Source organism: Pseudomonas sp. IT-P12, from assembly GCF_949767465.1.
In the GTDB taxonomy this organism is placed as follows: Bacteria; Pseudomonadota; Gammaproteobacteria; order Pseudomonadales; family Pseudomonadaceae; genus Aquipseudomonas.
In genome coordinates this window covers 744315-1203749 of sequence record NZ_CATKPY010000011.1, presented here as the reverse complement: position 1 = coordinate 1203749, position 459435 = coordinate 744315, and the positions used below count along the sequence as shown (strand labels likewise).

Below are 459435 nucleotides of genomic sequence, written 5' to 3'. Positions count from 1 at the left end.
GAACCGGTGGCGCTGTTCAGGTAACCGACCAGGTAGGAGCCGCCGAACGACCCCAGCGCGCCCATGCTGTTGATCAGCGCCATGGCGCCGCCCGCCACGTTGGCCGGAAGGATTTCCGGGATGATGGCGAAGAAAGGCCCGTAAGGTGCGTACATGCAGGCGCCGGCGATCACCAGCAGCGTGTAGGACCACCAGAAGTGTTCGGCGCCCAGCGCGTAGGAGCCGTAGAACGCAATCGAAGCGATCAGCAGCGGCGGCCAGACGAAGCGTTTGCGCTTCTGAAATTTGTCCGACCCCCAGGACACCAGCAGCATGCCGATCACCGCCGCCAGGTAGGGCAGTGCCGACAGCCAGCCGGCCTCGACCATGTCCATTTGCGCACCGGCCTTGAGGATCGACGGCAACCACAGCACGAAGCCATAGACGCCAATGCTCCAGCAGAAAAACTGCAGCGCCAGGAGGATCACTTTCGGCGAGCGGAAGGCTTCGGCGTAGTTCTTCACCGCCTTGATGCCGACCTGCTCGGCGGCCAGTGCGCTTTCCAGGTCGTGCTTTTCGGCGTCGCTCAGCCACTTGGCCTGGGACGGACGGTCATCGGCCAGACGCCACCAGATAAACGCCCAGAGCACCGCCGGCAGGCCTTCAATGATGAACATCCAGCGCCAGCTGTAATGCTGCACCAGGTAGCCCGACACCACCGACATCCAGAGCATGGTCACCGGGTTGCCGAGGATCAGGAAGGTATTGGCCCGCGAGCGTTCGGCGCGGGTGAACCAGTGGCACAGGTAGATCAGCATCGCCGGCATCACCGCCGCCTCGACCACGCCGAGCATGAAGCGGATGACGATCAGCCAATAGGCATTGGAGACGATCCCGGTCAGGGTCGCCAGGCTGCCCCAGAGGATCAGGCTGACGAAGATCAGCTTCTTCACGCTGTGCTTTTGCGCATAGATCGCGCCGGGCACCTGGAAGAAAAAGTAGCCGAGGAAGAACAGCGCGCCGAGCATCGACGACAGACCAGGGGTGATCATCAGGTCGGCGGCCATGCCGGAGGCGGCGGCGAAACCGTAGTTGGCGCGGTCCAGGTACGCCAGGCTGTAGGTGATGAACACGATGGGCATGATGTACCACCAGCGGCGGGTGGCGAGGGTTGCGGTTTTCATCAGTGGTGCTCCTGAGCTTGTTGTTTTTGTCGCAGCAGGTAACGGTTTAAATCTCGAGTGACGGGGCGGGCTCCATCGCGAGCAGGCTGGCTCCCACAAGCGCGGCGCCGTCCCTGTGGGAGCGAGCCTGCTCGCGACAGGCGGCCTCGAATTCGACCGACATTTCAGTCCGGGTCGGCAATCCCTCCATGTCCCCCCGACTCTGCACCGCCCGGCTGCCCACCCAGTTGGCGCGCTTCACGGCGTCGGCGAAGCTGTGGTGTTCCAGGAGGGCACTGATCAGGCCCACGGCAAAACCGTCACCGGCGCCCACGGTGTCGACCACGGTGTGCACCGGCACCCCGGCAACGAACTCTTGATCCTGCTGGGTGCGGTAATACGCGCCGTGCGGCCCGAGTTTGATCGCCACGGCTTCAACGCCCTGATCAAGGTAGAACGCGGCAATGTCGGCCGGGTCGTCGTAGCCGGTCAGCAGGCGACCCTCGCTCAGCCCCGGCAGCACCCAGTGGGCGAGGGCGGCGAGGCGGTTGATTTCGCCGATCATCTGCTGTTCGCTGGCCCACAGGCTCGGGCGCAGGTTCGGGTCGAAGGACACACTTCGTCCGGCCTCGCGCATGCGGGTCATCAATTCGAATGACAACTGCCGTGCGCTGTCCGACAGCGCCGGGGGAATGCCGGTGGCGTGCAGGTGCCGGGCGCTGAGCAAATCAGGCGCAATCGAGGCCAGCGCCAGATGGCTGGCCGCCGAGCCACGACGAAAGTACTCGACCTGCGGGTCATCACCGTCATCGGTGCGCGACTTGAACTGGAAGCCGGTCGGATGCGCGGCGTCGACCGCGACATGGCGGCAATCCAGGCCTTCCTTCTGCAGCGTGTCGACGACGAACCGACCGAGGGAATCGGCGCCCACCCGGCTCAGCCACGCCACCTTGAAGCCCAGGCGTGACAAACCGATGGCGACGTTGCTGTCGGCCCCGGCGATGCGCTTGTGGAAGTGGTCGACCTGGGCCAGGTCGCCATTGTGGTCGGCCACGAACATCGCCATGGTTTCGCCGAACGAGAGGATATCGAACTCAGGCATGAGCGTTCTCCAGACGGGTGTGACCGAGGCGGGCCAGGTCACTGACGTGTGCACGGGTGAGCTGCAGCAAGTCCTCACCCTGCAATGGATATTCCGCAGCGCGCATCACGCCTTGGGCCATGTGCCGCAGCAGTTGTTCCCACAGGTGCAGGTCGCTGACCGCAGGCGGAATGGCCACCAGCTTGCCGTCGGCACGGCGCGAGACAGCCTTGCAGTGCACGTAGCCGACGTAACGGCCGAGCAGGCGCGCGGCGCTGCTGGCGGACTGGTCCTGCCAGTGCCAGTTGCCGATGTCGAAGGTCATGCTGATCGGCAGCGCGTGTTGTTCGACCGCCGCGAAAAAACGCTGGAACGGTTCGATGCGACCACCGTGCAGGGTCTGGTCGTTTTCCACCAGCAACTGCACCGGGCTGTCTCTCAAGACCTGGGCGAGCGCTTGCAGGTCGTTGTTGTCGGTGAAATAGCCCAGCGAGACTTTCAGCCATTGGCTACCGAAGGCCTGGGCGCGTTGCAGGGCGGTCATCAATTCTGGATTGGGTTTCGACTGACCGGCCAGCCACAGTTCCATGGGCGACGAGTAGATGCTTTGCAGACCCTGTGCCCGGGTGGCGCTGGCCAGTTGCTCGGGGTCTTCACGGGTCAGCAGTTCTTCGCGCCATTCGATGCGGTCGGCACCGGCGGCGGACAGTATGTCGATGAAACTGCCTTGGCCGCGCTGGCGCACAAGGTCGGCGCCGTAACTGGAAAGGCTGATGGCAACGGGTGGTTTGTTCATTGTTTTTCTACCTCTGAAACCGGTTTCATTTTTGTTCAAAAAAAATACAGGAGGGTGTGGCGGTGTTCTTCAGGTCCTCATCGCGAGCAGGCTCGCTCCCACAGGGGGCCTGTGTTCACATGTCCCTTGTGGGAGCGAGCCGGCTCCGGGCGGCGTTCCGACGATGGCGCCCTCACATTCACCGAAGATTCCCCAGAGTCGACCCTCTAACCACCAACCGCGCCGCAAAGTCCATGGTCCTGGCCGGCCCGTCATCGCCGCGCAGCCTCCTGAGCAAACACTCGAACGCCTGGGCGCCCATATCCGCTGTCGGCTGCGCCAACGCGGTAATCCCGCTGCCCACCAACGGATACCAATCCAGATCATCCAGGGCAATCAGGCCGACTTCTTCGAACAGGTTGCAATTCAAGTCACGCAAGGCCTGAGTACTCGCCAGCGCGGCCACGCCGTTGGCACAGAACAACGCTTTGGGCCCGGCGCCGGTGGTGGACAGAAAGTGCTTGAGGTTGAATGCAAGGTCGCTTCCCGTTTCGCTCAGCGCGCCACGCAGGACCGGGCGCTGGGCGATCCCCGACTTGAAACTGCTGACCCGCTCGATCCGCGAGCTGGTGCCGTCGAAGGGTTCGGTGACCAGCAGCACATCCCGGTAGCCGCGCTCCTCGAGATGGCTGAGCGCAAGTTCCACTGCGGCCGGGTTGTCCAGCCCGACGAGGTCGCTGTCCAGGTGTTCGACCTTGCGGTCCACCAGCACCATTGGCATTTCGCGATGCAATTCGTGCAACTCGTCGCGGTGATGACCCAGGGTGTTCACGATCAGGCCTTCGATGTTGTACGAGCGCAGCAGCGCCAGGTGCTGGCGTTCCTGTTCGTCATCGCGGTCGGTGTTGCACACCACCAGGCTGTAGCCGTGCTGACGGCAGGCGGTTTCCACCCCGTGCATCACGGCAATTGAATAAGGGTTGCGGATGTCGGCCACCAGCATGCCGATCAGGCGGGTGCGCCCGCGTTTCAGGCCACGGGCCATCTGGTTCGGACGGTAGCCCAATTCGGCAATGGCCTGCTCGATGCGCAAGGCGGTGGCTTCGGAGAGCAGGGCGCGGTCGTCGCCGATGAAACGCGAGACGCTGGCCTTGGACACCCTGGCGTGTTCGGCGACATCGAGCATGGTGACGCGGCTGCGCTGGGCGGCGGAAAAATCGTTCACGGGCTGAAACCTTGTTCTTGGATTTATGGGGTTTGCAAGCAATGTGAGGTTGCACTGAAACCGGTTTCAGAAGACACCAGAAGAGGATTGGCCGTCAAGCCCCCGCTTGCACATTGTCAGACAATGACCGACGAGTGGGCGCTCACGCCAGCACGCTCAACCACGTCGAACCGAGCAGCAACAGGGCCATGCAACGGTTGAAGCGCTGCACGGCGCGGGGTGAACGCAACCAGCGCACGGAGCCCGCGCCGAGCAGCGCCCAGACCCCGAGGCACGGCAGGGCAATCAGGAAGAACGCCAGCGACAGGTACAGCACGTGACTCATGCGCTGTTCGCCGCCAACGGCAAACACACTGACCACCGCCAACGCCATCATCCAGGTTTTCGGGTTGATCAGTTGCAGGCCCGCCGCGCCGACCAGACCCAGTCGGCCGTTGGGATCCTGGGCATCCAGCGCCTCGGCGGGCGCGCTGAAAATCTGCCAGGACAGGTAACTCAGCCAGGCCACGCCCATCCACTGCATCGCGGTTTGCACGGCGGGCCAGGCGGTCAGCGAGGAACCGGCACCGGTGCCGACCAGCAGGACGATGGTCGCGGCGCTGGCGCAGGCACCGAAAATGATCGGCACGGCTGCGGCCAGGCCGTAGCGGGCACTGTTGCTCAACACCAGAATGTTGGTCGGGCCCGGTGTGATCGAAGCCACGAAAGCAAACAACAGAAAGGGCAGGAACGTCGGGAAGGTAGCGAACATCGTGGGTCACTCCGGTGAAGATCTGTGTAGTCGATCTTCACAAGCCCAGGGTTCAACTGTCTGGAAGATTTGAGCAGCGTTTGCGGTACAGCGCCGGCGTCAGGCCGTAGGCACGGACAAACCAGCGACCCAGGTGACTCTGGTCGGCGAAGCCCAGGGCCATGGCCACCGTTGCCGGTTGCTCGCCACGGGCCAGTAACCGGCGCGCGGTGGCCAGGCGCAATTGCACCAGATAGGCATGCGGCGCGATGCCGAAGGCGGCCTTGAAGGCGCGGGTCAGGCGAAAGCGATCCACCCCGGTTGCCAGTGCAAGCTGGTCGAGGCCGATGTCTTCGTGGGCATGGGCATGCAGGTACTCCCGGGCCTTCTGCGCCACCAGGGGCAGGCGCGGGTCTTCGCCATAGCGGGTGCGCCAGTGCAGGTGGGTGGTGAGGCGCTCGAGCAATCCATCGAGGGCGGTCTGGCGCACGATCTTCAGCTCGCCGTGGTGCAGAGTTGCAAAGGCCAGCGTGGTGGCCCGGGCCAGTGCGTCGTCGGTGGTCAGGGTGTGGGCGAAACCCAGTTCGCCATGGTCGGGCGCCTTGTCGAACATCGTGCTGATTTCCCGGGTCAGCCACTGCGGATCGAGGTACAGCATGCGGTAGGTGAAGCCGTCGGCGGTGGGGGCCTCACCGTCATGAATGTCGCCCGGCTCGAGCAGGAACACTTTGCCCGGCGTGCTCTGGTGCCTGGCCCGGCGACAGTTGAACTGCTGGACCCCTTGCTCGGTGACGCCCACCAGGTAGCTGTCGTGCCAGTGCGGATCGTAGGCGTGCCCTTCGAAATGCGCGCGCAGGGTCTCGATGCCGGTGTCGGCGTCCTGGGCCAGGTCGATCCAGTTGTGACTCGTCATGCTGCACCTGTGAGACGGATTGCCGGGTTATTTAACGCCCGTGGCGCCGGCGATGCCTAGAACGTTTGTGCAGGTTTCAATTGAACAGCCCGGCAGCAATGTTGATCGAAAAACCGAGAATCGCCGTGTTGAACAGAAACCCGATCAACGATTGCGCCAGCACGATCTTGCGCAGGTCCCGCGTTGCCACGCCGACGTCGGAGGTCTGCACCGCCACGCCGATGGTGAACGAGAAGTACAGGAAGTCCCAATAATTGGGGGTGGTCAAGCCTTCGGCAAAACGCAGGGCCGGGTCCTTGCCGTTCCAGGTGTAGAACAGGCGGGCGTAATGCACGCTGAAAATCACCCCGATCAGCAGCCAGGAACCGATGACGGTCAGCGCGGTGAAACCGTAATGCAGCAGCTTGCTGGCGTTTTCCAGGTCCTTGCTGCCGGCCAGTTCGAAAGTGATGGTCGCCAGGCTGGCTATCGCGGCGATGCACACCACCAGCAACACCAGCCCGGCGTTCTCGTCTTCGATCTCGGCGATGCGCTTCACGTCCGGAGCCTTGGCGCGGGCGGCGAGCCAGAGCATCAGCACCAGATAGGTCCAGACCCCGGCGTTCCAGCCGATCAGGATTTTGCTGATGATCGAATCGGATGGCGCCAGAATGCCCACCGCGACGCCAAAGGTGGCGGCGGCGGACAGGCGCGGGTGGGTGCGGGCGAGGAAGGGCATGGAGGCTCGATGATCGGGGCTGTGTAGACACCTTAGCCCAGCGAGGTCATGGATGACCACAATCCCTCTGTGGGAGCGAGCCTGCTCGCGATGGCTAAAAGAACGCCACGGGGTGTCAGGTGCCCGGTGTCATCGTTCACGCCCATCGCGAGCAGGCTCGCTCGCACAATGGAAGGGGATGGCGTCAGGGGTTTTCATGACCCCTGCGCACCAATTTCATCACCACCACAAAAAACACCGGCACGAACACCACCGCCAGGGTCGCCGTGATCATCCCGCCGATCACCCCGGTGCCGATGGCCTGTTGGCTTGCCGAGCTGGCGCCCGTGGCGATGGCCAGCGGGACCACGCCGAGGATGAAGGCCAGGGAGGTCATGACGATGGGACGCAGGCGCAGGCGCGCCGCCTGCAAGGTGGCGTCGATCAGGTCGTGGCCGTCGTCGTACAGGCTCTTGGCGAACTCGATGATCAGGATCGCGTTCTTCGCCGACAGGCCGATGATGGTGATCAGCCCGACCTTGAAGAACACGTCGTTGGGCATGCTGCGCAGGGTCACCGCCAACACGGCGCCGAGCACGCCGAGGGGCACCACCAGCAGCACCGAGGTCGGGATCGACCAGCTCTCGTACAGCGCCGCCAGGCACAGGAACACGATCAATAACGACAACCCCAGCAGGATCGGCGCCTGACTGCCCGACAGCCGTTCCTGCAACGACAACCCGGTCCATTCCTGGCCCAGGCCGGCGGGGCCCAGTGCGACCAGGCGTTCGATTTCTGCCATGGCTTCACCGGTGCTGTGCCCCGGTTTGGGTTCACCGGAAATACTGATCGCCGGGTAGCCGTTGTAGCGGGTCAATTGCGCCGGGCCCTGGGTCCATCTGGCCTGGACGAATGCGGACAGCGGCACCATGTTGCCGCTGCTGTTGCGCACATGCATCTTCAGCAGGTCGGCGACCTGGCTGCGTTGATCGCCTTCCGCCTGCACCACCACCCGTTGCATCCGTCCCTGGTTGGGGAAGTCGTTGATGTAGGCCGACCCGACCGCCGTGGACAGCACGCCGCCGATGTCGGCAAAGGAAACCCCCAGCGCATTGGCCTGCTTGCGGTCGACGATCAGTTGCACCTGCGGCGCTTCGGCCAGGGCGCTCTCGCGCACGTTCATCAGGATCGGGCTTTTTTCGGCGGCGGCCAGCAACTCGGTGCGCGCCTGCATCAACGTGGCATGGCCGAGGCCACCGCGGTCCTGCAAGCGGAACTCGAAGCCGCTGGAGGTGCCGAGGCCGTCCACCGGCGGCGGCAGGACCGAGAACGCCATGGCGTCCTTGATCTGGCTCAGGGCGATGTTGGCGCGGTCGGCGATCGAACTGGCGGTGTCGTCGCTGCCGCGCTCCGACCAGTCCTTGAGCGTGGTGAAGGCCAGGGCGGCGTTCTGCCCGCTGCCGGAGAAGCTGAAACCGAGGATCACCGTACTGTCGCCCACGCCGGGTTCGGTGGCGTTGTGCGCTTCGATCTGTTCGACCACCTGCACCGTGCGGTTCTTGCTGGCGCCGGGCGGCAGCTGAATGTCGGTGATGGTGTAGCCCTGGTCTTCCACCGGCAGGAACGAGGAGGGCAGGCGACTGAAACACAGGCCCAGACCCACCAGCAGCACGCCATAGATCAACAGGTAGCGGCCGCTGCGTTTCAGCGCATAGGCCACCCAGCCCTGATAACGCTCGGTCAGTTGCTCGAAGCGGCGGTTGAACCAGCCGAAGAAACCACGCTTTTCGTGGTGCTCGCCCTTGGCAATCGGCTTGAGCAGCGTGGCGCACAGCGCCGGGGTCAGGGTCAGCGCGAGGAACGCCGAGAACAGGATCGAGGTGGCCATGGACAACGAGAACTGCCGGTAGATCACCCCCACCGAACCCTGCATGAACGCCATCGGAATGAACACCGCCACCAGCACCAGGGTGATGCCGACGATCGCGCCGGTGATCTGCTGCATCGCCTTGCGTGTCGCCTCCTTCGGCGACAGGCCTTCGCTGACCATGATCCGCTCGACGTTCTCGACGACCACGATGGCGTCGTCCACCAGGATGCCGATGGCCAGCACCATGCCGAACATGGTCAGCACGTTGATCGAGTACCCCAGCGCGAGCATGGTGGCGAAGGTGCCCATCAGCGCCACCGGCACCACCAGGGTCGGGATCAGCGTGTAGCGGATGTTCTGCAAGAACAGGAACATCACCGCGAACACCAGCGCCATGGCTTCCAGCAGGGTGTAGACCACCTTGGTGATCGAGACCTTGACGAAAGGCGAGGTGTCGTACGGGATCTTGTATTCGACGTTGGCCGGGAAGTAGCGCGACAGCTCATCCATCTTCGCCCGCACCAGGGTGGCGGTGTTCAAGGCGTTGGCCGAGGGCGACAATTGCACGGCGACCGCAGTGGACGGCTTGCCGTTCAGGCGCGTGCCGAACTGATACTCCTGGCTGCCGATCTCGACCCGTGCCACATCGCCGATGCGCACCGTGGAGCCGTCGGGGTTGGCCTTGAGCACGATGTCGGCAAATTCCTCCGGGGTCGACAGCTGACCCTTGACCAGAATCGTCGCGGTGATTTCCTGAGTGGTGCGGGTCGGCAGATCGCCGATGCTGCCCGCGGAGACCTGAGCGTTCTGCGCCACGATGGCGGCGTTGACGTCCGCCGGGGTCAGGTTGAAGGCGAGCAGTTTCTGCGGGTCGATCCAGATCCGCATCGCCCGCTCGGCGCCGTAGAGCTGGGCCTTGCCGACACCGTCCAGGCGCTTGATCTCGTTCATCACGTTACGCGCCAGGTAATCGCTGAGCGCCACGTCGTCGAGCTTGCCGTCGGTGGAGGTCAGGGTGATCAGCAGCAGGAAGCCGGCGGAGACTTTCTCGACCTGCAGACCTTGCTGGTTGACCGCTTGCGGCAGGCGCGATTCGACGACCTTCAGGCGGTTCTGCACATCGACCTGCGCCATTTCCGGGTTCGTGCCCGGTTGGAAGGTGGCCTTGATCGTGGCGCTGCCCAGGCTGCTCTGGGACTCGAAATACAGCAGGTGATCGGCGCCGTTGAGTTCTTCCTCGATCAGGCTGACCACGCTCTCGTCCACGGTCTGTGCCGAAGCGCCGGGGTACACGGCATAGATTTCGATTTGCGGTGGTGCGACGTCGGGGTACTGCGCCACCGGCAATTGCGGAATGGCCAGGGCGCCGGCCAGCAGGATGAACAGGGCAACCACCCAAGCGAACACCGGGCGGTCGATAAAGAACTGCGGCATGGAAAAGCGTCCTGCTTACTGGCCAGTGGCCTGGGCGAGTGGAAGAGCGGTGTTGTCGATCTGGACTTTCTCGCCCGGCTTGGCGTGTTGCAGGCCTTCGATGACGATGCGGTCCCCGGGCTTGAGGCCGGCGGTCACGATCCAGCGATCGTTTTGCACGGCACCCAGTTCGACCGGTTGCTGGCCGACCCGTTGCTCGGCGTCGAGCAGCAGCACCTGGGCAATCCCGGCACTGTCGCGCTGCACGGCCCGCTGCGGCACGCTGATGCCTTGCTGGTTCACCGCCTGTTCCAGGCGTACCCGGACAAAACTGCCGGGCAGCAGGTCGAGGTCCGGGTTGGGAAACTCGCTGCGCAGGACGATCTGGCCAGTGCCCGGGTCGACGGTGATGTCGGTGAACAGCAGTTTGCCCGGCAACGGGTAAAGGCTGCCGTCATCCTCGATCAGCGTGGCTTTGGCCTCCCCCTGGCCGACGGCTTGCAACTGCCCGGAGCGGAAGGCGCGGCGCAGGTCGTTGAGCTCGCGGGTCGACTGGGTGAGGTCGGCATGGATCGGGTTCAGTTGCTGGATCAGGGCCAACGGCGTGGTTTCGTTCTGCCCCACCAGCGCGCCTTCGGTGACCAACGCGCGGCCGATGCGCCCGGAAATCGGTGCGGTGACGGTGGCGTAGCCGAGGTTGAGTCGGGCCCGGTCCACGGCGGCTTTTTTGGCGGCGACTTCGGCTGCGGTCTGCCGCGAGGCGGCGCGGGCGTTGTCGTAATCCTGGGCGCTGATGGCGTTGCCTTCGGTCAGTTGGGCGTAGCGCTGCTCTTGCAGTCGCGCCTGGAACGCGTTGGCCTCGGCCTTGCGCAGGTCCGCTTCGGCGCTGTCCAGGTCAGCCTTGAAAGGGGCCGGGTCGATGCGAAACAGCACGTCGCCCTTGTTCACATCGCTGCCTTCGCGGAACACCCGTTGCAGGACCACGCCGGCGACCCGCGCGCGGACTTCGGCGATCCGCGGTGCGGCGATCCGTCCACTCAACTCGCTGGTGATCGACAGCGGTCGGGCTTCGAGGGTCTCGATGCGCACGGTGGCCAATGGCGTGGCTTGCTCGGCGGTCGATGCCCGGTCGCATGCGCCCAGGGTCAAGGCCACGGCCAGCAGGCCGAGCTTGGCAAGCAGGTTCTTTGACATGGAAATACCCCATTGATGAACCCCGCATCCTACGGGGAGCCTGCGAGGTTAGCGGTGAAGCTTTGTAGGTGCTGTGTGAAATTGTGTAAGGGTTTTGCTCAGGAGCGGGTGAGGGCGTATATCCTTCACAGCCTGGAATTTATTGCGCCCTTGCGGTCGCTATCGCGAGCAGGCTCGCTCCCACAGTGGATTTGCGATCCCTTGTGGGAGTGAGCCTGCTCGCGATGGCGGTCTCACCGACGCCACAGCACTCTCTGGAAACACCCATGCCCAACATTCTCCTGGTCGAAGACGACAGCGCGCTGTCCGAACTGATTGCCAGCTACCTGGAACGCAACGGTTACAGCGTCAGCGTCATCAGCCGTGGCGACGCTGTGCGCGAGCGGGCGCGGGTCAGTCCACCGGACCTGGTGATCCTCGACCTGATGTTGCCGGGGCTCGACGGCTTGCAGGTGTGTCGCCTGCTGCGGGCCGATTCCGCGACGCTGCCGATCCTGATGCTCACCGCCCGCGATGACAGCCACGATCAGGTGCTGGGCCTGGAAATGGGGGCCGACGACTACGTCACCAAACCCTGCGAGCCCCGCGTGTTGCTGGCCCGTGTGCGCACCTTGTTGCGCCGCAGCAGCCTCAGCGAGCCGCAGACCGCCAACGACCGCATCCTGATGGGCAACCTGTGCATCGACCTGTCGGAGCGCACCGTGACCTGGCGCGGACAACTGGTGGAGTTGTCCAGCGGTGAATACAACCTGCTGGTGGTGCTGGCCCGGCATGCCGGCGAAGTGCTGAGCCGCGACCAGATCCTGCAACGCCTGCGCGGCATCGAATTCAACGGCACCGACCGCTCGGTGGACGTGGCGATCTCCAAGCTGCGGCGCAAGTTCGACGACCACGCCGGCGAAGCACGCAAGATCAAGACGGTGTGGGGCAAAGGCTACCTGTTCAGCCGATCCGAATGGGAATGCTGAAGCGATGTTCAGAATCCTGTTTCGCCTGTACCTGGTCACCATCGTTTCCTACAGCGCGGCGATCTACCTGGTGCCGGACGTGGTGGTCAAGGTTTTCCAGGAACGCTTTGTCACCTACAACCTCGATTACTCCCGTGGCCTGCAAACGCTCATGGTCAAGCAGTTCAAGGCCGTGCCCGAAGCCGAGTGGCCGGCGTTGGCGGAGCAGATGGACAAGCAGTTCCAGCCGCTGCATATCGTCCTCAGCCGCAATGACGACGACGGCCTGACCCTGGCCGAACAGAAGCGCCTGCAGCGCGGCGAAAACGTGGTGCGGATCGGCGACTGGGGCTGGCGCACATTGGCGGTGGCGCCGCTGAACGAACACACGGTGGTGCAAATGGTGGTGCCACCGGACCCGATGGATGTCAGCCTTCTGTACTGGAGCATCAACGTGCTGGTCGGCGCGACCATGCTCGCCTGCCTGCTGGTGTGGCTGCGCCCGCACTGGCGTGACCTGGAACGTCTCAAGGCGACGGCGGAACGCTTCGGCAAGGGCCACTTGGACGAACGCACACAGATCGCGCCCAGCTCCAACATCGGCAGCCTGGCCAATGTCTTCGACACCATGGCCGGCGACATCGAAAGCCTGCTCAACCAGCAGCGCGACTTGCTCAACGCGGTTTCCCATGAATTGCGCACGCCGCTGACCCGCCTGGATTTCGGCCTGGCCCTGGCGCTGTCCGACGACCTGCCCCGCGCCAGCCGCGAGCGCTTGCAGGGGTTGATCGCGCACATCCGCGAGCTGGATGAGCTGGTGCTGGAGTTGCTGTCCTACAGCCGCCTGCAAAACCCGGCGCGCCTGCCGGAGCGGGTCGAGGTGTCGCTGGATGAATTCATCGACAGCATCCTGGGCAGCCTCGACGAGGAACTGGAGTCTCCGCAGATCGTCATCGACGTGATGCTTCACGGTCAGCTCGAACGTTTCATCCTCGACCCGCGCCTCACCGCCCGGGCGATCCAGAACCTGCTGCGCAATGCCATGCGCTATTGCGAGAAACGCATCCAGGTCGGCGTTCAGGTGTGCGCAAAAGGCTGTGAAATCTGGGTCGACGACGACGGTATCGGCATTCCGGACGATGAGCGCGAACGCATTTTCGAACCGTTCTACCGCCTGGACCGCAGCCGCGACCGGGCAACGGGCGGTTTCGGCCTCGGCCTGGCGATCAGTCGCCGCGCGCTGGAAGCGCAAGGCGGCACGCTCACGGTCGAACCCTCGCCATTGGGCGGTGCGCGATTCCGTTTGTGGTTGCCGACTCCGGCCTGATTTTTTTTGCCCGACCTGTCAAACCTGACAGTAGTCACGCTGACCATTTCGGCGTTTCATGAACCCTCGCCGTCGGGCCTTGAAGGCCACGGACGGCAGGAGGGTAGAAATGGGCGCACGGACAGTGAAACGACACGCCGAAGGTACGATCAGTGCGATCCGGCACGTCAGGGTGGATGACATGCCGACCAAGTTCGCCATGGTCATGCCCAATGACGGCTATCCCAGGATGGCGGTACGTATCGGGCTGAATATCACGGCCGAAGGCGACGACTATTTCCTGGTCGGCGACCGGGTCAGGTACACGGTCCTGATGGATGAGGCGGGGGCGTATCCCAGGGTTCTGGACCTGCAGAAATTCATCGACGAGGGCCAGCGCAGTTGACCGTCGCCGGAGCGATTTCGCCACCGCCACCGACCCTCATGCACTGAGCCGGCTCTTCAACAGTTTCGCCATCTCTTCCAGTTCGGGTGCCGGGTTGTGTCCGATCAGCATCCAGGCATGCTCCAGGTCCGCCCAATACACCACGTTCATGCCGTGGCGCCGCTCGTGCGCGAAGTGCCGGCTGCCGGTATTGGACAGGGTGATGCACAGGGCCATGGCGCCGTGGGCCGGGTCCAGGTAGGTAATCTGGGCGATGGGCACGCCGTCGTATTCGAGGATCTGCGCACGCTTGAGCTCCACCCGTGGCAGGGCCAGTTGCGCGGGCACCAGGTTCACGCCCAGGCGCGCATCGAGGGTGCGCAGTTGGGCGCTGTGGGTGGCGTCGTCCACAGGTAGGTGTTCGAGGGTTTGCGGGACGTACAACGCCATGTATTCGGCGACCAGGCCGCGCCAGTTGTGCTTGACCTGGCTGGCGCGCCAACCGAGATAAAGGCGGTCAGCCAGTACGCCGCCGAGTACCAGGCCTGCGGCCGCTGCGAGAAACCAGCGCCGGTTCAGGGCCGGCCGGGCAGGTGCGGGCAAGGTGTCGAGCATGGCCTGCAAGCGGTCCACGGGCGCCTGCTGCGTCAGCTCGTCATAGGCTTGGCGAAACGGCAGGTTGCTGCGGGCCAGCCATTGCAGGCGCAGGTTCAGGGTGGAGTCTTCGGCGATGGCGGCATCGACGCGCCGGCGCTGGTCGGTATCGAGTTGGTCATCGAGGTAGGCCACCAGTTGCTCGTCCGATGGTCTTGCGTGCTCGTTCATCGACGTTCTCCGGTGGAAGGGTTCGGCACCGCCTGCAGGGGTGGGTACTCGGCCAGTTTTGCCCGTGCGTTCGCCAGGCGGCTCATCACCGTGCCAATGGGCACGTCCAGTACCTCGGCGACTTCGCGGTAGGACAAGCCTTCGACGTAGGCCAGGAACACCGTTTCGCGCTGCGCTTCGGGCAGGGCATCGACGCGCCGGATCACCTGAGCGGCCAGCACATGGGTCTGCGCGGCGTGCTCGCCGTCGAACGCCAGGGCGTGATCGGCATCCACCTGCCCCTGGCCCTGACGGACCCGGCGTGAACGCACTTCGTTGAGCCAGATCGAATGCAGGATGCTCAACAGCCAGCGATCCATGCGGGTACCGGGGACAAATTGCCCGGCACGTTCAAGCGCCCGCACGCAGGTGGCCTGCACCAGGTCCTCGGCGACATGCCGCTGCCGGGACAGCAACAGGCCGTAACGCCATAAACGCGCCAGGTGCTGGCCCAGCTCCGCCCGTATAGCCTGATCGGTGGCGATGGCAACCTCCGTTGGTTCAACTGTTCGATGAGCCCTGAATCGCTTCGGCCAGGTCCCGGTATTCCTCGCAGGTGCTGCCGCAGATCGATTCGATGCGCTGCAACTGCTCCCGCGCCAGGTCCAGCCGACCCTTGATCACATACGCTTCGCCGAGGTACTCGCGCACTTGCGCGTACTGCGGATCGAGTTTCACCGATTGGAGGTAATAATCGATGCCTTCATCGGTGCGCCCCAGTTTACGCGTGGCGTAGCCGCGATAGTTGAGTGCCTTGGCGGTGTTTGGCTTTTCAAGCGTGTCGAGCAACGCCAGGGCTTCTTCATAACGCCCGTCCTTCGCCAGGCGCCAGGCATAATCGGTGCGGTCGGCATCCGGCACGAGACGGCTGGTCTGCAGCACGCAGCGTTGCGACTTGCTGTCCCAGACCTGGCCTTTGGGACAGTTGGGTTTGGCGGGCTCGTCCTCGTCGCCGTTGGCCAGCGCGAGGGTGCTGCACAGGGCGGCGGCGAGCAGCAGTTGGGTGGCGAAAACAGCAAAACGGACGTTCATGGCAGTGGTCTCCGCTGAGGGTCGTAACCGGTTGACCTGCCGAGGCGAGGGTAATTCCCGGACAGCCTCGTGGTTCTCAACGGAGAACACCGCAAGGGAGACTTTTATTCATTGCCTGGCTTGGAGAGAGTCAGGCAATCGGGAGCAGGCTCGCTCCCGCAAGGGCCTCATGAACAACTGAAGTCTCAGCCCAGCAACCGGATCGGCGTCCCCGCCGACCACGCCTGGATGTCCTCGATCATCTGCGAAAAGAACTGGTGGTAGTTCTGCTGGCTGACGTACCCGACATGGGGGGTCGCCAGTACCCTGTCCAGCGTGCGGAAGGGGTGATGTTCGGGCAAGGGTTCCTGCTCGAACACATCCAGTGCCGCTCCGGCCAGGCGTTGTTTCTGCAGCGCCTTGATCAGCGCCGCCTCATCGACGATGGGGCCGCGGGCGGTGTTGACCAGCAGGGCCGTCGGCTTCATCCAGCTCAACGCCTGGGCATCGACCAACCCACGGCTGCGGTCGCTGAGCACCAGATGCACCGACAACACATCGGCCTGCTCGAACAGTTGCTGCTTGCTGACGTAGGTCACGCCGGCCTCGGCGGCGCGTTCGGCGGTGAGGTTTTCGCTCCAGGCGATCACCCGCATGCCGAACACCTGGCCGAACTGGGCGACCCGCTGACCGATGCTGCCCAGGCCGAGTATCGCCAGGGTCTTGCCGTGCAGGTCGCCGCCCAGACCTTGCTGCCATTTTCCGGCCCGCAGAGCGTTGGCTTCCGCCACCAGGTTGCGGGTCGCGGCCATGATCAGGGCCCAGGTCAATTCCGGTGCGGCGTGTTTGTAGCTGTCCGTGCCGCTGACCTGGATGCCGAGGGCGGCTGCCGCTTTCAGGTCGAGGGCGGCATTGCGCATGCCGCCGGTGACCAGCAGCTTGAGTTTGGGCAAGCGCTGTAGCAGCGCTTCGTCGAAGCGGGTGCGCTCGCGCATCACGCAGATCACTTCGAACCCGCCCAGGCGCTGGACAAGGGTGTCGGTATCGGCGGGATAGTCATGGATGAAACTGACCTGGCCAATCGGCTCCAGCACCGACCAGTCCACCACGTTGCGCGCCACATCCTGCCAGTCATCGAGCACCGCAATCTGCACAGCCATCTGCCTTACCTCATCAACGAACAGGGTGGGTCTTGTCCAGCCAGGCGAGCAGGGCCTGGTGGAATTTCGCCGGTTCTTCCATCTGTGGCGCGTGGCCCATGCCGGGGAACTCGATCAGCGTGGACTGCGGGATCAGCTTCGCCACCTGCTGGCCGAGGACCTCATAGTGGCCGATTTTCGCCTTGACCTCGGGCGGCGCAATGTCCTTGCCAATCGCAGTGGTGTCGGAGGTGCCGATCAGCAACAGTGTCGGCATCTTCAGGTCCTTGAACTCGTAGTACACCGGCTGGGTGAAGATCATGTCGTAGATCAGCGCCGAATTCCATGCGACCTGGGTTTTGCCCGGACCTTTGCTCAGGCCCGCGAGCATGTCCACCCAGCGGTCGAACTCGGGCTTCCAGCGGCCATCGTAATAAGTGTTGCGTTCATACTCGCGAATGCCCTGGGCCGTCACCTTCAGCTCGCGCTGATACCACTGGTCCACGGTCCGATACGGCACGCCGAGGGCTTTCCAGTCTTCCAGGCCAATCGGGTTGACCAGTGCCAGTTGTTCGACCTGGTCGGGGTACTGCAACGCATAGCGGGTGGCGAGCATGCCGCCGGTGGAGTGCCCCAGCACGCTGGCCTTCTGGATGCCCAGGGCCTTGAGCAGTTGCTGGGTATTGGCGGCCAGTTGCTGGAAGCTGTACTGATAGTGGTCCGGTTTGCTGGAGGTGCAGAAACCGATCTGGTCCGGGGCGATGACCCGGTAACCGGCGTCGCTCAAGGCCTTGATCGAGGTGTCCCAGGTTGCGCCGCAGAAATTCTTGCCGTGCATGAGCACGACGCTGCGTCCATTGGCCTTGCCGTTGGCGGCCACGTCCATGTAGCCCATTTGCAGGGATTTGCCCTGGGACTCGAAGGCGAAGTGCTTGACCGTGTAGGGGTACTGGAAACCTTGCAACTCGGGCCCGTAGGCCGGACCTTCGGCCGCGAGGGCGGGCAGGGTGGCGGTCAGCAGCAGGCCGGGCAGCCAGCGGGAGAGGGTCAGGGGCATGGTTAAACTCCGAAAGAAATCAGCCGATGCTGGATCGGCGCGATTAGGGCGACATTAAACACAGGCAACCGTCGCGGAGGATCGTTCAACCGGTCCAGCCCAGCGTCGCCAGGGCCAGCACGCCGTAGCGCGCACCTTTGGCCAGGGTCACGATCAGCAGAAAGCGGCCGAGGGGCTCGCGCATCACCCCGGCCACCAGGGTCAGGGGGTCACCGATGACGGGCACCCAGCTCAGCAGCAGCGACCAGTGGCCATAACGCTGGTAATGCGAGCGGGCTTTTTCCAGGTGCGACGGGCTGATCGGAAACCAGCGACGGTGGCGGAAGCGCTCGATGCCGCGCCCCAGCCACCAGTTCAGCAGCGAGCCCAGGACATTGCCCAGGGTGGCGACTGCCAACAACCCCAAGAGCCCGTAGCGTTCGCTGAGCAGCAACCCCACCAGCACCGCCTCGGACTGCAACGGCAGCAGCGTCGCCGCGCCGAATGCCGCGAAGAACAGCCCGATGTACGCGCCGGATATCAACGGGCGGGGTAGTCCGCCACCACCACATCAGAGCCGTTCTTTTTCAGGCCGATCACCTGATAGGCGTCGCTCATGCCGTCCATTTCCATGCCGGGGGAACCCATCGGCATGCCGGGCGCCGCAACACCCAGCAGGTCGTCGCGCTTGCTCAGGGCCAGCACCTGATCGGCCGGGACATGCCCTTCGACGAATTTGCCGTTGATCAAACCGGTGTGGCAGGACGCCAGGCGCGCAGGCACGCCGTGCTGTTGCTTGAAGGCGCTCATGTCGGATTCGACGTGATCCTCGACCTTGAAGCCATTGGCTTGCAAATGGCTGATCCATTTTTTGCAGCAACCGCAGTTGGCGTCGCGATGGACCTCGATGGGAATCAGGTCAGCGGCCTGGGCCAGGGAAGAGATCAACAGGGTGCTCAGGGCGAGCAGGCGCAGTGGGGTTCGCATGGAGGATGGGTCTCGGATTGCGGGGGGAAATATTCTGACGCTTTTGTTCGAAGCCAACCGGCGAAATTGTATCGAAGTGATGCGGCCAGGGAAGGTGTCCGGCTTGATACACATCAACCAACTGTCTCGTACAAACAACCGAACCTTGGTTTATACCAATTATCCAAAAGTGTTATAGGCCAATGAATACGGGGGCGGAGGTTTGTATCTGAAATGTACAAAAATTGTAAAAACCTGAAATACTTGTTGGTGTAGTGTTTATCGCGCCGGGATACTCCGCGCACCCAACTTGTTTAAACAAGGAGTTTTTATGGTCGTCTCACAAGGATTCTGGTCATGACTATCGGCTATACCGGTGCCTGGACTTCCAAGGCAGGCTTGCTGGTTCAAGACACCGGTTCGACCGGCAAACCCGTGTCCCGGAGCACCAAGGTCAAGCAGATGCTGGCGTTGGTGGGCAACGATCCGAACGTCCTCGACAGGGCGAAGATGGACAAGTTGCAGATTCACAAGCAACTCAAGGGATTCAACCCGGAAAGTGTTTCGGCCCGCTCATTGGGCAACCTGTCCTCCTTTCTGAAAGAGCGAGGGTTGATCAGCGATGTGACGGCCTTGACCCTGTCCAATGCCGGTGAAAAGTTCGATCGCTTTGGTGTTCCGAACGACCCGGAAGCCACGTTCAATGCGCTCGAGTACTTTGCCACGCAACTGGACACCATCCAGACCAACAACCTCAAGGGTAACAAGTACGCCAACTACCTGATTCCCGAGTACAAGAAGGCCATCTACGTTCTGCAGAACCTGGCCGAGTATGGCAAGGGCAACGGGTCGACCCCCACCGACAAGAACCTCTCCACCAAAGCGTGACGCTTCTGCGTGGCAGCGAGCGCTCCCTGGCGCTCGCTGCAGGTTTTCACCCGCCCGGCATCAGGCATTCTATCGATGCCAGCTGCGTTCGTCGTAATGGTGGCCGCCGTGCCAGCCGCCGTGGGGGAATACGATGCAGCCGCTCAGGGTCAGAACGGCAAGCAGGGGAATCAGCAGTGTGATTCGACGCAGCATTTGAAGATCCTCATGGTTAACGCCGTGAAGCCAAATCGCCTCATCGGCTGTAACATGAGACCTCGTTTGCAGCACTCCATCCCCGGAAAAAGGTAGGGGTTTGGCATGCATTCGGATACACGGCGGATACATTTCCGCTGCATGTTCTGGTTTGAGGAAAGGCAATGACCCAGTCGCAACGCTTGAAATACTCGATTCTGATCTCCCTGGCGGTCCTGGCGATCATGTTTGGCCTGTCGTATTTGCAGAATGCCGGGGTCATCAGCGAAAAGCTGTTTCAATACATCGCCATTGGCGTGGCGGTGGTCGTGGTGGTGATCAATGGCGTGATGCGTCGCAAGGTCAAGCCCTGAACGACGCCCGCAGAGAGAACTACTCGCCGTGCAGCAGAGCGGCGGCCTGCGGGTGCAGGCTGTAGCTCTTGTCCGGATTGAGGACGATCACGCCCTCGCTGCACAGGCGTTTCAACACTTCGCGCACGCTGAGAAAGGACAGGGGAATATCCAGGTCCAGCAGTTGGCTGTGCACGCCGCGTACACCCAGGCTGCGATCGTTTTCAGCGGCAGTCAGCAAGGCGTCGATGACCTTCAGGCGGATCAGGCTGGTGCGCAGGCCAAAGTGCTTGAGCAATACGCGGATGCGCTCATTGCCGTTACGCTCAGTGCGCGAGTCGAACAGGCGCGGCGCCAGGGATGTGCCGATAAGTGCAGCGCCACCGTCCGTTGGCAGTTGCGAGTTGTACATGCAAAAACTCCTTTATCAGAGCCTGAACCGGATTGAGTGTTTGGGTGCTCTTATCCAATAAGACGTACGAGCCACTCAAATCATGAAGACTGAAGTGTAGAAATTTCGTTGCCGCCACGTCGCAAACCTGTGAAGTCCCCGCAGAATCGACCTGCGGCGCCTTAAATTTTTCTTGCCGATTTCGTTCCTCTCCTAATGCATGAGCGCGCTTGTTCGCGCCTGCACAACAGCAGATTTGCCGTGCATCTGAATCAGGAGCGAGCGTGATCATTACCAGGCAATTCACCCGATTGAGCCTTGCCGCCTTGTTGGCGGGCTTGAGTCTCGCGGCAACCGCGCGCAGCCAGCCGGAACAGGCGACGGCCGACATCCGCCGGACCAGCTTCGGTGTGCCGCATATTCGCGCCGACAACGAGCGCGGTCTCGGCTACGGCATCGGCTATGCCTATGCCCAGGACAACCTGTGCCTGTTGGCCAATGAAGTGGTGACGGTGAACGGCGAGCGTTCACGGTATTTCGGCCCGGAACAGTTCACGGTCGAAGAACGCGAAAACCAGGTCAGCGATGTGTTTTTCAACTGGCTGAATACACCACAGGCCGTCGACGCTTTCTGGCAGGCGCAAACCGCCGAGGTCCGCGACCTGATGCAAGGGTATGTGGCGGGCTACAACCGCTCGCTGACAGAGCGTCGCGCGCAAGGGCTGCCACAGCAGTGCCAGGGCGACTGGGTGCGGGAGATCAACGTCCAGGACCTGGTCAGGTTGACCCGTCGCCTGCTGGTCGAAGGCGGCGTGGGGCAGTTTGCCGAGGCGTTGGCCGGCGCCATGCCCCCCAAGGCCGCCGCGAGCAACGCAGGGAACTCCGCGTCCTTTCAGGTCGCCGATCAACGCATTCAGCGCTTTGCCCTCGATCGCGGCAGCAACGCCGTTGCCGTGGGCAGCGAACGCTCGTTCAACGGGCGCGGCATGTTGCTGGCCAACCCGCATTTCCCGTGGGTCGGCGGCATGCGTTTCTATCAGATGCACCTGACCATTCCGGGCAAACTGGACGTGATGGGCGCCGCGTTGCCCGGCCTGCCGATGATCAACATCGGCTTCAATCAGCACCTGGCCTGGACCCACACCGTGGATTCGTCCAGGCACTTCACCCTGTATCGCCTGCAACTCGATCCGAAGGATTCGACCCGTTATCTGCTCGACGGCAAATCCCTGCCGATGCACCGGCAGACCGTCACAGTGAATGTCAAACAACCTGACGGGCAAACCCGGGCGGTTTCGCGCGTGGTCTACAGCTCGCTGTTCGGCCCGATCGTGCAGTGGCCGGGGAAACTGGATTGGGATAATCAGTTCGCCTACAGCCTGCGCGACGCCAACCTCGAAAACGACCGGGTGTTGCAGCAGTGGTACGCGATGAACCGTGCGGGCAGCCTTGAAGCGTTGCAGGCGTCGGTCCACCAGATCCAGGGCATTCCGTGGGTCAACACCCTGGCGGCGGACGACCAGGGGCAGACGCTGTACATGAACCTGTCGGTAGTGCCGAACGTCAGTGCTGCCAAACTGGCGCAATGCAGCGATCCGCGAGCCGGGTTGCAGCTGATCGTGCTCGACGGTTCCAACAGCGCCTGCGCCTGGGACATCGACCCGAACGCCGCGCAGAAGGGCATTTACGCGGCCGACCGGATGCCGCAACTGCTGCGCAGGGATTTCGTGCAGCACTCCAACGATTCGGCCTGGATGGCCAACCCGGCGCAGCCGCTCACCGGTTTCTCGCCGCTGATCAGCCAGGACGGCCAGCCGCTGGGCCTGCGTTCACGCTTTGCGCTGGAACGACTGGGCTCGCAGAACAAGGCCGGCAAGATGGCGGTGGCGGACTTGCAACACATGGTGATGGACGATGAGGTGTATCAGGCCGGGCAGGTCATGCCCGACCTGTTGCAATTCTGTGCCAAGGGCCTGGGCGCCGATGCGTCGACGCTGAGTGCGGTGTGCGCCAGTCTGAAACGCTGGGATCGCCATGCCAACCTCGACAGCGGGCTGGGCTTCGTGCATTTCCAGAACCTCATGGCTGCGCTGCAGGAAGTGCCGGATGTCTGGCGGGTGGCGTTCGATCCGCAGGATCCGCAAGGTACCCCGCGCGGCCTGGCGATCGATCGCCCGGAAGTGGTGAAGGCCTTGCGCGAGGCAATGCTGGCGTCGGTGGAGCAGGTCAAGTCGTCGGGACTACAGGCCGACAGTCGCTGGGGTGACATCCAGGTGGCCAGCAGCGGCGGCGTGCAGACGCCGATCCATGGTGGTCCGGGCACCCTGGGCGTATACAACGCGATTCAGAGCGTGCCGAGGAGCGACGGCAAACGCGAGGTGGTCAGTGGCACCAGTTACCTGCAGATCGTCACTTTCGATGACCAGGGCCCACAGGCCAAAGGGCTGCTGGCGTTCTCGCTGTCCAGCGACCCGGCGTCGAAACATGCCAATGACCAGACCCAGGCGTTTTCCAGAAAACAACTGAGTGTGTTGCCATTCACCGAACGGCAGATCACGTCGGACCCACACTATCAGGTGCAGACGATCCGCGAGCAGGACACGCAGGTGGCCCGGCAATAGCGCAGGCCCTGTGTAGGAGCGAGCATGCTCACGATGGACTTTGCAACACCGCGCGGGGTCAGGCTGCCAGCGTCATCGTTGACGACCATCGCTGGCAAGCCAGCTCCCACAAGGGAAGCGCGCGGAAACGGGGTTTCTCAGCTTCTCGGGGTTTGCTGCGGGATGGAGTTGAGGACCGGGTTGCCGTCCTTGTTGCGGGTCAGGTACACCGGCAACACCTTGGGCAGCGTGCCCACCAGGCTGTCGAGTTCCTTGATGTTGTAGATGCCGCCGAGGCGGATCGTGCCGGTGTTGTTGTCGGCCAGTATCAACGGCTTGCTCAGGTAGCGATTGATCAGCGGCAGGGCGTCGGACAACGCCAGGTCATCGAGTACCAGCTTGCCCTGGCGCCAGGCCAGTGACGTGTCATTGGCGTAGGTCTGGCTGATTTGCGGGATGAAGTCACCGTGTTTGTAGCGCGCCTGCATCGACGGCTCCAGGCGCAGACCGTCGCCCGGCAGGTCATCGTTGCTGCTGACCAGGACCGAGCCTTCGATCAGGTTCACCCGCACCTGGTCTTCATACATCCAGACGTTGAACTGGGTCCCGGTGACGCGGATCTTGCCTTCGGCCGCCCTGACGATAAACGGATGGTTGGCGTCGTGGCTGACACGGAAGAACGCTTCGCCTTTTTTCAGCGTGACCCGGCGCTGATCCTTGTAATTGCTGTAGGTCAGCTCGGTGCCCAGGTTGAGTTCGACCTGGCTGCCATCGCCCAGGGTGACCTGGCGCGTTGAGTTGCTCGCCTCGAAATGCTCGTAGGCATTGGGCAGCCAGCCCAGGTTCCAGCCGGTGTAGGCGGCCAGGGGCAAGGCCAGGGCACAGACGGCGGCGGCCATGGCGAGCGGACGCCAGGACGAGGCGGGCTGGCGGTGTGCGACGGGCGTGACCGGCGCGACGGTGTCCGTGCGCGGCAAGTCTTCGGCCACCACCCAGATCTCCAGCATGGCCTCGTATTCGAACGCATGCAGCGGGTTGGCATCACGCCACTGCTCGAAGGCCTGGCGCTCTTGCTCGGTACAGTCGGATGCGTGCAAACGCATGCACCAATGCGCAGCGGCATCGGTAATGGCGTCGTATTCGGCTTCGGAGATAGGGCTGTCGGTCATTGACTCATCCTGATTTCCTGCATTCTAACCTTGAGAGGAAGTCGGCGAGAACTGCCGTCATGGCATTTACCCATCAAACAGCTGTTTATTTTTACTGCAGGCCCTGAAAACCGGGCTTTCCAGGCAGTATGCATAAACAGAGTGAAAAAAAAGTCATGCGCAGACCGTCGGGTCTGCGCATTTTTGTCGAGGGTGTTTAAAGAGAGGGTCAGGCCGGGTCGAGCTGGCGTCCCATGGCGCAAATCAAAAACGCCAGCGAGTCGGCATTGCGCAAAATGACGTCGATTCGGGAAGCCGGGTCGACCCGGTTCAAGAACGCGCTGCGTGCATCATCCATGGTCTTGCTCCGGGTCAGGGTCAGAATTTGCTTGCCCACGTGTTCCAGCCCCGGTATCGCGTCCAGGCTGACCCACGCGTTGAGCGTGCTGCTCCACTGCGCAAACAGCTCTTCGCGGGGGGAGGACAGCGACAGGGCCGTTCGCTGGAAATCCACCTGTGACTGTTTCATCGCGGCGCCATAGCCGGTGATGGGGGCAATCAGATCGCTGAACGGGCGCCTGGCCTCCAGCGTCGCGATATCCAATGCCTTCGAGTAGATATGGGCAAACTCATGGATGAGGGTGGCGGCCTGGCTATGCCCCTCGACGTTGAAGGGCTCGGTCAGGCACGACTTGTACCAGTCGAGTCCCTGGTCGAAAAAACGCTCGGTGAAATGCACGAACTTGCGGGCGTCATCGTCCAGCACGAAGGCAATCAGGTCGTTACCCAGGCGCCTGGTCGAGCCGACCACGAACCGCTCGGAGTTCAGCAGGTCTTCGCCGGGGTCCACCAGGGCGTTACAGATCGGCACGATGGCTTGCTTGATCTTGTCGAGCAGGTCGAGATCGACACTGGTGACATCGAAAAAAACCTTGAGGAAGGTATCCAGGCGTGTGCCCGGACGCAATTTGCGCAGTTGCACCAGGTTGTGCAGGCTGTTGAACGCGTAGTAACGCGCCATGTCGATGGCCTGCATGATCAGTCGGGCTTTTTTCGGGTGCAGGGTGCGAATCTCTTCCATGCCCCGGGCTTCAACGTTCAGGATCCTGCGGGCCTGGTTGTCGTTCGCATAGCGATTGCGCAAGGTCGACAAGGCTTTGCCGTAGTGCACGGTGTGCGAGTCCAGATCAATAGCCAGTTGCTGGCTCGAGGTGTTCGTCAGGAACGGTCCGTTCGCCTCTTCGTTGAGGATGCGCCAGGCGACACCCGGTTTAGCGACGCGATACACCTTTCCGGCAATGGCGGCGTAGCGGTGCTTAGTCGCGGATTCCACATAGGTGCCATCGCGGGCGTCTTTTTTCAGGTCTTTCAACGCCACGGTCGTCACTTCGAAGGGCTGCAGCGTGGTGCGAGCCGGTGCGGTGGGTTGCACATCCGACCACTGTGGATCGACCAAGGGCGTTTCAACCGGCGGGGTGGGCGTCGTCGGCGGGTTGAGCAGTGGCGCATCCAGCGACAGTTTCCCCAGCGATACCATTTGCGCGCCACCGCCGATGAATGACTTGAGGGCGCGCCTCCAGTGACGATTCTGCAGGGCCTCGGCCGAATCCTTGAAGTCTTTGTAGGCCCCCCATAGAAACCGCAGGTAGGCCAGCTTGCCGGGCAGAATGCCGGCGATCAGTTTGATGCCGGCGCTGAACAGGTGCTTGGCAGCCTCCCAGTCCGACTGGCCGGAAGCCCGGGACTGACTGCCAAGCAGATGGGTCAGCAGGCGGGTGTTGTCGCCGAACCAGTGTGTCAGCAGATGACCGTCGATGGGCGTGCTGCCCAGGGTCATCTCGCTCACTTCATCGACGCTGGACGCCAGCAGGTTGCGGAACGATGCCTGGTCGGTGTCCGGCAGGCGGCGAAGCACCAGGTCCTGGAGCGCGCCCGGGGTGTTGATCGCCGCCACCACGGCGGTCTCAGTGGCGAATTCGCTGAACAGCGGGCCGCTGTGGTAGGGCGCATACAGGATGTGCGGCCCGGTTTTTCCGGCACCGGGGCCGATCAGGTACAGGCCCAGGGCCTGGACGGCTTTGGCCCCGGCGGTCTTGATCAGCTCCAGGGGGCGCACCATCGCGGTGGCGCCCGCCACGGTGGCACGGGCGATGGCATCCGGCATGTCCAGCACCTGGGTGATCAGGTCGAAGGCGCTGGAGGACAGGTGTTGCTGCAGTTTCAGGCTGTGGGCGTGGTGCAGCAGTTGCCAGGGCAGTTGTCGAACGAAACGCAACTGGCGTGGGGCGGCCTGGGCGCCGCAGAGGGCTTCGGTGATTTTCTTCCCATAGTCTCCGGGGATGCTCAGTGACAGCAGCAATTGGCTGACAGCGGCCGGATTCAGCCCGTCCGGCAGTGTCCGTGTGGTGTTGGAAGTGACCCGGAAACCGGTGCCTTGAGCGATATTGATGTGGTTCAGGGCGAATTCGGTCAGGGTCTGCGCCGGCCCGGCGAGTGCCAGGTTGGGGGCGATATCGATCTCGTCCGGATCCAGCGAGTGTCCGGGGAACCGCTTCGCCAGCAACCCCTTGAGGGTCTGGCGAACATAATCCTCGAGTGTCTGCAGGTCGTGCAGGTAGTCCTTGTCATCGGCCACGCTGTGGCGGTATTGCTCCAGCAACTCGATGTGCAGTTGCTGCTCGTCGACCGGTGCCAGGCCCAGCCAGGCCGGCAGGGATTGCTGGTGGCTGATGGCGTCGGCGATCCACTTGGCGCGGTGCAGGTTGGTATCGATGAGTGTCTGGGTCAGCGCGTAGAACGCCTTGTTCTGTCGGGCGGCGCTCAGCTTCAACGACCGCAGTTGCTCGCAGCGCGCCAGGTACAGGTCGATGGCCGATTGCATGATGTGGTGCAGGACATTGCCCGAGATCAGTTGAAACGAGTGGAGCGAGTAGCGTCGATGGAACAGGCGCTGGTCAGGGGCGAGGTTTTCCAGCAGCACCAGGCGCTGGTCGGAGTCCAGCAGGCGCAGGTTCAGTTGCTGGCGTGCGATGGCTAGCGACTCGAATACTTCCAGCCCCGCTGCCGGCGTCCACAGAATGGCGCGTCCGGAGTGCTGGGCATCGAGGCCGCCGCGCTCGGTCAGCAGCACGCATTGGGCCAGAGGCAGCAGCCTGTGCTCGCCGGAACATTCAAGGACCGGCGAAAAGACGTCCGGGTAGAAACCACGGAGGGCGGGACGGCTTTTTCGGTCTGGCCGGTCCGGGTTGAACACCGTATCGACGAGGAACCAGTCAGGGTTGCGCAGGTGGGCGCTGAGTTCCCGGAGAGCGGCTTCGCCCCGCAGGCCGACGGACAGCACATGGGCCAGGCGTTGCTTCATGTTTTCCAGGTACGCCCGTTGCGGTGCCGGCGCCGCCACTGGCTGTGCGGCAAATTCGCTACGCACCGGTAACTCGACATCGCGATAGGTCTTGGCATGAGCTGCCGCCGTATCCGCCAGTACCCTGGAGGGTTGCTCACCCGATAGCACCGGGCGGGTGCTCCAGCGACCCTTGGCGTCCAGCGCCAGCAAGTGTTCGCTGAGCATGGCGCGGATATCCAGCGCCTTGTCGAAAAAGGCCTGGATATCGACGATGCCGTCGCTGTGGCGGAACACCTGAAAAGCGTACTCCAGGTTTTGCAGCTGTTTGTCGATGATCGCTTCGAAGAGGCTGGTGAACACCGAGCCGGTCAGGGCCGCGCCAGACACTTGCGCCTGTTCGAAACCGATGAACCGCGCGCGTTCCTCCAGGCTCAGGAGGTCATACAGCTCATCGTCGTGCCCGGCCGACGTGGACTTTTCCTGCAAGGTGTTTTTCAGGTCCTGATAGTCCTTGAGTACCTGCAAGCCTTGCGCAGGGGTATAGAGAAACGCGTTGGCACTGTCCTGGCTGATCATCAGCGAACCGGCGAGTTCGACGTGGTTGGCCGGGTATTCCCAGAGGCGCACCGTTTCGAGTGTGAGTGCCGAGGCCGTTCCGGCGGTGCCGTCGATCAGCGGTTGCAGGGCACGGGCCTGTTCGGCGGTGATGATCTGCGCTTCGCGCTTGAGCAGCAGTTGCGCCCGTGCCTTTTCGCGCAGGGCCCGGCTGAAAAATGCCCGCCGGGTGGCGCCGTCGAAGCTCACGTCATTCCAGAAGCGCTGCAGGTGCGCAGCCAAATGACGGGTCAGGTTGTCGGCGGTGCCAGAGATGAGGGACTCCCATTGTTGCTGGTCGGTGGCCTGGGGTTTTCTTTGCGGATGGTAGAACTCCGGGCGCTGCCCGATCGGCCAGCGCCGATGGCGGTAGTACGAGAGCAGCGCCTCGCTCAGAGACCGGGAGCCGATCCAGCGCCGGGTGGGGACATGGCGCGGGGTGGCTTCGGCGTAGAAATCGACCCGGGTGCGACGCTGATCCAGGCCGGGGAATGCCGCTTTCAACGCTTCGTCGAGCACCGTATCGAGCATCGTGGCCAGGCTCGGCAGTTGTTGCAGTTCGTCGAGCAGCGCCTGGTCGTTGCTGTGCTGGTGGCTCGTGACAAGGGCCTGTTGGTCGCTGAAAACGTCCCCGTCGATGGTCTCGAAACCGACCTTGATCTCATTGGACGCCGCCAGCGTCTTGCGCGCGGACAAGCTCATGAAGGCCAGCAGGTCATCGTCTTCACCGGCGCTGTCGAGCTGGCGCTTGAGGTGCTCGGTCAGGCGGGTGCGGCTGTCGAACTTGCGGATACCGCCGTAGGGGGTGTAGAGAATTTCGCCCTTCTCGTCGGGCGTCGAACTCAACACGAAGCAGCCCGCGAGGGGGAGCGACAGGGTGCCGGTGCTGACCCGGATGCGCTCGGCGAGCATCGGGGGCGTCTGCTGGCTGCGCAGCGTGTGACTGGCCAGCTTCAGGTGGCTGAACCACTGGAAGTCCTTGCGCGTCAGTCCGTGGATTTTGCCCAGGTCAGTCCAGTGGCCGGGCGATTGCAAGGCTTGGGGAAAAAGCAGCGGGGTGGCAGGTGTAGGCATGGTCGAGTCTCGTGCAGGGCGCCGCTGGGTGCGCCGTTGAGGTGAGCCTCGAGACTAAAAGCTGCCGCCGCCGCGCAGGCGGTAGATAGTTAACGCACCGTCGATGGCTGGCGCTGTGCGCCGGTTGCGGGCAGAGGTTGACAGGCTGCCGGTCTCGCGTGGTAAATCAGCGGGTCTTCACACGCTGTTGCCCCCTCCAATAATCAGTCTGGAGCTTCAGATGTCTGCGCCACACGATCAAGTGTCTACTGCTGTCTCGCACAACCTGGGCCTCGACGAGCTGACAGGGTTGCTTGAGAAGATCTTTCTGCGCCATGGCACCTCGCCGGAGGTCGCCCGGGTGCTGGCGCAAAACTGTGCCGGCGCCGAGCGCGACGGTGCGCACAGCCATGGTGTTTTCCGCATCCCGGGTTACGTGTCGACCCTCAAGAGCGGCTGGGTCAACGGCCAGGCCGTACCGGTGGTCGAGGACGTGGCGTCCGGGTTCGTCCGTGTCGATGCCGGCAACGGTTTCGCCCAGCCAGCCCTGGCGGCCGCGCGCGGCTTGCTGGTGGAAAAGGCCCGCAGTGCCGGCATCGCGGTACTGGCGATTCGTAATTCACACCATTTCGCGGCGTTGTGGCCGGACGTCGAACCGTTCGCCTATGAAGGGCTGGTGGCGTTGAGCGTGGTCAACAGCATGACCTGCGTGGTGCCGCACGGCGCCGATCGTCCGCTGTTCGGCACCAACCCGATTGCCTTCGCCGCGCCACGGGCCGACGGCGACCCGATCGTTTTCGACCTGGCGACCAGCGCCATCGCCCATGGCGATGTGCAGATCGCCGCGCGCAAGGGCGAACGCCTGCCGGCGGGCATGGGGGTGGACAGCCTCGGCCAGCCGACCCAGGACCCGAAGGCGATCCTCGAGGGCGGCGCGTTGCTGCCGTTTGGCGGGCACAAGGGCTCGGCGTTGTCGATGATGGTGGAGTTGCTGGCGGCGGCGTTGACCGGCGGCCATTTCTCTTTCGAGTTCGACTGGTCGAACCACCCTGGCGCAAGGACGCCATGGACCGGACAACTGTTGATCGTGATCGACCCGAGCAAGGCGGCAGGGCAGAGCTTCGCCGAGCGCAGCCAGGAACTGGTGAGGCAGATGCATGGCGTGGGGCTCAAGCGATTGCCGGGTGATCGTCGGCATCACCAGCGGGCGAAATCCGCGGCACAGGGGATTGCGCTGGATGAAGCGACGTTAGCGAATCTGCGTGAATTGGCGGGCGACTGACAGGCTGCAAATCCGCTGACAGGGGGCACTCCCCGTGGAACCGAACGGGCTCGTTCCACGGAGAGGTTCGTCTTACTTGCGGCCCAGCAACAGGCCCACCACCAGCCCGAACCCGGCGGAAATCGCCACGGTCTGCCATGGATGGCCACCAATGTAGGTCTCGGTGGCTTCGACCGCGGGCAAGGTGCGGTCGCGAACGCTGGTCACCGAGTCGCGTGCCTGCTGCAGTTTCTGGGCAATCTGCCCGCGCAGGGTGTCGGCTTCTTCACCGACCAGCGAAGCGCTGCTCTTGAGCAATTTTTCCGATTCTTCGATCAACGCCTGAAGCTCGCTGAAGGCCTGATCCTTGATTTGATCTTCGGCAGCTTGTGCGACGGTTTTCCGGGCCATTGGGTTACTCCTTGAGGATGAATGGGCAGTGAACAATGGAGTCTGCGGTGACGGTAAAAGTTGCAGCGATTTTGCGTACGGGCTCGATCCAGAAGAAATCCAGCGCGGGGGATATCTTCCTACAGTGTAAGATGACGGCTATTTACGCAGCAGGTAATTCCCATGAGCTTCAATCTGGCCAATAAACCCCTTGCCGAACGTGCGGCGCTGGAAGACGAGAAGTCGCGCCTGTTCGAACTCTGGCAGAACAACCTCGGCAAAGCCAAGGGCGAGGCGGCACGGCTGTTCGGCGAACGGGCCAAGCGCAAAGGCAAATGGGCCGAGTGGGTCCGGGCCGAACTCGACGGCATGTCGCCCCCGGAATACGCCAACATGGTGCGCAGTGAAGTCAACCGCTTGATGGCGGCCAGCAAGTAAGGCCGGGCCTCAGGCGAAACAGGCGACAATCGCCTCGCGGACCTTCAATACCACCGGATCCAGCTGTGTGCTGGTGCGCCAGCCCAGTTCGACCGGATAGCGCGGCAGCGCCAAAGGGCAGGGCAGCAGGGCCAGGCCGCTCAACGCCGCGATGCTGCGGGCGGCATGCGCCGGAATGGTCGCCACTGCCTGGCTGCCCTTGAGCAAGTGCGGCAGCGCCGCGAAATGCGTGGTCGAAGCGCAAACGCGCCGGCTCAGGCCCAGCGCCGCCAGGCCCTCATCGGTGATCCCGATAAAACCGCCCGAGGACACCAGAATGTGCTCGCGCGCGACGAACTCTTCCAGGCTCAGCCGCTGTTGCCCTTCGGCCAGGCTGATCGGATCGACCAGGCACTGATAATCGCCTTCGCCCAGTACCTGCCGGCTGAGCAGGCGTTCGGCAAATCCGCCGGCGGTGATCGCCAGGTCGATGCTGCGCTCCATCAGCGCCTGAGCGACGATCTGGCTGTGGGTCTGGCGAAAGATCAGGCGCAACTTCGGCGCGCAGCGGGCAATTTCTTCGATCAGGCGACGGCCGTAGGCAATTTCGAAATCATCCGACAACCCGACCGTCACCGAGCGGCCGTCGTACTGATGCGCCGCCGGATCGACCATCGCCAGGCTCTGCCGACATTTGTTCAAGGCTTCGCTGACCACCGGTTTCAATTGGTTGGCCTGGAGCGTGGGCGCCAGCCCGCGGCCCGTGCGCACGAACAGCTGATCACCATACACCTCGCGCAACCGGCGCAAGGCCGCGCTGACGGCTGACTGCGTCACGCCCAGGCGCAGCGCCGCACGGCTGGCGCTGGATTCTTCATGCAGCGCTTCGAAGACTTTGAGCAAGTTGAGGTCGAGTGTTGCGATATTCATTTGATTCATATCATTCAGCAGTAAGGCGGGCTTTATTCATGATCCCGTGGCGCCGGAGAATGAGCAACACCTGAAGTGAATGGAGAGATCGCAATGCCCAAATCAATCGTTGCTGCGCTGCAGATCGGCGCTTTGCCCGGCGGCAAGGCGCAAACCCTGGAACAGATTCTCTCGTATGAAAGCGCCATCGTTGAATCGGGCGCCGCGCTGGTGGTCATGCCCGAAGCGCTGTTGGGCGGTTACCCGAAAGGCGAGGGGTTTGGCACTCAACTGGGTTATCGACTGCCCGAAGGTCGTGAAGCCTTCGCCCGCTATTTTGCCAACGCCATCGATGTGCCCGGCGCGGAAACCGAAGCGCTGGCCGGGCTCGCGACGCGGACCGGGGCGAACCTGGTGATCGGTGTGATCGAACGTGCCGGCAGCACCCTGTATTGCACCGCGTTGTATTTCGATCCGCAGGCGGGGTTGGTGGCCAAACATCGCAAATTGATGCCGACCGGTACGGAGCGCTTGATCTGGGGCAAGGGCGATGGTTCGACCCTGCCGGTGATCGACAGCCAGGTCGGACGCCTCGGCGCGGTGGTGTGTTGGGAAAACATGATGCCGCTGCTGCGCACCGCGATGTACGCCAAGGGGATCGAGGTGTGGTGCGCGCCAACGGTGGACGAGCGCGACATGTGGCAGGTCAGCATGCGCCATATTGCCCATGAGGGCCGGTGTTTCGTGGTCAGTGCCTGCCAGGTTCAGGACTCCCCGCAAGCGCTGGGAGTGGAAATCGCCAACTGGCCGGCGGAGCGCCCGTTGATCGCCGGCGGCAGCGTGATCGTCGGACCGATGGGCGACGTCCTGGCCGGACCGCTGCGGGGCGGCGCTGGATTGATCAGCGCTGAAATCGACACCGACGAGTTGGTCCGCGCGCGGTATGACTACGATGTGGTGGGCCACTATGCGCGGCCGGACGTGTTCGAGTTGACGGTGGATGAGCGGGCCAGGCCAGGGGTCAAGTTCACCGGTTGAACCTGTTGTCCTTAGTCGGCACATCACTCTCTGTGGGAGCGAGCCTGCTCGCGATAGCGGACGTTCAGGAACATCGGGTCGCCTGATCTGCCGCCTCGCGAGCGGGCCCACCCCCACAGGGGGCCTCAACGGTGTGAGTGGTTCAACCCTGCGCCAGCCACTCCTCCCGAGTGATTTCCCAGATTTCCTTGGGTAACCGACCGCTGACGAAGTCGTCTTCCCCGGTGCGGATCAGGCGCATGCCGGTACGCTCCGAGAGCTTGCGCGAGCCGGTGTTGGCCGCCGCTTTGGGCACACGCAGAACGGAGCGGCCCAGGGTTTCGAACCAGTATCGGGTCACGGCGGCACAGGCTTCAGTCATCAATCCCCGGCCTTGCCAGGCCGGACCCAGCCAGAAACCCCGGTTGTTGTCCGGTTCATTCATCAGGCTGACATTGCCGATCAATTGCGCTGGCGCGGATTTCAAGCGGATCGACCAGTGCCATTCCTCGCCACGGGCAATCGCCGGCAGAGCGATGTCGCGCAGGTAGGTCAGGGCGCCGTCCGAGGGATAGGGCCAGGGGACCAGTGCGTTCAAGTACTGCACCACTTCCCAGTGCGCAAACTGTTGTTGAATGCCATCGGCATCGGCCAACTCCAGCGGGCGCAGGATCAGGCGTTCGGTGTAGAGCGTGGGCAGGGCATCCATGCGCGGTGTGGCTCCTTGGCGGATGTGTTTACCAGGTGCCCGTCGTCGATCCCGGCAGGCTGAGCTTGCCACTATCGGTGAAACGCTTGGTGCCGAACAAGCCTCCCGCCAGTTTGCCGCGCAGGACGTAGGGCAGGTTGTTCAGGGTTTGGGTCTGGCTCAGGCCCAGGGTCTGGCGCAGCACCGAGAACGCCGAAACGCTGACCGGCACGCTCAGCACCGTCTCGGAAAAGCGCGCGATCGAACCGGACTGATCGCTGACACCGGAGGCCAGGGGCTGGCCGTTGACGGACAGGTCCAGGGCCACGCCGTTGTAGTCGATGGCGGTGTCGTTGGGGTTCTGCACGCGGATTTTCACGGCAAAGCGCACTTCCATGTCCTGGCTGGGCAGCGGGTCGAAGCCCACCACGTTGATGTTCAACGGGTCGCGATCGGGCAGCAGCGCGCAGGCGCTGAGGGACAGCAGCAGGAGGGAAAGGACAATGGCGTGGATGCGGCGCATGGGCAAGCTCTCTTGAAGAAAAGGCCGAACCACCGGGGCTCGGCCTTGAGCTTGCCTAGCGGTTCAACTGTGCGACAACCTCTGGCGGAGCGGGTTCACCCTTGGCCGGGACATCCGGGTTCTCCATGACCTGGAGAATCGAGGCTTCCGGGTCGAAATCGTCTTCTTCCAGCTCGATGAACTCCTCGGGCAGGAAGATATTCAGCACGATAGCGCACAACGCACCGACGGTGATCGGCGATTCGAAGATGTTGTGCAACGCCTTGGGCAGTTCGCGCAGCACCTCCGGCACGGCCGCCACGCCCAGGCCCATGCCGATGGAAATGGCCACGATCAACATGTTGCGCCGGTGCAGGCCGGCTTCGGCGAGGATCTTCACACCGGCCACCGCCACCGTGCCGAACATCACCAGCTCAGCACCGCCGAGCACCGGTTTGGGCATCAGTTGCAGCACCGCGCCGATCATCGGGAACAGCCCCAGCAGCACCAGCAGGCCGGCGATGAAAAACGCCACGTAGCGACTGGCGACGCCGGTCAGCTGGATCACGCCGTTGTTCTGCGCGAAGGTGACCATCGGCATGCTGTTGAACACTGCAGCCATGGCCGAGTTGAGCCCGTCGGCCAGCAGGCCGGACTTGATCCGGCGGATGTACACCGGGCCTTTGACCGGCTGCCGGGAAATCATCGAGTTGGCCGTCAGGTCACCGGCGGCTTCCAGCGGTGACACCAGGAAAATCACGGCCACCGGCACGAACGCCACCCAGTCGAAGTTGAACCCGTACTTGAACGGCACCGGCACGCTCATCAGTGGCACCTCGGGCAGGCTGGCGAAATCCACCCGGCCCATGAGCCAGGCGACGAAGTAGCCGAGGGTGAGGGCGATGACGATGGCGCCGAGGCGCAGGAACGGCACATCCACCCGGTTCAGGACCACGATGGTGCCCAGCACCAGGGCCGCCAGCCCCAGATGGCTGGCTGCGCCCAGGTCGGTTGCGCCGAAGCCGCCGGCGATGTCGGTCATGGCGACCTTGATCAGCGACAACCCCATCAGGGTGATGATCGTCCCGGTCACCACCGGCGTGATCAGCATCCGCAGCTTGCCGATGAACTGGCTCAACGCGACCTCGATGAATGCCGCGAAAAAGCACACGCCGAAGATCGTCGAGAGAATTTCATCCGTGCCGCCACCCCGGGCCTTGACCATGAAACCGGCGCTGAGGATGACGCTGATAAAGGAAAAACTGGTGCCTTGCAGGCACAGCAGCCCCGAGCCGATGGGGCCGATCCGCCGCGCCTGGACGAAGGTCCCCAGCCCGGACACGAACAGCGCCATGCTGATCAGGTAGGGAATTTCGCTTTGCAGGCCAAGGGCACTGCCCATGATCAGGGTCGGGGTGATGATCCCGACGAAGCTGGCCAGGACATGTTGCAGCGCAGCGAACACCGTGGCGGTCAGGTGCGGGCGGTCGTCGAGGCCGTAGAGCAGGTCGCTGTGGCGCGGAGCGGGGGCTTTTTCAGAGGCGATCATGGTGGTTTGCGTGCCGAAAGGTGGCCGGGTCGGAAAAGGGAGGCGAAGGATGCCAGAAAACCCGTGTGACACAAAACCTGTGGGAGCGAGCCGGCTCGCTCCCACGTAGGGTAGGGGGTCAGGCCACTGGAATGATCGGCAGGTCCAGGGTCTCAGTCCCGGAGTAGCGTGGCTGCGACCCGGCGATGGTGCCATGGGGCACACCCGCTTCCACGGCGCTGACCGAATCCAGTCGCGACAACTGCTCGGCACTCAACCGCAGGTTCAACGCCCCCAGCGTCCCGTCCAGTTGTTCACGGGAACGAGAGCCCAGGATCGGGATCAGCGCTGTTGTCGAGCGCCGGGCTTTTTCCAGGAGCCAGGCGATGGCCACGTGGGTCGGGCTGGCGTCCGATTCTTTGGCGACCGCGAGCAGGGTGTCGAGCAGGGCGGTCTCCCGGGCGCTTTTTTCGGCGTGAACCAGCATGCCGAGTTTACTCGCGCGGTTGTCGCCGTCGTTGTGGCGATATTTGCCCGTGAGGAAGCCGCCACCCAGCGGCGACCACAACGTGGCGGCCAGCCCCAGGGCTTCGGCCATCGGCAGCATTTCCCGATCGGCGCTGCGCTCCACCAGGCTGTACTCGACCTGAATCGCGGCAATCGGCGCAAAGCCACGCAGTTCGGCCAGTATGTCGGCGCGGGCGATGCGCCACGCCGGGAAGTTCGACAGCCCGGCGTAATGAATCTTGCCGGCGCGCACCAGGTCGTCAAAACCCCGGAGGATTTCTTCCATCGGTGTCACGCCGTCGCTCATGTGGGCCCAGAACAGGTCGATGTGATCGGTCTTGAGCCGTTTCAGGCTTTCTTCCACGGCGCGCACCATGTTCTTGCGACTGTTGCCGGTGTGGGAAATGCTCGCTGCCGGCGTGGTCCCGAGGCTGTATTTCGTGGCGACGACCAGGCGATCGCGCTCCGGGCCGATGAGTTCGCCCAGCATGGCTTCCGACTGTCCGCCCTGATAACCGTTGGCGGTGTCGATGAAGTTGCCCCCGGCCTCCAGGTAGCCTTCAAAGATGCGCCGGGCTTCATCGCGCTCGGCGCCATGGCCCCAGCCGGTACCAAAGTTGCCGGCGCCCAGCGCCAGTTCCGAGACACGCAGGCCGGTTTTGCGGCCGAATACTTTGTAATGCATGGGGAAGACTCCTGGAAGAAAAGACGCGGTGCGTTATAAATTTCACTCGACATGTATTAATATGATGCTTGTAATTTATTTGGTCAAGGTGCTTTGGGGCTCGAAATCAGGGGCTGGATATTTTCCCTGTCGTCGTGGTGCGGCGATGGCATACTGCCGCGCATGAATGCCGACTCTCCCTTAAGCGCCTGGCAACACGCCATCGAACAGAAGGGCTTCGTCCAGGACGAAGCCCAGGAACACGCTGTCTGGGCCCTGCAAAAGTGTTACGAAGCGCTGCACGCAGGCGGCCCTACGCCGGTGCAGGGCGTGTACCTGTGGGGGCCGGTCGGGCGTGGCAAGACCTGGTTGATGGATCAGTTCCATCAAGGCCTGCACGTCCCGGCCAGGCGCCAGCATTTCCATCACTTCATGGGCTGGGTGCATCAGCGTTCGTTTCAGCTGACAGGCACCGCCGACCCGCTCAAAGCGCTGGCCCGGGAATTGAGCGAAGCCGTGCGCGTGCTGTGTTTCGATGAGTTGTTCGTCAATGACATTGGCGATGCGATCATTCTCGGGCGCTTGTTCCAGGAAATGTTCGACCAGGGCGTGGTGGTGGTGTGCACCTCCAACCAGCCGCCCGACCTATTGTATGCCGATGGCTTCAACCGGGAGCGCTTCATGCCGGCCATCGAGGCGATCAAGCGGCACATGCAGGTGATTGCGGTGGATGGCGGCGAAGATCATCGCCTGCATCCCGGCACCGGTTTGCAGCGCTATTGGGTCGCCGAGCCCGGACAGCCCGGCGCGCTGGCCGAGGTGTTCAAGACCCTGACCGCCGGCCAGTCGGTGTCCCGCGAGCCGATCAAGGTTGGCTACCGTTCACTGGACGTGGTGCAGGCCAGCGACAGCGTGCTCTGGAGCCGTTACGCCGATCTGTGCGAACAGCCTCTGGCGGCCATGGATTTCATGGCCCTGTGCGACACCTACAAGGCTATTCTGTTGAGTGATGTGCCCAACCTCAGCGCGCAAAAGCGCGAAGGGCGCATTGCCCGCGGCACGGAAGACGGTGCCGAACGGGTGGCGGCGGGTGATCGCGAATTGCCCCAGCTGTCGGTGCATGACGACGGTGTCCGGCGCTTCATCGCGCTGGTGGACGAATGCTACGACCGCAAAGTGCCGTTGTACCTCGAAGCGCAGGTGCCAATGGAATCGCTCTACACCGAAGGTTATCTGGAGTTTCCCTTCCGCCGCACCCTTAGCCGACTACAGGAAATGCAGCTGCAACGTTTCGCCGACGCTTGAACTCAGGGAGCGCGACATGAATCAGCCCTTGTCCCATCACTTACTGACCATGGCGTATCAGAACGCCTGGGCCAATCATCGGCTGGCCAAGGCCTGGCGCCAGTTGAGCCCTGACGATCTGGCGGCGCCGCGGGTGAGTTTCTTCCCCAGCCTGCGCGCGACGCTCAACCATATCCTGACCGTTGACTGGTTTTATGTGGATGCGCTGGAGCGAGAGTTGCGCGCGGACGTGCCCCATCCGGACTGCCTGGTGTTTTTCACCGTCGACGAACCCTGTACCGACGCCACAGACCTTGCGCGCGAACAGGCCCAGGTGGATCGCCGGCTGATCGCCTATTGCGAGCAACTGCGTGATGCTGACCTGGGCAGGATCGTGACCATCGCCCGCGAAACCCCGCAACACGACAGTCGCTTGCGCCTGCTGTCGCACCTGTTCGAGCACCAGATTCACCACCGTGGCCAGGTGCACGCGATGCTCAGTGGAACCTCGATCGTGCCACCACAACTGGACGAGTTTTTCTGTGCCGGCGAGTCAGGCCTGCGCGCGGCGGATTTTGCCGAACTGGGATGGACCGAAGCGTTGATCTGGGGGCATTGACCTTCGCGTCGCTTGCTTTTTTGATGGGGGCGCGAGACCGGCTGCCGGCAATCGGCGGCAGTGATGGCGCAGGCTTGCTTTTTCAGCGCGGTGATCTCAGGCTCATCGCGAGCAGGCTCGCTCCCACAGTTGAGGATGGAAATGGAATCCGACCCGGCGCACGGCCGGATGCGGTTCTGGACCAGGCCCTTGCCGTAGGTCGGTGGGAGCGGCGCCGACAAGCGGGGCGCGCTCCCACGTCAAGGCGGTTTGCATTAGGGTTTGTAGCGCTCGGTCACCTGCGCCGTTTGATCGTCTGGAACCTTGAGCTCGGTGGTTTGCCGGGTTTGTTGGGCCTGTTGGCCGGCCCTCAGGCTTTCGTAGTAATAGCGCATGCGTTCAGCGCCGCCTTCGGCCGATGCGCCGACCGAAACAAAGGTCATCAGGCCGGCCATGATCACGGGTGTGCGTTTCATGGTGCGTCTCCCATAACGGATAACGGGTGCCTTCCATCCATGAAGCCATGTCGAAAGGCAATTGTCCGCCCGACTTCGTTAAACGGGAATTAACGGCACCCATGTTCGGACATTCGGCGCGGGAGGCGCAGAAAAAAGGGGCCGGAACCGGCCCCTGACAGGATTACTTCACCACCACTTCCGCCGGGTCCGGCTTCACCTTGGGCTTGATCAGGCTGAAGTCGATCAACGCCTTCTGCTCGCGTGCATAAGGGTCGCCGATCATCAAGGGGCGCGCCTTGAAGTCGGCACTGACCAGGCTCTTGCTGCGGTCCAGCTCGTCGAAACTCAGCCCCGCCAGATCGGCCCAGGTATGAATCAGGTGCGAGCTGCTGTAGGGACGGTCCAGGTCGTCGGCGAAGTTCCAGTCGTGGCTTTCACGCCATTTCGGTGAAGCCCAGGCGATGAACGGGATGGTGTACATCGGCGCTGTCGGCTTGGCTTCGTTGCGTCCCAGGGTGTTGTGACCCGCCGAGTCGAAAACATCCTCGCCATGGTCGGAAAGGTACAGCAGGAAGCCGTTCGGGTCGGTCTTGGCGTAATCCTTGATCAGGCTCGAGACCACGAAGTCGTTGTACAGCACCGCGTTGTCGTAGCTGTTGTAGGTCGGCAACTGATCGTCACGTACGCCGGCCGGTACGCCGTTGCGGTCCTGGAACTTGTCGAAGCTCGACGGATAGCGGTACTGGTAGCTCATGTGCGTGCCCAGCAGGTGCACGACGATCAACTTGCGTGGCGCCGCATCGGCGAGGGCCTTGTTGAACGGCTCGATCACATCGCCATCGTACTGGGCGGCATTCTGGTTGCGGTTGTTGTTCAGGTACACCTGTTCGTCGGCCTGTTCGGAGAAGGTCGTGAGCATGGTGTTGCGCTTGGTCATGGTCTGCTGGTTGGTGATCCAGAAGGTTTTGTAGCCGGCCTGTTTCATCATGCGCACCAGCGACGGGGTCGACAGGTACAGGTCGGGGTTTTCCTCGTCGGCGAAGGTCAGCACCTGCTGCAAGGCCTCGATCGTGTAGGGGCGCGGGGTGATGACGTTATCGAAGACCGCCAGTTGCTCCTTGAGCTTGTCCAGTTCCGGCGTGGTTTGGCGCGGGTAGCCGTAGAGGCTCATGCGCTGGCGGTTGGTGGATTCACCGATCACCAGCACCAGGGTGGCCGGCTGGTCGGCCATTGAGTCCTTCAGGTTGCGCAACGGGGGAACCTGGCTGGCGCTGGTAAGCATGTCCTGCATGCCGGCCAGGGTATCGAGGTAGCGGTGATAGGCCACGGCCATCTGCCACGGCACAGCGGGTTCGATGCGGGTTTCGAATTTCTCGAAGCCGTCGGCCAGGCTGCCGGTGCGCAGGGTTTGCTTGATCAAGGGATAACCGACCACGGCGACCACGATGGCCGTCGCCGCCACCAGTGCGCGACCGCGTGGCAGGTACACCGGGCGCAACCGCGTCCACAGGAAGTAGGCAAACAGCGTATGGGCCAGGAACGCCGGCACCATCCACCAGGCGAAGTACTGGGTCATGTACTCGCCGGCTTCAGCGACGTTCGACTCGAACATGATGAAGATGACGCTTTGGGAAAATTCCTGCTGATAGATGAAGAAGTAGCCAAGGCTGGCCATGGAGCAGGCCCACAGCACCACGCCGATCACTGCCGCCATGACCCGGGTCTGTTTCGGGAACAGCAGCATTGGCGCCAGCCAGACGGCGCTCATCACGAAGGCTTGGCGAAACCCGGTGAAGCCCGAGGTGCCGGTCAACTGGATCAGCAGTTGGGTGATGCCCGAGAAATACCAGAAGAACAGGAACAGCCAGAGAAACCCTGGCCAATCGAATCCTTTCTCAGTCGAACTGCTGCGTTGAAACAAAGCCATTGCGTGCTCCAGCCGAAATCACGTTCCACCGCCGGGACCGCAAAGTCGCCGACGAACGGGTGCCGCTCGGATACCGGGCGACCCTAAAGGGGCGGAGTATCGACAAGCGCTTGTGAAAGTTTCGTGAGCTTTGCGTGGGTGAATCGTGATGGCGTTCGGAAACAGCGCCGGGGCTGTTTCCGAGTCAGGCGGGGATCAGGCGTGGGGAGCACGCAGGGTGACCGGCTTCGGAGCCTGGAGACCTTGCGTCAGCAGGCGCAATTGTTCGACTTCCTGCTTCAACTGGTCGCGTTCGTCTTTCAACTGGCGCAATTCATCGCGGCGGATCGTGACGTAAAGGGTTTGTGCTGGCCGTGCTGCTTGTACTGTGCCCATTGCTCACCTCGCAAATGGCTGCCTCAACTGTAAAACTGCCCCGACATCGGGTGCAGATCTACTATCGGCGCCAATTTTGATTTCTTTTGCCCGGGAAGGGAACTTTTTTATTTTTCACGGTCGTTGTGTCTTTGCAACGATTCCCGACGTTATCCATCGGGATCGGGCACAATGCCCGGAAACTTCATGCCGACGCTCTGGACTAACCCCCATTAGTCGCGTTGGGCTATAACCATTGACACACTTTATTTGTAGTAGGGAGCATCAGCACATGCAACTCGGGATTATTGGACTGGGCCGCATGGGCGGCAATATCGCGCGGCGCCTGATGCTCAACGGGCACACCACCGTTGTTTACGATCGCAATACAGCCTTTGTCGATACGCTGGCCGCCGAAGGCGCCAGCGGCGTGGCCGACCTGCCGGCCCTGGTTGCCGGTCTGTCCAAGCCACGAGCGATCTGGGTCATGCTGCCAGCAGGCGCACCGACCGAAGACACCATCGACACCCTGAGCACCTTGCTCGAACCGGGCGATACCATCATCGATGGCGGCAACACCTTCTATAAGGATGACATCCGTCGTGCCAAGACGCTGTCGGAAAAAGGCCTGCACTACATCGACGTCGGCACGTCGGGCGGTGTCTGGGGCCTGGAGCGCGGCTATTGCATGATGATCGGTGGCGACGCCGAGACCGTGCTGCGCCTTGACCCGTTGTTCGCCAGCCTGGCGCCGGGCATGGGCGATATTCCTCGCACCCGGGACCGCAAGTCCGAAGACGACCGTGCCGAGCGCGGCTACATCCACGCCGGCCCTGCGGGCGCCGGGCACTTCGTCAAGATGATCCATAACGGCATCGAGTACGGCATGATGCAGGCCTTCGCCGAAGGCTTCGACATTCTCAAGACCAAGTCCAGCACCCAACTGCCGGAAGACCAGCGCTTCGACCTGAACGTCGGCGACATCGCCGAAGTCTGGCGCCGTGGCAGCGTGGTCTCGTCGTGGTTGCTCGACCTGACCGCCGATGCCCTGGCGGCCGATCCGCAGCTGGATAATTTCTCCGGCTCCGTGGCGGACAGCGGCGAAGGTCAATGGACCATCGAGGCGGCCATGGAACAGGCGGTGCCGGTACCGGTGCTGTCGAACTCGCTGTTTGCCCGCTATCGTTCGCGCGGGCAGGGCACCTTCGGTGACAAGATCCTCTCGGCCCAGCGCTTCGGCTTCGGTGGTCACGTGGAGACGGCGAAAAAATGACCCGACTGATCCGCAACAAATCCAAGGCAGAACCTGCACCACCGACCACGCTGTTCCTGTTCGGTGCCCACGGTGACCTGGTCAAGCGCCTGCTGATGCCGGCGCTGTACAACCTGAGTCGCGACGGCCTGCTGGGGGATGGGTTGCGGATCGTCGGCGTTGACCACAACGCCATCACCGATGAGGCCTTTGCGCAAAAGCTCGAGGATTTCATTCGCGCCGAAGTGGCGAGCAAGGTCGGCAAGGGCGACCAGGCCCTCGATCCGCAACTGTGGGCCCAACTGGCCAAGGGCATCAGCTATGTCCAGGGCGACTTCCTGGACGACAGCACCTATCAGGCGCTGGCCGAGAAAATCGCCGCCAGCGGCACCGGCAATGCGGTGTTCTACCTGGCCACCGCGCCGCGTTTCTTCAGCGAAGTGGTGCGCCGCCTCGGCGCCGCCGGTTTGCTGCAGGAAACCCCGGAAGCCTTCAGGCGGGTGGTGATCGAAAAACCGTTCGGTTCCGACCTGCGCACCGCCGAAGCCTTGAATGCCTGCCTGCTCAAGGTGATGACGGAAAACCAGATCTACCGGATCGACCATTACCTGGGCAAGGAGACCGTGCAGAACATTCTGATCAGCCGGTTCTCCAACAGCCTGTTCGAAGCGTTCTGGAACAATCATTACATCGACCACGTGCAGATCACCGCCGCCGAAACCGTCGGCGTGGAGACCCGTGGCAGTTTTTACGAGCACACGGGCGCGTTGCGGGACATGGTGCCCAATCACCTGTTTCAGTTGCTGGCCATGGTGGCCATGGAACCGCCGGCAGCCTTTGGCGCCGATGCGGTCCGAGGCGAGAAAGCCAAGGTGGTGGGGGCCATTCGGCCCTGGTCCACCGAAGAAGCGCGGGCCAACTCGGTGCGCGGCCAATACGTCGCTGGCGAGGTCGGGGGCAAGTCGTTGCCCGGTTATCGCCAGGAAAACAACGTCGCGCCCGACAGCAGCACCGAAACCTACGTGGCCCTCAAGGTCATGATCGACAACTGGCGCTGGGTCGGTGTGCCGTTCTACCTGCGCACCGGCAAGCGCATGAGCGTGCGCGACACCGAGATCGTCATCTGCTTCAAGCCGGCGCCCTACGCGCAGTTCCGCGACACCGAGGTCGATGAGCTGCAGCCGACCTATCTGCGGATCCAGATTCAGCCAAATGAAGGCATGTGGTTCGACCTGCTGGCCAAACGCCCTGGACCGGCGTTGAAAATGGCCAATATCGAACTGGGTTTTGCCTACAAGGATTTCTTCGAAATGCAGCCGTCCACCGGCTACGAAACCCTGATCTACGATTGCCTGACGGGCGATCAGACGCTGTTCCAGCGTGCCGACAACATTGAGAACGGCTGGCGCGCGGTGCAGCCATTCCTCGATGCCTGGCAACAGGACGCGAGTGTGCAGAGCTATGCCGCCGGCGAAGACGGGCCGAGCGCCGCCGAAGACCTGCTGACCCGCGATGGCCGCGTCTGGCATGGCCTCGGATGAGTGACGCCACGCCACAACCCATCCGGTTTCTGCTCAGTGACATGGACGGCACGTTGTTGCTGCCTGACCACAGTCTCAGCCAAAGGACCCTCGACGCCGTGCGTTCGTTGCGCGAGGCGGGCGTCCTGTTCAGCCTGGCGACCGGGCGTCCCCCCAAGGCCATGTTGCAGCAGATCGAAGCCCTGGGCGTCGATTTGCCGACGGCGGCGTTCAATGGCGGCACGATCGTGCATCCCGATGGCAGCCTGCTGGTCGCGCATTACTTGCCCGCCACGGCGGCGTTGACCACGCTGACGCAGTTCGCCGACCTGGCGGACATCGAGGTCTGGGTGTTCAGCGGTGGCGACTGGCTGGTCAAGGACCCGGAGGGGCCAATGGTGCCTCGGGAACAACACGGTCTGGGGTATCCGCCAGTGGTCGTGGACAGTTTCGAGCCGTACCTGCAGCGCATCGACAAGATCGTCGCGGCGAGCAACAACACGCAGCTGTTGATCGAACTGGAGGCGCAATTGCTGCCGAAGGTCGAGGGCCAGGCCCAGGTGTCGCGCTCGCAACCGGTCTACCTGGACGTGACCGCCATGCAAGCCAACAAAGGCGAGGCGCTGGAAACGCTGGCCACGTTCCTCGGCGTCGCGCTGGCGCAGACCGCGGCCATGGGCGATGGCGGCAACGACCCGGCGATGTTTCAGCGTGCCGGGCTGTCGATTGCCATGGGGCAGGCGGAGGAGGCGGTCAAGCGCCAGGCTGACGTCGTCACCGCCGCCAACACCGAAGACGGCGCAGCGCAGGCCATCGAGCGGTATATCCTGCCTCGTTAGCCCCCTTTAGGAGCGAGCCTGCTCGCGATAGCGGTAGGTCAGACACCAAGGATATCGAGCCTGCAGGCCTCTTCGCGAGCAAGCCCGCTCCCACAGAGGCTGATGGCGAACCCAGATATTGAATATCGCCAAAAAACCTGTGGGAGCGGGCTTGCTCGCGATAGCGGTGAGTCAGTCACCATGGATATCGAGCCTGCAGGCCTCTTCGCGAGCAGGCTCGCTCCCACCGATCGCTTTTCAACAGCGGGTTACAACCAGTAACTCACCGCATACCACCCCAGTCCCCCCATCACCACGGTGTACGGCAACGCCATCCACACCATGCGCCCATAGGACAGGCGAATCAGCGGTGCAATCGCCGACGTCAGCAGGAAGAGAAACGCCGCCTGGCCGTTGGGGGTCGCCACGCTCGGCAGGTTGGTGCCGGTGTTGATGGCAATCGCCAGGGTGTCGAAATGCTCGCGGCTGATGTGACCGGACAGGAATGCCTGTTTGACTTCCGTGATGTAGATGGTGGCGACGAACACGTTGTCACTGATGGCTGATAGCAAACCGTTGGCGATAAACAGCATGCCCGGTTGCTGGTCCGTCGGCAGAGCCAGCACCCACTGGATCAGCGGCCTGAACAACTGCTGATCGTGAATCACCGCCACCACGGCAAAGAACACCACCAGCAACGCGGTGAACGGCATGGCGTCCTTGAAGGCGTTACCGAGGCGGTGCTCATCGGTGATGCCCGTGAAGGCGGTGATCAGCACGATCACCATCAGGCCGATGAGGCCGACCTCGGCAATGTGGAAGGCCAGGCCGGCAATCAGGATCAGTGCGGCCAGGCCCTGAACGATCAGCGTCGCGCGTTGGCGCGAGGTGCGTTCGGCGTTGTCTTCGGCGGCGTAATTGGCCAGCACGGCGCGCACGTTGTCTGGCAACAGCGTGCCGTAACCGAACCAGCGCCATTTTTCCAGCAGCACGCAGGTCACCAGGCCAGCCACCAGCACCGGCAGGGAAACCGGCGCGACCTTCAGGAAGAACTCGGAAAAATGCCAGCCCATCTCGTGACCGATCAGCAGGTTCTGCGGCTCGCCGACCAGGGTGCAGACGCCGCCCAGTGCGGTGCCGACGGCGCCGTGCATCAGCAGGCTGCGCAGGAAGGCGCGGAATTGTTCGAGGTCGTCATGGTGCAGCCTGGGCAGATGCCGGTCATCGCTGAATTCGCTGTCCTGGCGAGGGTCGTTGCCCGAGGCGACCCGGTGATACACCGAATAGAACCCCACGGCCGCGCTGATGATCACGGCGGTCACCGTCAGCGCATCGAGAAATGCCGACAAGAACGCCGACAGGAAACAGAACATCAGGGCCAGCATCGCCTTGGAACGAACGCCGAGCAGCAGACGGGAAAACAGAAACAGCAGCAGGTCCTTCATGAAGTAAATGCCCGCCACCATGAACATCAGGAGCAGGATCACCGGGAAGTTGTGCAGCAGTTCGTCGTAGAGCGCCTGGGGTGTGGTCATCTTCAGCAGCAGGGCTTCGACCAGCAGCAAACCGCCGGGCATCAGCGGGTAACACTTGAGCGCCATGGCCAGGGTGAAGATGAATTCCAGCACCAGCAGCCAACCGGCAGCCACCGGGCCCACGGTCCAGCACACCAAGGCATTGAGCACCAGAAAGCCGATGAGGGTGATCTTGTACCAGCGAGGTGATTGCCCGAGAAAATTATGCGCGAACGCCTGGGCCATTGAACCGGACATTGGCGACTCCTTATCGTTAGAAGCGCGCAAGTTGCCGTAAGCCGAAGGTAAGATCAAGCGTAGGAAGAATCGGAGTGATTACCCGAGATACCGCGCGACCATCGCCCGGTAATTGCCATCCAGGGAAAAGCCGCCCACGACAATGTTGCCATCGGCCTGCACGGCGAGCGATGTCGCGGTATCGGGGCTGCGGCTCAGGCGGGTGCGGACCCAGCCCACGCCATTGCCAAAATGCTTGTCGAGTTGCCCGTCGGGCAGGTGTCGAGCCAGGATGAAATCCGCTTCGACACCCCCGACCGTGGCCCCGGCGGTGAGCACGCTGCCGTCCGCCAGGGCGTGAGCGGCGGTCCACTGGCAGCCGCTGCGGCCAATCTCCAGTAATCGCGGCTGACCGCCGTTGTCGTGAATGTCCGGGCGGCCGTTGCTGTGGAGCGTCAGGGCCATGCAATGCATCGGGTCGCGGCTGCTGCCGAAGCAGCGCACGTCACCGTTGTTCTGCTGGACGATCTGGCTGACCTGGGCCCTACGCCCCTGGGCCATGAAACTCATGAAGCCGTCCACGGCAAAGCGGTCGTCGAGCGAACCGTCGCTGTGATAGCGCGCGAGCAGGCCTTCTTCAGGAAAGTTGATCGAGCCACCCACCAGTATCCGCCCATCGCGTTGCAGCAGCAGGCTGCCGAGCCAGGTGTTCATCAGCAAGTGCCGAACCAGCACGAAGCCGCGACCGTTGAAGCTCTCATCCGGCGCGCCGTCGGCCGTGAGCCGGATCAGCAGGCCAACGTGATCGGCCTGTTCGAAATGATGGTTGGCCAGCAGCAGGATCTTGCCGTCTGGCTGTACCTGGAGATCACAGACTTCGGCTCCGGGCACGCCTGGCGGCAACCAGGCATCGCGTGCGCCACGGGAAAGATGGCCGGGCAGACGCACCACGCAACGTCCATTGTCGGCAAATGATCGCACCGGTTTGCCGTGCTGATCGAACAGCGCCAGGGCCGGGAGTGTGTGGTTGGCGTCTTCATAGTGCAGGCCGGCCAGCAAAATGCAGCCATCGGCAAGTACCCGGACGTTGCCGGCCATGGCCTCGAAGCCCGGTTCGAATTGACTGATGACGCTGCCCTGTTGGCCGAACGCCAGGTCCGCCGAGCCGTCGGCCAGCAGTCGGGCCAGGCCAAAACGGCTGCCGCCCGGCGTGCCGACCTTCGCCGCGATCAGCAAGCGTCCTGCCGAATCGAGCGCGACGCCGTTGGTCATGCTGCTGAGACTGCCGGCGAAATAGACCTGGGTGACGCCTGTGCCGGCAAAGGTCTTATCGAGTTCGCCGGCATGGCTCTTCGTCGGGGGTAAATCCATAGCGGTCTGGACTGACATGCACGCATCTCCTTGCGAGTCGTCGTTATCCAGGACTGGGTGTGGCGACTGGGGAAACATTCAACCCCTGAATGGCCAGATGCACAACTGGCAGAAATAACAGGCGGAGGGTCGCTGTGTGCCAGAACGATGTCTTTTCGAACCAATGCTAAGCCAGGTAAACAAAAGGGCGCGTGAAAGTTCGAATGAGTGGCGATCGAAGTCACCGCTGGCGGATAACGCCGGGCAACTAACGATTGGCAGGAGGGTGCGGATTACTTTGAAGTAATCCGCAAAACACTTAGTGCGGCATGGACCACGATTGCAGTGCGTAACCTTCCTGGCTCAGCTCTTTGCGCGCCTCTTCCAGAACATGCTCAAGTTGCGCAGGGTCGGTGTAGGCGCTGCAGGGGATCTGCGTGCGGCCAATGCGAGTATTGGTGCGGTCGATGACGGTCAGGCTGAGTTCACCGTTGCCGTCTTGTGGGGCCCAGGCCACGCATTGAAATGGCTTGAACGCGCGGTCGGCAATCAAAAGAGCTTCGTTGATACGGAGCGGGGCTGTCATGGGGTCTTCTCTCTGTGTGCCCAATCAAGTGATGTGCCGTCGGTTGGGCTTACCGTTCGGCTGGTTACTTGTACTGATGCCCGTTACCCGGGGGTGGGTCACATATAAATAAACGAAATTTCAACTTTTTTTCCCGGGTCGTCTATTCAGGCGGTTTTTGAAAGCCGGGTGAAAGGTTCAACGCGTTCGTCAACTAATGAACTCTCCTTTTATAAGTGTTGAATCCAAGACCTTTAGACCAACGGTCCAGGCCCGCGTCAAATTCTTGCTAACGTTACAGTCGGGCTTGCCAAATGGCTGTTTTTAATAAAAATCCTATGATTTGGCGCCAAGGAATAGTCATGATTGAAGCGCCCGCATCAAGACGCCTATTAGTGGTGGATCCCTGTGACGACTGCCATCGTTTGTTGCCAGGTTTGCGCGCCATAGGTTGGGACGTCGACAGCTGCAGCCTCGACAATGCCCTTGACCGACCCTGTGACGTCGGCCTGCTCCGTCTGCAGCCGTTTCATCTGGAGCGCCCCGAAGCCGTCAAGGAGCTGATCAGCCGCAGCGGTGCGGAGTGGATCGCCGTGCTCAATCAGGAAGTCCTGCGGCTGCAGAATGTCGGGGATTTTGTCTGCGAGTGGTTTTTCGACTTCCACACCCTGCCATTCGATGTGTCCAGGGTTCAGGTGACGCTGGGCCGGGCGTTCGGCATGGCGCGCCTGCGCGGGCAGGGTACGGTGCACATCGAACAGCCCGAACACGAGCTGCTCGGTGACAGCAAGTCGATTCGCGAGCTGCGCAAACTGCTGAGCAAACTGGCGCCCACCGAGTCGCCCGTACTGATTCGCGGGGAAAGCGGCACCGGCAAGGAACTGGTCGCCCGCACCCTGCACCGGCAATCCCAGCGTCACAGCAAGCCTTTCATCGCGATCAATTGCGGTGCGATTCCGGAACAATTGATCCAGTCCGAGCTGTTTGGCCACGAGAAGGGGGCATTTACCGGTGCCCACCAGCGCAAGATCGGACGGATCGAGGCAGCCAACGGCGGCACGCTGTTTCTCGACGAGGTGGGTGATTTGCCCCTGGAGCTGCAGGCCAACCTGTTGCGCTTTCTCCAGGAGAAGCACATCGAGCGGGTGGGCGGCAGCCAGCCGATTCCAGTGGATGTGCGGGTGCTGGCCGCCACCCACGTCGATCTGGAGGCCGCAATCGCCAAGCAGCGTTTTCGCGAAGACCTGTATTACCGCCTGAACGTGTTGCAGGTCGTGACCGCACCGCTGCGTGAACGCAATGGCGACCTGGCGATGCTGGCCAACCACTTTTCCCATTTCTACAGCCATGAAACCGGCCGCCGTCCTCGCAGTTTCAGTGAAGACGCCCTGATTGCCATGGGCAACCACGACTGGCCAGGCAATGTGCGCGAGCTGGCGAACCGGGTACGGCGCGGGCTGGTACTGGCTGAAGGCCGGCAGATCGAAGCGCGGGACCTGGGGCTGATCAGTCACCAAGGGGTTGCGACACCGATGAGCACGCTGGAGGACTACAAGCTGCGGGCAGAGCGCCAGGCTCTGTGCGATGTGCTCAACCGTCACAGCGATAACCTGAGCATTGCCGCCAAGGTCCTGGGGATTTCCAGGCCGACCTTCTACCGCTTGTTGCACAAGCATCAGATCCGCTGAACCGCCGAGCAGAAAAAAACCGCCAGGATGGCGGTTTTTTTGTGGGGGGGCGTTTCAGAAGTAATACGGGAATTTCAGGCTGAAGGAGAAGTCTGGCGCGTCCTCGGTCAGGCCGATGGCGAGTTGTGGAACGATCGTCAGGTTGTCGGTGGCCGCCAGGGTCATGCCGATGTTGAAGTTGGCGGAGTTGTAGTCGCTGTTGGTGATCGATTGCCAATCGCCGCCGTCCGGTCTGATCTTGCTCTTGGTGGCGAACTGGTCGGTGAACGAGAACGACATGCTCATCTTCTCGTTCAGAGCGAAGGCGATGCCGGCGCCGATTTGCCAGGAGTCCCCCAGCTTCACGTCGCCCTTGACCTTGGAGCCGACCTGAGGGCTGATGTCGCTGAACGAATCCTGCACGTTGTAGGTGTAGGCCAGGGTGCCGAACAGCACGGCCGGGTCGAACGTCTTGACCAGCGAGATACCCGGGGTGATCGACCAGACACCGTTGCCGGTAGGCAGGTCCTCGGGAACGGCGAGGTTGTCGTTGTTCGGGTCTTCGACCAGCTTGATGCCGTAGGGGTCCTTGCCGGTGGGGGCCTTGACCCGCAGGGTAAAGACTGCGTCCGGCAGGTCGGCGGTCTCATCCAGAAACTTGTAGGCCACGCCAACGTTCACGTCGCCAATGGTCGGGTCGCGGGTGACGGTGGCGTCCGACGTTACCGGGCCTGCGCCACCGGCGCCACCGGAGGAGTACGTCGATTCGCGGTAGACCACGGGGACGTTAATGTCGAACTGCCAGCGCTGTGCCAGGTTGTAGCGGGCGGTGAGGTCCAGGGTCCAGTTGTCCGCCTTGATCCGGTCGAGGTTGATGTTGCCGAGGAAAATCGAATCCAGTGCCAGGAAGCCATTGAGCGTCAATGCGCGGGTATCGTAGTGGGTGTAGGTCAGGCCGGTTTCGACGCTGAACTTGCCGCCACCGAAGAAGCCGCTGGCTTCGTCGTAGAGGTTGGAAACGCTTTGCGCCGGCTCGGAATCATCCTTGAGCGACTCGCCGTATGAACTGCCTGTGGTGCCGGGTGCGCCAGCGGCCACCGTCTGGCCACTGCGGGTGGTTTCGGCGGGGGATTTGGTCAGGCGTTTGGGAGCAGGCGTCGCCGGTGTCTCTTCCACCTGGCGGACGCGCTGCTCGAGGACCATCAACGCGTTCTGTTGTGCTTCGTAACGTTGCTTGAGCTCCATGAGTTCTTGTTTTAGTGCTTCTACCTGGGGGTCCGGTGCTGCGTACAAAAAGGAGGCCGGGGCCAGGCTACTCAGACAAACGACAACTTTGAACGTTGTAGATCGGTGCATGGGTTTAGCCGTCCCTTCTGACTACATCTGATGAGACTGAGCGTAGATCAAAATCCGATAGTGCGAAGACCTTTGAGCTGGTCCAGATTTCCGTTCAGCGCCGCGCCCGTGGGCACGTTGTCACGCATCACGACATTGAGCGACGTGATGTTGCGGACCTGGTTGCCACCACCCAGCAGCGTGGTGTTCTGCATCAGGCCACCCTGGGCCAGGCGTTGCATGGTGCTGCCCTGGTTGTGGTTGGCCACGATGTTGAGCTGCACGCCACTGCCGGTCGAGGAAACGCTCAGCGAACCCGCTTCATTGGCGCCCGACAACGTCGAGCCCGAGGCCAGTACCTCGCCCTGTTGTTGCGTCACGGGCGCCTGGTTGCCCCGGGTGACGTTGATGCCGACATCGTTATAGGCGGCGTTGTTGTCGCCGGCGGCACGCACCACTTGGGTGACGCCGCCGGTGCTGTTCAGGCCGCCGCCGCCGGTCACGCTGCCGGTGCCTTGCGCGTTCGATGTGCCAGTGCCGTTTTCGTTGATCATCGACACATAGAACTGAGGCTTGATGGTGTTTTGCTGGACGATCAGCGAGGAGGTGGCCCCGATTACCGAGCCATTGGCATTTTGCCAGGTGCTGGTCATGACAATGCCGAAACTGACGATTCGTCCCGGCATGACGTAGCGGCCACGCAGGGTCGCCAGTTCCTGATCCTTCAGTTCGATGGGTTTGAATATCTCTGCCTGGATCGGCAGGCTGGCGGCCATGCAGGCCACTGCTAGCCAGGTGGGCGTTTTCATTGGATGCTCCCGGAGCCTCGTGCTCCCTTATTATTAGAAGAAGTCACTTCGGATGAAGCCGAAATCCAACAGCTCTGCGTCTTGCACAGGGTGGAAGCTGTCGATGCTTCTTTTGGCAGTCAAAGGCAGTGGCGGGTCGAGCAACGCGTTGGCTTTGTCATAACCCTGGCCGATGATGGCAAAGATGATGCCGTTCCAGCCTTTGACAAAGTCTTCGACTTTGTAGCGTTTGTGACCCAGTACCGGATCTCCGATGTACACCCAGTTCTTGTGGACTTTTTGCAGGACTACAAAATGCTTGTAGCCACGCACATCCATGAGCACCACCACCGGAATCTTGATGTCGTTCAAGGTTTCCTGGGCGACCCGGTAGCCACGGGCGCGCATGCCGAGACTTTCCACGTAACGCTTCATGTCGAGCATGGAGAAGCCCTGGGTCCGGACCAGGTCCTGGTCTGCGTGGGCCAGCATGCCCTCGATGATCTGATCTTCATTCACGTCCAGCCAGTAGGCCTGACGCAGGATGGTTGCCAGCGCAGCGGCGCCGCAACTGAAGTCGGTTTTCTGTTGCACCAGGTCGGCAAATTTACGCTCGCGTACGCTCTGGATCGGCTTGTAAACGACAGCGCCGCCCGGCAGGACGGACAGCGGCATTTGGGCAGCCTCGATCACACTGGCCACGCATAGCAATAATGCCAAGGCGATAATGCGCATGGTGGGACGCCTTCCGGTTGCGTTGAAGAAGGCCCCCGTCAGGGGGCCTCCAGAGACAGCCATTAGAACGATTGGTTGGAGATGGCCAACGAGTTGCTTTGTTGGTTGCCTACACCCGCCGCCACGTTGACACCGAGGTTGCCGCTGCCACCATTGACCGAACCACTCAGGGTTGCGGTGTTGGTCACAGGGTTAGCCCAGCCGATTGGAGTCAGCACCTGATAGGACACGGTGTTGCTCAGCTCGAACGCGCTGCTTTCGCTGTAGCTCTTCGTGATGTCTTTCGACGAGGCGGACGATTTCTCGCCAGCTTTGGCGTACGAAGATTCAAACGACTTGGTGAACGAGGAGTCGTGCGCATTGGTGTACGACGAATCGGTGGCGCTTTCGCTGGACGTTTCGACGGACGCATCAAGCGAGGCTTCCAGCGATCCACCGACACCGGCGCTGCGAGTGCGGTCGCCATTGCCATTGTTCCAGGTGACATAGCCACCCGCGGCCGCTGCAGCGGTCAGGTCAGCCGTAATGGAAGCCGCACTGCTGGCGCTCGCATCGGTGCTGGCGGAGCCACTGGAATCGTGGCTTTTTGACCCACTGGCGTCAAAGGCGTTGGAGCCGCTGGCAGCCCAGTTGCTCGAAGCGCTCTTGTCCACGCTCAGGTTGGAGTCATGGCTGCGAGAGGACGTACCGCTGAGCGTGGTGGTCAACGTCACTGTATCCAGGCTGTAAGTCCGGTCGGCGTTGTTTTTCACGGTCAAGCCAGGGCCGTTTTGATTGGCCGAGGCGGTAGCGGTTGCGCTGCCCAGTGGCGAATTGGAGTTGGCAATCGCCATGGTGTTTTTCTGTTGGTTCAGGTCGCCACCGGCAATGTTGATCCCCATGTTGCCGCTGCCACCGTTACCCGACCCGCTCATCACGGAAGAGTTGGTGGTGGAGTAGTTGTCGACCTTGTTGTTGTTGCTGTATTGCGTGACGTTGGCAGTGGCGGAAGCCGTGCCGAACACGAAGCTGTTATCCAGGCTCGAGTCCGAAGAGGCGTTGGCAATGGCCGCGGCGTTATCCTGCTGGTTGCCGTTGCCTGCAGCCACGTTGACACCGACGTTACCGCTGGCGCCCGAGGCCGAACTGCTCATCTCGGCTGAGTTTTGAGTGCCCTGGTTGAGGATGTAGTTGCCGGTGCTGGATTGCACGTCGTTGGCATTGGCAGTGGCGTAGACAGGGATTTTCGTGGGTGGAGGGGTGTGGTTATTGCCGTTGTTCCCGTGACCACGGCGATCGTCCTGCCCAGCTTGTACAGCAACAGCCATGAGCGCAGCAATTGCGAAAACCAGAGGCTTGAGTGCCATCGAAGGTTTCATGGTGATTCTCCGTACTTGTTTTAGGTTAAGTGTTGTTTTTACCTGTTGGGGTCAATCCGCGACCCGTACGCTGAAGGTGTTGGCCATTCGGTTTCCCACCCCTGCGCTCTGGTTCAACTGAATGACTCCACGGCTCCCGGTGAACGCCTGGTCGCTGGTAGCGACCTGGCGAGAGCCTGGTGTGGAGTCAGTTGGACCGGAGTTGTTGAGCAGCGCCACGTTCTGTTGCATGAGGACGCTGTCGTCGAGACTTTGTGGCTGGGCACTGATGGTGATGTGCAGTGCGTTGGCTTGTTGAGTGCTGGCCCCGGCGCTCTGGTTGACGCCCAGTACACCGTTGCCGTTGCTGAAGGAGTTGCCCTGGATGCTGGCCCGGGCATCGATCCCGGGGTTCATTTGCGATTGCAGCCGTTGGCGAATCTGCGTCGTGGCGTTGGCGTCGTGGCCAATGGCAATGGCCCGGGCGTTGGCCTGTTGCTGTAGATCACCGGCCGCCTGGTTGACCGCGAAGTTGCCCTGGTAGCGCGTCCCCGAATTGTCGATGCTGGCGTCGTCGACGACCGGGGATTGGGCAAAGGTCGATGCACTGCAAAGCAGGGACAGGATCAGCAGCGTGCGATTCATCTCAACGGTCTCCCGTGATGATTTTCAGAGCACCCATGCCTTGCTGGACGCTGGAATTGACCATGTTGGCGATGCCGTTGCCAGCCCCGGTCGAACGTCCGGCGGGTTGATTGGCCAACTGGTTCTGCGTGCTGATGTTGCCGCCCATGTTGTTGGCGCCCAGGTTGACCAGGCGGGTGATGCCTGCACCGCTGGCGACGTTGGCGAAGTCGCCGTCGCTCAGTTCATTGGTTTGCTGCAGAACATACTGGGAAGGGTTGGCGTTGACGGTCGTGGGGTTCGGGTCGGGAGCCACCGGTGCCCGGGTGGCCATGCGTGGTTGTACGTCACGTTTGATCACGATGATGCCGTTGTCAGCCTGGGCAGTCAGGCTGAGGGTCGAGCCCAGTGCGCATCCGGCCAGCAGCAGGCTGAAGATGCCTCTATCAAACTTCCCCACGGCGCAATTCCTTCTGTAGTTGGATCGCTGGCCCGAACGAGCGTTGCGAAGGAGAGAGCAGAAGCTGTGCCGAGTTTGGTTTTTCTTTTGAAAACAAGAGGTTGTATTTAGTAATTCGAGAGAGGGAGGAACGTATGTAACGTCGTTGAGACAAAGGTGCGGGGAGACCTCGTCAATACGGGCGGTATTGCTCGCCAAGGTCGATGCAGGCCGGCTGTATCAGCGGCGCAACAAATCTTCGCTGAAACGCCTTGAAGGCTCTGATTCGCGGGTTTGCGTAGGGGCGTGTGTTACAGGAATGGACGCTTTTGCGCGGATGGGGCGTCCGGCTCAGGTCTTGAGCAAGCGCTTCACAGCATCGAAGGCTGCGTCCTTGCGCTCTTTCCAGTCGCCTTGCAGCACCTGATAGGGCTGCCGGTGAAGGTCCAGCCATTGGCGGCCGGCCTGGAAAAATGCCTGGCGTTCGGCCAGTTGCGGTTGGCAGCGCTGCCCGTCGTCATGCCAGTCCACGGTTTCAGGGCTCAACAGCAGATGCAGGTCATAATGCCGCTCTCGCAAGGCTCGCTCGATCCAGTCGGGGCAGTCGCCGAACAGCGTGCGACTCCACAGGATGTTGCTCAGCAGATGGGTGTCGAGAGTCAGCAGTGAGGGTCGTTTGGCCCGTGCCTCATCCTCCCAGGCCAGCTGGCCATGTGCTATTGATGCAATATCATCGTAGCAGGTTTCGCGGGCGTGTCTCTCGATAAAATACCGAACGTATTCTTCGACCACTATGCCGCCAAAATTGGCGTGAATCTCACCCGCAAGCCAGCTTTTGCCGCTCGATTCCGGCCCTGTCAGCACCAAGACTTTCATGGGCACAGCAGCGGGTCGCTGCGCCAGGTACGCCAGCCTTGAATGGCCAGCACGGTGAAAACGCCATACAGGGCGGCCGTCAGGTACATCCCCTTATAGATGAACAGGCCGACGAAAATACAATCCAGGACGATCCACAGCGGCCAACACTGCAAGCGCTTTTGCGCCATCCAGAATTGCGCCACCAGGCTGAAGGCGGTGAGGGCGGCATCGAGCCAGGGTTGGGCTGCGTCGGTCCAGTGGGCCATGGCCGCTCCCAGCAACAGACTGCCCATCGCGCCGAGGGTCAGGCCGGTCGCCAGCGCCCGCGCGCCCAGCCGGCTGACATCACGCCCCTGATGCTCGTGGCCGGCGCGGGTCCACTGCCACCAGCCGTAGAGTTGCAGCGCGGCGTAGATCACTTGCAGCAGCATGTCCGAATACAGCTTCACCTCGTAAAAGATCCAGCTGTAGAGCAGCACCATGATCAGGCCGATCGGCCAGCACCAGGGGTTCTGTCTGACCGTCAGCCAGACGGCGATCACGCCGAGGGTGGCGGCAAACAGTTCAAGCCCGGACATGTAGGGAACCCTGGAGGCAAAAGAGAGGGAGGCGGATTGTACCGGCAGCGGCAGGTGGGAGCGAGCCTGCTCGCGATGGCGGAGGGTCAGGCGCCTATGCTGCCGGTGCCTGCCTCATCGCGAGCAGGCCCGTTCCCACTGTTGAACGTGCCGTTACCGTGCGCTGTTTACACCCGGAACTGCTTGAGCAGCCCGTTCAATTGCTCGCTCAGGTCCTTGAGCCGAACGCTGGCCACGCTCGACTGTTCTGCCGCCGCTGCAGTGCTGTGGGACAAGCCGGCTGCCTGGGTGACGTTCTGATTGATGTCCTCGACCACGTGGGCCTGTTGCAGGGTCGCGCTGGCGATGGAAGTGTTCAGGCCGTTGAGGTTGCGCAATGCCTGGCCGATGGCGTTCAGGCTCGCACCGGCCAGGCCGGCTTGCTCGATGGTCAACTGGGAAGCACGGCTGCTGTCGCCAATGACTTTGACCGCTGCTTCGGAATGGCTTTGCAGACGTTCGATCATCGACTGGATTTCAGCAGTGGACTTCTGCGTGCGCTGTGCCAGCAGGCGTACTTCGTCGGCCACGACGGCAAATCCACGTCCTTGTTCGCCCGCCCGGGCAGCCTCGATGGCGGCGTTGAGCGCCAGCAGGTTGGTCTGCTCGGCGATGGAGCGGATCACCTCCAGCACGCTGCCGATCTGGGTGCTCTCGGTCGCGAGGGTGCGGATGACCTCCACGGCCTGATCGATGGTGGACGACAACTTGTCGATCTGTTCCAGGCTGCTGTCGATGTTGACCTGGCCCTGTTGCGCCTGGGATTCGGCATCGCGCATCTCGCTCGCGGCCTGCTCGGCGTTCTTCGCCACATCCTGTACGCCGTAGGTGACCTCATTGATCGCGGTGGCCACCAATTCCATCTGCTGGGACTGCTGCTGGCTGCGTTGTTGGGCCTGGGCGGCATCGTTGCCCAGTTCGCTGGACGACTGGCCCAGGGCACTGGCGGAAACCTGCAACTGACTGATCACGCCGCGCAGTTTGGCGGTAAAGGCATTGAAGTGATGGGCCAGTTGTGTGACTTCGTCCTGGCCGTGGGTGTCGAGGCTGCGGGTCAGGTCGCTTTCGCCGCTGGCAATGTTGGCCATGGCATTCACGGTCTCCTGGAGGGGCCGCACGATGCTGCGGGCGATCAGGATCACCAGCAACGCCATGATGGCGGCAATCCCCAGCCCGACGCCTGAAGCTTTCCACACTTGGGCCATGAATTCGGCCTGGGTGTCGTCGATGTACACGCCCGAACCGATCACCCAGCCCCAGGGTTCGAACAGTTTGACGTAGGAGGTTTTCTCCACGGGATCGCTGGCACCGGGCTTCGGCCAGCGATAGTCGATCGCACCGGCGCCCTTGGCCTTGGCCAAAGCCACCATTTCATTGAAGACGGCAAACCCGTCGGGATCGCGGATGGCTGAAAGGTTCTGGCCGTCCAGCTTTTGGTTGACCGGGTGCATGATCATCACGGGCGTGAGGTCGTTGATCCAGAAATACTCGTTCTGGTCATAACGCAGGCCGCGAACGGCGCTCAACGCTTGCTTCTGTGCGGCTTCGCGGGTGAGTGTGCCGGCGGTTTCCAGGCCGTGGTAGTACGTCAGAATACCGCTTGCGGTCTGCACGACGTGTTGGGTTTTCTGCGCCTTGGCGTGATACAGGTCATCGTGAATCTGCTTGAGCATCAACACGCCGAGCGTCAAGAGCATCATGACGGCTACGACCAAGATGAGCCACAAGCGGCGGCTGATCGACATACTGCGCAAGCTGTTCATAGCACTGTCACTCCGGTGTTTTTCTTCTTGTAATAAATGATCGCCAGAATCCCATCACACTTTGTCGATCGGGCATATCCGACCCAAGTCCAATAACGAGGCAGCGTTATCGAGGCTTGTCTGATAGGATTTCGGCCCCGCACGGAAAAACCTGAATTCAAGCTGATTTTTCACGGATTTTTTACGGCTCCGTCGCGATTCTGTGCGCGCGGACTTCCAACCGCGCTGATTACAGTCAACGTTTTGCAATAAATACTATCGAAGCATGCCGTCGCGCATCGCTTCCTGGGGGATTGATGGATTTCTGGACTGCCTTGCAGGCATTGATACTTGGGGTTGTGGAAGGGCTGACGGAGTTCTTGCCGATATCCAGCACCGGCCACCAGATCATCGTGGCCGACCTGCTCGATTTCGGGGGAGAGCGGGCCATCGCGTTCAACATCATTATCCAGTTGGGGGCGATCCTGGCGGTGGTGTGGGAGTTTCGCCGCAAGATTCTGGATGTGGTCACCGGCCTGCCGACGCAACCCGGCGCCCGACGGTTTACCGTCAACCTGCTGGTGGCCTTCATGCCTGCGGTGGTGCTGGGGGTGATCTTTTCCGATCTGATCCACCATTACCTGTTCAACCCGATCACGGTGGCAGCGGCGCTGGTCGTGGGCGGGATCATCATGTTGTGGGCAGAAAAGCGTCAGCACCAGGTGCACGCCGACACCGTCGACGAGATCACCTGGCAAGACGCCTTGAAAGTCGGGTTTGCCCAATGCCTGGCGATGATTCCCGGTACTTCGCGGTCCGGCGCCACCATCATTGGTGGCTTGCTGTTCGGCCTGTCGCGCAAGACCGCCACCGAGTTCTCGTTTTTCCTGGCCATGCCGACCATGGTCGCGGCCGCCGTGTATTCGGGCTTCAAGTACCGTCATCTGTTCGAGCCGGCTGACCTGCCGGTGTTCGCCATCGGTTTCGTCACCGCGTTCATCTTCGCGATGATTGCCGTCAGGGGCTTGCTGAAGTTCATCGCCAGCCACAGCTATGCGGTGTTTGCCTGGTACCGCATCGCCTTTGGCCTGGTGATCCTGGCCACCTGGCAGTTCGGTTGGGTCGATTGGAGCGCTGCCCAGTCATGAGTGATGGCCGCGCGCGCCGCCCGCCCGGACGCCCCTCGGCAGGTCCGCTGCAGCACCTGCGGTTGAAGCTGGTGGTGTTCGCGGTGGTGTGCGCGCTGCCGCTGTTCGGCTCGTTGTCCTTCGGGCTGAAGGGCATTTCGTGGATACCGCTGGCGGCCTACGGCCTCGTCAGCGTCCTTGCGTTCTTCCTTTACTGGAGCGACAAACGCAAGGCCCGCAGCGACCGCTGGCGTACGCCGGAAAATGTCCTGCACGCGGTGGAACTCGCCGGTGGCTGGCCCGGCGCCTTCCTGGCCCAGCAGGTGTTTCGGCACAAGACGCGCAAAGTGTCGTTCCAGGTATTGTTCTGGGTCATTGTGTTGTTGCACCAAGTATTCTGGATCGATCAGTTGTTTGTCCGAACTCAGTGGTTTGATTGACGGATTGTTAACGGTTATTGCCGGAAGATCGGCTTACAACTGTGCGTTCGTGTCTGAATTCCGGGCGTGTTAGTTTCCGACAAACTAACGGTCTGGAGCCTGGCAATGAAATTTAAAACGATCACCACTGAAAGTGCCATGAGCAAGTTGGCGACATTCATGGCTTATGCACCTGCGGAAAAATTAGCTTATATCAGGAAGCGCTCTCTGGTCGTTAGAGGCGAAGATTTGAGTGGTTTCTCCGATCACGTTCTACTTGACTCCCTGAAGTCGGTTGAGCGCCGTATGCAGCAATATATTGATCAATTTGAACAGGTGAAGTGCGCGGTCACACCGGGACTGATCCTCGATCGTGACCTTGTGGCAAAAACCAATGAATTTTTCAATGTCGCTGTTCCGACAGGTATCGAGTCGATTCTGCGGGCACTTCAGCCCGGCGCTGATCTGACGTCCCTTTATGACCAGGCGTTGAACAAAGCCATCGATGCATTGTTCACCGACAGGGTCTACTTGCGCGAGCAGCTGGAACTCATTTGTGCGGCGATCAGGAACCCGGCACTGGTCTGTGAAGTCATTCGTACGGATGCCAAGACTTATAAACAGCTCTATTTTCCAGTACTTGACCCGTTCGTCAAAGGTTTGGAGGCGCCATTTGCTCTCGCGTTTCCGATGTTCATGGGGGTAGAGTCATGTTTGTTGATTCATTCTGCGGGCCTGAGGGTTAATGAAACTTACACACCTAGGGTCAAAGGTTTTACCCATGAGTTTTTCATGTATCTGGTGCTGCATGAACTCACGCACTTGCTGCGTTACACCAATGACACCGCTTATGTGTTTGCCGGCATGAAGGGTGTGAGTGAATTCGACGTCTATTCAATGGCCAGTCTGTCAGCCAACGATACTCATAATGCCGACAACTATACCGTGCTGATCCTTAACGCCTTGTCCCTTCTGCACACGCAAGGGCGCCTCGACCTGCGTCAGTTCTAAAGCAACAACCCGACCTGGGTGCGCTTGGGCAATTTGCTCACCACCAGTTGGTGGGAGCGCTGCAACAGGGCTTGCAACTCCTGGGCACCGAGCGGGTAGGGCGTCTGCATGATCACCCACTGTGCCCGCGCCAGATAAGGCGCGGGATGAATACCAGGGCGATCGCAATGCCCGAGGAACAGGTCCTTGTCTACCTTGAAGGCCAGGGATTCGCCCCGCAGATTCTGCAGGGCGAACATCTTGTTTCCGGCGATCGAAAACACCCGCACGCCGCCCCATTTGTAGTCTTCCCGCGCGCCCGGCAGAGCCAGGCAGAATTGCGCGACGTCTTCTTCGCTCATGCGTCCAGCCTTCATATCAATCGGTCTCCGCAGGCATTGAACGATTCGATCAAATGGTCGAGCCAGGCGCGAACGGCGGGCATCACCCCGCGTCGATGAGGGTACACCGCCTGCAACCAGCCACCGGGCAGCGACCAGTCGGGTAACAACTGCACCAGCGCGCCGCTTTGCAGTTCCTCCTCGCAGTACATCATCGGCAGCAGGGTGAAGCCCTGGCCCGCCAGCGTGCAGGCCTTGCGCACGATAAAATCGTCGATGCCCAGTCGCGCCTCAAGCGAGAGCTCCTGGCTTTTACCCTGTTGATCGAGCAGGCGGATGTGCACCATGCGATCGGCCTCGAGAGCACCGAGCACCGGCAAGCTCTTGAGGTCTTCGGGATGATTGACTTGTCGGCCCTGGAGGAAGTTCGCGCTGGCCACCAGCAGCATCTGTGCCTGACGCAGGCGTCGGGTGACCAGCAACGGGTCCTCGTCGCCGGGTTCGCGAACCCGCAGAGCGACATCGACGCCTTCGGTCACCAGGTCGACTCGTCGGTTGACCAGCATCACTTCCAACTGAACCTGCGGGTATTTGTCGAGAAACCGGCTGATCACCGAAGGCAGCATTTCATGGGCCAGGCCGACGGGACTCGAGACCCGCAAGCGTCCTCGGGGTTCGCTGGACATGCTGGCCACCGCCTCGTCGGCCATTTCGGCTTCCAGCAGCATTGCCTGGCAATGACGCAGGTAGCGTTCGCCCACGGCGGTCAGCTTCAGTTGGCGTGTGGTGCGCTGCAACAAGCGCGCGCCCAGGCGTTCTTCCAGCTCGGCAATGCGTCGCGACAGCCGCGATTTGGGAATGCCCAGCAGGCGGCCCGCTGCCGCGAAACCGCCGGCTTCGACCACCTTGGCAAAGTAGAAGAGATCGTTGAGGTCCTGCATTTGATCGCTCGATTGTTCTATCAGTGAGACAAACTATCGCATTGTTGCCGTCTAATCAGCTATTGGTTTCGCTTGTAGGATCCTCTCCATCAGATCGCCCAGTAGCGGTCCTCAACTGGAGACTCCACATGAAACTGCTGCATATCGATTCGAGCATTCTTGGCGACAACTCGGCTTCCCGCCTGCTCAGCGGCGAAGTCGTCAAAGCCTGGCAAGCCGCCGATCCGAGCGCCGTGGTGACCTACCGCGACCTGGCCAGCGACGCCATCAGCCACTTCTCGGCCACTACCCTGGTCGCCGCCGGCACCACCGCCGAGCTGCGCGATGCCGCCCAACAGCACGAAGCCGAGCTGAGCGCCTCGACCCTGGCTGAATTCCTCGCCGCTGATGCCGTGGTGATTGCCGCACCGATGTACAACTTCACCATCCCGACCCAGCTCAAGGCCTGGATCGACCGCATTGCCGTCGCCGGCCAGACTTTCCGCTACACCGAAGCCGGCCCTGAAGGCCTGTGCGGTAACAAGAAGGTGGTGATCGTGTCGACGTCCGGCGGCCTGCATGCCGGTCAGGCCACCGGCGTTGCCCATGAAGAATACTTGAAGGTGATGTTCGGTTTCCTCGGCATTACCGACATCGAATTCGTCCGCGCCCACGGCCTGGCCTACGGTGACGAAGTGCGCAACAAAGCGATGAGCGACGCCCACACGCAGATCAGCGAGCAACTGTTCGCGGCTGCGTAAGGCCTGCGTAAAGATGTAAATCCGCTCGGGCAACACCTCAAAAAACTCTGTATTCTGATTGCGCAAGTATCAGGTACGGAGTTTTTTGTTTCTGAATACTTCGTATTGTAGCCCAGGTTATGCAGTCGAGGGTTAACGTCCCGTTCTGCAAGGTGGCCGCAATCGCGGTACAAGGTCGCTTCCTCATGGTTATGCAGGAGAACGGGCTTTCCGGACACGTAACAGAGGTGGGGCATCCCATGGTGCGTCTTTGTGCAACGTTACTGATTTGCCTGCTCAGCAGCCTGAATTCAGTGCACGCCGCGCCTGCGCCGCACCCTCACTGGAGCGTCGGCTTCCACGAGCTGAGCTTTCTCGATCCGCTGGACCTGCAACCGATGCGCGCCATCGCCTTCTATCCTTCCAGCGACCGCGAGCACGTCAGCAAACTCGAGGGCTACACCGTGGAGGCGGGGGAGGACACCCGAGTCGCCATCGGGCGGTTCCCGATGCTGATGCTGTCCCACGGCAATACCGGCACCCCGCTGGCCCTGCATGACCTGGCCACCTCGCTGGCACGCAAAGGGTTCGTGGTGGTGGCGGTGATTCATCCCGGCGACAACTCCAGGGACCACAGCCGCCTCGGCACCATGAGCAACCTGTACGGTCGCCCGATCCAGATTTCCGAAGCCATTACCGCCACCTTGGGCGACCGCATGCTCGCGCCATTCGTCAACGCCGATCAGGTCGGGGTGATCGGCTATTCGGCGGGCGGGGAGACGGCGTTGATCCTGTCCGGGGCGACGCCGGACCTGGATCGCCTGCGCCGCTATTGCCAGGAGCGTCCGGACGATCACGACGCGTGCAATACCCAGGGTGAGTTGATTGTCGATCGCGATGACCTGCAACCGGTCGCGGACCCCCGGGTGCATGCGCTGTTGCTGATGGCGCCGCTGAGCCTGAAGTTCGGCCGTCATACCCTGGCCGATGTGCATGTGCCGGTGCTGCTGTACAGCGGTGACGGCGACAAGCTGGTGGCGTTCGACAAAAACGCGGCGGCGCTGGCGCGCAAACTGCCGACCGCGCCTGACTTCAAGTTGCTGGCCGGGGCAGGGCATTTTGTCTTCATGGCACCCTGCAACGAAGAACAGATCGCCGCCATGCCGGCGTTGTGCACCGATGCTGATGGCGTCGATCGGGAAGACATCCACCGCAACATGATCTCGGAGGCCGGGCGGTTCTTCTCCCGGACCCTGGGCAAGCCGACCCGCGCAGGCATGCAGACGGCCGATCAGTAATCAGACACCCTGTGGGAGCGGGCTTGCTCGCGAAGGCGTCCTGTCAGCCAACCTCTGCATCAACAAGCCTGCGAGGTGCCGCATTGCTATGCCATCGCGCGACGCTTGAGCAACAGGGTCAGGGCCAGCCCGGTCACCGACAACATCGCCGCACTGAAGAAAATCCACGAATACCCCAGGTTCAACGCCACCGCGCCCATCAGTGGCCCGGCGATCGCCAGCGCCAGGTCGAAGAACACGGCGTAGGCACTCAGCCCGGCGCCACGGCTGGAATTGGGCACTTGCTTGATCGCCTCCACGCCCAGCGCCGGGTAGACCAGCGACAGGCCGAACCCGGCCAGGGCCGCGCCGAACAATGCGTAGCCCGTAGAAGGGGCCAGCCACAGCAGCACAAGGCCCGCGGTTTCAATGCTCATGCAGGCAATGGCCGAGGTGAACCCGCCGAAGCGGCTGATGCTGGAAATGAACAGCAGGCGCGCCAGGATGAAGCAGATCCCGAATACCGTCAGGCAGTAGGCGGCCCCGGTCCAGCCGCGGCTGACGTAATACAGGGTAATAAAGGTGGTCAAGGTGCCGTAGCCGATCGACGCCAGGCTCAGGCTCGCGCCAAATGGTGCAATGCGCCCGAACACCGCCCAGAACGGCAGGCGCTCGCCGCGAACCACCGGCACCGAGGGTTTGTTGCGGATCAGCAGCAGCGCCAGCGCGGCGAGCAACGACAACGCGATGCCGAGGCTGGCAAAGCCATATTCAGCCACCATCACCACACCCAGCGGTGCGCCAATGGCGATGGCGCCGTAGGACGCGATGCCGTTCCATGAAATCGACCGCGCCGTGTGCTCGGCGCCCACCTGGCCCATGCACCAACTGATGGTGCCGACACCGATCAGCCCCTGGGCGATCCCCAGCAGCAGGCGGCCGGCAATCAGGATCAACAGGCTGGTCAGCGGAAAACTCTGCAACAACGTGGACAGCAACGTCAGGACGCCGCTGAGGACGATCCCGCTCAACCCGTAGACAATCGCCCGCTTGGTCCCGACGCTGTCTGACATGCGCCCGGCCATCGGGCGGCTGAGCAGGGTGGCCAGGTACTGCGAACCGATGGTCAACCCCGCCACGACCGCGCTGAAACCCAATTGCTCATGGACATAACCCGGCAACACCGCAATCGGCAGGCCGATGCAGAGGAAGGCGATGAAGGTATAGAAAACGATGGAGACGATCTGCAGGGTGATCGCCATGGAGCTTTGCGGTGGCAGTTGCTGCGCAGACATGGGGGCTCGTTCGCGGGCGGCGGTGGGAGACCTGCATCATGGCGCGGGTGTGCAATAAATGAAAGCAGGCTAACTATATTTCTGCGGTCGGGGGGGGGCTCACCCCGCCTCCTGTGGCGGGAACGTCTGTGGGAGCGAGCCTGCTCGCGAAAAGCGCACTGACAATGGGTTCATTCAAGCCGTCCGCGTTTTCGTTGATTCCCCTCGCGATCAGGTTCGCTCCCACACACAAGGCGCGGACACCTGTGGGGTAGGGTTGCCCGCGAAGGGCGTTGGCACCGGTCATGAAATGCAAAAAGCCCCGTCACAACGGACAGGGCTTTCGATTGGCGGCGCGCGGCAAAAACCTCGTCGCGGCTTTTAGAACACCACACCCTGGCTGCGCAGGTAGTCGTCATAGGTGCCGCTGAAGTCGGTCACGCCGTTGGGGCTCAACTCGATGATGCGGGTGGCCAGAGACGATACGAACTCACGGTCGTGGCTGACGAAGATCAGCGTGCCCGGGTAGTTTTCCAGCGCCAGGTTCAGCGCCTCGATGGATTCCATGTCCAGGTGGTTGGTCGGTTCGTCCATCACCAGGACGTTGGGCTTTTGCAGGATCAGCTTGCCGAACAGCATGCGACCCTGCTCGCCACCGGAGATCACCTTGACCGACTTGAGGATCTCGTCGTTGGAGAACAGCATCCGGCCCAGGGTGCCACGAATCACCTGCTCGCCCTGAGTCCACTGGCCCATCCAGTCGAACAGGCTGACATCGTCTTCGAAGTCGTGGGCGTGGTCCTGGGCGTAATAGCCCAGCTCCGCGCTTTCGGTCCACTTGACGGTGCCGGCATCCGGAGTCAGCTCACCCATCAGGGTGCGCAGCAGGGTGGTCTTGCCGATACCGTTCGGGCCGATGATCGCCACGCGCTCGCCGGCTTCGACGGTGAAGCTGAAGTTCTTGAACAGGGTCTTGCCGTCGAAGCCCTTGGACATCTGCTCGATGGTCACGGCCTGGCGGTGCAGTTTCTTGGTCTGTTCGAAACGGATGAACGGGCTGACGCGGCTCGATGGCTTGACCTCGGCCAGCTGGATCTTGTCGATCTGCTTGGCGCGGGAAGTGGCCTGCTTGGCTTTCGAGGCGTTGGCCGAGAAGCGGCTGACGAAGGTCTGCAGCTCGGCAATCTGGGCTTTTTTCTTGGCGTTGTCCGACAGCAGTTGCTCGCGGGACTGGGTCGCCGCGGTCATGTACTCGTCGTAGTTGCCCGGGAACAGGCGCAATTCGCCGTAGTCCAGGTCGGCCATGTGGGTGCAGACGCTGTTGAGGAAGTGACGGTCGTGGGAAATGATAATCATGGTGCTGTTACGCGCCGTGAGAATGGTTTCCAGCCAGCGAATGGTGTTGATGTCCAGGTGGTTGGTCGGTTCGTCGAGCAACAGCACTTCCGGATCGGAAAACAGTGCCTGGGCCAGCAACACCCGCAGTTTCCAGCCTGGCGCGACTTCGGTCATCGGGCCGAAATGCTGTTCCAGGGGAATGCCCAGGCCCAGCAGCAGTTCACCGGCGCGGGATTCGGCGGTGTACCCGTCCATTTCGGCGAACTCGGTTTCCAGCTCGGCCACGGCCATGCCGTCCGCTTCGCTCATTTCCGGCAGCGAGTAGATGCGATCGCGCTCGGCCTTGACCTTCCACAGCTCTTCGTGACCCATGATCACGGTGTCGATCACGGTGAATTCTTCGTAGGCGAACTGGTCCTGGCGCAATTTACCCAGACGCACGTTCGGCTCGAGCATGACCTGGCCGCCGGATGGCTCGAGGTCGCCGCCGAGAATCTTCATGAAGGTCGACTTGCCGCAACCGTTGGCGCCGATCAAGCCATAACGGTTGCCACCGTTGAACTTGACCGAAACGTTTTCGAAAAGCGGCTTGGCGCCGAACTGCATGGTGATGTTAGCTGTAGAGATCAAAGGTTTTTCCTGCGAAGCATTCAGAGTGGCCAGGGTGCGGCAGTACCGCGCTTGGCCCGAGTCGAATTGCGCTGAAGCGGGGGACATTCCCGTCATCAACCAAGGGGCGCGTAAAGTTTGGCGGCGATTGTACTGGTCTGGCTCTTTAAACGATAGGGCATTGAGGCCCGCCGATGCGTTGGCGCTATCAGCGGAGCGTTTTTCGCATTTGCAGGTTAACTATTGGTTACAAATAGTGGCTAAAATGCCGTCTTCGACTGATGCCGACAGGCGCGGACGCATTTTGTTCACTTTTGACGTGTGACGATTCCGTGAAACTCATCATTGCCGCTATTTATGTTGTCTCCATTGCCTACGTCCACCTGCGTGGTCGCGTGCGTCACAAATTGGGCCGACAGCTGAGTGATCACTCGTCGTTCCTGGCGCCGATCAACTGTTTCCTTTATCTGTTCTCGAAAAAGCCCAACCAGCCGTACCTCGATCCGGCCGATTTTCCGGACCTGAGTCCGTTGCAGGCGCATTGGGAAGAAATCCGCGCCGAGGGCCAGAACCTGCTGCGGGCCGGGGAGATCAAGCGGTCGAACCAGTACGACGATGTCGGCTTCAACTCGTTCTTCAAGACCGGCTGGAAGCGTTTCTACCTCAAGTGGTACGGCGACAGCCATCCTTCGGCGATGAAGCTCTGCCCGCGCACCACTGAACTGGTGCAGGGCATCGGTTCGATCAAGGCTGCGATGTTTGCCGAGTTGCCGCCCGGTTCCAAACTGGTGCGTCATCGCGATCCGTATGCCGGTTCGTACCGTTATCACCTGGGCCTGGAGACGCCGAACGACGCGGGTTGCTACATCAACGTCGATGGCGAGAGCTATCACTGGCGCGATGGCGAAGCGGTGATGTTCGACGAAACCTTCATTCATTACGCGGAAAACACCACCGACCAGAACCGTATCATCCTGTTCTGCGACATCGAGCGGCCGATGAAGTACCGCTGGGCGGCGGCATTCAACAGCTGGTTCAGCCGCAACGTGATGTCGGCCGCCGGTGCGCCCAACGATGTGGGGGACCGCACCGGTGCCCTCAATCGCCTGTTCGCCCGGATCTACAAGGTCCGCCTGCGCGGCAAGGCGTTGAAGAAACGAAACCGCAAGCTGTATTACCTGGAGAAGTGGGCGATTTTTGCTGGCTTGCTAGCGGTGTTTGTACTGATCTGATTGTGCGTTGTGGCTGAATGCGCTATCGCGAGCAGGCTCGCTCCCACAGGGGGCATGGTCTACTGCTGTAGGAGCAAGCTCGCTCCTACAGAAAAGCAGCAGCCTTCAACCGCTTGACCGTTTGCTGGTTTTTTTCGCGGCCGGCTTGGCCGCGGCTTTTGGTTTCGCCGCCGCTTTGCCCGCCGCCTTGCCCCCCAGGCTGCGTTTGAGCAACTCGGTCAAGTCGATCACGTCCGCCGTCTTGCGCTCTTCCTCGCCGGTCGCCGTTTCCACGTCCTCGATCTTGCCTTCATGGGCCTTCTTCTCGACCAGCGCCATGATCTTGTCTTCGAAGCTGTCGCGGTAGTCCTCGGGGCTCCAGTCACCGCTCATGTCCTGCACCAGACGCTTGGCCATGTCCAGTTCACCCTTGGCCAGCGTCGGCTTGGTCACCTCGCTGCCCAGTTCGAGCGTGTCGAGGCTGCGCACTTCCGCCGGCCAGCGCAGCATCACCAGGACCATCGCCGACTCCAGTGGCATCAGCGCGGCCAGGTGCTGACGGGTATGCAGGACCACATGGGCGAGGGCGACCTTGTTGGTCTTGGTCAGGGTTTCACGCAACAGCGCGTACACCTTGCCGCCGCGTTTATCCGGCGCGAGGTAGTAGGGTGTGTCGATGTTCTGCAGCGGGATCTGTTCACTGTCGACGAAGGAAAAAATGTCGATGGTCTGCGTCGACAGCGGATGCGCTGATTTGATTTCCTCTTCGCTGAGCACCACGTAGCGACCCTTCTCGTACTGCACGCCTTTAACGATGTGCTCCTTGGTCACTTCCTTTCCGGTCACCTTGTTGACCCGCTTGTAGCCCACCGGGTCCATGCTGCGGCTGTCGAGCCAGTCGAAATCCACCCCTTGGGAAGACGTCGCCGAGACCAGCGCCACAGGGATATGCACCAGCCCGAAACTGATTGCGCCTTTCCAGATTGCCCGTGCCATGGTCGTCTACTCGCGAGTGATGATCAGGTGACCTGCCTTGCGACGCAAAAGTTTCAGCGGCGTGCAGCCCGCTCCGGCCGTGGGCTCAACTTCGTGTTACATCTTGGCGGAGCGGTTTTGATTAACAAATCCGAACCCTGGGCGTAGCGTGCAATCGAAGGCTCTATCACCTGGAGAGGCAGCCTATGAAACGATTGGCGCTAGGCATTTTTACGATGGCATTGAGTGGCGTGCTGAGCCATCTCGCTCTGGCTGAAACCCCGTCGCCCGCCAACCCCTTGCTGCTGGCGCAAAGCCCGACCGGTGCCGCCAGCAATCCTTACAACAGCCCGATTCGCCGGGCCAATCCCAACAGCATGCAAGGCACGCAGCCCAGCGCTCCGGCGATTCGCGGACCCAATACCGTGCCGGTGCCAAGGCCACCGACGCTGGACAATGGTGGCATTGGCAACCGCTATCCCCAGGATCGGACGGCGCCTGCCAGCCCACCCAAGTTCATCCCCAACCCTCCGTCCCGCGATGCGAACACCCGTTAAGCGGTGGTACGCCCCGGCAGTCAGCTGTCCAAACGACATAAGGAATCGTGCATGTTGCGTAAAACCCTCCTGGCCACTTTCTGTGCCAGCGCTTTGATTGGCGCCGTCGTGCCAGCGTTCGCCGCACCCGCTCAGGAACTGAAAAGCGAGCAGGGCATCCTCGAAGTCACCCCGGTGGTCAAGGGTCTGGACCATCCCTGGGCCCTGGCGTTTCTGCCGGATCAGAAGGGCATGCTGATCACCGAGAAGTCCGGCAACCTGCGCGTGGTCAGCACCGAGGGCAAGCTGTCGGCGCCGATCAGCGGTGTGCCGCAGGTCTGGGCCAGAAGTCAGGGCGGATTGCTGGACGTGGTGCTGTCGCCCGACTTCCAGGAGGATCGCACCGTGTACCTGTCCTACGCCGAAGGCGGGGGAGAAGGGGGCAAGGCCGGCACGGCGGTCGGTCGCGGGCAACTGTCGGAAGACTTGACCGCCCTGCGCAATTTCAAGGTGATCTTCCGCCAGGAGCCGAAACTGTCGACCGGCAATCACTTCGGCTCGCGGCTGGTGTTCGACCGCGATGGCTACCTGTTTATCTCGCTCGGTGAAAACAACGACCGGCCGACCGCCCAGGACCTGGACAAACTGCAGGGCAAGATCGTGCGGATTTACCCTGACGGCAAAGTGCCGGACGACAACCCCTTCGTCGGCCAGTCCGGCGTGCGCCCGGAAATCTGGTCCTATGGCCAGCGCAACCCGCAGGGCATGGCGCTCAATCCGTGGACCGGCGTGCTCTGGGAAAACGAGCACGGCCCTCAGGGCGGTGACGAGCTCAACATCATTGAACGCGGCAAGAATTACGGCTGGCCGCTGGCGACCCATGGCATCAACTATTCCGGGCAACCGATCCCCGAGGCCAAGGGCAAGAAAGCCGAAGGCACCCTTGCGCCGCACCACGTCTGGGAAAAATCCCCCGGTTTGAGCGGCATGGCGTTCTACGATGCAGACCGCTTCAAGCCCTGGCAGCACAACGTCTTTATCGGTGCACTGGCGACGCAGGAACTGATTCGCCTGCAGTTCGACGGCGACCGCGTGGTTCACGAAGAGCGCCTGATGGGAGAGCTGAACCAGCGCATTCGCGATGTGCGGCAGGGACCGGATGGCTACCTGTACGTGCTGACCGATGAGAGTGACGGCGTGTTGTACAAGGTCGGTCTGAAGTAATCGCCCCGACCCGAGCCCTGTCGCCGCGGGCAGGCCTGTGGCGACAGGGTTGCGGTCAATCGTTCTCAGGGCGGTAGAGCACCACCGCCGCCCGCAATTTGCCGCGTCCGAAGCTGCACATTTTCTGGAACTCGGCCTGGCTGACCGGCAAATGCTGGCAATCCATCGGCTGACGATGCTGGCTATGATCCACATCGGGGTCGTGCAGGTAGACGAATTCTTCGTCGCAATCGGTAACGACCACCCAGTGGGGCGATTTCGAGCGGGTCAGCCGATAGCTGCTGATCAGCACCAGCGGCTGGCCGCCATCGGCGAGCAGGCGTGGCAGGTCCAGCGGGACGCCGATCAACTGTTCGACAGGTGTCACGTTCAACTGGGCCATGAACTCATCGTGCACCAGGCGCATGACGTCTTTTTTATGCGCGTCGCGCACACCGTCGAGAAACAACGGCCCGGCCATGCTGACTTGCAACTGCACCCGGAACCCACGCCGCGCGGCTGCAAGCGCCAGGCCCTGAGGGCTGCACCCGCCATGGCCCGAGGTCATGAACACGGTAGTTGCCTCGCGCCAGATCTGCAGCTCTTCTCGTCGCTCCAGCACGCGGGCAGCCTGCAATGCGCCCATGGCCATCAACAGGCATGCCGGGCCACAGGTGAAATCGGTGGTCTGCCCGTACCAGGGCACCTTGATGTTGCGCGAATCGCGGTGCTCGAGGATGCGCTTCTCCAGGCGCAGCGCGTCGGCGTGGTCCTGGTAGTAGTCGTGGATCAGGGCGAAGCGTCGATACCCGTTGCGTTCATACAGGGCAATCGCCGCCGGGTTGTCGATGCGCACCTCCAGTCGCAGGTACGCGCAGTCATGGGCCAGGGCGCAGGCTTCGATGCGTGCGAGCAACTGTTTGCCCAACCCGCTGCCGCGGGCCTGTTCGGCGATGGCCAGCGAGTACAGGCGGGCCAGCGATGTGCCGCGATGAAACAGCACCACGGCGTAACCCAGCAATTGCCCGTTCCGGTCAGCCACCCAGAGCTGCCCATGGGCGCGGTTGATCATCCACTGAAAGCTGCGACTGGTGAGCCGGTCCGTGGTGAAGCATTGCTGTTCAAGGGCCAGCAGTTCAGGTAAATCCTCAACTACCGCCAGGCGAAAGACAGTATTCATATGACCGCCGTAAAAGTTGCGTAACGAAACGGGACTTTCGAAAAAGTTCGTGCTTAATAGAAAAGGTCTTGTTCTCCAACGGATCAATCTCTATGTCAGCGGTACAGGGTCATTGGCGCGAAGTATCCGAGCAAAGTTTGCCGGCGGCAACTTATTTAAATACGGGTTCCAGAACTTCCAGTCAGTTGATAATCATCGTCGAACGCAAGGAAGATTGGGCGTCCTATTTTCCCAGCGAAGACATCGTCAGCGCACAGGAATACCTTGAGCAAACACGCGGTAACGAGCAGGGCAAGCGGGTTCAGGTCATCAACCTGTGCCGCAGCTACAAGTACCTGGGGCACGGCTATTACTGCTCGCTGCTGGCCGAAGCGCGAGGGCACAAGGTCATTCCGTCGGTGCGTACCATCAGTGAATTGACCCGCAAGTCGTTGTACGGCCTCGCCCTGGACGACCTGGACAAAACCCTGGAAAAGGCCCTCAGTCATCATCTTTACAGTGATACCGAAGGCTTTACCCTGACGCTTTACTTTGGCCAGACCCATATAGAACCGCTACAGGATCTGGCGCGGCAGTTATTTGAAGTGTTCGCCTGTCCGATATTGCTGGTTGAGTTTCGTCGAACTAACGGTTGGCACATCGAGGGCATAAAGTCAGGCGCCCTGCATAAGTTGAGGGAAGATCAGGAAGATCAGTTCGCCCACTCGCTCGACAGTTTCAGTCGCAAGATCTGGCGCCTGCCGCGTTCACGACGGGTGGCCCGTTACGACCTGGCGATCCTGCACGACCCGCAGGAAGCACTGCCGCCTTCCAACCCCGCAGCGTTGGACAATTTTGTTCGTGTCGGCAAGACACTGGGCATTGATGTCGAGCTGATCGAGCGCAAGGACTATGCGCGCATCGCCGAATACGACGGTCTGCTGATCCGCGAGACGACCAGTGTCGACAACCACACCTACCGATTTGCCAAGAAAGCCGAGAGCGAAGGGCTGGTGGTGATGGATGATCCGACCTCGATCCTGCGCTGCACCAACAAGGTCTACCTCACCGACCTGCTCAAGAGTCATCAGTTGGGCATGCCGGCCACCGAAATCCTCTACAAGGAACGACCGCAGGACTTTGAACGCGTGGGCGAGCGCCTGGGTTTCCCATTGGTGTTGAAGATCCCCGACGGCTGTTTCTCCCGGGGAGTGATCAAGGTCGAAAGCCAGCAAGCCCTGCTAGAGGCGACCGCCGAATTGTTCGAACACTCGGTGCTGTTGCTGGCTCAGGAGTTTTTCTACACCGAATACGACTGGCGGATCGGCGTGCTCAATCGCAAACCGATCTTCGCCTGTCAGTACTTCATGTCCAAGGGCCATTGGCAAATCTACAACCACAAGGCCAAGGGCCAGGACATCAACGGCGAATGCCGCACCCTGGCGGTCCACGAAGCGCCGCGGGCCGTGGTGGAGCTGGCGGTGAAGACCGCGAATCTCATCGGCGACGGCCTCTATGGCGTGGACCTCAAACAGTCCGGCGACAAGGTGGTGGTGATCGAAGTCAACGACAACCCGAACATGGACGCTGGCATCGAGGACGCCTATTTGCAGGACGACTTGTACTCGCTGGTGCTTGAGGAGTTCGTGCGTCGGCTGGAACTCAAGCGTCGCGGCCAGGCCTGGTAAGCGGCCGATGATCAAGAGCTTTCAACTGAACAATGGGGTGTTGCAGGCGGTCGAGCGGCTGGACGCTGAAGTCATGCTGTTCAGCAACCCCGATGCCGCCGAGCGTGACCTGCTGCACAGCCATTTCAAGCTCGATGAACACGCGTTGGCCTCGGCCCTGGACCCGGACGAGGTGTCGCGTATCGAGTTTCATCCCGACAATCTGTTTCTGATCTGGAAGCGCCCGGAAAACTATTCCGGTGCAGATAGCCTGGCCTTTGAAGTGTCGTCCTGCGGCCTGCTGTTCTGCGCCCAGCGTCTGTTGGTGATCGCCACCGACGATTCGCCGCTGCACGGTCTCGGCACCCGGCAACGTCTGAATACGCCACTGGATGTGCTGCTGGACCTGCTGTTCAACAATATCCATCACTACCTCGGCCACCTCAAGGTGATCAAACTGGTCGCGCGGGAGTTGCAGCAGAAATTCAACCGCTCGATGCAGAACCAGCACCTGATCCAGATGTTCAATCTCAGCGAGAGCCTGATCTATTACATCAATGCGATCCACAGCAACGGCGCGGTCCTGACCCGTTTGCGCAACCACGCGGAAAAACAGCGCTTCAGCGCCGAGGCCATCAGCCTGATCGACGACCTGATCATCGAAAACAACCAGTGTTACAAACAGGCGGAAATCTATTCCACGGTGTTCTCCGGGTTGATCGAGGCCCGTGGCAACCTGATGAACAACAGCATGAACAACCTGCTGCGCAAACTGACACTGATCAACGTGGTGTTCCTGCCGCTGAACCTGATCGCGAGCATCGGCGGCATGTCCGAATTCAGCATGATGACCGCCGGCACGCCGTGGTGGGTGTCGTACCCGTTGTTCCTCAGCGCGATGATGGCAGGCGCCGGAGTGATGGTGCTGGGGCTGCGGAGGCTGGCGAAGTGATCTGCATGCCAATCTCCTATGGGAGCGGGCTTGCTCGCGAAGGCGATCTTCAATTGATCATTGACTTGCCCGGCGCGCCCGGCTAATTTCCAGCCATGACTTTCACCGTACTGCGCTGCCAGCCAAGCATTATTACCGCCATTCCTCATTTGGCGGGCTAGCTCACGACTGCAGCACCCAACCCGCCCTAGAGGCGGGTTTTCACTTTCTGTCTCCGGGGTTTTGATCAGCGTCAGGAGACGACCATGAACCACTCGCCCGCCCAGCAGACCTTGCTTGAGCATTACGTCAAAAAGATCCTCGCCGCACCGGTGTACGAGCTGGCGGTGCGCACGCCGTTGCAGGCTGCACCGGCGTTGTCCGAAGCGCTGGGCAACCGGGTGTTGCTCAAGCGCGAGGATTTGCAGCCGACCTTTTCCTTCAAGATCCGTGGCGCCTACAACAAGCTGGTGCAACTCAGTGATGAGCAGAAGGCCCGTGGCGTGATCACCGCGTCCGCCGGCAATCATGCCCAGGGGGTGGCGTTGGCGGCACGGGAGCTGGGAATTGGTGCAACCATCGTCATGCCCTCGACGAGCCCGGAACTCAAGGTGCTCGGGGTTCGCAGTCGGGGTGCCGAGGCGGTGTTGCACGGCGACAGCTTCCCCTTTGCACTGGCCCACGCCCTGGAACTGGCCGAGCGCAGCGGTCGTACCTTCGTCTCGCCGTTCGACGACCCGGACGTGATTGCCGGGCAAGGCACCGTGGCCATGGAAATCCTGCGCCAGCACCCAGGGGAACTGGATGCGATCTTTGTTCCGGTGGGCGGTGGCGGCTTGATCGCGGGCATCGCCGCCTACGTCAAGTACCTGCGGCCGGAGGTGCGCATCATCGGCGTCGAGTCGGAGCATTCCGCGTGCCTGCAAGCGGCGATGGCGGTGGGCGAAAGGACCATCCTGCCCAGCGTCGGCACATTCGCCGACGGTGTCGCCGTCGCGCAGATCGGCGCCTATGGTTTTGAAATCTGCCGCTTCTGCGTCGATGAGGTCCTGACCGTCAGCAATGACGAACTGTGCTCCGCGATCAAGAACATCTACGACGATACCCGCTCGATCACCGAGCCTTCCGGCGCGCTGGCGGTGGCCGGAATCAAGAAATACGTGGCGCAGACGGGCGCCAAGGGCAAGACCCTGATCGCCATCGATTCCGGCGCCAACATCAATTTCGACAGCTTGCGGCATGTGGCCGAGCGCGCGGCGCTGCAGGCCGTGTAATCGCGATCCGGAATTTCCCATGGGAACCAGACCGGCTTGCGGGCGATGGTCGCCAACGATAACCACGGAGATCCTGCGTTCATCGCGAGCGGGCTCGCTGCACATTGGACTCTGCGCGTTGCAATTTGCAGGCGTAAAAACCGGCGTTATTGCAAATTGCATGGGCTCAATAACGGATGAGTTGGCTAACCCCTTGATTTACCGATGAGCTGCACGGCGAAATTCAGGGCATGTTTTATGCTGTACCTGTCTGTAAAAACTGGCCGGGTTTTACAGAGTCAGTACCCAATTATTAGCTGGCTGTCGCACACTCAGGAGAGGGTCGTCATGTTTCTGTCTGCCTTGGAACTTCGCAATATCATTGAAAGCAGCTTCCTGCCCAAACGTTGCCAATGCTCGCTGTCGCCCGATCTGTTGATGTCCGTGAAAGTGTTCGCCGACGGTCAGACCGATCAAGTGGACCTGTTGGCCACCGGCATCGATGCCAAGTCGCTCACCAGTTCTCGGGAAATCAACAACCTGATTGCCGGGCTGCGTACGGACATGCAACAGCGTGCCGAGATGCAACCGCTGCACCCCGATCGCCAGGCGTTGTAACGCGCGGTCGTACCTGCGGGGTCTGGCACACGCCAGACCCGTTGTCGTTCCCATCAAACCGTCAGTTTTGTTGACTGCAGGCTTGCGACAGTTTGCGGTACGTGATCTCTGCAGGCTTGCCCGCCGCATCGATGTACTTCATGTCCGCTGTCACCACTTTGCATTCCACGGTTTCGGGTTCGCTGAGCGAAACCACCTTGGCCACGTGCAGCGGCATGCCGTATTCATAAGGCACCGCCTGGGTGTCGTTGGCCTGGGCCAGCCCGGCGAAGGCGCTGCAGGCGAGGGCGGTGGTTATCAGCAATGTGCGGATGTTCATGGGTGTTCTCCAGTGCAGAGGCGAGTCAACTCGATGCCAAGGCGTCGAGCCAGCCGCACTGGGCGTCAGGGGGGACCTGAGGGCGTGCGGTCCAGTGAAGTGTTGGACCGCAGCGTTAAGCGATGGTTAAACCGGCTGAATGCCGCCTGTCGTGTAGGGGGCTTTTGTCAGGCAATTCGCTGAAATCGGATTCTTCGCCAGCCTCGGCTTCGTCCTACGAAGAGGGTTGCCTTTGTCTGCTATCGCCGATGGGGCGTGATGATTAAGGTTTGGGCTCGCTGCAAAATCAGCGAACAGGTTTGGTCACCTGATTAATCAAGCAATGTGGCATCATCGCGCCGCAGACGCGGTTCTACGTCTGTGTCGTTATGGCGGCTGTGTGCCGGACGCCTTCGGGCGAGCCGAGTTGCTTGAGATCGGTTGACCAAACCTGTACACAGTCCGCCTCCCACCCTTTGGTCAAGGTGTTGGAGATTAATCAGCGACATCTCAGGTAAATAAATATGCCTACACTAAACGCTTTCCCTCATCGTTATCGTCCCGTCCAAACCAGCGTCACCGATTCATCACCCTTGGTCATTGACACCCAGGCCGACCCTCAAGACATCCTCGAAGCCGCCCTGCAACGCATCCGCGCCTCCAGCGAGTTACTGGAAACCCTGCACATCCATTCCTTCAGGGACGGTGGCGTCGAAGACATCCCGCACCTGACCCATGCGCTGTACCTGTTGACTCAGGATGGCTGCGACCTGCTCAAGGTGGCGCAGCAGCGCCTGCTGAGCTGGAAGGCGCCTGTCTGAACCTTCGTCGACACACCCCGATCCAGCGTCACCCCGGCGCTGGATTCAACCCGCCCGGCGTTCCGACTAAAGTCGTCTGTAGCGCATAAAAGCCCTCTGCCATCATTGCCCTACACCCCGCGTGTCCTTCTCATCCTTGCCAGTTTCTGTCCGGGATGACGCTTTTTTTGGCTTGTTGCGCCTTGCGCAAACGCTGCACTGTTGGAGCTTTTTCATGCGTCCCCCCTTTCAATTGATCACCGCGCGCCAGGCATTCGGCCTTGGCGCCCTGGCCCTGTGCGCCGGTTTTTCCGTCCAGGCGCGAGCCAGCGGGTTTATCGAGGACACCACGGCGAAAGTCGAATCGCGCACGGTGTATTTCAACCGTGATTTTCGCGATGGGCACACGTCCACGGAGCAGGGCGCGTCCAAGCGTGAAGAGTCGGCGCAGGGCTTCATTCTCAACCTGCAATCGGGTTACACCGAAGGCACGGTGGGTTTCGGTATCGATGCATTGGGCATGCTCGGGATCAAGCTCGACTCCAGTGCCGACAGCAGCAACAGCGGGTTGCTGCCATCCACGGGGCACGATCCGCGCGGTTCGGTGGACCAGTACGCCAAGCTCGGCCTGACCGCCAAGGTGCGGGTGTCCGAGAGTGTGCTGAAGTACGGCGCGTTGCTGCCGGATGTTCCGCTGCTCAAGTACAACGATGGCCGGCTGCTGCCGACGATGTTCAACGGTGCGCAATTGACCTCGAAGGAGATCAAGAACCTGACGTTCATGGCCGCGCGGCTGGACCAGTACACCGCGCGGGATTCCACCGATGCCCAGGACATCCGCGTGCACTGCAAGAACAAGCGCTATGCGTGCAACATCACCGCCGATCATTTCGACATGTATGGCGTTGACTACAAGATCAACGAACGCCTGACGGCCCAGTATCACTACGCGGAACTGGAGGACATTTACCGTCAGCACTTTGTCGGCCTGCTGGCCAGCCAGCCGTTGGGTGACGGCGTGCTCAAGGCCGATGTGCGCCTGCTCAAGAGTGCCGACAGCGGTGCCGAGCGCGCCGGGTCCATCGATAACCGCGCGCTCAGCGGCATGCTCGCCTATGCCCTCAGCGGGCACACTTTCAGCGCCGGTTGGCAGCGCATGAACGGCGACAATTCGATGCCGTACCTGGATGGCACCAACCCGTACCTGGTCAACTATGTGCAGGTCAACGACTTCGCCGCCGCGCAGGAGCGTTCGTGGCAGGTGCGTTATGACTATGACTTCAAGGCAGTCGGCCTCAACGGCCTGAGTTTCCTGACCCGCTACGTCAACGGCGACCACATCAAGGTGCTGGGCAGCGATCAGGAAGGCAAGGAATGGGAACGCGACACCGAGCTCAAGTACGTGGTGCAGAGCGGGACGTTCAAGGACGTCAGCCTGCGCCTGCGCAATGCGACGTACCGGAGCAACTACGAGCAGTTTGCCCGGGATGTGGATGAGACGCGGTTGATCGTCAGCTATAACTTTTCGGTGTTGTGACTGCAAGGCTGAAGGTGTGATGCTGGCCGCTTTCGCGAGCAAGCCCGCTCTCACATTTCGACCGTATTCGTCCTGAATCAACGCGGTCAAAATGTGGGAGCGAGCCTGCTCGCGAAGGAGCCCTCTGGCTCAGCGAAGACCCAACTGCCGCCGATATGGCAGGTCCGGCCCGGTCTTGCTGCAGGTCAAGGCTGCGGCCTGCACGGCAAATTTCAACATGCCGTCGATGTGTTCGCGCTCAAGCGAACGCACACCCTCGATCGAATCCAGCCCCTGTTCGGTCAACCAGGTAATCAGCGCCGCCTGGAAGGTGTCGCCCGCGCCCACGGTGTCGGCGATCTTCACCGCAGCGGCGGGGACCGACCAGGTGCCATGTCGGCGACTGAACACCGTCGCACCGTCGCCGCCCCGGGTCAGGAACACCAACTGACAACGATGCTGCAACCAGCCGTCGATGACCTGCGCCGGGTCCTGCTGCGGATACAGCAGGCGCAAATCCTCGTCGCTGACCTTGATCAGGTCGGCCAGCTCCACCAGGGTCGCCACCCGTGAACGCCAGCGCTCGATATCGGGCTCGGGGTTGAGCCGCACGTTCGGGTCGAGGCTGATCAGGCGCTGGCCGCTTTCGCGTTGCACCAGGGCCAGCAGGGTGTCGGCAATGGGCTGGACCACCAGCGAATACGAGCCAATGTGCAAGCCACGCACCTCGGCACCGAGGTCCGGCAGGTGCTCGAGGCGCAACTGCCGGTCTGCGCAGCCTTCGCCACGGAAGCTGTATTGCGGCGACCCGTTGACGCCGAGCGCGACCATGGCCAGGGTGGTTGGCGCGGCGAAATCCACCAGGTAGTCCGCGCGCACGCCTTCCTCCTGCAACACCTGCCGCAAGCGCCGGCCCAGGTAGTCAGTGGACAGCCCGGCCAACAGCGCCGCGTCCACGCCCAGGCGGCGCAGGCCGACCGCGACGTTGAACGGCGAGCCACCGGCAATCGCCTTGAAATTCACTTTTGAAGCCAGGCCGCTGGCGTCATCTTCACTGAAGAAATCGAACAGTGCTTCGCCACACACCAGATACATAGTTGTTCGCTCTTTAAAGGGTTGCGACATGCTGTTGATAGCGTTCATAGGCCTGCTGAGAAGCCGCCACGTTGGCGGCAATCGGCAGGGTTTCGCTGGCCGGGTCGAGTGTCACGCAACGCTCGCACACATCCGCCAGGCTTTCTTCACCACCGTTTGCCCGCGACGTGCACCACGCCGCCTGGATCGCCGCGCCGAGGGCGGCGGCTTCGCTGTGTCGGGTGCAGACCACCGGCGTATTCATGATGTCGGCGACGATCTGGCGCCACACCGGGCTCTTCGAGCCGCCACCGATCAAACGGATGCTGCGGCTTTGTAAGCCATTGTGACGCAGCAGGTCCAGCCCGTAACGCAAACCGAAGGTGGTGCCTTCGACCACCGCGCGGCACAGGTTGGCCCGGGTCAGGTTGGTCATGGTCAGGCCCGACAGGCTGCCGGTGGCGTGGGGCAGGGCAGGGACGCGTTCACCGTTGAGAAACGGCAGCATGCTGATGCCGTCGGCCCCGATGGGCGCCTGCGCAACCAGCGTGTTGAACTGCGCGACATCGAGGTCGAGCAGCTCGCGAATGACGCCGGTGGCGTTGGTCAGGTTCATGGTGCAGATCAGCGGCAACCAGCCGCCGCTGGAGGAGCAGAAGGTCGCGACCGAGGCATCGGGGCTGACCCGTGGCTGATCGGCATAGGCGTAAACGGTGCCGGACGAGCCGAGGCTCATGGTGATGGCGCCCGGCTGGATGTTGCCGGTGCCGATGGCCCCCATCATGTTGTCGCCGCCCCCGCTGGACACCAGCGCCTGCGGGTTCAGGCCCAGTTGTCGAGCGATGTCCGGCAGGAGCGTGCCGACCGGCTGATGGGCGTCGATCAGCGCCGGTAATGCCGCTTGCAAGCGGCCGCTGGGGTCGATGTCGCGCAGAAGCTGCACATCCCATTGGCGGGTGCGCACGTTGAAATAACCGGTGCCCGACGCGTCGCCGTATTCGCTGCAACGGCGGCCCGTCAGCCAGTGGTTGAGGTAATCGTGGGGCAGCAGGACATGGGCGATCCGCGAAAAAACCTCGGGGTGTTGCTCTTTGGTCCACAGCAGTTTGGAGACGGTGTAGCCCGGTGCGATGACCACGCCGAGGCGCTCCAGCGAGCCCTTTTCACCGCCCAGGTGGTGGAGCAGGCGATCGTTTTCCGCCGTGGTTTCGGTGTCGCACCACAGCTTGGCCGGGCGTAGCACCCGGCCTTCGTCGTCGAGCAGCACCAGGCCGTGTTGCTGGCCGGACACACCGAGGCCGAGGATGGCCTGGCCGTCGACGTTGGCGGCGATCAGCGCACGGCGCGTGGCCAGCGTAAAAGCCTCGAGCCATTGCGCGGTGTCCTGTTCGCGCCGGCCATTGGCACCGCTGATCAGGGTGTGCGCGGCGGCGCCTTCGCCCAGGACCTGGCCGCTGGCGGCGTCGAGGACGATGGCCTTGGTGCCCTGGGTGCCGCAGTCGATGCCTAGGTAGAGGGGTTGGGTGGGCATGTTAGGGTCCTTGATGGTTCAGGTTCAAACTGTTTGGTGAATGTGCTGCCGTCTTCGCTGGCAAGCCAGCTCCCACAAGGATCAACGCCGTTCACAAGTTTGTGGTTCGCTACCAAACACTGTGGGAGCTGGCTTGCCAGCGAAGACGGCGGCACATTCACCGCCGCCACTAAGCCAACACCCGCTCCAGCGTCCGCGAAACCCCCACCTCCCGCAAACTGTTGCAGCACCACTCGAACGCTGCCACAAACTCGGCCGAACGTGGAATCGCCGTGCCGAAGATCTCCTCGACCGCCAGCAACCGCTGGGTGATCAACGCATCGTCGGCCACCAGCGCCTGGCAGAACGCCGCCCGTGGGTCGGGAATCGAATAGGTGTCGCCGTTTTCATCGACCCCCTTCAGGTACAGGGCCCAGGCTGCCACCACCAGCGCCGCCCGTTTGGTTTCCTGGCCGTCGGCAATCAGCCGGTTGAGGGTCGGGACGGTGAACTTGGGAAACTTCGACGAGCCGTCCGAGCACACGCGCTCCAGCTGATCGGCAATCGCCTGGTTGGAGAAACGCTCGACCAGGGTGTCCTTGTAGTCGCCCAGGTCGATGCCCGGCACCGGCGACAGTTGCGGGGTCACGTCCAGGTCCATGTAGGCGCGCATGTAGCGCACGAACAGCGGGTCATTCATGGTCTCGTGGACAAAGCGGTAGCCCTTGAGGAAGCCCAGGTAGGTCAGCGCCAGGTGACTGCCGTTGAGCAGCTTGATCTTCATTTCCTCGTAGGGCGTGACGTCGTCGGTGAATTGCACGCCGACCTGTTCCCAGGCCGGGCGGCCGTTGACGAATTTGTCCTCGAGCACCCATTGCACGAATGGTTCGCAGACCACCGGCCAGGCATCGTCGACGCCATGTTTGTCGGCCAGTTGCAGGCGATGGGCAGTGCTGGTCATCGGCGTGATGCGGTCGACCATGGCATTGGGGAAACTCACGTGGCCAGCGATCCACTCGCCCAGCTCGGCATCGCGCAACGCGGCGAAGGCCAGCAGCGCCTTGCGGGTGACCGCGCCGTTGTGTGGCAGGTTATCGCAGGACATCAGGGTGAACGCCGGGGTGCCGGCGGCGCGGCGTTTGGCCAAGGCGGCGCAGAGGAAGCCGAACACGGTGGTCGGGGCGTCCGGGTGCGCCAGATCATGCTGGATCTGCGGCAGGTGCGCCATGAATTCGCCGTTGCTGTCGTCGATGCAGTAACCGCCCTCGGTGATGGTCAGCGAAACGATGCGGATCTCGGGGCTCGCCAGTTTGTCGATCAACGCCTGCGGGCCGTCCTCGGCCAGCAGCATGTCGCGAATCGAGCCGATGACCCGGACCTCGGTGTCATCGGTGTCGCCCAATTCGAACAGGGTGAACAGATAGTCCTGCTCCCGCAGGTTATCGCGGGCACGGCGGTCCTCGGCGCGCAGGCCGACGCCGCAGATCGCCCAGTCCAGCCCGGCGCCAGTGTTCATCAAGGCGTCGGTGTAATACGCCTGGTGGGCGCGGTGGAAACCGCCGACGCCGATGTGGGCGATGCCCTGGCGGGTGTCGCTCAGGGCATAGCCCGGCAGGATCACCTCGGGAGCGAGGTGGTTCAGGTTGTGTGTGTTCAGTTTCATCGCAAAGTCTCTCGTTCAGGCCGCCGCGCGCAGCGGACGGGCCAGCGCAACGCCGTCGGCATCGAATAAATGGCAGTGGTCGGCGTCCAGGTGCAGGCTCAGGGTTTCGCCGTAGCGGCTGGCCAGGTCGCCGCGCACGCGCATCGTCAGGGCTTCGCCGGACGCGGTCAGCACGTGGCAGAAGGTGTCGCTGCCCAGGCGTTCGCTGACATCGGCGGTGACCTGCAGGGTGCAATCGCCGGGTTTGGCCAGCTCCAGGTGTTCCGGGCGGATGCCCAGGGTCACCGCCGCGCCGACACTCAGGTGGGCGCCGCTGAACGGCAGGGTGATGCGGGTGCCGGCGTCCAGCGCCACCTCGCAGCGCTGACTGTCGAGGCTGACCACCTGGCCCTTGAGGAAGCCCATTTTCGGCGTGCCGAGAAAGCCCGCCACGAACAGATTGGCCGGATGGTGGTAGAGGTCCAGGGGCGAGCCGACCTGCTCGATTTTGCCGCCATTGAGCACCACGACTTTGTCGGCCATGGTCATGGCTTCCACCTGATCGTGGGTCACGTAGATCATCGTTGCCTGCAGTTCCTTGTGCAGGCGCAGCAGCTCCAGGCGCATCTGCACGCGCAGCGCCGCGTCGAGGTTGGACAGCGGCTCGTCGAACAGGAAGATTTTCGGGTTGCGCACAATCGCCCGGCCGATGGCCACCCGCTGACGCTGACCGCCGGACAGTTGCTTGGGCTTGCGCTCGAGCATCGGCCCCAGTTCGAGGATGCGCGCGGCCTCGCCGACTTTCTTCTCGACTTCGGCTTTCGACACGCCGGCCAGGTCGAGGGCAAACGACATGTTCTTGCGCACGCTCATGTGCGGGTACAAAGCGTAGGTCTGGAACACCATCGCCAGGTCGCGTTTGGCCGGGCTGACTTCGGTGATGTCGCGGCCATCGAGTTCGATGGTGCCGCCGCTGACTTCTTCGAGGCCGGCGATCAGCCGCAGCAGGGTGGATTTGCCGCAACCCGACGGGCCGACGAACACCACGAACTCCTTGTCGTTCACTTCCAGGTCGATGCCCTTGATGATGGAAAAGCCTTCGAAGCCTTTTTGCAGATTCTTGATTTTCAGGTTGGCCATGGGGTGGGCCTCCGCTTGTTTTTATTCAATTGAACCGGGCTGCCGGAAACGACGCTGTACCCTGTGGGAGCGGGCTTGCCCGCGAAAGCGTCGTGTCAGTCAAATTGATGTTGGATGTGCCGACGTATTCGCGGGCAAGCCCGCTCCCACAGGGTTTTGTGTCCGATTAGAGATTGGGCGACATTCACTTGACCGCACCAAACGACAGCCCGCGCACCAGTTGTTTCTGGCTGATCCAGCCGAAGATCAGGATCGGTGCGCAAGCCAGGGTCGAGACCGCCGACAACTTGGCCCAGAACAGCCCTTCGGGGCTGGAGTACGAGGCGATCAGGGCGGTCAGGGGCGCGGCTTTCGACGAGGTCAGGTTCAGTGACCAGAACGCCTCGTTCCAGCACAGGATCAGCGACAGCAGCACGGTGGAGGCCAGGCCGCCCTTGGCGATCGGCAGCAGCACCCGGAGCATTTCCTGGGCCAGGGTCGCGCCGTCCAGGCGCGCGGCTTCGAGGATGTCCTTGGGGATGTCCTTGAAGTAGGTGTAAACCATCCAAACCACGATCGGCAGGTTGATCAGGGTGTAGATCACGATCAGCGCGATGCGTGTATCGAGCAGGCCGAAACTCTTGGCCAGCAGGTAGATCGGCATCAGCACGCCCACCGGCGGCAGCATCTTGGTCGAGAGCATCCACAGCAGCGTGCCCTTGGTGCGCTGGGTCTCGTAGAACGCCATGGAGTAGGCGGCGGGCACCGCAATCAGCAGGCACAGGGCGGTGGCGCTGAACGAAATCACCACCGAGTTCCAGGCGAAACTGAAGTAATCGCTGCGCTCGTTGATGTGCAGGTAGTTCTCCAGGGTCGGCATGAAGATGAACTGCGGCGGGGTGGCGAACGCGTCGATCTCGGTCTTGAAGCTGGTCAGCACCATCCAGAAGATCGGGAAGAAGATCAGGATCGCGATGGCCCAGGCCAGGGTGCCCAGCAGCAGGCTTTGCAGACGACGGGATTGTTGAAGGGTCATGGCGCAGGCCTCAGGCTTTGTCTGTCAGGTTTTTGCCGATCATGCGCACCAGCACGATGGCCGCGATGTTGGCAATCACCACCGCGATCAACCCGCCAGCGGAGGCCATGCCGACGTCGAACTGCACCAGCGCCTGGTTGTAGATCAGGTAGGCGAGGTTGGTCGAGGCATAGCCGGGGCCGCCGTTGGTGGTGGTGAAAATCTCGGCGAACACCGACAGCAGGAAGATGGTCTCGATCATCACCACCACGGCAATCGGGCGTGCCAGGTGCGGCAGGGTCAGGTGCCAGAAAATCGCGATGGGGCCGGCACCGTCCAGGCGCGCGGCTTCCTTCTGTTCCTGGTCCAGCGACTGCATGGCGGTCATCAGGATCAGGATCGCGAAGGGCAGCCATTGCCACGAGACAATGATGATGATCGACAGCAGCGGGTAATGCGCCAGCCAGTCCACCGGTTGCGCGCCGAACAGCTTCCAGACGTAGGCCAGGATCCCCGACACCGGATGGAAGATCAGGTTTTTCCAGATCAGTGCCCCGACGGTGGGCATGATGAAAAACGGCGAGATCAGCATCACCCGCACGATGCCGCGACCGAAAAACGCGGAAGCCTCGAGCAGGGCGCTGATCAGCACCCCGAACACCACGCTGATCAGCAGCACGCTGCCCACCAGCAACAGGGTGTTGGTGGCGCCGGGCATGAAACCGGAGTCGGTCAGGAAATAGGTGAAGTTCTCCAGCCCCACGAATTCGTTTTCGCCGGGGTAGAGCAGGTTGTAGCGGATCATCGAAAAGTACAGGGTCATGCCCAGCGGCACGATCATCCACAGCAGCAATAACGCCACCGAGGGGCTGACCAGAAACCAGCCGGGATTGGCCAGCCGGCTTTTGCGTGCGGCTGGGGCGAGGTCCATTTGGGCTTTGGCGGTGGAAGTATTCATGAATTAAATCCGAGTCGTGCAGACCTACGAAGATCCCCTGTGGGAGCGAGCTTGCTCGCGAAAGCGGTGTGTCAGGTTCATCAATGTCCAATGACACACCGTCTTCGCGAGCAAGCCCGCTCCCACCCAAGGCAAGAGCGGGACGTGCGGGTTACTTCGGATAACCCGCCCGCTTCATCTCGCGTTCGGTGGTTTGCTGGGCGGCGGTCAGGGCCTGGTCGACCGTGGTCTGACCGATCAGCGCCGCCGAGAACAGCTTGCCGACCTGGGTGCCCACCGCCTGGAACTCGGGGATGGTCACCAGTTGAATGCCGATGTACGGCACCGGGCGGGCGCCAGGCTTGCTCGGGTCGGCGGCCTTGAGCGACTCCAGCGTGACCTTGGCGAACGGTGCGGCGTTCATGTAGGCGGCGCTGTAGGTCGAGGCGCGCGTGCCGGGCGGTACGTTGGCGATGCCATCGGTTTTGGCGACGAGGGCCCCGTACTCCTTGGAAGTGGCCCAGGCGCTGAAGGTTTTCGCCGCGTCCTTGGCCTTGGAACTGGTGGGGATCGCCAGTGCCCAGGAATACAGCCAGGCCGAGCCTTTGTCGGTGGTTTCGTGGGGGGCGTAGGTAAAGCCGACGTGGTCGCTGACCTTGCTCTGGGTCTTGTCGGTGACGAACGAACCGGCGACGCTGGCATCGACCCAGATCGCGCATTTGCCGCTGTTGAACAGCGCCAGGTTTTCGTTGAAGCCGTTGCTGGAGGCGCCGGGCGGGCCGGCGTTCTTCATGGTGTCGACGTAGAAGTTCAGCGCGTTTTTCCACTCGGGGCCGTTGAATTCAGGCTGCCATTTTTCATCGAACCAGCGTGCGCCATAGGCGTTGGCGACGGTGGTGATCAAGGCCATGTTCTCGCCCCAGCCGGCCTTGCCGCGCAGGCAGATACCGTACTGTTCCTTGTCCTTGTGGGTGAGTTTGCCGGCAAACTCCGCGATCTGGGTCCAGGTCGGACGCTCGGGCATGGTCAGGCCGGCTTCCTTGAACAGGTCGGTGCGGTAATAGGTGATGGAACTTTCGGCGTAGAACGGCAGCGCATACAGCGAGCCCTTGACCGACAGCCCTTCACGCACCGACGGGAACACGTCGTCGAGTTCGTACGTGGCCGGCAAATCCTTCATCGGCTCCAGCCAACCCTTGGCACCCCACAGTGCGGCTTCGTACATGCCGATGGTCAGCACGTCGAACTGCCCGCCCTGGGTGGCGATGTCGGTGGTCAGGCGCTGGCGCAGGACGTTCTCTTCCAGCACCACCCAATTGAGCTTGATCTCCGGGTGCTCGGCCTCGAAGGTCTTCGAGAGCTTCTGCATGCGGATCATGTCGCTGTTGTTGACGGTGGCGATGGTCAGGGTCTGGGCGCCAAGGCTGACGCTGCTGAGGGTCATGCAGGTGAGGGCTAGCAGAGCTTTTACAGAAGGTTGCATCGTGCACTCCTTTTCTGCGCCCGGCGGGTAGCAGAAGGACAGTTATTGTTTTTGTGTCTTCCGACGACAGGAAGAATCTGCGCTGATTACAGCCTTCAATCGATGATGAAACAAATCATTCATCGCACTTGAATCGATACTTTTTTGCACTGGGGTTTACTGGGGGAGACGCAGGGAAGGGCTTTGTGGCGGTTGAGGCGTATCGGATCTGTACAGGTTTTATGGCCAGAGAGGCCCTACTTGTGGGAGCGAGCCTGCTCGCGATGGCAGTGTGTCAGGCGCATGATTGTGAGCTGACACTCCCTCATCGCGAGCAGGCTCGCTCCCACAGGGACCTCATTCACAGGGAGGTTGCAGGGAATCAGCCCAGGTTCTGCTCCGTCAGGCGTTGCACCGCCAGGCGCCGGTAGTGGGAGGGCGTCATGCCCTTGAGCTGCTGGAATCGCCGGTTGAAGTTGGAAATATTGTTGAAACCGGACTCGAAGCAGACGTCGGTCACCGGTTTGTCGCCGTCGGCCAGCAACTCGCAGGACTTGCTGATGCGCAGGCGGTTGACGAATTCGATGAAACAGCGGCCCGTCGCCTGTTTGAACACGCGGCTGAAGTAGGTCGGCTTCATGCCCAGGTGCTCGGCGACTTCCTCCAGCGGCAGTTCGCGGGCGTAGTGGGCGAAGATGTAATCCACCGCGCGGTTGGTGCGATCGACGTTGTGTTCGTCCGCCAGTTGCGCGGTCGTCGCCCCGGACAGCAGTTGGTAATCGTCGGTACTGGCAAGCAGTTCCAGCAGAATGAAAAAATGCCCGAGCCGGGTCACGCCCTGGGTGTCGGCGATGCGCTGCATCAAGGTCATGGCCTGGCCGATCGTGTGCTTGCAGCGAAACTCGATGCCGTACTGGGCGCGCTCCAGCAGCGGCGCCAGGGTCTTGAGTTCGGCAAACACCTGATGGCCGCTCTCGAACAGCTCGTCGGTGAAGTTGACCAGCATGTCACGCTTGGGCACCACTTCGTCCTCGCCGACCTGGCTGATCCAGTTGTGGGGGAGGTTGGGGCCGGTGAGGAACAGGGTTTGCGGGTAGAAGTTGCCGATGTAGTCGCCAATGAACACCTTGCCGGAGCTGGCGACGATCAGGTGCAGCTCATATTCCTTGTGGAAGTGCCAGCGCACCAGCGGGCAGGGGAAGCCGTGCTGGCGATAAATGATGGACAAGCCGTTGTGGTCGTCCATCAGTTCGTAGGAGGGGTCGGTCACTCGGGCGGTTCGGGTCATGGCGGGGCGCTTTTTTTGTTATCGCTCGCCGATCATGCCTCTTTCCCGGCGCCTGACGCCAGTGCAGGCGCGCAACCTCAGCGCACTTCGTGCAGGCTCTCGGCCTCGAGGGCCTTCTCGGCCGTGGCGCTCCAGCAGTAGCGCACGATCTGCGACTCGTCGAAGAAGTCGGTATTGATGATGCTGCAACGCATGATCCATTCCCCTGATGAGTTGAACCAGTCGTTGATCTGGGTCTTGATGTGTTGCGGCCCGCCGAGGAACGTGTAGCTGGTCGCCGACAGCGACCACAGGAACCGCTCGTAACAGGCGTCTTTCAGGGTGTCCTTGATATGGTGGTGCAACTGCTCGGTATCGGTGAATGGCTTGCCCGACCATTTGTGCGGGATGCGCGGCCAGAAGAATTCGCCGTCGAGGCCAGACAGCGGTGGCGCGGCCATGACGATGCGACGCAGCGCGCTGGCCTCCTTGAGTTCGCCCACGGTTTTTGCCGCATCGTAGTAGGAGAGGGCGCGGTGCCCGAGCCGGCGCAGCAGGACCTCGCCCAGTTGCACCGAGTCGAAGGGTTTGTTATCGCCCAGTTGGTGGAAGTCCAGCACAATGAATTCGTCGCTGTTGCGGTCCAGGAAGTTCAGGACGGCTTCGATCAGGTCGTCGAGCACCCGATGGGACTGGTGACCACTGTGATGGAAATAGAAGATCGGCTGGTCCCTGGCCTGCTTGAAACCCAGGCGCAAATCGAACGCCCGCGCGCCGTTGTCCAGCTGCCAGGCGAAGGAATCGTTCTGGCAGGTCACCCAGTTGCCGAAGATCACTTCATGGTTGGGGGCTTTTTTGTCCATGCCGGCATTGTGCGCGCCGGGCCAGATGATGTCGGTCAGTCGCAACTTGTCGATGTCGGGGACGTGACTCATCCAGGCTTGTTTGTTCAGTGGCATATACATTCCTTTGTTCGAAGATTCCCGGCCTTGGGAACATGTGTTGACAGAGCACCGGCCCCTTGTAGGAGCAAGCTCGCTCCTATAAGGGGGCGTGCACAGGTATAAGCACTGTGACAGCCAAAGCCAAGCCCCAGCTTGCTACAGGACGTATCCCTTACACCGGGCGATTCTTGGCTTCGATCCATTGCGCCATGTATTGGGTACTTTTGTGCTGGTGGTGACGCAGCATGCTGCCGGTAAAGTTGTCTCGGCGAAGTTGTTCCAGGTGTTGCCGGACATGCATCAGCCGCTCGATCAGGGCCGGGCCGTGCACCGACTGCCGATAACGTTCGGACAACAGTGCCAGCCCGAGTTGCTGGGCGTTCCGCCACCGTGTTTCATCCCGGTACAACTGCACGGCCTGATCGGCGAACGCTTGCGCCGTGCGGGTCACCGCGCCGGGCCAGGCCGCCTCGCCGTGCATGCCTTCGGCGCCGATGGGGGTGGTGACGTTCGGCGTGCCGCAGATCATCGCGTCGAGAATTTTGCCCTTGATGCCCGCGCCGAAACGCAGCGGCGCCAGCAGCACCCGCGCCGCCGTCATCACTTGCAGCGCATCTTGCGCCCAGTTCAGCACATGGAAACCCTGGGCCGCATTGTGCAGGGCGGTGGCCTTGGGGGGCGTATAGGCCCCGTAGATGTGCAGTTGCGCGGTCGGCAACTGCTGGCGAATCAACGGCCAGACGGTGGTTTTCATCCAGAGCACCGCATCCCAGTTGGGCGCGTGGCGAAAGTTGCCGATGCTGAGGAAGTGCGCACGGGGCTCGAAGGGGGCCGGTGGCGCGCTGGGCGGTTCGACCGTCAGCGGGCACCAGTGCAGCAGGCTGCGTGGCACTTTGAACTGTTCGACCAGCAACTCGATTTCCACTTCGGAAATCATCAGGTTCAGGTCGCAGCGATAGAGCGCGGCGATTTCGCGCTTGGCCATATCGGTTTCGGCCATCAGCTCGAATTCTTCGCGCAGGGCCGGTGCGAACAGGTCGCTGAAGTCATTGTCGTCGTCGCTGGCCTTCAGGCGATCCTTGAGCCGCTGATGCCGGGCATGCCGCAGGCTTTGCAGGTCCTGGGTGCCCAGCACACGCAAGGCCCCGGGGCAGTGCTTTTCCACACGCCAGCCGAATTGCTCTTCCATCATGAATTGTTCGAACAGCACGATATCCGGGGCCAATTGGCTGACAAAAGCATCGAAGCTGCTGTTGTTCAACTCGATCGGCGCTTCACGGATACCCAGCGCGGTCAGGTCTTCCTGATGTTCGCCGGGGCCGGCCGGGCTGCTGAAGGTCACGTCCCAGCCTTGTTGCAGGAAGGTCCCGAGCAGTTGCATCACATACCCGCCGGCCGCCGACGACTTGGGTTCGGGCCAGACATAACCAATGACCAGAACGCGGGTGGCGCGGGGCTGATTCATGCAGGGGATTCCTTGAAACGTGGGGGCAGGGCGGAAAAAGGGGCGCAATTAAACCACAACCGCGCAGGATTCCCGGCCCTGCTCGAACCGGATCAAGCGTTGACGAGGATACCTGTGACCTTGTCGCGCAGTTGGTCGATGGAGAACGGCTTGCCGATGACATGCATGTCGGCGGGCACGTCAATGCTTTCGGCATAACCGCTGGCGAACAACACCGGCAGTGCGGGGCGTATCAGGCGTGCCTGGGTGGCCAGTTCACGGCCGTCCATCACCGGCAGTCCGACGTCGGTCATCATCAGGTCGATGACCTGATTGCTGTCGTTGAGAAACTCCAGCGCCTGTTCGCTGCCATCGGCCTCCAGCACCTTGAATTCCAGCTCATCCAGCACATCGACGATCAGCATGCGCACGATGTCGTCGTCTTCGACGACCAGGATGGTGGATTTTTCGGTGGACATAATGGGGCTCTCAAAAGTTGGATTCGCAGTGTCCGGTCGATCAGAAACGCCGGGCTATAGCATGAGTAAGTTGAGCAACCCGACAAGTTCCCGGGTGCGCAGGAAAAGAATCGTGGCGGGTGCGTGATAAAGGATAACCGCTCCGTGGCGCTGGAACAGCTGAATGTAGGATTTTGCGCTCAAATACGTCAGAAAAATGGATCCACAGGGCCCATTTGGGGCAAACTCACGGGTTTCGAACAGACGACAAGGCCTTCCCATGACCACAGCGTCTTCGGTTGATGAACAACGCTTCCGTAAACTGCTGAGCCGTAACGTCAGCCTGCCCTTGGGCGTTGGCGTGCTCAGCGCCGTCTTCTTCGTAGGGCTGATCACCTATTTGCTGTCGGTGATCCAGTGGGTCGAGCACACCGACCGGGTGATCAATAACGCCAATGAGGCGCTGAAGCTGACGGTCGACCAGGAAACCGGCATGCGCGGCTACCTGCTCAGTGGTGACGAGAAATTCCTCGAACCCTATGAAACGGCCAGGCCGAAGCTCGTGGTGGTGGTCGACACCCTGCTTGAGCTGACCGCGGATAACCCGGTGCAAACGGATCGCCTGCACCAGATCCAGGCCTTGCAGAAGGAGTGGAGGGAGTACGCCCAGCAAATGATCGATTTGCAGCGTTCATCGGGCGATTACCGCAACGCGGTGAAGGCGGGTCGCGGCAAGCGCCTGACCGATGAAGTCCGCAAGCAGTTCGAAGAAGTGGTCGACACCGAGCAGCAATTGCGCGCCACGCGCAACGCTGACGTGCGCAGCACCACGATCTGGAGCATCACCCTCTATCTGCTGTTCATCAGCGCGATCAGCGCCTTGCTGGCCTACATTGGTCGGCGGGATCTGATCGGCCTGTCGCAGAACTACTCAGCCAACCTCGCCGCCCAACATGCCAGTGCCCGTCGCCTGGAACAGCAGGCGTGGCTGCGCAATGGCCAGACCGAGCTGGCCGAGCAAGTGCTGGGGCAGCTGTCCCTCAATGCGCTGGGTCGCAACATCCTGCAATTTTGTGCGCAATACCTCGGCAGCGCTGTCGGTGCCATCTACGTCCGTGAGGAACACGGCGGACTCAAGCGCGTGGCGTCCTACGGGTTATCCCGCGAACAGGAAGAACGCGATCAGCAGATCTACAGCGACGAAGGGATTGTCGGCCAGGTGGCTCAGCAAGCTCGTCTGGTCCGCCTGGACTCGGTGCCGGATGACTATTTCAAGGTCAGCTCCGGCCTCGGCGAAGGCCTGCCGCACAGCGTGCTGGTGGTGCCGACCAGCGACGACCAGCGGGTCAACGGCGTGATCGAACTGGGTTTCCTGCGCCCATTGGACGAGCGCGACATCGAATTGCTCGACCTGATTGCCGGCAACATCGGCACCTCCATCGAGGCGGCGCGCTATCGCCAGCGGTTGCAGGAAGTCCTGGCTGAAACCCAGCAGCTCAACGAAGAGTTGCAGGTGCAGCAGGAAGAACTCAAGACCGCCAACGAAGAGCTGGAAGAGCAGTCGCGGATTCTCAAGGAGTCCCAGGCACACCTGGAAACCCAGCAGGTCGAGTTGGAACAGACCAACGAACAGCTCGCCGAGCAGGCGCAGACGCTGGCCGACCAGCGCGACGCCATGGATCTGAAGAACACCGAACTCAATCAGGCGCAGGCGCAACTGGAAGAGCGCGCCGAAGAGTTACAGCGCTCGAGCAAGTACAAATCCGAATTCCTCGCCAACATGTCCCACGAACTGCGCACGCCACTCAACAGCTCGTTGATCCTGGCCAAGCTGTTGGCGGAGAACCCCCAGGACAACCTCAGCGCCGAACAGGTCAAGTTCGCCGAGTCGATCTATTCGGCCGGCAATGATTTGCTCAACCTGATCAACGACATTCTCGATATTTCCAAGGTCGAGGCCGGCAAGCTGGAAATGCGTCCGGAGAACACCAGCGTGACACGCCTGCTGGAGGGGCTGCGCGGGATGTTCCAGCCGCTGGCAGCGGATAAGCAGCTGGACTTCCAGATCGATCTGCAGCCCGGTTCGCCAGCGATGATCTTCACCGACCGCCAGCGTCTGGAACAGGTGATCAAGAACCTGCTGTCGAACGCTGTGAAATTCACCGAACGCGGTTCGGTCAGCATGACCGTGGCCAGCCAGCCGAACAACGCGATTGCGTTTATCGTCCGGGATTCCGGGATCGGCATTGCCGCCGATCAGCAGGAGAGTATTTTCGAAGCGTTCCGCCAGGCCGATGGCACCACCAATCGCCGCTACGGCGGTACGGGCCTTGGCTTGTCGATTTCCCGTGACCTGGCGGCGTTGCTCGGTGGCACCATCAGTGTCACCAGCGAACCGGGGCAGGGCAGTGTGTTTACCCTGGTGTTGCCGCAACAGTACGTCGAACCGGGCGATACGCCGCGCGAGCCGATGCTGCCCGTGCCGGTCGCCAGTGTGATGCGGGCCCCTGTGGCCGCCCTGGAGCCGCTGATTGCCGACGTCGATACCCCGCGTTTCGAAGACGATCGCGACAAGGCCCCTTTCAATACCCGCTGTATCCTGGTGGTGGAAGATGAGGCGAACTTCGCGCACATCCTCTTCGACCTGGCGCACGAGCTGGATTATCACTGCCTGGTGGCCCACGGCGCCGATGAAGGCTATGACCTGGCCAGTGAGTATGTGCCCGACGCCATCCTGCTCGACATGCGCCTGCCGGATCATTCCGGCCTGACCGTCCTGCAACGGCTGAAGGAGAACCCGCAGACCCGGCACATCCCCGTGCACGTGATTTCGGTCGAGGACCGGGTCGAGGCGGCGATGCACATGGGTGCCATCGGCTATGCCGTCAAACCCACCACCCGCGAAGAGCTCAAGGACGTGTTCGGCCGTCTGGAAGCCAAGCTGACCCAGAAGGTCAAGCGCGTGCTGCTGGTGGAAGACGACGACTTGCAACGCGACAGCATTGCCCGCCTGATCGGCGACGATGACATCGAAATCACCGCGGTCGGCCTGGCCCAGGATGCCCTGGAACTGCTGCGCACCACGGTCTACGACTGCATGGTCATCGACCTGAAACTGCCGGACATGCTCGGCAACGACCTGCTCAAGCGCATGTCCACCGAGGAAATCTGCTCGTTCCCGCCCGTCATCGTCTACACCGGACGCAACCTGACCCGCGACGAAGAGGCCGAGCTGCGCAAGTATTCACGCTCGATCATCATCAAGGGCGCACGTTCGCCGGAACGATTGCTCGATGAGGTCACACTCTTTCTGCACAAAGTCGAATCCAAGTTGTCCCATGAACGGCAGACGATGCTCAAGACCGCGCGCAGCCGCGACAAGGTCTTCGAGGGTCGCAAGGTGCTGCTGGTGGATGACGATGTGCGCAACATTTTCGCCCTCACCAGCGCGCTGGAGCACAAGGGCGCCGTCGTGGTCATTGGCCGCAACGGTCGCGAGGCGATCGAGAAGCTCAACGAAGTCGAGGACATCGATCTGGTGTTGATGGACGTGATGATGCCGGAGATGGACGGGTTCGAGGCGACCAGCCTGATCCGCCAGGACCCGCGCTGGCGCAAGTTGCCGATCATTGCGGTGACGGCCAAGGCGATGAAGGACGATCAGGAGCGCTGCCTGCAGGCGGGCGCCAACGATTACCTGGCCAAGCCGATCGACCTGGACCGCCTGTTCTCGCTCATTCGCGTGTGGTTACCGAAAATGGAACGCATTTAGTGGAACGTATTTACTCAGTGGAGCCCAACAGCGAAATCGAGCTGCGGCTGTTGATCGAGGCGATCTACCTCAAGTACAGCTACGACTTTCGCGACTACTCCGGGGCGTCGATCAAGCGTCGCGTCCTGCATGCGCTGAGCCAGTTCGAATGCGCCACCATTTCGGCCCTGCAGGAGAAAGTGCTGCATGACCCGACGGCGTTCATGCAGCTGCTGCAATTGCTGACGATTCCGGTCAGCGAAATGTTCCGCGACCCTTCGCACTTCCTGGCCATCCGCCAGGAAGTGGTGCCGTTGCTCAAGACGTACCCCTCGATCAAGATCTGGATCGCCGGTTGCAGCACCGGCGAAGAGGTCTATTCGATGGCGATTCTGCTGCGCGAGGAAGGCCTGCTCGATCGCACGATCATCTACGCCACCGACATCAATCCGCGCTCGCTGGAGAAGGCCAAGCAGGGGATCTTCTCCATGGAAAATGTCCGCGCCTACACGGCCAACTACCAGCAGGCCGGTGGCCAGCGTTCGTTCGCCGAGTACTACACTGCGGCCTACGGCTACGCGATTTTCGACAAGAGCCTGTGTGAAAACGTGACCTTCGCCGACCACAGCCTGGCGACCGACAGCGTATTCTCAGAAACTCAATTAATTTCATGCCGTAACGTATTGATTTATTTCAATAAAAAACTTCAGGATCGTGCGTTCGGGCTGTTCCACGAATCGCTGTGCCATCGCGGGTTCCTGGTGTTGGGCAGCAAGGAGACTCCGGATTTTTCCAGCTTCGGCAACCAGTTCGAGCCGTTGGTGAAACAAGAACGGATCTACCGTAAATCATGAGCAGTGCAGCGGATTTGCCTCGCGTGAAGGCAATCGTGATCGGCGCGTCGGCCGGCGGCGTGGAAGCCTTGCTGGGCATCCTCGGCCCTTTGCGCAAAGGTTTCAGGTTGCCGATCATCGTGGTGTTGCACTTGCCGGACGAGCGTCGCAGCCAGTTGGCCGAGGTGTTTTCCCGACGGGTGTCGATGCGCGTCGAGGAAGCTGGCGACAAGACCCCGGTCGAGTCAGGCACCCTGTATTTCGCCACACCGGGTTATCACCTGTCGGTGGAGCAGGACCACAGCTTTTCCCTGAGTCAGGAAGACCGCGTGCACTACTCACGGCCAGCCATCGATTTTCTGTTCGAGTCGGCGGCCGATGCCTATGGTCCGCTTTTGGCGGCGGTGCTCCTCACCGGCGCCAACCGCGACGGCGCCAGCGGCCTGGCGCAGGTCAAGCGGCGCGGTGGCCTGACCGTCGTGCAGGACCCTGGCGAAGCCCAGGTCGCAACCATGCCCCTGGCGGCGCTGGAGACTCATCAGCCTGACCATGTCCTCCCTATCCACGGCATTGGCCGTCTGCTTGCAGAGCTGGAACGAATCGCATGTTAAGTGACATCCAAGCCAAACTGCTGATCGTCGACGATCTGCCGGAAAACCTCTTGGCCCTCGAGGCGCTGATCAAGCGCGAAGACCGTCTGGTCTACAAAGCCTTGTCCGCCGACGAGGCCCTGTCGTTGCTGCTGCAACACGACTTCGCCATGGCCATCCTCGACGTGCAGATGCCCGGCATGAACGGCTTCGAGCTGGCCGAACTGATGCGCGGCACGGAGAAAACCAAGCACATCCCGATTGTGTTCGTCAGTGCCGCCGGCCGTGAGCTGAACTATGCGTTCAAGGGCTATGAGAGCGGTGCCGTGGATTTCCTGCACAAGCCGCTGGATATCCACGCGGTCAAGAGCAAGGTCAATGTGTTCGTCGAGCTCTATCGTCAGCGCAAGGCCATGAAACAGCAGGTCGAAGCGCTGGAGCAGAGTCGCCGGGAGCAGGAGGCGCTGCTCAAGCAACTGCAAAGCACGCAGCTGGAGTTGCAGCAGGCGGTGCGCATGCGTGACGACTTCATGTCGATTGTCGCCCACGAGGTGCGCACACCGCTCAATGGCCTGATCCTCGAAACCCAGTTGCGCAAGATGCACCTGGCTCGCGACAACGCCGGGGCATTCACCCTGGACAAGATGCAGGCGATGGTCGACCGCGACGAACGGCAGATCAAGAGCCTGATCCGCCTGATCGAAGACATGCTCGATGTGTCGCGTATTCGCACCGGCAAGCTGTCGATTCGACCGACACGCTTCGATCTGTCGGCGCTGGTTCGCAACTTGTTACAGAATTTCGCGCCGCAGATCGATGCCGCCGAATGCACGGTTTCCCTGGACGCCGAGCAGCCGGTGGTGGGCAACTGGGACGAATTCCGCATTGAACAGGTGATTTCCAACCTGCTGACCAACGCCTTGCGTTACGGTGCCAAGAGCCCGATCAGTGTGAAGGTGTACAGTGAGCAGAACCAGGCACGGGTGGAAGTGCGCGATGCAGGGATCGGTATCGGCGAGGAGAACCAGAAGCGCATTTTCCAGCAGTTCGAACGGGTGACGGCCAAGCACGCTGTCGCCGGGCTGGGCCTGGGGTTGTTTATTTCAGAACAGATCGTGACCGCCCATGGCGGCACCATAACCGTCGACAGCCGGATTGGCGAAGGCGCCCTGTTTCGCGTTTGTCTGCCGCTGTAGGAAAACAGCCGGATAAACGCAACCTCTGGTCGACCCCACGGTCGTATCAGCAGCTATTGACCGAACAAAGGCTTCCCATGAGTGAAGATGCACAAGACGTCGTACTGATCGTCGAAGATGACCCCTCGATCCTGATGGTGCTGGCGGCCTATCTGTCGGGTGAGGGGTACCGGGTGCTGCAGGCCGAAAACGGCGAGCAGGCTTTCGAGATTCTGGCGAGCAAACCGCACCTGGACATGATGATCACCGACTTTCGCCTGCCGGGCGGGATCTCCGGGGTACAGATCGCTGAGCCTGCCGTGAAGCTGCGACCGGAGCTGAAGGTGATCTTCATCAGCGGTTACCCGCAGGAAATCCGTGAGACCGACAGTCCCATCACCCGCAAGGCGCCGATCCTGGCCAAGCCGTTCGACCTGGATGTGTTGCAGGAATTGATGCAGGACATGCTGTCGTAACCTGCCTGCCGTTCTGCTGCATCGGTTGTGCACCTGTCACGATGCCTCGATAGGCCCCCCGTGGGCGGGGGCCTATCGAGGCCAGCCACGGCACACCGCGTGTTTTCATAGGCCCGTGCTGATGCCGAGTCCGCGCTGCACCTGCTGAAGGCTATTGATCCAGGCTGACGACAGTGCGGGGGATCTTGCGCTTTGCGCAGTCCAGACTGCAGGGGGTCAGCCGAACAGGCGGGCGCTTTCTCGAGCAGGTCGATTGGCCAGTTGTCCCGGCCGAATCAGCAACGAATCATCTCCCGTACCTTCGCCGTCAACAAATCGAAGGTGAAGGGTTTGGTGATCATCTGCATGCCGGAGTCGAGGAAGCCGCCCCGCACCGCGGCGTGTTCGGCGTAGCCGGTGATGAACAGCACCTTCAGGTCGGGCCGGTATTGCCGGCCGATTTCCGCCAGTTGTCGGCCATTCATGCCAGGCAGGCCAACGTCGCTGATCATCAGGTCGATGCGCTGCGTCGAGTTCAGGATCGGCAGCGCGCCATCGGCGTCGGCGGCTTCGACGAAGGCGTAACCCAGGTCGCTCAAAACGGTGCTCACCAGCACCCGTACCGCCGGATCGTCTTCGACGATCAACACGGTTTCGCCGTCCTGTGCGAACAAGGCGTGGGTGACGTCTGCCGGGCTGTCCAATGGCACATCCCCGCCAAAACGCGGCAGGAACAGGCTGACGGTGGTGCCCTTGTCCACCTCGCTGTCGATGGCGACATGCCCGCGAGATTGCTTGCTGAAGCCATAGATCATCGACAGGCCCAGGCCGGTGCCCTGGCCGATCGGCTTGGTGGTGAAAAACGGGTCGAAGGCGCGGTTGATCGTACTCTGTGGCATGCCGCAGCCGGTGTCGGTCACGCTGAGCACCACGTAGTCGCCCGGTTCAAGGTTGCTGTGGGCTTCGGTGAAGTCGCGGTCCAGGTGTCGGTTGGAGGTGCGCACCACCAGTTTGCCGCCGTCGGGCATGGCGTCCCGTGCATTGATGACCAGGTTGAGCAGGGCGCTTTCCAGTTGATTGCGGTCGGCTTCGGCCACCCACAGTTGCGGGCTCAGTTGCATGTCCAGGTGAATGCTTTCGTCGATACTGCGTTGCAGCAGTTCGCCCATGGACGTCACCAGAGCGTTCATCTCCACGGGTTTGGAGTCCAGCGACTGGCGTCGGGAGAAGGCCAGCAGGCGGTGGGTCAGGCCCGCCGCGCGGTTGGCCGAGGTCACCCCCAGGTCGATCAGGCTGTCCAGGTCGTCGATGCGCCCACGGGCCAGGCGTCGGCGCAGCAGCTCCAGGCTGCCGATGATCCCGGTCAGCATGTTGTTGAAGTCGTGGGCAATGCCGCCGGTGAGCTGGCCGACCGCTTCCATTTTCTGCGACTGGCGCAGCGCTTCTTCGTTGTGGCGAAGTTCGGTGGTGCGCTCCTCGACCTGCTGTTCCAGGGTTTCGAGGGTGGTTTGCAGGCGCAGCTCGCTCTGGCTCAGATCGATCAGCCGGTCCCTGGCCTCGTACTGTCGTCGACGTCCGCGCAAGGCGGTGGTCACCAGGCTGATCAGGGTGACAGGATGGAAGGGACGTTCGAGGAACGTGACGTTGCCCAATTGCGGGCCCATGCGCGATGCAGGGTTCTGTTCCGGACCACCGTGGTGGGTCATCAACACAATGGGCAGGTCGGACCATGCCGGTTGCTGTTCGATCAGGCCGAACAGCGGTTCGATGTCGCTGCCCAGTAACGCTTCGGACGCGATCAACAGCAGGCCGGCGCCATTTTCCAGTTCAGCGCAAAGGCTCACCATATCGCGGGCGATGACGCCGTCGTACCCGGCTTCATTGAGCATCATCAGGGCAATCTGGCTGTCGCGTCCCAGCGGCGCGAGAATGATCGCGCGCTCGGACGTCGCTTCAAGGACATTCAAGGTATTTCACTCTGGAGCAGGGGCTGCCCTTCACCGACGTAAGTGGGCACGCCGCGCAATACACCCTGGAAGGCCTCCAATGGCTCGCCAATGGTCATGCCATGGGAGCTGATGCGGTATTCGCGGATGGTCGACTCATGGCTGCCCGTGCGTTTCTTGATGATCGAGATGGCCCTGCGCACCTTGCCCAGTGCTTCGAAGTAACGCAGCAGGATCACGGTGTCGGCCAGGTAGGTGATGTCCACCGGCGCTTGCATGTCACCGACCAGTCCGTGTTGGGCGACGGTCATGAACGTCGCGGCGCCCTGGCGATTGAGGTACAGCAGCAATTCGTGCATGTGCAGCACCAGGGCGTTCTCTTCGGGCATGGCCGCCTGGTAGCCGTTGATGCTGTCGATGACGACCGTCTTGATGCCCCGTTCGTCCACTGCACGGCGCACCCGGTGGGAGAATTCGCCGGGGGACAGCTCCGCTGCGTCCACCTGCTCGATCAGCAGGTTGCCAGTGGCCTGCAGGGCCTGAAGATCAATGCCGATGTTGTTCATGCGCTCGAACAGCAAGCCAAGCTCTTCGTCGAAAATGAACAGCGCAGCCTTTTCCCCACGGGCCACGGCGGCGGCGGCGAAAATCATCGAGATCAGCGATTTGCCGGTACCGGCCGGGCCAAGGATCAGCGTGCTGGAGCCCGTTTCTATACCGCCGCCCAGCAACGCGTCCATTTCCTTGATGCCGCTGGTGAGTTGCGTGCGCAGGTATTTGCCGCGATGTTCGGCGGCTACCAGTCTCGGGAAAACGTGCACGCCGTCGCCCATGATGGTGAAGTCGTGAAAACCGCCGCGGTACTTTTGCCCGCGATATTTCACCACCCGCAGCCGGCGCCGTTCCGCGCCGTAGTCGGGGGTCAGTTCTTCCAGGCGAATCACCCCGTGGGCAACGCTGTGCACGGTTTTGTCGAGGGACTCGGTGGTCAGGTCATCCAACAGCACCACCGTGGCGTCATAGCGCACGAAGTAGTGCTTGATCGCGAGAATCTGCCGGCGATAGCGCAACGAGCTTTGTGCCAGCAAACGGATTTCGGACAGGCTGTCGAGTACCACGCGGGTCGGCTTGACCCGCTCGACCACTTCGAAGATCTGCCTTGTGGCCTCACCGAGCTCCAGGTCCGAGGAGTACAGCAGGCTTTGCTGATGCTCGGCATTGAGCAGGCTTTCCGGCGGCGTCAGCTCGAAGATATGGATGTTGTCATCCAGATCCCAGCCATGGGACAACGCGCCCTGGCGCAATTCGCGCTCGGTTTCGGACAGCGTGATGTACAACGAGCGCTCGCCGGCTCGGGCGCCGGCCAGGAGAAAATGCAAAGCGACGGTGGTTTTGCCGGTACCGGGTTCACCCTCCAGCAAAAACACATGACCGCGTGACAGGCCACCGGCCAGGATGTCATCCAGGCCTTCGATGCCTGTAGCGGCTTTTGCACTGGTCAACTCGTTAGATGTATTCAAAAAACGCCCTCTGATGACTAGGGGAAGCGAGGCAGCAGGTCTGATGTGCCTGAAGAGACTGCCTGATCACTTGACCATCGGTCGTGACGGGGGTTCCAACGTTTTGCGCGGGACTTGCGGGCTTTTTTGCAGGCGTCTCGGGGATTGAGCGGTGACGCTCATCGCCAGCAGGCTCGCGCCCACGAATATCGCGCAGGGCGGGTTCAAAGGCCTTGTTGCAAGGCCGGGTCGTCGGGGTTGAGCTGTTCCAGTTGCGCCTGCAGGATCTGCACGTTCTGCAGTTGCCCGCTTTCCTTCCAGTAATTGATCAGCAGCACCCGCGCCTTGCGATCGGCCGGGTGGCGCTGGACGATCTCCTGCAGTTGTTTCTGAGCCGCTTCCAGTTCCTGCTCGCCGTGCAGGGTCGTCGCCAGGTCGTAGCGGTAGTCCTTGTTGTCCGGCTCCAGTTCCACCGCCTTGGACAGGCCGAGCAGGGCGTATTCGCTCTGGCCGTGGTGCAACAGCCACAGGCCGAGGGCATGTTGCAGGTAGGCGGAATCGGGCTGGGCTTTCAGCTGTTTGGCCAGCAACAGGCGCGCCGCTTCGCTCTGGCCCTGCTTGTCGAGCACTTCGATCTGCATCACCAGCGCCGGCAGATTGTCCGGGGCCAGGCGCAGGGTGTTGTCCAGCGCCTGTTGCGCCGCTTTGTATTCGCCATTGTGCAGGTGCAGCCGGGCCAGTTGGTACTGGTTGTCGGCGCTCTCGGGGGCCTGCAGGAGCACCTGTTCCCATGCGTCGATGGCTTGTTCCAGCGGTCCGAAATACAAACCCAGCTCATCCGGTGACAGCCCGAGCAAGGCGTTCACCGCCGCCAGCCGGACGCTTTGCTCGCTGTCATCGAGCATGGGCCCCAGCAACAGACTGCGCTGGCCGTTGGGCACCAGGGCGCTGATGCTCTTGATGGCGGCGATCCGTACTTCGGGCGCCTTGTGTTGCAGGTCGGCGTCCGCCAACTTCAAGGCCACGGAGCTGGGGTAGTTCGGCAGTTCGGCGTGCAGCCACACCCGGCGCTTGGGGGAGAGGTCGGGACGACCCAATTGCTGATAGAGCACCCGCGCCGCCCCTGGCTGGCCGGCCCGGGCCTGGGTCAGCGCTTCGCTGTAGCCACGCCTGATCGCCTCCGGCACCACCGGTGTGGTGCTGCGCAGGAACCACCAGGCCAGCCCGATGGCAAGCAGGGCGCAGAGCGCGATGATCAGGTAGCGGCGGGACTGGGGCATGCAGGATCCGGGAGCTGGCAGACTGTTACAAGGGTGCCAGCTTCGTTCAGGCAGGGCCGTGAGTCAAACCTGCCGGCCTTGAAAAGGGCGCCGGCAGGTTCATTCGAGCAGCTCCTTGCGGTCGCGAAATTGCGCCAGTGCCTCGGGATTGGCCAGTGCGTCGGTATTTTTCACCGGCTGCCCATGCACCACGTTGCGCACCGCCAGCTCGACCACCTTGCCGCTGATGGTGCGCGGAATGTCGTTGACCGCGACGATCTTCGCCGGCACGTGCCGGGGCGTGGTGTTGGCGCGGATCACCTGGCGAATCTGCTGTTGCAAGGCGTCGTCGAGTTCGACGCCCTCTTGCAGGCGCACGAACAGCACCACCCGCACGTCGTCCTGCCATTGCTGGCCGATGGCGACACTGTCGAGCACCTGCGGGACTTTCTCCACCTGCCGGTAGATTTCCGCCGTGCCGATGCGCACGCCGCCCGGGTTGAGCACGGCGTCCGAACGACCATGAATCATCATCGCCCCATGGGCCAGTTGCTCGGCGTAATCGCCCTGGGCCCAGACGCCCGGAAACTGGCTGAAGTAGGAGGCGCGCAGCTTTTCGCCGGTGGGGTCGTCCCACAGGCCGACGGGCATTGCCGGGAAGTGACGGGTACACACCAGCTCGCCTTTTTCGCCAATCACCGCTTGGCCGGCATCGTTCCAGACCTCGACCGCCATGCCCAGGCTCTTGCCCTGGATCTCGCCACGACGCACCGGCAACCACGGATTGCCGTTGACGAAGCACGAGATAATGTCGGTGCCGCCGGACATCGACGCCAGACACAGGTCAGTCTTGAAGTCGCGATAGACGTAGTCGTAGCTTTGCGGCGACAGCGCGGAGCCGGTGCACAGCAGGGTTTTCAGGCTGCCCAGATCATGGCTCTGCCGAGGTTTCACGCCTGCGCTTTCCAGCGTGGCGAGGAACTTCGGGCTGGTGCCGAAGACGCTGATGCGCTCGTCGTCGATCAGCTCGAGCAAACGCTCGGGGCCGGGGTGAAACGGTGAACCGTCGTACAGCACCACCGCGCTGCCCACGGCCAGGGCCGACACCAGCCAGTTCCACATCATCCAGCCGCAGGTGGTGTAGTAGAACAGGCGGTCGCCGGGGCCGAGGTCGCAATGCAGGCCATGTTCCTTGGCGTGTTGCACCAGCACGCCACCGGTGCTGTGAATGATGCACTTGGGCACGCCGGTAGTGCCGCTGGAATAGAGGATGTACAGCGGATGGTCGAAGGGCACGGCGACGAAATCCGGCTCGCCGCCGGGTTCGTAGAAGTCATCCCAGAGCGCGACGTCGGCCTGGGTCTGGAAGTCGTCGATGCGTACCCCTGGACGCGCATAGGGGACCACGATCAGGTGTTGCAGCGTCGGCAGGCGCTCAAGGATTTCGTTGACCTTGGCCCGCTGGTCGATGTCCTTGCCGGCGTAACGGTAACCGGCGCAGGTGATCAGCACCTTTGGCTCGATCTGGCCGAAACGGTCGATCACCCCCTGGGTGCCGAAGTCCGGCGAGGAACAGGACCAGATGGCCCCGAGGCTGGTGGTCGCGAGCATGGCCGCCAGGGTTTGCCAGGTATTGGGCATGCACGCGGCCACGCGGTCGCCGAGGCCGACGCCGGCGGCTTTGAGGCTGTTTTGCAGACCGGCGACATGCTCGGCCAACTCAGCCCAGGTGAACTGTTCGCGCTGGCCATTTTCAGCGATGGCGATGACCGCCACGGCATCGTCACGACGGCGCAGCAAGTGCTCGGCAAAATTCAGGGTGGCGCCGGGAAACCATTGGGCGCTGGGCATCTGCTCGCCTTCGAGCAGCACGGCGTCCGGTTGCGTGTGGAAACGGATGTCGAAGCCATCGACGATGGCCTGCCAGAAGTCAGCCCGTTGATCGATGGACCATTGGTGCAGACTGGCAAAATCGCTGATGTCGAGCGTGTGACGCTGATTGATGAACTGCCGGAAGGCTTCCAGGCGGGTCTTGGCGATGCGTGTGGCGTCGGGTTGCCAGAGGATGTCGGACATGGTTTTGCCTCTTCTTTTTCTACTGCAGGAGCGAGCCCTCTCGCGAGGAACGCCAAGGCACCGCACGGTTTCAGGTTGCCAGCGTCATCGTTCACGACCATCGCGAGCAAGCTCGCTCCTGCAGGGGGTGTGTCGAATCCGGAATCGGTGGGCGCGAGCCTGCGAGCGAAGAACGATAACGCGGTCCGGTGGCAGGCTACTGCGCCAACCACCCCCCATCGATATTCCACGCCGCGCCGCGCACCTGGCTGCCGGCTTCGCTGCACAGGAACAGGACCAGTTCACCCAGCTGTGGCGGAGTGACGAATTCCAGGGAGGGCTGCTTTTCCGCGAGCAAATCGTGCTGCGCCTGCTGCGGATCGGTGCCGTTGGCGATGCGGTCGTCGATCTGCTTTTGCACCAGGGGTGTCAGCACCCAGCCCGGGCAGATCGCGTTGCAGGTGACATTGCTGGTGGCGGTTTCCAGGCCGACCACCTTGGTCAAGCCGATCACCCCGTGTTTGGCGGCAACGTACGCGGCCTTGCCCACCGACCCGACCTGGCCGTGCACCGAGGCGATGTTGATCACTCGTCCCCAGTTCTTCTTGCGCATGCCCGGCAAGCTCAGGCGGGTGCTGTGGAACACTGACGACAGGTTGATCGCGATGATCGAATCCCAGCGCTCGACGGGGAAGTCTTCCACCGCAGCGACGTGCTGGATGCCGGCGTTGTTGACCAGGATGTCGACGCCGCCGAACTCGCGCTCGGCATAGGCGATCATGTCGGCGATCTGCGCCGGGTCGCTGACATCGGCGGCGTGATGGCCGACCTTGCCACCGAATTGCTCGACCTCGGCGATGACTTTGGAGGCGTCGCCGAAACCATTGAGAATCAGGTTGGCCCCGGCCTTGGCCAGGCTGAGGGCGATCCCCAGGCCGATGCCGCTGGTGGAGCCGGTTACCAGTGCGGTCTTGCCGGAAAGAGTCGTCATGAATACCTCACACAATGCCAGTGGCGTAGAAAACACCGATCACGACAAAAACAGCCAGGGTCTTGATCAGCGTAATACAGAAAATGTCTTTGTAGGCTTCGCGGTGGGTCAGGCCGGTGACGGCCAGCAAGGTGATCACCGCGCCGTTGTGCGGCAGGGTGTCCATGCCGCCGCTGGCCATCGCGGCCACCCGGTGCAGCACTTCCAGCGGAATGTTGGCGGCATGGGCGGCGGCGATGAAGTCATTGGCCATGGCGGCCAGCGCGATGCTCATGCCACCTGACGCCGAGCCGGTGATGCCGGCCAGCAGGGTTACGGTGATGGCTTCATTGACCAGCGGGTTGGGAATGCTCTTGAGCCAGTCGGCCAGCACCAGGAAGCCGGGCAACGAGGCGATGACCGCACCGAAGCCGTATTCCGAAGCCGTGTTCATCGCCGCCAGCAGCGCACCGCCGACCGCGCTCTTGCTGCCTTCGGCCAGCTTGCTGCGAATCGCCTTGAAGCCGAACACCAGCACCATGAGGATGCCGACCAGCAACGCCGCCTGCACCGCCCAGATCGCCGTGAGCTTGGCGATTTCGGTGGTCACCGGCGCGGCCATGCCCGGCAGCGCCAGGCTGTGGGTCTTGCCGTACCACTGGGGAATCCACTGCGTGAACAGCAGGTTCATGATGCCCACCGCCAGCAGGGGCGACAAAGCGATCCATGGGTTTGGCAGCGTGATGTCAGGCGCGGTTTCCGGCTCGTTGCGCAGCTCGGTGCCATACCCTTCGCCTGCGCGCTGGGCCTTGTTGCGCTGGCGCTGGAGGAACAGCATGCCGGCGCAGAACACGAAGATCGTCCCGATCAGCCCCAGCCACGGCGCCGCCCAGGCCGTGGTGTTGAAGAAGGTGCTGGGGATGATGTTCTGGATCTGTGGGGTGCCGGGCAGGGCGTCCATGGTGAACGAGAATGCGCCGAGGGCGATGGTCGCCGGGATCAGGCGCTTGGGGATGTTGCTCTGACGGAACATTTCCGCGGCAAACGGGTAGACCGCGAACACCACCACGAACAGCGAGACACCGCCGTAGGTCAGCAGGGCGCAGACCAGCACGATCACCAGCATCGCCTGGCGGGTGCCGAGCAGTCGAATGGCGGCGGCCACGATGGAACGCGAGAAGCCGGACAGTTCGATCAGCTTGCCGAACACCGCGCCCAGCAGGAACACCGGAAAGTACAGCTTGATGAAGCCGACCATTTTCTCCATGAACACCCCGGTGAAGGCAGGGGCGACGGCGGAAGGGTCGGTGAGCAGCACGGCGCCGAGGGCGGCGATGGGGGCAAAGAGGATAACGCTGTAGCCGCGGTAGGCAGCGAGCATCAGCAGCGCAAGGGCTGCCAAGGCAATGATCACACTCATGGTGTGTCTCCTGGGATTGTTATTTTTGTGGGGTGAAGCTGTGGGGAAGGGCTATAGCGAGTTTCGTGCCATTGCGACAACATGTTGAAATATAAGGATATTTTGTCTGGCTGGGTGGCGTTTCCGGATATTTGTCTCTGATTTGAGACGTTTCGGGCATGCCGGCCTATCGTGAGCCGGCTCGCCCCTAGTTGGATTTCGCTTTCCTGTGGGAGCGAGCCTGCTCGCGATGGCTTATCTACAAATTGAGACTGATGTCTCTTTATTGAGACTCTGCTATGCCCAACGCCACCATCTTCTTGTACAGCGTCGACCGCCCCAGCCCCAGCCGTGCCGCCGCTTCGGTCACCTTGCCGCCGCATTGCGCAAGGGCAGACTCGATCAGTTGCCGGTCGAAACGCTCCCGCGCCTGGCTGAACGTTTCGTGGGTAACCGCCTCCAGGGCTAGGGGCGCCGCGCGCTGCACGGGAGCAAACGTCCCGATCGCTGCGCGGATGTCCTGGGCATTGAGCTGCAAGTCATCACTGAGCAACGCCGCACGCTCCAGCACGTTGCGCAATTCGCGGATATTGCCCGGCCAGGCGTGCCGGGCCAGCAGGGCCAGCGCTTCAGGGTTCATTTCGTGCTGGCTGCGCAGTTCTTCGAGAATGGCTTCGCTCAGGGCCGGCAGGTCATCGAGGCGATCACGCAGCGGCGGCACCTGGATCGGCAGCACGTTGAGCCGGTAATACAGGTCGGCGCGAAATTCGCCGCGCTTGATCGCCGCTTCAAGGTCGGTCGATGTCGCGGCGATCACCCGCACGTCGCTCTGGATCACTTCATTGGAACCGACCGGTTCGAATTCCTTTTCCTGCAATACCCGCAACAGTTTGCTTTGCAGCGGCAGCGGCATGTCGCCGATTTCATCGAGGAACAGCGTGCCGCCCTGAGCGATCTGCAACTTGCCGGCACGCGCCTTGCGATCCGCGCCGGTAAAGGCGCCGGGTGCGGTGCCGAAGAACTCCGCCTCCAGCAGCGCTTCGGGAATCGCCGCGCTGTTGATGCTGACGAAGGCCTTGTGCGCTCGAGGCGACGCCGCGTGGATGGCCTGCGCCAGCAGCTCCTTGCCGGTGCCGGTCTCTCCCAGCAGCAACACCGGGGAGTCGGCGCTGGCACTGCGTCGGGCGCGGCGTTTGACTTCCAGGCTGGCGGCGCTGGTGCCGATGAAATGGGCGAAGTTGTACTTGGTCTGCCGCGCCCGCAGCAATGAGCGCGTGGACGCCAGTTCTTCCTGCATGCTCATGTAGCGCTTGAGCATCGGCGAGAGGCTGCGCAGCTCGTCGAACAGGGCGAAGCCGATGGCGCCGATCACCACGCCGGCATCGTCGTGGATCGGCAGGCGCATGACCACCAGCGGTTCCTTGGGGGTGTCCTGCATGTCCAGCAGGATCGGTCGGCCGGTGCGCACCACTTCACGCAGCAGGCTGCCGGGGATGACGCTTTCGCAGGCCTTGCCGATGGCCCCTTCGGCCGACTCCAGGCCGAAGCGCCGGGCGTAGCGCTCGTTCATCCAGACGATGTTGGCGTCGCGGTCGACAATCACCGTGCCTTCGCTCGATTGCTCGATGATCTCGAACAGGGAGCGGATCGCCAACAGGCGCACGCGCTGGTAATCCTTGAGGCTTTCGGTGGTGTTCATGGGCGGTCTGATCCTGATTGTTTGGTGTAGCTGCCGGCGCTATCGCGAGCAGGCTCGCTCCCACATTGGACCGTGCGACGCCGATCCTGTGGGAGCGAGCCTGCTGCGGGCGGCGTTCCGACGATGGGCGCCAACGATAACATTGGCAGGCTGGCACCCAGCGGTGGTCCGGCCTCCATGCGGACAAGTCCGCTCCGACAGGTCCAGCGTAGGCCTTTGTGGGAGCGAGCCTGCTCGCGATGGTCGCCAACGATAACGCTGGCAGGCTGGCACCCAGTGGTGGTCCGGCCTCCATCGTCGGAACGCCGCCCGGAGCAAGCTCGCTCCTACAGAGGAGGCGTACGGATTTACGTCGGGCGCGGATGCGCCGCCGCCAGCAGTTCCTTGGTGTACGGATGCTGCGGCGAGTCGAACACGTCGTGGCTCGCGCCGCTTTCCACCACTTTGCCGTCCTTGATCACGATCATGTCGTGGGCGAGGGCGCGCACCACCGCCAGGTCATGGCTGATGAACAGGTACGTCAGGCCGTGTTTTTCCTGAAGCTGGCGGAGCAGGGCGACCACCTGTTTTTGCACGGTGCGGTCCAGGGCCGACGTCGGTTCGTCGAGCAGGATCAGTGCCGGCTTCAACACCAGGGCCCGGGCAATGGCGATGCGCTGGCGCTGGCCGCCGGAGAATTCATGGGGGTAGCGATGACGGCTCTGCGGATCCAGGCCGACCTCGCACAGCGCCTGGATCACCTGGGCCTCGCATTCGTCGGGGCTGGAGTGGCTGTGCACTTCAAGGCCTTCGCTGATGATCTGCGCCACCGACATCCGCGGGCTGAGGCTGCCGAAGGGGTCCTGGAAAACCACCTGCATTTTCTTGCGCCAGGGCCGCAGTTGCTTTTGCGTCAGGCCGTCCAGCGCTTCGCCCTGGAAGCGAATGCTGCCTTCGGAATCGAGCAGGCGCAGGATCGCCTGGCCCAGCGTCGACTTGCCGGACCCGGACTCACCGACGATCCCCAGGGTCTTGCCGCGCTGGACGTTCAGGCTGATGCCATCCACCGCACTCAGCCAGGTCTTGCGCCGGAACAGTCCGCCGCCGAGGGGGAACCTGACGTGCAGGTTGTCCACCTCCAGCACTTTTTCGCGTTCGTCCCGTGGCAGGGCTTCGCCTTCCGGCTCGGCATTGAGCAGGACGCAGCTGTAGGGGTGTTGCGGTTCCGTGAACAGGGTCTCGCAAGGCGCCTGCTCGACGATTTCCCCGGCCTTCATCACGCACACGCGTTGGGCGATGCTGCGCACCAGGTTGAGGTCGTGGCTGATCAGCAGCAGCGACATGCCGAGGCGCTGCTGCAGGGATTTGAGCAGGATCAGGATCTTGCGCTGCACGGTGACATCGAGCGCCGTGGTCGGTTCGTCGGCGATCAGCAGTTCCGGTTCGCAGGCCAGGGCCATGGCGATCATGATCCGCTGGCGCTGGCCACCGGATAACTGATGGGGATAGGCCTTGAGCCGCTCCTTGGGTTTCTGGATGCCCACCAGGTGCAGCAGCTCGAGAATCCGTGCCTGGGCCGCCTTGCCGGTGATGCCCTTGTGCAGCAGCAGGGTTTCACCAATCTGCTTTTCGATGCTGTGCAGCGGGTTGAGCGAGGTCATCGGCTCCTGGAAGATCATCGCAATGCGGTTGCCGCGCAGCTCGCGCAGCACCTTCGAGGAGGCCCCGAGCAGTTCCTTGCCGTGATAGCGGATGCTGCCGGTGGACTGGGTGCCGGTCTCGGGCAGCAATTGCAGGATCGAGTGCGCGGTCACCGATTTGCCGGAACCCGATTCCCCGACCAGCGCCAGGCACTCGCCGGGGTGGATGTCCAGGCACAGGTTGCGCACCACGGTCTGGCCGCTGAAGGCCACGCAGAGGTCGCGGATTTCGATGAGGTTGCTCATGTCAAATGCTCGCTTGAAGGTCGCGAATCAAGCCTGTGATCAAGATCGTGGGTCGAATGCATCACGCAATGCCTCGCCAATGAACACCAGTAAGGACAGGATCAGCGCCAGGGTGAAAAACGCCGTCAGGCCCAGCCAGGGGGCTTGCAGATTCTGTTTGCCCTGACCAATCAGTTCGCCCAGCGAGGCACTGCCGGCCGGCATGCCGAAACCGAGGAAGTCCAGGGCGGTGAGCGTCGAGATCGCCCCGGTCAGGATGAACGGCAAGTAGCTCAAGGTCGCGTTCATCGCGTTGGGCAGGATATGCCGCACGATCACCTTGCGATCGGTCAGGCCCAGTGCGCGGGCGGCCTTGACGTATTCCAGGTTGCGTCCGCGCAGGAACTCGGCGCGCACCACGTCGACCAGTGCCAGCCAGGAAAACAGCGCCATGATCCCCAGCAGCCACCAGAAGTTCGGTTCGACGAACCCCGACAGGATGATCAGCAGGTACAACACCGGCAACCCCGACCAGACCTCCAGCAAACGCTGGCCGATCAGGTCGACCCAGCCGCCGTAGTAGCCCTGCAGGGCGCCGGCGGCGATGCCGATCAACGCGCTGACAAACGTCAGCATCAACGCAAACAGGATCGACACCCGCGCACCGAAGATCACCCGGGCCATGACATCGCGCGCCTGATCGTCGGTGCCCAGCCAGTTGACGCTCGACGGCGGGCTCGGCGCGGGTTTGTTCAGGTCGTAGTTGGGGGTGTCATCGCTGAACGGGATCGGCGGGAAGAGCAACCAGCCACCGTCCTTCTTGATCAGCTTCTGCACATAGTCACTGCGGTAATCGGCCTGGAAGGGCAGCTGTCCGCCGAATTCCTGCTCGGTGTAGCGCTTGAACACCGGAAAGTACAGCGAACCCTGGTAGCTGACGACCAGGGGCTTGTCATTGGCGATCAGTTCGCCGCCGAGGGTCAGCAGGAACAGGCCGACGAACAGCCACAGCGACCACCAGCCACGGCGGTTTTTCTTGAAGCGGTCAAAGCGGCGACGGGCCAACGGTGAAAGCTTGAACATCAGGCGTTCCTCGCGGCGAAGTCGATACGGGGGTCGACCAGGGTGTAGCAGAGGTCGCCCACCAGTTTTATCAGCAGGCCGAACAGGGTGAAGATGAACAGCGAGCCGAACACCACCGGGTAATCCCGGGAGACAGCCGCTTCGTAACTCATGCGGCCCAGGCCATCGAGGGAGAAGATCACCTCGATCAGCAGCGAGCCGGCGAAAAACACACTGATGAACGCCTGGGGAATGCCCGACACCACCAGCAGCATGGCGTTGCGGAACACATGGCCGTACAGCACCCGGCGCTCGCTCATGCCCTTGGCGCGGGCGGTGACCACGTACTGGCGGGTGATTTCATTGAGGAACGAGTTTTTGGTCAGGATGGTCAGGGTGGCGAACCCGCCGATCACCAGCGCGGTCACCGGCAGCACCAGGTGCCAGAAGTAGTCGGCGATCTTGCCCACGGTGGACAGCGAGTCGAAGTTGTCCGAGACCAGGCCGCGCACCGGGAACCAGTTCAGCGACGTCCCGCCGGCGAACACGACAATCAGGAACATCGCGAACAGGAACGCCGGCATGGCATAGCCGATGATGATCGCGGTGCTGCTCCAGATGTCGAAATGGCTGCCATGGTGCACGGCCTTGCGAATGCCCAGGGGGATCGACACCAGGTAGGTGATCAGCGTGGCCCAGAGGCCGAGGGAAATGGTCACCGGCATTTTTTGCAGGATCAGGTCAGTGACCGTGGCGCCGCGAAAAAAGCTCTTGCCGAAGTCCAGTTGCGCATAGCTTTTGAGCATCAGCCACAGACGTTCCGGCGCGGGTTTGTCGAAGCCGTACTGTTTTTCGATCTCCTTGATCAGCTGCGGGTCGAGGCCGCGACTGGCCCGAGAGCTGCCGCTGGCGATGTCGCTGGAACCGCCGCCGACACTGGCGCCGCCGATGCCTTGCAGGTGCGCGATGGCCTGTTCCACCGGGCCGCCCGGCGCGGCCTGGACGATGACGAAATTGACCAGAAGAATGATCACCAGCGTCGGGATGATCAGCAGCAGACGCCGCAGAATGTAAGCCCACATCAGTGCGGCCCTCCGGGTTGGCCGCGCTTGATCAGTTCGGCGGTCATCTGCTGATTGGTCAACGGCACAGTGCTCACTTCCCACCAGCTCTCGATGGCTTCGTCATTCGCCGCTTGCACGCTGGGAATGCCAAAGCGGTTCCACCACACGGTGGAACTGCCGGGCGGGTAATAGTTGGGAATCCAGTAGTAATTCCATTGCAGCACCCGGTCCAGCGCGTGGGCATAGCGCAACATGTCGGCCTGGGTGGTGGCGCGCACGAGGCCGGCGACCAGGGTGTCCACTGCGGGGTTCTTCAGCACCATGTAGTTGTTGGAGCCGGGGTCGTTGGCGGAGGCCGAGCCAAAGTAGTTGTTCAGCTCGTTGCCCGGCGAAGTGGTGACCGGGTAGCCGGTGACGATCATGTCGTAATCGCGTGACATCAAGCGGTTGACGTACTGGGAGGAGTCGATGCGACGGATGTTGAGGTCGATGCCGATCTGCTTCAGCGTGCGCTTGTAGGGCAGCAACAGGCGATCCATGCCGTTCTGACTGACGAGGAAGGTGAAGCTCAGCGGCTGGCCGTCGGCATTCACCAGTCGATCGCCCTCGGGTTTCCAGCCGGCCTGTTCCAGCAGGTCCAGGGCTTGCAGCTGTTTGTCGCGGATCACGCCGCTGCCATCGGTTTTCGGCGCTTCGAAGACCTGGGTGAACACCTCGTCGGGGATCTGCCCGCGCAGGGGCTCAAGAATCGCCAGTTCGGCGGCGTCGGGCAGCTCGCGCGCGGCCAGGTCGGTGTTGGAGAAGAAGCTTTGCTGACGGATGTAGAGGTTGCGCATCATCTGCCGGTTGCTCCACTCGAAATCCCAGAGCATCACCAGGGCCTGTCGCACGCGCCGGTCCTGGAACAGCGGGTTCTGCAGGTTGAACACGAAGCCTTGCGCCGATTGCGGCGCGTTTTGCGCCAGGTGGGCTTTTTGCAGGCGACCGTCGCTGAGGGCAGGGCTGTCGTAACCGATGGAATAGCCGGTGGCGGAGAATTCGCGGTTGTAGTCGTAGGCACCGCCGCGCAGCACTTGGCGCGCCACGTCGGTGTCGCCGAAGTACTCGATGCTGAAACGGTCGAAGTTGTAGAGGCCACGGCTGACCGGCAAGTCCTTGCCCCACCAGTCGGGGTTGCGCTCGAACGTGATGCTGCGCCCGGAATCGACCTTGCTCACCTTGTAGGGGCCGCTGCCCAGCGGCGGCTCATAGCCACCGCCGCCGGCGAAATCACGGGTTTTCCACCAGTGTTCGGGGAATACCGGCAAGGTGGCGATATCCAGGGGCAGGGTGCGGTTTTCGTTGCTTTTGAACTCGAAGCGCACCTTGAGCGGTGATTCCACTTCCACACCTTTGACGTCGGCGAACTGCGTGCGATAGCGCAGGCTGCCCTGGGTCATCAGCAGGTCGAAGGTGTAGCGCACGTCTTCGGCGGTAATCGGCTTGCCGTCGGCAAAGCGGGCCTTGGGGTTGAGGTAGAAGCGCAGGGACAAACCGTCGTCCGAGCGTTCCATCTTCTGCGCCACCAGCCCATATACCGTGTAGGGCTCGTCCAGCGACCGCTGGGCGAGTGGCGAGTAAATCAAGCCATCGATCTGCGTCACGCCGATGCCTTTGTCTATATAAGGCAACACATGGTCGAAGTGGCCGATTTCGACGGCCGAACGGCGCATCGTCCCGCCCTTGGGGGCACGTGCATTGGTGTACTCGAAGTGGCTGAAACCCGCCGGGTATTTCGCCGGTTCGCCGTAGACGGTCAGTGCGTGTTGCGGTGTGGCGGCAGCGGCTGGCAAGCCTGGGAGCAAGGCCAGGGTCATCAACAGTGAAGATAAAAACAATCGCATTGTCGGCCTTGGGGCATGAGTCGGGGGTGACGGCGTTTGGGGTGGAGATTACCGGGCAGTAAACCACATTGCCATGTCGGCGGGGGATCGGGCGAGTGATGGCATGGTGTTGCCTGTCATTTGTGACAGTCGATACCAAGCATGGGCGAGCGCCCTGTATCGCCGGCGAAGATGGATGAGGAAGGGGGGCAGTATCATCTGCGGGGCCGGGAGTGGAATATCGATTGGTAGAGAGATGATGAGCCTCCCGTCAAAGATCCAGAGTCAGATCCTGATGCACGAGTTCATAAAGAGCAAACGCCGCTTATCCCTAGGATAAACGGCGTTTTTGTGTCCGCAACGGACGCCGAATCGATCAGTCCTGACGACTGGTCACTTCCAGCAGGTGGTAGCCGAACTGGGTCTTGACCGGGCCTTGCACGACGTTCAGCGGTGCGCTGAAGACCACGGTGTCGAATTCCTTGACCATCTGGCCCGGGCCGAACGAGCCCAGGTCGCCGCCCTGGCGGCTGGACGGGCAAGTGGAGTTGGCCTTGGCCACTTCGGCGAAATCAGCGCCGCCTTCGATTTGGCTCTTGAGTTCGTTGCACTTGTCTTCGCTGGCAACCAGGATGTGACGGGCAGTGGCTTTTGCCATGGGTAAGTACTCCTTCAATGTTCAGTAAAGTGTCGAGCCTACCGGATTCAGTGGCCCATTTCTTCTCAAAGTTCCTGGCGAAGGTCAAAGGCCGGCTTTTCGCAGACGTTCGGCGTGACGCACGTACAGCTCGACGGGGTCGACACCTTTGCGCAACTGTCCGGTGCCCTGATTGATGGCGGCCATGTGATCCAGCGGATAGTCGGAGCGGATGACGGTCCCCAGGTGGGAGCTGAAACGGCCGACCACCCCGTCGTTCTGTTCGGCCTCGGTGGTGAAATAGCGGGAAAAGGCCCGGCAGTAACCGTTCAGCGGATCCAGCTTAGCGAGGCCTTCGTCGTCGCCCCTGCCCAGGGTGCCGCTCCAGGAATAGTAGCGAACCCCATTGACCAGTTCGCGGCCCTTGCCGCCCCAGCTTCTGGGCAGACCCTGGGGGTACTTCTCATTGAAACCGCAGACGCCTTCGGTGGTCAGCGCATTCAACGCGGCAATCGCGTTCTGCGGCAACTGCGGGTGGCCACTCAGCAATGACAGGAAATCGGCGAACAGGGTGGCGATCGTTTCCGCGGCGCGCTCCGGCAGTCGACCTGGCGTCACCGCCTTGCGCAGGTAGTCGGCCAGTTCCGAGCCATGGTTCGGGCCGCTGACCGAGGTCACCGATGCGACAACCTCGGGCGCAACGGCGGCGGCATACCGTGCGGCCAGCGCTCCCTGGCTGTGACCGATCAGGTTGACCCTTTGTGCACCGGTCCCCTCGAGTACTCGCTCGACCTGCGCCAGGAGCTGATCACCCCGTGCTTCGTGGGTGTGGGTCGCCGACAGATAGGGGATGAACACCCGGGCGCCTGCACTGCGCAAGGCTTGCTTGATGTCGTGGAAGAGTCCGAAGGGGCCGATCCGGTCGAAACCGAACAGGCCGTGAACCAGCAGGATGGGATGGAGAGTGCTTGCATTCCGTTGCATGTTCATACCTTTTCGCAGGAGTTCGTGGGTGTACGTGGGCCTCACTCTAAAGCACTCGGACGGTCGCGCGATGTATGAAAAAGCCGCTGTAAATGGGTGAAAACGGAATAGGTAAGACGCGAATCTTCGAATCGGCGGGAGGTTATTTTCGGGGAGTCGTGGCAGGTATTTTCTGCAGGCTGTTGTCTGCCGGGGTGATGACCTACCAGTCAAATGAGATTTGTCCGCGTCGACCGGAAGCTTTTCCTGACATCGAGAGTTTCACTGATCAGGTTCAATGAAAGCCTGGCGTCTTCATGTGGAGGCGACTCTTCATGGACTGAGAAAAGGAATTCAGAAATGACAGAAGACGGGTTCGTCCGCGGCAAGCCATGGCACATACAGGGCCTGGAATAAATGCCGATCGGCTGCAGACATTTGGTGGAGGCAACGGAGGGGGGTACATCGGTGACGGTCGCGGTTGGGGGCCGCAAGAAGGACCCCGCCGGGGGGAAGGCAGGCCGAGCACTATCCGTGACATTCCGGGGCCGAATGTTATGTCCGAGTTCAAGGGTATACAGGAGTCGGGACAAGCAGAAATCGATGATGAATACGCGGTGAAATTCGGCACGCTGCCTGCAGATGTCGAGCGTGAGCTGGACAAACATAAAAAGGCCGCCAAGGCAGGGCGAGATCTCACTGCAGCGGAATCTGCTGCCGTCGATCAAAAGGTCCTCCTGGACTTGATATCGTCGAAACTTTCTCAATACATCTCTACGGCGCCGGGAGCCTACGCGCTGTACGGGCACAGTCCGTATTTTCTGATGAACGTTTTGCCAAAGTGGAAAATAGCCGAGTCTTTGGCCGCTTTGCAGCAGGATCCTTACGCACTCTACAACTCGTTTGGGTTGATCGATAACGTGTACAGAGCGGCGATGGAGATCAAGAGGCTTTCGCTTTTGATGGGGATGCTGACGGGGAAACTTAGAGCATTCGCTGAAGAAAGAAACGCCGCCGAGTCGATACAACCCCGGGACCATCAGGCAGAGCTCAAACTGCAAGATGAGCGAATTTTTGTCATTGGTCGGGAGCAAGATCTTAATACTCAGCAGTTGCCCGACTTTCTGCAGCACGAGGTGATCGCGGCAGCGGGTGCCGTGGATGGAAAGGCACTCTCGCAAACCCTGACTCACTACAAAACGACTTTAGAGCGCCTTGCCGCGAGTAAAATTGCCGAAATACGACCGGTGCAGGAGACCGAGGCTTACCGTCGGAATGGACTCACAATAAATTTTTCCCTCAACAATCCCAAGATCAAACCACCCCTTGGCAAGCCAGAACTCGAAGCGCTGAACGAATTGGTGCATCTGCAGAGAACCACCCCAATTGGAACGAAATGGCTGAGCTCCCACGATGCGATACTGAAGGCCGAATCTGCACGGCATCTGACTGCTGCCTCATATGCACTTTCTGGGTTGGCTGAGCGAGCAAGTGACGCTGAGGAAATGACGAGTGCAATCAAGTTTACCGTTGATTTTTACAAGGAAGTTACTGAAAAGTTTGGTGAGAGAGCTTCAGTGATGGCAAAGGAGTTGTCGGCGAGCGCGACGGGAAAGAAAATCCGCAGCGCAGAAGAAGCAATCAAAGCCTTTGATCGATACAAGAGCATTCTGGATCAAAAATATAGCGCAAAAGATCGAGCGGCAATTGCCAGGTCTTTGGACTCTATCGACAAAGAAGTAATGGCGAAGAGTCTGGCAATGTTCGGTAAAGTGTTTGGCGCTTTAGGCGTTGGAATGGATGCGGCCAGCCTGGTAGATGAAGCTAGGAAGTCGACGGAAAGTGGGAATTGGAAGCCATTTTTTGTCAAAGCCGAAAGTATTGTAGCGGGGCGTGCCTTGGGAGCACTTTTGGTACTGATGTTCGGCATGACCTTAGCGACACCTCTGAGTATTCTTGGCTTCGCATTGGTCATGGCGGTCACCAGTTCATTAGTTGATGACGCACTGATGGGTAAGGTAAACGAGATTTTCTACAGTAACTAATGCTGGCTGGGGTGACTTTTTCGCCCCTTTTTAACGATCATGCATGTCAGATAGAGGCCGCCCAGTGGAATTGCCAGGACGGCACATGCAAATATGAATAAAGCGTCCGTACCCGAGATGTCATTCTTCGGAAATAATTTTCTCCAGAATTCTTTTGGTCTTAATTTACAGGCGGCCGCGGATATTACGTATCTCGACAATGGATACAGCAAAGTGCTCAGAAGCATAAAGGTTACAAGATAAACGTCTTTATAAAACTGCGCGTCAGCCAGGTAGAAAACTACGATGGCTATTAATAGGAACAGAAAACCGGTCAACAGATTCTGAGTGAAGTACTTTTTGTCCATGCCTGTCTCCCTGTGCCGCATGATTCGCTTCCGTGAAAAAATGCATAATTTTGTGATCTGTTTCGGGCACTCTGTTATGCGAGTACATGATTTCAGACTCTAGAGCACGGCGAAACCCGTGCTTTTTTCGTCGTGCCCGAAAGTGCTTGAAAAAGTGATTTCAAACGTTTCCAGGTTTGCCTTTATGCGCGCAGGCGTTTGGCTGCTTGCCGCAGCAAGTCCTCCGTCCCCTCCCAACCAAGGCAACCATCGGTCACCGATACGCCGTACTTGAGGGAAGGTGTCAACGGCTGGCACCCCTCGAACAAATGACTTTCGATCATCATCCCGATCAAGGACCGGTCGCCCTGGAGGCGCTGTTCAAGTACGTCGTTGAACACCGAGGGTTGACGCAACGGGTCTTTGCCGCTGTTGGCGTGGCTGCAGTCGACCATGATCCGCGCCGGGATTTTCAACTTGCTCAGGTCGCTGTTCACCTGGGCCACGCTGGCGCGATCGTAGTTCGGGCCGCGATGGCCGCCGCGCAGGACCAGGTGGGTGTCAGGGTTGCCCGGGGTCTGGATGATCGCCGGGTGGCCCTGGCTGTCGACGCCGAAATGCCGATGAGGGTGGGCGGCCGAGCGCATGGCGTCACTGGCCACGCCGACGCCGCCATCGGTGCCGTTCTTGAAGCCGACCGGCATGTTCAGACCGCTGGCCATTTCCCGGTGGATCTGCGATTCGGTGGTGCGGGCGCCGATGGCGACCCAACTGAGCAGGTCGTCGAAGTAGCCGGCGGCCATGGGTTGCAGCAACTCCGTGGCCACCGGCAGGCCGAGGCGGAGCATTTCGCGCATCAGCTCGCGGGACAGGGTCAGGCCGGCGGCCATGTCATCGCTGCCATCCAGGTGTGGGTCGTAGGCCAGGCCCTTCCAGCCGACCGTGGTGCGCGGTTTTTCCACGTAGGCGCGCATGACCAGCAGCATCTGGTCGCTGACGTCGGTGGCGAGGCGGGCGAGGTGGCCGGCGTATTCGAGGGCGGATTGCGGGTCGTGAATCGAGCAGGGGCCGACGACCACCAGCAGTCGGGGGTCTTCACCGTTGAGAATGGCGCGGACAGCGTCGCGGTGGGCGGCGACTTGTCGGGTGAGGTCGTTGCTCAGGGGCAACTGCTGTTTGAGTTGCAAGGAGCTGGGCAGGCGCAGGGTCAGCGCTTCGTTGGCCGGGCTCAGGGTGGACAGTGGCAAGGCAGAGACGGACGAGTTCATATTCAGGCTTCCTGGGCGAGCGGCGGGTTCTTCCCGCGCACTCGGCCCTACAGGGGTGTTCGACAATTGGCCGGATTGGCTGCGTGTGTGTGCTTGCCACCAGTGGGTGACCGATCGGAGGCGGCAGGCTGTCCCGAGCGGAGGCTGCTAAATCGCCAGGCGGTGAAGGTGTCGTAGCGGTAATAGGTGGCGTAGTTCATGGGGTAAATCCTCAAATTGTCTGGTTGTTGCGAAAAAGTGTCGGGGCTGAAAAACAAAACCCCCGGTCGGGGAGGCCGACCGGGGGTTGAGAATTCTCTGGTGGCGACCCGTTTAAAGTGGGCGCCGTGTGGGTATCAGGCGCGCCAGTGGCTAAACCAATACCCAAAATAAAAGCTGACCGCAGCACAAACGCTGTTCGCCCGGGCAGCCGCAACCGAGCGCGAAGCGCTGGCAGTAAGAAGCGGTGAGAGGGCGTTGAACATGGTGTGTCTCCGATGAATGCCCCGAGCTTACTAGAGGGCGGTACGCGGATTCAATCAGAAATTGCTATCAATGGCCGGCGGCGTTGTCTATCGCTTGAGTGGGTCGAAGGTTGTGACACACTTGGGGTCATCAAGGCATCCCAAGACGAACCATGACCACATTACTCTCCGACGGCGGATTCGACTGGCGCCCTGCGACGGCGGCCGATCTGGCCTTTGCCCGCGATTTGACCTGTCAGAACATGCTCCATTACTACATTCGACACGATCTGCTGTGGCAGGACGAGGCCTTTGACGTGGCCTGGGCGGGCCGCGATAACCGCCTGATCGTGCGCGACGCCGTCCCGCTGGGCTTTGTCAGCCTGAGTCGGGACGCCAGAGCCTTGTACATCCGAGAACTGCACGTCATCGAGGCCTTTCGTGGGCAGGGCGCCGGATCCTGGGCGATCGATCAGGTATTGGCGCTGGCGCGTCAGGAACGACGCCCGGCCCTGCGCTTGACGGTGTTTGAAAATAATCCGGCCAAAAGGCTCTATGAGCGAAAGGGCCTGACGGTGGTTGGCACGGACGAGTGTTTCCTGAGAATGCAGTGCGACATTGCGCGCGCAAATCGCTGAAACACCTGCAAGACAAGCCTTTCAAGATGTATTGAAACTTTTTATATGGCGCTTGCCGCTAGGTCTGCCAGTCGCTTTTTGCTAAGGTGTCGGCAACTCAATAAGACCATATCGCGAGGTGTCTGCTTGATTAGGGTGCTAGTGGTCGATGACCATGATCTCGTTCGTACAGGCATTACACGAATGCTGGCTGACATCGATGGCCTGCAAGTGGTTGGCCAGGCCGAGTCCGGGGAAGAGTCCCTGCTCAAGGCGCGTGAGTTGAAACCCGATGTGGTCCTGATGGATGTCAAGATGCCCGGTATCGGCGGTCTTGAAGCCACCCGAAAGTTGTTGCGCAGTCACCCGGACATCAAGGTCGTCGCGGTCACCGTGTGCGAGGAGGACCCGTTTCCCACCCGTTTGTTGCAGGCCGGTGCCGCAGGCTACCTGACCAAGGGCGCGGGGCTGCCGGAAATGGTCCAGGCCATTCGCCTGGTGTTCGCCGGGCAACGCTACATCAGCCCGCAGATCGCCCAACAGTTGGCGATCAAATCCTTCCAGCCGACCAACGATTCGCCGTTCGATGCCTTGTCCGAGCGGGAAATCCAGATCGCGTTGATGATTGTCGGCTGCCAGAAAGTGCAGATCATCTCCGACAAGCTGTGCCTGTCGCCCAAAACCGTAAACACCTACCGTTACCGAATTTTCGAAAAGCTTTCGATCAGCAGCGATGTCGAGTTGACGCTGTTGGCGGTTCGTCACGGCATGGTTGATGCCAGCCTCTGACATGACTGAAACTTTCGATCCAAGCGCGTTCCTGTCGACGGTCAGCGGGCGCCCCGGCGTCTACCGCATGTTCGACAGCGAGGCGCGTCTGCTCTACGTCGGCAAGGCCAAGAACCTAAAGAATCGCCTGTCGAGCTATTTTCGCAAGTCCGGCCTGGCACCGAAGACCGCCGCGCTGGTGGCACGCATCGCCCAGGTCGAAACGACGATCACGTCCAACGAAACCGAAGCCCTGTTGCTCGAGCAGACGCTGATCAAGGAATGGCGCCCGCCTTACAACATCCTGCTGCGCGACGATAAATCCTACCCCTACGTGTTTCTTTCCGATGGCCAGTTTCCACGCCTGAGCATTCATCGCGGGGCGAAGAAGGCCAAGGGCAGGTATTTCGGCCCTTACCCCAGCGCCGGGGCGATTCGCGAAAGCCTGAGCCTTTTGCAGAAAACCTTTTTCGTTCGCCAGTGTGAAGACAGCTACTACAAGAACCGCACGCGGCCGTGTCTGCAGTACCAGATCAAGCGCTGCAAGGCGCCCTGTGTCGGGCTGGTAGAGCCCCAGGTGTACGCCGAAGACGTGCGCCACTCGGTGATGTTCCTGGAAGGGCGCAGCAATGCGCTGACCGACGAACTGTCTGCGGGCATGGAGGAGGCGGCGATCAATCTCGAGTTCGAGCGCGCCGCCGAGTTGCGCGACCAGATTTCCCTGCTGCGCCGGGTCCAGGACCAGCAGAGCATGGAGGGCGGGTCGGGGGATGTCGATGTGATCGCCGCGTTCGTCAACCCGGGCGGTGCCTGTGTTCACCTGATCAGCGTGCGCGGTGGCCGGGTGTTGGGCAGCAAGAATTTCTTCCCGCAGGTGGGTATTGAAGAGGACGTGTCCGAAGTCATGGCGGCGTTTCTCGGCCAGTACTTCGTCAGCAGTCCCGAACGCGATTTGCCCAGCGAGCTGATCGTCAACGTGGTGCATGAGGATTTCCCGGCGCTGATCGAGGCCATTCACGAACTGCGGGGCCGGGAACTGAGCATCAGTCACCGGGTGCGTGGCACGCGGGCCCGCTGGCAGCAATTGGCGGTGACCAATGCGGAGCAGGCGCTGGGTGCGCGCCTGGCCAACCGGCAACACGTGGCCGCGCGTTTCGACGCCCTGGCCGATGTGCTGAAACTGGATGAACCGCCGCAGCGCCTGGAGTGCTACGACATCAGTCACTCCAGCGGCGAGGCGACCGTGGCGTCCTGCGTGGTGTTCGGTCCTGAGGGCCCGATCAAATCCGATTACCGTCGCTACAACATCGAAGGCGTGACCGCCGGCGATGACTACGCCGCCATGCACCAGGCGCTGACCCGGCGCTTCAGCAAGCTGAAGGACGGGGAGGGCAAGCTGCCGGACATTCTGCTGGTGGACGGTGGCAAGGGCCAACTGTCGATGGCGCGCGATGTGCTCAATGAACTGGCGGTGCCCGACCTGATCCTGTTGGGCGTGGCCAAGGGCGCGACGCGCAAGGCCGGTTTCGAAACCCTGTACCTGAACGATGCCGCCCACGAATTCACCCTGCGCGGTGATTCCCCGGCGCTGCACCTGATCCAGCAGATCCGCGACGAAGCCCACCGGTTCGCCATCACCGGGCACCGCGCCCGCCGTGGTAAAACGCGCCGCACGTCTACACTGGAAGGCGTCGCCGGGGTCGGGCCGACACGTCGGCGCGATCTGTTGAAACATTTTGGTGGATTGCAGGAGCTGTCTCGTGCCAGCATCGAAGAGATCGCCAAAGCACCGGGGATCAGTAAAAAGCTCGCAGAGTTGATTTATGCAAATCTGCACAGCGAGTAGAATGCCCCCTCACCTCGTAGCCAGTTGTGCCGATGAATATCCCTAATCTGATTACCGTTCTACGCGTTCTGCTTATCCCGATCTTCATTTTGCTGTTCTACCTGCCTTACCAATGGAGCTACGCGGCCTCTGCTTCGGTCTTTGCGTTTGCCGCCGCCACCGATTGGCTGGACGGCTACCTGGCCCGCCGCCTGGAGCAAAGCACGCCGTTCGGGGCATTTCTCGATCCGGTGGCAGACAAGCTGATGGTCGCCGTGGCCCTGGTCCTGCTGGTGCAGGAGCACGCCAATCTGTGGCTGACGCTGCCGGCTGCCGTCATCATCGGCCGTGAGATTGTGGTCTCGGCATTGCGTGAGTGGATGGCCGAAATTGGCGCGCGCGCCCACGTCGCCGTGTCGAACCTGGGCAAATGGAAAACCGCTGCACAAATGCTGGCCTTGGTGATCCTGCTGGCGAACCCGTCGCATTTCACCTTCTGGGTTCTGCTCGGCTATGCCTTGCTGATGATCTCCGCCGGCCTGACCCTGTGGTCGATGGTCCAGTACCTGCGAGCCGCATGGCCGCATCTGAAGATCGATGTGGAAAAGAAATAAACTTTTTTGAATCAAAGGGTTGACGGGGCATCTGGATTCTATAAAATGCGCCACACCAAGACGCGGGAATAGCTCAGTTGGTAGAGCACGACCTTGCCAAGGTCGGGGTCGCGAGTTCGAGTCTCGTTTCCCGCTCCAGATATCGTTTTGCAGCGTTCCACTGAACGCTGCAAAGCCAGAAAACAGAGGCTTCGGCCTCTTTTTTCGTTCCGGCGATTTCTACTGAAATCCGCTCACAGCCACGCATTTTAAGTACATCGATAAGTACTCGATTGTGGGCGTCGCGAGTGGCGGTCTCTAGCTAGATGACGCAGCGCCAGACCGGTGTCTCTCCTCAATCGTCTGTTTCCCAAAGCAGGTGCATTTTTCTGCGTGCTCGCTTCAACGGCACGAAACCTTCCAGAGTTGGTCGAGCCGGGTCGTGTAGCTCTGGCTCATCAATTCCCGGCGCATGGTCCAGGCGGGATTTACCGGCACGCTGGCCGTACGCAGTGTGCCTTTCCCCCAACGCTGGTTGATCTCATCCAGGACCGTCATGACCTTCGTGGCCTCGGCGGGTTGGGAAATAGCAAACAGATCATCGGTGTACTCGCCTGGTTGGAAGAGGTTGAGCAACATGACCTCAGCTTTGCTGTAGTTGAATCCCGGCCTGAACAGTCGATCCAGTGCGTCGACGGCGGCTTTCGTCAATAGCCGAACGTCATCGGTTGGGTAGGGCAGATCAATCACGACACCATTGGCGTACTTGGCTTCCTCAGGATTGAACATGCCTGTGCGGATGCTGACCCTAATTTTCTTGCACAGTGAGTTCTGCGCCCTCAGTTTTTCTGCTGCCCGTTGCATGTAGGTCGCCACGGCTTCTCTTATGGGTGGTAATTCCTTGAGGCGCTGGCCGAACATCCGGCTGCAGCAGATTTCCTGTTTGGGTGGGTCGGGTTCATCCAGCTCCAGGCAGGGAGTACCGGCCAGTTCCCGGGCTGTTTTCTCGATGACCACGCTGAAATTCTTTCGCAAGGTCCAGGGATCGGTCCTGGCCAGGTCCATTGCTGTTTTGATGCCCATGCCGTCCAGGTGCAGTTTCATCCGCCGGCCGACACCCCAGACCTCGGCCACATCCGTGTTACGCAGGACCCAATCTCGCTTGTAGGGATCGCAGATGTTGACCACACCCCCTGTCTGCGCCTGTAGGCGTTTTGCGGTGTGGTTGGCGAGCTTGGCCAGGGTCTTGGTATGGGCGATGCCTACGCCGACGGGAATGCCCGTAGAGCGCAGGACCTGGCTGCGAATCTGCCGGCCGAGTGCATCCAGCTCTGCAACACCTGTCAGGTCTGCGAACGCCTCGTCGATGCTGTACACCTCGACGGCGGGTACCAGGGATTCGATGACCGTCATCACGCGTTCGCTCATGTCGCCGTAGAGCGCGTAGTTGGAGGAGAAGGGAACGATGCCGTGTTGGCGCAGCTTCTGTTTGATCTGAAAGTATGGCTCCCCCATTTTCACGAAGGGCTTTGCGTCGGCGGATCGAGCGATCACGCAGCCGTCGTTGTTGGACAGCACCACGATTGGCGTCTTGGCCAGGTCGGGGCGGAACACTCGCTCGCAGCTGGCGTAGAAGCTGTTGCAGTCGATGAGGGCGAAGACGGGCGGTGTTTTAGACATGGCTGCGTATCGTGCCGGTGATCACGCCCCATATGGACAGCTCATCGCCCTCAAGCACGTAACGAGGTGGGAACTTTGAGTTCTCGGACAGCAGGACGATGTCTTTACCGCGACGGCTGAAGCGCTTGCAGATGGGGTCATTGTTCAAGAGCGCGACCACGATGTGTCCATTCACGGGTTCGATGGACCTATCCACGATCGCCAAGTCGCCATCAAAAATGCCAACGCCCTGCATGCTGTCTCCGACGATGGAGACCAGGTAAACGTGCGGCGCACGGATGTTGAGGACTTCATCCAGGGAGATGTGAGCCTCGATGTGATCGGCTGCGGGGGAGGGAAATCCGGCAGGCACACGGGCGAGACATAAAGGCAGCTTGAGGCCGCCGCCACTGAGGGGACCATGGATTGAAAACATGACGCACGAATTCCGATACTGTACGAATATACAGTTAACGTCGTCTAAGTCTCGGGGTCAATTTTTTGCAGGATAAATCTGACGGCTGGGGCCTCCGTGCTGGTCCGGTGTTGGAACGTGTTGACGGTGATTGAGGCGGGTAGGGGTAAGTCCAGTCGAACTCGCTCACTGGGCTCCGGGTCGACATGGGAAGTGACGGGTTTTTACGGTTCAGGAGGTTTCCCAATGCACCAGATGGAGTTGGAGTATCTGTTCAATGGAGAGCCGCGCTCCCAGGTCTTCGAGTTCGAGCAGGATCAATTGACCTTGCGCGAAGCGGCAATGCACTTGCTTCAACTGCATTTTGGTGACGGCGAAAACAGTCTTGTGATGCCATCGGCTGATGCCACAACTGAGGAAGTGTTGGAGCAGGCGGAGCTGTTGGGGTTGTCGTATATCAAGATTCTTGACGACGTCAACACGGCCGGCTGAGCGTCCATATTAGTCTTTGATGCAAATTGAGTCTTAAAAAACCCTCACACGGGTGAGGTCGGGGGTAAGTCATCGGCGCGTGGTAGTTTTCTATCGCTGACGAGAGTCTGCAACCAAAAGCAGCCAGTCACGAGCGGCTGCTTTCGGTCAGAGGCTGTCGCTGAAGTGCATCTATCCAGGCTCGTTTCGATCGGCGCTTGGCCAGTCGACGGTCTTTCTCTCTCTATGACCTTGGATAGCGTTGATACTCCAGAATTTCGCGGGGTTTAATTAGAAATCAACGGTTCCCGAGAACTTCACCAAGCGGGGGTCACCCTGCGAGAGGTAGCCGCCATTTGCCGAGGCCCAGTAGTTCTTGTCGGTAATGTTTTCCACGTTTACTCGCAAGGTCAGGTCCTTTTCAGCGAGCTTCATTTTATAGCGTGCCCCAGCGTCGAAACGGTTCCATGTAGGCAAGCTCAAGTTATTCGCCTGATCAGCATACTGGCCGCCAGTACGCAGCATCCTTGCGCTCAGGGCGGCACCTTCGATGCCTGGAACGTCCCAGTCTACGCTGGCATTAAGCTGAAACGTAGGCACTCCAATCGCGTGGTTGCCATCGTTCAGGCCGCCAGCGGTTTTCTTCAGCTCAGAGGTCATACGGGTACCGCCCGCCATCAACCGTAGGCCTTCGATGGGTTCTCCGAACACGCTGATCTCCAGTCCCTTGTTGACCTGTTCGCCATCGCGCACATAGAGCCTCTGCGCGTTGTCGACATAACCATCAGAAGGTTTCTCGATGCGGAACACACTCAGGTTGGCGCCGAAGGTTTGTTGGTCCAGCTTGATACCCGCTTCCAACTGTTTCGTGCGTCCAGGAGGGAAGGCTTCGCCCAGGTTCGTGATGCCCGTGCCAGACGCCACTGGCCCTTTTGCAAGGCCTTCGATTCGGTTGGCGTAAAGAGAAACGCTGTCCACTGGCTTGAACACGATGCCGTAAACAGGCGTGGTGATGGACTCATCGTAGAGGGTGCTGCGAGTGCCATCGTTTGCCGGGTTGGCTACACCGTTTGAAGTGGTGCCGTCGTATTTGTAGTTTTCGACACGTAGCTGCTGACGCCGGACGCCGTAAGTGACGAGCAGTTTGTCATCGAACAAGCCCAGCGTATCGGAGATCGCGAGGCTACGATTTCGGGTTTTGCCGGTCACCCCTGGATCACCCATTTCACCGCCGGTGCTGGACACAGCAGTTGGCTTGGGAAGCGCTGGGGTATTGTAAATATTGCTGTTGCCAGTGACGGAACGATAGAACGTGTATGCGTTTTCCTGCTCAGTCCAGATCGTTGAGCCGCCGATCGCGACCTGATGGGAAACAGGGCCAGTATTGAAGCGTCCATTGAGCCCCGCACTGAAGGTCGTGTTGTCTTCATTGTGAGGAATTTCCGAGCCACCAATGGTCGCGACCCCGTTATTGCCAACCAGGGTAGGCGTGGCGTAAACCCCTGTTTCACGGGTGTGCTTCGCTCCACCGGCAAGGTATGCCGTCCAGTTCTCGCTCAGGTCCCAATCACCGCGAACCATGCCGAAGGTGTCTTCAGTTTCCGAGTAGGTCCAGTCTTGGCCATAGTTATGGCTGGCGTGAGGGGCCGTGGGAATGTGGGTGGCATTGCCAACGTTGACGGAGTTGCGCAGTCCGGTGACGCGCTGTTTCTGATAACCGAAATCGGTGGAAGCGCGGAAGCCGTCACCGCGATAATCAAGACCGGCGACGAACAACTTTGTGCGTTGATCTTCATTATCGATCGCCGTTTCACCTTCCCGCTGGCTCAGGTTCAACCTGGCGCCAAACCGGTTATCTTCGCCGAACCGCTGCCCGATATCCAAATGCTCGCCGATACGGCCATCAGTGCTGATGTCCTGCGTATAGCGACGCGTTGGTACATCCTCTGCGCGTTTAGGTTGAAGATTGACTCCGCCCCCAAGACCCGAGCCAGTGGGGCTCACACCGTTAATGAAGGCATTGGGGCCTTTGAACACCTCGACGCGCTCGATGGCGTCCGTCGACAGGATTTGACGAGGTAAGACGCCATACAATCCGTTGTAGGAAATATCGTCGCCGGTTAATGGCAAGCCTCGAATGACGAACACTTGGGACTGGTTACCAAACCCATAGGATTGACGCACCGAGGGATCATTGAGCAGCACATCACCGACGTCTTCTGCTTGTTGATCCTCAATCAACTTCGAGGTGTAGCTGGTCATTACGAAGGGAACATCCATGTTGTCCTGATTACCCAGCACTCCCATCTGGCCGCCCCTCGCCACCTGACCGCCGGCATAGGGCGCCGGTAGCGTGTTGGCGTTGGGTTTAACCGCAGTGGCAGTAACATCGGTCACTCCCAGTTCGAGAGGTTCCGCAGCCTGGGCGAAGAAACTGACCGAGCAGCATACGGCGAGCAGCGTAGGGCGAGAAGGAAACAACATGGGGGAAAGTACCTGCGATGGAAGATGATCAATGTCATTAATGGTAATGATTCGCAGATGCATTATTACTTTCCGATGGGCAAATTGCCATAAGAAATTGCAAGGATTTTGGGTTCTGAATCGTCAACAGATCGGTAGAGGTTGGGGGCCGCTTGTGGCAATCGAGCAAGCGCCTTGAGCGAGAGACGCGCGTTATGTCGAATTGATGTGGCTGATCGCGCGATTGACGCCGGATTCAAGACCATCGCCAACTTCCGAAAAGACAACAGCAGAGCCATCCGAGGAGTTTGCCGTCAGTTCGTCTTGCTTCAATTGACGCCAACCTGCCGCCTTACCTCGCCAGCACCCAGATCACGGCAGGACAGATCGGGTGAGCGTAAACCTTTTAGTTGCACTGGCCCCGGCTTGCCCTGATAGAATGCGATAAATTCTCATTTGTATTTGTCCTATTCCGTGCACTCTATCCCATCGGCACCCCCCCACCGGCATCAGTCCATCGATCAGCTTTACGGCCACCACCACGGCTGGCTGCTGGGTTGGCTGCGCAAGCGCCTGGGCAATGCCGCCGACGCGGCGGACCTGGCCCAGGATACGTTCGTGCGGCTGCTCAGCAGTGCGCCCGACGAACCGCTGAGCTTCACGACACCGCGCGCCTATCTGGCCACTATTGCCAATCGCCTGAGCATTAACCTCTATCGTCGGCGCTCGCTGGAGCAAGCCTATCTGGCGGCGCTGGCGCAGACGCCGGAAGAGCTGGCACCGTCGCTGGAGCATCAGGCGCTGGTGCTGGAGGCCCTCGACGAAATTGACCAGGTCCTCGCGATATTGCCCGCCAAAACCCGGCAGACGTTCCTGATGGCGCAACTGGAGGGTTACACGCAGGAAGAGATCGCCAGCCGCCTCAATCTGAGCGTGCGTTCGGTGCAACGCTACCTGGCACGGGCGTTCGAAGAATGCATCGTGCTCGCCAGCCAGGGCGCGCGGTATGAGTGACAAGCCCATCGACCGGCGTATTGCCCGTGAGGCGGCCGACTGGTTCGTGCGCTTGCAGAACAGCGGCGCCTGCGCCGCCGAGCATGCGGCCGGCGCCGAATGGCGGGCGCGGCACGCGGATCACGAACGGGCCTGGCAACTGGCCGAGCGCTTCAGCGATCGAGCCCAGCAGCTTGCCGGTGGTGCCGGACGGGCAGCTCTGGAGCGCCCGCGCGGCCTGGAGCGGCGACAGGTGCTCAAGACCCTTGCGTTGCTGATCGTCGCCGCGCCCCTTGGTCTGGCAGCACAGCGCAGTCTGCCGTGGCGCGAGTGGCAGGCAGACGAGCGCACCGCCACGGGGGAGCAGCGCACCCTGCGCCTGCCGGATGGCGGACAGATTCGCCTGAACACCGGCAGCGCCGTCGATATCGCCTACGACGACAGCGTTCGCCGTGTGCGCCTCATTGCCGGCGAAATGCTCGTCGAGCAGGTGCCCCGCGAGCTTGCCAGGCGCCCGTTCATCCTCGATACCGTCGACGCGGAAATCACGTTGCTCGGCAGCCGCTTCCTGGTGCGTCAGTACCCGCACAGTACGTACCTCGCCGCGCTGGAGGGCGCTGTCGAGATACGCCCGCGCCTGTCGGGGGATGGCGGCCTGAGGCGTCTGGCGGCTGGCCAGCAGACCCAGGTCAACCGCCGGGCAGCGGAGCCCTCGACGGCACTGGCGCAGAATCGTCTCGACTGGCTCAGCGGTGTGCTGCGCGCAGAAAAGATGCGCCTCGATGACTTCATCACCGAGCTGGATCGTTATCGGCCTGGTCTGCTGCGTTGCGATCCAGCGGTGGCGGGGCTGCTGATCTCCGGCGCCTTTCAGCTGCGCGACACCGACCAGATTCTCCGCGCCCTAAGTCAGACTCTGCCGGTGAATGTCCACTACCGCACGCCTTACTGGGTCACCATTACCGCGCGGGCAAACGCGTAATAAAAATCATTGTCGTGTTTTTCTCAGGCTGCGTGTCCCTCCTGTAAGCACATCACTTTCACAGGGTAGGGACGAACACATGGCGACGACGCAGGGCATGCAACCACTGGCGCGGGCAGTACACGCCGCCGCACTGGGACTGATCATCGCGGGGGGCAGTCTGGCTGCTGCCTCCTCACAGGCGACCGAGTCGGGCGCGCAACAGAACCGTGCCTATCACGTGCCAGCCGGCAACCTGAGCCGGTCCCTTTCCGAGTTCGCCAGCCAGGCCGACATCACCCTGCCCATCGAACCGGGCCTGGTGGAGGGTTTGCACAGCCCCGGCCTGAATGCCGCCACCAGCGTGGAAGGCGGCCTGCAGCAATTGCTGCAGGGCACCGGTCTGCAGGCTTCACCGCAGGGTAATGGCCTCTACCTGCTGACACCGCAGACAGCGGGCTCCAGCCTGGAACTGGGCGCTACCAGCATTACCGGACAGCACCTGGCTGCCACGACCGAGAACAGCGGTTCCTACACCACCGGAACGATGCAGACGGCCACCAAGCTGCCCTTGAGTTTGCGCGAAACGCCGCAGTCGGTCAGCGTGGTCACGCGCAAGCGTATGGACGACAAGGCCATGACCAGCATCAGTGATGTCGCCAAAAGCGCGCCGGGCATTTTCCTCAATAACGCCGGTGGGGTAGGGCGGCCGACGTTCAGTGCACGCGGTTTCGACATCGACAACATCCTGTACGACGGTTTTCCCACCAGCTTCCTGACCTACCTGCCCAGCGGAGAAGCCAACCTGGCCATGTACGACCGGGTGGAAATCGTTCGCGGTGCCGCTGGCCTGACCCAGGGCGCCGGCAACCCGGCCGGCGCCATCAACCTGGTGCGCAAACGCCCGCCCCCTGTATTCCAGGGCACGCTCACCGGCAGTGCCGGCAGCTGGGATGATTACAGCAGCACACTGGACGTCGGAGGCCCGCTCAATGAAAGCGGGACCCTGCGCGCCCGGACCGTGATCTCGGGGCAGGACGCCAAAAGCTTCCGGGACTCGGTCGAGAGCGACGCGCAACTGTTCTATGGCGTGGTGGACGCCGACTTGAGCGAAAGCACCACCCTGACGCTCGGTGCCTACCGGCAGAAGAACCATACCAACTACATCTGGGGCGGTTTGCCCATGGCCCGGGGCGGTGGCCATCTCGGGCTGCCACGCGACACCTTCCTGGGCAATGACTGGGAATACTCGGACAACCGCACCACGGGTTATTTCGCGACCCTGGAACAAGGCCTCGCCAACGACTGGACGCTGCGCCTGGCAGCGATGCAGACAAAGACCGACACCGACGTGCTGGCCTCATCGGTGTGGGAATACAATCGGCACTATCTGTGGACCGAAGCCATGGAGCAGAAGGAAACCGGCTACGACCTGGCGCTCAGCGGTCCCTTCCAGTTGCTCGGCCAAGCGCATGACCTGACCCTGGGCGTCAGTCGGCGCGAGCTGGATTATCGTTCCGGCGACGCCTGGAGCAGTTTCATCGACGCGGGCAGCAATCTCTTCGAGTGGGATCCCCGTGATCATGACAAACCGTATTACGTCACTGGCGATAACGGCCTTCCCGAGACCACCACTCAGGACAGCTTCTATGCCAGCACCCGCCTGCGCTTGAGCGAGCCCCTGTCGCTGATTCTCGGCGGCCGTCTGGACTGGTACGAATTCGAAGACAAAGCCAGCAGTGAAGCCAACTTCAAGGTCACTCGCAATCTGACCCGCTATGCCGGCCTGGTCTACGACCTGGACGACAATCACTCGGTCTATGTCAGCTACACCGATATCTTCAAGCCGCAGACCAGCAAGGGCCTGGACAGAAAAGTGATCGAGCCTGTCGTGGGCGAGAACTACGAAGTGGGCATCAAGGGCGAATACTTCGATGGCGCACTCAACGCGAGCCTGGCTGTTTTCCAGATCGACCAGAAGAATCGCGCCCAGGAGCTGCCTGATTCCAAAGGTTGCGGTTCAGGCGCGGCCAGTGCGTGCTACGAGGCTGCCGGGCTGGTGCGCAGCAAGGGCGTTGACCTGGAAATCCAGGGCGCCCTGACCGACAACTGGCAGCTGGCTGCCGGCTACACCTACACCCAGACCCAATACGTCAGCGACGCCAATGCCGCCCTGGAAGGCGAAGACTTCGACCGCAAGAAGCCGCGTCAGCTGTTCAAGCTGGCCACGATCTACAACCTGCCCGATGAGCTGCAGCGCTGGCGCATTGGCGGTGATGTCTACCAGCAGAGCCGCATCCGCACCTCCGGGGGCACCGGTGCCACGGCCTGGAAAAACCAGCAGGGCTCGTACACGGTGGTCGGCCTGGTGGCCGGCTACAAGGCCAGCGAGCAACTGGATCTGCAGCTCAACGTCAACAACCTGTTCGACCGTACCTATTACAGCAGCGTGGCCAACGGAGCCTACAGCCCGTATGACATTTACGGCGATCCACGCAATTTGAAACTGACTGCGCGCTACAGTTTCTAGGACGCTGTTTGTCGCCGGGGCTCCAGGGACGCCGTGACCTCGAGTGGACGATTGCTGCTTAGCATGAATGGTGGTACCGAGCGAAACCGCTGTAAACACTGTACAACCACCCGTTCGAACAATAAGATGAGAAGAATTATCATTCATGTTGTGCGAGCCCCCCAATGCAGGATGCCAGCCCCACATCGCCCGTCGAACAGTTGTACGAGAATCATCACGGCTGGCTGCAGGGCTGGCTGCACCGGCGATTGGGGCACAGGGCCGATGCCGAGGATCTGGCGCACGACACGTTTATCCGTGTACTTCGCGCCCCTCATCAGGTGACGGAGCTGCGCCAGCCCATGGCGTTTCTCGCGTCGATTGCCAATGGATTGCTGATCAATCGCTGGCGCCGTCAGGAGATCGAGCGGGCTTATCTTGAAGCGTTGGCTGCGCGGCCTGAAGCGAGGGTGTCCTCGCCCGAGGATCGGTACCTGGTGATCGAAACGTTGCTGCAACTCGACTCTTTGCTCATTGGCCTTTCCGTGCGTGTCAGGCAGATTTTCTTTATGTCCCAGATCGATGGCCTGACTTACCCGCAGATCGCCGTGCAGCTGGGGCTGACTGTGGCTCAAGTGCAAAGGGCCATGGGCAAAGCGTTCAGCGTTTGCTATGCGAGCCGTTTTGAATGAGGGCTGCCGTTAATCCTCAAGTGCGCGATATCGCCATTGATTGGCTCGTCAGGATGCAGTCCGGTCTTATGAGTGCGCCTGATCTGGAGGCATTGCAGCGTTGGCGCGAGTCAAGTGAAGAGCATGAAGATGCTTGGCAACGTGTCGCCAGCTTGCCGCTGTTGCAGCAGCCCGGGGCGAATCTTTTGCACGATGCCACCGCGCGAAGGGCGCTGGAGTCGGCCGGGCCGGACATGCAGCGACGTCGGCAGGTGCTCAAGCGTCTGTTGGTCATTGGTGCGGTTGGCGGCGTCGCCTGGCAAGGCTCGGGTACCACACTGGTGCGCTCCGCACTGGCGAACTACCGCACAGCAACCGGTGAGCGTCGTCAGTGGACATTGGCTGATGGCACCTCGCTTTGGCTGAACACGGCCAGCGCCGTGAATCTGGATTTCAATGATCAGGTGCGTCGCCTCCAGATGATCGAGGGTGAACTGGCCTTGAATGTGCGGGCAGGCTCGCGCCCGTTGCAACTGATCACCCCGGACGCGATCCTGCAGAGTCGCGAAGTGCATCTGCAAGTGCGCCATGATCGGCAGGGTACGCAGATCACCGTGCTGGGCGGCCAGGTGCAGGTGCACTCGCGAGGCCGACAAGCATCAGCTTCTCTTGACGCTGGGTGGCAGGCGCGGGTGGATCAATGGGGTATCGGCGTACCGAGCCGCCCCGACTTGCTGGTCACCCAGGCCTGGCTGCGCGGGATTCTGCCAGCGGATCGCCTGCGCCTGGATGCCCTGGTGGCCGAACTCTCGCGTTACCGCCCCGGTATCTTGCGCTGCCATGAACAGGTGTCGGGGTTGCGCCTGACGGGCAGTTTTTCGCTGGATGACACTGATGCCGCATTGACGCTGGTCGCTCGCACGCTGCCGGTGCGCATCGAGCGCATGACCCGGTATTGGGTTTCGATCGTTCCTGCCTGAATTATTTTTTCGGTGGCGCGATAGTTTTTTCAAACTCGCTTGGCCTATAGGGATCACCCACCCGCCAGAGGTGGGTTTTCACCCCTTAGGAGCCCCGTATGATTTCACCTTCTCGCGCCTTGCGTGTCCGTACGTTTGGCCTGTTGTTGCTCAGCGTGCAGCCACTTTGCAGCTTCGCCGTTTTCGCCGATGGCAATCGCCAGCATTACAGCATCGGCGCAGGCCCACTGGATGCTGCCTTGTCGCGTTTTGGCGCACAGGCTGGAATCAGCATGGCGGGCAGTTCGGCACTGACGGCTGGCAAGAGCACCCAAGGGCTGCAGGGCGATTTCAGTACTGAAGCCGGGCTGACGCAGCTCTTGCTCGGTTCGGGTCTGGGCTTTGAGCGCCAGGACGACGGTAGCCTACTGCTGGTGCCGGTCAACAGCGACGTCATGGAGCTGGCACCGACCGCAATCAGTGGCACCGCCTACGACACTTCGCTGGGGCGCAACGATGGTCTGGTCGCCAGCCGAACCATGAGTGCCAACAAGACCGATACGTCGATCATGGAGACGCCTCAATCGATCAGCGTGGTCACCCGTAAACAGATGGACGCTCAACAACCACAAAGTATCGGGCAGGTGCTGCGCTACACGGCGGGGGTCAATGGTGAAGCCAACGGCGTCGATACCCGGCGCGACACTATCAACATCCGTGGCTTTGACGCGACCACCGGCGGCGGCATCTATCGTGATGGCCTGCGCCAGTACAGTTTTTCCAACCAGAGTCGCGCCGTAGGTGAAGTCTATGGTCTGGAGCGAGTGGAAGTGCTGCGTGGGCCGTCGTCGGTACTCTATGGTCAAAGCTCGCCGGGTGGCATGGTCAATGTCATCAGCAAGCGTCCCACCGATGAGCCGCTCCATGAACTGATGATGCAGGCAGGCAGTTTTGATCGCAAGCAATTGGCCGCGGACTTCGGCGGGCCGCTCACGGATGACGGTGTCTTGACTTATCGTCTCACTGGCCTGTGGCGAGAGAGCGGTACACAGATCGACTACGCCCTGGATGACCGCCAATTCATCGCCCCGGCAATCAGTTGGCGTCCCTCGGAAGACACCTCGCTGACGGTTCTGGCGTCATTTCAAAAAGACCGCAATGTGCTGGGCTACTACGCCTTGCCACGGGTGGGCACCCTCGACAGTTCGCGGTATGGCCGGATCGCCACGGACCGTTTTGTCGGCGACCCTGACTTCGACAAATATGACGTAGAGCAATGGTCGCTGGGCTATCAGTTCGAGCACCACCTTGATGACATCTGGACATTCCGCCAAAACGCCCGCTACAGCCGCTCCTATCAGGAACAGCGCACGATTTACCAATATGGCCTGGATGACGACCAGCGCACAGTGGGGCGCTTCGGTTATCTGGGCCACGAAAAAGTGAAGAATGCGCTGCTCGATAACCACTTCCAGGCGCAGTGGGACGTGGGCCGCTTCGAACACACGACGTTGCTCGGTATCGACTTGCAGCACGCCAGCACCAACCAGTTGGGCGGTGGCAACGTGGTCGACCCACTGGATGTCTATGCGCCGATCTATCACCAGGACTACAGCGATCTCGACGCCTTCTACGACATCAACCAGCGTCGTCAACTTGACCAGGCGGGGGTGTATCTCTCGGAACAGCTCAAATTCGATGAGCACTGGGTATTCAACCTGGGCGGTCGCCAGGACTGGGCCCGTTCGAAAACGGTCCATTACGCCACCGACACGGCGGCAGACCTCAAGCAACGTGACCACGCCTTCACGTGGAGAACTGGGGTGATGTACCTGGCCGACAACGGCTTGGCACCCTATGCGAGCTATTCCGAGTCGTTTTTTCCCAACATCACAGCAGTAGCCCGTGATGGCAGTGCCTTCGACCCCGAAACCGGTCGCCAGTACGAAGTCGGGATCAAATTCCAGCCCAAGGGGAGCGAAAGCTACACAGCCGTCTCGTTGTTCGATCTGACTCGTCAGAACGTACTGACTGCTGATCCCGCCAACAATCGCTTTTCGGTGGCGACGGGAGAAATCCAATCGCGCGGTATCGAACTGGAAAGCAAGGCACAGTTGTCCGATGCTCTGGAGCTGATTGCCAACTACAGCTATGCGCACCTTGAAATTACCCGTAGCAACACGGCCGGTGAAAAAGGTCATCAGCCTGGCAATACCCCTGAGCAATTGGCTTCGCTCTGGTCGCAATACACGGTTCAGGGCGGTGCGCTGTCGGGCTTGGCGATCGGGGGAGGGGTACGCTATGTCGGTCCCAGCTACATCGACTCGCAAAACAGCGAAGGCATTCCCCACTACACCCTGTTTGACGCCAGCCTGAGCTACGACCTTGGCAAGCTGTCTGCTTCCTATGCCGGTGCGAAGCTGGCGCTCACTGCGTCCAACCTGACCGATGAAACCTATGTCTCTCAGTGTGGTTACACGGGTGACAGCTGCAAATACGGATATCGCAGAAATGTGACCGGCTCGGTGAGTTACAACTGGTAAGGTCTGCGCTTGATTGCGCACGTCGTCGATGCGCCATCGTCAATCCTGCAGGAGAGTAAGTTCAATAGCGGGCCGCAGGTTGGCGGCTCTGCTCTGCCTTTCGTTCAAGCGGAATAAAACGGGCGACCGGATGGACTTATGGCTGCGACCCAGCGGGAGTGGAATCGGAAATGGCAGGTCTGGAGTGGCAAAAAATGGCCCATATCGTCACCGCGCAAGATTTGCGGATCAATCTCGACGGAGCTAACGAAGACGGGGTGTTCAGATGGTTCATTGCCAGTTTTCTGATGGGCAAACGTATACAGACTGACATCGCCGTCGAGGCCTACAGCGTCATCGTCAACAAGCACAAGAAAGACACTCCTCACAAACTGGCCATGTGCACTCATCGAGAACTCGTGCGCATGTTGGGTGAAGCTCGCTACGTTCGTTACGACGAATCAACGGCGACTCGTCTGCTGGCTTTGGCGCGGAAGATCGATGATGAGTACGCGGGCAAGGTCAGTCATCTCTTCTCGGCAAGCGAGGATCGCACTGAGGTCATGAGACGATTGCGCGACTTTGACGGGATTGGGCCCAAGACCGCCGAGATTTTCATGCGGGAAATGGACGCGCTGTTTGATTGGAAAGGGTGAAACATCACTCATGAATGAGTGCCAGGTGAGATTCCTTGAACGCTCGGGATGATGTGGGGCCTAAGCCTTATCCACGCTGAGGAGGGCGTCATCATGTCGGAAGCTACCAGTTATTTCGCGATCGCTCTTGCGGGGATCATCTTGCTCGTTGATCTGTGGGCCATGGTCAGCGTGTTTCGCAGTGACAAAACAGTGGGTACCAAAGCCGCCTGGGCCATCGGGTTGATCGTCTTCCCGGTGATTGGCTTGGTCGTATGGGGTGTTGCAGGGCCGCGTGGGATCAAGGAAGGGCCGTCGTCGCCTGAACACAGCAAAGGCTAAGAGCGTCCACGAAAAAGCGCATCTGGAGCAGACAGGAGATTGCCATGCCCGAGCCGCTGACCTCATCAGGCGGATCCTTTCGCTATTGGTGCGCCCGATTCTCAGGCTCCGGCTGGGGTGGGCGAGTCTTCTGGTCAATTCTGGTTGGCGTGACGGTCCTCCTGATGATCAGCGGGTATGGCGCTTTCGTCGGTGCCAATAAGGAAAATTTGCACTTTGCCTTTCTCGGTGGCCTGTCAGGTTTCGCTGCGACGGCCGTAGGCGCTGTGGTGGCGATTGCGTTGCGCGATATCGCCGCCCGAACCCAGGACATCATGCTCGGCTTCGCCGCCGGGATGATGCTGGCCGCCAGTTCCTTTTCGCTGATTATCCCGGGTATCGAAGCGGCTCAGGCGCTTTGCGGTAATCAACTGCTCGCCGCCTGCGTCGTGGTTGCAGGATTGGGCCTGGGCGTGGCGCTGATGGTCGGCCTAGATCGATTCGTGCCTCACGAACACGAGAAAAGCGGCCGTCGCGGGCCTCAAGAGCGGCGCATCAATCGTGTCTGGCTGTTCGTTCTGGCAATCACCCTGCATAACCTGCCGGAAGGCATGGCCATTGGCGTGAGCTTCGCCAACGGCGACATGAAGGTTGGACTGCCGCTGACGACGGCGATTGCCATTCAAGACATTCCCGAAGGGCTGGCTGTCGCTTTGGCCTTGAGGGTGACCGGCATTTCAGCGCTGCGCGCCGCGCTGATTGCGGTGGGTTCGGGGTTGATGGAGCCCATTGGCGCCATCGTCGGTCTGGGCATCTCCAGCAGCTTTGCATTGGGCTACCCCATCGCACTCGGCCTGGCAGCCGGCGCCATGATTTTTGTGGTGTCCCACGAGGTCATTCCCGAGACCCATCGCAATGGTCACGAGACCCCTGCGACGCTGGGGCTGATGCTCGGTTTCGGGGTCATGATGTTTCTCGATACTGCGTTGGGTTAGCGCGTTGCCCAGCTGTAGATGAAGAACGAGAATGCGGTGGGGGACCGGGTTCTCGTCCTCTTCGTTTGTCGAACCTTTATGTGGCCAGTACGGTGCCGCTGCCATCGTTCTCTGGCAAAGCGATGTGGCTATCGCCAGGTGTCAGAATGACCTTGCGGCAGTCCTCTTCTTTTTTATCGAAGATCTTGTATCCCTCGGCGGCCTGCTCCAGCGACAGGCGATGGCTGATGATGACTTCCGGTGACAGGCGACCTGTCTCGATGTGATCGAGGAGTTCAGGGAGGAAACGATGCACATGGGTCTGGCCCATTTTGAATGTCAGGCCTTTGTCGAAGGCGTCGCCGAACAGGAAGCCATGGATGAACCCGGAGTAGACGCCCGGGACGCTCACAACGCCGCCGCGTCTGACGGCTGCGATACATTGGCGTAGCGCTTTGCCGCTGCTGCCTTCGAGCTTGAGCGTGGCGAGCACCGTTTCGGTGGTGCTGCCCTTGGCTTCGAATCCGACCGCGTCGACCACGCCATCAACCCCTCGCATGCCCTTGGTCTGGCGAATGATCGTATCGGCAGGATCGTCGTCTTCATCGAAGTTGATCGGAATCACCCCATAGGTTTTCCGCGCGTACGCCAAGCGATAGGGGTGGTGGTCGACCATGAATATCTGGTCGGCGCCGAGCATCCTGGCGCAGGCTGCGCTCAACAAACCGACCGGGCCTGCGCCATAGATGGCGATGCTCGAGCCCTGGCCGATGCCTGCGTTCGTCACAGCCTGATAGGCGGTCGGAAGAATGTCGGACAGGAACAAAACCTTTTCATCCGACAATGTCCCCGGCACTTTGAAAGGCCCGGTATTGGCTTTCGGTACTCGCACATATTCAGCCTGCCCGCCAGGCACGCCACCGTACATATGACTGAAGCCGAAGAGTGCAGCCCCTGGTGGAATCGACTTTTTATTGATGATCGCGCCACGGCCGGTGTTGGTTGTCTCGCAGGCAGCGAACAGGTCCATCGCACAGAAAAAGCAACTGCCGCAGGCAATCACGAAGGGAATGACCACTCGATCGCCCGGTTGTACGGCGGTCACCGTCGGGCCTGTTTCTTCGACGATGCCCATGAACTCGTGACCGAAGATATCGCCATGCTCGACGGTGGGAATTTTTCCTCGGTAGAGATGAAGGTCAGAGCCGCAAATTGCCGTCGCTGTGACCCGAAGAATGATGTCGTCACTGTCCTGGATGACCGGATCTGGAACGTTATCGACCTTGACGCTGTGCGCGCCGTGATACGTGAGAGCTCTCATGACGTTTTATCCCTGACTTGCGATGGTTGTTAGCGGGAGAGGAGTCTCGGTGGACGTAAGTTCAGAGTGATCGAGGGGCGAATGACTAGCGGTCGGCGTTTGGTGCACGCCAGCGATTTTTTAAACCTATTGGGGGTGGGAAGGTCGACTGCTGGAGTCTCTTTGAAGCGAAGGTAGGGGAGATATGGAGTTGGAGGGCATCGATTGGGTGCAATGGCCCGCCATGCTCATCACCGTGGCTTCAGCCTGGTTTATCGGCTCGCAACGAGCGTACCGGCGGATGATCGCTTTTTGGGGATTTATCCTCAGTAATGCGCTGTGGGTGATCTGGGGGCTGCACGCCGACGCCTACGCGTTGATCCTGCTGGAGTGCATTCTCCTGGGGATGAACGCTCGAGGCTTCAAGAAGAACTTCGATGGCCACCGTCAGTCCTGAGACTGCTGGTGTTACTTGCCCTTGGCGTTTTTCCTGAGCCCCCTGAGGTTCATCAGGAACAGGCAAACCTGCAACACGATCAATGCGTACGCCTGTGCATGGGCACCCCAGATCACCCACAACACATTGCTCAAACTGAAACACACGAACCCGATCATCCGCCGACCTGGCCGCTGCGAGCCGATCAGCCAGGCCGCGAGTACCGTCACCAGCATCGCCGGCCATTGAACCCAGTCCAGATAAACCACCATGTCCTCCCAACAGTTTCGATGTGCTGACTCTCAAGATCTGTCGACAGGTCATTGTGGTCGTCGTTCCACTGCTGAAAAGACGGCGGGCTCACAGCGCACACATTCACAGCGAAGCTTTGACCTGCAAGCCGAGCACCAGGGCATTGTCGATGTCCTGCCCGGAAAACGCGCCCGGTTCGATGATGTATTGCACGTTCGGGCGCAGCGTCAGCCAGGGAGTGGCCTGGTAGCCGTAGCCCAGCTCGATCAGTTGCTCGGCGCTGTCCAGGTTCGGGAACGTTGTACCTTTGGCCAGCGCGGCGTCTTGCTGCACTTCGCGGCTGCGCGGGTTGGGTACAGCACGGCCATAGCCCAGAGCGACGGTGTCACGCGGGCGACCTTCGAACGGTTTGTACAGAACCACGCCGGTGCCGTACCACTTGCTGAACGGTGAAGCGGCTTCACTGGCCGCCGAGTATTGACCGAAGGCATGCAGGCTTCGGCCTTTGGACGAGGGCGAACGCCAGACAGCCTGATCGACCAGTACGTAATGACCGCCGCGTCCGGCGACTTCCTTGTCACTGCCAATGCGTTTCACATCAGAGCTGTCGTAGTAGTAACCGACCTTGTATTCGCCGGGCAACTCACCGGGGTGCTTGTACACCAACTCGATCGGCACCACGGTGCCCGTGGTGTGTTTCGGGCCCAGGTGCCAAGCGCGGCTGGAATTGCCGTTGCTTTCAGGATCGACATTGAATGCGGCCACGCGCAGTTGCCACGCCGACGACAGGTCGTATTTGACCCGCACGCCCAAATGGGCGTTGGGGTAGTTGGTCCAGCCGCTGCCTCCGGACATGTTCAGCGGATGCCCGCAGAAACCGGCGTTCATGAAGTTGCAGAGAATGCCGCTGTCCAGGCCGCCGAGATCGTTGCCCATGGCCATGTAGCCCAGCTTCACGTTCAGCGCCGGCGTAAACACTGTGCGTTCGTAGCTCAGCTCGGTCAGGCGTGTGTAGAGGCCACCGTAGTTTTCCTGGATCGGCAGACGGTTGCCCACCAGATCTTCGGAAGCGCTGTTGCCGCGTCGGTCGTTGATGCTCAGTTGCACCTTGCCGGCGTTGTCGACGCCATACAGTTTGCTCAAGTCGAATTGCACGCCGAGCTTGATGTTCTGCGAATAGCGAGCGGAGCGGTGCAGGCCGCCCTGCGCGTTGTAGGCCATTTCGCCGCTGTAGTCGCCGGTGAACCTGACGCCGTCTTCGTCCATCTGGTGGCGCATTCCACCCCAATCGCCGGTGAGGGTATTGCGGGTCAAAAGGTTGGAATCAGCATCGGCAAAGGCGGGCAGGGCGGTGCTGCAGGCCAGGCCCAACAGCACGCCGTTGAGCCAGCCGGAATGATCAAAACGAAACATGAAACTCTTCCTGCGCAAATATTCAGCGATATCGCAAAGCAGTGCGGCACCCGCAGGTGCCGCGCTTGAGAAGCGCCCGTGTTGAACTCGGGCACAGCGGCTTACGGCAAGGCGTAGGCCATCACGTAGTCGCCGCGATCGGTCGACTGACGCGCACCACCGGCGGTGATGACGACGTATTGCTTGCCGGTTTTCGGCGATACGTAGGTCATCGGGCCACCCTGGCTGCCCACTGGCAGGCGGGCTTTCCATACTTCTTCACCGTTGCCGCTGTTGAAGGCGCGCAGGTAGAAGTCTTGAGTGCCGGCAATGAAGATCAAGCCACCCTGGGTCGACAGGGTACCGCCGAGGGTCGGCAGACCGATCTTGATCGGCAGGTGCATGCGGATGCCCAGCGGGCCGGTGTCTTCAACGGTGCCGACGGGAACCTGCCAGGCAATTTTCTGCGTTTTCATGTCGATGGCGGTCAGGGTGCCGAACGGTGGCGCCTGGCAGGGAATGCCAGCCACCGACAGGAAGCGGTTCTTGTTCACCGCGTAGGGCGTTCCTTTGAGCGGCACGGCGCCCATGCCGGTGTTCAGCGCTTCACCACCCCCTGCGGCCTGACCCTTGTTCTGCGACGGGATCATCTGAATCCACAGACCCAGACGCATGTCGTTGACGAAGATGAAACCGTGCACCGGGTCAGTGGAGAGGCTGCCCCAGTTCATGCCACCCAGCGATCCCGGGAAGCTCAAGGATTTGTCCAGGCCTGGCGCGGTGTACAGACCGTCATAACGCATCGACTTGAAGTGGATGCGGCACAGCAGTTGGTCGTACGGGGTGGCACCCCACATGTCCGATTCGCTCAGGTGCTGGGCACCGATCTGCGGCATGCCCACCGATTTTGGCTGGGTCGGAGAGTAAGGCTCGTCAGGAATGTTGGACGCTTTGACCGGTACTTCTTCAACTGCCGTCAGCGGTTTGCCGGTGGCACGGTCGAGCACGTAGATCTGCCCGGCCTTGGTGCCGATGACCAGCGCCGGAACGGTTTTGCCGTCCTTGGTGAAGTCGATCAGGCTCGGCTGCATCGGCAGGTCGAAGTCCCAGAGGTCGTTGTGCACGGTCTGGAAGACCCAGCGTTCTTCACCGCTCGTCGCGTCCAGTGCCAGGATCGAGGCGCCGTAGGTGTGATCGAGCTTGCTGCGTTCGACACCATAAATGTCGGTGGAAGAACTGCCCATCGGCAGGAAGACCGTGTTGGTCGCCGGGTCATAGGACATCGGTGCCCAACTGTTCGGCGTGCTGCGCACATAAGTACTGCCGTCGGCCGGTGCGTTGCGATCCTGCGGGTTGCCCGGGTCGAAGGCCCAGCGCATGGCGCCGGTCATCACATCGAACCCACGGATCACGCCGCCAGGCATATCGGTTTGCACGTTGTCGGCCACGCGACCACCGACCACGACGGTGGTGCCGGCCATGAGCGGGGCGGAGGACAATTGATAGTAGCTGTCTGGAACATCACCCAGACCGGCCTTGAGATCGACCTGGCCATTGTTGCCAAAACCCTGGCAGAACTCGCCAGTGTCGGCATCGACTGCGATCAGGCGGGCATCAATGGTGTTGGTCAGCAGACGGCGCTGGCAATTGGCCGACGGCGCCGGTTTGGCTTCGGTGATCGTCGCATCACTCGGCTGAGCGATGGCGCGGGTGGCGTCGAAATACGCCATGCCACGGCAACGCTGCCAGACTTTCGATTTCGCGTTGATCGCGTTTTTCCAGAGTTCCTTGCCCGTGTCGGCATCCAGTGCGATCAGGTTGTTGTGCGGCGTGCAGATGAACACCTTGTTGCCGATCTGCAGCGGGGTGAGCTGGTCTTCGGCGCCATTGCCATCGCTCTCGGCGACGTCACCGGTATGGTACGTCCACGCGACTTTGAGCTTGTCGACGTTACTGCGATTGATCTGATCCAGTGCTGCGAAGCGGCTGCCGCCTTCGGTGTTACCGTAGTGAGCCCAATCTTTTTGCGCCTTGTCCGGGTCAACCGGCGTCAGGCCCGGGCCAGTGCCGGTGGCAGCAACAGTGGGGTGCGCGACGAACATGTTGCCGGCGGCCACGGCCAGCCCGATCGCCAGCACAGCCGCAACGCCGTAAGCGTCACGACCTGGAACGCCACCGTTGGCACGCTTGAGCAACGGGTAGACCAGCGTCACGGCCAAACCGACCGCGCTGAACATGAACAGGCGCGAGAACACCGGCCAGAAAACCCAACCGGCATCGCTGACAGCCCAGATCGCTGTCCCGACCAGGAACAGCGCAAACAGCCAGGCACCGGCCAGTTTGAAGCGAGCGATCAGCACACCGGAAGCGGCCATCACCAGCCCACCCACCAGGAAGTACCAGGATCCTCCAAGGCTGACCAATTTCATGCCACCAGCGGCTAATGCCAAGCCCAGGAGAGCGATGATCACGCCCAGCCCGACCAGAATGAATGTTGATATGCCCGAGAGGCGTTGACCCTGCTTCACGTTGAATGTCCCGTTGAAAAGAGGCGTGCAGTATATAGATAGTTAACTATCTAGTTAAATCAAAGATTCATGGTCAGACAGTGTTCTCTGTCCAACCCTAAAAATAGTCCCATTTCTGCCTGTAACGAGGGGATTTGTGACAGGTACAGGTCATGCCTTGTCATCGAATCGAATCGAATCGAATCGAATCGAATCGAATCAAATCGAATCGAACAGACACAGACCTGGATTCCCGACGATTGACAGACGTTCGTCCTCACGATGTGTCATTCCGAACGACGCCGGATCAACGGCAGTATTGGCGCGCCTGCACTGCCTGATGGGCACTGCGGGTGAGAGACAACCGCTTATAGTCCTTGGCGATTCGATGCCGCTCAGGCTCCGTCTATTCTGTAAGGTCAGGCAGTACTTTCCGTGTATCCCCGTGGAGCATCGCATGTTGAAAAACTGGAGTGGTCAGGTCGCGTTGGTCAGTGGCGCCGGCAGCGAACATGGGATCGGTCTTGCTATCGCCAAGCGTCTTGGAGACTTGGGGGCAAAGCTGATCATCACGGGCAGCAGTGCTCGTATCCATGATCGCGTCGCGCAACTCAGCGCGGGCGGTTATGAAGTGGAAGGTCGCGCTGCCGATCTCACCCAGCCTGCTCAGGTCGCCGAACTGGTGAGCTGGGCGGAATCGCTCTGGGGGCGCATCGACGTGCTGGTGAACAACGCTGGAATGGTCATTCAGGGCGAAGCCGAGGTGTTCTCCGACGTGGCCAATATGAGCGTCGAGGCCTGGAACACCTCGATTGCGCGTAATTTGACGACTGCATTTTTGCTGACCCGAGCAGTGCTGCCGGGGATGCAGCGTCGTCGATATGGGCGCATCGTTCAGATCAGTTCTACGACGGGTACCCGCGTCAGCAACCCTGGCGAGGCAGCCTATGCGGCGGCAAAAGCCGGGATCGTGGGGATGAACATGAGCCTGGCGCTGGAAGTCGCGCCATTCGGTATCACCGTGAATTCCGTGGCCCCTGGATGGATCGCGACGCAATCGAGCACCGCTGAGGAATTGACCGCCGCGCGGTACGTGCCAGTCGGGCGTGCCGGTAGGCCGGAGGAGGTCGCGGCCGCGGTAGCCTTTCTGGCTTCTCCAGAGTCCAGCTACATTACGGGCGAGGTGCTTGTGGTCGACGGCGGTAACTGCCTGTCTGAGAACAAAAGTCCCCGTTGAACACGGAGTTGCGTCTTTTCAGTTTTGGTCTGCCATCGGACTGGGCATCCCGCGCCCGATTTTTCAGTCTCTGTCGTCCGATCAACACATCAACTTTCGACTCAATCTAAATGGCTCCTGATCAGAAATGGCGTTAGCATCCCATTCACAGGGTTTAAACAGCTCGTTTTTCAGATCAGGGTCGCATTGTGGAAAAGCTAAAACGCCTTCAAAGCGGAATAGAAGGGCTCGATGCCCTGCTCAAGGGTGGGCTGGTCGAGGGGGCTTCATACATAATCCAGGGGCGCCCGGGATCTGGAAAAACGATCCTCGCAAATCAGCTTGGATTTCATCACGCCAGCAATGGCGGTCGGGTTCTGGTCGCCACATTGTTGGCTGAATCGCATGATCGGCTTTTTCAGTTTCTCTCAACGCTGAGCTTTTTCGACGCCTCTAAAGTCGGCGCCGACATCCAGTTCGTCAGTGCTTTCGACACCCTGGAAAATGAAGGTTTGGATGAGGTGGTGAAGCTGCTTCGCCGTGAGATAAGTCGGCAAAAAGCCACAGTGATGGTGGTGGATGGGTTGCTCAATGCGCGTTCAAAAGCCGACTCGCCCATCGACACCAAGAAATTCATCTCGGAGTTACAAGGGCACGCCGCTTTCGCGGGATGCACAGTGTTGTTTCTGACCAGTTCCCGTCTCGATGATGGCAGCCCAGAGCATACGATGGTCGATGGTGTAATCGAGATGGGTGAGGAGCTCTATGGCACTCGCTCAGTGCGTCGAATTCAACTGCGCAAAACACGTGGCAGCGGAGCGATGACCGGTCTTCATGAGTGCGAGATCACCGACAGGGGATTGGTGGTTTATCCCCGACTCGAAAGTCTATACAGCCATCCATCGTCGCCTGACAGCGCCGATATGACGCGTATTGCCAGTGGGATTGAATCACTGGACGGCATATTGGGCGGAGGCTTGTACAGTTCAAGTGTGTCTCTGGTCATGGGACCTTCCGGGATTGGAAAAACGACGCTGGGTCTTAAGTTCCTGGCGGAATCGACGGTGGATGCTCCGGGTCTGCATTTTGGCTTTTATGAAAGTCCACAACGATTGCGCTTGAAAGGCGTGTCACTGGGCATCGATATCAAAGGCATGGAAGAGAGTGGTGCGCTGAGCATCGCTTGGCAACCGACCACCGAGGGTCTGCTTGATGCTCTTGGTGCACGACTGCTCAGCATGGTTGAAGAAAAGGGCATCAAGCGGTTGTTCATCGATAGCCTGAGCGGCATGACGCGAGTCACGACAAATCCGGCGCGGATCACTGACTTCTTCAGTGCCCTGATGAACGAGCTCCGGTCGAGGGGCGTTACCGTATTCGCTTCTTGGGAAATGCGGGATCTTTTCGGCTCCGAGGTCAGCGCACCGAACTCTGACCTGTCCAGTATCGTCGACAACCTGATGCTGATGCGGTTCTCTGAGAATCACTCTGAACTATGCAGAACGCTTTCCATTCTTAAGGTACGTGACAGCTCTTACGACCCTTCCAGATTCGAGGTTGTCGTCCGTGATCAAGATGTTTTCCTAAAAAAGGCTTCAAGACATGAACCATCAGTACTCACTGAGTCATCACCCGGTTCAACATCTTAAGTCTTTGCGTGGGTTGAATTAACATGACCACCATCCTGGTCGTCGACGACGAGTATTTGATAGCTGACATTCTCAGGTTCGCACTGGAGGATGAGGGTTTCATGGTGGTGACTGCGGGTAATGGACAAAAAGGGCTCGAGGTGCTGGATAGAGAACGGCCAGCCCTGATCATTACCGACTTCATGATGCCGGTCATGGACGGCCTGGAGTTCGCCACTGCGGTCCGTTCCCTTCCCTCGAACAATCATCTGCCAATAATTTTGATGAGTGGTGCGCAGGCGCATATAGGCATGCAGAGATCGGATTTGTTTGATGTCGTTTTGGCGAAGCCATTCAATATCGACTTGATCATTGCTGAAGTCAGGAAGCTGCTGTCCTCTGATTGATCAATGACGTCAGGATCGGGAGCGGCAGCTGACTGTGTTGCAATAACAGGTCAACCTGGCTGAGCAGCCGTTCGGCTGATCGACCGGTGTAGCGTGCCCGCTGTTTCTGCAGCCAGGTAGTCAGCAGCAGCGTTTGGGGTGCGCGGCGCGCCAGCATGGCCGCCAGAAATCATTCTGCTCAGTAAAACCATGGTTTTGTTTGCGACGACAGAGAAGCGATGCCAGCAGAGATAAGTCAAAACAATGGGCAGTCAGTGATCAATCAGCGGGGCGGGGTTACCCAAGGTGCAGCCTCGGCAAAGGCGCTCTCGATCCAGTCCTTGAACGCCGTGGTCGTTGCCGAGTTGAATCGCGCCGACGGCCGCACCAGATACACCCCATTGTCGGCATCCAGTTGCCAATCGGGAAGCACCCGCACCAGACGCCCCTCGCGCAGGTCCTTGGTCATCAGCCAGTCTCCGCCGGCCAAGATCCCCACACCCATGCGCGCGGCACACAGCTGCGCTTCGTTGTCGTTGCTCACCAGCCGGCTCTGCACCCGAATGGCGACTTTCTCCCCGGCACGCGTCAACTTCCACTCCGGATATGAATGCAGCCCGGTGAACCCCAGACACTGATGGGCGGCGAGGTCCGCCGGCGTTTTCGGTTCTCCCTGCTGTTGAAGGTAGGAGGGCGCTGCACACAGGATTCGATGGTGATCGCAGAGCTTTTTCGCCACCAGCCGATTGTCTGCCAGTTCGCCGATCCGTATCGCCACGTCGAAACCTTCGGCGACGATATCGACGAAGCGCTCGGCATATTCAACTTCCAGCGCCACGTTCGGATGGGTGAGTGCAAACGCCGAGACGATATCGCCCAGCCACAGCCGACCCATGGCGGCCGGCAGGGCGATGCACAAACGCCCGCGAACTTCGGCGGCACCCTCGCGCGCATCCTGCTCCGCTTCGGCGATCAGGTTGACCGCATGCCCGAACCGCGCCGCTAGTCGTTGCCCCTCATCGGTGAAACGCAATTGCCGGGTGGTGCGCTCGATCAGCCGCACCCCCAGGCGCAACTCCAGCGCGCTGAGCCGTTTGGACAGCACCGAGGGATGGCGCTGCAACGTGCGCCCCGCTGCCGCAAACGAACCGTGCTCGGCCAGGGCCAGCAGGGTGGCGACTTCATCGGCCTGACGGCTATCGAACAGATCCATGCAAAGACAACCCTCGTGGATGACGCTGAAAAAACTCAAGTCAGCAGCACAACCGACCCCTGCAAACCGCCTCGGTTCAGATCGGCATGGGCCCGGGCGGCGTCAGCCAGCGGATAACGATGCCCGACATTGGGCTGAATGATACCGGCGTCAATCGCTTGCAACACGTCCTTTGCACGCTGCTGGTATTCCTCCGGCGTGGCAGTGTGGGCGGCGAGGGACGGTCGAGTCAGGAACAACGACCCCTTGGCATTCAGGGTTCCGATCTCGACCGGCGCCGGCGCGCCCGACGCCATGCCGAACGACACCAGCAACCCCCGCGAGCGCAGGCAATTCAACGACGCCTCGAAAGACACTCGGCCAATCGGGTCGTACACCACATCCACTTTCCTGCCTTGGGTGGTGTCGATGACCGCGTCGGCCAGCGTCGCGGCATCGAACACCAACACCTCATCACAACCCGCCAACCTGGCTCTCCCGACACTCTCAACGCTGGACACCACACCGATCACAAAAGCCCCCAAATGCTTCGCCCACGGCACCATGATCTGCCCCAAGGCACCCGCCGCGCCGTAGATCAGCACTGTCGAACCCGGCCCGACGGAGTAGGTGGACTTGAGCAAGTACTGCGCGGTGATGCCTTTGAACAACACGGCCGCCGCCTCCTCGAAGCTCAGGCTGTCGGGGATCTTCACCAGCCGATTGGCCGGGTAGAGGCGAGCGCTGGCATAGGCGCCGATGGGCCCTGTGGCATACGCGACCCGGTCGCCGACCACCACGTTCGTCACATCGGCCCCCACCGTCACAACCCGCCCGGCACCTTCCAGCCCCAAGCCTGAAGGCAGCGCCAGTGGTGCGGCACCGGAACGTTGGCTCAAATCGAGCGGGTTGACGCCAATGGCGAACTGCTCCAGCCAGACCTCGCCGGGTCCGGGTGTTTGTGCGGTGGATTGCTCAAGCTGAATGACTTGGGGCTCTCCGGTTTGGTGGATGACGGCAGTGGTGACCATGTGAGTACTCCCTGATGTTGATCGTGGGGAGAGTCTAAAGGCCTGCGCCAGGAGCACTAGTTGAGTTGATTGCAGTTCATATGTGCAGCGAATGCAGCAATGAAATCGGTAAACGCGTTGTTTATGCGAGCCTTTGTTCGACAATGCCTCCGCGGCCTTAGAAAGCGAACGTGAGCGGTCCGCGTCGGCATTGGTCAGTAGATGGCGAAGGGAAAAGGTGGCGGCGGTGTTTAGAACCTCCTGCAACCAGCGCCAAGCGATCAGGCGCCAGTCGAGGCGGCAGGAGAGCAATCAATTGGTACAGCCAGTGCCGAAAACGAGGTACTCCATGATGTGTCGGCTGCCCTTGGAGTCGTCGTAAGTCATCTGGACCGGCACTACGTCGCAGACGTCTGGCACTTCGGTCATGGACACTATGTTCGCGATATCCAGGTTCTGAGAGTAACGATAGGGTTCGACCGTCACCGGTGAAGTCTGAGTATCCTGCTGATCGGCCATCGCTACAGAACCAAGGCAGCCGAGGAGTAAAACGAGTAAGCGTTTCATAGCAATCACCTGTATTGAGGGCGTGACAAGGCCAGAGCACTTCAGTGGTGCTCGGTCGTTCAGAGCTTTGGGGTGTTGCCCGGCGCTGCAAGACGCCGGGCTGAGTGACATCAGAAGGGCTTGGTAGGCAGGTACTTGCCGTCCAGGGTGATCACGGCGCGATGGCCACCGTCCGGATCTTCGACTTTCTTGATGTCCAGCTTGAAGTTGATGGCACTGATGATGCCGTCGCCGAACTTTTCGTGAACCAGCGCTTTGAGAGTGGTGCCGTATACCGACATCATCTCGTAGAAACGGTAGATGGTCGGGTCGGACGGTACGCCGTCGGAAAAGCTGCCGCGAATTGGCATCGATTGCAGCAGAGCGACTTGATCGGCATCAAGGTCGAGCTTCTTGCCCACGACTTCCGCGGCGCTGGCAGGCAGCGGATGCTGACCGAGCAGGGCAGCAGTGACGAAGGCTTCGGACAGGCCGGTGCCGTCAACGATCTCGGCGAAGGAAAGGTCCTTGCGGGCCTTGGCCAAAATGATGATTTCAGTCAGTTCTTGGCGAGCGGTGCGAGTGGCTTGAGTCTGGATCATGGTGAATCTCCTGAGTAGGTAAGGGCAAAGGCTTCAGGCAACGTGCCTGGCTTGTTGGGAAACGGCGTGAACTTCGGGGTTCTCTGCGAGGGACACGAAAGACCCGGTGCTGCCATCGAAGGCGTCGATACGCCCACTTTCGATGTCATAGATCCAGCCATGCAGGGTCACGCGGCCTTCTTCGAGCGCCAGGCGAACGGATGGGTGTGTCTGGATGTTGGCCAATTGCGCGATGACGTTTTCGCGCACCATAGACGCGACTTTGCTCGGCTGATCCGGGTGTTTGCGGGCTTCGTTAACGACCTTGGCGGAGTCCGCGTAACGGAGCCATCCGGCAACAGCAGGCATGTGATCCAGGCATTTGCAGGTTGCAATGGCCGTCATCGCGCCGCAGTCGGAGTGGCCACAAATCACGATGTCGGCGACTTGAAGTCCGGCGACCGCGTATTCCACAGAGGCCGAAACACCGCCCGGTTCCGGGCCATACGAAGGCACGATGTTGCCGGCGTTGCGGATGACAAACAGATCGCCCGGCTCGCGCTGGGTGACCAGCTCAGGGACCAGTCGACTGTCAGAGCAAGAGATGAACAATGCCTTCGGGCTTTGCTGGCTGGCCAGGTCCTTGAACAGTTTGACTCGCTCAGGGAAGGCGTTTTTTTGGAATTTCAGAAAACCGTCGATGATCGCTTTCATGGTTGCTGTCTCAATGTCGCGGGGTGTGGAACAAAGACTAAGCAACGCATGGCATAAGGTAAAAGTCTCAATTATTATGTTGTTGATCAGATTATCTTATGGGCTAAAGCATGCTTGCTCGACACATCCAATATTTCCTGGCGGTTGCGGAACACCTCAGCTTCACGAAGGCTGCAGCCGCACTGCATGTATCTCAGCCTGCCCTTTCGCAGCAGGTCAGGCAGTTGGAAGAAAGCCTCGGTGCCCAGTTGTTTGATCGCTCAGGACGTACGACACGTTTGACCGATGCTGGAGATGTCTACCTCCAGTACGCACGCCGTGCTGCGCAGGAGTTGCGGGAAGCCAAACGCGCCATCCATGATGTGAGCGATCTCAGCCGCGGGTCACTGCGTGTGGCTGTGACGCCGACCTTCACAACCTATTTGGTCGGGCCGGTGGTCGAGGCATTTCACGCTCGGTATCCAAAAATCACCCTCAACCTGAAAGAGATCTCTCAGGAGCGCATAGAGGATCTGCTCCTTGCGGGGGAGTTGGACGTGGGGATCGCTTTCGATGAAGTGAATAGCCCGGACATCGACTCCGTCCCGTTACTGGACGAAACCCTTGCTCTGGTGGTCAGCCGTCGGCACCCATTGGCAAAGGAAAAGTCTGTTGGATTGCAGGCGCTTAACGGCGAGTCCCTGGTTTTGCTCAGTACGGAGTTCGCGACGCGCGACCAGATCGATCGCTATTGTCGCGAACACGGCATTCACCCTCAGGTGCTGATGGAGGCCAACGCTCTCGGTGCAGTGATCGAGATTGTTCGCAGGACGCCTTTGTCGACTTTGTTGCCCGCAAAGACGGCCTTTGCCCACGACGATCTGGTCGCCATCACACTCGAGCCCGAGCGCTTGCAGCGCACGGCCGTCCTTATGCGGCGCAGGGGTGCCTATCAGAGCGCTGCGGCTCGGGTTTTCACTGAGCTGGCAAAAGAGGTATCCACCCAACTGGACGGGTAATAGCTGTGTTGGCCGATAGGGAAGGGGGTTCTATATCGTTCGTCAGGAAGCGAGCGCACAGCTTTCTCTGCAGGCGAGAAAAGTGCGGCGCTCTATCAGTCACTCCTGGGGCCAGGATACCTTGTGTTATTGGGGTTCATCTGGGAGGACCGGTTGTTGATCGTTGCTTTATGCGCCGAGTTGTTGGGGTTCAGCGTATCACTGCGATCATCATTCTTACGCGTTGTCAGTTGCTCGTTGGGGTAATGGTCGGAAGTCCCCAGTCCGACCACCACGCGCTTTTTCCACGCCGGGTATTCACGCGCTGGCGCGTTGGCATCGAACAGATAATTCCACGAGTCGTACTTGTCCCCGATGTCCACCGCCACTCCGGCCAACATGGCGGTGGCGAAGGGGTCCAGCTGGCAAAAGCAGGGGGTTTCTCGGGTAGCGATTTCGCAGGCCTGACGAATGAAAACCGGAGTCGCGCCACCTAACGCCGCGCAGAGCTCAGAAACGGTATGCACTTGCTTGTGCCATAGGCCTCCCTTGGTGATCACCCAAGTGAGCAGGTGACGGTGCCTGGCCGGCAACAACATGTGGCTACCCGGAACAGGGGGCTTGGCGGCGAGTTCGGTGACGCGCTTCCAGTTCGAATAGCCTGCCTGCGCTGCAACGAGGTCGAGCGCGGTAGCCAAAGGGCAACCAGAGGTATTGCGATAAGACTTCGCTGCGCGTTTGAGTTTCTCGACAGCGGTCGCGGTGATATGAGGGTGGTCCATGCGTGCTCCAAAAGTTGAAGCGGATCTATCCAGTGCCCACTGCCGAATTCCGCCAACCATGGAATCTGCGCATAAGTGAAACTTTCATCGTCCCGGCGAACCAGGTGAGCCGAAGGTGGGCAGCGCGCGCCGATGAGCGCGGCTGCAATAGTACATCTCTGTACTTGCGTTGCGCTAGCTATTCGCGCGTCCGCTCCTGGCCGATTGTTGCCTGGCGCGAAGGGCCGCCATCGACCCCAGTAGGACGGTAGGCACGATCGAAACTCCCTACGGAGCTCGAATGTATGAAGGGCATGGTTGCCCTCACACATCCAGGCATTCGTAGCGATCGCTTCGCTGACGCTCAAGCGAAACTGCTCGGCATCGGGGGCGACCCAGTCAGGCTTCCAGTACAGGATGTCCAGGTGCACAACGGGAAGGTCGAGATGCTTGCCCAAGGTGCGGGCGAGGGTTGATTTGCCGTTGCCGGCATTGCCCGCAATGACGACCCGTTGTGTGTGGACGTCCTGTTACAGAACGAGCCGGCGGTTGTGCAGGTTTTGGATGGGCAATCAAAGTCTGGCCAGAAGCGAACTACCGTCGGCCACTGCACCCACAGCGCATCAACGCCTCCCAGTCCGAGTGCTCACATCCACCCACACGGCCAACACCAGAATGCTGCCCTTGACGATCATTTGCCAATAGCTGTCGACATCGAGCATGGACATGCCGTTGTCCAGGCTGGTGATGACCAGTGCGCCGAGGAGGGCGCCGTAGACTGTCCCGGAGCCGCCGCGCATGGAGGTGCCGCCGATGAAGCAGGCGGCGATGGCGTCGAGTTCACCCATGCTGCCGGCCGAGGGCGAACCGGCGGCCAGGCGTGCGGTGTTGACCACGCCGGCAAGGGCGCACATTACGCCCATGATCCCGAAAATCCAGAGCTTCACGGCCTGCACATTGATACCGGACAGGCGTGTCGCTTCCATGTTGCTGCCCACGGAATAGACGCGCCGGCCGAAGACGGTCTGGCTGGTCACGTAGCTGAAACCGCCCAGTAGAACCAGCAGGAGCAGGACCGGCACAGGAATGCCGTCGTAGCTGTTGAGCGTCTGGACGAAGCCGGCCAGCACTGCGCCGATCAACAGCACGCGTGCGACGTCACGCACCCGTGAATGTGCCGCGAGGCCATGAAGGGCGCGATTGCGCCTTTGTTTCCAGGTCAGGAACAACGTCAGTGCAAACAGCAGAACGCCCAGGCCCGTGCCGATCGTGTGGGGCAAGTAACCCTGGCCGATGTAGACGAGTTCCGGCGACACCGGGGCGATGGTCGTGCCGCCGGTGATCCCCAGCAAAATCCCCCGAAAAGCCAGCATGCCGCCCAGCCCCACAATGAAAGACGGAATGCGCAGGTAGGCGGCCATGTAGCCGTTGGCGAGGCCGATGAGCAGTCCGCACAGGGCCACAAGGCTTAGGTTCGCCAACAGCGGTACGTGGTAGATAACGTCGAGAATGGCCGCGAGGCCACCGAGCAGTCCCAGCAATGAGCCGACCGACAAATCGATCTCGCCGCTGATGATGACCAGCACCATGCCGCAGGCGAGAATCCCGGTAATGGACATCTGGCGCAGCAGATTGGAAAGGTTGCGCGGTGTCAGGAATCCGCCCTCGGTCTGCCAGCTGAAGAACAGCCAGATAAACGCCACGGCAAACACCAGTGCGAGCATCTTGTAGCGGGTGAAGAGTTGTTTGACCTGATTCATTTACGCGGATTTCCGATCATTGTTGTCATGGCCATCAGGCTGGCTGAGTGCAGCGGCGAGCACCTGTTCCTGGGTGAGTTCGTGGTTGATGAAGTTGCCACGCAACTGGCCTTCGCCGATGACCAGGACGCGGTCGGAAACGCCGAGCACTTCGGCCAGTTCCGACGACACCATGATGATCGACACACCTTCGGCCGCCAGCGCCCCCATCAACTTGTAGATCTCGTACTTGGCGCCGACATCCACGCCTCGGGTGGGCTCATCGAGCATCAGCACACGGGGTTGGGTCAGCAGCATCTTCGCCAATACGGCTTTTTGTTGATTGCCACCGGACAGACTGGTGATCGGCAGGAACGGGCTCGCGGTCTTTAGGTGCAGGCGCGAAATTTCTCGACCGATGCTGCCCAGTTCGGCTTCGGCATCAATGCGGGTCAGTTTCGAGTAACTGTCGAGCACGGCCAGGGTGATGTTTTGGCCGACGCCCAGGTCTGGAATGATGCCCTGGCGCTTGCGGTCCTCGGGCACCAGGCACAGGCCGGCACGGATTGACTTGAGCGGCGTGCGGGTGTCGATGAGTTGGCCGTCCAGCCAGACTTCGCCTTCGTGGCGACCGGGGTAGGCGCCGAACAGCGCTGTCACCAGTTCCGTGCGGCCTGCACCGACCAGCCCGGCGATGCCGAGGATTTCTCCGCGCTTGAGGCTGAACGAAATATCGTCGACGCGTTTGCGTCTGGGGTTGTCGACGTCGTAGCAGGTGATGTGGCGGGCCTCGAAAATCACCTCGCCGATGTCGTGTGGCTGGGTGGGGTAGAGGTTGCTCATTTCCCGTCCGACCATCTGGGTGATGATCTGTGAAATATCCATGTCCGCCATGGCGGTCGTGGCGATGTGTTTACCGTCACGGATCACCGTAATGGTGTCGCACACGGCGGCCACTTCATCGAGTTTGTGGGAGATGTAGACACACGCCACACCCTTGGCTTTGAGGTCGCGGATGATGTCCAGTAGTACCTCGATTTCCGAGCGGGTCAGGGCTGATGAAGGCTCGTCGAGGATCAGCAGGCGCGCGTGCTTGTTCAGTGCCTTGGCGATTTCCACCAGTTGCTGATAGCCACCGCCGTATTGCGAAACCGGCAGCGATACGTTCATGTCCGGGACTTTCAGTTCACGCATCAGGGCTTCGGCGCGGTGAATCATCGCCGGGTAATTCATCCTCCCGCCGGGCAGCGTCAGTTCATGGCCCATGAAAATGTTCTCGGCCACCGACAGGTCGGGAACCAGCGTCAGTTCCTGGTGAATGATGACGATACCCGCGGCTTCCGTTTCGCTGATCGATTGCGCTTTCAACGGTTGACCGTCCCAGAGGATTTCACCGTCCCAGGTGCCATAGGGGTACACCGCGGAAAGGATCTTCATCAGCGTGGACTTGCCGGCGCCGTTCTCGCCGCACAACCCGACGCACTCACCTGGCTTGACCTTGATGTCGATGCCATTGAGCGCTTTGACACCGCCGAAGGTTTTGACGATACCGTTCATTTGCAGCAGATAGTCGGACATGGAGAGGGCTCGCATACCAAAGACTCACAGGGCACTCATCTTTGTGGGAGCGAGCCTGCTCGCGAAGGCGTCAGCACATTCAATCGCGATGCAGGCTGAACCACCGTCTTCGCGAGCAGGCTCGCTCCCACAAGGGTTTCCGCATAACCGGGGATCGATGCCTTGGTCACTGCCCGGCAATCTGCGCCTTGGTGTAAAACCCGTCCTGTTCCAGCAAGTCGATGTTGTCCTTGGTCAGGGGCGTTGGAGTGAGCAGGATGGTGTCGACTTTTTTGCTGCCGTTGTCGTACTGCGAGCTGTAGGCGGGTTTCTCGTTACGCGCCAGTTGCACCGAGAGCTTGGCGGCTTCGGAGGCGATGAGTTTGAGCGGTTTGTACACGGTCATGGTTTGCGTGCCGGCGATCACTCGCTTGACCGCTGCGAGGTCTGCGTCCTGCCCCGAAATCGGCACCTTGCCGGCCAGTTGCTGAGCCGCCAGTGCCTGGATGGCACCGCCTGCCGTGGCGTCGTTGGAGGCAACGATGCCGTCGATTTTGTTGTCGTTGCGGGTCAAGGCGTTTTCAACAATGCTCAGCGCTTCGGTAGGGTTCCATTCCTTGACCCATTGCTGGCCGACGATCTTGATATCGCCCTTGTCGATGGCCGGTTGCAGCACTTTCATCTGACCTTCGCGCAGGACTTTTGCGTTGTTGTCGGTGGGCGCACCGCCGAGCAGGAAGTAATTGCCCTTGGGCGCTGCGTGCAGCACGCCGCTGGCCTGCATCTCGCCGACCTTTTCGTTATCGAAGGAGATGTAGGCATCGATATCCGCGTTGAGGATCAGGCGGTCATAGGACACCACCTTGATCCCGGCTTTCTTCGCTTCGGCCACGGCATTGGTCAGCACCGTCGCGTTGAACGGCACGATGACGATCACATCGACGCCCCGTGAGATGAGGTTTTCGATTTGCGAAATCTGCTTTTGCTCGTTGGCATCGGCCGACTGTACGAAGACCTTGGCGTCCATTTTCTCCGCCGCCGCAACGAAGTAATCGCGGTCACGCGACCAGCGTTCCAGCCGCAGATCATCAATGGAGAAACCGATTTTCGGATGGGCAGCGTCGGCCATTACCGGCAGCGACAGCAGCGCCAGGGCGCTGGCCAATAGCGCGCGTTTTACATTCTTCATGGTGGTGCGTCCTTTTATTTTTGTTTGAAAGACACTGCCTGACGATGAGTCTCGGGCTGGTAGAACTGTAGAGAATCGGCAGACGCAATGGACACAGATTTGTCGTGCGAATGTCACAGCGTTGTTGCGCCCGCAGACTCCGTTGGCGATCAGCGATAGATGAACCGGTTGACGACGTTTTCGAGCATTTCCTGCCTGCCGCTGACGGCCTGCGGATTCAGTTCGTTGGCGAAGGCGTGTTCGGCCAATGACTGGAGGTTGAACTCGCCCGTCAGCACCGCCTGCCCGAACGGCTGCTGCCAGCCGGCGTAGCGTTGATCTTTGAGCTGCTGAAGTTGATCGTTCTGGACCATGGCGGCAGCCCGCTCCAGGGACAGGGCGAGGACGTCCATTGCGCCGACGTGACCATGGAACAGATCGATTTCATCGAGGCTCTGGCGGCGAACCTTGGAGTCGAAGTTGTACCCGCCATTCTTGAACCCGCCGGCCTTCAGAATTTCATAGGTGGCCAGGGTCATTTCTTCGACGCTGTTGGGGAATTGATCGGTGTCCCAGCCGTTTTGCGGATCACCCCGATTGGCATCGATGCTGCCGAAAATTCCCAGCGAGACGGCCGTCGCAATCTCGTGATGGAAGCTATGACCGGCCAGGGTCGCGTGGTTGGCTTCGATGTTGACCTTGATTTCCTTTTCCAGGCCGAACTGCTGGAGGAAGCCGAACACAGTGGCACTGTCGTAATCGTATTGGTGTTTGGTCGGTTCCTGCGGCTTGGGTTCGATCAGCAGGTCGCCTTCGAAACCAATCTTGTGCTTGTGCTCGACCACCATGCGCATGAAGCGCCCCAGTTGTTCGCGTTCTCGTTTCAAGTCGGTGTTGAGCAGGGTTTCGTAGCCTTCGCGACCGCCCCACAACACGTAGTTGGAGCCTTTCAGGCGATGGGTCGCGTTCAGGGCGCTAAACACCTGGGCAGCGGCGAAGGCAAATACTTCGGGGTCCGGGTTGCTGGCGGCACCGGCGGCGAAGCGTGGGTTGCTGAAGCAGTTGGCGGTTCCCCACAGCAACTTGATCCCGCTTTCTTCCTGGTGTCGCTCCAGGTGATCAATCATCTGTGCGAAGTGGTTGCGGTATTCCTTCAGCGAATTGCCTTCCGGGGCGACATCCGTGTCGTGGAAGCAGTAGTAGTCGATGCCGAGTTTGGAGAAGAACTCGAACGCGGCTTCCGCTTTGCCAATGGCCAGCTCCATGGGGGTGTCGGCGTGTTGCCATGGGCGCTTGAAAGTACCTGCGCCGAACACGTCGGAGCCCGGCCAGACAAAGGTGTGCCAATAGCAGGCGGCCATGCGCAGGTGTTCGCGCATGGGTTTGCCGAGGATGATTTTGTCAGCGTCGTAGTGACGGAAGGCGAGGGGAGAATCGCTGGCAGGGCCCTCGTAGCGAATCTTGTCGACATCGGGGAAGTAGAGCATTGGCAATGTCCTTGTTGTTCTTTTCGGTTTCTCGATACTAGCAACGGCCCCAACCCTGCTGATTATGAAAATCACCAACGCGGAGTGCGATTTTGCGTATTGAGGTTCGCCGTCTGCGGGCCTAGTCTGTGCAAACCGCCTCCGTGAGAAGGGGCCCTGGAACAAGCCTGAAAACAATGAAAACAGTACCGCCTGTTCACCGCATCGCACTGTTGTTCAACGGGAGCAAGATCTATGACCGGGGCATCATCAGCGGCATCGGCAACTACCTGAGCAGCACCCGTGCGTCCTGGGACCTGTTCCTGGAAGAGGATTTTCTCTGCCGGTTGAAAGGGATCGAGCGCTGGCAAGGTGACGGGATCATTGCCGACTTCGACGATCCGCTGATTGGCGAGGCGCTGGCCGACATCAAGTTGCCCGTGGTGGCGGTGGGGGGTTCCTATCAGGATGAGCGCGATTATCCGAAAGGAATTCCTTACGTCGCCACCGACAATGACGCACTGATCTCCCTGGCGTACGCGCACTTGATCGAGGCCGGACTGCAGCGTTTTGCCTGCTTCAGCCTGCCGGAATCGCAGGCCAATCGTTGGGCTCAGGAGCGGGAAAAAGCCTTTCGACGACTGATGCAGCGTGATGGTTTGCACGCCGAGGTCTATCGCGGCATGGGCACCAGCGCTCCGCTCTGGGACAGCGCCGTCGAACAACTGATCGCCTGGCTGCAAAGCCTGCCCAAGCCCATCGGCATCATCGCCGTCAGTGACGCCCGCGCTCGCCAATTGCTGCAAGCCTGCCTGACCGCCGGAATCACCGTACCGGAGCAGGTGGCGTTGATCGGCATCGACAACGACCCCCTGACACGCAGCCTGACCCGAGTCCCGCTGAGTTCGGTCATCCAGGGCACCGAAACCATGGGCCGCACCGCCGCGCAACTACTGCACCAGATGCTGCACGGCATGCCGTCCACGGGCACGCACATCCTGATCCCGCCAGATGCGATCAACGTTCAGGTGTCAAGCTTGCACCAACCGTTGGGCAACCCCTACGTCATGCAAGCACTGCTGTTTATCCGCCAATATGCCTGCCAGGGCATCAAGACGGCACAAGTAGCAGCGTATGTCGGCGTGTCGCGCTCATCGTTGGAGTCACACTTTCGCACCGTGCGAGGCTGCAGCGTGCACGACGAGATTCTGCGTTTCAAATTGGCGGCGGCTACGAGAGGATTGGAAAATACCGAGACAGCGATTGCAGACGTTGCCCGCCGTTGTGGCTTCAAATCCGCACAGTATCTGCACACGGTGTTTCGTCGTGAGTTCGGGTGTACGCCTCGTGAGTATCAGCAAGGCGCTAGACAGTGATGTGGGAGGGAATGGGCCTCTGACCACCGTGGAGAAGATAATTTCACCACGGTGGATTTATTTCCCCTTGGCGTTTAACCAGGTTACTCGTAGCTGATGATTCCGAGTTGCTTTGCCATGAACAGTTCGTTCCGCTCAACGATCTCTTCGATCACTTTTCCCTCTTCGTTAAACCGAAAATACGTCAGAGCGGTCCAGGTCAGGCTCTTGCCATTGTTGCGGGGAGGGCAGTCGAGGGGGGCCGACTGATTCAGCGGGTTTTCAGCTTGGCGCGCCAGGAAGCGAGAAACACACCCGTGCCCCCTGTCCCGGTTCGCTTTCAGCCCAGATGCGTCCGCCATGGGCCTCGATGATCGAGCGGCAGATCGACAAGCCCATGCCCATACCCTCTGGTTTGGTGGTGAAGAAAGGGTTGAACAGTTGGGGCAGGTTCTGCGCGGTGATGCCGGGACCGTTGTCCTGTATGCGTAACAACACATCATGACCCGGTTCGCTTTCCAGTACGATCAAGAGTCGTCGTCCTTTGGGTTGCACGCAGGACAACGCCTGCAAGGCATTCAACAGCAGGTTGATGATGACCTGCTGCAACTGAATGCGATCGCCGTGGACCCACTGAATGTCGCCCCGGGGTTTGAATTCGATGTTGACCTTGTGCCGTCTTATCTCGCGGCGGGTGAGCAGCAGGGCTTCTTGCAGCACCTCCTGGAGATCCGTTGACAGGTACTGAGGCTCGGATTTGCGCAGCAGCGCTCGAATCCGGCGGATGACTTCGCTCGCGCGATGAGCTTCGTTGATGATGCGCTGGATGGCGCCGCAGACCTCGGCGAAGTTGGGTTCTTCGCGGTTGAGCCAGCGCAGACCGGCCTCAGCGTTGGTCGTCACCGCCGCGAGTGGCTGGTTGACCTCATGGGCGATGGACGCGGCCATTTCGCCCAGGATCGTGACGCGGGTCACGTGGGCCAGCTGGGACTGTGACTGATGAAGCGCCTCTTCCGCGCATTTTGCCGCGGTGACATCCATCAGCGCGCCGAGGTACTCGCAGCCCCCGGATGAATCAGCCATCCGCTGCGCCAGCATGCGCACATTTTTGCAGCGCCCATCGGGCATCAGCAGCCTGAACTCCGCCTCCAGGCAGGCGTGCTGGGCGTAGGCGTCCTGAATCAGCTTTTTCAGGTCGCCCGTGTCGTCTGGATGAGTGCGAGCGATCATCTGTTGCAGGGTCGGCTGCAGGGGACCATCAAACTCAAATATGCGCCGGGCCTCCTCGGACCAGTCCAGTTCTGCATCGGGCATCTTCAGGCCGACGCTACCGGTGCGGCTCAGTCGTTGGGCGCCAGCCAAAAATGCCTCGCTACGATGCAGCAGTTGGACCTGTTGCTGGAGCGCCTCCCTGGCGGCCTTGCTCTTGAGCGCCAGGATTGCACTGATGGTGATCGCCGCCAGGCTCACCAGGCATCGCAAGAATGGCGGTTCCAGCCACGCATCTGTGTGAGAAAGCAGATACGCGGCCAGCGTCAGCAGCCCGCAAATCAGGGATACCGCCTGCATCCCCCGGTAAGAAAACAGATCGCTGGAAATGAGGATCACCGCGACGTACAGCACCGCGATGGCCACATCCAGCGAACTCAACCAGTCGACCAGAAAAATCACCAGTGTGAGCGTGATCGCTCCAAGCCTGAGCACCCACACATACGGCGCCGTATTGATCGTGGCGCGGTGCATGGACAGGACTAAAGGTGCCATATTCATTCCGACGGATTTTCCTCGAGGGGGTGCATTGCAATGAGCGTGAGAGCCAGCCACCGCTTGATGCTGCCAAGCCCGTCAATGATGGGTAAACCCTCGGTAGGGCTTGTCGCCATATGCCGCTTGATTGAAAAGCAATTCGGCCGTCATGACTGAATAAGGGCGATTTCGCCGGGTGGGTTCAACCGATCGCATGCCAATGCAAGTCGTTTCACCTGTGCGTTGGATCTTGCTTAGGTTCAGAATTTAACAGCCGGCACGCCGGACAAGATACTCATACCTTCGGTTAGTCAGCGCGCAGGGTAACGCTGAAAGCCCGCCGTCGACTGGCCAGTCGGCGGCGGGTGCTTGTTTGCGCCGAGAATTCATGCAGCAACGGAATGGCCTTGGCCTGCGCGCCGTGCCTTCGCCAAGGCATACGGCGGGTTTGGTTGCGGCGGGGTGGAAAGCCTGCTGGTTATGACCGAGTGTTGAAGGTGGCCTGTCCGTTTGGCGATAACCTCCCTTTTGCGAGCGTATGCGAGGTTGATGTGTGTCGCGTGACCGCAGGTCGCAGGCAGGTTGGAGGCTTGACTGATCCAGGTCATGGCAACAGGCCGCCACTCAGTACAGGGTGACTCAAACGATAAGCCTGAAGGGAGTTCGCCATGTACAGACCGTTGATATTGACCGTAGGCGTGATGCTGGGGAGCATGGCGTGGGCCAACACCGCTCCGAGTGAGCCGATCCTGCCGGTGCAACCGGCAAAGATCACTGATGCAAACAAGGTCGAGCTGGGTAAACAGCTGTTTTTCGATCCGCGCCTGTCCAAATCCGGTTTCATTTCCTGTAACTCATGCCACAACCTGAGCATGGGTGGCAGCGACAATTTGCCGACCTCGGTCGGGCACAACTGGCACCAGGGCCCGATCAATTCGCCGACGGTGCTGAACGCCAGCATGAGCATCGCGCAATTCTGGGATGGCCGCGCGGCCAATCTACAGGAGCAGGCTGGCGGCCCGATCGCCAACCCGGGCGAGATGGGGTTCACCCACGATCTGGCGGTGGATGTGCTGCGCTCCATCCCGCAATACCGCGCGTCGTTCAAAAAGGTCTATGGCGATGACGGGATCAGGTTCGATGATGTCACCAACGCCATCGCCGCGTTCGAGGAAACCCTGGTCACCCCGGATGCGCCGTTTGACCGCTGGCTGAAGGGCGACAAGAAAGCCATCAGCCCGACAGCCCTGCAAGGCTATCAACTGTTCAAGAGTATCGGTTGCGTCGCCTGCCACAACGGCGAGGCCGTGGGCGGTGGTTCCTTCCAGAAGATGGGCATGGTCGAACCCTATGCCACCCAGAACCCGGCCCTGGGCGTGGCGGGCCTGACCGGCAAGGACGCCGACCGGATGAAGTTCAAGGTGCCGACCCTGCGTAACGTCGCGCTGACGTATCCCTATTTCCACGACGGCGCCTATTGGAAACTGGAGGACGCCGTGGACGTGATGTCCAGGCTGCAACTGGGGCGCCAGTTGAGCAGCGAGGAAATCAGTCAGATCGTCGCTTTCCTCGATACCCTGACCGGCGAGCAGCCGAGCTTCAAGCTGCCGATTCTGCCACCATCGTCGGCGCAGACACCGCACCCGGCGCCGTTCAACTGACCGGTCGACCAGTGTGATTTGCAGAAGAAGGACCTTCTGCAAATTCCCGCCAGGTCAGACCCCATCCTGTGGGAGCGAGCCTGCTCGCCTAAGGCGGTACTCGATCCACCGCCGAGGTGGCCTGTGTACCGACCTGTTTGCGAGCTGGCTCGCTCCCCCAAGACTGACGCGTCAGTAGCCGTGATCGCGCTTGATCAGGCCTTGCATGGGCTCGCCAGCCTGATGGCGCCTGAGATTTTCCAGCAACCCGGGAAAGGCGCTCTGCGGCGCGGTCATTGCGCCGACATGCGGGGTCAGCCAGATCTGTGGGTGTTGCCAGAACCGGTGGTCCGGCGATGGCGGTTCTTCATTGAGCACGTCGAGGATGGCGTGGCTCAGTTGCCCGCACGCCAGTGCCTCAATGAGATCGTCTTCCTGGAGGTGACCGCCTCGACCCAGGTTGATCAGGCTGGCACCTGTTGGCAGTGCAGCCAGTGTTCTCGCGTTCAACAGGCCGCGGGTGTCGTCGGTCAGGGGCAGCAGGCAGATCAGGATGTCGCACTGGTTGAGAAAAGGCTCGAGCTGGTCGTCGCCGGCATGGCATTGCACGCCGTCGATGCGCTTCTGCGAGCGTGCCCAGCCATGCAGCTGGAAGTTGAACGTACGCAGGCTTTGCAGCACCGCGACCCCCAGGTTGCCCAGGCCCATGACGCCGACGCGACGTTGCGCTGCCGGGGTCAGCAGGTGGTCTTGCCAGCGGCCGGCCTGTTGTTGCTGCAGGTACAGCGGGATCTGGCGATGCAGGCTCAACACGGCGAAGCAGGCGTATTCGACGATGCCCTGGACGATGCCAGGGTCGAGCATGCGCACGACCTGAATGTGTTCCGGCAACTCGCCGAGGTCGAATTGATCGACGCCCGCCGAGGTGGCGAAGATCACTTCCAGGTTCGGGAAGCGTTCATGCAACTGCCGTGGCGGTTGCCAGGCGGCGAAGTAGCGCACTTGCGATGGGTCGCCGATGTCCGGCCAGAAACGCACCTCGATGTCCGGCGCATGTTTTTCGAACAGCGATTTCCAGGCGCAGCCACGGGCATCGTCGACTTTGAACAGCAGGGTCATGGGGGTTCTCGCAAGCGCTGGAAAGGTGTTCACACGATGCCAAAGTCAGGCGCAACAATCTTCCGTATCACGGGCCGTGAACGGAAGATTGCGCGTTATTGGCCGGGTCAGACAGCAGCGGCAATGGCCTTGCCCAGGGCTTCGGTGTTGCCTTTGCCGCCGATGTCGGCGGTCAAGGGTGCGTTCTCCGGCCCCATGGCCAACACCGTTTCGATCGCGGTCAGCACCGCCGCACCCGCCTGCGGGTGGCCGAGGTGTTCGAGCATCATCGCGCCGCACCAGATTTGTCCGATCGGGTTGGCGATGCCCTTGCCGGCGATGTCCGGCGCCGAACCGTGCACGGGCTCGAACAGGCTCGGGAAGTTGCGCTCCGGGTTGATGTTGGCAGACGGCGCAATACCGATGGTGCCGGTGCAGGCGGGGCCGAGATCGGAAAGAATGTCGCCGAACAGGTTGCTGGCGACCACTACGTCGAACCAGTCCGGGTGCAGGACGAAGTTCGCGGTGAGGATATCGATGTGGTACTTGTCGACCTTCACCTGCGGAAACTTCTTGCCCATCTCGGCGACGCGCTCATCCCAGTACGGCATGGTGATGGCGATGCCGTTGGATTTGGTGGCCGAGGTAAGGTGTTTCTTCGGCCGGCTCTGGGCCAGGTCGTAGGCGAACTTGAGAATGCGGTCGACGCCGACGCGGGTCATGACGGTTTCCTGCAACACGATTTCCCGGTCGGTGCCCGGGAACATCTTGCCGCCCACGCTGGAGTATTCACCTTCGGTGTTTTCCCGTACGACCCAGAAATCGATGTCACCGGGCGCGCGATTGGCCAGCGGCGCCTTGACGCCCGGCATCAGACGGCACGGGCGCAGGTTCACGTACTGGTCGAACTCACGGCGGAACTGCAACAGCGAGTCCCACAGGGAAATGTGGTCAGGCACGACGTCTGGCCAGCCCACTGCGCCGAAGTAGATCGCGTCGTAGCCCTTGAGAATCTCGAACCAGTCGTCGGGCATCATTTTGCCGTGGGCCAGGTAGTAATCGGCGCTGGCGAAATCGAACCAGTCCCATTGCAGTTCCAAGTTGTGTTTGGCGGCCACGGCGTCGAGGACGCGCACGCCTTCGGGCATGACCTCCTTGCCGATGCCGTCGCCTGGGATCACTGCAATTTTGTACTGGGCTTTGCTCATGGATTCGACTCCTGGGATTGATGGGGACTGGTTGCCAGTGTATGCAGTCGCCCTGTATTAATAATTAGCCTTGAGCGAAAGCCATTCTTAGTTTTAAGGAAACAATCCGTGGCGATGATCGATGACTTGAGTTTCTTCCAGCAGGTGGCGACACGCGGCAGTCTGACCGAAGTGGCGCGCCACCTCGGCCTGTCGTTGCCGGCGGTGAGCAAACGCTTGAGCCAGCTTGAAGCACGGCTGGGGGTGCAATTGCTGCAGCGCACCACCCGCCGGTTGTCGCTGACGCCGGAAGGGACGTTGTACCTGGAAGGCGGGCGGCCGATTCTGCGGCAACTGGAAGAGCTGGAGAGTGCGCTCAACAGTCGGCAGCCGACCTTGCAGGGGCGTTTGCGGATCAACGGCACCCTGGGTTTCGGCCGGCAGCACCTGGCGCCGGTGGTCTCCAGTTTCGCCCGGTTGCACCCGGAGCTGGAGCTGTCTCTGGAACTGTCCAGCCAGCCTTCGAGCCTGCTGGACGATCAGTTCGACATGAGCGTGTGCATGGGTGAGCCGCCCGATTCGCGCCTGATTGCGGTGCGCCTGCTGGAAAACCCGCGCATTCTCTGCGCCTCTCCACAATACCTTGAAGCTATGCCTGAGCTGACAGGGGTGGCGGATCTGGTCCGGCATAACTGCATTGTGCTGCGTCAGTTCGGCAGTGATTACGCGATCTGGCGTTTCAGCAAGGATGGCCAGGATTACTCGCACAAGGTCAGCGGTACATTGTCGAGCAACGATGGAGAAGTGGCGTTACGCCTGGCCCTGGACGGGCATGGGCTGATCCTGCGTTCGCGCTGGAATGTTCAGGAGCACCTTGAAAGCGGGCGCTTGCGTGCGGTGCTGAGCGATTACCAGGCGCCCAGGGCCGATATCTTCGTGGTCTATCAGCATCGCCGGCATATTCCGCAACGCATCTCGGTATTCGCCCGGTATCTCGCGCAGGAACTGGCCAGGCGCTTGCCGTTTGCGGCGCTCAAGTGAGCCTGTGGCACGGGAAAGCCGCTGGCGGTTGTCCGGTGAAATAAGCATGATCTGAAGTTATGGTGGTCCTGACTATTCGTGCATTGCCCCCGGGTGTCATGCTCTTGTAACGTCGAAATGTCCCGCTCGGTCGAACAATAAAATCAAACCTGAGCAAAGCACGTGGGTGCAGGGTGTTCAGTCGAGGTTTTAGCGCTGCCGAATTAATCTACGTCCAGGATGATTTGCCATGAAAACCTTGTCTGTTGCTCAAGCGTTCGGTTCCGTCATTTCCCTGTTGAGTCTTTCGGTGGCGTGCGCGATGCCCGCCATGGCCGATGAAATCACCTTCGTCTCCCAAGGCGGTGCTTACCAGGAGGCCCAGACCAAGGCCATTCTGGATCCGGCGGCCAAGCGGCTGAACATCACCATCAAACAGGACAGCGCCCCCGATGCCTGGCCGATGGTCAAGGCCCAGGGCGAAGCGAAGAAACCGGTCTGGGACGTGATCGATACACCACCGTCCAACTGCCTGCGCGGCGGCAAGGAAGGGCTGATCGAACCGCTGGACCTGAGCAAGCTGCCAAACGTGCAGAACATGCCGGCGGCCTATCGCACTCCGTACTCGGTGGCCTACGAGTTCTATTCGTCGGTCATTGGCTACAACAAGAAGAACCTGAAAAAAGTGCCGCAGACCTGGGCCGAGTTCTGGGACGTGAAGAACTTCCCCGGCGTGCGTGCCTTGCGTAACGACCCGATGAGCACCCTGGAAGCGGCGCTGCTGTCCGATGGCGTGCCTCGCGACAAGCTGTACCCGCTGGATGTCGACCGTGCCTACAAGCGTCTGGAACAGATCAAACCGAACATCGCCGTCTGGTGGACCTCGGGTGGTCAGTCGGCGCAATTGCTCGCCGATGGCGAAGTCGATATGTTGATGATCTGGAACGGTCGCGCCAGCGCCGTGCAAAAGAGCAACCCCGACGTGGCCTTCACCTACAACGACGGTCTGTTGCAAAACACCCAGCTGTGCATCCTGAAAAATGCGCCTAACTATGCGGCGGCCGTGAAGTTCCTCAACGAAGCGGTATCGCCTGAGCTGCAGGCCAACCTGCCGCTCTACATCGACTACGGTCCAGGTAACCCGGCGGCGTTCGCTACCGGCAAAATCACCGCCGAGCGGGCCAAGGAACTGCCAAGCTCGCCGGACAACGCGGCCAGGCAAGCCCTGATGTCGGAAGAGTGGTGGGCTTCCGCCGAAGGGATTGCCGCCAAGGATCGCTGGCTCAAGTTCGTTCAGTAAGGTGTCGGCATGATCGATTACTTGATTCTGGGCGGTGGGTCGGCCGGCTGCGTGCTGGCCGCCCGGCTCTCCGAGGACCCCGACAAACAGGTGTGCCTGATCGAGGCAGGGCGCGATATTTCCCGGCAGACGATGCCCCCCGAGATACGCAGTCGGTATCCGGGGCGCGCCTATCTGGATGTCAGCAATATCTGGCAGCGCCTGACCGCGTTGATGGGCCAGCGTGCCAGCGCCACGCGGCGCTACGAGCAGGCGCGGATCCTCGGTGGCGGCTCGGCGATCAATGCCCTTATGACCAACCGTGGCGCGCCGGCCGACTTTGACGAATGGCAGGCGCTGGGCGCCGAGGGCTGGAGTTGGCAAGCCTGCCTGCCGTACTTTCGCAAGCTGGAAAACGACACCGACTTCTGCAGCCCGCTGGACCAGGCGCTGCATGGCAGCGACGGCCCGGTGAGGATCCGGCGTACGCCATCGGAGCGCCTTTCACCTTTCGTCAAGGGTGTGATGAAGGTCCTGGGCGGGCGCGGTCTCGAGCACAAGGCCGACCAGAATGGCACCTGGGAGGAGGGCGTGTTTGTCGGCGCCATTGGCGTCAGCGAGCAGGGCGAGCGAATCCCCACCTCGGTGTGTTACCTGACCGATGAGGTGCGCCAACGCAAGAACCTGAGCCTGCGCACCCGCTGCGTGGTGGATCGGGTGTTGATCGAGGCGGGCCGTGCGACGGGCGCCAGGATTATCGACCGTCATGGCGTCGTCGAGTCCTTGCGGGCGCGTGAGGTCATTGTCTGTGCCGGTGCGATCCACAGCCCTGCGGTGCTGCTGCGCAGTGGCATCGGCCCGGCGGATGAGCTGGCGTCGCTGGGCATTGCGTCGGTGGCGGACCGTCCGGGGGTGGGCGCCAACCTGATGGAGCATCCGTCGATTGCGGTGTCTGCGCTGCTCAACCGCGAAGGTCGCACGGCGTATCCAGAGGAGCATCATGAACAGGCCATCGTGCGTTTTTCCTCCGGGCTGGCCGACACGGTGCCCTGTGATATGCACGGTGCAATCCTTTCTCGATCAGGCTGGCATTCGATCGGTTATCGACTGGGCACGATGTTTTTCTGGGTCAACAAATCCTATTCCCGTGGCCATCTGCGCCTGGCGTCCAGCGATCCCCACGACGAACCGCAGGTGCGCTTCGACATGCTCAGCGATGGCCGCGACCTCGAGCGTCTGAAGCAGGCGTTACGCTTTGGGGCCCAGACGTTATCGGCGCCAGCCTTGAGCCGCGAGTGCGCCGTGGTGTTTCCATCGAGCTACTCGCCACGGGTGGCCAAGGTCGCGATGCCGGGCTGGATCAATGCCCTGCAGCGCGGCGCCCTGAGCCTGTTGCTGGACATCGCCGGGCCCTTGCGGGGCTTGCTGATTCATGGCCTGGTGACGCAAGGCGTCACCCTGAGCAAACTCCTCGCCGATGACCAGGCCCTGACCGAGTTCGTGCAGCGCAATGTCGGCGGTACCTGGCACCCGTCTGGCACCTGCCGCATGGGGCGCGCCGACGATCCGCTGGCTGTCACCACCGGAGATGGCCGCGTGATCGGCGTCGCCGGGCTGCGTGTGTGTGATGCTTCGCTGATGCCTTCGATTCCCTGCGCCAACACCAACGTCCCGACCCTGATGATCGCCGAGCGCATGGCCGATCTGATCAAGGCCGAGGCGAAGGTGCCGGGCGGTGAGGCCGAAGTGGCAGCGCCGCTGTAGAAAGCGGCTTGCCTGTCCGTTTGGGGGCATCAAGCCCCCCAGCCGACAATCCCCTTGACCTCCAGAAATGCCTCCAGTCCCCATTCCGCGTATTCGCGACCATTGCCCGATTGCTTGTAGCCACCAAACGGCGCGCCGGAATCCCAGCCCGGATAGTTGATGTAGACGCTGCCGGCACGCATTTGCAGGGCGACATCGCGAGCACGCGCCCGGTCCGCCGATTGAACGTAGGCAGCCAGGCCAAACACGCTGTCGTTGGCCATCTCGACCGCTTGCGCTTCATCTTCGTAGGCCTGGATGACCAGCACCGGGCCGAATATTTCCTCGCGGGCGATGGTCATGTCCTGGGTGACATTGGCGAAGATAGTCGGCTGCACGTAATAACCCCGGGGCAAGTGATCGGGGCGACCCGGTCCGCCACACACCCGTTGTGCGCCCTCGTCGATACCAATGGCAATCATCCGCTGGATGCTGTCGTACTGACGCTCGCTGATCACCGGGCCCATGGTCGTGGCGGGCGCATCGGGCGTGCCGACGATGTGTTTTTGCGCGGCGCGGCGGGCAATCTCCACGGCCTGATCATGCAGGGCAGCCGGCACCAGCATGCGCGTCGGCGCGTTGCAGGATTGCCCGCTGTTGCCAAAGCAACTGTCGACACCGCTGGTCACGGCCGCTTGCAGATCGACGTCGTCGAGCAGAATGTTGGCCGATTTACCGCCCAGTTCCTGGTGCACGCGCTTGACCGTCGGTGCGGCCAGGCGCGCGATTTCCGTCCCGGCGCGGGTCGAGCCGGTGAACGAAACCATGTCCACGTGCGGATGGGCCGACAGGGCGGCGCCGACGGTCGGGCCATCGCCATTGATCAGGTTGAAAACCCCCGCCGGTACGCCGGCCTCGTGCATGACCTCGGCAAACAGCAAGGCATTGATCGGTGCGATTTCACTCGGCTTGAGCACCATGGTGCAACCGGCGGCCAGGGCCGGCGCGACCTTGCAGACGATCTGGTTGATCGGCCAGTTCCAGGGGGTGATCAGCGCCACCACGCCCACGGGTTCATGGGCAATCAGCGTGGTGCCACGGGACTTCTGGAACTCGAAGGTGTCGAGGGTGCGCAGCAGTTGCTCCAGGTGACGCCTGCCGATTCCGGCTTGCCAGTCGTGGGACAAGGCTTTCGGGGCGCCGACTTCCTGAACGATGGCGTCGGCGATGTCATCGTAGCGCGCCATGAACACCTCAAGAATTCGCTGCAGCAGTTGTTTACGCTGTGCCGGCGAAGTCCGGGCGAACGCTGGAAAGGCGCGTCGGGCGGCCATGACGGCAGACTCGACATCGGTCAGGTTGCCCATGGCGATTTCGCAGAATGCCTGCTCGGTGGCGGGGTTGATCACCGGCAGCCGATCGAAGCTGTGAGGCTCCACCCAGCGGCCGTCGATGTAAAACTTCAGGTTGTTGTTCATAGCAGGGAGGGTCTCGTGAGGGGAGGAGTGCCGCGCCGAATAGCCGTGGATCGCCTTGCGCAGGCGCTCACCAGAATAGGCGGGGTATTTTGTTCGGGACAATTTACTAATAGTTGTGCCAGGCATAAACTCAGGTCATGTCCAATCTTCGCCGCAAGGTCCCCAGCTCCAGCTCCCTGTTCGTCTTCGAAGCGGCTGCCCGATGTGGCAGCTTCACCCGGGCGGCGGATGAACTGTGCGTCAGCCAGCCGGCCGTGAGCCGCATGTTGTCGCGTCTGGAAGAGCACCTGGGCGTGCAGCTTTTCGAGCGTGTTCGCGGCGGCGCGAGGCTGACCGAGAGCGGCAGCATTTTGTATCGCCGCGTGCAGGAAGGCTTCAGTACCATCGAGTCGGCAATCAGTGAAATCGAAGCCCGGGCGACGGGGATCGAGACCGTGACGCTGTCGGTGTCCACCGCGTTCACCACCCATTGGCTGATGCCGCGCATGAGCCGCTTCAGCCAGCGATTCCCCACCGTCGACATGCGCTATCAATTGATGTCCGGGCGGATCGGTGGGCCCCTGGTGGACGTCGACCTGGGCATGCGCTACCTGGAGGCCGGCAGCCTGAAAGGCACGGATACACTGGTGATTCCGGAAATTACCCTGCCGGTGTGCAACGCCCAGTACCTCGCCGATGTCGTTCAGGGAAAGGGCAAAAAACAAGTGCCGACGCTGATCAGCATGGACAATCAGGATCGTGGCTGGGCCGCCGCTTTCGAGGCACCGGGGCGCGCCGACAATGCGCTGGTGTTCTCCGATTATGCCGTGGTGGTCCAGGCCGCCTTGTTGGGCCAGGGCATGGCGCTGGGGTGGTTGAACGTGGTGTCGAACTCCTTGTGCAAGGGTGAACTGGTGCCGGCGACGGACGCCTTTCGGGTCAATTCCCGGCGTTGCTGCCTGGTGGTTCCGGCCAACCGTCCGGTACGTCCGATCGTAGAAAGCGTGCGTGACTGGATCATCGAAGAGATGCGCGAGGACATGCTCAGGATCGACGCGCTTTACCCGCATCTGGGGTTGCTCGCGACCCTGGAATCGACCCGTTGAGCACAGGTGCGGCACGTCGAGTAAAAAAACAGTAGGTTATGCCTCTGGGGTAGGGCAAAACAGAATATTTCGCGAGAAGGCGGGCAGATAATGGGCCTGTCCAGTCAGTTTCACCCTTATGACTTTTCTTGCGGAGCGCCCTATGTCTTTCAAGCAGTTCAAAGCCCTGACGTTTGACGTTGTCGGTACCCTGATCGATTTCGAAGCCGGAATCCTGGCCCATGTCCGCGAAGTCGCGGGTGAAGCGGGCAAGGCTCGCAGCGACGACGAGATTCTCAAAGCCTATCGCGAGGCCCGCGCCTCCACCGATTCGGGCTGGTGGCCGGATGACCTGGAGCGTTGCTACCACGTCATCGCTTCCAAGCTGGGGCTGCCGGACAACGACGACTACGCCAAGGGCCTGGCGCAGGCGGTGAAGAATTTCCCGGCGTTCCCTGATTCGGTCGAAGCACTCAAGCGCCTGCGCAAGCACTTCAAACTGGTGGCCACCACCAACTCCCAGATCTGGGCCCTGAACTATATGGCCGAAACCCTCGACCAGCCGTTCGACGTACGGGTCACCGTCGACGATGTGCGTTTCGAGAAACCTGATCCGCAGTTCTTTGCCTACACCCGGGGTGTGCTGGCGACCCAGGGCATTCTGTTCGAGCACATCCTGCACGTTGCCCAGAGCCAGTATCACGACATCGGCGTGGCCATGCGCCTGGGTTATCAGACTTGCTGGATCGAGCGTCGTTTTGCCCAGAAAGGCACCGGCGGCACCCTGGAATCGGAACGCACCGAACCGCATTACCACTTCACCTCGCTGGCGCAACTGGCTGACGCGGTCGAGAAAGAGCTGGGTTGATCCCCTCGGCGCTCGGGCCCTGGCCATGAGCGCCAATCCCTATTGAGTCGAGAGGCTGGCATGACTGTTCAGAGCTTATGGGCGGCCACCGCCCAACCGGCACCTGCGCTGCAATCCCTGGAAGGCGAGCGGCAGTGCGACGTGGTGATCATCGGTGCGGGTTACACCGGCCTCTCGGCAGCCCATCACATCGCCCGCAGTGGTCGCGAGCCCCTCATCGTCGAGGCCAATACCTTGGCCTGGGGCGCCAGCGGACGTAATGGCGGCGTGGTGTCACCGAAGTTCCGGGTGGGCTTTCCCACGCTCATGTCGCGCTTTGGCCGCGACACGGCGTTGCAGATGTACCACACCGGTTATGCCGCAGTGGACAGCCTGGTGGAGATGGTCGAAACCCTTGGCCTGACCGGTGCCGAGCTGCACCTGGGCGGGCATATCGCTGCGGCGCACAACGTCCACGCGCTGGGTGCGCTGGGGTCGACTGCGGACTGGATCAAGCGTGAAACCGGCGGTACGTCATCACGCATGATCTCGGCCGAGCAGGTACGGGAAATGACCGGCTCGACGATCTTCGCCGGCGGCCTGTTGACCCCCAAGGCCGGCGGTATCCACCCTTTGAATTACGCGCGCGGCATGGCGCGTCACCTGGTCGAGCATGGCGTGAAAATGTTCATCAACAGCCCGGCCGAGCAAGTGCGTCATGAAGGCGGCCGGGTGATCGTGCAGACGCCGCAAGGGCGGGTCAGTGCCCGGCAGGTGATCTACGCCACCAACGGTTATTCCGATCAGACCCGAGCCACCGATACCTTGCATCGGCGGTTGATTCCGTTTCGCAGCGCGATCATCGCCACGCAACCACTGCCGCCGGACATCCTCGCCGCGATCCTGCCGGGCGGGCAGGTGTGTGGCGACACCAAGCGCATGTTGCGCTGGTTTCGGGTCATCGGCGATCGCCTGATTTTCGGCGGTCGTGGCGCGTTCGGCAAAGGCGATTCACAAAGCGCGTTCGACGCGTTGCAGCGCAGCATGGGCGATGTGTTCCCGAGCCTGCGCGACCAGCCCATCGCCTATCGCTGGTCGGGCCTGGTGGCCATGACCCTGGATTACCTTCCCCATGCCGGGCAGCTCGATGAGCGCAGCTACTACGCCATCGGCTACAACGGTGGCGGCGTCGCGATGTCGACCTGGATGGGCAAGCAACTGGCCGCCATGACGGCGGGCGAGAAGGTCGAGCTCGGCTTGCTCGCGGGCGAGCATTTCAACCCCATTCCTCTGCATGCTTTCCGGGCGCCGGGCGTTCGCCTGGCGGCGGGCTGGCAGCAATTTCTAGACATCATCGGCCGATGAGCGAGCGTTAAGCGTATGCCACCGATTCTGCATTACTCCCACCCCCACACTGATCGTCAATTGCCCTGCGCCGCGTTCGCCCTGCAGGGCGATCCACTGGCGGCCGGGCGGGTCATCAACTTCCACGACCCCGTTCAGGGCTATGCCGCCGGCAGCAGTGTCAGCACCGGTGCGAACCTGCTGATCGAGGCATTTCCCTGGGTTGAACTGGGTGTGGTTGAAGCCGGAGAACTGCGTTTGCAGGGGGAGGGTTTCGACCTGCAACTGACGGCGGGGGATTGCTTCGTCGTGCCCCGTGGCGTCCGTGTGCGCTGGCAACATCACGGCCAATTGCGCCGGCTGTTCATGGCGTTTCCGGGGCTTTCGGCCTCCACGCAAATGCCCGGCCGTCCCATCAGGATCGACCTGTCCCAGCCGCTTGCGCCGGCGAGCCCGCCGGCAGCCAGTGTGCTGTTGACCGCGACGCCCAGGGCCTGGAGTGAAACCCTGTTCAGCGCCGGTCACCTGCGTATCGGGCTGTGGCAATGCGAGGCGTACGCTCGCCAGCAGGTCGAGCCCGGTTACAGCGAGCTGATGTTTATCCTCGAAGGCTCGGTGACGCTGCAGGCTGAACAGGGCGACCGCCATCATGTGCGGGCGGGAGAAACGGTGATCGTACCGAAGGGCGCCACCAACGCGTGGGTCAGCGAGGAGACCGTGCGCAAGGTGTTCTGCATCTTGTCGTGAGTTCGGCAAAGGCGCTTGAGGATTCATCCGACCTGCAGCGGTGCGGTTGGCCAACGACAGGGCCCGCCGCACCGCTGCAGGTTTTGTTTCAGACCGCCCGAACGAGACTGCGCAACGGCACGGTGCTCTTGACCACGGGGGATTTGATCACGATGTAGCTGAAGTACTTCTCGATGCCGATGTTCTTGTCGAGGATCGATTCCATCAGTTCCTGGTAGTGCTGAATGCTGCTGCACAGGAAGCGCACCAGGTAGTCGTAGCCGCCACTGATCAAGTGGCACTCCAGCACTTCGTCGATGTTGCGGATGCTCGATTCGAACTTCACGAAGTCGGCACGCTTGTGGTCCGAGAGGGTCATTTCGGTGAACACGGTCACCGAATTGGCGAACTTGGCCAGATTGACGTGGGCCTCATAGCCGCTGATGTAGCCGGCGGCCTCCAGGCGTTTGACGCGTTGCAGGCAAGGGCTGGGCGACAGGCCAACGGCTTCGGCGAGGCTGACATTGGTCATGCGCCCGTCCTTCTGCAATTGGACCAGGATGTTGATGTCGATTCGGTCGAGCTTGGTTGCAGCGTCCATTGATCAGTCCTCGCAATATCAAATCAGGGCCGTCGTCTTCAGGCGTGCAATGCCCTTTGATGGGCATGGGCCAGGTCAGCGAGGCTGGCGTATTCACAGCGCTTGCCGTCCATTGCCTGAGGCGAATGGTTCCACGGCTGGTCATGGCCGCGACGGAGTGTGCAGACCGGAAAGTCCACCCGCTGATTCCACGGGTCATCGCTTTCCGTGCTGCGCACCGGTAACAGTTGCGAACGCTCCAGCCCCAGGCGATGCAACTCGCTTTCCAGGCTGTTGTGCCAATCCTCGTCGCTGGGTTCGACAATCGCATCGAATTCGACCGGCAGGCGACGGGCCAGGGCAAGAACATCGATACCCTGGGGTGGGGCGATCAGTATCAAACGGTAGAACTTGCCCAGGTACTGAAGGGCACCGGGAGCATCTTCGAAAATGGGCCACAGGGAAGAAGAGCTACTGAATGCCACACTTTCATCCCAGCCCGGAATGATTTGCAATTGTTGCGCCACACGTTGGTAGAGCTGGCCGTGAAAAGCCGTTGCGCTGATCTGCGGCGCCTGGCTGGCAAGCTCCTGCGCCACTTGTCGGTAAGCGCTGAGCAGCTGCGCGTCGCTGGCGCTGGTTTCACTCTGCACTGCCAGCGGTCGCAGGCCTTCGAGAATGCCCCGTTCGCGGTCAACCAGCGTGCCGAAGGACAGGCCCAACGCCTTGTAATGGGTGACTCTCATGAGTTGCTCCTGAGTAGGCCATGCCGGTTCCATCATGATTCGGCCCACGGCCCGACACTGCCAGGGCAGGTCGGGCCGGGTGTTACCGTCAGCGCGTTCAGCAGGCGGCGGCCAACGCTTTTTCGAGCATCTGCAAGGCTTCTGCCACTTGCTCCGGCGTGGTCACCAGCGGCGCGAGGAACCGCACCACGTTGCGATGCACACCGCATTTGATCACCAGCAAACCGGCCTGACGGGCTTCATCGATGACCTTTTGCGCCAGTGCCGCGTCCGGACGGTGAGCGGCATCGTCGGCGACCATTTCAATCGCCTGCATGAAGCCCAGGCCGCGCACGTCTCCGATCCTCGGGTAACGTTTCTGCAGGGCCAGCAACCCGTCATGCAGTTGAGTGGCCAGTGTCTCGCCCTGAGCCAGCAAATCCTGCTCTTCGAACAGGTCCAATACGGCCAGCGCTGCGGCACAAGCGACTGCGTTGCCGCCGTACGTGCCGCCCAGGCCACCCGGGGTCGGCGCGTCCATGATCTCGGCACGACCGACCACGCCGGACAGCGGCATGCCACCGGCCAGGCTTTTGGCGACGGTCACCAGGTCGGGCTGAATGTCGGCATGCTGGAAACCGAACATTGTGCCGGTCCGGCCAAAACCCGCCTGGATCTCGTCGAGGATCAGCACGATGCCGTGCTGGGTGCAGCGGGCACGCAGGGCTTGCAGGAATTCCCTGGGCGCCGCCAGGAAGCCGCCATCGCCCTGGACCGGTTCGATGATGATCGCGGCGACCCGATCCGGCGCGACGTCGGTGGCGAACAGCTCATCCAGCTCGGCCAGCGCGTCATCGCTGCTGACACCGCGATAGGCGTTGGGGTAGGTGGCGTGATAGATCTCGGCGGGGAAGGGGCCGAAGTTCTGCTTGTAGGGCTGGCTCATGCCCGTCAGGGTCACGCCCAGCAGGGTGCGGCCGTGGAACCCGCCGCGGAAGGAAATCACCGCCGTGCGGTTGGTGTAGCCACGGGCGATCTTCACCGCGTTCTCGACGGCTTCGGCGCCGGAGGTGAACAATACGCTTTTGTAGTGGGCGTCGCCGCCGACCAGTTTGTTCAGGCGGGCGGCCACTTGAATGTAGTTTTCGTAGGCCACCACCTGGAAGCTGGCGTGGGAGATCTCGCCCACCTGGCGACGCACGGCCTCGACCACTTTCGGATGGTTATGGCCGACGTTGAGCACGCCAATGCCGCCGACGAAATCCAGGTAGCGCTTGCCGTCGACATCCCACAGTTCGGCCCCCTGCGCGCGCGCCGCGACCACCGGGTGGGCGGTGGCGATGCCACGCGGTACATGCTGTTCGCGCAGGGCCAGCAGACGTTGGTTTTCAGTCAGTGCAGAATTCATCTCGATCTCCGTGAACGCCGAAGGTGGCGGGTGATGTCATCAGGATAAGGATTGCCCGGAACCACAAGCGCTGAACTTGGGGTGCCGGGCGCTGTGATCGACTGTTTTGCAGGGGTGTGGCGAAATATTTCGCTGCGCCGGGCGCCGGGTATCGTTTGCCCCGGAAACGACATCGGCCCGTGGCAGAGCGGTTGGTCGGCGTGACCCTGGATTGCTGATGCCGACCAACCGTGCTGCTACGGGCCGAAGTGTTGCGGATGAATCAGACCCCGGCGCGGGGGACGACGATGGTGTCTTCCGGGTGCAGGCGCATCATCATCGGTGCGCCAATGGGCGGCAGGTTGAGGTTGCCTTCGTGATGGCTGGGTTGGCGCAGGCTGACCGTTGGCCCGCCTTCGAGGTCGACGAACACCTTCAGGCTTTCGCCCTGGAAAACGATGTCGGCCACGCGGCCACGCAGGCGGTTCCACTCCGGTCCCGAGCTGCCGTTGTCCAGCAGCAGTTTTTCCGATTGCAGGGCCAGGAACACGTCGCCGGACGCCGGCACCGGGCGCGTCGTGCGCAGGGTCGTGGCGCCCAGCGTCAAGCCGTTGTCCGAACCGCGTTGCAGCGGTACCAGGGTGCTTTCGCCGATGAAGCTGGCGACGAAATCGTCAGCCGGGTGATCGTGCAGGCGACGCGGTGTATCGACCTGCACCAACTGACCGCCGCGCATGATCGCGATACGGTCGCTCATGGTCAGGGCTTCGCGCTGGTCGTGGGTCACGTAGATCATGGTGGCGCCCAGGCGCTTGTGCAGGGCACGCAATTCAATCTGCATGATTTCACGCAGTTGCTTGTCCAGGGCCGACAGCGGTTCGTCCATCAGGATCAGCTTGGGTTCGAAGACAATGGCGCGGGCCAGGGCCACGCGCTGACGCTGACCGCCGGACAGCGCGGCGATGTTGCGGTCTTCATACCCCGACAGCTCCACGGTCGCCAGGGCGCTCTTGACCCGGTCGCGGCTTTTGCTCGCGCTTTCGCCACGGGCACGCAGTGGAAAGGCCACGTTCTCGCCGACGGTCATGTGCGGGAACAGCGCATAGTTCTGAAACACCACGCCGATTTCACGCTTGTGCGGTGGCATCAGGGTGACGTCGCGTTCGCCGAATAAAATGCTGCCTGAGCTGACCCGGATGAAACCACCCAGGATGCTCAGTAAGGTGGTCTTGCCCGAGCCGGACGGGCCCAGCAATGACATGAATTCCCCGGCTTCGACCTTGAGGTCCACGTTGTTCAAAGCCTTGAGGTTGCCATAGTGCTTGCACACCTTGTTAACGCTGACCGATTCAAAACCTTCAGTGAAATTCATGAAGCGTCGTCCTCTGTGGAACCAGGGATTGCCCGATAAGCCTGCTGGTTATCTGAACACAGGCGCGGGCCTGATTCGTGCCGTTTTGGGGCGCCGGGCCAACAGGATCTGCTGTCCGGCGCGAGTGGGGAGCTACAGGCTGCTTTGCGCCGGTGTCGCTCAGCCCAGGCCGCCGATGTGCCAGGCCTTCACCTCGAGAAACTCGTCCAGGCCATACTTGGAACCTTCGCGGCCGGTGCCCGATTGCTTCATGCCGCCGAAGGGCGCGACTTCCATGGAGATGATCCCGGTGTTGAGGCCGACCATGCCGAACTCCAGGCGCTCACCGACGCGCCAGGCCCGGCGCATGTCCTGGGTGAAGTAATACGCGCCAAGGCCGTAGGGCGTGGCATTGGCCAGGGTCAGGGCTTCGGCCTCATCCTTGAAGCGGAACAGCGGGGCGACCGGGCCGAAGGTTTCTTCCGTGGCCAGCAGCATGTCGGCGTTGGCATCGCGCAGAACCGTGGGCTGCACATACAGCCCCTCGCCTCGAGGTGCACCGCCGATGGCGATGCTCGCGCCTTTCTCCAGGGCGTCGTTGATGTGTCGCGCCACTTTGTCCACGGCGGCGGCGTTGATCAGTGGCCCGATGGTGACGCCGCTTTGCAGGCCGTCGCCGACTTTCAACTCGGCCACGGCGGCGCTCAGGCGTTCGGCGAAACGGTCGTAAATGCCGTCCTGCACCAGGATGCGGTTGGCGCAGACGCAGGTCTGGCCGGCGTTACGGAATTTGCTCTGCATGACGCCGGCGATGGCCAGGTCAAGGTCGGCGTCGTCGAAGACAATGAACGGCGCGTTGCCGCCCAGTTCCAGGCTCAGGCGCTTGATGGTGGCGGCGCACTGGCTCATCAGCAACTGGCCGATCCGGGTGGAACCGGTGAACGACAGTTTGCGCACATCGGGGTGGGCGGTCATTTCGCCACCGACCCCGGCGGGCAGGCCGGTCAGGACGTTGAACACGCCGGCCGGGATGCCCGCGCGTTCAGCCAGTACCGCCAGCGCCAGGGCCGACAGCGGGGTCATCTCCGAGGGCTTGACCAATACCGTGCAACCGGCCGCCAGGGCGGGTGCGCACTTGCGGGTGATCATCGCATTGGGGAAGTTCCAGGGGGTGATGGCCGCGACCACGCCGATGGGTTGCTTGAGCACCAGAATGCGCCGGTCGGCGGCTGGCGAAGGGATCGTGTCGCCATAGATGCGCCGGGCTTCCTCGGCGAACCACTTGACGAAACTGGCGCCGTAGGCGATTTCGCCGCGGGACTCGGTCAGCGGTTTGCCTTGCTCGCTGGTCATGATCAGCGCCAGGTCTTCCTGGTTCTCCATGATCAGGTTGAACCACACTTCCAGGTAGCGCGCGCGTTCGGCGGCAGGCACTTCGCGCCAGGTGCCGAAGCGCGTCTGCGCCGCTTCGATCGCGCGGCGGGTTTCCGCGGCCTGCAAGGCCGGGACTCGGGCAATCACGCTGCCATCGGCGGGGTTGGTCACGTCGATCGTCGCGCCGTCATCGGCCTCGATCCAGGCGCCGTTGACGTAGGCGCGTTCGACAAGCAGGGAAGGGTCTCGCAGTTGGTTTTTCAACATGATCAGGGCCTTGAGGGTGCGAACGATGGGTCCATTGTAAAAAGCCCCGTCCAGTGGCCGATGCCGAGATGGGCCTGCGCACGGGTGATAGATGCTGAAATCAGGCGCATGACGGCAGGCTGTGCTGGCGCTGGGAATGACCGGGTGGCGTGTGATCGACAGGGGCGGGACGATGCCCCGGAAACGCCTTTGCCCGCGAGTGCGGTACAGCCCGGACATTGAGGCTGTCCGGCGTACCGCCCAGGCGGGCAAAGGCGTTTTTGCGGAAGGTTTACTGCTTGTTGCGACCGGCGATCACCACCAGGATCAGGGAGGCCAGGATCAGGATCGAGCTGATCGCGGCAATGGTCGGGTCGATCTCGTCACGCAGGGCCGTGAACATGCGTTTGGTCAGGGTCTGGTTGTCGCCGCCGGAGATGAACAGCGCCACCACCGTTTCATCCAGCGAGGTGATGAAGGCGAACAGCGTGGCCGACACCACGCTCGGCTTGATCTGCGGCAGGGTCACGGCCATGAACGCGCGGAAGCGGTTCATGCCCAGGCTGCGCGCCACCATTTCCTGCGACATGTCGAAGTTACGCAAGCCGGCCAGCAGCGCGATGATCACGTAGGGCAGCGCGAGCATGATGTGCGCCAGCACCAGCCCGGTCAGCGTGCTGATCAGACCGACCCGGGCATACACGAAGAACACGCCGGCGGCGATCAGGATGATCGGCACCATCATCGGCAGCAGCAGAATGATCTGCAGCGTGCGCACCACCTTCAGGCTCGAGTTGTTGATGGCGTAGGCGGCGGCCATGCCGATCGGCAGGCTGATCGCCATGGTGAAGAACGCCGTGATCAGGCTGACCCGTGCCGCCGACATCCACTCCACGCTGTTGAAGAACGCTTCGTACCAATGGAAGGACCATTGCTTGGGCGGGAATTGCAGGAAGCGGGCTTCGGAAAACGACATGGGCACCACGATCAGCACCGGGATGATCAGGTACAGCAGGATCACCGCCACCACCACGGTGAACAGCACGTGGGACAGGCGAAGGTGACGCAGGTTGGCAAGCAGGTTCATTTAGCGCGCTCCCAGAATGCGTTCGATGGGAATGAAACGGTTGATGCCCCAGAAAATCAGGAACACCACGAACAGCAGCACCAGGCCGACCGCGCTGGCCGCGCCCCAGGCGTGATACAGCTCGACGTTGCGTTGCACCAGCATCGACACCAGGATCGTGCGACCGCCACCGAGCAGTTCAGGGGTGATGAAGAAGCCCAGGCAGATCACGAAGACCAGGATCGAACCCGCCATGATTCCCGGTGCTGCCATCGGCAGGAACACCCGGCGGAAGGTGTAGAAGGGTTTTGCGCCCAGGCTTTCCGAGGCTTGCATGAGGTCCTGGGGGATTTTCTTCATCACCGAATACAGCGGCAGGACCATGAAGGGCAGCATCACGTGCAGGGTGCCGATCACCGTGCCGGTGGTGTTGTGCATCAGCGTCAGGGGCTGGTCGATGATGCCCAGATCCATCAGCGTCTGGTTGACCAGCCCGCGGCGTTGCAGCAACACCAGCCAGGCATAGGCCCGCACCAGCACGCTGGTCCAGAACGGCAGGATCACACAGATCAGGATCAGGTTGGCCCAGAAACCTTGCAGGCGCGAGGCGGCGTAGGCGATGGGGAAACCCATCAGGATCGACAGGACGGTCACCATGAAGCTGATCTTGAAGGTCAGGGCGAAAGTGTCCCAGTAGATGGTCTCCTGGAATATCCGGATGTAGTTGGCCAGGGAAAACCCTTCCTCGGTCTGGACCGACTGCAAGGCCAGCCAGCACAGCGGCAGGATCAACAGCACCACCACCATCACCAGGGCGGGGGTGAGCAGCAACAGCATCGAGGTGTGTTCCTTGCGTTCCTCTCGGGCCAGGGCGTGTTCGCTGGTCAACGGCGGTTGCTGCTGGTCGCTGGAGTCAGGCATGGATTTGGCGAGATAGGCGTTTGACATAGAGACCTCTCGTCATTGAAGGGCGCTGGAGGAAACCCAGCGCTGGCGCACAGTGCTGGCGGTGGCAATCGTCCTCGCGGACGGCGAGGTGCGGTGCTCGGAAACTGTCATGTAAGGAACTCCCAATGGTGGGCAGGTACTCAAGGCGAGCGCGAGTGGTCTGCACAGGTCACTCTGCGGGACCCTCAGGCCTAATGTACCGGGATGCCAACGAACGAAGCGGGTGGAATTGGCCGGTGCCGAAGTGCTTTATGTCGAAATCGGGGAGGCAGACGGCATGTCCTGCGCCGAGGCGTCTGGCCCGCGGCGCAGCGCAAAGCGGCCGTTACTTTTTCTGGACGAAGGCCAGCCAGCGTTCCTCTGCCTTGACCCCGGCATCCGAAGCCCACCACTGCGCCGAGAGCAGGGCCTGGCGGGAGATGTTCTCGGGAGAGGACGGCAGCTTGGCCTCGCGCTCGGCCGGGATCACTCCGGTCTTGAACGCCTCGGGATTCAGCGGGCCGTAGTCGATGATCATCGGCAGTGCCGCCTGGAGTTTGGCATCGATGGCTTCGTTGACGAACTTCATCGCCGCCACCTTGTGCGGGGAACCCTTGAGGACGCACAGCGAGTTGGTTTCCAGCACGCCCTGGTTGTAATCGAACGCCACCGGGGCGCCAGCGGCCTGCACGGCGGTGATCCGCCCGTTCCAGGCCTGGATCATGTCCACTTCGCCGTCGCTGATCAGCTGCGCCGACTGTCCGCCGGAGGTCCACCAGGTGGCGATGTCGGGCTTGATCTGCTCGAGCTTCTTGAAGGCGCGATCAACGTCCAGCGGGTAAAGCTTGTCCACCGGCACACCGTCCGCCAGCAAGGCGATTTCCAGGGTCGGGCGCGGCAAGTTGCGCAGGGAGCGTTGGCCCGGATACTTCTTGGTGTCCCAGAAGTCGGCCCAGGTTTTGGGGACGTTGTCGCCCTTGAAGGCGTCCGTGCGATACGCCAGCACCGTGGAGTAACTGATGTAGCCGACGCTGTATTCGTCCTTGAGGCTGTCCGGGATCTGCGCGGCGTTGGGAATCAGCGACAGGTCGAGTTTCTCGAACAGGCCTTCGGCCTCGCCGCGGATGCAGTCGCCGGTGGGCAGGTCGACCACGTCCCAGGTGACCTTGCCGCTCTCGACCTGGGTCTTGATGATCGGGTAGGCCTTCGGTGAACTGTCCTGCTTGAGCGTCAGGCCGAGTTTTTTCGCGGCCGGCTCGAGAATCGCCTTGCTCTGGGCTTCCTGGTAGGCACCGCCCTGGGAAACGAATGTGATGTCCTCGGCCATGGCCTGGGTGGCGCCACCGATGAACAGGGCCAGGCTCGCGAGTTGGAAAGCTGTGGTGCGCAATGTGCTCATGGAAAGACTCCGAATGGTTGGCAGATTTCTGAGGCGAGCTGTAGGTTTTGTTGTCGGTCGCTCTGCGGGACCATGGAGGTCTAATGTACCGGCTTGTCCATGAACGAAGCGGCTACAAATGCGCGGATGAAAAGCTGTTTATTGCGAAAATGGGAACAGTCACGGTATTTCGTGCGTCGAGCGCGGGGGGAAAGCCCACGGACGGCGTCCGTGGGCATGTAACAGGGGTTTGCGAGGATTGACGGGTCAGGAACGCGCCAGCCCGGTCTCGAGCGAGCCGCTGTCGCGGTCGCGCTTGAGGCCCAGTGGCAGCAGAAACAACGGCAGCAGATTGGCAACGATCAAGGCCGCGAAGAACGGCAGGCGCGAGGGCAGGGTGAACAGCGGGTAGAGCAGCACCGGGCCAAGGAACATCGACAGGTAAAGCGCCTGTTCGGCAATGCCGCCGGCCCCCATCACATCGCCGTTGCGGGTCATTTTCGGGATGCTGGTAAACACCCAGGCCACCACGAAACTGGTGAAGAAGCCCTGGACCACTTTCGCCCCGATCGCCCATTCGGCGTTCACGCCGGGAATGAACACCAGGATTTCCAGGGTCACCCCGATGAAGGCGCTGGCGATCACGGCCAACGGGCCGATCAGCCGCAGGTTGAGAATGAACCCGGCGAACAGGCCGGCCACGACGCTGGAGAGAATCCCCACCGTGGAAATCACCCCGATCGTTGCGGGTGCCACGTTCAGCACGTTGATCAGGTAGGTCGGGGTTATGGTGATCAGCCCCAGTGCCACGGTCAGCGGTGCGCCGACCGCGAGCGCCAGGCGCAGCACCGAAGGGTCGGCATAGATCCTGAACACCTGGGACAACGGTTTGCGTTCCACACGGTTGGCGAGGTTGATCGACGGCAGCAGCGGGGTGGCCAGCAACAGCAGCAACAGCACGACCGCATGGCCACTGAACGCGATGCGCCATTCTTCATGGGCGCCACCGATGTAGGGCGAGACGGCGAAAATCGCAATGGCACCGCCCAGTGGCGAAGCCACCGACCAGAACGCCAGAGCGCTGGTGCGTCGTTTGCCCGCAGTGGTGTGGATCAACAGGGCCAGTGCCGCCAGCACCACGCTGATGTAACCGGCGCCTTCGACGACACGAAGCGCCAGCAACACAGAGAAGTTGTCGCTGCGGCTGGCGGCGAAGCTCGACAGCGCCGCGACCGACAACCCCGAAATGATTGCGTGACGTTCGCCCACGCGCGCCACGCCCCAGTTGACGATAGGCGAAGCCAGGGCGGCGACGATGGCCACCGCCGAGACCACCCAGCTGGCGTGAGAGGGGCTGACCGAATAGGCCTTGGCGATGTCGGCGATCAGCAGGATGGTTTTGCCATGGCACGCCGCAATGATCACGGCGAACGCGAGGGTGAGGATAATCGAGGGCCAGCTACCGGCACGCATGGGGAAATCCTTGATGTTCGGGATAGGTGCCCGGCTCAGCGCCGGGCAATGTTGATCACTTGCAGGTCGCTGAAGGCGTCATAGCCGCGCAGCCCGCCTTCGTAGCCCAGGCCGCTCCATTTGTAGCCGCCCTTCGGTGCGCCGGGGTGTACGTCCAGATGCTGATTGACCCAGGCCAGGCCGGCGTCGAGGCGCCGGGCGATTGCTTCGCCCTGGGCAACGTCCCGGGTCCAGACCGAGGCGCCGAGGCCAAAGGGACTGGCGTTGGCCTGGCGGATGGCATCCTCGACGTCATCGAAGGCAATCACCGGCAGCACCGGGCCAAACTGTTCTTCGTCGACCAGCGCGATACCGGCGCCGATGCCACTGACGATGGTTGGCGCGAAGAAATAGCCAGGACCGTCGGGCTGTGTGCCGCCGGTATGGACCACTGCACCGTGGGTGCGTGCGTCAGCCACCAGGGCCTTGACCCGCTCCAGTTGCTGGCGATTGGTCAGCGGCCCCAATTCGGTGTCGGGGTCCAGGCCGCTGCCCAGGCGAGTTCTTTCGGCGCGCGCCACCAAAGCGGCAATCAGCGGTTCGAACAGGCTCTTGTGCACGTACAGCCGCTTGATGGCGAAGCACACCTGGCCGCTGTTCCAGAACGCGCCCCAGAACAGCGACTCGGCGATGGCGGGGATGTCGGCGTCCGCCAGCACCAGTGCCGCGTCATTTCCACCCAGCTCGAGGGTCAGGCGCTTCAGGTCGGCGGACGCTCCGGCGTACAGGTGCTTGCCGGTGGACACGCTGCCGGTGAAGGTGATGTGGCGCACCTGCGGATGCCGGCTCAAGCGCTCACCGATCGCGCCGTCACCGGCGACAATGTTCAATACCCCGGCCGGGAACACGTCCTTCAACAAATGCCCCAGCAGCACGGTGGACAGCGGAGTGTGCTCCGACGGCTTGGCCACCAGGGTGTTGCCAGCGTGCAGCGCCGGAGCCAGTTTGAGTACCAGCAGGATGATCGGCACGTTCCACGGGGTGATGGCCGCCACGACGCCCAGGGGGCGACGCTCGAGGCGCACAAGGCGTTGATCATCGTCGCGCAGGACGTCGGCCGGTGGTGCTTCAAAGCCGGCGTAGTGATCGAACGTGGCCGCTGCGCCCGCTACTTCACCCAGGGTGAAGCGCAAGGGCCGGCCTTGCTCGAGGCTGATCAACTCGGCGATCTGCTGCGTGTTTTCCCGCAGCACGGCCGCCGCCAGGCCCAGCGCCTGGCGCCGCGCCTGCGGGTCGGCCGCCCAGTCGGCGAACGCACGTTGCGCCGCTTCGACTGCGGCATCGACCTGGGCTTCGCTGGCACGCGGGGCGTGGCCGACGACCTGCTCGGTGGCGGGGTCGAGCACTTCATCCAGGTGCTCGGTGGTGTGCAATTGTCCATCGATCAACAAGGCATAGTGGGTCATGGTGAAGGTCCTCAGGCGTTGGCCAGAATGGCGTCGGCGATTTTCTCAGCGATCATCACGGTCGGCAGGTTGGTGTTCGCGGTGGGAATGCTCGGCATCACCGACGCATCGGCCACGCGCAAGCCCTGTACGCCATACACCCGACCGGCGTGATCGACCACGGCCAGCGGGTCATCGGCTCGACCGATACGGCAGGTGCCGCTGGCATGCCAGACACCGCCGACATGGGTGCGCAGGTAGCGCTCCAGTGCCGCGTCGTTGGCCAGGAGATCGGACAGCAGTGGCCCATCGGTCGAGGCCTGGGCGAAACGGCTCAAGCGTGGCGGACCGCTGAAGGCGGCCACCGCCGGGTCCGCGAACACGCGGGCAAGCACCTGCAAGCCTTCGCGCAATCGATCCAGGTCGCGCCGGTCCGACAGCAGGTTGAACTCCACCGTCGGGTAGTCCGTCGGGTCGACGCTGCGCAACCGCAGGTGGCCCGTGGAGCTCGGTTTGTTCACCCAAAGCACCGCACTCGCGGTGCCGAGCTCGGCATTGGGCGCGATGCCCAGGTACAAATCCGCCGGCACCTTGGGGTCGATTCCGGACGACACACGCGCGGCGAGCAAGTGGGCGGCACCGGGTTCGTCGCTCGGTGCGAGCGGATCGTGCAGGGGGGCGGTGAGCCCGATCGAGCTGTGGTCCCACAGGTTGCGCCCGACCCCCCAACGGTCGGCGACGACTTCGATACCCAGGTCGCGCAACTGGTCCGCGGGGCCAATCCCGGCACGCAACAGAAAGGCGGGGGATTGCAGCGCCCCGGCGGTGAGGATGACCTCGTTGCCCGTGACCTCCAGCCGCTTGCCGTCGCGCAGCACTTGCACCCCGGTCACCCGGTCGCCGCTTAGGAGCAATCGGCCCACCGGGGTGTCGGTCCACAGGGTCAGGTTGCCGCGGGCACGCACATCGCTGCTCAGGTAGGCACGAGCGCTCGACACCCGCTGATCATGTTCGATGGCCACGGTTGGGGCGAAGTAACCGTCCTCGAAGCGTCCGTTCTGATCGACGATGTTGTTCAGACCCAGGGTCTGCAGGGCTTGCGCGGAGGCGCGGGTGAAGCGACCCCAACGTCGCGAGTCGACCCGGGCAATCGGCAGCGGCCCCTCGTGACCGTGTTGCTGCGGATCGCTCAGGCCGAAGTCGAGGTCGCGCTCCAGCTTGCGGAAATACGGCAGCACGCCTTGCCAGTTCCAGCCCTCGGCGCCTTGCTCCGCCCATTCGTCGTAGTCGCGAGGCAAGCCGCGGTTGGCGACCATCATGTTGACGCTCGAGCCGCCGCCGAGAATGCGCCCCTGTTCATACACCTGGGCATCGCGCGGGATGTCCGGGTGTTCGCTGGCGCGCAGGATGGTCAGGTCCGGCCAGAAGAAGCGCTCGCCTGCCAGGCGCGGACGCCAGGGTTGCAGGCCGTCGAGAATCTCCGCCGGGGTGTTGCTGTCGGGGGTGTCGGCACCCGCCTCGATCAACAGCACGCGCTGGTCGGCGCGGGCAGACAGCCGGTTGGCAATGACACTGCCGGCGCTGCCGCCACCGACGATGATGTAGTCGTAGTGTTCGGTACTCATGCCTGCTCCTCGGGACGGTCAGACCGTCCCTTCATAATCGAAAGGCCGGTTCAGAAACCGACTGTCAAAGAGGCCACCAGCGAGCGTGGCTGCCCTTTGTAGTACTGCGGCGCACCGAAGAAGTTGGGGTTGGTCGGGTCGGCGTTGATGGTTCCGGACTTCACCCCGGAGAGGTACTGTTTGTCGAAAATGTTGTTGGCGTTAAGGCTGACGGTGGTTTCCTTGAGCCCGCTGACCAGGTCCTTGAAGCGATAGCCCAGGTTAAGGTCGAAGACCGTGTAGCCGCCGATTTTCTGGGTGTTGGCCAGGTCACCGTAGTAGCTGCCGGTGTAGCGTCCGAGGAAGTTGGCGTAGAACGCCTCGTTGTCATAGCCGACGCCGGCGCTGACCAGGCGATGGGGCGCGTCGTAGAGTTGATTGCCCTGGGTGTCGACGGTCAGGCCGCCGGCGCTGTAGTCCGAATCCTGGGTAGAACTGAGCCAGGTGAAGGAGCCGAAGTAGTTGAAGTTGGCTGGCAACTTGCCGTTCACCGCCAGCTCCAGGCCTTTGGTGGTGACGTTGCCGGCGTTGAAGTACTCGGTCACGCCGGTCACCGGTGAATAGGCGGCCTGGCGGTCCTTGAACTTGTCGTAGAACACTGCGGCACTGACCAGCGTCTTGTCAGTGCTGTAGCGCCAGCCGATTTCCTGATTCCAGGTCAGCTCGGGTTTCTGTTTGTCGCCGCCGTTGATTCGGCCGTACACCGACGCGATGGCGGGTACGCGCATGTTCGAGGTGGTGTTGTAGTAGAGCTGGTTCTGCTGGTCGAGCTGGTAGCTCAGGCTCAGGCTGGGCAGGAAACGATTGTAGTCTTCGCTGTTGTCGTAACCGGTGAGGCGGTCTGCACCCTTGAGTTCGGTGTGCTGCCAGGCCAGGCCGGTGGTCAGGGCGAGGGCGCTGTTGATGTTCCAGGTGTCCTGGACCCAAAGCTTTTGCGTGGTGATCTGGTTCGCCTGGTTGGTGTTGTAGGCGACATTGCCACGACTGTCGCGGATCGAGTCGCTGCCATCGATGCTCGCCGGTTTGCCGTTGCTCTTGATCGGGGTGAACACGAACTGGTTGCGCGCGTGGGTGTAGTCGGTCCAGAGCCCCAGTTGCAGTACATTGTTGTCGGCCAGGGTCAAGTCCAGGCTGTTGCTCGAACCGACGCGGTATTGGGTCGGGAACAGTTGCAGCGACGCCGGCACCACCGGGTCCAGGGCATCGCCGTCACGGTTGACGTCGGTGCCCAGCGTGCGTTCGTTGACCGCCGCCGTGGCGATGGAGGCGGTGCCGTCGGTGACGCGCACGTAATATGGGTTGATCTTCAGCTGGGCGCTGTCGTTCAGGTTGAACACGCCGTTGAGGCCATAGGTCTGGATCTTGAAGTCGGCCCGGGAGTTGGCCGCGCTGCTTCCAGGCACGGTGATGTCGGCCACGCCGTTGGTGCCGCCCTCGGTGGGGTAGACGTTGCGCGGGTAGCCGTGGTCGTAATCGTTGGCCCGGTATTGCGCCAGGGTCGGCGACAGGTAGCTGTTGGTGCGCATCAGGAAACTGGAAAACAACGCGTTGATCTGGTTGCCGTCCCCCCATTTGTACTGCAGGTTGCCCTCGTAGCGATTGGACGACAGCTCCCCGTCGGAGTCGTCCCACAGATCGCCAGTGGTGCGCGATGCCGACAGCCACGCCGAAAAGCCCTCGTACTCGCCGGTATTGACCCGCACGAATGAGCGATACAGGTTGTTGCTGCCGATGTTCTGCTTGTACAGCACCCCGCTTTCCTTGGTCGGGGCGACTGATTTGATCTCGACGCTGCCGCCGCTGGCTGTCAGGGTCGGTGCGTTGATCGATGCGGAGCCGTACAGCACCGACACCGACTCATAGTTTTCCGGGTCGCCCAGGAAGTCCGCGTGGGGTGTCAGGAACTGCGGGTCGTTCAGCGGAATGCCATCGCGGGTGAAGCCCAGCTGATCCTGGGAGAACCCGCGAATGTTCAGCGAGCCTTCGGTGATGCCACTGGAATCGCCGCCGCTCGAGTGCACCCCCGGAAGGTATTTCAGCGCGCCCGTGACGGCGCTGTCCAGGCCGACGAACTTGTCCAGTTGGCCCTTGCTCAAGGTGGCCCTGGATTGCGGCGCCTTCTCTTTTTTCGCGTCGCCGACAAAGGTCTCGGCGGTTTCACTCTGCCCCTGCACGACCACGGTGTCGAGTACCGAATCCTTGGTTTGCGCCGTGGCGTAAGCCGATATCAATAACGTGCCTGACACCGAAATGGCCAGGCTGGTGAGTTTGAATCCACTCAGATATTGCATGCGTCTAGTTCCCCGGTTTTTAAGCATTGGGGACAGCGTTGCAAGCGATATGCCATCAATTTAAATCTACAATTATCAATAAGTTATGTGTTTTTTTGAGGCGATTGTTGCTGGGAGCACAGCACGTGTGCGGGGAGGGTGCTGCTGGAGCAGCAAGCAAAAAACAGCGACTTCACGCCATTGACCATCGCGAGCAGGCTCGCTACCACAAGGGCGCATCATCGGTCAGGATCCCCAAAAAAAAGGGCCGTCTCTTTGCAGAAGACGGCCCAAAAAAACACAGGAGCCTTATCGTGCGGTAATCACTGACAGCTTGGTGATGCCGGCGCGTTCGATCGATGCCATCGCTCGCGCCACTTCGCCATAGTTCACCCCGTCATCCGCCTGCAGTTGCACACGCACGTCGGGGTCCTTGGCCTTGGCTGCCGTCAGGTTGAACTCCAGCAAGTCCGGCTGGATCTCGTCCTTGTTGATGAACAGCTTGCCGACAGCATCGATGCTCACCACCAACGGGTCCTTTTGCTCGACCGGCGCCACGGCTTCGGTCTTGGGCAGGTTGATCGGGATGGCGTTGGTCAGCAGAGGGGCGGTGACGATGAACACCACCAGCAGCACCAGCATCACGTCCACCAGCGGGGTCACGTTGATCTCGCTCAGCACCTCGTCGCTGTCTTGCGTGGAGAAGGCCATCTCAGGACGCCTCCTGCACTTTGTGCGCGGTGCCCGGGACCGCGACCTTGCGCGTGCCCGGGTTCACCAGCACACGGAATGCGCTCTTCTGTGCCAGGCTGTAGAAGTCATGGGCGAAGTCGTCGAGGTCGGCGGCGGTGAGTTTCAGGCGACGCAGGAAGTAGTTGTAGACCAGCACCGCCGGCACGGCGACGGCAATCCCCACGCCGGTCGCGACCAGCGCGGCACCGATGGGACCGGCGACGGTTTCCAGGCTGGCGGAACCGGCCGCGCTGATGCCTTTCAGGGCCTCCATGATGCCCCACACGGTGCCGAACAAACCAATGAACGGCGAGGTGCTGCCAATACTGGCCACCACGGCCAGGCCGGTTTCCAGTGAGCGGCGTTCCCGGACGATCTGCTGGCGCAGGGCGCGCTCAAGGCGGTCCTGGTGATTGATCGCCTGGCTCAGGTCGGCTGCAGGCGCTGTTTCACCGACCTGGATCGCGGCATAGCCGGCCTGTGCCACGCGAGCGGCGGCACCGGGTTGGGTGTCGGCCAATGCCGCGGCCGAATCCAGGCTCGGCGCGGCCCAGAACTGTTTGTGAAACCGGCGATCCTGGGCTTTCAGGCGGCCGAATTGCACGCCCTTGAGCAGGGCCAGGCCCCAGGTGGCGACGGAAAAAACCACCAGCAGCCAGATGACCGCGCTTTCGATGGATTCAAGTGGAGATGCCAGTAACGTCATGATGTTTTCCCTCGGCGTGGGGCGCGATGTGTCCGCCCCCTTCAGTCATTAATTGATTTTGAAATCGATGGGCACGCTGACCCAGCCGACCTGCGCGACATCGCCCTGTTTGGCCGGTACGAAACTCCAGCGTTTCACGGCGTTCAACGCCGCGTCGTCGAGCTGCTGGCGACCACTGCTTTTCTGGATCTGGATCTCACCCGGTTTGCCGCTTGGCAGGACCTGTACCCGCAACAGCACCGTGCCTTCCCAGCCGCGACGCTGGGCCAGTGACGGGTACTCCGGCGCGGGGTTCTTGAGGTACGCCGCATTGGCCGAAGCCGGCGTCACCGGCGCGGGTGCCGGTGGGGCGGGCGGTGCGGCGACCGGCGCTGGCGGTTGCGGCGGCGCGGGCGGTTGCTCGACCGCTTTCGGCGCGGGCTTGGGCACCGGCTTGACCACGGGTTTGGGCTTGGGGATCGGCTTGGGCGCCGGTTTCGCGGCCAGTTCGTCAACCACGGGCGGCGGCGGTTCGACCACCGGTGGTGGAGGCGGCGGCGGTGGCGGCGGGGGTTCGACAACGGGTGGCGCCGGTTGCGAAAACTCGATGGTCATCGGCGGAATTTGCGGCGGCACCACCGGCAATACCGTGGTCGGTTGCTGAATGATCCAGAAGATCACCGCGCCGTGTGCGAGCAACGCGAGCACACCGAGCAGGACGCCTTCGCGGCGGCTTAACACGCCTTTGGGCGCGCGCTGCAAGCGCAGCTGCGCCAACGGCACCCGAGGTGCCCGGCCGAGGTCGACCAACTCGCCGACCGGTGCCTGACGCCATAGCGTCTCCGGCACAGCGGCAGTGGTTTGGACTTTGCCCATTACTGACTCCAGTTATGAAAAAGGCTGTTGAGAGCAAAAGAGCAATTACTGTGCCCAACCTTTCCAAACGGGGCCTGGTGGCTGTCGACGTTGGAGGAAGAGGCCTCGGTGGTGTTCATTACTCGAGGGGGTGCTGCCATTCACGCAGCAGCGTTGCTGTCCGACTGCTGCTGTAGCAGCAGGCGTGTTCAGTGTTTGGCGGCTTCCAGGCTGGCGCTGCGTGGCGATTGTGCGAGGACACCGATCTTCTCCAGGCGCGCACGGACAATGTTGCGGCTGATGCCCAGGATTCTGCCAGTCTGCAATTGATTGCCATGGCAAAACCGGTAGGCCTCGCGAAACACCGTTTCCTCGATGTGTTCGTAGAGGTTGGGCAGGTTCTGTTCGAACAGTTTTGCCAACGCGTCTTCCAGACTTGCAGGTGACTGGCCGGCAGCGACAGCCGACGGCGAACCGTTCGGGCGGGCGCCGTGATTGCGCATGTCCACCAGGTGCAGGTCTTCCGGTTGCACGCGTTTGTTCAGGCACACCAGCAACGCGTGGTGAATGGAGTTTTCCAGTTCGCGGATGTTGCCCGGCCAACTGTGCTCAAGCAGCTTGCGTTCGCATTCCGGGCTCAATGTGGCGCGGTTGTAGCCCAGCCGCTGGCAATGTTCTTCAAGGAAAAACTCCGCCAGGGGCAGGATGTCGCCCGGCCGCTCGCGCAACGCCGGCAAGCGTATCGTCGCGACGTGCAGGCGATAGAACAGGTCTTCGCGGAAGTTGCCGGCCACCACCGCGTCGGCCAGGTTGACGTTGGTGGCGGACACCAGGCGCACATTGATCGGGATCGGAGTGCGTGAACCCAGGCGCACCACTTCACGTTCCTGCAGCACCCGCAGCAGCTTGACTTGCATGTTCAGCGGCAAGTCACCGATCTCATCGAGAAACAGCGTGCCGCCCTTGGCGGCTTCGAACCATCCGGCCTTGCTGGTGGTGGCGCCGGTGAAGGCGCCTTTCTCGTGGCCGAACAATTCGCTTTCCACCAGCGTCTCGGCAAACGCGCCGCAGTTGACCGCGACAAAGGGCTCGTTACGCCGGTGGCTGAGATTGTGAATGTGTCGCGCGACCAGTTCCTTGCCGGTACCGGTCTCGCCCATGATCAGCGCGTTGGCGTCGCTGGGTGCCAGACGCTCGATGCGATTGAGCAGTTCCAGCGAGCGTGGGTCCTTGAACACCAGTACGGTGGCCCGGACCGATTTGGTCAGCTCGCGAGCATGGGGATGGGTAATCAGTGCCATGGTGCTATTCCTGTAGCTAAGACCGCCAAAACATCATGCACGATATTCATATAGATAAAAAAATTCTTAATTAGCATTTAGTTATGCGTAACAGGAATATATGTTTCATCGGTTGAAGAGGGTGTGAAACGCCAGGATGCAGGGGGCCGTAACGGCTCTGGCCCGCTCTCGAAACCCCCGCCAGCACGTACCGTCGGAGGGATGAAATCGCGTGGAAATGAACACCTACACAGGCGCAACCTCGACGTGATCACTGCCGACCAGTTCCGTCAGCAACTCGTCCTTGAGCTTCTGCAAGCGCGGTGAATGGCGCTCGCGAGGGTGGGGCAGATCGACGTGGATTTCGTGCTTGATGCGCCCCGGACGCGCGTCCATGACGATCACCCGATCGCCCAGGTACAACGCTTCCTCGACATCGTGGGTGACCATGATCATGGTGCTGCGTTGCTGCACCCACAGGCGTTGCAGTTCGCGTTGCAGGTGGACGCGGGTCAGCGCGTCGAGGGCGCCAAACGGTTCGTCGAGCAGGAGGATTTTCGGTTGGTTGATCAGCGCGCGGGCAATCGCTGCGCGCTGTGCCATGCCACCGGACAACTGATGCGGATAGGCGTGTTCAAACCCTTGCAAGTTGACCAGTTGAATGTGTTCCGCCACCAGGCGCGCTTTTGCCTTTTTCGTCAGGGGGTGGTTTTTCAGCGCCAGCGCGATGTTTTGCTCGACGGTTTTCCACGGGAACAGGCGGTGGTCCTGGAACACGATGCCGCGCTCCAGGCTGGTGGAGTCGATCCGTTCGCCGTCCAGCAGGATGTCGCCGCTGTACTCGGCTTCAAGGCCGACGATCAGGCGCAGCAGGGAAGATTTCCCGCAGCCGCTGGCACCGACGATGCTGACGAATTCGCCGGGCTTGACCGACAGGTTGATGTCCTGCAAGACCGTCAACGGCTTGCCTTCGATGGCGTACTGTTTACCCAGGCCGCGTATGTCCAGGGAACCGGGCGCGTGTGTGGTCTGATCCAGCCAGTGTTGCTTGAGTGATGCGTTCATGATTGATCCAGCCTTCAACGAGTGTCGCGCCAGCGCAGCAGGTGCTGGCTCAGGCGCGAGAACAATTGGTTCATGGCGTAGCCGAGCAGGCCGATGCAGAGCACGCCGATGACCACGACTTCCATGCGTGAGCCAGCCTCGGCATTCATCATCAGGTTGCCCAGGCCCGCGCCCGTCGATAGAAACAGCTCGACACCGACGGAGCTCACCCAGGCGAATGCCAGGGCATGCAGCACGCCGTTGGCGATGGAGGGCAGGGCGCTCGGCAGCAGCACTTGGGTCAGTTGCTGGAGCGGGCCTAATTCGAACACCCGGCCGACTTCGCGGTAGCGCGGCTCGATGTGACTGAAGCCCTCGAAGGTGTTGAGCGTCATCGGGTAGAACGCGGCGAGGCTGACGATCAGTATCTTTGCCCCCTCGCCACTGCCGAACCACAGGGCGATCAACGGGATCAGCCCCAGGATCGGCACCTGGCGCATGATGTGGTAAAGCGGGCCGATGACCCGCTCGACGACGGTCGAAAGCGCCATGGCTGCGCCGACGCCTATGCCCAGCGTGACCCCCAGCAGCAAGCCGATGCAGGTGCGTTGCAGGCTGGCCAGGGTGCTGATCAGCAAGGCGCCGCTGTCGATCAATTCCACCAGGCCCTGGCCGATCACTTCGAGGGGGACGAAGGCATAGGCCTGGGCGGCACCCTGGCGCGAGGCGATTTCCCACAGACCGATCAGCAGCATCGGCAGCAAAAGGCCACGACCCCGACGCAGCACGCGAACCAATGAATTCATGGGATTCTCCTAACGGGTTTTCCAGCGGAACAGGCGTTTTTCGAGAAGGCGAAAGCCGTAATCGAGGACGAAGCCGATCAGTCCGATGACCACCACGCCGACCATCACGATGTCGATGCGCATCATCTGCCGCGCCATCTCGATCATCTGCCCCAGGCCGCTGTCGGCCGCCAGCAGCTCGGCGGCGACCAGGACCATCCAGGCCCGACTCAGGCCGATGCGCAGGCCGGTGAGAATCGGCGGTGCGGCGGCAGGGAAGGCGATGTCGGCAATCAGATGGCGCAGCGGCAGGCGGTAAATGCGCCCGACCTCGAAGTAGTTGCGCGGGATCGCCTTGATCCCCTCGCTGGCAGCCAGCGCGACCGGGAAGAACACGGCTTTGGTGACGATCAGGATCTTGAATGTCTCTTCCACGCCGAACGCCAGGATGAACATCGGTATCAAGGCAATGGAGGGGATCTGCCGCAGGGTGTGGAACAGCGGAGAGCAATACACTTCGACTGTTTTCGACAGGGCCAGGACGATACCGAACAGCAACCCGGCGCTGGCGCCGAAGGCGAAACCCAGGCCCAGGCGACTCAGGCTGAAGCGGATGTGCTCCAGCAGTTCGCCGCTGTGCAGCAAGTCCTTGAAGGTGTCCCAGACCACCGCCGGTGGCACCAGCAACTGCTCGGAATAGCGACCGGATTGCGCCACCAGCGTCCAGGCCAGCAGCACCAGCAACGGTGACACAAACCCGCTGAGCCGGCTGAAGCGCAGCCGCCGAATACACAGCCGTGGCTGGGCTGTCGCACTGATCAGGCTGTTCATCAGATGGCCAGCCTGGTTTTGTCCAGCACCGACTCCAACGGCCGGGAATCAACCCAGTCACGCACATTGAAGGCGTGGTCGATGAAGTGATGCCGATGAAGGAAATGGGTCAGGTCCTGCAGGGCCAGCAGGGACCGTTCCTCGAGGCGGGTGACCAACCTGCGGTGTGCGTCTTCGCCATAGGCTGCGGCGACGAAATATTCGCTGGTGTTGAGTTCGCGGGCGAGGAAGCGGCGGGTTTCGTCGGCATGGCTCCAGGCCCACTGTTCGGCCCGCAACACGGTTTCGACGATCAGTGCCGCGGCATCGAAATGCTCGTCGAGCATGTGTTGGTCCACTGTCAGGGTTCGCGGGGTGCCGATGTTGCTGCGAATCATCGGGTCCGGGTGCGAGCCGGTATCGATCACCACATGCAGCCCGAACTCCTCGGCCAGTTGCACGCCATGAGCGCCCTTGGCGAAGACCGCGTCGATGTCGCCACGCAACAGGCCGATCAGCTCGTTGTTGCGCCGTCGATTCTTCAGGGTTATTTGCGCGCCGAACACATGCTGGATCGGTTCGTCGCTGTGGGTGCCGCCGTAGGGGTAATCCACCAGTTCGACGTCGGCGATCCCCAGTCCTTCGAGTTGCAGGGCGTTTTCCAGGGCGCGCAACGCCTGGGCGCGACCGAAGTCGATCTGTACGTTGGCCCATTTGGGAATGCCAAAGCGCCGGTTGCGCAGGTCGCGGGTGGTTTTGATCCCGCTTTCCGGGGTGGTCAGGATCAACTGGACTTCGTCGCTCCAGGACAGGCCCAGCACACGGGTGTTCTTGCCGCTGGCCTTGGCCCAGATCGCCGGGGTGTTGCCGCCGTGGCGGACCGAGTTGTCCAGGTGGTGGTCGAAATGCGCCTCGCGCACTTCCCGGTCGGAAGATTCGCGCAAGCCTTGAATGTTCGTGCCGTAAGGGCGAAAAGCTTCGGCCAGGCGGCCGGATTCGACCGCGATGCCCAGCCCGGTGGGAACCGGGCTATGGGTGTACCAGAGTGTATCGAGAGGTTTTGTCATGCAGGCAATCCAGACAAGTCATGGCACTGAAAATCGAAACGGGCAGGGGCTGTAGCCGGCTGCCCGAGGCAACGTGTCAACCGGTACGGGTGGCCACCAGACTGCGCAGGGTTTCCTGAGGGCGAGGGTCGATCCAGTCGGCAACGGAGAACGTCGCCGGGATGAAGTTCCAGCGGTGCAGGAAATCGGTGAAGTCCTGCACGCCATTGATCGAGCGCTCATCGAGGTTGGTGCGCAGGCGCTGGTGCGCATCCGTGCCGTAGGCCGCGGTGACCCAGTACTCGCTGCTGTTGGTTTCGTGGGCCAGGAAGCGCCGGGTGTCCTGCGGGTGAGTCCAGGCCCATTCTTCGGCGCGTACCACCGAGGACAGGATCGCCACCGCCGTGTCGTAGTGCTGATCCAGCAAATGGCTGTCGACGCTGAGGGTGCGCGGGGTGCCGTTGTTCGAGCGGATCAGCGGTTCCGGATGCGAGCCGGTGTCGATCACGGTGTGCAGGCCAAACTGGTGGGCCAGTTGGGCGGCGTGTGCGCCCTTGAGGAAGATCGCATCGACTTCGCCGCGCAGCAGGCCCACCAGCTCGGCGTTCTGGCCGCCGTTGCGGCGCCCACCGAAGTTGGCCACGCCATTGACCACCTGGGTGGCCTCATCGCTGAATGTGCCGCCGTGGACGTAATCCACCAGCTCGACATCCTTGACTTCAAGGCCTTCGAGTTTGAGGGCGTTCTCCAGGCCGCGCAGGGCCTGTGCGCGGGTGAAGTCGATTTGCGCATTGACCCAGTGCGGCAGGCCGAACCTGCGGCCCTTGAGGTCCTTGACGGATTTGATGTCGCTGCCGGGCAGGGTCAGGATCAACTGGATTTCATCGGCCCAGGACAAGCCGATGACCCGCGTGTCGCGGCCGCTGGATTTAGCCCAGATGGCCGGGATGTTGCCGCCGTGGCGAACCGAGTTCTGCAGGGTGTGATCAAAGTGCGATTCGCGCACGGCCTGCTCGCTGGACTCACGCAACGACTGGATGCGCGTGCCTTGCTGTTCAAGGGCTTCTTCCAGCCAACCCTTTTGAACGGCGATGCCGAGGCCGGTTGGCACCGGGCAGCGGGTGTACCAGAGTGTTTCGAGGGGGTGGGACATTGTGCTTACTCCATAGGTTACGGCAGGTCTTCACAGAGGCGGTTGATCACCGATTGCGTAGGGCATTTGCAACGGGCATGCCACGCGGCGAATCATCGGCAAAGCCCCGTGTTTACGGGGACCTGCCGCAGTGATTACAGGGGCTACGGGGATCTATTGCTGCTGGAGCAGCAATCGATCAGCAAGGTCGGTGGGTGACCAGCAGCACGGCGCGTCATCAGGCGCTCGCGGGCTGTGGCGCGGCGGGGGCGTGTTCGTTGTGTTCGTAGGTGCGATACAACGCGGCGTAGGCCCCGCCCTGGTCGAGCAGCGCGCTGTGGTTGCCCAGCTCGATCATTCGGCCGTTGCGCACGACGCCGATCCGGTCGGCGTCGCGAATGGTCGCCAGCCGATGGGCGATGATGATGGCCGTGCGTCCTTCACACAGGCGCCGCAAGGCTTTCTGGATGCGCCGTTCGGTGTGGATGTCGACCGCCGAGGTCGCTTCGTCGAGGACCAGCACGGCCGGGTCGGCGAGGAAGGCACGGGTCAGGCACACCAGTTGTCGTTGTCCATGGCTCAGGTGAGCACCCAGCGCGCCGACTTCGGTGTGATACGCGCGGGGCAGCCGCTCCAGCACTTCGTCGGCACCCAGTGCCTGCGCCGCTGCGATCAGTCGCTCATCGCTGGCGTCCGGGCGGGCCAGTCGCAGGTTGTCGAGGATGGTCCCGCTGAACAGCACATTGTCCTGGAGCACCACGCCCACGTGGCGACGCAATTGCTGCTGGGTCAGTTGCCGGATGTCGATGCCGTCGAGTGTCACCGCACCGTGCTGCACTTCGTAGAAGCGCGTGAGCAGTTGCACCAGGGTGCTCTTGCCATGTCCGGACGGGCCGACCAGTGCCAGCACTTGACCGGCGGGGATGCGCAGGACGAAGTCCTCGATCACCGCTTTTGCACCCGGCTGATACGCGAATGTCACGTGCTCGAAGTTCACCGCGCCCCGGGCTTTTTCGAGGGGCACCGGGGTGTCGCTGTCGAGAATGTCCGGTGGGGTATCGAGCAGCAGGAAAATCCGCTGGGCCGAAGCCGAACCCGTGGCATAGCGCTCGAACAGATCGGACAGTTCCTGCAGGGGGCCGAGGAACAGCATCACGTAGAACAGGCTTTCGGCGACTTGCCCGACCGTCAGTTGGTGCTGCGCCAGGCCATACGCGCCCAGCATCAGGAGCACCGCCATGCCGAGCGCCGCCAGCAGCCCGGTAAACGGCGCGAACCAGCCCGAGCGCAGGTTGCCGCCAATCAAGGCATTGTTGAAGTCTTCCAGCAAGCCTCGATAGCGCAGGCGGTTCGGTTCCTGCTGCACGCATTGCTGGATCATGCGCGCCCCGGCCACGGTTTCCACCAGGTGCGCGGTGAAGCGGCTGCGGTTCTCCGCCACCCGGGCCCAGGTGCGTTGCGAGATCCGCTTGAAGCTCCAGGTCGCCACGAACAACGCCGGCACGATGCCCGCCAGGCCAAGGAAAAACACCGGCGAGATCAGCCACAACATGATCGAGGCGACGCTGCAACGCAGCAGGGCGCCGAGCAGTTCCGGCGGGCCCTGGATCAGCAGCGCTTCGAGGCTGTCGACGTCACGGTCGGCACGGGAAATGATGCGACCGGCCTTGGTCCGATCGAAGTAGCCGATGCTCAATGCCTGCACATGGCTGAACACCCGCACCCGCAAGTCGTTGAGTACGCGAATGGCGGCGCTGCCGGCGATGTATTGCGAGAGGCCGGCCAGCAGGAAACGTGCACTCCAGGTGCCCACAAGACCCAGGCCCAGCAGGCCTGTCAGGGGCAAATCCAGCAGCCATGCATCGTCCTGGCGAACCAGGCCGCGGTCGAGCAGCTCGCGGACGAACCAGGGGCGCAGGAACACGGCGAACACCAGCAGCAACTCCAGCCCGATCACCGCCAGAATGCGTGAGCGCACCGGGCCGAGCAGCGGCAACAGCCGACTGAACATGCTGCGATCCAGGCCCTTTTTGGCCAGCGCTTCTTCAATCTCGATATCGCTGAGCGCTTTACCGGGCAGTGGATTCGTCATGTTCGACCCCCAAAAGATCACGGTAGAAAGCGTTGCGTTCGACCAGCTCGGCGTGCGTGCCGCTGTCGGCAATGTGACCGTCTGCCAGCACCAGGACCCGGTCGGCGAGCAGGATGGTGGACAGCTTGCTGGAGACAATCAGCAACGTGGTGGTTTGCCCGTCGTGTTGCAGCAAGCCGCGAATGTTGTGGATCACCCGGCGCTCGGTAACAGAGTCCAAGGCACTGGTGGCGTCATCCAGGCACAGGATGTCGGGACGTGCCAGCAGAGCGCGCGCGAGGTTGATGCGTTGGCGTTGACCGCCGGACAGCGTAACGCCGCGGTCGCCCAGCGCAGTGTCCAGCCCATGGGGAAGGCGCTCCAGCACGTCCTCGGCCGCGGCCAGGCTCAAGCCCTGGAGCAGCCTGTCGTCGCTTGCCCCGGGAGCAGCCAGGCGCAGGTTGGCGGCGAGGGTGTCGGAAAACATGAAGCTTTCCTGGGGTACGACGTGCACACGCTGGCGCAACGCGTCCAGGTTGAGCGTGCGCACGTCCTGCCAGCCGTCACGGCTGGAACCGAGCGAGACCACGCCCTGCTGCGCATCCGTCAGGCGTGGCAACAGGCTCGCCAGCAGACTCTTGCCGGCGCCCGTGGCCCCGACCAGTGCGACAACCTCGCCGGGCTCCAGCGTAAAGCTGCAATCGTGCAGGATGCTTCGGCCGCCGCCTGGCGCGTTGACGGTGACCTGCTCGAAGCGCAACCCCAGCGGCCGCGCCGGCAACGCCTGGGTTGCGCTCTGCAGGGTCAGTGGCGCGTCGAGCAGTTGCCAGATGCGCTCGGCAGAGGAGCGCGCATCGGCGAACACCTGCATCACCCGGCCGATGCCTTCGATACGAAACACCAGGGTGGTGGCAATCAGCAGTGACGTCACCCATTCACCGATGCCCAGATGGCCGTCGCGTACCCGCAGGGCGCCATAGACAAAAATCCATACGTGGCTGAGCGCAACGATCACTTGCGGCAGCGGTATCCGTGAGCTGGCAAAGGCCAGGGCAAGGCGTGCCTGCTCGGCAAAGAAACCGACCTGCTGGCTGAATCGTTCGATGCGACTGGCCTCCAGCGCGAACGACTTGATCACCCGGACACCGCCGATGCCTTCGCTGAGGTCCTGATTGACCCGGTCGTAGGCGGCGCCCACTTCACGGTCTAGGATCAACAGGCGTTCGGTCTGGCGCACGAAAATCCACAGACCCAGGGCGGTCAACAGCAGCGGCACCAGTCCCAGCCAGGCGTCGTACCAGGCCAACAGGCCGACTGTGGCCACCAGGATCAGTGGCGTTTCCACCAGTTGTCGCCAGAAGCTGATCAACGCATCGCGCAATTTGTCCGCATCCCGGGTGGTGCGGCTGATCATCTCGCCCATGCCATGCTCCCAGTGGTAGCCCAGCGGCAGAGTTTGCACCTGCTGCAGGATGCGCTCGCGCAGGCGGGTGAGCAGGGCCTGGCTGAGGATCAGCGACAACACGCCACTGGCATATTGGGCCGCGCCGCGCACCAGCGCCACGGCGAGCAGCAGCCATACCCAGAACCACGCGCGACTGGCATCCAGGCTGCCGTCGTCCAGACGGATGACGGCCTGGCCGTTGTTGACGTCGTTCATGGCCTGCCCGATCAGCCATTGCTGGACGGCCAGCCCGCCGCTGACCACGAGGAACAGGAGGGTGGTCAGGGCGAAGCGCCGGGGCATTTCGCGATAGATCAGCAGACTGCGCAGCAAAGGGTAGTGCTCGATCATGGATTCACTTCTTCAAAAACCGATGCCTGGATCGTGAAAACCCCGCAGACACCGGGGGGTGTGCGGGGCTGGGTGCAGGTGCGATGTCTGTGCGGCCGATCAGCCGGCGATCTTCAGGTTGCTCGCCGCAGGCGTTGCGTCCGCGACAGGCCGTTGATGCACCAGTGGCAGCACTTCCTGGCCAATGCGCAAGGCTTCTTCAAGGTGCGGGTTACCGGCCAGGATGAAGGTCGAGAAACCGGCGTCGCGGTATTCGGCCAGGCGCTCGGCGACGTTCTCATGGCTGCCGACCAGGCCAATCGTCGGCCCCGGCTTGGCCTTGCCGAAACCGGCCCACAGATTAGGGCCGATGATCAGGTCTTCGAAGCGTTCGGAGTTCTGGTGGTAGGCCGTTTGCCGGGCCGCGCCGACCGAGTCCGAGCCGCTGGCGAAGCTCTTGATGAACTCGCTGGTTTTGGCATCGATGCGATCGTACTGGCGGCGCAGCTCCGACCATGCCGCTTCTTCTGTCTCACGGGCGAACAGGTCGATGCGAATGCCAAAGCGCACTTCGCGGCCTTGCTTGTCGGCCAGTTCGCGCACCCGTTCGATGTGTGGCTTGAGCTTGTCGACCGGCTCTGCCCAGTTCAGGTAGACATCGGCGTGACGGGCGGCAACGTCCAGCGCCGGGTCGGAGAAACCGGAGAAGTACACGCTCGGCTTGCGCTCCCGGGTCAGGCCGCGTGGCAGTGAGCCGTTTTCCAGTTGGTAGACATCGCCCTGGTAGGAGAACGATTCGTTCTCCCACAAGCCCTTGATGATGTCGAGGAATTCGCCGGTGCGCTTGTAGCGCAGGTCATGGCTGAGGAAGTCGCCGTTGGCGCGTTGAGCCGCCGGGTTGCCACCGGTGATGATGTTCCAGTCGAGCCGTCCGTGGCTGAGGTTCTGCAGGATGGCCGCTTGCTGTGCAGCGTACGCCGGCAGGGTCCAGGTGGCCTGGAACGCGATCAGGAACTTGATCCGGCGGGTTTCCCGCGCCAGCGCCGCAGCGGCGATCCACGGCTCCGGGCCGGTGGGCAGCAGGGCGCCTTCAAAGCCGGCGAGCTCGGCGGCCTTGGCCACTTGCGCGATGTAGTCGATGTAGGTGAAACCGTCCGGTTCACCATTCGGCAACCGGCCTGGCGCGATGTTGCCCGGACGATGAATGGCGGCGCCCCGGGTATTTTTGTCGGTGGCCAGATAATGCCCGTCACTGCCCAGGGGCAGGCGCCAGAAAAATTCGGTACTCATAGAAAACTCCAGAATCAGAAAACTCGGGCCGGTCGGTACGAGAGCCGCGGTGTCGCAGCAATTGCAACGGCTGTGCCAAGCACTCGGAGCACCGTGGGCCGGGGCCTTGGGCGGTACAGGGGGACAGGATGGCGGACGGCTGCTGGCGTAGCAGCAGTTGATCAGCAGGTGATGCTGGTGATGCAGCAAGATCGCGGCGGGGCTCGTCCGCAATCTTGTCGTGTTGGATAAAAGTGATTAAAAACAGATGGTTAGTGGCCTGTCGCAAGCTGGCACAGGAAGTGCTCAGCAGGTTGACATGCCAGGACTGCGATCCGGCATTCTCAATCGATTAGCTGGAGTGTTTTGCCATGACTCACGTGTTGACTGCCGAACAACTGACCTACCTGGATCAGGCCAAGCGCGATTTCGCCAAGGCCTTCCGCGTGCTGAAAAATACCCGCACCCTGACCGCCACCAACACCCTTCAGGCCTACCTGCGTGTGCCCGAGACCCGCCTGGTGATCGCCCTGCATGCGCCTGGCCCGTGGGCGGAAGACGAAGAAATCCGTGCGGTGGTGGCCGACTATGACGGCGTGTTGTACCTGGACGAATCCGTTGCCGGCAGTTCGCCTTTGAGTGGCAGCAAGGCCGGTGGCAATGGCAGGCGTTACGCGAAGGTGTTCGCCGAGCGTGCGGACATCAATCTGGTGATCCACGTGCACACCCCATGGCTGGGTGGCTGGGCCAGCGCGCACCGGGTGTTGCCAATCCGCTATGCCGCTTCGCAACGCGTGACCCTGTCCCGCGAATTGCCGATCTATGTCGATCGTCGCCAGCCGGAGCCGGACTTCATAATTGAGCAGCTCCAGCGCGATCCCCACCTGCAAGCGATCCTCGAGGCCAATGGCGGTGCGACCTTCTGGGGAGCTGGCATTATCCCGGTGTCCAAGCTGATCCTGCTGATCGAAGAGGGTGCCTGGTTCCAGGGCCTGGCCGAAGGTCTGGGCGGCTCGAAAGAGTTCGGCCCGGGGGTGTTGGAGCAGCAGTGGAATATGACGGGTTTGTGGGAACAGGGTAAGAAACTGCTGGAAAACGCGGCCTGAGTATTCCGGCGGCAAGAGAGCGGGCGGTCTGAATGCCCGCGTTGTTGGGACGTTTTTCGCGAGCATGCCCGCTCCCACGGGTGTCCGCATTGCCCTGTGGGAACGAGCCCGCTCGCGATGGTCGTCAACGATAACGCGGTCTGTCCGGATGCCCGCGTTGTTTGACCGCTGTTCGTGTCCCTCTGATCGGCGGTTACTTCCACTCGGAAGTCAGGTTGAGGTTCTTCAGGCCCTGTTCGACAAAGCGGTTGTCCAGCAGGTCATCGACCTTGACGTCCTTGCGTATCAGCTTGGCCTGGAGGCTGTAGGCGATGCCGTCCTGGTAATGCTGGCGCAGGGGCACGTTGATCAGCGGGCTGAAGTGATCCTTCCAGGATTCGCCGTCCACTTCGCGCAACAGCACGCTCTGCGGCTGGCCCGACTGTGACAACAGCTCGATGTACTCGGCCTTGTGCTCTTCCTGGGAGGCCCATTGCAGCGCCTTCAGATAGGCGTCCACCACCAGTTGCGTGACTTCCGGTTGCTGGTCGACGAAGTCGCTGGCACCGAACAGCTCCGCGCGCATTTTCCAGTCTGCCGGTGCCTGTTTGCTTGACCAGATGATCTTGCCGACCTTCTTGTCTTCAAGCAGGTAAGCGTCGCTCAAGGTGAAGAAGCCGTCGATGCGACCGGCACTCAGCGCGGCGCCGCCAGCCTGGGGGTTGAGATTGAACATGCGGAAATCGTCGAATGTCAGCTGCCGCGATTCCAGCAGCTTGGCGAACGACAGTTCCCACGGCCGGCCACGGTGCAGCGCCACGCGCTTGCCCTTCAGGTCATCGATTGACTGCGCGGTGGAGTCTGGCGGCACCACCAGGTAGACATTGTTGCCGGTGCCGCCCGCCGCGAGCAGCTTGGTCGAGACGCCGGATGAGTTGAGGATGATGCTCGGCAGGTCGCCGTAGAACGCGAAGTCGATGCGCTTGTTGGCGAACTCTTCATTGACGAAGGTACCTACCGAGGCAGTGGCCGCCGGCACCCATTGCAACTCGACACCGCGTTTGGCCAGTTGCTCCTTCAGCCATGGGTCCTTGTCCATCAGGTAGGTCGGGCCGTTGAAGGTGACCTTGCCGGCATTCGAGTAGGCGACCGTGGCGATGCGCACGGTTTTCAACGGGGCGGCCGCGAGGCTCAACTGGCTGGCGAATAACCCCAGCACCAGCGAAGCCGGCACCCAGAGTCGGGAGGGAAACAAGCGCGAAAGTTTCATGAGTATCTGCCTTGTGTGGCAGTGGCCGGCCAACGCCGGCCACCAGGGTTGATCAGAAGCGGCTGGTCAGTGAAACGCCGAAGGTGCGGGGGTCACCAAACATCACGCCGGCGCTCTGGAAGCCGCCGGGCAGGGTATGGCTGCGGTATTCCTTGTCGGTGAGGTTGTGCACGTAGCCCGTCACCTCGGTTTTGCCGCCCGGCAGTTCGTAGGTCAGTCGGGCATTGCCGAGGGTGTAGCCGCCGCTGCGCATGTTCTGGCTTTGGTCGTTGGTGAAATAGTACTGGCGGCTGCGGGTGTCCCAATCGGTGCCGACGACGATGGCACCACCGACGTTCAGCGGAATCCGGTAGTCGGCACCGATCACCGCAGAGACGTTAGGGGCACGGACGAATTTGTTGCCCGAGTAATCGTTGGGGCCCGAGGTGTAGTCGGTGAATTCGGTGTGCAGCAGGCCGAGGCCGAAGTTGACGTGCAGGTTGTCCAGCGGGATCGCTTCGAGTTCGAACTCGGCGCCGTAGGCCTCGCCCTGTGCGCCGTTGGCCAGGCGTGACACGGTCTGGTTGTTGACGGCGGTCACGATGTTCAACTGGATGTCTTCGTAGTCGTAATAAAACAGGTTGGCGTTGGCGTTCAGGCGCCCGTCGAACCACTCGGACTTCAACCCCAGTTCGTACGCGGTGAGGTATTCCGGATCCACCGTGGCCACCGTCGATTGCGTGGTGACGCCAGCGTTGTAGCCACCGGAGCGGAAGCCCTTGGAATAGCGGAAATACACCCGGGCGTTGTCCGACAGTTTGTATTGCGGGGTGAGGTCGTAGGTCCAGTCGCTCCAGGTGTTGCTTTCATCCTGCAGGGCGGTGACGCCCAGGGCCGAGGTGACATTCTCGGGTTTCCACCAGTCGCCACCGCCGAAGCTCGCCTGACCCACGTTGGCCACGCGGTTCAGGTCGATCGACTTGCGTTCGCGGGTCCAGCGCAGGCCACCGGTCAGGCTGAAGTCGTCGGTGAAGTTGTAGGTCACGCTGCCGAACAGCGCATAGCTTTCGGTCTTCTGGTCGTACGCCACGCGGTTGTAGCTGCGGTTGATGTAGGTGTTGTCCAGCGTGCCGTTGGCGCTTTTGGAGTCGAGGTCTTCGTTGAAGTAGTGCAGGCCCGCCACCCAGTTCAGCCGGTCGCTGCTGGGTGAGGCCAGGCGCAGCTCCTGGGAGAACTGTCGGCTGTTGGCGTAGGCATAGCCGCGCTGCAATTCCAGGGGCGTGTTGTCGCTGTCGCTCACGGCATCGCGCTTGAACGATTCGAGCGCGGTGATCGAGGTCAGTTGCAGGTCGCCCAGTTGCCAGATCAGGTTGAGGTTGCCGCCATCCTGTTCGATGTTCGCGCTGTTCTTGGCGTTGTAGTACACATCGCCCTGCTTGGGGTCCACGTGGTAGCCGAACTGATTGTTGCCGTTCGGTCCGGTGCCATAGTTGACGGAGCTGGAGCTGCCGGTGTCGTGGTAACGGCGACTGTGGAAGTTGAGGTTGGCTTCCAGGTCATCCGAGAGTACGGCGAGGAACTGCAGGCGAATCGCGTCGTCCTCAAGGGCGCCACGGTCGTTGCCATTGGCCTTGTTTTCGCTGTAGCCGTCATTGGCCTGGTGACGGATCGCCACGCGGGCCGCGAGCTTGTCGTCAACCAGGGCACCGCCCACCGCGCCTTCAACGGCACGGTTGGCGTAGGTGCCCGCGTCCAGCTTGTAATAGCCGTCCTCCTTGAAGGTCGGTTTTTTCGAGATGAAGTTGATGGCGCCGCCGGTGGTGTTCTTGCCCCACAGGGTGCCCTGCGGGCCGCGCAGCACTTCGACACGGTCCAGGTCGAACAGCGGAAAGCCGGTGGCGCTGATGTTGGAGATGTACACGTCGTCCATGTAGATGCCCACCGGGCTCACGGTGTTGGCCCCCTGGTCACCGGTGCCCAGGCCGCGGATCCACCAGCGTGGGCGGCCGTGGCCGTCGGTGGTGCCTGCCGAGGCATTGGGAATGTAGCGGGTGATTTCGTTGGCGGAATTGAGCGACGCTTCGCGGATCTTGTCGCCGCTGAGGACAGAGATCGGTGCGGGCACTTCCTGTACGGTTTCTTCGCGCTTCTGGGCGGTGACCGTGACTTTTTCCAGGGTCGAGCCGCTGGTGGCCGATGCCTGTGGGTCGAGGTTTTCGTCGGCGTAGCTGCTGTTGATGCAAAGGCTTCCCAGGCTGACAGCCACCGCGATGGATAAACGTGTGCGTTTGAACATAGTGCTCCCCATTACTGCTTCGGAAGAGAGGTCGAAGACTCTCGCAAGGCTAATATCGGGTCTGTGTATCAGCCCGTTTGATGGGGGTATCGCAACAACCGTACCTAAAATGAAAAAGCGCGGTAGTAAAATGTAACTTGTTGAAAAATATGTAGAAAAACTTATTGCCGGGGGGAGCGCTTGGCGAGTTTACAGCGAGCGGACTGCTGGCCTGGACGCACCTGCTGGGAGGGTGCTGCTGGAGCAGCACCCGGGCGTGACGGAGAGGGGGCTCAACCGGTATAGGCTTTGGACCGCTCCAGCAAACCGGTACGCTTCCATTGCAGTTCGAGCGCGCCGGGGGTGTAAACCTGCGCCCCCCCCAACTGTTCGGCAATCGCCTGGTAACGCGCGGCCTCCTCGACAAAGAGGATGATCTCCGAAGTCTTCAGAATCCCCTGGCCCCAGAAGTTGGCGCCGCCGTTGGATTCCAGCAACGCCGGAGGCGGCGCCAGTTCAGGGTGCTGGTCCAGGCGCTCGCGAATCACCTCGAGGGCGCTGCGGGTGCGCTCCAGATGGTTGGGGATTTCCCGTGCGAGCAGGTGCCGGGCCGCCGCCACATAGAGGATCGGGAACGGCTTGTGCGCCAGTGACCAGGCCGACAGCCAGGCGGTGTGCACATGGATCACGGTGTCGGCTTGCAGGCGCGCTTCATTGATCAGCGAGTCAGGGTGATCGGCGAACGCCGACAGGCTGATCTTCGGCGTCTGGTCCCGTGCCAGGCCACCGGGAAAACGAATTCCCAGCAAGCGGTCGGTGCCGGGGATGCGATGGGAAATGTGGAACGTCAGGCTCGCCGACAGCGTGCCGTTCGCCCGCAGGGTGTCAAAGGCGTGAAGGGCATCAGCCCGGGCCTGGTCGACATAGGCGACCAGGTCGATATCGGTGGTGTGTTCAATGGCAGACATGAGGGATCTCCTGAAGGGCTGTCGGTGCGATCGCAATCGCACGCCATCCGGGAGAGCACAGGCCGTGCCATGACCCTGTTTTCGGTGTTTGCGCCAATGCCGTCGAGGGCCGAGCTGTCCGACACCGGCCCTGGCCGGCGCGATTCGATCCGGATGTGCTGGATGAGCAGCAACGGATAAGCAGTCCGGCGTTTGCCCGGACGGCCTCCAGCGCTCAGGCGACGTCCATGCCTGTCCATTGCCGGGACAACGCCCAAAGGCGCTCGGCGAGTTCCGGGTCGGCCGCCCAGTGCGCCACGCCCTTGCGCCCCAGTGCCGCGTCATTGATCGGCGCGATGTTGCAGTCTTCGCAGTACACACCGCCTTGGTTGTCCAGGTCCTTGCTGGTGGCGCACCACAGACCCGTTGCCGCGCCTTGCTCCAGGGTCTTGAGACCCGATTCGGGCTCGACCCTTGGCTTGCCCTGTTGATCATAAATGTCGAACGCGGCGATTTCCTCGGTGCTCAGGTGACGCGCCAGGTCCGTCAGGATCTGTCCCGGGTGCAGGGAAAAAGCGCGTATGCCGTGTGGACTGCCGCGTCGATCCAGCGCCAGGGCGAACAGCGCATTGGCGGTTTTCGACTGACCGTAGGCGAGCCATTTGTCGTAGGGGCGTTGCTGAAAATCGATGTCCTGGAAATCGATCCCGGCGATCTGATGCCCACGCGATGACACGGCAATCACGCGGCCCTTTCCTGCGACAAGCGCGGGCCACAGGCCACAGGTCAGGCGGTAGTGCCCCAGGTGATTGGTGGCGAACTGGCTTTCGTGGCTCTGGGCGTCGCGCAGCAAGGGCGCGGCCATGATCCCGGCGCAGTTGATCAGCAGGGATATCGGGTTGCCCTGGGCCACGATGCGTCGCGCAAAGGCCTGGATGGAGTCGGGTTGCATGAGGTCCATGGCCTGCACTTCGACCTGCCCGACATCTGCCAACGCCTCGCGGGCTCTGTGCGGATCCCTGGCGGGTACGATGACGTTCGCGCCGGCCTCGGCCAGGCGTCTGGCGGTGACCAGGCCGATGCCGGAGTGGCCGCCGGTGACGATGGCGATGCGACCGCTCAGGTCCACGCCAGCCATGACATCGGCGGCGGTGCTGGCAGCGTGAAAGGGCGAGCGGATAGGCTGTTGTGGCGTTGGCATGTGTGTGTCCTCCTGCTATCGAGGCTGACTATTCTTGGTTACTATCGCCGGACAAAACAGGTCATAACATCCGGGTTTTTATCGTGATCATCCAAAGCGCAACCTCCGATCCCTTGTCTGATGTGCTCGCGATGACCGGCCTGCGCACGGCGTGCTCGGTGCGCCTGCAAGCCGGGGGCGTGTGGGCCCTGCGGTTTCGTCCCATCGAGTTGAAATTCAATGTGGTGCGGCGCGGTGAGTGCTGGCTGCTCACCGAGGGCGCGCCGGCTCAGCTTCTGCGTGCGGGTGATTGCTTCGTGGTGTCGCGCACGCCCTTTGTCCTGGCCAGTTCACCGGAGGTCGAGCCCGTCGATGCGGCCGTGGTGTTTTCCCAGGAAGGCGCGTCGGCGAAGATGGGGGCAGGGGAGGATGTGGAGTTGCTGGGGGGCAGTGTGTCGGTCGAGCGTCCGGGGGCTGTCGAGCTGATCGATCTGTTGCCGCCGGCCTTCATCATTCCGGCGAGTGGCGCGGGCGCTTCGTCATTCGCCTGGCTGCTGGATGAACTCGATCGAGAGTGGCAGTCGGCACAGGTGGGCGCCTATTCGGTGTGCAACGATCTGCTGCGAATGATCTTTGTCCACGCCTTGCGATATCACATTTCCACGGCGTCCATGGATGACTTGAACTGGCTCGCAGGGCTTCGCGATCCGGCCATCGCGCCGGTGTTGGGGGCGATACATCGCCAGCCGGAAAAGAACTGGAGGCTGGGCGAACTGGCGGAACTTGCCTGCATGTCGCGCTCGAGTTTCGCCGCAAGGTTCAAGGCGCAGGTCGGGCAAGCCCCCGTCGAATACAGCGCCCGCTGGCGCATGCGTGTGGCGGCAGCACGCTTGCAGAAGGGCGGCGAAAGCGTCTCGTCCATCGCGGCTTCGCTGGGCTATCTGTCCGACGCGGCCTTCGGCGTCGCGTTCCGGCGTGTTCACGGGCAGTCGCCTGGGCGGTATCGGCGTGAGGCGTCGATCTAGGCCGTGGACGGTGCGCTGACCGGGACGCTGGCAAAGGTCGATTCGCTGCGTGCCTGGTCGAACGCGGTGACCGGTTGGACCCATCGCGGTTGAGCGATTGCGGGCACGGCGGGTTTGCGGCCGGTTCCCGCACCACAGCGCTCGTCGCTCGGCGGCACACCGAAGTACTCGCGATAGCATTTGGAGAAGTGCGGCGTGGATACAAAACCGCAGGCAGCCGTCAGCTCGACGATCGACATTGAGGTTTGCTTGAGCAACTGGCGCGCTCGAACAAGGCGTAGCCGCAGGTAGTAACGTGACGGTGTGCAGTGCAGGTATTTCTGAAACGAACGCTCCAGTTGTCGACGTGACAGGTCTACGTATTGCGCGAGGTGATCCAGGTCGATCGGTTCCTCGAGATTGGCCTCCATCAACGCGACGATTTCCTGCAGTTTCGGCTGATGAGTGCCGAGCACATGCTTGAGTGGAACGCGCTGGTGATCCTGTTCGTTGCGAATGCGCTCGTAGACGAACATCTCCGAAATGGCCGCAGACAACTCGCGGCCATGATCGCGACCGATCAGGTGCAGCATCATGTCCATGGGCGCCGTGCCGCCGGAACTGGTGAAGCGGTTGCGGTCGAGGGTAAACAGGCTCGCGCTCATGGCCACTCGCGGGAAAGCCTCCTGCATGGCTGCCAGGAATTCCCAGTGCACACTGCATTCGTAGCCATCGAGCAAACCGGCTCTGGCCAGCGCCCAACTGCCGGTACAGATGCCTCCCAGCCGCCGGGACTGCCGCGCCAGGGCTTTGAGCCAGGTCAGGTGCTCGGGCGTGACCACGTTCTGGATGCCCACCCCGCCACACACAATCACCGTGTCGGCCTGCCAGGGATCGTCCCACGCTGCGTCGGGGGTGATCGGCACGCCGTCACTGGCCCAGACCGGTTCGCCACCCGGGCTGAACGTATGCCAGCGGTAGAGCTCCTGCCCCGACAACTGATTGGCCATGCGCAAGGGCTCCACCGCCGATGCCAGGGAGATCAGAGTGAATTGGTCCAGTAGCAGGAAACCAATCGATTGGGTGGATTTCCCGTTGAGTGCGGGGCGGCTCGATGGCATGTGTGTCATCCCGCTGATGTCGCTCTGGCCGGCTGGGCAGCCTGACGCGAGGTGACCAGGCCGATGAACGAGATCGCCAGGGCCAGACCAATGGTCGTGCTGACTTCGGTACGGTGTTGCGGGGAGATCATCATGACCGTCAGGGCCGCGCAGATGAACAGGATCACCAGCCACGTCAGCCAGGGAAACAACCACATGCGAAAGGTCAACTCGACGTTTTGCCGACGCAGCATCCGACGCATGCGCAGCTGCGAAACCGCAATCGCGAGGTACACCAGCAAGGCAATCGCACCGGAACTGGCGAGCAGGAATTCGAACAACCCGGCGGGCATGAAGTAGCTCCACACCGTGATAGCCGCACCCAGCACGGTACTGGCGAGCACTGCCGCCCGTGGCACGCCGCCGGCCGAGGTCGCCTTCAGCGGTCGGGGCGCGTCGCCACGGCGCGCCAGTGAAAACAGCATGCGCGACGCGATGTAGATCGAGGAGTTCATGCAACTGGCCACGGCAATCAACACCACCACGTCGACCATGAATTTGGCATGGGGAATGTTCATGATTTCCAGCGCGCGCTGGTAGGAGCCTGTTTCGGCCAACAAGGGATCGTTCCAGGGCACCACGGAGATCACCACGAAGATCGACAGCAGATAGAACACCCCGATGCGCCAGATCACCGAGCGCGTGGCCTTGGCAATATTCTGTGCCGGGTGGCTGGACTCAGCGGCGGCGATGGTCACCGCTTCGGTGCCGATAAAACTGAACATGATGGTGATGAAGGCGCCCACGACCGCTGACAGGCCATTGGGTGCGAATCCGCCGTGCTCGGCCATCAGGCCGCTCAATCCGCTGACTTGCCGGTCGGGAACCCAACCCGTCAACACCGCGAATCCCACGCCGATGAAACCGATGATCGCCACCACTTTGGCCATGGCGAACCAGAATTCGAATTCGCCGTATTTGGACACGCTGAACAGGTTGGTCACGACCAGCGCAATGATTGACGCGAGGGCGAACTGCCAGGCTTCGACCTGTGCAAACCACTGGTTCAATACGTGTCCGGCGGCCAGCGCCTCGATCGGGATGACCAGCACCCAGAACCACCAGTAGAGCCAACCGATGGTGAAACCCGCCCAACGGCCAATGGCCTGATCGGCATAGGTGGAGAACGAGCCGGTGTCCGGGTTGGCCACCGCCATTTCACCCAGCATGCGCATGACCAGGACGACCAGCAGGCCCGAGGCCAGATAGGCCAGCAACACCGCCGGTCCCGCCGCCGCGATCGCATGCCCTGAACCCACGAACAGGCCGGCGCCGATAATCCCTGCGATAGACAACATGGTGACGTGGCGAGGCTTGAAGCCCTGCGCCAATTGGCCACTCGAATCCTTGGAGCTCGGGCTGATCATTATTGTTTTTCTCTGGTGAACGGCATTTAGACGTATTGATGGGGGCAGGCTTATGCCCTGGGTAGATGCGGCGACCTCCGGACGCTGCTGTTCCTGGTAAATCCATCCTGGCGATGTGGTGATTCGTTGCAAAAAGCAGCGCTACCTTATCCGGCTTGTCGGACAACCCAGTTTTCCGAGCGCGCCGCCGTTGTGTCTGATATCGACATTTGCGAGCAGGACGTTCACGGTTAAAACCCATCGGTCACTGAGTGGCCAATTGCAAGCATTCTGTATTGTCGGGGGCTCTGCAGGCTCGAAGGGTAGAGGGGGGAGGCGGGGAATTCCCGGCGGGTGTGACGTGCTCTGCAAGAGGGCGCGGCGTCACTTGAAAGGCGGTGGATGCGCATGGTCCTGCCGTGCACGGCGGTCACTCGTCCGTGACGGTCATGCGCCGTACCACGCCTCGGATCACGGGCGCCGCGAGCAACACCACCGGCAACATCAACACCCAGGACAGCGCCCAGGCACTCAGCCAGCGACCCGCAAAGGCGATGTCGAACGCGTGAGGCGTGGTGGCGATGGCGGCTGCGACCGAGCAGGTCAGGCCGGATTGCACGACGCCGAATACGAAATGCTCATAGCGCGCCGGGATTTTCATCGGGGCTCTCCGAGGGGCGGTCCTTCGGGAGACCGGGCGCAATGCCCGGCCTCCCTGGGACGGATCAGCGTGACAGGCTTAACGTGCCTGTTGCAGTTGCGCGACGGTTTCTTCGGTGGTCCACAGGCCATGGGCGAGGAAGCGGTAGTTGATGATCGCCGCCAGGTAACCATCGCCGTCCGGCAGGCGCGGGCCGGCGGTGGCATCACGCACGACCACGATCTCGAAGCCCTGCTCCAGCAGCTCACGCAAGTGCGATTCCACGCACAGGTTGGCCGCCATGCCGGCGAGGATGATCTGGGTCACGCCTTTCTTGCGCAGTTGCAGCGCCAGGTCGTTGGTTTCCGGGCCGTAGACCTTGTGCGGCGAGGCGATGATGGTCTGGCCATCGAGAATGTACGGTTTGTAGATCTCGAGGAAGTCGGCGCCGGACCCTTCGAAATCCTCCAGGGTGTTCGGCCCTTTGCGATCGAACATGCAGATGCTGTGCATGACCTTTTCCAGCGGACCGCCGAAATGCCAGTCATGGTCGTGCGGGTAGTAATAGTGCGGCGACACGGCAACCGGCAGTTTGCTTGCCTTGAAGGCCTTGAACAGTTTCTCCAGGTTCTCGACGGTATTGTTCTCGACAATGCTCTCACCGAACACTGCCCAACTGGCGCCAGTCGGGCTGAGGAAGTCGTTCTGGGGATCGATGACCACCAGGGCGGCCTTGCTCAGGTCGAGTTTGAAACCACTGCCTGGCAGTGCGGGTTCAGCGGGGTCTGTGTACAGGTTTTCGGACGTGCTCATTGCGGTTTACCTCTCGGGTTTATGACGGGGGTGGCGCTTAACATAAATGACCAGTCGGCTTATTAATGGGGCAAAAAAACTCACTCCAGCAGCCGTGGCAAAACGATCGATACGAAACGTTGCAACGGCGCACCGTCGCGCAGGACCTTGCCGCGCATGACAGCGCCTTCCCAGCCTTCGACGATGACGCTGGCCAGCTCTTCGGCATTGGCTGTTTCGGGCAGTTCGCGGCGTTGCTGCGCTTCACGCAGGCAACTGGCGAGCAAACCTTCCCAGCGGGCCAGAACATCGGTCAGGCGTTTGCGGGTGTGCTCGCTGCCGTTGGACATTTCCAGCGACAGGTTGCCGATCAGGCAGCCCAGGCTGTATTCATGCTCGCCGTGCTCCTGCACCAGCGCCTGGAAGAACTGGCCGATGCGTTCCAGTGGCTTGACCCGCGCGTCGTAGAAGATCGGCCCGTGGCGGGTCTCGATCGAGGTCCAGTAGTCCTCGAGGATCTCGGCCGCGAAGTCTTCCTTGCTGGCGAAGTAGTTGTAGAACGAGCCCTTGGGAATCTCGGCCGCCGCCGTGATGTCCTGTACGCCACAGCCGTTGTAGCCGCGGTCGTGCACGACCTGACGGCCAATCGACAGCAAACGGGATCTGACTTCAAGGTTGACCGGGCGAGCCATGGTAAAGACATCCAGTGGTGAGAACGTTTTAATAAACTAACTGGTCATCTATTATTCGTCAACCGGCCCTTGCCAAAAAAAGATCGGCTGACAGTTTCCACGGCCTGCCGTGTGGAACCGCCGTCAGTGAATGCCCAGGTGGAAGCTGGGGCGGGCCTGACGGATTCCTCCAAAGCGTAACGCTCGGCAGTCCAAGTCGCGTGTCTGGGCAGATTTGCTAGAGTCTTTACTCGGTCAATCCGACTATCAATGGTTCCGCCACTTCCAGCGACCCTGAGCAGGTATTCGAATCATGCCCATTCAGTTTTCGGTTTCTGAGGATGCTCAGCGTTCTTCTTCAAGCGAAATTGTTTTTGGATGTTTTAGGCTGTTGCCTGCCCAGCGGTTGCTATTGAAAAACGGTGTGCCGGTGGAGATCGGTAGCCGTGCCCTCGATATCTTGATGGTGTTGGCCTCCAATGTTGGCAAGGTGGTCAGCAATGCCGAACTGATCAAAAGGGTCTGGCAGGACGTCATCGTCGAGGAGAGCAGCCTGCGGGTGCACATTTCGGCGTTGCGCAGAAAACTGGCCTGCGAGGGGGGCGATTCACGCTACGTGGTCAATGTTCCGGGGCGTGGCTACAGCTTCGTCGCAACCGTCTGCCCAGCGGGCTCTGCGATCTATGGTGAAATCAGGCCCACAGCGCAATGGACGACCGATCAGCTACCGCCTCGCCTCATTCGCATGGTGGGGCGAGAGGACACCGTTCTCTCACTCGCCGATCATTTGAAGAAACACCGTTTGGTCACGATCATCGGTCCGGGAGGAATGGGTAAAACCACGGTCGCCGTCGCGGTGGCGCACAGCCTGTCGGTGCATTTGGACGGTGATCTGCATTTTTTCGATCTCGGCTCGGTGACCGATCCCGCGCTGCTGGAAGGCACGCTGGCGTCGGCCTTCGGCGTGCTGGGCAACGGCAACGATATTGGCCGTGAACTGGTCATGTTGTTGCAGAGCAGGCGTCTGCTGCTGGTGCTCGACAACTGCGAGCACTTGATCGACGCCACGGCGGCCCTGGCCGAGAAACTGTTTCTTGGCACCTCTGAGGTGCATATCCTGGCCACCAGCCGTGAGCCCCTGCTGGTGGAAGGCGAATTCGCCTATCGCCTTGGCCCGCTGGCATGTCCGCCCGAGCAGGGCAACTTGTCAGCGGCGAGCGCACTCTCGTTTGCTGCGGTGCAGTTGTTTGTCGAACGCGCTTCCAGCAGCGGCAATGAATTTATCCTCAATGACTGCGATGCCCCCGTGGTGGCCCACATCTGCCGCCAACTCGATGGTGTTGCCCTGGCCATCGAGTTGGGCGCCGGGCGGGTCGATGCCTACGGCATCCGCGGCACGGCCGAACTCCTGAACAATCGCTTCAGACTGTTCTGGAGCGGCCGGCGCACTGCGCTGCCGCGGCATCAGACGCTCTTTGCCTTGCTCGACTGGAGTTACAACCTGCTGTCCGAGAAAGAGGCTTCAGTGATGCGCAGGCTGTCGGTGCTGCGCGGTGGTTTTGCGCTCGGCACCGCCCTGAAAATGGTACTGGAACCCGGAGAGGATGAACTGCAGGTCATCGATACGATTGGAAGACTGGTCGCCAAATCGCTGATATCGGCGGAATGCAACGGGCGAACGATGAGTTATCGCTTGCTGGATACCACACGGGTCTACGCCCTTGAAAAACTGCGGGTGAGCGGTGAGGCCGACGCGATCTTGCAGCGTCACGCGTTGTTTCAGATCGTGCTGTTGGAGCAATCGGGCGTCAATTCGGTGTCCTTCCTGGACCACGAACACACCCATCGTCACCTTGAACATCTGGGCGGTTTGCGAGCAGCGCTGGAATGGGCTTTTTCCGAGGAAGGTGATCTGGCGATCGGTGTGCGGCTTGCGGTGGTATGCGTCCCGTTGTTTCTCGGCCTGTCGCTGCTGGATGAGTGCCAACGCTGGAGCGAGCAGGCATTGGCTGCGTTGGACAGCTCGCGCAGTCACTCCCATGAGCGGGTCCTGCAAGAAGCGCTGGCCATTTCCCTGATGTTTACCCACGGCAACACGCCTGCGGTTCACAAGGCGTTGATCCGCGGGATAGAGCTGGCGGAGAGGCTCGGAGATGCCCCGGGCCAATTGCGTCTGCTGGCGGGATTGAACATTTTTCTGACGCGGGCAGGGGACTTCAGAGGCGCTCTGAAAGTCGCTCACAAGAACATGGAAGTCAGCACGCGACTGTCCGATGCTGCCGGCATCGCCATGGCGCAATGGATGCTTGGCGTATCCTGTCACCTGGTCGGCCAGCAGGCGCCGGCTGAGCGCTGGTGTACGGCCGGGTTGGCCATGGTGACGGCGCAACCGGATGGCGATGCCATTTACTTCGGTTACGACCATCGGGTCAGGGCATTGGTGTCTTTGGCCCGGACTCTGTGGTTGCGGGGCGAACCTGATCGGGCGGTGTCCATTGCCCATCAGGCGTTGGAGGTTGCGCGAAACCTGAGGCATCCGGTGACCCTGTGCATTTCGCTCATCTACGTATCGACCGTATTTCTGTGGGTCGGAGACTGGACGACCGCTGGGCAGACCATCGATAACCTGACGCTCAACGCCAAAAAGAATGCGCTCAAACCCGATCAGGCCGTGGCAATGGGGCTCAGGGGTATCCTGTTGATGCGTCAGGGTAAGTTGGATACCGGGGTGACACTGCTGAAGGATTGTCTGGATGTTCTGGCCGAGGAAAATCATCAAATCCTCAGCACGATGTTCATGAAGGGGCTGGCCGAAGGGCTGGCGTTGAAGGGTGAGTTCGACAAGGCCCAGGACATGATCGATCAGGCTCAATGCGTGGTCGAAAGTAGCGGGGAGACCTTCGATACTCCGGAAGTCTTGCGCATTGCGGCACAGATCCAGGCGACGCGAGCGCCACCGGATCTTGAGCGCGCCGAGTTGATCCTTCAGCGGTCGCTGGATTGCGCGCGCCGTCAGTCGGCTCTGGGTTGGGAGCTACGCTCAGCCATAACGTTGGCGCGGATGTACACAGCACAAGGCCGAAATGTCGAAGCGGGCGACATACTCGGTGCTGTTTACAGACGATTCAGCAGCGGCTTCGATTCGGTGGATTTGCGCAGCGCACGGCAATTGCTCCTGCAACTGCCTCATACCGCCAGCCAGAGTCTTCAAACCTTCGGTGCATGCATCGAATCATGACCCGGTCTTGCTCAGGCTTTTCCCCCCAGCATGGCGACGGTCTCTTCGGTCGTCCACAAGGCGTTGGCCATGAAACGGTAGTTGACCAGCGCCGACGCGTAGCCGTCGCCTTCCGGAAGTTTCGGTCCGGCCACGGCGTCCCTGACCACGGCGACTTCGAAGCCTTGTTCGAGGAGATCGCGCAGGTGTGATTCGACGCACAGGTTGGCCAGCATGCCCACTAGGATCACTTGGGACACCAGCTGTTTACGCAGCTGCAAGGTCAGGTCGTTGACCTGCGGCCCGTACAGTTTGTGCGGCGAGCAAACGATGGTCTTGTTGTCTTCGATGTAGGGTTTGAATTCGGGCATGAAATCACTGCCTGAACCGACGAAGCCTTCCAGGCTCAAGGCGCTGGGGCGATCGAAAATCTTGATGTCGTGCTGGAACTGCTCGGCAGGGCCCTGAACCTTCCACTTGTGATCATGCGGGTAGTAATAGTGCGGCGAGATGGCCACGGTGATATCCGCGGTCTTCGCCGCCTTGAACAAACGCAGCAGGTTCGGCACCAGATTTTGTTCGGTCACGCTCTCGCCGACAACGCCCCAGGCTTTGCCCTTGTCACTCATGAAATCGATTTGCGGGTCGATGACCACCAGCGCCGCACGGGAGATGTCGAGTTTCATCGACGACTTGGGCAGCGCCGGGTCCTTGGGATCTGCGTACTTTTCCCGGGCTGAGGCAACAGTCTTGTCGGCGGCGAAGACGGGCAGGGCGGTAGCGGCGGTAGCGGCCATGGCACCAACCACGAAAGCGCGTCGACCGATGGGGCGGAATGTGTCGGACATGATGTTCTCCAGTTTCCAACGGCTGTGAATGTGAAAACGACCCGGCTGCAGCGATCCCATGCTGGATGCATAGATCTCGAAATCATTGGGGAAGGGATCAAGTCACTGGATGGTCACGGCATTGTTCGACGCGCGCTCGTTAAGAGTTGTGAATCGTTGTTACTGACCCCGGTGGCAAACAGTACGAAGCCTGAGTGCTGCGGTATTCCCAAGGACTCAAAGTCTGTTCGCCCGGTCAATCACTGCCGTTGGGAAGAGGGAACGAGATCATCAGATGATGTTCGGGGAAGCCCTGTCATCAGTAAACTGATGACAGGGCGATAGGGGAGGGAAACATCACTGAATCTGTTTGCTGATTTCCGACGTGGCGTGAGCGTATCGATCACCGCTCAGGGCTGATCGTGCGGATGGCGACGTGACCCAATGCTCCAGACACATGGCACCGATGTAATCGGGAGCGGCGGGAACGATTGAGCACGGCTGCAGTCGAGCACCAAAATAAGTGGCTGCCTGGTCCGTTTCCGCCTGCCGTGGGTCCTGTGTCAGATCGAAAAAACGCTTGAACCAGTGCTCAAAGGATGCGGACTCAAGGCCTGCAATGGAGACAGCGCTGTTCCTGGGCGGTGCCAATGCAATGGCGGCCAGCGCAGTCGCTACGTCGTCAGCGGCGATGGGACGAAACAGCGCATCGGGTAATCCAGTCGTTTCGCCTTTAGTGAATCCGGCGGCTATGGTCGGCAGGAATTCGAAAAACTGAGTCGCCCTGGCGATTGTGAAAGGAACCCCTGAGGCCCTTGCCAATTCTTCCTGGCCCAGTTTGGCATCGAAATAAGGATTACCCCTGACACCGTCTACACCGACGATGGACAGGGTAACGTGATGCTTGACGCCTGCGGCCAGCTCCGCCGCATAAATATGCTCTGCGGAGGCGCGGAAGAATGTCTTCAATGTCTCTGGATCAAAGGTGGGCACGTCAGACACGTCCACCACGACATCAGCGCCTTGGAGTGCCTCCATCAGGCCTTGACCTGTTGTGGTGTCCACATGGGTACGCCGTGACGCTGCGATAACCTCCAAACCAGCCTCCTTCAGCCGGGTTACCACCTTGGCGCCGATCAAGCCACTACCACCGAAGACAACGGCTTTTTTATATGCAGACATATCAATCTCCATCAAACAGGGTTTGGACCTCAATAACAGGATCGCTTACCAAACATCGTGTGAAGCCAGCGTAGGGTAGTCGGTGTAACCCTGCGAGCCGCCGCCGAAGAAAGTTGCGCTATCCGCAGTATTCATCGGAGCCCCCATTTGCAGGCGATTGACGAAGTCCGGGTTGGCCAGCACGTGCCCGCCATAAGCTTCCATATCCGCAAGGCCCGCCGCAACATCGGCACCGACTTGCTCACGCAGCCGGCCAGGACGATTAAGGATCAACGTCTGATGCCAAAGCGTGCGTAGATCGGCCAGTAATGCAGAATTACCCCAGTCCATTACATCCAGGTAGGCGAGCCCGAGTCTGTTCAGTTCTGCAGTCAGATAACGGTACAGGGCCGGACCTTCCGGTCCTTCATCCAAACCACCCAATGTGGCCCCGGGCGATATGCGGATACCGGTGCGGTCAGCACCGATTTCATCAACCACGGCCTTCGCCACTTCGAGGGCAAAGCGCGCACGGTTCTCGATGGAGCCGCCATAGGCGTCAGTACGTGTATTGGCGTTGGGTGCAAAGAACTGCTGGACCAGGTAGCCGTTTGCCGCGTGAATTTCCACACCATCCGCCCCCGCCTCAATGGCACAACGGGCAGCGTGACGAAAATCGGCAATTGTCTGTTGAACGTCTTCCAGCGTCATGGCGCGCGGCACGGGCATGTCTTTCATGCCTTCTACTGTATGAATCTGCTCCTGGGTTGCGATGGCGGATGGCGCCAATGCTTGCAGGTGGCCCGGCACGTTGTCGGGATGCGACATGCGACCCGAATGCATGATCTGGATAAAGAGATGCCCACCTTTTTCATGGACGGCGGATGTGACCCTGCGCCAGCCTTGAATGTGTGCATCCGTGTAGATACCGGGAGTGGCGACAGTGCCTTGCCCTATGTCGGATGGCTGCGTGGCTTCAGTCACGATCAACCCCATGCTGGCGCGCTGGGCATAGTACTCAGCCATCAGTTCAGTTGGCACACCGTCGGCAGTGGCGCGACTGCGGGTCATGGGTGCCATCACCAGGCGGTTCGGCAGTGCATAGGCGCCCAAGCGAATACGGGAAAAAATCTCTTGCATCTGGAATAACCTCTCGTCAGTAGCAAAGGTGGATGGAATGCCCGGCTGCCTCAAGAGATCGCGCCAGCATTATCTCGACGTCGAGATAAAATGTAGGGGGTGATGTATCTTGATGTCAAGACAAATACGCAGTAGTATCGACCAATGGATCAAGTAGACAAATTAATTGAGCAATGGCGTGTGGCTCGTCCCGATTTGGACGTGACCACCATGGGGACGATTGGTCGCCTTTCACGGGCGACCAAACGTATTCATACCGTCGTGGAAGAGACCTTTGCCTCATTCGGCTTGAACATGGCCGGGTTCGATGTGTTATCTGCGTTGCGCCGCTCAGGCCCGCCTTACGCGTTGTCTCCGGGGGATTTGCTTGCCTCGATGATGATCACTTCCGGCACGATGACCAACAGGATCGACCAGTTGGAAAAAGCGGGACTGGTCAGTCGAACCCCTGATCCGGGCGATGCTCGCAAAGCCATCGTGTGTTTGACACCGGAAGGTTTGCAGCGAATCGATGAAGCGATCGTGCAACACGTCGCAACCCAGCGCCGGATTTTGGCTGGGTTGACTGCCGAGGAAGTCGCGCAACTTGATGGGTTGTTGCGCAAGCTGTCGCAAACTCTCGGCGTCTAGCCACTCACTTTAACGGTTGAAGCCGTCACCGTTGCAAGCACACGGACCAAATCGCTCGCGCATCATGGCCATGTAAGATTCTTCTTCGGTTTCACGGCGCGCCCGCACCATTGATTCGATATCGTGGGTCGCTAAATAACGCAAACGGCCAGTGCCATCGTTCGCCGCATCGAAAATGACTCGTGCCACGTCTTCGGAGGTTGACTGGCTCTGTTCGCGCAAGCCTTCAAATACCTCTGCCGTGTGGCTGATGAAAGCGTTGTAGTCAGCAGGCGCGCACACTTGAGCCACCTCACTCGCTGAACGAGCCCCGAACCCCGTGCTGATTACTCCACCAGGTTCAACAATTTTCACTACGATTCCTTGAGACGCCAGCTCATAAGACAACGACTCTGAAAAGCCTTCCAAGGCAAATTTGCTGGAAGTGTAGATCGAGAGCATCGGAAGTCCGAACACTCCAGCTCCGGAGCTGACGTTAATGACCACACCGGACTTACGCTGGCGCATATGCGGCAGGACCTGCCGGGTGACCTCCATCGCACCAAACAGATTCACGTCAAATTGTTCTCGAATTTTCGCATTCGAAGTGCCCTCGAACACGCCGAACAAACCAAATCCGGCGTTATTGATCAAGACATCTATCTGGCCGAATCGGGCCATTCCGGCGTTGATCGTCTCCTCGACACTGACCGTGTCCTGCACATCAAGACGGGTGACGATCACATTGGATAAAGATGCCAGTTCATCACCGTTGGCGATGTTGCGCATGCTGGCAATGACGTTCCAGCCTTGAGCTGCGAACAGCTCAGCGGTGGCACGCCCAAAACCGCTAGAAGCGCCAGTTATGAGGACGGTTGAAGTCATGAGATTACTCCCGATGGGTTTGATGTTCGCCCCATGCAACGAAACCGTACGGCTTCGTCGAGGCGTTACACCTGCACCATAATTTCACGCACTGGCGCAAACAATCGGGCTAGTATGGGATGAACTAATGCAAGAAATAGCACAATGCGAAAAGCCGGATTGCAGGATCTCAACGCCGTAGTCGCCTTGGCTCATCATCGGAGTTTTCGTCGAGCCGCTGTCGAGCTTGGCCTCTCCCCCTCGGCAATGAGCCACGCCATTGCAATGCTCGAACAACGAATGGGCGTACGGTTGTTCAATCGCACAACTCGCAGTGTTTCATTGTCAGAGGCCGGGGAACAGTTTCTAGCCCGGGTCCAGCCGGCGCTGGCAGACATCTCCAGTGCAATGGAGGCCGTAAATCAGTTTCGTGAGACGCCGAGTGGCAATCTGCGCATCAATGCTTCCGAGGGTGCAGTTCAAATGATCATGGCGTCGGTGGTTGCCGAGTTCCTTCGGCGCTACCCCGACATGCGTCTGGAAATCGTCACCAGTACAGCATTGGTGGACATCGTGGCCGAAGGCTTCGACGCCGGCATTCGAATGGGCGAAAGCGTGCCGCTTGATATGGTTGCAGTTTCCTGTAGCCCACCGTTGCGTTTCGCCGTAGTTGGCTCATCCGCCTATTTTGCCCAGCACCCGGCACCTCAAACGCCGGAAGACTTAAGGAGGCACAACTGCATCCGCACTCGATTTGCCAGTGGGGCACTCTACCGGTGGGAGTTCGTAAAACGGGGCCAGCAGCAGGTTATCGATGTCGATGGCACGCTGACTCTCGACAGCCAGCACTTGATTGTGGATGCAGCGCTCAAGGGGATCGGCATCATTTGTGTAAACGAATCTTCAATTGCCGAACATTTGGACGCTGGGCGCCTTATACGTACGTTGGAGGACTGGACGCCGGCTTATCCGGGACTATGTGTCTTTCACCCCGCAAACCGCCATGTGCCAGCCGGTCTTCGAGCTTTTATCAACCTGGTGCGTGAGATGAAGGTGACCTTCACGAAAGATCCCACACTCGTCTGATTCTCACTTTTCAGGAAGGCCTTCGAAAGCGCCAATTAGAACAACAGCGCTCAGCACGGGCCCGCTAAAAGGCCCCATGTGAGGTGAGTAATGTGGGCATAAAAAACTGGATTGACGCATGAACGCCAATCCAGTTCTATTTTCAATCGCGCAGTTGCAGTTGCAAGGCGCATTTCAAATCATCTGGCTAACGTGTTGAGTTGGAGGCTCAAGCCACGACGGGAATCAGCGGGTCGGCCGCTTGAAGTGCGATTTCCCGATCCGCTGCCGGAGGGTAAATCCACTGGGTGTTGATTTGGACTTTCAGCTCCTTGCCTTCCTGGCCGGTCAGCACCACTTTACGCTCCCAGCCCTCGGTGTACACCGCACCCCAGCCGCCCAGGTCCAGGCAGGTGACGTACTTGGGCTGGCTATAGGCAATCGGTTCGACACCAAGCAGATCCGCGGCTGCGTTGTTGCCGGCGGAGCGGCCCAGGGCGATCGCGTGCTGGCAGGTCATCAGGGCGTGGTTACCCTGGTCGTCCACGGCAGCGTAGGCAGTGTCGCCGGTGGCGTAGATGGCGTCCTGGCCGAGCACCTTGAGGTTGCGGTCAACATGCAGGCGTCCCTGCGCGTCGCGTTCGCCATCGATTTGCCGGGTCAGCGGTGACGCTTTTACGCCCACGGCAAAGATCACCGTGCTGGAGGCAATTCGTTCGCCGTTGGCGAGATGCACACCGTGTTCATCGACCTTGGCAACTGGGCTCCCGAGGCGCCAGTCAACGCCCAGACTGGTGCTTGCGTCAGCGACGACCTTGGCGATTGCTTCGCCCATTGACCCGCCAATCTGCTTGGCCATATCCACCACAATCACACGGAAATCGGCCTGCTCGCCCAGGATGGCACGCAGGCGGGCCGGCATTTCGGTGGCGGTTTCAATACCGGTAAAGCCACCGCCGACTACGACCACTGTATTGCGGGCAGCGCTTTCCGGTTGCTGAGCCAATTGTTGCAGATGCGCTTCCAATCGCTGCGCTGACTCCAGGCTATCAACATCAAAGGTGAAGCGCTCGATGCCCTCCAGCGGCGGACGGGCCACTTGGCTGCCGGAGGCCAGGATCAGGCGATCAAAGTACAGCTCGGCATCGCCACCCGAGGCATCGCGATAGCTGACGCGCTGGCCGTCGGCGTCAATCTGCGTGGCGCTTCCTTGCACAAAGCGCACGCCAACAGCATCGAACAACGGGCTGAGCGGGGCGACGGTGCTGGCCAGGTCGGTTTCATAAAAACGTGGGCGCACGCGCAGTTCCGCTTGGGGGGCAAGCAGAGTCACACTGATGTCAAGGCGCTTGTGTTGATCCAGCAGGCGCACGGCACTGAGTGCGCTCCACATTCCGCCGAAGCCGGCCCCGATGATCAGGATTTGTTGTTTCATATTATGAGTTCCCGTGGTGTGTTGGCGCTGATTGAAAACTGAACTATTGCGAACTGCTGACCTTTGCCGGCAATGTTTTGGGCCGGGTGGAATCCTCTTTCAGGCTATGTGAGCTCGTCGAAATCCACCGAATAACTGCGCTTCCCCATTGTTTCCAAGTATTTCCTTCATCCCCGGAAGTCTTTGCTTCACATCTCCAGGTTCATCCAACCGACTTTGGCCTCTTCAGGCGCCACCGCCTTGACGACCTTGCCGGTGGCCCGTTCCACGCGCTGGGCGACTTCCGGGTCATCGGCGAAGGGGATCAGACTGGCCTCCTCCAGGCTCTGCTTCGTTTCCCGTTTCAGGCAGCACTCGACCGTTAGCCACAGGCTTGCAACGAACAGAACCCCCAACAAGATTTCGGGCATCTCAAGCTCCTTTCTTCAGGCAATCTGCGCTTCACGTTCGGCCAGGCGCACGTCCGCCACCCGCACGGTGCGCCAGACGTTGTAGGCCATCAGCAGCATGCCGCTGAGGAAGAACACGCCACCGGCGAAGCGCACCACAAAGCCGGGGTGGCTGGCCTGCAAGGCTTCGACGAAGGAGTAGGTCAGCGTGCCGTCGTCGTTGATCGCGCGCCACATCAGGCCCTGGGTGATGCCGTTGACCCACATCGAGGCGATGTACAGCACGGTGCCGATGGTCGCGAGCCAGAAGTGCAGGTTGATCAGCGGGGTGCTGTGCATCTGCTCGCGCCCGAAGACTTTGGGCACCATGTGGTAGGTGGCGCCGAAGGTGATCATCGCCACCCAGCCCAGGGCACCGGCGTGCACGTGGCCGATGGTCCAGTCGGTGTAGTGGGAGAGGGCGTTGACGGTCTTGATCGCCATCATCGGCCCTTCGAAGGTCGACATGCCGTAGAACGCCAGGGACAGCACCAGGAAGCGCAGGATCGGGTCGCTGCGCAACTTATGCCAGGCGCCCGAGAGGGTCATCATGCCGTTGATCATGCCGCCCCAGCTGGGGGCCAGGAGGATCAGCGACATCGCCATGCCCAGCGACTGCGCCCAGTCGGGCAGGGCGGTGTAGTGCAGGTGGTGCGGCCCGGCCCAGATGTACAGGGTGATCAGCGCCCAGAAGTGCACGATGGACAGGCGATAGGAGTAGACCGGCCGGCCGACTTGCTTGGGCACGAAGTAATACATCATGCCGAGAAAGCCGGTGGTGAGGAAAAAGCCCACGGCGTTGTGGCCGTACCACCACTGGACCATGGCGTCGGTGGCGCCGGAATACACCGGGTAGGACTTGAACCAGTCCACCGGGATCGACAGGTGATTGACCACGTGCAGCATGGCGATCACCACGATGAACGCGCCGAAGAACCAGTTGCCGACGTAGATGTGCCTGGTCTTGCGTTGCACCACGGTGGTGAAAAACACGATGGCGTAGGCGACCCAGACCACCGCCATCCACACCGCGCCGGAGAACTCGATCTCGGCGTATTCCTTGGTGGTGGTGTAGCCCAGCGGCAGGGTGACCAGCATGATCACGATCACCGATTGCCAGCCCCAGAAGGTGAAGGCGGCGAGGGTGTCGGAGTACAGGCGCACCTGGCAGGTGCGCTGCACGGCGTAGTAACTGGCGGCGAACTGGGCGCTGCCGGCGAAGCCGAAGATCACCAGGCTGGTGTGCAGCGGTCGCAGGCGGCCGAAGGTGGTCCAGGGCAGGTCGAGGTTCATCTCGGGCCACACCAGTTGCGAGGCGATCCACACCCCCATTGCCATCCCCACCACGCCCCAGAACACGGTCGCGATGACGAATTGGCGGACGACCTTGTAGTTGTAGGCCGGGTTATTTATCACTGTGCTCATCGTGCATATCCATCCATCAGGTCACAGGATGGTCACGGCATTGCTCGACGTGCGCTCGTTAAGAGTTGTGAATCGTTGTTGTTTGCGCCGCTGGCAGGGGCGAACCGGTTGCGGGAGAGTCGGAGCAATAATTGCAAAAAACTCAGCAATATGTGCAAAGCCCGGGACGCCAAATTTGTTGATAGTGAAACGGGTTTTACGATTAAGTTGTTGATTGAAAGCGTATTTATGCCTGCTTGCCGGTGATTGTATGGTCGGGTAGCCGCGAATAATAAAAGTCGTCAGTGGCAAAAGGGTCGTGGAGAACTCCTGCCATGACTACGGAGGTATACGCCTTGAGTGCAGCAGCAGAAGACGGTTTCGACGTGGTGTGGAGTTTTGGGCCCTTCCGTTTGTATCCAGTAGAAAGGCGCCTGGAGCGCTCCGGGGAATCCATCGCTATTGGTAGTCGCGCACTGGATATCCTGGTTGTCCTGGTGAAGGAAGCGGGGAGTGTCATCAACAAGCGAACGCTGATGACCAAGGCCTGGAAGAACATCGTTGTTGATGAAAGCAACTTGCGGGTCAACATCGGGCTGCTGCGTAAAATTCTTGGGGAGGGGGAAAATGGCGCTCGCTACGTCGCCAATGTCCCGGGGCGTGGCTACAGTTTTGTGGCGAAAGTCACCCGCTTGAATGTGATGGCTCGCCTGGAACTGAAGACCGATCAACGTGCCTCGGGTGACGCCGTACCTCGCCGCACAGGTCAGATGGTCGGGCGAGGCAGTGACCTTTGTTTATTGGCGAACGCGATCCTGCTGCATCGCTGTGTATCGATTATCGGCTCGGGCGGCCTGGGTAAATCGATGCTGGCCGCGGCGTGTGCCAGTCATCTGCAAGCCGAGTTCTCCACCGCTGTGCATTACCTTAATCTTGATTCGCTCGGCCAGGCGCAGCCCGTGGTGCCCGCGCTGTTGACGATGTTCGGACTTGAGCAGGACGGGGCCGACCCGGTCACGGCCATCGCGGCAAAATTCGTCGCAAGCCGTGCTGTCCTGATCCTGGACAATTGCGATGGTTTTCTAGAGAGCGTCGCGACCCTGGTCGAGGCGCTCAGCGAAAGCCGCACTGAGTTACATGTGCTGGTGACGATCCGTGAAGCCTTGCGGGTCGATGGTGAGTTCGCCTATCGCCTCGGTCCGCTGGATGTGCCTCCCAGGGAGCTGAAGCTGTCGGCCGTGGAGGCGCGGGCTTATTCGGCGGTCGAGCTTTTTATCGATAAATGCCTGGCGAACGGGCACCTGTGCGAGCTGCCAGACGAAGAGGTGGCGCAGATGATCGAGATCTGTCTGCGACTCGACGCCAATCCGCTGGCAATTACCCTGGCGGCTTCGCGTGTGGCGACCTTCGGACTCACCGGCACCCTCGCGCTGCTCGATAGCAGCTGCCGGCTGCACTGGACCGGGCGACGCAATGCGGTCTCCCGGCACCGGACGCTGGAAGCGCTGCTCGATTACAGCTTTCACGCCCTCAATGCCCAGGAGCAGGCGTTATTCCTGCGCCTGGCGGATTTTGTCGGGGTGTTCAGCTTGAGTGATGTTCAGGCCATGGATCATTCCGACTTGCCGGATTTCGCCATGCTGATGGGCGTACTCGATGCGCTGGTCGGCAAGTCACTGCTGGTGCCTCAATCCACCGCCAGCGGCACCATGGACTTTCGCTTGCTGGAAACCGTGCGGATCTATGCGCTTGAGAAAACCATCAAACGCGAGGGCGGAAAGCGCGAGGCCACCTTGCACTACGAACATTCCGGTCATGGCCAGAGTCCTTGGTGCAGCGCCGCCAAACCAGATTTGGAGCTGGAACCGTTCAACCTGTTTGGCAATGCAGCCTTGTAGATATTCGGTCTGGGTGTCATGCCTTGTGGCGCGAGTCGGCTCGCACCACAAGGCAATCCCGGTTTGGCGACGGGCGTTGTCAGTGCCTTAGCCGAGCGCCGCCAACGCGCTCGCGACGCCTGCACCGTAACCGACATCAGCCTTGTTGCAGTTGGCAATGTGGCGCAATTGAACCTCCCGTGTCACCGATTGCAGTGAACGTGCGGTGTTTTCGAATAGCGCCTGTTTCTCCTGGTCGTTCATCTGTCGGAACAGATTGCCGGGTTGTTCATAGTGATCGTCGTCAACGCGGTGGTCCCAGTGACCGGCAGCACCGGAGAGCTCCAGTGGCGGCTCGCGCCATTCAGGCTGATCCAGCCATTCGCCCCGTCCGTTGGGTACGTAGGACAGCGTGCCGCCATGGTTGCCGTCGACACGCATGGCACCGTCACGATGGAAGCTGTGCACCGGGCACTGGGGTTGATTGACCGGGATCTGGTTGTGATTGACCCCCAGGCGATAGCGTGCAGCGTCGCCGTAGGAGAACAGGCGTGCCTGGAGCATGCGGTCCGGCGAAAAACCGATGCCGGGTACGATATTGGCCGGGCTGAACGCGGCTTGTTCAACGTCGGCAAAGACGTTTTGCGGGTTGCGATTGAGCTCGAAGAACCCAACTTCGATCAGCGGATAGTCGCCATGGGGCCAGACCTTGGTGAGGTCGAACGGGTTCACCGGATGGGCCTGTGCCTGGGCCGGCGTCATCACCTGTATGTACAGGGTCCAGCGTGGAAAGTCTCCCGCTTCGATGCTATCGAACAGGTCGCGGTGATGACTTTCACGATCTTCACCCACCAGCTGTCTGGCTTGTTCATCGCTCAGGTTTGCAATGCCTTGCTGGGTCTTGAAGGTGAACTTGACCCAGTGTCGTTCATTGTTGGCATTGATCAGGCTGAAGGTGTGGCTGCCAAAGCCGTGCATGTGTCGATAACTGCGAGGAATCCCGCGCTCGCTCATGACGATGGTCACCTGGTGCAGCGCTTCGGGCAGTGACGACCAGAAGTCCCAATTGTTCTGGGCGCTGCGCATGCCGGTGCGCGGATCGCGTTTGACGGCGTGGTTGAGGTCTGGGAAACGCAGCGGATCGCGAAAGAAAAACACTGGGGTGTTGTTGCCCACCAGATCCCAGTTGCCTTGTTCGGTATAGAACTTCATGGCGAAACCGCGAATGTCCCGTTCGGCATCGGCCGCACCGCGCTCGCCCGCTACCGTGGAGAATCGGGTGAACATTGGCGTTTGTTTGCCGACCGCACTGAACAGGTCGGCCCTGGTGTAACGGGTGATGTCGTGGGTCACGGTAAATGTGCCGAAAGCACCCGCGCCCTTGGCGTGCATGCGCCGTTCAGGGATCACCTCGCGATCGAAGTGCGCCAGTTTTTCCAGCAACCAGACGTCTTGCAGCAAGGCGGGACCACGGGGGCCGGCGGTTTGGGTGTTGAAGTTGTCAACGACGGGAGCGCCGTTGGCCGTTGTCAGTTTGTGATTCGACATGGCGTAGCCTCTCGATGGTGCAATAAAAAGAGCTACGGATAACGACGACAGAGTCCGGGCTGAGGTGATCACCAGTCGCCATCAGAATCTCTCGGGTTCATCCGGCATAAGCGGTAAGAACCTGGCGTTACCCGTAGCTAAAGAGGGGGGAGCGTACTGAGGATGCGTTGGTTGAGGTCAGCTGCGCAGGAAGGCCAGCAGGTCCTGGTTGCACTGATCCTTATGGGTCTCGGTCAAGCCATGCGGGGCACCCGGATACACTTTCAACAGGGCGTGGGGCACCAGCTTCTTCGAGGCGCGGCCCGCCGCGTCGATCGGCACGATCTGGTCGTCATCGCCATGGATGATCAGCGTTGGCTTGTCGAATTTTTTCAGGTCTTCGGTGAAGTCGGTTTCCGAGAACGCCTTGACAGAGTCGAAAGTATTCTTGAACCCGCCTGTCATGCCCTGCATCCACCAGGCGTCAATCATGCCCTGGGAGGTCTTGGCGCCCGGGCGGTTGAACCCGTAGAACGGCCCGGCCGGGATGTCCTTGAAGATTTGCGAACGGTCGGCCAGCATGCCGTTGCGGATGCCGTCGAAGACTTCGATCGGCAGGCCGCCCGGGTTTTTCGCGGTTTTCAGCATCAGTGGCGGTACGGCTGAAATCAGGCCGATCTTCGCTACGCGGGAGGTGCCGTGGCGTCCGATGTAGCGCGCGACTTCACCGCCACCGGTCGAGAAACCGATCACGGTCACGTTACGCAGGTCCAGCGTATTGATCACGGTGGCCAGGTCATCGGCGTAGTGATCCATGTCGTTACCGTCCCAGGGCTGGCTCGAGCGGCCATGACCGCGGCGGTCGTGGGCAATCACACGAAAGCCCTTGGATGCCAGGAAAAAAGCCTGGTAATCCCAGCTGTCAGCGTTCAATGGCCAACCATGGCTCAAGGTTACGACCGGGCCATCCTTCGGGCCCCAATCCTTGTAGTAAAGCTCAACACCTTCTTTGGTCGCGATGGTTGCCATGCCCTGGGTTCCTTTTGCATTGGAGGGAGCGGTTTTAACGGAGGCCGCTGAAGCGGAAGCCGGCAAGGCAGCCACGACCGCCGTCGCCAAGCCACCCAGCAACAAGTTTCGACGCACTGTTTCGTCAGGTGAAAGTGAGGAATCGTCTGCCATGGGAAATGCTCCTGATTAATCCGGATCAAGCTGAACAATTTGCCTGCTTACTATGGTTTAGTCCGTTGTAATGCGGTGTTAAAGGGTGCAAATAGTTGTGATGGCTTGTTGGCTTCAGGGGTAATTCGATGTTTTGCTGATAGGGTGTTAATTGCTGTATTAGCGGTATTTTTCAATATGGGTGGTGCACGGTATTTATAGCTAAAAAGGCTCTGTGCCGAGGGTTTCACGAAATGGAATGATTGCTCGGGTTGACTTCGAGTAATGGGTTCGTGTTCGCCGTTACATAACGGTATCCAAAGAAAAAATATAAATGAATAAACAGTCATGTACGGATGCGCGAGAAATAAACGCATGCCTTGGCATTCGACCGTATTGGCAAATTGAGGTGACATATGGGTGAGTATCGAAAGTTATGGTGGTACCTGATCGGGATATTAGGCGTGACTTTTTGCCTGCTCGGTTGGTTCGGGCGTGAGATCTATCGCCAGGCCCCGCCGATTCCCGAGCGAGTGCAAAGTGCCAGCGGCCAATTGCTGTTTCAGTCCGTGGACATTCTTGATGGCCAAACCGCCTGGCAAAGTGTCGGCGGCATGCAGCTGGGCTCGATCTGGGGTCACGGTGCGTACCAGGCGCCGGACTGGACGGCCGATTGGCTGCACCGCGAACTGCTCGCCTGGCTGGACCTGGCGGCACAGCAGGGTTATGGCAAAGCCTACGCCGAGATCGATGGCGATCAGCAAGCCTTGCTGCGTCATCAACTCAAGCGCGAATACCGCGGCAACCGCCTGGTCGATGGCACCTTGGTGCTCAGTGAACGCCGCATCCAGGCGATCCGGCAGACGGGCGCCTATTACGATGCGCTCTTCGGTGGCGATCCATCGCTGAGTAGCAGCCGCCAGAGTTTCGCGATGAAGGAGGTGACGATGCCTGACCCGGCCCGGCGTCAGCAGCTCACTCACTTTTTCTTCTGGACCGCCTGGGCCGCCGCCACTGAGCGTGACGGACTGAACGCGACCTACACCAACAACTGGCCCCATGAACCCCTGATCGATAACAACGCCACGGCCGAGAACATGGTCTGGTCGGTCATCAGCATCGTCGTACTGCTGGCGGGCATCGGCTTCCTGGTCTGGGGCTGGGCGTTCCTGCGTAACCACAAGGAGGGCTCACCCACGGTGCCTGCGCAGGATCCTCTGAGCCTGATCACCCTGACACCGTCGCAAAAAGCCCTTGGCAAATATTTGCTGCTGGTCGGTGCACTGTTCGGCTTCCAGGTCATGATGGGCGGCGCGACCGCGCACTACACCGTTGAGGGCCAGGATTTCTACGGCCTGCCGCTGTCGAAGTGGTTCCCCTATTCGCTGACCCGGACCTGGCATCTGCAGAGCGCGATGTTCTGGATTGCCACCGGTTTCCTCGCCGCCGGGCTGTTCCTGGCGCCATTCATCAACGGCGGCAAAGACCCCAAATACCAGAAGCTGGGCGTGGACCTGTTGTTCTGGGCCCTGGTGCTGGTGGTCGTGGGTTCCTACACCGGCAACTTCCTCGCCATCGCGCAACTGATGCCCGTCGAATGGAGTTTCTGGCTCGGTCACCAGGGTTACGAGTACGTCGACCTGGGCCGCCTGTGGCAGATCGCCAAGTTTGCCGGGATCGTGTTCTGGCTGGTGCTGATGCTGCGCGCGATGGTGCCTGCCCTGCGCCAGCCCGGTGACAAAAACCTGCTGGCGCTATTGGCCTGTTCGGTGATTGCCATCGGCCTGTTCTATGGCGCGGGCCTGTTCTACGGCGAACGCACCAACCTGTCGGTCATGGAATATTGGCGCTGGTGGGTCGTGCATCTGTGGGTCGAAGGCTTCTTCGAAGTGTTCGCCACCACCGCGCTGGCGTTCATCTTCACCAGCATGGGCCTGGTGTCCAAGCGCCTGGCGACGACCGCGACGCTGGGGTCGGCCTCGCTGTTCATGCTCGGTGGCGTGCCCGGCACCTTCCACCATATCTATTTTTCCGGCACCACCACACCGGTGATGGCGGTCGGCGCGACGTTCAGTGCACTGGAAGTGGTCCCGCTCATTTTGCTGGGTTATGAGGCCTGGGAAAACTGGCACCTCAAGGAACGCGCGGCGTGGATGACGAAAATTCGCTGGCCGCTGCAGTTTTTCATCGCCACCGCGTTCTGGAACATGCTCGGGGCCGGTGTCTTCGGGTTCCTGATCAACCCGCCGATTTCGCTGTATTACATCCAGGGCCTGAACACTACGCCACTGCACGCCCACGCCGCGTTGTTCGGCGTCTACGGCTCGCTGGCACTGGGCTTCAGCCTGCTGATCCTGCGTTACCTGCGGCCGAACCTGCAGTTCAACGATCGCCTGATGAACACCGGTTTCTGGTGGCTCAACGGCGGGCTGGCGCTGATGATTTTCACCAGCCTGCTGCCCATCGGCATCCTGCAGTTCTATGCCAGCGCCAGCCAGGGCTTGTGGTACGCCCGCAGCGAGGCGTTCATGCAACAGGACCTGCTGCAAACCCTGCGTTGGGTGCGCACCTTCGGCGACATCGTGTTCCTGGTCGGCGCGTTTGCGGTGATCTGGCAAATCACCAAAGGGTTGCTGGGAACCTCCGAGAGAGCAGGGGCCTCAGCGGTGGGGATCATCACTCGGCCTTAGCCAAGGCTCAAGACGGGAAACGTCAGGCGCATCGAACCGCCTGGCGTTTTTGTATCGGCCATTCGCCTGCCGGTTGCCAGGAAGGCGCCCGGAGTGTGAGACTTCGCCGGACCCTTGAACGACTGGGCCCAGAGAAGTCTCGATGCCGCTCCTTCGCTATAAACTCGAAAAATACAGTTCATCCGGATTGCTGCTCTCGTCGGCAGACCGCAACTGGAAGGGCCTGCTTGCCGAAGTGCGCAGCCATAGCGACGGTGTTATCGCCAAAAACACCCGCCAACCGACCACCGAACTGGTACTCGATGCCCGGGGCGACAGCGGCTCGGTGGTGACCCGCAAGGCCTACGATGTCATCGAGCAGACACCGACCCGGCGCGGAATGGCGTGGATCTGCCCCAAAGGCATTCAGGAAGACCTGGTCCTGCTCTCGGCGCGCATGCCCGATCTGTTGCACGTGCACCTGGGAGCCGAGCATTTTTCTGCCGAGGCGCTGGGTGAATGTTTCGATGGCAGCGAGTATTTGACGATGCGCTTTGAGCGCGGGTTTGAAGACGATCTGATCGCCAGTATCGGCAATGCCATCCTCATGGAAATGCAGCATTCGACGCCGTCGGGGAAGTTGCTGGTCGAGTCGCTGGCGTGCAGCGCCGCCGCCCGGCTCATTCAGCGATTTACCAGTGCCGCGCCGGCTCGCCTCGCATCACTGGAGCGTGTGCCCAATCCAGGGGTCAAACGCATTCGCCAGGTGATGGATTACATCGAGGACAACATCGAGGCGAATATCAGCCTCGACGACCTGGCTGCCGTGGCGTATCTCAGCCGCTTTCATTTCGCCCGTTCTTTCAAGGCTGTCACCGGCAAGACGCCGCAGCGCTACGTCAACGAGCGGCGTATGGAGCGCGCGAGGTACCTGCTCACCTATAGCGCTCATTCTGTCGCCGAGGTGGCGATGATCCTGAGTTTTTCTTCCCAGGCGACCTTCAGCCGGGCTTTCCGCCAGCACACAGGAAGGACGCCAAACGAGTTCGCACGGCAATCACGGGCCAGACGCCCGACCATTCGTTGAGTCAGACGCTCTGTTCGATGTACTCGAGCATCTTCTGGTTACCATCGAGAATGTCGCAGCAGATCGCCTTGCGCGCCGCCGCGCCGTCGCGCCGTTTCAGGGCTTCGAGCACTTCCCAGTGATGGTCGATGGCCATCCGCTCGTTGAAGTTGCCGTAGGCCCGCGCGATCAGCGGGCCGGTGCGCATCCACAGGCTGTCCAGCAAACCGGCCAGCACGGGCATGCCGGCGATGGTGGTCAGTGCGTAATGAAATTCCTGGTTGCACTTGAGCGCTGCCTGCAGGTCCTGGACGTTGATGGCGGCGATGTTGCGTTCGATGCAGCCTTGCAGGTCGTCGAGCTGGTTGTCGGTGACCAGCGACGCGGCGGTTTCAGCCGCCAGGCCCTCGAGTGCCAGCCGGATGCTGCGGATTTCGCCGTACTGCGCGGCCGTGAGGATCGGCACGCGGATGTCTCGCGGGGTCTTGAGGATCAACGCCTGTTCCTTCGCCAACTGCAGGATCGCATCGCGTACCGGCGTGACACTGGTGCCCAGTTGCTCCGCCAGGTCGCGGATGCGCAACCGGTCGTCGGGCTGGAAACGTCCCGTGATCAGGGCCTCGCGCAGCAGCTCATAGATGCCGCTGCCCAGGTAGGAGTGCTTGAGGGTCTGAATGGGGTAGGGGTTGCTCATTGGTCGCTCGTCTACGGCGGATGCCCGGCCCGAATGATGGGAGTTTCCGGCCGGGATTTCCAGACTATTTCAAACGTGCTGGCCTCCGTTGACATGGATTTCCGAGCCATTGATATAGGACGCGCCGCGGGTGCACAGAAAATGCACCAGGGACGCGACTTCTTCGGGCTTTCCAAGGCGATGCATGGGGATTTGCTGGTCGACGATCAGCTCCGTCCCGGCCGACAGGATGGAGGTCTCGATTTCGCCCGGGGCAATCGCGTTGACCCGCACGCCGTGGGGTCCGAAGTCGTGCGCCATCTCTCGCGTCAACGCGGCCAGCGCCGCTTTCGAGCAGGCATAGGCAACCCCGGCAAAGGGGTGTACCCGGGAGCCGGCAATCGAGGTGACGTTGATCACCGAGCCCTGCGCAGCTTTGAGTTCATCAAACAGCCCCTGGGCGAGCAGGGCCGTGGAAAACAGGTTGACGTTGAAGACGCTGAGCCAGGTGGCGTAGTCGGACTCCAGCACGCCCAGTCGCGCGCCGGCCTCGCCCTTGGGTGAAATGCCTGCGTTGTTGACCAGCGCATCCAGACGCCCGCCGAGTTTTTCGCGGATGGCCGGGAGGCTGCGACGGACCTCGTCGATGTCTTCCAGGTCCAGGTGGATGTGGTTCAGCAGTCCCTCCGCCCAGGGGCAGCCTTCGGTCCAGTCGTGTCGGGACGCGGTGAAGACGCGCCAGCCTGCGGCGTTGAAGTGCTTCACCGTGGCATGGCCGATACCGCGGCTCGCACCAGTGAGGAGGAGGGTTCGTTGTTCGGTCATGCAAGGCGCTCCTGGGGTTGGATGGCAGTGATCAGACTATACCAATAAAAATTATGATGCATCATATTCTGAATATGGTACTAATGAGCCGCGCCTCGGGATCGATCCCGGGTGCCGGCCACCAGGTGCATGACACCCGGCGCTGACCGAAACACTGCTGCCAAAAACAAAAAAACCACCTGCCATCCCTTAAAGCTGCCGCCAACGCACGTAGCGAATCGGAGAGACGCATGAACCGGAAAATTGCAGCTGTACTGATGCTTGGAGCCCTCGCCGGCCCTCTGAGCGCAGCCGAAAAACTCACCGTGGTGTCGTTCGGCGGCAACAACCGCCAGGCCCAGGAAAAAGCGTTCTACAAGCCGTTCACTGCACAGAAGAATGTGGCGGTCACCGCCGACGACTACAACGGCGAAATGGCCAAGATCAGGGTCATGGCCGACACCGGCAAAACCAGTTGGGACGTGGTTGAAGTCGAGTCACCCGAACTGCTTCGCGGTTGCAGCGAAGGTCTGTTCGAGCCGCTGGACTGGTCTCGGATCGGCAAGAAAGAGGATTTCCTCCCGGCGGCGGTCAGCGACTGCGGCGTCGGTATCTTCATTTGGTCTACCGTACTGACCTACGATCCGAAAAAACTCGCCAGTGCACCGCAAGGCTGGGCGGATTTCTGGGATGTGAAGAAATACCCCGGCAAGCGTGGCCTGCGGCGTGGCGCCAAGTTCACCCTTGAGTTTGCCCTGCTGGCAGACGGCGTCGCCAAGGAAGACGTCTACACCTTGCTCGGAACCGAGGAGGGCGTTCAGCGGGCCTTCCGCAAGCTGGACCAGATCAAGCCCGATATCCAGTGGTGGGAGTCCGGCGCGCAGCCGTTGCAGTGGCTGGCGGCGGGCGACGTGGTGATGACCTCGGCCTATAACGGGCGTGTCACCTCGGCGCAGGCCGAGGGGCAGTCCTTCGAGATGCAGTGGAACGGCAGCCTGTACGACCTGGATCACTGGGCGATCGTCAAAGGCTCACCGAAGAAGGCGCTGGCTGAAAACTTCATCGCGTTCGCCAGTGCACCGGTCCAGCAAAAGAACTTCGTCGAGGCCATCCCCTATGGACCAAGCAACACAAACACCATCGCGCTGGTCGATGAAGCCGTGGGCAAGAAGTTGCCGACATCACCGGACAACCTGAAGAATGCACGGGCGACGGACGCCGAATTCTGGATCGATCACGGTGAAGACCTGGAAGAGCGCTTCATCGCTTGGGCCAACAAGTAATGCAAGGGGCCTGTGCCTGTACGCGCAGGCCCCAGTCACCGAGGCGAGGAGTCATCAATGCCGCTTGAGAATGTATTTGCTGAAGCCTGTCTGCTGGAGGCGGCACCTGCCCGGGTCAGCGAGGCGCAGGTCCATGAAGCCCTCCGGCAGCACTATGCGATCAGCGGGAAACTTGAGAGGCTGGGCGGCGAGCGCGACCTGAATTTCCGGGTCATCCTCGCGGACGGTTCGTCCCGTCTGTTCAAGCTTTCCCATCCGCTGGAAAACCCGGATGTCGTCGATTTTCATAACCAGGCCATGCGTCAGATCGAGCGACACGATCCCGCACTGCCCGTGCAGCGTGTCTATCCGTCGCTGAGTGGCGGGTTCGTCGAATCGGTCGAGATCGAGGGCCAACGCATGCTGGTGCGCTTGCTGTCGTTCGTCGACGGCCTGCCGCTGCACCGCGTTGCCTGCACCTGCGAGGCGTTCCGGCAGAACCTGGGGCAAGCACTGGCCCGCTTCGATCTGGCCTTGAGCGGCTTCAGCCATCCGGCTGCCGGGCATGTGCTGCTGTGGGACATGCAGCATGCACAGCGCCTCAGGCCGCTGCTCGACTACATCGAGCCGGGGTTGCGTCGCGACAGGGTTGAACACAGCCTGGACCGGTTTGAAGAGCAGGTGCTGGCGAGCGCCCCCACGCTGCGCCAGCAGGTGATTCATAACGACATGAATCCGCACAACATCATTGTCGACCCCGAGCACCCGGATGTCCTGCGCAACATCCTGGATTTCGGTGACATGGTCCGGGCGCCGCTGGTCAACGAAGTCGCGGTGGCGGCCTCTTACCAATTGGGTGTGTCGGGTGATGTCCTGGCCCCGGCACTGGACATGATCCGCGCCTATCACCGGGTCAACCCGCTGCTGGGCGAAGAACTTGAACTGCTGCCGGTGTTGATCTCGACGCGCCTGGCGTTGTCGCTGTGCATCAATTTCTGGCGGGCGGACCTGCACCCGGATAACCGCGCGTACATTTTGCGCAATGCCCATCGCGCCCAGGAAAGCCTGGCAGGCCTGTCCTCGGTATCCCCGGCGCATATCCACGACCGAATACTGGCCGCTTGCACTCAGGAGGTTGGCGCATGAGCATGATCAACGGTTTCACCGCCGGGGATGCCGATCGTCTTTCAGACACGGAAAAACGCCTCATCGAACGCCGGGAGCGCCTGCTCGGGCCGGCTTACCGACTGTTTTACGAGCGACCGTTGCACACGGTGCGCGGCGAAGGCGTGTGGCTGTACGACGAACAGGGTCGCCGTTATCTCGATGCCTACAACAACGTGGCGTCCGTGGGGCATTGCCATCCACGGGTGGTCGAGGCGATGACCCGGCAAGCCGCGCAATTGAACACCCATACCCGTTACCTGCAGGAAGGCGTGCTGGATTACGCCGAACAGCTGCTGGGCACCTTTCCCGAGGACCTCGAGCGGGTCATGTTCACCTGCACAGGCAGCGAAGCCAACGACCTGGCATTGCGCATCGCCAAACAGTTCACCGGCGGCACCGGCGTGATCATCACCCGGTTCGCCTACCACGGCGTCACGGGCGATATCGCCGAGTTGTCGCCGTCCCTGGGCCCGAGCATGATCCTGCCGCCGCACGTGCGCAGGGTCCGTGCACCCGATGCCTATCGGCTGGGGCAGGAGGCTGTCGCCTCGACCTTCGCCGCCGATGTGCGGGCGGCGATCGAAGACTTGCGCGCGCACGGCATCCGCCCGGCCGCGATCCTGCTCGATGGCATCTTCGCCAGCGACGGTGTCCTGGCGGACCCTGCCGGGTGCATTGCCGAGGGGATTGCGCTGGCCCAGGCCGAAGGGCTGTTGTACATCGCCGATGAAGTGCAGGCTGGTTTCGCCCGGACCGGTCTGAACCTGTGGGGCTTCGAGCGCCACAACGTGCGCCCCGACATCGTCACCATGGGCAAGCCGATGGGCAACGGCCAGCCCATTGCCGGCCTCGTCGGGCGGGCCGAGGTGGTCGATCATTTCGGCAAGAACATGCGTTATTTCAACACCTTCGGCGGCAACCCGGTGTCCTGCGCGGCAGGCCATGCGGTGCTGAACGTCATACGTGACGAACAGCTGCAACAGCGCTCGCACACGATGGGCCAATACCTGCTGGCAGGTTTCCAGCAACTGGCCGAGCGTTACCCGATCATCGGCGACGTGCGCGGCGCAGGGCTGTTCCTGGGCGTCGAACTGGTGACCGACCGCGCGACCCAAAGCCCGGCCGCCGCCCAGACCCGCCAGGTGGTCAACGCGATGCGCGAGCTGGGGGTGCTGATCAGCGCCGCCGGACCACTGGAAAACGTGCTGAAAATCCGTCCGCTGCTGGCGTTTGAACGCGAACATGCGGATTTGTTGCTGGACGTCGCGGGCAAGGCGTTGGCGGGCGTCGAACCGTAAGCGGCGGGCCCAACGCCTGTCAGGTCAGGCGGCCATCGGCCGCTGCCGACCCGCCTGAAGCCCGGGTCATTCAGACAATATCGTCAATCAGGATATGGTGCTCCCCACGGCTGCAGCGCTCGATCCGCGCCTCGACCCTGTACACCTCGCGCAGCATTTGTTCGTTGATCACCTCGTGGCTCGGACCGCTGGCGCGGGCGGTGCCATCGGCGATGACCAGCACCTGATCGGCAAAGCGCAAGGCCTGGTTCAGGTCATGGATCGCGATAAATACAATCACCTGGCGTTTGCGGGCCAGGTCTCGCATGAAGGTCAGCACCTGGACCTGACGATGCATGTCCAGGGCGCTGGTGGGCTCGTCCATCAGCAGGATGTGCGGCTCGCGCACCAGCGTCTGGGCAATCGAAACCAGCTGCTGCTGGCCGCCGCTGAGTTCACCCAGGTTGCGGAACGACAGGGCGGTGATGCCCAAGGCATCGAGAATTTCATCGACCAGCTTGAGTTCGTCGTCGTGAACGGCCCAGCCGGGCGTCAGTTGCTTGCGCGCCAACAGGACCGATTCATACACCGTCAACCGGGCGCTGGCGTTCAAGCCCTGGGGCATGTAGCTGATGGCTTGCGGGCCCTGTTCCACGCCTTGCACGTTGACCCTGCCGGGCCCGTCGATCAGCCCGGCCATGCGTTTGAACAGGGTGGATTTGCCGGCGGCATTGGGACCGACCACGGCGACGACCTGACCGCCGACAAAAGTCGCCGTGCTGACACCGCTGATGATGGTGCGCTGACCATAGCCGGCGCCGAGTTCCTCCAGCTGGATCGTTACCATGAGTTTTTCTTCCCGCTGAGGATCAGAGATATGAAGAACGGCACGCCGATCAGCGAGGTGACCACGCCGATGGGGAAAATCGCCCCGGGGATCAGGGTTTTGCTGACCACCGAACTGGCGGACAGGATCAAGGCCCCCGTCAGTAACGAGGCCGGCAGAAAGAAGCGTTGATCTTCGCCAATCAGCATCCGGGCGATGTGCGGGCCGACCAGCCCGATGAAACCGATGGTGCCGACGAAGGCCACGGGAAACGCGGCCAGCAGGCTGACCATGATCAGCGTCTGGAAGCGCAGGCTGCGCACGTTGATGCCGAAACTGGCGGCCTTGTCATCGCCCAGTCTCAGCGCCGTGAGCACCCAGGTTCGCCTGGCGAAGACGGGCAGGGTGATCAGGATCACCAGGCAGATCACGCCAAGCTTGGGCCAGGTGGCCTTGGTCAGGCTGCCCATGGTCCAGAACACCACCGCTGCCACGGCTTGCTCGGTGGCAAAAAACTGCACCAGGGCCAGCAAGGCGTTGAACGTGAACACCAGGGCGATGCCGAGCAGGACGATGGTTTCGGCGGTGACGCCACGGCGCATGCTCAAGAAATGGATGAGCAAGGCGGACAGCATGGCCATGATGAACGCGTTGACCGGCACCATGTAGTGTGCCGCCAGCGGAAACAGGGCCACGCCGAACGCCAGCCCCATGGCCGCACCGAAACTGGCTGCAGCGGAGATGCCCAAGGTGAAGGGACTGGCCAGCGGGTTGTTGAGGATGGTCTGCATCTGTGCACCGGCCAGCGATAACGCCGCGCCGACGGCAACCGCCATCAGCGCCACGGGCAAGCGGATGTCCCACATCACGACCCGTACTTGCGGCGCCGCGCTGTCGGGTGAAAGCAGGGCGCCGAGCACTTCGTCAAGGCCGTAGCTGGCCGGCCCCAGGGCCAGGTCAAGCAGCACGCTGCCCAACAGCAGCAGCGCCAGGACGCCGAGGATCAGGCGTTTGCGCACCACCAGGCGACGGTAGGTGTCGCGCTGGCCGGGCGCGACATCGTTGAGCGCGTTCATGGCGTGACCCCAGGCTCGCGCAGGCTCACGGAGTAACCCGGCTCATAGGGCACCGGCAGGAAGCGCTCGTGCAGTTGACGAAAGGCGGCTTGCGGATCGAGGTCGGCAAACAGCGTCGGATGAAACCACTTTGCCAGTTGCTGGATAGCCACGAACTGGTAGGGGCTGTTGTAGAACTGGTGCCAGATGGCATGGAATGCCTGACTGTCCTGTGCCTTGATCCCGGCGTAGGCCGCGCGCCCGGTGTACCACGCCAGTTTGTGGCGCGCTTGCGTCAGGTCCGCTCCCGGCCCCACCCCCACCCAGTGGCCACCCGGCGCGAAGGCTTCCCAGTTGGCGCTGGTCACAACCACCTGGTCCGGATTGGCGACGATCACCTGTTCGGCATTCAACTGACCGAAGGTGGTGGGGATGATGTCCTTGGCGATGTTGTTGCCGCCGGCCATTTCGACGAAGCGGCCGAAGTTTTCATTGCCGAAGCTCAGGCAGCAATCGTCGGTGTAGCCACCGATGCGCTCGATGAACACGTTGGGGCGGGCAGGGTGCTGCGCGGCAATCACGTCGGTCACCCGTCGGATCTGCTCGTTGCGAAACGCGATGAAGTCCTCGGCACGTTGCTCTTTGCCGAACAACTGGCCGAACAGGCGCATGGTCGGTTCGGTGTTCTGCATGGGGTTGTTGCGGAAGTCGACGTACACCACGGGGATGCCCAGGGCATCGAGCTTCTCGATGTAACGCGCATCCTCGGTGGCATGCCGGGCCTCGATGTTGAGGATGATCACATCGGGGCGCTGGGAGATCGCTTGCTCGATGTCGAAGGTGCCGTCTTCAAATCCGCCGAAGGTGGGGATCCTGGCTATCTGGGGAAACATGCGCAGGTAGGCGTTGTAGGTGTCGGGGTCGGACTGGATCAGGTCCTTGCGCCAGCCCACGATGCGTTCGAGGGGATTCTGCGTATCCAGTGCGGCCACCAGATACAACTGGCGTCCTTCACCGAGAATGACCCGCTTGACCGGCAGGTGCACCTTGACCTGGCGGCCGAGCAAATCGGTGACGCTACTGAGCGGTGCACTCGCCTCGGACGCCGAGGACGGCAATGAAACCCCCAGCAATCCTGCAAACAACAGCGCGGCCAGGGCGTGGCTGCGTCGAACAATGGTGAGCATGATCAAGGCCTTTGCAAGTGTCAGAAGTCGACGGTGGCCGACAGTAGAAGGGTGCGCGGCGCCCCCTGGGAAAACGCGCCATAGGAGGCGACCCCCGACCAGTACTCGCGGTCGAACACGTTTTGCACCGTGGCGCGAAACGTCGTGGGGCGCTGTGCAATCTGCGTGGTGTATCGCGCACCGACATCGAAGCGAGTCCAGGGGGCCAGCTCCTGGGTATTGGCCTGGTTGACGTACTGGCTGGCGGTGTAGATCGCGCCGCTGGTGAGTGTCAGCCCTTCGACCCAAGGCAAGTCCCACTCGGCCCAGAGGTTGGCTTGAGCGTCCGGCACGCCCACCGGCGTGTTGCCTCGGTTGGCGGCCACGCTGGTTTTGGTCAGTTGCGCATCCAGCAGCGTCACGCCACCGAGCAGGCGCGTGCCTTGGGCGACTTCGCCCGACAGGCTCAGCTCCAGGCCACGGTTGCGCTGTTCGCCCTGGACCGAAAACACCCCGGATGACAATTCGCCGCTGGGCTTTTTGATCTGGAACAGGGCGAGGGTCGACATGAAATTGCCGTAGTCGAGCTTGACCCCGATCTCCTGTTGCCGGGAAACGTAAGGTGCGAAGGTTTCGCCGGCGTTCGAGGCGGTGCTCGGGGCGACGTCACCCTTGCTCAGCCCTTCAATGTAGTTGTAGTAGAACGACACGTGTTCCCAGGGCTTGAGCACCACCCCGAACAGCGGCGTGGCCTTGCCATTGTCGAAGGACGCCGTCACCGCACCGGCCGTGTTGTAGTTGTGCGACCGGATGTTCTGTTGGCGCACGCCGAGCGTGAGCTGCACGCGTTGTTCGAGTATCGACAGGGTGTCGGCAAGGGCGATGCCGGACAATTCACTCGCGGACACTTTCGGCGTGGCCGGTTCGGCAATCGACGGCTTGGGGCGGTGGATCGGGTGATAGATGTTCGACAGCGTCGGTGGTCCGGACAGGATGCCGCGAGATAATTCATCGCGGTAACGCGTCGCCTGCAAGGCAGTGCTGTGGCTGATCGGCCCGGTATCGAAACGCAATCGGGCACCGGCGTCGACCGTGTAGCGCTGGACTTCGAACTTGTAATATCCGGGTATCGACGAAGTATCACCCGCAGCGTTGATGATGCTCGGGGTCTGATCGGACATGCGCGCCACGGTCGACTTGCCGCCACCGGCATGGGCGAAGACGGTCAGGCTGTCGGTGAGGTCGTACTCGCCGCCGAGCAACGCCGATTTGTCACGGGTTTTGGACCATCCCCAATCCTGGCTGACGTTGGTCCGGCCGTTGGCGGCCGAAGGAATGTCCACGCCCGGGGCGATCAGGAAGGGGCGGGAGGCGGCATCGAATTGTTCCTTCTGGCTGACCAGGTCGAGGGTGGTGCGCAGGCGCTCGCCTTGATAGTCCAGGGACAGCGCACCCACGCCGACCTCCCGCTCTTGATCGTCAATCACCGTATCGCCCTGTTGCACGCTGCCATTGAGGCGTACGCCGAATCGGCGCTCTTCGCCAAAGCGCCGACTGAGGTCGATATGGCCACCCAGCTGTGAATCCTGGACGTAGCTGGTGGTGAACCGGGTCAGGTCCTCCTCCAGGGAACGCTTGGGCACCACGTTGATCACGCCACCCACGGCGCTGTTGGGCGACATGCCGTAGAGCAGGGCCCCAGGCCCCTTGACCACTTCAATGCGCTCGGCGTATTCGGTGAACACCCGGTAATTGGAGGCCACGCCGTAGACGCCGTCGAACGCCAGCTCGCCAAGATTGCCTTCGCCCACGGGAAAACCACGGATGAAGAACGAATCGACGATGCCGCCGGTCTGGCCGGTGGAGCGTACCGATGAGTCTCGCTCCAGCACATCGCCCACGGTCGTCGCTTGTTGATCCTTGATCAACGCGGCGGTGTAGGTGCTGACGCTGAACGGCGCATCCATCACATCGGTATTGCCCAGCATGCCGAGGCGGCTGCCGACGGCCACCTGGCCCCCCGAATACACCGGCGGCAGGTTGTCGCTGCGTCTGTCGATGCCTTCGACGGTGGTTGGCGTCAGGGTGACCCGGCGCAGTACCAACGTGTAGCTGCCGTCGCTGCGCGGGACCATGTCCAGCCCGCTGCCGGCCAGCAAACGGGTCACGGCCTCCTGGGTCGAATACGCACCGGACAGCCCCGGACTGATCAGGCCTTCCGTGATGGATGGCTCGAACGACAGCGCAATGCCGGCCTCGACGGCGAAGCTCGACAGCGTGGCGCCCAATGGTCCGGAGGCAATGTGATAGGTGCGGATTTCGACCGAATCCAACTGCACCGGCACGTCCGCCAGAACCAACGGACAGGCAGCGCTGATCAGGGTCAGGCTGAGCAGTGCGTGGCGAATGACAGGCATGGACGGGGAACCCTGTGGACGTGAGGGATGAAGGTTTCTTTGTTTGCCAGTCGAGATCCGCAAAAGTATCAGCCTGCGGCACTTATTTTTTTTGGCTCAGGCAGGAGACAGGGTGACCCAGTAACCACTCAAGTGACCGGTGACCAGCACCGGGTAGGTTTGCACCAGCATGTTCAAGGTGCGCTGGGTATCGCTGATCGGAAAGGCGCCGGAAATGCGCAGCTCGGCAATGGCCGGGTCACACCGGACGAAGCCCCGACGATAGCGCGCCAGTTCCGCGACGAAATCCGCCAGGCGCATTTTGTCGGCCATCAACATGCCCTGGGTCCAGGCGCCGGCATGGCGATTCGCCTGGGTCAGCGCACTCTGGGTCTGCGCGGTAAATTCGGTGCTTTGCCCGGCGTTGACGATCAGCGGCGTGGATTCGCGGTTATCGGCCAACACCACTTTCACGGCGCCTTCCAGCACGGCGAGATGGGTGAACGGATTCAGTTCGCGGACGATGAAACGTGTGCCCAGGGCCTGCATGTGGCCCTGACGGGTGCTGACCAGGAACGGCCGGGGCAGGGCTGAGGTGTCTGCGGCAGTCTGCACCAGTATCTCGCCTTCACGCAGGCGGATCAGTCGTTGCTGGCTGTCGAACAGCACATCGACGGCACTGTCGGTGTTCAGGGTGATGCGCGAGCCATCGGCCAGGGTCAGCTCTCGTCGCTCGCCGACGGCGGTACGGTAATCCGCCGTCCACTGCTGCGACTGCGTCAGTTTCCAACTGCCCCAGCCTACCGGCATCACCGCGAGCAACAGCGCCAGCTTGCCCAGTGCCGCGCGGCGTTCCGGGCTGCTCGGCCGGTCAAGCGCCGACATCGCCAGGGAGGGCGGCAAGCCGCCCAGCTTGCTTTGCAGCAACTGCGCCCGGGCCCAGGCGCGATCACGCTCGGGGCTGCTGACCTTCCACAGCTCCCATTCGGCGCGTTCACTGTCGCTCAGGTCGTTTTCGCTCAGACGCATCAGCCATTCGGCGGCTTCTTCGAGCACTTCGGGGGCCAGCGGTGGCTCTTTGCGCAGCGAGAGCATTCACTCCACCAGCATCAGGCATTGGACGAACGCCTGCTTCATGTAGCGCTTGACGGTAATCAGCGACACGTCCAGTTGATCGGCGATGTCCTGGTATTTGAGGCCGTTGAGCTGCGACAGCAGGAACGCCCGTTTGACCAGCGGTGGCAGGGCATCGAGCATCGCGTCGATTTCGTGCAGGGTTTCGAGCACCACGAAATGCGATTCCGGTGACGGAACCTCTTGCGCCGGCAAGTGGGCGAGGGCCTCCAGATAGGCGCGTTCGAGGGCCTTGCGCTGGTACCAGTTGACCAGGATGCCCTTGGCCACGCAGCTCAAATAGGCCCGTGGTTGCTCGATCACCGTGACCTGGGAGGCAAGGATGCGAGCGAACGTGTCTTGCGCCAGGTCTGCCGCATCCATGGCGTTGCCCAGTTTTCTTTTCAACATCGCGTACAGCCAGCTGTGATGACCGCTGTACAGGTCCTCAATCGCACGCAGGTGGTGACTGTGGTTCGCGGGGAGGGTTTCGCTCATGGCGGCAGGCTGGCTTGTAATTGAGAAGTATTCCCAATGCTAGATGAGTCGTCGGTGGGAAAGCAAGCGAGATCATTGCTGCGTTTTCACGCCCGCAGCCAATGGTCCGGGGCGCATCAGGACAAGGGCGACCCACGCGACCCCATACGCCAGGCAAACGAACAGGTAGGTGTACTGCAGGCCGTAAACCTGGCTGAGCAAGCCTCCTGTGCAGATGCCGGAGATCGAGGCGAACTGTGCTGTGCCCTGGGCGATACCCAGTACGTAGCCTTGTTGCGAGCCATCGACGGCCTTTGAGATCAGCGCCATCAGCACCGGTGTCGTCGCGCCCAGCAGCACGCCCCAGAGAAAGTAGACGACGATGAACACACCGGCATGATGGGTCACCCCGGCCAGGGCGGTCAGGGCAATGCAACCGATGACGACGTAGCGAATGCGCTGCAGTGATTGCTGCGCTGTGCGGTGCTCGAAATAGCGCGACCAGGTTGTCGCACAGAGGATGAAACCCAGTGCCAGCAGGCCATAACACAGTCCGACCACCGAGTTGCTGACATCAAAGGTCGAGCTGACGTACAGCGGGAAAGCGGTCTGCGGCAGCATTCGCGCCAGCAGCAAAATACCCATGACCAACAGCAGCGGCAGCAGCGCGGAGTGGCGCCAGGCCTGGGTACGTTGCGGCGTTGACGGGTCGGGATGGGCGGGCGCGGTTTTCTTCACCGGCGGTACGTCCGGCAAGGTCACGGCGGCAATCACCGTGCAGACGGCGCACAACGCCGAGGCGATGAGGTTGATCCAGAAGAAGGTCGCGTAATCGAGTATCAGGCCGCCAACGACGGCGCCCAGCAACGAGCCGACGTTGGTCGATATTTGCAGAATCGCAAACAGCCGTGCACGCCGGGTGGGTGCCTCGATGCTGACGCCGTAGGCCTGCGCCGGGGCGATGTACCCGGCAAAGGCGCCTTGCAGGAATCGCAGCACCAGGATCACCCAGATGTCGCTTGCGAAGGCCAGGCCGAGCTGAGTCAGGGACAGGCCGGCGAGGGCGCGGATCATCATCAGCTTGTGGCCGTATCGATCACCGATGCGGCCCCAGAATGCACTGGTCAGCATGATGCCCAGCATCGGCCCGACGTACACGGCGATGCTGGCAAAGCTGAAAAATGCTGCCGAGTCCGTCAAGCCGCGCAGGTGCACCGGCCAGAAAGGCCCGCTCATTTCCATCGCGCCCATGGAGACCAACTGGATCGCGAACAGAAGATAAATCAGGACTCTGACGCTCGATCCCTGAATGGCGCCTGCGTTGGGCATGAGACAACCTCGGTAGTCGAATGGAAGCGGGGGCGGAAAAAGATCACTGCATCGCCAAGCCAAACGGCGTGCATTTGACCCGGCTGCGCCGATTGCCGCAACCGCTGAATGATGGGCATGGGCAGGGCTCGGAAAAAATCCGGGGAGGGTGATACTTTTTTCGACGATGGCTGGCATTAGGAGTGATTCCCATTTCCCTCCTTCAAGGAACCTCTCGTCATGCCTGTTGCCAGTCGCCCCTGCGGTGAGCGCGCATTAACACTCGCCATCCGCACCGCCATGCTGAATGTTGTCCTGGTTGCCGGGGCCACCAGTGCCTGGGCTGCCACCCCCGAGCAATCGCAGAAGGCTGAAGATCATTCGGCCGGCACGTCGAACGACACGCCGAACCTGACCCTGGACACCACCAACATCAACGCCCGATACGCCGAGCCTACCGCGCTGCCGGCAGAGTTTGCCGGTGGCCAGGTGGCCCGTGGCGCGCGCCTGGGGATGCTCGGCAACAAGGATGTGATGGACACGCCGTTCAGTGTGACCAGCTACACCGCCAAGACCCTGGCCGACTTGCAGACGGTGACCGTGGCCGATGCCCTGCAACGCGATCCTTCGGTGCGTTCGACCGGGCAAACCGGCGGCATCGTCGACTCGTTTTTCATCCGGGGTTTTGCCATCGGTGAAGGAAACCTCGGCGAGCTGGCCTACGACGGTGTGTACGGTGTAGCGCCCAACTACCGGGCGTTCACCGAGTACACCGAGCGTGTGGAAGTCCTCAAGGGGCCGGGTGCCCTGATGTACGGCCTCTCACCCAACAGCGGTGTGGGCGGCGTGATCAATATCGTGCCCAAGCGGCCACTGGCCGAAGACCTGACCCGCTTTACCGCCAGCTATGCCTCGGACTCCCAGGTCGGCGGCCATCTGGATATCAGCCGGCGGTTCGGCAGCGAGAACCAGTTTGGCGTGCGCTTCAACGGCAGTCTGCAGGGCGGCGATACCGCCGTGGACGATCAGAATCGCGCGGTGGATATCGGTGCCATCGCCCTGGATTATCAAGGGGAGCGCTTGCGCCTGAACCTCGATTTCATCAGCCAGAAAGAAAGCTTCGAGGGTGCGTCGCGGCCGTTCACCATCGCGCCGGGGGTCGAGGTGCCTTCCGCCGCCAATGGCCGGACCAACGTATCGCAGGACTGGGGCTGGTCGGACACCAGGGAGCAGTCGGCCTTGCTTGGCGGCGAGTATGACCTGAACGATGCACTGACCGTGTTCGCCCACGCCGGTGGCGGCAAGTCGGATGTGAAGCGGATGTCCGACCAGGTGCCGCGTATCCTCAATGACGCGGGTGACACCAGCAACATCCCGGGCTACTACAAATTCAACGTCGATCGCTCGACTGCCGACGTGGGTATTCGCGGTCTTTTCGCCACCGGCCCGGTGACTCACACCACAACGCTGATGGCGACCCGTTATCAGGATGAACTGTCCCGGGGCATCACCAACGGCACCGATATCCGCTCCAACATCTACCATCCGCTGGATGCGCCCAAGCAGTACCTCGCCGCGCCCCAGGTGCTGCGCATTTCCGAGTCGGAGTTGTCCGGCGTGGCACTGACCGACACCCTGGGCATGCTCGATGACCGTATCCAGCTGACCCTGGGTGTGCGCCGGCAAGACATCGAATCGCGTAACTACAATGCCGCAGGCGGGGTCAGCTCGCGCTATGACGACAGCGCCACGACCCCCTTGGTCGGCGTGGTGGTCAAACCCTGGGACGACGTTTCGCTGTACTACAACTATGTCGAGGGCCTGAGCAAAGGGGATATCGCGCCAGGCACGGCGGCCAACGCCGGCGAAACCTTCGCTCCTTATGAATCCAAGCAACACGAAATCGGCGTGAAGTACGAACACGGCACGTTCATGACCACCCTGGCCTTGTTCCAGATTGAAAAACCCAGTGGCGAGACAGGCGCCGGCAATGTGTTCTCGGTGCAGGCCGAGCAACGCAACCGCGGCGTCGAACTCAGCGTATTCGGCGAAGTGGCGCCCGGCACGCGCTTGATGGGGGGCGTGACCTTCCTCGATGGCGAGCTGACGGATTCGGCCACGGCAGCCAACCGTGGCAATAAACCGGTCGGCGTCCCCGACATCCAGGCCAACCTCTGGGCCGAGTGGGATACCCCGTGGCTCGAAGGCTTTACCCTCACCGGCGGGGCGATCTACACCGACAGCCAATACGTCAACCAGGCCAACACCCAGGAACTGGACGCCTGGACCCGCATCGATGCAGGCGTGCGCTACGCGACTAAAATCGAAGGTCGCCCGACGACATTGCGCGCCACCGTGCAAAACGTCTTCGACCGCGAGTACTGGTCGGGTGTCGCTTCGTATGGGGCGTTTTCCCAAGGGTACCCACGTACGCTGCAACTGTCGGCGACGGTGGATTTCTGAGGCCGCTGTGACGTCGGCCAACGGTCAGGCAGGGTTCCCTGCCTGACCCGTTCAGCAACAGCGTAAATTCTGCACGCCATCACCCAAACGACGCACATGGCGAGATTTTGATACTAGACGTCGAGTCGGCGAGAGCCACCAGGCGCTGACGACGATTATTGTTTTCCCACAAAAGCGGGAAACAATCATCATGCTGCCTTCGACTGAAAGAATTGATAGCCACGTCCACTTTTACACTTCGGATGATCTTCATCGGGTGGCGGGTTTGCTGCCCTATGACTTACCTGCACCGCATCCACTGACGGCTTATCTGGATAAACTCATCGATGCCGGTATTGCTCCGACGGTCATTAACAATGTCCATCTGAGTATTCTGCCGGATTCGGAAAATGTGTTTGCTTCCTTTAACGAACTCAAACAACTTCAGGTCGCCAATCCTCTGCGCTATGGCAACGTGAAGTTGGTCGGGACGATCAAGGCAGACCCTGTTTACGCCACCCGTGAACGGCTCTCGCACCCCCAGGTGGTCGGCGCCCGCATCGTCCTGCACGATGCCCCGCCGCAGACGGTGGGCGCTTCGGACTTCAGTGACAGCGATTGGTCGGCATTTTATGCCCGCCTGCTGCCACACCAGCACGTGCACATCTACGCCAGGGAGGCCGAGACAAACCTGCGGGTTCTGCGGCAGGTTCCGGGCGGTGTGCGGGTCATCATCGATCATCTGGGCAGTTGCCACGCCGAGCGCGGGCCTGCCGAACCGGCCTACGCTGCACTGCTGGCAGAAGCGAAAAGGCGCGGCAATGTGTGGTTCAAGGGCCCGGGCTATCGCACCTCGGTGCAGCCGGCGCAAACCGCGTGTTTCGTCATGCAGATCGTTCATGCCGTCGGGGCCGGGAAGGTAATTCTGGAAGCCACCGACGCACCCCATGTTGGAACCGATAACAACGGTGTGCCGTATTCCAGTCAATTCGATTTAAACAAGACTTTCAGTTTTGTTGATGCTGTTGCACGTCATGTTTCCAGTGAAACCAGAATCCCTGTTGGCCAACTTCTACGCGCAGCGTCCGGCCAATGGGTAAGTTGATCTACGCCCACGCTTTAACTTCGAGATAACAAGCGATGACAAACATTACTACAAAAGAAATCGACTTTACCGTTAAGTATGAGGACGAGACCCTGCGTCTGAAAGGGACGGTATTTACCCCGGAGCACATGGATACTTCGCTGCCGCCAGTAGTCTTCAACTCCGGTTTCACCGGAGGGGTGTCGATGTACGGTCAACTGTTCGGCCGTGCCTTGGCGGCCCGGGGTTATCGCGTCATGACCTACGACGTGGCGGGCTTTTTCACCAACAAGCACATTCGCAACACGATCAAGTCTGGTGACCAGTTGATCACCAATGTCTCCCTGGAAGACCAGAAAGACGAAGTCCTGGGGGCCGTGCAATGGGCGCGCGAGCATTTTGGCGAGATGCCGGTGGTGGCGTCCTGGGCGATGGGGTCGGTGGCGAGTCTCGGTGCCGTGGCTGAGCTGGCGGCTGCCGGCGGTGAGCAGATCCGTTTCTGGGTGCCGATGAGCTACACCAACATCCGCAAGCTGCAAACCTTGCGTGCCGATCAGGCGGCCGCCGATACGGCCATCCAGCAACTGGCCGACGACGCGCCTATTCCACCGTTCGACACCGGAACCGCAGCGACGCGCCTGGGTTACTATCCGCTCGATCCGGATACTCAGGCCTATGTCGACCAGCAATTGGGTGGCTACACCGAAGCGGGTGGGGCCGACCGCTGGCCGGGCTGCACCCACGTCACGGCAAAGTCCTACAAATCCTATGTGGCCTATGATCCCGAGCGGTCCATTGAAGGGGCCAAAGGTTTCCCGCCTGCGCTGATCATCCACGGCGCGGACAACACCCTGCACATGCCGGCGGAGTCCGAACGTCTGCACCGTCATTACCCGGGTGACGCAGGAGAGGGCGCCCTGATCATCGCCAACATGCAGCACGGCCAGCAGAATCAGGTCGACAGCCCGGTGTTTGCGTCGATCATCCAGAACATCGACGAGGCGATTCGCGCACGCAGCTGATATCCGCCATCGACAGCCTGCGGGATCTCGCAACGAGGTCTCGCAGGGCTTCCCTGCACACCCGATCCGTTCCCGAAACGGCTCGGGTTTGTTCGTTCGTCTGGCTCAATACAGACCCAGGCCCTAACATGGCGTGTCCACAGCCACTTCCCCGGGCTGGCTCGAGCTGAGCTCCCGGGCGGCAGGACCTTTCCCATGACAAGGATCTGGCGATGATTGGCCCCAGTGAACCCGCACCCTCAGTGAACAGCTACACCACCAAACGCATTGGCCTGCTCATTCTCCCTCAATTCTCGATGATGGCCCTCGCCGGTGCCAGCGAGCCATTGCGCGCGGCCAATCGGTTGTCCGGCAAAACGCTGTACGAATGGACCGTCCTCACCGAATCGGGCGGGCCTGTCAGCTCCAGCAGCGGGTTCGAGATCCAGACCCTGCCTATTGATGACGCCCCCGATTTTGATCGGGTGTTCGTGTTGGCAAGCCTGGACATCGAACACCAGAAACCGCCGAAGATGCTGCGCTTTCTGCAGCGCGCGGCGGCACGCGGGAAAACCGTCGGGGCGCTGAGCACCGGCACGTTTATCCTGGCCCGTGCCGGGTTGCTGGAAGGCAAGCGTTGCACGCTGCACTGGGAGTCCATCGGTCAATTCTCGGAAGAATTTCCCACCATCGAGGTGACCCGCGAGCTGTACGTCAACCATGAAAATCGTTGGACCTGTGCCGGCGGCACCGCCGCCATCGACCTGATGTTGGCGCAGATCGCCCTGGATTTCGGTAACCCGCTGGCCGCGAGCATTGCCGAACAGTTCCTCCATGCGCGGATCAGGGCGCCGGAAGAACACCAGCGGATGTCGATCCAGTGGCGATTCGGTATTCACGACAAGCGCCTCACGGCGGCCATTGCCTTCATGGAGAACAACCTGGAGAACATTGTCGGCATCGAAGAAATCGCCGACCGCTGCAACCTGTCCCATCGTCAACTCGAGCGCCTGTGGCACCAGCACTTCGGCATGACCCCGAAGCGGTTCTACCTGGAACTCAGGCTTAATGAAGCACGTCGCCTGTTGCGTGAAAGTACCCAGCCCATCGCGTCCATTGCCTACAGTTGCGGGTTCGTCTCGGCCTCTCACCTGGGCGCCGCCTACCGTCGGGTCTGGGGGTGCACGCCGGGAGAGGAGCGGCGGAAATTTGATGATGCGCACTCCTGAATCCGGTTCATGTGCGCGTTGAACAATGAACGACCGTTCCTTGAAATCCCGATGAATCAGTCCTCGCCGGCAAACCACATAGCTAGCTAATGACTTGGCCGGCCAATGGCTGTGGGCCAGGCGCGGCTGCTGGGTGGGCGGCCTGACATTTTCCTTGGCGCTACACCTCCTTCAGATTGTTCCGAGCACTGACAGGCTTCGTGACGTCGATTTTTTGATAGAAATCGTCGCACTCGAAGCGCAGGCTCAGGGTGGGAGCGCGGTAATGTTTCCTACAGAAACGGCGCCCACTTCCAGATGCGCAGCCGACAAAAACAACAATGACGTACAGAAGGCCTCACAACCATGGAAACCTTGAGTTTCATTCTGGAAAACGGCGGGCTGATCAGCCTGCTACTCGGTCAGCACCTGCTCATCGTCGCGGTGGCGGTGGGCCTGGCGATCCTGACCGGCGTGCCTGTCGGGATCGCGATATCCCAGCACCCCAGGACTCGGCGTTGGGTGTTGGCCTTTGCCGCCGTCCTGATGACCATCCCGTCTGCGGCGCTGTTCGGCCTGATGATCCCGGCCCTGTCCCTGATTGGCTACGGGATCGGTGTAGTGCCTGCGGTCATTGCACTGTTTCTCTATTCGCAACTGCCGATCATCCGCAACACCACGACGGCGATCTCCAACATCGATCCTGCGCTGCGCGAAGCAGCCATCGGCATGGGAATGTCGACCTGGCAGAGGCTGTGGCAGGTCGAGCTGCCCATTGCCGTCCCGCTGATCATGGCCGGCGTGAGGATGGCGACCGTGATCAACATCGGCATCGCCGCCATCGCGGCCTATATCGGTGCCGGTGGCCTTGGCAGCCTGATCATTCGCGGCATCGCCCAGTCCGATACCCGGCAACTGCTGGCCGGCGCCATCATCATCAGCATCATTGCAATCGCGGCCGATTATGCGCTGTACGCCCTGCAGCGCCTCCTGACCCCCAAAGGCCTGAACAAGAACAAAATGGCCACTGGCCAAATGAAGGAAGCGACGACGTGATCCAGATCGAAAACCTGAACAAACAATTTGGCTCAATCACCGCTGTGGAAGATGTCTCCTTCAACGTTGAAGAGGGACAGATCTGCGTACTGCTCGGGCCATCGGGCTGCGGCAAGACCACGACGCTGAAAATGATCAACCGCCTGATCGCACCCACGTCCGGCACCATCCGCATTGGCGGGCGCGATACGTCCGAACTGGACAGCGTGACACTCAAGCGTTCCATCGGCTATGTGATCCAGCAAGTCGGTTTGTTCCCGAACATGACCGTGGAAGAAAACATCTGCGTGGTGCCCAATCTGTTGGGCTGGGACAAAACCAAGAGCCGCAAGCGCGCTGCGGAGCTGCTGGAAGTCGTTGCGCTGGACCCGTCGCGGTTCCTCAAGCGTTACCCGTGCGAGCTCTCCGGGGGCCAGCAGCAGCGCGTCGGGGTTGCCCGCGCCCTGGCAGCGGACCCGCCCGTGATGCTGATGGACGAACCCTTTGGCGCCATCGACCCGATCAACCGCGACGTGATTCAGGATGAGTTCATGCGCATCCAGCGCCAGGTCGGCAAGACGGTGCTGTTTGTCAGCCACGACATCGACGAAGCGGTGAAGATGGCCGATTGCGTCGCGCTGTTTCACAACGGAAGAATCGAGCAGTTCGGCACCCCAGACGATCTGCTGGCCAGGCCCAACAGCGAGTTCGTGGCGAACTTCATGGGCAGCGACCGGATCATGAAGCGCCTGTACCTGCTGCGCGCCGCCGACATCGCCAGCAAGATCGCGCCACGGGAACAGATGCAGGTCGTGGGCGGCAACAGCGGCATCGCGACCCAGTCGCCGCTGATCGTCAAACCCGCCGATGACCTGCGCCAGGTGCTCTCGCAACTGCTCGGTCGCGGTCAGGACTGGGCGTTGTGCAATGACAGTGACGGGCGCTTTGTCGGGTATGTCCACCAGGCCGACATCCTGGCGCGGCTGGTTGAAAACATTACGCCGGTGGTGCATTGATCATGTCCGAGCTGATCAGCAGATTTTGGCAGGGGCTCCAGTATTACTGGGGCGATATCAGCTACCTGACGGTTCAGCACCTGCAGATCGTCGCCGTCAGCGGTGTGCTTGCGCTGGCCGTGGCACTGCCGTTGGGCGTGTGGATGAGCCGTCCCGCGAACCAGCGTTACGCCATGGCCAGCATGCAGTTTCTCAATGTCGGGCAGGCGATACCCAAGCTGGCGTTGCTGGCCCTGGCCATGAGCCTCATCGGCGTGGGCAGCGGCGCGGCCATCATCGGCTTGTTTGTCGCCACGCTGTTGCCGGTGGCCGTCAACACCTACGAAGGGTTGCGCTCGGTACCGGCGCATCTGATCGAAGCGGCGGAAGCCATGGGCATGACGCCCGCCGAAACGTTGTGGAAAGTTGAAATCCCCAATGCGATGAACGTGATATTCGCCGGCATCCGCACGGCGCTCGCCATCAACGTCGGGACCGCGCCGTTGGCGTTCCTGGTCGGCGGGGGAGGACTGGGCGAGTTGATCTTTACCGGCATCGACCTGAACGACTTCGGCATGATGCTGGCCGGAGCCGCCTCGACCGCCATTCTGGCCATCGCCGTGGACCTGGGCTGTGGCGTGATTCAAACGCTGGCGGTGTCGCGGGGCTTGCGGTTGGCCGGGCGCGATTGAGCGGCAAGACTATGTACATAAATCAATAATTACGAGGTGCATGATGACGGATCGAATCCTGGCCAGGCTGTTGTTTACGCTGAGTCTTGTTTTGGGGTTTATGGGCAGCGCTTCTGCCAACAGCACGATTGTGGTGGGCGGGAAAAAATTCACCGAGCAGCAACTGGTGGCTGAAATGACCTCCCAACTGTTGCGCGCCAATGGCTACAGTGTCGACAAGCGCGCGGACCTGGGTTCTTCCGTCCTGCGTGCAGCGCAGGAGAACGGTCAGGTCGATGTGTATTGGGAATACACAGGCACTTCGCTGGTGATCTACAACAAGGTGACCGACAAGCTCGATGCCGATGAAACCTACAAGCGGATCAGTACCCTTGATGCACAGAAGGGCATCACCTGGTTGAACCCTTCGAAAGCCAACAACACCTATGCTTTCGCGATGCGCAAGGATGAGGCTGAAAAAGAGGGCATTGCCTCGATCAGCGACCTGGCGAAAAACATCGGCGCCGGCAAAAGCTACAAGTTCGCATCCAACGCCGAGTTCTTTTCGCGCACCGACGGCTTGCGTCCTCTCCAGGAAATGTATCAGTTCGAGTTCGAGCGCAAGAATGTCGTGCGCATGGACGGCGGCCTGACGTACCAGGCGCTCAGGGACGGTCAGGTGAATGTGGCCCTGGTACTGTCGACCGATGGGCGGATTCCGGCCTTTGGATTCGTGGTGCTCAAGGACGACAAGGGGTTTTTCCCCAGCTACGCGCTGACGCCCGTCATTCGCACTGAAGTCTTCAAGGAGAACCCGAAGGTCGGCGAGTTGCTCAATGCTCTGTCTGCCAGGCTCGACGACGACACCATCGCCGGTCTCAACTCCCGCGTCGATGTCGGCCGCGAGTCGATCGAGAGCGTGTCCAGGGAATTCCTGCAGCAGAACAAGTTGATCCAGTGATTTGCCAGTGACGTTCCCGTCACTGAGGGCCAGCTGAATCTCGCTGGCCTTTTTTTCGATCCGTTCACAGCCCTGCGCCAACCCCGGGAGGCGTGGTCTCATTGCGTTCGCCTGTCGTTCTTCGGAGATTTATCCCATGCAGTTGAATAAACAGTTTGTGGCTTGCTCGTTGCTGGTGTTGGCGGCCAGTGCCCATGCCGATAACGGCATCGATCGCATGACCCTGGCCGATATGCGCCAGGCACTGGACAAGGGCGACATCAGTTCCGAGCAATTGGTCAGGCACTATCTGGACAACATCCGGGCGAACAACCACCAGGGCCAGAACATCAATGCGCTGGTGACGGTCAATGAACAGGCCATCGAGCAGGCCCGCCAGTGGGATGCCCGGAGGCAGAAAACCCCCAATGCCCGATTCGCACCGCTGGCCGGCATTCCTTTCGTGGTCAAGGACAATTTCGATACCGCTGGCCTGGTCACTTCGGGAGGCTCCTACGTCCTGCGCTCGTCCGTGCCGAGCCAGGACGCATTCACGGTGAAGAAGCTGATCGACGGGCAGGCGATTCTGCTGGGCAAAGCCAACCTGTCGGAGCTGGCCGCGTCGTTCGGCTGGTTTGGCTACAGCTCGTTTGGCGGCCAGACGCTCAACCCGAAAAACACCCGGCGCGATGCTTCCGGCTCCAGCAGTGGCTCAGCCGCGTCCGTGGCGGCGGCGTTTGCGCCGTTTGCGCTGGGGTCGGACACCAGCGGTTCGATACGCGCTCCGGCGAGCGTCACCGGCACGGTCGGTTTCCGGCCCTCGCTGGGGCTGATCAGTCGCAGCGGCATCATTCCGCTGTCGCTGGCGTTCGATACCGGTGGCGTGATTACCACCAGCGTCCTGGATCAGGCCATTGTGCTGGACGCGATCAAGGGCCCGGACAACCACGATGCGGCGACCCTGGACCTTGCGTCTGACACCATCAAATTCGAGCAAGCACTCAAGGGGGCCTCGCTCAAGGGCAAGACCATCGGCGTGATCAGCAACTTCAAGGGCGCCAATCCCGAAGTGGATCAGGTGTTCCAGTCTGCGCAGGAAACCCTTGGCAAGCGCGGTGCCCGGGTGGTCGCCATCGAGTTGCCAAAGGCCTTTGAAACGCTCTGGAGCGATGTGCTCGGCCCGGTGGGGGAAAGCGAGTTCAAGCCGCAGTTCGAGCGCTACCTGGGCACCCTCGATGCGAGTCAGCCGCGCACGCTGGCGCAGTTTCTCGAGCGGGCCAGAAGCAACCAGGCCGAGAACGGCGCGCACGGCATGAACCCGGCACGCCTGGCCGGGCTGGAAGCGCTGGCGAAAACCGACAGCACCGATTCGCCGCAGTACATCTCGATCCTGTCGCGCAAGATCCCGCAGTTGCGTGCGCAGCTGACAGACATCATGCGCAGGAACAAGGTGGACAGCCTGTTCTTCGCGACCATCAATTGCCCGGCCTCGGTGGTGCATGGCGTGACCGATGACAGTTACGTCTGCCATGCCGGCGATACCTACGCCTCGTCTTACATTGCCTCGGCGACAGGGTTCCCCGAGATCACGGTTCCGGCCGGCACCATCAAGGGCAATCTGCCGGTCGGGGTGTCGTTCCTGGGCGGCTATGGCGAAGATGCCAAGGTAGTGGGTCTTGGCTACGCCTTCCTGGGCCGCTGACCCCTGCGATTCAAATCTGCTCCAGCAGCCACGAACGAAACGCCACGAGCGAGGGCAGCATTTCGTTGCGTGGCGGGTAGGCCAGGTAGTAGCTGCGCTGGCTGGCGAACGGCAGGTCGAGGCTGATCAGCTCCGCGTTCGCCAGTTCGTCGGTCACCAGGATGCGTGGGACCAGGCCGATACCGATGCCGGCCCTGACCGCCTGGATCAGGTGTGAGGTGAGTTCGAAGCTCGGCCCCAGGCGCATCATGCGATGGGGCAGGCCGTGGTGGCTGAACCACTCGCCCCAGACGTTGGCGTTGTTCGCGACATTGAGCAAAGTCTGCCCGCCGATGCGCTCCGGGGTCCAGTTGTCCTGGGTTTCGGCCGCTTGCGGGGAAATGACCACCATCAGTTCTTCGGTGTGCAAGCGATGGCTGATCAAACCTGGCATGTCGGCCGAGCCGACGACGATGGCGGCGTCGATGCCGCTGGATTCAAAGTCGACGGCGTCGATTCTGGAATGGATGTGCACCAGCACGCCCGGGTGATTCCTGTAGAAATCATGCAGGCGCGGCAGCAACCATTTCGAACCGAACGTCGGCAAGGTGGCCAGGCGCAAGGTGCCGCTGCCGGATTGATACGCCATGGCCTGCAACGTGGCGCTGCGGATGCGTCCCAGCGCTTCGCTCATTTCCCGTTGGTAAAGACGCCCGACGTCGGTCAATTGCACCTGCCGGCCTTCGCGGCGGAACAGGGTCAGGCCCAATTGCTGCTCCAGCGCCTGGACCTGGCGGCTGACCGCACTCTGGGTCAGCGACAGTTCCATCGCGGCGCGGGTGTAGCTTTCATGCCGGGCGGCGGCCTCGAAGGCCAGCAGTAACGACATCGAAGGGGTGAGATGGCGGTAATTCATTCAAAAAAGTCATCGATAGCGGGGAAATTATCCGTTTGTCCTGCGCCGGAGCCTGCGGGATCATTGGTAAAACCAACGACCTGAGGCTGACCTATTAATGCTCAGGCGACAAGTATTTTGACAGTCCCGTGATGAGATCCGCCACGATGATCGCCCAACTGACGACCGTTACGCCCGCGCAGCACTACCCGGAATTTCTGCAGGCCCTGCAAGCCAGCGGCTTTCGCGGTCAAATCAGCGCCGACTACGCCACCCGCACCGTGCTGGCGACCGACAACTCGATCTACCAGCGCCTGCCGCAGGCGGCGGTGTTCCCGCTGGACGCGGACGACATCGTGCGTCTTGCGGCCCTGATGGCCGAACCGCGTTTTCATCAGATCAAACTGACGCCACGGGGCGGCGGCACCGGGACCAACGGCCAGTCATTGACCGACGGCATCGTTGTCGACCTGTCGCGGCACATGAACAAGGTGCTGGAAATCAACGTCGCCGAGCGCTGGGTCAGGGTGCAGGCGGGGGTGGTCAAGGATCAGCTCAACGCCGCGCTCAAGCCCCATGGGCTGTTCTTCGCCCCGGAGCTGTCGACGTCCAACCGCGCCACGGTGGGTGGCATGATCAATACCGACGCCAGCGGCCAGGGCAGCTGCACCTATGGCAAGACGCGTGACCACGTCCTCGAGTTGCACAGCGTGCTGCTCGGCGGGGAGCAGTTGCACAGCCAGCCGCTGACCGAGGCCGAGCTTGCGGCGGCCTGCGCCCGGCCCGGTCGCATCGGCGAGGTGTACCGCACGGCGCGGCACATCCAGGAAACCCAGGCTGACCTGATCGAATCGGTGTTTCCCAAACTCAACCGCTGCCTCACCGGCTACGACCTGGCGCACCTGCGCGACGAGCAGGGCCGCTTCAACCTCAACAGTGTGCTGTGCGGCGCGGAAGGCTCGCTGGGCTACATCGTCGAAGCCAAGCTCAACGTATTGCCGATTCCCAAGTATTCGGTGTTGGTGAACGTGCGCTACAGCAGCTTCATGGATGCGCTGCGCGATGCCAACGCGTTGCTGGCGCACAAGCCGCTGTCGATTGAAACCGTGGACTCCAAGGTGTTGCTGCTGGCGATGAAGGACATCGTCTGGCACAGCGTCGCCGAGTATTTCCCGAGCGATGCCGAGCGCGCGACCCTGGGCATCAACCTGGTGGAGTTCAGCGGCGAAGACGTGGCGCAGGTGAATGCCGACGTGGCCGCATTCGTGGCGCACCTGCAAGCCGATACGACCATCGAGCGACTGGGCCACACCCTGGCCGAAGGCGCTGAAGCCGTGACCCGCGTCTACACCATGCGCAAGCGTTCGGTCGGGCTGCTGGGCAACGTCGAAGGCGAGGTTCGCCCGCAGCCGTTCGTGGAAGACACCGCGGTGCCGCCGGAAAAACTCGCCGACTACATTGCCGAGTTCCGCGCCTTGCTCGACAGCCATGGCCTGGCCTATGGCATGTTCGGTCACGTCGACGCCGGGGTGTTGCACGTGCGTCCGGCGCTGGACATGAAAGACCCGGCCCAGGCTGCACTGGTCAAGCCGATTTCCGATGCGGTGGCCGAGCTGACCCAGCGCTATGGCGGGCTGCTGTGGGGCGAGCACGGCAAGGGGCTGCGTTCGGAATACGTGCCGGCGTTTTTTGGTGAGCTGTACCCGGCCCTGCAAGCGCTCAAGGGCGCCTTCGATCCGCACAATCAGCTCAACCCCGGCAAGATCTGCACGCCGCCGGACGCTGCCCAGGGTTTGCTCAAGGTCAATGAAGTGACCTTGCGCGGCGATCTCGACCGGCAAATCGACGAGCGTGTCTGGCAAAGCTTCGGCAGCGCCGTGCACTGCAACGGCAATGGCGCCTGCTACAACTATGACCCCAACGACGCCATGTGCCCGTCGTGGAAAGCCACCCGTGAACGCCAGCATTCGCCCAAGGGCCGGGCGTCGTTGATTCGCGAGTGGTTGCGCCTGCAAGGCGCGGCCAACATTGACGTACTGGCGGCCGCACGGAGCAAGGTGTCGTGGCTGCGCGGCCTGCCCACCCGGCTGGCCAACAACCTGGCGCGTTCCCGTGGCCAGGCGGATTTTTCCCATGAAGTCTACGACGCCATGGCCGGCTGCCTGGCCTGTAAATCCTGTGCCGGGCAATGCCCGATCAAGGTCAACGTTCCGGAATTCCGTTCGCGCTTTCTCGAGCTTTACCACGGTCGCTACCAACGTCCGCTACGCGATTACCTGATCGGCTCGCTGGAATTCACCATCCCTTACATGGCTTACGCGCCCGGCCTGTACAACGCCGTGATGGGCTCGAAATGGATCAGCCGCTTGCTCGAGCGTCACGTCGGCATGGTCGACAGCCCGCTGCTTCATCGCTTCGACTTGCAGACCACGCTGACCCGTTGCCAGGTCGCAGTCGCCAGCGTACCGGCCCTGCGCGAGCTCACCGCCGCGCAACGTCAACGCAGCGTGGTACTGGTGCAGGATGCGTTCACCCGGTACTTCGAAACCCCGTTGCTGGCGAATTTCATCCAGCTTGCGCATCAACTGGGCTATCGGGTGTTCCTGGCGCCGTACAGTGCCAACGGCAAGCCGTTGCATGTTCAGGGGTTCCTCGGAGCCTTCGCCAAGGCGGCGATCCGCAATGGCAATCAGCTCAAGGCACTGGCCGATTGCGGCGTGCCGCTGGTGGGCCTGGACCCGGCGATGACCCTGGTCTACCGCCAGGAATACCAGAAAGTGCCGGGGCTTGAGGATTGCCCCAAGGTGTTGTTGCCCCAGGAATGGTTGCTGGACGCCTTGCCCGACAATCCCCGCCCGGTGAGCCAGACCTTCCGTTTGCTGGCCCATTGCACCGAGAAAACCAATGCTCCGGCCAGCACTTCGCAGTGGCAGGCGGTGTTCGCAAAACTGGGGCTCACACTGGTGGCGGAAGCGACCGGCTGCTGCGGCATGTCCGGCACTTACGGCCATGAGGCACGGAACCGGGACACGTCGCGAACCCTCTTCGAGCAGTCCTGGGCGAGCAAGCTGGACAAGCCCGGGGAGGCGCTGGCGACGGGTTATTCCTGCCGCAGCCAGGTCAAGCGCCAGGCGGACAGGCAATTGCGCCATCCGCTGGAGGCGTTGTTGGAGCATTGCGGGCGGGTAGGGGGCTGATCCGCATTTTTTTCTCCGGCCTGGTACTGTCGCCAGGGGCAGCAGGCTTCTAAAGTCGAGGGGTGTCTCTTCAGGGAAACCCCGCTCATGTACAGCCCATTCGCTGTTCCAGGCACCGCTCGACCGTTCCACGACCGCATTTATGCCGGCGAGATCCTGCGCATCAGCGATTCGCCGTCCATGGCCGCGTTGGTCGGATACGCCCGGGAAATGCTGGAAGCCGCGCTGCATCCCTGGCTGCCGCAACACATTCATCGCCACTTGAGCCATGAACAGCAGACGGTGGTGTTCGCAAGGTGTCAGCAGCAGTTTGCTGATTCGCCTGAAATCCACAGGCTGTGGCGGGACGTCATCGAAAGCCTGGGGTTCGATCGACAGACACTGGCCTTCGACCGCTTGCACCTGCGTTTCCAGCCGCATCGCGAGCCTGATGCGCTCGGGCCGCGTGCGCGCACCACGGCGACCATCGCCTTCCACCGCGATACCTGGGGCTCGAACCTGTACGCGCAGACCAACTGGTGGGCGCCCATCTATCCAATCACGGCGGGGCGCACGTTTGCGCTGTACCCCGGGCTTTGGCAGCGGCCGCTGCACAATTCGAGCGCCGGTTTCGATATGCGCGCCATTCTCCAGCGCTCTCACCAGGACGGGCGCAACAGCGTGGACGCCGACGAGGCCATCCCGCATTTGCTGGAAGTGATTGCGGCACAGGAGGGGAATGCGGTGGAGATCGAACCGGGCAGCCTGATCGCCTTTTCCGGAGCCCATGCCCATGCCGGCGTCGGCAACAGCACCGGGCTGACCCGGCTCTCGTTCGAAACCCGTTCGGTGCTGATCGCCGATGTGCAGGCCGGCCTCGGCGCGCCGAACATCGACGGCCATGCCCCTTGGCAGACCCCGGGGCTGTTCCGCCGGATGAGCGACGGCAAACGCCTGAACGAAGTCCTGGGCTGTGGCTTCATCGAACCGTATCACCGGCCCTCAACCGTTGCCGATACCTGAGGGAGCGAGCCCGGACAACGCCAGACCAGTAAGAGCGAGCCTGCTCGCGATGGTCGCCAACGATGACGCTGGACAGCTGACAGCCCGCGGTGCGCTTGTGCATTAGCGAGCAAGCTCGCTCTTACAGGAGGCAGGTGGGAAAAAGGTTGAGATGTTATAGGGTAACAATATAAGGTGCTCGCCCCTGTCCCACCGTGCGAATTGCCCATGACCCTTGCACCACCTCGTCCCGCCGTTGACCGTCTCCTCAGCATCGATGCATTGAGGGGCCTGGTGATTCTGTTCATGTTGCTCGACCACGTGCGCGAGACCTTCTTCCTGCATCATCAGGTGGCCGATCCCATGAACATCGCCTCCACCGAGCCTGCGCTGTTCTTCAGCCGCACCCTGGCGCATCTGTGCGCGCCGGTGTTCGTGCTGCTGACTGGGCTGTCGGCCTGGCTGTACGGCGAGAAATACGCCGGCAAGTCCGATGTCTGCGGTTTCCTGTTCAAGCGCGGGCTGTTCCTGGTGGTGCTGGAATTCACCCTGGTGAACTTCGCCTGGACCTTCCAGCTGCCGCCGACCGTCATTTACCTGCAGGTGATCTGGGCCATCGGCCTGAGCATGATCGCGCTGTCGGCACTGGTCTGGATGCCGCGTCCGATGCTGCTGCTCCTGAGCGTGGTGATCATCGCCGGGCACAACCTGCTGGACACGCTGCATTTTCCCGTCGAATCGGCGCTGCACGTGCCGTGGGCGGTCCTGCATGATCGCGGCTGGATCGAACTGTCCGAAGGCTTGCGGCTGCGCACTTCGTACCCGCTATTGCCGTGGATCGGGGTGATTGGCCTGGGCTACGCCATGGGGCCGTGGTTCGGGAAAATGGCCGATGCCGGCGTGCGCCAACGCGCCTTGCTGATGGGCGGTATCGTCGGACTGGCCGGGTTCCTGGCCCTGCGCTTTCTCAATGGCTACGGCGAAAAACCCTGGAGTGCGGGCGAATCGTCCATGCAAACGCTGATGGGCTTTTTCAACATCACCAAGTACCCGCCGTCGCTGCTGTTCCTGGCGCTGACCCTGAGCATCGGCTGTCTGCTGCTCCTGGGGTTCGAGCGGGCGCAGCAGCGTCGGTGGTTGCGTCCCCTGGCGGTATTCGGGTCGGCGCCGATGTTTTTCTACCTGCTGCACCTGTACGCGCTGAAGGTGCTGTACCTCATGGCGGTGGCTCTGTTCGGCCTGAACCAGGGCAACTGGTTTGGTTTCAGCTCGATCGGCGCGGTGTGGCTGGCCGCCGTGGTACTGGCCATCGCCCTGTATCGGCCGGTCAAGGCGTTCGCAGGCTTGAAAGCGCGTCGTCGGGACATTGCCTGGCTCAAATACCTGTGAACGTGCACTTTTATAAAGCCGCGTCGCCCGGTTTTGCACTATGCGAAGGCAAACGCGCCGGTGTTCTCGAGCGGATGCCTGAAGCCCGAATGCCCGTAGGACGGGGCGCTCAGGCACGGTTGGCGCGATCTGGCACAATCACTGCAATACACCTGGCAGGCCCACCACCAACGCAGTCGAGTGGGCAGCCCGCCCGGTCAACGACGATCGAATCGTGGGCAACATCGGTGGATCAGGCATAGCTGTCTGGGCTCAACACCGCAAAAGAACAGGCAAAGACGCCTGGAACCGCAAGGTTTCAGGCGTTTTTTTTTGCTTTTTGAACCGTTTTAGCCAGGTGCTCCTTATGAACTCCAATGTTGCCGCGTTGAACAAATTGCAAACGCTGGTCGTGATCGGCAATGGCATGGTCGGCCATCATTGCGTCGAGCAGTTGATCGAGAAGGGCGCGCTTGAGCATTACCGCATTCACGTCTTCAGCGAAGAGCCGATGCGGGCCTATGATCGCGTGCACCTGTCCGAATACTTCACCGGCCGCGACGCCGAATCCCTGGCCCTCGGTGACGCCGCGCTGTATCAACGGCCGGGCGTGACCCTGCACCTGGGTGTGCCGGTCGTGGACATCGACCGCGCCGGTCGCCAGGTGGTGACCGCCGACGGCAACACCGCTTACGACAAACTGATCCTGGCCACCGGCTCCTATCCGTTCGTGCCGCCGGTCGAAGGCGCAGAGGGCGATTCGCGCCTGGTGTATCGCACCCTTGAAGACCTCGATGCGATCCGTGCAGCGGCGTCCAATGCACGGCGTGGTGTGGTGGTCGGCGGCGGCCTGCTGGGCCTGGAAGCCGCCAACGCCTTGAAAAGCCTGGGTCTGGAAGCCCACGTGGTGGAATTCGCCCCGCGCCTGATGCCGGTGCAACTGGACGAAATGGGCGGTTTGGCCCTCAAGGCGCAGATCGAACGGCTGGGCGTTGGTGTGCACCTGTCCCGTGCCACGCAGTCGATCAGCGCGGGCGAGGCCTATCGTTACCGGATGAATTTCGCCAACGAGCTATTCCTGGAAACCGACCTGATCGTGTTCTCGGCGGGCATCCGCGCCCAGGATGCGCTGGCCCGGCAATGCGCGCTGGAGATCGGCCCGCGGGGCGGGGCGGTCATCGACAACCATTGCCTGACCAGCGACCCCTCCATCTACGCCATCGGCGAGTGCGCCTCGTGGAATGGCAGCCTGTTCGGCCTGGTCGCGCCGGGTTACCAGATGGCGCGAAATGTCGCGGCGCAGCTGTGCAACGAAGTCGCGGAGCCGTTCATGGGCGCCGACATGTCGACCAAGCTCAAGTTGCTGGGTGTCGACGTCGGCTCCATCGGTGATGCCCAGGGCAGTACGCCGGGCTCGCGCAGCTACCAGTTCATCGACGAAACCACCGCGAGCTACCGGCGGTTGGTGGTGGACGCGAGCGGCAAGCACGTCATCGGCGCGGTGCTGGTGGGCGACAACAGCTATTACGACACCCTGCTGCAGTACGCACAGAACGCCATTGCCCTGCCGGCAGAACCCGCCGCCCTGATCCTGCCGTCTTCCGAAGGCGCACCGACCCTGGGCCCGGGCGCGCTGCCGCAGTCGGCCACCCTCTGTTCGTGCCACAACGTCACCAAGGGCGCCGTCTGTTCGGCCATCGACAGCGGTTGTACCGACCTGGGCGTGCTCAAGACGCAGACCAAGGCGGGCACCGGTTGCGGCGGTTGTGCCAGTTTGCTCAAGCAAGTTTTCGAGCATGAACTGACGGCGCGTGGCGTCAGTGTCGACAAGAGCCTGTGCGAACACTTCGCCTACACCCGCCAAGAGTTGTACGCGCTGGTGCGGGTCGAAGGGGTGATCAGTTTCGAAGAACTGCTGGCCAAACACGGCCGTGGTCACACTGGCTGCGATATCTGCAAACCCGCCGTGGGCAACATCCTCGCTTCCTGCTGGAACCAGCCGATCATGGACGCCTCGTTGGTGCCGCTGCAGGACACCAACGACACCTTCATGGCCAACATGCAGAAAAACGGCACCTATTCCGTGGTGCCCCGCATCCCGGGTGGCGAAATCACCGCCGACAAGCTGATCGCGATTGGCGTCGTGGCGAAGAAATACGACCTCTATACCAAGATCACCGGCGGCCAGCGCATCGACCTGTTCGGCGCCCAGTTGCACGAGTTGCCGGACATCTGGGCCGAGTTGATCGCCGCCGGTTTCGAGACCGGCCACGCCTATGGCAAGTCCACCCGCACCGTCAAATCCTGCGTCGGCAGCACCTGGTGCCGCTACGGTGTGCAGGACAGCGTGCAAATGGCCCTGACCCTCGAGGACCGCTACAAAGGCCTGCGCTCGCCGCACAAGCTCAAGTTCGCGGTGTCCGGTTGCACCCGTGAATGCGCCGAGGCGCAGAGCAAAGATGTCGGCGTGATTGCCACCGAGAAGGGCTGGAACCTCTACATCGCCGGTAACGGCGGCATGCGCCCGCGTCATGCGGAGTTGTTCGCCACCGACCTGGACGACGACACCCTGATCCGCTACATCGACCGCTTCCTGATGTTCTACATCCGCACCGCCGACAAACTGCAGCGCACCTCGGTGTGGCGCGAGAGCCTGGACGGCGGCCTCGATTACCTCAAGGACGTGATCATCCACGACAGCCTGGGGCTGGGTGCCGAACTCGAAGCGCAGATGCAAATGGTGGTGGACCGTTACGAATGCGAGTGGGCCAACGCCCTGCAAGACCCGGAAAAACTCAAGCGCTTCCGCACCTTCGTCAACGATAAACGCCCGGACCCGGATATCCACTTTGTCCAGGAACGCGGTCAGCGCCGGCCGATCATGGCCGCCGAACTCAACCTTATCCCGGTTACCGAGGAGACAGTCTGATGAGCCCACTCAATACCCAACGCGTACAGGCCCAGAGCGACACCGATGCCTGGCAGACCGTGTGTGCGCAACAGGACCTGGTCAGCAACTCCGGCGTGGTCGTCTGGCTCGATGGAGCCCAGGTGGCGCTGTTCTACCTGCCCGGTGCCGAGGGCAAGACCCTCTACGCCATCGACAACCATGACCCGCAATCCGGGGCGAACGTCATCGGCCGTGGCCTGGTGGGCAGCATCAAGGGTGATCTGGTGGTGGCTTCGCCTATCTACAAACAGCATTTCCGCCTGGAGGACGGCACCTGCCTGGAATACCCGCAACAGCGCCTGCGGGTGTGGCCGGTGCGGTTGAACGGCGACGCCGTGGAAGTCAGCGTTTATTGAAGGCAAGCGCCATGGCGCCGGCGCAGGAGAGACGTACATGAAAACAGCCGCACAGTTGCTCAAGACCAAGATCGTGCAGAACCAGCAGGTCCACAGCATCGCCCCCGACCAGATGGTGCTGGAGGCGCTGAAGCTGATGGCGGAAAAGAATGTCGGCGCCTTGCCGGTGATCGAGGCGGGGCAGGTGGTGGGCGTGGTCAGTGAGCGCGATTACGCACGCAAGGTGGTGCTGCAGGGGCGTTCGTCGGTGGGCACGCCGGTGCGCGACATCATGAGCGCACCGGTGGTGACCGCCGACAGTCAGCAGAGCATCGAGCGCTGCATGGCGGTGATGACCGACAGCCATCTGCGCCATCTGCCGGTGCTGGAGGGTGGGGCACTGATCGGTCTGCTGTCGATCGGTGATCTGGTCAAGGAAGCCATCGTCGAGCAGACCGAGCTGGTCCGCCAGCTGGAGCATTACATTCGCGGGCATTAGCCCCCATGTCGCCAGGGTGGGGCTACCTGGAAATGATCCCGTGATCGATGGCGTATTTGACCAGCGCCGCCGGCTTGTCGATGTTGAGTTTGCGACGGATGCTCAGGCGGTGGGTTTCCACGGTGCGCACGCTGATGTCGAGGTCCCGGGCCATTTCCTTGTTGTTCATGCCCTGGGCCATTTTGTACAGCACCTGGCTTTCGCGCGGGGTCAACTCGTTGTCGGTGCTTTTGTCGGCGATCAGCCGTTGGGCGATCTCGGCGCTGTAGAAGGTCCCGCCGCTGGCAATCGCTTCGATGGCCGCGATGATTTCCCGTGACGGGGCGTTCTTCAGTACATAACCGCTGGCGCCCGAACGCACCGATTCGCTCACGTATTCGTAATTGTCGTACATGCTCAGCACCAGCACTTTCAGCGCCGGGTATTGATTGCGCAGCAGGCGGGTCAGCTCCAGGCCGTTGATGTCCTTGAGGCTGATATCGACCAGCAGCAGGTCCGGCTGGCAGCGCCCGACCATCTCGATGGCCTCGGCACCGTTCTCGGCCTCACCGACCACTTCCAGCGGGGCCATGACCGACAGCAGCGCCCTGATGCCGTCGCGGACCAGCGAGTGATCGTCGACCAGGGCGACGCGGATCGGGGAGGGCAGGTTCATCACGGGCATCTCTCTCTTGTTGTCGAATCAGCGTTTGGCGCCGGGCATTTTCATGGGCAGCAGCACGTCCAGCCCGGTTCTGCCCGGAATCGAGATCAGCTCGAATCGCCCACCGAAATGTTCGACGCGTTCACGGATGTTGCGCAGGCCAATCCCGGCCTGATGGCGCTCGGCCTGGGCGACATTGAAGCCGACGCCGTCATCGATCACCGTCAGTTGGATGGATTGTGCCGTGCCGCGCAGAGTAATGGAGACGTTTTTTGCCTGCGCGTGCCGTTCGATGTTGGTCAGGCCTTCCTGCACGATGCGAAACAGGGCCACGGCGGCGCCGTCCACCAGGTGGCAATCGAACTCGTTGTCGTTGTAGGTCACGGTCAAGCCGCTGCGTTGCTCGAACTCTTCGGCAAGCTGGCCAATGGCAGCGGAGAGGCCGAGGGTGTCGAGCAGGGAGGAACGCAAGTCGTGGGAGAGGCTGCGAACTTCGCCAATCGCTTCGCCCAGGCGTTCGGTGGCCTCGCGCAAAATGCCCAGGCCCCGGTCCTGGCCCTTTTCCAGGACCAGGCTGGCCAGCTCGAACTGGAACTTGATGGAGACCAGCACCTGACTGATGCCGTCGTGCAGTTCCCGGGAAACCCGCGAGCGCTCTTCCTCCTGCAAGCTGACGATGCGCTGGGTCAGGCGTTGCAGCTTCTTGTCCGCCAAGCGGTGCTCGCTGACGTTGAGGGTCATGCCGCTGGCAAACACGAACAGCACCGCCACCAGTGCGACCGCCGCAATCGCCAGCATGGTGGTGCGGATGCCCTGGGCCACCTCGTCGCGCGCCTGTTGGGTGGCGCGCTCCACGTCTTCCAGGTAAATGCCGGTGCCGAGCATCCAGCCCCAGCGGTCGAGCATCACCACGTAGGCCAGTTTGTCGGTCACCTGGCCGGAGGAGGGTTTGTTCCAGGCATAACGCTGAAAGCCTTCGCCCGATTGCGCGCTTTTGAGCAGGGCCTGGATCACCGGCAGGCCATGCGGGTCTTTCATGTCCCAGAGGTACTGCCCGACGAGGTCCGATTGCCGCGCATGCATCAGGCTGCGGCCATCGCGGTCGTAGACAAAGAAGTAGCCATTGATGCCAAAGCTGAGCTTGCGCAGCTCCTCCAGCACCTGCTGCTGGGCGTGTGCGTCTCCGCGACCGTCGTCGTACAGCGGCGCGATCAGGCTCTGGGCCATCTCTACGTAGTTTTTCAGCTCGGCACGCTTGCTCGCCAGGATGCTGTCTTCGATCAGTTGCGCCTGTTGATCGCCCAGATGGCGATTGAGCGAAATCACCAGCGCGCAGATGACCGCGACCGCCAGCACCAGCGGCAGAATCCCGAGGGCGACGATTTTGTGTTTGAGCTGCATGGGTACTCCTGCCTGGCTCCTGCAGGGGACTGGGGCGGGGCGGCGGTGGGCGAAGGCCGGCATCATAGGCCAAAGATACGCTTCTGGAGTAGTGCTGCCGGGCGGAATGACCGATGGCTCGCCGTTGAAACACGGATCCCACAGGGTTTGTATTTCGAGGGGGATTAGAGGCTATCTACGTAGTACTACGTAGATGCCACGTACGTAGTAACGCGGATTTATTTGTAGACGCCATGCGCAGATATTGGGCCAGCTCCGCACAGCGGACACAATTATAAAAATTACCGCCGCAGTCACGAGCTGTCGGCAGGAGATCTTGTATGCCCCGTCTGGCTAAACACCTCGCCTGGTTTGCCGTGGCTGTTCTGGGAGCGTTCGCGCTGAGTGTCGTGGCCCTGCGCCGCGGCGAAGCGATCAACGCCCTCTGGATCGTAGTCGCCGCTGTCGCCATCTACCTAGTCGCCTACCGCTACTACAGCCTGTTCATCGCCAACAAGGTGATGCAACTGGACCCCAATCGAGCCACGCCCGCCGTGCTCAACAACGACGGTCTGGACTTCGTTCCAACCAACAAACACGTCCTGTTCGGTCACCACTTCGCAGCCATCGCCGGTGCGGGGCCGCTGGTCGGTCCGGTCCTGGCGGCGCAGATGGGCTACCTGCCCGGCACGCTGTGGCTGATTGCCGGCGTGGTGCTGGCCGGTGCGGTGCAGGACTTCATGGTCCTGTTCCTCTCCACTCGCCGCAACGGTCGCTCCCTGGGCGACATGGTGCGTGAAGAAATGGGCCGCATCCCCGGCACCATCGCGCTGTTTGGCTGCTTCCTGATCATGATCATCATCCTCGCGGTGCTGGCGCTGATTGTGGTCAAGGCCCTGGCCGAGAGCCCATGGGGCATGTTCACGGTGATGGCGACCCTCCCGATCGCGATGTTCATGGGCATCTACATGCGCTACATCCGTCCGGGCCGCATCGGTGAGATTTCCGTCATCGGCGTGTTGCTGTTGCTCGGTTCGATCTGGCTCGGTGGGCAGATTGCCGCCGATCCGGCCTGGGCCAAGGCGTTCAGCTTCACCGGCGTACAAATCACCTGGATGCTGATCGGTTACGGTTTCGTGGCCGCAGTATTGCCGGTGTGGCTGATCCTGGCTCCACGTGACTACCTCTCCACGTTCCTGAAAATCGGCACCATCGTCGCCCTGGCGATCGGTATTTTGGTGACCATGCCCGAGCTGAAAATGCCGGCACTGACCCAGTTCATCGACGGCACCGGTCCGGTGTGGAAGGGCGGTCTGTTCCCGTTCCTGTTCATCACCATCGCCTGTGGCGCGGTGTCCGGTTTCCACGCGCTGATCTCGTCGGGCACCACGCCCAAGTTGCTGGCGAGCGAAGGTCATGCACGCTACATCGGTTACGGCGGCATGCTGATGGAGTCGTTCGTCGCCATCATGGCCATGGTTGCCGCGTCGGTGATCGAGCCCGGCGTGTACTTCGCCATGAACAGCCCGGCCGCCATCGTCGGTTCCGATGCCGTGACCGTGGCTCAGACTGTCAGCAGCTGGGGCTTCGCCATTACCCCCGAAGCGCTGCAGGCCGTGGCCAAGGACATCGGTGAAACCACCATCCTGGCCCGTGCCGGCGGTGCGCCGACCCTGGCGGTCGGTATCGCGCAGATCCTGCACAGTGTCCTGCCGGGTGAAAACACCATGGCGTTCTGGTACCACTTCGCGATCCTGTTCGAAGCGCTGTTCATCCTGACCGCCGTGGATGCCGGCACCCGTGCCGGGCGTTTCATGCTTCAGGACCTGCTCGGTTCCTTCGTCCCGGCGCTGAAACGCACCGAATCCTGGACCGCCAACCTGATCGCCACCGCCGGTTGTGTGGCGATGTGGGGTTACCTGCTGTACCAGGGCGTGATCGATCCGCTGGGTGGCATCAACACCCTGTGGCCACTGTTCGGCATCTCCAACCAGATGCTGGCGGGTATCGCACTGATGCTGGCGACCGTGGTGCTGATCAAGATGAAGCGCCAGCGCTATGTCTGGGTGACCATGCTGCCTGCGGTCTGGCTGCTGATCTGCACCACGACTGCCGGTTTCATCAAGCTGTTCGACGCCAACCCGGCGATCGGCTTCCTGTCGCTGGCGAAGAAATACAGCGATGCGCTGGCCAACGGTCAGGTGCTGGCACCGGCCAAGAACATCGATCAGATGCAGCACGTGATCTACAACGCCTACACCAACGCCACGCTGACCGCGCTGTTCCTGCTGGTGGTCTTCAGCATCCTGTTCTTCGCGCTCAAGGTCGGTGTCGCCGCCTGGGGCACCAAGGAGCGTACGGATAAAGAAGCACCGTTCCAGCCTGTACCGGATGCCTGATCGAGGAGTGCAGCATGTTCAATGACCTGAGTCGCCTGGGTAAATACCTCGGTCAGGCTGCACGCCTGATGGTCGGCATGCCCGACTACGACACCTACGTCGAGCACATGCAGAACAAACACCCGGACAAACCGGTGATGAGCTACGAGGTGTTCTTCCGCGAACGCCAGGAAGCCCGTTACGGCAGCAAGGCCGGGCCGAAGTGCTGTTGATCCGATTCCCGGCCTGATGCAACCTCTGTGGGAGCGGGCTTGCTCGCGAAAGCGGTGTGACATTCAACTTGATGTCGACTGACACATTGCTTTCGCGAGCAAGCCCGCTCCCACAGGGGTATTGGGTGAAGATTCATTCACGGCAACTCCTCCCACCTGACCTTGGTCAAACCGGCCATTTGCGCGTGTTCGCGGAGTTCCGTGCTGCCATCCCCATACCAGATCCCGACATCCGCATGCAGGCACGCGTAGTACCACGCGTCGTCATCGGTCATGTGCGAGTCCGGCTGGACGAACAGTCGACGAGAATCGTTCAAACAGTAGGTGATTTCAAAATGCCGGGCGCGCATCGACCATATTCTCCAGGTGATACGCTTCCGACAGGGATGGCGTAGTGCCAGTTCCCTTTATTTTCGGTTGAGGGGTGTTCGCCAGGGCGATGGCGGTTTATTGATTGGCATCAACCGGATGACTCAACGGGGCCGGTATGCTGCACACAGGCCCGACTCGAGCGCCAGAACCCCATGCTTTATCCGCTGTTTCTCACCTTGCACCTGTTTGCCGCGCTGATCTTCATTGGCACGGTGTTCTTCGAAGTGCTGTTTCTGGAAGACATTCGCAAGAAGTTGCCCGCCAAAGTGATGCTGCTGGTCGAGGAGGGCGTGGCCCGCCGTGCCCGCCAGTTGATGCCCTGGGTGTTGCTGGTGTTGTTCGGCGCAGGCATCGGCATGGTCTGGTTGCGTTACCTGCCGCTGTTGGCCACGCCTCTGGCCTCGTCGTTCGGCACCTTGCTGATGCTGAAAATCCTCGCCGCCGTGAGCGTGCTCGGGCATTTCCTGGCGGCCATGGTCCTGTTCAAGACCGGGCGCATGAACGCCCGTTACGTGCATTTCATCCATGCCAGCGTGTTCTGCCACATGGTGGTCATCGTCTTGCTGGCCAAGGGCATGTTTTTCCTGAGCTGGTGACCGGCGGTCCGCTCCTTTAAACCCGTGGCTTGCAGCTTGATACAAGTCAAGGAGCGTTGAACGGCAATCCCGGAAACTAAGGGCCTGCGACCCGTCTCGGAGACCCGTCATGCTCGATTTCTTTGCCAAACCCGGCGAGCCGGTCGCTCGCTGCGATCAGGGCGTACTCGACCCCAACTGTCATGCCGATACGCAAAAATTCCACGACGGCATCGGCTCCCTGGACCTGCTGCGCGCCGTGCGCGTCAGCCGCCAGAAGCGCCGGCCGTTGTCGCTGAACGTTCAACTGCCGTCGAACCTCACGTCATCCTGCTGCACGCCGCCCGAGGCGCTCGGCGAGCACGCCGCCCTCGAGCAGTACCTGGAGCGCCTGAAGCGCGAGATCGATCTGGTCGGTTGTCACCTCAGCCCCGATCAGCGGGTCGAGCAGTTTCACCTGGGCGGTGGCACCCAGAGCATCGCCCATCTCCAGCAGTTGATGAATCATCTGCGTCGTCGGTTTCATTTCCTCGAGCACGAGTGCGGCGACTACAGCGCCGAGGTCGACTTGCAGCACACCGATTGGTCGATCATGGGCGCGTTGCGCGAACAGGGTTTCAACCACGTCAGCATCGGTGTCCCGGACATCGACGCCGAGTGCGAGCGGTCGGTGGCGTGCTACCAGGACCCGGCGCCGATCAATTCCCTGATCGATGCCGCACGCACCTTCGGTTTCCGCTCGGTCAATGTCGACCTGGGCTTCGGCCATGCCTGGCAGACACCGGACAGTTTTGCCGCGAAGCTCAGGACGATCATCGAGCTGGAGCCGGACCGGTTGATGGTATTCGACTATGCGCGGCCGCCACGCCGCTACCGGCCGATGATCGGTGACAAGGTCAGGGCGTTGTGCAGCCAGGAGGACAAGGGCGCGATGCGCCAGATCTGCTTCGAACAGTTGATCGCTGCCGGTTACCACTACATTGGCATGGGGCAGTTCGTGCGCCCCGACGATGACCTGGCCATCGCTCAGGAGCGCGGCCGCTTGCGTCGCACTTGCGACGGTTTTACCCGTCATGGTTTCTGTGACCACATTGGCTTCGGTGTGGGCGCCATCAGTCAGATCGATGACCTGTACACGCAGAACACCGAGGTGATCGAGCGGTATCAGCGCCAGTTGGACAACGATCAGCTGCCGACGGCCCGGGGATGGCGTTTCGAGTCGGGGGAGCAGATCCGTCACACGGTCACGGAACGGCTGGCGTGTGACCTGGAGTTGGACATCCGTGCCATCGAGCGACGCTACGGTCTGGTCTTTCCCCGCTACTTCGCCTCGGTCTGGCCACTGCTGGAGCAATTGAGTCGTGACGGCCTGATCGAGTTATCGGACCGTTTCATCAGCATTCTTCCTGCCGGTCGGCAGGAAGTGGACGTCATCTGCCATCTGTTTGAAAAGGAATCGGGCAGTGCAAGGCATTAACCCTATGTGTGAGTCGATTTGATGAAATCTTCGTTTGATTTCAATCGCGCCCTGGTCGAGAAGTACGACCGGCCGGGGCCGCGCTACACCTCTTACCCGACGGCGCCACAGTTTCACCAGGCGTTTGCCGTCGACGACTACCAGCAGGCGGCCCGTAGCAGTAATCAGGCCGCCGCGCCGAAACCGCTGTCGGTGTACATCCACATTCCGTTCTGCAAAAGCCTTTGCTATTACTGCGCCTGCAACAAAATCATCACCCAGAAGACCCATCGGGCCGTGGAGTACCTGACCTACCTCAAGCGTGAAATCGCCATGCAGTCGGCCCTGTTCGACAGCACGCGCAAGCTCACGCAACTGCACCTGGGCGGCGGGACCCCGACCTACCTGACCAGCGAGCAGTTGGCCGACCTGATGGACTGCCTGCACCAGTCTTTCGACATGGACGACAGTGACGATCACGAGTTTTCCATCGAAGTCGACCCGCGCACCATCAGCACCGAACGCATCGAGACCTTGCGTCAACTGGGTTTCAATCGACTGAGTTTCGGCGTGCAGGACTTCGATCCCGACGTGCAGGCGGCGGTCAATCGCCAGCAAAGCGAAGAACAGATTCATGCGTTGGTCGCGGCGGCACGCCAGGCGCACTTCAAGTCGGTCAGCGTCGACCTGATCTACGGCTTGCCACTGCAAACGGTGGAGAGTTTCGACGTCACCCTGGGCAAGATCATTGCCTTGCGCCCGGACCGCATCGCGGCCTATAGCTATGCGCACCTGCCGGAGATGGTGCGTGCGCAACGCCTGATCCGTCCGCAGGACATGCCGCCACCGGAGCGCAAGCTCGAACTGCTCGAACTGACCATTCGCCGCCTGACCGAAGCCGGATACGTCTACATCGGCATGGATCATTTCGCCTTGCCGGACGATGAACTGGCACTGGCCCGCACGCGCGGCACCCTGCAACGTAATTTCCAGGGGTATTCGACCCATGCCGACTGCGACTTGATCGGCCTGGGTGTGTCGTCGATCGGCAAGGTTGGCGACAGCTACAGCCAGAGCGTCAAGGAGCTTTCGCAGTATTACGCGCGCATCGACCAGGGTTTGCTGCCGGTGCACCGCGGCTACCGCCTGACCGCCGATGACCTGTTGCGCCGCGAAGTGATCAGCGACCTGATGTGCCATGGGCGTATCGACTTCGGCACGTTCGAGGCACGCCATGGCATTCGTTTTACCGAGTATTTCGCCGAGGCGCTGGCGCAGCTCGAAGAGCATGTGCGTGACGGACTGCTGCAGATTCACCCGACCGAACTGGTGCTGTTGCCCCAGGGCCATTTGATGATGCGCAGCGCCGCCATGGCGTTTGATGCGTACCTGGGTGGAGAACAGAAAGGCCGCTTTTCCCGCACCGTTTAAGCCCCGTACGCGCTCTGATACGGGGTTTCCTGTCGAGTTGATTTCAATCAAGGGCAAGTGGCCAATCGCTACCTAAGATGGCCGCAAGCCCCTTCGAAATCAGCCCATCCATGACAGCCTTCCAGCCCCCGCGACATGTCTTCTCACGCTATTGGAGTGTCGGGCTGGTGGTGCTGGTGCTGTTGATGATCGCGGTGTTCGCGACGGTGCAGGCCAAATCCTATGGCGACATCGAACAGCAGCGAATCGACAAGGTGTTCCCGCAGACCGATGCGGTGTCCGAGCCGCAAGGCCGGTTCAAGGTGCGCACGGTGTCTGCCGCCGGCAAGGTCATCGGCTATGTGTTCCAGAGCCTGGACGTGGTGGACATCCCGGCCTATTCGGGTAAACCGATCAATACCCAGGTGATTCTCGACACCGCCGGGGTCATCCAGGATGCCTATGTCCTGGAGCACCATGAGCCCATCCTGCTGATCGGCATTCCCGAAGAAAAACTCCATGGCTTCAGCGCTCGCTACAAAGGCATCAAGGTCACGCAGCGGGTGGTCGTCGGCCGTTCCAGCGACCAGAGCGCCGTCACCGTGGATGCGATCGCCGGCGCCACGGTCACCGCCATGGTGGTCAATGAAGTCATCATGCGGGCCGCCCATGATGTGGCGGTGTCGCTCAAGCTGATTGCCGAAACCCGTGGCGTGACGAAAAAACCGGCCATCGTCCGCCAGGACTTCTACCAGCCCGCCGACTGGGAGCAATTGACCGGTGACGGCTCCATCCGCCGGCTGCACCTGACCCGTGGCCAGGTCGATGCGGCCTTCAAGGGCACTGAGGCCGAAGGCGTGGAAAACGCCGGCCCCGACCAGGTCGACGACACCTTCATCGACCTGTACACCGCCGACCTCAACCCGCCGACCATCGGCCGCGCGCTGCTGGGCGACAACCAATACCGCTTGCTGATGCAGGCGCTCAAGCCCGGCGAGCAGGCCATCGCGGTGCTCGGGCGAGGTCAGTACTCCTTCAAGGGCTCGGGCTATGTGCGCGGCGGGATTTTCGACCGGGTGCAATTGCGTCAGTTCGGCAATGTCATCAGCTTCCGCGACATGGACCATCAGCGACTCTCCGACGTGTTCGCCCAGGGCATGCCCGAATTCGATGAGCTGTCCGTGTTCATCGTGCGCCAGGGGGCCGGGTTCGATCCGGGGTCGCCCTGGTCCCTGGAATTGCTGGTGCGTCGTCAGACCGGTCCGGTCAACGGCATCTTCAGCAGCTTCGAAGTGGCTTACCAACTGCCCGAACCGTACATCGAGCGTCCGGCGCCGACGGCCGAAGAACGGGCGGCCATCGAGGAAGCCAGCCGGCCGATGTGGTTGAACATCTGGTACCAGAAGCAGTTCCAGATCGCTGTGCTCGCCAGCGCCTTGTTGTTGCTGACGGCCATCCTGTTCCTGCAGGACACCTTCACACGCCAGCCGCGGTTCCTGCACTGGCTGCGCCGCGGCTACCTGATCTTCACCGTGGTGTTCATGGGCTGGTATGCCCTGGGGCAACTGTCGGTGGTCAACGTGCTGACGTTTGTCCATGCGCTGTTCCAGAACTTCCGCTGGGAGCTGTTCCTCACCGACCCGCTGATGTTCATGCTCTGGGTGTTCACCGCCGCCAGCATCCTGCTGTGGGGTCGTGGCGTGTTCTGCGGCTGGCTGTGCCCGTTTGGCGCCTTGCAGGAGCTGATCAACGAAGCCGCGCGCAAGTTGAAAATCCCCCAGTACGAGTTGCCCTTCGCCGTGCATGAACGACTCTGGGCGATCAAGTACATCATTTTGCTGTTGCTGTTCGGCCTCTCCCTGGAGTCGATGTCCACGGCCGAGCAGTTCGCCGAAGTGGAGCCGTTCAAGACGGCGATCACGCTGCGGTTCGACCGCCAGTGGTGGTTCGTGCTCTACGCGGTGGCGCTGCTGGTCATCAATGTGTTCACGCGAAAAGTCTATTGCCGCTACATCTGCCCGCTGGGCGCGGCGCTGGCGATCCCGACCCGATTGCGCCTGTTCGACTGGCTCAAGCGTCGCAAGGAATGCGGCAGCCCCTGCCAGTTGTGCGCCAGGGAATGCGAGATCCAGGCCATTCACCCCGATGGCCGGATCAATGCCAACGAGTGCCACTACTGCCTCGATTGCCAGATGACTTACCACAACGACAACAAATGCCCGCCGCTGATCAACAAGCGCAAGAAGCGCAACAAAACGGCGCCCGTGGCCGCGCAACTGATACCCGTCGTGGAAGTGGCGACTGCTGAATGAGTTCCACGCGCGCAGGTGCGCCGTGTCCGTTTTTCCCTTCAAGGAGTAACACAAGATGACCGATAAAGAATCCACCACAACCGGACAGGAAGAAGACCCGGCAGGCCTGAGCCGTCGCGGTTTCCTGGGTGGCAGCGCCATGACCGGGGCGGTACTGGCGGGCGCCACGGCCCTGGGTGGCATGGCATTCACCCGCGAGTCCTGGGCGGCGGCCGTCAAGGATGCGCAGTCGAAGATCCATGTCGCCCCGGGCGAGCTGGATGAATACTACGGCTTCTGGAGCGGCGGTCATCAGGGGGAGGTGCGGGTGCTGGGCGTGCCGTCGATGCGCGAGTTGATGCGCATTCCGGTGTTCAACGTCGACTCAGCCACCGGTTGGGGCCTGACCAACGAGAGCAAGGCGATCCTGGGCGACAGCGCCAAGTTCCTCAACGGCGACTGCCACCACCCGCACATCTCCATGACCGACGGCAAGTACGACGGCAAGTACCTGTTCATCAACGACAAGGCCAACACCCGCGTCGCGCGTATCCGCCTGGACATCATGAAGTGCGACAAGATCCTCACCGTGCCGAACGTACAGGCGATCCACGGCCTGCGCCTGCAGAAAGTGCCCTACACCAAATACGTGTTCGCCAACGGCGAGTTCGTCATCCCGCACCCGAATGACGGCCACACCTTCGACCTGCAGGACAAGAACAGTTTCACCCTGTTCAACGCCATCGACGCCGAGAAAATGGAAATGGCGTTCCAGGTGATCGTCGACGGCAACCTCGACAACACCGATGCCGATTTCACCGGCAAGTACGCGGCGGCCACCTGCTACAACTCGGAGAAGGCCTACGACCTCGGCGGCATGATGCGCAACGAGCGCGACTGGGTCGTGGTGTTCAACATTCCGCGCATCGAGGCGGCGATCAAGGCCGGCAAGTTCATCACCCTGGACGGTTCGAAAACACCGGTGGTGGACGGCCGCAAAGTCGATGGCAAGGACTCCGAGTTCACCCGCTACATCCCGGTGCCGAAGAACCCGCACGGCTGCAACACGTCCCCGGACGGCAAATACTTCATTGCCAACGGCAAGCTCTCGCCCACGGTGTCGATCATCGAGATCGCCCGCCTGGACGACCTGTTCGCCGACAAGTACAAGGACGCGCGCGAGGTCATCGTCGCCGAGCCCGAGCTGGGCCTGGGCCCGCTGCACACCACCTACGACGGTCGCGGCAATGCCTACACCACGCTGTTCATCGACAGCCAGGTGGTGAAGTGGAACGTGGAAGAGGCGATCCGTGCCTACAAGGGCGAGAAGGTCAACTACATCAAGCAGAAGCTCGACGTGCATTACCAGCCGGGCCATAACCACGCCTCGCTGACCGAAACCAGCGACGCCGACGGCAAGTGGCTGGTGGTGTTGTGCAAGTTCTCCAAGGACCGCTTCCTGCCGACCGGACCGCTGCACCCGGAAAACGACCAGTTGATCGATATTTCCGGCGACGAAATGAAGCTGGTGCACGACGGTCCGACCTTTGCCGAACCCCACGACTGCATCCTCGCGCGCCGCGACCAGATCAAGACCAAGAAGATCTGGGACCGCAACGACCCGTTCTTCGCCGGCACCGTGGCGCGGGCCAAGAAGGACGGGATCAACCTGGAGACCGACAACAAGGTCATCCGCGACGGCAAGAAAGTGCGGGTCTACATGACCTCCATGGCGCCGGCGTACGGGCTGACCGAGTTCACCGTCAAGCAGGGCGATGAAGTGACGGTGACCATCACCAACATCGACCAGATCGAGGACGTGTCCCACGGCTTCGTCATGACCAATCACGGCGCGAGTATGGAGATCAGCCCGCAGCAGACCTCGTCCATCACCTTCATCGCCGACAAGCCCGGCCTGCACTGGTACTACTGCAGCTGGTTCTGTCACGCCCTGCACATGGAAATGGTCGGCCGCATGATGGTCGAGCGGGCCTGACGGTTGGCCATCGACAGGAGCGCAGCGATGACCGCAATCAAGGGCTGTCCGATCAAGGTGATCGCGTTCGCGCTGCTGTCGATGTCCGGCAGCGCGCTGGCGGTGCAACCCATCACTGACCTGCCGTTGCAGGTGGACGCCGAACAACGCTGGCACCTGCCGGCGGGCGAGTACCGAGGCTCGTTCAGCGTCGACCAGCCGATGCACATTGTCTGTGCACCCGGCGCCGTGTTCCAGGCGCTGGGGCAGGGCAACGGGGTCATCGTCAGCGCACCCGATGTCAGTCTCGAAGGCTGCACCTTTCTCGATTGGGGGCACGATCTCACGGCCATGAACTCGGCCGTGTTCCTGCAACCCAAGGCCCGTGGCGCAGTGATCAGGGGCAATCGCATGCAAGGCCAGGGCTTTGGCATCTGGGTCGACAGCACCCGGGACGTGAGCCTGATCGACAACCGCATCCAGGGTGACCCCCAGGTGCGTTCCCAGGACCGCGGCAACGGCATTCACCTGTATGCCGTGCGGGGTGCCCGGGTCATTGGCAACCACGTGCGCGACGCCCGTGACGGCATCTACATCGACACCTCCAATGGCAACCTGCTGCAAGGCAATACCCTGGAAGACCTGCGTTACGGCGTGCATTACATGTTCGCCAACGACAACCAGGTGCTCGACAACATCACCCGCCGCACCCGCACCGGCTACGCCCTGATGCAAAGCCGCAAGCTCACGGTGACCGGCAATCGCTCCGAGCAGGATCAGAATTACGGAATCCTGATGAACTACATCACCTATTCGACCCTGCGCGACAACTTCGTCACCGATGTGCGCGACGGCTCGACCGGCGACACCATGATCGCCGGTGCCGAAGGCAAGGCACTGTTCATCTACAACTCGCTGTTCAACAGCATCGAACACAACCACTTCGAGCGCAGTGCCGTGGGCATTCATCTCACCGCCGGCTCCGAAGACAACCGCATTGCCGACAACGCATTCGTCGGCAATCAGCGTCAGGTCAAGTACGTCGCGACCCGCTTGCAGGAATGGTCGCTCGACGGCCGTGGCAATTACTGGAGCGACTACCTGGGCTGGGATCGCAACAACGATGGCCTGGGCGATATCGCCTACGAACCCAATGACAACGTCGACCGCCTGTTGTGGCTGTACCCGCAGGTGCGCCTGCTGATGAACAGCCCGGGCATCGAATTGCTGCGCTGGGTGCAACGGGCGTTCCCGGTGATGAAGTCGCCGGGCGTCATGGACAGCCACCCGCTGATGAAACCGACCACAGAAAACCTGACCAAGGAGCCCATCGGATGAATGTCATCGACATCCAAGGCGTCAGCCAGCGCTATGGGCAGACCACCGTATTGCATGACCTGAACCTGAGCCTGGGCGAGGGCGAAGTGCTGGGCCTGTTCGGCCACAACGGCGCGGGCAAGACCACCAGCATGAAACTGGTGCTGGGCCTGCTCCAGGCCAGCGCAGGCCAGGTGCGGGTGTTCGACCGTTTGCCCAGCGATCCGCACGTGCGACAAATGCTCGGTTACCTGCCGGAGAACGTGACGTTCTACCCACAGATGAGCGGCCTGGAAACCCTGCGCCATTTCGCCCGGCTCAAGGGCGCCTCGAATGCCCAGGTGGACCGGTTGCTGGAGGAGGTGGGCCTGGCGGCTGCGGCGCGTCGACGGGTCAAGACTTACTCCAAGGGCATGCGCCAACGCCTCGGGCTGGCGCAGGCATTGCTGGGCGAACCGCGCCTGCTGTTGCTCGACGAGCCGACCGTGGGCCTCGATCCGATCGCTACCCAGGATCTCTACCGCTTGCTCGACCGGCTGCGCAGCCAGGGCACCAGCATCATCATCTGTTCCCACGTCTTGCCGGGGGTCGAGGCGCACATTAACCGTGCGGCGATCCTGACCCAGGGCCGGCTGCTGGCGCTTGGCAGCTTGCGCAAACTGCGCGAGGACGCCGGATTGCCGACGCTGCTGCGTGCCAATGGACTCAAGCGTGCCGGGCCGTTGCAGGCCTCCTGGAACCGCGCCGGGCACGTCACCCAGCGCTGGGGCGTGGAGGGGCTGGAAGTGGCGGCGCTCAATGGCAGCAAGCTGGATTTGTTGCGCCAGTTGCTCAACGAAGATGACCCCAGCGACGTGGAAATCGCCCCACCGTCCCTGGAAGACCTGTACCGCTACTACATGGGCCAGGCCGCTGCACACGCCACTGGAGAGACCGCATGAACCCGATCTGGAACATGGCCCGCAAGGAGTTCAGTGACGGCCTGCGCAATCGCTGGTTGTTGGCGATCAGCCTGTTGTTCGCGATCCTGGCCACCGGTATCGCCTGGCTGGGCGCCGCGGCGTCCGGGCAATTGGGCTTTACCTCGGTGCCCGCGACCATCGCCAGCCTGGCCAGCCTGGCAACTTTCCTGATGCCGCTGATTGCCTTGTTGCTGGCCTACGACGCCATCGTCGGCGAGGACGAGAGCGGCACCCTGTTGCTGTTGCTCACCTATCCGTTGGGGCGCGGGCACATCCTGCTCGGCAAGTTCATCGGTCACGGCGGCATCCTCGCGCTGGCGACGCTGATCGGTTTCGGCTGCGCGATGCTGGCGATTGCGGTGCTGGTGGACGACGTCGAACTCAGCCTGCTGGTCTGGGCTTTTGCCCGCTTCATGCTGTCGTCGACGCTGCTGGGCTGGGGCTTCCTGGGCCTGGCATACGTGTTGAGCAGCATCTCCGCGGAAAAATCGACGGCCGCCGGCCTGGCCCTGGGGGTGTGGTTCTTCTTTGTGCTGGTGTTCGACCTGGTGCTGCTGGCGCTGCTGGTGCTCAGCGAAGGGCAGTTCAATCCCCGGGTGCTGCCGTGGTTGCTGCTGCTCAATCCGGCGGACATCTACCGCCTGATCAACCTCTCCGGTTTCGACGGCGGCGCCAGTACTGCCGGCGTGCTGAGCCTGGGCAGCGACCTGCCCGTGCCGGGCACGATGCTCTGGCTGTGTCTGTTGCTGTGGGTCGCGGCGCCGCTGGGCTCGGCCTGGCTGCTGTTCCGTCGCCGGGCGAGCTGAATTCCTGTCTTGAAAATGTCTGGAGCAATTGACGATGAGTACGTTTTCCCTGAAAGCGCTGGGCGCAGTGGCTGGCTTGATGGCCTGCCTGATGCTGACGGCCTGTGACAAACCCGTGCAAGCCCGCTACAGCGATAAACCCACGGCGTTTCACCCCAGCGATGAATGCCACGTCTGCGGCATGATCATCGAAGGTTTTCCCGGACCCAAGGGCGAAGTGGTGGAGCGCAGCGGGGTGAAGAAATTCTGCTCCACGGCGGAGATGATCGGCTGGTGGCTGCAACCGGAAAACCAGCATGGCGACGCCAGGCTGTATGTGCACGACATGGGGCGCAGCCCGTGGGACAAGCCTGATGATGCTCATCTGATTGATGCCCGGGATGCCTTCTACGTGGTGGGCACCCGGCTCAAGGGCGCGATGGGCGTGGTGTTGGCGTCGTTCTCCAGCAAGCACATGGCCGACAGACTGGCCGAGGAGCAGGGCGGTCGGGTGCTGCGTTTCAGCGAAATCGACCAGTCGGTGTTGCAGCAGCCGGCGATGTCGCATTCCACCCATTGATCGCACCACGCCATGGTGGGAGCGAGCCTGCCCGCGATGACGGCAGGGCAGACGACACTCCTGTCGAATGTGCCGCCGCTGTCGCGAGCGGGCTCGCTCCCACAGGCTCCACATCCGGCCCCATTGTGAAAATCTGATCGCCGTCAAGTCGGTATTTCCACGCCTGTTCAAAGATAGCCTCCCGCAATGTGGCGAGTGCCCGGCATCGACGATGCCCAGGAGAACATGATGAAAACCGAGTTTCAGGATCGTTTGGCGGTGATCACCGGCGCCAGTTCCGGGATTGGCCTGGCCTTGTGCGCGGCGCTGTTGCCCCGTGGGGTGAAGGTGTTGGCAATGTCGCGAACGGCGGGTGATTTGCCGACCTTGCAGCAGATCTATGGCGAGCGGTTGCAATGGTTGGCCGGCGACGTCACCTGCGAGCAGGACCTGCAAGCGCTGGCGCAACGCGCGGCGGCATTGGGGCCGGTGGATTACCTGGTGCCCAACGCGGGGATTGCCGAAATGGCCGATAGCCTCGATCTGTCGGCCTTCCAGCGCCAGTGGGCGGTCAACGGTGCCGGGGCGTTGAACACCCTGGCGGCGTTGCGCGGTGAGCTGGCGAGTCCGGCGTCGGTGGTGTTTGTCGGCAGTTTCCTCACCGGCTCGAGCTTTCCCGGCCTCGCCGCCTGCATCGCCAGCAAGGCCGCATTGGCGGCTCAGGCGCGGACGCTGGCGGTGGAATTTGCGCGCGTCGACGTGCGCATCAACCTGGTGTCACCGGGCCCCACCGCCACCTCGATGTGGGACAACCTGGGGCTGAGCGACGGCGAATTCGACGACGTTGCCGACAGCCTCGGCAAACGCTTGCTGCCCGGTCATTTCCTCGACGCCGGCGCGGTGGCCAACGTGATCGTCTTCCAACTGTCCCAGGGCGCGCGCGGCGTGTACGGCCAGGATTGGCGGGTCGATCATGGGTACACCCTGGCGTAAGCGCACGTCGCCTGTGGACCTGTGGACCTGTGGACCTGTGGCAGCGAGCCTGCTCGCGAAAGCGTCCGGTCAGTCAACATCGATGTTGAATGGGTTGGCCTCTTCGCGAGCAAGCCCGCTCCCACAGGGGCCGAGGTGGAAATCTCTAGTGCGAAGTGCCTTCGGCAAACTCGATCTTGTTGCCGACGTTGTACTTGCCCGACGGTTTGTTCATCGGGATGCGCTTGATCTCCTCGAGGGTGTTGCTGTCGTAGACGATCAGTGCGCCGTCGGTGGCCCAGATGCTCAGCAGCAGGTGGCGGCCGTCGCGGGTGAACTCGACGTGGGCGGCGGTCTTGCCCGGCATCGGTCGCAGGGTATGGGCGATTTCCAGGGTCTGCTTGTCGATCAGGTGGATGGCATCGTTGTCTGGCCCGAAGAACACGTCGGTCCAGGCGTACCGCGAGTTGACATGGCTGCGCATGAAGAAACCCGGTCCGAGGGTCGGGATCTCCTTGATCAGTTTCCAGGTCTTGAAGTCGATCACCGAGATCAGCCCCTTGCTGATGTTCGGTGTGGCAAATACCCATTCACCATTGCGCTGCCAGTAGGTCCCGGAGCCCAGGTGCGGCATGCCCGGCAGGGGGATGTCGGTGACCACCTTGCCGGTATCGAGGTCGATGACCTGGCCACCCTTGGCCTTGCGCGAGGTGGCCAGCAATTGCTGGTAGTCGGGTGAGAAGGAGAAATCGTCGAGCATGTCCTCGGCGGGAATGCGTCGTGGCTGGAAATCCGGCGTGCCGGCACTGGAGATTTCCCAGACTTCCTTCACGTCCTTGAGCGCAACGATGAAACTGTCCCGTGGCGGAGCGGTGTAGACCGCGCTGACTCGCGAAGCCGTGCCGTCCTGGCCGATCGTGGCAATGGTTTTCACCGGCGACAGGTCGCGGGCATCGAGCACCACCAGGCTGCCCGGCAGGTAGTTGCCCACCAGCACCCAGCGTCCGTCCTTGCTCACCGCCAGGTTACGGGTGTTGAGGCCGGCGCGGACCTCGGCGATCAGTTTCAGGTTATTCAGGTCGTACAGGCTCACCCAGCCATCGCGCGAAGCCACATAGACGAAGCGTCCGTCCGGCGAAAACTTCGGCCCGCCATGCACGGCAAAGCGCGAGGCGAACCGCGCCAGGACGGTGAAGCGGTCGCCGTCGAGGATGTTGATGTGGTGATCGCCGGCTTCCACCACCACAAACAGGTTCAGCGGGTCGGCGCCATGCTGGGGTGTGGCGGGCAGTTTTCCGAGATCGGCAACCACGCTGTGACTGCGGCGAATGTCATCGTCGGTCCAGACCGGCGGGGTGGCGGGCGGTTGTTGCAGGTAATCCGCCAGGGCTTCGATCCGGGCCGGGTCGAACACGTTGGCGTAGCCGACCATCTGGCTGGCGGGACGTCCGTTGGCGATCACGTTGCGGATCTCGTCGGGCTTGATCCGGCTCAGGCTCTCCGGCAGCAACGCCGGCCCGGTCGCGCCGAATCGGTTGGCGCCGTGGCAACTCTGGCAATGTTGTCGATAGTCCCTCGCGGCCTCTGCCAGCGCGGCGGGCGTGGTCGCCGCACTCGCTTGGGCGACGCCGAGGCAGAGCAGCGGGACAAGCAGGCCGCGCTTCATAGCGCCACCTTGTTGCGGCGCTGCAGTGCCTGGACCGGATAGAAGCGTGCCGGGTGTTCCATGGGTTGCGCGGCGAACAGGTCGACCACCTGGCCAATCACCGTCAGCGTTGCAATCCCCGGTGGGCACGTCAGCGCAAGGGTCGGCAGTTGATGCAGCGGACCACGGATAACCTGCTGATCGGGGCGCGAGCCGTTGCTGATCAGGGCCGCCGGTGTGTCGGCCGACATTCCGGCCTCGATCAGCTTGCGCGCGATAATCCCCAGGTTGGACAGCCCCATGTAGAACACCAGGGTCTGGCTGCCATCGGCCAGGTCGTGCCAGGGCAACTTCAACTCGCCGTCGTTATGCAGGTGACCGGTGATGAAGCGACAGGAGTTGACCAGCTCCCGATGCGTCAGCGGGATGCCGGCGTAGGCGCTGCAACCGGAGGCTGCGGTAATCCCGGGGACCACCTGGCAATCGACGTTGCGCGCCAGCAGGTACTCCAGTTCCTCGGCGCCACGGCCGAAAATGAACGGGTCGCCGCCCTTGAGGCGGACCACCCGCTGGCCCTGATCGGCGAGGTCGACCAACAACTGATTGATCTGATCCTGGGGCAGGCTGTGGCAGCCACTGGCCTTGCCGACATAGTGCCGGGCGCAGGTGAGGGGGATCAGGGTCAGCAGTTCGGGACTGATCAGACGGTCATAGACCACCGCATCGGCCTGCATCAACAGGCTCCAGGCGCGCAGGGTCAATAGCCGTGGATCGCCGGGGCCGGCGCCGACCAGGGCGACTTCGCCCGGTCTGAACAGGGACTCGAGTGTGGCCGGTAGAGCAATCGATAAAGGCATGGGACGTCCTTGGTGCTTCATCAGGTTGATCGGCCCCAACCTATTCAGATGGTTGGCCGAACGGGCAATTCAGTGGGTGACGCAAGCGATGGTCGTGACCGGCGCCAGGCCGATTTCTTCATCGCTGAGGTGGCAACCGGGGTCCTGGCCCCAGAGGTCGCCTTCGGCCCAGGCGCGGGTGCGGGTGTTGCCGTTGCAGATGGCCAGCCAGCGGCACTCGGCGCAGCGGCCACCGACGGCGCGCGGATGCACGCGCAGTTGCTGCAACAGGGCGTCGGGCTGTTCCAGCCAGAGGGTGCGGAAGGGCGTGCGTCGCACATTGCCCACCGAGTGCTGCCACCAATAGGTGTCAGGGTGAACTTCGCCGGTGTTGTCGATGTTGGCGATACCGCTGCCGGAGGCATTGCCGCCCCAGTCGCGCAGCATGCGCTCCAGGCGCGCCGTGTGCTGGGGCAGGTGCTGGTCCACCCAGTGCAGCAACAGGATGGCGTCGGCATCGTTGTTGCCGCTGACGAAATCGCTGTCCAGGCCCTGCAGGATGTCCGCCCAGGCCCGCTCGAAGATCAGTGTCATCGCTTCGCGGCTCATCTGTTGCCGGGCGTCGAGCTGGCGGCTGCGTTTGCCGCGACCGCTGTAGTTGAGGTGCGACAGGTAGAACTTCTGCACGTCGTATTCGCGCATCAGCTCAAGCAATTGCGGCAGTTGCGCGTGGTTTTCCTGGGTGAGGGTGGTGCGCAGGCCGACGCGAATACCCTGTTCGCGACACAGCTGGATGCCACGCATGGAGCTGGCAAAGCTGCCCTTGAGTTGACGGAATTCATCATGGGTGGCCTCCAGGCCATCGATGCTGATCCCGACATAATCGAATTGCGCGGCGCGGATGTGCGCGATGTTCTGCTCGTCGATCAGCGTGCCATTGGTGGACAGGGCGACAAAGAACCCTTTGGAGCGGGCATAGCCGCTGAGCACGAACAGGTCGTGGCGCAACAGCGGTTCACCGCCGGACAGAATCAGCACCTTGACCCCTGCGTCGTGCAGGTCGTCGATCACGGCCATGGCCGTGGTGGTGTCCAGTTCGTCGCGAAACACACTGTCGGCCGAAGTGGCGTAACAGTGCTTGCAGGTCAGGTTGCAGCGCCTGAGCAGGTTCCAGATCACCACGGGGGCGCGGTGGCTGCCCGGTGGGCGGGTTCCGGGGGCAGGTATCCCACCTGCCAGCGCCCGCAGGTATTGGCTGATCCTCAACATGCAGCTCTCCTTGAGTCGGCGTGTGTCTAGAGTGAGGTGGGCGGCAGGCGCAGGCCGGTTTTCTTCAGGATGCGGCTGCTGACCAGCATTTCATCGGCGCTGCAGGCGTCGCCCAGCAGGTAGCGCAGGTGCTCGCGGTAGCTGTCGATTTCCTCGCTGCTGCGCCCGTGCACCATGGCGAACAGGTTGTAGCGCCAGTCGGTACGGCGTGGGCGGCGATAGCAATGACTGACGAAGGGTTGCGCACCGAGCAGCGCACCGAGGCGTGGCATCTCTGCGTCGCGCACATCCCAGACCGTCATGCCGTTGAAGCGATAGCCCAGGCGATAGTGGTTGGGCACGGCGGCGATGCGCCGGATGGCGCCCTCGGCTTGCAGGCGCTTGAGCAGGTCCAGGGTCGATTCGACGCTCAGGTCCAATTGTTCGGCGAGCCAGGCCCAAGGGTCTTCGAGCAGCGGCAGGCCGGCCTGGGTCAGTTCGATCAGGCGGTGGGCCAGGAGGTCTTCAGACCGGGAAATACAGACCGACATGGTAAGTCTCCTCTTTGGGCAGATTGAGCAACGGCAGGCCGGTCAGGGTTTCGATGTGCTGCAGGGTGTCGCCGAGGCGTTGTTCAGTGGCGCAGGCGAGGACGAACCACATGTTCCACAGGTGTTCGCGTCGATAGTTGTGCGCCACCTCGGGCAGGGCATGCAGTTGCTCGGCCACCTCGTCGAAGCGCTCCTCGGGCACCGCCAGCGCCGCGAGGGTGAAGGCGCCGCCCAACTGCTCGATGTCAAACATCGGCCCGAAACGGGTGAGCACGCCGTCCTCGAGCAGCCGGTGCAGGCGGTCGAGCAACTCGCTGTCGCTGCTGTGCAGTTCGGCTGCCAGGGCTTTCCAGGGGTGGCGCACCAGGGGCAGGCCCAGTTGCAGGCGATTGATCAAGCGGCGGTCGAGATCATCCATGGGGATGGGTTCCTGGAATCGTGGGTGCGAAGCGCCCGCCGCATTGCTTGAACGCGTGGGTGCTGAACAGCAGTTGGTGGGGCAGGTCGCTCAGCAGGTGTTCGGCCAGCAGGGTCTGGATGTGCGCCTCGACGCGCTCGCGTTGCCGACCGTGAACCATGCAGAACAGGTTGTAGCGCCATTGCGGCAAGCGCCGTGGCCGTTGATAGCAGAGGCTGACATCGGGCGCGCCACCCAGGCGCTGGCCGACTTCGTCGATCAACGCGTCCGGCACATCCAGCACCAGCATGGCGTTGGCGGTGAACCCCAGGGCACGATGGTTGAGCACCAGGCCGACCCGGCGGAACAGCCCCTGTTCGTGCCACTGGCGCATTTGCTCGAGCACGCCCTGTTCGTCGGCGTCGATCCGTTCGGCGAGGGCCTGGTAGGGCCGCGAAACGTGCGGCAAGCCAGCCTCCAGGTGACGACGCAGGGCGGTTGCCTGCCGAGGGGTCAGACCCGCTTGCATGGGCTGTCTCCCAGGGCGAAACCGAGGTCGATGCGGTAGGCGGTGAGCATCGGCAGGTCCAGCGGGGTGAGGCCGGTGTCGCGCTCCAGTTCCTCGAGCACGCGCTCGATGTGCTGGCGATTGGGGCCGGTCAGCACGAACCACAGGTTGTAGTGATGTTCGCGGGCGTAATTGTGATTGACCTCGGGGTACTGGCTGACGCGTTCGGCGACCTGGTGCAGGCGTTCGGCGGGCACGGCAAGGGCGGCGAGGGTACTGGCACCGGCGCGGCTGTGTTCGAACACCGGGCCGATGCGCGACAGGGCCCCGGCCAGTTCCAGGCGTTGCAGGCAGGCCATGACCTGGGCTTCGGTGCAACCCAGGACCTGGGCCATTGCTCGATAGGGTTCGGCGCACAGCGGCATGCCGTGCTGGAAACGGTCGATCAGTTGACGGCTGAGCAGGTCGAGGTCCATGTCAATAACCCATTTTTTGTGCACGGCTGCTGAAGAAAATGCCGCTCGGCGCGCTGGCGGGGAGGGTGCTGATCGGCTTGAGGCTGTAGGGGTCCCAGACCTGCACCTGATCGCCATCGCGCAGCGACAGCCACAACTGATCGCCCCGCGCGGTGAACTCCATGTGCAGCACCGCAGGTCCTGGGCGCAGGTCGGCGACCACGGCGTGGGTTTCGGTGTCGATGACCTGGACCCGGTCGTTGTCCGGATAGGCGAAGTTGACCCACAGTTGCCGACCGTCCGGGCGCGAAGTCACGAACACCGGTTGGCCGGCGACGGCAATGGCGGCGGTCTGTTTCCAGGTGCGCGCATCCATCACCAGTACCTGGTGGCGCCCGACCGCCGGCACGAATGCCTGGTTGTCGGCGACCGCCCAGCCTTCCAGGTGCGGCATCTTGTAGACCGGCAGCTTCGCCTGGCCGCGCCCGTAGTCGCCGAGCACGCGTTGCACGCCGCGTTCGGGGTGCCAGAGGTCGAGTTGTGCCATGCCGTCTTCACCGAACAGTCCGGCCATGTAATAGCGGCCGTCCGGGGTGATCAGCGCGTCATAGGGTTGTTGGCCAATGCCGGTGTAATGACTGATCTGCGGCGTGGTGCCCTGGCTGAAGTCGGCGATCCAGATCTCGCCGGTATCGAACAGGCTGAACACGAAACGCTGGCCGGGCGCGTCCACCAGCCCGACGGTGCGTGAGCGTTTGCTGCCATCGCCCAGCGGCGTGGCCGGGATGTCCGCCACTTGCTCCAGGGTCCGCGCATCGAACACCTTGACCCCGCCTGGCACGTAGTTGGACACGGCGATCAGTTTGCCGTCCTGGCTGATGGCGCCGCCAATGGCGTTACCGCCCTGGATCACACGCTGCTCGATGCGCTGGGTCAACAGGTCGATCTTGCTTAACCCGCCGTCGCGACCGAATACATAGGCGTAGCGCTGGTCACGCGAATACACCACCGAGGCATGGGACAGGTCGCCCAGGCCCTCGATCCGCGCCAGCGCCGTGCGGGTGTCGCTTTCGATGATCTGCACGCTGCCGGTGGCGCGTTCGACCACTACACCGAGATCGCCGGTGCCCCGCAGCGGTGGTTGGGCACAGCCGGACAACAGCAGGCCGGCGGCTGCCGACAGCAGAAAGGTACGGATCATGGTGCGGGGTATCCCTGGAGTAGGAGGTCGACCAGCCAGCCGATGTCGTCGGGGTCGAGCAACGGGGCCCAGCCGGGCATGGCGGTGCCAGGCCGGCCTAGGGTGACGGTGGCAATCAGGCTGTCCCTGGATTTTCCGGCCAATGCCGAGCGTGTCAGCGCCGGGCCGAGTCCGCCGGTCATGTGCAGGCCATGGCAGGCGCCGCAATCCTGGACCAGCAGGTGTTCAAGTCGGGCCTGGCGCGGGGCGTCAGGCGAGGCAACCGAGGTTGCGCAAAAGAGCAGGAGGGCCGCCAGGACGACAATGTGTCGGTAGATGTTCATGACGCCCTCCCATTGGTTATTTGAGACTCAGTACCCAGTTCGCCAGGGTTTTCGCTTCTTCATCGGTCACCGGATTGGCCGGCATCGGCATCGCGCCCCAGTTGCCTTGCGTACCGTTCTTGATGTGGTTGGCCAGGGTGTCCGCAGCACCGGCGACCCCGGCATTTTTCGCCGCGACGTCCTTGAGCGCCGGGCCGACCAGTTTGCTGTCGATCGAGTGGCAGGCCGCGCACGGCTTGCTCTTGAACAACGCCAGAGCGTCGTCTGCCATGGCCGGTTGCACGCTGAGCGCGGCGGTCAGGGCGAACAGTGAAAGCAGAGTATTTTTCATGGTGTTTCCTTGTATTGATGAAGCTCAATAGATGTCGTGTTGGGTGTTGTAAACGTTGAATTTTCCGGTCGGTGTGATCAGGCGCTTGTCCTTGATGACCGATTTCAGCTTCAGCGTTTTGTCGTCGATCACCACCAGTGCGGATTCATCCGACTGACCACTCCACACGGAGAACCAGACCTCGTCGCCGGCCTTGTTGTATTCCGGTTGCACGACGCGCATCGCGCCTTCCTTGATGCCCGACCATTCGGCAATCGGCAGCACGGTGAAGCCGGCATCGAGCTTGTCGATGTTGAACACCGCCACCGACTGACTGATCTTGGCGTCCGGGTTGAGGGTGGTGTCGACGTACAGGTGACGGGAGTTGGGGTGGGTCTTGATGAACAGCGAACCACCGCCCTGACCCTTGATCGAGGCCACCTGTTTCCAGGCGTATTGCGGGTGTTTGGCCGGGTCGGTGCCGATCAGTGAAATGCCCTCGTCACCCAGGTGGCTGGTGGCCCACACCGGTCCGTAGGTCGGGTGGGTGAAGTTGGCGCCACGGCCCGGGTGCGGGATCTTGCCCACGTCCACCAGCGAGGTCAGCTTGCGATCCTTGGAGTCGATCACGGCGACCTTGTTGGAGTTGTTGGCGGCGGTCATGAAGTAGCGATGGGAGCTGTCCCAGCCACCGTCGTGCAGGAACGGCGCGGCGTCGATGTAGGTGATGTTGAGGTTCTTGATGTCTTCGTAATTGACCAGCATGACCTTGCCGGTTTCCTTGACGTTGACGATGAACTCCGGCCATTCGTGGGAGGCGATGATCGCCGCGACCCTTGGCTCCGGGTGATATTCCTGCTTGTCGACGGTCATGCCACGGGTCGAGACGATCTGTTTCGGCTCCAGGGTTTCGCCGTCCATGATGGTGAACTGCGGCGGCCAGTAGGAACCGGCGATGGTGTATTTGTCCTCGTAGCCCTTGAACTTGGAGGTCTCCACCGAGCGTGCTTCGATGCCCACCTTGACTTCCGCGACCTTGGTCGGCTCCGCCGGCCAGAGGTCGATCATGTCGATGCGGGCGTCGCGGCCAATCACCAGCAGGTAGCGACCGGATGCGGAAATCCGCGAAATGTGCACCGCATACCCGGTCTCGATCAGCTTGACGATTTTCTTGCTGTCACCGTCGATCAGGGCGATCTTGCCGTCGTCGCGCAAGGTCACCGAGAACAGGTTGGGCAGGTTGAGTTTGCTCAACTGCTTCTTCGGCCGGTCTTCTGGCTTGACCAGCACTTTCCAGGTCTTCAGCGTCTCGGCCATGCCCCATTCCGGCGGGGTCGGCGGCGTGTGCTGGACGAACTTGGCCATGGAGGTGATCTGCTCCTTGGTCAGCGCATTGGACGTGCCCCAGTTCGGCATGCCCGCTGGCGAGCCGTAGGTGATCAGGGCTTCCAGGTACGCCTGGCCGCGGGATTGGGTAATGTCCGGCGTCAGTGGCTTGCCGGTGGCACCCTTGCGCAGCACGCCGTGGCAACCGGCGCAGCGCTGGAAGTAGATTTCCTTGGATGAGTCGAACTCGGCCTGGCTCATGTCCGGCGCGCCGGCGCTGGTCACCAGGGCCGCTTTCGCCACAGCGGGAGCGGCTTCGCCGGCCCCGACGGCGTGGCTCATGGCGAGTGTTGAAAACAGTGTGGCGGCAGTCACAGCTAACGTTTTTCTATTACTGATCAGCATTCCATTTCTCCTCAGGCTGGACCTCTTCTATGTGCCCAGACGACAGCACAGGACGCAGGTTCTTAGTGCGTTGCAAGGCTATGCCGGCGCACGCCAAAGGCTGCTTGACGGTGATCAAGTTTGCCGGCCGTGGTGCTTGCCAAGTTGTCGCAGGGGCTCGTAGCGTGTTCCTCGAATCCGTTGTCGAATCAGGTGCTTCATGGACCCCAGCCAGTCACACGCAATCCACACCGAACCCTTCTACCAGCCACTCAACAACGAGCAGGCGCTGTTCGAACAGGCCTGGCATCACGGCATGCCGGTGTTGATCAAAGGCCCGACCGGGTGCGGCAAGACCCGTTTCGTCCAGCACATGGCACACCGCTTGAACCTGCCGCTGTACACCGTTGCCTGCCACGACGATTTGAGCGCGGCCGACCTGATCGGCCGGCACCTGATCGGCGCCCAGGGCACCTGGTGGCAGGACGGGCCGCTGACCCGTGCGGTGCGCGAGGGCGGCATCTGCTACCTCGACGAAGTGGTCGAGGCGCGTCAGGACACGGCGGTGGTGTTGCACCCGCTGGCCGATGATCGTCGTGAGCTGTTCCTCGAACGCACCGGTGAAGTGCTGAAGGCGCCGCCATCCTTCATGCTGGTGGTGTCGTACAACCCGGGTTACCAGAACCTGCTCAAGGGCATGAAGCCCAGCACCCGCCAGCGTTTCGTGGCGATGCGTTTCGACTATCCGCCGGTGGCCGAGGAAGAGCGCATCGTCGCCCGCGAAGCCCAGGTGGACAGCGCGCTGGCGGCGCATGTGGTCAAGCTGGGGCAGGCGTTGCGCCGGCTCGACCAGCATGACCTGGAAGAAGTCGCCTCGACCCGCCTGCTGATTTTCACCGCGCGCATGATCCGCTCCGGCATGAGCCCGCGAGAGGCCTGCCTGGCCTGCCTGGCCGAACCGTTGAGCGATGATCCGCTGACCGTCGCGGCGCTGATGGGCGTGGTCGATGTCCACTTCGGTTGAATCCACCCCCGGGTCGCCCGGCCATTTGCCGGGCGACCTGGCGATGTGGTTTTTCATACTCGCCGAGCTGTCGGTGTTCGCCTTGTTGATCCTGGCGTTCGCCGTGACGCAGGCCATCAAGCCGCAATTGTTCGCCGACAGTCGCGCCTTGCTGGACGCCTCCACCGGGCTGGCGATGACCCTCAGCCTGCTCACCGCCGGCCTGTTTGCCGCGCTGGCGCAGGAACAGGTCCGGCACTCGCAGCCCCGTCGCGGGGCAGTGCTCCTGCTGGCGGCGCTGCTGGCCGCCAGTGTCTATGTCGTGTTGAAACTCACCGAGTACCGGCATTTGCTGGCCACCGGGCTGGGCATGGAGCACAACACCTTCTTCACCCTCTACTGGATTCTCACCGGCTTTCATTTTGTTCACGTGCTGCTGGGCATGTGCATCCTTGGGTGGCTGGCCATGCGTTGCCGTCGCGGACTGTTCGGCGCGAGCAATCGCAGCGGGTTCGAATCCGGCGTGCTGTATTGGCACATGGTCGACCTGATCTGGGTGGTGCTGTTTCCGCTGGTCTACGTACTGAATTGAGGCGAGGGCTTATGTCGGCTTCCCGGTTGTTGTGGCTCTGCTGGGCCGCGCTGGTCATATTGAGCGTGTGCACGGTGTTGCTGGCGCATTCCGGTGCGACCTGGCTGCTGTCGGTGGCCATCCTGCTGGTGGCGGTGGGCAAGGCCTGGCTGATCACCGAAGGCTTCATGGAGCTGCGCCGGGCGCCACGCTTGTGGCGCCGTCTGATGCTGGCCTGGGCGTTGGTCCTGGCGGTCCTGGTCGGGCTGACGCTGGTGACCCTGCGCGGATAAGCGCAATGCTCTGCCTTGCCTATACCCGAGTAAAACCATCTGATTTTCTTGATTGCCATCAAGCGGGTTTGGACCCTCGGCTTCCTATCATGGACGGGCCAAGCAATGAGGAAGCGACCATGTCAGAGACCTTCACCAAGGGCATGGCCAGGAATATCTACTTCGGGGGAAGCGTGTTCTTCTTCCTGATATTCCTGGCCTTGACCTACCACACAGAGCAGACCTTTCCCCAACGAAGCAATGCCGATCAACTGACCGAGTCAGTGATACGCGGCAAGACGGTCTGGGAGCAAAACAACTGCATCGGCTGCCATACGCTGCTGGGCGAGGGTGCCTACTTTGCGCCCGAGCTGGGTAACGTGTTCCAGCGTCGCGGCGGCGAGGAGGGCTTCAAGCCGTTCCTCCAGGCGTGGATGAAAATGCAGCCGTTGGGCGTGCCCGGTCGGCGAGCGATGCCTCAGTTCAACCTGAAGGAGCAGGAGGTCAATGACCTCTCCGAGTTCCTCAAGTGGAGCTCGAAGATCAATACCAATAACTGGCCGCCAAACAAGGAGGGCTGAGAGATGAGCATGGCTAATCCGCATCTGAAATTCGCCTCGCAAGCCGTGGCCAAACCGTACTTCGTGTTCGCCTTGATGCTGTTCCTCGGTCAGGTGCTGTTCGGTTTGATCATGGGCCTGCAATACGTGATCGGCGACTTCCTGTTCCCGGTCATTCCCTTCAACGTGGCGCGGATGGTTCACACCAACCTGTTGATCGTATGGCTGCTGTTCGGCTTCATGGGGGCGGCCTACTACCTGATTCCGGAAGAGGCCGACCGCGAGCTGCACAGCCCGAAACTGGCGATCCTGCTGTTCTGGGTGTTCGCCGTGGCGGGTGTGCTGACGATCCTCGGCTACCTGCTGGTGCCCTACGCGGGCCTGGCCCGGCTGACCCACAACGAGCTGTTGCCGACCATGGGGCGCGAGTTCCTGGAGCAGCCGACCATCACCAAGATGGGGATCGTGGTCGTCTGCCTGGGCTTCCTCTACAACATCGGCATGACCCTGCTCAAAGGTCGCAAGACCACGGTCAGCATGGTCATGATGACCGGGTTGATCGGCCTTGCGGTGTTCTTCCTGTTCTCTTTCTACAACCCTGAAAACCTGGCCCGCGACAAGTTCTACTGGTGGTGGGTGGTGCATCTGTGGGTGGAAGGCGTCTGGGAACTGATCATGGGTTCGATGCTCGCCTTCGTGCTGATCAAGATCACCGGCGTCGACCGCGAAGTGGTGGAGAAATGGCTGTACGTGATCATCGCCATGGCGCTGATTACCGGGATCATCGGCACCGGTCACCACTTCTTCTGGATCGGTGCACCCGAGGTCTGGCTGTGGGTCGGTTCGATCTTCTCTGCCATGGAGCCGCTGCCGTTCCTGGCCATGGTGATGTTCGCCTTCAGCATGGTGAAAAAACGTCGTCGGCAACACCCCAATCGTGCGGCCACCCTGTGGGCCAAGGGCACCACGGTCACCGCGTTTTTCGGGGCGGGCGTCTGGGGTTTCCTGCACACCCTGGCTCCGGTCAACTATTACACCCACGGTACGCAACTGACGGCGGCCCACGGTCACCTGGCGTTTTACGGTGCCTACGCAATGATTGTCATGACGCTGATCAGCTACGCCATGCCACGCTTGCGCGGCCTGGGTGAAGCCGGTGACGAGCGTTCGCAGACGCTGGAAATCTGGGGCTTCTGGCTGATGACGCTGTCGATGGTGGCGATCACTCTGTTCCTCACCGCTGCCGGTGCCGTTCAGGTCTACCTGCAACGCTGGCAGGCCGACGGTCTGGCCATGCCGTTCATGGCCACGGTCGATCACCTGCAAGTGTTGTTCTGGGCCCGTCTGGGTTCGGGTGTCGGCTTCCTGGCCGGGCTGGTCTGCTACCTGTTCAGCTTCAGGCAGCGCGGTCGCGCCGCGTTGCGGGCCCCGGCTCCGGTTGTTCCTTCATGAGCCGGTGTCACGGCTAGAAAAGGTCGGCCCGGCTGGTACAGCGGGCCGTTTTTTTGGTTTCACAAAGGGCACATTCAATGGCCTTTACCGTCGAACTGGAAGAGTGGGTCGGCAGTGTCTGGCACCGCTTCATCACCCGGCGCGCCAGCCCGGACTTTCCCGAAGCGCGCGTCGAGTTCGCCAGGCAGCAACGCCCGCTGGCGCTGTTGTTCCGTGCCATGGGCGGCGCCAGTGGTATCGGTGTCGAAGCTGCCAGCGACCGCGATCTGCTGCTGCGGCGCAACGTCCTGCAGCAGATTGCCGGCACCTGCAAACAGGTGCCGTTGGCCTGGCGGGATGACGCGACGCTGCGCCTGCCGTCGAGCCTGGCGGTGTTTCCCGAGGCCGCCCTGAATGAAGAACTGTATCGCTGGCTGGCCTTGCTGGCGGCACAGTCCGGGCAGATGCGCCACTGGGGCCGCGACAATCAACGCTGGACGCAACAGCTGTTGCAGCGCTTTCCGGCATTGCGCGCGCGTTATGAACGCCTGGTCGATGCGCACCTGCAACTGCGCCCCGATCCTGCCTCGCTGAACCGCAGCGAAGCGGCATTGGAGCGGGCGTTGTGCCAGGCATTGCGCGAGCCGGGCAGTGTCGAGCATTTCCCACGCAGTGAGCGGGCGGCCTGGCCGCTGCCGTTGTGGCTGTACCCGCCGCAGAACCTTGACAGTCCGCAGACGGCGGACCTGGGCGAGGAGTCCGAAGAGTCGCTTGCCACCGCGCCCGGCGAACAGAAGAGCGGGCGCAAGCGCGCCAAGCGAATCGATGACAGTACCCGTGACGGTGGCTTCCTGGTAGTGCGCCTGGAGAACCTGTTCAGCTGGAGCGAACACGTGGACCTGGATCGCTGGGAGGACGACAGCGAGGACGAGGATGCTTCGAAGGTCGCCGACGACCTGGATGAATTGACCCTCTCGCGCACACGCCTGCGCAAGGGCGGCGGGCTCAAGCTGCACCTGGATCTGCCGCCGGCGGATGTCGACGATGTGCCGCTGGGCGAGGGCATCAAGTTGCCGGAGTGGGACTACCGCAAGCAGCAATTGCAGGACGGCTTCGTCAACCTGCAAATGATGGTGCCCCGCGACTGTGAAGCGCAGCCTTTGCCGCAACGGCTCAAGGCCTCGGCCCATCGTCTGCGGCGCCAGTTCGAGCACCTGCGCAACGACCGTCAATGGCTGCGTCAGCAAACCCAGGGCTCGGAACTGGACATGCAGGCCTGGCTGGACTTCCATGTCGAGCGCGCACACGGTCAGTGTGTCGAGCGAGGGCTGTTCATGGAACAACGCCAGACCCGCCGCGACCTGGCGTGCCTGTTGCTGGCCGATGTGTCGATGTCCACCGACGCCCACCTGAACGATGAGCACCGGGTCATCGACGTCGTGCGCGACAGCCTGTTGTTGTTTGGCGAGACGTTGTCAGGGCTGGGGGATGATTTTGCCCTGTACGGGTTTTCTTCCCTGCGGCGCCAGCAGGTGCGCATGCAGGAGCTCAAGTCCTTCGACCAGCGTTATGACGACCACACCCGCGGGCGTATCCAGGGACTCAAGCCCGGTTACTACACACGCATGGGCGCCGCCATTCGCCACGCCACGCACCTGCTGGGGCAGAGCAAACGGCGCAGCAAGCTGTTGTTGCTGGTGACCGACGGCAAACCCAACGACCTGGACCTGTATGAAGGGCGCTACGGTGTGGAAGACACCCGCGAAGCGGTCATTCAGGCACGCCGCCAGGGCTTGACGCCGTTCTGCATCACCATTGACCGCGATGCCGGTGACTACCTGCCGTACATGTTCGGCGCCAACGGCTACACCCTGATCCGCCAGCCCGAACAACTGCCCCTGCGCCTGCCGCAGTTGTACCGGCAGCTGACCCAGCCGTGAAAGCCACCTGTGGGGGCGAGCCTGCTCGCGAGGGTCGCGAACGATAACGCGGGTCGTCAGAATGCCTGCGGTGCCTGGATGTTCATCGCGAGCAGGCTCGCTCCCACAAGGAGTTCTCTGTTGAATGAAGATTCGGTGTTCACCTCGCTTCCCACAGCGCTTGCCCTGGGAGAACTCAGGTCATGCTGCGCGGTAACCAGAAGAACATCGCCACGCAAAACAGGCCTAAACCGACGCAGAACCACATGAACCGGCGCTGCCGACGCTCCCCGGCGCCTGCGGCCGATGCCGGCAACGGCATGCCGCACTCGAGGCATTCGGCTTGGTACGCCGGGTTGGCGTGTTGGCAATACAGGCAGACAGGCAGGTCGCTCATTCGAATTGTTCCAGGCGCAGGCGGTCGAGAATGGCGATCTGCCGACCGTCCTGGGTGATGATGTGTTCATCGATCAAGCGGCGAATGATCCGCGAAAAGGTTTCCGGCTGGATCGACAGGTGGCCGGCGATCAGTTGCTTGGCCATCGGCAGTTCGAACTGATCGTTCACCGTCTGCTGGCGCACCAGCTGCGTCAGCAGATACCGCACGACCCGGTGGGTGGCGTTTTTCAGCGACAGGGTTTCGATTTCGTTGACCCGCTGGTGCAGGCGGACGCACAGCTTGCCCAGCAAAGCGAAGGTCAGCCGGCTGTTGCTTTGCAGCAGGCGCATGTAAGTGCTGTTGGACAACCGGTAGAGCTGGGTCGGGCAGACGGCTTCCGCCGAGGCCACGTAGTTGGGCGTGTCCATCAGCATCATCGCTTCGGCGAAGGTCTGCCGGTCGCCAAGGACCTCGAACACCTTCTCCTGCCCATCGGGCGTCAGCCGGTAGATCTTCACCGCGCCGGCAATCACGAAGTAGAACGAGTCCGCCGGCTCACCCTGGCGGAACAGCGGTTCGCCCTTGTCGATGCTCAGCAACTGGCTGCTACCCATGAGTTCGTTCATCTGTTCGTCGTTCAGCGGTTCGAACAAATGATGACTGCGCAGAATCTGGTGGTGGACGCGGTGAAGCACCATGGAAGTTCATCCTGAAAATTGAGGAAAGGGCTGGCGATCCGCTCAGACGAGGCCTAAAGAAAGGCTGCTGGCCAGGGCAAGGACCGAGGTCAACACCACAAACCAGCCCAATGGCTGAATGATCTTTTTCATGATGACTCCAGGCTATCGAAGGTGAAGGATGACCCTGCTCAGCAAGACCCGGGCCATACTCAAAGCCCTTGTGTTCACTGGGTTCGCTGGTCGGCAGGGTTGAAAACACCTTGGTCGATGGGGTCTTAATGACCACATAGGGTCATTTGTACCTGGTCCGAATGACTCGCTTGAGAGGCGATCGCCAGTCCCTGCACGGCGATGATAGTGGGCACAGCCCTTGCACTCTTGATTTGCGACAAAGGCGCTTGATGATTAATCCCTGATGATTGAGCCCGGATTGACCCAGGCGCTGCGTGCAGGCGTCGGGAAAGGCAGAGGAGTGGCTTCATGCAAGTTCTTGAGCGCAGTAAGGCGCTGGCGATTCCACCGCTGTTGCGGTTGGCGTTTCGGCCGTTTTTTCTCGCCGGCTGCCTGTTGGCGCTGTTGGCGATCCCGCTGTGGCTGGCCGCTTTCAGCGGTTCGATCAGCAACTGGCAACCCGCTGGCGGTTGGCTGGGCTGGCATCGACATGAACTGTTGTTCGGGTTCGGGCTGGCGATCATCGCCGGTTTCCTGCTGACCGCCGTGCAGACCTGGACCAGTCGCCCCGGCGTCAGCGGCCAGCCGTTGGCCCTGCTGGCGTTGGTGTGGTTGCTGGCGCGGGTGGCGTGGTTGGCCAATGCGCCCTGGGCAGTGCTGGCGGTCCTGGAGCTGGCGTTTCCGCTGGCGGTGGCCGCCCTCATGGGGTTCACCCTGTGGAAGGTGCGGCAGAAGCGCAACTACCCGATTGTGGTGGTCCTGTTGTTGCTGGCCGTGGCCGACGGCTTGTCGTTGTACGGGCTGCTCGCCGGTCATGAAGGCTGGCAACGTCAGGGTGTGCTGGCCGGCCTCTGGCTGGTGGCGGCAATGATGGGCCTGATCGGTGGGCGGGTCATTCCGTTCTTCACCCAGCGCGGCCTGGGGCGCAAGGACGCCGTGGTGCCATGGGCCTGGCTGGATTGGCTGTTGCTGATCGGCTCGCCGCTGGTGGCCGTGCTGTACGCCGTCGGGCCTGCGCTCTACGCCAACGTCTGGGTCGGCTTGCTGTTCGCCGCGCTGGGCGTCGGGCATCTGATCCGTCTGGTTCGCTGGCATGACCGGGGTTTGTGGCGGGTGCCGTTGTTGTGGTCGCTGCACCTGGCCTACGGCTGGTTGGCCATCGCCTGCCTGGGCATGGCCCTGTGGCACTTCGGTGCGCCGATCAATTCGAGCCTGGCGGTGCATTGCCTGACGATCGGCGCGATGGGCGGCCTGGTCCTGGCGATGATCGCCCGGGTCAGCCTTGGCCACACCGGGCGTCCGTTGGAACCGCCCCGCGGCATGACCCTGGCGTTCATCCTGCTCAACCTGGGTTGCCTGAGCCGCGTCGCCCTGGTCCCGCTGTTCCCGTTGCCGGCGTTGTGGCTCGCGGGCACCTGCTGGGCGCTGGCGTTTGCGCTGTACGCCTGGCGTTATGCGCCGATGCTGCTGCGCGCCCGGGTTGACGGACATCCGGGTTAAATCCCGGGGAGGTAAGCGTCGATGTACCCCTTTTTATTGGTGACACACCTGCTGGCGGCCATCGCCTTCATCGGGACGTTGTTTTTCGAGGTGCTGATCTGGCATCAGGCCCGTCTGCAAGTGGTGGGTGCGGCGACCGCTGACCGGGCGATTGCCGCGCGCTCGCGCAAGGTGCTGCACGGCGTGGTGCTGGCGTTGTACGGCGCCGGCGTCGGTATGGCGTGGCAATACCGGGGGGCGCTGAGCCAGCCATTCGCCAGTCAGTTTGGCACGCTGATGAGCCTGAAGATCCTGTTGGCGCTGAGCATCATCGGCCACTACCTGGTGCTGGCCTTGCTGCTGACCAGGGGGCGGCTGAGCGACGCCCGCGCCCTGTGGATTCGCCGCAGCATCCTCGGGCATATGGTGTTGATCGTGATCCTCGCCAAGGCGATGTTCTATTGGCACGGTTGAACGCCGGGCGTTGCTGACAAACAAAACCCGCGTCGGCGGATGACTGACGCGGGCTGGGTGGGGCTGATCGATCAGCGTGGGTTGAGGGCGTTGACGAACAGGACGTTGTTTTCCAGGTGGATGTGCTGCATCAGGTCATCACGGAATTCCAGCAGGCCGCGATACAAGGCGCGCCAGGTATTACAGGCATCGGCCGGTGGCGTGATGTTGTTGGTCAGGGCAAGCAGTTTTTCCAGCGATTCGCCGTGTTGATCGTGCTCGAAACGCATGACCTGGATCGGCGGCGCAGCCTGGGGACCGAAGCCTTGTTGCAACATCGGGAAGAGCACCTGTTCTTCCTTGAGCATGTGGCTTTCGAGTTCCTGTTGCAGATCGTTCAGCAGATCGGCCAGGCCGTTGGGGCAGGTAGGGCGCGCACCGTGGACATGCTCGACGCGGCGTGCCAGGCGGATCAGTTCCGGCAGTTGTTCGCGATGGCGGGCGTGGTAGCGGGTCAGCAGGTGGGCAATCAACTCTTGCGACGGTTCATGGCGCCAGTCGTACTGGCTTTCGCCGGCGTCTTGCAGGATGTGCAGGGCTTCGGCGATCACCACCGGGTCGAGCTCTTTGCTCAACGCCGCTTCGCGCAGGCTTTTATGGCCGCCGCAGCAGAAGTCCAGCTTGAAGGTGTGAAAGATCCGGGTGGCACCGGGAATGTCGCAGGCCAGTTGGCCAAGGCTTTGTTCCAGCAAATTAAGGCTCATCAGGGGTTCCTTGTTGCGGTTTCAAACGGTTCCCCGGGGTCATTGCATTCGACGTGCCATAGTTAATTGACTGATAACTATGGATTATTTTTTTGGTGTGGTGGCAGGCACCCTGACGACTCAGGGTCAATACCACCGTAGAGGGTGATGACTACCATGTTGCGTGAAAGCCTGGCGGCCGACCTGATTGTCGAGTTGCCCAATGCCGTGCGGTTGCAGCGTCTGGTGCAGACCTTGCGCGAGTACTTCAACAGTGGTGCCGTGGGGCTGCTGCGCCTGGATGAGGACAGCCTGCGGCCGGTGGCCACCGTGGGCCTGGCCCATGAAGCGTTGGGGCGGCGCTTCGTCATTGCGCAACATCCACGCCTGGCCGCGATCATGGCGTCACGCGAACCGACCTGGTTCGAGCCCGACAGTCGCCTGCCGGACCCTTATGACGGCCTGGTCGATCATCAGGCCGGCGAGTCGCTGTCGGTGCATGACTGCATGGGCGTCAGCCTGTATGTGGAGGGGCGGATCTGGGGCGCGATCACCCTCGATGCGCTGCACCCCGGGACGTTTGACAGTCGTGCGCGGGATGAGCTCAAACGCTGCACGCTGCAGATCGAAGCGGCGGTGCGCGTCACGCGCCTGGAGCAGGAAAACCGCAGCCTGCGCCTGTCGCGCAGCGACCCCCAGGATTTGCACATGCCTGTCGAAGAGGGCGAGATCATCGGCCAGAGCGACGTTGTGCACCACTTGCTCAACGAACTGGATGTGCTCGCCGACTCCGACCTGCCGGTGCTGCTGCTGGGGGAGACCGGCGTTGGCAAGGAGCTGTTCGCCCGGCGCTTGCATCGTCTGTCGCGGCGCAGTCACAAGCCGCTGATCCAGGTCAACTGCGCGGCGTTGCCGGAGTCACTGGCCGAGAGTGAATTGTTTGGCCATGTCAAAGGGGCCTTTTCCGGTGCCACCAGTGACCGCGCCGGCCGCTTCGACGCCGCCAACGGCGGCACGCTGTTTCTCGATGAAGTCGGTGAGTTGCCCTTGAGCGTGCAGGCGAAACTGCTGCGCACCTTGCAGAACGGCGAGATCCAGCGCCTGGGCGCGGACCAGCCGCTGCATGTCGACGTGCGGATCATCGCCGCCACCAACCGCCACTTGCCGGACAGCATCCGCGACGGCCTGTTTCGCGCCGACCTGTACCACCGGCTCTCAGTGTACCCGGTGCCGATCCCGGCCTTGCGCGAACGTGGCAACGACGTGTTGATGCTGGCCGGGCATTTCCTCGAACTCAATCGGGCACGGCTCGGCCTGCGCGGCTTGCGCCTGTCACCCGCCGCTGAACGGGCGCTGCTGGCGTACAGTTGGCCGGGCAATGTGCGCGAGCTGGAGCACGTCATCAGCCGCGCCGCCTTGAAGGAACTCAGTCGTGGCACCAGTCGCGCGTTGATCATCACGCTGGAGCCCCAGGTGCTCGATCTTGACAGTGCAATGGGCACCCAAAGCGTGGTCGCCGAGCAGCCGCAGGAAGAGGCGAACGACGTGCCGTTCCAGGCCCTGAGCGACGCGGTGGACGAGTGCCAGCGACAGAAAATCCTGCATTCCCTGCGCCTGGCCGACGACAACTGGGCGCGTGCCGCGCGGATGCTGGAGGTCGACGCGAGCAACCTGCACAAGCTGGCCCGGCGCCTGGGGCTCAAGTAAGCGAGGCGCGATTGATGGCGGTCAAGGTGGTTTCGCCCGGTGCCTCGCACACTGGGCAGAAAACCACCGGAGAACCTCGACATGACGCTTTCCCTGGCGCAAATGCGCCGTAACTACACGCTGTTTGGCTTGCAGGACGAACAGGCGCTGGAGGACCCACTGGCAATGTTCCGCCAGTGGCTGCAACAGGCCCGCGAGACTGAGCAGGCGCCGGTCGAAGCCAACAGCATGATGCTGGCCACCGTCGACCATGAAGGCCGGCCGCATTGCCGGGTGCTGTTGCTCAAAGGCCTGAGCGACGAAGGTTTTACTTTTTTCGGCAATTACCAGAGCGACAAGGGCCAGCAATTGGCCGCCAACCCGCAGGCCGCCATGACTTTTTTCTGGCCGGGGCTGGAGCGCCAGGTGCGCATTGAAGGGCAGGTATCGAAGCTCGACCCGGCGTTGTCGGACGCCTACTTCGACAGCCGCTCGGTGGCCAGTCGCCTCGGGGCCTGGGCGTCTCCGCAGAGTCGCCCGCTGGCCAGCCGTGCCGCGCTGGATCAACTGCTGGCGCAAACCACCAAGCGATTTGTCGACGAGCCCGTCGTACGTCCCGAACACTGGGGTGGTTATTGCCTGCACCCCGAGCGTCTGGAGTTCTGGCAGGGGCGCGCCGACCGCCTGCATGACCGCGTCGATTATCGCCTGCACGACGGCCACTGGCGTCGCAGCCGGCTGGCGCCATGAACCCGGTTTGCCTGTCGAGGTACCTCCTTGGAGGAATAGGCCAGGCTGCCAATCCGGTTCAGGCTTGTCCCAATCATTATTCATGGGAGGCTTGAACATGGCCCATCTGGCGCAACGCACCTTCGAACCGCTGAACATTGCGGTGCTGACCATCAGCGATACGCGGACCTTCGACACCGACACCTCGGGACAGACCCTGGCCGACCTGCTGCAAACGGCCGGGCACCGGTTGATCGATCGCGACCTGGTCAAGGACGACATCTATCAGATCCGCGCCACCGTGTCCCGCTGGATCGCCGACCCCCAGGTGCAAGTCATCCTGATGACGGGCGGCACCGGCTTCACCGCTCGCGACAACACCCCGCAAGCGGTCGTGCCGCTGTTGGACAAACACGTGGAAGGCTTTGGCGAACTGTTCCGCCAGGTGTCGCTGGAAGAGATCGGCATGTCCAGTCTGCAATCCCGGGCCCTGGCCGGCATGAGCAACGGCGTGCTGGTGTGTTGCGTGCCCGGTTCGCCGGGGGCCTGCCGCACCGCCTGGAACAAAATTCTCGTGGAGCAGCTGGACAGCCGCACCGGCCCGTGCAATTTCGCGCCGCACTTGAAAGCGCAGTCGCAGAGAGTGATCGACGCTTGCGAGACGCGCTCGTGAGCGGGCGGGTGTGTGACCTCGGGCACCTGATGCCGGTGGACGAGGCCATCGGCCGATTGCTGGAGCAGGTGCCGCCGCCCCCACTGGCGCAGATGATAGCGCTGGATCAAGCCATCGGCCGTGTGCTGGCGGCGGACATCCTGTCCCCGGTGCACCTGCCGGCCTGGGACAACAGCGCCATGGACGGTTATGCCCTCAGGGCTTCGGACCTGCCCCCGGAGGGCGGCTACCTGCTGATGGGCGGGCGCATTGCGGCGGGTGATCCGCCAGGCCCGGCCTTGCTCGCGCAGCACGCGGTGCAGATTTTTACCGGCGCGCCGCTGCCCGTCGGCGCCGATACGGTGGTGCCACAGGAGCGTTGTCGGGTCGAGGGCGAGGGCGTGTGGTTCCCGCCGGTGAACCTGGGCGATCACGTGCGCAAGGAGGGCGAAGAGATCCGGCGCGGCGCCTTGTTGCTCGCGAAGGGCAAACGCCTGCGCGCTCAGGAACTGGGGCTGCTGGCCGGCGCCGGTGTAACGCGGGTCGAGGTCTACCGGCCGTTGCAGGTCGGCCTGCTCAGCAGTGGTAACGAGCTGCGCGAGCCCGGCGAGTCGCTGGAACCGGGGCAGATCTACAACAGCAACCGCTACCTGCTCGCCGCGTTGTTGCGCGGCTGGGGCGTCGAGGTGCACGACTACGGGGTCATGGCCGATGACCTGGCGATCAGTCGCCAGACCCTGAGCCGGGCCGCCTCAAGGTGCGATCTGCTGCTGAGTTCCGGCGGCGTGTCGGTCGGCGAGGAAGATCATCTCAAGCAGGCGATCAAGGCAACGGGCCGCGTGGATTTCTGGCGGTTGGCAATACAGCCCGGCAAGCCGCTGGCCTTTGGCGAAGTGCTCGGCAAACCCTGGATCGGCATGCCGGGCAATCCTTCGGCGGCGTTGATTACCGCTTTGGTGGTGGTGCGGCCGTTCCTGCTCCGGGCGCAAGGGGTGAGTGAGGTGTTGCCGGTGCCATTGGCCGTGTCCGCCGGGTTCGACTGGGAGCAGCGCAACAAGCGTCGGCAATACCTGCGGGCACGCCTTGTACCTGATGCCGAAGGCCGGTTGAGCGTGGCGCTGCACCCTCAGCAAAGCTCGGCGATGTTGATGGCCGCCTGTTGGGCCGACGGCCTGGCGGTGATCGAGCGTGAAACCCAAGTGCTCAAGCACGACAACGTGATGTTCCTGCCTTTCGCCAGCCTGACGCAGTGAAGGCAATTGATTGTCGTCAAGGTCGTTCCTGCCGGTCTGGCTAGACTGGCAGCGCCTTTTCAGGTTGGTTGCGGACCCTCGCGCCACAGGCACCAGACGACGGTCCGCAGGCGTTTCTTCACGAGGATTACCCATGCAACTGGTCTGCCCGGCAGGGAACCTGCCTGCGCTTAAAGCGGCGGTGCGCCAAGGCGCCGATGCCGTGTACGTCGGCTTTCGCGATGACACCAATGCCCGGCATTTTGCGGGGCTGAACATGGACGACAAACAGTTCGACGCCGCCGTCGCCCATATCCATCAACACCAGCGAAAAATCTACGTCGCGGTGAACACCTACCCGCAACCCAAAGGCTGGGAACGCTGGCAGCGGGCGGTGGACCGTGCCGCCGATTTCGGCGTGGATGCGTTGATTGCCGCCGACCCCGGAGTGCTCAACTACGCCAGCAAGCGTCATCCGCAACTGGCCTTGCACCTGTCGGTCCAGGGCTCGGCAACCAATGCCACGGCGTTGGCGTTCTATGCGCAGCGCTACGACATCCGTCGCGCGGTGTTGCCGCGCGTGTTGTCGCTGGCCCAGGTGCGCCAGGTCGCCGCGAGCAGTACGGTGCCGATCGAGGTCTTCGGTTTCGGCAGCCTGTGCATCATGGCGGAAGGGCGTTGCCATCTGTCTTCCTACATCACCGGCGAGTCGCCGAACCTGTGCGGCGTCTGCTCGCCGGCCAAGGCTGTGCGCTGGAGTGAGGATGCCGATGGCTTGAGCGCGCGCCTCAGCGAAGTGCTGATCGACCGCTACACCCCTGACGAACCGGCCGGCTATCCGACCTTGTGCAAGGGTCGTTTCCTGGTCGAGGGCAAACGCTTCCATGCCCTGGAGGAACCCACCAGCCTCGACACCTTGGACCTGCTTCCCGAGCTCACGGCCATCGGTGTCGAAGCGGTGAAAATCGAAGGTCGCCAACGCAGCCCGGCGTATGTCGAGCAGGTCACCCGGGTCTGGCGCGCCGCCCTGGATGCCCATCGCGGGGCACCGAGCAGTTTTCGGGTCAAGGAGGAATGGCGCAAGGTGCTGGCCGGTCTGTCCGAAGGCAGCCAGACCACCCTGGGTGCTTATCATCGATCATGGCAATGAGGGGGAGAACATGAAACTCAGCCTTGGACCGGTTCTGTTTTATTGGGACAAAACACAACTCGGCAACTTCTACGCCGAGATGTCGAGCCAGCCTCTGGATGTGATTTACCTGGGAGAGACCGTGTGCTCGAAACGCCGGGCGTTTTCCCTCGACCAGTGGCTGGGATTGGGCCGCGAGTTGCAGGAATGCAGTCAGGCGCAGTTGGTGATGTCCAGCCTGACGCTGATCGAAGCGGCGTCCGAACTGTCCAGTGTGCGACGCCTGTGCGACAACGGCCAGTTGCTGGTGGAAGCCAACGACATGAGCGCGGTGCAGTTCCTCGCCGAGCGCAAGTTGCCGTTCGTGGGTGGGCCGGCGCTCAATCTGTACAACGGCCATTCGCTGGGGCAAATGCTCGACAGCGGCATGACGCGCTGGGTGCCGCCGGTGGAGTGCTCGGCGGCACTTATCCGCGATGTCGTCGAGCAGGTGCGTGAACTGGGGCATGCGGTGCCTGAAGTGGAGATCTTCGCCTATGGGCATTTGCCCCTGGCTTATTCCGCGCGCTGCTTCACTGCACGGGCGGAAAACCGACCCAAGGACGACTGCCAGTTCTGCTGCCTCAACTACCCCGACGGCCTGGCGTTGACCAGTCAGGAAGGGCAGGCGCTGTTTACCCTCAACGGGATCCAGACTATGTCGGCGGAGGTCACCAACCTGCTTGCCGATTACCCCGGCCTGGTGGCCTGTGGCGCCGACCTGCTGCGCCTGAGTCCGCGGGCCCAGGGCATGGCGGAGGTCATTGCGGCCTATCAGCGCGTGCGCTCGGGTGAAGCGCCGCCGCTGTTCGTCGACGGCTGTAACGGTTACTGGCATGGCCAGCCCGGCATGTTGCGCGTCGAGGAGGTGGGCCTGTGCTGAACCGGAAAAAGTGGTTGTTGAAGGGCGCCGACCGGCTGTTGCCGCTGGTGCGCCGTGTGCCTTTTGTCGTGCAGCGCCTGGCGTTGCAACAGGCACTGAATCGCTGCCTCGCCGAGCCACTGCGCGACGGTGAGTTCGAAATGCTGCGCGGGCGCTGGTTATGCCTGCGCATTCCGGACCTGCGCCTGTCCTGGTTCATGACCCTCAACCGCGAAGGCCTGCGGATCGCCGAACACGCCACCGCGCACGTGACCATCAGCGGCAACTGGCGAGAATTCCTGCTGCTGGCCAGCCGCCAGGAAGACCCGGACACCCTGTTTTTCCGCCGGCGTCTGGTGATCGAGGGCGACACCGAACTGGGGCTGGCCCTGAAAAACCTGATCGACAGCCTCGACCCGGACGTCCTGCCAGTGTGGCTGTGGCGAAATCTTGAGCGGGCAGGGAAGGGTTTGGCAGCGCAGTAGAACCTTGTGGGAGCGAGCCTGCTCGCTCCCACAATGTGCAATGTCCGCATGTGCTGCTAGTGAAATATATACACACATATAATTGACTAAAGTCTACTACAGAGAAAAACACCGGGACCGATACCGACTTCAACTAGTGACGCACTTGGAGTCTGTATGTTTGTCTGGATCAGGAATATCCGTGTAGGTGCCAAATTGGCACTGGGTTTTGGCCTTGTATTAGGCTTGGTCATACTGTTGGTGATCGCCGGTTGGCATGCGTTGAACACGCTGACGGAGCGGGGCGCCAAGATCGAGGACATTGTAAAGGTCGGTGAATACACCCGAGAGTTGCGTATCGAGCGCATGCGCGCGGGCAATAGCACCCAGGCCGAGGCGCTGCAGCCGGTGCGCAAGGTGCTCGAGCGGCTGACCCTTCATTTGCAGAGTATTCAGGGACACTTCAGTACGCCGACCGATCGGAAGTTACTGGCGGAGCAAATTGACGTTGTCAACGAGTACACCCAGCAGTTGTCGCAACTGGGCCAGTCCTCTATCGATACCAAGCCTTTGTACAGTCGAATGGCGCAATTAGGCGATCGTCTACTTATAACTTCCCAGGAACTGATTGACGCGCAGAATATCAAGCGTGATAACGATTCGACGTTTGCCAAGTCGTTACTCGTCGGGATTGGAATACTTGCGTTATTGATCGGTGTCTTGACGGCGTGGCTGATCACCCGGCAAATCGTCAACCCTCTGCAACACACCCTTGCAGCGATGTCGCGCGTGGCGCTCGGTGACCTGAGCCACGATGTGAAGATTGACCGGCGCGATGAGCTGGGCCAACTGCAATCCAGCCTGCAGCAGATGACGCTGGCCTTGCGTGAGTTGATCGGCGGGATTCGCCACAGTGTCGTCCAGATGGCCAGCGCCGCCGAGCAGTTGTCTGCGGTGACCGAACAGACCAGTGCCGGGGTCAACAGCCAGAAGTTGGAAACCGATCACGTCGCCACCGCCATGAACGAGATGACCGCCACCGTGCAGGATGTGGCGCGCAACGCCGAAGAAGCTTACCGGGCCGCGACCGTTGCCGATCAGTTGGCCAGCCAGGGCGAACAAGTGGTGGGCGATGCCATCGAACGCATTGAGCGCCTGGCGGTGGAAGTCGGTAGCTCGGCGCAGGCGGTGCTCCATCTGAAGGGGCAGAGTGACAAGATTGGCGGTGTGCTGGATGTGATCAAGGCCGTGGCGCAGCAAACCAACTTGCTGGCACTGAACGCGGCCATTGAAGCCGCCCGCGCGGGCGAGGCCGGGCGTGGTTTTGCCGTGGTGGCCGACGAGGTGCGTAACCTGGCCCGGCGCACCCAACAGTCCACCGAGGAAATCGAAAGCCTGATCGTCGGCATACAGAGCAGCACCCAGGCCGTGTCCCTGAGCATGGACACCAGCCTGGACATGAGCAAAAGCAGCGTGGAGTTCACACGCCTGGCGGTTGATTCGCTCGAGAGCATCACGCGTACGGTCTCGACCATCCAGGCCATGAACCAGCAGATCGCCACCGCGGCGGAAGAACAGAGCGCGGTTGCCGAAGAGATCAATCGCAGCGTGATCAACGTGCGTGACATTTCCGACCAGACCGCCAGCGCCAGTGAGGAAACGGCCTCATCCAGCATCGAACTGGCGCGCCTTGGCCATGAGCTGGAAGGGCTCGTGGGCCGATTCACGGTGTGACCCGTGGGAAGGCGCTTGCTCGCGAAAGCGGTTGACCCGTCGACACCACCGTTGAATGTGCCGAAGTCATCGCGAGCAGGCTCGCTCCCACGAGGTCCTGGGTTGTAGTGAAGACAGTGTAATTCCCGAAACTGTGGGAGCGAGCCTGCTCGCGATAGCGGTGTAGCCTTCGACATCCCTGTTGAATGTGTCACCGCCTTCGCGAGCGAGACCGTTCCCACAAGGGAATTTCATTGGGCCTGGGCGCGGGGCTCGTGCTGGCGGGCGTCGCTGGCAATCAGTTGTTTGATGCCTTCGAACAACGAGTCACTCTGTTCCTGCGTGCAGTCCTCGCCATAGCGCTTGCGCAAGCCGTAATGGCTGAGAATCAGATGCACATCGGCGTGCAACCCATGCTGTTTCAGGCAATTCTCCACGCATTGCAGCGGGCACCCATCCAGTGCGTAGATCCGGCGCCCCGAGCGCGCCTTGTTGACCAGCGAGCTCACGTGCCCGCCAAGGCCGGCGATGCAGGACATTTCCGCCACTCCGCTGCGGTCCAGGCGCACAGCCAGGGTATTGGCCAGTTGGGCGACGTTGGAGCAGCCCGAGCAGGCGTAAACCAGAGGCAGGGTTGAGGCGGACATGGAGATTCTCCTGAGGTGGACCGCTCCAGTGTGCAAGGTGCGCAGCGTTACACAATTGATTGCAATCAATTACGCCTACTGGAACGCCGCCAACGCCTCTTCGTCCGCCAGGAGGCGGATGTTGCGCCGCTCCATCGCGATCAGCTCGCACTCGACCAGCCGATGCAGAATCCGCGAGAAGGTCTCCGGCTGGATGCCCAGCTTCGACGCGACCAGGCGCTTGGACACTTGCAGGACGATCTGGCCGGTGACGGGGTGGCGTTCCTGGAGCAGGAAGTTGATCACCCGGCGGCTCGCGCTGGCCATGGTCAGGGTGTCGATGTCGCGCAGACGCAGGTGCAGGTGAATGCTCATGCTCGCCAGGATCGCCAGGCAGACTTTCGGCTGGTCTTCCAGGGCATTGCGATAGTGCTGGCCGTCGATGGTCACCAGTACGCTGTCCTTCAGCGCCGTGGCGCTCACCGGGTAGAGGCGGGCCTGGCTGAACAGCAGGGCTTCGGCGAACGTCTGGCCTGGCTGGATGATTTCCACCAGGTTTTCCTGGCCTTCGCCGGTCAGGCGGTACAGTTTGATCTGGCCGCTGATCAGCAGGAAAAAACGCTTGGCCGGGTCGCCCTGGTGCATGAGCGTGCTGTGGCAACTCAGGCGCTTGAGCATCGCCAGGGAACAGACTTCCTCGAAGCCTTTCTCCGGCAGTTGGCTGAACAGGTGATGACGGCGCAACGTTAGAACAATCGATGGGTGGGTCAGCATGGCGTACCTCCGCTGTCGCTCATAGTAAAGAGCGCAGGCCCGTTGACCTATGCCTCTGCCGGCCTACCTCCAAGGAGGCATGCCCTTCAACCCGCACTGCGCAGGTGCTCCATGGCCCAGACCGCCGCCTCCACGCGCGAACGCAAACCGAGTTTGTGCAGCAGGTTCTTCACGTGGACCTTGACCGTGCCTTCGGTGATGCCCAGCTTGTGCCCGATCACTTTGTTGCTCAGGCCGGCGGCGATGGTTTTGAGCACCTGGCGTTCGCGGTCGGTCAGTTCCACCACCGCCTGGCGCGGCGGCGAGCGCAGCGCCTGGGCCATGACCCGGGTCAGGCCGGGGCTGACGACCAGCGTGCCGTCCAGGGCATCGCGGATGTACTGGATCAGCAGCTCGGGCTCCATGTCCTTGAGCAGGTAGCCATCGGCATCCAGGCGCAGGGCATCGCGGATGTCGTCTTCGGCATCCGACACCGTGAACAACAGCACCTTGCCGGTGAAGTTCATGGCCCGCAGTCGACGCAGGGTCTCGATGCCGTTCATCTGCGGCATGTTGTTGTCGAGCAGCACCAGGTCAGGTTGCAGGGGCTCGATCAGGGTCAGCGCCTCTTCGCCATGGTTGGCCTCGCCGACAATCATGAAGTCATCTTCGAGCTCGAGCATCTGACGGATGCCGCGACGCATCATCGGATGGTCGTCCACCAGCAGGATTCGGTGTTGAGGGTTCATGCGACGCTACCTTCTGTGTGCTGTCCGAGGAATTCCGGGTGGAATTGCAGCTGGACGAGGGTGCCCTGGGGCTCCCTGGAAAAGATGTGCAATTGGCCGCGCAAGCTGCGCGCCCGTTCATCCATGATGTTCAGGCCGTGGTGTTCGCGCTGGTCGACGTCGCCGCTGAAGCCGCGTCCATCGTCTTCGACCAGCAGCCTCACGGTTTCACCGTCCTGGCGCAGTTCCAGCCAGGCATTCTGCGCATGGGCGTGGCGCAGGCAGTTGGAGAGCGCTTCACGGGTGATCTGCAGGATGTGAATCTGTTCGCTGGCCGACAGCTCGAAGGCTAGCGTGTCGACGTGCAGGTGGACCTTGAACTCGCCGCGACGGGTGAATTCGGCGGCGGTGTCCTTGAGCTCCTGGATCAGCCCGGCATCGTTGATCTGCAGGCGAAAGGTGGTCAGCAGCTCGCGCAGTTGGCGATAGGCATTGTTCAGGCCGTCGCGCAATTCGCTGGTGACGTTTTCCAGGGTCTGCACCGGTTCCCCGCGGCGCATCAGGGTCTGCATGCGGCTGACCTGCAGCTTCATGTAGGACAGCGCCTGGGCCAGCGAATCATGCAGCTCGCGGGCAATGATCGTGCGCTCTTCGAGCAACAGCAGGCGGTGATCCTGTTCCCGTTGGCGCTTGAGCGACAGCGAGGTGCCGATCAGGTTGGCCAGGGCCTGGATCAATTGGGTTTCCCAGGCTTGCGTGGGGTGGCCGTCGATGAAGTGCGCCTTGAGTTCGCCCAGTTCGCTGCCCTGGTTACTGATGCTGAAGGTCTGCTGGCTGGTGTTGTGGTGCCTGTCACAGGTCGCGCAATCACTGCTGGCGCAGACCTCGCGGCTGTTGGCGCCGTGCAGGGCGATCAACAGTTGGGCGGGAGCCTGCTGTTGGCCCTGCAGGCACAGAGACAGGCGCAGGCCGGGCAGGCGTTGCTGGAAGCGCCGGATCAAGTCGTCCAGGCCTTCGGCATTGGCCAGGCGCGTGGCCAGGTTGCGGCTGCTCTGGTACAGCAGTTCCAGGGCGGCGTTGGCTTGTTGCAGGTTCAGGGTTTTCTGCTGGACCTGGCTTTCGAGCGTGCGATGGGACTCTTCGATGGTCTCGGCCATGGCATTGAAACTGGTGGCCAACTGGCCCAGTTCGTCCTGGGACTGATGGTTGACCCGGACCTGGAAATCACCGCGACGAAAGCGCTGGGTGGCGTTCACCAGCTCTTTGAGCGGGGAGACCACGCCGTACTGCAGTTCGTACAGGCCAATCAGCAGGATGATCATGGTGCTGAACAGGGCCATGCCCTGAATCACCTGTTGCCAGCCCTGCTTCTGTTCGCTCTGGCGTTGCAGCAGGCTGACGAACTGGTTCAGGCGTTCCACGAAGGGCTGCGCCTGGGCCTGGAAGGTCGCGGCGTCACCGCGTTCCAGCGCCGGGTGCAACACGTCGCGCCACTGTTGCTGGATCTGCCCGTAGCTTATTTGCAGTGCGGTGGTCGGGCCATCTTCAAGCACGGCCTTGAGCGATTGACTGTTGAGCCGTCGTTGCAGGCTGGTGGAGATGTCGGCGATTTCTTCCGGCGATGCACCGGCGCCGAGTTTCCAGCTCAGGTGGTAGGTCTCCATGCGCACCGAGCCTGCGGTGTTGATGGCGGCGGCATCGCCCTGGCTGAACCAGGCGATCAGCCCGGCGCTCAAGGAACTGGCGAGGGCGAGCACCGCGATCAGGATCACGGCCAGTCCGGCACGAGCGGGCAGGGAACTGCGCAACCAGCGAATCATGGGCGCAGGCCTTTGCAGAACATGGGAAAACAAGGCATGAAACGTTCCCGGGTAGGTCGGCGCCTCGATCCCGGGCGTGCTACCTCTAAAGAGTTGTCGACGGATCCTTGTCGACAGAACACTGGGTAGAAAAAGTCAAAACACTGATAAACAAGGGGTTTCAGGCTTTTCCTGAGCTACCTCCTTGGAGGTAGATGGCACCAGCATAGGCCTGGGGCCCTCGGGTGGACGTTGATGCAGATCAAGTTTTTGCGGGGTAGGGCTCTTTAGTCTGCGGCCATGGCTAACTGACTGGGAGAGCATTGTGACCCAACCCCGTGTACAACAAGGCTTGGTACTGGGTATGAGTACCCTGGCCTTCACTGTCTGTTTCATGGTCTGGATGATGTTTGCCGTGCTCGGGGTGCCGATCAAGGAACTGCTCCAGCTCAACGAAACCCAATTCGGCCTGCTGGCCGCCACACCGGTCCTGACCGGTTCCCTGGTACGTCTGCCGCTGGGTCTGCTGACCGACCGCTTCGGCGGGCGCATCGTGTTCTTCCTGCTGATGCTGTCCTGCGTCGGCCCCCTCTACCTGATCAGCCACGCCACTGCCTACTGGCAGTTCCTGGTGCTGGGCCTGTTCGTCGGCCTGGCCGGCGGTTCGTTCTCGGTCGGCATTGCCTACGTTGCCAAGTGGTTCGACAAGGACAGCCAGGGCTTCGCCATGGGCGTGTTCGGTGCCGGTAACGCCGGGTCGGCGGTGACCAAGTTTCTCGCCCCGGCATTGATTGCCGCCGGCAGCTGGCAGTTGGTACCGAAAGTCTTCAGCGCAATCCTGTTCATCACCGCGCTGCTGTTCTGGTTTCTCAGCGCCGAAAACAAGACGCACCGCAGTGCTTCGGGCGCCACGTTGCGCGAGCAGTTGGCCTCGCTGAAAGACCCGGCGGTGTGGCGCTACTGCCAGTACTACTCGATCGTCTTCGGCGGCTACGTCGCCCTGGCGCTGTGGATGACCAAGTACTACGTGCAGGAATACGGTTTCAGCCTGCAAAGCGCGGCGTTGCTGGCCGCCTGTTTCTCCCTGCCCGGTGGCGTGCTGCGGGCCGTCGGCGGCTGGATGTCGGATCGCTGGGGTGCCCAGAGCGTGACCTGGTGGGTGCTGTGGGTCAGCTGGATCTGCCTGTTCCTGCTGTCGTACCCGCAGACCCAGTTGCAGGTGCAGACCCTCAATGGCCCGGTGGATTTCCACATCGGCCTCAACCCGGCGCTGTTCACCGTGCTGCTGTTCGTCATGGGCATCGCCTTCGCGTTCGGCAAGGCCTCGGTCTTCAAATACATCGCCAACGACTATCCGAAAAACATGGGGGCGGTGTCCGGCATCGTCGGCCTGGCCGGCGGCCTGGGCGGTTTCGTCCTGCCGATCATGTTTGGCGCCCTGGTGGACCTCACCGGTGTGCGCTCCTCCTGCTTCATGTTGCTGTACGGCGTGGTCTGGGTCTCCCTCATCTGGATGTACCTCAGCGAAGTTCGCAAAAACCCGGTGCTCGGCAAAGAGCCGCCGCAGACCCGCCCCTGAATTCGAGCATTACCTAGGAGAAGAACATGTCCGTTCTGCAAAAGCCTGACAAAGGCCCGGTCATCCATGACTGGCGCCCGGAAGACCCGACGTTCTGGGGGCGCAGCGGCAAACAGACCGCCACGCGCAACCTGTGGATCTCCATTCCCGCACTGCTGCTGGCGTTTGCCGTGTGGATGGTGTGGAGCACGGTGATCGTGCGTCTGAACGCCATCGGTTTCAACTTCAGCACCGACCAACTGTTCTGGCTGGCTGCGTTGCCGGGACTGTCCGGCGCCACGTTGCGGGTTTTCTACTCGTTCATGGTGCCGATCTTCGGCGGCCGGCGCTGGACCGCCCTGAGCACCGCGTCGCTGCTGATCCCGTCGTTGTGGATGGGCTTCGCCGTGCAGGACCCGAGCACCCCTTACAGCGTGTTCGTGTGGATTGCCTTGCTCTGCGGTTTCGGCGGCGGCAACTTCGCCTCGAGCATGTCCAACATCAGCTTCTTCTATCCCAAGTCGCAACAGGGCACCGCACTGGGCCTGAATGCCGGCCTGGGTAACCTGGGCGTGTCGGTGATGCAGTTCTGTGTCCCGCTGGTGATCACCTTCGGCGTGTTCGGCTTCCTCGGTGGCAAATCGCAGGTGCTGCCGGACGGTGGCGAGTTGTGGCTGCAGAACGCCGGTTTCATCTGGGTGCCGTTCATTGTGCTGGTGACCGTGCTGGCCTGGTTCGGCATGAACGACCTGTCCAGCGCCCGCGCTTCGTTCAGCGAGCAGGCGGTCATCTTCAAGCGCAAGCACAACTGGCTGATGTGCTGGTTGTACCTGGCGACCTTCGGCTCGTTCATCGGCTTCTCCGCCGCGTTCCCGCTGCTGATCAAAACCTCGTTCCCGGATGTCATCGCACTGAAGTTCGCCTTCCTCGGTCCATTGGTGGGCGCCCTGGTCCGTCCCTTGGGCGGCTGGCTGGCGGACAAGCTGGGCGGTGCGAAGGTGACCCTGTGGAACTTCGTGCTGATGATCGTGATGGTCTTCGGCGTGTTGCACTTCCTGCCCGTCAGCCACAACGGCGAAGTGGCGCAGGGTGGCAGTTTCTACGGCTTCCTCGGCATGTTCATGCTGCTGTTCATCACCACCGGCGTTGGCAACGGCTCCACCTTCCGCATGATCCCGGTGATCTTTCGCACCCAGCACGAGAAAGCCTCGGCCGGCAAACCGCCCGCCGTGCGTGAACAGGCGCTCAAGGATGCGGGTAAGGAATCGGCGGCCGTGCTCGGCTTCAGTTCGGCCATGGGCGCCTTCGGTGCGTTCTTCATTCCCAAATCCTTTGGCACGTCGATGGCCCAGACCGGTGGCCCGGAGATGGCTTTCTACATGTTTGTCGGTTTTTACCTGAGTTGCATTGTCGTGACCTGGTGGTGCTACGCGCGCAAAGGCGCCGCGAACCCCTGCTGAAACGACCCGTATCCAACCATTGCGTGGGCGGGGCGCAGAACCCCGCAGCAAGCCTGAGAGGACTAAACCTTGAGTCATTTACTGGATCAAATGCGGTTTTTCAATCGCAAGCAAAACGAGTTTTCCGACGGTCATGGCGAGACGCGTAAAGAGTCCCGCGACTGGGAGAACGTCTACCGTTCCCGCTGGCAGTACGACAAGATCGTGCGTTCCACCCACGGGGTGAACTGCACCGGCTCGTGCTCGTGGAAAATCTACGTCAAGAATGGCCTGATCACCTGGGAAACCCAGCAGACCGACTATCCGCGCACCCGTAACGACCTGCCGAACCATGAACCCCGGGGCTGCCCGCGCGGCGCCAGCTACAGCTGGTACATCTATAGCGCCAACCGGCTCAAGTACCCGAAAATCCGCAAACCGCTGCTCAAGCTCTGGCGCGAGGCGCGCCTGACCCTGGCGCCGGTGGAAGCCTGGGCCAGCATTGTCGAGAACAAGGCCAAGGCCGACTCGTATAAAAGCAAGCGTGGCATGGGTGGCTTCATCCGCTCGAGCTGGGATGAAGTCAACGAGATCATCGCCGCTTCCAATGTCTACACCATCAAGACCTACGGCCCCGACCGCGTCGTCGGCTTCTCGCCGATCCCTGCCATGTCGATGGTCAGCTACGCCGCCGGCGCGCGCTACCTGTCGCTGATCGGTGGCGCCTGCCTGAGCTTCTACGACTGGTACTGCGACTTGCCGCCGGCTTCGCCGATGGTCTGGGGCGAGCAGACCGACGTGCCGGAATCGGCCGACTGGTACAACTCCAACTACATCATTGCCTGGGGTTCCAACGTTCCGCAGACCCGTACCCCGGACGCGCATTTCTTCACCGAGGTGCGCTACAAGGGCACCAAGACCGTGGCGATCACCCCGGACTACTCGGAAGTCGCCAAGCTCACCGACCTGTGGCTCAACCCCAAGCAGGGCACCGACGCGGCATTGGCCCAGGCGTTCAACCACGTCATCTTCAAAGAATTCCACCTGGACAAGCCGAGCGCCTATTTCACCGAATACGCCAAGCGCTTCACCGACTTGCCGGTGCTGGTGCTGCTCAAGCCGATGGCGGACGTGGCCGAGGGCGCCGGTTACCAGCCGGATCGCTTCCTGCGTGCCAGCGACCTGACCGACAACCTCGGCCAGGACAACAACCCGGAATGGAAAACCATCGCCCTGGATGCCAGCGGCGAGCTGGTGTCGCCACAGGGCTCCATCGGTTATCGCTGGGGCGAGAAGGGCAAGTGGAACATCCTGCCTCGCGAGGGTGGCGAAGGTCGCGAGATCGACCTCAAGCTCAGCCTGATCGGTGAAGACGTCGCCGAAGTCGCCTTCCCGTATTTTGCCGGCGAAGTGCAGGAGCACTTCCAGCACGTGGCCGGCGATGCGGTGCAGTACCGCCGTGTGCCGGTGCACAGCGTGGTGCTGGCCGACGGCAGCGTGGCCAAGGTGGCCACCGTGTTCGACCTCTCGGCCGCCAACCTGGCGATCGACCGTGGCCTGGGTGGCGCCAACGTCGCCCGCGACTACAACGACGCCTCGGTGCCCGGCACCCCGGCCTGGCAGGAGCAGATCACGGGCGTGAGCCGTGAGAAAGCCATCCAGATCGCCCGTGAGTTCGCCGACAACGCCGACAAGACCCGTGGTCGCTCGATGATCATCGTCGGCGCGGCGATGAACCACTGGTACCACATGGACATGAACTACCGCGGGCTGATCAACATGCTCATGCTCTGCGGCTGTGTCGGCCAGACCGGTGGCGGTTGGGCGCACTACGTCGGCCAGGAAAAACTGCGTCCGCAATGCGGCTGGCTGCCGCTGGCCTTCGGCCTGGACTGGAGCCGTCCGCCACGCCAGATGAACGGCACCAGCTTCTTCTACGCGCACAGTTCGCAATGGCGCCACGAGAAGATGAGCATGCACGATGTGCTCTCGCCCCTGGCCGACAAGTCGCAGTTCCCCGAGCACGCGCTGGACTACAACATCCGCGCCGAACGCGCGGGCTGGTTGCCGAGCGCGCCGCAACTGAACACCAACCCGCTGCACATCTGCCGTGATGCCGCCGCTGCCGGCATGGACCCCAAGGACTACGTGGTCAAGTCGTGGCAGGACGGTTCGCTGCGGTTTGCCTGCGAACAGCCGGACAGCCCGGTCAACTTCCCGCGCAACATGTTCATCTGGCGTTCCAACCTGCTGGGCTCCTCGGGCAAGGGCCACGAGTACATGCTCAAGTACCTGCTGGGCACCAAGAACGGCGTGATGAACGAAGACATCGGCCAGGTCGGTGACTGCAAGCCTGAAGAAGCCGAATGGGTCGACGAGGGTGCCATCGGCAAGCTCGATCTGGTGACCACCCTGGACTTCCGCATGTCCTCGACCTGCGTCTATTCCGACATCGTGTTGCCGACGGCGACCTGGTACGAAAAGGACGACATGAACACTTCGGACATGCACCCGTTCATTCACCCGTTGTCGGCGGCGATCGACCCGGCGTGGGAATCGCGGTCCGACTGGGAAATCTACAAAGGCATCGCCAAGGCGTTTTCCGCCATGTCCGAAGGGCACCTGGGCGTCGAGCAGGACCTGGTGACCGTGCCGTTGCTGCACGACAGCGTGGGCGAACTGGCCCAACCGTTTGGCGGCACCGACTGGAAAACCGCCGGCGTGGCCCCACAGCCGGGCAAGAACGCGCCGAACCTGCAAGTGGTGGAGCGTGACTACACCAACATCTACAAGCAGTTCACCTCGCTGGGCCCCTTGCTGGAGAAACACGGCAACGGCGGCAAGGGCATCAACTGGAACACCGAGGAGGAAGTGGAATTTCTCGGCGAACTCAATCATCACGAAACCGCAGCGGGCATCAGCCAGGGTCGGCCAAAAATCGACACCGCCATCGATGCCGCCGAAGTGATCCTGTCCCTGGCCCCGGAAACCAACGGCCATGTGGCCGTCAAGGCCTGGGCGGCGCTGTCGGAATTCACCGGCATCGACCACAGCCACCTGGCGCTGTCCAAAGCCCACGAGGCGATTCGTTTCCGCGACATCCAGGCGCAGCCGCGCAAGATCATCTCCAGCCCGACCTGGTCGGGGCTCGAGGACGAACACGTGAGCTACAACGCCGGCTACACCAACGTCCATGAAGACATCCCGTGGCGCACCATCACCGGTCGCCAGCAGTTCTACCAGGATCACCCGTGGATGCAGGCGTTCGGCGAGCAGTTCATGAACTACCGGCCGCCGGTCAACACCCGGACCATCGCCGGGGTGAAAGGCAAGCGCGGCAATGGCGAGACCGAGATCGTCCTGAACTGGATCACCCCGCACCAGAAATGGGGCATCCACAGTACCTACACCGACAACCTGCTGATGCTCACCCTGAGCCGTGGCGGCCCGATTATCTGGCTCTCGGAGAACGACGCCAAGCGCGCGAACATCGAGGACAACGACTGGGTCGAGTGTTTCAACGCCAACGGTGCTTTGACCGCCCGTGCGGTGGTCAGCCAGCGGGTCAAGGACGGCATGGTGATGATGTACCACGCCCAGGAACGGATCGTGAACGTGCCCGGTGCGCAGACCACCAAGACCCGTGGCGGCCACCACAACTCGGTCACCCGTGTGGTGCTCAAGCCGACCCACATGATCGGCGGCTATGCCCAGCAGGCCTACGGGTTCAACTACTACGGCACCGTCGGCTGCAACCGCGACGAGTTCGTCGTGGTCCGCAAAATGTCCAAAATTGACTGGCTCGATGGCACCGACGGCGATGCCTTGCCGCGTCCACTGCCGACCGACATCGAGGAGAACTGAGATGAAGATTCGCTCACAAATCGGCATGGTCCTGAACCTGGACAAATGCATCGGCTGCCATACCTGCTCGATCACCTGCAAAAACGTCTGGACCAGCCGCGAAGGCATGGAATACGCCTGGTTCAACAACGTCGAGACCAAGCCCGGCATCGGCTACCCGAAAGAATGGGAAAACCAGGACAAGTGGAAGGGCGGCTGGGTCCGTAACGCCAATGGGTCGATCAACCCGCGCATCGGGGGCAAATTCCGCGTGCTGGCGAATATTTTCGCCAACCCGGACCTGCCCAGCCTGGACGACTACTACGAGCCGTTCGACTTCGATTACCAGCACCTGCACACCGCACCGCTGGGCGAGCACCAGCCGGTGGCGCGTCCACGCTCGCTGGTCACCGGCAAGCGCATGGAGAAAATCGAGTGGGGCCCGAACTGGGAAGAGATCCTCGGCACCGAATTCGCCAAGCGCCGCAAGGACAAGAACTTCGACAAGATCCAGGCGGACATCTACGGCGAGTACGAAAACACCTTCATGATGTACCTGCCGCGCCTGTGCGAGCACTGCCTCAACCCGGCGTGTGCGGCCTCGTGCCCGAGCGGCGCGATCTACAAGCGTGAGGAAGACGGCATCGTCCTGATCGACCAGGAGAAGTGCCGTGGCTGGCGGATGTGCATCAGCGGTTGCCCGTACAAGAAGATCTACTTCAACTGGAAAAGCGGCAAATCCGAGAAGTGCATTTTCTGCTACCCGCGGATCGAAGCCGGCATGCCGACCGTCTGCGCCGAAACCTGTGTGGGGCGTATCCGCTACCTCGGCGTGTTGCTGTATGACGCCGACCGCATCAGCGAAGTGGCGAGCACCGCCAACGAGCAGGACCTGTACGAGAAACAACTGGAGATCTTCCTCGATCCGAACGACCCGGCGGTGATTCGCCAGGCCCTCGCCGATGGCGTTCCGCAGTCGGTGATCGACTCCGCCCAGCGTTCGCCGGTCTACAAAATGGCCGTGGACTGGAAACTCGCACTGCCACTGCACCCCGAATACCGCACCTTGCCGATGGTCTGGTACGTACCGCCGCTGTCGCCGATCCAGAACGCGGCCGAGGCCGGCACCGTCGGCATGAACGGCGTGATCCCGGACGTCGACAGCCTGCGTATTCCGCTGCGCTACCTGGCCAACCTGCTGACCGCCGGCGACGAAAAACCGGTCAAGCGCGCACTCAAGCGCCTGCTGGCGATGCGTGCCTACAAACGCTCCGAGCAAGTCGACGGGGTCAAGGACCTGCAAGTGCTGGCGGATGTCGGCCTGAACGTGGGCCAGGTCGAGGAGATGTATCGCTACCTGGCCATCGCCAACTACGAGGATCGCTTCGTGGTCCCGAGCGCCCACCGTGAAGACGCCATGAGCGACGCGTTCGCCGAGCGCTCCGGTTGCGGCTTCAGTTTCGGCAGCGGTTGCAGTGGCAGCTCTGACACCAACCTGTTCGGGGCGAAGAAAGCCAACCGTCGCGACGTCCTGAAAACCGTACAGTTGTGGGAGGACTGAGCATGCAAATCCTCAAAGTGATTTCGTTGTTGCTCGACTATCCGACCGAGACCCTGGTCAACGGCCGCGACGAGCTGGAACAGGCGATCCACCAGTCCCGGGAAATCAGCCCGAAACAACGTGGCGCGCTGTTCGAGTTGCTGGAGTTGATCTGCGCCAACGACCTGATGGATGGCCAGGAGCACTACGGTGCGCTGTTCGGCCGGGGCCGCTCGCTGTCGCTGCTGTTGTTCGAGCATGTGCACGGCGAGTCCCGAGACCGGGGCCAGGCCATGGTCGACATGATGGCGCAGTACGAAGACGCCGGGTTTGCCATCGGCGTCAAGGAGCTGCCGGACTACATCCCGCTGTACCTGGAGTTTCTCTCGACTCGCGAAGACGGCGAGGCCCGCGAGGGCCTGGCCGATGTCGCGCACTTGCTGGCCCTGCTCGCGGCGCGTCTGGAGGAGCGTGAAAGCGCCTACGCCAGTTGCTTCCGGGCACTGCTGCAGATTGCCGGGGCGGAGCCGCACCAGGCCGTGGCCGATCTGCGTGAGCAGGTCGCCGCCGAGGTGCGCGACGACTCCCTCGAAGCCCTCGACAAGATCTGGGAAGAGGAGGCCGTGGACTTCCTCAAGGCCGAGCAGCAGGAGCGCTGCGGCGCACTGCCAAGCGCACCGGGCAAGGCCCGGGAAGAAAGCGCAGTGCCGTTGCACTGGGTGGATTTTCAGCATGAAGGGCTGGCCGCCGAGCCAGTCAAGGAGGCACGCAATGTCTAAATGGAATCTGTTGGTGTTCGGGGTCTACCCCTATGTGGCGTTGGCGATTTGCCTGATCGGCAGTTGGGCGCGCTTCGACCTGTCGCAGTACACCTGGAAGGCGGGCTCCAGCCAGATGCTCAACCAGCGCGGCATGCGCGTGGCGAGCAACTTGTTTCACATCGGCGTGCTGTTCGTCCTGGCCGGGCACTTTGTCGGCCTGCTGACCCCGGCGTCGATCTATCACCACGTGATCAGCACCGAGCACAAGCAATTGCTGGCCATGGTGTCCGGCGGCTTCTTCGGCCTGCTGTGCCTGATCGGCTTGCTGATGCTGATCAAGCGTCGCCTGACCGACCCGCGGGTACGCGCCACGTCCAGCACGTCGGACATCCTGATCCTGTTCGTGCTGCTGGCGCAATTGCTGCTCGGGCTGCTGACCATCGTCGCGTCGACCGCGCACATGGATGGCTCGGTGATGGTGATGCTCGCCGACTGGGCGCAGAACACCGTGATGCTGCGGCCAATGGAAGCGGCGGCGTCCATCGCCCCGGTGGGCTTGACCTACAAGCTCCATGTATTCCTGGGTCTGACCCTGTTCGTGTTGTTCCCGTTCACCCGTCTGGTGCACATCGTCAGCGCGCCGGTCTGGTACCTGGGGCGTCGTTATCAAATCGTTCGGCAGAAATTCTGAGGAGGTCATCATGTCAGGTTGTGGATGTGGCGGCGGTGGTGGGGGCGGCGGTGGCTGCGGTTCTTCAAGGGTGACCGAGGAAGTGCTCGAGGTCGCACCGGTGGCCGCGGCGCAGTTCGAAGCGCTCGCGGCAGAACCGGCGGCGGTCGAAGAGGCTCCGGCGCAGTTGATTGCCAGCAGTGAGCAGGAATGGCCGATCATCAGCGTCAACGAGGTGCTGATCACCCCGCAAGCGATGGCCCAGGAGCTGCAATATCACCCGGCGCAGAGTCGCGAAGAGGCGGTGTACCTGGCCGCCAGGGCGTTGGTCATCCGTGAATTGTTGCAGCAGCGCATCGCCGAGCTCGGGCTGTCGCTCGAGATCGGTGCCGGCGAGAACGAAGAGGAGGCGGCCACGCGGCTGTTGCTCGAGCGCGAGGTTCAGGTGCCCGAGCTGGATGAGGTGACCAGTCGGCGCTACTACGAAAGCAATCGGGCGCGTTTTCACAGCGCGCCGTTGCTGGCGGTGCGGCACATCCTGCTCGAATGCGCGCCGGACGATGCCGAGGCCCGGGGCATTGCCCATGATCAGGCCGACGTGCTGTTGCAGCGGCTGCAGGATTTCCCCGGCAGCTTCGCCGAGCTGGCCTTGAAGTATTCGGCCTGTCCGTCGAAGGAGCAGGGCGGTTCGCTGGGCCAGATCAGCAAGGGCCAGACCGTGCCCGAGCTGGAGCGTCAGTTGTTCACCCTGGCGCCGGGGCTGGCGGGCAAACCGCTGGAAAGCCGTTATGGCTGGCACGTGATCAGCGTCGATCAGCGCATTGAAGGCCAGCCGCTGCCTTATGAGGCGGTGGCGACGGCGATTCGCACGCAGTTGCAACAGGGGGTCTGGCAAAAAGCCCTGGTGCAGTACCTGCAAACCCTGATCGGCGCGGCCGATGTACGCGGTATTCACTTGCAGGGTGCCGACTCACCACTGGTGCAGTAAGCATCGAGGCAAACCGGGAGACGTGATGAACGCTGTGATGCAGGATGGTTTTGGGCGGCAGATCGATTATCTGCGGATGTCGGTGACGGACCGGTGTGATTTTCGCTGTGTGTATTGCATGGCGAAAACCATGACCTTCCTGCCGCGCCAGCAGGTGCTCACGCTGGAGGAGTTGCAGCGCCTGGCCAGGTTGTTCGTGGGCATGGGCGTGCGCAAGATCCGCCTCACCGGCGGCGAGCCGCTGATCCGTCCGGGCATCGTCGACCTGTGCCGCAACATCGCTGCGTTGCCCGGTTTGCGCGAACTGGTGATGACCAGCAACGGCTCGCAACTGGGTCGGCTGGCGCGGCCCTTGGCGGAGGCGGGGGTGAAGCGCATGAACATCAGCCTCGACAGCCTGGACCCGCACAAATTTCGCGCGATCACCCGGATCGGCGACCTCGATCAGGTGCTCAACGGCATCGAAGCGGCGCGTGATGCGGGGTTCGAACGGATCAAGCTCAATTGTGTGGTGATGAAGGGGCGAAACTTCGACGAGGTGCCGGCGCTGGTGCAGTACGCCATCGACCAGCGCATCGACATCAGTTTCATCGAGGAGATGCCCCTGGGCGATGTCGGCCGCTCGCGCGGTGAATCGTTCTGTTCCAGCGAAGAGGTGAGGGCAGAGATTGCCCGCCACCATCGGCTGCTCGACAGCACGGAAAACAGTGGCGGGCCGGCGCGCTATGTACGCCTGGAGCGTCATCCCGAGACACGCATCGGTTTCATCTCGCCCAACAGCCACAACTTCTGCGGCACCTGCAATCGGGTGCGCATGACCGTGGAAGGCAAGCTGTTGCTCTGCCTCGGTCAGGACGATGCTCTGGACCTGCGCGGGCTGCTGCGCCGCTATCCGCTGGAGGACCAGCCGGTAATCAACGCCGTGCAAAAGGCCCTACGCGGCAAACCCCTGCGCCATGACTTCACCCCGCAAGGTGAGGTGCAGGTCGTGCGGTTCATGAACATGAGTGGAGGGTGAAACGACTGGCAGATATTGAGTCAGCGCGCAGGCGCTTGAAACGAACACGAAACCCTGTGGGAGCGAGCCTGCTCGCGAACAGGCCATCAGCCCCTTCACCGATGTCGCCTGGAGGCTTCCTCGCATCCTTTTCCCTCCCTTCCTCGCCGCTTTCGAGCGGCTTTTTTTTCACCGGCGAATCTTGATGTCGATCAATTGCACATCAGCGTTTTGTCCGTACCCTTCACTGCATCTTGTGTTTTTGAATGACTAAAAATCAATATGTAGTGTTTGGAGGCCGAATGCACAGCACGCTGATCTCAGTGGGATGTAACCGCTTGCACAAGCGCAATGGCGACCTGGTCGCCTTCGATGCCAACAAGATCCGTCAGGCATTGATCGCCGCGGGCAAGGCGACCGGGGAATACACCGACGTCGAAGTCGAAGGCTTGCTCGAGGCGGTTCTCGCCCGGCTGGAGGGCATGTCGAGGCTGCACGTCGAGCAGGTTCAGGACCGGGTCGAGCGGGTCCTGATGGACGCCGGTTACTTCTTCGCGATGCGCGCCTATATCGTCTACCGCGAACAGCACGGGCGTCTGCGCCGTGACCGTCGGACCATGGTCGAGGTCGCGACCTCGATGAACGAGTACCTGGACCGTGAAGACTGGCGGGTGCAGGCCAACGCCAACCAGGGCTATTCCCTGGGCGGGCTGGTGTTGAACGTGTCGGGCAAGGTCACCGCCAACTACTGGCTGGACGAGGTCTACAGCGAGGCCATCGGCCAGGCTCATCGCGAGGCGGACCTGCACGTGCACGACCTCGACATGCTCGCCGGCTACTGCGCCGGCTGGTCATTGCGCACCCTGTTGCACGAAGGCCTCAACGGCGTGCCCGGACGGGTTGAAGCCGGTCCGCCGCGGCATTTGAGCAGCGCGCTGGGGCAAATGGTCAACTTCCTCGGCACCCTGCAGAACGAATGGGCCGGCGCCCAGGCGTTCAGCTCGTTCGACACCTACCTGGCGCCCTACGTGCGCAAGGACCAACTGAGCTTCGAGGAGGTGCGCCAGGCGATCCAGGAGTTCATCTACAACCTCAACGTGCCGTCGCGCTGGGGCACCCAGACACCGTTCACCAACCTGACGTTCGACTGGGTCTGCCCGCAGGACCTCAAGGAACAGATACCGGTCATCGGTGGCGAGGAAATGCCGTTTGCCTACGGCGACCTGCAAGTCGAAATGGACCTGCTCAACCGGGCCTACATCGAGGTGATGCAGGCCGGGGATGCCAAGGGACGGGTGTTCACCTTCCCGATTCCGACCTACAACATCACCCATGACTTCCCCTGGGACAGCGAAAACGCCGACCGCCTGTTCGAGATGACTGCGCGTTACGGCCTGCCTTACTTCCAGAACTTCCTCAACTCGGACATGCAGCCCAACCAGGTGCGCTCGATGTGCTGCCGCCTGCAGCTGGATGTGCGCGAGTTGCTCAAGCGCGGTGGCGGCTTGTTCGGCTCGGCGGAACAGACCGGTTCGCTGGGGGTGGTGACGCTCAACTGTGCGCGCCTGGGGTACGTGTTCAAGGGCAACACCAGCGGCCTGTTGCAGCGTCTGGACACGCTGATGGAGCTGGCGATGGAAAGTCTGGAGGTCAAGCGCAAGGTGATCCAGCGGCACATGGACGCCGGTTTGTACCCGTACACCAAGCGTTACCTGGGCACCTTGCGCAATCATTTCTCGACCATCGGCGTGAACGGTCTGCACGAAATGCTGCGCAATTTCACCGACGACCAGGAAGGCATGCACACCGAGAAGGGCCGGCAGTTCGCGCTTAACGTGCTCGACCATGTCCGCGCCACCTTGCTGCGCTACCAGGAGGAAACCGGTCACCTCTACAACCTGGAAGCGACGCCAGCGGAGGGCACCACCTACCGCTTCGCCAAGGAAGACCTCAAGCGCTATCCGGACATTCTCCAGGCCGGCAGCCCCCAGGCGCCGTATTACACCAACTCCTCGCAACTGCCGGTGGGCTACACCGAAGACCCGTTCGAGGCCCTGGAGCTGCAAGACGAACTGCAATGCAAATACACCGGCGGCACGGTCCTGCACCTGTACATGGCCGAGCGGATTTCCTCCACCCAGGCCTGCAAGCAACTGGTGCGCAAGGCCCTGGGCCGCTTCCGCCTGCCGTACCTGACTGTGACGCCGACGTTCTCGATCTGCCCGATTCACGGCTACCTCGATGGCGAGCACGAGTTCTGCCCGAAATGCGACGAAGCCTTGCTGCTCAAGGAGCAGAAGGCCGCCAATCTTCATTGATTCCGATCCACTCAACCGCAAGGAGCTTCACCATGACTGCATCGCAAACCCTGCCACAGGCTCAACGTCAACGTTGCGAAGTCTGGACCCGCGTGATGGGCTACCACCGTCCGGTGTCGGCGTTCAATCCCGGCAAACAGTCCGAGCACCGCGAGCGGGTGCATTTCACTGAAAGCGCGTCGTTGGCCGGGCGTCAATGAGTCGAGTGATCCGGGTCGGGGGCATGGTGCCCCTGACCACCATCGACTATCCGGGGCAACTCGCCTGCGTGCTGTTTTGTCAGGGGTGCGCCTGGCGTTGTCGTTACTGCCATAACCCGCAACTGATCCCGCCCCGGGGCACCGAGGAAGTGGATTGGCGGCGGGTGATTGCGTTTCTGCAACGTCGCCAGGACCTGCTCGATGCGGTGGTGTTCAGCGGTGGCGAACCGACCTTGCAGGACAGCTTGCGCGGCGCCATGGATGAAGTGCGGGAGATGGGTTTTCGCATCGGCCTGCACAGCGCCGGGATCAAGCCGACAGCGTTTGCCAGGGCGCTGGACGGCGCGGATTGGGTGGGTTTCGACGTCAAGGCATTACCCGAGGATTGCCAGGCCATCACCGGAGTCGAGGGCAGTGGAACCGCCAACTGGCGCAGCCTCGAGCACCTGCTGGCCAGCGGTGTCGACTACGAATGCCGCACCACCGTGCACTGGCATCTTTTCGAGCCGCAACGCCTGTTGCTTCTGGCGCAGCGCTTGAGCTCACTGGGCGTGAAACGATTCGCCGTGCAACTGGTGCGCACCGAACGGATGTTCGATCCGCTGTTGTCGAGCGTCTCGGCACAAGCTTTGCTACCCGATCTCTGGGACGCGATGCGCGAGCTGTTTCCAGTCTTCGTATTGCGGGGGTGATCAGGGACAGCGCAGAACAATGCAGCACCCACCATGAAGTTCAAATGCGCTGCCCATCGGGCAGGTATCAAACGGGGAGCATTTGATATGGCTAAATTAACGACCGCACAACGTATCGTCATCGGCTTCGCCATTGCGCCGCTGGCACTGATCGGCATGGCCTTCGAGGGCTTGCGCGACATGGCAATCCTCAAGGACCAGGCGGCCATCATCGTCGAGCAGGACTGGCCGAAGATCGAGCCGCTGATGGTCATTGCCACCGGCGTGCGCGACAACGCCAAACATACCCGCGACCTGTTGATCAACGAAGACCACCAGCCCTCGTTCCAGGCAATCGACGCCACCAAGCAACGCATCACCCAGGCCTTCGAAACCCTGGCGCCGTTGTTCGACTTGCCCGAGGGCAAGGCCGCGTACCTGACCCTGAAAAAGCACCGTGAAGCCTACGTTGCGGCGTTCACCCAAGTGCAGGTCTTGATCCGCCAGGGGGCGCTCGCTGAAGCCAGGGCGCAGTTGAAGGACAAGGTCGTACCGGCCGAAGCCGAGGTGTATCGCAGCCTGGACGCGGTGATGGCGCTGCAAGGGAAAATCTTCGCCGACCGTGAGCGGGCGGCGCAGCAACTGTACAGCGACGCCCAGCGCACCATGTTCGGCTTGTTTGTGCTGTGCATGGGGCTGGTCATCACGGCGGCGGTCGTTGTCACCCGCAGTGTCACCCGACCCTTGGGAGGCGAACCGGATGCTGCGGCGCGGGTCTTGAGCCAGATAGCCGAGGGCGACCTGACGATCGACGTGCCCAGGACATCGAGTGCCGACGGCAGCGTGATGATGAACATGCACCAGATGCAGCAAAGCCTCAACGCCATGGTCCGGCACATCGCCGGCTCGGTGGACCGGGTCGCCAGTTCGTCCGAAGAGCTGAGTGCGGTCAGCAGCCAGACGTCCAGCAACCTGCAATTGCAGGGGCAGGAGATCGAGCAGGCCGCGGCCGCCGTCAACCAGATGACCGCCGCAGTGGATGAAGTGGCGCGCAATGCGGTAAGCACCTCCGAAGCCTCCCGGCAGTCTGAAATCACCGCGCACCGGGGACGTGAACAGGTGCAGGAAACGGTGGCCTCGATTGGCGAGCTGGCCCATGGCGTCTCCGACACTTCGCAGCGTATCGAACAACTGGCCGGCCGGGTCCAGGGCATCAGCAAGGTGCTCGATGTGATCCGCAGCATCGCCGAGCAGACCAACCTGTTGGCCCTCAATGCCGCCATCGAAGCCGCGCGCGCCGGGGATGCCGGGCGCGGTTTTGCGGTGGTGGCCGATGAAGTGAGGGCGCTGGCGCATCGCACCCAGGAATCGACACGGGAAATCGAGCAGATGATCGACAACGTGCGCGAGGATACCGGGCAGGCAGTGACGGCGATGCAGGGCAGCAGCGAGCGTGTTCGGGTCGCCCTGGAAGTGGCGCAACGCTCGGGCGAGGCGTTGGATGAAATCACCCGGTCCATCTCGCAGATCAATGAGCGCAACCTGATGATCGCCAGTGCCACCGAGCAACAGGCGCTGGTGGCCCGTGAGGTGGACCGCAACCTGGTGAGCATCCGCAGCTTCTCCGAACAGGTCCTGCTCGGCGCCCGCCACACCGACAGCGCCGGCCAGGAACTGGCACAGATGGCCGGCGACCTGCACCAGACCGTGGCGCGGTTCAAAGTCTGAACAAGGTGGGGGCGGGTACATCCAGCATCGGGGCGAGCGGGCTACCGGTATCGCCAGCAGGCTCGCTCCCACAGGTTTTCGGGTGTCCGCAGGTTCGTGAACGACGCCAACAGTGTGGGAGCGAGCCTGCTCGCGATGGCATTGGCACATCCAACCTGGATACAGCCTGCTCTGGCACAGGGTCAGGCCCAGCCCCAGAACTGCAACCACCAGCCGAAACCGATCAAGCCACTGGCCAGCAACAGGCAGGCCCCCGCTGCAACCCGCCTTGGCAGAGCAAGGCGTTCGCGGTTCAGTCGTTTCCATCCCAACAGCAGGCTCCAGCCCAGTGCCGCCAGCAGAAACCACGCCCTGGCCGGTTGCACCCAGTCCAGCAACAACCCCTCATAGCGCAGCAGTTTCACGGTGGTCGCCGACAGCCCAAGAAACAGTCCGGCACCACCCAGGGGCGTCAAGGTCAGCGCCAGGGGCCAAAACAGTGCGCGATCACCCGCCAAACGTGCGGCCAGGCGCATGAAGATCATCAGCGCAGTGCCGAGAACCAGCGAACTCAAACCCAGGTAAGCGATGATGCTGAAACCATCAAGCCAGCTGAAGCTGTCATTGAGCTGCGGATAATGGGTGAGCAGCCACCAGGGCGCATTGTCCTCCAGGGCCCACAGGTGATCGTGTTCCACCAGCCATTGCGCGAGGGTTTGCTTGAGGGCGATGAACCAGGGGCTGACCGTCCACTGAAACGCCCCCATCGCCAGGCCGATCACGCCAAACAGCAGCAGGCGCACATCCCAGGCCGAAACGCTTTGCGCCGTCGACTGCAGAATTTCCTGATTGCTTGAGCGGGCGATCAACTGCACCGCGCCACGTTGTCCGCTGCAGCGCCCGCAGGCATGACAGTCACTGGCGCCGCGCAGGCGGCGGATATCCAGCAGCGGTGCGCAGTTGGGCGGAGGCAGACGCGGCGCGGCGTTTTTCACCCAGCGTTGTTCATCGACATGAAAATGTACCGGTGCCAGGCGGGCGAGCAGGGCGAAGACGCCGCTGACCGGGCACAGGTAGCGGCACCAGATGCGTTTGCCCCGGGCAAACAGCAAACCGACGGCGACGGCTGCCACGGTGGATCCGCCCAGAATCAACAACGCCGCTTGCGGGTAGTCGTAGACGCTGATCAGCTGGCCATAAAGGGTGGTCAGGCAGAATGCCAGGGTGGGCCAGCCACCCCAGCGCACCCAGCGCGGCACCCCCATGCCTTTGCCGTACTGGCTGGCCCATTCGCTGAGCGAACCTTCCGGGCACAGCACGCCGCACCAGAGTCGGCCGAACAGCACGATGGACAGCAGCACGAACGGCCACCAGAGGCCCCAAAACAGAAACTGCGCGAACAGGGTCAGGTTATCGAGCATCCGCGCCTGACTGTCCGGCAGCGGCAGCAGCGCCGGAATCACCAGCAATGATCCGTAGAACAGCACGACGAACCACTGCACCACGCGGATGGCCCGCGCGTGGCGACGCATCCCGTCGCCCGCGCGCTGCAGCCATCGATTGCGCCAGGTCAGTTCAGGCATGGGAGTTTTTCCGTGCTGCGGTAGCGCAGCCAGCCACCGACGATCAGCCAGTAACCGACCCACGCCAGCACGGTCAGGGTACTGGGTGTTGCCCGGTAACCGGCAAAACTGGCGAGGAAACCGCCGAGACCGTGGCTGTCACCGAGCAAGGTGTTGCTGTCCCACAGTGCGTCGCCGGCGAGGCTGTAAACCACTTCGGGCATGTCCATGCCGAGCAGTTGGCCACCGATGCGCTCGACGGCACTGACCAGCAACGCCGCGCCAAGCATCAGCAAAATGGTCTCGCTGATGGCGAAGAAGCGTTGCCAGGAAATGAACCGACGACTGCTGTGCAGCAGGGTGATGGTCAGCGCCGATAGCACCAGCCCGAACGCACCGCCGATGGCGAACAGGCCGAGCTGGGGACCGCGCAGTTGCGCACCGGCGCCATACAGGAACACCACCGTTTCACTGCCTTCTCGGCTGACCGCCAGCAGCGCCAACAGCAACAGGCCCCAGCCACCTTGCCGGGAAATTTTGCTGCTGGCATCGCGCAGCAAATCCTGTTTGAGCGTGCGCCCGTGGCGGCGCATCCAGTGGACCATCTGCACGATCAGCAGGCTGGCGATCAGCGCAAGGGCGGCCTGGAACCACTCACTGCCGGCCCCGCTCATGGCGTTGCCCGCCCACAGGATCGCCCCGGCCAGCAGCCCCGAGACCATCAGTCCAAGCACCACGCCAGCCCAGAGAAACCGGGTCAGCCGCTGGTCCTGTTGCTGCTGGCTGATCCAGGCCTGGAGGATACCGATCACCAGCAGTGCCTCGACGCTTTCCCGCCAGACGATGAACATTGATTGATTCATGAACGCTCCGTACATGTCGGGTTATTTCGCGAGGAGGCTGCCTTCGGGCAATTGCAGGTTGAACTCGTCGAAGAACGGGTATTGACCGGGCCGTAGCGGGTGGATGACCACGAAGGTGGTCACGCCGGGCGACAGCACCTTTTCCACCCGCAACGGCGTGCTTTCGAACTCGGCGGGGCCCTGGCCGATGTTCTTCAGGATGATCTTGAAGCGTTGTCCCGCCGGCACCTCCAGCACGGCGGGGGTGAAGTGCCCATCATTGAGGCTCAGTTCATAGGTCGGCAGTTCGGCATGGGCGGCCAACGGCGCAAAGGCTGCGGCCAGCAGCCAGGCGAGCGGCAGACGCTTCATTTCAGTAGCCGCCCTTTTTACCGATGCCGGCGTAGACGAACTCGTAGTTCAGCTCGCAACGTTCGAACCACGGAGCGACGCCGGTTTCCTTGTCGGTGTGACGACCCAGGGAGGCATGACCGCCGGGCGGCAGGAGGGTGAAGGTCAGCTGGTATTTGCCCGGGCCGAGCAACTTGACGTTATCGCCATAGTGCGGACCGTCGTTGGCCACCATGGCGTGGAAGTCGCCCTTGATTTCCGGATCGCTGCCGACCTTTTTCAGTTTGAAGGACACGTTGAGGTACGGCACGAAGCTGCCTTCCTGAAAGCCGTTGCGATTGTCCGCAGTGGCACGGATGTCGGCTTCCAGGTGCACGTCGGAATCGGCAGTGGCGCGCATCATGCCGGCGGGTTCCATTTCAATCGGCTGTAAATACACCGCCCCGACTTCCAGCCCTGCACACGTCTGGGGCGAGCCGATCGGGTATTCCTTCGCATGGGCCAATGGTGCGAGCAGGAGCAGGGCGAGTGACAGCGAAAACGGAGTACGCATGATGACTTCCTGAGGACTGACGAGTAGGAACCCGAGTCTAGGAAGCTTTGCTGCGAACAATAATGATTGTTATCAAGTTTTGAGTGTTTAAGTCGCCGGCTCATCGCGACGGCGGAATCGTTCGGCGCGCTCCACGCTGTGGGTCATGTGGTCTGCGGCGTGAATGGTCAAGGGATGCTGGGTGAAACCGGGTCTTGGGGAAATGAAATCGGCCATTTCCCGAGCCACTTCACGCTGGCGCTCCGAGCCTTCGGCCAACAGGGCAATGACCAGGTTTTCCAGGGCAATCACCCGCACGCGCAGGTGCACCAGTTCGGCGTTGGTCAACGCCGGCGGCGCAGTGAACGCTTCGCTGGCGAGGGAGGCAGTGGCGTCCTTGTCGTCCCAGGTCGACGGCGTCGGGGGAGTGGAAGCGTTCGGGGCAGGATTCTTGTTAAGCATAACGACTCTCCGGTCTCTATCAGGCGAGACAAGCTTAGCCCGTGGCGGGGAAGCGTGTCAGGGGCATCGGGTGCTCTTTCTTGACAGGCATCAAGGCCGACGCAAATCCGGCGTTGTAAGGTGGGATACGCCCCTTGATGATCTGGAGATCGGCATGGCCAAGCACTTTCCCGTCAATCCCAGCCACCCCGAGCGCATTTGCTGGGGCTGTGATCGGTATTGCCCGGCGAAATCCCTGGCCTGCGGCAACGGCGCCGACCGGACGATGCATCCGGTGGAAATGTTCGGCGAGGACTGGGCCGAACCCAACGATTGGGGGATCGACGCAGTGATTACGATGGATCAGGCTGCCGAGGAACGGGTGGAGGATGATTCGGCGGTGTAGAAGCGGGTCAGCATGGAGCCCTGTCAACAATCGAAGCCCCTCAACAGGGCTTCGATATTGTTCGCTTGCTGTGAGGTTCAGCAAATCACCCGCTTCGCCGCCGTCCTGATATGCGTGCTGTACAGCGTCAGGCCGGTGAAAGCCAGGCCGCCGACCAGGTTGCCCAGTACGGTCGGGATCTCGTTCCAGATCATGTAGTCCATGATCGAAAAGTTGCCGCCCATGATCATGGCGGAGGGGAACAGGAACATGTTCACCACCGAATGCTCGAAGCCCATGAAGAAGAACAGCATGATCGGCATCCACATGGCGATCACCTTGCCGCTGACCGAGGTGGAAATCATCGCGCCCACCACGCCCATCGACACCATCCAGTTGCACAGCATGCCGCGCAGGAAAATCGAGATCCAGCCGGCGACGCCGTAATGCGCGTAGCCCAGGGTGCGCGCCTCGCCGATGCTGGCGATCTTTTCGCCGACGGCGCCCGGAGCGGTATTGAAGCCGTAGGTGAAGATGAACGCCATCATGAAGGCGACGGTCAGCGCGCCGGCGAAGTTGCCGAGAAAGACCAGTCCCCAGTTTTGCAGGACCCGGTTGACCGTGACGCCGGGGCGCTTGTCCAGCAGCGCCAGCGGCGTCAGCACGAACACGCCGGTGAGCAGGTCGAAGCCCATCAGGTAGAGCATGGAAAAGCCCACCGGAAACAGCACGGCACCGAGCAGCGCCGAGCCGGTCTGGACCGCGATGGTGACGGCGAACACGGCCGCCAGCGCGAGGATCGCGCCGGCCATGTAGGCGCGGATCAGCGTGTCCCGGGTGGACATGTGAATCTTCGATTCGCCGGCATCGAGCATCTTGGTGACGAATTCAAACGGAAGCAGATAGGACATTTGGGTGACCCCTTGGCATGCGTGGGTGGCGGCGAGTGCGATGAGGTGAAGCCGTTACCAGGATCGGTAAGGCAGGAACTTGCCGTTCAGGGTGACCAGCACGCGGTCGCCCTTGGGGTCTTCGATCTTGTCGACATGCATGGAGAAGTCGATCGCGCTCATGATGCCGTCGCCGAACTTCTCCTGAATCACGTCCTTGAGCGTAGGGCCGTACACGCCCACCAGCTCGTACAGGCGATAGATCAGCGGGTCCTGAGGAATGGCCTGGTCCCAGCCCTTGGTGGGAAATACCGTCATCGCCGCCGCCACCTCGTCACCCAGCTCCAGCGCCTGGCAAATGCGTGCGGCGACGTCCGCTGGCGCGCTGTTCATCCCGTAGCAGACCGAGGCGACCCAGACCGGCGCTTTTTGTGCGGCATCGGCGAGGCTGTCCCAGCTCAGGTTCAGGCGGGCCTTGGCAGCCATGATGGTGTGGTGCATTTCGACTTTGTTCATTGCTCAGCTCACTCTCTAGGGTCGATGAAAAATGGCGGTGATCGCCGTTTCTGAATCTACCCATAGCGAGAGTTGTGCCAATTTTGATATGACTTTTAACCTATTGATATTTAAGTGATTTAATTCATTTCGCAAAGGTGAGTTGAGTAACGATATTTCGTAAATAACGAAATTTGGTGAAATAAATAACGAAAACTCGTATTTTCCACCGGGTTCCGATGACCTTGATGAGTGACCGCAATGACCCGCGCCGGTTTTGAAGATGAAGCAGTCGAATGCGCGTCACAGGCGATGCTGGTGGTCGATCCGCAGAGCGATGCGCTGCTGCAAGCGAACCTCGCGGCATTGGCACTGCTGGGGTCGACCCGCGACGATGAAATCCCTTTGCGGTTCAGTCATTTTCTCGGCGAAGGCCTGTCCCTGTGGGTCAGTTTCAGTGATGAGACGCTGACCCAGGGACAGGCCTGGTCGGATGATCTGGTGCTGGTTGACATGAGCCGCCGTCAGCACGCGGTGGAGGTGAGCGCCAATGCGTTGGCCGATGGTCGGCGCATCCTGTTCACGATCCAGCGCCGGGACGTGCTGGAAACGCGGCGCAACCGTTCGGAAGCGCGCCGACAGCACCGGCTCGGGCATGTGGGGTGGGAGCGGATTTCCCAGGTCTTCGAGCGGATCGAACAACAGAACCGGCTGATTCTCGGCGCGGTCGGCGAGGGCATCTACGGGCTCGATGCCAAGGGCCAGACCACCTTCATCAACCCTGCCGCGGAGCGCATCCTTGGTTGGAGCGCCGCCGACATGGTGGGCCACGACGCGCACCAACTGTTCCATCACAGCCACCGCGACGGTTCCTGCTTTGCGGTCCAGGAGTGCCCCATCCATGCGTCCTTCAGCGACGGCCAGGTGCACCGGGTCGACAATGAAGTGTTCTGGCATAAAAACGGTGAAGCCATCACCGTCGAATACACCAGCACGCCGATCTTCGAGATGGGCCGTCTGGTGGGCGCGGTGGTGCTGTTTCGCGATATTCGCGAACGGCAGCGGGCCGAGCAGCGCCTGCGTGAGGCACTGAATGAAGTCGAACAGCTCAAGCAGCGCCTCGAGGTGGAAAACCAGTACCTGCAGGAAGAGATCAAGGCTGAGCGCAATCACCATGAAATCGTCGGCGAAAGCCCGGCGGTGTTGCACCTGATCCGCCAGATCGAACTGGTGGCGCCCACCGATGCCAACGTCCTGATCAATGGTGAGTCCGGCACCGGCAAGGAGCTGATCGCGCGGGCCATCCACGCCAGCAGCCGGCGCAGTGACCGGCCGCTGATTCGGGTCAATTGCGCGGCCATTCCGCGGGATTTGTTCGAGAGCGAGTTTTTCGGCCACGTCAAAGGGGCCTTTACCGGCGCCGTGAACGCACGCATGGGCCGCTTTGAACTGGCCGACGGCGGTACGCTGTTTCTCGACGAGGTGGGCGAAATTCCCCTCGAGTTGCAGAGCAAGTTGCTGCGCGTGCTCCAGGATCAGCAGTTCGAGCGGGTGGGCGACAACGTCACGCGTGTGGTGGATGTGCGGGTCATCGCTGCGACCAACCGTGACTTGCGGGCGATGATCGCCGAAGGACGGTTTCGCGAGGACCTGTATTTCCGTCTGAATGTCTTTCCCGTTCGCTCGGTGCCGCTTCGCGAGCGAATCGATGACATTCCTCTGTTGGCCGGTCATTTCCTGCGGCGGGCGTCCCTGGCCTTCAACAAGACCGGTGTGCGCCTGCCATTGGCGCAGGTGGAATTGCTCAAGCGCTATGCATGGCCGGGCAATATCCGCGAGTTGGAAAACGTGATCGAACGGCAGATGATCGTTTCCCAGGACGGCCGCCTGCGGTTCGACGATCTGCTGGTAGCCGGGGCGCGGGTGCAGGATTCGCCGCCCGTGGAACAGGCGGAGGCGGGCGAGCCTGTTGCCGACGAGTTGCTGCAACTCAAGCTGCGGTCAAATGCGCTGGCGATGCTCAAACTTACGGCGGGCAAGGTTTCCGGGGAGGGCGGGGCTGCGCAGTTGCTGGGGCTCAAGCCCACTACGCTGGCTTCGCGGCTGCGCAAGTGGGGGATCGACCCTCGGGATTACAAGCGCAAGCGATGAACAGCAATCCAGTTGCGTGACAGCAGGGCTGCACGCAACTGGAGGGTGGGACCTAGCCTCTCGTGCGTTTCTGATAAATCGGATCCCACTCCACGCTTTGTGGCGTAGGCGCGGGGACGGGGCCCGAAACATCATCATGGTGGCCGAAGATTTCCGTATTTCCCCACATCTGGTTGGCTTCGGCGCAAAGCACTACCCGGGCTGCAAAGCCCGCGATTTCCTCACCGCACGTGGAGATGTAGATAGCGGCGGGTGCGTGCCCGTGCTGCATATGGTGCTGCACGATGTCCAGGAATTGATCGGCGGTGATGTTAAGGGTCGGGCCCTCATTGCCTATGGTTTTGTTGGTGCCGTGTGCGACCACGACTATGACCGCACCTCCCGGGATGTTCAGACTCTGTGGCTGGTTGATCTGTGCCCATCGGTAGCGAGCGTTTTCGGGTTGCCAGCCGGCACTGAGTGGTGTGCCGACGATATCCTTATCGGTACTCATTTCAAAGACGATGATCATGATCCGTTCCTCATTGAACGAAGTGTTTATGGGGTAAACCCTCACGGCCCTGTGATTGATCAGCGCCTGCCCGCCCGTGCGCGGTCGAACTTCGCCTTGATGCGCTGCACGATTTCGTCGCGTTCGAACGTATCCTGCAACCCTGGTTTGAGCGGCTGGACCTCGTTCGGTGCCGAGCTGATGGCAATCTGCTGGAGTTTGTCGTCGATGGCCTTCAGACGGGTGTTCAGTACGTCGCTGATGCTGGCGAACTTGGCCAGCGAAGTCAGGAAATCATCTGCGGTGGGGTCCAGTTTCTCCACCGCGGCGTCGATTTTCGTCAGTTGGTTGCGCATGGATTGCTTCTGGTTTTCATAGGCCTGCAGGTCGCTCAGCTTGCTCATGGCCTTGCCTTCCTTGATGGAAAAACGGACCTCGAACAGAAACAGGTTCTGGATGATGGTTTCATTGCTGAAAAAGCTTTTGCTGCTATAGGCGTTCTCCACCACGGTGATGAACAGGGTCATCCCCGGCGCCAGCATCTTTTCATCACTCTTCACGGAAATGCTGGTACTGGTGGTCGAGCCGACACTGGTCAGGAGCGCCTGGACCGCGTCGAAGGCGGCGTTGGCGATCAGCATGTCCAGGTTCGTCATGGCCTGAATGGCCGCGCCGACCTCGGCGGTCGGCGTGTCCTTTTTCGCGCCATCGGGCAACTTGCCCCCGAAAATCGCCTTGCGGCATGAGTCGATCATGACGTTGATCGATTTCAGCGACCATTCGCTCGCCGTGGTCAAGTGCCGGTAACTGCTGGCAATCATCAAGGCGTCGTCGCCGTACTTGCTGTAATGCTCCTTGACTCTGGCGTTCAGGGCACTCGTTTCGGTGGCCAGGCTTTTGTCGAGGTCTTTACGCATCTGGTCGACGTAGGCCTGGAACTCCTTGTTCTTTTCCTGTTGCTGTTCGATCGTGTTTGACTGTCCCATGTCTGGCTCCAAGTGTGAGGTGGTATCGACCTTTCTTGTGCGCTACTGCCACTTCCGTTTTCCTTGAACACATCGAAAAAAGGCGACAGCCAGAACATGATCCCGAGTGAGGTTTGAATCAATACGTTCAGGTGGAGCGCGGTGCAAGATTTCACCGATTCGCTTGCGCAGCGCTCAAGACCGATGCGATTCGATAGCCGCCAGGAAGTGCTCCAGATGCACGACCGCCGCCTCCGGGAGGCTGGCAAGGGATATTCGAACCTGCTGCGACCGCATGGGTTGGGTGCCGCGATGCATGTCCATCGTGCCCCGGCCCAGCAGCAGCCAGTCGCTGGACACATCCAGCAACTCGCACAACGCGATGGTGTTCTCAACCGTCAGGCGACCGCTCTTTCTCCAGCGGCTCACCGCGCTTTCCGTCACGTTGAGCGCGACGGCGACGGCGTACAGTTTCGACAGGTTGCGTTGCTCCATCGCTTCACAGATTCTGACTCCGAGTGTCGATTGCATAGGTCCATCCATTGAACGGGAAAATGGAAAATTGACTGTATGCAATGCAGCGCCTGGCGCTGTGAACGCCGGTAAATTGTTGTATCCGCCGGTTGGCGCCCAACCGTTCGTCCATGGCCGGGCACTTGCGAGGCGCCACTGTCTCTCAGGTTTTAAGGGCGGATATCCCGCGCTTCAGAACGGAGAGCCAGCATGGACATCGATGAAGATGCACCCGGCAACAGGTCGCAGCAGGAGGTGACGCGCACGACGGACAATGAGGCCGGGCATGATCCCAAACGCAAGGAGCCGGAGGTTCCGCTGCCCGCCGATGACGAAGCTCCGGTGGATGAGGACATGTCGGACGTAGAGGCCAACAACTCAGTCTCCAGCGAGCATCCTGAACCGCGGTAAACCTCGGGGTGGGCTGGCGAAACGTCGAGTTTCGCCTGCTCCATACCTGGCGGAATTTCAGGTCAGAGACATCCCGCCATCCACCAACAGCTCGATGCCATTGACGAATGCGCTGTCAGCCGAGGCCAGGTACAGCGCGGCGCGCGCCAGTTCGTCCGCTTCGCCCAGGCGCCCGGCGGGGATCATGTCCCCCAGCATTTTCAGGAAGTCCGGTCGCTGTTCATCCGAGATACCCAATTTACCGATGATCGCGGTGTCGACCGGGCCCGGGCTCAGCACGTTGACCCGGATGCGGCGTGCGCGCAGCTCCAGTGCCCAGCTGCGAGCGAACGCCGCGATGGCCGCCTTGCTGCCGGCGTAGACCGCGTGATTCTGCAGAACCTTGGTGGCGGCCAGGGAGCTGGTCAGTATCACACTGGCACCGTCATGCAGCAGCGGGGTGATCGACTGCACGCCAAAGAACACGCCGCGTGTGTTGATGTTGAACTGCGCGTCATAATCGTCCGGCGACACCTGCGCCGAGGGCTGCAGGGTGATGACCCCGGCGTTGGCCATGTAGATGTCGAGTCCGCCGAAGCGCGCTTTCACCTGTGCGGCGACATTGTCCTGATGTTCCAGACTGGCCACGTCGCCTTCGATGGCAATGGCGCCGTGGCCGATGGTCTCGATGGCCTGGTCCAGGATTGCTTTACGCCGGCCCGTGATGATCACCTGGGCGCCTTCCCGGGCGAACAGGCAGGCGCAGGCCAGGCCGATCCCACTGTTGCCACCGGTGATGACGGCTGTTTTACCTTCGAGACGCTTCATTCGCTGACTCCGATCATTGATGATTCGACGTATTATCCGGCGCGTCATTTCGCTAACCAGTCCTGAACAAGGCACATCAGTTGTGCTTCGGAGTCACAAGATGTCCAGCCTGTTGAGTCAGTCGAGCAGCCTTATTGCCTTTGTCCGGGTGGTGGAGGCCGGCTCCTTCAGTGGCGCGGCGCGCCACCTCGGCACGACGCCTTCGGCGATTTCCAAGGGCATTGCACGCCTGGAAAAACAGCTCAATGTCACGCTGTTTCGGCGCTCGACCCGGACCCTCAGCCTGACGCCCGACGGGCACCTGTTTTTCGAGCGCGTGGCGCCGCTGTTGCGAGCACTCGAAGACTCCGGAGATGCGATCAGGCCCACCGGAAGCGTGCGCGGGCATCTGCGGGCGAGCATGCCCAGCGAGCTGGGACGCTTGTTGTTGCCGGGGATTGGCTCGTCGTTTCTGCTGGAGCATCCGGACCTGGAGGTCGATCTCAACCTCCAGGACCATCACGTTGACTTGATCACTGAAGGCTATGACGTGATTTTCCGGGTGGGATCGCTGGGCGACAGCAACCTGCGAGCACGTACGCTGGCCCGGATGGCCATGGTGCTGGTAGCGTCTCCCGAGTTTCTTCAGGCGCAAGGACGCCCTGAGACCATCAGTGAACTGCGCAACCTGCCATTCGCACGTTACCAGTTGGGCGGAAGAACCCTGCCGATCGTTTTCGCCAGCGGTGAAACGTTGTTGCCGAAGGGGCGGATCGGCCTGGATTCGGGCTTCGGCCTGCGCACGGCGGCCCTCGACGGCATGGGCGTTGCTTACCTGATGCATTGCATCGTCCAGCAGGACCTGGAGGAAGGCCGCCTGATCCGACTCCTGCCGGAACAGACGTTGCCTTCGCTGGAACTGCATGCGATACACGGTTTTGGAGTGAACACACCGATCAGGGTAAAACTGTTCACGGATTTCGTGCAGAAGGAGATTCAGCGCCTTCTGGGGTGAATGCGCCCGTTGCTGATGCGTTCGATGCTATCAAGGGGCATCGGGTCAGCGATTTCCCCCACGCGATTTATCGGGGCGGCGACCTGGGGGATTTAGCCGAGTACCCGAATACCGGCCTGTGGATTCTGGAAATCCAGATCGCCCATCCTGATCGTCCGTTCGGGGCGTTTCATGAAGACTTGCTGATCTGACAGGTGTGCGTGCCCGAGCCTGGGGTGCGCCATGGCCGGCATGCTGGCGCGATACGGGCATGATTACGCCACGGTGCAGAACCAGCGATGATCATGCCGGTACGGCGCGCGGATGAAGGCGACATCCGCTACCAGCAGCATGCCGCGCTGTTGCAGCGCTTCGGTCAGTTGTACCAGTGTGTCTGCTTCGAACGTCATGGCGGTTGCCTCGTCGGATTGCCTGCGCCGATGATTGTCGATCGGGCGGGGCGGTCGCCAATTCAATTTCCCTAAGGGTGCGATTGAAGCGTGACATGCCCCCGGTCGCGCCGGGTCAGGCCGGCTGCTCCGAACGGGTCAGCGGCAGGTTCAACCAGCGCCGCCCGGTGGCGTTCGCCACGGCATTGCCGATGGCGGCGGCCATCGGTCCCTGGACGATTTCGGCGGCACCGAGAAACGGCTGCCCGGGTTGGTCGAGCAGGTGGATGTCGACCTTTTTCGGCAGTTGCGTAAAACGCAGGATCGGGTAGCCGCTCCAGTCGTAGCTGCGGATGCCGGCGGCGTCATAGGCGACTTTTTCGTAGAGCGTCCAACTGGTGGACTGCACGATCCCGCCTTCCACCTGGTTGCGCAGGCCGTCGGGGTTGACGATCTGTCCGACGTCGACTGCCGTGACGACCTGATCGATTTGCACCTCGCCGGTCTGCGGATGGACGCGCAGGCGTACTGCAATCGCGCAATAGCCCATGATGTTCTTGTAGCGGGCGAACGCCAGGCCGATCCCCGCGCCAGGCTCGACACTCTTTTGCGGCCATCCGATGGCGTCGCGTACACGCTCGATCACCGCCCGAGCCCGTGGGTCCGTCAGGTGAGCCAGACGCAAGGCGAGGGGATCGATCCCGGCTTTGGCGGCCAATTCATCCAGGCAGGACTCGATGGCAAAAATGTTGATGTGCGCGCCCAGCGAACGCATGGCCGAGGTGCGAAACGGCATCTGGGTCACGAAGTTCATGTCGATGCGCGTGGAGGCCAGCGTGTACAGCGGCACGGCATTGCGATCGCCGTCGCCTTCAGGCTGGGCGATGGGCACCGAGGGCGCGGAGGCAAAGGGGCGCGCCAGCAATCGCGCCGGCAGCAGCCGGCCGGCATTGACGATGCGCTCGTTGTGCGGCGTCGTCCACAGCTCGTAGTTCCAGTCCTGCAATCGACCCTGCGCATCCAGATTGGCCTGCACTTCGCTGACCATCGCCGAGCTGTAGGGCTCCCAGAGATTTTCCTGTTCGCGCATCCACTGCACCCGCACCGGCGTGCCTGGCATGCGCATGGCAATCAGCGCTGCGTCCGCCGCTGCATCGTCGGCGCCGTTGTGGCCGTAGCAGCCGGAACCTTCGGCGTGGATACAGCGAACTCGCTCGGGCGGCAGCCGGACCATTTCGGCGATGCCGGCGCGCAGCGGGTAGACGCCCTGGCTGTGGGTCCAGACCGTCAGGCTGCCGTCCTTGAACCAGGCCACCGCGCAGGACGGGCCGATGGAACCGTGCATCAGGTATTGCTTGGTCACCCGGGCCCGATAGCCCAGGTCGGTTGCCGCCTGAGGTGTGCCTTCATGGCTGATCGGGTAGCGGCGTGAAGGCAGGCGTTCGAGCAAGGCATGAATGTCCCGGGACTCAGGGATTGCCTGGCCACCGCTCCATTGCGCCGACGCGTATCCCTCGCGCATGGCCTTGATGGCTTGCCACTCGTCACGGGCGACGACGGCCAGATAATTGCCGTCACGCATGACGTGCACCACGCCGGACAACGCCTCGATCGCTTGCGTGTCGAATGCCAGCAGTGTGCAGCCGGGACGAGGCGGGCGGATGACCCGGGCATGCAGCATGTCCGGCAGGCGAATGTCCTGAACGAAGGCGGGACCGCCGCTGACCTTGGCCGGGATATCCAGCCGTTGCAGCGAGTGGCCGATGAGCTTGAACGCGGTCGGCGGCATACTCGGCGACTCGGCCTTGGCGTAAAGGTGCAGGTCGACGTTTTTGACCGCGTCGGCGTAGGCCATCCGTTGCCCGCCGGGGCCGTGTATGACGCCTTCGGCAGTGCTCAACAAGGCCAGTGCGACGCCCCAGGTGCGTCCGGCGGAATCCATCAGCAACTCACGCACCTGGGCCGCCGCGTTGAACAACGCCGTTCCGCTGTCGAAGATGCTGTGGCTGCCGGCGGTGTAGCCTTCGTTGGGCGTCAGGGCGGTGTCGGCCGTCAGCAGGGTGATGGCTGTCGGGGACACTTCCAGGCGTTCGGCGGCGATTTGCAGCAATGCGGTTTTGACACCGGTACCCAATTCGACCTTGCCGGTATAGACGGTGATGCCGTCAGGATCCACGCGAATCCAGGCATCGAGGTAGGGATTGGTGCGCAGGCTGCCGGGCAGGTCCGGCGCCAGCACGACGGTGCCGAGGGTATCGACTTCGCTGTCGGCCCATGCCCGACGCGCCGCCGGTACCAGGGTAAACGCCATCAGCAGGGCGCTGCCGCGCAGGAAAGCCCGGCGACTGGGGTTGAGTGCTGGCGCCTGGGTCATGCTGCACTCCCGGTGTGGCCGGCCACGAGGCTGATCGCCTCGATGATCCGCAGGTGGGTGCCGCAACGGCACAGGTTGACGGCCATGTGTTGGCGAATGGTCTGTTCGTCCGGGTGCGGGTTCTGTTCCAGCAATGCCTGGGCCCGCATCAGCATGCCGGCGATGCAGTAGCCGCACTGGGCGGCCTGCTTGTCGATAAAGGCTTGCTGCAACGGGCCGGGCCGCTCGGCGGAGCCGAGACTTTCAACGGTTCGAACCTGCTTGCCTTCCAGGCCCGCGCAGGGTGTCACGCAGGAAAAAACCGGTTGGCCATCGACCATGACGGTGCAGGCGCCGCACTGGCCCAGGCCGCAACCGTACTTGGCACCGTTGAGGCCCAGGTGATTGCGCAGGGCATAGAGCAGCGGCATGTCCGGTTCCAGCTCCAGGGCCTTGGCCGAGCCGTTGACGTTGAGCGTGAGTTGAGTCATTTCGCCTCCTGACGCATTGCTTCAATCGTGGAAGAAAGATCGGTCCATGGCTGGCCGGGGGTGGCTTGCTGACGCAGGTACGACGCCAGGGCCGTGAGCTGTTGGTTGTCCAGGCTGGCTGCAAATGGCGGCATGACCGGGCCGGGCTCGCCCGGGAGGGCGGGTATGCCTTCGAGCACGGTTTTCAGGAAGTTGCGCGCGCTCGGGCTTTGCAATGCCGACGTGTGAGCCAGCGCGGGGCGGCCGTCGATCACGCGCATGGGCGCTGCCGAGGCATGGCAGCCGGCGCATGAACTGCTGAACAGCAGGGCGCCAGGGCTCTGGTCGGTGGCGGCAACGTTCGTGGCATCGGCGTGGATTTCCGTCACCGTCGCCACGGATTGCAGGCTCAGCAGGTACTCGGCAATGGCCTGTGCATCACTGACCGGCAGGCGCGCCAGGCCGAGGCTGACGGGACGCATCGGCCCCGCCGCGGTGCCGTGCCCCTCGACCACCTCCGCCCGCAGATAGCGGACCAGCTGATCCTGGCGCCATGGGTTTGCCCGACGGGCCATACCCAGCAACGAAGGCGCATCCCAGCCATCGACGCTGCCGCCTGCGAGGTATTCGCCGGATTGTTCGGCACCGATCAGGTTCAGCGGCGAATGGCAGCCGGCACAGTGCCCGGGGCCGTCGACCAGGTAACGGCCGCGATTCCAGGCCGAGGGCTGTTGCGCCGCCGGCGTCAGAACGTCGCCATGGAGGAACAGCAGGTTCCAGAACGACACCAGCGGGCGAATGTTCATCGGGAAGTTCATGTGGTTCTGTTGCGCGGGTGAGTCCACGGCCGGGCCGCTCATCAAGTACGCGTAGGCATCGGCGATGTCGGCGTCGGTCATGCGCCGGTAGTGCACGTAGGGAAAGGCCGGGTAGAGGAAATGGCCATCGCGGGAGATCCCTTCACGCATCGCGCGTTCAAACGCCGGCAGCGACCATGAACCGATGCCGGTCTGCGGGTCTGGGGTGATGTTGGTGCTGTAGAGCGTGCCGAACGGCGTCACCAGCGGCAGCCCTCCCGCCAGGTATTGGCCACCGGGTCGCGTATGGCACACCGCGCAATCGCCGGCCTCGACCACACGCGCACCGCGTTGCACTTGCGCGGCGTCGAACCGCTGCGGGCGCTCGATGGGCGCGATTGCCGGGCGCCATATCAGCATCGCCGCGCCGGTTGCACCCATGAGCGCGAGGGCGGCGACGCCAGTCCACAGCCGCCTGGACTTCATCAGGTGGCCCTTCATGTGAGTTTGAAGCGCGGGAGTGAAGCGGCTGGCAACGTCATGATCGGCTCCTCGAGCGGTCGGGTCAGGGCGCCGGTGGAAAGCCCTGCGCCAGTTGCCCAAAGGTAGAGGAGGCGGCAGCGCCGGAGTATTGCCAGGTCGCGCAACAGCGCTTTGCGCCAACAGCAACGCCGGCACCGTTGCGGATGGCGCATCACTGCCTTGCTCCAGGCACCCATTCTCGGTGTCGAGCGGGGCCCGTAGCCTTGCCCTCACTTTCCCCACTCAATGAGGTGTCATCATGCATACGGGCAACCCTGCAGCAGCGGTCAAGGCCGAACAGCCTGCTTCGCTCTCCGGTCTGATGGTCGCGTTCCTGGCGTTTTGCTGTGGCGCGGTCGTGGCCAACCTGTATTACGCACAACCGATCGTCGAACTGATCGCGCCACAGATCGGCCTGTCCAGTGCCAACGCCAGCCTGATCGTGTCACTGACCCAGTTTGGCTACGCGCTGGGCCTGTTGCTGCTGGTGCCGCTGGCCGACCTGATGGAGAACCGCCGTCTGGTGGTGGGCTTCACCCTCGCCGCGAGCGTGACGCTGCTGTGCGCCGGGCTGACCCATTCACCGTCGATGTTCCTGGTGTTCTCCCTGTTGATCGGCCTCACCTCGGTGGCGGTGCAGATCCTGGTGCCGCTGGCGGCGCACCTGGCGCCTGAAGCTACCCGTGGTCGTGTGGTCGGCAACATCATGAGCGGCCTGTTGCTGGGCATTCTGTTGTCACGGCCGTTGTCCAGCCTGCTGGTGGAAGCGTTCGGCTGGCGCGGGGTGTTTTTCAGCGCGGCGGCATTGATGACACTCATTGCCCTGATCACTGCCCTTGCATTGCCACGCCGTGTGCCGACGCACCAGGCGACCTACACAGCGCTGATCGGCTCGGTGTTTGCGCTGGTGCGTCGTCATTCGCTGCTGCGTCAACGCTCGTTGTACCAAGGACTGTTGTTCGCAAGCTTCAGTCTGTTCTGGACGCTTGCGCCCATCGAGTTGATGCGTCACCACGGCTTCAGCCAGTCGCAGGTGGCGCTGTTCGCCCTGGTCGGCGCGGTGGGGGCTGTCGCTGCGCCGATTGCCGGTCGCCTGGCGGATGCCGGTCACGGCCGTCTCGGGACGCTGGTCGCCCTGTTGCTGGCACCGGCCTCGTTGTTGATCGGAGCCTTGCCGGGCAGCAGTTACCTCTGGCTGGTGGTGTGTGCGGTGCTGCTGGATTTCGCCGTGCAACTGAACATGGTGCTGGGCCAACGTGAGGTGTACGCCATCGACCCGCACAGCCGCGCTCGACTCAACGCCGTGTACATGACCAGCATCTTCGTCGGCGGCGCACTGGGGTCGCTGGTGGCCAGCCCGCTGTACGAACACGTCGGCTGGCAGCTGTCGGCCATGGCCGTGGCATTGCTTCCGGCGCTGGCGCTGGTGATGTTCCTGGGGCGCAAGGCCGATGCCTGATTGTCTGGCGGTCAAGCACGGTCGTACAAGACGTCCGGCGAACGGTGATGCACAATCAGCACCGTTCCCTATCGACCGGACCCCGCTGATGGACAAGTTGCTGGCACTGAAGATGTTTGTTGAAACCGTACGTTGCGGCGGTTATTCCTCGGCGGCGCGCAAGCTCGGTATCTCGACCTCTTCGGTCACGCGCCAGGTGGCGGGGCTGGAGCACGAACTGGGTGCCAGCCTGCTCAACCGCACGACCCGCAACACCAGCGTCACCGTTGCCGGGCAAGCCTATTTCGAGAAGGCCGTGGCCATTCTCGAAGCCATCGACGAAGCCGATGCCGTGGTCGCCGACCGCGGCAGCGATGCGCAGGGACGCCTGCGCATCAGCGTCCCGGTCGAGTTCGGTCGTCGCATCATCGCTCCACACCTGGACCGATTGCTCGACCGTCACCCCGGGCTGGAAATCAGCGTGTCGTTGAGCGATCAGGTCGGCGACCTGCTGAGTGAGCAGATTGACGTGTCGGTGCGTCTCGGTTCCTCGGTAGTCAGCGAGGACATCGTCAGCAAGCGGGTCGGGGCCTTCCAGCGCTGGGTGGTGGCCAGCCCGGATTACCTGAGCCGCCATACGACCCCCTGTCATCCGCGCGATTTGCTCGAGCATCAATGCCTGCGTTTCGACTACGGCGGTTCACATCAGCACTGGACGTTCCAGGGGGGCGAGGACACCATTCAGCTCAATGTCCAGGGCCGTCTGCAAAGCAACAATGCCGACATCCTGCGTGAGGCGGCCATCAAAGGGGGCGGGGTGACCCTGCTCGCCGACTGGCTGGTGCGCGACGACGTTGCCGCAGGGCGCTTGACGCGGTTGCTGGAGCACTACGAAGTCAACCCCGGCAGTGCGAGCAGTTGCATCAACGCGCTGTATTTGCCCAATCACCGGGGTTCCAGTCGGATCAATGTGTTCATCGACTTCCTCGAGGAAATTCTTGCGCCTGATGCGGCGTTTGAAAAAGAGGCACCGTAGGTTGTCGCCACCGGTTCGTTGGCTGCCGGTGATAAGGTTTTGCGGTGCACCCGGGAAGAATGGCTGGCGGGCATCAGGGAATGGCTGATATACGAGGAGGCCGGACAGGCATAAGGTTCAATCGTTCGCCCTGCCAGCTGTTTCAGAGAAATGCTGAGTGGCCGCAACTGGTCAGGGTGGGCTTGTTTCTTTGATCGCAGAGGTATCGGCCTTTGCCGTCTCGCGCCGTTATTCATTCCGGCGCCATTACCACCGCAAGCGCCAGCTTGATGAACTCTTCATTCCTGTCGATGACGTCCAGGGCGACATGCACGTTCTCGGCAATGTCCTTGGCACCGTGTTGCTCAGCCCAGTTCGCCAGCTCCATGACGGCCGCTTCCAGGGCGAGCTGGTTCTCGTTGATCTTGAACAGCAGGGTCGGCAGCAGGTCGGAATTTGGCATTGAAAATCCTCGGTTATCAGGACAGCCTAGCACCGTGTTTGCTGAATGGCTGGCAGATGCAAAAGGAGCGCGCAAAGAATTGCTGATTCACCGCCACGCCCTGAAACCGGGCGTGGAAGGGTTCGTTTACGTTACTGCCACTGAGCCAGCAAGCGTCGATGTTGCTCTTGCGCAACGTCTTGGACCACAGGTGATAACCGCAGTTCGGTGCCTGGCAGGCACTGCGCCAGGCGAGCCAGTGAGCCTGGGGTGAGGGCGCCCAGGCGCGGGTAGCCGCCGATGGTCTGGCGATCGTTGAGCAGGATGATCGGCTGGCCGTCCGGCGGAACCTGAATGGCCCCCAGGGGGATGCCCTCGGAGATCAGCGGCTTGCCCTGATAATGCAGGGGCGTGCCGAGCAGGCGCACGCCCATGCGATCGGCCCTCGAGTCGACTTGCCAGGGACTGTTGAACGCATCGAACAGGCTTTGTCCGGCGAAATCGGCGATTTGCGCGCCCAGTACGGTTTCCAGGGGCCTGGTCGCGCTCAGGTCGGGTATCCGGTCGGCGTCCAGTTTGCGCGGTGCCGGCGAGGTCCCGGACCAGTTGAGCCGTTGGCCCGCCGCCAGCGCAAGCCCCGAGCCGTCGAGACCGCCCAGGCCCTCCCGGCAGACGGTGGACTTGCTGCCCATGACCGGCGTCGCATCGAAACCACCGGGGGCCGCCAGGTAGGCGCGCGCGCCCTGGACCGGCTGGTTGAACACCAGGTGTTGGCCACGGCGCACGAGGAAACTGCTCCAGGGTTGCAGTGGCTGGTCGTCGAGCTTGGCGCCAAGGTCGGCCCCGGCCAGGGCCAGGCAGGCATCCTGCTCGGCAATCAGGCTGAGGCCGCCGAGGGTGATTTCGATCACGGCGGCGTCCAGTGCATTGCCGAGCAGCCAATTGGCCCAGGACATGGAGATCCAGTCGGTGGCGCCGCCCTGGGTGACGCCCAGATGGCGAATCCCGAAGCGGCCGCCGTCCTGCAACAGGACCAAAGGGGTGCTGCGCTCTACCAGCAGGCCACTCATGGCTGTGCCTCCAAAGGTGTGTCGTCGCCGCCCAGGCGGATGAATTCGTCATGGCTGACCGCTTCGAAACGTACCCGATCACCCGGATGCAGCAGGCTGTAACCTTCCAGGGCGTGATCGAACAGCCGAACCGGCGTGCGCCCGATCAGGTTCCAGCCGCCGGGCGAAACCTGTGGGTAGGCAGCGGTCTGGCGTTCGGCAATGCCGACGCTGCCGGCGGCCACTCGTTTGCGCGGGGTGTTCAGGCGCGGGCTGGCGAGGATTTCATCGACCAGGCCCATGAAGGCAAAACCGGGGACGAAGCCCAGGGCAAACACCTGGTATTCGTGGCCGCTGTGGCGTTCGATGACCTGATTGATCGACAGCCCGCTGCGGTCTGCCAGCAATTTCAGCTCGGGACCCACCCGAGGGTCGTACCAAGTGGGCAGGCTGTGGGTGCGGCCACTGCCACGCGTATCCGGTTGCAGGTCGTCGAGGGCCTGGGCGATCAGTTGCCGGGCCTCGCTCGCCTGAAGTTGCTGCAGATCGTAATGCACCATCAAGGTGGTGTAGGAGGGCACCAGGTCGATCAGCCGCTGGCCAAAACATTCGTGCAGACGCCGGGAAGCGGCCAGCAACCAAGGCATGTGGGCTTCGTCGATGCTGTCGAACAAGCGCACCATCAGGCAGTCGACCGCGACGATTTCGATGCGGATCTTCATGCGTCTTGCAGCTCCTGGAGGGCCAGGCGAATACGCTGTACGGCGGCAATCGAGCTGTCGTTGTCACCGTGCACGCAAATGGTATCGGCTTGCAGATGCAGGGCGCTGCCATCAGTGGCAATCAGCGCTTCGCCACGTGCCAGGGTCAGCGCCTGGTCGATCACGGTATTCGCGTCGTGGTGGACGGCGCCGGGCAGGCTGCGCGACACCAGGTGCCCGGCCGGGTCGTAGGCGCGATCGGCAAAAGCTTCGAACCACAACGGTACGCCGAACTCGGCGCTCAGGGTCAGGGCCGTGGTGTTGTCGCGCTGGGCCATCAGCATCAGCCGCAAATCGCCGCCGTAGGCGGCCACGGCCTTGAACACCGCACGCAGTTGCGCGGCGTCGCGCATCATGTCGTTGTACAACGCGCCGTGTGGCTTGACGTACTGCACGCGCCCGCCCTGTGCGCGGCAAATGCCCTCCAGCGCACCGATCTGGTAAAGGATCAGGTCTTCAACTTCCTGTGGCGTGCAGCTCATGGAGCGGCGACCGAAGCCGACCAGGTCCGGGTAGGCCGGATGGGCGCCAATGCAGACGTCGTGGGCCAGGGCCAGGGCAACCGTCTTGCGCATGGTGCCGGGGTCCGAGGCGTGGAAGCCGCAGGCAATGTTGGCGCAATCGATAAAGGGCATGATGTCGGCGTCGCGGCCGGTGGTCCAGGCGCCGAAGCTTTCGCCGATATCGCAGTTCAGTAAAGGTGTGTTCATGGTGTTTGACTCCTGCCTGGGTTGTGCAGCCAGGCTGCGAGATACCCGGGGCCGGTGGGCGCCCCGAGTGTCAATTTAACCTGTCGTTACTTTTCCCACTCGGCTTTTGGAATCAGCAGGCCGTGGTTGCCGTTGTAGGCGGCGCGCTCGGGTTGTTTCCAGCCTTCGAGCAGTGACGCGTCGAGGCGGTAGATTTCCACGCCCAGTGGGCGGCAGACCTTCAGCGGATCCTCGGCATCCGGGCCCCACATCGGCAGTGAGAGGTCGCCACCCGGGCAGGTCGAGAGCGCGCACAGCAGATCGATTTCGGCGAAGAACTCCAGGTAGTCGCCCTGTTTCGCCGGGCACGCCTTCATGAAGTACATGTCGTCGTGGTTGAGGCCGGTGCACTGGAAGATATTCAGCACGTCATGCACGTCGAACTCGGTCAGGCCGTGGGGCAATACGGCGCGGGTCAGGTTCGAATGGCAGTGGTGGTGAAAGTCTTCGCCGGTGAGCATCTTGTTCACATAAGGGTCGCAGCGGGTGCCGAGCAAGTCATGCAGGCGGCCGCCGTGTTCGTCGATGCCGTAGTGGGCCAGGCTGTCATCGGTGATGGTGACCATCGGCCGCAGGAAGGGCAGGTTAGACCACAGGCGATCGTAGGTGCTGACGTGGGCGCCTTGCAGCTGGCGGGTACGGGCCGCCCACATGCGTTCGCGAGGGTCGTTGGCGCTCCACACGTTGAAGTCGCCAACCTGCGGACCGACCGGGGTGGTGACGCGAAAGACATGGCCGGCCGGCACCTTCCAGGCGCGACCGGTACGGATCGGCACTTCGAACTGCTCGACCAGGGTGCGGTTGTCCCTGGATTCGCGCACGCGATCATAGAAGGCTTTGTCGACTTGCAGTGCCGCGCCCTTGCTGACCTGGTAGGCCGCTGGATAATCCTTGTACATGGGGTGTCCTCTCTTTCAGTGTTTTGGGATGCTGCTCAGAATGTCCAGCAGCACGAGTTCGGAGTCGTTGAGGTAGCTGCTCATGGCTTCCTCGGCTTCTTTCTTGCGGCCTTCGCCCAGCAGGTCGTGAATATGCCGGTCACGTTCGAGCCAGGGTTTCTGGAAGGCTTCCTCGCTGGGCGCACTGGAAAACACCAGGCGCATCTGGGCCGCGACATGGGTGAAAAATTCATCGAAGAGCGGGCTGCGCATCAGGCCCACGATATGTTGGTGAAAGCGCAGGCTGTGGGTGCCGAAGGCTTGCCAGTTCTCGCGGTCCTGGGCCAGTTGCGCCGCCTCGATGGCTTCCAGCATCAGGTCGGACTGGTATTCGCGCAGCGGCTTGCTCGCGACGATGGCTTGCAATTCGAGGGTGCGACGGACCTTGAAGATGTCGCGCACGTCGTCGATGCCCATGCGGCGCACCATCACGCCCTTGTTGCGCACGTAGCTGGTCAGGCCTTCCCGACCCAGTTGGTGCAACGCTTCGCGCACGGTATTGCGCGAGGCGTTGTAGGCATTGACCAGATCGCTTTCCACCAGCGGCGTGCCTGGCAAGAGGCGGCCGTTGATGATGTCTTCACGCAGCTCGATGGCGACCTGATCCGACAGCGACAGGCTTTTTTCCTTGGGTTGACTCACCGTTTTGTCCCCTCGGCTCACGCCAGTTGTACGTCTTTGAGGAACTTGGTCATGCGCTCGCTGCGCTGCTCCAGCATTTCACGCGGCGCGGCGTTCTGGATAATCTCGCCGCCTTCCATGAACACCACCCGATCGGAGAGCTTGAAGGCGAAGTTCATTTCGTGGGTGACGATCACCATGGTCATGCCTTCGCGGGCCAGCTCCTCGATCACCGCCAGTACGTCGCCGACCAGTTCCGGGTCCAGGGCCGAGGTCGGCTCGTCGAAGAGCATCACCGAAGGGCGCATTGCCAGCGCCCGGGCAATCGCAACGCGCTGCTGTTGGCCGCCGGAAAGCTGGTGCGGGTATTTGCCGGCATGTTCAAGCATGCCGACCTTGCGCAGCAGGGCCAGGCTCAACAGGCGCAGCTCTTCGCCATCGCCATGGGCGTGATAGACCGGGGCGAGCATGACGTTTTCCAGGGCGGTCTTGTGCGGGAACAGATTGAAGCCCTGGAAGACCATCCCGACGTGCACGATGCCCTGCATATGCACCTTGTTGCCCAACGCACCCTCTGGCGATTTCGTGCCGCGCAGGAACGGTTGGCCTTGCAGGGTGATTTCGCCGTGATCCAGGCTTTCCAGGCCATTCATGGTGCGGATCAGCGTGGTTTTGCCCGAGCCCGACGGGCCGATAATCGACACGACTTCGCCCCAACGGACATTCAGCTCCACACCCTTGAGCACTTCCAGCTGGCCGTAGGCCTTGCGCACGCCCCGCGCCTGCAGGGCAAACTCGCCCGGCTCGGATTGGCCGGCGGCACGACGGGTCGCTACCTGTCCGAGTTCGACCGGGGCGACGCGCTTCGGTTGGCGCCGCGTCACGTCCAGGTGGTTTTCCAGCAGGCGCAACAGGCGGCTGAACACGGTGACGATAAACACATAATAGAAGGCCACCGCGAACATGGTCTCCATGACCAGGAAGTTCTGGGTGTAGAGCTGCTGGCCGACCAGGAGGATTTCCGACAGCGAGATCACCGAGACCAGCGAGGTCAGTTTGACGATGGTGATGTACTCGTTGGCCAGCGTCGGCAGGGCCACCCGCAGCGCCTGGGGCACCACGATCAACCGCTGCACGCCGCGATAGCGGATGCCCAGGGCCTTGCCCGCTTCCAGTTGACCCTTGGCCACCGCCAGCAGGCCGCCGCGATGAATCTCGGCGATGTACGCCGCTTCACTGAGCACCAGGGCAATCAGGCCGGCCGAATAGGGATTGGACAGCAGCGCACTGGTCGACGGAAACACCTGGGGCAGGTTGTAGACGAAGATCAGCAGCACCAGCAGCGGCAGGCTACGGAAAAACCAGATATAGAGGCCGGCCGCATCCCGCAGCAAACGCCGCTGCGACTGTCGCGCCAGGGCCAGGAAAAAGCCCAGGACGATGCCCAGCAGCCAGGTTTCCAGGCTCAGTTCGACCACGGTTGCCACGGCTCGCCAGAAATCGCCGTTCCACAACAGGCCCAGGGTGTAATACCAATCGAATTGCATGTACTTACTCCGCGTTGCTGTGATTTTTCCGCACGCCGGAAAGAATCGGTAAATCCGCTACTGGATGCGCTCGGCGCCGGTATTCAGGGGGTGGTGGTGCCCAGCGCCGCATTGATTTCCCCGGCATTGGGCTCGTCCAGGTTGTAGCGGGCCAGCAGTTCGCCATAGCTGCCGTCCTGTTTGATCTGCGCAAGCGCCGAGTTCAGTTCATCCAGCAGCGCCTGATTGCCCTTGCGCACCGCCAGTCCGATGACCACCGGGTAGATCAACTCGCTGGAGCTGATCACGGTTTTGCCCTGCAGTTTCTCCACGGTGATCTTGGCGACGGCGGGGTCTTCCATCTGCACATCCACGGCCTTGGCCAACAGCGCTTGAGCTGCCTCGGGGGAAGTCGGGAACTCGCGGGACTGGATCGCCGGCTTGCCGGAGGCAACGCAATACTCGGCGGAAACCTTGTTGAGCTTGGGCACCCAGGAAGCGCCCTTGATCGAGCCCACGCGCTTGCCGCAAAGGTCTTCCGGGCGCTGCGGGCGGAAGTCGCTGGCGCTGAGCACCATCAGCGAGGAGCCGGTCTTCAGGTAACTGATGAAATCCACCTGCTTGGCGCGCTCCGGGGTGACATACAGCGCCGAGGCGACCACGTCGAAGCGCTGGGCATTGACGCCCAGGATCAGGTTGGCAAAGCGGGTATCGAGGAAGCGCGGCTCCAGCCCCAATTGCTTGCCCATCAACTGCATGAACTCGGGATCAAAGCCGCTGGGCTGCTTTTGCTCCAGATAGGTGTAGGGCGGATAGGTCAGGTCGGAACCGATCGACAGCTCTCCGGGCTTGAGCGTGCCCTTGCTCTCTGCCGCCGACAGCAGCGGCGCCACGCAAGACAGGGCGATCGCCAATGCGAAGCTGGTTTTTTTGCCCATCAGACCTTTTTGCATGTTCGTATCCTCGGTTTCTCAACGCAGTTGAAGTGAGCATGATTGTTCAACAATCCTGTATTTATAATTAACCTAAAATCGTGCCAACTATGTGTTTTGGCGCTCGATTGATGGTTTTTTGTTGTGGGAATGTGTTTTTTCAGGAGTCGAGCGCACTGAAGGGGAGCGATTCGTTACCGAATGCCACAGGGTGGGGCGCAGGGGGCGGGTTTTGTGTGGGGGAGGTTGGGGGCTGTTACTGGGCGGTGCTTGCACTTAATGGCGGGTAGCCGCGACGTTTGGGTCGCCGCTGAAAGTTGTGAGTAGGTTGCGTCAGATTGACGCGTTCTTTTTGGCTCCCGAAAACGCCTCGACCCACGGAGGCCTCTATTTCAAGCATTTGAGTCTTGTTTATTCGAGAAAGGAGCCGGCAGGGCTTGCCTGTAGGGCACTCATCTAATTGACGTCAGAATAATGGCTAAATAATATCGCGCCACTATTCTGCTATCACTTTGGTTCTCGAGGGATCGAACATGCGCTCACCCGCCTTATCGGTGAGATGGGGCCTGGCGTTTCTGTGCTTTGTTGCGCTGGATGTCAACGCTGCTCCCACGCCCGGTGAAACCGACTTGATCCGTGAACGCCAGGATCGGCTGCTCGAAGAACAACGCCGGCGTCTGGAAGAACTCAAGGATTTACCGGGCACGCCAGCGAAATCCGAAATTCCGACGGCGCCGACCGAAACACGCTGTTTCCCCATCAAGGACATCGAGCTGAAGGGCGCCGACAGCCTTTCGGATCGCGAGAAAAGCCGCCTGCTGGCGCCCTACATGGACCGATGCCTGGGCGTCCCCCAGCTCAATGAATTGCTCAAGGTCATCACCGACCACTACATCGAAAAAGGTCTGGTCACCAGTCGCGCTTACCTGCCGCAGCAGGATCTGTCGGATGGGCGGCTACAGGTGCTGGTGGTCGAGGGCCGGCTCGAAGGGTTGAAAGGCGCGGATGGCAGCCAGCTGTCGGATCGCGAGCTGGCGATGGCCTTTCCCGGCAAGGCGGGTGAGCTGGTCAACCTGCGCGAGATCGAGCAGATGGTCGACCAACTCAATCGCTTGCCATCGAATCAGGCGCAGATGGAACTGGCGCCCGGCGAGCAGGTGGGGGGCAGCGAAATTCTGGTTAAAAACAGCCCGCAGAAGCCTTGGCGTATTGGGTTATCGCGTAACAATGGCGGCCAGCGCAGCACTGGCGAGCAGCAGTGGAACACCACGCTGGATTGGGACAATCCGCTGGGTCTGGCCGATCAGTTGATGCTGCGCGGCGGTCACGATGCGATGACCGATCACCAGCACACCTCCAATAGCCCAGCAGATTGCTACGCAACAAGGTGGAACAACCCTCGAAGCATTGATGGCCCAACGTGGTATACAAATGCCTAAATGGGACGCTACAAATCCTGTTGTTGTGAAAGCATGGCAAGAAATCTCTGCTCAGTATGCAAATGGGGTTTCTGGGACGGTGCGTGCAGTAATCGGGCAGAGTTTGCGTCCCGGAAATGTTTGGGAAACAGCAGAGCTGCCTGCGTTGATGAAAAATCCTAACGTAGATAAAATTATTACTATTGATCCTGTAACAATGGCTCAGAAAGTCATTTATATTAGGGGTGAGCTGTGATTCTTGAAGTTTCTCGAGGTCATATCAAAGTAAAAGTTGGAGATAGAACAGTTACCGCTCAAGGCGAGATGTTCTTTCCTGGCAACGATAAAATGGGTTTTGTGTTGTACAAAAAATCCATGAGATTTTGGGATGCACCTAATCAGAATCAAATTATGACTATTGACGATATTGATATGGTTGTCGCCGATATTCAGACTGATTTTTCCACGGGGGGGCATACCTTAGAAGTTGAGAGTTAAGATATGCAAAAGGTGGAAGTTCGGTCGCAAATGATTTTTTTGCAGTACGAAATACAGAGATAAAGTCTTAGGCGTCGGAGCAGATTGATTTCATTCTGAGTTCTGGGGTTTCCCTAGAGTATGTAGGAATAAGAAACTTGGCATATCTCGCGATTTGATCTTGGTCGCAGTTGCTACCGGCCTCATTTACGAAGTGCTCAACGGTGCCTTTGATTAAGGCGCGAATGCTTCAGTGAGCTTGTCACGCCGGTCGGCATTCGGAATCATGCCGGCGTGACAGAGCACCTCGTCATGAAAGTGCCCATCGGCGGTGAAGCCGCTGTCGCCCCAGTACTGGATGTAGTTGCCCATCCGTTCATAGCGGGCAGATCCGCCTGTGCTGCTCAGCCCGCCGTGACGGTCATGCCGCCGTCGGCCATGACGACTGAACCCACCAAAAAACTGGCCCGATCCGAGGCGATGAAGGCGACCACTTCGGCGATTTCCTGTGGTTGCGCTGCGCGGCCGATAGGCGCGGCTTCGCCGTGTTTGGCCAGAAATGCAGGGCCATCATCGACCACGTCATTGAGGATGTTGGTGACCACATCCCCCACGCCGACGGCATTGACACGAATGCCATGGGCGATGACTTCGAGCGCCAGGGTGCGCGTCAGTTGGGCAAGCGCACCCTTGGAGGCGGTGTAGGCCGCGATGGTAGGAAAGGCGAAGTAGGATGCGTAGGACGCGATGTTGACTATCGAACCGGATTTGTTCGGCATCATCGCCTTGACCGCTTCCCGGCTGTGCAGGAAAGCCGCCGTGGCATTGACCGCTTGTATGCGCTCCCAGTCCTCGCGGGTCATGTCGATGACCAGCTTGTTAATGATGATGCCGGCGTTATTGACCAGGATGTCCAGTCGACCGAACTGCTCCACGGCCAACGCGACCGCACGCTCGGCGGCACCGTCCTGGGTGATGTCGGCGACCAGTGGCACCAGGCCCGGGCGAGCCAGTTCCTCGACCGCAGGGTTCAGATCTTCGGCAACGACCTTGGCTCCGCGGGCGTGCAGCAAAAGCGCGATCGCCCTGCCAATGCCACTGGCTGCGCCTGTGACCAGGGCGACTTTACCGGCGACTTCGTTTGGCGTGCTGTTCTTGATATCGGTCATGATGTTCTCCAGTGTTGGGATCCCGTCAGGGATAGGCCGGCCGGCGCCCGCAAGGCGCTGTTGCCGGCGACAGGTTGACTGTCTCGCAACACGGGAGAGGTGGCTTTCGGAGGCTTGCCTGAACTGTCGGAGTTTTGCGTTGCATGTGGCAGGAGGAGTGTTTGACGCTTCGTTCAACGACGAGAAAAGCCCGATATCATCCATCCAGCCACCTTGCGCAAGCGTCACTCAGGCGCCTGTAGAAGGAGTCCTGTCTGGCTTTGCACAACCGAATACGGAAAAGGATACGTTCATGGCAAGTAACAGGTTCAAGCCTTTGGAGCGAGTTTCGACCTCCTGTGCAGGCTTGCGCATCACCGCTGAGTCGATGGGTGAGTACCTGCCAGGCGAGCCGCAGGCTGTGCCGCCGCATCCGGAACTCAAGGACATCGTGATTCAGCTGTTTACCCATCGCAGCGTCATTGATCCGATCCTGGTACCTGCAGTGGTGGAGCCGCTGCTCGTACTGGTCCTGGCAGGGGCGGCGAAAGTCGAGGAGCGCGCCCTGGGTGGGGAATGGGAAGCGGCAGATGTCAGGGCAGGCGACTTCTTCCTGACCAGTACCGATGAGCCCTATGAAATGCGCTGGCAGACTCAGGGGGGCGAGACCTTCGACGTCATGCACCTTTACCTGGGCTTGCCACTGATCGAGCAGGCGTCGAGGGAACTGCTGGGGCATCACGCCGGGGCAGTGCATTTGCGCGATGTCTCAGGTGCTCGGGATGAGCGAGTCGCGTTTGTCATGGAGCAGTTGCGCGTGGAATGGGTTGAAGAACGCTCACCCAGCAGCCTTTTCGCCCGCTCGCTGGCACAGGCGCTGGCCGTGCATCTCGTGCGCACCTATCTGGCGGACATTCAAGCAGGGCGCCGGGTCAACGCGTTACAGGCGTACAAGCTGCGCAAGGTCATCGATGCAATGAGCGCGGAGCTGGGCGATGAGTTCAGCCTGGCCAGGCTGGCAGGGCTTGCCGAACTCAGCGAGTACCATTTCAGCCGTATGTTCAAGCGCGCGACGGGGCTGTCGCCGTCCCAGTATTTCATCCGCCTGCGCATGGCGCGCGCACGGCAACTGTTGCTCGAAACCGGCCGCAGCGTCATCGAAGTCGGGTTGGAGGTCGGCTATTCGAGTCCCAGTCATTTCTCCCAGGTGTTTCGTCGCGAAGTGGGCGTAACACCCAGCGAGTTTCGCGGCGCTCGAAGTCGTTGACGTCCCGAGCGGCAAGCTGCCGTGGCAGAGTAAAGGCCCGAAGGCTCAGCGCGAAGTGGCGATCGCCAGGGCCAGTTGATGATCTGACATCAGGGGCGGGCGATAGGTCGCGCGGTAGTACCGGGAGGCCTGCTCGAACTCCGCTCCACGGATCTCGCCCTCTGAGCCGATGAATGCCAGGGCATCGCTTTTGGCGGACTTGAGTTTATCTGGAATTTCCGAGGTGAGCGCCGTGGCACCCGATACGATCACCGACGGTACGATGGTGGTGATCATCAACGCGGCCTCGAAAGGGTTGTTGTTTTCGGCTGCCACGGCCTGATGGGTTATCGATGCCAGAAGGGCCATCACTAGCGAGTTCCGCACTTCCATTTTCTTTGCTTCCTTGCGCCTGAATGGTCGCCACCCTAGCAGAGCAACCCAGAACGGCACGAGTGGAATGCCATGCATTGAGCGGGTCGACACACTCCAAACCCCAGAAACGACAAAGCCCTGAGTAATCAGGGCTTTGTCGTATAAAGATGGCGGAGGCGATGGGATTCGAACTCATGGACCTGTTACAGTCGACGGTTTTCAAGACCGTTGCCTTAAACCACTCGGCCACACCTCCGTTTGCGTTGCGGGCGCCATAATACCTGAATGAAACACACTGTCAAACTCTCCCCATAGCTTGTTACAGAGCGTCTGTTATGATCTTTGCGACTGAACGTTTCAAACCAACAGGAGTGTCGCCATGCGCGAACAGGATTACGCAGTGAATAACAGCGTGCAGGCTGAGCAGCTAGAGGTTAGCCGCGTCCTGCGCAACACGTACGGCCTACTGGCGCTGACCCTCGCTTTCAGCGGCGTGATGGCGTTTGTCGCCCAGCAGATGCGTGTCGGCTACCCGAACATTTTCGTGGTGCTGATCGGTTTCTACGGCCTTTTCTTCCTGACCAACAAACTCCGTGATTCCGCGTGGGGCCTGGTGTCGGCGTTTGCCCTGACCGGTTTCATGGGTTTCATTCTCGGCCCGATCCTCAACCGTTACCTGGGCATGCAGGGCGGTGCTGAAGTCGTCAGTTCGGCGTTCGCGATGACGGCGCTGGTGTTCGGTGGCCTGTCGGCCTACGTGCTGATCAGCCGCAAGGACATGAGTTTCCTCAGTGGCTTCATCACAGCAGGCTTCTTCGTGTTGCTGGCTGCGGTGGTGGCGGGCTTCTTCTTCCAGATCAGCGGCCTGCAACTGGCGATCAGCGCAGGTTTCGTGCTGTTCTCCTCGGCCTGCATCCTGTTCCAGACCAGCGCCATCATTCACGGCGGCGAACGTAACTACATCATGGCGACCATCAGCCTGTATGTATCGATCTACAACCTGTTCATCAGCCTGTTGCAGATCTTCGGCATCATGGGCCGCGACGACTGATCTCAGCCTTCAATGAAAAACCCGCTTCGGCGGGTTTTTTATTGCCCGGGATTTGTGCAAGGGCTCAGGCCATGGGGGGCAGGCGACGTTTGACCGGGGTTTTCTTGACGATGGCGGTGTTGGTTTCGGCGTGGCTGTTGAGGCGGTCGAGCAGGGTGTCCAGCTGTTCCATCGAGCGCACATGCAGGCGGGCGATGAAGCAGTCATCGCCGGTGACCTTGTCGCATTCGGTGAACTCGGGAATCGCCTGGATCTGCCGCTCCACTTCATGCAACTGCCCCGGCAGCGGGCGGATCCGCACAATGGCCTGGAGTTGATAGCCAAAGCACTTGGGATCGATTTCGACGGTGTAGCCCTTGAGCACGCCACGCTCTTCGAGGCGGCGCAAACGCTCGGCGACGCTGGGTGAAGAAAGGCCACTGAGGTTCGCCAGGGCCTTGAGCGAGCGTCGTGAGTCCTCCATCAGCGCGGTAATCAGTACTTGGTCGATATCGTCGGTCATGGCGGAATCCCCGTTAGGCAATTTGGCGAAACTGCCTTGATAAAAAAGGCAGATGCCGATTTTAGCCTGCTTTTTGCGCTGGAGAAGCCCCGGCAGGGATTGCCATAATTTGCGCTCAAACACAGGAGTCTGATGATGGACAAAACCCTACGTCGCGGATCATTTGAAATGACCGCCGCCATGCTGATTTCCGGGACCATCGGCTGGTTCGTGCTGGTGTCCGGTCAACCGGTGCTCGATGTGGTGTTCTGGCGCTGCGTGTTCGGCGCCGGCACGTTGTTGCTGATCTGCGCGGCGTTCGGTTTCCTGCGCCCGGGTATTCTGACCCGCACCACCTTCCTGCTGGCAGTGCTCAGCGGCGTGGCGATTGTCGGTAACTGGGTGCTGTTGTTCGCCTCCTACTCGCGCGCCTCGATTGCCATCGGCACGGCGGTGTACAACGTCCAGCCGTTCATGCTGGTCGGCTTGGCGGCGCTGTTTCTCAACGAAAAAATCACCCTGCAGAAACTGTTCTGGCTGGGCATTTCGTTTCTCGGGATGCTGGCGATCGTCAGTGCCCACGGCGAGCAGGGCGAAGCCGGCAATGACTATCTGCTGGGCATCTTGCTGGCGCTGGGCGCGGCGTTCCTGTATGCGATTGCGGCGCTGATCATCAAACGGCTGACCGGCACGCCGCCGCACCTGATCGCGCTGATCCAGGTCAGCACCGGCGTGTTGCTGCTCGCACCCTTTGCGCATTTTTCAACGTTGCCGCAAGCGCCGGGTGCCTGGGCCAGCCTGGTGACCCTGGGCATCGTTCACACCGGTGTGATGTATGTGTTGCTGTACGGCGCGATTCAGAAATTGCCGACTGCGCTGACCGGCGCGTTGTCGTTCATCTACCCGATTGCGGCGATTTTCGTCGACTGGTTTGCCTTCGGCCATCGCCTGGAGGTGCTGCAATGGGTGGGGGTCGCGGCGATTCTGCTGGCCGCCGCCGGCATGCAGCAAGGTTGGAGCCTGAAGTTCCGGCGCACCGTCGCACCCTGATCAAATGCTCCAGCGCGGCGCAGTCTTGGCCAGGCGCTGGCGCATCTCGCCGATGTTATTGGCCAACTGGCGGATCAATAATCGATAGCCGTCGAGCGGGTGATAGACCGGTTCATCCAGGCTCGATTCCACGGGCGGCTCAATGGACCGGGTCAGGCGCTGGAACGCCCCGGACTTCAGCGCCCGCGCCATGCCCACCAGTTGCACGCGGATCAACCGGTGCTCGGCTTTCAAGGCCGATTGCAGGTGAGCCATGGCGTCGGGATCGTTGGCATCGGGTCGGGTGTTGGCAAGGATCTCCAGGGTGCTCACGCACATGCGCAAATGACGCTGGATCGCGTCGAGTTCGGTCATGGAGATCTTCACTTCCTTGGACACCGAGGGCATCAGGGAGCGCAATTGCACCATCACCACGTTCAGGCGATTGATCAGCTTCACGTGCTCGTCGTCGGTGACCGGTTGGCCACTGATGATCCGCCCGTAAATGGCCGCGCAATCACGCAGCGCATCGGCCAGGTTGTAACGCCAGGAATAAACCGCATACAGGGGCAGGGCGAAGGAGAAAGCCAACGCCAGCCCAATCCCGATCAGGATGTCCACACCGCGCCACAACCCGTCCGAGACCGGGTTGTCACCGTGCCCGGCGACGATGAAGACAGTGATGCCGGCCAGCAGTGCGGTGTATCCGCCTTTGCCGATGGCGTGGTAGGAGAAGAACCCGCAGATCACGGCCATCGCGAAATAGGTCAGCCACGGCAGGCCGAGCCAGGCCTGTTGCACCACCAGCAGCAGACCGATCGAAGCGCCGAGCAAGGTGCCGATGGCGCGCTCGGCGGCTTTCTTGCCGATGTTGCCGTGATGTTGCAAACCGCCGATCACCACCAGCATCGTCACCGACGCCCACTCGCCGTGGGGCAGGTTGATGCCGGTGGTCAGCAGGATGGTCGCCAGCAACCCCAGCGACACGCGCACCGCGTGGATCAATTTGGCATGACGGTAGCGCCGGTACGGGTCCAGCAAGGGACGCAATACGCGACGCACCAGGGATGGCAGTCGTTGGCTTTTGAACGTACTCAGACGGGTGTTCCTCAGAAAATGTAATCGGTGGTCAGGAAACTCGAGTTGCGCCCGCTGATGATCTCGCTGATCAGTTCCTTGTTGTTCTCCTGGAACTTGGTCGCGACCAGCGTACGGATCGAAAACACCCGCAGCGCATCATGCACCGACAACGTGCCTTCGGCCGAGTTCTTGCGTCCGTTGAACGGGTAGGTGTCCGGCCCGCGCTGGCACTGGGCGTTGAGGTTGATCCGCCCGACCTGATTGGCGAAGGTGTCCACCAGCCGGCCGACGGCCACCGGGTTGGTGCCGAAGATACTCAATTGCTGGCCGAAGTCCGATTCCAGGACGTAGTCGATCACCGTGTCCAGATGCTTGTACGGCACGATCGGCACCACCGGGCCGAACTGCTCCTCCTGGTAGACGCGCATTTGCGGGGTCACCGGGTACAGCACCGCCGGATAGAAGAACGAGGCGCGGGCTTCACCGCCGTTGGGGTTGACCACGCGGGCGCCTTTGGCGACGGCATCGGCGACCAGCGAATGCAGGTAATCGACCTTGCCCGATTCCGGCAACGGCGTCAGGGCTACGCCGTTTTCCCAGGGCATGCCGGGCTTGAGGGTCGCGAGCTTGGCGTTGAACTTGTCGATGAAGGCGTCGACCACGTCCTCGTGAACGAAGAGGATTTTCAGCGCGGTGCACCGCTGGCCATTGAACGACAACGAACCGGTGACGGCCTCGTTCACCGCATTGTCCAGGTCCACCTCGGGCAGAACGATGCCGGGGTTCTTCGCATCCAGCCCCAGCGCGGCGCGCAGGCGGTGTGGCTTGGGGTGGAGTTTTTTCAGGTCGCTGGCAGCCTTGTTGGTGCCGATGAACGCGAAGATGTCGATCTTGCCGCTGGCCATCAGTGCGCTGACGGTCTCGCGGCCGCTGCCGTAGATCACGTTGATCACCCCGGCCGGGAAGCTGTCGCGGAACGCTTCCAGCAGCGGACGAATCAGCAGTACGCCCAGCTTGGCCGGTTTGAACACCACCGTGTTGCCCATGATCAGCGCCGGAATCAGCGTGGTGAAGGTTTCGTTCAGCGGGTAATTGTAGGGGCCCATGCACAACGCAACGCCCAGCGGCACGCGACGGATCTGGCCCAGCGTGTCCTGCTCCAGTTCGAAGCGGCTGGAGCGGCGATCGAGCTCCTTGAGCGCGTTGATGGTGTCGACGATGTAATCGCAGGTGCGGTCGAATTCCTTTTCCGAGTCCTTGAGGTTCTTGCCGATTTCCCACATCAGCAACTTGACCACGGCCTCGCGCTGTTCACGCATGCGGGCGAGGAAGCTTTCGACATGCTGGATGCGCTCGGCCACGCGCATGGTCGGCCACAGGCCCTGGCCACGGTCATAGGCGCGCACGGCGGCGTCGAGGGCGGTCAGTGCGGTGTCGGCATCGAGCAGCGGGGTGCTGCCGAGAATCACTTGTTCATCGCCGTTTTCACCCGTCAGGTACACCGGGCTGCGTACCTGGGCGAGGGCGCCCGACCAGGTTTTCAACTGGCCATCGACCAGGTATTCGCGCTGCTCGGTCGGGCCATCGAGGCGATACTTTTCCGGGATGTCGCTGGAGTCTGGAAACAGAGTGCCAAGGATATGTGCTGTGGTCATGTTGCTACTCCATGTGAGCCCAGTCATGTGCTGGCGGCTTGCCGTTCAAATTCACTTCAGAGGTTATACGCCTTATTGGTCCGATTTTTTAAGCGCCGATTTCATGTTCCCGCGATCTTTTGCCTTGATCGCCCACAACCGCCAACGCTGCGGGTAAACTTCGCGCTCTTTCTTAAGGAGTTGATATGAGCTACTACCAGCCGGGCATTCTCGCCACCCCCGTGCCACTTCAGGCCCGTCACATGTTCTTTGCGCTGGCGTCGGTCGATGCACTGCCGGCCGCGCTCGACAGGCTGATGGGACTGGTGGACGGCAAGTCGGCAGTGGTCGGTTTCGGTGAGTCCCTGGTCAAGGCGCTGAGCGGGCAGATCGAAGGCCTGCGGCCTTTTCCGGCGCTGACCGGCGTTGGCGTCGACAACCCCTCGACCCAGCACGCGCTGTGGTGCTGGTTGCACGGCGTCGACCGTGGCGAGCTGCTCAACCGCAGCAGCGCCATCGAAGCCGCGCTGGCGCCCGCGCTGCGCCTGGTGCAGATGAACGAAACCTTCCGCCACCTGACCGGCCACGACCTGACCGGCTACGAAGATGGCACTGAAAACCCCCACGACGAAGCGGCGGTGGCTGCGGCGCTGGCGAATGAGGGCGGTGAAGGTCTGGTCGGTGGCAGCTTTGCCGCCATCCAGCAGTGGCAGCACGACCTCAAGGGCTTCCATGCCCTGGCGGCCAATGAAAAGGACGACATCATGGGCCGTCGCCTGATCGATAACGAAGAGATTGACGACGCGCCAATTTCCGCCCACGTCAAGCGCACCGCCCAGGAAAGCTTCGCCCCCGAAGCCTTTGTCGTACGCCGCTCGATGCCATGGATCGAAGGCGATCGTGCGGGCCTGATGTTCCTGGCGTTCGGCTTTTCCCTCGATGCCTTCGAAGCGCAACTGCGGCGCATGAGCGGACTTGAAGACGGCATCACCGACGGCTTGTATCGCATTAGCCGGCCGATCACCGGTGGCTACTACTGGTGCCCGCCGCTCAAGGACGGTCACCTCGACCTGCGTGCGTTGCGCATCAATTGATGCACGGCCAGCACCTGTAGGCGCGAGCCTGCTCGCGATGACGCGGAGCGCCTGACACCCATCGGCGCTCGTATGTCCATCGCGAGCAGGCTCGCGCCCGCAGGATGTGCGCGGCGGCTCTAACCTTATTCTCAAACAGTATTTCTCAACGCTTCGGTTAGAACTCTAAGATCACGTCATAACTCGTTATAACAAGTGATCAGCCATGTCCGATAACGTTCTATCCCTGAGCAGCGTCCCGCTGCACACCCAACTGCGGGACGTGCTGCGTGCACGCATCCTCGATGGCGAATACCCGCAGGACAGCCAGATGCCGTCCGAAAGCGAGCTTGGCGCCTTGTTCAAGGTCAGCCGCATCACCGTGCGCCAGGCGTTGGGTGACCTGCAAAAAGAAGGGCTGATCTTCAAGATCCACGGCAAGGGCACGTTCGTCGCCAAGCCGAAAACCTTCCAGAACGTCAGCACCCTGCAAGGCCTCGCCGAGTCCATGACCGGTCGTGGCTATGAGGTGATCAACCGCCTGCGCAGTTTCAAGTTCATCGCCGCCGACAAGCTGGTGGCCGAGCGCTTGCAGGTGGCCGAAGGCGAGACCGTGGCGCAGATCAAGCGGGTCCGGTTGATCAACCGTGAGCCGATCTCGCTGGAAATCACCTACCTGCCCAAAGTCATTGGCGAGCGGCTGGAGAAGGCCGACCTGGTCACCCGCGACATCTTCCTGATCCTGGAAAACGACTGCGGTTTGGCCCTCGGTCATGCCGACCTGGCAATCGATGCCGTGCTGGCCGACAGCGACCTGACCCAGGCGCTGAGCGTCGAGGCGGGCTCGCCGATCATGCGCATCGAGCGTCTGACCCATGACGCCAGCGGCCAGCCCCTGGACTTCGAACACCTTTACTACCGTGGCGATGCGTTCCAGTACCGCCTGCGCATCGACCGACAGAAAGGGGATCAGGCATGAGACAAACCCTGGAACAGGAATACGACATCGTTGTGATCGGCGGTGGCACCGCCGGCCCCATGGCGGCGATCAAGGCCAAGGAGCGCAACCGCGATTTGCGCGTGCTGTTGATCGACAAGGCCAACGTCAAGCGCAGCGGCGCGATCAGCATGGGCATGGACGGCCTGAACAACGCGATCATTCCCGGCCACTCGACGCCGGAGCAGTACACCAAGGAAATCACCATCGCCAACGACGGCATCGTCAATCAGGCAGCGGTGTACGCCTATGCGAGCCACAGTTTCGAGACGATCGAGCAACTGGACCGCTGGGGGGTGAAGTTCGAGAAGGACGAGACCGGCGACTACGCCGTGAAGAAGGTCCACCACATGGGCGCCTATGTGTTGCCGATGCCGGAGGGGCACGACATCAAGAAAGTCCTGTACCGCCAGTTGAAACGGGCGCGGGTCAGTATCACCAACCGCGTGGTCTGCACCCGTCTGCTTAAGGACGAGGAGGGCACGGTCAATGGCGTGATGGGCTTCGATTGCCGCACCGCCGATTTCCACGTGATCAAAGCCAAGGCGGTGATTCTCGCCTGTGGCGCCGCCGGGCGCCTGGGCCTGCCGTCCTCGGGTTACCTGATGGGCACCTACGAAAACCCGACCAACGCTGGCGACGGCTACGCCATGGCCTATCACGCCGGAGCGGAACTGGCGAACCTGGAATGCTTCCAGATCAACCCGCTGATCAAGGATTACAACGGCCCGGCCTGCGCCTACGTCACCGGTCCGCTGGGTGGCTACACCGCCAACAACAAGGGTGAGCGTTTCATCGAATGCGACTACTGGAGCGGCCAGATGATGTGGGAGTTCCACCAGGAACTCGAAAGCGGCAACGGCCCGGTGTTCCTCAAGCTCGATCACCTGGCCGAGGAAACCATCCAGAACATCGAGGAGATCCTGCACAGCAACGAACGCCCGAGTCGCGGCCAGTTCCACGCCAATCGCGGCACCGATTACCGCACGCAGATGGTCGAGATGCACATTTCCGAAATCGGCTTTTGCAGCGGGCATTCGGCGTCCGGGGTGTGGGTCAACGAGAAGGCGGAAACCTCGGTCAAGGGGTTGTACTCGGCGGGGGACATGGCCGCCGTGCCGCACAACTACATGCTGGGGGCGTTCACCTACGGCTGGTTTGCCGGCAGCAACGCTGCGGACTTCGTGGCCGGGCGTGAGTTTTCTGCGGTGGATGCCGGGCAGGTCGAGGCGGAAAAGCAAAGGGTCTATGCCCCGCTGGATCGTGAGCATGGCTTGCCGCCGGCCCAGGTCGAATACAAGTTGCGCCGCTTCGTGAACGACTATCTGCAACCGCCGAAAGTGACCAAAAAGATGCAGATCGGCCTGCAACGCTTCAGCGATATCCAGCGCGACCTCGACCAGATCAAGGCGCACAACCCCCACGAACTGATGCGCGCCATGGAAGTCAGCATGATCCGCGACTGCGCGGAAATGGCTGCCCGCGCCTCGTTGTTCCGCGCTGAGAGTCGCTGGGGGCTTTACCACTATCGGGTCGATCACCCGCAGCGCAACGACAGCGACTGGTTCTGTCATTGCCATCTGAAAAAGGATGAAAACGGCCAGATGAGCAGTTTCAAGAAAGCCGTCGAGCCTTACATCATTCCGCTGGATGCCGAGGAAATGCAGGCCTACGACCGGCTGCGCGTCGGTGCCTTTGCGGCCTGAGCCCCTAACAAGAGAGACCGTGCAATGGCCTATCAACCGCAGGAAATCTTCTTTCGCTCCAACGCGCCGGTGACGGTCGATGAAGACCTGTGCATCGCCCACAAGGGCTGCACGGTGTGCGTCGACGTCTGCCCGATGGATCTGCTGGCGATCAATCCGGCCACGCAGAAGGCCTACATGGCGTTCGATGAGTGCTGGTATTGCATGCCGTGTGAAAAGGACTGCCCGACGGGGGCGGTGAAAGTCGACATTCCTTATTTACTGCGGTGACCGTACCGGCTTTATCGCGAGCAGGCTCGCTCCGAGTACCGCACAAACACCCCAAAACGCCATCCGGTCACCCCGGACGCTTGCTTCAAGACACCCCTCGTTTCCCACCACGCCCTGATCGTGGCGGAGACGAACACCTAAAATGATTCGAGGGGACACACCCATGTTATTGCGTGCAGCATTCGCCGGTCTGGTACTGGCTTCGTTCACCCTGTCGGCTTCGGCCGAAACCATCCGCATTGCCATCGGCACCCAGGACACGACGATCAACTGCGCCGCCGGCGGTCTGTTGATCCGCGAACTCGGCCTGCTGGACAAATACCTGCCCCATGACGGCCAGTACAAGGACGCCAAGTACGAGGTGGAGTGGAAGAACTTCACCAGTGGTGCGCCGCTGACCAACGAGATGGTCGCCGGCAAACTCGACTTTGGTGCCATGGCCGACTTCCCCGGCTCCTTCAATGGCGTCGCCTTCGAGACGGCGGGCAAGCACAGCCTGTTCACCAACGTGCTGTCGGGCAGCATCAAGGGCAGTGGCAACGGTATCGTGGTGCCGGGCGCTTCGAGCGTGCAGTCCCTGGCCGAGTTGAAGGGCAAGACCATTTCCGTGCCGTTCGCCTCGACGGCCCACGGCATGTTGTTGCGCGCCGTGGCCGACCAGGGCTGGGACCCGCTCAAGGACGTGAACATCATTGCCCAGGCGCCGGAAGTCGCCGGTTCGGCGTTGCAGGCCGGTAAGATCGATGCCCACGCCGATTTCGTCCCCTTCGCCGAACTCTTCACCAGCCGTGGTTTTGCCCGCAAGATCTTCGACGGTTCCCAGGCCAACGCGCCGACGTTCCATGGTGCGCTGGTGGATCAGGCGTACGCGAAAAAGTACCCGGAAATCGTCGTCGCCTACTTGCGTGCCAGCATCGAAGCCAACCAGCTGCTGGCCGATGAACCGGAGAAATACAGCGAGTTGATCGCCAAGGTCACCGGCGTCGATGCCGAGGTCAACTACCTGTTCCACGGCCCGCTCGGCGTGCAGACCCGCGACCTGAGCTGGAAGCCGGAATACCGCCAGGCGGTCGGCACCGCGATCGACACCCTGAAGCTGTTGAAGAAGGCCGACCGGGGCCTGGACCTGAATACCTTCATCGACGACCAATACATCCGTGCCGCGTTCAAGGCTTCGAACCTCGATTACACCGCGCAACTGGCCAACTACGCCCAGACCCCGCTCAAGGCAGTGGATGCCACGAGCGGAAAACCCATCACCGACTTCAAGCATGTGGCCGAAATCTGGGTGCGTGGCGAGCCGAAAGTCCGTCAGTACGCGTCGGCGGAATCGGCGTTCAACGCCTTGGCCAGCCTCAAGCAGGAAGGCAGGAACATCCGCGCGGTGTATGCCCAGGCCAGCGACAGCGGGATCAAGCTGCTGGCGGATCAGGCGTGGTTTGCCAGTGATGCGAAAGGGCGCTTGAGCGCGTTCCTGCTCAAGGGCCAGGCCCAGCAGTACGCCACGGCCCAGGGCGGCAAGGTGTTCGACTTCACCGATGCCACCACCCAGGCGGTGGCTGTTCGCTAACCGCCAAACGCCACGGCCACCCACCTCTGTGGGAGTGTGCCTGCTCGCGAAGGAGTGTCAGCCAGGCAGGTGTCGCCTGACCCACCATCGCGAGCAGGCTCGCTCCCACAGGATGTGGCTACGTTGAGAGGAACAATCGTGTCCCGATCCTGTTTACGCTGGCTCCCCCGAGCCGCCTCACTGTTGCTGTGCGTACTGTTCTGGCAGCTCGCCGCCAGTCACCACTGGAACCTCGGCCTGGTCACCTTTGCCAATGTGCCCACGCCCTGGTCGGTCATCGAAGCTGCGCTGGGCCTGGGCGACTCGGGCAAACTGGTCCAGCACCTGGGCAGCAGCCTCAGCCGGGTGTTCGCCGGTTACCTCGCGGCGCTGGTCATCGGCATCGGCCTGGGCCTGGCCATCGGCCGTTCGAAATGGGCGGAGGACCTGTTGCTGCCACCGCTCGAAGTGTTGCGTCCGATCCCGGCCGTGGCCTGGATTCCGCTGGCGATCCTGATGTTTCCCTCGTCGGAACTGTCGATGGTGTTCATCACTTTCACCGGCGCCTTGTTCCCGATCCTGCTCAACACCGTGCACGGCGTCGAAGGCGTCGACCCGCGTCTGATCGCTTCGGCCAAAAGCCTCGGGGCAGGGCGCCGGGCGATGTTGTTGGAGGTGATCGTGCCGGGCGCTGCGCCGAGCATCATCACCGGGCTGGCCATCGGCATGGGCACGTCGTGGTTCTGCCTGGTGACGGCGGAAATGATCTCCGGCCAGTTCGGCATCGGTTATTACACCTGGGAGTCCTACACCATTCAGAACTACCCCGACATCGTGGTCGGCATGTTGCTGATCGGCGTACTGGGGATGGGCAGCAGTCTGCTGATCAAACGCCTTGGTGGGCTGTTCACGCCTTGGCATCGACCACGAGGAAAAGCCTGATGAGCATCTTTCAACAACCTGAGGGGCGTATCGACATTCGCGGTCTGTCGATCAGCCTGGGCGAAGGGCCTGCGGCATTCGAAGCGCTGCAGGGCCTTGATTGTCAGATCGAACCGGGGCAGTTCGTGTGCATCCTCGGGCCGTCCGGCTGCGGCAAATCCACCTTGCTCGGCGCGTTGGCCGGTCACCTGCAACCCCGTGCCGGCAGCCTCAAGGTCGATGGCGCCGACGTGTCGACCCCTTCACCGCAGCGCGGCATGGTGTTCCAGCAGCACACGCTGTTTCCCTGGCGCACGGTGCGTGACAACGTGGCGTTCGGCCTGAAGATGCGCGGCATCGGCAAGGCCGAGCGGCACCGGGCGGCGGATGAAATCCTCGCGCTGGTCGGCCTTGAAGGCTTCGCCGAGCGCTGGCCGGATCAGCTTTCCGGCGGCATGCAACAACGGGTGGAGATCGCCCGGGTGCTGATCAACCGGCCGCGCCTGCTCCTGATGGATGAGCCCTTTGGTGCCCTCGATGCCCTGACCCGATTGAACATGCAGGCGTTGCTCCTGGACATCTGGACGCGGATTCGCACCACCGTGGTCTTCGTCACCCACGACATCGACGAGGCGCTGTTTCTCGCCGACCGGCTGCTGGTGATGAGTTCGCGCCCCGGTCGGATCATCGAGGACCTGCGCCTGGACTTTCCCCGGCCGCGCACCACCGAACTGGTGACCAGCCACGCGTTTTCCCGCTTGAAGCGCCATTGCCTCGAGTTGCTGCATCACCAGGAGGGTCGGCAATTACCGCGCTTGAACCCTCTCGGACTTCCCCCTGAAACCAGACTGCCGCGATTTGCCCTATGACCTCTCTATTCGATGTAACCGATAACGACGACATCCTTGCCCTGCAACCGCGCCTGACCGATGAAGACCCCGGTGTGCGGCGCATTGCCCTGATCGAACTGGCCGACCTCGAAGAGCCGGATGGCTTGCAGTGGCTGGTCGATCGACTGACCGAGGACCCGACCGAAGAAGTGCGCGCCGAAGCGGCGCGTTTGCTGGAAGCCTGGGAGGATGAGCCGGTCGTTGCGGCGCTGTGCCAGGCCCTGACCGATCCAGCGCTGACGGTGCAGGCCGCTGCCGCGCAGAGCTTGAGCCTGCTCAAGAGTGAAGCGGCGGGGCGGGTGATCCTGCCGTGGACCGGGCATGCCGATATCAGCGTGCGCATCGCTGCGTTCCGCGCCTTGCGTGAATTGCGCTTTGCCGAGGCGGCACCGGCGGCACTGCGGGCCTTGAACGACCAGGACGCCAATGTCCGGCGTGAAGCGGTCGGTGTGCTGGGCTGGCTCAAGCAGCTCGACGCATTGCCGGCGTTGGCGCGACTGGCCAGCGATGATCCAGACACCGAAGTACGGCGCGCCGCCACCGGGGCGCTGGGCGTGGCCTCGGATGCCCAGGTCCTGCCGGCGCTGCGCCAAGCCTTGCAGGACCAGGCCTGGCAGGTGCGTGAGGAAGCCGCAACCACCCTGGGCAAGGTCGGACACAGCGATGCCGGCCCGGCCTTGATTGCCGCCTTGGCCGACGATTACTGGCAAGTGCGCCTGCGCGCGACCCGCAGCCTTGGCCGCTTGCGCTACGCCCCGGCGCTGGAGCCGTTGATCGAAACCCTCGCCCATCGCATCAGCAACCTGCGCAAGGAAGCCGCGCTGGCTCTGGGTGAACTCAACGAAAAAGGGGCCATCGCCGCCTTGCTGGCCGCGCAGGACGACGGCGACCCGGAAGTGCGCAAGGCCGTGCGCATTGCCTTGAGTCAGTTGCAATGAACCCGCTGGCGATCGGCAATTCGCGCAGCCGGCAGCAACTGCGCCTGAACTGGCCGGACGGGCGTGAGCAGGTGTTGACCCACGCCGATTTGCGCCGCCAGTGCCCATGCTCGCAATGCCGGGCATTTCGGTTGCAGGGAATGACGGTGAAGGTCGATCCGCGTATCCGCGTGGTCGAACTCAACGCCCAGGGCTACGGCCTGCAACTGGTCTTCAGCGACGGCCATGAACGTGGCATCTACCCATGGAGCTACCTGGAAAACCTGACGTCGGCAACGTCTTGATTCATCTGGGGAACGGTTGTGCCGGACTGAAACACCGCCATCGCGAGCAGGCTCGCTCCCAGCATCGACGGATGTAAACACAGGCTTTGTGTCCACTGCCGATCCTCTGTGGGAGCCTGCTCGCGATGGACGTCAACGATGATGTTGGCCACCTGAACACCGGCGTCCTACATCTCGTCTGTAAATCCTTGTCAGAAAAATCCCGAAAGAGTACAAATGTACTCCATGACCAATCTGACTCCCCGCCGTACCGCCATCCTGACCTTCATCCGCGAGCGCATCGCCGAGCACGGTCAGTCCCCGAGCCTCGCTGAAATCAGCGAGGCCTTTGGTTTCGCCTCGCGCAGCGTGGCGCGCAAGCATGTGCTGGCGCTGACCGAAGCCGGTTTTATCGAGGTCAACCCGCATCAGGCCCGGGGCATTCGCCTGCTCGGGCAGCCAGCGCGCCCCGAACTGCTGGACATTCCGGTCCTGGGCCGGGTGGCCGCCGGTGCGCCGATGGGTGCCGATGCCGATGTCCATGGCCGCTTGCTGCTCGACCCATCGATTTTCTCCAAGACCCCGGACTATATGTTGCGGGTTCGCGGCGACTCGATGATCGAGGACGGCATTCTCGATGGCGATCTGGTGGGCGTGCACCGCAGTCCCGAGGCGATCAACGGCCAGATCGTCGTCGCGCGCCTGGAAGGCGAAGTGACCATCAAGCGTTTCGAGCGGGTGGGCGACAGGGTACGCCTGTTGCCGCGCAACCCGGCTTATCAGCCGATCATCGTTGAAGCCGGTCAGGACCTCGCGATCGAAGGGGTGTTCTGCGGTCTGGTGAGGCAAGGCTGATGGGTGCCGTCGTTGCGCTGGACACGCTGTTCAATGGCGGCCAGGTCTGGAAGGGCCGACCGGCGCCGCCGAGCGTCAGCCCGCAACCCACCGGGCATGCCGCGCTGGACGCAGCGTTGCCCAGCGGCGGCTGGCCGGAAGCGGCGCTGAGCGAAATCCTCCTGGCCGGACAGGGCATCGGCGAGTTGCAACTGGTGTGGCCGACACTGGCCCGGCTGTCGGCGGCGGGCGAGCGCATCGTGCTGGTGGCGCCGCCTTTCGTGCCGTACCCCCAGGCCTGGGAAAACGCCGGGATCGACCTGCGCCAGCTGTCGATCATCCAGGCCAGCGAGCGCGATGCCCTGTGGGCGGCGGAACAATGCCTGCGCTCGGGCAGTTGCGGCGCGGTGCTGTGCTGGCCGCTCAAGGCCGATGACCGGGCGTTGCGCCGCTTGCAGGTGGCGGCGGAAACCGGTTCGACCCTGGCGTTTGCCTACCGCTCGATCCAGGAAGCGATCAACCCTTCGCCTGCGGCCCTGCGCATCGCCATCGATGCCCGGCCTGCGCAATTGCGCGTGCTCAAGTGCCGGGGCGGGCTGGCCCGGTCGGCACCGATTGCCTTTACCGTGGGGCATTGAGGTTGCCATGCGTTGGGTGTGCATTGTTTTCCCGCAATTGGCGCTGGACGCGGTACTGCGCCAGCGTACCGACCCCGAGGAGCCGCTGGCGCTGCTGACCGGCCCGGCGCAGCGTCGGGTGTTGCAGGCGGTCAATGCGTCGGCACGAGCCCTGGGCCTGCGCCCGGGCCAGTCGATGACCGCCGCCCAGGCGTTGAGCAAAGGTTTCGTCACGGCGGAATACGACGTCGCCGGGATCGAACACTGGCAACAGTTCCTGGCCGCCTGGGCCTATCGCTTCAGCGCCCAGGTCAGTGTGCATTACCCGCGGGCGGTGGTGTTTGAAATCGAGTCCAGCCTGGGCTTGTTCGGCAACTGGGCGCAACTGGAAGCGCGCTTGCGCGGCGAACTCGACGAACTGGGGTTTCGCCATCGAATCGTCGCCGCGCCCAACCCGGTGGCGGCGCGGATTCTGGCCAACGCCCATGACGGCCTGGTGGTACCCGACGATCAAGCCCTGCAGCATCACCTGGGGCCATTGCCCGTCGACCGCATCGGGCTCGAGGCCAGCGTCGCCACGGCGTTGTCGCGCATGGGGCTGCGCACCTTGAGCCAGGTGCAGGCGTTGCCCCGGCAGACCCTGGCCCGGCGTTTCGAGGCCCAGGTGCTCAAGCATCTGGACGCCTTGTTCGGCAGGCGGCGACTGGCGCTGGCGTTCTACTTGCCACCGGACCGTTTCGATGTGCGCATCGAGCTTAACTTCGACGTGCAATCCCATCAGGCGCTGCTGTTTCCGCTGCGCCGTCTGACCAGTGACCTGTCAGCGTTCCTCTGCGGGCGTGACAGTGGCGTGCAGCGGTTCGACCTGCACCTGGAGCACGCCGGCTTGCCGGACAGTGTGATCAAGGTGGGCCTGCTCAGCGCCGAGCGCGATCCGGCGATGCTCTTTGAACTGGCCCGTGGACGACTGGAACAGGTACAGGTCGAGGCCCCGGTGCGCGGTTTCCGTCTGCGCGCCGAAGACTTGCCGGCCTTCGTGCCGCAGGCTCAGGCGCTGTTCGACGACCGCCCACAGCAATCGTTGCCCTGGGAGCAATTGCGCGAACGCCTGCGCGCCCGACTGGGCGACGACGCGGTGCATGGCTTGCGGTTCCAGGCCGATCACCGGCCGGAGTGTGCGTGGCAGGCCCGTGACGATAACCAACGTTGCCCGGGCCTGCCGGGTGTGCAGCGTCCGGGCTGGCTGCTGACTGAACCGCAGGCGGTCCATGAAGCTTCGACGCGCATCCTCATGGGGCCAGAACGCATCGAGTCCGGCTGGTGGGACGGCGACGACGTGCGCCGCGATTACTACCTGATCGAGACCCGCACCGGCCAGCATGGCTGGGCCTATCGCGCGGTCGGTGAGGACGGCCCGTTGTGGTTGCAGGGCTGGTTCGCATGAGCCTCGACTACGCCGAACTGCATTGCCTGTCGAACTTCAGTTTCCAGCGCGGTGCTTCCAGCGCCCTGGAACTGTTCCAGCGGGCGAAAAAACACGGTTATCAAGCCCTGGCGATCACCGACGAATGCACGCTGGCGGGGATTGTCCGCGCCTGGCAAGCGGCCAGATCGGTGGAGCTGCCGCTGATCATCGGCAGCGAAGTGCGGATCGAGGACGGTCCGAAGCTGGTGCTGCTGGTGGAGAACCTTGAAGGCTATCAGCACCTGTGCCGGCTGATCACCCGGGCGCGAAGGCGGACGCAGAAAGGCCAGTATCAGGTATTGCGTGAGGATTTCAGCGAACCGTTGCCGGGGTTGCTGGTGTTGTGGGTGCCGGATTCGGTCGATGACCTGGAACAGGGCCGCTGGCTCAGGCAGCTGTTTGCCGAGCGCCTGTGGCTGGCGGTGCAGTTGCATCGCGGCCAGGACGACCAGCGACGGCTGAATCAGTTGCTGGCGTTGGCAGGGGCGCTGGACATCCCCGCCGTGGCCAGCGGCGATGTGCACATGCACTGCCGTGGTCGGCGGGCCCTGCAGGACACCATGACCGCGATCCGTCATCACCTGCCTGTGGCCGACGCCGGGTTGCGCCTGCACCCCAACGGCGAACGGCATCTGCGCAGCCCCGAGCTGTTGCGCGAGCTGTACCCGCCCGTGTTGTTACAGGCGTCGGTGAACCTGGCCCGGCGCTGCACGTTCGACCTGGGGCAGTTGCGTTATCAATACCCCAGGGAGCTGGTGCCCGAGGGATACACCGCCAGTGCCTGGCTGCGGCAACTGACCAGGCAGGGGATCGCCTGGCGCTGGAAAAAAGGTGCCCCGATCAAAGTGCTGAGGCAAATCAACAAGGAGCTGAGGCTGATTGCCGAGCTCGGTTATGAAAGCTATTTCCTCACCGTCCACGACGTGGTGCGTTTCGCCCGTGAGCAGCACATCCTCTGTCAGGGGCGCGGTTCGGCGGCCAACTCGGCGGTCTGCTACGCCCTGGGCATCACCGAGATCGACCCGGATCGCACCACGCTGCTGTTCGAGCGTTTCATGTCCAAGGAGCGCAACGAGCCGCCAGACATCGACGTGGATTTCGAACACGAGCGCCGCGAGGAAGTCCTGCAATACGTCTTCCGTCGTTATGGCCGGGGTCGCGCCGCGTTGACGGCCGTTGTCAGCACCTACCATGCCGCCGGTGCGGTGCGCGATGTGGCCAAGGCCCTGGGCCTGCCGCCGGATCAGATCAATGCGCTGGCTGACTGTTGTGGCCACTGGAGCGATGAAACCCCTCCGCTGGAACGCTTGCTCGAAGGCGGCTTCGACCCTGAAAGCCCGGTGCTGCGCCGCGTATTGAGCCTGACCGGGCAACTGATCGGCTTTCCCCGGCACCTGTCGCAGCATCCCGGCGGCTTCGTGATTTCCGAACAGCCACTGGACACCCTGGTGCCGGTGGAAAACGCCGCCATGGCGGACCGTACGATCATTCAGTGGGACAAGGACGACCTCGACGCGGTCGGTCTGCTCAAGGTCGACATCCTCGCGTTGGGCATGCTCAGTGCGATTCGCCGCTGTTTCGACCTACTGCGCCGGCATCGCGACCTGGACCTGAGCCTGGCCACGATCCCGCCCGAAGACCGGCCGACCTATGAAATGATCAGTCGTGCCGACACCATCGGCGTGTTCCAGATCGAGTCTCGGGCGCAGATGTCGATGCTGCCCCGGCTCAAGCCGAAAACCTTCTACGACCTGGTGATCGAAGTGGCCATCGTCCGGCCGGGACCGATTCAGGGCGGCATGGTGCACCCGTACCTGCGGCGGCGTAACAAGGAAGAGCCCGAGACGTACCCGTCGCCAGCGCTGGAGGTGGTGCTCAAGCGCACGCTCGGCGTACCGCTGTTCCAGGAGCAGGTGATGCAGATCGCCATTGTCGCCGCCGACTACGGCCCCGGCGAGGCCGACCAGTTGCGCCGCTCCATGGCCGCGTGGAAACGTCACGGCGGGCTCGAACCGCACAAGGAGCGCCTGGCCGCCGGCATGAAGAAAAACGGCTACACCGCCGAGTTCGCCGCGCAGATCTTCGAACAGATCAAAGGTTTCGGCAGCTACGGGTTTCCCGAGTCCCACGCCGCCAGTTTTGCCTTGTTGACCTACGCCAGTTGCTGGTTGAAATGCCATGAACCGGCGGCCTTCGCCTGTGCGCTGATCAACAGCTGGCCCATGGGGTTCTACAGCCCGGACCAGATTCTGCAGGATGCGCGCCGGCATCACCTGCAGGTTCGTCCGGTGGACGTGCGCGCCAGTGACTGGGATTGCAGCCTGGAGCCGGTCAGCGGCGCGCAACCGGCGATTCGCCTGGGCCTGCGCATGATCAAGGGGTTTCGCGAGGACGATGCCCGTCGTATCGAAGCCGCGAGGTCGAAGGGGGCGTTTATCGACATCGCCGACCTGGGCGAGCGGGCGCGCCTGGAGGCCCGGGCGCAGGAACAACTGGCCGATGCCGGCGCCTTGCGCGGTTTGGCGGGCGATCGTCATCGAGCGCGCTGGGAAGTGGCGGGGGTGCAGAAGCAATTGGGGTTGTTCGCCGGTTTGCCGAGCCAGGAAGAACCGGTGGTGTCACTGCCCAAACCCACGGTGGGCGAGAACCTGCTGGCCGACTACAACAGCCTCGGCACCACACTGGGCCCGCACCCGCTGGCCCTGTTGCGCGGCGAATTGAAAGCCCGGCGCTGCCGCAGTTCCAGGGAGTTGCTGGCGCTCGAACATGGCCGCCCGGTCAGCGTCGCCGGGCTGGTGACCGGGCGACAGCGCCCGGGCACCGCCAGTGGCGTGACATTCGTGACGCTGGAGGACGAGTTCGGCAACGTCAACGTGGTGGTCTGGCGCGACCTGGCCGAACGCCAGCGCAAGGTTCTGGTCGGGTCGCAGTTGCTCAAGGTCGATGGCCGCTGGGAGAGGGAAGGCGAAGTGCGCCACCTGATTGCCGGACGCTTGAGCGACCTGAGCCCGTTGCTGGACGGCATCAGCGTGCGCAGCCGGGATTTCCACTGATCCGCAGAGCCCATGTGGGAGCGAGCCTGCTCGCGATGGTCGTAAAAACGCCAAGGAGTGTCAGTTTTTCAGCGTTATCATTGACGACCATCGCGAGCAGGCTCGCTCCCACAGGGAAACGCGAGCATATCCGGAAATTCGCAAGCCGCTTAAATCAGCTATATCTCTATGAAACCATTGGCGTGCACGATGCTCGAAACAAACGGGCGTCAATTACAGGACTCAAAACCAGTCGATGCAATTTCTAGACGATAGCCACGGGTGTGCCGGATGGCGCGGCGAAATGGCCGGTCGAATCCGTACGTTCGACTGGAGTCATACCGAGTTGGGGGCGCTCGACACTTGGCCCGCCAGCCTGTGCAGCGCGGTGCAGATGTTGCTGGCTTCGCCGGTGCCGATCGTGATGCTGTGGGGGCGCCTGGGGTACATGATCTACAACGACGCCTATTCGGTATTTGCCGGTGGCCGTCATCCTTACCTGCTGGGGGCGCCGGTCGAGCTGGGCTGGCCGGAAGTCGCCGAGTTCAACCGCAACGTGCTCGACACCTGCCTGGCCGGCGGCACCTTGTCCTATCACAACAAGGCGCTGGTGCTGTTGCGCGATGGCGTTCCCGAAGACGTGTGGATGGACCTCTATTACAGCCCGGTGGCCGATGACCAGGGAACACCCGCCGGGGTCATGGCGATCGTGGTCGAGACCACTGATCATGTGATTTCCGAGCGCCGGCGCCAGGAAGCCGAGGCCGCCTACCGCGCCGACAATGAACGGGTACGCCTGGCGTTGAACGCCGGCGCCTTGCTCGGCTCGTTCGTCTGGGACCTCAAGGCTGACCGGCTCTCGGGCGATGAACGTTTTGCCCGGACCTTTTCCTATCCGCTCGGCCAGAATCTCGGTGACTTGCCGACGGACCATGCCGAATCACGGATTCATCCCGACGACGTTGGCTGGGTCAATGAACAGGTCAATCGCAGTGTCGCCACGGGTGAGCCTTTCAACGCCGAATACCGGGTCATGCGTGCCGACGACAGTTATCTGTGGGTACAAGCCAGCGGTTGTTGCGAGTTTGACGAACAGGGCAAGCCGTTTCGCTTTCCCGGCGTGTTGATCGACATCCACGAGCGCAAGACCGCCGAAGAGTCGCTGTTGAAATTCACCCGAAACCTCGAACAGCGTGTCGCCGACGAAGTGGGGGCGCGGCTGGCAGCGGAAGAGCAGTTGCGCCAATCGCAGAAACTCGAAGCCATCGGTGGCCTGACGGGCGGCGTGGCCCATGACTTCAACAACCTGCTGCAAGTGATTGCCGGCAACCTGCACTTGCTGGCGCGGCATGAGCCGGAAAACGCCAATGTGCAGCGCCGGGTCACCGCGTCGATCGCTGCGGTCGAGCGCGGCGCGAAGCTGTCGTCGCAACTGCTTGCATTTGCCCGTCGCCAGCCGCTGTCGCCGACGGTCTGTGACCCCCGGCAGGTTTTCGAGGGGCTGGGCGAATTGCTGCAACGGACGCTGGGTGAAACCATTCGGATCGATGTCCGGCTGCCTCAGGCCTCCTGGTTCATTCACGTCGACCGCAATCAACTGGAAAACGCCATCCTCAACCTGGCGATCAATGCCCGCGACGCCATGCGCGGCGATGGGGTCATCGAACTGCATGCGCAAAACGTCACACTCGACCGGCGCTTCTGCGCGGGCAAGGGCATTGTCGAGGGCGATTATGTGCAAGTTGGCCTGAGCGATACCGGCGTCGGCATGTCCCCGCAGGTGTTGGCCCAGGCCTTCGAGCCGTTTTTCACCACCAAGGCCGATGGCAAGGGCACGGGGCTGGGCCTGAGCATGGTCTTCGGCTTCGTCAAGCAGAGCGGTGGCCACATCGAGATGGCGAGTGTCGAAGGCGAGGGCACCCGGGTGCACCTGTACTTTCCGCGAAGCCGGCGGACCTTGCCCAGTGAGACGGACGCCCATGACACCCAGCATCACGGTGGTCATGAAACGATCCTGGTGGTCGAGGACAATGAGGCTGTGCGCACGTCGGTGGTGGAACTGCTGACCGAGGAAGGCTACCAGGTCCTGACGGCCGCCAACGCCGATGCTGCCATGCAGATGCTGCTGGAGGGGGTGGCGGTCCAGCTGATTTTCACCGACGTGGTCATGCCCGGCCTGATCAAGAGCACGGACCTGGCCGCCTGGGCCAAGGTCCAGACGCCTCCGGTGGCGGTGCTGTTCACCTCCGGCCACACCCGTGACATGATCTCGCGCAACCATCAGCTGAGTCCCGACACGTTCCTGCTGAGCAAACCCTACCGCCCCGAAGCGCTCACCCGGATGGTCCGGACCGTGCTCAATGGCTGAACACATGAAAATGTGGGAGCGGGCTTGCTCGCTCGCCCCTACGGCGATCGGTGTTTTCTTCAATTCAATCAAGGCCGCACAATGACCTCCAAACGCACCTCCAATCCTCCCTCAGGCATGGTCAGAGTGCGCGGGGCCCGTGAGCACAACCTCAAGAACGTCGACGTCGACATCCCCCGCGATGCCCTGGTGGTGTTTACCGGCGTGTCCGGTTCGGGCAAGTCGTCACTGGCGTTTTCGACCCTGTATGCCGAAGCGCAGCGACGCTATTTCGAGTCCGTGGCCCCGTATGCGCGGCGCCTGATCGATCAGGTCGGGGTGCCGGACGTCGATTCCATCGAAGGCCTGCCACCGGCAGTGGCCTTGCAACAGCAGCGCGGCACGCCCAGCACGCGGTCCTCGGTGGGCAGCGTGACCACCTTGTCGAGCCTGATCCGCATGCTGTATTCCCGCGCCGGCAGTTATCCGGCGGGTCAGCCGATGCTGTACGCCGAGGACTTTTCGCCGAACACGCCCCAGGGCGCGTGTCCTGAATGCCATGGATTGGGGCGGGTGTATGAAGTCACCGAAGCGCTCATGGTCCCGGACCCGAGCCTGACCATCCGCCAGCGCGCCGTCGCCTCCTGGCCCATGGCGTGGCAGGGCCAGAACCTGCGCGACATCCTCGTGACTCTGGGTTATGACGTCGATAAACCCTGGCGCGACCTGCCGAAGAAGCAGCGCGACTGGATCCTCTTCACCGAGGAAACCCCGACCGTTCCGGTGTACGCCGGGCTCACCCCCGAAGAAACCCGCGTCGCCCTCAAGCGCAAGATGGAGCCGAGTTACCAAGGCACCTTCACCGGCGCCCGGCGCTACATTCTGCACACGTTCAGCCATTCCCAAAGTGCGTTGATGAAGAAACGCGTCTCGCAATTCATGATCGGCAGCTCGTGCCCGCTGTGCGCCGGCAAACGACTCAAGCGCGAGGCGCTGTCGGTGACGTTCGCCGGCTACGACATCGGCGAGTTGTCGCAGATGCCGTTGCTGCAAGTGGCCGAAGTCCTGAAGCCGGTCGCCGCGCACAGCTACCTCGAACAGGCCGATGAAGCCGGCGCCGTCATGACCCATGAACAGACTCGCCAAGCCCGGGAGGACCGCGCGGCCCATGGCGCCAGCGCCCACGCCAATGCCCCGGACGTGCGCCACACGCCGAACCTGTCGGTGGAAAAACGCCTGGCCGCGCAACGCATCGCCCAGGATCTTTTGGAACGGGTCAGCATCCTGACCGACCTGGGGCTCGGTTACCTGGCGCTGGAGCGCAGCACGCCGACCCTGTCATCCGGCGAGTTGCAGCGCCTGCGCCTGGCGACGCAACTGGGGTCGCAGTTGTTCGGGGTGATCTACGTGCTCGATGAGCCCTCGGCCGGCCTGCACCCGGCGGATGGCGAAGCGCTGTTCGACGCCCTGCAAGGTTTGAAAGCCGCGGGCAACACGGTGTTCGTGGTCGAACACGACCTGGAAACCATGCGCCGGGCCGATTGGCTGATCGATGTCGGCCCGGCCGCCGGCGAGCACGGCGGGCAAGTGCTGTACAGCGGGCCGCCCCAGGGCCTGGCTGGCGTGGAGAATTCGCAGACACGAGCCTATCTGTTCGCCGATCAGGTCAGTCAAACGTCCGCCCGGCGCAAGCCGACGGACTGGCTTAGACTGGAGGGCATCACCCGCAACAACCTGGATAACCTGAGCGTCGAGTTCCCGTTGGGCTGCTTCACTGCCGTCACCGGTGTCTCGGGCTCCGGAAAGTCCAGCCTGGTCAGTCAGGCGCTGCTGGAGTTGGTGGGCGCGCATTTCGGGCGCGGAGTGGCGGAGGGCGAAGCGACCGAGTTGAGCCTGGAGGATGATGCGCCGCAGGCCAGTGGTGGCCAGGTCAGCGCCGGGCTGGAGTCGATCAAGCGCCTGGTGCAGGTTGACCAGAAACCCATCGGCCGTACGCCACGCTCGAACCTGGCGACCTACACCGGGCTGTTCGACAACGTGCGCAAGCTCTACGCGGCCACGGCCGAGGCGCAGGCCGCGGGTTACGACGCCGGCCAGTTCTCCTTCAACGTGGCCAAGGGCCGTTGCGCGACCTGCGAAGGCGAAGGCTTTGTCAGCGTCGAGTTGCTGTTCATGCCCAGCGTCTACGCACCTTGCCCGACGTGCCACGGCGCACGCTACAACCCCGAGACCCTGGCGATTACCTGGCAGGGCCTGAACATCGCCCAGGTGTTGCAGTTGACCGTGGACCAGGCGGTCGAGGTGTTCAGCGAGCAAGCCGGCATCCGGCGTTCGCTGGAAGTGCTGCGCGACATCGGCCTGGGGTATCTGCGGCTTGGCCAACCGGCGACCGAACTCTCCGGCGGTGAAGCCCAGCGCATCAAGCTGGCCACCGAACTGCAGCGCAATCAACGCGGGGCCACGCTGTATGTGCTCGACGAGCCCACCACCGGGCTGCATCCGCGGGATGTGGACCGCTTGCTGGAGCAACTGAACCATCTGGTGGCGGCGGGGCACACAGTGATTGTGGTCGAGCACGAAATGCGCGTGGTGGCGCAGAGTGACTGGGTGATCGACATCGGGCCGGGGGCCGGAGACCGGGGCGGGAAGGTCGTGGTGGCCGGGACGCCGCAGAAGGTGGCGGGCAGCAGGAAGAGTCGGACGGCGCCGTTTTTGGCCAGGGTTTTGGGTTGAAGCGTCTGGCTTCATCGCGAGCAGGCTCGCTCCCACAGATGATGCGGCGTACACAAAACACTGTGGGAGCGGGCCTGCTCGCGATTCACTGATCTATCCGGCGCCATCCAGGCTGCGGCGAACCTTGTCCAGCAGCTCGCTGATCTGAAACGGCTTGATCAGCATGTCCATGCCATCGCCGAGAAACACCTGGCGATTGAGGGCGTTTTCCGCGTAGCCGGTCATGAACAGGATCGGCAAGCCATCGCGCCAGCCCCGGGCGACGTCCGCCAGTTCCCGGCCGTTCATGCGCGGCAATCCCACGTCCGTCAGCATCAGGTCGATCGACGCGTCGTTCTGCAAGCGCTCGAGCGCGCCTTCGACATCTTCCACCTGGGTGCAGCGATAGCCGGCATCCACCAGCACCTCGGCAACGAACATGCGCACCGATGGCATGTCCTCGACAATCAGCACGTGCTCGCCAGTGCCTTGCGCGTCCACCACCGGCACTTGCTCCTGCTCGGTGGTCGGCTCGGTGCTGGCGGGTAGCATGATGGTCACTTCGGTGCCGCGTCGGGCCACGCTGCGAATGTGCGCGTCGCCCCCGGATTGCCGGGCGAAGCCGTAGATGCTCGACAGGCCCAGGCCCGTGCCCTGGCCCAGCGGCTTGGTGGTGAAAAACGGGTCGAAGACCTTGTCGATCACGCTGTGCTCGATGCCGGTGCCGTCGTCGCGTACCGCCAGTGCAACGTAGGCCCCGTCCACCAGTTTCGGGTCGCCGTGGGAGTACGCCGCATACGTGCTGACCCAGATATTGCCGCCCAGGGGCAAGGCATCGCGGGCGTTGATCACCAGGTTCAGCACGGCACTTTCCAGTTGAATCGGATCGACCAGGGCAATGGCTGCCTTGGACGTCAGTTCGAGTCTCAGGGTGATGTGCTCGCCGATGGTGCGCACCAGCAGCTCTTCCAGTGAGCGGACGTGTTCGTTGATGTCCACCGGCCGGGTATTGAGCGGTTGCTGACGAGCGAAGGCCAGCAAACGATGAGTCAGCGAAGCCGCGCTCATTGCCGAGTTCAAGGCCGCTTCGGCATAGAACCGGACCTTGTCGGGACGCGAATCGGCCATGCGCTTCTGGATCAGCTCCAGGCTGGTGATGATGCCGGTCAGCAGGTTGTTGAAGTCATGGGCGATACCGCCGGTCAACTTGCCCAGTGCATCCATTTTCTGCACCTGCAGCAACTGGGCTTCGGTGCGCACCCGCGAGGCGATTTCATGTTCCAGCTGCGAGGTGGCGTCATCCAGCCTGGCCAGGTGCGAACGCTCGCGGTGCCGATGCTCGGTGACGTCTTCGACGAACACCAGGCTCAACTCCGGCGTGCGGTAAGGCGAGATCTGCCACTCGGTTTCGCGCAGCTGATCCTCGACCCGCATGGTCAGCGTGCCTTTCCAGCGCTCGCCGACGCTCAGGCGCAGGCTCAGTTCATCGAGAATGGCGTCCTGTTCGTCGGCGAAGCATTCGCGCAGGGCGTTGGGGCCGTGATTGTTCTGGATCAGCCGGGAGAAGGCATGGTTGCATTCGTGCACCTTGAACTGTGCATCGAGTACCGCAATGGGCGCCGACACGTTGACGAAAATCTCGCGGAAGCGAGCCTCGCTTTCACGCAGGGCCTTCTCAGTGTCGCGTACCCGCAACAGGGTGCGCAGGGTCGCCAGCAACACATCGGCGTCCACCGGATGGATCAGGTAGGCATCGGCGCCGGCGTCCAGGCCGGTGATGATATCGCCGGACTGGATCGACGCCGCTGACACATGGATCACCGGGAGCAGGGCGGTGTCGGCTTCCGAGCGCAGTTTGCGCACGATGTCGAAGCCGCTCATGTCCGGCAGGTTGACGTCCAGAATCAGCGCGTCGAAGGTTTCACTGGCGATCAGTGCGAGCCCTTCACCCCCGGTGCCGGCTTCGAGCACCACGTAGCCGTGCCGTTCCAGGCGGCGCCGCAGGGCATAACGCGTGGCGACGTTGTCATCGACGATCAGCAGGCGGATATCACGTTTCATCGGCGGGCTCCGTGGCAATCGCCAGCGGGATGATCACGAAAAAGGTCGAACCGACCCCCGGCGTACTCTCGACCCCGACTTCACCGCCCAGCAAGGCGGCGAAGCGTTTGCACAGTGAGAGTCCCAGGCCCGTACCGCGCAAGCGTTTTTGCAACGGCGAGTCGACCTGGGAGAAGTCTTCGAACAATGCACCAAGCAGCTCGGGAGCGATACCGATTCCGGTGTCCGTGACGGCAAAACGCACCCGGTCGCTGCCCTCCAGGCTGGCCGAGACGCGGACTTCGCCGCGCGTGGTGAATTTCAACGAGTTGGAGATGAAGTTGCGCAGAATCTGCCCGAGCTTCTTGTCATCGGTGTACAGCCTGGGCAGGCCGACCGGTTCCTCGAAGATCAGGTCCACCGCGCTGGCATCGACAATTGGCCGGAACATGCCGCGCAGGGCGGCGAACAGGTCGAACATATCGAACCAGGCGGGCGATATGCTGATGCGCCCGGCTTCGATCTTGGCCAGGTCGAGCAAGTCGTCGACCATGTCGCTCAATTCCCGCGCGGCGTTGCTGACGAAGCTCACCTGCTTGTGCTGTTCGGGACTCAGTGGCCCGTCGAGCTCATCGGCCAGCAGGCTGGTGATGCTCAGGATCGAGCCCAGTGGCGTGCGGAACTCATGGCTCATGTAGGACAGAAAGCGGCTTTTGAGGTCCGAGGCCTGGCGCAGTTGCTCGGCCTGGGTGTCCAGTTCGGCGTACAGCGCCAGGACACCCTGGTTGGTTTCGTCCAGTTCCTCGCGCAGGGCGTCGGCTTCGCTTTGCAACCGGGCCACCAGGGCGGTGTGTTCGTCCATTGGACTGAGGGGCGTATCAGTCATGGGCCGTCTCCAGAGCAATGACCAACACCGTGACGTCGTCCCGTCCACGGCAGAAATCGCGGTGCAGGACAGCCGCGATCACGGCAGGGTGGCGATGCACCAGGCCGGGGTAATCTTGCAGGTTCCAACGCGATTGCAGGCCGTCGCTGTACATGATCAACAGATGTCCGTTCGCGTGAGCATAGTCAAAGGGTTGGGCTTTGCGGTATTGCCCACCGACGATGCCGGGGTGAGAGGCCAGGCCACGGGATGTATCCGGCGCGATCAGGCAGGCACCGATGTTGCCGATGCCCACGAATCGCAGCCCCTCGCCATCGAATTGAGCGATGGCGAGTGCGCCGCCACGGGTGCCGGTCATGGCGACATGGATGTCGTCGAGCAACAGCAGAGGGGACGCGAAGGGCGACTGGGCAAAGGTTGTTTCGCCAGCGCGGGCAGCCCGCTCTGCCTCTATACCGTGCCCGAGACCGTCGATCACCAACGCGCTGATGCGCGGCCCGTCGAACGCCAGGTGCCAGACGTCGCCGCAGGCCGGATCGTTATGCAACGCGTGCTGGCTGACGCCGATCCGCCGGTCCGGGGCCTTGTCGTTGCGCGGGTACATGCGCGTCAACAGCACCGCCCCGCGCGCATCGGCGTAGACGTCGAACACCTCGGTCTGGCGCGACACGGCGCCCAGGCCGATACCCTGGGTGCCTCGGGTAGAAAATCCGTCGGTCAGGCACGCCTGCAAGTCAAAGCCCTGGGCGCGGTCGATGGCGAGGATTTCGATTCCCGCACCGCAGGCCCGTGGCAACAGCCTCAGATGCAGTTCACCGTGGGTGGCGTGCTTGAGAATATTGCTGGCCAGTTCGGTCGCCACCAGCGCCACGCGTCCGGCGTCCGTGGCGTCAAAACCGTTGTTTTCCGCGAGCTGTTGAGCGATGCGACGTGCGTGACCGATCTGGCTGCTGTCTTCGATCGGCAGCACCTGGGTCATTGACCCTTTGATATTCATGTCCATCGGGTGATCGTTATGCGAGTGCCCTTGCCAGGCTCTGTATCGAGCTCGAATTCCTCCACCAGGCGCTTGGCCCCGGTCAGGCCCAGGCCCAGGCCGCTGCCGGAGGTCCAGCCGTCGGTCATGGCCAGTTTGAGGTCGGGAATGCCCGGGCCTTCATCGCGAAACACCAGGCGGACACCGGTGCGTCCGTTTTCCTCGAGGATCTGCCAGTCCATGTTGCCGCCACCGCCATACACCATGGTGTTGCGCGCCAGCTCGCTGACGGCCGTCACCAGTTTGGTCAGGTCGATCAGGCGCATGCCGCATTCGGTGGCCAGCTTGCGCGTCAGTTGCCGGGCCAGCACCACGTCCTGCTCTATATTGATCGGTTGAGTGCCGCTGTCGCGCACGGTCATTGGTCGCGTACTCGATCCTGAAGCAGTTTCATGCCGCGCTCGACGTTCAGCGCGGTACTCACACCGGGCAGGGTCAGGCCGAGCTCGACCAAAGTGATTGCCACCGCGGGTTGCATGCCGACCAGCACGGTTTCGGCATCCATGATTTTCGACAGGCCGGAGATGGTGCCGATCATGCGCCCGATGAATGAATCGACCATGTCCAGCGCCGAGATGTCGATCAACACGCCACGCGCCGATGTCTGGCTGATCCGTTCGGACAAGTCGTCCTGCAAGGTCAGGGCGAGCTGGTCGTGCATGTCGACCTGAATGGTCACCAGCAGGAAATCGCCCATTTTCAAGATAGGAATGCGTTCCATCGGCTTACACCGACTTGCTGACGGTAACGCCCAATCGCGTCAGCGCCAGCTTCAATGCATCCGCGAGGTTGGCTTTGGTCACGACGCCTTGCAGGTCCAGGCCCAGGTGCACGATGGTCTGGGCGATCTGCGGCCGCACGCCGCTGATGATGCAGTCGGCACCCATCAGGCGAATGGCGGTGACGGTCTTGAGCAGGTGCTGTGCCACCAGGGTGTCGACGGTCGGCACGCCGGTGATGTCGATGATGGCGATTTCCGAGCCGGTATCGACGATGCGTTGCAACAGCGACTCCATCACCACCTGGGTACGTTGCGAATCGAGCGTGCCGATCATGGGCAGCGCCAGCACGCCATCCCACAGTTTGACCACTGGAGTCGACAGTTCGAGCAGCTCTTCCTGCTGGCGCTTGATCACTTCCTCGCGGGACTTCTGGAACGTGCGGATGGTGTGCATGCCCAGGGTGTCGAGCAATTCCGAGACTTCCAACAGCTGTTCGGCCAGCAGCGCCGGATTATCCTGATGGTGGTTTTGCAGCACGGCGAACAATGGGCCCTTCAACGCGAAGATGAAGCTGGCGGTCTGTTGCGAGTCCTGGCCGAGCAAGGCGCGGCTGCGGGACAGTTTTTCCAGGTACAGGCGAATCTCGTCCCAACCGGCCGAGGCCAGGTTCTGTCCATTGCCGGCTTCAAGACCGGCGATGATCAACTGCAGGAATTCCGCCGTCTGCTGTTTGACCTCCTGATCCTTGAGGTTGCGCGTGGCACCGCTGGTTTCAAGGCCTCCGAGCCAGTCGGCAATCAATTTGGTCTGGTTGTTCTTAATTGCTTCGAGTGTGCTGGTTTGCAGTGCAGCCATTGTGTGTCGACTCCTTGTAGGGTGCGCCGACTCCCCTGAATATGACCGGCGCACTTCAGTGACATTTGCCTACTGAAATAGTTGTTCGCCCCGCGAGGTTTATTTGCGTGGCGCAGGACTACTTTAGTCGGCACCGGCTGAAACTGCCGTCTTTTGCCCGCATTCAGTCATTGGATGGAACCCTGAACGGAGGGTGGCTTCGAAACTACAGGGCTGCCGTGTCAAGGCAGTGACGAACGAGGTAGGTATGAAAGAGCCATCGAAGACCCAGGACCAGGGACAGACTGCAGAACCGGAGATCGCCGACCCGGCGGTCGACCAGAAGAACCGGCACACAGACAATGACAACGAATTCAGCCCCGGCTTCAAACCGAATCCGGACCGTCCGAAACCCAGTGATAACACCGATGCCGATATCGATACGGATGGGGGTTAGCGGTTGACGTTGAAAAAAGGTCCGCCTTCATTGATTGAAGGCGGACCTTTTTTATCGGTAGCAGATGACGAGGGCGGGAGCTGATTACTTGCTCGGATGCGCCGCCTGCAGTTTCTTCGCCATTTCCAGGTGTTTCTCCAAGCCTGGCAGCATTTTCTGCGCGAAGCCTTTGAGCTCGGTCGCCCCTTTGACCTTGTCATCGGTCACGGTATTGGCTTGCTTCTTGAACAGTTCGATGGTGTCTTCGTGGGCCTTGACCTGATTGTTGGCATAGGCCGCATCGAACGACTCGTCACGCATGTCGAGGATCTTTTCCTTGGCCTGTTTGACCAGGGTCGTGGTGTCCGGCACCTCGATATCATTTTTCTGGGCAATCGCGGCCAGTTCGTCGTTCGCCTTCGAGTGATCGGTGATCATCATATTGGCGAAAGCCTTGATGTCCGCTGACTGGCTTTTTTCCAGGGCGAGCCGGCTGGTTTCGATTTCGGCGATGCCGCCTTCGGCGGCCTTGTCGACGAAGTCGTTGGAAGTGGCCGCGTAAGCCGCGCCCATGCTGGTGCTCAGGGCAACGGCCAGAGCGAGGTTGCGAAAAGTAAATCCGTCCATTGGTCATTCTCCACGCTGGGTTTCAGGCGATCAGGCGATCGTTACTCAGTGGAGGCTGACGAGCGGTCAAAGGTTTACTCGGGTTTGCCAAAGGGCGACGAACGGACGCCGCTGGTCTGATAGGCGGTCGACAGAACCCGTCGACCGAGGCCATTCTGATCATTGGCGAGCGCAATTGACCGCGTTTGTCACTGATCAACTAACGGAGGTGTTCCATGCCGGTGCCACACAATCTTTATCAGGACTTGCATTGTTCAAAGGAAGATATCCAGCAAAGACGCACCAAGGATCCGTTACTGGATTCACTGCTCAACAAGTATCAGCAAGTGGACGCCGATGTGGTGAAGGCTGAAACGGCCCAATCGGATGCGCCCAGTGATGAAGCGCTGAAGAAGCTCAAGGAGAAGCGGCTGCAGGTCAAGGACAAGATCGTCCAGCAACTCCAGGCACCCTCCTGAAAGGGCCTTTCAGCCACCGACGAGCGGTGACTGAACATTTGGAACGGCGGTAAATCCCGGCACCTCGAATGGTAAGAGTCCGATTTTCCGGCTCCATGCGAGGTGCCCCATGAACGACCCCAAATTCCCGAGCGAAGAACAGGGCGGCTACGACCCTATCCCCACCGATCCCCAGCCCCTGAGCCCGGGGCGCACCACCGTCCATCCCGAAGACGAACCGGGCATCGACGAACTGCCGAACAACGAAGGTGCGATTCCCCTCAGGCAGGACGATGGCACCGACCTTGACCCTGAACGGGTGCGGGAGGAAACCGACAATGCCGAGCGCGATGGGCAGGACAATCCCCGCTGAACCCGGCGCGCGCAGCACAATGTGAGAGCGGGCTTGCTCGCTCCCACAGGGGACAGTGTCAATCCTGCAACGCCGTGCTCAACGGCAACCGCGCCAGGTGCTTTTCCTTCAACGAGCCGACATACAACCACTCCCCATACTCACGCACCGTGGTGATCGGCGAATAATTGCCGCTGGTGCCATCCTGCAGGTTGGCGATCACCTTGCCCTCGAGGTCCAGGCCCAGCGCAAAACCGCGTTTCTCCACCGGTTTGGGGAGCACGGTCAGCGCCCGTGTGATCATCTTGCGCACGAACGGGTGTGGCGCCGTGGCGTCAAGCAAGGCATTGCGCGGCGCGTACAGCGCCAACCAAAAGCGATCCCGGCCATTGAACGACAGGTTGTCGGGCAGCCCCGGCAAATTGTCGATGAACAGGTCGTGGGTGCCGGCCTTTGGTCCGCTGAGCCAATAACGGCTGATGCGGTAGGCCCCGGTTTCGTTGACCAGGACAAAGGCCTCGTCCGGCCCCAGGCTCACGCCGTTGGCAAACTCCAGCTTGTCCAGCAGGAGGGCGGTTTTACCGGTCTGGAAGTCATAGCGCAGCAAGCGGCCATCACCGCTGTGTTCGATGATCGCCTCGCCGTCGTGGCCGTAGCCGAAGCGGCTGGAGGCATCGGTGAAATAGGCGTAGTGGCCGGACTTGTCGATGACCACGTCGTCGGTGAAACCGAAGGGCACGCCATTGGCCGCCGTGGACAGTGCAATCAGGCGACCCTGGGCGTCCAGTGACAGCAGGCCCTTGACCGCATCGGCGATCACCAGCAACCCGTTGGGGTGACGCGCCAATCCCAGGGGACGGCCACCGGTATCGGCCAGCATCTTGGTGGTCTTGCCATCGAGACTGCTGCGGATCAGCCGGCCGTCATGCAAGCCGGTGATGAGCACGTCGTTCTCCAGCAGCAAGGCTTCCGGACCGTCGATATCGTCAGGTCCGACGCGTTCCAGGCTTTTCAGGCGCTGGTTGTCGGCATAGGGGCCGCTGGCCAGTGAAGGCGCCGGCAGCGGCGTCCAGGCCACCGGTTGCACCCTGGTCGGCATGAGCAACAGGAAGGCGGCCATGGCGACGATGACGGACAGAACCAGATGATGAAACCTGACGCTTCGCCTCACGCGGTGACTCCTGTGCCCGCCAGGTTCCGTTCGGCCCTCTCACGCAAGGCCCGCATCGAGGCGGCCGACTCCCGATCGATGCGGCGCTTGAGCAGCAGGCGATTGGCGATACGCATGGCCAGGCCACTGAACTGATACTCGAGGGTACGGATAAATCGCGTGCCGTCGTCTTCGGCAGAGCATTCGTAAGTGAGCACCAGCGACAGGCCATTGTCACCATAAGCCTGGGCGCTCCAGCGCCGGCCGGGCAGAAACTCGGTGACCATCCAGCGCAGGTGTCCGTCGCGCCCACCCGCCCGGATGTCCTCCTCGAAGCGTGCACCGGCATGCAGTGCACCGCCCTGGCCCTCGATCCTGAGCGACGAGGGGTGCCACTCCGGCCAACGGGTGACGGTGCTGGCGTAGGCGAGCACATCAATCGGATTGCCGGCAATCTTGATCTGATGCTGCATGCGGGTCATGGGCGTTCTCGTCATGTCCAGGCGGGTGGGCTCGGGCTCCCAGTAGAGGGTGCCGAACAGGTAGTCCATCAGAGGGAAAACGATGTTGAAATTGCATTCCTGCATCAGTTCACGTCGGTGATGCAGCTCATGCAGACGGCGCATCTGCCGAATCCACGGCCAACGTGTCAGGGGATGGGTGTGGGGCAGGTGCTCGCAAGCATGAAACACCTCATAGGCCAGGTAACCCAGGACTAGAAAGCCACCGACCAGGCCGGCGACGTTGGTGTCGAACCGTTGCAACAGCCACCAGATCGGCAGGGCGACGAGCAGCGTGTGCACGACGATCAGCCAGGCCGGGAACAGGATGACGCGCCAGTCGCGCGGCTCATCCCAGGACATGCTGCCGGGCGCGAAAAAGCTGTGGTGGTCACCGGCATGGCGCGCGTAGAACATTCGCGCAAAGCGTTTCTTGTGATGCCCCAGGTGGCGATGCACCCCGTATACGCCCAGATTGAACAGCAGCAGGGTCACGGGCACCGCCAGCCACTGCAGTGGCAGCACCTGATGCACCGTGCTCCAGAATGCCGCGATGGCCAGCAGGCCGAACAGCAGGACAAAGGCGCCATGCAGCCAAGGGTTGTAGCGGGGATGAATGGCCGCCCGGTAGCGGCGGCGAAAAGCTTCGGTGGTCTGCCTCACTGCATGCACCCGCGTTTTATCGTTATCCCAGCAGATTAGCCGATCTCGCCGCCTGCGCAGCTCGAACCAGGGGACACAAATGCCATGTTCCGGTGAAAAGCGGACTCAGGTCAGCGGGTTCCAGCGCTGCGACCAGTCATCGTCGGAGCGGATCACTTCACGCAGCAGGTCGAACGCCCGTTGCAGGGTCGCCGAATCGCGGTCACGGGAGTAGACAAGGTAGGTCGGGTAGCTGAATTCCGGTGACTTGGGCACCTGCTCCAGCATGCCGCTTTGCAGGTAGCTCTGCACGACGCGGGTACGGAAGTAACCGCTGCCGCCATTTTCCAGGATGTACTGCAACGCCAGGGGGCCAAGGTTGAAGCTTAGCGCCGCCTTGGCTTTTTCCGGCAGGGCGGCATCGTGCTGGCGCCGGAAATCCTGACCCCAGTCGATGTACACGTAGGGCGTCTCGCGACCGGGTTGGCGCACCAGAATGAGCTTTTCCTCCAGAATCTGCTCGACCTGCAAGCGCGGCCAGTATTCCGGCTGATAGACCAGGGCTGCATCCAGCACCCCCAGCTCCAGTTGTCGCAGCAGGTTTTCGCCGTCACGGATTTCCATGCGCAGCGCGTGGCTGGGAATTTTCTCCCGCAACTCACCCGCCCAACTGAGCATCAACGGGTTGCACAGGCTGACCTCGCCACCGATGTGCAGGACGTCGTGATAACCCTCCGGCAGCGGCAGATCCCGACGCGCCGCTTCCCAGGTCTCGACCAGTTGATTGGCATACACCACGAAGGCTTCGCCGTTGGGCGTGAGGCGGGCTCCGGCGCGATTGCGCACAAACAGGGTGCTGCCCAGTTGGCTCTCGAGTTTCTGCACCCGTGCAGTGATCGCGGTCTGGGTAACGTGGAGCTTTTCTGCGGCCGCGGCGAGGCTGCCGTGGCGAACGATTTCCAGAAAGGTGCGGGCGAGATCGATGTCCATGGGATAGCCGGTGCGGGAAGTGGTGGCATTGTAAGAGCACTGTGGCGAGATGTCACAGCCGCGACAGGTGGCGTTGCTCACGGTAAATCCGTGACAACGGGCGTACTGCGGGCGGCGCTCCGGCCAAGGCCATCACCGCCAGCATCATTGACACCTGAAGCGCCGCACCCGCGAGCAGGCTTGTTCTCACAATGGGCGACACCGGCCCTGAAACGACGAAACCCGCCACAAGGGCGGGTATCGTGTGCAGTCGAGGCCGTCTTACGCCGGGAACAGCTCGGACAGTTTCATCGCCAGCATCATGTCGCCTTCAGCGCGCAGTTTGCCGCCCATGAAGGCCTGCATGCCGTCGGTCTCACCGCTGACGATGCCTTCCAGGGTTTCGCCGTCCATCACCAGGGTGACCTGGGCGTCAGGGTTTTCGCCTTCTTTCAGCTTGCAGGTGCTGTCCTTGACGATCAGCGAGAAGTGCTTGGTGTCGTCGATGCGAAAACCGAAGACCAGGTCAAGACCGGCAGCAGCGGCTGGGTTGAACTTGGCTTGCATTGCTTGTACGGCATCAGCTACGGAGGTCATGGTTCGATCCTTTTTGGGTGGGTTACAGCCAGGGTCACAACAGTCCGGACTCAGCGAAACGTGATGAGTTCCGGGGCTTTCAACAGCTGCAGGTGCGCATGACTGTTGAAAGAAGCCAGTGCCACCTCGCGACCACGAAACTTCAGTTGGTTGAGCGAGGTGTTGACGATTTGCCAATTCAGTTCAAACGCCTGGCGGGCAGGCATTTGCGTAATCAGGTGGAGCAGGGCGGTGATGGTGCCGCCGGAGGTGAACACGGCGATTTTCTGGGTGTTGTCGGCGCTCTCCAGGATCCGCTGCAAGCCGGCCTGAACCCGTTCGACAAAGCCCAGCCAGCTTTCCAGGCCCGGGGTGTCATAGGTCCCGGCCAGCCAGCGCTCGATGATCAGGGCGAAGATGCGCTGGAACTCGCTGCGGTTTTGCGCGGCGTTGCGCAGGATATCCAGCGCTTCGGGCTCGTCATCGAGCATGGCCGGCAACAGGCCGCGGATCACCGCGTCGGCATCGAACTCGTTGAACGCGGAATCGGTTTCGATGATCGGCACCGGCAGCCCCACGGCGGCGAACTGTTCCAGTGCGCTGCTGGCGGTATGTTGCTGGCGACGCAGGTCGCCTGCCAGGCAACGATCAAAGCTCAGGCCCAGCCCGGCGAGGTGCTGGCCGAGGACTTGCGCCTGGCGAATGCCGGTCGGCGACAGGACGTCATAATCGTCTGCACCAAAGGAGGCCTGGCCATGTCGAATCAGATAGATACTGCCCACGTCCGCGTCTTCCCGGTACGTTGAAGGTTCGGCGAGGTTATGAGGATGAGGGTGAGCTGTCAATGAAAAAACATACGCTTGTTTGAAATGCCCGTTACAGGCCTGTTGCCAAAGGTTTCCGGCTGGCCGCAGGGCCGGCGCATGGGTATGCTGGTGCCATCCCGCGCGCGTTGTGCAGCGCATCGTATTGAAGGAGTCCCTGTGGATTTTTTGACCGATTACGCCATTTTCCTGGCTAAAACCGTGACACTGGTGATCGCCATCCTGGTGGTCCTGGCCAGTTTCGCGGCCTTGCGCAGCAAAGGGCGTCGCAAATCGAGCGGCCAGTTGCAAGTCAGCAAACTCAACGATTTCTACAAGGGACTGCGTGAACGCCTGGAGCAGACCCTGCTGGACAAGGACCAGCTCAAGGCCCTGCGCAAGGTCGAGGCCAAGAGCGATAAGAAGCAAAAGAAGAAACCGGAAGCCAAACCCCGGGTGTTCGTGCTGGATTTCGACGGCGACATCAAGGCCTCGGCCACTGAAAGCCTGCGCCACGAAATCACGGCGCTGCTGACCCTGGCCACGCCCAAGGATGAAGTGGTGTTGCGCCTGGAAAGCGGTGGCGGCATGGTCCACAGCTACGGCCTGGCGTCTTCGCAACTGGCGCGTATCCGCGATGCCGGAGTTCCGCTGACTGTCTGCATCGACAAGGTCGCGGCCAGTGGCGGCTACATGATGGCGTGCATCGGCGAGAAGATCATCAGCGCACCGTTCGCCATTCTCGGCTCGATTGGCGTGGTGGCGCAGTTGCCCAACGTCAACCGCCTGCTGAAAAAGCATGACATCGACTTTGAAGTGCTGACCGCCGGCGAGTACAAGCGCACGCTCACCGTGTTTGGTGAAAACACCGAGAAAGGTCGCGAGAAATTCCAGGAGGACCTGGACATCACCCACCAGTTGTTCAAGAACTTCGTGTCGCGCTATCGCCCGCAATTGGCCATCGACGAAGTCGCCACCGGGGAAATCTGGCTCGGTGTCGCCGCGCTGGACAAGCAGTTGGTGGACGAGCTGAAAACCAGCGATGAATACCTGGCCGAACGGGCGAAGAAGTCCGAGCTTTATCACCTGCACTACGCCGAGCGCAAAAGCCTGCAGGAACGTATCGGCATGGCGGCCAGCGGTTCGGTGGATCGCGTACTGCTGAGCTGGTGGAGTCGTCTGACCCAGCAACGCTTCTGGTAAGCCCAGGGCAGGGTCCTGTGGCCTGAATCAGCCTCAGGACCCTGCTGCATACCGAGCCCGAACGGCTGCGGTACATATCTGTTTTTACTACCCTGATTCCGGGTGTTTTAACGCCAATACCCATCGGGCAATTGCGCTTTTTTCATGAAAGGTTCGATTCTAAGCTGAGGACTCCTCTCCGCTTCAAGGTCGTTCAACATGGATGTGAACACGCACCACGCAACACCGCCCACCCTGACGCCCGCTCGACAAAGCGTTATTTTCGATCGATCAGCACAGCCAGCGCTCTCCTTGCCGGTCGCGCCTGACTCGTCACCGGCACCGCGTCTGCGTGACGAGCTGCGGGCAGCGGTCGATATTGCGCTGCCGCAAACCCCGGCCCGCTTCGCCGAACAGAAGATCCGTGAAAAGTGGGGCTTGGATCTCGACCCGCAGACTGCGCAACTGGTGACATTGCATTACGACTATTGGTTACGTGCCGGACTCGACGGTCGCCATGAAGGGCGCGTCGCGAGTTCGCAGTCCCTGGTGCATGTGCTGTTGTCCAACTACCAGACCGTGGGGGACGGTCGGTTTGGCGAGACCGGCTTCGGGCTGTACACACCGCCGGATGTCGGTCCGGCAGTGCGCATCGTCGAGGGGCCCGAGCCGACCGATGACCACCGCACCTATGAAGGCATCTACCGGCACACGGCGCCGCAAACCTATGGACCGCAGACGCAGATCAACCTGCGGCCGGCGGACTTCAAGCAATGGGTTTGGACACTGTTTTTCGACGAGTTGTACCAGGCCTACGTCGATCAGGCCTGGCCCGTTGATGAAATGATTCTCGGGCGCAAGCCCTATCCCCTGAGAACGTCGACCAAAGCTGCATTTGTCATGACGGCCTGGCTGCAGCATCACGAAAATGGCCTGACGGACAAGGGCCTGGAACTGGCAATGCAGGCGGCGGGGCTGGCACCGGACCAGACATGGGACGCCCTGACGATGGCGCAATTGCAAGCGCCGACACGGCTGTCGTCGCAGGTCGAGGCCAGCCGGCTGAGGCTCTATCGCTACACCGCCACGGATATCTGGTGCTATCGGCACCGCAGCAGCGGCCGGATGCTGATGTACGTGCCCGGCAACTCTTCGCCCCTGCACGAGTTTTCCGACCCCAGCCATTTACGCCAATGGGTCGTAAAACAGGCAAAAAGCGCTGCAACCCGACAGGCGCTGGCGGCGCACTTCGCCGAAGACGATCGTCGCGACGGCACCTTCCACGCCGGTGTCATCACCGCACTGGACGGCATGGCGCTGTATCCGTCACGGCACCGGTTGAGCAAAGAGGCCGGTTTCTTCAACAACGATGGTTACTGGGACCCTGCTGACTACATCGGATTCGACTGTCCACCTTCGGCTACCGATCCCTTTGCGCAACTGGTGCTGACCATGAAGCAAGCTGCCCAGGACAGCGTCAAAACCATCCGCAACGATGCTCAGGTCAACCGTGACAACCTGACAGCGTTCGTTGAACCGATCGTGCAATGGGTCAACCGCTTCGGCCCCCTGGCGTTGTTTGTCCCGGGCGGTGAGGGCGTGATGGCGCTGGCGGGTCTCATCGACGCCGGTTATGGGCTGGATCAGGCGCTCAACGGCGAGACGGCCAGCCAGCGCGCGCAGGGTGCCAGCCGCACGGTGTTCGGCTTGCTCAATGCGTTGCCGCTGGCCGCCGACGCAGCCTCGATCGCTCGTGATGGCGTCGAAGCGGGCGTGCTGAGCCGAGAAGTCGGCGAGGGCGAGTTGACCCCTGGACCGGTTGCCGATGTGGCGCTGAGCGCCCCCCCGAAACCGCCAATGCCCACGCGTGTGGAGCTTTTGCGCGGCATCGGCGCGCCCGCCGGGATGTTCAGTGACGAGGTGTTGGCGCAGATTGGCAGGGTCAGCGCCATCGACGATGATATGCTGCGCCTGATGCAGGCCGGGCGACCGCCGACGCCCCTGCTGGCGGACACCGTCGAGCGCTTTCGGATTGACCAGGATGTCGCCGGGCTGGCCGATTCGCGCGCCGAACGCAGCGCGTTGTTCAGCAGCCGCTACCAGCGCCTTCAGCAATCGGGGGACGAATGGGTTCGATTGTTCCAACGGCAATACCCCGGTGTGCCCAAGGCCGCCGTTGAGCAAATGCTCGACCGGTACGGCATCGACTTCACCGCGGCACCGGGCGCGGAGCAAGCCAGGCACCTGTTCCGACAGTTGGACAGCAAGGCGCGCCAGTACCAGCAGCATGTGCGCCTGAATCGGGCTTATGAAGGCCTCTATCTTCAATCTGTGTCCAGTCCCGAGTCGGACACCCTGGCCTTGCACTCGCTGAAAAACCTGTCCGGATGGCCACGAGGCGTACGGATCGAAGTGTTCGACGGTGCCAGCGGCGGTCGCCTGCTGGATCACTGCGGCCCACTGGATACGCCCGATTGCCGGCGCCTGATCAAGTCCGCAAGCGGCTATCGGGCTTACGGTTTTTCAACCGGCGCCAGCGATTTTCATGAGGCCATCGTCGGGCTGCTTTCCGAGGCTGAACACGCGGCGTTGCACTTGCCTGCGGTGGATCCCGGGGCAGCGCTGAGGCTCAGGCTCGGCGAACGGCCGATCTCCCGCTCGGAACTGGCCCTGGGACTGGGCAGGATGGACTCGCGCTTGCCGTTCGAGGCTCAGGGCCTGCGTGGCGGGGTTTTTCCGCAAACCCCTCAGGGCGCCGACTTGACGCGCGCGATGATGAGGTTGCAGGTCAGGGAAGCCTACCCGGAGTTTTCCAATGACGACGCCGAGGCCTTGTTGCAAGCGCTCGGAGACGGGGCTCAGGCGCATTTCGACAGGGCCAGACAGCAACTGCACCAGCTGTGTTTGGGCCTCGACGAATGGATTGCACAGGTCGCGCAGGATATCGAAACGATGGACATCCCCCTGCTGCAGATGGGCGACCCGGGCACTGAGACGCTCAACCTGGTTCAGCTTGGACAATTGAATGCCCAGCGGGTCCAGGCAGCGATGGCGTCCGAGGTCGAGGCCCGCGTCGAAGTGGGTGATGAGCTGGTTGCCATCCTACGCAAACAGGCGCCCCAGGAGGGCAGTCTGTATTCCGGGGATCATGTCGCTGGCTATACGCTGGACATGAGCCGCGAAGAATTTCATCGACTGCCGGTGCTCAATGTCCGCTTCAACGACGTGGTCGGGTTGAACCTGGAAAAAATCCATGTGTTTGAACGCGCGACGCTGAACGGTTTTCTGGAACACTTTGCGAACTTGCGCACCCTGAATCTCGAAGACACCGACCTGCGACTGCCCGATATCAATGGGCAACTGGAAGGGGCCTTGCCATCGACGATTACCCAGTTGCAGCACCTGACCTCGTTGAACTTGCGTTCGACCCAGTTGACGTTTGGGAACATACCGCCGCTCAATTGAGCTCGCTGGCCAATCTGCGCGATCTGGACTTGAGTCACAACCCGCTGGGGGTGCCTCCCGTGGTGGTGGGGATGGACCAGCTGCGGGTGCTGAAACTCAACGACACCGGCATCCGCGCGTGTCCGGTGGGGATCATGGAGCACCCGTATTTGACCACGCTGGACCTGCGCAACAACCAGATCCGCCGTGTCCCGCAGGCCATCCTCAATCAGGCCATCGCCAGGGACCGCGTACTGCTGTGGAACAACCCGCTGACCGATGAGGACACCCTGCAGCGATTGGTCCGGCATCGGGAGCGAACCGGTCTCAACCTGTGGCTGCGTGCGCAGGACGCGCAGTATTCGGACCCGGCCGCCTGGTTGAACGCCATTGCGCCGGGGCAGCGCGAAGCGCATTTGCAGGTCTGGCATCGGCTCGCACTCAAGCCGCGTGGCGGACGGTTTCTAGGGTCGATCAACACGTTGACGCTCACTGCGGATTTTCAGGTCAATTACCTGGATCTGCAGGCGCGGGTCTGGCGATTGTTGACCGAGGCCGATGCCTCCCAGGCATTGTGGGAGCGGCTGATCGAGAGCGGGCCTGTGCCGTCAGGGGCGCTGGATAACCCCATTGCGGTTCTCACGGTACTGGAAGGGCGTGCAAGGGTTTACAACGACTGGGTTGCCCTGGGCCGACCGTTCCCGGTGGAACAGGGCCAGCCCTGAAACGACAAGGCCCTGATCCCGTTGGGGATCAGGGCCTCGCCTGGTCAGCGCGGTGCGGCTCAGCGACGACGGAACAGCGGCAGCGGTTCGTCGGTGGCGGCCTGATAGGTCACCGAGAAGTCCTTGAGGCTTTCAAGGGCTTCGTACGGGTCTTTGTCAGCGCGCAATGCAAAGGCGTCAAACCCGCAGCGATGCAGGTAAAACAGCTGGTCGCGCAGCACATCGCCAATCGCCCGCAGCTCGCCCTTGAAACCGTAGCGGTCACGCAGCAGGCGGGCGTTGGAGTAGTTGCGACCGTCGGTGAAGGCCGGGAAGTTCAAGGCGATGACCTGGAACTGATTGGCGTCCTCACCGATTTCCTCGGCTTCTTCGTCGGCATCCAGCCACACACCCAGGCCGCCATCGCGGGCCTTGAGCATGCGGCCGTGTTCGCGCCACAGCTGCAACGGCACGATGTAGTCGTCGCAGTTGCTGATTTCGTCGATGTTGAAGTCCTTGGGCAGCAGGTGCCAGGTTTCGTCGACGACTTCGTTGTTCTTAATGATTCGCTGCATAGACGCGTTCCTTGAAGAGGTCGATGCCAATACGCTGGTAGGTGTCGATGAAACGCTCGTCTTCCGTACGTTGTTCGATGTACACGTCGATCAGTTTCGAGATCACGTCAGGCATGTCGTCCTGGGCGAAGGACGGGCCGAGGATCTTGCCCAGGCTGGCATCGCGGCTGCCGCTGCCACCCAGGGACACCTGGTAGAACTCTTCGCCTTTCTTGTCTACCCCGAGAATGCCGATGTGGCCCACGTGGTGGTGACCGCAGGCGTTCATGCACCCGGAGATGTTCAGGTCCAGTTCACCGATGTCGAACAGGTAGTCCAGGTCGTCGAAACGGCGCTGGATCGACTCGGCGATCGGGATCGACTTGGCATTGGCCAGGGAGCAGAAATCGCCGCCAGGGCAGCAGATGATGTCGGTCAGCAGGCCGATATTCGGCGTGGCAAAACCCTGCTCGCGCAGTTCGCCCCAGAGGGTGAACAGCTGGCTTTGTTCAACGTCGGCCAGAATAATGTTCTGCTCGTGGGAGCTGCGCAGTTGAGCGAAGCTGTAGCGCTCGGCCAGGTCGGCGACGGCGTCCAGCTGCTTGTCGGTGATGTCGCCCGGCGCGACGCCGGTCGGCTTCAGGGACAGGGTCACGGCCACATAACCCGGCTTCTTGTGCGCCAGGGTGTTGCGGCTGCGCCAGCGGGCAAAGCCCGGATGCTGCTGGTCGAGCTCGGCCAGTTGGGCGCTCTGGTTGTCCAGCGCCTTGTAGTCCGGGTCGACGAAGTGCTTGGCGACGCGATGCACTTCGGCCTCGGTCAACGTGGTCTGGCCACCGCGCAGGTGCTCCATTTCCGCGTCGACTTTCTGGGCGAACACTTCAGGCGTCAGGGCCTTGACCAGGATCTTGATCCGCGCCTTGTACTTGTTGTCACGACGGCCATAGCGGTTGTAGACACGCAGGATGGCGTCGAGGTAGCTCAACAGGTCTTGCCACGGCAGGAATTCATTGATGAACGCGCCGACCACCGGCGTACGTCCCAGGCCACCGCCCACCAGCACGCGGAAACCGACTTCGCCGGCCGCGTTACGTACCGGCTCCAGGCCGATGTCGTGAACTTCGATGGCCGCACGGTCGGAGGTCGATCCGTTGATGGCGATCTTGAACTTGCGTGGCAGGTAAGCGAATTCCGGGTGGAACGTGGTCCACTGACGAACGATTTCGCACCATGGGCGCGGGTCGATCAGTTCGTCGGCAGCGACACCGGCGAACTGGTCGGTGGTGACGTTGCGCAGGCAGTTGCCGCTGGTCTGGATCGCGTGCATCTGCACGGTCGCCAGCTCAGCCAGGATGTCCGGGATGTCTTCCAGCGCTGGCCAGTTGAACTGAATGTTCTGCCGGGTACTGATGTGGGCGTAGCCCTTGTCGTAGTCGCGGGCAATCTTCGCAATCATGCGCACCTGGCGCGATGTCAACTGACCATAAGGCACCGCCACCCGCAACATCGGGGCGAAACGCTGGATATAAAGCCCGTTCTGCAGGCGCAGGGGGCGAAACTCTTCCTCGCTCAGCTCGCCTGCCAGATAGCGTCGGGTCTGATCACGGAACTGCTTGACGCGGTCCTCGATGATCCGCTGATCGTACTCGTCGTATACGTACATATAAGTCCTGTTCTCAGGCTGGGCCGGTCGGATCCAGTTGCGTTTGTCGCTGGCTGAAGACTCCGATACTGCCTCGGCAATTCTGCGCGCACGGCCGCGCACTCCATACGGAGCCGGGGCAAGATACCAGTTTGGAGTTATGCGCAAAAGTGATGTTTGAGTATATGTAAAGAACCAAAACGACTAACGAGAATCGTTATTGCTATACCCGCATTTGTGGTATGGGCAATCGTCGTCTTTACTCTGCTCGAGTCTTCGTGCAATCACCGATAAAACCGACAAGAGGCGATGCAATGAGCAACCCTACCAAAGCTTCAAAGCCTGACAGTACGGTCGATGCCTGGGCCATTCTGTTTCTGATCATCCTGGTCGTAGGCACGGCCGTGTTCTGGGTCAGCCATCAATAATTGACCCGGTCCGGGCCCTGGCTCCACAAATTGTCCGACAATCTGTGGAATTAGCGCCGTTCAACGGGATTCGCTGGCTATAATGCGCGGCGAATTTCCGGGGGCTCGGACGATCCATGCTGAAGTTTTTCTACACCTTCCTGCTGGTGCTGGGCGCAGGTTACGGTTCTGCCGCGCGTGCGGAGTCGGTGCTGTTCCTCAATCCCGGGGATGTGGACGAAGCGTTCTGGGTCAGTTACTCGCAGTTCATGCAGGCGGCCGCCCGTGATCTGGGCATCGACCTGCGCATTCTCTATTCCCGGCGCATGCCGGAACTGACGGTGGCGCAGGCCCGCCAGGCGTTGCAAGGTCCTGATCGTCCGGACTACCTGCTCTTCGCCAACGAACAGTACATCGCCCCGCAAGTGCTGCGGCTGGCGCAGGGCAGCGGTGTGAAACTGTTCATGGTCAACGCGTCGCTGACGGCCAATCAGATGAGCATGCTCGGTGAGCGTCCGGATCGCCTGGGCAGCCTGGTGCCCAACGACGAGGAGGGTGGTTACCTGATGCTCAAGGAGCTGGTTCGCCAGCATCCGCCAGTCGCGCCCGGTGATTCGATTGAATTGCTCGCGTTCTCCGGCCTGAAGATCACCCCGTCGGCGCAACTGCGCGAGAAAGGCATGATGCGGGCACTGGCCGAGCACCCCGAAGTGCGCTTGCGGCAATTGGTCTACGGTGGCTGGACGCGCAAACGGGCCTACGAACAGGCGAAACTGCTGCGCCACCGTTACCCGAATGTTTCGCTGGTGTGGTCAGCCAATGACGAAATGGCCTTTGGTGCCATGCAGGCGTATGCCGAGGCGGGTAGCGTGCCCGGAAAGGATGTGTTGTTCAGCGCGGTCAATACTTCCGCCGCGGCGTTGCAGGCAAAAGTGCAGGGGCGCCTGAGCGTGCTGTTGGGTGGGCATTTCACCCTGGGTGGCTGGGCGTTGGTGCAATTGCACGACATCGACCGGGGCGTGGACATCAGCCGTTACGGCGGGCGGGATCGACAGATCCCGTTGCTGCAATTGATCGACACGGCTACCGCGAAGCGAATGCTGGCCATGGGCGATTCACCGGGCTACGAGGTGAACTTCCGTCGCCTGTCCGCAAAGGGCCGGCCGTCGTCCTATCGCTACCCGTTCAACTTGCAGACCCTGATGCGCTAGACCCCGGCCAGCAGCAGCACCAGTTGCACGATGCCGTAGAGCGACAGGGCGAACACCGCTGTGAACAGAATCCCCAGGATCACAAAATGACTGGGCTTGCCGTGGGTGAAGTCTCGGGCACGGTTCTTCCCGCTCTGCACCCCGAACGCCGCAGCCATGACACTGTGCAGCATTTGCCAGAAGGTCGGCGGCTTGTTGTCGATTGGATCGTCCATAAACCCCTCGTCTTGACGTAAGCCCATTGAGCATAGCCAATCCTGCGATCCCTGGCGTGCTCTCTGTGGGGACGGGGTTGGGAGGCCGGCTGTTTGCGCGGCAACCGAGCCCGTTGTGGGAGCGAGCCTGCTCGCGAAGACGGCGGTACAGCCGACGATGATGTCGACGGGACTACCGCTATCGCGAGCAAGGCCGCTCCCACAGGGGCAGGGCAAGACTCAGGTCAGGACCCTTCAGTCGTCATAACCCAGGTTCGGCGCCAGCCAGCGCTCGGTCACGCTCAATTCCTGGCCTTTGCGCGAGGTGTAGCTCTGCACCTGGTCCTTGTCGATCTTGCCCACGGCGAAGTATTGCGCCTGCGGGTGGGCGAAGTACCAGCCGCTGACCGCTGCCGCCGGGAACATGGCGTAGTGTTCGGTGAGGAACACGCCGCTGCGGCCGGCGCGCATTTCGGCGGCTTCGGGGTCGAGCAGGGCGAAGAGCGTGGCTTTCTCGGTGTGATCCGGGCAGGCCGGGTAACCCGGAGCAGGGCGGATGCCGCTGTATTGCTCCTTGATCAACGCCTCGTTGTTCAATGCTTCGTCCTTGGCGTAACCCCAGTATTCCTTGCGGACCTGCTGGTGCAGCCACTCGGCGCAGGCTTCGGCGAGGCGGTCGGCCAGGGCCTTGACCATGATCGAGTTGTAGTCGTCGCCCGCATCCTGATAGGCCTTGGCCACTTCCTCGGCACCGATGCCGGCGGTGGTGATGAAGCCGCCCACGTAGTCGGTGAGCTCGCTGTCCTTCGGTGCAACGAAGTCGGCCAGGGAGAAGTTAGGCTTGCCGTCGGTCTTGATGATCTGTTGGCGCAGGTGATGCAACTTGGCCAGCGGCTTGCCATGATCGTCGTAGAGCTCGATGTCATCGTCGCGTACCTGGTTGGCCGGCCAGAAACCGAACACCGCACGGGCACTGATCAATTTCTCGTCAATCAGCTTGGCGAGCATTTCCTGGGCATCGGCGTACAGGGCAGTCGCGGCTTCACCGACCACTTCGTCCTGCAGGATGCGCGGGAACTTGCCGGCCAGGTCCCACGAGATGAAGAACGGCGTCCAGTCGATGTACTCGGCCAGCACTTTCAGGTCGATATCATCCAGCACCTTGGTCCCGGTGAAAGTCGGCTTGACCGGGGTGTAGGTGCTCCAGTCGAATTGCGGCTTTTTCGCGATCGAGGCCGCATAGCTCAGGCGTTCGGTGCGGGCGCTGCGGTTGGCGGTGCGCTCGCGCACCTCGATGTATTCCTCGCGGGTCTTCTCGACGAAACCGGCCTTGAGTTCCTTGGACAGCAACTGCGTGGCGACGCCCACGGCGCGGGAGGCATCCGTGACATACACCACCGCATCGTTGCTGTACTTGGGCTCGATCTTCACCGCCGTGTGCGCCTTGGAGGTGGTGGCGCCCCCGATCATCAACGGCAGGTGGAAATCCTGGCGCTGCATCTCGCGCGCCACGTGGACCATTTCGTCCAGCGACGGCGTAATCAGGCCGGACAGGCCGATGATGTCGCACTTCTCTTCCTTGGCCACCTGCAGGATTTTTTCCGCCGGCACCATCACGCCCAGGTCGACGATGTCATAGCCGTTACAGCCCAGCACCACGCCGACGATGTTCTTGCCGATGTCGTGCACGTCGCCCTTGACCGTGGCCATCAGGATCTTGCCCTTGGCTTCAGGCTTGTCGCCTTTTTCCAGTTCGATGAACGGGATCAGGTGGGCAACGGCCTGCTTCATCACGCGGGCGGATTTCACCACTTGCGGCAGGAACATTTTGCCGGCGCCGAACAGGTCGCCGACGATGTTCATGCCGGACATCAGCGGGCCTTCGATCACTTCGATCGGGCGCGCGAACGACTGGCGCGACTCTTCGGTATCTTCGACGATGTGGGTGGTGATGCCCTTGACCAGCGCGTGTTCCAGGCGCTTGTTGACGTCCCAGTTGCGCCATTCCTCGGTCTCGGCTTCCTTGACGCTGCCATCGCCCTTGTACTTGTCGGCGATGGCGAGGAGGGCGTCGGTGCCCTCCGGCGTGCGGTTGAGGATCACGTCTTCCACGGCGTCGCGCAGTTCCGCCGGGATCTGGTCGTAGATCTCCAGCTGGCCGGCGTTGACGATGCCCATGGTCAGGCCGTTGCGGATCGCATACAGCAGGAACACCGAGTGAATCGCTTCGCGCACCGGGTTGTTGCCCCGGAACGAGAACGACACGTTGGACACGCCGCCGGAGGTCAGCGCATAGGGCAGCTCGTCGCGGATGTAGGCGCAGGCGTTGATGAAATCGACGGCGTAGTTGTTGTGCTCTTCGATACCGGTGGCCACGGCGAAGATGTTCGGGTCGAAGATGATGTCTTCCGGTGGGAAGCCGACTTCGTTGACCAGGATGTCATAGGAGCGTTTGCAGATCTCTTTCTTGCGTGCCTCGGTGTCGGCCTGTCCGGCTTCGTCGAACGCCATGACGACCACGGCCGCGCCATAGCGCTTGCACAGTTTGGCGTGATGAATGAACTGCTCGACGCCTTCCTTCATGCTGATCGAGTTGACGATGCCCTTGCCCTGGATGCACTTGAGGCCGGCTTCGATCACCTCCCATTTTGAGGAGTCGATCATGATCGGTACGCGGGAGATGTCCGGTTCGCCGGCAATCAGATTGAGGAAGGTCACCATGGCCTTCTTCGAATCGAGCATCCCTTCGTCCATGTTGATGTCGATGACCTGGGCGCCGGCCTCGACCTGCTGCAGGGCGACTTCCAGGGCTTCGGTGTAGTTGTCTTCACGGATCAGTCGGGCGAACTTGGCGGAACCGGTGATGTTGGTGCGTTCGCCGACGTTGACGAACAGCGAGTTGCGATCGATGGTGAACGGTTCCAGGCCCGACAGGCGGCAGGCTTTGGGGATGTCCGGGATCTCGCGCGGCGCATAGCCGGCCACCGCCTTGGCGATGGCTTCGATGTGCCCAGGCGTGGTGCCGCAGCAGCCGCCGACGATATTCAGGAAGCCGCTCTGGGCGAACTCTTCGATGACCTTGGCGGTTTGCGACGGCAGTTCGTCGTACTCGCCGAATTCGTTGGGCAGGCCAGCGTTCGGGTGCGCGGAAACGTGGGTGCTGGCCTTGTTCGACAGCTCTTCCAGGTACGGGCGCAACTCACTGGCGCCAAGGGCGCAGTTCAGGCCGACCGAGATCGGCTTGGCGTGAGCCACCGAGTTCCAGAACGCTTCGGTGGTCTGGCCGGAAAGAGTCCGGCCGGAGGCATCGGTGATGGTGCCGGAGATCATGATCGGCAGCTCGATGCCCAGCTCTTCGAAAACGCCTTGCACGGCGAAGATCGCCGCCTTGGCGTTGAGGGTGTCGAAGATGGTTTCGATCAGGATCAGGTCGGCGCCGCCTTCGATCAGGCCCTTGGTCGACTCGGTGTAGTTCTCCACCAATTCGTCGAAGGTCACGTTGCGGTAGCCCGGGTTGTTCACGTCCGGTGACAGCGAACAGGTCCGGCTGGTCGGGCCCAGCACGCCGGCGACGAAGCGCGGCTTGTCCGGGGTCTCGAGGGTTTTCGCATCGGCGACCTTGCGTGCGAGGCGAGCGCCTTCTACGTTCAATTCGTAGGTCAGGGCTTCCATGCCGTAGTCGGCCATGGAAATCCGGGTGGCGTTGAAGGTGTTGGTTTCCAGGATGTCGGCACCGGCATCCAGGTAGGCTTTCTCGATACCCCCGATCACGTCCGGGCGTGTCAGCACCAACAGGTCGTTGTTGCCTTTGACGTCGCTCGGCCAATCGGCGAAGCGTTTGCCACGGTAATCCTGTTCCTCGAGCTTGTAGCTCTGGATCATCGTGCCCATGCCGCCATCGAGAATCAGAATGCGCTCCTTGAGGGCGTGCTTGAGAGCTTGAAGGCGAAGGCTGCGATCGGACATGTGGACTACTCGGAAAGACCATTACGAAGGGGCGGAATCATAGCAAACCTGCGTGCTTTTAGAGCATGTCGTGCTTTTGCATGAATATCGCTCATGTTGGTGGGGCCGCTGCGTCTGTACAATCGCGGCGTTTTTTCAAGGATCGGGACCAGGAACATGTCGTATCGCGTCGTCATCAGCAGTGTGTTGCTGCTTTTAAGTGGGGGCGCCGTTGCGCAAGGCCTGGCCACAGCTCCTGACATTTCCTACACACGCGATATCCAGCCGATCTTCACCGAAAAGTGCGTGGCCTGCCATGCCTGCTACGACTCTGCCTGTCAGCTCAACCTGGGCAGCGGCGAAGGCGCGGCGCGCGGCGCGAGCAAGTTGCCGGTGTATGACGGCGAGCGCACCCAGGCCGCGACGCCCACCCGGCTGTTTTATGACGCCAGCGGCAAGCGTGCCTGGCAGCAGAAGGGCTTTTATTCGGTGCTTGACGCCCAGGGCAGCCAGGCGGCGCTGATGGCGCGGATGCTTGAGTTCGGGCACCGCACGCCGCTGCAACCCAATGCGAAGTTGCCGGAAGACATCGTGTTGGGCCTGAACCGCGAAAACGCCTGCGCGATGCCGGCAGAGTTCGACACCTATGCCAGCACCCATCCGAAACAGGGCATGCCCCTGGCGGTGACCGGCCTGACCGATCAGCAATACCAGACCCTGCAGCGCTGGCTTGCTTCCGGAGCGCCGATTGACGAGACAGGCCTGGTGCCGAGCGCGCAGGAAGCGTTGCAGGTGGTGCAATGGGAAAACCTGCTCAACGCGCCGGGCGCCCGGCAAAGCCTGGTGGGACGTTGGCTGTTCGAGCACTGGTTCCTCGCGCACATTTATTTCAAGGACGGCGAGCCGGGGCATTTCTTCCAGTGGGTTCGCTCACGCACGCCGACCGGCCAACCCATCGACGTGATCAACACCCGTCGCCCGAACGATGATCCAGGCTCCGAGTATTACTACCGCCTGTGGCCGGTGCAGGGGGTGATCGTGCACAAGACGCACATCACCTACCCGTTGAGCGCGGCGAAAATGGCGCGGATCAAAAGCCTGTTCTACAACGGCAACTGGCAGGTCAATGCGTTGCCGGGCTATGGGCCGGAGCGCCGGGCGAACCCGTTTACCACGTTCGAGGCCATCCCGGCCCAGGCGCGCTATCAGTTCATGCTCGATAACGCCGAATACTTCGTGCGCACCTTCATCCGCGGCCCGGTGTGCCGTGGGCAGATTGCCACGGACGTGATCCGCGACAACTTCTGGGCATTGTTCCAGGCCCCGGAGCACGACCTGTACATCACCGACCCCAATTATCGTGGCCAGGCCACGCCATTGCTGGCGATGCCGGGGCAGAACGATGACGTCGGCAGCGTCCTCAGCCTGTGGCGCGACTACCGTGACAAGCGCAACGAATACGAAGCCTTGCGCCGTGACAGCTACGCCGACTTGCCGGCACCGAGCTGGTCGACCCTGTGGGCCGGCAACGACAACGCGTTGTTGAGTATTTTCCGCCATTTCGACAGCGCCGCCGTGACCAAGGGCCTGATTGGCGAAGTGCCGCAGACCCTGTGGTTGTTCGATTTTCCGCTGCTGGAACGCACGTACTACCAGTTGGCGGTGAACTTCGACGTGTTCGGCAATGTGTCCCATCAGGCCCAGACACGCCTGTATTTCGACCTGATACGCAACGGCGCCGAGCTGAATTTCCTGCGCTTGATGCCGGCCGACTCGCGAGAGGGTTACCTGGATGACTGGTACCAGGACGGCGGCAAATTCAAAATGTGGATGGACTATGAAGACATCGACGACGACAAGCCCACCGCGTTGAAACTCGACGAAAAGGACCCAAAACGCGATTTCGCCCTGCAGCTACTGGCGCGCTACGGCGAGCTCAATGCCAAGCCAGACCCGATCAACCGCTGCGAAGGGGCGTATTGCTCGCGCCCCAACATCGACCGCGACCTGCAGAGTGCCGAGCAGGTCTTGAGCCGCCTGACGTCGCGTCCTGCCGCCGGGCTGAAAGTGATCGACCAGTTGCCGGAGGCGACGATGCTGCGGATCGAGGCGGCCAGTGGCAAGCGCGAGGTCTACAGCCTGTTGCGCAACCGTGCCCACAGCAATGTCGCGTTCCTGCTCGGCGAATCGCTGCGTTATCAACCAGGGCTCGATACGCTGACTATCTTCCCCGGGGTGCTCAGCAGCTACCCGAATTTCATGTTCAACATACCCGCAGGCCAAGTGCCGGCCTTCGTCGAGGCCATGGAGAACGCCAAGGACGCCAACCGCTTCGAGAAGATCGTCGAGCGTTGGGGTATCCGACGCAGCCACCCGCAGTTCTGGTTCTACTTCCATGACCTGAGCCGGTACATCCACGAGACTGATCCGGTGGAAGAGGGCGTGCTGGACATGAACCGCTACGAGAATCTTTGATCGACCTTTGAATGGCTACCGGTGTCGGATTGTATAAGGCGCCGCCGATCCCTTCTGTGGCAGCGAGCCTGTTCGCGATGGTGTGTCAGTCCACCCAACAGTGGCTGATACCCCATCGCGAGAGGGCTCGCTTTCACAAAGGATCAACAGCTATCCGGAGAACCGTCGATGTTGATTTCAGTGCAGGCACTGCGTGCCCTCGCGGCCTGGGCGGTGGTTTGCCACCACTTCATGCAGATATTCTTTGACTTCCAGGCCCGTGGCCCCATCGGTCAGTTGTTCATCGACAAAGGCGCTGTGGGGGTGGACGTGTTTTTTGTCATCAGTGGCCTGGTGATATTCCTGTCCACCGAAGGCAAATCGCTGCCGCCGGGGCGCTTTCTGCTGTACCGGCTGTTTCGCATCGTGCCGGCGTATTGGCTGTATACGGTGCTGATGGCGTTGATCGTGGTCTTCGCCCAGCCGGTGTTGCCGGATCAGACGGTCGACTGGTCGCACCTGTTGCTGTCCTTGCTGTTTATCCCGACGCAAAACCCCGGCGGTTACGGGATCTACCCGACGCTGAATGTCGGCTGGACCCTCAACTACGAGGTGCTCTTCTACTTGCTGTTCGCCTGGGCGCTGTTGTTCCGCCTGCAACTTCGGCTGCTGATCGTCGCGGCGCTGCTGTTTGCAGTGTGCCAGGCGTGGACCGGCTATGGCTGGATCAGCGAATTTTACCGTTCGGACATTGTTTACGAATTCCTGCTCGGCATGGCCATCGGCATGGCGTATCGACAGGGCTGGATCAAGCCCGGCCTTTACCTGCCTTTGCTGGGGATTGTGGGGGCGCTGCTGGCGATTTATCTGCTGCCGCCGCAACCGCGATTCTTCGCCTGGGGCTTGCCCAGCGCGGTATTGGTGATGGCAGGCATGGCGCTGGAGCGTTTTTTCGAGAACCAGCGGCTGTTGAAGTGGCTCGGCGACTGCTCCTATTCGGTGTATCTGATGCACGTGCTGGTATTGTCGGCGGGCGGGTTTGTGGCGCAACGCTATGGCATAAACCCCTATCTGATGTTCGTCGTTTGCGTGCTGGCCATTGCTGTGGGGTCGTGGGCAAGCTATGAATGGGTGGAAAAATGCAGCTATCGGTGGCTAAAGCAACGGATTGACGGCGAACCTCCGGGCCAGGATGGCCCTGCGCTTTCCCGACAAAAATACTAGGACTTTGTGCGGCGCGTTGATTGGCGTAAACTGCGCCCAAGCCTGTGAGGAGTTTCCATGACTGCTATTACTATCACCGACGCCGCCCACGATTACCTGGCCGATCTGCTCTCCAAGCAGAACACCCCGGGCATCGGCATCCGCGTCTTCATCACCCAGCCTGGCACCCAGTACGCCGAGACCTGCATTGCCTACTGCAAGCCGGGCGAAGAAAAACCCGAAGACACCGCGCTGGGGCTCAAAAGCTTCACCGCTTACATCGATTCGTTCAGCGAAGCGTTCCTCGACGACGCGGTGGTCGACTATGCCACCGACCGCATGGGTGGCCAGCTGACCATCAAGGCGCCGAATGCCAAGGTGCCGATGGTCAACGCCGACAGCCCGGTCAACGAGCGCATCAACTACTACCTGCAAACCGAGATCAACCCGGGGCTGGCCAGCCATGGCGGCCAGGTCAGCCTGATCGACGTGGTTGAGGACGGTATCGCCGTGCTGCAATTCGGCGGCGGTTGCCAGGGCTGCGGCCAGGCCGACGTAACCTTGAAGGAAGGCATCGAGCGCACCTTGCTCGAACGCATTCCCGAACTCAAGGGCGTTCGTGATGTGACCGACCACACGCAGAAAGAAAACGCCTACTACTAAGGTGTTCGCTGCGGCATGAAAAAACGGCGCCCCGTGAGCGCCGTTTTTTTATGGGTGTAATTCGAGGGCCCTTTCGCGAGCAAGCCCGCTCCCACAATAGATCTGAGTCCACAAATTCAATGTGGGAGCGGGCTTGCTCGCGAAGGCGTCCTCAAGGCCTGTAAAGATGCGCGTGCCCGGCCCGGTACAGCGACGACTCGCTGAACTGATCACTGCCCAGCACCCGACCCACCAGAATCAACGCCGTGCGCCTGAACCCCTTGGCTTCGACCTTCCCGGCAATGTCTTCAATTGTCCCTACCACCCAATCCTGATCCGGCCAAGTCGCCCGGTGAATGACTGCAATAGGGCAGTCTGCGCCGTAGTGCGGCAGCAATTCGGCGAGGATCTTCTGCAAGTGGTTGACCCCCAGGTGGATCGCCATGGTCGCCCCGTGCTGGGCCAGGCTGCCCAGTTCCTCGCCGGCCGGCATCGCGGTCTTGTCGGCATAGCGGGTCAGAATCACGCTCTGTGACACGTCGGGCAAGGTCAGTTCTGCACCCAGCAACGCGGCGCAGGCAGCCGTCGCCGTGACGCCGGGGACGATTTCGAACGGGATATCCAGCTCACGCAGATAGCGAATCTGCTCGCCGATGGCGCCATACAGCCCGGGATCGCCGGAGTGCACTCGCGCCACATCCTGGCCGTTGGCATGGGCCGTCTTGATCAGCTCGATGATCTGTTCCAGGTGCAGTTCTGCGCTATTGACCACCTGTGCGGCGCTGTGACCTTGCAGCACGGCGGCGGGCACCAGTGAGCCGGCGTAGATGATTACAGGGCAACTGCGGATCAGGCGTTGGCCTTTGACGGTGATCAGTTCCGGGTCGCCGGGACCTGCGCCAATGAAATAGACGGTCATCGTCGTTTCCTGTCAAAAAAGGGCTGGGCCAACCTTCAGATGAAGATCGCTCATGATCAAGGGTGGGATTATCGGGGATTCTACGTCGAACGGGCCAGCGCCAAGGTCGCCTGGGCATATTTCTGGCGGCTGATCAGCAAGGTGGCAGGCGCCGCGGCGAGTTGTTCGGCGAGGGCGAGGGCGGCACTTTCCGCCACGCCGTAGCAACCGGTGCGTTCGAAGGCGATCTGGGAACGGTGGCTGAGGCGCGATTGATAAGCGGCCAGTTGTTCACTGCTGAAAAACGTCAGCGGCAGTGCCAGTTGCGCGGCCAGTTCGAGCAGGCCCGGCTCTTCGCGCTTCAGGTCGATGCTGGCCAGGGCGTTGATCTGGTGCAATTCGACTTGATGGGCTTGTAATGCCTGATCGAGCAAGGCTCGCAGCGTGCTGAGGGGACAGCCGCGCTGACAGCCCAGGCCGACCACCAGGGTCGGCGCTGTGCTATCCACGGTCATGCGTGGTATTGACCATCATGCTTGCGACGGAACAACCAGGCGCTGATCAGTCCCAGGGCCAGCCAGAACGCGACGTTGGTCAACTGCGAAGCGATCTTGAACTGCGCTTCCAGGGCCTCGGGGGCGAGCATGGAATGCACTTCCGGTTGCGGGGCGCCGATCACGTGAGGCACGGCGATAATCGCCACGCCCAGCAGCTTCATCAGCCAGTGACGGCTGAAGACGATCAGGGCAATGCCGACGGCGGTGGAAGCTGCAGTGCCGATCCACCAGAGTTGCCGCTGTGCCAGGTCCGCTGCAGCGGTGCCTGGCAATTCCGGCGGCAGACCGAGGGTCGGTGCCAGCACGAAGGTGGCGTAACCGGCCAGGCCCCAGAGCAGGCCCTGGGAGGTTTTGGTCGGGGCGCGCAAGGTGTAGAGGCCGGCGAGCATCAGGGCGAAACCGACAGCCACCACCAGATTGCCACCGGTGGTCGACACCACGCGCTGCCAGCCGTCTTCCGGCTCCCAGGCTTCGGCATCGTGGGCGTGCGCGGCGGTGCCGGCGGCATGTTCATGCACTTCAACAGCGGCCGGTTCGGCCTTTTCGTAGGTTTCCGCCTGCAGAATCAGCGGCGAAACCCAGAAGCTTTGCAGCAGGGTGAGCAGCAGGGCGGCCAGCAGCCCGGAGAAACCTGCGGTTTGCGCGATACGCTTGATCATGTCGGCAGGTCTCAATGGCACGGGAAGGCGGCGCTGTGGCGGGTATCGTGGGCGGCGTTGTGCACCGCTTCGATGTGCGAGAAACCGGCGAAGTAAACCAGGCAGGCACCCAGGATCGAGGCGCAGACAGCGGCGGTCAGGCGTTGGCTCAGGGTGGTCGTGGTGGTGCTGGTGGAGCTCTGGTGGGTGCTGCTGATGATCGACATGGCGCTTCCCTCTGTTCTGTCAACGGGTGAAGGCAGCGCATGCAAGCCTCCTGCGCATCGGGCACGCAGAAGTCCAAACAGCGCCCGCCCACCGCGGGTTTGTTATTTCAGTGAACGTATCGTCACTTTGTGTTGCGGGCCGGTCTCCGGGCTCGCGAGGGGCTTGGGCGTACGCCGAAACCTGCAAGAATCGCCTTCCCATGCCGAATGGCCGGCACAGTGGCTATGATTCTTCGCTCGCTTACCGTTGCGGGGGCAGCACCGGACTGACATGGCCTTGAGTAAAGCACATGATTCACCGGTTTCCCGTTTCACCCTGTGAAGGGCACCCGTAACAAGGTGTGTAGGAGAGCATGGGCGGGGGCAGGGCGTCAATTGGCAGCGGTTCTCAACTCGGAATCGAGCGCGGCTATCGCAAGCCAGCCCGCTCCCGCCCATAGGCGACATTTGCAAACCCGCTGTGGGAGCGGGCCTGCTCGCGATGGGGCGGGTCCCGTCGCTACAACTCATTGACCCGCCCCAGTACGATGCGTAGCCTTGTCCGTTCGAGGTTCTTCGCCATTGTCGAAGCTAAGAAGGGAACGCGGTCGATGCCGCGGCTGCCCCCGCAACTGTGAACGGTGATGTTCGCTGCCACGCCACTGCAAGCCCGCTGCACCGGGTTCGCGGGAAGGCGCAGCGGATGCCGGGCCAACCGCCCGGCACACTGTCAGCCAGGAGACCTGCCTCGAACCAGATTCTCACTACAACCGGGCGGGGTGATCCGGTGGCGAAACTCTTGCGCGCGCCTTCGTCGCAGCGCTTGTCGTCCCGTATGCCCGCCACCTTGCCAAAGGGCATCCGATGAAAACACTGGCCAAACTTCCCGTCACCATCGTTACCGGCTTTCTTGGCTCGGGCAAAACCACCTTGCTGCGCCACATGCTCGACAACGCCCAGGGCCGCCGCATCGCCGTGATCGTCAACGAGTTCGGCGAACTGGGCATCGATGGCGAAATTCTCAAGCAGTGCTCCATCGGTTGCACCGAGGAAGAGGCCGTCGGTCGCGTGTTCGAACTGGCCAACGGCTGCCTGTGCTGCACCGTCCAGGAAGAGTTCTTCCCGGTCATGCGCGAACTGGTTGCGCGCCGGGGCGACCTCGACCACATCCTCATCGAAACCTCCGGCCTGGCGCTGCCAAAACCCCTGGTGCAAGCGTTCCAGTGGCCGGAAATCCGCAGTGCCTGCACGGTTGACGCGGTGATTACCGTCGTCGACAGCCCGGCCGTTGCCGCCGGCACCTTTGCCGCGTTCCCGGACCAGGTCGATGCCCAGCGCAAACTCGACCCGAACCTGGACCACGAATCGCCCCTGCACGAACTGTTCGCCGACCAATTGGCCAGCGCTGACCTGGTGATCCTCAACAAGGCCGACCTGATCAGCCCTGAAGACCTGGCCCGCGTGCGCCTGGAAGTGGCCGAAGAACTGCCGCCAGCGGTCAAGGTCATCGAAGCGAGCAGCGGTCGCCTGCCCCTCGACGTCCTGATCGGCCTCGGTGCCGGTTCCGAGGAACACATCGACAGCCGTCACAGCCACCACGATCACCACCATGAAGGTGAGGACGATCACGACCACGATGCGTTCGACTCCATCTCCATCGAACTGCCGCCCGCCGACGAGAGCCTGCTGCTGGACGCACTGACCCAGTTGGTGGTCAAGCACGACATCCTGCGGGTCAAGGGTTTCGCGGCGATCCCGAACAAACCGATGCGCCTGCTGATCCAGGGCGTCGGGACGCGATTCGACAAACACTTCGACCGCCAGTGGGGCGCCGATGAAGCGCGCACCACGCGCCTGGTGCTGATCGGCCAGGCGCTGGACGCCGTGCAACTCGAAGCCCAACTGCGCGCCGCGCTCAGCGCCTGACCCATGCACCTGCTCAGGACCCAGCCCGGCGGTTTCGTGTCGGATGACAACATCGCCGACCTTGGACAAACCCCCGCCGAGCTGGTGATCCTGTGCAGCGGTGATTCCAGCCTGGCGTTGCTCGCCGAAGCGGCGCAGCAGTTGCCCGATGACTACCCGAGCGTGCGCCTGGCCAACCCGATGCAGGTGCAGAACCATGCTTCGGTCGACCTGTATGTCGACGAAGTACTGCGTCATGCCAGGGTGATTCTGGTCTCGCTGCATGGCGGCATCGCCTATTGGCGTTATGGCGTCGAGCAACTGATCGAGCTTTCCCGCCGTGGCGTGCAGCTGATTCTGGTGCCGGGTGACGACCGCCCGGACCCGGAGCTCAGCGACCTGAGCACGGTGACGGCCGAGGATCGTGACCGGCTCTGGCATTACTTGCGTCAAGGCGGCATGGCCAACGCCCTGGATCTGTTTCGTTGCCTTGCCAATCGCTGGCTGGATCGCGACTACCCGTGGGGCGAGCCGCAAACTTTGCCGCGCACGGCGATTTATCACCCGCGCAAAAGCCCGGCGCAGTTGAGCGACTGGCAAGCCGACTGGCAGGCTGATCAACCGGTGGCGGCGGTGCTGTTTTACCGCTCGCACCTGCAGGCGGCGAACACTGCGTTCATCGATGTGTTCTGTCAGCGCCTGCAAGCGGCGGGGCTCAATCCCTTGCCGGTGGCCGTGGCCAGCCTGAAAGAGCCTGGCTGTCTGACGGTGGTCGAGGACTGGCTGGACGATGTCGACGCCTCGGTGATCCTCAATACCACCGGTTTCGCCCAGTCCAGCCCGGAAGCGCCGCACCTGCGCCCGTTTCGTCGCAACATCCCGGTGATCCAGGCCATCTGCGCCCAGGACAACGAACCCGGCTGGCGCGCCAGCGAGCAGGGTCTCGGTCCACGGGATCTGGCGATGCATATTGCGCTGCCGGAACTGGACGGCCGGATCATCAGCCGCCCGATCAGTTTCAAGGACCTGGCCTGGCGCAGCGAGCGCAGTCAGTCCGATGTGGTGTGCTACCGGGCCGCGCCCGAGCGCATGGATTTCGTCGCCGAACTGGCCAGGCGCTGGGTCGAACTGGGCCGCGTGCCGAACAGCGAAAAACGCATCGCCCTGGTGCTTGCCAACTACCCGACCCGGGACGGGCGCATTGGCAACGGCGTCGGCCTCGACACACCGGCTGCTGCCTTGAATATCCTGCGGGCCTTGCAGCAACAGGGGTATCCGTTGACGGCGCCGCTGCCGGACAGCGGCACCGCGTTGATCCAGCAATTGCTCGGCGGTGTCAGCAATGACCTTGACCACCTCGACCTGCGCCCGTGCAAGCAGAGCCTGGCACTGCAGGATTACCAGCACCTGTTCAGCGCCTTGCCCGAGGCCAATCGCCAGGCGGTGCTGGAGCGCTGGGGCGCACCGGACAACGACCCGATGTGCCGTGACGGGCGGATGATGATCGCCGGCCTGCGCTTTGGCCTGAGCTTCGTGGGCATTCAGCCCGCGCGCGGCTACCAAGTGGACCCGAGTGCGGTGTACCACGACCCTGACCTGGTGCCGCCGCACGGTTACCTGGCGTTCTATTTCTGGCTGCGCCATGCCTACGGTGCCCACGGGGTGATCCACGTCGGCAAGCACGGCAACCTCGAATGGCTGCCGGGCAAGGGCGTCGGCCTGTCGCAAAACTGCTGGCCCGATGCGCTGCTCGGTCCGCTGCCGAACATCTATCCGTTCATCGTCAACGACCCGGGCGAGGGCGCCCAGGCCAAGCGGCGCACGCAAGCGGTGATCATCGACCACTTGATGCCGCCGCTGACCCGGGCCGAGACCTACGGTCCGCTGCGCAACCTGGAGTTGCTGGCCGACGAATACTACGAAGCGCAGTTGCTCGATCCACGCCGAGCGCGGGAGTTGCAGCGCGACATCCTGCAACTGGTGCGCGAGACCCATATCGACCGCGAATTGCAGTTGGGCGAACAGCTCGACAGCGACGCGGATGCGGCGATCTGGCTGCCGCGCCTGGACACCTACCTGTGCGACCTGAAGGAGTCGCAGATCCGCGATGGCCTGCACATCTTTGGCGAGTCGCCGGTCGGGCGCTTGCGCACTGACACCCTGCTGGCGCTGTTGCGCATTCCCCGTGGCGATGGACGCGGTGCGCAGTCGAGTCTGTTGCGGGCGCTGGCCGAGGCGTTCGCGTTGGGCTTCGATCCGCTGGACTGCGCATTGGCCGAGCCGTGGACCGGGGCGCGCCCCGAGGCGTTGCAGGCGCTGAGCGACGAGCTCTGGCGCACGGCGGGCGACACCCGCGAGCGCCTGGAGTTGTTTGCCATGCAGCTGATTGCCCAGACGCTGGATACCCCCTGTGGGAGCGAGCTTGCTCGCGATAGTGTGTCAGTCGATTCCACTGTGTCTGATACTCCATCGCGAGCAAGCTCGCTGCTACAGGAGGGGGCGCGGTGGGACGACGTCCGCGCGATTATCGACAATCTGCGCGACGTGGTCGCCCCGCGCCTCGATGCCTGCGGCCCGGCTGAAATGCGCGGGTTGCTCGACGCCCTCGGTGGCCGTTTCGTTCCGGCCGGGCCGAGCGGCGCACCGAGTCGCGGTCGCCTGGACGTGCTGCCCACCGGGCGCAACTTCTACTCGGTGGACGTTCGCAACCTGCCCACCACCACGGCGTGGCGCATCGGTTTCCAGTCCGCCACCCTGATTCTCGAACGGCACTTGCAGGATCACGGCGACCACCTGCGTCAGCTTGGCCTGTCCGTCTGGGGCACCGCGACCATGCGCACGGGCGGTGACGACATCGCCCAGGCCATGGCGCTGATGGGCGTGCGGCCGGTGTGGGCGACGGGCAGTCAGCGGGTCGACGATTTCGAGATCCTGCCGCTGAGCCTGCTCGACCGTCCTCGGGTCGACGTGACCCTGCGCGTTTCCGGGTTCTTTCGTGACGCGTTTGCCAACCTGATTCGCCTGTTCGACGCGGCCGTGCAAGCGGTGGCCGCGCTCGACGAGCCGGACGATCTCAACCCCCTGGCCGCCAAAGTCCGCGCTGAACAGGCCAGCCTGTTGCAGGCAGGGCTGGATGAAGAGGCGGCTCGGCGCCAGGCCGGCTGGCGCATTTTCGGGGCCAAGCCCGGTGCCTATGGTGCCGGCGTGCAGGGCGCCATCGACGGCCGTCTGTGGCAAAGCCGCGAGGACCTGGCCGAGGTGTACCTGAACTGGGGTGGCTACGCCTACGGCGGTTCCGACGAAGGCACCGCCGCCCGCGAACCGTTCGCGCGGCGCCTGAGCCAGGTTCAGGCGGTGCTGCAAAACCAGGACAATCGCGAGCATGACTTGCTCGATTCCAATGATTATTACCAGTTCCAAGGGGGCATGCTGGCTGCCGTGGAAAGCCTCGGCGGCGCTGCAGCGGCCAGCTACCATGGCGATCACAGCCAGCCGGACCTGCCGAAGATCCGCACGCTGAAGGAAGAACTGAACCGGGTCATCCGCTCCCGGGCGGCGAATCCCAAGTGGCTCGAGGGCGTCAAGCGCCACGGCTATAAAGGCGCGTTCGAAATGGCGGCGACGATCGATAATCTGTTCGCGTTCGATGCGACCACGCAGTTGATCGACGATCACCAGTACGCATTGCTGGCCGATGCCTACCTGCTCGACCCGGCGACCCGTGATTTCGTCCGCGAGCACAACCCGCACGCCTTGCGCGACATGACCGAACGCATGCTTGAAGCACAGCAGCGGGGAATGTGGAAAGACCCCGGGGAGTACCGCGAGGCGCTGGAAAACCTGTTGCTGGATATCGAAGAAGATGGCTGAGTACCCTGACGCTTGCACAATGACTGGATTGGCCTGCCACCGACCATGACCGAGATTGAATAATGACCGACACCCCACATTTCCCGCTTTCCGCCGTGGTCGGCGCCGACGACTTGAAGCTGGCGCTGTACCTCACCGCGATCGACCCGAAGATCGGCGGGGTGTTGATCGAAGGTCCGCGCGGCATGGCCAAGTCGACGTTGGCCCGTGGCCTGGCGGACCTGCTGGCCAGCGGGCAGTTCGTCACCTTGCCTTTGGGCGCCACGGAAGAGCGGCTGGTCGGCACCCTCGACCTGGATGCGGCCCTGAGCGAAGGGCGTGCGCAGTTTTCCCCGGGCGTGCTGGCCAAGGCGGACGGCGGCGTGCTCTATGTCGATGAAGTGAATTTGCTCCCGGACCACCTGGTGGACCTGCTGCTCGACGTCGCCGCCAGCGGCACCAACCTGATCGAGCGCGACGGCATTTCCCATCGGCACTCGGCAAAGTTCGTGCTGATCGGCACGATGAACCCGGAAGAGGGCGAGTTGCGCCCGCAATTGCTCGACCGCTTTGGTCTGAACGTCGCCCTCGGCGGCCATACCGCGCCGGAACAACGTGGCCAGATCATTCGCCGGCGCCTGGACTTCGACAGCGATCCGCAAGGCTTCTGCGCCGAGTGGGAGCATCGGCAGCAATCGTTGCGCGAACGCTGCGAGCAGGCGCGCCGTGCATTGGCCAGCATCCCGCTGGACGATGCCGCCCTGGCGCAGATCACCGAGCGCTGCTTTGCCGCTGGCGTCGACGGCCTGCGGGCGGATCTGGTCTGGTTGCGCGCGGCCCGTGCCCATGCCGCCTGGCGTGGGGCAGGTGCGATTGCCGGGGAAGACATCGACGCCGTGGCCGATTTCGCCCTGCGCCATCGGCGTCGCGAGCCATCGCCACCCCGGCCGCAGCAACCCGCGCCAGCCCCGGCCGGGCCAGACGCCAGCCCCGGTGCAGGCCAGGGACAATGGGGCGAAATGCCCGCCCAGGCCTTGCCGGTCGGTGCCCGTCGTGAAGTGCCGAGCTGGCCAAAAAAGCCCTAGGCATTCGCCCTCGATCTGTTGCGGGGGCGAATGCCAAACCCCGCGCCGGATGCCTGGAGCAGGGCAGACAGGGCAAACGACGGGTCGCGCGCGATGGCTCGGTCAACTGGCCCGGCACTTTGCTCAACGGCCGGCCGCGCCAGCGCCAGGACCTGCAGTTTCAGTTGCGCACCCGCTCGCCCCATGAGCTGTGGCTGGTGATCGTCGACGCCTCGGCATCGACTCGCCGGCACCGAGCCCTGAGCGATGCCAAGGGGCTGCTGGCGCAATTGTTCGATGACGCTTACCGCCAGCGTGCACGCCTGGCGTTGCTGACGGCCAGCGGAGCCGCGCCGAAGTGGCAGGTGCAAGGCTTGAAAGCGTCCAGTTCAATGGGTCGCTGGCTCGACAGCCTCGGCGCGGGTGGCGGCACACCATTATTCGCGGCCCTGAACGAAGCGGGGCGCTGGCTGGCGGTTCGGCGCAAACGCTTCCCGGCAGAACAGCAGCGCGTGCTGGTGGTGACCGACGGACGCCTGAAAGACTGGGCGGCCTTGCCATCGCTGGACTGCCCGGGATTGCTCATCGACATCGAGCGCGGCCCGATTCGACTGGGTCGGGCGAAACAACTGGCCGCGCAGTTGCAGGCAGATTATCGGCATATCGATGAGCCGGTTGCAGGCTGAGATTGACCTGTCCTGCCCCGGCCCTTCGCGGGCAAGCCCGGGTAATTCCCACATCCCTGTGGGAGTGAGTCTTCAACGAAACCAGTTGGTCCGCGCCAATTCGATCACCTCATCCCCGCGCCCACTCATAACGGCTTTGAGCATGTACAAACTGAAGCCCTTGGCCTGTTCCAGCTTGATGGTCGGTGGCATCGCCAGTTCCTGGGTCGCGGTGACCACATCCACCAGAACCGGCCCGTCGTGCGCCATCGCCCGGCGCAAGGCAGGTTCGAGGTCTGCCGATTCCTCGACGCGAATGCCCAATATGCCCATGGCATTGGCCATCGCCGCAAAGTCCGGATTGTGCAGGTCCGTGCCGGTATCGAGCAGCCCGCTGGATTTCATTTCCATGGCGACAAAGCCCAGGGATGCGTTGTCATAGACGATGATTTTCACTGGCAACTTCAACTGCGCCAAGGAAATGAAGTCGCCCATCAACATGCTGAAACCGCCGTCGCCGGACAGCGAAATAACCTGCCGCTCGGGGTAGGCGGCCTGGGCGCCGATTGCCTGGGGCATGGCGTTGGCCATCGAGCCGTGGTTGAACGAACCGAGCAGGCGCCGTTTGCCGTTCATTTTCAGATAGCGCGCCGCCCACACTGTTGGCGTGCCAACGTCGGCGGTGAAGATCGCGTCGTCATCGGCCAGTTCGCTGAGCAGGCGTGTGAGGTATTGCGGATGGATCGGCCGACCGGGCGCCGAGGGTTGGGCCAGGTCATCCAGCCCCTGACGAGCCTTTTCATAGTGCTTGAGTGAGGCGTCGAGAAAGCTGCGGTCGCTCTTGTACGGCAAGCGCGGCAACAGCGCCGCGAGGGTTTCGCCGACGTCGGCAACGATACCCAGGTCCAGCGAAGTACGACGTCCCAGCGCTTGCGGGTCGTGATCGATCTGAATGATGGTCGCGTCCGTGGGGTAGAACTGGCGATAGGGGAAGTCCGTGCCCAGCATCAGCAGTGTGTCGCAGTTGAGCATGGCGTGGTAACCCGAACTGAAACCGATCAACCCCGTCATGCCGACGTCGAACGGGTTGTCCCACTCGACGTGTTCCTTGCCGCGCAGCGCATGCACCACCGGCGCGCCAAGGGCGTCGGCCAGCGCCACCACTTGATCATGGGCACCCGCGCAACCGGCGCCGCACATCAGTGTCACGGCTTTGCTCTGACTCAAGCGCTCGGCCAGTCGATCCAGATCCAGCGGGGCGGGCAGGGTGCGCGGCCGGGAAAGCGCCGGCCACGATTTTTGCTGGTCGTCGACTTCCAACAAGGCGACGTCGCCGGGAATCACCACCACTGCCACGCCACGGTTGAGGATGGCGCTGCGCATTGCGCGGTGCAGGACCTGCGGCATCTGTGCCGGACTGCTCACCAGTTCGACGAAATGGCTGCATTCCTTGAACAACTCCTGCGGATGGGTCTCCTGAAAGTAATTCAGGCCCACTTCGGAAGACGGGATCTGTGCGGCAATCGCCAGCACCGGCACATGGTTCCTGTGGCAATCGAACAGCCCGTTGATTAAGTGCAGGTTTCCCGGCCCGCAACTGCCGGCGCACACCGCCAGTTCACCCGTCAATGCGGCATCGGCGCCCGCGGCAAACGCCGCGACCTCTTCGTGGCGCACGTGCATCCATTCGATGCTCTCCATGGTCCGCAGCGCTTCGGTCAAGCCGTTGAGGCTGTCGCCGGTCAGGCCCCAGATACGTTTGACGCCGGCCTGTTCCAGGGTGTTTGCCAGTTGCCGGGCAAGGGTGATTTTCGCCATGGGTCCTCCAGTGAGCAATGAGTTGTCCTCGGGATTAAAAGAGGACAACACAACGCTCGACATGACTCACGCCGATTTGCGCCAACTTGCCGCAGGGGCACGCGTCAGGCACGCGCCCTGCGCGTGGCAGCCACTGCCGGTGCGCTGCCGGCCAGTGGAATCGGATGGCGCATCAACGTCCCCACCACCAGCGCACCCAGCAGGCCCAGTCCACCCGCCACCGCCAGCAGCAACGTGAATCCGCCGACGAAGGCCTGGCGGGCCAGGGGCTCGATCAGCGGTTGGGCGTTGTCCGGCAGCAGGCTCATGGCCGCCGCCATATCGCCGGCCACCACGCGTGAGGCAATGCCCTGGGCGAGGTCGAGCCACTGCGTACCCTGTGCCGACAAACTGCCGCGCAGCAAGTGTTCGGTGTGACTGGACAGCAACGCACCGTACACGCCGATGGCCAGTACGATGGCGCTGAAGCGCATGGTGGTGCTCATGCCTGACGCCATGCCGGTCCGCTCGCGAGGCACGCAGGCCATGATGTTCTTCTGCGTGTCGCCATTGAGCAAGCCGGCCCCGGCACCGGTCACGGCGATCGCCAGGGCGAACGGCAGGTAACCGCCGCTGCCGACCGCCCAGGCGCTGAGCAGGTTGCCGCAGCCGACCAGGGCCAAGCCGCTCGCCATCATCGTCGCCGGCGCGAACCGGCTGGCCAGGCGCACGCCAATGCGTGGGCAGATCAGCATGGTCAGGGCAAACGGCAACATGCCCAGGCCCGATGCAATCGCGGAGAAACCCAGGCCGTTCTGCAGGTAGAACGGCAGCAGCGTCATCATCACCTGGGCGCAACCGGCGTAGGCGAACATGCCCAGCAGCGCGCCGATGAAGCGCGGGTGACGGAACAATTGCAGGTCGACCATCGGCCGTTGTTGCAGGCGTTCGATGACCACGAACAGGCCGAGCAGGAGGGCGCCGCCGATCAGCCTGGCGTAGGTGATCGGGTTGCTCCAGCCAATCCGGTTGGCCTCGATCAGGCCCCAGATCAGGCACAGCAAGCTGCCACTGAATGCCAGACTGCCCCATGGATCGAGGCGTGCAGACTGCGGATCGCGGGATTCCGGCACGGCCCGCCAGACCATGGCCATCAGCAACAGGCCGACGGGCAGGTTGAGGTAGAAAATCCAGCGCCAGCCGATGTACTCGGTGATCAGCCCGCCAAGGGTCGGCGCGGCGGTCATCGCCACCCCCATGCAAGCGCCCCAGAACGCCCAGGCCTTGGCCCGTTCCGCTTCATCGTGGAAGGTGTGGCCGATAGAGGCCAGGGCCGAGGTCAGCAGCAGGGCGGCACCCACGCCTTTGATCGCCCGGGCAATGTCGAGAAACAGCGCATTGGGCGCCGCGCCGCAGCCAATCGATGCCAGGATGAACAGACTCAGGCCGCAGAGCAGGGTTTTCTGCCGGCCAAATCGGTCGGCGATGCTGCCGGCCGGCAACAGCAGGGCGGCGAACGCCAGCATGTAGGCGCTGACCACCCATTCAATGTCGGCAAAGTTGGCGCCCAGGTCGCGGGCGATGGTCGGCAAGGTGACGGCGACGATGTTGGTGTCCAGGACAATCAACGAACAGACGCCGGAGGCGGTCAGCAAGGTCAGGCGTGGATTGACCCGGTTCATGATGTGATTGCCTTTTGGGCAAGGGCGCAGGCAATGGCCGGCTGAATGAGTTTGACGTGCATGGCGTGGGCTCTCTACTGTGTTTGCAGAGGGAGCTTATCGCGGCCCGTCAGTGGCTTCGTTAGCCCGGCTCCGACACTTCATTACCTTTGAGCTAATGCAACCATGGATATCCGGCATTTCCGCTATTTTCTGGCTGTTGCGCGGCAGGGCAACTTCACCCGGGCCGCTGAGCAACTCGGTATCGCGCCGCCGACACTTACCCGGCAGATCCAGGACATGGAAAACGAGCTCGGCACCCGGTTGTTCGTGCGCCAGACCCGGGAAGTCAGCCTGACCGAGGCGGGCGCGGCCCTGATGGTCGAAGCCGAGGCGACCGTGCGCCAATTCGAATACGCCCAGCAAAACGCCCAGCGCGCCGGACGCGGGGAGATCGGGCACATCGAATTGGGCTACGTGGCTTCGGCGGTGTATTCAGGATTGTTGCAAAAGCAGGTGCAGGTGTTCAGTCGCGAGTGCCCGGACGTCAGTCTCAACGTGCGCGAATATCCCATGGCGTCGTTGCCGGCAATGGTGCTCGAGGGACGCTTCGATATCGGTTATGTCCGGTCGCCCATGACCTTGCCCGAAGGCCTTGAAGCCATCCGCCTGGATGCCGAAGGCTTTGTGTTGGCGCTGCCGGGCGAGTCCTGGTTGTGCCGTTTGAGCGAGATTGGGCCCGAGCATCTGCAAGGCGAGACTTTCATCCTGCCGGAGCAGATCAGCGGCACCCTGCAAGTGGCCGCCCAGGGCGGATTCGCGCCGAAGTTGGGGGCGCAACCGGGTGGGCTGGTGGCGGTGCTGGCACTGGTGTCCCTGGGGCAAGGCGTGGCGGTGGTGCCTGAGTCGGTGGTTGGCCATGTGGGCTTGCCCGGTGTGGTGTACCGGCCGATCAAGGGGAGCGAGGCCAGTTCGTGGCTGTCGTTGATTCATCGGCGGTTCGAGAAGTCAGCGGCGGTGGTGCGGTATATCCAGCGGGTGAGTCATCGCTGAAGGCATTGCGAGCAGATTCACTGTGAGAGCGAGCCTGCTCGCGATAGTCCCTGCTCAAGCCGGTACTTCTACAGATTTTGTAATGATTTCCAGCTGTGGGAAAAGTCGGTTTCCCTTGTACGCTTCAAGGCCTTTTTCCTTTCAGGATCTGCATGAACACCCTCTCGGAGCCTCCCAGTTACCCTTTCCCTTCGCGCCAATGCGCGCGCGTCACGTACGTGAAACACCCGGTCTTTCGACGACTCAATACCTTTGACATGACAACTCCACGGCCCTTGCGCCGCACCTTGCCGTGCCCGGCATTCTGAACTGACGAACGGATCGAGAGATTTTTATGGAATGGATCGCTGACCCCACCGCCTGGCTGGGCCTGTTGACTTTGATCGTGCTGGAGCTGGTGCTCGGCATCGACAACCTGGTGTTTATCGCCATCCTTGCGGACAAACTGCCCCCCGAGCAGCGCGACCGTGCGCGCATCATCGGTTTGTCCCTGGCGCTGATCATGCGGCTCGGCCTGCTGGCGAGTATTTCCTGGCTGGTGACCCTGACCCAGCCGTTGTTCGAGGTGTTCGACAAGAGCTTCTCCGGACGTGACCTGATCATGCTGTTCGGCGGCGTATTCCTGCTGTTCAAGGCCACGATGGAATTGCACGAACGCCTCGAGGGCCATGTCGGCGAGCGCTCGGCCAGCACCACTTATGCCTTGTTCTGGCCCATCGTGGCGCAGATCGTGGTGCTCGATGCGGTGTTCTCCCTGGATGCGGTGATCACCGCCGTGGGCATGGTCGATGAGCTGGCGGTGATGATGATCGCGGTGATCATTTCCATCGGCCTGATGATCGTTGCCAGCAAACCGCTGACGCGCTTCGTCAATGCGCACCCGACGGTGATCATGTTGTGCCTGGGCTTCCTGATGATGATCGGCTTTGCGCTGACCGCCGAAGGCCTGGGTTTCCACATTCCCAAAGGCTACCTGTACGCGGCCATCGGTTTCTCGATCCTGATCGAGGTGTTCAACCAGATTGCCCGCGCCAGGCGCAAGCGCTCCATGCAAGGCCTGCGACCCCTGCGCGAACGAACCGCCCATGCGGTGATGCGCTTGCTCGGCGGACGCAAACTGGCGGTGGAAGAGGTGGGCGAGGAAATCGCCGATATGCTCGACAACGGCGAGGCACCGACCGAAGAGCTGTTCGACCGCCGGGAACGGGTGATGATCAGTGGCGTTCTGCAATTGGCGGAGCGCCCGATCCGTACGTTGATGACCGTGCGCGCGGATGTCGATCACATTGATCTGGCCGATGATGCTGAGGCGATTCGTACCCGCTTGATGCATTCGTCCTACTCACGCTTGCCGCTGATCCGTGAGGGCGCAGTGGATGAGCCATTGGGCTTCGTGCACAAAAAGGAGCTGCTCAAGGAGTACCTGGCGGGTAACGAACCGGACCTGGCCCATCTGGCGCGCCAGGCCATCAACCTGCTGGACAGTTATTCGATACTCAATGCCCTGGAGCAGATGCGCAAGGCGTCGACCCACATTGCCTTCGTGGTCAATGAATTCGGCGACTTCGTCGGGGTGCTGACCATGACCGACATCCTCGAATCGATTGCCGGCGAGCTACCGGATGCCAGCGAAATCGAAGGCCCGGACGTGGTCGAAGAGCAGGGCGGTTTCGTCGTCAGCGGTGCGATGAACCTGGCCCGGGTGCGCCAGCGCACCGGTTTTGCCGCAGAACCGACCGACGACTACCAGACCCTCGCCGGGCTGGTGGTGAGCCTGCTGGACCGCTTGCCGATGATCGGCGACAGCCATGAATGGGAAGGCTGGCGGATGACCGTGCTGTCGGTGGAGGAGCGCCGGGTGACGCGGGTGTTACTGGCGCGAGTGGACGCCTGACACACCGCCATCGCGAGCAAGCTCGCTCCTGCAGGGAATTTGTGAACGACACAGATCCACTGTGGGAGCGGGCTTGCTCGCGAAGAGGCCGTACATTCAATATCTGCAGCGCCTGACACTCCGCTTTCGCGAGCAAGCCCGCTCCCACAAGGTCCATTGTGGTGCAAATACCCGTCCTCTGTAGCCAACGGTAGCGCTACGCCATCGCTGCCTCGGGTAACACCGATTTTTCTTGTCCGCCCATCTCCCTGATTCCAAACACTTTTCAAATTCCCCTCCCGGCTGGCAGCAACCTGTGGCACACTTTCTGCTGTCTATTCCGTTGTTACATACCAAGTTCCGGTATAACGGAATAGCCATTCTTCAGGAGTGCTTGCCATGCGTCGCCGACCTTCCTTGTTCAAAGCATGTGTTTTTCTTTTTGCAGCTTCGGCTGCTGCCATGGGCGTGGCCCAGGCGGCAGACAGCAAGCTGGACAGTGTGCTGGCCCGCGGAAAACTGATCGTCGGGACGGGCAGTACCAACGCGCCGTGGCACTTCCAGGGGGCGGATGGCAAGTTGCAGGGTTTTGATATCGACATCGGGCACATCATCGCCAAGGGCCTGTTCAACGATCCGGACAAGGTCGAGTACGTGGTGCAGTCCTCCGATGCCCGGATTCCCAACCTGCTGACCGACAAGGTCGACATCAGTTGCCAGTTCATCACCGTCACCGCCAGTCGTGCCCAGCAAGTGGCATTCACCTTGCCGTACTACCGCGAAGGTGTCGGTCTGCTGCTGCCGGCCAACAGCAAGTACAAGGAAATCGAAGACCTCAAAGCCGCCGGGGACAGCGTTACCGTGGCCGTGCTGCAAAACGTCTACGCCGAAGAGCTGGTGCATCAGGCGTTGCCCAAGGCCAAGGTCGACCAGTACGACAGCGTTGACCTGATGTACCAGGCGGTGAACTCCGGCCGTGCCGACGCGGCGGCCACCGACCAGTCATCGGTCAAGTACCTGATGGTGCAGAACCCTGGCCGTTATCGCAGCCCGGCCTACGCCTGGAGCCCGCAGACCTATGCCTGTGCGGTCAAGCGCGGCGACCAGGACTGGCTGAACTTCGTCAACACCGCGCTGCATGAAGCCATGACCGGTGTCGAGTTCCCGATGTACGCCGAGTCCTTCAAGAAGTGGTTCGGTGTCGAATTGCCGACCCCAGCCATTGGTTTCCCCGTCGAATATAAATGACCCCATGACAGTGGGGCGGTGACCAGCCGCCCCGCTCAAGGTACTGCTGACCATGAACTATCAGTTGAACTTTGCTGCCGTGTGGCGCGACTTCGACACCTTGCTGGTGGGGCTCGGCCTGGGCTTGCAGCTGGCACTGCTGTCGATCGCCATCGGCTGCGTGATCGGCCTGATGATGGCGTTTGCCTTGTTGTCCAGGCATCGCGTGCTTCGGGTGCTGGCGTCGGTGTATGTGACGGTGATCCGCAACACGCCGATTCTGGTGTTGATCCTGTTGATCTACTTCGCCTTGCCGAGCCTGGGCATTCGCCTGGACAAGATTCCGTCGTTCATCATCACCTTGTCGCTGTATGCCGGGGCGTACCTGACCGAGGTGTTTCGCGGTGGGTTGCTGAGCATTCCCAAGGGCCAGCGCGAAGCCGGCCTGGCCATCGGCCTGGGGGAGTGGCAGGTCAAGGCTTACGTCACCGTGCCGGTGATGCTGCGCAATGTGTTGCCGGCGCTGTCGAACAACTTCATTTCGCTGTTCAAGGACACCTCGCTGGCAGCGGCGATCGCCGTGCCGGAGCTGACCTATTACGCGCGCAAGATCAATGTCGAGAGCTACCGGGTGATTGAAACCTGGCTGGTGACCACAGCGCTCTATGTTGCGGCCTGTTACCTCATTGCCATGATGCTGCGTTACCTCGAGCAGCGCCTGGCGATCCGCCGTTAGGAGGCCCCATGTACGAATCACCCAGTTGGTTGCATGAGTTATGGGTTGCCCGCGAACCGTTGTGGCAAGGCTTTCTGACCAGCGTGCAGGTCTCGGCCCTGGCGATCCTGTTGGGCACGATGGTTGGCATCGTCGCCGGCCTGGTGCTGACCTACGGCAAATTCTGGATGCGCGCGCCGTTTCGGTTCTACGTTGACCTGATTCGCGGCACGCCGGTGTTCGTGCTGGTGCTGGCCTGCTTCTACATGGCGCCGGCCCTGGGTTGGAAGATCAGCGCGTTCCAGGCGGGGGCGCTGGGGCTGACGTTGTTCTGCGGTTCCCACGTCGCCGAGATCGTGCGCGGCGCGCTGCAAGCCTTGCCCAGCGGGCAGATGGAGGCGAGCAAGGCCATCGGCCTGACGTTTTATCAGGCCCTGGGCTACGTGCTGTTGCCCCAGGCCTTGCGGCAGATCCTGCCGACCTGGGTCAACTCCTCGACCGAGATCGTCAAGGCCTCGACCCTGTTGTCGGTGATCGGCGTCGCCGAGCTGCTGCTCAGCACCCAGCAGATCATTGCCCGGACCTTCATGACCCTGGAGTTTTACCTGTTCGCCGGATTTCTGTTCTTCGTCATCAACTACGCCATCGAATTACTCGGCCGGCACATTGAAAAGCGGGTGGCCTTGCCATGACTCAACCTTCAACCAACCCTCAAAACGGCCAACCGTTGCTGGACATCCGTGGCCTGCACAAGCAGTACGGCAAGCTCGAAGTGCTCAAGGGCGTGGACCTGACCCTGCAGCGCGGCAATGTCGTGACGCTGATCGGCTCCAGCGGCTCAGGCAAGACCACGTTGCTGCGCTGCGTGAACATGCTCGAAGAGTTCCAGGGTGGGCAGATCGTGCTCGATGGCGAATCCATCGGCTATGACGAGGTCAACGGCAAGCGCGTCAGGCACCCGGAAAAAGTCATCGCCCGCCATCGGGCCATGACCGGCATGGCGTTCCAGCAGTTCAACCTGTTCCCGCACCTCACCGCGCTGCAGAACGTCACGCTGGGGCTGTTGAAAGTCAAGAAGCTGCACAAGGACGAGGCCGTGGCGCTGGCGGAGAAATGGCTGGAGCGTGTCGGCCTGCTGGAGCGGCGCAATCACTTTCCCGGTCAGTTGTCGGGTGGTCAGCAACAGCGCGTGGCGATTGCCCGGGCCATTGCGATGAACCCCAGCCTGATGCTGTTCGACGAAGTCACCTCGGCCCTCGACCCGGAACTGGTCGGCGAGGTGCTGAACGTGATCAAGGGGCTGGCCGATGAAGGCATGACCATGCTGCTGGTGACCCACGAGATGCGTTTCGCGTTCGAGGTTTCGGACAAGATCGTGTTCATGAATCAGGGGCGTATCGAAGAGCAGGGCCCACCCAAGGAGTTGTTCGAACGCCCGCAATCCCCGCGTCTGGCCGAGTTTCTCAAAAACACACGGTTTTGACCGTCAGAACTTATTCACTTTTCAATCAGGAGAAACACTCATGAGCATTACCCGTTACGGCACCGGCAGCAGCGCCGGTGGCGGCCAGCCCCGTCCTTTCGCCCGCGCCGTTGAAGCCGATGGCTGGCTGCATGTGTCCGGGCAAGTGCCGGCGGTGGATGGCGAAATCATTGTGGGGGGCATTGTCGAGCAGACTCACCAGACCATGAAAAACCTGATTGCCATTCTCGAAGAGGCCGGTTATGGCCTGGAAGACGTCGTGCGCGCCGGCGTCTGGCTGGAGGACCCGCGGGATTTCTGGAGTTTCAACAAAGTGTTCTCCGAGTACTTCAAACCCGAGCACGCCCCGGCGCGGGCCTGTGTGCAGGCGAGCATGATGGTGGACTGCAAGGTCGAGATCGACTGCATCGCCTACAAGAAAAAAGCCTGAGCACGGCGCCCATCGCCGCGACGACGGCCTAACAGTCGTCACCGCACTCTGGTTAAACTCCCGGCATTTTGAAGGGGATCCACTGACATGACCGAAGACACCATCAAACGCCGGGCCCGGGGTCTGGACCGGGCGTTCGATATTCTCGATTTCCTCAAGGAGATCGGCCAGCCGCTGCGCCCCAATGACATCGCCAGCGGCATCGGCAGCCCCAAGTCCACGGTCTACGAACTGGTGGCCTCGCTGCTGGAACGGCGGATCCTCGAGCCCGTGGGCAAGGAAGGTCACGTCTACCTCGGCCGTCAGCTGTATTTTCTCGGGCAGGCGCATCTGCGTCATTTCGACCTGACCCGCGAGGCCGACCATGCCTTGCAGGAAATCGTCAGCCAGACCCGCGAAACCGCGCAGATGTGCCTGCTCAACGGGCGCAAATACACGGTGGCCCTGATGAAAGAGGGCGAGCGGCATTTCCGCATCTCCTCGGACATTGGTGAAAATGCGCCGATTCCCTGGACCGCGTCCGGTCGCCTGTTGCTGGCGCACCTCAGCGACCAGGCCATCGTCGACCTGATCGACCCCGACGACTTCATCCTGCCGGACGGCGAACGTCTGCCGCTGGAGCAGTTCCTCGGTGAAATCCGCCAGGCCGGCATCGATGGCTTTTTCTCCTTCGACAGCGTCGCCGACACCTTCACCCATTGCTTTGCCGCGCCGGTCAGGGACGCCAACGGCGTCGCCATTGCGACCCTGTGCATCGTCGCGCCCCGGGCCGATGCGAAGAACAATTACAACGACTATCGCCGGGTGCTGATCGACAGCGCCAACAGCCTCGCCCGGCGTATCAACGAATAACAGCGGCTGCCTGCGGCCGCGAATGCGAGGAGCTCGACCATGCCTACTGCCCGAAACACTGCCGCCGTGGAAAAAGGCTTTGCCCACATCGGCGACCATCTGGTGCGCGACGTCAGCCTGCCGGCGCTGGTGCTGCACCGTGAAGCGCTGGAACACAACATCCACTGGATGCAGAGCTTCGTCAGCAACAGCGGTGCGCAGCTTGCGCCCCACGGCAAGACCAGCATGACCCCGGCGCTGTTTCGCCGCCAACTGGACGCCGGCGCCTGGGGCATCACCCTGGCCAGCGCCACGCAAACCCGTGCGGCGTATGCCCATGGCGTGCGCCGGGTGTTGATGGCCAACCAACTGGTCGGTACCGCCAACATGGCCTTGATTGCAGACCTGCTGGCCGACCCGACCTTCGACTTCTACTGCATGGTCGATCACCCGGACAACGTCGCGGACCTGGGGGCGTATTTCGCTTCCCGTGGCGTTCGCCTGAACGTCATGATCGAGTACGGCGTGGTCGGCGGTCGTTGCGGCTGCCGCACCGAGCAGGAAGTCCTCGACCTGGCCAAGGCCATCGACGCCCAGCCATCCCTGGCCTTGACCGGGATCGAAGGCTACGAAGGGGTGATTCACGGCGATCACGCCGTTAGCGGCATTCGTCAATTCGCAGCTTCGCTGGTACGCCTGGCGGTGCAGTTGCAGGACAGCGGCGCCTTCTCCGTTGCCAAGCCGATCATCACCGCGTCGGGTTCGGCCTGGTACGACCTGATCGCGGAGTCCTTCGAAGCGCAGAACGCTGGCGGGCGCTTCCTCAGCGTGTTGCGTCCCGGCAGCTACGTGGCGCACGACCATGGCATCTACAAGGAAGCGCAATGCTGCGTGCTCGACCGCCGCAGCGACCTGCACGAAGGCCTGCGCCCGGCCCTGGAAATCTGGGCGCACGTGCAATCGTTGCCGGAGCCGGGGTTTGCCGTGGTGGCCCTGGGCAAGCGCGACGTGGCCTATGACGCCGGCCTGCCGGTTCCGCTGCTGCGCTACAAGGCCGGCGTAGTGCCGGCGAAGGGCGATGACGTCAGCGCCTGCAAGGTGACGGCGGTGATGGACCAGCATGCGTTCATGAGCGTGGCGCCGGGCGTGGAATTGCGCGTGGGGGACATTGTGTCCTTCGGCACCTCGCACCCGTGCCTGACGTTCGACAAGTGGCGCATCGGCTGCCTGGTGGATGACCAACTGACCGTGATCGAGACCATGGAAACCTGTTTCTAGAAACTTGAGACCGCAGTGCGGCCCTCGTCGGAACGCCGCCCGGAGCAAGCTCGCTCCCACAGGGTCGTATGGAAACCTGTGGGCGCGAGCCTGCTCGCGATAGGTCCAGACCAGACAACGCAGCAACAGGAACATGTCCACCCATGAACACTCCAAACACCCCGCGCATCGCCCTGATCGGCGAGTGCATGATCGAACTGCAACACCGCGCCGATGGCAGCCTGCAACAGAGTTTTGGCGGCGACACGCTGAACACGGCGGTGTATCTGGCCCGCGAACTGGGCGAGCGCGGTGCGGTGGATTATGTCACCGCTCTGGGCGATGACAGTTTCAGCGACGCCATGTGCCGGAGCTGGGCCGAGGAAAACATCGGCCTGGACAGGGTGCAGCGCCTGCCGGGTCGCCTGCCGGGGCTGTACTGCATCCAGACCGATGCCAGCGGCGAGCGACGCTTCCTATACTGGCGCAACGAAGCGGCTGTCCGCGACTGCTTCACCACCCCGTCGGCGGTGCCGATCCTGAAGGCGCTGCCGGATTACGATGTGCTCTATTTCAGCGGCATCACGCTGGCGGTGCTCGGGGCGCAAGGACGGGCGAAATTGCTGGAGGTCCTGATCGACGCACGGCTGCGGGATGCGCGGATCGTCTTCGACAACAATTACCGGCCTCGGCTTTGGGCGTCGATTGAAGAGGCCCGGGCCGCGTATCGCAGCGTGCTGCCGTACATCGACCTGGCGTTGCTGACCGTGGATGACGAACAGGCGCTGTTCCACTTTGCCGATTGCGACGCGGTGTTCGCCGCCTATGAGCAGATCGGCACGCCCGAGGTGGTGCTCAAGCGCGGCGCCGAGGCGTGCCTGATTCGCTGTGGCGGCGAGTCGTTCGAGGTGCCGGCGCAGAAGGTGGCGAGGGTGGTGGACACGACGGCGGCGGGGGATTCCTTCAGTGCGGCGTACCTGGCCAGTCGGCTGATGGGGGGAAGTCCGGTGGAGGCGGCCGAGGCAGGGCATGGGTTGGCGAGTCAAGTGATTCAGGTGCCGGGGGCACTGATCCCAAGGTCAGTGTTGAATGGACGCCCGCCCACCGATCAATCCCGATAAAACACCTGCACCAGGTGATAGCCGAACTTGCTTTTGATCGGCCCGTGCACCACCCGTAGCGGCTTTTTGAAGATCACCGCATCGATCGCCCCGACCATCTGACCTGGCCGGACTTCGCCCAGATCGCCGCCGCGCTTGCCCGACGGGCAAGTGGAGTGCTTCTTGGCCAGCACATCGAAGGCTTCGCCCTTGGCGATGCGTTGTTTGAGTTGCTCGGCTTCTTCCGAGGTTTTCACCAGGATATGGCGGGCTTGAGCTTTCATCGGCAGTACCTTGTAACGGTGATGACTCTGTGGGTGACGGCGAGGGCGGAGGATTATGCCCTAACGCCGTCGGCTTAGCCGATCATCGTGCGAATCTTGTTGGCCAGCAGGTCGATGGAAAACGGCTTGGCCACCATGTCCATGCCTTCTTCGAGGAAACCCTGGCGTTCGGCGGCCTTCTCCGCGTAACCGGTCATGAACAGCACTTTCAATTGTGGTCGGTGCTGGCGGGCGATTTCCGCCAGTTGCCGACCGTTCATGCCCGGCAGCCCGACATCGGTGACCAGCAGGTCGATGCGCAAATCGGACTCCAGCAAGGGCAGGGCGGTCTTCGCATCTTCGGCTTCGTGGGCGTGGTAACCCAGTTCCTTCAACAGGTCGAACACCAGCATGCGCACCGCCGGATCGTCCTCGACCAGCACCACGGTTTCGCCGGCAATGGCCGCCGGTGCCGCGCCACTGAACGGCTGCAGGGTGTTTTCCGCCACCGGGTCTTGCAATCGCGGCAAATACAGACGCACGCAAGTGCCCTGGCCCGGCAGGCTGTCGAGGCTGACGTGCCCCCCGGACTGCTGGGCGAAACCGTAGATCATCGAAAGCCCAAGGCCCGTGCCCTGGCCGATGGGTTTGGTGGTGAAGAACGGGTCGAACGCCTTGGCCCGCACGGACGGCGTCATCCCGGTGCCGTTGTCGCTGACGGCAATCATCACGTATTCACCGGCCTTGACCGACTCCAGGGGGCCGATTTCCTGGCTGTCCAGTTGCACGTTGGCGGTCTGGATCAACAATTCGCCGCCGTCGGGCATGGCATCACGGGCGTTGATCACCAGGTTGAGCAGGGCGTTTTCCAGTTGGCTGACGTCGGTGCTGACCGGCCAGATATCGTCGGCCAGGTCCAGTTTCAATTCGATGTGATCGCCCTTGGTGCGGCTGAACAGATCTTCCAATGAAAGAATCAGTGTGTTGGCGATCAGCGGTTTGCGATCCAGCGACTGGCGCCGGGAAAAGGCGAGCAGGCGATGGGTGAGGGCTGCGGCGCGGTTGGCCGAGGACACCGCCGCTTCGGTAAACCGGCCAATCTCGGCGGCGCGCCCCTCGGCGATGTAGCGCTGCATCAGGTCGAGGCTGCCGATGATCCCCGTGAGCATGTTGTTGAAGTCATGGGCGATCCCGCCGGTGAGCTGGCCGACCGCTTCCATTTTCTGCGCGTGGCGCAGGGCGTCCTCGGCGCGCTCGCGTTCGAACATTTCGTTTTGCAGGCGCTGGTTGGCCTCGGCCAATTGCTGGGTGCGCGAAGCCACGCGCTCCTCAAGGGTTTCGTTGAGGTTGCGCAAGGCTTCTTCGGTCTGTTTGCGCTCGGTTTCGTCGATCACGAAAATGTAGAAGCCGTTGACCGCGCCATCGGCACCGTGGCGAGGCAAGTAGTTCATCAGGGCCTGGCGCGTGCTGCCGTCACCATGGGGTGTGCTGATGCTGAAACAACAGGGCTTGCCCCGCAGCGCTTCGGCGATGTATTTGGCCCGCAGGGCGTAGGCCGTTTCGCCGAGCACCTCGCGAATGGTCCGTCCGTAAAGTTCCTGCGGCGTCAGGCCGTACCAGTTCAGGTACGCCGCGTTGTTCAGGCGAAAGCGTTCCTCGCTGTCGACATAACTGATCAGGATCGGCATGGCATTGATGATCAGTTGCAGTTCGGTCTGGCTCTGGCGCAGGGCCTGTTCGGTCTGCTTGCGCTCGGTGAGGTCCAGGGCAGCGCCGAGGAAACGCACCGGCCGGCCATGGTGATCCTTGTAGCAGCGACCCCGGGCGAACACCCAGCGCAACTGGCCATCGGCTAGCAGCAGGCGATACTCCACGGCGTATTCGCTGCCCTGGCTGATGCACTGCTTGATGCTGCGCGTGATCAGTGCCCGGTCTTCCGGGTGCACGCCCTCAAGGTAGGCACTGATCGGCAGTTGGCTGGCGAGCTGCGGGTCGACGCCGTGCAATTGAGCGAAGTGACTGTCGACGATGAAGCGATCTTCGCTGATGTCCCAGTCCCAGGTGCCCACCGCGTCGGTGGCGGCCAGCGCCAGTTGCAGACGCTCCTCGGTCTCGCGCTGGGCCTTTAGGCTCGCGGCCGAGCGCTGTTCCAGTTCAAGGGCGATGCGCCGGCGTTCGTTGGTTTGGATGGCGGTGACCAGGATCCCGGCGACCTCGGCGCTTTCATCCCGGATCGGGCTGTAAGTCAAGTCCAGCCAGAGATCGACATCCTTGCCGTCGCGGTGCAGGGTGAAGCGCTGTTCGCTGTAGGTCCGCACCTGGCCTTGCAGGACTGCGCTGTAAATCGGGCCGGTAAAATCCCTGAGTTCCGGCCACATCTGGTGGGTCGATTGTCCGAACGCCTGCGGATGCAGGTTGCCGGTGAGCAGGGCGAAGCCATCGTTGTAGATCTGCGTGAGCTGCGGCCCCCACAGCAACAGCATTGGCATGGGCGAGTGAATGACGATGTCCACCGCCGTGCGCAGGCTCTGTGGCCAGGTACTGGCAGCGCCCAGCGGGGTGCGCGTCCAGTCCAGTCTGGCGATCAAGGCCTGGGCATCGCTGCCGATGGGTGATGGGTTCATCAAAAATATCCTGCACGTCTGCCAGCGTGTCGCGGTCTACTATCCTAGAGCGGTACACGCTGCATGACCCGTCTTCGGGTCATTTCTGTTCATTGAATGCTTCGCGGGTGTTTTTTGCCATGGAAATCGATGCACTGTTGAAGATCCTGGCCAGCCAGGATGGATCCGATCTGTACCTGTCCACTGGCGCGCCGCCCTGCGCACGATTCGATGGCGTGCTCAAGCCCTTGACCCACCAGCCGTTCAAGCCGGGGGAAATCGCGACCATCGCTCTGTCCATCATGGACGCCGAGCAGCGGCTGGAGTTCGATCGGGAACTGGAGATGAACCTGGCGATCTCGTTGGCGGGGGTCGGGCGCTTTCGGGTCAATATTTTCAAACAACGCAACGACGTGTCGATCGTCGCGCGCAACATTAAACTGGACATCCCGCGTTTTGAAGACCTCGGGTTGCCGCCGGTGCTGCTGGACATGGTCATGCTCAAGCAAGGCCTGATGCTGGTCGTCGGCGCCACCGGCTCGGGCAAGTCTACCTCACTGGCCGCATTGATCGATTATCGCAACCGGCACAGCAGCGGGCACATCATCACCATTGAAGACCCGGTGGAATTCATCCATCGCCACCGCAAATCGATCATCAACCAGCGCGAGGTTGGCGTCGATACCCGCAGTTTTCACGCGGCCCTGAAAAATACCCTGCGCCAGGCGCCGGACGTGGTGCTGATCGGCGAGATCCGCGACCGCGAAACCATGGAGCATGCACTGGCTTTCGCCGATACCGGGCACTTGGTGATTTCCACCTTGCACGCCCACAACGCCCATCAGGCCCTGGATCGCATCGTCAATTTCTTTCCGGAGGAGCGGCACACGCAACTGCTGCATGACCTGGGCAACAACTTGAAGGCGTGTGTTTCCCAGCGCCTGGTGCGCACCCGCGACGGACAACGACGTGCGGCGGTGGAAGTCATGATCGGCACCCCGACCATCGGCGACCTGATCCGTCGCAATGAAATCGGTGAACTCAAGGGCATCATGGAAAAGTCTTCGGAGTCGGGCATGCAGACCTACGACGGCGCACTGTTCGACCTGGTTGCGGAGGGCGCGATCAGCGAGGAAGAGGCGCTGAAATACGCCGATTCGGTGAACAATCTGCGCCTGCGCCTCAAACTGCACGCCGAGTCGACAGCCGGGACCCAGTCGCCAGCGGGGGATTGGGGGCTGATGGACTGACCCTGCCACACCCCTGTGGGAGCGAGCCTGCTCGCGATGGCGGCGGCACATCCTGCATCGCGTTGTCTGAACTGACGCTATCGCGAGCAGGCTCGCTCCCACAAATGTGCTGCAGCGCTGCGGCGCCTGCCAAACCCCCAACCTGTGTCTACGCTTGCTTGAGAATCCCTGAAGAGCACCCCCATGCAAGCGCTGCTGCAGTACTTCAAGGCCATCGTGCATCCGGGCCCCGGCGTTGTGCTGTTCGGTCTGAGAACCATCGCTGCCGGGCTGTTGACCCTGTACCTCGCCTTTGTGTTCGACCTGGAACAGCCCAAGTGGTCGATCATGGCCGTGGTCATCGTCAGCCAGCCGTCGGCCGGCATGACCCTGGCTCGCAGTTTTGGCCAGGTCATCGGCACCACTGTCGGCGCGGTGGTGGCGGTGATCATCATGGCGCTGTTTCCCCAGGCGCCGCTGCCGTTCCTGGTCACGCTGGCGCTGTGGCTGGCCCTGTGCACGGCGGGCGGCACCTTGCTGCGCTACACCAGTTCCGGCGCCTTCGTGCTCAGCGGCTACACGGCGGTGGTGGTCGGGCTGCTGGCGGTGCCCGATCAGGATGGCACCTTCATGCTGGCCGTGACCCGCGTCACCGAAACGCTGCTGGCGGTGGCGTGCGTGTGCGTGGTCAGCCTGCTGACGGCGCGTCCGGAAAACGTCGCCCGTGACTATTTCAACAAGATCGATCAGATCATCCGGTTGCTGGCCACCCATGCCAGCGCGGTGATTCGCACCGAAGAGAGCGAGGCCGACTTCCAGCAACGACAAATGCAGTTGCTCGGGCAGATCGGCGCGCTGGAAGGCGTGCGCCGGCACCTGTATTACGACGCGCCGCGCCTGCGCAGTGCCGACGACCTGGTGCAATTGCTCGGCAATCAACTGGTGCTGCTGACCGCGCGGCTTACCGCGTTGCGTCATCAGCGCGAGTTGTTGCTCGAACGCTGGGAGGGCGATCTCCCGACTGAAATCCTGCAGTTGCTTGCCGAGGAGGTTCAACTGCTCGATGAGCTGGCACGACTGGGGCGGACGATGCCCACTGAACAGCGGCGTCAGTTCGCCGTGCTGCAAAAGCGTTTCGACGAGCTGGCCTACCGCGCCGAGCAACTGGTCGAGCCGCTGCAGGCGACCCTGCGCTCGCTGTCGTGGTCGTTGCGCTGGGAGCAGGCGCGGCTGGTTCAGCAGTTTGAAACGATCCTGGAATTGAGCGATGCGATCCAGAGCGGGCGCCGGGCCAGCAGCCTTTATCGCGGGCAGAAAAACACCCTACACATGGACTACACGCTGGCGGCGATGAATGCGATCCGGGCCTTTTGTGCGCTGATGGTGGCCGGCCTGATCTGGATCGAAACCGGTTGGGACGGCGCCCGGGGCGGCATGATCGTCACCGGCATTCTGTGTTCGCTGATGGCGACGTTTCCCCGGCCGCTGCTGGCGGCCCAGGGTTTCGCCCGGGGCCTGGGCCTCGCGCTGGTGGTGTCGGCAGTCTTGCAGTTCGCCCTGGTGCCGATGGTCAGCACGTTCGAACTCCTGGCCTTGTTGCTGGCACCGGTGCTGTATGCGGTGGCGGTGGGGTTGTCGAGCCCGCCGACGACGGGTACCGGGATTGCCCTCGGGCTGATCACGCTGTTGATGCTGGGGCCGCAAAACACCGGGTTGGGGCAAAACACCGCGATCCAGTGGTTCGAGTTTGCTGGCGCCTATGTCTGCGCCACCGCCCTGGCCTTGAGTGTCTACGCGCTGATCTTTCCCTTCAGGCCGGGGCTGCGCATCCGGCGCTTGCACAGGGAGAACCGCGAGCAGGTCCACGCCTTGATGAAAATCCCCGCCACCGACGAAAACCAGTTTGCCTTCGAGAGCCGCATGGTCGACCGCCTGACCGCCATGCTGGGCCTGTTGCCGGCGATCCAGGACCGATCCGCGCGCGAGCTGTTCGACGTCAGCCTGGGCTGCATGGCCGTGGGCATTGCGCTGAACCAGCTCCGACAACAGGGGCAGAACAACCCCTTGCTCGACCCGCAGACGCAGGGCCGGTTGTTCGCGACGATTCGGCAAACCGGGCGCTTGGTCGCCGGCCGCCCGGACGTCGCCGTGGACGCGGTGCTCGACAGCCTGCAGGCCCTGGGCGATGAGCTGGACGCGCTGCATTGCAGCGTGCATGAACAACTGTGGTCGGTGTTCCGCCTGCGCGTCGCGCTGTTGATCGTGGTGTCGTTCCTGCAACGCCACCGTCACCACTTCGAATCGGCAACCCCACAAGGAGTGCCAGCCCTTGCCCATTGATCTGGAAGTAGGCGGGGTCTACCTGCCGCCCATTGCTCAGGCGCTGTTGCTCGGCCTGCCGGTTTTCCTGTTGCTGGACTGGCTGCTGCGACGCCTCGGCGTGTTGCAGTTCGTCTGGCACGAAGCCTTGTTCGAGGGCGCGTTGTACGCCTGTGTGTGTGCCACTCTGATTCTGTTGATGGGAGCGTGATGCATTGAAGAAGATACTTGCCCGACTCACGACGGTGGTGATGGTGATCCTGGCTTTTGTGCTCGGCTGGTTCGCCTGGGAGCATTACACCCGTGCGCCCTGGACCCGCGATGCCCGGGTGCGGGCCGACGTGGTGACCTTGTCTGCCGATGTGGCGGGGCGCATCGTCAAGCTCGCCGTGCAGGACAACCAGCATGTGCAGAAGGGCCAGCTATTGCTGGAAATCGATCCGTCGCGCTATGCCCTGGCGGTGGAACATGCCAAGCGTTCGGTGGAAGTGTCGAAGGCCTCGCTGGGTCAGTCCGAGGCCGCCATCGTCGCCAGCCAGGCCTTGCTCAAACAGCGTCAAAGCGAGGAGCGCCGGCGTCGAACGCTCAAGGAGCGTGCGGCGATTTCCGGCGAAGAGTGGGAAAAGTCCAGCACTGATGTCTCGGTGGCCCAGGCTGACCTGCTGCGTAACCAGGCCAACCTGAGCTTTGCCCAGGCCAACGTGCAACTGGCCATTGCCGCACTGGCCGAGGCTGAACACGACCTGGAGCGTACGCGGGTGGAATCGCCGGTCAGCGGCTACGTCACCAACCTGCTGACCCGCCAGGGCGACTATGCCACGGCGGGCGGTCCGTTGGTGGCGCTGGTGGACAGCGACTCGTTCTACGTCAGCGGTTATTTCGAGGAAACCAAGTTGCCGCGGATTGTCGAGGGCGACCGGGTCGATATCGAATTGATGAGCGGCGAGCGCTTTGGTGGCACCGTGCAAAGCATCGCCTTCGCCATCGCCGATCGGGAAAACCTGCCCGGCGGACGCCTTCTGGCCAACATCAACCCCAGCTACACCTGGGTCAAACTGGCGCAACGGGTGCCGGTGCGCATTCGCATCGACGCCGACTATGCCGGCAAGGACCAACTGCGGGCCGGGACGACGGCCACCGTGAGCGTGGAGGAAAACCGCAGGGGGCACGACTGACCCGAGCCCCCTCTGTGGGAGCGAGCCTGCTCGCGAAGGTGGTCCGGGCGCCGCAGGCATTCAGATAGCCCGTGTCATCGTTGGCGCTCATCGCGAGCAGGCTCGCTGCCACAGGGGGGCGTGCTTTTCGAGCGGGCAAAAAAAAGCCCCGCGACCGAATGAGGCGCGGGGCAAAAATCTGGTTGGTGGTGCCAACCAAAAGAGCTCGTTGATGCGTTACTGGCTGGCGACGGTCTCCGGTTGCCAGCCACCGCCGAGGGCCTTGTAGATCGCGACGATGCCGCGATACAGGTCAATTTCCGCCTGGGCCTGGCTGTCTTCTGCTGCCAGCCGCTCGCGTTGTGCGTCGAGCAGGACGAGGAAGTCGGCCGTGCCTTCGCGGTAGCGAATCTGCGCCAGGTCAGCCGCCGCACGGCTGGATTCGCTTTGACGAATCAGTGATATCAGGCGTTGCTGGCGTTTGCCGTAGTCGCTGAACGCGTTCTCCGATTCTTCCAGCGCCAGCAGCACTTGCTGTTCGTAGGTCGCCAGGGCGCCTTCGGCCTCGGCATCGGCGCCACGCAAACGGGCGCGCACGCTGCCCAGGTCAAACGCGGCCCAGGTAATGCTCGGGCCCAGGGCCCAGGCATTGGCCGCCGAAGAACCGATCTGCGAACCGCGTCCGGCGGTCCAGCCCAGGAAACCGCTGAGGCTGACCCGTGGGAACAGGTCGGCCTTGGCCACACCGATGCGCGCGGTGGCCGAGGCCAGTTGGCGTTCGGCGCTGAGGATGTCCGGGCGACGTTGCAGCAGTTCACCCGGATCGCCGATCGGCAAGGCCTTGGCAATCGCCGGCAGGTCCTTGGGGCTCAGGTCGACGGCCAGTTTGTCCGGGCGCTGACCCAGCAGGGTGGCGATACGATTTTTCTGCCGCACCTGCTCGGCCTGCAATTGCGGCACGCTGGCTTCGACCGCTGCCAGGCGCGCATCGGCGCGCTCGACATCCAACTGATCGCCGACACCGGCGTCACGCAGGCTGATGGTGATCTTGCGCGACTCTTGCTGGTTGTTCAGGTTGGCCAGGGCGATTTTTTCACGCAGTTGCGCACCGCGCAGTTGACCGTAGGCGTCGACCAGCTCGGCAATCATGGTGACTTGCAGTTGGTACAGATCGGCTTCGGCCGCCTGCTGCTCGGCGTCGCTGGATTCCAGGTTGCGCTGGATGCGTCCGAACAGGTCCAGTTCCCAGGCCATGTCCAGCCCCAGGTCATAGCGTTCACTGTTGACCCGGCGGGTGGTCTGGCCTGGAATCTGGCCCTTGCCCAGGTCGCTGCTGGCGCGGCTGGTGATGGTCGGCATGGCGTCATTGCTGACGTCATCGCGAATCGCCCGGGCCGCTTTCCAGCGGGCGAAGGCGACGCGCAGGTCACGGTTGCCTTGCAGGGACTGGGTCACCAACTGGTTGAGGGTCGGATCGTCGAACTGCTGCCACCAGATGCCTTCGAAACGCGAGCGGTCGAAGTTCTTCTGACCGGCAGCGCCGTCGGTGGCGGTGGTGATGTTGGCGCGTTCGGTCGCCGGAGTCTGATAGTCCGGGCCTACGGCACAGGCGCTCAGGGCCAGTACCAGCAGGCTGGGCAGGAAGGCTTTCAGGCTCATTGTTGCGCCTCCAGTTTCAGGGCCTTGGCCGCTTTGCGTTGTTCGCCGCGCTCCACGAAATTACGGATCAACACATAGAAGACTGGCGTCAGCAACAGGCCGAAGAAGGTCACCCCGAGCATCCCGGAGAACACCGCCACACCCATGGCGTGACGCATTTCGGCACCGGCACCGCTGGAGAACACCAGGGGCACCACACCCATGATGAACGCGAAGGAGGTCATCAGGATCGGACGCAGACGCAGGCGGCAGGCTTCCAGCACCGCAGCCAGCGGGTTGAGGCCTTCGAGCTGTTTGTCCTTGGCGAACTCGACGATCAGGATCGCGTTCTTGCACGCAAGCCCCACCAGTACGATCAAGCCGATCTGGGTGAAGATGTTGTTGTCGCCGCCCGACGCAATCACACCGGTGATGGCCGACAGCAGGGTCATCGGTACGATCAGGATCACCGCCAGCGGCAGGCTCCAGCTTTCGTATTGCGCGGCGAGCACCAGGAACGCCAGCAGTACGCAGAGCGGGAACACGAACAGCGCGGTGTTGCCGGACAGAATCTGCTGGTAGGTCAGATCGGTCCACTCGTAGGTCATGCCGTTGGGCAGTTCTTCCTTGAGCAGTTTCTCGATGGCGGCTTCGGCCTGGCCGGAGCTGTAGCCAGGGGCGGCGGCGCCGTTGATTTCAGCCGTGATGAAGCCGTTGTAGTGCAT

The 459435-nt window shown here is 61.9% G+C and carries 401 protein-coding genes, 2 tRNA genes, 7 pseudogenes and 2 riboswitches (2 of these 412 running past the window's edge); of the genes and pseudogenes, 186 read left to right on the top strand and 224 right to left on the bottom strand.

From position 1 onward, the window contains the following. From ACM6IM_RS08525 to ACM6IM_RS08485, 9 genes are all read right to left on the bottom strand, one after another. Positions 1-1163, bottom strand: partial view of an MFS transporter gene (locus ACM6IM_RS08525; protein ID WP_414864815.1) — the 5' portion only. 130 nt of this gene lie to the left of the window's left edge; the window shows 1163 of its 1293 coding nt (coding positions 1-1163); its start codon is at positions 1161-1163; its stop codon lies off the left edge, out of view. A gap of 46 nt (positions 1164-1209) precedes the next feature. Next, a complete protein-coding gene (locus tag ACM6IM_RS08520; protein ID WP_414864814.1) occupies positions 1210-2244 on the bottom strand; it encodes a sugar kinase in 1035 nt (344 codons plus the stop codon). Next, positions 2237-3019, bottom strand: coding sequence for a sugar phosphate isomerase/epimerase family protein (locus tag ACM6IM_RS08515; RefSeq protein ID WP_414864813.1), 783 nt, complete (start codon positions 3017-3019; stop codon positions 2237-2239). Before ACM6IM_RS08515 ends, ACM6IM_RS08520 begins: the two co-directional genes overlap by 8 nt. A 178-nt stretch (positions 3020-3197) precedes the next feature. Next, positions 3198-4223 carry a LacI family DNA-binding transcriptional regulator gene (locus ACM6IM_RS08510; RefSeq protein WP_414864812.1) on the bottom strand — a complete coding sequence of 342 codons (1026 nt, stop codon included), beginning with the start codon at positions 4221-4223 and terminating at the stop codon, positions 3198-3200. 142 nt (positions 4224-4365) lie between these two features. Next, the gene (locus ACM6IM_RS08505) at positions 4366-4974 is read right to left on the bottom strand and encodes a LysE family translocator (protein WP_414864811.1); all 609 of its coding nucleotides are present in this window, start codon (positions 4972-4974) and stop codon (positions 4366-4368) included. 52 nt (positions 4975-5026) lie between these two features. Continuing rightward, entirely contained in the window at positions 5027-5866 is an 840-nt protein-coding gene (locus ACM6IM_RS08500; RefSeq protein WP_414864810.1) for an AraC family ligand binding domain-containing protein, read from the bottom strand. Positions 5867-5942: 76 nt separating this feature from the next. Then, entirely contained in the window at positions 5943-6584 is a 642-nt protein-coding gene (locus ACM6IM_RS08495; protein WP_414864809.1) for a DUF1345 domain-containing protein, read from the bottom strand. Positions 6585-6768: 184 nt separating this feature from the next. Continuing rightward, positions 6769-9867 carry a multidrug efflux RND transporter permease subunit gene (locus ACM6IM_RS08490; RefSeq protein WP_414864808.1) on the bottom strand — a complete coding sequence of 1033 codons (3099 nt, stop codon included), beginning with the start codon at positions 9865-9867 and terminating at the stop codon, positions 6769-6771. A 15-nt stretch (positions 9868-9882) separates the two neighbouring features. After that, entirely contained in the window at positions 9883-11040 is a 1158-nt protein-coding gene (locus ACM6IM_RS08485) for an efflux RND transporter periplasmic adaptor subunit (RefSeq protein ID WP_414864807.1), read from the bottom strand. 266 nt (positions 11041-11306) lie between these two features. On the opposite strand from ACM6IM_RS08485, the gene ACM6IM_RS08480 reads away from it, so the two are divergent. The 3 genes from ACM6IM_RS08480 to ACM6IM_RS08470 all read left to right on the top strand — a co-directional run bounded on the left by ACM6IM_RS08480 (position 11307) and on the right by ACM6IM_RS08470 (position 13699). Further along, on the top strand, positions 11307-12008 hold the full coding sequence (locus ACM6IM_RS08480) for a response regulator transcription factor (RefSeq protein WP_192308511.1): 702 nt from the start codon (positions 11307-11309) through the stop codon (positions 12006-12008). A 4-nt stretch (positions 12009-12012) separates the two neighbouring features. Then, on the top strand, positions 12013-13314 hold the full coding sequence (locus tag ACM6IM_RS08475) for an ATP-binding protein (protein ID WP_201188739.1): 1302 nt from the start codon (positions 12013-12015) through the stop codon (positions 13312-13314). 109 nt (positions 13315-13423) lie between these two features. Beyond that, positions 13424-13699 (top strand): hypothetical protein, encoded by a 276-nt coding sequence (locus ACM6IM_RS08470; RefSeq protein ID WP_414864806.1) that lies wholly within the window; start codon positions 13424-13426, stop codon positions 13697-13699. Between the two features lie 36 nt (positions 13700-13735). Here ACM6IM_RS08470 and ACM6IM_RS08465 read toward each other — a convergent pair whose 3' ends face one another. The 7 genes from ACM6IM_RS08465 to ACM6IM_RS08435 form a co-directional block, all read right to left on the bottom strand. Continuing rightward, positions 13736-14503 carry an anti-sigma factor family protein gene (locus ACM6IM_RS08465; protein ID WP_201188735.1) on the bottom strand — a complete coding sequence of 256 codons (768 nt, stop codon included), beginning with the start codon at positions 14501-14503 and terminating at the stop codon, positions 13736-13738. Beyond that, positions 14500-14997 carry an RNA polymerase sigma factor gene (locus ACM6IM_RS08460; RefSeq protein WP_201189824.1) on the bottom strand — a complete coding sequence of 166 codons (498 nt, stop codon included), beginning with the start codon at positions 14995-14997 and terminating at the stop codon, positions 14500-14502. The genes ACM6IM_RS08465 and ACM6IM_RS08460 overlap by 4 nt, the downstream gene beginning before the upstream one ends. Positions 14998-15043: 46 nt before the next feature. After that, positions 15044-15574, bottom strand: coding sequence for a tetratricopeptide repeat protein (locus ACM6IM_RS08455; RefSeq protein ID WP_192308515.1), 531 nt, complete (start codon positions 15572-15574; stop codon positions 15044-15046). Positions 15575-15759: 185 nt separating this feature from the next. After that, complete coding sequence (locus tag ACM6IM_RS08450) at positions 15760-16713, bottom strand: D-2-hydroxyacid dehydrogenase family protein (protein ID WP_414864805.1); 954 nt, start codon at positions 16711-16713, stop codon at positions 15760-15762. Positions 16714-16726: 13 nt separating this feature from the next. Then, positions 16727-17749, bottom strand: coding sequence for an alpha/beta fold hydrolase (locus ACM6IM_RS08445; RefSeq protein ID WP_414864804.1), 1023 nt, complete (start codon positions 17747-17749; stop codon positions 16727-16729). Positions 17750-17834: 85 nt separating this feature from the next. Continuing rightward, a complete protein-coding gene (locus tag ACM6IM_RS08440) occupies positions 17835-18269 on the bottom strand; it encodes a YqaA family protein (protein ID WP_414864849.1) in 435 nt (144 codons plus the stop codon). After that, positions 18269-18715 carry a DUF411 domain-containing protein gene (locus ACM6IM_RS08435; protein WP_414864803.1) on the bottom strand — a complete coding sequence of 149 codons (447 nt, stop codon included), beginning with the start codon at positions 18713-18715 and terminating at the stop codon, positions 18269-18271. The genes ACM6IM_RS08440 and ACM6IM_RS08435 overlap by 1 nt, the downstream gene beginning before the upstream one ends. Positions 18716-19051: 336 nt before the next feature. On the opposite strand from ACM6IM_RS08435, the gene ACM6IM_RS08430 reads away from it, so the two are divergent. Further along, positions 19052-19582: a hypothetical protein gene (locus ACM6IM_RS08430; protein WP_201188723.1), complete on the top strand. Its 531-nt coding sequence runs from the start codon at positions 19052-19054 to the stop codon at positions 19580-19582. A gap of 69 nt (positions 19583-19651) precedes the next feature. Here the strand turns inward: ACM6IM_RS08430 and ACM6IM_RS08425 are convergent, their stop codons facing one another. Next, a complete protein-coding gene (locus ACM6IM_RS08425) occupies positions 19652-19777 on the bottom strand; it encodes a hypothetical protein (RefSeq protein WP_263864733.1) in 126 nt (41 codons plus the stop codon). 164 nt (positions 19778-19941) lie between these two features. Here ACM6IM_RS08425 and ACM6IM_RS08420 point away from each other — a divergent pair, with 164 nt between their 5' ends. Further along, the gene (locus ACM6IM_RS08420; RefSeq protein WP_192308520.1) at positions 19942-20130 is read left to right on the top strand and encodes a hypothetical protein; all 189 of its coding nucleotides are present in this window, start codon (positions 19942-19944) and stop codon (positions 20128-20130) included. Between the two features lie 19 nt (positions 20131-20149). Here the strand turns inward: ACM6IM_RS08420 and ACM6IM_RS08415 are convergent, their stop codons facing one another. Continuing rightward, positions 20150-20521, bottom strand: a complete 372-nt coding sequence (locus ACM6IM_RS08415; RefSeq protein ID WP_192308521.1) for a fe2+ zn2+ uptake regulation protein — start codon at positions 20519-20521, stop codon at positions 20150-20152. 263 nt (positions 20522-20784) lie between these two features. On the opposite strand from ACM6IM_RS08415, the gene ACM6IM_RS08410 reads away from it, so the two are divergent. After that, a complete protein-coding gene (locus tag ACM6IM_RS08410; RefSeq protein WP_414864802.1) occupies positions 20785-23121 on the top strand; it encodes an acylase in 2337 nt (778 codons plus the stop codon). Positions 23122-23258: 137 nt separating this feature from the next. Here the strand turns inward: ACM6IM_RS08410 and ACM6IM_RS08405 are convergent, their stop codons facing one another. Further along, the gene (locus ACM6IM_RS08405) at positions 23259-24269 is read right to left on the bottom strand and encodes a FecR family protein (RefSeq protein ID WP_414864801.1); all 1011 of its coding nucleotides are present in this window, start codon (positions 24267-24269) and stop codon (positions 23259-23261) included. A 208-nt stretch (positions 24270-24477) separates the two neighbouring features. Next, positions 24478-29259, bottom strand: a complete 4782-nt coding sequence (locus ACM6IM_RS08400) for a hypothetical protein (RefSeq protein ID WP_414864800.1) — start codon at positions 29257-29259, stop codon at positions 24478-24480. Positions 29260-29479: 220 nt separating this feature from the next. Here ACM6IM_RS08400 and ACM6IM_RS08395 point away from each other — a divergent pair, with 220 nt between their 5' ends. Beyond that, positions 29480-30520: an Ldh family oxidoreductase gene (locus tag ACM6IM_RS08395; RefSeq protein WP_414864799.1), complete on the top strand. Its 1041-nt coding sequence runs from the start codon at positions 29480-29482 to the stop codon at positions 30518-30520. A 72-nt stretch (positions 30521-30592) separates the two neighbouring features. Here the strand turns inward: ACM6IM_RS08395 and ACM6IM_RS08390 are convergent, their stop codons facing one another. After that, entirely contained in the window at positions 30593-30910 is a 318-nt protein-coding gene (locus ACM6IM_RS08390; protein WP_192308529.1) for a DUF883 family protein, read from the bottom strand. Between the two features lie 162 nt (positions 30911-31072). On the opposite strand from ACM6IM_RS08390, the gene ACM6IM_RS08385 reads away from it, so the two are divergent. Next, positions 31073-31327: a hypothetical protein gene (locus tag ACM6IM_RS08385; RefSeq protein WP_192308531.1), complete on the top strand. Its 255-nt coding sequence runs from the start codon at positions 31073-31075 to the stop codon at positions 31325-31327. A 9-nt stretch (positions 31328-31336) separates the two neighbouring features. On the opposite strand, the gene ACM6IM_RS08380 is transcribed toward ACM6IM_RS08385, so the two are convergent. Continuing rightward, on the bottom strand, positions 31337-32245 hold the full coding sequence (locus ACM6IM_RS08380) for a LysR family transcriptional regulator (protein WP_201188712.1): 909 nt from the start codon (positions 32243-32245) through the stop codon (positions 31337-31339). Between the two features lie 84 nt (positions 32246-32329). Here ACM6IM_RS08380 and ACM6IM_RS08375 point away from each other — a divergent pair, with 84 nt between their 5' ends. Continuing rightward, positions 32330-33253, top strand: coding sequence for a carbon-nitrogen hydrolase family protein (locus ACM6IM_RS08375; protein WP_414864798.1), 924 nt, complete (start codon positions 32330-32332; stop codon positions 33251-33253). Between the two features lie 142 nt (positions 33254-33395). Here the strand turns inward: ACM6IM_RS08375 and ACM6IM_RS08370 are convergent, their stop codons facing one another. The 4 genes from ACM6IM_RS08370 to ACM6IM_RS08355 form a co-directional block, all read right to left on the bottom strand. Beyond that, positions 33396-33941 carry a GNAT family N-acetyltransferase gene (locus ACM6IM_RS08370; RefSeq protein WP_414864797.1) on the bottom strand — a complete coding sequence of 182 codons (546 nt, stop codon included), beginning with the start codon at positions 33939-33941 and terminating at the stop codon, positions 33396-33398. Positions 33942-33969: 28 nt separating this feature from the next. Then, positions 33970-34443, bottom strand: a complete 474-nt coding sequence (locus ACM6IM_RS08365) for an LEA type 2 family protein (protein ID WP_414864796.1) — start codon at positions 34441-34443, stop codon at positions 33970-33972. A gap of 55 nt (positions 34444-34498) precedes the next feature. After that, on the bottom strand, positions 34499-35971 hold the full coding sequence (locus ACM6IM_RS08360) for a nucleobase:cation symporter-2 family protein (protein ID WP_192308541.1): 1473 nt from the start codon (positions 35969-35971) through the stop codon (positions 34499-34501). Positions 35972-36089: 118 nt separating this feature from the next. Then, positions 36090-37142, bottom strand: a complete 1053-nt coding sequence (locus tag ACM6IM_RS08355; RefSeq protein WP_414864795.1) for an aldo/keto reductase — start codon at positions 37140-37142, stop codon at positions 36090-36092. A 162-nt stretch (positions 37143-37304) separates the two neighbouring features. Here ACM6IM_RS08355 and zapE point away from each other — a divergent pair, with 162 nt between their 5' ends. Together zapE and ACM6IM_RS08345 are read left to right on the top strand one after the other, a co-directional pair. After that, entirely contained in the window at positions 37305-38426 is a 1122-nt protein-coding gene (gene zapE / locus ACM6IM_RS08350) for a cell division protein ZapE (RefSeq protein WP_414864794.1), read from the top strand. A gap of 16 nt (positions 38427-38442) precedes the next feature. Further along, positions 38443-39024, top strand: coding sequence for a DinB family protein (locus ACM6IM_RS08345; protein ID WP_414864793.1), 582 nt, complete (start codon positions 38443-38445; stop codon positions 39022-39024). 254 nt (positions 39025-39278) lie between these two features. On the opposite strand, the gene ACM6IM_RS08340 is transcribed toward ACM6IM_RS08345, so the two are convergent. The 3 genes from ACM6IM_RS08340 to ACM6IM_RS08330 form a co-directional block, all read right to left on the bottom strand. Continuing rightward, positions 39279-39479: a hypothetical protein gene (locus tag ACM6IM_RS08340; RefSeq protein WP_414864792.1), complete on the bottom strand. Its 201-nt coding sequence runs from the start codon at positions 39477-39479 to the stop codon at positions 39279-39281. Positions 39480-39642: 163 nt separating this feature from the next. Then, complete coding sequence (locus tag ACM6IM_RS08335) at positions 39643-41388, bottom strand: phosphoethanolamine transferase CptA (RefSeq protein WP_414864791.1); 1746 nt, start codon at positions 41386-41388, stop codon at positions 39643-39645. Between the two features lie 195 nt (positions 41389-41583). Next, positions 41584-41763 carry a DUF6026 family protein gene (locus ACM6IM_RS08330; protein WP_192308554.1) on the bottom strand — a complete coding sequence of 60 codons (180 nt, stop codon included), beginning with the start codon at positions 41761-41763 and terminating at the stop codon, positions 41584-41586. Positions 41764-42034: 271 nt separating this feature from the next. Between ACM6IM_RS08330 and gnd the strand changes: the two genes are divergently transcribed. From gnd to ACM6IM_RS08315, 3 genes are read left to right on the top strand one after another with little or no spacing between them, the layout of a single operon-like run. After that, entirely contained in the window at positions 42035-43015 is a 981-nt protein-coding gene (gene gnd / locus ACM6IM_RS08325; protein ID WP_192308556.1) for a phosphogluconate dehydrogenase (NAD(+)-dependent, decarboxylating), read from the top strand. Further along, positions 43012-44535 (top strand): glucose-6-phosphate dehydrogenase, encoded by a 1524-nt coding sequence (gene zwf / locus ACM6IM_RS08320; RefSeq protein ID WP_414864790.1) that lies wholly within the window; start codon positions 43012-43014, stop codon positions 44533-44535. The genes gnd and zwf overlap by 4 nt, the downstream gene beginning before the upstream one ends. Then, positions 44532-45353: an HAD family hydrolase gene (locus ACM6IM_RS08315; RefSeq protein ID WP_414864789.1), complete on the top strand. Its 822-nt coding sequence runs from the start codon at positions 44532-44534 to the stop codon at positions 45351-45353. Before zwf ends, ACM6IM_RS08315 begins: the two co-directional genes overlap by 4 nt. 248 nt (positions 45354-45601) lie before the next feature. Here the strand turns inward: ACM6IM_RS08315 and nhaB are convergent, their stop codons facing one another. The 3 genes from nhaB to ACM6IM_RS08300 form a co-directional block, all read right to left on the bottom strand. Continuing rightward, a complete protein-coding gene (nhaB, locus tag ACM6IM_RS08310; RefSeq protein ID WP_414864788.1) occupies positions 45602-47104 on the bottom strand; it encodes a sodium/proton antiporter NhaB in 1503 nt (500 codons plus the stop codon). Positions 47105-47182: 78 nt separating this feature from the next. Then, entirely contained in the window at positions 47183-48472 is a 1290-nt protein-coding gene (locus ACM6IM_RS08305) for a hypothetical protein (protein ID WP_414864787.1), read from the bottom strand. Positions 48473-48752: 280 nt separating this feature from the next. Further along, positions 48753-49019, bottom strand: coding sequence for a hypothetical protein (locus tag ACM6IM_RS08300; protein WP_192308567.1), 267 nt, complete (start codon positions 49017-49019; stop codon positions 48753-48755). 341 nt (positions 49020-49360) lie between these two features. Between ACM6IM_RS08300 and ACM6IM_RS08295 the strand changes: the two genes are divergently transcribed. Beyond that, positions 49361-50686: a sigma-54 dependent transcriptional regulator gene (locus ACM6IM_RS08295; RefSeq protein WP_192308569.1), complete on the top strand. Its 1326-nt coding sequence runs from the start codon at positions 49361-49363 to the stop codon at positions 50684-50686. A 54-nt stretch (positions 50687-50740) separates the two neighbouring features. Here ACM6IM_RS08295 and ACM6IM_RS08290 read toward each other — a convergent pair whose 3' ends face one another. The 9 genes from ACM6IM_RS08290 to ACM6IM_RS08250 all read right to left on the bottom strand — a co-directional run bounded on the left by ACM6IM_RS08290 (position 50741) and on the right by ACM6IM_RS08250 (position 59161). Beyond that, entirely contained in the window at positions 50741-52021 is a 1281-nt protein-coding gene (locus ACM6IM_RS08290) for a hypothetical protein (RefSeq protein WP_414864786.1), read from the bottom strand. Positions 52022-52068: 47 nt separating this feature from the next. After that, complete coding sequence (locus ACM6IM_RS08285; protein ID WP_414864785.1) at positions 52069-52809, bottom strand: hypothetical protein; 741 nt, start codon at positions 52807-52809, stop codon at positions 52069-52071. A 33-nt stretch (positions 52810-52842) separates the two neighbouring features. Beyond that, positions 52843-53523 carry a C39 family peptidase gene (locus ACM6IM_RS08280; protein WP_192308575.1) on the bottom strand — a complete coding sequence of 227 codons (681 nt, stop codon included), beginning with the start codon at positions 53521-53523 and terminating at the stop codon, positions 52843-52845. A 62-nt stretch (positions 53524-53585) separates the two neighbouring features. Beyond that, positions 53586-54881: a heme utilization protein gene (locus ACM6IM_RS08275; RefSeq protein ID WP_414864784.1), complete on the bottom strand. Its 1296-nt coding sequence runs from the start codon at positions 54879-54881 to the stop codon at positions 53586-53588. Between the two features lie 51 nt (positions 54882-54932). Beyond that, entirely contained in the window at positions 54933-55505 is a 573-nt protein-coding gene (locus ACM6IM_RS08270) for an adhesin (RefSeq protein WP_201188676.1), read from the bottom strand. Position 55506: 1 nt separating this feature from the next. Next, positions 55507-55944: a hypothetical protein gene (locus ACM6IM_RS08265; RefSeq protein WP_192308581.1), complete on the bottom strand. Its 438-nt coding sequence runs from the start codon at positions 55942-55944 to the stop codon at positions 55507-55509. 330 nt (positions 55945-56274) lie between these two features. Then, a complete protein-coding gene (locus tag ACM6IM_RS08260; protein WP_414864783.1) occupies positions 56275-56799 on the bottom strand; it encodes an AAA family ATPase in 525 nt (174 codons plus the stop codon). Next, positions 56796-57359 (bottom strand): nicotinamide riboside transporter PnuC, encoded by a 564-nt coding sequence (gene pnuC / locus ACM6IM_RS08255; protein ID WP_414864782.1) that lies wholly within the window; start codon positions 57357-57359, stop codon positions 56796-56798. The genes ACM6IM_RS08260 and pnuC overlap by 4 nt, the downstream gene beginning before the upstream one ends. Positions 57360-57526: 167 nt before the next feature. After that, a complete protein-coding gene (locus ACM6IM_RS08250; protein ID WP_414864781.1) occupies positions 57527-59161 on the bottom strand; it encodes a methyl-accepting chemotaxis protein in 1635 nt (544 codons plus the stop codon). Positions 59162-59457: 296 nt separating this feature from the next. On the opposite strand from ACM6IM_RS08250, the gene ACM6IM_RS08245 reads away from it, so the two are divergent. The 3 genes from ACM6IM_RS08245 to ACM6IM_RS08235 all read left to right on the top strand — a co-directional run bounded on the left by ACM6IM_RS08245 (position 59458) and on the right by ACM6IM_RS08235 (position 61697). Continuing rightward, a complete protein-coding gene (locus ACM6IM_RS08245) occupies positions 59458-60288 on the top strand; it encodes an undecaprenyl-diphosphate phosphatase (RefSeq protein WP_192308589.1) in 831 nt (276 codons plus the stop codon). After that, positions 60285-60707, top strand: coding sequence for a DUF1294 domain-containing protein (locus ACM6IM_RS08240; RefSeq protein ID WP_414864780.1), 423 nt, complete (start codon positions 60285-60287; stop codon positions 60705-60707). The genes ACM6IM_RS08245 and ACM6IM_RS08240 overlap by 4 nt, the downstream gene beginning before the upstream one ends. Positions 60708-60812: 105 nt before the next feature. Next, a complete protein-coding gene (locus ACM6IM_RS08235) occupies positions 60813-61697 on the top strand; it encodes a hypothetical protein (protein ID WP_414864779.1) in 885 nt (294 codons plus the stop codon). Here the strand turns inward: ACM6IM_RS08235 and ACM6IM_RS08230 are convergent. Together ACM6IM_RS08230 and ACM6IM_RS08225 are read right to left on the bottom strand one after the other, a co-directional pair. Further along, on the bottom strand, positions 61694-62053 hold the full coding sequence (locus ACM6IM_RS08230) for an MmcQ/YjbR family DNA-binding protein (protein ID WP_192308595.1): 360 nt from the start codon (positions 62051-62053) through the stop codon (positions 61694-61696). The genes ACM6IM_RS08235 and ACM6IM_RS08230 overlap by 4 nt on opposite strands. Next, positions 62050-62958 (bottom strand): LysR substrate-binding domain-containing protein, encoded by a 909-nt coding sequence (locus tag ACM6IM_RS08225; protein ID WP_414864778.1) that lies wholly within the window; start codon positions 62956-62958, stop codon positions 62050-62052. The genes ACM6IM_RS08230 and ACM6IM_RS08225 overlap by 4 nt, the downstream gene beginning before the upstream one ends. Positions 62959-63086: 128 nt before the next feature. On the opposite strand from ACM6IM_RS08225, the gene ACM6IM_RS08220 reads away from it, so the two are divergent. Beyond that, positions 63087-63698 carry an FMN-dependent NADH-azoreductase gene (locus ACM6IM_RS08220; protein WP_192308599.1) on the top strand — a complete coding sequence of 204 codons (612 nt, stop codon included), beginning with the start codon at positions 63087-63089 and terminating at the stop codon, positions 63696-63698. 239 nt (positions 63699-63937) lie between these two features. After that, positions 63938-64975, top strand: a complete 1038-nt coding sequence (locus ACM6IM_RS08215; protein ID WP_414864777.1) for an alpha/beta hydrolase family protein — start codon at positions 63938-63940, stop codon at positions 64973-64975. Positions 64976-65061: 86 nt separating this feature from the next. Here the strand turns inward: ACM6IM_RS08215 and ACM6IM_RS08210 are convergent, their stop codons facing one another. Beyond that, complete coding sequence (locus ACM6IM_RS08210) at positions 65062-66249, bottom strand: MFS transporter (protein WP_201188662.1); 1188 nt, start codon at positions 66247-66249, stop codon at positions 65062-65064. A gap of 360 nt (positions 66250-66609) precedes the next feature. Next, positions 66610-68196 (bottom strand): ABC-F family ATPase, encoded by a 1587-nt coding sequence (locus tag ACM6IM_RS08205; protein WP_192308605.1) that lies wholly within the window; start codon positions 68194-68196, stop codon positions 66610-66612. Between the two features lie 311 nt (positions 68197-68507). On the opposite strand from ACM6IM_RS08205, the gene lpxO reads away from it, so the two are divergent. Continuing rightward, a complete protein-coding gene (gene lpxO / locus ACM6IM_RS08200; protein ID WP_201188660.1) occupies positions 68508-69407 on the top strand; it encodes a lipid A hydroxylase LpxO in 900 nt (299 codons plus the stop codon). 105 nt (positions 69408-69512) lie between these two features. On the opposite strand, the gene ACM6IM_RS08195 is transcribed toward lpxO, so the two are convergent. Next, positions 69513-70382, bottom strand: coding sequence for a Ku protein (locus ACM6IM_RS08195; protein WP_414864776.1), 870 nt, complete (start codon positions 70380-70382; stop codon positions 69513-69515). 185 nt (positions 70383-70567) lie between these two features. Between ACM6IM_RS08195 and ACM6IM_RS08190 the strand changes: the two genes are divergently transcribed. Both ACM6IM_RS08190 and ACM6IM_RS08185 read left to right on the top strand, forming a co-directional pair. Then, a complete protein-coding gene (locus tag ACM6IM_RS08190; protein WP_192308612.1) occupies positions 70568-70918 on the top strand; it encodes a hypothetical protein in 351 nt (116 codons plus the stop codon). Between the two features lie 51 nt (positions 70919-70969). Continuing rightward, the gene (locus ACM6IM_RS08185) at positions 70970-72121 is read left to right on the top strand and encodes a PQQ-dependent sugar dehydrogenase (RefSeq protein WP_414864775.1); all 1152 of its coding nucleotides are present in this window, start codon (positions 70970-70972) and stop codon (positions 72119-72121) included. Between the two features lie 55 nt (positions 72122-72176). Here the strand turns inward: ACM6IM_RS08185 and ACM6IM_RS08180 are convergent, their stop codons facing one another. Beyond that, positions 72177-73280 (bottom strand): GNAT family N-acetyltransferase/peptidase C39 family protein, encoded by a 1104-nt coding sequence (locus ACM6IM_RS08180; RefSeq protein WP_414864774.1) that lies wholly within the window; start codon positions 73278-73280, stop codon positions 72177-72179. A gap of 92 nt (positions 73281-73372) precedes the next feature. Between ACM6IM_RS08180 and ACM6IM_RS08175 the strand changes: the two genes are divergently transcribed. The 4 genes and pseudogenes from ACM6IM_RS08175 to ACM6IM_RS08160 all read left to right on the top strand — a co-directional run bounded on the left by ACM6IM_RS08175 (position 73373) and on the right by ACM6IM_RS08160 (position 77728). Continuing rightward, on the top strand, positions 73373-74947 hold the full coding sequence (locus tag ACM6IM_RS08175; protein ID WP_414864773.1) for a RimK family protein: 1575 nt from the start codon (positions 73373-73375) through the stop codon (positions 74945-74947). Positions 74948-74954: 7 nt separating this feature from the next. Beyond that, entirely contained in the window at positions 74955-75878 is a 924-nt protein-coding gene (locus ACM6IM_RS08170; protein WP_192308615.1) for a magnesium transporter CorA family protein, read from the top strand. A gap of 245 nt (positions 75879-76123) precedes the next feature. After that, positions 76124-77119 (top strand): annotated as a pseudogene (gene ilvA, locus ACM6IM_RS08165) (threonine ammonia-lyase, biosynthetic); the annotation flags it as partial. Positions 77120-77458: 339 nt separating this feature from the next. Next, on the top strand, positions 77459-77728 hold the full coding sequence (locus ACM6IM_RS08160; RefSeq protein WP_192308617.1) for a DUF1652 domain-containing protein: 270 nt from the start codon (positions 77459-77461) through the stop codon (positions 77726-77728). A 61-nt stretch (positions 77729-77789) separates the two neighbouring features. On the opposite strand, the gene ACM6IM_RS08155 is transcribed toward ACM6IM_RS08160, so the two are convergent. Further along, positions 77790-78047 carry a DUF2790 domain-containing protein gene (locus ACM6IM_RS08155; protein WP_201188646.1) on the bottom strand — a complete coding sequence of 86 codons (258 nt, stop codon included), beginning with the start codon at positions 78045-78047 and terminating at the stop codon, positions 77790-77792. A 503-nt stretch (positions 78048-78550) separates the two neighbouring features. Between ACM6IM_RS08155 and ACM6IM_RS08150 the strand changes: the two genes are divergently transcribed. Together ACM6IM_RS08150 and ACM6IM_RS08145 are read left to right on the top strand one after the other, a co-directional pair. Continuing rightward, positions 78551-78847: a hypothetical protein gene (locus ACM6IM_RS08150; protein ID WP_414864772.1), complete on the top strand. Its 297-nt coding sequence runs from the start codon at positions 78551-78553 to the stop codon at positions 78845-78847. 214 nt (positions 78848-79061) lie between these two features. Continuing rightward, complete coding sequence (locus ACM6IM_RS08145) at positions 79062-80363, top strand: OprD family porin (RefSeq protein WP_414864771.1); 1302 nt, start codon at positions 79062-79064, stop codon at positions 80361-80363. Positions 80364-80492: 129 nt separating this feature from the next. Here ACM6IM_RS08145 and ACM6IM_RS08140 read toward each other — a convergent pair whose 3' ends face one another. From ACM6IM_RS08140 to ACM6IM_RS08090, 11 genes are all read right to left on the bottom strand, one after another. Next, complete coding sequence (locus ACM6IM_RS08140) at positions 80493-81437, bottom strand: carbohydrate kinase family protein (RefSeq protein WP_414864770.1); 945 nt, start codon at positions 81435-81437, stop codon at positions 80493-80495. A gap of 13 nt (positions 81438-81450) precedes the next feature. Beyond that, a complete protein-coding gene (gene xylB, locus ACM6IM_RS08135) occupies positions 81451-82947 on the bottom strand; it encodes a xylulokinase (RefSeq protein ID WP_414864769.1) in 1497 nt (498 codons plus the stop codon). A gap of 169 nt (positions 82948-83116) precedes the next feature. After that, positions 83117-84589: a mannitol dehydrogenase family protein gene (locus tag ACM6IM_RS08130; RefSeq protein WP_414864768.1), complete on the bottom strand. Its 1473-nt coding sequence runs from the start codon at positions 84587-84589 to the stop codon at positions 83117-83119. Between the two features lie 15 nt (positions 84590-84604). After that, positions 84605-85708, bottom strand: coding sequence for an ABC transporter ATP-binding protein (locus tag ACM6IM_RS08125; RefSeq protein ID WP_192308627.1), 1104 nt, complete (start codon positions 85706-85708; stop codon positions 84605-84607). A gap of 184 nt (positions 85709-85892) precedes the next feature. Beyond that, entirely contained in the window at positions 85893-86723 is an 831-nt protein-coding gene (locus ACM6IM_RS08120; protein ID WP_192308629.1) for a carbohydrate ABC transporter permease, read from the bottom strand. Positions 86724-86733: 10 nt separating this feature from the next. Further along, complete coding sequence (locus ACM6IM_RS08115) at positions 86734-87660, bottom strand: carbohydrate ABC transporter permease (RefSeq protein ID WP_201188632.1); 927 nt, start codon at positions 87658-87660, stop codon at positions 86734-86736. 151 nt (positions 87661-87811) lie between these two features. Further along, a complete protein-coding gene (locus ACM6IM_RS08110; protein ID WP_414864767.1) occupies positions 87812-89122 on the bottom strand; it encodes an ABC transporter substrate-binding protein in 1311 nt (436 codons plus the stop codon). A 361-nt stretch (positions 89123-89483) separates the two neighbouring features. Further along, positions 89484-90389, bottom strand: a complete 906-nt coding sequence (locus tag ACM6IM_RS08105; protein ID WP_192308635.1) for an AraC family transcriptional regulator — start codon at positions 90387-90389, stop codon at positions 89484-89486. 77 nt (positions 90390-90466) lie between these two features. Then, complete coding sequence (locus tag ACM6IM_RS08100) at positions 90467-91327, bottom strand: phospholipase (protein ID WP_414864766.1); 861 nt, start codon at positions 91325-91327, stop codon at positions 90467-90469. Positions 91328-91484: 157 nt separating this feature from the next. Then, positions 91485-92777: a glycosyltransferase gene (locus ACM6IM_RS08095; RefSeq protein ID WP_414864765.1), complete on the bottom strand. Its 1293-nt coding sequence runs from the start codon at positions 92775-92777 to the stop codon at positions 91485-91487. Between the two features lie 92 nt (positions 92778-92869). After that, on the bottom strand, positions 92870-93235 hold the full coding sequence (locus tag ACM6IM_RS08090; RefSeq protein WP_414864764.1) for a response regulator: 366 nt from the start codon (positions 93233-93235) through the stop codon (positions 92870-92872). Between the two features lie 259 nt (positions 93236-93494). Between ACM6IM_RS08090 and ACM6IM_RS08085 the strand changes: the two genes are divergently transcribed. The 5 genes from ACM6IM_RS08085 (at position 93495) to ACM6IM_RS08065 (ending at position 100039) form a co-directional block, all read left to right on the top strand. Beyond that, positions 93495-96986, top strand: coding sequence for a response regulator (locus ACM6IM_RS08085; RefSeq protein WP_414864763.1), 3492 nt, complete (start codon positions 93495-93497; stop codon positions 96984-96986). After that, entirely contained in the window at positions 96986-97819 is an 834-nt protein-coding gene (locus tag ACM6IM_RS08080) for a CheR family methyltransferase (RefSeq protein ID WP_201188620.1), read from the top strand. Before ACM6IM_RS08085 ends, ACM6IM_RS08080 begins: the two co-directional genes overlap by 1 nt. Continuing rightward, on the top strand, positions 97816-98409 hold the full coding sequence (locus ACM6IM_RS08075; RefSeq protein WP_414864762.1) for a chemotaxis protein CheB: 594 nt from the start codon (positions 97816-97818) through the stop codon (positions 98407-98409). Before ACM6IM_RS08080 ends, ACM6IM_RS08075 begins: the two co-directional genes overlap by 4 nt. Continuing rightward, positions 98403-99584, top strand: coding sequence for an ATP-binding protein (locus tag ACM6IM_RS08070; RefSeq protein ID WP_414864761.1), 1182 nt, complete (start codon positions 98403-98405; stop codon positions 99582-99584). Before ACM6IM_RS08075 ends, ACM6IM_RS08070 begins: the two co-directional genes overlap by 7 nt. A 77-nt stretch (positions 99585-99661) precedes the next feature. After that, positions 99662-100039 (top strand): response regulator, encoded by a 378-nt coding sequence (locus ACM6IM_RS08065; protein ID WP_192308651.1) that lies wholly within the window; start codon positions 99662-99664, stop codon positions 100037-100039. Between the two features lie 275 nt (positions 100040-100314). Here ACM6IM_RS08065 and ACM6IM_RS08060 read toward each other — a convergent pair whose 3' ends face one another. The 13 genes from ACM6IM_RS08060 to ACM6IM_RS08000 form a co-directional block, all read right to left on the bottom strand. Continuing rightward, positions 100315-101985, bottom strand: a complete 1671-nt coding sequence (locus tag ACM6IM_RS08060) for a response regulator (RefSeq protein WP_414864760.1) — start codon at positions 101983-101985, stop codon at positions 100315-100317. Next, positions 101982-103484 (bottom strand): ATPase domain-containing protein, encoded by a 1503-nt coding sequence (locus ACM6IM_RS08055; RefSeq protein WP_192308657.1) that lies wholly within the window; start codon positions 103482-103484, stop codon positions 101982-101984. Before ACM6IM_RS08055 ends, ACM6IM_RS08060 begins: the two co-directional genes overlap by 4 nt. Before the next feature lie 203 nt (positions 103485-103687). After that, positions 103688-104743 carry a tetratricopeptide repeat protein gene (locus tag ACM6IM_RS08050; RefSeq protein WP_192308659.1) on the bottom strand — a complete coding sequence of 352 codons (1056 nt, stop codon included), beginning with the start codon at positions 104741-104743 and terminating at the stop codon, positions 103688-103690. 99 nt (positions 104744-104842) lie between these two features. Continuing rightward, a complete protein-coding gene (locus ACM6IM_RS08045) occupies positions 104843-106798 on the bottom strand; it encodes an acetoacetate--CoA ligase (protein WP_414864759.1) in 1956 nt (651 codons plus the stop codon). Between the two features lie 196 nt (positions 106799-106994). Beyond that, positions 106995-107768 (bottom strand): 3-hydroxybutyrate dehydrogenase, encoded by a 774-nt coding sequence (gene hbdH, locus ACM6IM_RS08040; RefSeq protein WP_192308663.1) that lies wholly within the window; start codon positions 107766-107768, stop codon positions 106995-106997. A 7-nt stretch (positions 107769-107775) separates the two neighbouring features. Next, entirely contained in the window at positions 107776-109167 is a 1392-nt protein-coding gene (locus ACM6IM_RS08035; protein WP_414864758.1) for a GntP family permease, read from the bottom strand. Between the two features lie 262 nt (positions 109168-109429). Further along, the gene (locus tag ACM6IM_RS08030; protein ID WP_192308667.1) at positions 109430-110845 is read right to left on the bottom strand and encodes a sigma-54 interaction domain-containing protein; all 1416 of its coding nucleotides are present in this window, start codon (positions 110843-110845) and stop codon (positions 109430-109432) included. 347 nt (positions 110846-111192) lie between these two features. Continuing rightward, on the bottom strand, positions 111193-112770 hold the full coding sequence (locus tag ACM6IM_RS08025; protein ID WP_414864757.1) for an ABC transporter ATP-binding protein: 1578 nt from the start codon (positions 112768-112770) through the stop codon (positions 111193-111195). 39 nt (positions 112771-112809) lie between these two features. After that, positions 112810-113832 carry an ABC transporter permease gene (locus ACM6IM_RS08020; protein ID WP_192308670.1) on the bottom strand — a complete coding sequence of 341 codons (1023 nt, stop codon included), beginning with the start codon at positions 113830-113832 and terminating at the stop codon, positions 112810-112812. Continuing rightward, positions 113832-114893 (bottom strand): microcin C ABC transporter permease YejB, encoded by a 1062-nt coding sequence (locus ACM6IM_RS08015; RefSeq protein WP_192308671.1) that lies wholly within the window; start codon positions 114891-114893, stop codon positions 113832-113834. Before ACM6IM_RS08015 ends, ACM6IM_RS08020 begins: the two co-directional genes overlap by 1 nt. Continuing rightward, positions 114893-116758 carry an extracellular solute-binding protein gene (locus ACM6IM_RS08010; RefSeq protein WP_414864756.1) on the bottom strand — a complete coding sequence of 622 codons (1866 nt, stop codon included), beginning with the start codon at positions 116756-116758 and terminating at the stop codon, positions 114893-114895. The genes ACM6IM_RS08015 and ACM6IM_RS08010 overlap by 1 nt, the downstream gene beginning before the upstream one ends. Before the next feature lie 355 nt (positions 116759-117113). After that, positions 117114-117395: a peptidylprolyl isomerase gene (locus ACM6IM_RS08005; RefSeq protein ID WP_192308674.1), complete on the bottom strand. Its 282-nt coding sequence runs from the start codon at positions 117393-117395 to the stop codon at positions 117114-117116. Between the two features lie 84 nt (positions 117396-117479). Beyond that, the gene (locus ACM6IM_RS08000) at positions 117480-118358 is read right to left on the bottom strand and encodes a lipase family alpha/beta hydrolase (protein WP_414864755.1); all 879 of its coding nucleotides are present in this window, start codon (positions 118356-118358) and stop codon (positions 117480-117482) included. A gap of 536 nt (positions 118359-118894) precedes the next feature. Between ACM6IM_RS08000 and ACM6IM_RS07995 the strand changes: the two genes are divergently transcribed. Then, complete coding sequence (locus tag ACM6IM_RS07995) at positions 118895-120382, top strand: colicin-like pore-forming protein (protein WP_414864754.1); 1488 nt, start codon at positions 118895-118897, stop codon at positions 120380-120382. A gap of 529 nt (positions 120383-120911) precedes the next feature. Here the strand turns inward: ACM6IM_RS07995 and ACM6IM_RS07990 are convergent. Next, the gene (locus ACM6IM_RS07990; protein WP_414864753.1) at positions 120912-121976 is read right to left on the bottom strand and encodes a 3-deoxy-7-phosphoheptulonate synthase; all 1065 of its coding nucleotides are present in this window, start codon (positions 121974-121976) and stop codon (positions 120912-120914) included. 616 nt (positions 121977-122592) lie between these two features. Here ACM6IM_RS07990 and ACM6IM_RS07985 point away from each other — a divergent pair. The 5 genes from ACM6IM_RS07985 to ACM6IM_RS07965 all read left to right on the top strand — a co-directional run bounded on the left by ACM6IM_RS07985 (position 122593) and on the right by ACM6IM_RS07965 (position 126381). Continuing rightward, positions 122593-123057 carry a GNAT family N-acetyltransferase gene (locus tag ACM6IM_RS07985; protein WP_201188602.1) on the top strand — a complete coding sequence of 155 codons (465 nt, stop codon included), beginning with the start codon at positions 122593-122595 and terminating at the stop codon, positions 123055-123057. A 126-nt stretch (positions 123058-123183) separates the two neighbouring features. Continuing rightward, on the top strand, positions 123184-123825 hold the full coding sequence (gene uvrY, locus ACM6IM_RS07980; protein ID WP_008015884.1) for a UvrY/SirA/GacA family response regulator transcription factor: 642 nt from the start codon (positions 123184-123186) through the stop codon (positions 123823-123825). Position 123826: 1 nt separating this feature from the next. Then, positions 123827-125650 (top strand): excinuclease ABC subunit UvrC, encoded by a 1824-nt coding sequence (uvrC, locus tag ACM6IM_RS07975; protein WP_192308681.1) that lies wholly within the window; start codon positions 123827-123829, stop codon positions 125648-125650. Between the two features lie 32 nt (positions 125651-125682). Beyond that, a complete protein-coding gene (gene pgsA, locus ACM6IM_RS07970) occupies positions 125683-126243 on the top strand; it encodes a CDP-diacylglycerol--glycerol-3-phosphate 3-phosphatidyltransferase (protein ID WP_192308683.1) in 561 nt (186 codons plus the stop codon). A 62-nt stretch (positions 126244-126305) separates the two neighbouring features. After that, a tRNA-Gly gene (locus ACM6IM_RS07965) sits at positions 126306-126381 on the top strand. 243 nt (positions 126382-126624) lie between these two features. Here the strand turns inward: ACM6IM_RS07965 and umuC are convergent. Both umuC and ACM6IM_RS07955 read right to left on the bottom strand, forming a co-directional pair. Next, positions 126625-127902 carry a translesion error-prone DNA polymerase V subunit UmuC gene (gene umuC, locus ACM6IM_RS07960; protein WP_414864752.1) on the bottom strand — a complete coding sequence of 426 codons (1278 nt, stop codon included), beginning with the start codon at positions 127900-127902 and terminating at the stop codon, positions 126625-126627. Next, complete coding sequence (locus ACM6IM_RS07955) at positions 127895-128317, bottom strand: LexA family protein (protein ID WP_414864751.1); 423 nt, start codon at positions 128315-128317, stop codon at positions 127895-127897. Before ACM6IM_RS07955 ends, umuC begins: the two co-directional genes overlap by 8 nt. A 225-nt stretch (positions 128318-128542) precedes the next feature. Between ACM6IM_RS07955 and ACM6IM_RS07950 the strand changes: the two genes are divergently transcribed. Continuing rightward, on the top strand, positions 128543-128788 hold the full coding sequence (locus ACM6IM_RS07950) for a hypothetical protein (protein WP_414864750.1): 246 nt from the start codon (positions 128543-128545) through the stop codon (positions 128786-128788). 270 nt (positions 128789-129058) lie between these two features. On the opposite strand, the gene ACM6IM_RS07945 is transcribed toward ACM6IM_RS07950, so the two are convergent. After that, positions 129059-131251 (bottom strand): TonB-dependent receptor, encoded by a 2193-nt coding sequence (locus ACM6IM_RS07945; RefSeq protein WP_414864848.1) that lies wholly within the window; start codon positions 131249-131251, stop codon positions 129059-129061. A 158-nt stretch (positions 131252-131409) separates the two neighbouring features. On the opposite strand from ACM6IM_RS07945, the pseudogene ACM6IM_RS07940 reads away from it, so the two are divergent. From ACM6IM_RS07940 to ACM6IM_RS07895, 10 genes and pseudogenes are all read left to right on the top strand, one after another. Continuing rightward, positions 131410-131560 (top strand): annotated as a pseudogene (locus tag ACM6IM_RS07940) (IS5/IS1182 family transposase); the annotation flags it as partial. A 153-nt stretch (positions 131561-131713) separates the two neighbouring features. Continuing rightward, positions 131714-132244: a sigma-70 family RNA polymerase sigma factor gene (locus ACM6IM_RS07935; protein WP_414864847.1), complete on the top strand. Its 531-nt coding sequence runs from the start codon at positions 131714-131716 to the stop codon at positions 132242-132244. Beyond that, on the top strand, positions 132237-133205 hold the full coding sequence (locus ACM6IM_RS07930) for a FecR domain-containing protein (RefSeq protein ID WP_414864749.1): 969 nt from the start codon (positions 132237-132239) through the stop codon (positions 133203-133205). The genes ACM6IM_RS07935 and ACM6IM_RS07930 overlap by 8 nt, the downstream gene beginning before the upstream one ends. Positions 133206-133284: 79 nt before the next feature. Then, positions 133285-135714 (top strand): TonB-dependent siderophore receptor, encoded by a 2430-nt coding sequence (locus ACM6IM_RS07925; protein ID WP_414864748.1) that lies wholly within the window; start codon positions 133285-133287, stop codon positions 135712-135714. Positions 135715-135878: 164 nt separating this feature from the next. After that, positions 135879-136385 (top strand): sigma-70 family RNA polymerase sigma factor, encoded by a 507-nt coding sequence (locus ACM6IM_RS07920; protein ID WP_201195813.1) that lies wholly within the window; start codon positions 135879-135881, stop codon positions 136383-136385. After that, positions 136382-137344 carry a FecR domain-containing protein gene (locus ACM6IM_RS07915; protein ID WP_414864747.1) on the top strand — a complete coding sequence of 321 codons (963 nt, stop codon included), beginning with the start codon at positions 136382-136384 and terminating at the stop codon, positions 137342-137344. The genes ACM6IM_RS07920 and ACM6IM_RS07915 overlap by 4 nt, the downstream gene beginning before the upstream one ends. A 98-nt stretch (positions 137345-137442) precedes the next feature. After that, positions 137443-139866, top strand: coding sequence for a TonB-dependent siderophore receptor (locus ACM6IM_RS07910; RefSeq protein ID WP_414864746.1), 2424 nt, complete (start codon positions 137443-137445; stop codon positions 139864-139866). Positions 139867-140060: 194 nt separating this feature from the next. Then, positions 140061-140501: a DNA methylase gene (locus ACM6IM_RS07905; RefSeq protein WP_192308888.1), complete on the top strand. Its 441-nt coding sequence runs from the start codon at positions 140061-140063 to the stop codon at positions 140499-140501. Positions 140502-140594: 93 nt separating this feature from the next. Then, positions 140595-140822 carry a PLD nuclease N-terminal domain-containing protein gene (locus ACM6IM_RS07900; RefSeq protein WP_414864745.1) on the top strand — a complete coding sequence of 76 codons (228 nt, stop codon included), beginning with the start codon at positions 140595-140597 and terminating at the stop codon, positions 140820-140822. Between the two features lie 44 nt (positions 140823-140866). Next, entirely contained in the window at positions 140867-141796 is a 930-nt protein-coding gene (locus tag ACM6IM_RS07895; RefSeq protein WP_414864744.1) for a ZIP family metal transporter, read from the top strand. A gap of 76 nt (positions 141797-141872) precedes the next feature. Here the strand turns inward: ACM6IM_RS07895 and ACM6IM_RS07890 are convergent, their stop codons facing one another. Further along, entirely contained in the window at positions 141873-143096 is a 1224-nt protein-coding gene (locus ACM6IM_RS07890; protein ID WP_414864743.1) for a zinc-dependent alcohol dehydrogenase, read from the bottom strand. A gap of 190 nt (positions 143097-143286) precedes the next feature. On the opposite strand from ACM6IM_RS07890, the gene ACM6IM_RS07885 reads away from it, so the two are divergent. After that, complete coding sequence (locus tag ACM6IM_RS07885; RefSeq protein WP_192308890.1) at positions 143287-143532, top strand: hypothetical protein; 246 nt, start codon at positions 143287-143289, stop codon at positions 143530-143532. A gap of 11 nt (positions 143533-143543) precedes the next feature. On the opposite strand, the gene ACM6IM_RS07880 is transcribed toward ACM6IM_RS07885, so the two are convergent. From ACM6IM_RS07880 to ACM6IM_RS07870, 3 genes are all read right to left on the bottom strand, one after another. Then, complete coding sequence (locus ACM6IM_RS07880) at positions 143544-143783, bottom strand: hypothetical protein (RefSeq protein ID WP_414864742.1); 240 nt, start codon at positions 143781-143783, stop codon at positions 143544-143546. Positions 143784-143886: 103 nt separating this feature from the next. After that, positions 143887-145176 carry a carbohydrate porin gene (locus tag ACM6IM_RS07875; RefSeq protein ID WP_414864741.1) on the bottom strand — a complete coding sequence of 430 codons (1290 nt, stop codon included), beginning with the start codon at positions 145174-145176 and terminating at the stop codon, positions 143887-143889. A 101-nt stretch (positions 145177-145277) separates the two neighbouring features. Further along, positions 145278-147683, bottom strand: coding sequence for a glucose/quinate/shikimate family membrane-bound PQQ-dependent dehydrogenase (locus ACM6IM_RS07870; RefSeq protein ID WP_414864740.1), 2406 nt, complete (start codon positions 147681-147683; stop codon positions 145278-145280). A gap of 436 nt (positions 147684-148119) precedes the next feature. On the opposite strand from ACM6IM_RS07870, the gene ACM6IM_RS07865 reads away from it, so the two are divergent. The 3 genes from ACM6IM_RS07865 (at position 148120) to ACM6IM_RS07855 (ending at position 150913) form a co-directional block, all read left to right on the top strand. Further along, a complete protein-coding gene (locus tag ACM6IM_RS07865; RefSeq protein ID WP_414864739.1) occupies positions 148120-148899 on the top strand; it encodes an SDR family NAD(P)-dependent oxidoreductase in 780 nt (259 codons plus the stop codon). Between the two features lie 188 nt (positions 148900-149087). Continuing rightward, complete coding sequence (locus ACM6IM_RS07860) at positions 149088-150527, top strand: ATPase domain-containing protein (protein ID WP_192308712.1); 1440 nt, start codon at positions 149088-149090, stop codon at positions 150525-150527. A gap of 23 nt (positions 150528-150550) precedes the next feature. Beyond that, a complete protein-coding gene (locus ACM6IM_RS07855; protein WP_201195829.1) occupies positions 150551-150913 on the top strand; it encodes a response regulator in 363 nt (120 codons plus the stop codon). Positions 150914-151175: 262 nt separating this feature from the next. On the opposite strand, the gene ACM6IM_RS07850 is transcribed toward ACM6IM_RS07855, so the two are convergent. From ACM6IM_RS07850 to ACM6IM_RS07830, 5 genes are all read right to left on the bottom strand, one after another. Continuing rightward, positions 151176-152105 (bottom strand): LysR family transcriptional regulator, encoded by a 930-nt coding sequence (locus ACM6IM_RS07850; RefSeq protein ID WP_414864738.1) that lies wholly within the window; start codon positions 152103-152105, stop codon positions 151176-151178. A gap of 35 nt (positions 152106-152140) precedes the next feature. After that, positions 152141-153115, bottom strand: a complete 975-nt coding sequence (locus tag ACM6IM_RS07845) for a quinone oxidoreductase family protein (protein ID WP_414864737.1) — start codon at positions 153113-153115, stop codon at positions 152141-152143. Between the two features lie 291 nt (positions 153116-153406). After that, positions 153407-153661, bottom strand: a complete 255-nt coding sequence (locus ACM6IM_RS07840; protein ID WP_414864736.1) for a DUF2790 domain-containing protein — start codon at positions 153659-153661, stop codon at positions 153407-153409. Between the two features lie 110 nt (positions 153662-153771). Further along, positions 153772-154242 carry a cyanase gene (cynS, locus tag ACM6IM_RS07835; protein WP_414864735.1) on the bottom strand — a complete coding sequence of 157 codons (471 nt, stop codon included), beginning with the start codon at positions 154240-154242 and terminating at the stop codon, positions 153772-153774. A 33-nt stretch (positions 154243-154275) separates the two neighbouring features. After that, complete coding sequence (locus tag ACM6IM_RS07830; protein ID WP_192308721.1) at positions 154276-154935, bottom strand: carbonic anhydrase; 660 nt, start codon at positions 154933-154935, stop codon at positions 154276-154278. A 110-nt stretch (positions 154936-155045) separates the two neighbouring features. On the opposite strand from ACM6IM_RS07830, the gene cynR reads away from it, so the two are divergent. After that, positions 155046-155933 (top strand): transcriptional regulator CynR, encoded by an 888-nt coding sequence (gene cynR, locus ACM6IM_RS07825; protein ID WP_414864734.1) that lies wholly within the window; start codon positions 155046-155048, stop codon positions 155931-155933. A gap of 95 nt (positions 155934-156028) precedes the next feature. On the opposite strand, the gene ACM6IM_RS07820 is transcribed toward cynR, so the two are convergent. The 6 genes and pseudogenes from ACM6IM_RS07820 to xylA form a co-directional block, all read right to left on the bottom strand. After that, entirely contained in the window at positions 156029-156694 is a 666-nt protein-coding gene (locus tag ACM6IM_RS07820) for a hypothetical protein (protein WP_414864733.1), read from the bottom strand. Between the two features lie 269 nt (positions 156695-156963). Next, positions 156964-157176 (bottom strand): annotated as a pseudogene (locus tag ACM6IM_RS07815) (AAA family ATPase); the annotation flags it as partial. Positions 157177-157296: 120 nt separating this feature from the next. Beyond that, on the bottom strand, positions 157297-158433 hold the full coding sequence (locus ACM6IM_RS07810) for a sugar ABC transporter permease (protein WP_201195844.1): 1137 nt from the start codon (positions 158431-158433) through the stop codon (positions 157297-157299). Beyond that, positions 158434-159990, bottom strand: a complete 1557-nt coding sequence (gene xylG / locus ACM6IM_RS07805; RefSeq protein ID WP_414864732.1) for a D-xylose ABC transporter ATP-binding protein — start codon at positions 159988-159990, stop codon at positions 158434-158436. A gap of 166 nt (positions 159991-160156) precedes the next feature. Beyond that, the gene (gene xylF / locus ACM6IM_RS07800) at positions 160157-161158 is read right to left on the bottom strand and encodes a D-xylose ABC transporter substrate-binding protein (protein ID WP_054055029.1); all 1002 of its coding nucleotides are present in this window, start codon (positions 161156-161158) and stop codon (positions 160157-160159) included. Positions 161159-161307: 149 nt separating this feature from the next. Then, on the bottom strand, positions 161308-162624 hold the full coding sequence (gene xylA / locus ACM6IM_RS07795) for a xylose isomerase (protein ID WP_414864731.1): 1317 nt from the start codon (positions 162622-162624) through the stop codon (positions 161308-161310). 176 nt (positions 162625-162800) lie between these two features. On the opposite strand from xylA, the gene ACM6IM_RS07790 reads away from it, so the two are divergent. Continuing rightward, positions 162801-163979, top strand: a complete 1179-nt coding sequence (locus ACM6IM_RS07790) for a XylR family transcriptional regulator (protein WP_414864730.1) — start codon at positions 162801-162803, stop codon at positions 163977-163979. 261 nt (positions 163980-164240) lie between these two features. Here the strand turns inward: ACM6IM_RS07790 and ACM6IM_RS07785 are convergent, their stop codons facing one another. Next, complete coding sequence (locus tag ACM6IM_RS07785) at positions 164241-165728, bottom strand: sensor histidine kinase (RefSeq protein ID WP_225607201.1); 1488 nt, start codon at positions 165726-165728, stop codon at positions 164241-164243. A gap of 644 nt (positions 165729-166372) precedes the next feature. Between ACM6IM_RS07785 and ACM6IM_RS07780 the strand changes: the two genes are divergently transcribed. After that, positions 166373-167365, top strand: a complete 993-nt coding sequence (locus ACM6IM_RS07780; protein WP_414864729.1) for a cytochrome-c peroxidase — start codon at positions 166373-166375, stop codon at positions 167363-167365. Positions 167366-167536: 171 nt separating this feature from the next. Here the strand turns inward: ACM6IM_RS07780 and ACM6IM_RS07775 are convergent, their stop codons facing one another. Next, on the bottom strand, positions 167537-168463 hold the full coding sequence (locus ACM6IM_RS07775) for a 2-hydroxyacid dehydrogenase (RefSeq protein ID WP_414864728.1): 927 nt from the start codon (positions 168461-168463) through the stop codon (positions 167537-167539). Positions 168464-168570: 107 nt separating this feature from the next. Then, a complete protein-coding gene (locus tag ACM6IM_RS07770) occupies positions 168571-169650 on the bottom strand; it encodes a tartrate dehydrogenase (protein WP_414864727.1) in 1080 nt (359 codons plus the stop codon). A 108-nt stretch (positions 169651-169758) separates the two neighbouring features. On the opposite strand from ACM6IM_RS07770, the gene ACM6IM_RS07765 reads away from it, so the two are divergent. From ACM6IM_RS07765 to ACM6IM_RS07755, 3 genes are all read left to right on the top strand, one after another. Beyond that, positions 169759-170670, top strand: coding sequence for a LysR family transcriptional regulator (locus tag ACM6IM_RS07765; RefSeq protein WP_414864726.1), 912 nt, complete (start codon positions 169759-169761; stop codon positions 170668-170670). A gap of 229 nt (positions 170671-170899) precedes the next feature. Next, positions 170900-171949, top strand: a complete 1050-nt coding sequence (locus ACM6IM_RS07760) for an ABC transporter substrate-binding protein (protein WP_414864725.1) — start codon at positions 170900-170902, stop codon at positions 171947-171949. Positions 171950-171958: 9 nt separating this feature from the next. After that, a complete protein-coding gene (locus tag ACM6IM_RS07755; protein WP_414864724.1) occupies positions 171959-173692 on the top strand; it encodes a GMC family oxidoreductase in 1734 nt (577 codons plus the stop codon). A 29-nt stretch (positions 173693-173721) separates the two neighbouring features. Here the strand turns inward: ACM6IM_RS07755 and ACM6IM_RS07750 are convergent, their stop codons facing one another. Beyond that, positions 173722-175149, bottom strand: coding sequence for an aldehyde dehydrogenase family protein (locus tag ACM6IM_RS07750; protein WP_414864723.1), 1428 nt, complete (start codon positions 175147-175149; stop codon positions 173722-173724). A gap of 137 nt (positions 175150-175286) precedes the next feature. Between ACM6IM_RS07750 and ACM6IM_RS07745 the strand changes: the two genes are divergently transcribed. The 4 genes from ACM6IM_RS07745 to ACM6IM_RS07730 all read left to right on the top strand — a co-directional run bounded on the left by ACM6IM_RS07745 (position 175287) and on the right by ACM6IM_RS07730 (position 179151). Further along, positions 175287-176234 (top strand): LysR family transcriptional regulator, encoded by a 948-nt coding sequence (locus ACM6IM_RS07745; protein WP_414864722.1) that lies wholly within the window; start codon positions 175287-175289, stop codon positions 176232-176234. Positions 176235-176376: 142 nt separating this feature from the next. After that, complete coding sequence (locus tag ACM6IM_RS07740) at positions 176377-177081, top strand: HAD-IA family hydrolase (protein ID WP_201195891.1); 705 nt, start codon at positions 176377-176379, stop codon at positions 177079-177081. 60 nt (positions 177082-177141) lie between these two features. Next, complete coding sequence (locus ACM6IM_RS07735; RefSeq protein ID WP_192308789.1) at positions 177142-178425, top strand: NAD(P)/FAD-dependent oxidoreductase; 1284 nt, start codon at positions 177142-177144, stop codon at positions 178423-178425. Positions 178426-178440: 15 nt separating this feature from the next. Continuing rightward, positions 178441-179151: a cupin domain-containing protein gene (locus ACM6IM_RS07730; RefSeq protein WP_201195893.1), complete on the top strand. Its 711-nt coding sequence runs from the start codon at positions 178441-178443 to the stop codon at positions 179149-179151. An 88-nt stretch (positions 179152-179239) separates the two neighbouring features. Here ACM6IM_RS07730 and ACM6IM_RS07725 read toward each other — a convergent pair whose 3' ends face one another. From ACM6IM_RS07725 to ACM6IM_RS07610, 24 genes are all read right to left on the bottom strand, one after another. Next, the gene (locus tag ACM6IM_RS07725; RefSeq protein ID WP_081567735.1) at positions 179240-179731 is read right to left on the bottom strand and encodes an Lrp/AsnC family transcriptional regulator; all 492 of its coding nucleotides are present in this window, start codon (positions 179729-179731) and stop codon (positions 179240-179242) included. Positions 179732-179769: 38 nt separating this feature from the next. After that, positions 179770-180456, bottom strand: a complete 687-nt coding sequence (locus tag ACM6IM_RS07720; RefSeq protein ID WP_201195896.1) for a hypothetical protein — start codon at positions 180454-180456, stop codon at positions 179770-179772. Positions 180457-180553: 97 nt separating this feature from the next. After that, positions 180554-181843: a 4-aminobutyrate--2-oxoglutarate transaminase gene (gene gabT / locus ACM6IM_RS07715; protein WP_414864721.1), complete on the bottom strand. Its 1290-nt coding sequence runs from the start codon at positions 181841-181843 to the stop codon at positions 180554-180556. 262 nt (positions 181844-182105) lie between these two features. Beyond that, entirely contained in the window at positions 182106-183194 is a 1089-nt protein-coding gene (locus tag ACM6IM_RS07710; protein ID WP_201005401.1) for an ABC transporter ATP-binding protein, read from the bottom strand. A gap of 159 nt (positions 183195-183353) precedes the next feature. Beyond that, positions 183354-184814 (bottom strand): NAD-dependent succinate-semialdehyde dehydrogenase, encoded by a 1461-nt coding sequence (locus ACM6IM_RS07705; protein ID WP_414864720.1) that lies wholly within the window; start codon positions 184812-184814, stop codon positions 183354-183356. Positions 184815-185085: 271 nt separating this feature from the next. After that, positions 185086-185880 carry an ABC transporter permease gene (locus tag ACM6IM_RS07700; protein WP_192308795.1) on the bottom strand — a complete coding sequence of 265 codons (795 nt, stop codon included), beginning with the start codon at positions 185878-185880 and terminating at the stop codon, positions 185086-185088. After that, on the bottom strand, positions 185881-186807 hold the full coding sequence (locus tag ACM6IM_RS07695; RefSeq protein ID WP_192308798.1) for an ABC transporter permease: 927 nt from the start codon (positions 186805-186807) through the stop codon (positions 185881-185883). 325 nt (positions 186808-187132) lie between these two features. Then, entirely contained in the window at positions 187133-188185 is a 1053-nt protein-coding gene (locus ACM6IM_RS07690) for an ABC transporter substrate-binding protein (RefSeq protein WP_414864719.1), read from the bottom strand. Between the two features lie 246 nt (positions 188186-188431). Then, positions 188432-189637, bottom strand: coding sequence for an MFS transporter (locus tag ACM6IM_RS07685; protein ID WP_414864718.1), 1206 nt, complete (start codon positions 189635-189637; stop codon positions 188432-188434). A gap of 35 nt (positions 189638-189672) precedes the next feature. Beyond that, a complete protein-coding gene (locus ACM6IM_RS07680; protein WP_414864717.1) occupies positions 189673-191082 on the bottom strand; it encodes an aldehyde dehydrogenase family protein in 1410 nt (469 codons plus the stop codon). A gap of 11 nt (positions 191083-191093) precedes the next feature. Beyond that, entirely contained in the window at positions 191094-192686 is a 1593-nt protein-coding gene (locus ACM6IM_RS07675; RefSeq protein ID WP_414864716.1) for a GMC family oxidoreductase, read from the bottom strand. A gap of 50 nt (positions 192687-192736) precedes the next feature. Beyond that, on the bottom strand, positions 192737-195016 hold the full coding sequence (locus ACM6IM_RS07670) for a TonB-dependent receptor family protein (RefSeq protein WP_414864715.1): 2280 nt from the start codon (positions 195014-195016) through the stop codon (positions 192737-192739). A gap of 288 nt (positions 195017-195304) precedes the next feature. After that, positions 195305-195706 (bottom strand): ExbD/TolR family protein, encoded by a 402-nt coding sequence (locus ACM6IM_RS07665; protein WP_414864714.1) that lies wholly within the window; start codon positions 195704-195706, stop codon positions 195305-195307. 1 nt (position 195707) lies between these two features. After that, positions 195708-196433: a MotA/TolQ/ExbB proton channel family protein gene (locus ACM6IM_RS07660; protein ID WP_192308807.1), complete on the bottom strand. Its 726-nt coding sequence runs from the start codon at positions 196431-196433 to the stop codon at positions 195708-195710. 48 nt (positions 196434-196481) lie between these two features. After that, a complete protein-coding gene (locus ACM6IM_RS07655) occupies positions 196482-197288 on the bottom strand; it encodes an energy transducer TonB (protein WP_414864713.1) in 807 nt (268 codons plus the stop codon). A gap of 188 nt (positions 197289-197476) precedes the next feature. Next, on the bottom strand, positions 197477-198568 hold the full coding sequence (locus ACM6IM_RS07650) for a sigma-54 interaction domain-containing protein (protein WP_192308809.1): 1092 nt from the start codon (positions 198566-198568) through the stop codon (positions 197477-197479). A gap of 225 nt (positions 198569-198793) precedes the next feature. After that, positions 198794-199612, bottom strand: a complete 819-nt coding sequence (locus ACM6IM_RS07645; protein ID WP_414864712.1) for an ABC transporter ATP-binding protein — start codon at positions 199610-199612, stop codon at positions 198794-198796. Positions 199613-199626: 14 nt separating this feature from the next. Then, positions 199627-200397, bottom strand: a complete 771-nt coding sequence (locus tag ACM6IM_RS07640; RefSeq protein ID WP_192308812.1) for an ABC transporter permease — start codon at positions 200395-200397, stop codon at positions 199627-199629. A gap of 9 nt (positions 200398-200406) precedes the next feature. Beyond that, positions 200407-201207 carry an ABC transporter permease gene (locus ACM6IM_RS07635; protein WP_414864711.1) on the bottom strand — a complete coding sequence of 267 codons (801 nt, stop codon included), beginning with the start codon at positions 201205-201207 and terminating at the stop codon, positions 200407-200409. Continuing rightward, a complete protein-coding gene (locus ACM6IM_RS07630) occupies positions 201207-202253 on the bottom strand; it encodes an ABC transporter substrate-binding protein (RefSeq protein ID WP_192308816.1) in 1047 nt (348 codons plus the stop codon). Before ACM6IM_RS07630 ends, ACM6IM_RS07635 begins: the two co-directional genes overlap by 1 nt. A gap of 76 nt (positions 202254-202329) precedes the next feature. Beyond that, positions 202330-203385 (bottom strand): ABC transporter substrate-binding protein, encoded by a 1056-nt coding sequence (locus ACM6IM_RS07625; protein WP_414864710.1) that lies wholly within the window; start codon positions 203383-203385, stop codon positions 202330-202332. A 217-nt stretch (positions 203386-203602) separates the two neighbouring features. Next, the gene (locus ACM6IM_RS07620) at positions 203603-205456 is read right to left on the bottom strand and encodes an ABC transporter ATP-binding protein (RefSeq protein WP_414864709.1); all 1854 of its coding nucleotides are present in this window, start codon (positions 205454-205456) and stop codon (positions 203603-203605) included. Then, positions 205434-207230 (bottom strand): ABC transporter ATP-binding protein, encoded by a 1797-nt coding sequence (locus tag ACM6IM_RS07615; protein WP_414864708.1) that lies wholly within the window; start codon positions 207228-207230, stop codon positions 205434-205436. Before ACM6IM_RS07615 ends, ACM6IM_RS07620 begins: the two co-directional genes overlap by 23 nt. Before the next feature lie 99 nt (positions 207231-207329). Continuing rightward, positions 207330-208499, bottom strand: a complete 1170-nt coding sequence (locus ACM6IM_RS07610; RefSeq protein ID WP_192308824.1) for an LLM class flavin-dependent oxidoreductase — start codon at positions 208497-208499, stop codon at positions 207330-207332. Positions 208500-208849: 350 nt separating this feature from the next. Between ACM6IM_RS07610 and ACM6IM_RS07605 the strand changes: the two genes are divergently transcribed. Continuing rightward, a complete protein-coding gene (locus tag ACM6IM_RS07605; RefSeq protein WP_192308826.1) occupies positions 208850-209584 on the top strand; it encodes a class II aldolase/adducin family protein in 735 nt (244 codons plus the stop codon). 193 nt (positions 209585-209777) lie between these two features. Here the strand turns inward: ACM6IM_RS07605 and ACM6IM_RS07600 are convergent, their stop codons facing one another. The 4 genes from ACM6IM_RS07600 to ACM6IM_RS07585 all read right to left on the bottom strand — a co-directional run bounded on the left by ACM6IM_RS07600 (position 209778) and on the right by ACM6IM_RS07585 (position 215235). Continuing rightward, positions 209778-210833 carry an ABC transporter substrate-binding protein gene (locus ACM6IM_RS07600; protein ID WP_192308828.1) on the bottom strand — a complete coding sequence of 352 codons (1056 nt, stop codon included), beginning with the start codon at positions 210831-210833 and terminating at the stop codon, positions 209778-209780. A 52-nt stretch (positions 210834-210885) separates the two neighbouring features. Next, complete coding sequence (locus ACM6IM_RS07595) at positions 210886-213108, bottom strand: TonB-dependent receptor (protein WP_192308830.1); 2223 nt, start codon at positions 213106-213108, stop codon at positions 210886-210888. Positions 213109-213380: 272 nt separating this feature from the next. Beyond that, on the bottom strand, positions 213381-214055 hold the full coding sequence (locus ACM6IM_RS07590) for a class II aldolase/adducin family protein (protein ID WP_414864707.1): 675 nt from the start codon (positions 214053-214055) through the stop codon (positions 213381-213383). A gap of 214 nt (positions 214056-214269) precedes the next feature. Next, a complete protein-coding gene (locus tag ACM6IM_RS07585) occupies positions 214270-215235 on the bottom strand; it encodes an oxidoreductase (protein ID WP_414864706.1) in 966 nt (321 codons plus the stop codon). An 83-nt stretch (positions 215236-215318) separates the two neighbouring features. Here ACM6IM_RS07585 and ACM6IM_RS07580 point away from each other — a divergent pair, with 83 nt between their 5' ends. Then, positions 215319-216239 (top strand): AraC family transcriptional regulator, encoded by a 921-nt coding sequence (locus ACM6IM_RS07580; RefSeq protein WP_414864705.1) that lies wholly within the window; start codon positions 215319-215321, stop codon positions 216237-216239. Here ACM6IM_RS07580 and ACM6IM_RS07575 read toward each other — a convergent pair. The 5 genes from ACM6IM_RS07575 to ACM6IM_RS07555 all read right to left on the bottom strand — a co-directional run bounded on the left by ACM6IM_RS07575 (position 216236) and on the right by ACM6IM_RS07555 (position 220848). Continuing rightward, positions 216236-217339 (bottom strand): GlxA family transcriptional regulator, encoded by a 1104-nt coding sequence (locus ACM6IM_RS07575; protein ID WP_414864704.1) that lies wholly within the window; start codon positions 217337-217339, stop codon positions 216236-216238. The two genes, ACM6IM_RS07580 and ACM6IM_RS07575, sit on opposite strands and share 4 nt — an antisense overlap. A 5-nt stretch (positions 217340-217344) precedes the next feature. Next, the gene (locus ACM6IM_RS07570; protein ID WP_414864703.1) at positions 217345-218745 is read right to left on the bottom strand and encodes an amino acid permease; all 1401 of its coding nucleotides are present in this window, start codon (positions 218743-218745) and stop codon (positions 217345-217347) included. A gap of 409 nt (positions 218746-219154) precedes the next feature. Beyond that, positions 219155-219385, bottom strand: a complete 231-nt coding sequence (locus ACM6IM_RS07565; RefSeq protein ID WP_414864702.1) for a DUF2798 domain-containing protein — start codon at positions 219383-219385, stop codon at positions 219155-219157. 78 nt (positions 219386-219463) lie between these two features. Further along, positions 219464-220177, bottom strand: coding sequence for a cysteine hydrolase family protein (locus tag ACM6IM_RS07560; RefSeq protein WP_414864701.1), 714 nt, complete (start codon positions 220175-220177; stop codon positions 219464-219466). An 80-nt stretch (positions 220178-220257) separates the two neighbouring features. Continuing rightward, entirely contained in the window at positions 220258-220848 is a 591-nt protein-coding gene (locus ACM6IM_RS07555; protein ID WP_414864700.1) for a TetR family transcriptional regulator C-terminal domain-containing protein, read from the bottom strand. 292 nt (positions 220849-221140) lie between these two features. Here ACM6IM_RS07555 and ACM6IM_RS07550 point away from each other — a divergent pair, with 292 nt between their 5' ends. Then, the gene (locus tag ACM6IM_RS07550; protein WP_414864699.1) at positions 221141-224065 is read left to right on the top strand and encodes a winged helix-turn-helix domain-containing protein; all 2925 of its coding nucleotides are present in this window, start codon (positions 221141-221143) and stop codon (positions 224063-224065) included. An 11-nt stretch (positions 224066-224076) separates the two neighbouring features. Here ACM6IM_RS07550 and ACM6IM_RS07545 read toward each other — a convergent pair whose 3' ends face one another. The 3 genes from ACM6IM_RS07545 to ACM6IM_RS07535 all read right to left on the bottom strand — a co-directional run bounded on the left by ACM6IM_RS07545 (position 224077) and on the right by ACM6IM_RS07535 (position 227172). Continuing rightward, on the bottom strand, positions 224077-224730 hold the full coding sequence (locus ACM6IM_RS07545) for a cysteine hydrolase (RefSeq protein WP_225607214.1): 654 nt from the start codon (positions 224728-224730) through the stop codon (positions 224077-224079). 498 nt (positions 224731-225228) lie between these two features. Further along, positions 225229-226053 (bottom strand): SDR family oxidoreductase, encoded by an 825-nt coding sequence (locus ACM6IM_RS07540; RefSeq protein ID WP_201195923.1) that lies wholly within the window; start codon positions 226051-226053, stop codon positions 225229-225231. 45 nt (positions 226054-226098) lie between these two features. Further along, complete coding sequence (locus tag ACM6IM_RS07535) at positions 226099-227172, bottom strand: alkene reductase (RefSeq protein WP_414864698.1); 1074 nt, start codon at positions 227170-227172, stop codon at positions 226099-226101. A 144-nt stretch (positions 227173-227316) separates the two neighbouring features. On the opposite strand from ACM6IM_RS07535, the gene ACM6IM_RS07530 reads away from it, so the two are divergent. Next, a complete protein-coding gene (locus tag ACM6IM_RS07530; RefSeq protein WP_414864697.1) occupies positions 227317-227802 on the top strand; it encodes a MarR family winged helix-turn-helix transcriptional regulator in 486 nt (161 codons plus the stop codon). A gap of 9 nt (positions 227803-227811) precedes the next feature. Here the strand turns inward: ACM6IM_RS07530 and ACM6IM_RS07525 are convergent, their stop codons facing one another. Next, positions 227812-228666 carry an SDR family oxidoreductase gene (locus tag ACM6IM_RS07525; RefSeq protein WP_414864696.1) on the bottom strand — a complete coding sequence of 285 codons (855 nt, stop codon included), beginning with the start codon at positions 228664-228666 and terminating at the stop codon, positions 227812-227814. 144 nt (positions 228667-228810) lie between these two features. On the opposite strand from ACM6IM_RS07525, the gene ACM6IM_RS07520 reads away from it, so the two are divergent. Beyond that, complete coding sequence (locus ACM6IM_RS07520; RefSeq protein WP_414864695.1) at positions 228811-229731, top strand: LysR family transcriptional regulator; 921 nt, start codon at positions 228811-228813, stop codon at positions 229729-229731. A gap of 208 nt (positions 229732-229939) precedes the next feature. On the opposite strand, the gene ACM6IM_RS07515 is transcribed toward ACM6IM_RS07520, so the two are convergent. The 3 genes from ACM6IM_RS07515 to ccoN all read right to left on the bottom strand — a co-directional run bounded on the left by ACM6IM_RS07515 (position 229940) and on the right by ccoN (position 232998). Then, positions 229940-231145: an NAD(P)/FAD-dependent oxidoreductase gene (locus ACM6IM_RS07515; RefSeq protein ID WP_192308858.1), complete on the bottom strand. Its 1206-nt coding sequence runs from the start codon at positions 231143-231145 to the stop codon at positions 229940-229942. Positions 231146-231333: 188 nt separating this feature from the next. Further along, positions 231334-231555 carry a cbb3-type cytochrome c oxidase subunit 3 gene (locus ACM6IM_RS07510; RefSeq protein WP_414864694.1) on the bottom strand — a complete coding sequence of 74 codons (222 nt, stop codon included), beginning with the start codon at positions 231553-231555 and terminating at the stop codon, positions 231334-231336. Between the two features lie 15 nt (positions 231556-231570). Continuing rightward, positions 231571-232998, bottom strand: coding sequence for a cytochrome-c oxidase, cbb3-type subunit I (ccoN, locus tag ACM6IM_RS07505; protein WP_414864693.1), 1428 nt, complete (start codon positions 232996-232998; stop codon positions 231571-231573). A 335-nt stretch (positions 232999-233333) separates the two neighbouring features. Here ccoN and ACM6IM_RS07500 point away from each other — a divergent pair, with 335 nt between their 5' ends. Beyond that, positions 233334-234875 (top strand): ATP-binding protein, encoded by a 1542-nt coding sequence (locus ACM6IM_RS07500; protein ID WP_414864692.1) that lies wholly within the window; start codon positions 233334-233336, stop codon positions 234873-234875. An 87-nt stretch (positions 234876-234962) separates the two neighbouring features. On the opposite strand, the gene ACM6IM_RS07495 is transcribed toward ACM6IM_RS07500, so the two are convergent. Both ACM6IM_RS07495 and ACM6IM_RS07490 read right to left on the bottom strand, forming a co-directional pair. Then, positions 234963-236402, bottom strand: coding sequence for a catalase (locus ACM6IM_RS07495; protein ID WP_192308304.1), 1440 nt, complete (start codon positions 236400-236402; stop codon positions 234963-234965). Between the two features lie 177 nt (positions 236403-236579). After that, positions 236580-237410 (bottom strand): alpha/beta fold hydrolase, encoded by an 831-nt coding sequence (locus ACM6IM_RS07490; protein WP_201191943.1) that lies wholly within the window; start codon positions 237408-237410, stop codon positions 236580-236582. Between the two features lie 596 nt (positions 237411-238006). On the opposite strand from ACM6IM_RS07490, the gene ACM6IM_RS07485 reads away from it, so the two are divergent. Both ACM6IM_RS07485 and ACM6IM_RS07480 read left to right on the top strand, forming a co-directional pair. Further along, positions 238007-240232, top strand: coding sequence for a nitric-oxide reductase large subunit (locus ACM6IM_RS07485; protein ID WP_414864691.1), 2226 nt, complete (start codon positions 238007-238009; stop codon positions 240230-240232). A gap of 142 nt (positions 240233-240374) precedes the next feature. Next, the gene (locus tag ACM6IM_RS07480; protein ID WP_414864690.1) at positions 240375-241298 is read left to right on the top strand and encodes a helix-turn-helix domain-containing protein; all 924 of its coding nucleotides are present in this window, start codon (positions 240375-240377) and stop codon (positions 241296-241298) included. A gap of 1 nt (position 241299) precedes the next feature. On the opposite strand, the gene ACM6IM_RS07475 is transcribed toward ACM6IM_RS07480, so the two are convergent. Both ACM6IM_RS07475 and ACM6IM_RS07470 read right to left on the bottom strand, forming a co-directional pair. Further along, positions 241300-241971 (bottom strand): GntR family transcriptional regulator, encoded by a 672-nt coding sequence (locus ACM6IM_RS07475; protein ID WP_414864689.1) that lies wholly within the window; start codon positions 241969-241971, stop codon positions 241300-241302. A gap of 69 nt (positions 241972-242040) precedes the next feature. After that, positions 242041-242775 carry an SDR family NAD(P)-dependent oxidoreductase gene (locus ACM6IM_RS07470; protein WP_414864688.1) on the bottom strand — a complete coding sequence of 245 codons (735 nt, stop codon included), beginning with the start codon at positions 242773-242775 and terminating at the stop codon, positions 242041-242043. A 230-nt stretch (positions 242776-243005) separates the two neighbouring features. On the opposite strand from ACM6IM_RS07470, the gene ACM6IM_RS07465 reads away from it, so the two are divergent. Genes ACM6IM_RS07465 through ACM6IM_RS07455 form a run of 3 tightly spaced genes read left to right on the top strand, consistent with a single transcriptional unit; the run spans position 243006 to position 246481 of the window. After that, complete coding sequence (locus tag ACM6IM_RS07465; protein WP_192308298.1) at positions 243006-244037, top strand: ABC transporter substrate-binding protein; 1032 nt, start codon at positions 243006-243008, stop codon at positions 244035-244037. A gap of 57 nt (positions 244038-244094) precedes the next feature. After that, entirely contained in the window at positions 244095-245162 is a 1068-nt protein-coding gene (locus ACM6IM_RS07460) for a phosphotransferase (protein ID WP_414864687.1), read from the top strand. Further along, positions 245159-246481 (top strand): aspartate aminotransferase family protein, encoded by a 1323-nt coding sequence (locus ACM6IM_RS07455; RefSeq protein ID WP_414864686.1) that lies wholly within the window; start codon positions 245159-245161, stop codon positions 246479-246481. Before ACM6IM_RS07460 ends, ACM6IM_RS07455 begins: the two co-directional genes overlap by 4 nt. Positions 246482-246551: 70 nt before the next feature. Here the strand turns inward: ACM6IM_RS07455 and ACM6IM_RS07450 are convergent, their stop codons facing one another. From ACM6IM_RS07450 to ACM6IM_RS07420, 7 genes are all read right to left on the bottom strand, one after another. Further along, positions 246552-247307, bottom strand: coding sequence for an ABC transporter ATP-binding protein (locus ACM6IM_RS07450; RefSeq protein WP_192308295.1), 756 nt, complete (start codon positions 247305-247307; stop codon positions 246552-246554). Then, on the bottom strand, positions 247301-248362 hold the full coding sequence (locus tag ACM6IM_RS07445; protein WP_414864685.1) for a FecCD family ABC transporter permease: 1062 nt from the start codon (positions 248360-248362) through the stop codon (positions 247301-247303). The genes ACM6IM_RS07450 and ACM6IM_RS07445 overlap by 7 nt, the downstream gene beginning before the upstream one ends. Then, a complete protein-coding gene (locus ACM6IM_RS07440) occupies positions 248359-249528 on the bottom strand; it encodes an ABC transporter substrate-binding protein (protein WP_414864684.1) in 1170 nt (389 codons plus the stop codon). The genes ACM6IM_RS07445 and ACM6IM_RS07440 overlap by 4 nt, the downstream gene beginning before the upstream one ends. 20 nt (positions 249529-249548) lie before the next feature. Further along, a complete protein-coding gene (locus ACM6IM_RS07435) occupies positions 249549-251924 on the bottom strand; it encodes a TonB-dependent siderophore receptor (protein ID WP_414864683.1) in 2376 nt (791 codons plus the stop codon). A gap of 96 nt (positions 251925-252020) precedes the next feature. Further along, positions 252021-252998 carry a FecR domain-containing protein gene (locus ACM6IM_RS07430; protein ID WP_414864682.1) on the bottom strand — a complete coding sequence of 326 codons (978 nt, stop codon included), beginning with the start codon at positions 252996-252998 and terminating at the stop codon, positions 252021-252023. Further along, entirely contained in the window at positions 252999-253514 is a 516-nt protein-coding gene (locus ACM6IM_RS07425; protein ID WP_201191959.1) for a sigma-70 family RNA polymerase sigma factor, read from the bottom strand. 72 nt (positions 253515-253586) lie between these two features. Then, positions 253587-254822, bottom strand: coding sequence for an MFS transporter (locus ACM6IM_RS07420; protein ID WP_201191961.1), 1236 nt, complete (start codon positions 254820-254822; stop codon positions 253587-253589). Between the two features lie 219 nt (positions 254823-255041). On the opposite strand from ACM6IM_RS07420, the gene ACM6IM_RS07415 reads away from it, so the two are divergent. The 9 genes from ACM6IM_RS07415 (at position 255042) to ACM6IM_RS07375 (ending at position 265879) form a co-directional block, all read left to right on the top strand. Further along, positions 255042-257264, top strand: a complete 2223-nt coding sequence (locus tag ACM6IM_RS07415) for a TonB-dependent receptor (RefSeq protein ID WP_414864681.1) — start codon at positions 255042-255044, stop codon at positions 257262-257264. Positions 257265-257454: 190 nt separating this feature from the next. After that, positions 257455-258348, top strand: a complete 894-nt coding sequence (locus ACM6IM_RS07410) for an amidohydrolase family protein (protein ID WP_414864680.1) — start codon at positions 257455-257457, stop codon at positions 258346-258348. Between the two features lie 128 nt (positions 258349-258476). Then, complete coding sequence (locus ACM6IM_RS07405) at positions 258477-259349, top strand: alpha/beta hydrolase (RefSeq protein ID WP_414864679.1); 873 nt, start codon at positions 258477-258479, stop codon at positions 259347-259349. 212 nt (positions 259350-259561) lie between these two features. Continuing rightward, positions 259562-260557 (top strand): GlxA family transcriptional regulator, encoded by a 996-nt coding sequence (locus ACM6IM_RS07400; protein ID WP_192308285.1) that lies wholly within the window; start codon positions 259562-259564, stop codon positions 260555-260557. A gap of 345 nt (positions 260558-260902) precedes the next feature. Further along, entirely contained in the window at positions 260903-261592 is a 690-nt protein-coding gene (locus ACM6IM_RS07395; RefSeq protein WP_192308284.1) for an ABC transporter permease, read from the top strand. Then, positions 261589-262587, top strand: a complete 999-nt coding sequence (locus ACM6IM_RS07390) for an ABC transporter ATP-binding protein (protein WP_192308283.1) — start codon at positions 261589-261591, stop codon at positions 262585-262587. Before ACM6IM_RS07395 ends, ACM6IM_RS07390 begins: the two co-directional genes overlap by 4 nt. Positions 262588-262589: 2 nt before the next feature. Continuing rightward, entirely contained in the window at positions 262590-263258 is a 669-nt protein-coding gene (locus ACM6IM_RS07385) for an ABC transporter permease (RefSeq protein WP_192308282.1), read from the top strand. A 43-nt stretch (positions 263259-263301) separates the two neighbouring features. Further along, positions 263302-264198, top strand: coding sequence for a glycine betaine ABC transporter substrate-binding protein (locus ACM6IM_RS07380; RefSeq protein WP_192308281.1), 897 nt, complete (start codon positions 263302-263304; stop codon positions 264196-264198). Between the two features lie 136 nt (positions 264199-264334). Then, positions 264335-265879 carry an amidase family protein gene (locus ACM6IM_RS07375; protein ID WP_414864678.1) on the top strand — a complete coding sequence of 515 codons (1545 nt, stop codon included), beginning with the start codon at positions 264335-264337 and terminating at the stop codon, positions 265877-265879. A gap of 10 nt (positions 265880-265889) precedes the next feature. On the opposite strand, the gene ACM6IM_RS07370 is transcribed toward ACM6IM_RS07375, so the two are convergent. Next, positions 265890-266774 carry a LysR substrate-binding domain-containing protein gene (locus ACM6IM_RS07370; protein ID WP_192308279.1) on the bottom strand — a complete coding sequence of 295 codons (885 nt, stop codon included), beginning with the start codon at positions 266772-266774 and terminating at the stop codon, positions 265890-265892. A 146-nt stretch (positions 266775-266920) separates the two neighbouring features. Between ACM6IM_RS07370 and ACM6IM_RS07365 the strand changes: the two genes are divergently transcribed. The 6 genes from ACM6IM_RS07365 (at position 266921) to ACM6IM_RS07340 (ending at position 276083) form a co-directional block, all read left to right on the top strand. After that, entirely contained in the window at positions 266921-269950 is a 3030-nt protein-coding gene (locus tag ACM6IM_RS07365; RefSeq protein WP_414864677.1) for an FAD-binding and (Fe-S)-binding domain-containing protein, read from the top strand. Between the two features lie 87 nt (positions 269951-270037). Continuing rightward, the gene (locus ACM6IM_RS07360) at positions 270038-270952 is read left to right on the top strand and encodes a hypothetical protein (RefSeq protein ID WP_414864676.1); all 915 of its coding nucleotides are present in this window, start codon (positions 270038-270040) and stop codon (positions 270950-270952) included. A 207-nt stretch (positions 270953-271159) separates the two neighbouring features. Then, entirely contained in the window at positions 271160-272320 is a 1161-nt protein-coding gene (locus ACM6IM_RS07355; protein ID WP_414864675.1) for a DUF1624 domain-containing protein, read from the top strand. Between the two features lie 346 nt (positions 272321-272666). Then, positions 272667-275228: a nitrite reductase large subunit NirB gene (gene nirB / locus ACM6IM_RS07350; protein ID WP_414864674.1), complete on the top strand. Its 2562-nt coding sequence runs from the start codon at positions 272667-272669 to the stop codon at positions 275226-275228. Continuing rightward, a complete protein-coding gene (nirD, locus tag ACM6IM_RS07345) occupies positions 275228-275605 on the top strand; it encodes a nitrite reductase small subunit NirD (protein WP_414864673.1) in 378 nt (125 codons plus the stop codon). The genes nirB and nirD overlap by 1 nt, the downstream gene beginning before the upstream one ends. Before the next feature lie 37 nt (positions 275606-275642). Next, a complete protein-coding gene (locus ACM6IM_RS07340; protein ID WP_192308273.1) occupies positions 275643-276083 on the top strand; it encodes a CBS domain-containing protein in 441 nt (146 codons plus the stop codon). 22 nt (positions 276084-276105) lie between these two features. Here the strand turns inward: ACM6IM_RS07340 and ACM6IM_RS07335 are convergent, their stop codons facing one another. Further along, a complete protein-coding gene (locus tag ACM6IM_RS07335; RefSeq protein ID WP_192308272.1) occupies positions 276106-276738 on the bottom strand; it encodes a response regulator in 633 nt (210 codons plus the stop codon). 27 nt (positions 276739-276765) lie between these two features. Continuing rightward, positions 276766-278127, bottom strand: coding sequence for a cache domain-containing protein (locus tag ACM6IM_RS07330; protein WP_201191975.1), 1362 nt, complete (start codon positions 278125-278127; stop codon positions 276766-276768). A 320-nt stretch (positions 278128-278447) separates the two neighbouring features. Here ACM6IM_RS07330 and ACM6IM_RS07325 point away from each other — a divergent pair, with 320 nt between their 5' ends. Together ACM6IM_RS07325 and ACM6IM_RS07320 are read left to right on the top strand one after the other, a co-directional pair. Beyond that, on the top strand, positions 278448-280505 hold the full coding sequence (locus ACM6IM_RS07325; protein WP_414864672.1) for a carbon starvation CstA family protein: 2058 nt from the start codon (positions 278448-278450) through the stop codon (positions 280503-280505). Between the two features lie 14 nt (positions 280506-280519). After that, positions 280520-280717, top strand: coding sequence for a YbdD/YjiX family protein (locus ACM6IM_RS07320; protein ID WP_007949127.1), 198 nt, complete (start codon positions 280520-280522; stop codon positions 280715-280717). Positions 280718-280854: 137 nt separating this feature from the next. Here the strand turns inward: ACM6IM_RS07320 and ACM6IM_RS07315 are convergent, their stop codons facing one another. Further along, positions 280855-281067, bottom strand: a complete 213-nt coding sequence (locus ACM6IM_RS07315; RefSeq protein ID WP_192308269.1) for a DUF6555 family protein — start codon at positions 281065-281067, stop codon at positions 280855-280857. 174 nt (positions 281068-281241) lie between these two features. Here ACM6IM_RS07315 and ACM6IM_RS07310 point away from each other — a divergent pair, with 174 nt between their 5' ends. From ACM6IM_RS07310 to ACM6IM_RS07265, 10 genes are all read left to right on the top strand, one after another. Further along, on the top strand, positions 281242-281685 hold the full coding sequence (locus tag ACM6IM_RS07310) for a CopD family copper resistance protein (protein ID WP_414864671.1): 444 nt from the start codon (positions 281242-281244) through the stop codon (positions 281683-281685). Positions 281686-281794: 109 nt separating this feature from the next. Further along, positions 281795-283141, top strand: a complete 1347-nt coding sequence (locus ACM6IM_RS07305; RefSeq protein ID WP_414864670.1) for a coproporphyrinogen III oxidase — start codon at positions 281795-281797, stop codon at positions 283139-283141. 21 nt (positions 283142-283162) lie between these two features. Next, positions 283163-284551 carry an oxygen-independent coproporphyrinogen III oxidase gene (gene hemN / locus ACM6IM_RS07300; RefSeq protein WP_414864669.1) on the top strand — a complete coding sequence of 463 codons (1389 nt, stop codon included), beginning with the start codon at positions 283163-283165 and terminating at the stop codon, positions 284549-284551. 110 nt (positions 284552-284661) lie between these two features. Then, positions 284662-286842 (top strand): transcriptional regulator NosR, encoded by a 2181-nt coding sequence (gene nosR / locus ACM6IM_RS07295; protein ID WP_414864668.1) that lies wholly within the window; start codon positions 284662-284664, stop codon positions 286840-286842. A gap of 55 nt (positions 286843-286897) precedes the next feature. Continuing rightward, positions 286898-288817, top strand: a complete 1920-nt coding sequence (gene nosZ, locus ACM6IM_RS07290; RefSeq protein ID WP_414864667.1) for a TAT-dependent nitrous-oxide reductase — start codon at positions 286898-286900, stop codon at positions 288815-288817. Between the two features lie 27 nt (positions 288818-288844). Then, positions 288845-290134: a nitrous oxide reductase family maturation protein NosD gene (locus tag ACM6IM_RS07285; protein ID WP_414864666.1), complete on the top strand. Its 1290-nt coding sequence runs from the start codon at positions 288845-288847 to the stop codon at positions 290132-290134. Next, positions 290131-291054, top strand: a complete 924-nt coding sequence (locus tag ACM6IM_RS07280) for an ABC transporter ATP-binding protein (protein ID WP_414864665.1) — start codon at positions 290131-290133, stop codon at positions 291052-291054. The genes ACM6IM_RS07285 and ACM6IM_RS07280 overlap by 4 nt, the downstream gene beginning before the upstream one ends. Continuing rightward, positions 291051-291881: an ABC transporter permease gene (locus tag ACM6IM_RS07275; protein ID WP_414864664.1), complete on the top strand. Its 831-nt coding sequence runs from the start codon at positions 291051-291053 to the stop codon at positions 291879-291881. The genes ACM6IM_RS07280 and ACM6IM_RS07275 overlap by 4 nt, the downstream gene beginning before the upstream one ends. 34 nt (positions 291882-291915) lie before the next feature. Beyond that, positions 291916-292440 (top strand): nitrous oxide reductase accessory protein NosL, encoded by a 525-nt coding sequence (locus tag ACM6IM_RS07270; protein ID WP_414864663.1) that lies wholly within the window; start codon positions 291916-291918, stop codon positions 292438-292440. A gap of 228 nt (positions 292441-292668) precedes the next feature. Next, positions 292669-293412, top strand: coding sequence for an SDR family oxidoreductase (locus tag ACM6IM_RS07265; protein ID WP_414864846.1), 744 nt, complete (start codon positions 292669-292671; stop codon positions 293410-293412). Positions 293413-293557: 145 nt separating this feature from the next. Here the strand turns inward: ACM6IM_RS07265 and ACM6IM_RS07260 are convergent, their stop codons facing one another. The 11 genes from ACM6IM_RS07260 to nirS form a co-directional block, all read right to left on the bottom strand. Then, a complete protein-coding gene (locus ACM6IM_RS07260; protein ID WP_414864662.1) occupies positions 293558-295057 on the bottom strand; it encodes a cytochrome D1 domain-containing protein in 1500 nt (499 codons plus the stop codon). Then, entirely contained in the window at positions 295054-295893 is an 840-nt protein-coding gene (gene cobA / locus ACM6IM_RS07255; protein ID WP_414864661.1) for a uroporphyrinogen-III C-methyltransferase, read from the bottom strand. Before cobA ends, ACM6IM_RS07260 begins: the two co-directional genes overlap by 4 nt. A 69-nt stretch (positions 295894-295962) precedes the next feature. Then, the gene (gene nirJ, locus ACM6IM_RS07250; RefSeq protein ID WP_414864660.1) at positions 295963-297141 is read right to left on the bottom strand and encodes a heme d1 biosynthesis radical SAM protein NirJ; all 1179 of its coding nucleotides are present in this window, start codon (positions 297139-297141) and stop codon (positions 295963-295965) included. A gap of 26 nt (positions 297142-297167) precedes the next feature. Next, complete coding sequence (locus ACM6IM_RS07245; protein ID WP_201192000.1) at positions 297168-297671, bottom strand: nitrite reductase; 504 nt, start codon at positions 297669-297671, stop codon at positions 297168-297170. Then, entirely contained in the window at positions 297646-298089 is a 444-nt protein-coding gene (locus tag ACM6IM_RS07240; RefSeq protein ID WP_414864659.1) for an Lrp/AsnC family transcriptional regulator, read from the bottom strand. The genes ACM6IM_RS07245 and ACM6IM_RS07240 overlap by 26 nt, the downstream gene beginning before the upstream one ends. Beyond that, positions 298082-298597, bottom strand: a complete 516-nt coding sequence (locus ACM6IM_RS07235) for an AsnC family protein (RefSeq protein WP_414864658.1) — start codon at positions 298595-298597, stop codon at positions 298082-298084. Before ACM6IM_RS07235 ends, ACM6IM_RS07240 begins: the two co-directional genes overlap by 8 nt. Continuing rightward, positions 298582-299052, bottom strand: a complete 471-nt coding sequence (locus ACM6IM_RS07230; RefSeq protein WP_192308253.1) for an Lrp/AsnC family transcriptional regulator — start codon at positions 299050-299052, stop codon at positions 298582-298584. The genes ACM6IM_RS07235 and ACM6IM_RS07230 overlap by 16 nt, the downstream gene beginning before the upstream one ends. Before the next feature lies 1 nt (position 299053). After that, positions 299054-300232, bottom strand: a complete 1179-nt coding sequence (locus tag ACM6IM_RS07225; protein WP_414864657.1) for a cytochrome D1 domain-containing protein — start codon at positions 300230-300232, stop codon at positions 299054-299056. Beyond that, a complete protein-coding gene (locus ACM6IM_RS07220; RefSeq protein WP_414864656.1) occupies positions 300229-300555 on the bottom strand; it encodes a c-type cytochrome in 327 nt (108 codons plus the stop codon). The genes ACM6IM_RS07225 and ACM6IM_RS07220 overlap by 4 nt, the downstream gene beginning before the upstream one ends. Positions 300556-300571: 16 nt before the next feature. Next, positions 300572-300886, bottom strand: coding sequence for a c-type cytochrome (locus ACM6IM_RS07215; protein ID WP_192308250.1), 315 nt, complete (start codon positions 300884-300886; stop codon positions 300572-300574). Positions 300887-300910: 24 nt separating this feature from the next. Continuing rightward, a complete protein-coding gene (gene nirS / locus ACM6IM_RS07210) occupies positions 300911-302533 on the bottom strand; it encodes a nitrite reductase (RefSeq protein ID WP_225607164.1) in 1623 nt (540 codons plus the stop codon). 262 nt (positions 302534-302795) lie between these two features. On the opposite strand from nirS, the gene ACM6IM_RS07205 reads away from it, so the two are divergent. The 6 genes from ACM6IM_RS07205 (at position 302796) to ACM6IM_RS07180 (ending at position 308352) form a co-directional block, all read left to right on the top strand. Then, positions 302796-303599, top strand: a complete 804-nt coding sequence (locus ACM6IM_RS07205; protein ID WP_414864655.1) for a CbbQ/NirQ/NorQ/GpvN family protein — start codon at positions 302796-302798, stop codon at positions 303597-303599. After that, on the top strand, positions 303583-304170 hold the full coding sequence (locus tag ACM6IM_RS07200; RefSeq protein ID WP_192308247.1) for a cytochrome c oxidase subunit 3 family protein: 588 nt from the start codon (positions 303583-303585) through the stop codon (positions 304168-304170). The genes ACM6IM_RS07205 and ACM6IM_RS07200 overlap by 17 nt, the downstream gene beginning before the upstream one ends. An 11-nt stretch (positions 304171-304181) precedes the next feature. Beyond that, entirely contained in the window at positions 304182-304442 is a 261-nt protein-coding gene (locus tag ACM6IM_RS07195) for a cytochrome C oxidase subunit IV family protein (RefSeq protein WP_414864654.1), read from the top strand. A 119-nt stretch (positions 304443-304561) separates the two neighbouring features. Then, a complete protein-coding gene (locus ACM6IM_RS07190) occupies positions 304562-305002 on the top strand; it encodes a c-type cytochrome (protein WP_192308245.1) in 441 nt (146 codons plus the stop codon). A 3-nt stretch (positions 305003-305005) separates the two neighbouring features. Continuing rightward, the gene (locus tag ACM6IM_RS07185) at positions 305006-306433 is read left to right on the top strand and encodes a cbb3-type cytochrome c oxidase subunit I (protein WP_192308244.1); all 1428 of its coding nucleotides are present in this window, start codon (positions 305006-305008) and stop codon (positions 306431-306433) included. 77 nt (positions 306434-306510) lie between these two features. Then, a complete protein-coding gene (locus tag ACM6IM_RS07180) occupies positions 306511-308352 on the top strand; it encodes a nitric oxide reductase activation protein NorD (RefSeq protein WP_414864653.1) in 1842 nt (613 codons plus the stop codon). A gap of 175 nt (positions 308353-308527) precedes the next feature. On the opposite strand, the gene ACM6IM_RS07175 is transcribed toward ACM6IM_RS07180, so the two are convergent. Both ACM6IM_RS07175 and ACM6IM_RS07170 read right to left on the bottom strand, forming a co-directional pair. Further along, a complete protein-coding gene (locus ACM6IM_RS07175) occupies positions 308528-308728 on the bottom strand; it encodes a protein DnrP (RefSeq protein WP_414864652.1) in 201 nt (66 codons plus the stop codon). Beyond that, entirely contained in the window at positions 308725-309408 is a 684-nt protein-coding gene (locus tag ACM6IM_RS07170) for a Crp/Fnr family transcriptional regulator (protein WP_192308241.1), read from the bottom strand. Before ACM6IM_RS07170 ends, ACM6IM_RS07175 begins: the two co-directional genes overlap by 4 nt. A gap of 462 nt (positions 309409-309870) precedes the next feature. Here ACM6IM_RS07170 and ACM6IM_RS07165 point away from each other — a divergent pair, with 462 nt between their 5' ends. Both ACM6IM_RS07165 and ACM6IM_RS07160 read left to right on the top strand, forming a co-directional pair. Then, positions 309871-311061 carry an NnrS family protein gene (locus ACM6IM_RS07165; RefSeq protein ID WP_414864651.1) on the top strand — a complete coding sequence of 397 codons (1191 nt, stop codon included), beginning with the start codon at positions 309871-309873 and terminating at the stop codon, positions 311059-311061. A gap of 21 nt (positions 311062-311082) precedes the next feature. Further along, positions 311083-311514, top strand: coding sequence for a hypothetical protein (locus ACM6IM_RS07160; RefSeq protein WP_414864650.1), 432 nt, complete (start codon positions 311083-311085; stop codon positions 311512-311514). A gap of 71 nt (positions 311515-311585) precedes the next feature. On the opposite strand, the gene ytfE is transcribed toward ACM6IM_RS07160, so the two are convergent. Then, positions 311586-312257: an iron-sulfur cluster repair protein YtfE gene (gene ytfE, locus ACM6IM_RS07155; RefSeq protein WP_414864649.1), complete on the bottom strand. Its 672-nt coding sequence runs from the start codon at positions 312255-312257 to the stop codon at positions 311586-311588. A gap of 156 nt (positions 312258-312413) precedes the next feature. Here ytfE and norR point away from each other — a divergent pair, with 156 nt between their 5' ends. From norR to ACM6IM_RS07115, 8 genes are all read left to right on the top strand, one after another. After that, a complete protein-coding gene (norR, locus tag ACM6IM_RS07150; protein WP_192308320.1) occupies positions 312414-313943 on the top strand; it encodes a nitric oxide reductase transcriptional regulator NorR in 1530 nt (509 codons plus the stop codon). An 81-nt stretch (positions 313944-314024) separates the two neighbouring features. Then, the gene (gene pdxH, locus ACM6IM_RS07145; RefSeq protein ID WP_414864648.1) at positions 314025-314672 is read left to right on the top strand and encodes a pyridoxamine 5'-phosphate oxidase; all 648 of its coding nucleotides are present in this window, start codon (positions 314025-314027) and stop codon (positions 314670-314672) included. Positions 314673-314769: 97 nt separating this feature from the next. Next, positions 314770-315324, top strand: coding sequence for a molybdenum cofactor biosynthesis protein B (moaB, locus tag ACM6IM_RS07140; RefSeq protein WP_192308236.1), 555 nt, complete (start codon positions 314770-314772; stop codon positions 315322-315324). Then, entirely contained in the window at positions 315321-316556 is a 1236-nt protein-coding gene (gene glp, locus ACM6IM_RS07135; protein ID WP_414864845.1) for a gephyrin-like molybdotransferase Glp, read from the top strand. The genes moaB and glp overlap by 4 nt, the downstream gene beginning before the upstream one ends. Before the next feature lie 133 nt (positions 316557-316689). After that, positions 316690-317685: a ubiquinone anaerobic biosynthesis protein UbiU gene (ubiU, locus tag ACM6IM_RS07130; protein ID WP_414864647.1), complete on the top strand. Its 996-nt coding sequence runs from the start codon at positions 316690-316692 to the stop codon at positions 317683-317685. Between the two features lie 10 nt (positions 317686-317695). Beyond that, on the top strand, positions 317696-318586 hold the full coding sequence (locus ACM6IM_RS07125; RefSeq protein WP_414864646.1) for a U32 family peptidase: 891 nt from the start codon (positions 317696-317698) through the stop codon (positions 318584-318586). After that, on the top strand, positions 318580-319050 hold the full coding sequence (ubiT, locus tag ACM6IM_RS07120) for a ubiquinone anaerobic biosynthesis accessory factor UbiT (protein WP_414864645.1): 471 nt from the start codon (positions 318580-318582) through the stop codon (positions 319048-319050). Before ACM6IM_RS07125 ends, ubiT begins: the two co-directional genes overlap by 7 nt. 156 nt (positions 319051-319206) lie before the next feature. Beyond that, complete coding sequence (locus ACM6IM_RS07115; protein ID WP_414864644.1) at positions 319207-320763, top strand: methyl-accepting chemotaxis protein; 1557 nt, start codon at positions 319207-319209, stop codon at positions 320761-320763. A 230-nt stretch (positions 320764-320993) separates the two neighbouring features. Here ACM6IM_RS07115 and ACM6IM_RS07110 read toward each other — a convergent pair whose 3' ends face one another. The 4 genes from ACM6IM_RS07110 to ACM6IM_RS07095 all read right to left on the bottom strand — a co-directional run bounded on the left by ACM6IM_RS07110 (position 320994) and on the right by ACM6IM_RS07095 (position 324669). Then, on the bottom strand, positions 320994-321389 hold the full coding sequence (locus ACM6IM_RS07110) for a putative zinc-binding protein (protein WP_414864643.1): 396 nt from the start codon (positions 321387-321389) through the stop codon (positions 320994-320996). Positions 321390-321464: 75 nt separating this feature from the next. Further along, the gene (locus tag ACM6IM_RS07105; protein WP_414864642.1) at positions 321465-322142 is read right to left on the bottom strand and encodes a Crp/Fnr family transcriptional regulator; all 678 of its coding nucleotides are present in this window, start codon (positions 322140-322142) and stop codon (positions 321465-321467) included. Between the two features lie 86 nt (positions 322143-322228). Next, complete coding sequence (gene narL / locus ACM6IM_RS07100; protein ID WP_192308229.1) at positions 322229-322870, bottom strand: two-component system response regulator NarL; 642 nt, start codon at positions 322868-322870, stop codon at positions 322229-322231. Further along, the gene (locus ACM6IM_RS07095; RefSeq protein WP_414864641.1) at positions 322867-324669 is read right to left on the bottom strand and encodes a HAMP domain-containing protein; all 1803 of its coding nucleotides are present in this window, start codon (positions 324667-324669) and stop codon (positions 322867-322869) included. Before ACM6IM_RS07095 ends, narL begins: the two co-directional genes overlap by 4 nt. Positions 324670-324973: 304 nt before the next feature. Between ACM6IM_RS07095 and ACM6IM_RS07090 the strand changes: the two are divergent. The 12 genes and pseudogenes from ACM6IM_RS07090 to ACM6IM_RS07035 all read left to right on the top strand — a co-directional run bounded on the left by ACM6IM_RS07090 (position 324974) and on the right by ACM6IM_RS07035 (position 341361). After that, a pseudogene (locus ACM6IM_RS07090) lies at positions 324974-326276 on the top strand (MFS transporter). Beyond that, a complete protein-coding gene (locus ACM6IM_RS07085; RefSeq protein ID WP_414864640.1) occupies positions 326254-327666 on the top strand; it encodes a NarK family nitrate/nitrite MFS transporter in 1413 nt (470 codons plus the stop codon). Before ACM6IM_RS07090 ends, ACM6IM_RS07085 begins: the two are co-directional and overlap by 23 nt. A gap of 69 nt (positions 327667-327735) precedes the next feature. Beyond that, positions 327736-331509, top strand: coding sequence for a nitrate reductase subunit alpha (locus ACM6IM_RS07080; protein WP_414864639.1), 3774 nt, complete (start codon positions 327736-327738; stop codon positions 331507-331509). A 1-nt stretch (position 331510) separates the two neighbouring features. Continuing rightward, complete coding sequence (gene narH, locus ACM6IM_RS07075; protein ID WP_201192052.1) at positions 331511-333049, top strand: nitrate reductase subunit beta; 1539 nt, start codon at positions 331511-331513, stop codon at positions 333047-333049. A 2-nt stretch (positions 333050-333051) separates the two neighbouring features. Next, positions 333052-333807, top strand: coding sequence for a nitrate reductase molybdenum cofactor assembly chaperone (gene narJ / locus ACM6IM_RS07070; protein WP_192308223.1), 756 nt, complete (start codon positions 333052-333054; stop codon positions 333805-333807). Continuing rightward, positions 333800-334480 (top strand): respiratory nitrate reductase subunit gamma, encoded by a 681-nt coding sequence (narI, locus tag ACM6IM_RS07065; protein WP_414864638.1) that lies wholly within the window; start codon positions 333800-333802, stop codon positions 334478-334480. Before narJ ends, narI begins: the two co-directional genes overlap by 8 nt. Before the next feature lie 7 nt (positions 334481-334487). Continuing rightward, positions 334488-335447, top strand: coding sequence for a peptidylprolyl isomerase (locus tag ACM6IM_RS07060; protein ID WP_414864844.1), 960 nt, complete (start codon positions 334488-334490; stop codon positions 335445-335447). 25 nt (positions 335448-335472) lie between these two features. Then, positions 335473-336465, top strand: a complete 993-nt coding sequence (gene moaA, locus ACM6IM_RS07055) for a GTP 3',8-cyclase MoaA (RefSeq protein WP_414864637.1) — start codon at positions 335473-335475, stop codon at positions 336463-336465. Positions 336466-336746: 281 nt separating this feature from the next. Further along, positions 336747-338762, top strand: a complete 2016-nt coding sequence (locus tag ACM6IM_RS07050; RefSeq protein ID WP_414864636.1) for a ribonucleoside triphosphate reductase — start codon at positions 336747-336749, stop codon at positions 338760-338762. A gap of 32 nt (positions 338763-338794) precedes the next feature. After that, positions 338795-338962 carry an anaerobic ribonucleoside-triphosphate reductase gene (gene nrdD, locus ACM6IM_RS07045; protein WP_414864635.1) on the top strand — a complete coding sequence of 56 codons (168 nt, stop codon included), beginning with the start codon at positions 338795-338797 and terminating at the stop codon, positions 338960-338962. Next, positions 338959-339654 carry an anaerobic ribonucleoside-triphosphate reductase activating protein gene (locus ACM6IM_RS07040; RefSeq protein ID WP_414864634.1) on the top strand — a complete coding sequence of 232 codons (696 nt, stop codon included), beginning with the start codon at positions 338959-338961 and terminating at the stop codon, positions 339652-339654. The genes nrdD and ACM6IM_RS07040 overlap by 4 nt, the downstream gene beginning before the upstream one ends. A gap of 87 nt (positions 339655-339741) precedes the next feature. Continuing rightward, positions 339742-341361, top strand: coding sequence for a methyl-accepting chemotaxis protein (locus ACM6IM_RS07035; protein WP_414864633.1), 1620 nt, complete (start codon positions 339742-339744; stop codon positions 341359-341361). Positions 341362-341543: 182 nt separating this feature from the next. Here ACM6IM_RS07035 and ACM6IM_RS07030 read toward each other — a convergent pair whose 3' ends face one another. The 5 genes from ACM6IM_RS07030 to ACM6IM_RS07010 form a co-directional block, all read right to left on the bottom strand. Further along, on the bottom strand, positions 341544-342923 hold the full coding sequence (locus ACM6IM_RS07030; RefSeq protein WP_414864632.1) for a 4Fe-4S binding protein: 1380 nt from the start codon (positions 342921-342923) through the stop codon (positions 341544-341546). After that, positions 342911-343765, bottom strand: a complete 855-nt coding sequence (locus ACM6IM_RS07025; RefSeq protein ID WP_414864631.1) for an FTR1 family iron permease — start codon at positions 343763-343765, stop codon at positions 342911-342913. Before ACM6IM_RS07025 ends, ACM6IM_RS07030 begins: the two co-directional genes overlap by 13 nt. 21 nt (positions 343766-343786) lie before the next feature. Beyond that, a complete protein-coding gene (locus tag ACM6IM_RS07020; RefSeq protein ID WP_192308214.1) occupies positions 343787-344116 on the bottom strand; it encodes a cupredoxin domain-containing protein in 330 nt (109 codons plus the stop codon). 1 nt (position 344117) lies between these two features. After that, entirely contained in the window at positions 344118-344648 is a 531-nt protein-coding gene (locus ACM6IM_RS07015; RefSeq protein WP_192308213.1) for an iron transporter, read from the bottom strand. Positions 344649-344735: 87 nt separating this feature from the next. Then, a complete protein-coding gene (locus ACM6IM_RS07010; protein WP_201192068.1) occupies positions 344736-345089 on the bottom strand; it encodes a hypothetical protein in 354 nt (117 codons plus the stop codon). A gap of 154 nt (positions 345090-345243) precedes the next feature. Between ACM6IM_RS07010 and ACM6IM_RS07005 the strand changes: the two genes are divergently transcribed. Next, positions 345244-345474 (top strand): DUF3079 domain-containing protein, encoded by a 231-nt coding sequence (locus ACM6IM_RS07005; protein ID WP_414864630.1) that lies wholly within the window; start codon positions 345244-345246, stop codon positions 345472-345474. Positions 345475-345551: 77 nt separating this feature from the next. On the opposite strand, the gene ACM6IM_RS07000 is transcribed toward ACM6IM_RS07005, so the two are convergent. Further along, complete coding sequence (locus tag ACM6IM_RS07000) at positions 345552-346364, bottom strand: formate/nitrite transporter family protein (RefSeq protein ID WP_192308207.1); 813 nt, start codon at positions 346362-346364, stop codon at positions 345552-345554. 54 nt (positions 346365-346418) lie between these two features. Then, positions 346419-346859, bottom strand: coding sequence for a cyanase (cynS, locus tag ACM6IM_RS06995; protein ID WP_192308206.1), 441 nt, complete (start codon positions 346857-346859; stop codon positions 346419-346421). Positions 346860-347099: 240 nt separating this feature from the next. Here cynS (ACM6IM_RS06995) and ACM6IM_RS06990 point away from each other — a divergent pair, with 240 nt between their 5' ends. Beyond that, positions 347100-348989, top strand: coding sequence for a sigma-54 interaction domain-containing protein (locus ACM6IM_RS06990; RefSeq protein WP_414864843.1), 1890 nt, complete (start codon positions 347100-347102; stop codon positions 348987-348989). Positions 348990-349041: 52 nt separating this feature from the next. On the opposite strand, the gene ACM6IM_RS06985 is transcribed toward ACM6IM_RS06990, so the two are convergent. The 3 genes from ACM6IM_RS06985 to ACM6IM_RS06975 form a co-directional block, all read right to left on the bottom strand. Beyond that, positions 349042-349500, bottom strand: coding sequence for a hypothetical protein (locus ACM6IM_RS06985; RefSeq protein WP_414864629.1), 459 nt, complete (start codon positions 349498-349500; stop codon positions 349042-349044). Between the two features lie 59 nt (positions 349501-349559). Next, positions 349560-350465, bottom strand: a complete 906-nt coding sequence (locus tag ACM6IM_RS06980; protein WP_414864628.1) for a hypothetical protein — start codon at positions 350463-350465, stop codon at positions 349560-349562. A gap of 174 nt (positions 350466-350639) precedes the next feature. After that, a complete protein-coding gene (locus tag ACM6IM_RS06975; RefSeq protein WP_414864627.1) occupies positions 350640-350975 on the bottom strand; it encodes a helix-turn-helix domain-containing protein in 336 nt (111 codons plus the stop codon). A gap of 192 nt (positions 350976-351167) precedes the next feature. On the opposite strand from ACM6IM_RS06975, the gene ACM6IM_RS06970 reads away from it, so the two are divergent. Next, positions 351168-351368, top strand: coding sequence for a hypothetical protein (locus tag ACM6IM_RS06970; protein WP_192308202.1), 201 nt, complete (start codon positions 351168-351170; stop codon positions 351366-351368). Between the two features lie 57 nt (positions 351369-351425). Here ACM6IM_RS06970 and ACM6IM_RS06965 read toward each other — a convergent pair whose 3' ends face one another. Continuing rightward, positions 351426-352175: an SDR family oxidoreductase gene (locus tag ACM6IM_RS06965; RefSeq protein ID WP_414864626.1), complete on the bottom strand. Its 750-nt coding sequence runs from the start codon at positions 352173-352175 to the stop codon at positions 351426-351428. Positions 352176-352275: 100 nt separating this feature from the next. Between ACM6IM_RS06965 and ACM6IM_RS06960 the strand changes: the two genes are divergently transcribed. Both ACM6IM_RS06960 and ACM6IM_RS06955 read left to right on the top strand, forming a co-directional pair. After that, positions 352276-353169: a LysR family transcriptional regulator gene (locus ACM6IM_RS06960; protein WP_414864625.1), complete on the top strand. Its 894-nt coding sequence runs from the start codon at positions 352276-352278 to the stop codon at positions 353167-353169. A gap of 29 nt (positions 353170-353198) precedes the next feature. After that, positions 353199-353360: pseudogene (locus ACM6IM_RS06955) on the top strand ((Fe-S)-binding protein); the annotation flags it as partial. A gap of 63 nt (positions 353361-353423) precedes the next feature. Here the strand turns inward: ACM6IM_RS06955 and ACM6IM_RS06950 are convergent. The 4 genes from ACM6IM_RS06950 to ACM6IM_RS06935 all read right to left on the bottom strand — a co-directional run bounded on the left by ACM6IM_RS06950 (position 353424) and on the right by ACM6IM_RS06935 (position 357643). Next, positions 353424-353558 carry a hypothetical protein gene (locus ACM6IM_RS06950; RefSeq protein WP_263864731.1) on the bottom strand — a complete coding sequence of 45 codons (135 nt, stop codon included), beginning with the start codon at positions 353556-353558 and terminating at the stop codon, positions 353424-353426. A 115-nt stretch (positions 353559-353673) separates the two neighbouring features. Continuing rightward, entirely contained in the window at positions 353674-355911 is a 2238-nt protein-coding gene (locus ACM6IM_RS06945; RefSeq protein ID WP_414864624.1) for a molybdopterin cofactor-binding domain-containing protein, read from the bottom strand. After that, positions 355908-356381 carry a (2Fe-2S)-binding protein gene (locus ACM6IM_RS06940; protein WP_192308197.1) on the bottom strand — a complete coding sequence of 158 codons (474 nt, stop codon included), beginning with the start codon at positions 356379-356381 and terminating at the stop codon, positions 355908-355910. The genes ACM6IM_RS06945 and ACM6IM_RS06940 overlap by 4 nt, the downstream gene beginning before the upstream one ends. Next, positions 356378-357643: a cytochrome c gene (locus ACM6IM_RS06935; protein WP_414864623.1), complete on the bottom strand. Its 1266-nt coding sequence runs from the start codon at positions 357641-357643 to the stop codon at positions 356378-356380. Before ACM6IM_RS06935 ends, ACM6IM_RS06940 begins: the two co-directional genes overlap by 4 nt. A gap of 295 nt (positions 357644-357938) precedes the next feature. On the opposite strand from ACM6IM_RS06935, the gene ACM6IM_RS06930 reads away from it, so the two are divergent. Both ACM6IM_RS06930 and ACM6IM_RS06925 read left to right on the top strand, forming a co-directional pair. Then, on the top strand, positions 357939-359138 hold the full coding sequence (locus ACM6IM_RS06930; RefSeq protein ID WP_414864622.1) for an MFS transporter: 1200 nt from the start codon (positions 357939-357941) through the stop codon (positions 359136-359138). 88 nt (positions 359139-359226) lie between these two features. Next, positions 359227-360153 (top strand): LysR family transcriptional regulator, encoded by a 927-nt coding sequence (locus ACM6IM_RS06925; RefSeq protein ID WP_414864842.1) that lies wholly within the window; start codon positions 359227-359229, stop codon positions 360151-360153. 232 nt (positions 360154-360385) lie between these two features. Here ACM6IM_RS06925 and ACM6IM_RS06920 read toward each other — a convergent pair whose 3' ends face one another. The 8 genes from ACM6IM_RS06920 to ACM6IM_RS06885 form a co-directional block, all read right to left on the bottom strand. Next, a complete protein-coding gene (locus ACM6IM_RS06920) occupies positions 360386-360595 on the bottom strand; it encodes a hypothetical protein (protein WP_192308194.1) in 210 nt (69 codons plus the stop codon). Between the two features lie 131 nt (positions 360596-360726). Continuing rightward, complete coding sequence (locus ACM6IM_RS06915) at positions 360727-361644, bottom strand: biotin-dependent carboxyltransferase family protein (RefSeq protein ID WP_414864621.1); 918 nt, start codon at positions 361642-361644, stop codon at positions 360727-360729. Further along, complete coding sequence (locus ACM6IM_RS06910; protein WP_414864620.1) at positions 361641-362345, bottom strand: 5-oxoprolinase subunit B family protein; 705 nt, start codon at positions 362343-362345, stop codon at positions 361641-361643. Before ACM6IM_RS06910 ends, ACM6IM_RS06915 begins: the two co-directional genes overlap by 4 nt. Further along, entirely contained in the window at positions 362342-363094 is a 753-nt protein-coding gene (locus ACM6IM_RS06905) for a 5-oxoprolinase subunit PxpA (RefSeq protein WP_192308191.1), read from the bottom strand. Before ACM6IM_RS06905 ends, ACM6IM_RS06910 begins: the two co-directional genes overlap by 4 nt. Positions 363095-363180: 86 nt before the next feature. Next, the gene (locus tag ACM6IM_RS06900) at positions 363181-364032 is read right to left on the bottom strand and encodes an urea carboxylase-associated family protein (protein ID WP_192308190.1); all 852 of its coding nucleotides are present in this window, start codon (positions 364030-364032) and stop codon (positions 363181-363183) included. A 15-nt stretch (positions 364033-364047) separates the two neighbouring features. Next, positions 364048-364713 (bottom strand): GntR family transcriptional regulator, encoded by a 666-nt coding sequence (locus ACM6IM_RS06895; RefSeq protein WP_201192097.1) that lies wholly within the window; start codon positions 364711-364713, stop codon positions 364048-364050. A 17-nt stretch (positions 364714-364730) separates the two neighbouring features. Next, positions 364731-366239: an amino acid ABC transporter permease/ATP-binding protein gene (locus tag ACM6IM_RS06890; RefSeq protein ID WP_414864619.1), complete on the bottom strand. Its 1509-nt coding sequence runs from the start codon at positions 366237-366239 to the stop codon at positions 364731-364733. 83 nt (positions 366240-366322) lie between these two features. Next, positions 366323-367171, bottom strand: coding sequence for an ABC transporter substrate-binding protein (locus ACM6IM_RS06885; protein WP_414864618.1), 849 nt, complete (start codon positions 367169-367171; stop codon positions 366323-366325). 512 nt (positions 367172-367683) lie between these two features. Between ACM6IM_RS06885 and ACM6IM_RS06880 the strand changes: the two are divergent. From ACM6IM_RS06880 to ACM6IM_RS06870, 3 genes and pseudogenes are all read left to right on the top strand, one after another. Continuing rightward, a pseudogene (locus ACM6IM_RS06880) lies at positions 367684-368541 on the top strand (ShlB/FhaC/HecB family hemolysin secretion/activation protein); the annotation flags it as partial. 40 nt (positions 368542-368581) lie between these two features. Beyond that, positions 368582-368824: a hypothetical protein gene (locus tag ACM6IM_RS06875; RefSeq protein WP_414864617.1), complete on the top strand. Its 243-nt coding sequence runs from the start codon at positions 368582-368584 to the stop codon at positions 368822-368824. Further along, on the top strand, positions 368821-369066 hold the full coding sequence (locus tag ACM6IM_RS06870; RefSeq protein ID WP_414864616.1) for an Imm74 family immunity protein: 246 nt from the start codon (positions 368821-368823) through the stop codon (positions 369064-369066). The genes ACM6IM_RS06875 and ACM6IM_RS06870 overlap by 4 nt, the downstream gene beginning before the upstream one ends. Before the next feature lie 213 nt (positions 369067-369279). On the opposite strand, the gene ACM6IM_RS06865 is transcribed toward ACM6IM_RS06870, so the two are convergent. Both ACM6IM_RS06865 and ACM6IM_RS06860 read right to left on the bottom strand, forming a co-directional pair. Next, on the bottom strand, positions 369280-369453 hold the full coding sequence (locus ACM6IM_RS06865; RefSeq protein WP_414864841.1) for an Atu4866 domain-containing protein: 174 nt from the start codon (positions 369451-369453) through the stop codon (positions 369280-369282). Next, positions 369450-370214, bottom strand: a complete 765-nt coding sequence (locus ACM6IM_RS06860; protein ID WP_414864615.1) for an SDR family NAD(P)-dependent oxidoreductase — start codon at positions 370212-370214, stop codon at positions 369450-369452. Before ACM6IM_RS06860 ends, ACM6IM_RS06865 begins: the two co-directional genes overlap by 4 nt. A 292-nt stretch (positions 370215-370506) precedes the next feature. Here ACM6IM_RS06860 and ACM6IM_RS06855 point away from each other — a divergent pair, with 292 nt between their 5' ends. Next, the gene (locus ACM6IM_RS06855) at positions 370507-371460 is read left to right on the top strand and encodes a helix-turn-helix domain-containing protein (RefSeq protein ID WP_414864614.1); all 954 of its coding nucleotides are present in this window, start codon (positions 370507-370509) and stop codon (positions 371458-371460) included. A gap of 45 nt (positions 371461-371505) precedes the next feature. Here the strand turns inward: ACM6IM_RS06855 and ACM6IM_RS06850 are convergent, their stop codons facing one another. Both ACM6IM_RS06850 and ACM6IM_RS06845 read right to left on the bottom strand, forming a co-directional pair. Next, positions 371506-371832, bottom strand: coding sequence for a DUF2388 domain-containing protein (locus ACM6IM_RS06850; RefSeq protein WP_192308183.1), 327 nt, complete (start codon positions 371830-371832; stop codon positions 371506-371508). A 150-nt stretch (positions 371833-371982) separates the two neighbouring features. Next, positions 371983-372070 (bottom strand) — tRNA-Ser (locus ACM6IM_RS06845). Positions 372071-372193: 123 nt separating this feature from the next. Between ACM6IM_RS06845 and ACM6IM_RS06840 the strand changes: the two genes are divergently transcribed. Beyond that, positions 372194-372865 (top strand): Bax inhibitor-1/YccA family protein, encoded by a 672-nt coding sequence (locus ACM6IM_RS06840; RefSeq protein WP_192308182.1) that lies wholly within the window; start codon positions 372194-372196, stop codon positions 372863-372865. A 64-nt stretch (positions 372866-372929) separates the two neighbouring features. Here ACM6IM_RS06840 and ACM6IM_RS06835 read toward each other — a convergent pair whose 3' ends face one another. Further along, positions 372930-373367, bottom strand: a complete 438-nt coding sequence (locus ACM6IM_RS06835; protein WP_192308181.1) for an Lrp/AsnC family transcriptional regulator — start codon at positions 373365-373367, stop codon at positions 372930-372932. 135 nt (positions 373368-373502) lie between these two features. Between ACM6IM_RS06835 and ACM6IM_RS06830 the strand changes: the two genes are divergently transcribed. Beyond that, positions 373503-374396: a DMT family transporter gene (locus ACM6IM_RS06830; protein WP_192308180.1), complete on the top strand. Its 894-nt coding sequence runs from the start codon at positions 373503-373505 to the stop codon at positions 374394-374396. Here ACM6IM_RS06830 and ACM6IM_RS06825 read toward each other — a convergent pair whose 3' ends face one another. Beyond that, positions 374397-375416: an FUSC family protein gene (locus ACM6IM_RS06825; RefSeq protein ID WP_192308314.1), complete on the bottom strand. Its 1020-nt coding sequence runs from the start codon at positions 375414-375416 to the stop codon at positions 374397-374399. A 68-nt stretch (positions 375417-375484) separates the two neighbouring features. Beyond that, on the bottom strand, positions 375485-377110 hold the full coding sequence (locus ACM6IM_RS06820; RefSeq protein WP_414864613.1) for an NADP-dependent glyceraldehyde-3-phosphate dehydrogenase: 1626 nt from the start codon (positions 377108-377110) through the stop codon (positions 375485-375487). Between the two features lie 185 nt (positions 377111-377295). On the opposite strand from ACM6IM_RS06820, the gene ACM6IM_RS06815 reads away from it, so the two are divergent. From ACM6IM_RS06815 to ACM6IM_RS06745, 15 genes are all read left to right on the top strand, one after another. Beyond that, on the top strand, positions 377296-378183 hold the full coding sequence (locus ACM6IM_RS06815; protein ID WP_414864612.1) for a Dyp-type peroxidase: 888 nt from the start codon (positions 377296-377298) through the stop codon (positions 378181-378183). Between the two features lie 205 nt (positions 378184-378388). Next, complete coding sequence (locus ACM6IM_RS06810; protein WP_414864611.1) at positions 378389-379141, top strand: GntR family transcriptional regulator; 753 nt, start codon at positions 378389-378391, stop codon at positions 379139-379141. Continuing rightward, a complete protein-coding gene (locus ACM6IM_RS06805; protein ID WP_414864610.1) occupies positions 379138-380865 on the top strand; it encodes a fumarate reductase/succinate dehydrogenase flavoprotein subunit in 1728 nt (575 codons plus the stop codon). The genes ACM6IM_RS06810 and ACM6IM_RS06805 overlap by 4 nt, the downstream gene beginning before the upstream one ends. Before the next feature lie 24 nt (positions 380866-380889). Next, the gene (locus ACM6IM_RS06800; RefSeq protein WP_008060065.1) at positions 380890-381135 is read left to right on the top strand and encodes a ferredoxin family protein; all 246 of its coding nucleotides are present in this window, start codon (positions 380890-380892) and stop codon (positions 381133-381135) included. Positions 381136-381298: 163 nt separating this feature from the next. Continuing rightward, positions 381299-382705 carry an ABC transporter substrate-binding protein gene (locus ACM6IM_RS06795; RefSeq protein WP_414864609.1) on the top strand — a complete coding sequence of 469 codons (1407 nt, stop codon included), beginning with the start codon at positions 381299-381301 and terminating at the stop codon, positions 382703-382705. A gap of 138 nt (positions 382706-382843) precedes the next feature. Then, positions 382844-383626, top strand: a complete 783-nt coding sequence (locus tag ACM6IM_RS06790) for an ABC transporter permease (protein ID WP_414864608.1) — start codon at positions 382844-382846, stop codon at positions 383624-383626. After that, on the top strand, positions 383626-384474 hold the full coding sequence (locus ACM6IM_RS06785; RefSeq protein WP_414864607.1) for an ABC transporter ATP-binding protein: 849 nt from the start codon (positions 383626-383628) through the stop codon (positions 384472-384474). Before ACM6IM_RS06790 ends, ACM6IM_RS06785 begins: the two co-directional genes overlap by 1 nt. Further along, positions 384471-385433 (top strand): HEAT repeat domain-containing protein, encoded by a 963-nt coding sequence (locus tag ACM6IM_RS06780; RefSeq protein WP_414864606.1) that lies wholly within the window; start codon positions 384471-384473, stop codon positions 385431-385433. Before ACM6IM_RS06785 ends, ACM6IM_RS06780 begins: the two co-directional genes overlap by 4 nt. Beyond that, complete coding sequence (locus tag ACM6IM_RS06775) at positions 385430-385717, top strand: DUF971 domain-containing protein (RefSeq protein ID WP_192308171.1); 288 nt, start codon at positions 385430-385432, stop codon at positions 385715-385717. The genes ACM6IM_RS06780 and ACM6IM_RS06775 overlap by 4 nt, the downstream gene beginning before the upstream one ends. 216 nt (positions 385718-385933) lie before the next feature. Next, positions 385934-386551, top strand: a complete 618-nt coding sequence (gene lexA / locus ACM6IM_RS06770) for a transcriptional repressor LexA (protein ID WP_192308170.1) — start codon at positions 385934-385936, stop codon at positions 386549-386551. Then, positions 386551-387168, top strand: coding sequence for a translesion DNA synthesis-associated protein ImuA (imuA, locus tag ACM6IM_RS06765; RefSeq protein ID WP_192308169.1), 618 nt, complete (start codon positions 386551-386553; stop codon positions 387166-387168). Before lexA ends, imuA begins: the two co-directional genes overlap by 1 nt. Positions 387169-387175: 7 nt before the next feature. Then, positions 387176-388591 carry a Y-family DNA polymerase gene (locus tag ACM6IM_RS06760; protein ID WP_414864605.1) on the top strand — a complete coding sequence of 472 codons (1416 nt, stop codon included), beginning with the start codon at positions 387176-387178 and terminating at the stop codon, positions 388589-388591. Further along, the gene (locus tag ACM6IM_RS06755) at positions 388567-391665 is read left to right on the top strand and encodes an error-prone DNA polymerase (RefSeq protein ID WP_414864604.1); all 3099 of its coding nucleotides are present in this window, start codon (positions 388567-388569) and stop codon (positions 391663-391665) included. The genes ACM6IM_RS06760 and ACM6IM_RS06755 overlap by 25 nt, the downstream gene beginning before the upstream one ends. A 235-nt stretch (positions 391666-391900) precedes the next feature. Continuing rightward, complete coding sequence (locus ACM6IM_RS06750) at positions 391901-394012, top strand: PAS domain-containing protein (RefSeq protein ID WP_414864603.1); 2112 nt, start codon at positions 391901-391903, stop codon at positions 394010-394012. Between the two features lie 81 nt (positions 394013-394093). Then, on the top strand, positions 394094-396724 hold the full coding sequence (locus tag ACM6IM_RS06745; RefSeq protein WP_414864602.1) for an excinuclease ABC subunit A: 2631 nt from the start codon (positions 394094-394096) through the stop codon (positions 396722-396724). Positions 396725-396817: 93 nt separating this feature from the next. Here the strand turns inward: ACM6IM_RS06745 and ACM6IM_RS06740 are convergent, their stop codons facing one another. From ACM6IM_RS06740 to ACM6IM_RS06715, 6 genes are read right to left on the bottom strand one after another with little or no spacing between them, the layout of a single operon-like run. After that, positions 396818-398764, bottom strand: coding sequence for a response regulator (locus tag ACM6IM_RS06740; RefSeq protein WP_414864601.1), 1947 nt, complete (start codon positions 398762-398764; stop codon positions 396818-396820). Further along, on the bottom strand, positions 398754-399629 hold the full coding sequence (locus ACM6IM_RS06735; protein ID WP_414864600.1) for a sensor histidine kinase: 876 nt from the start codon (positions 399627-399629) through the stop codon (positions 398754-398756). The genes ACM6IM_RS06740 and ACM6IM_RS06735 overlap by 11 nt, the downstream gene beginning before the upstream one ends. Continuing rightward, on the bottom strand, positions 399622-400626 hold the full coding sequence (locus tag ACM6IM_RS06730) for an ATP-binding protein (RefSeq protein ID WP_414864840.1): 1005 nt from the start codon (positions 400624-400626) through the stop codon (positions 399622-399624). Before ACM6IM_RS06730 ends, ACM6IM_RS06735 begins: the two co-directional genes overlap by 8 nt. Then, complete coding sequence (locus ACM6IM_RS06725) at positions 400623-401027, bottom strand: ATP-binding protein (RefSeq protein ID WP_192308162.1); 405 nt, start codon at positions 401025-401027, stop codon at positions 400623-400625. The genes ACM6IM_RS06730 and ACM6IM_RS06725 overlap by 4 nt, the downstream gene beginning before the upstream one ends. After that, the gene (locus ACM6IM_RS06720) at positions 401024-401386 is read right to left on the bottom strand and encodes an STAS domain-containing protein (protein ID WP_192308161.1); all 363 of its coding nucleotides are present in this window, start codon (positions 401384-401386) and stop codon (positions 401024-401026) included. Before ACM6IM_RS06720 ends, ACM6IM_RS06725 begins: the two co-directional genes overlap by 4 nt. Positions 401387-401390: 4 nt before the next feature. Next, positions 401391-402242: an STAS domain-containing protein gene (locus ACM6IM_RS06715; protein ID WP_414864599.1), complete on the bottom strand. Its 852-nt coding sequence runs from the start codon at positions 402240-402242 to the stop codon at positions 401391-401393. A gap of 247 nt (positions 402243-402489) precedes the next feature. On the opposite strand from ACM6IM_RS06715, the gene ACM6IM_RS06710 reads away from it, so the two are divergent. Then, on the top strand, positions 402490-402678 hold the full coding sequence (locus ACM6IM_RS06710) for a hypothetical protein (protein WP_192308159.1): 189 nt from the start codon (positions 402490-402492) through the stop codon (positions 402676-402678). Positions 402679-402762: 84 nt separating this feature from the next. Here the strand turns inward: ACM6IM_RS06710 and ACM6IM_RS06705 are convergent, their stop codons facing one another. Beyond that, a complete protein-coding gene (locus ACM6IM_RS06705; protein ID WP_414864598.1) occupies positions 402763-403284 on the bottom strand; it encodes a DUF4142 domain-containing protein in 522 nt (173 codons plus the stop codon). 215 nt (positions 403285-403499) lie between these two features. Here ACM6IM_RS06705 and ACM6IM_RS06700 point away from each other — a divergent pair, with 215 nt between their 5' ends. Both ACM6IM_RS06700 and ACM6IM_RS06695 read left to right on the top strand, forming a co-directional pair. Then, positions 403500-403742 carry a YdcH family protein gene (locus tag ACM6IM_RS06700; RefSeq protein WP_192308157.1) on the top strand — a complete coding sequence of 81 codons (243 nt, stop codon included), beginning with the start codon at positions 403500-403502 and terminating at the stop codon, positions 403740-403742. A gap of 109 nt (positions 403743-403851) precedes the next feature. Continuing rightward, positions 403852-404094, top strand: a complete 243-nt coding sequence (locus tag ACM6IM_RS06695; protein WP_414864597.1) for a hypothetical protein — start codon at positions 403852-403854, stop codon at positions 404092-404094. Between the two features lie 58 nt (positions 404095-404152). On the opposite strand, the gene ACM6IM_RS06690 is transcribed toward ACM6IM_RS06695, so the two are convergent. The 5 genes from ACM6IM_RS06690 to ACM6IM_RS06670 form a co-directional block, all read right to left on the bottom strand. Then, positions 404153-405244: an SMP-30/gluconolactonase/LRE family protein gene (locus ACM6IM_RS06690; protein ID WP_414864596.1), complete on the bottom strand. Its 1092-nt coding sequence runs from the start codon at positions 405242-405244 to the stop codon at positions 404153-404155. Continuing rightward, the gene (locus ACM6IM_RS06685) at positions 405241-406386 is read right to left on the bottom strand and encodes a sterol desaturase/SRPBCC family protein (protein WP_414864595.1); all 1146 of its coding nucleotides are present in this window, start codon (positions 406384-406386) and stop codon (positions 405241-405243) included. The genes ACM6IM_RS06690 and ACM6IM_RS06685 overlap by 4 nt, the downstream gene beginning before the upstream one ends. Before the next feature lie 105 nt (positions 406387-406491). After that, entirely contained in the window at positions 406492-407355 is an 864-nt protein-coding gene (locus ACM6IM_RS06680) for a LysR family transcriptional regulator (RefSeq protein ID WP_192308153.1), read from the bottom strand. A gap of 261 nt (positions 407356-407616) precedes the next feature. Beyond that, positions 407617-407931 (bottom strand): SCP2 sterol-binding domain-containing protein, encoded by a 315-nt coding sequence (locus ACM6IM_RS06675; RefSeq protein ID WP_414864594.1) that lies wholly within the window; start codon positions 407929-407931, stop codon positions 407617-407619. A 50-nt stretch (positions 407932-407981) separates the two neighbouring features. After that, positions 407982-408692, bottom strand: coding sequence for a histidine phosphatase family protein (locus tag ACM6IM_RS06670; RefSeq protein WP_414864593.1), 711 nt, complete (start codon positions 408690-408692; stop codon positions 407982-407984). 201 nt (positions 408693-408893) lie between these two features. On the opposite strand from ACM6IM_RS06670, the gene sohB reads away from it, so the two are divergent. After that, positions 408894-409916 carry a protease SohB gene (gene sohB / locus ACM6IM_RS06665; protein WP_414864592.1) on the top strand — a complete coding sequence of 341 codons (1023 nt, stop codon included), beginning with the start codon at positions 408894-408896 and terminating at the stop codon, positions 409914-409916. Positions 409917-410207: 291 nt separating this feature from the next. After that, positions 410208-414064: pseudogene (locus tag ACM6IM_RS06660) on the top strand (dermonecrotic toxin domain-containing protein). A gap of 59 nt (positions 414065-414123) precedes the next feature. Here the strand turns inward: ACM6IM_RS06660 and ACM6IM_RS06655 are convergent. Beyond that, entirely contained in the window at positions 414124-414618 is a 495-nt protein-coding gene (locus ACM6IM_RS06655; RefSeq protein WP_192308148.1) for a DUF934 domain-containing protein, read from the bottom strand. Further along, complete coding sequence (locus ACM6IM_RS06650) at positions 414602-416260, bottom strand: nitrite/sulfite reductase (RefSeq protein ID WP_414864591.1); 1659 nt, start codon at positions 416258-416260, stop codon at positions 414602-414604. The genes ACM6IM_RS06655 and ACM6IM_RS06650 overlap by 17 nt, the downstream gene beginning before the upstream one ends. 523 nt (positions 416261-416783) lie before the next feature. Between ACM6IM_RS06650 and ACM6IM_RS06645 the strand changes: the two genes are divergently transcribed. Then, on the top strand, positions 416784-417857 hold the full coding sequence (locus ACM6IM_RS06645) for an ABC transporter substrate-binding protein (RefSeq protein WP_414864590.1): 1074 nt from the start codon (positions 416784-416786) through the stop codon (positions 417855-417857). Here the strand turns inward: ACM6IM_RS06645 and ACM6IM_RS06640 are convergent. Beyond that, the gene (locus tag ACM6IM_RS06640; RefSeq protein ID WP_192308145.1) at positions 417854-418072 is read right to left on the bottom strand and encodes a DUF2970 domain-containing protein; all 219 of its coding nucleotides are present in this window, start codon (positions 418070-418072) and stop codon (positions 417854-417856) included. The genes ACM6IM_RS06645 and ACM6IM_RS06640 overlap by 4 nt on opposite strands. 234 nt (positions 418073-418306) lie before the next feature. Continuing rightward, positions 418307-422017, bottom strand: a complete 3711-nt coding sequence (metH, locus tag ACM6IM_RS06635) for a methionine synthase (RefSeq protein ID WP_414864589.1) — start codon at positions 422015-422017, stop codon at positions 418307-418309. A 156-nt stretch (positions 422018-422173) separates the two neighbouring features. Between metH and ACM6IM_RS06630 the strand changes: the two genes are divergently transcribed. From ACM6IM_RS06630 to nfuA, 3 genes are all read left to right on the top strand, one after another. Then, on the top strand, positions 422174-424471 hold the full coding sequence (locus tag ACM6IM_RS06630) for a fatty acid cis/trans isomerase (RefSeq protein ID WP_414864588.1): 2298 nt from the start codon (positions 422174-422176) through the stop codon (positions 424469-424471). 168 nt (positions 424472-424639) lie between these two features. Beyond that, positions 424640-425674: an acyltransferase family protein gene (locus tag ACM6IM_RS06625; RefSeq protein WP_414864587.1), complete on the top strand. Its 1035-nt coding sequence runs from the start codon at positions 424640-424642 to the stop codon at positions 425672-425674. A 57-nt stretch (positions 425675-425731) separates the two neighbouring features. Then, the gene (nfuA, locus tag ACM6IM_RS06620; RefSeq protein WP_003225494.1) at positions 425732-426316 is read left to right on the top strand and encodes a Fe-S biogenesis protein NfuA; all 585 of its coding nucleotides are present in this window, start codon (positions 425732-425734) and stop codon (positions 426314-426316) included. A gap of 151 nt (positions 426317-426467) precedes the next feature. Here nfuA and cobM read toward each other — a convergent pair whose 3' ends face one another. The 4 genes from cobM to ACM6IM_RS06600 form a co-directional block, all read right to left on the bottom strand. Then, positions 426468-427214, bottom strand: a complete 747-nt coding sequence (gene cobM, locus ACM6IM_RS06615; RefSeq protein ID WP_192308141.1) for a precorrin-4 C(11)-methyltransferase — start codon at positions 427212-427214, stop codon at positions 426468-426470. Positions 427215-427294: 80 nt separating this feature from the next. Continuing rightward, the gene (locus tag ACM6IM_RS06610) at positions 427295-427708 is read right to left on the bottom strand and encodes a cobalamin biosynthesis protein (protein WP_192308140.1); all 414 of its coding nucleotides are present in this window, start codon (positions 427706-427708) and stop codon (positions 427295-427297) included. Further along, positions 427705-428409 (bottom strand): CbtA family protein, encoded by a 705-nt coding sequence (locus ACM6IM_RS06605; protein WP_414864586.1) that lies wholly within the window; start codon positions 428407-428409, stop codon positions 427705-427707. Before ACM6IM_RS06605 ends, ACM6IM_RS06610 begins: the two co-directional genes overlap by 4 nt. An 11-nt stretch (positions 428410-428420) precedes the next feature. Beyond that, complete coding sequence (locus tag ACM6IM_RS06600) at positions 428421-428615, bottom strand: CbtB domain-containing protein (protein WP_201192161.1); 195 nt, start codon at positions 428613-428615, stop codon at positions 428421-428423. A 119-nt stretch (positions 428616-428734) separates the two neighbouring features. Beyond that, a riboswitch (cobalamin riboswitch) is annotated at positions 428735-428963 on the bottom strand. A 183-nt stretch (positions 428964-429146) separates the two neighbouring features. Further along, positions 429147-429360, top strand: a riboswitch (cobalamin riboswitch). Between the two features lie 98 nt (positions 429361-429458). Here ACM6IM_RS06600 and cobW point away from each other — a divergent pair. The 4 genes from cobW to ACM6IM_RS06580 all read left to right on the top strand — a co-directional run bounded on the left by cobW (position 429459) and on the right by ACM6IM_RS06580 (position 436098). Next, a complete protein-coding gene (cobW, locus tag ACM6IM_RS06595; protein ID WP_192308137.1) occupies positions 429459-430520 on the top strand; it encodes a cobalamin biosynthesis protein CobW in 1062 nt (353 codons plus the stop codon). Between the two features lie 3 nt (positions 430521-430523). Next, positions 430524-434369 carry a cobaltochelatase subunit CobN gene (cobN, locus tag ACM6IM_RS06590; protein ID WP_414864585.1) on the top strand — a complete coding sequence of 1282 codons (3846 nt, stop codon included), beginning with the start codon at positions 430524-430526 and terminating at the stop codon, positions 434367-434369. Positions 434370-434431: 62 nt separating this feature from the next. Then, positions 434432-435433, top strand: a complete 1002-nt coding sequence (locus ACM6IM_RS06585) for an ATP-binding protein (RefSeq protein WP_201192166.1) — start codon at positions 434432-434434, stop codon at positions 435431-435433. 53 nt (positions 435434-435486) lie between these two features. Then, positions 435487-436098: a vWA domain-containing protein gene (locus tag ACM6IM_RS06580; RefSeq protein WP_414864839.1), complete on the top strand. Its 612-nt coding sequence runs from the start codon at positions 435487-435489 to the stop codon at positions 436096-436098. Positions 436099-436170: 72 nt separating this feature from the next. On the opposite strand, the gene poxB is transcribed toward ACM6IM_RS06580, so the two are convergent. Together poxB and ACM6IM_RS06570 are read right to left on the bottom strand one after the other, a co-directional pair. Then, positions 436171-437895, bottom strand: coding sequence for a ubiquinone-dependent pyruvate dehydrogenase (gene poxB, locus ACM6IM_RS06575; RefSeq protein WP_414864584.1), 1725 nt, complete (start codon positions 437893-437895; stop codon positions 436171-436173). A gap of 104 nt (positions 437896-437999) precedes the next feature. Then, the gene (locus ACM6IM_RS06570; protein ID WP_414864583.1) at positions 438000-439556 is read right to left on the bottom strand and encodes an MFS transporter; all 1557 of its coding nucleotides are present in this window, start codon (positions 439554-439556) and stop codon (positions 438000-438002) included. 165 nt (positions 439557-439721) lie between these two features. Between ACM6IM_RS06570 and ACM6IM_RS06565 the strand changes: the two genes are divergently transcribed. The 10 genes from ACM6IM_RS06565 (at position 439722) to ACM6IM_RS06520 (ending at position 449525) form a co-directional block, all read left to right on the top strand. Next, positions 439722-440588, top strand: coding sequence for a LysR family transcriptional regulator (locus tag ACM6IM_RS06565; RefSeq protein WP_201192173.1), 867 nt, complete (start codon positions 439722-439724; stop codon positions 440586-440588). Between the two features lie 334 nt (positions 440589-440922). After that, on the top strand, positions 440923-442482 hold the full coding sequence (locus ACM6IM_RS06560; protein WP_414864582.1) for a TerC family protein: 1560 nt from the start codon (positions 440923-440925) through the stop codon (positions 442480-442482). A 378-nt stretch (positions 442483-442860) separates the two neighbouring features. Next, positions 442861-443709 (top strand): transporter substrate-binding domain-containing protein, encoded by an 849-nt coding sequence (locus ACM6IM_RS06555; protein WP_414864581.1) that lies wholly within the window; start codon positions 442861-442863, stop codon positions 443707-443709. A 52-nt stretch (positions 443710-443761) separates the two neighbouring features. Continuing rightward, entirely contained in the window at positions 443762-444424 is a 663-nt protein-coding gene (locus ACM6IM_RS06550) for an amino acid ABC transporter permease (protein ID WP_192308129.1), read from the top strand. Positions 444425-444432: 8 nt separating this feature from the next. Continuing rightward, positions 444433-445095, top strand: coding sequence for an amino acid ABC transporter permease (locus ACM6IM_RS06545; RefSeq protein ID WP_192308128.1), 663 nt, complete (start codon positions 444433-444435; stop codon positions 445093-445095). Beyond that, positions 445092-445886, top strand: coding sequence for an amino acid ABC transporter ATP-binding protein (locus ACM6IM_RS06540; protein ID WP_414864580.1), 795 nt, complete (start codon positions 445092-445094; stop codon positions 445884-445886). The genes ACM6IM_RS06545 and ACM6IM_RS06540 overlap by 4 nt, the downstream gene beginning before the upstream one ends. Before the next feature lie 40 nt (positions 445887-445926). After that, positions 445927-446316: a RidA family protein gene (locus ACM6IM_RS06535; RefSeq protein WP_192308126.1), complete on the top strand. Its 390-nt coding sequence runs from the start codon at positions 445927-445929 to the stop codon at positions 446314-446316. 87 nt (positions 446317-446403) lie between these two features. Then, positions 446404-447168 (top strand): IclR family transcriptional regulator, encoded by a 765-nt coding sequence (locus tag ACM6IM_RS06530; protein WP_192308125.1) that lies wholly within the window; start codon positions 446404-446406, stop codon positions 447166-447168. Positions 447169-447207: 39 nt separating this feature from the next. Then, positions 447208-448425 (top strand): amino acid deaminase, encoded by a 1218-nt coding sequence (locus tag ACM6IM_RS06525; RefSeq protein ID WP_414864579.1) that lies wholly within the window; start codon positions 447208-447210, stop codon positions 448423-448425. 143 nt (positions 448426-448568) lie between these two features. Further along, positions 448569-449525: a sugar kinase gene (locus tag ACM6IM_RS06520; protein WP_414864578.1), complete on the top strand. Its 957-nt coding sequence runs from the start codon at positions 448569-448571 to the stop codon at positions 449523-449525. On the opposite strand, the gene ACM6IM_RS06515 is transcribed toward ACM6IM_RS06520, so the two are convergent. Beyond that, entirely contained in the window at positions 449513-449788 is a 276-nt protein-coding gene (locus tag ACM6IM_RS06515) for a peptidylprolyl isomerase (protein ID WP_192308122.1), read from the bottom strand. The genes ACM6IM_RS06520 and ACM6IM_RS06515 overlap by 13 nt on opposite strands. A 74-nt stretch (positions 449789-449862) precedes the next feature. After that, positions 449863-452391 (bottom strand): PAS domain-containing protein, encoded by a 2529-nt coding sequence (locus ACM6IM_RS06510; protein WP_414864577.1) that lies wholly within the window; start codon positions 452389-452391, stop codon positions 449863-449865. A gap of 119 nt (positions 452392-452510) precedes the next feature. On the opposite strand from ACM6IM_RS06510, the gene ACM6IM_RS06505 reads away from it, so the two are divergent. The 4 genes from ACM6IM_RS06505 to ACM6IM_RS06490 all read left to right on the top strand — a co-directional run bounded on the left by ACM6IM_RS06505 (position 452511) and on the right by ACM6IM_RS06490 (position 457093). Then, positions 452511-453620: a PilT/PilU family type 4a pilus ATPase gene (locus ACM6IM_RS06505; protein ID WP_414864576.1), complete on the top strand. Its 1110-nt coding sequence runs from the start codon at positions 452511-452513 to the stop codon at positions 453618-453620. A gap of 183 nt (positions 453621-453803) precedes the next feature. Beyond that, a complete protein-coding gene (locus ACM6IM_RS06500; protein ID WP_414864575.1) occupies positions 453804-455939 on the top strand; it encodes an FUSC family protein in 2136 nt (711 codons plus the stop codon). After that, complete coding sequence (locus tag ACM6IM_RS06495; protein ID WP_192308118.1) at positions 455929-456129, top strand: DUF1656 domain-containing protein; 201 nt, start codon at positions 455929-455931, stop codon at positions 456127-456129. Before ACM6IM_RS06500 ends, ACM6IM_RS06495 begins: the two co-directional genes overlap by 11 nt. Before the next feature lie 4 nt (positions 456130-456133). Beyond that, on the top strand, positions 456134-457093 hold the full coding sequence (locus tag ACM6IM_RS06490) for a biotin/lipoyl-binding protein (RefSeq protein ID WP_414864574.1): 960 nt from the start codon (positions 456134-456136) through the stop codon (positions 457091-457093). Positions 457094-457309: 216 nt separating this feature from the next. Here the strand turns inward: ACM6IM_RS06490 and ACM6IM_RS06485 are convergent, their stop codons facing one another. Both ACM6IM_RS06485 and ACM6IM_RS06480 read right to left on the bottom strand, forming a co-directional pair. Beyond that, positions 457310-458731, bottom strand: coding sequence for an efflux transporter outer membrane subunit (locus ACM6IM_RS06485; RefSeq protein ID WP_192308116.1), 1422 nt, complete (start codon positions 458729-458731; stop codon positions 457310-457312). Beyond that, a protein-coding gene (locus tag ACM6IM_RS06480; RefSeq protein ID WP_414864573.1) for an efflux RND transporter permease subunit crosses the window boundary here: on the bottom strand, positions 458728-459435 show its 3' end. It continues 2472 nt past the right edge of the window; only the last 708 of its 3180 coding nucleotides appear in the window; its start codon lies off the right edge, out of view; its stop codon occupies positions 458728-458730. Before ACM6IM_RS06480 ends, ACM6IM_RS06485 begins: the two co-directional genes overlap by 4 nt.

Coding starts and splice junctions, on each gene's coding strand:
- ACM6IM_RS08520 (WP_414864814.1), bottom strand. CDS start 2,244: ATGCCTGAGTTCGATATCCTCTCGTTCGGCGAAACCATGGCGATGTTC.
- ACM6IM_RS08515 (WP_414864813.1), bottom strand. CDS start 3,019: ATGAACAAACCACCCGTTGCCATCAGCCTTTCCAGTTACGGCGCCGAC.
- ACM6IM_RS08505 (WP_414864811.1), bottom strand. CDS start 4,974: ATGTTCGCTACCTTCCCGACGTTCCTGCCCTTTCTGTTGTTTGCTTTC.
- ACM6IM_RS08500 (WP_414864810.1), bottom strand. CDS start 5,866: ATGACGAGTCACAACTGGATCGACCTGGCCCAGGACGCCGACACCGGC.
- ACM6IM_RS08495 (WP_414864809.1), bottom strand. CDS start 6,584: ATGCCCTTCCTCGCCCGCACCCACCCGCGCCTGTCCGCCGCCGCCACC.
- ACM6IM_RS08490 (WP_414864808.1), bottom strand. CDS start 9,867: ATGCCGCAGTTCTTTATCGACCGCCCGGTGTTCGCTTGGGTGGTTGCC.
- ACM6IM_RS08485 (WP_414864807.1), bottom strand. CDS start 11,040: ATGTCAAAGAACCTGCTTGCCAAGCTCGGCCTGCTGGCCGTGGCCTTG.
- ACM6IM_RS08480 (WP_192308511.1), top strand. CDS start 11,307: ATGCCCAACATTCTCCTGGTCGAAGACGACAGCGCGCTGTCCGAACTG.
- ACM6IM_RS08475 (WP_201188739.1), top strand. CDS start 12,013: ATGTTCAGAATCCTGTTTCGCCTGTACCTGGTCACCATCGTTTCCTAC.
- ACM6IM_RS08470 (WP_414864806.1), top strand. CDS start 13,424: ATGGGCGCACGGACAGTGAAACGACACGCCGAAGGTACGATCAGTGCG.
- ACM6IM_RS08465 (WP_201188735.1), bottom strand. CDS start 14,503: ATGAACGAGCACGCAAGACCATCGGACGAGCAACTGGTGGCCTACCTC.
- ACM6IM_RS08455 (WP_192308515.1), bottom strand. CDS start 15,574: ATGAACGTCCGTTTTGCTGTTTTCGCCACCCAACTGCTGCTCGCCGCC.
- ACM6IM_RS08450 (WP_414864805.1), bottom strand. CDS start 16,713: ATGGCTGTGCAGATTGCGGTGCTCGATGACTGGCAGGATGTGGCGCGC.
- ACM6IM_RS08445 (WP_414864804.1), bottom strand. CDS start 17,749: ATGCCCCTGACCCTCTCCCGCTGGCTGCCCGGCCTGCTGCTGACCGCC.
- ACM6IM_RS08435 (WP_414864803.1), bottom strand. CDS start 18,715: ATGCGAACCCCACTGCGCCTGCTCGCCCTGAGCACCCTGTTGATCTCT.
- ACM6IM_RS08430 (WP_201188723.1), top strand. CDS start 19,052: ATGACTATCGGCTATACCGGTGCCTGGACTTCCAAGGCAGGCTTGCTG.
- ACM6IM_RS08425 (WP_263864733.1), bottom strand. CDS start 19,777: ATGCTGCGTCGAATCACACTGCTGATTCCCCTGCTTGCCGTTCTGACC.
- ACM6IM_RS08420 (WP_192308520.1), top strand. CDS start 19,942: ATGACCCAGTCGCAACGCTTGAAATACTCGATTCTGATCTCCCTGGCG.
- ACM6IM_RS08415 (WP_192308521.1), bottom strand. CDS start 20,521: ATGTACAACTCGCAACTGCCAACGGACGGTGGCGCTGCACTTATCGGC.
- ACM6IM_RS08405 (WP_414864801.1), bottom strand. CDS start 24,269: ATGACCGACAGCCCTATCTCCGAAGCCGAATACGACGCCATTACCGAT.
- ACM6IM_RS08400 (WP_414864800.1), bottom strand. CDS start 29,259: ATGCCTACACCTGCCACCCCGCTGCTTTTTCCCCAAGCCTTGCAATCG.
- ACM6IM_RS08395 (WP_414864799.1), top strand. CDS start 29,480: ATGTCTGCGCCACACGATCAAGTGTCTACTGCTGTCTCGCACAACCTG.
- ACM6IM_RS08390 (WP_192308529.1), bottom strand. CDS start 30,910: ATGGCCCGGAAAACCGTCGCACAAGCTGCCGAAGATCAAATCAAGGAT.
- ACM6IM_RS08385 (WP_192308531.1), top strand. CDS start 31,073: ATGAGCTTCAATCTGGCCAATAAACCCCTTGCCGAACGTGCGGCGCTG.
- ACM6IM_RS08380 (WP_201188712.1), bottom strand. CDS start 32,245: ATGAATCAAATGAATATCGCAACACTCGACCTCAACTTGCTCAAAGTC.
- ACM6IM_RS08375 (WP_414864798.1), top strand. CDS start 32,330: ATGCCCAAATCAATCGTTGCTGCGCTGCAGATCGGCGCTTTGCCCGGC.
- ACM6IM_RS08370 (WP_414864797.1), bottom strand. CDS start 33,941: ATGGATGCCCTGCCCACGCTCTACACCGAACGCCTGATCCTGCGCCCG.
- ACM6IM_RS08365 (WP_414864796.1), bottom strand. CDS start 34,443: ATGCGCCGCATCCACGCCATTGTCCTTTCCCTCCTGCTGCTGTCCCTC.
- ACM6IM_RS08360 (WP_192308541.1), bottom strand. CDS start 35,971: ATGATCGCCTCTGAAAAAGCCCCCGCTCCGCGCCACAGCGACCTGCTC.
- ACM6IM_RS08355 (WP_414864795.1), bottom strand. CDS start 37,142: ATGCATTACAAAGTATTCGGCCGCAAAACCGGCCTGCGTGTCTCGGAA.
- zapE (WP_414864794.1), top strand. CDS start 37,305: ATGAATGCCGACTCTCCCTTAAGCGCCTGGCAACACGCCATCGAACAG.
- ACM6IM_RS08345 (WP_414864793.1), top strand. CDS start 38,443: ATGAATCAGCCCTTGTCCCATCACTTACTGACCATGGCGTATCAGAAC.
- ACM6IM_RS08340 (WP_414864792.1), bottom strand. CDS start 39,479: ATGAAACGCACACCCGTGATCATGGCCGGCCTGATGACCTTTGTTTCG.
- ACM6IM_RS08335 (WP_414864791.1), bottom strand. CDS start 41,388: ATGGCTTTGTTTCAACGCAGCAGTTCGACTGAGAAAGGATTCGATTGG.
- ACM6IM_RS08330 (WP_192308554.1), bottom strand. CDS start 41,763: ATGGGCACAGTACAAGCAGCACGGCCAGCACAAACCCTTTACGTCACG.
- gnd (WP_192308556.1), top strand. CDS start 42,035: ATGCAACTCGGGATTATTGGACTGGGCCGCATGGGCGGCAATATCGCG.
- zwf (WP_414864790.1), top strand. CDS start 43,012: ATGACCCGACTGATCCGCAACAAATCCAAGGCAGAACCTGCACCACCG.
- ACM6IM_RS08315 (WP_414864789.1), top strand. CDS start 44,532: ATGAGTGACGCCACGCCACAACCCATCCGGTTTCTGCTCAGTGACATG.
- nhaB (WP_414864788.1), bottom strand. CDS start 47,104: ATGTCCGGTTCAATGGCCCAGGCGTTCGCGCATAATTTTCTCGGGCAA.
- ACM6IM_RS08305 (WP_414864787.1), bottom strand. CDS start 48,472: ATGTCAGTCCAGACCGCTATGGATTTACCCCCGACGAAGAGCCATGCC.
- ACM6IM_RS08300 (WP_192308567.1), bottom strand. CDS start 49,019: ATGACAGCCCCGCTCCGTATCAACGAAGCTCTTTTGATTGCCGACCGC.
- ACM6IM_RS08295 (WP_192308569.1), top strand. CDS start 49,361: ATGATTGAAGCGCCCGCATCAAGACGCCTATTAGTGGTGGATCCCTGT.
- ACM6IM_RS08290 (WP_414864786.1), bottom strand. CDS start 52,021: ATGCACCGATCTACAACGTTCAAAGTTGTCGTTTGTCTGAGTAGCCTG.
- ACM6IM_RS08285 (WP_414864785.1), bottom strand. CDS start 52,809: ATGAAAACGCCCACCTGGCTAGCAGTGGCCTGCATGGCCGCCAGCCTG.
- ACM6IM_RS08280 (WP_192308575.1), bottom strand. CDS start 53,523: ATGCGCATTATCGCCTTGGCATTATTGCTATGCGTGGCCAGTGTGATC.
- ACM6IM_RS08275 (WP_414864784.1), bottom strand. CDS start 54,881: ATGAAACCTTCGATGGCACTCAAGCCTCTGGTTTTCGCAATTGCTGCG.
- ACM6IM_RS08270 (WP_201188676.1), bottom strand. CDS start 55,505: ATGAATCGCACGCTGCTGATCCTGTCCCTGCTTTGCAGTGCATCGACC.
- ACM6IM_RS08260 (WP_414864783.1), bottom strand. CDS start 56,799: ATGAAAGTCTTGGTGCTGACAGGGCCGGAATCGAGCGGCAAAAGCTGG.
- pnuC (WP_414864782.1), bottom strand. CDS start 57,359: ATGTCCGGGCTTGAACTGTTTGCCGCCACCCTCGGCGTGATCGCCGTC.
- ACM6IM_RS08250 (WP_414864781.1), bottom strand. CDS start 59,161: ATGAACAGCTTGCGCAGTATGTCGATCAGCCGCCGCTTGTGGCTCATC.
- ACM6IM_RS08245 (WP_192308589.1), top strand. CDS start 59,458: ATGGATTTCTGGACTGCCTTGCAGGCATTGATACTTGGGGTTGTGGAA.
- ACM6IM_RS08240 (WP_414864780.1), top strand. CDS start 60,285: ATGAGTGATGGCCGCGCGCGCCGCCCGCCCGGACGCCCCTCGGCAGGT.
- ACM6IM_RS08235 (WP_414864779.1), top strand. CDS start 60,813: ATGAAATTTAAAACGATCACCACTGAAAGTGCCATGAGCAAGTTGGCG.
- ACM6IM_RS08230 (WP_192308595.1), bottom strand. CDS start 62,053: ATGAAGGCTGGACGCATGAGCGAAGAAGACGTCGCGCAATTCTGCCTG.
- ACM6IM_RS08225 (WP_414864778.1), bottom strand. CDS start 62,958: ATGCAGGACCTCAACGATCTCTTCTACTTTGCCAAGGTGGTCGAAGCC.
- ACM6IM_RS08220 (WP_192308599.1), top strand. CDS start 63,087: ATGAAACTGCTGCATATCGATTCGAGCATTCTTGGCGACAACTCGGCT.
- ACM6IM_RS08215 (WP_414864777.1), top strand. CDS start 63,938: ATGGTGCGTCTTTGTGCAACGTTACTGATTTGCCTGCTCAGCAGCCTG.
- ACM6IM_RS08210 (WP_201188662.1), bottom strand. CDS start 66,249: ATGTCTGCGCAGCAACTGCCACCGCAAAGCTCCATGGCGATCACCCTG.
- ACM6IM_RS08195 (WP_414864776.1), bottom strand. CDS start 70,382: ATGGCACGGGCAATCTGGAAAGGCGCAATCAGTTTCGGGCTGGTGCAT.
- ACM6IM_RS08190 (WP_192308612.1), top strand. CDS start 70,568: ATGAAACGATTGGCGCTAGGCATTTTTACGATGGCATTGAGTGGCGTG.
- ACM6IM_RS08185 (WP_414864775.1), top strand. CDS start 70,970: ATGTTGCGTAAAACCCTCCTGGCCACTTTCTGTGCCAGCGCTTTGATT.
- ACM6IM_RS08180 (WP_414864774.1), bottom strand. CDS start 73,280: ATGAATACTGTCTTTCGCCTGGCGGTAGTTGAGGATTTACCTGAACTG.
- ACM6IM_RS08175 (WP_414864773.1), top strand. CDS start 73,373: ATGTCAGCGGTACAGGGTCATTGGCGCGAAGTATCCGAGCAAAGTTTG.
- ACM6IM_RS08170 (WP_192308615.1), top strand. CDS start 74,955: ATGATCAAGAGCTTTCAACTGAACAATGGGGTGTTGCAGGCGGTCGAG.
- ACM6IM_RS08160 (WP_192308617.1), top strand. CDS start 77,459: ATGTTTCTGTCTGCCTTGGAACTTCGCAATATCATTGAAAGCAGCTTC.
- ACM6IM_RS08155 (WP_201188646.1), bottom strand. CDS start 78,047: ATGAACATCCGCACATTGCTGATAACCACCGCCCTCGCCTGCAGCGCC.
- ACM6IM_RS08150 (WP_414864772.1), top strand. CDS start 78,551: ATGCCTACACTAAACGCTTTCCCTCATCGTTATCGTCCCGTCCAAACC.
- ACM6IM_RS08145 (WP_414864771.1), top strand. CDS start 79,062: ATGCGTCCCCCCTTTCAATTGATCACCGCGCGCCAGGCATTCGGCCTT.
- ACM6IM_RS08140 (WP_414864770.1), bottom strand. CDS start 81,437: ATGTATCTGGTGTGTGGCGAAGCACTGTTCGATTTCTTCAGTGAAGAT.
- xylB (WP_414864769.1), bottom strand. CDS start 82,947: ATGCCCACCCAACCCCTCTACCTAGGCATCGACTGCGGCACCCAGGGC.
- ACM6IM_RS08130 (WP_414864768.1), bottom strand. CDS start 84,589: ATGAAACTGAACACACACAACCTGAACCACCTCGCTCCCGAGGTGATC.
- ACM6IM_RS08125 (WP_192308627.1), bottom strand. CDS start 85,708: ATGGCCAACCTGAAAATCAAGAATCTGCAAAAAGGCTTCGAAGGCTTT.
- ACM6IM_RS08120 (WP_192308629.1), bottom strand. CDS start 86,723: ATGACCCTTCAACAATCCCGTCGTCTGCAAAGCCTGCTGCTGGGCACC.
- ACM6IM_RS08115 (WP_201188632.1), bottom strand. CDS start 87,660: ATGAATACTTCCACCGCCAAAGCCCAAATGGACCTCGCCCCAGCCGCA.
- ACM6IM_RS08110 (WP_414864767.1), bottom strand. CDS start 89,122: ATGCAACCTTCTGTAAAAGCTCTGCTAGCCCTCACCTGCATGACCCTC.
- ACM6IM_RS08105 (WP_192308635.1), bottom strand. CDS start 90,389: ATGACCCGAACCGCCCGAGTGACCGACCCCTCCTACGAACTGATGGAC.
- ACM6IM_RS08100 (WP_414864766.1), bottom strand. CDS start 91,327: ATGCCACTGAACAAACAAGCCTGGATGAGTCACGTCCCCGACATCGAC.
- ACM6IM_RS08095 (WP_414864765.1), bottom strand. CDS start 92,777: ATGAATCAGCCCCGCGCCACCCGCGTTCTGGTCATTGGTTATGTCTGG.
- ACM6IM_RS08090 (WP_414864764.1), bottom strand. CDS start 93,235: ATGTCCACCGAAAAATCCACCATCCTGGTCGTCGAAGACGACGACATC.
- ACM6IM_RS08085 (WP_414864763.1), top strand. CDS start 93,495: ATGACCACAGCGTCTTCGGTTGATGAACAACGCTTCCGTAAACTGCTG.
- ACM6IM_RS08075 (WP_414864762.1), top strand. CDS start 97,816: ATGAGCAGTGCAGCGGATTTGCCTCGCGTGAAGGCAATCGTGATCGGC.
- ACM6IM_RS08070 (WP_414864761.1), top strand. CDS start 98,403: ATGTTAAGTGACATCCAAGCCAAACTGCTGATCGTCGACGATCTGCCG.
- ACM6IM_RS08065 (WP_192308651.1), top strand. CDS start 99,662: ATGAGTGAAGATGCACAAGACGTCGTACTGATCGTCGAAGATGACCCC.
- ACM6IM_RS08050 (WP_192308659.1), bottom strand. CDS start 104,743: ATGCCCCAGTCCCGCCGCTACCTGATCATCGCGCTCTGCGCCCTGCTT.
- ACM6IM_RS08045 (WP_414864759.1), bottom strand. CDS start 106,798: ATGTCCGACATCCTCTGGCAACCCGACGCCACACGCATCGCCAAGACC.
- hbdH (WP_192308663.1), bottom strand. CDS start 107,768: ATGACGACTCTTTCCGGCAAGACCGCACTGGTAACCGGCTCCACCAGC.
- ACM6IM_RS08035 (WP_414864758.1), bottom strand. CDS start 109,167: ATGAGTGTGATCATTGCCTTGGCAGCCCTTGCGCTGCTGATGCTCGCT.
- ACM6IM_RS08030 (WP_192308667.1), bottom strand. CDS start 110,845: ATGAACACCACCGAAAGCCTCAAGGATTACCAGCGCGTGCGCCTGTTG.
- ACM6IM_RS08025 (WP_414864757.1), bottom strand. CDS start 112,770: ATGAGCAACCTCATCGAAATCCGCGACCTCTGCGTGGCCTTCAGCGGC.
- ACM6IM_RS08020 (WP_192308670.1), bottom strand. CDS start 113,832: ATGTTCAAGCTTTCACCGTTGGCCCGTCGCCGCTTTGACCGCTTCAAG.
- ACM6IM_RS08015 (WP_192308671.1), bottom strand. CDS start 114,893: ATGTGGGCTTACATTCTGCGGCGTCTGCTGCTGATCATCCCGACGCTG.
- ACM6IM_RS08010 (WP_414864756.1), bottom strand. CDS start 116,758: ATGCGATTGTTTTTATCTTCACTGTTGATGACCCTGGCCTTGCTCCCA.
- ACM6IM_RS08005 (WP_192308674.1), bottom strand. CDS start 117,395: ATGGCAAAAGCCACTGCCCGTCACATCCTGGTTGCCAGCGAAGACAAG.
- ACM6IM_RS08000 (WP_414864755.1), bottom strand. CDS start 118,358: ATGCAACGGAATGCAAGCACTCTCCATCCCATCCTGCTGGTTCACGGC.
- ACM6IM_RS07995 (WP_414864754.1), top strand. CDS start 118,895: ATGTCCGAGTTCAAGGGTATACAGGAGTCGGGACAAGCAGAAATCGAT.
- ACM6IM_RS07990 (WP_414864753.1), bottom strand. CDS start 121,976: ATGAACTCGTCCGTCTCTGCCTTGCCACTGTCCACCCTGAGCCCGGCC.
- ACM6IM_RS07985 (WP_201188602.1), top strand. CDS start 122,593: ATGACCACATTACTCTCCGACGGCGGATTCGACTGGCGCCCTGCGACG.
- uvrC (WP_192308681.1), top strand. CDS start 123,827: ATGACTGAAACTTTCGATCCAAGCGCGTTCCTGTCGACGGTCAGCGGG.
- pgsA (WP_192308683.1), top strand. CDS start 125,683: ATGAATATCCCTAATCTGATTACCGTTCTACGCGTTCTGCTTATCCCG.
- umuC (WP_414864752.1), bottom strand. CDS start 127,902: ATGTCTAAAACACCGCCCGTCTTCGCCCTCATCGACTGCAACAGCTTC.
- ACM6IM_RS07955 (WP_414864751.1), bottom strand. CDS start 128,317: ATGTTTTCAATCCATGGTCCCCTCAGTGGCGGCGGCCTCAAGCTGCCT.
- ACM6IM_RS07950 (WP_414864750.1), top strand. CDS start 128,543: ATGCACCAGATGGAGTTGGAGTATCTGTTCAATGGAGAGCCGCGCTCC.
- ACM6IM_RS07945 (WP_414864848.1), bottom strand. CDS start 131,251: ATGTTGTTTCCTTCTCGCCCTACGCTGCTCGCCGTATGCTGCTCGGTC.
- ACM6IM_RS07930 (WP_414864749.1), top strand. CDS start 132,237: ATGAGTGACAAGCCCATCGACCGGCGTATTGCCCGTGAGGCGGCCGAC.
- ACM6IM_RS07925 (WP_414864748.1), top strand. CDS start 133,285: ATGGCGACGACGCAGGGCATGCAACCACTGGCGCGGGCAGTACACGCC.
- ACM6IM_RS07920 (WP_201195813.1), top strand. CDS start 135,879: ATGCAGGATGCCAGCCCCACATCGCCCGTCGAACAGTTGTACGAGAAT.
- ACM6IM_RS07915 (WP_414864747.1), top strand. CDS start 136,382: ATGAGGGCTGCCGTTAATCCTCAAGTGCGCGATATCGCCATTGATTGG.
- ACM6IM_RS07910 (WP_414864746.1), top strand. CDS start 137,443: ATGATTTCACCTTCTCGCGCCTTGCGTGTCCGTACGTTTGGCCTGTTG.
- ACM6IM_RS07905 (WP_192308888.1), top strand. CDS start 140,061: ATGGCCCATATCGTCACCGCGCAAGATTTGCGGATCAATCTCGACGGA.
- ACM6IM_RS07900 (WP_414864745.1), top strand. CDS start 140,595: ATGTCGGAAGCTACCAGTTATTTCGCGATCGCTCTTGCGGGGATCATC.
- ACM6IM_RS07895 (WP_414864744.1), top strand. CDS start 140,867: ATGCCCGAGCCGCTGACCTCATCAGGCGGATCCTTTCGCTATTGGTGC.
- ACM6IM_RS07890 (WP_414864743.1), bottom strand. CDS start 143,096: ATGAGAGCTCTCACGTATCACGGCGCGCACAGCGTCAAGGTCGATAAC.
- ACM6IM_RS07880 (WP_414864742.1), bottom strand. CDS start 143,783: ATGGTGGTTTATCTGGACTGGGTTCAATGGCCGGCGATGCTGGTGACG.
- ACM6IM_RS07875 (WP_414864741.1), bottom strand. CDS start 145,176: ATGTTTCGTTTTGATCATTCCGGCTGGCTCAACGGCGTGCTGTTGGGC.
- ACM6IM_RS07865 (WP_414864739.1), top strand. CDS start 148,120: ATGTTGAAAAACTGGAGTGGTCAGGTCGCGTTGGTCAGTGGCGCCGGC.
- ACM6IM_RS07855 (WP_201195829.1), top strand. CDS start 150,551: ATGACCACCATCCTGGTCGTCGACGACGAGTATTTGATAGCTGACATT.
- ACM6IM_RS07850 (WP_414864738.1), bottom strand. CDS start 152,105: ATGGATCTGTTCGATAGCCGTCAGGCCGATGAAGTCGCCACCCTGCTG.
- ACM6IM_RS07845 (WP_414864737.1), bottom strand. CDS start 153,115: ATGGTCACCACTGCCGTCATCCACCAAACCGGAGAGCCCCAAGTCATT.
- ACM6IM_RS07840 (WP_414864736.1), bottom strand. CDS start 153,661: ATGAAACGCTTACTCGTTTTACTCCTCGGCTGCCTTGGTTCTGTAGCG.
- cynS (WP_414864735.1), bottom strand. CDS start 154,242: ATGATCCAGACTCAAGCCACTCGCACCGCTCGCCAAGAACTGACTGAA.
- ACM6IM_RS07830 (WP_192308721.1), bottom strand. CDS start 154,935: ATGAAAGCGATCATCGACGGTTTTCTGAAATTCCAAAAAAACGCCTTC.
- cynR (WP_414864734.1), top strand. CDS start 155,046: ATGCTTGCTCGACACATCCAATATTTCCTGGCGGTTGCGGAACACCTC.
- ACM6IM_RS07820 (WP_414864733.1), bottom strand. CDS start 156,694: ATGGACCACCCTCATATCACCGCGACCGCTGTCGAGAAACTCAAACGC.
- ACM6IM_RS07810 (WP_201195844.1), bottom strand. CDS start 158,433: ATGAATCAGGTCAAACAACTCTTCACCCGCTACAAGATGCTCGCACTG.
- xylG (WP_414864732.1), bottom strand. CDS start 159,990: ATGTCCGACTATCTGCTGCAAATGAACGGTATCGTCAAAACCTTCGGC.
- xylF (WP_054055029.1), bottom strand. CDS start 161,158: ATGAAGAATGTAAAACGCGCGCTATTGGCCAGCGCCCTGGCGCTGCTG.
- xylA (WP_414864731.1), bottom strand. CDS start 162,624: ATGCTCTACTTCCCCGATGTCGACAAGATTCGCTACGAGGGCCCTGCC.
- ACM6IM_RS07790 (WP_414864730.1), top strand. CDS start 162,801: ATGAAAACAGTACCGCCTGTTCACCGCATCGCACTGTTGTTCAACGGG.
- ACM6IM_RS07785 (WP_225607201.1), bottom strand. CDS start 165,728: ATGAATATGGCACCTTTAGTCCTGTCCATGCACCGCGCCACGATCAAT.
- ACM6IM_RS07780 (WP_414864729.1), top strand. CDS start 166,373: ATGTACAGACCGTTGATATTGACCGTAGGCGTGATGCTGGGGAGCATG.
- ACM6IM_RS07775 (WP_414864728.1), bottom strand. CDS start 168,463: ATGACCCTGCTGTTCAAAGTCGACGATGCCCGTGGCTGCGCCTGGAAA.
- ACM6IM_RS07770 (WP_414864727.1), bottom strand. CDS start 169,650: ATGAGCAAAGCCCAGTACAAAATTGCAGTGATCCCAGGCGACGGCATC.
- ACM6IM_RS07760 (WP_414864725.1), top strand. CDS start 170,900: ATGAAAACCTTGTCTGTTGCTCAAGCGTTCGGTTCCGTCATTTCCCTG.
- ACM6IM_RS07755 (WP_414864724.1), top strand. CDS start 171,959: ATGATCGATTACTTGATTCTGGGCGGTGGGTCGGCCGGCTGCGTGCTG.
- ACM6IM_RS07750 (WP_414864723.1), bottom strand. CDS start 175,149: ATGAACAACAACCTGAAGTTTTACATCGACGGCCGCTGGGTGGAGCCT.
- ACM6IM_RS07745 (WP_414864722.1), top strand. CDS start 175,287: ATGTCCAATCTTCGCCGCAAGGTCCCCAGCTCCAGCTCCCTGTTCGTC.
- ACM6IM_RS07740 (WP_201195891.1), top strand. CDS start 176,377: ATGTCTTTCAAGCAGTTCAAAGCCCTGACGTTTGACGTTGTCGGTACC.
- ACM6IM_RS07735 (WP_192308789.1), top strand. CDS start 177,142: ATGACTGTTCAGAGCTTATGGGCGGCCACCGCCCAACCGGCACCTGCG.
- ACM6IM_RS07730 (WP_201195893.1), top strand. CDS start 178,441: ATGCCACCGATTCTGCATTACTCCCACCCCCACACTGATCGTCAATTG.
- ACM6IM_RS07725 (WP_081567735.1), bottom strand. CDS start 179,731: ATGGACGCTGCAACCAAGCTCGACCGAATCGACATCAACATCCTGGTC.
- ACM6IM_RS07720 (WP_201195896.1), bottom strand. CDS start 180,456: ATGAGAGTCACCCATTACAAGGCGTTGGGCCTGTCCTTCGGCACGCTG.
- gabT (WP_414864721.1), bottom strand. CDS start 181,843: ATGAATTCTGCACTGACTGAAAACCAACGTCTGCTGGCCCTGCGCGAA.
- ACM6IM_RS07710 (WP_201005401.1), bottom strand. CDS start 183,194: ATGAATTTCACTGAAGGTTTTGAATCGGTCAGCGTTAACAAGGTGTGC.
- ACM6IM_RS07705 (WP_414864720.1), bottom strand. CDS start 184,814: ATGTTGAAAAACCAACTGCGAGACCCTTCCCTGCTTGTCGAACGCGCC.
- ACM6IM_RS07700 (WP_192308795.1), bottom strand. CDS start 185,880: ATGAACCTGCTTGCCAACCTGCGTCACCTTCGCCTGTCCCACGTGCTG.
- ACM6IM_RS07695 (WP_192308798.1), bottom strand. CDS start 186,807: ATGTCAAACGCCTATCTCGCCAAATCCATGCCTGACTCCAGCGACCAG.
- ACM6IM_RS07690 (WP_414864719.1), bottom strand. CDS start 188,185: ATGAGCACATTGCGCACCACAGCTTTCCAACTCGCGAGCCTGGCCCTG.
- ACM6IM_RS07685 (WP_414864718.1), bottom strand. CDS start 189,637: ATGCGTGCCGGTAGCTGGCCCTCGATTATCCTCACCCTCGCGTTCGCC.
- ACM6IM_RS07680 (WP_414864717.1), bottom strand. CDS start 191,082: ATGACCCACTATGCCTTGTTGATCGATGGACAATTGCACACCACCGAG.
- ACM6IM_RS07675 (WP_414864716.1), bottom strand. CDS start 192,686: ATGAGTACCGAACACTACGACTACATCATCGTCGGTGGCGGCAGCGCC.
- ACM6IM_RS07670 (WP_414864715.1), bottom strand. CDS start 195,016: ATGCAATATCTGAGTGGATTCAAACTCACCAGCCTGGCCATTTCGGTG.
- ACM6IM_RS07665 (WP_414864714.1), bottom strand. CDS start 195,706: ATGGCCTTCTCCACGCAAGACAGCGACGAGGTGCTGAGCGAGATCAAC.
- ACM6IM_RS07660 (WP_192308807.1), bottom strand. CDS start 196,433: ATGACGTTACTGGCATCTCCACTTGAATCCATCGAAAGCGCGGTCATC.
- ACM6IM_RS07655 (WP_414864713.1), bottom strand. CDS start 197,288: ATGGGCAAAGTCCAAACCACTGCCGCTGTGCCGGAGACGCTATGGCGT.
- ACM6IM_RS07650 (WP_192308809.1), bottom strand. CDS start 198,568: ATGGCACTGATTACCCATCCCCATGCTCGCGAGCTGACCAAATCGGTC.
- ACM6IM_RS07645 (WP_414864712.1), bottom strand. CDS start 199,612: ATGAACGCATCACTCAAGCAACACTGGCTGGATCAGACCACACACGCG.
- ACM6IM_RS07640 (WP_192308812.1), bottom strand. CDS start 200,397: ATGAATTCATTGGTTCGCGTGCTGCGTCGGGGTCGTGGCCTTTTGCTG.
- ACM6IM_RS07635 (WP_414864711.1), bottom strand. CDS start 201,207: ATGAACAGCCTGATCAGTGCGACAGCCCAGCCACGGCTGTGTATTCGG.
- ACM6IM_RS07630 (WP_192308816.1), bottom strand. CDS start 202,253: ATGACAAAACCTCTCGATACACTCTGGTACACCCATAGCCCGGTTCCC.
- ACM6IM_RS07625 (WP_414864710.1), bottom strand. CDS start 203,385: ATGTCCCACCCCCTCGAAACACTCTGGTACACCCGCTGCCCGGTGCCA.
- ACM6IM_RS07620 (WP_414864709.1), bottom strand. CDS start 205,456: ATGACGAATCCACTGCCCGGTAAAGCGCTCAGCGATATCGAGATTGAA.
- ACM6IM_RS07615 (WP_414864708.1), bottom strand. CDS start 207,230: ATGATCGAGCACTACCCTTTGCTGCGCAGTCTGCTGATCTATCGCGAA.
- ACM6IM_RS07610 (WP_192308824.1), bottom strand. CDS start 208,499: ATGAGTACCGAATTTTTCTGGCGCCTGCCCCTGGGCAGTGACGGGCAT.
- ACM6IM_RS07605 (WP_192308826.1), top strand. CDS start 208,850: ATGACTCACGTGTTGACTGCCGAACAACTGACCTACCTGGATCAGGCC.
- ACM6IM_RS07600 (WP_192308828.1), bottom strand. CDS start 210,833: ATGAAACTTTCGCGCTTGTTTCCCTCCCGACTCTGGGTGCCGGCTTCG.
- ACM6IM_RS07595 (WP_192308830.1), bottom strand. CDS start 213,108: ATGTTCAAACGCACACGTTTATCCATCGCGGTGGCTGTCAGCCTGGGA.
- ACM6IM_RS07590 (WP_414864707.1), bottom strand. CDS start 214,055: ATGTCTGCCATTGAACACACCACCGATATCGACCTGGTCGCCTATGTC.
- ACM6IM_RS07585 (WP_414864706.1), bottom strand. CDS start 215,235: ATGCCAACGCCACAACAGCCTATCCGCTCGCCCTTTCACGCTGCCAGC.
- ACM6IM_RS07575 (WP_414864704.1), bottom strand. CDS start 217,339: ATGCCATCGAGCCGCCCCGCACTCAACGGGAAATCCACCCAATCGATT.
- ACM6IM_RS07570 (WP_414864703.1), bottom strand. CDS start 218,745: ATGATCAGCCCGAGCTCCAAGGATTCGAGTGGCCAATTGGCGCAGGGC.
- ACM6IM_RS07565 (WP_414864702.1), bottom strand. CDS start 219,385: ATGAAAATCCCGGCGCGCTATGAGCATTTCGTATTCGGCGTCGTGCAA.
- ACM6IM_RS07560 (WP_414864701.1), bottom strand. CDS start 220,177: ATGAGCACGTCCGAAAACCTGTACACAGACCCCGCTGAACCCGCACTG.
- ACM6IM_RS07555 (WP_414864700.1), bottom strand. CDS start 220,848: ATGGCTCGCCCGGTCAACCTTGAAGTCAGATCCCGTTTGCTGTCGATT.
- ACM6IM_RS07550 (WP_414864699.1), top strand. CDS start 221,141: ATGCCCATTCAGTTTTCGGTTTCTGAGGATGCTCAGCGTTCTTCTTCA.
- ACM6IM_RS07545 (WP_225607214.1), bottom strand. CDS start 224,730: ATGAAACTCGACATCTCCCGTGCGGCGCTGGTGGTCATCGACCCGCAA.
- ACM6IM_RS07540 (WP_201195923.1), bottom strand. CDS start 226,053: ATGTCTGCATATAAAAAAGCCGTTGTCTTCGGTGGTAGTGGCTTGATC.
- ACM6IM_RS07535 (WP_414864698.1), bottom strand. CDS start 227,172: ATGCAAGAGATTTTTTCCCGTATTCGCTTGGGCGCCTATGCACTGCCG.
- ACM6IM_RS07530 (WP_414864697.1), top strand. CDS start 227,317: ATGGATCAAGTAGACAAATTAATTGAGCAATGGCGTGTGGCTCGTCCC.
- ACM6IM_RS07525 (WP_414864696.1), bottom strand. CDS start 228,666: ATGACTTCAACCGTCCTCATAACTGGCGCTTCTAGCGGTTTTGGGCGT.
- ACM6IM_RS07520 (WP_414864695.1), top strand. CDS start 228,811: ATGCGAAAAGCCGGATTGCAGGATCTCAACGCCGTAGTCGCCTTGGCT.
- ACM6IM_RS07515 (WP_192308858.1), bottom strand. CDS start 231,145: ATGAAACAACAAATCCTGATCATCGGGGCCGGCTTCGGCGGAATGTGG.
- ACM6IM_RS07510 (WP_414864694.1), bottom strand. CDS start 231,555: ATGCCCGAAATCTTGTTGGGGGTTCTGTTCGTTGCAAGCCTGTGGCTA.
- ccoN (WP_414864693.1), bottom strand. CDS start 232,998: ATGAGCACAGTGATAAATAACCCGGCCTACAACTACAAGGTCGTCCGC.
- ACM6IM_RS07495 (WP_192308304.1), bottom strand. CDS start 236,402: ATGTCGAATCACAAACTGACAACGGCCAACGGCGCTCCCGTCGTTGAC.
- ACM6IM_RS07490 (WP_201191943.1), bottom strand. CDS start 237,410: ATGGCAACCATCGCGACCAAAGAAGGTGTTGAGCTTTACTACAAGGAT.
- ACM6IM_RS07480 (WP_414864690.1), top strand. CDS start 240,375: ATGCCGCTCCTTCGCTATAAACTCGAAAAATACAGTTCATCCGGATTG.
- ACM6IM_RS07475 (WP_414864689.1), bottom strand. CDS start 241,971: ATGAGCAACCCCTACCCCATTCAGACCCTCAAGCACTCCTACCTGGGC.
- ACM6IM_RS07470 (WP_414864688.1), bottom strand. CDS start 242,775: ATGACCGAACAACGAACCCTCCTCCTCACTGGTGCGAGCCGCGGTATC.
- ACM6IM_RS07465 (WP_192308298.1), top strand. CDS start 243,006: ATGAACCGGAAAATTGCAGCTGTACTGATGCTTGGAGCCCTCGCCGGC.
- ACM6IM_RS07460 (WP_414864687.1), top strand. CDS start 244,095: ATGCCGCTTGAGAATGTATTTGCTGAAGCCTGTCTGCTGGAGGCGGCA.
- ACM6IM_RS07455 (WP_414864686.1), top strand. CDS start 245,159: ATGAGCATGATCAACGGTTTCACCGCCGGGGATGCCGATCGTCTTTCA.
- ACM6IM_RS07450 (WP_192308295.1), bottom strand. CDS start 247,307: ATGGTAACGATCCAGCTGGAGGAACTCGGCGCCGGCTATGGTCAGCGC.
- ACM6IM_RS07445 (WP_414864685.1), bottom strand. CDS start 248,362: ATGAACGCGCTCAACGATGTCGCGCCCGGCCAGCGCGACACCTACCGT.
- ACM6IM_RS07440 (WP_414864684.1), bottom strand. CDS start 249,528: ATGCTCACCATTGTTCGACGCAGCCACGCCCTGGCCGCGCTGTTGTTT.
- ACM6IM_RS07435 (WP_414864683.1), bottom strand. CDS start 251,924: ATGCCTGTCATTCGCCACGCACTGCTCAGCCTGACCCTGATCAGCGCT.
- ACM6IM_RS07430 (WP_414864682.1), bottom strand. CDS start 252,998: ATGCTCTCGCTGCGCAAAGAGCCACCGCTGGCCCCCGAAGTGCTCGAA.
- ACM6IM_RS07425 (WP_201191959.1), bottom strand. CDS start 253,514: ATGAGCGAAACCCTCCCCGCGAACCACAGTCACCACCTGCGTGCGATT.
- ACM6IM_RS07420 (WP_201191961.1), bottom strand. CDS start 254,822: ATGCCCAACGCAGGCGCCATTCAGGGATCGAGCGTCAGAGTCCTGATT.
- ACM6IM_RS07415 (WP_414864681.1), top strand. CDS start 255,042: ATGCCTGTTGCCAGTCGCCCCTGCGGTGAGCGCGCATTAACACTCGCC.
- ACM6IM_RS07410 (WP_414864680.1), top strand. CDS start 257,455: ATGCTGCCTTCGACTGAAAGAATTGATAGCCACGTCCACTTTTACACT.
- ACM6IM_RS07405 (WP_414864679.1), top strand. CDS start 258,477: ATGGATACTTCGCTGCCGCCAGTAGTCTTCAACTCCGGTTTCACCGGA.
- ACM6IM_RS07400 (WP_192308285.1), top strand. CDS start 259,562: ATGATTGGCCCCAGTGAACCCGCACCCTCAGTGAACAGCTACACCACC.
- ACM6IM_RS07395 (WP_192308284.1), top strand. CDS start 260,903: ATGGAAACCTTGAGTTTCATTCTGGAAAACGGCGGGCTGATCAGCCTG.
- ACM6IM_RS07385 (WP_192308282.1), top strand. CDS start 262,590: ATGTCCGAGCTGATCAGCAGATTTTGGCAGGGGCTCCAGTATTACTGG.
- ACM6IM_RS07380 (WP_192308281.1), top strand. CDS start 263,302: ATGACGGATCGAATCCTGGCCAGGCTGTTGTTTACGCTGAGTCTTGTT.
- ACM6IM_RS07375 (WP_414864678.1), top strand. CDS start 264,335: ATGCAGTTGAATAAACAGTTTGTGGCTTGCTCGTTGCTGGTGTTGGCG.
- ACM6IM_RS07370 (WP_192308279.1), bottom strand. CDS start 266,774: ATGAATTACCGCCATCTCACCCCTTCGATGTCGTTACTGCTGGCCTTC.
- ACM6IM_RS07365 (WP_414864677.1), top strand. CDS start 266,921: ATGATCGCCCAACTGACGACCGTTACGCCCGCGCAGCACTACCCGGAA.
- ACM6IM_RS07360 (WP_414864676.1), top strand. CDS start 270,038: ATGTACAGCCCATTCGCTGTTCCAGGCACCGCTCGACCGTTCCACGAC.
- ACM6IM_RS07355 (WP_414864675.1), top strand. CDS start 271,160: ATGACCCTTGCACCACCTCGTCCCGCCGTTGACCGTCTCCTCAGCATC.
- nirB (WP_414864674.1), top strand. CDS start 272,667: ATGAACTCCAATGTTGCCGCGTTGAACAAATTGCAAACGCTGGTCGTG.
- nirD (WP_414864673.1), top strand. CDS start 275,228: ATGAGCCCACTCAATACCCAACGCGTACAGGCCCAGAGCGACACCGAT.
- ACM6IM_RS07340 (WP_192308273.1), top strand. CDS start 275,643: ATGAAAACAGCCGCACAGTTGCTCAAGACCAAGATCGTGCAGAACCAG.
- ACM6IM_RS07335 (WP_192308272.1), bottom strand. CDS start 276,738: ATGAACCTGCCCTCCCCGATCCGCGTCGCCCTGGTCGACGATCACTCG.
- ACM6IM_RS07330 (WP_201191975.1), bottom strand. CDS start 278,127: ATGCAGCTCAAACACAAAATCGTCGCCCTCGGGATTCTGCCGCTGGTG.
- ACM6IM_RS07325 (WP_414864672.1), top strand. CDS start 278,448: ATGCCCCGTCTGGCTAAACACCTCGCCTGGTTTGCCGTGGCTGTTCTG.
- ACM6IM_RS07320 (WP_007949127.1), top strand. CDS start 280,520: ATGTTCAATGACCTGAGTCGCCTGGGTAAATACCTCGGTCAGGCTGCA.
- ACM6IM_RS07315 (WP_192308269.1), bottom strand. CDS start 281,067: ATGCGCGCCCGGCATTTTGAAATCACCTACTGTTTGAACGATTCTCGT.
- ACM6IM_RS07310 (WP_414864671.1), top strand. CDS start 281,242: ATGCTTTATCCGCTGTTTCTCACCTTGCACCTGTTTGCCGCGCTGATC.
- ACM6IM_RS07305 (WP_414864670.1), top strand. CDS start 281,795: ATGCTCGATTTCTTTGCCAAACCCGGCGAGCCGGTCGCTCGCTGCGAT.
- hemN (WP_414864669.1), top strand. CDS start 283,163: ATGAAATCTTCGTTTGATTTCAATCGCGCCCTGGTCGAGAAGTACGAC.
- nosR (WP_414864668.1), top strand. CDS start 284,662: ATGACAGCCTTCCAGCCCCCGCGACATGTCTTCTCACGCTATTGGAGT.
- nosZ (WP_414864667.1), top strand. CDS start 286,898: ATGACCGATAAAGAATCCACCACAACCGGACAGGAAGAAGACCCGGCA.
- ACM6IM_RS07285 (WP_414864666.1), top strand. CDS start 288,845: ATGACCGCAATCAAGGGCTGTCCGATCAAGGTGATCGCGTTCGCGCTG.
- ACM6IM_RS07280 (WP_414864665.1), top strand. CDS start 290,131: ATGAATGTCATCGACATCCAAGGCGTCAGCCAGCGCTATGGGCAGACC.
- ACM6IM_RS07275 (WP_414864664.1), top strand. CDS start 291,051: ATGAACCCGATCTGGAACATGGCCCGCAAGGAGTTCAGTGACGGCCTG.
- ACM6IM_RS07270 (WP_414864663.1), top strand. CDS start 291,916: ATGAGTACGTTTTCCCTGAAAGCGCTGGGCGCAGTGGCTGGCTTGATG.
- ACM6IM_RS07265 (WP_414864846.1), top strand. CDS start 292,669: ATGAAAACCGAGTTTCAGGATCGTTTGGCGGTGATCACCGGCGCCAGT.
- ACM6IM_RS07260 (WP_414864662.1), bottom strand. CDS start 295,057: ATGAAGCGCGGCCTGCTTGTCCCGCTGCTCTGCCTCGGCGTCGCCCAA.
- cobA (WP_414864661.1), bottom strand. CDS start 295,893: ATGCCTTTATCGATTGCTCTACCGGCCACACTCGAGTCCCTGTTCAGA.
- nirJ (WP_414864660.1), bottom strand. CDS start 297,141: ATGTTGAGGATCAGCCAATACCTGCGGGCGCTGGCAGGTGGGATACCT.
- ACM6IM_RS07245 (WP_201192000.1), bottom strand. CDS start 297,671: ATGTCGGTCTGTATTTCCCGGTCTGAAGACCTCCTGGCCCACCGCCTG.
- ACM6IM_RS07240 (WP_414864659.1), bottom strand. CDS start 298,089: ATGGATGATCTCGACCGCCGCTTGATCAATCGCCTGCAACTGGGCCTG.
- ACM6IM_RS07235 (WP_414864658.1), bottom strand. CDS start 298,597: ATGCAAGCGGGTCTGACCCCTCGGCAGGCAACCGCCCTGCGTCGTCAC.
- ACM6IM_RS07230 (WP_192308253.1), bottom strand. CDS start 299,052: ATGGACCTCGACCTGCTCAGCCGTCAACTGATCGACCGTTTCCAGCAC.
- ACM6IM_RS07225 (WP_414864657.1), bottom strand. CDS start 300,232: ATGATCCGTACCTTTCTGCTGTCGGCAGCCGCCGGCCTGCTGTTGTCC.
- ACM6IM_RS07220 (WP_414864656.1), bottom strand. CDS start 300,555: ATGAACATCTACCGACACATTGTCGTCCTGGCGGCCCTCCTGCTCTTT.
- ACM6IM_RS07215 (WP_192308250.1), bottom strand. CDS start 300,886: ATGAAAAATACTCTGCTTTCACTGTTCGCCCTGACCGCCGCGCTCAGC.
- nirS (WP_225607164.1), bottom strand. CDS start 302,533: ATGAGCCACGCCGTCGGGGCCGGCGAAGCCGCTCCCGCTGTGGCGAAA.
- ACM6IM_RS07205 (WP_414864655.1), top strand. CDS start 302,796: ATGGACCCCAGCCAGTCACACGCAATCCACACCGAACCCTTCTACCAG.
- ACM6IM_RS07200 (WP_192308247.1), top strand. CDS start 303,583: ATGTCCACTTCGGTTGAATCCACCCCCGGGTCGCCCGGCCATTTGCCG.
- ACM6IM_RS07195 (WP_414864654.1), top strand. CDS start 304,182: ATGTCGGCTTCCCGGTTGTTGTGGCTCTGCTGGGCCGCGCTGGTCATA.
- ACM6IM_RS07190 (WP_192308245.1), top strand. CDS start 304,562: ATGTCAGAGACCTTCACCAAGGGCATGGCCAGGAATATCTACTTCGGG.
- ACM6IM_RS07185 (WP_192308244.1), top strand. CDS start 305,006: ATGAGCATGGCTAATCCGCATCTGAAATTCGCCTCGCAAGCCGTGGCC.
- ACM6IM_RS07180 (WP_414864653.1), top strand. CDS start 306,511: ATGGCCTTTACCGTCGAACTGGAAGAGTGGGTCGGCAGTGTCTGGCAC.
- ACM6IM_RS07175 (WP_414864652.1), bottom strand. CDS start 308,728: ATGAGCGACCTGCCTGTCTGCCTGTATTGCCAACACGCCAACCCGGCG.
- ACM6IM_RS07170 (WP_192308241.1), bottom strand. CDS start 309,408: ATGGTGCTTCACCGCGTCCACCACCAGATTCTGCGCAGTCATCATTTG.
- ACM6IM_RS07165 (WP_414864651.1), top strand. CDS start 309,871: ATGCAAGTTCTTGAGCGCAGTAAGGCGCTGGCGATTCCACCGCTGTTG.
- ACM6IM_RS07160 (WP_414864650.1), top strand. CDS start 311,083: ATGTACCCCTTTTTATTGGTGACACACCTGCTGGCGGCCATCGCCTTC.
- ytfE (WP_414864649.1), bottom strand. CDS start 312,257: ATGAGCCTTAATTTGCTGGAACAAAGCCTTGGCCAACTGGCCTGCGAC.
- norR (WP_192308320.1), top strand. CDS start 312,414: ATGTTGCGTGAAAGCCTGGCGGCCGACCTGATTGTCGAGTTGCCCAAT.
- pdxH (WP_414864648.1), top strand. CDS start 314,025: ATGACGCTTTCCCTGGCGCAAATGCGCCGTAACTACACGCTGTTTGGC.
- moaB (WP_192308236.1), top strand. CDS start 314,770: ATGGCCCATCTGGCGCAACGCACCTTCGAACCGCTGAACATTGCGGTG.
- ubiU (WP_414864647.1), top strand. CDS start 316,690: ATGCAACTGGTCTGCCCGGCAGGGAACCTGCCTGCGCTTAAAGCGGCG.
- ACM6IM_RS07125 (WP_414864646.1), top strand. CDS start 317,696: ATGAAACTCAGCCTTGGACCGGTTCTGTTTTATTGGGACAAAACACAA.
- ACM6IM_RS07115 (WP_414864644.1), top strand. CDS start 319,207: ATGTTTGTCTGGATCAGGAATATCCGTGTAGGTGCCAAATTGGCACTG.
- ACM6IM_RS07110 (WP_414864643.1), bottom strand. CDS start 321,389: ATGTCCGCCTCAACCCTGCCTCTGGTTTACGCCTGCTCGGGCTGCTCC.
- ACM6IM_RS07105 (WP_414864642.1), bottom strand. CDS start 322,142: ATGCTGACCCACCCATCGATTGTTCTAACGTTGCGCCGTCATCACCTG.
- narL (WP_192308229.1), bottom strand. CDS start 322,870: ATGAACCCTCAACACCGAATCCTGCTGGTGGACGACCATCCGATGATG.
- ACM6IM_RS07095 (WP_414864641.1), bottom strand. CDS start 324,669: ATGATTCGCTGGTTGCGCAGTTCCCTGCCCGCTCGTGCCGGACTGGCC.
- ACM6IM_RS07085 (WP_414864640.1), top strand. CDS start 326,254: ATGTCCGTTCTGCAAAAGCCTGACAAAGGCCCGGTCATCCATGACTGG.
- narH (WP_201192052.1), top strand. CDS start 331,511: ATGAAGATTCGCTCACAAATCGGCATGGTCCTGAACCTGGACAAATGC.
- narJ (WP_192308223.1), top strand. CDS start 333,052: ATGCAAATCCTCAAAGTGATTTCGTTGTTGCTCGACTATCCGACCGAG.
- narI (WP_414864638.1), top strand. CDS start 333,800: ATGTCTAAATGGAATCTGTTGGTGTTCGGGGTCTACCCCTATGTGGCG.
- moaA (WP_414864637.1), top strand. CDS start 335,473: ATGAACGCTGTGATGCAGGATGGTTTTGGGCGGCAGATCGATTATCTG.
- ACM6IM_RS07050 (WP_414864636.1), top strand. CDS start 336,747: ATGCACAGCACGCTGATCTCAGTGGGATGTAACCGCTTGCACAAGCGC.
- nrdD (WP_414864635.1), top strand. CDS start 338,795: ATGACTGCATCGCAAACCCTGCCACAGGCTCAACGTCAACGTTGCGAA.
- ACM6IM_RS07040 (WP_414864634.1), top strand. CDS start 338,959: ATGAGTCGAGTGATCCGGGTCGGGGGCATGGTGCCCCTGACCACCATC.
- ACM6IM_RS07035 (WP_414864633.1), top strand. CDS start 339,742: ATGGCTAAATTAACGACCGCACAACGTATCGTCATCGGCTTCGCCATT.
- ACM6IM_RS07030 (WP_414864632.1), bottom strand. CDS start 342,923: ATGCCTGAACTGACCTGGCGCAATCGATGGCTGCAGCGCGCGGGCGAC.
- ACM6IM_RS07025 (WP_414864631.1), bottom strand. CDS start 343,765: ATGAATCAATCAATGTTCATCGTCTGGCGGGAAAGCGTCGAGGCACTG.
- ACM6IM_RS07020 (WP_192308214.1), bottom strand. CDS start 344,116: ATGAAGCGTCTGCCGCTCGCCTGGCTGCTGGCCGCAGCCTTTGCGCCG.
- ACM6IM_RS07015 (WP_192308213.1), bottom strand. CDS start 344,648: ATGCGTACTCCGTTTTCGCTGTCACTCGCCCTGCTCCTGCTCGCACCA.
- ACM6IM_RS07010 (WP_201192068.1), bottom strand. CDS start 345,089: ATGCTTAACAAGAATCCTGCCCCGAACGCTTCCACTCCCCCGACGCCG.
- ACM6IM_RS07005 (WP_414864630.1), top strand. CDS start 345,244: ATGGCCAAGCACTTTCCCGTCAATCCCAGCCACCCCGAGCGCATTTGC.
- ACM6IM_RS07000 (WP_192308207.1), bottom strand. CDS start 346,364: ATGTCCTATCTGCTTCCGTTTGAATTCGTCACCAAGATGCTCGATGCC.
- cynS (WP_192308206.1), bottom strand. CDS start 346,859: ATGAACAAAGTCGAAATGCACCACACCATCATGGCTGCCAAGGCCCGC.
- ACM6IM_RS06990 (WP_414864843.1), top strand. CDS start 347,100: ATGACCCGCGCCGGTTTTGAAGATGAAGCAGTCGAATGCGCGTCACAG.
- ACM6IM_RS06985 (WP_414864629.1), bottom strand. CDS start 349,500: ATGATCATCGTCTTTGAAATGAGTACCGATAAGGATATCGTCGGCACA.
- ACM6IM_RS06980 (WP_414864628.1), bottom strand. CDS start 350,465: ATGGGACAGTCAAACACGATCGAACAGCAACAGGAAAAGAACAAGGAG.
- ACM6IM_RS06975 (WP_414864627.1), bottom strand. CDS start 350,975: ATGCAATCGACACTCGGAGTCAGAATCTGTGAAGCGATGGAGCAACGC.
- ACM6IM_RS06970 (WP_192308202.1), top strand. CDS start 351,168: ATGGACATCGATGAAGATGCACCCGGCAACAGGTCGCAGCAGGAGGTG.
- ACM6IM_RS06965 (WP_414864626.1), bottom strand. CDS start 352,175: ATGAAGCGTCTCGAAGGTAAAACAGCCGTCATCACCGGTGGCAACAGT.
- ACM6IM_RS06960 (WP_414864625.1), top strand. CDS start 352,276: ATGTCCAGCCTGTTGAGTCAGTCGAGCAGCCTTATTGCCTTTGTCCGG.
- ACM6IM_RS06950 (WP_263864731.1), bottom strand. CDS start 353,558: ATGACGTTCGAAGCAGACACACTGGTACAACTGACCGAAGCGCTGCAA.
- ACM6IM_RS06945 (WP_414864624.1), bottom strand. CDS start 355,911: ATGACCCAGGCGCCAGCACTCAACCCCAGTCGCCGGGCTTTCCTGCGC.
- ACM6IM_RS06940 (WP_192308197.1), bottom strand. CDS start 356,381: ATGACTCAACTCACGCTCAACGTCAACGGCTCGGCCAAGGCCCTGGAG.
- ACM6IM_RS06935 (WP_414864623.1), bottom strand. CDS start 357,643: ATGAAGTCCAGGCGGCTGTGGACTGGCGTCGCCGCCCTCGCGCTCATG.
- ACM6IM_RS06930 (WP_414864622.1), top strand. CDS start 357,939: ATGCATACGGGCAACCCTGCAGCAGCGGTCAAGGCCGAACAGCCTGCT.
- ACM6IM_RS06925 (WP_414864842.1), top strand. CDS start 359,227: ATGGACAAGTTGCTGGCACTGAAGATGTTTGTTGAAACCGTACGTTGC.
- ACM6IM_RS06920 (WP_192308194.1), bottom strand. CDS start 360,595: ATGCCAAATTCCGACCTGCTGCCGACCCTGCTGTTCAAGATCAACGAG.
- ACM6IM_RS06915 (WP_414864621.1), bottom strand. CDS start 361,644: ATGAGTGGCCTGCTGGTAGAGCGCAGCACCCCTTTGGTCCTGTTGCAG.
- ACM6IM_RS06910 (WP_414864620.1), bottom strand. CDS start 362,345: ATGAAGATCCGCATCGAAATCGTCGCGGTCGACTGCCTGATGGTGCGC.
- ACM6IM_RS06905 (WP_192308191.1), bottom strand. CDS start 363,094: ATGAACACACCTTTACTGAACTGCGATATCGGCGAAAGCTTCGGCGCC.
- ACM6IM_RS06900 (WP_192308190.1), bottom strand. CDS start 364,032: ATGTACAAGGATTATCCAGCGGCCTACCAGGTCAGCAAGGGCGCGGCA.
- ACM6IM_RS06890 (WP_414864619.1), bottom strand. CDS start 366,239: ATGCAATTCGATTGGTATTACACCCTGGGCCTGTTGTGGAACGGCGAT.
- ACM6IM_RS06885 (WP_414864618.1), bottom strand. CDS start 367,171: ATGCAAAAAGGTCTGATGGGCAAAAAAACCAGCTTCGCATTGGCGATC.
- ACM6IM_RS06875 (WP_414864617.1), top strand. CDS start 368,582: ATGCCTAAATGGGACGCTACAAATCCTGTTGTTGTGAAAGCATGGCAA.
- ACM6IM_RS06860 (WP_414864615.1), bottom strand. CDS start 370,214: ATGACCGATATCAAGAACAGCACGCCAAACGAAGTCGCCGGTAAAGTC.
- ACM6IM_RS06855 (WP_414864614.1), top strand. CDS start 370,507: ATGGCAAGTAACAGGTTCAAGCCTTTGGAGCGAGTTTCGACCTCCTGT.
- ACM6IM_RS06850 (WP_192308183.1), bottom strand. CDS start 371,832: ATGGAAGTGCGGAACTCGCTAGTGATGGCCCTTCTGGCATCGATAACC.
- ACM6IM_RS06840 (WP_192308182.1), top strand. CDS start 372,194: ATGCGCGAACAGGATTACGCAGTGAATAACAGCGTGCAGGCTGAGCAG.
- ACM6IM_RS06835 (WP_192308181.1), bottom strand. CDS start 373,367: ATGACCGACGATATCGACCAAGTACTGATTACCGCGCTGATGGAGGAC.
- ACM6IM_RS06830 (WP_192308180.1), top strand. CDS start 373,503: ATGGACAAAACCCTACGTCGCGGATCATTTGAAATGACCGCCGCCATG.
- ACM6IM_RS06820 (WP_414864613.1), bottom strand. CDS start 377,110: ATGACCACAGCACATATCCTTGGCACTCTGTTTCCAGACTCCAGCGAC.
- ACM6IM_RS06815 (WP_414864612.1), top strand. CDS start 377,296: ATGAGCTACTACCAGCCGGGCATTCTCGCCACCCCCGTGCCACTTCAG.
- ACM6IM_RS06810 (WP_414864611.1), top strand. CDS start 378,389: ATGTCCGATAACGTTCTATCCCTGAGCAGCGTCCCGCTGCACACCCAA.
- ACM6IM_RS06805 (WP_414864610.1), top strand. CDS start 379,138: ATGAGACAAACCCTGGAACAGGAATACGACATCGTTGTGATCGGCGGT.
- ACM6IM_RS06800 (WP_008060065.1), top strand. CDS start 380,890: ATGGCCTATCAACCGCAGGAAATCTTCTTTCGCTCCAACGCGCCGGTG.
- ACM6IM_RS06795 (WP_414864609.1), top strand. CDS start 381,299: ATGTTATTGCGTGCAGCATTCGCCGGTCTGGTACTGGCTTCGTTCACC.
- ACM6IM_RS06785 (WP_414864607.1), top strand. CDS start 383,626: ATGAGCATCTTTCAACAACCTGAGGGGCGTATCGACATTCGCGGTCTG.
- ACM6IM_RS06780 (WP_414864606.1), top strand. CDS start 384,471: ATGACCTCTCTATTCGATGTAACCGATAACGACGACATCCTTGCCCTG.
- ACM6IM_RS06775 (WP_192308171.1), top strand. CDS start 385,430: ATGAACCCGCTGGCGATCGGCAATTCGCGCAGCCGGCAGCAACTGCGC.
- lexA (WP_192308170.1), top strand. CDS start 385,934: ATGTACTCCATGACCAATCTGACTCCCCGCCGTACCGCCATCCTGACC.
- imuA (WP_192308169.1), top strand. CDS start 386,551: ATGGGTGCCGTCGTTGCGCTGGACACGCTGTTCAATGGCGGCCAGGTC.
- ACM6IM_RS06760 (WP_414864605.1), top strand. CDS start 387,176: ATGCGTTGGGTGTGCATTGTTTTCCCGCAATTGGCGCTGGACGCGGTA.
- ACM6IM_RS06750 (WP_414864603.1), top strand. CDS start 391,901: ATGCAATTTCTAGACGATAGCCACGGGTGTGCCGGATGGCGCGGCGAA.
- ACM6IM_RS06745 (WP_414864602.1), top strand. CDS start 394,094: ATGACCTCCAAACGCACCTCCAATCCTCCCTCAGGCATGGTCAGAGTG.
- ACM6IM_RS06740 (WP_414864601.1), bottom strand. CDS start 398,764: ATGAAACGTGATATCCGCCTGCTGATCGTCGATGACAACGTCGCCACG.
- ACM6IM_RS06735 (WP_414864600.1), bottom strand. CDS start 399,629: ATGACTGATACGCCCCTCAGTCCAATGGACGAACACACCGCCCTGGTG.
- ACM6IM_RS06730 (WP_414864840.1), bottom strand. CDS start 400,626: ATGAATATCAAAGGGTCAATGACCCAGGTGCTGCCGATCGAAGACAGC.
- ACM6IM_RS06725 (WP_192308162.1), bottom strand. CDS start 401,027: ATGACCGTGCGCGACAGCGGCACTCAACCGATCAATATAGAGCAGGAC.
- ACM6IM_RS06720 (WP_192308161.1), bottom strand. CDS start 401,386: ATGGAACGCATTCCTATCTTGAAAATGGGCGATTTCCTGCTGGTGACC.
- ACM6IM_RS06715 (WP_414864599.1), bottom strand. CDS start 402,242: ATGGCTGCACTGCAAACCAGCACACTCGAAGCAATTAAGAACAACCAG.
- ACM6IM_RS06710 (WP_192308159.1), top strand. CDS start 402,490: ATGAAAGAGCCATCGAAGACCCAGGACCAGGGACAGACTGCAGAACCG.
- ACM6IM_RS06705 (WP_414864598.1), bottom strand. CDS start 403,284: ATGGACGGATTTACTTTTCGCAACCTCGCTCTGGCCGTTGCCCTGAGC.
- ACM6IM_RS06700 (WP_192308157.1), top strand. CDS start 403,500: ATGCCGGTGCCACACAATCTTTATCAGGACTTGCATTGTTCAAAGGAA.
- ACM6IM_RS06695 (WP_414864597.1), top strand. CDS start 403,852: ATGAACGACCCCAAATTCCCGAGCGAAGAACAGGGCGGCTACGACCCT.
- ACM6IM_RS06680 (WP_192308153.1), bottom strand. CDS start 407,355: ATGGACATCGATCTCGCCCGCACCTTTCTGGAAATCGTTCGCCACGGC.
- ACM6IM_RS06675 (WP_414864594.1), bottom strand. CDS start 407,931: ATGACCTCCGTAGCTGATGCCGTACAAGCAATGCAAGCCAAGTTCAAC.
- ACM6IM_RS06655 (WP_192308148.1), bottom strand. CDS start 414,618: ATGCAGCGAATCATTAAGAACAACGAAGTCGTCGACGAAACCTGGCAC.
- ACM6IM_RS06650 (WP_414864591.1), bottom strand. CDS start 416,260: ATGTACGTATACGACGAGTACGATCAGCGGATCATCGAGGACCGCGTC.
- ACM6IM_RS06645 (WP_414864590.1), top strand. CDS start 416,784: ATGCTGAAGTTTTTCTACACCTTCCTGCTGGTGCTGGGCGCAGGTTAC.
- ACM6IM_RS06640 (WP_192308145.1), bottom strand. CDS start 418,072: ATGGACGATCCAATCGACAACAAGCCGCCGACCTTCTGGCAAATGCTG.
- metH (WP_414864589.1), bottom strand. CDS start 422,017: ATGTCCGATCGCAGCCTTCGCCTTCAAGCTCTCAAGCACGCCCTCAAG.
- ACM6IM_RS06630 (WP_414864588.1), top strand. CDS start 422,174: ATGTCGTATCGCGTCGTCATCAGCAGTGTGTTGCTGCTTTTAAGTGGG.
- ACM6IM_RS06625 (WP_414864587.1), top strand. CDS start 424,640: ATGTTGATTTCAGTGCAGGCACTGCGTGCCCTCGCGGCCTGGGCGGTG.
- nfuA (WP_003225494.1), top strand. CDS start 425,732: ATGACTGCTATTACTATCACCGACGCCGCCCACGATTACCTGGCCGAT.
- cobM (WP_192308141.1), bottom strand. CDS start 427,214: ATGACCGTCTATTTCATTGGCGCAGGTCCCGGCGACCCGGAACTGATC.
- ACM6IM_RS06610 (WP_192308140.1), bottom strand. CDS start 427,708: ATGACCGTGGATAGCACAGCGCCGACCCTGGTGGTCGGCCTGGGCTGT.
- ACM6IM_RS06605 (WP_414864586.1), bottom strand. CDS start 428,409: ATGATCAAGCGTATCGCGCAAACCGCAGGTTTCTCCGGGCTGCTGGCC.
- ACM6IM_RS06600 (WP_201192161.1), bottom strand. CDS start 428,615: ATGTCGATCATCAGCAGCACCCACCAGAGCTCCACCAGCACCACCACG.
- cobW (WP_192308137.1), top strand. CDS start 429,459: ATGAAAACACTGGCCAAACTTCCCGTCACCATCGTTACCGGCTTTCTT.
- cobN (WP_414864585.1), top strand. CDS start 430,524: ATGCACCTGCTCAGGACCCAGCCCGGCGGTTTCGTGTCGGATGACAAC.
- ACM6IM_RS06585 (WP_201192166.1), top strand. CDS start 434,432: ATGACCGACACCCCACATTTCCCGCTTTCCGCCGTGGTCGGCGCCGAC.
- poxB (WP_414864584.1), bottom strand. CDS start 437,895: ATGGCGAAAATCACCCTTGCCCGGCAACTGGCAAACACCCTGGAACAG.
- ACM6IM_RS06570 (WP_414864583.1), bottom strand. CDS start 439,556: ATGAACCGGGTCAATCCACGCCTGACCTTGCTGACCGCCTCCGGCGTC.
- ACM6IM_RS06565 (WP_201192173.1), top strand. CDS start 439,722: ATGGATATCCGGCATTTCCGCTATTTTCTGGCTGTTGCGCGGCAGGGC.
- ACM6IM_RS06560 (WP_414864582.1), top strand. CDS start 440,923: ATGGAATGGATCGCTGACCCCACCGCCTGGCTGGGCCTGTTGACTTTG.
- ACM6IM_RS06555 (WP_414864581.1), top strand. CDS start 442,861: ATGCGTCGCCGACCTTCCTTGTTCAAAGCATGTGTTTTTCTTTTTGCA.
- ACM6IM_RS06550 (WP_192308129.1), top strand. CDS start 443,762: ATGAACTATCAGTTGAACTTTGCTGCCGTGTGGCGCGACTTCGACACC.
- ACM6IM_RS06545 (WP_192308128.1), top strand. CDS start 444,433: ATGTACGAATCACCCAGTTGGTTGCATGAGTTATGGGTTGCCCGCGAA.
- ACM6IM_RS06540 (WP_414864580.1), top strand. CDS start 445,092: ATGACTCAACCTTCAACCAACCCTCAAAACGGCCAACCGTTGCTGGAC.
- ACM6IM_RS06535 (WP_192308126.1), top strand. CDS start 445,927: ATGAGCATTACCCGTTACGGCACCGGCAGCAGCGCCGGTGGCGGCCAG.
- ACM6IM_RS06530 (WP_192308125.1), top strand. CDS start 446,404: ATGACCGAAGACACCATCAAACGCCGGGCCCGGGGTCTGGACCGGGCG.
- ACM6IM_RS06525 (WP_414864579.1), top strand. CDS start 447,208: ATGCCTACTGCCCGAAACACTGCCGCCGTGGAAAAAGGCTTTGCCCAC.
- ACM6IM_RS06520 (WP_414864578.1), top strand. CDS start 448,569: ATGAACACTCCAAACACCCCGCGCATCGCCCTGATCGGCGAGTGCATG.
- ACM6IM_RS06515 (WP_192308122.1), bottom strand. CDS start 449,788: ATGAAAGCTCAAGCCCGCCATATCCTGGTGAAAACCTCGGAAGAAGCC.
- ACM6IM_RS06510 (WP_414864577.1), bottom strand. CDS start 452,391: ATGAACCCATCACCCATCGGCAGCGATGCCCAGGCCTTGATCGCCAGA.
- ACM6IM_RS06505 (WP_414864576.1), top strand. CDS start 452,511: ATGGAAATCGATGCACTGTTGAAGATCCTGGCCAGCCAGGATGGATCC.
- ACM6IM_RS06500 (WP_414864575.1), top strand. CDS start 453,804: ATGCAAGCGCTGCTGCAGTACTTCAAGGCCATCGTGCATCCGGGCCCC.
- ACM6IM_RS06485 (WP_192308116.1), bottom strand. CDS start 458,731: ATGAGCCTGAAAGCCTTCCTGCCCAGCCTGCTGGTACTGGCCCTGAGC.